Origin of the sequence: Enterobacter cloacae complex sp. 342H5, from assembly GCF_050030905.1 — a bacterium.
GTDB lineage: Bacteria > Pseudomonadota > Gammaproteobacteria > Enterobacterales > Enterobacteriaceae > Enterobacter > Enterobacter intestinihominis.
In genome coordinates this window covers 3,491,678-3,951,918 of sequence record NZ_JBLGVB010000001.1, presented here as the reverse complement: position 1 = coordinate 3,951,918, position 460,241 = coordinate 3,491,678, and the positions used below count along the sequence as shown (strand labels likewise).

415 protein-coding genes, 4 tRNA genes, 2 other RNA genes, 12 pseudogenes and 1 riboswitch (2 of these 434 running past the window's edge) are annotated in these 460,241 nt (G+C 55.2%); of the genes and pseudogenes, 252 read left to right on the top strand and 181 right to left on the bottom strand.

Annotation, left to right across the window (positions count from 1 at the left end):
* The 10 genes from garR to ACQG03_RS18785 form a co-directional block, all read left to right on the top strand.
* On the top strand, positions 1–531 hold the 3' portion of the coding sequence (gene garR / locus ACQG03_RS18830) for a 2-hydroxy-3-oxopropionate reductase (RefSeq protein ID WP_022649490.1). 360 nt of this gene lie to the left of the window's left edge; 531 of the gene's 891 nt are visible here — the last part of the coding sequence; its start codon lies off the left edge, out of view; the stop codon is at positions 529–531.
* Positions 532–587: 56 nt separating this feature from the next.
* Positions 588–1,733: a glycerate 2-kinase gene (gene garK / locus ACQG03_RS18825; RefSeq protein WP_046620847.1), complete on the top strand. Its 1,146-nt coding sequence runs from the start codon at positions 588–590 to the stop codon at positions 1,731–1,733.
* 32 nt (positions 1,734–1,765) lie between these two features.
* Positions 1,766–2,142, top strand: an RNA gene (rnpB, locus tag ACQG03_RS18820) — RNase P RNA component class A.
* Positions 2,143–2,814: 672 nt separating this feature from the next.
* Positions 2,815–3,735, top strand: a complete 921-nt coding sequence (gene tdcA, locus ACQG03_RS18815; protein WP_063163506.1) for a transcriptional regulator TdcA — start codon at positions 2,815–2,817, stop codon at positions 3,733–3,735.
* 96 nt (positions 3,736–3,831) lie between these two features.
* Positions 3,832–4,821, top strand: coding sequence for a bifunctional threonine ammonia-lyase/L-serine ammonia-lyase TdcB (gene tdcB, locus ACQG03_RS18810; RefSeq protein ID WP_023298701.1), 990 nt, complete (start codon positions 3,832–3,834; stop codon positions 4,819–4,821).
* Positions 4,822–4,830: 9 nt separating this feature from the next.
* Positions 4,831–6,162, top strand: coding sequence for a threonine/serine transporter TdcC (gene tdcC / locus ACQG03_RS18805; RefSeq protein ID WP_063163507.1), 1,332 nt, complete (start codon positions 4,831–4,833; stop codon positions 6,160–6,162).
* Positions 6,163–6,192: 30 nt separating this feature from the next.
* On the top strand, positions 6,193–7,401 hold the full coding sequence (gene tdcD / locus ACQG03_RS18800) for a propionate kinase (RefSeq protein WP_045308023.1): 1,209 nt from the start codon (positions 6,193–6,195) through the stop codon (positions 7,399–7,401).
* Between the two features lie 15 nt (positions 7,402–7,416).
* Positions 7,417–9,711, top strand: coding sequence for a formate C-acetyltransferase (gene pflB, locus ACQG03_RS18795; protein WP_032626378.1), 2,295 nt, complete (start codon positions 7,417–7,419; stop codon positions 9,709–9,711).
* Positions 9,712–9,985: 274 nt separating this feature from the next.
* Positions 9,986–11,317 carry an amino acid permease gene (locus ACQG03_RS18790; RefSeq protein WP_022649483.1) on the top strand — a complete coding sequence of 444 codons (1,332 nt, stop codon included), beginning with the start codon at positions 9,986–9,988 and terminating at the stop codon, positions 11,315–11,317.
* A 20-nt stretch (positions 11,318–11,337) separates the two neighbouring features.
* Positions 11,338–12,639, top strand: a complete 1,302-nt coding sequence (locus ACQG03_RS18785) for a serine dehydratase subunit alpha family protein (protein ID WP_063163508.1) — start codon at positions 11,338–11,340, stop codon at positions 12,637–12,639.
* A 101-nt stretch (positions 12,640–12,740) separates the two neighbouring features.
* Here the strand turns inward: ACQG03_RS18785 and ACQG03_RS18780 are convergent, their stop codons facing one another.
* Positions 12,741–13,442, bottom strand: a complete 702-nt coding sequence (locus ACQG03_RS18780) for a pirin family protein (protein ID WP_022649481.1) — start codon at positions 13,440–13,442, stop codon at positions 12,741–12,743.
* A gap of 104 nt (positions 13,443–13,546) precedes the next feature.
* Between ACQG03_RS18780 and yhaJ the strand changes: the two genes are divergently transcribed.
* Positions 13,547–14,449 (top strand): DNA-binding transcriptional regulator YhaJ, encoded by a 903-nt coding sequence (gene yhaJ, locus ACQG03_RS18775; protein ID WP_022649480.1) that lies wholly within the window; start codon positions 13,547–13,549, stop codon positions 14,447–14,449.
* Positions 14,450–14,496: 47 nt separating this feature from the next.
* Here the strand turns inward: yhaJ and ACQG03_RS18770 are convergent, their stop codons facing one another.
* From ACQG03_RS18770 to ACQG03_RS18720, 11 genes are all read right to left on the bottom strand, one after another.
* On the bottom strand, positions 14,497–14,862 hold the full coding sequence (locus tag ACQG03_RS18770) for a DUF805 domain-containing protein (RefSeq protein ID WP_022649479.1): 366 nt from the start codon (positions 14,860–14,862) through the stop codon (positions 14,497–14,499).
* A 106-nt stretch (positions 14,863–14,968) separates the two neighbouring features.
* Positions 14,969–15,955, bottom strand: coding sequence for a glutathione S-transferase family protein (locus ACQG03_RS18765; protein WP_003862653.1), 987 nt, complete (start codon positions 15,953–15,955; stop codon positions 14,969–14,971).
* Between the two features lie 72 nt (positions 15,956–16,027).
* A complete protein-coding gene (locus ACQG03_RS18760) occupies positions 16,028–16,420 on the bottom strand; it encodes a DoxX family protein (protein WP_032626373.1) in 393 nt (130 codons plus the stop codon).
* A gap of 254 nt (positions 16,421–16,674) precedes the next feature.
* Positions 16,675–16,971 carry a YqjK-like family protein gene (locus ACQG03_RS18755; RefSeq protein ID WP_022649477.1) on the bottom strand — a complete coding sequence of 99 codons (297 nt, stop codon included), beginning with the start codon at positions 16,969–16,971 and terminating at the stop codon, positions 16,675–16,677.
* Complete coding sequence (locus ACQG03_RS18750; protein ID WP_063163509.1) at positions 16,968–17,366, bottom strand: phage holin family protein; 399 nt, start codon at positions 17,364–17,366, stop codon at positions 16,968–16,970. Before ACQG03_RS18750 ends, ACQG03_RS18755 begins: the two co-directional genes overlap by 4 nt.
* Before the next feature lie 2 nt (positions 17,367–17,368).
* Positions 17,369–17,674 (bottom strand): DUF883 family protein, encoded by a 306-nt coding sequence (locus ACQG03_RS18745; RefSeq protein WP_008503141.1) that lies wholly within the window; start codon positions 17,672–17,674, stop codon positions 17,369–17,371.
* A gap of 29 nt (positions 17,675–17,703) precedes the next feature.
* On the bottom strand, positions 17,704–18,072 hold the full coding sequence (locus ACQG03_RS18740) for a DUF1090 domain-containing protein (RefSeq protein WP_017382428.1): 369 nt from the start codon (positions 18,070–18,072) through the stop codon (positions 17,704–17,706).
* 143 nt (positions 18,073–18,215) lie between these two features.
* Positions 18,216–18,599, bottom strand: coding sequence for an EnvZ/OmpR regulon moderator MzrA (mzrA, locus tag ACQG03_RS18735; RefSeq protein WP_022649476.1), 384 nt, complete (start codon positions 18,597–18,599; stop codon positions 18,216–18,218).
* Positions 18,600–18,601: 2 nt separating this feature from the next.
* Positions 18,602–19,264 (bottom strand): DedA family general envelope maintenance protein YqjA, encoded by a 663-nt coding sequence (yqjA, locus tag ACQG03_RS18730; RefSeq protein ID WP_022649475.1) that lies wholly within the window; start codon positions 19,262–19,264, stop codon positions 18,602–18,604.
* Between the two features lie 341 nt (positions 19,265–19,605).
* A complete protein-coding gene (exuR, locus tag ACQG03_RS18725) occupies positions 19,606–20,382 on the bottom strand; it encodes a transcriptional regulator ExuR (protein ID WP_023298695.1) in 777 nt (258 codons plus the stop codon).
* A gap of 196 nt (positions 20,383–20,578) precedes the next feature.
* The gene (locus tag ACQG03_RS18720) at positions 20,579–21,877 is read right to left on the bottom strand and encodes an MFS transporter (protein WP_022649474.1); all 1,299 of its coding nucleotides are present in this window, start codon (positions 21,875–21,877) and stop codon (positions 20,579–20,581) included.
* Between the two features lie 475 nt (positions 21,878–22,352).
* Between ACQG03_RS18720 and uxaC the strand changes: the two genes are divergently transcribed.
* Positions 22,353–23,765, top strand: a complete 1,413-nt coding sequence (gene uxaC / locus ACQG03_RS18715; RefSeq protein ID WP_023307034.1) for a glucuronate isomerase — start codon at positions 22,353–22,355, stop codon at positions 23,763–23,765.
* Between the two features lie 17 nt (positions 23,766–23,782).
* On the top strand, positions 23,783–25,270 hold the full coding sequence (locus tag ACQG03_RS18710) for a UxaA family hydrolase (protein WP_063163510.1): 1,488 nt from the start codon (positions 23,783–23,785) through the stop codon (positions 25,268–25,270).
* Between the two features lie 139 nt (positions 25,271–25,409).
* Here ACQG03_RS18710 and sstT read toward each other — a convergent pair whose 3' ends face one another.
* The 4 genes from sstT to ACQG03_RS18690 form a co-directional block, all read right to left on the bottom strand.
* Positions 25,410–26,651, bottom strand: coding sequence for a serine/threonine transporter SstT (gene sstT, locus ACQG03_RS18705; protein WP_023298692.1), 1,242 nt, complete (start codon positions 26,649–26,651; stop codon positions 25,410–25,412).
* A 275-nt stretch (positions 26,652–26,926) separates the two neighbouring features.
* Positions 26,927–27,892, bottom strand: a complete 966-nt coding sequence (locus ACQG03_RS18700) for a TerC family protein (protein WP_022649470.1) — start codon at positions 27,890–27,892, stop codon at positions 26,927–26,929.
* 252 nt (positions 27,893–28,144) lie between these two features.
* On the bottom strand, positions 28,145–29,143 hold the full coding sequence (locus tag ACQG03_RS18695) for a Gfo/Idh/MocA family protein (RefSeq protein WP_022649469.1): 999 nt from the start codon (positions 29,141–29,143) through the stop codon (positions 28,145–28,147).
* 70 nt (positions 29,144–29,213) lie between these two features.
* On the bottom strand, positions 29,214–29,717 hold the full coding sequence (locus tag ACQG03_RS18690) for a M48 family metallopeptidase (RefSeq protein WP_023298690.1): 504 nt from the start codon (positions 29,715–29,717) through the stop codon (positions 29,214–29,216).
* 83 nt (positions 29,718–29,800) lie between these two features.
* Here ACQG03_RS18690 and rlmG point away from each other — a divergent pair, with 83 nt between their 5' ends.
* Positions 29,801–30,937: a 23S rRNA (guanine(1835)-N(2))-methyltransferase RlmG gene (gene rlmG, locus ACQG03_RS18685; protein ID WP_023298689.1), complete on the top strand. Its 1,137-nt coding sequence runs from the start codon at positions 29,801–29,803 to the stop codon at positions 30,935–30,937.
* Between the two features lie 82 nt (positions 30,938–31,019).
* Here rlmG and ACQG03_RS18680 read toward each other — a convergent pair whose 3' ends face one another.
* The 3 genes from ACQG03_RS18680 to lsrR form a co-directional block, all read right to left on the bottom strand.
* Positions 31,020–33,041: an NADPH-dependent 2,4-dienoyl-CoA reductase gene (locus ACQG03_RS18680; RefSeq protein ID WP_063163511.1), complete on the bottom strand. Its 2,022-nt coding sequence runs from the start codon at positions 33,039–33,041 to the stop codon at positions 31,020–31,022.
* A gap of 242 nt (positions 33,042–33,283) precedes the next feature.
* Positions 33,284–34,870, bottom strand: a complete 1,587-nt coding sequence (gene lsrK, locus ACQG03_RS18675; protein ID WP_063163512.1) for an autoinducer-2 kinase — start codon at positions 34,868–34,870, stop codon at positions 33,284–33,286.
* A gap of 33 nt (positions 34,871–34,903) precedes the next feature.
* The gene (gene lsrR / locus ACQG03_RS18670) at positions 34,904–35,875 is read right to left on the bottom strand and encodes a transcriptional regulator LsrR (protein ID WP_022649464.1); all 972 of its coding nucleotides are present in this window, start codon (positions 35,873–35,875) and stop codon (positions 34,904–34,906) included.
* Positions 35,876–36,090: 215 nt separating this feature from the next.
* Here lsrR and lsrA point away from each other — a divergent pair, with 215 nt between their 5' ends.
* From lsrA to lsrG, 6 genes are read left to right on the top strand one after another with little or no spacing between them, the layout of a single operon-like run.
* Positions 36,091–37,578, top strand: coding sequence for an autoinducer 2 ABC transporter ATP-binding protein LsrA (gene lsrA, locus ACQG03_RS18665; RefSeq protein WP_063163513.1), 1,488 nt, complete (start codon positions 36,091–36,093; stop codon positions 37,576–37,578).
* Entirely contained in the window at positions 37,575–38,606 is a 1,032-nt protein-coding gene (lsrC, locus tag ACQG03_RS18660) for an autoinducer 2 ABC transporter permease LsrC (RefSeq protein WP_063163514.1), read from the top strand. Before lsrA ends, lsrC begins: the two co-directional genes overlap by 4 nt.
* Positions 38,607–39,584 carry an autoinducer 2 ABC transporter permease LsrD gene (gene lsrD / locus ACQG03_RS18655; RefSeq protein WP_022649461.1) on the top strand — a complete coding sequence of 326 codons (978 nt, stop codon included), beginning with the start codon at positions 38,607–38,609 and terminating at the stop codon, positions 39,582–39,584.
* Position 39,585: 1 nt separating this feature from the next.
* The gene (gene lsrB / locus ACQG03_RS18650; protein WP_063146539.1) at positions 39,586–40,587 is read left to right on the top strand and encodes an autoinducer 2 ABC transporter substrate-binding protein LsrB; all 1,002 of its coding nucleotides are present in this window, start codon (positions 39,586–39,588) and stop codon (positions 40,585–40,587) included.
* An 11-nt stretch (positions 40,588–40,598) separates the two neighbouring features.
* Positions 40,599–41,486, top strand: coding sequence for a 3-hydroxy-5-phosphonooxypentane-2,4-dione thiolase (gene lsrF, locus ACQG03_RS18645; RefSeq protein ID WP_022649459.1), 888 nt, complete (start codon positions 40,599–40,601; stop codon positions 41,484–41,486).
* Complete coding sequence (gene lsrG, locus ACQG03_RS18640; protein ID WP_022649458.1) at positions 41,483–41,776, top strand: (4S)-4-hydroxy-5-phosphonooxypentane-2,3-dione isomerase; 294 nt, start codon at positions 41,483–41,485, stop codon at positions 41,774–41,776. Before lsrF ends, lsrG begins: the two co-directional genes overlap by 4 nt.
* Positions 41,777–42,075: 299 nt before the next feature.
* Here the strand turns inward: lsrG and ACQG03_RS18635 are convergent, their stop codons facing one another.
* Positions 42,076–42,765: a B3/B4 domain-containing protein gene (locus tag ACQG03_RS18635; protein WP_023298680.1), complete on the bottom strand. Its 690-nt coding sequence runs from the start codon at positions 42,763–42,765 to the stop codon at positions 42,076–42,078.
* A 42-nt stretch (positions 42,766–42,807) separates the two neighbouring features.
* Here ACQG03_RS18635 and ACQG03_RS18630 point away from each other — a divergent pair, with 42 nt between their 5' ends.
* Positions 42,808–43,410: a helix-turn-helix domain-containing protein gene (locus ACQG03_RS18630; protein WP_063163515.1), complete on the top strand. Its 603-nt coding sequence runs from the start codon at positions 42,808–42,810 to the stop codon at positions 43,408–43,410.
* Positions 43,411–43,496: 86 nt separating this feature from the next.
* Here the strand turns inward: ACQG03_RS18630 and ygjG are convergent, their stop codons facing one another.
* The gene (ygjG, locus tag ACQG03_RS18625; protein ID WP_063163516.1) at positions 43,497–44,876 is read right to left on the bottom strand and encodes a putrescine aminotransferase; all 1,380 of its coding nucleotides are present in this window, start codon (positions 44,874–44,876) and stop codon (positions 43,497–43,499) included.
* Between the two features lie 422 nt (positions 44,877–45,298).
* Here ygjG and ACQG03_RS18620 point away from each other — a divergent pair, with 422 nt between their 5' ends.
* Complete coding sequence (locus ACQG03_RS18620; RefSeq protein WP_063163517.1) at positions 45,299–46,819, top strand: methyl-accepting chemotaxis protein; 1,521 nt, start codon at positions 45,299–45,301, stop codon at positions 46,817–46,819.
* A gap of 239 nt (positions 46,820–47,058) precedes the next feature.
* Positions 47,059–48,618, top strand: coding sequence for a methyl-accepting chemotaxis protein (locus ACQG03_RS18615; protein ID WP_032626345.1), 1,560 nt, complete (start codon positions 47,059–47,061; stop codon positions 48,616–48,618).
* On the opposite strand, the gene ACQG03_RS18610 is transcribed toward ACQG03_RS18615, so the two are convergent.
* A complete protein-coding gene (locus ACQG03_RS18610) occupies positions 48,615–49,109 on the bottom strand; it encodes a PadR family transcriptional regulator (protein ID WP_017382401.1) in 495 nt (164 codons plus the stop codon). The two genes, ACQG03_RS18615 and ACQG03_RS18610, sit on opposite strands and share 4 nt — an antisense overlap.
* A gap of 145 nt (positions 49,110–49,254) precedes the next feature.
* On the opposite strand from ACQG03_RS18610, the gene ACQG03_RS18605 reads away from it, so the two are divergent.
* Entirely contained in the window at positions 49,255–50,019 is a 765-nt protein-coding gene (locus tag ACQG03_RS18605; RefSeq protein ID WP_063163518.1) for a siderophore-interacting protein, read from the top strand.
* On the opposite strand, the gene ACQG03_RS18600 is transcribed toward ACQG03_RS18605, so the two are convergent.
* Together ACQG03_RS18600 and ACQG03_RS18595 are read right to left on the bottom strand one after the other, a co-directional pair.
* Positions 50,020–51,189: a DNA repair protein gene (locus ACQG03_RS18600; RefSeq protein ID WP_038416757.1), complete on the bottom strand. Its 1,170-nt coding sequence runs from the start codon at positions 51,187–51,189 to the stop codon at positions 50,020–50,022.
* 144 nt (positions 51,190–51,333) lie between these two features.
* Complete coding sequence (locus ACQG03_RS18595) at positions 51,334–52,251, bottom strand: hypothetical protein (RefSeq protein ID WP_063163519.1); 918 nt, start codon at positions 52,249–52,251, stop codon at positions 51,334–51,336.
* Between the two features lie 573 nt (positions 52,252–52,824).
* Between ACQG03_RS18595 and ACQG03_RS18590 the strand changes: the two genes are divergently transcribed.
* Together ACQG03_RS18590 and ACQG03_RS18585 are read left to right on the top strand one after the other, a co-directional pair.
* Positions 52,825–53,972, top strand: a protein-coding gene (locus tag ACQG03_RS18590; protein ID WP_426726143.1) for an IS3 family transposase whose coding sequence is annotated in 2 segments (ribosomal slippage) — positions 52,825–53,062 and positions 53,062–53,972 — 1,149 coding nt in all. Because the reading frame shifts where the segments join, the coding sequence is not laid out codon by codon here.
* 275 nt (positions 53,973–54,247) lie between these two features.
* Positions 54,248–54,376, top strand: a pseudogene (locus tag ACQG03_RS18585) (IS630 family transposase); the annotation flags it as partial.
* Here the strand turns inward: ACQG03_RS18585 and ACQG03_RS18580 are convergent.
* The 7 genes from ACQG03_RS18580 to ACQG03_RS18550 form a co-directional block, all read right to left on the bottom strand.
* Complete coding sequence (locus ACQG03_RS18580) at positions 54,375–56,288, bottom strand: GmrSD restriction endonuclease domain-containing protein (RefSeq protein WP_063163840.1); 1,914 nt, start codon at positions 56,286–56,288, stop codon at positions 54,375–54,377. The pseudogene ACQG03_RS18585 and the gene ACQG03_RS18580 overlap by 2 nt on opposite strands.
* A complete protein-coding gene (locus ACQG03_RS18575) occupies positions 56,275–57,615 on the bottom strand; it encodes a DUF262 domain-containing protein (protein ID WP_063163841.1) in 1,341 nt (446 codons plus the stop codon). The genes ACQG03_RS18580 and ACQG03_RS18575 overlap by 14 nt, the downstream gene beginning before the upstream one ends.
* Positions 57,616–57,912: 297 nt before the next feature.
* Entirely contained in the window at positions 57,913–59,760 is a 1,848-nt protein-coding gene (locus ACQG03_RS18570; protein ID WP_063163842.1) for a ubiquinol-cytochrome C chaperone family protein, read from the bottom strand.
* A 35-nt stretch (positions 59,761–59,795) separates the two neighbouring features.
* The gene (locus ACQG03_RS18565) at positions 59,796–62,711 is read right to left on the bottom strand and encodes a type I restriction endonuclease subunit R (protein WP_063163843.1); all 2,916 of its coding nucleotides are present in this window, start codon (positions 62,709–62,711) and stop codon (positions 59,796–59,798) included.
* 59 nt (positions 62,712–62,770) lie between these two features.
* Positions 62,771–64,024 carry a restriction endonuclease subunit S gene (locus tag ACQG03_RS18560; RefSeq protein WP_063163844.1) on the bottom strand — a complete coding sequence of 418 codons (1,254 nt, stop codon included), beginning with the start codon at positions 64,022–64,024 and terminating at the stop codon, positions 62,771–62,773.
* Complete coding sequence (locus ACQG03_RS18555) at positions 64,024–65,631, bottom strand: type I restriction-modification system subunit M (protein ID WP_063163845.1); 1,608 nt, start codon at positions 65,629–65,631, stop codon at positions 64,024–64,026. The genes ACQG03_RS18560 and ACQG03_RS18555 overlap by 1 nt, the downstream gene beginning before the upstream one ends.
* Positions 65,632–65,678: 47 nt before the next feature.
* A complete protein-coding gene (locus tag ACQG03_RS18550) occupies positions 65,679–66,251 on the bottom strand; it encodes a restriction endonuclease subunit S (protein ID WP_063163846.1) in 573 nt (190 codons plus the stop codon).
* A gap of 237 nt (positions 66,252–66,488) precedes the next feature.
* On the opposite strand from ACQG03_RS18550, the gene zorA1 reads away from it, so the two are divergent.
* The 14 genes and pseudogenes from zorA1 (at position 66,489) to ACQG03_RS18480 (ending at position 81,255) form a co-directional block, all read left to right on the top strand.
* Positions 66,489–69,044 carry a type I Zorya anti-phage system protein ZorA1 gene (gene zorA1 / locus ACQG03_RS18545; RefSeq protein ID WP_063163847.1) on the top strand — a complete coding sequence of 852 codons (2,556 nt, stop codon included), beginning with the start codon at positions 66,489–66,491 and terminating at the stop codon, positions 69,042–69,044.
* A gap of 11 nt (positions 69,045–69,055) precedes the next feature.
* Positions 69,056–69,793, top strand: coding sequence for a type I Zorya anti-phage system protein ZorB1 (zorB1, locus tag ACQG03_RS18540; RefSeq protein ID WP_063163848.1), 738 nt, complete (start codon positions 69,056–69,058; stop codon positions 69,791–69,793).
* Complete coding sequence (zorC, locus tag ACQG03_RS18535; RefSeq protein WP_063163849.1) at positions 69,790–71,673, top strand: type I Zorya anti-phage system protein ZorC; 1,884 nt, start codon at positions 69,790–69,792, stop codon at positions 71,671–71,673. Before zorB1 ends, zorC begins: the two co-directional genes overlap by 4 nt.
* Complete coding sequence (gene zorD / locus ACQG03_RS18530; RefSeq protein ID WP_063163850.1) at positions 71,673–74,912, top strand: type I Zorya anti-phage system protein ZorD; 3,240 nt, start codon at positions 71,673–71,675, stop codon at positions 74,910–74,912. The genes zorC and zorD overlap by 1 nt, the downstream gene beginning before the upstream one ends.
* Positions 74,913–75,388: 476 nt before the next feature.
* On the top strand, positions 75,389–76,336 hold the full coding sequence (locus tag ACQG03_RS18525) for an ankyrin repeat domain-containing protein (RefSeq protein ID WP_063163851.1): 948 nt from the start codon (positions 75,389–75,391) through the stop codon (positions 76,334–76,336).
* Between the two features lie 166 nt (positions 76,337–76,502).
* Positions 76,503–77,366 (top strand): GTPase family protein, encoded by an 864-nt coding sequence (locus ACQG03_RS18520; RefSeq protein WP_063163852.1) that lies wholly within the window; start codon positions 76,503–76,505, stop codon positions 77,364–77,366.
* Between the two features lie 91 nt (positions 77,367–77,457).
* A pseudogene (locus ACQG03_RS18515) lies at positions 77,458–77,796 on the top strand (DUF932 domain-containing protein); the annotation flags it as partial.
* Positions 77,797–78,089: 293 nt separating this feature from the next.
* Complete coding sequence (locus ACQG03_RS18510; protein WP_063163853.1) at positions 78,090–78,329, top strand: DUF905 domain-containing protein; 240 nt, start codon at positions 78,090–78,092, stop codon at positions 78,327–78,329.
* Between the two features lie 98 nt (positions 78,330–78,427).
* Positions 78,428–78,886 (top strand): antirestriction protein, encoded by a 459-nt coding sequence (locus ACQG03_RS18505; protein WP_063163854.1) that lies wholly within the window; start codon positions 78,428–78,430, stop codon positions 78,884–78,886.
* A 15-nt stretch (positions 78,887–78,901) separates the two neighbouring features.
* The gene (gene radC / locus ACQG03_RS18500) at positions 78,902–79,378 is read left to right on the top strand and encodes a RadC family protein (RefSeq protein WP_063163855.1); all 477 of its coding nucleotides are present in this window, start codon (positions 78,902–78,904) and stop codon (positions 79,376–79,378) included.
* Between the two features lie 8 nt (positions 79,379–79,386).
* Entirely contained in the window at positions 79,387–79,608 is a 222-nt protein-coding gene (locus ACQG03_RS18495) for a DUF987 domain-containing protein (protein ID WP_000691995.1), read from the top strand.
* 18 nt (positions 79,609–79,626) lie between these two features.
* Positions 79,627–79,944: a type IV toxin-antitoxin system YeeU family antitoxin gene (locus tag ACQG03_RS18490; RefSeq protein WP_063163856.1), complete on the top strand. Its 318-nt coding sequence runs from the start codon at positions 79,627–79,629 to the stop codon at positions 79,942–79,944.
* Between the two features lie 20 nt (positions 79,945–79,964).
* Positions 79,965–80,306 carry a TA system toxin CbtA family protein gene (locus ACQG03_RS18485; protein ID WP_050150735.1) on the top strand — a complete coding sequence of 114 codons (342 nt, stop codon included), beginning with the start codon at positions 79,965–79,967 and terminating at the stop codon, positions 80,304–80,306.
* A 115-nt stretch (positions 80,307–80,421) separates the two neighbouring features.
* Positions 80,422–81,255 (top strand): DUF4942 domain-containing protein, encoded by an 834-nt coding sequence (locus ACQG03_RS18480; RefSeq protein WP_063163857.1) that lies wholly within the window; start codon positions 80,422–80,424, stop codon positions 81,253–81,255.
* 102 nt (positions 81,256–81,357) lie between these two features.
* Here the strand turns inward: ACQG03_RS18480 and ACQG03_RS18475 are convergent.
* Positions 81,358–81,433, bottom strand: a tRNA-Ile gene (locus ACQG03_RS18475).
* Between the two features lie 124 nt (positions 81,434–81,557).
* Here ACQG03_RS18475 and mug point away from each other — a divergent pair.
* Complete coding sequence (gene mug, locus ACQG03_RS18470) at positions 81,558–82,064, top strand: G/U mismatch-specific DNA glycosylase (RefSeq protein WP_023298636.1); 507 nt, start codon at positions 81,558–81,560, stop codon at positions 82,062–82,064.
* Positions 82,065–82,164: 100 nt separating this feature from the next.
* Here mug and rpoD read toward each other — a convergent pair whose 3' ends face one another.
* The 3 genes from rpoD to rpsU form a co-directional block, all read right to left on the bottom strand.
* Positions 82,165–84,009, bottom strand: a complete 1,845-nt coding sequence (gene rpoD, locus ACQG03_RS18465) for an RNA polymerase sigma factor RpoD (RefSeq protein WP_006812010.1) — start codon at positions 84,007–84,009, stop codon at positions 82,165–82,167.
* Positions 84,010–84,162: 153 nt separating this feature from the next.
* Complete coding sequence (dnaG, locus tag ACQG03_RS18460; RefSeq protein ID WP_003862574.1) at positions 84,163–85,908, bottom strand: DNA primase; 1,746 nt, start codon at positions 85,906–85,908, stop codon at positions 84,163–84,165.
* A 115-nt stretch (positions 85,909–86,023) separates the two neighbouring features.
* Positions 86,024–86,239, bottom strand: coding sequence for a 30S ribosomal protein S21 (rpsU, locus tag ACQG03_RS18455; RefSeq protein WP_001144069.1), 216 nt, complete (start codon positions 86,237–86,239; stop codon positions 86,024–86,026).
* Between the two features lie 236 nt (positions 86,240–86,475).
* Between rpsU and tsaD the strand changes: the two genes are divergently transcribed.
* Positions 86,476–87,489: a tRNA (adenosine(37)-N6)-threonylcarbamoyltransferase complex transferase subunit TsaD gene (gene tsaD / locus ACQG03_RS18450; protein WP_048966111.1), complete on the top strand. Its 1,014-nt coding sequence runs from the start codon at positions 86,476–86,478 to the stop codon at positions 87,487–87,489.
* A gap of 87 nt (positions 87,490–87,576) precedes the next feature.
* Here the strand turns inward: tsaD and ureG are convergent, their stop codons facing one another.
* The 10 genes from ureG to plsY all read right to left on the bottom strand — a co-directional run bounded on the left by ureG (position 87,577) and on the right by plsY (position 95,390).
* Positions 87,577–88,194 (bottom strand): urease accessory protein UreG, encoded by a 618-nt coding sequence (gene ureG / locus ACQG03_RS18445; RefSeq protein WP_023298635.1) that lies wholly within the window; start codon positions 88,192–88,194, stop codon positions 87,577–87,579.
* Between the two features lie 9 nt (positions 88,195–88,203).
* On the bottom strand, positions 88,204–88,878 hold the full coding sequence (locus ACQG03_RS18440) for an urease accessory protein UreF (protein WP_048966110.1): 675 nt from the start codon (positions 88,876–88,878) through the stop codon (positions 88,204–88,206).
* Positions 88,878–89,417 (bottom strand): HupE/UreJ family protein, encoded by a 540-nt coding sequence (locus ACQG03_RS18435; protein WP_015571909.1) that lies wholly within the window; start codon positions 89,415–89,417, stop codon positions 88,878–88,880. The genes ACQG03_RS18440 and ACQG03_RS18435 overlap by 1 nt, the downstream gene beginning before the upstream one ends.
* A 9-nt stretch (positions 89,418–89,426) precedes the next feature.
* Positions 89,427–89,891 (bottom strand): urease accessory protein UreE, encoded by a 465-nt coding sequence (gene ureE / locus ACQG03_RS18430; RefSeq protein ID WP_017384028.1) that lies wholly within the window; start codon positions 89,889–89,891, stop codon positions 89,427–89,429.
* Between the two features lie 9 nt (positions 89,892–89,900).
* Positions 89,901–91,604, bottom strand: a complete 1,704-nt coding sequence (ureC, locus tag ACQG03_RS18425) for an urease subunit alpha (protein ID WP_063163858.1) — start codon at positions 91,602–91,604, stop codon at positions 89,901–89,903.
* Positions 91,597–91,911 (bottom strand): urease subunit beta, encoded by a 315-nt coding sequence (locus ACQG03_RS18420; RefSeq protein WP_015571906.1) that lies wholly within the window; start codon positions 91,909–91,911, stop codon positions 91,597–91,599. Before ACQG03_RS18420 ends, ureC begins: the two co-directional genes overlap by 8 nt.
* Before the next feature lie 10 nt (positions 91,912–91,921).
* Complete coding sequence (locus tag ACQG03_RS18415; RefSeq protein ID WP_003862556.1) at positions 91,922–92,224, bottom strand: urease subunit gamma; 303 nt, start codon at positions 92,222–92,224, stop codon at positions 91,922–91,924.
* A gap of 10 nt (positions 92,225–92,234) precedes the next feature.
* Positions 92,235–93,062, bottom strand: a complete 828-nt coding sequence (locus ACQG03_RS18410; RefSeq protein WP_058646838.1) for an urease accessory protein UreD — start codon at positions 93,060–93,062, stop codon at positions 92,235–92,237.
* Positions 93,063–93,217: 155 nt separating this feature from the next.
* The gene (locus tag ACQG03_RS18405) at positions 93,218–94,684 is read right to left on the bottom strand and encodes an MFS transporter (RefSeq protein ID WP_023306976.1); all 1,467 of its coding nucleotides are present in this window, start codon (positions 94,682–94,684) and stop codon (positions 93,218–93,220) included.
* 91 nt (positions 94,685–94,775) lie between these two features.
* Complete coding sequence (plsY, locus tag ACQG03_RS18400; RefSeq protein ID WP_022649440.1) at positions 94,776–95,390, bottom strand: glycerol-3-phosphate 1-O-acyltransferase PlsY; 615 nt, start codon at positions 95,388–95,390, stop codon at positions 94,776–94,778.
* A gap of 107 nt (positions 95,391–95,497) precedes the next feature.
* On the opposite strand from plsY, the gene folB reads away from it, so the two are divergent.
* Together folB and bacA are read left to right on the top strand one after the other, a co-directional pair.
* The gene (folB, locus tag ACQG03_RS18395) at positions 95,498–95,875 is read left to right on the top strand and encodes a bifunctional dihydroneopterin aldolase/7,8-dihydroneopterin epimerase (RefSeq protein WP_023306975.1); all 378 of its coding nucleotides are present in this window, start codon (positions 95,498–95,500) and stop codon (positions 95,873–95,875) included.
* Positions 95,876–95,973: 98 nt separating this feature from the next.
* Positions 95,974–96,795, top strand: coding sequence for an undecaprenyl-diphosphate phosphatase (gene bacA, locus ACQG03_RS18390; RefSeq protein WP_003862545.1), 822 nt, complete (start codon positions 95,974–95,976; stop codon positions 96,793–96,795).
* 13 nt (positions 96,796–96,808) lie between these two features.
* Here bacA and ACQG03_RS18385 read toward each other — a convergent pair whose 3' ends face one another.
* Positions 96,809–98,050, bottom strand: a complete 1,242-nt coding sequence (locus ACQG03_RS18385; RefSeq protein ID WP_023306974.1) for a multifunctional CCA addition/repair protein — start codon at positions 98,048–98,050, stop codon at positions 96,809–96,811.
* Between the two features lie 60 nt (positions 98,051–98,110).
* A complete protein-coding gene (locus ACQG03_RS18380) occupies positions 98,111–98,731 on the bottom strand; it encodes a TIGR04211 family SH3 domain-containing protein (RefSeq protein WP_001303390.1) in 621 nt (206 codons plus the stop codon).
* A gap of 237 nt (positions 98,732–98,968) precedes the next feature.
* Between ACQG03_RS18380 and ACQG03_RS18375 the strand changes: the two genes are divergently transcribed.
* The 3 genes from ACQG03_RS18375 to hldE are packed head-to-tail and all read left to right on the top strand — an operon-like array spanning position 98,969 to position 104,618.
* Positions 98,969–100,270: an inorganic triphosphatase gene (locus ACQG03_RS18375; protein WP_063163859.1), complete on the top strand. Its 1,302-nt coding sequence runs from the start codon at positions 98,969–98,971 to the stop codon at positions 100,268–100,270.
* Positions 100,271–100,291: 21 nt separating this feature from the next.
* Complete coding sequence (gene glnE, locus ACQG03_RS18370) at positions 100,292–103,147, top strand: bifunctional [glutamate--ammonia ligase]-adenylyl-L-tyrosine phosphorylase/[glutamate--ammonia-ligase] adenylyltransferase (protein ID WP_063163860.1); 2,856 nt, start codon at positions 100,292–100,294, stop codon at positions 103,145–103,147.
* A gap of 40 nt (positions 103,148–103,187) precedes the next feature.
* The gene (gene hldE, locus ACQG03_RS18365) at positions 103,188–104,618 is read left to right on the top strand and encodes a bifunctional D-glycero-beta-D-manno-heptose-7-phosphate kinase/D-glycero-beta-D-manno-heptose 1-phosphate adenylyltransferase HldE (RefSeq protein ID WP_063149087.1); all 1,431 of its coding nucleotides are present in this window, start codon (positions 103,188–103,190) and stop codon (positions 104,616–104,618) included.
* Positions 104,619–104,732: 114 nt separating this feature from the next.
* Here hldE and ubiK read toward each other — a convergent pair whose 3' ends face one another.
* Positions 104,733–105,029 (bottom strand): ubiquinone biosynthesis accessory factor UbiK, encoded by a 297-nt coding sequence (gene ubiK, locus ACQG03_RS18360; RefSeq protein ID WP_000566823.1) that lies wholly within the window; start codon positions 105,027–105,029, stop codon positions 104,733–104,735.
* A gap of 120 nt (positions 105,030–105,149) precedes the next feature.
* A riboswitch (FMN riboswitch) is annotated at positions 105,150–105,300 on the top strand.
* A gap of 105 nt (positions 105,301–105,405) precedes the next feature.
* On the opposite strand from ubiK, the gene ribB reads away from it, so the two are divergent.
* Positions 105,406–106,059, top strand: a complete 654-nt coding sequence (gene ribB / locus ACQG03_RS18355) for a 3,4-dihydroxy-2-butanone-4-phosphate synthase (protein WP_003862538.1) — start codon at positions 105,406–105,408, stop codon at positions 106,057–106,059.
* A 44-nt stretch (positions 106,060–106,103) separates the two neighbouring features.
* On the opposite strand, the gene ACQG03_RS18350 is transcribed toward ribB, so the two are convergent.
* The 5 genes from ACQG03_RS18350 to zupT form a co-directional block, all read right to left on the bottom strand.
* Entirely contained in the window at positions 106,104–107,165 is a 1,062-nt protein-coding gene (locus ACQG03_RS18350) for a type 1 fimbrial protein (protein WP_063163861.1), read from the bottom strand.
* Positions 107,149–107,910 (bottom strand): fimbrial biogenesis chaperone, encoded by a 762-nt coding sequence (locus ACQG03_RS18345; protein WP_023298622.1) that lies wholly within the window; start codon positions 107,908–107,910, stop codon positions 107,149–107,151. The genes ACQG03_RS18350 and ACQG03_RS18345 overlap by 17 nt, the downstream gene beginning before the upstream one ends.
* A gap of 9 nt (positions 107,911–107,919) precedes the next feature.
* Entirely contained in the window at positions 107,920–110,364 is a 2,445-nt protein-coding gene (locus ACQG03_RS18340) for a fimbria/pilus outer membrane usher protein (RefSeq protein ID WP_063163862.1), read from the bottom strand.
* Between the two features lie 76 nt (positions 110,365–110,440).
* A complete protein-coding gene (locus ACQG03_RS18335; protein WP_022649431.1) occupies positions 110,441–111,001 on the bottom strand; it encodes a fimbrial protein in 561 nt (186 codons plus the stop codon).
* A 266-nt stretch (positions 111,002–111,267) separates the two neighbouring features.
* On the bottom strand, positions 111,268–112,041 hold the full coding sequence (gene zupT, locus ACQG03_RS18330; RefSeq protein ID WP_022649430.1) for a zinc transporter ZupT: 774 nt from the start codon (positions 112,039–112,041) through the stop codon (positions 111,268–111,270).
* Positions 112,042–112,171: 130 nt separating this feature from the next.
* On the opposite strand from zupT, the gene ygiD reads away from it, so the two are divergent.
* A complete protein-coding gene (gene ygiD, locus ACQG03_RS18325; RefSeq protein WP_063146973.1) occupies positions 112,172–112,960 on the top strand; it encodes a 4,5-DOPA dioxygenase extradiol in 789 nt (262 codons plus the stop codon).
* Between the two features lie 81 nt (positions 112,961–113,041).
* Here the strand turns inward: ygiD and ACQG03_RS18320 are convergent, their stop codons facing one another.
* The 3 genes from ACQG03_RS18320 to tolC form a co-directional block, all read right to left on the bottom strand.
* Positions 113,042–114,202: a glutathionylspermidine synthase family protein gene (locus tag ACQG03_RS18320; RefSeq protein ID WP_022649428.1), complete on the bottom strand. Its 1,161-nt coding sequence runs from the start codon at positions 114,200–114,202 to the stop codon at positions 113,042–113,044.
* A 2-nt stretch (positions 114,203–114,204) separates the two neighbouring features.
* Complete coding sequence (locus ACQG03_RS18315; protein WP_063150196.1) at positions 114,205–114,870, bottom strand: DUF1190 family protein; 666 nt, start codon at positions 114,868–114,870, stop codon at positions 114,205–114,207.
* A gap of 190 nt (positions 114,871–115,060) precedes the next feature.
* On the bottom strand, positions 115,061–116,539 hold the full coding sequence (gene tolC / locus ACQG03_RS18310; protein ID WP_022649426.1) for an outer membrane channel protein TolC: 1,479 nt from the start codon (positions 116,537–116,539) through the stop codon (positions 115,061–115,063).
* Positions 116,540–116,742: 203 nt separating this feature from the next.
* Here tolC and nudF point away from each other — a divergent pair, with 203 nt between their 5' ends.
* Genes nudF through parE form a run of 5 tightly spaced genes read left to right on the top strand, consistent with a single transcriptional unit; the run spans position 116,743 to position 121,151 of the window.
* Positions 116,743–117,375 carry an ADP-ribose diphosphatase gene (gene nudF, locus ACQG03_RS18305; RefSeq protein WP_022649425.1) on the top strand — a complete coding sequence of 211 codons (633 nt, stop codon included), beginning with the start codon at positions 116,743–116,745 and terminating at the stop codon, positions 117,373–117,375.
* Positions 117,372–117,794 carry a DUF1249 family protein gene (locus ACQG03_RS18300; RefSeq protein ID WP_003862516.1) on the top strand — a complete coding sequence of 141 codons (423 nt, stop codon included), beginning with the start codon at positions 117,372–117,374 and terminating at the stop codon, positions 117,792–117,794. Before nudF ends, ACQG03_RS18300 begins: the two co-directional genes overlap by 4 nt.
* A gap of 27 nt (positions 117,795–117,821) precedes the next feature.
* Positions 117,822–118,649, top strand: a complete 828-nt coding sequence (gene cpdA, locus ACQG03_RS18295) for a 3',5'-cyclic-AMP phosphodiesterase (RefSeq protein WP_023298619.1) — start codon at positions 117,822–117,824, stop codon at positions 118,647–118,649.
* The gene (yqiA, locus tag ACQG03_RS18290) at positions 118,649–119,230 is read left to right on the top strand and encodes an esterase YqiA (RefSeq protein WP_023306967.1); all 582 of its coding nucleotides are present in this window, start codon (positions 118,649–118,651) and stop codon (positions 119,228–119,230) included. The genes cpdA and yqiA overlap by 1 nt, the downstream gene beginning before the upstream one ends.
* A gap of 28 nt (positions 119,231–119,258) precedes the next feature.
* A complete protein-coding gene (gene parE, locus ACQG03_RS18285) occupies positions 119,259–121,151 on the top strand; it encodes a DNA topoisomerase IV subunit B (RefSeq protein WP_022649422.1) in 1,893 nt (630 codons plus the stop codon).
* 125 nt (positions 121,152–121,276) lie between these two features.
* On the opposite strand, the gene ACQG03_RS18280 is transcribed toward parE, so the two are convergent.
* Positions 121,277–123,406: a TonB-dependent siderophore receptor gene (locus ACQG03_RS18280; RefSeq protein WP_063163863.1), complete on the bottom strand. Its 2,130-nt coding sequence runs from the start codon at positions 123,404–123,406 to the stop codon at positions 121,277–121,279.
* A 384-nt stretch (positions 123,407–123,790) separates the two neighbouring features.
* On the opposite strand from ACQG03_RS18280, the gene ACQG03_RS18275 reads away from it, so the two are divergent.
* From ACQG03_RS18275 to ACQG03_RS18255, 5 genes are read left to right on the top strand one after another with little or no spacing between them, the layout of a single operon-like run.
* Positions 123,791–124,603 carry an ABC transporter ATP-binding protein gene (locus tag ACQG03_RS18275; RefSeq protein ID WP_063163864.1) on the top strand — a complete coding sequence of 271 codons (813 nt, stop codon included), beginning with the start codon at positions 123,791–123,793 and terminating at the stop codon, positions 124,601–124,603.
* Entirely contained in the window at positions 124,600–125,583 is a 984-nt protein-coding gene (locus ACQG03_RS18270) for a FecCD family ABC transporter permease (protein WP_045307988.1), read from the top strand. Before ACQG03_RS18275 ends, ACQG03_RS18270 begins: the two co-directional genes overlap by 4 nt.
* The gene (locus tag ACQG03_RS18265; protein ID WP_023306963.1) at positions 125,580–126,620 is read left to right on the top strand and encodes a FecCD family ABC transporter permease; all 1,041 of its coding nucleotides are present in this window, start codon (positions 125,580–125,582) and stop codon (positions 126,618–126,620) included. Before ACQG03_RS18270 ends, ACQG03_RS18265 begins: the two co-directional genes overlap by 4 nt.
* A gap of 9 nt (positions 126,621–126,629) precedes the next feature.
* A complete protein-coding gene (locus tag ACQG03_RS18260; RefSeq protein WP_063163865.1) occupies positions 126,630–127,580 on the top strand; it encodes an iron-siderophore ABC transporter substrate-binding protein in 951 nt (316 codons plus the stop codon).
* The gene (locus ACQG03_RS18255; protein ID WP_015571883.1) at positions 127,577–128,452 is read left to right on the top strand and encodes a MurR/RpiR family transcriptional regulator; all 876 of its coding nucleotides are present in this window, start codon (positions 127,577–127,579) and stop codon (positions 128,450–128,452) included. The genes ACQG03_RS18260 and ACQG03_RS18255 overlap by 4 nt, the downstream gene beginning before the upstream one ends.
* 466 nt (positions 128,453–128,918) lie before the next feature.
* On the opposite strand, the gene ACQG03_RS18250 is transcribed toward ACQG03_RS18255, so the two are convergent.
* The gene (locus tag ACQG03_RS18250) at positions 128,919–129,758 is read right to left on the bottom strand and encodes an AraC family transcriptional regulator (RefSeq protein WP_022649417.1); all 840 of its coding nucleotides are present in this window, start codon (positions 129,756–129,758) and stop codon (positions 128,919–128,921) included.
* Positions 129,759–129,924: 166 nt separating this feature from the next.
* On the opposite strand from ACQG03_RS18250, the gene ACQG03_RS18245 reads away from it, so the two are divergent.
* The 3 genes from ACQG03_RS18245 to ACQG03_RS18235 are packed head-to-tail and all read left to right on the top strand — an operon-like array spanning position 129,925 to position 134,252.
* On the top strand, positions 129,925–131,739 hold the full coding sequence (locus tag ACQG03_RS18245; RefSeq protein WP_063163596.1) for a DUF2264 domain-containing protein: 1,815 nt from the start codon (positions 129,925–129,927) through the stop codon (positions 131,737–131,739).
* Between the two features lie 31 nt (positions 131,740–131,770).
* Positions 131,771–133,036, top strand: a complete 1,266-nt coding sequence (locus tag ACQG03_RS18240) for an oligosaccharide MFS transporter (RefSeq protein WP_022649415.1) — start codon at positions 131,771–131,773, stop codon at positions 133,034–133,036.
* 28 nt (positions 133,037–133,064) lie between these two features.
* On the top strand, positions 133,065–134,252 hold the full coding sequence (locus ACQG03_RS18235) for a glycoside hydrolase family 88 protein (RefSeq protein ID WP_063163595.1): 1,188 nt from the start codon (positions 133,065–133,067) through the stop codon (positions 134,250–134,252).
* Positions 134,253–134,264: 12 nt separating this feature from the next.
* Here ACQG03_RS18235 and ACQG03_RS18230 read toward each other — a convergent pair whose 3' ends face one another.
* The 6 genes from ACQG03_RS18230 to qseB form a co-directional block, all read right to left on the bottom strand.
* Positions 134,265–134,792 carry a hypothetical protein gene (locus ACQG03_RS18230; RefSeq protein WP_063163594.1) on the bottom strand — a complete coding sequence of 176 codons (528 nt, stop codon included), beginning with the start codon at positions 134,790–134,792 and terminating at the stop codon, positions 134,265–134,267.
* Positions 134,793–134,831: 39 nt separating this feature from the next.
* Positions 134,832–135,272: a peptidoglycan-binding protein LysM gene (gene lysM / locus ACQG03_RS18225; RefSeq protein ID WP_022649412.1), complete on the bottom strand. Its 441-nt coding sequence runs from the start codon at positions 135,270–135,272 to the stop codon at positions 134,832–134,834.
* 151 nt (positions 135,273–135,423) lie between these two features.
* Positions 135,424–135,738 (bottom strand): putative quinol monooxygenase, encoded by a 315-nt coding sequence (locus tag ACQG03_RS18220; protein WP_003862506.1) that lies wholly within the window; start codon positions 135,736–135,738, stop codon positions 135,424–135,426.
* 30 nt (positions 135,739–135,768) lie between these two features.
* Positions 135,769–136,350 (bottom strand): NAD(P)H-dependent oxidoreductase, encoded by a 582-nt coding sequence (locus ACQG03_RS18215; RefSeq protein ID WP_022649411.1) that lies wholly within the window; start codon positions 136,348–136,350, stop codon positions 135,769–135,771.
* A 104-nt stretch (positions 136,351–136,454) separates the two neighbouring features.
* Positions 136,455–137,804 carry a quorum sensing histidine kinase QseC gene (gene qseC, locus ACQG03_RS18210; RefSeq protein ID WP_063163593.1) on the bottom strand — a complete coding sequence of 450 codons (1,350 nt, stop codon included), beginning with the start codon at positions 137,802–137,804 and terminating at the stop codon, positions 136,455–136,457.
* Positions 137,801–138,460: a quorum sensing response regulator transcription factor QseB gene (gene qseB / locus ACQG03_RS18205; RefSeq protein WP_022649409.1), complete on the bottom strand. Its 660-nt coding sequence runs from the start codon at positions 138,458–138,460 to the stop codon at positions 137,801–137,803. The genes qseC and qseB overlap by 4 nt, the downstream gene beginning before the upstream one ends.
* Before the next feature lie 139 nt (positions 138,461–138,599).
* On the opposite strand from qseB, the gene ACQG03_RS18200 reads away from it, so the two are divergent.
* From ACQG03_RS18200 to ACQG03_RS18180, 5 genes and pseudogenes are all read left to right on the top strand, one after another.
* Entirely contained in the window at positions 138,600–139,001 is a 402-nt protein-coding gene (locus ACQG03_RS18200) for a YgiW/YdeI family stress tolerance OB fold protein (RefSeq protein WP_022649408.1), read from the top strand.
* Between the two features lie 118 nt (positions 139,002–139,119).
* On the top strand, positions 139,120–141,378 hold the full coding sequence (parC, locus tag ACQG03_RS18195) for a DNA topoisomerase IV subunit A (protein ID WP_023298608.1): 2,259 nt from the start codon (positions 139,120–139,122) through the stop codon (positions 141,376–141,378).
* Between the two features lie 163 nt (positions 141,379–141,541).
* Positions 141,542–142,279 carry a 1-acylglycerol-3-phosphate O-acyltransferase gene (gene plsC, locus ACQG03_RS18190; RefSeq protein ID WP_022649406.1) on the top strand — a complete coding sequence of 246 codons (738 nt, stop codon included), beginning with the start codon at positions 141,542–141,544 and terminating at the stop codon, positions 142,277–142,279.
* 61 nt (positions 142,280–142,340) lie between these two features.
* A complete protein-coding gene (ftsP, locus tag ACQG03_RS18185; RefSeq protein WP_023298607.1) occupies positions 142,341–143,753 on the top strand; it encodes a cell division protein FtsP in 1,413 nt (470 codons plus the stop codon).
* Between the two features lie 151 nt (positions 143,754–143,904).
* Positions 143,905–145,080, top strand: a pseudogene (locus ACQG03_RS18180) (YgiQ family radical SAM protein); the annotation flags it as partial.
* Between the two features lie 135 nt (positions 145,081–145,215).
* On the opposite strand, the gene ACQG03_RS18175 reads toward ACQG03_RS18180, so the two are convergent.
* Positions 145,216–145,875, bottom strand: a complete 660-nt coding sequence (locus ACQG03_RS18175; protein WP_223861955.1) for a hypothetical protein — start codon at positions 145,873–145,875, stop codon at positions 145,216–145,218.
* A 375-nt stretch (positions 145,876–146,250) separates the two neighbouring features.
* The gene (locus ACQG03_RS18170) at positions 146,251–146,484 is read right to left on the bottom strand and encodes a hypothetical protein (RefSeq protein ID WP_012477417.1); all 234 of its coding nucleotides are present in this window, start codon (positions 146,482–146,484) and stop codon (positions 146,251–146,253) included.
* A 142-nt stretch (positions 146,485–146,626) separates the two neighbouring features.
* Here ACQG03_RS18170 and ACQG03_RS18165 point away from each other — a divergent pair, with 142 nt between their 5' ends.
* From ACQG03_RS18165 to ACQG03_RS18145, 5 genes and pseudogenes are all read left to right on the top strand, one after another.
* Positions 146,627–147,712 carry a tyrosine-type recombinase/integrase gene (locus tag ACQG03_RS18165; RefSeq protein ID WP_227010010.1) on the top strand — a complete coding sequence of 362 codons (1,086 nt, stop codon included), beginning with the start codon at positions 146,627–146,629 and terminating at the stop codon, positions 147,710–147,712.
* Complete coding sequence (locus tag ACQG03_RS18160; RefSeq protein ID WP_032607906.1) at positions 147,699–149,465, top strand: hypothetical protein; 1,767 nt, start codon at positions 147,699–147,701, stop codon at positions 149,463–149,465. Before ACQG03_RS18165 ends, ACQG03_RS18160 begins: the two co-directional genes overlap by 14 nt.
* A complete protein-coding gene (locus tag ACQG03_RS18155; RefSeq protein WP_017384059.1) occupies positions 149,453–151,570 on the top strand; it encodes a hypothetical protein in 2,118 nt (705 codons plus the stop codon). Before ACQG03_RS18160 ends, ACQG03_RS18155 begins: the two co-directional genes overlap by 13 nt.
* A 3-nt stretch (positions 151,571–151,573) precedes the next feature.
* Positions 151,574–152,002: a hypothetical protein gene (locus tag ACQG03_RS18150; protein ID WP_017384060.1), complete on the top strand. Its 429-nt coding sequence runs from the start codon at positions 151,574–151,576 to the stop codon at positions 152,000–152,002.
* 90 nt (positions 152,003–152,092) lie between these two features.
* Positions 152,093–152,781, top strand: a pseudogene (locus ACQG03_RS18145) (IS3 family transposase); the annotation flags it as partial.
* A gap of 546 nt (positions 152,782–153,327) precedes the next feature.
* Here the strand turns inward: ACQG03_RS18145 and ACQG03_RS18140 are convergent.
* Positions 153,328–153,636: an ArsR/SmtB family transcription factor gene (locus tag ACQG03_RS18140; RefSeq protein WP_032415288.1), complete on the bottom strand. Its 309-nt coding sequence runs from the start codon at positions 153,634–153,636 to the stop codon at positions 153,328–153,330.
* A gap of 95 nt (positions 153,637–153,731) precedes the next feature.
* Positions 153,732–154,856 carry an alkene reductase gene (locus tag ACQG03_RS18135; RefSeq protein WP_023279877.1) on the bottom strand — a complete coding sequence of 375 codons (1,125 nt, stop codon included), beginning with the start codon at positions 154,854–154,856 and terminating at the stop codon, positions 153,732–153,734.
* 260 nt (positions 154,857–155,116) lie between these two features.
* Between ACQG03_RS18135 and ACQG03_RS18130 the strand changes: the two genes are divergently transcribed.
* From ACQG03_RS18130 to ACQG03_RS18110, 5 genes are all read left to right on the top strand, one after another.
* Positions 155,117–156,049, top strand: coding sequence for a LysR family transcriptional regulator (locus ACQG03_RS18130; RefSeq protein WP_158002126.1), 933 nt, complete (start codon positions 155,117–155,119; stop codon positions 156,047–156,049).
* An 82-nt stretch (positions 156,050–156,131) separates the two neighbouring features.
* The gene (locus tag ACQG03_RS18125; RefSeq protein ID WP_017384065.1) at positions 156,132–157,007 is read left to right on the top strand and encodes an MBL fold metallo-hydrolase; all 876 of its coding nucleotides are present in this window, start codon (positions 156,132–156,134) and stop codon (positions 157,005–157,007) included.
* Positions 157,008–157,113: 106 nt separating this feature from the next.
* Positions 157,114–157,965, top strand: coding sequence for a DMT family transporter (locus tag ACQG03_RS18120; protein ID WP_023279882.1), 852 nt, complete (start codon positions 157,114–157,116; stop codon positions 157,963–157,965).
* A gap of 75 nt (positions 157,966–158,040) precedes the next feature.
* Positions 158,041–158,877 carry a helix-turn-helix transcriptional regulator gene (locus ACQG03_RS18115; RefSeq protein WP_023279881.1) on the top strand — a complete coding sequence of 279 codons (837 nt, stop codon included), beginning with the start codon at positions 158,041–158,043 and terminating at the stop codon, positions 158,875–158,877.
* A gap of 294 nt (positions 158,878–159,171) precedes the next feature.
* Positions 159,172–159,831, top strand: a complete 660-nt coding sequence (locus ACQG03_RS18110; RefSeq protein WP_007897903.1) for an SDR family oxidoreductase — start codon at positions 159,172–159,174, stop codon at positions 159,829–159,831.
* Positions 159,832–159,872: 41 nt separating this feature from the next.
* Here ACQG03_RS18110 and ACQG03_RS18105 read toward each other — a convergent pair.
* A pseudogene (locus tag ACQG03_RS18105) lies at positions 159,873–160,463 on the bottom strand (LysR substrate-binding domain-containing protein); the annotation flags it as partial.
* A gap of 447 nt (positions 160,464–160,910) precedes the next feature.
* The gene (locus ACQG03_RS18100; RefSeq protein WP_022649401.1) at positions 160,911–161,237 is read right to left on the bottom strand and encodes a four-helix bundle copper-binding protein; all 327 of its coding nucleotides are present in this window, start codon (positions 161,235–161,237) and stop codon (positions 160,911–160,913) included.
* 431 nt (positions 161,238–161,668) lie between these two features.
* Here ACQG03_RS18100 and ACQG03_RS18095 point away from each other — a divergent pair, with 431 nt between their 5' ends.
* Positions 161,669–162,802 (top strand): glutathione-independent formaldehyde dehydrogenase, encoded by a 1,134-nt coding sequence (locus ACQG03_RS18095; protein ID WP_022651297.1) that lies wholly within the window; start codon positions 161,669–161,671, stop codon positions 162,800–162,802.
* Positions 162,803–163,371: 569 nt separating this feature from the next.
* A pseudogene (locus ACQG03_RS18090) lies at positions 163,372–163,671 on the top strand (IS66 family transposase); the annotation flags it as partial.
* 71 nt (positions 163,672–163,742) lie between these two features.
* Here ACQG03_RS18090 and ACQG03_RS18085 read toward each other — a convergent pair.
* Positions 163,743–166,394, bottom strand: a complete 2,652-nt coding sequence (locus ACQG03_RS18085) for an excinuclease ABC subunit UvrA (RefSeq protein WP_012561117.1) — start codon at positions 166,392–166,394, stop codon at positions 163,743–163,745.
* A 616-nt stretch (positions 166,395–167,010) separates the two neighbouring features.
* Between ACQG03_RS18085 and ACQG03_RS18080 the strand changes: the two are divergent.
* The 3 genes and pseudogenes from ACQG03_RS18080 to ACQG03_RS18070 all read left to right on the top strand — a co-directional run.
* Positions 167,011–167,696: pseudogene (locus ACQG03_RS18080) on the top strand (IS3 family transposase); the annotation flags it as partial.
* Between the two features lie 672 nt (positions 167,697–168,368).
* Positions 168,369–169,877, top strand: coding sequence for a group II intron reverse transcriptase/maturase (gene ltrA, locus ACQG03_RS18075; RefSeq protein WP_001189111.1), 1,509 nt, complete (start codon positions 168,369–168,371; stop codon positions 169,875–169,877).
* A gap of 80 nt (positions 169,878–169,957) precedes the next feature.
* A pseudogene (locus tag ACQG03_RS18070) lies at positions 169,958–170,414 on the top strand (IS3 family transposase); the annotation flags it as partial.
* 199 nt (positions 170,415–170,613) lie between these two features.
* Here the strand turns inward: ACQG03_RS18070 and fghA are convergent.
* The 5 genes from fghA to ACQG03_RS18045 form a co-directional block, all read right to left on the bottom strand.
* On the bottom strand, positions 170,614–171,450 hold the full coding sequence (fghA, locus tag ACQG03_RS18065; RefSeq protein ID WP_012561110.1) for an S-formylglutathione hydrolase: 837 nt from the start codon (positions 171,448–171,450) through the stop codon (positions 170,614–170,616).
* A 64-nt stretch (positions 171,451–171,514) separates the two neighbouring features.
* Positions 171,515–171,913 (bottom strand): VOC family protein, encoded by a 399-nt coding sequence (locus ACQG03_RS18060; protein WP_012561111.1) that lies wholly within the window; start codon positions 171,911–171,913, stop codon positions 171,515–171,517.
* A 43-nt stretch (positions 171,914–171,956) separates the two neighbouring features.
* Positions 171,957–173,066, bottom strand: a complete 1,110-nt coding sequence (gene frmA, locus ACQG03_RS18055) for an S-(hydroxymethyl)glutathione dehydrogenase (protein WP_017384070.1) — start codon at positions 173,064–173,066, stop codon at positions 171,957–171,959.
* A 34-nt stretch (positions 173,067–173,100) separates the two neighbouring features.
* Complete coding sequence (frmR, locus tag ACQG03_RS18050) at positions 173,101–173,376, bottom strand: formaldehyde-responsive transcriptional repressor FrmR (RefSeq protein WP_017384071.1); 276 nt, start codon at positions 173,374–173,376, stop codon at positions 173,101–173,103.
* A 113-nt stretch (positions 173,377–173,489) separates the two neighbouring features.
* A protein-coding gene (locus ACQG03_RS18045) for an IS1 family transposase (protein ID WP_223195083.1) occupies positions 173,490–174,187 on the bottom strand; the annotation gives its coding sequence in 2 pieces (ribosomal slippage) (positions 173,490–173,938 and positions 173,938–174,187; 699 coding nt in all).
* A 400-nt stretch (positions 174,188–174,587) separates the two neighbouring features.
* Here ACQG03_RS18045 and ACQG03_RS18040 point away from each other — a divergent pair.
* Complete coding sequence (locus ACQG03_RS18040; RefSeq protein ID WP_023280857.1) at positions 174,588–175,571, top strand: MDR family oxidoreductase; 984 nt, start codon at positions 174,588–174,590, stop codon at positions 175,569–175,571.
* A gap of 62 nt (positions 175,572–175,633) precedes the next feature.
* Here ACQG03_RS18040 and ACQG03_RS18035 read toward each other — a convergent pair whose 3' ends face one another.
* On the bottom strand, positions 175,634–176,290 hold the full coding sequence (locus tag ACQG03_RS18035) for a TetR/AcrR family transcriptional regulator (RefSeq protein WP_023280966.1): 657 nt from the start codon (positions 176,288–176,290) through the stop codon (positions 175,634–175,636).
* 423 nt (positions 176,291–176,713) lie between these two features.
* On the bottom strand, positions 176,714–177,010 hold the full coding sequence (locus ACQG03_RS18030; protein WP_017384073.1) for a helix-turn-helix transcriptional regulator: 297 nt from the start codon (positions 177,008–177,010) through the stop codon (positions 176,714–176,716).
* An 858-nt stretch (positions 177,011–177,868) separates the two neighbouring features.
* Between ACQG03_RS18030 and ACQG03_RS18025 the strand changes: the two genes are divergently transcribed.
* From ACQG03_RS18025 to ACQG03_RS18005, 5 genes and pseudogenes are all read left to right on the top strand, one after another.
* Complete coding sequence (locus tag ACQG03_RS18025) at positions 177,869–178,357, top strand: P-loop NTPase fold protein (RefSeq protein ID WP_023280967.1); 489 nt, start codon at positions 177,869–177,871, stop codon at positions 178,355–178,357.
* Positions 178,358–178,401: 44 nt separating this feature from the next.
* A protein-coding gene (locus tag ACQG03_RS18020) for an IS3 family transposase (protein WP_087855188.1) occupies positions 178,402–179,552 on the top strand; the annotation gives its coding sequence in 2 pieces (ribosomal slippage) (positions 178,402–178,660 and positions 178,660–179,552; 1,152 coding nt in all).
* Positions 179,553–179,676: 124 nt separating this feature from the next.
* The gene (locus ACQG03_RS18015) at positions 179,677–182,391 is read left to right on the top strand and encodes a P-loop NTPase fold protein (protein ID WP_157843391.1); all 2,715 of its coding nucleotides are present in this window, start codon (positions 179,677–179,679) and stop codon (positions 182,389–182,391) included.
* Between the two features lie 204 nt (positions 182,392–182,595).
* Positions 182,596–182,925 carry a hypothetical protein gene (locus tag ACQG03_RS18010; RefSeq protein WP_000140246.1) on the top strand — a complete coding sequence of 110 codons (330 nt, stop codon included), beginning with the start codon at positions 182,596–182,598 and terminating at the stop codon, positions 182,923–182,925.
* A gap of 114 nt (positions 182,926–183,039) precedes the next feature.
* A pseudogene (locus tag ACQG03_RS18005) lies at positions 183,040–184,053 on the top strand (DUF3362 domain-containing protein); the annotation flags it as partial.
* Between the two features lie 89 nt (positions 184,054–184,142).
* On the opposite strand, the gene dkgA reads toward ACQG03_RS18005, so the two are convergent.
* Together dkgA and yqhD are read right to left on the bottom strand one after the other, a co-directional pair.
* Positions 184,143–184,970 carry a 2,5-didehydrogluconate reductase DkgA gene (dkgA, locus tag ACQG03_RS18000; RefSeq protein WP_023306942.1) on the bottom strand — a complete coding sequence of 276 codons (828 nt, stop codon included), beginning with the start codon at positions 184,968–184,970 and terminating at the stop codon, positions 184,143–184,145.
* Between the two features lie 105 nt (positions 184,971–185,075).
* Positions 185,076–186,239: an alcohol dehydrogenase gene (gene yqhD / locus ACQG03_RS17995; RefSeq protein WP_063152153.1), complete on the bottom strand. Its 1,164-nt coding sequence runs from the start codon at positions 186,237–186,239 to the stop codon at positions 185,076–185,078.
* A 195-nt stretch (positions 186,240–186,434) separates the two neighbouring features.
* Between yqhD and ACQG03_RS17990 the strand changes: the two genes are divergently transcribed.
* Positions 186,435–187,334 carry an AraC family transcriptional regulator gene (locus tag ACQG03_RS17990; RefSeq protein ID WP_017382749.1) on the top strand — a complete coding sequence of 300 codons (900 nt, stop codon included), beginning with the start codon at positions 186,435–186,437 and terminating at the stop codon, positions 187,332–187,334.
* A gap of 45 nt (positions 187,335–187,379) precedes the next feature.
* Here ACQG03_RS17990 and yghB read toward each other — a convergent pair whose 3' ends face one another.
* Together yghB and metC are read right to left on the bottom strand one after the other, a co-directional pair.
* Positions 187,380–188,039, bottom strand: coding sequence for a DedA family general envelope maintenance protein YghB (gene yghB / locus ACQG03_RS17985; RefSeq protein WP_015571869.1), 660 nt, complete (start codon positions 188,037–188,039; stop codon positions 187,380–187,382).
* A 142-nt stretch (positions 188,040–188,181) separates the two neighbouring features.
* Positions 188,182–189,369 (bottom strand): cystathionine beta-lyase, encoded by a 1,188-nt coding sequence (gene metC, locus ACQG03_RS17980; protein ID WP_023306940.1) that lies wholly within the window; start codon positions 189,367–189,369, stop codon positions 188,182–188,184.
* A 251-nt stretch (positions 189,370–189,620) separates the two neighbouring features.
* On the opposite strand from metC, the gene exbB reads away from it, so the two are divergent.
* The gene (gene exbB, locus ACQG03_RS17975) at positions 189,621–190,352 is read left to right on the top strand and encodes a tol-pal system-associated acyl-CoA thioesterase (protein WP_023298602.1); all 732 of its coding nucleotides are present in this window, start codon (positions 189,621–189,623) and stop codon (positions 190,350–190,352) included.
* Between the two features lie 4 nt (positions 190,353–190,356).
* On the top strand, positions 190,357–190,782 hold the full coding sequence (exbD, locus tag ACQG03_RS17970; protein ID WP_023298601.1) for a TonB system transport protein ExbD: 426 nt from the start codon (positions 190,357–190,359) through the stop codon (positions 190,780–190,782).
* Between the two features lie 91 nt (positions 190,783–190,873).
* On the opposite strand, the gene ACQG03_RS17965 is transcribed toward exbD, so the two are convergent.
* Positions 190,874–191,311 (bottom strand): hypothetical protein, encoded by a 438-nt coding sequence (locus ACQG03_RS17965; RefSeq protein ID WP_023298600.1) that lies wholly within the window; start codon positions 191,309–191,311, stop codon positions 190,874–190,876.
* Positions 191,304–191,708, bottom strand: coding sequence for a hypothetical protein (locus ACQG03_RS17960; protein WP_023298599.1), 405 nt, complete (start codon positions 191,706–191,708; stop codon positions 191,304–191,306). Before ACQG03_RS17960 ends, ACQG03_RS17965 begins: the two co-directional genes overlap by 8 nt.
* A gap of 102 nt (positions 191,709–191,810) precedes the next feature.
* On the opposite strand from ACQG03_RS17960, the gene ACQG03_RS17955 reads away from it, so the two are divergent.
* Positions 191,811–192,314 carry an ESA_00282 family adhesion-associated protein gene (locus tag ACQG03_RS17955; RefSeq protein ID WP_023298598.1) on the top strand — a complete coding sequence of 168 codons (504 nt, stop codon included), beginning with the start codon at positions 191,811–191,813 and terminating at the stop codon, positions 192,312–192,314.
* Positions 192,315–192,357: 43 nt separating this feature from the next.
* On the top strand, positions 192,358–192,846 hold the full coding sequence (locus ACQG03_RS17950) for a TIGR00645 family protein (RefSeq protein WP_006811956.1): 489 nt from the start codon (positions 192,358–192,360) through the stop codon (positions 192,844–192,846).
* A gap of 80 nt (positions 192,847–192,926) precedes the next feature.
* On the opposite strand, the gene ACQG03_RS17945 is transcribed toward ACQG03_RS17950, so the two are convergent.
* A complete protein-coding gene (locus tag ACQG03_RS17945; protein WP_063163592.1) occupies positions 192,927–193,967 on the bottom strand; it encodes an aldo/keto reductase in 1,041 nt (346 codons plus the stop codon).
* 82 nt (positions 193,968–194,049) lie between these two features.
* Here ACQG03_RS17945 and yghX point away from each other — a divergent pair, with 82 nt between their 5' ends.
* Both yghX and ACQG03_RS17935 read left to right on the top strand, forming a co-directional pair.
* Positions 194,050–194,937, top strand: a complete 888-nt coding sequence (gene yghX, locus ACQG03_RS17940; protein WP_023306936.1) for a YghX family hydrolase — start codon at positions 194,050–194,052, stop codon at positions 194,935–194,937.
* A 113-nt stretch (positions 194,938–195,050) separates the two neighbouring features.
* On the top strand, positions 195,051–196,598 hold the full coding sequence (locus ACQG03_RS17935) for a methyl-accepting chemotaxis protein (RefSeq protein ID WP_022649391.1): 1,548 nt from the start codon (positions 195,051–195,053) through the stop codon (positions 196,596–196,598).
* Positions 196,599–196,600: 2 nt separating this feature from the next.
* Here the strand turns inward: ACQG03_RS17935 and fucR are convergent, their stop codons facing one another.
* A complete protein-coding gene (gene fucR / locus ACQG03_RS17930) occupies positions 196,601–197,350 on the bottom strand; it encodes an L-fucose operon activator (protein WP_038416725.1) in 750 nt (249 codons plus the stop codon).
* A gap of 76 nt (positions 197,351–197,426) precedes the next feature.
* Positions 197,427–198,293: a glutathione-dependent disulfide-bond oxidoreductase gene (yghU, locus tag ACQG03_RS17925; RefSeq protein WP_023298592.1), complete on the bottom strand. Its 867-nt coding sequence runs from the start codon at positions 198,291–198,293 to the stop codon at positions 197,427–197,429.
* A 183-nt stretch (positions 198,294–198,476) separates the two neighbouring features.
* Here yghU and gss point away from each other — a divergent pair, with 183 nt between their 5' ends.
* Complete coding sequence (gene gss, locus ACQG03_RS17920; RefSeq protein WP_038416724.1) at positions 198,477–200,339, top strand: bifunctional glutathionylspermidine amidase/synthase; 1,863 nt, start codon at positions 198,477–198,479, stop codon at positions 200,337–200,339.
* 52 nt (positions 200,340–200,391) lie between these two features.
* Here the strand turns inward: gss and pgaD are convergent, their stop codons facing one another.
* Genes pgaD through pgaA form a run of 4 tightly spaced genes read right to left on the bottom strand, consistent with a single transcriptional unit; the run spans position 200,392 to position 206,531 of the window.
* The gene (gene pgaD, locus ACQG03_RS17915) at positions 200,392–200,826 is read right to left on the bottom strand and encodes a poly-beta-1,6-N-acetyl-D-glucosamine biosynthesis protein PgaD (RefSeq protein ID WP_063163591.1); all 435 of its coding nucleotides are present in this window, start codon (positions 200,824–200,826) and stop codon (positions 200,392–200,394) included.
* Positions 200,823–202,154, bottom strand: coding sequence for a poly-beta-1,6-N-acetyl-D-glucosamine synthase (gene pgaC / locus ACQG03_RS17910; RefSeq protein ID WP_063163590.1), 1,332 nt, complete (start codon positions 202,152–202,154; stop codon positions 200,823–200,825). Before pgaC ends, pgaD begins: the two co-directional genes overlap by 4 nt.
* On the bottom strand, positions 202,147–204,084 hold the full coding sequence (pgaB, locus tag ACQG03_RS17905; protein ID WP_063137643.1) for a poly-beta-1,6-N-acetyl-D-glucosamine N-deacetylase PgaB: 1,938 nt from the start codon (positions 204,082–204,084) through the stop codon (positions 202,147–202,149). Before pgaB ends, pgaC begins: the two co-directional genes overlap by 8 nt.
* 8 nt (positions 204,085–204,092) lie before the next feature.
* Complete coding sequence (gene pgaA / locus ACQG03_RS17900; protein WP_063163589.1) at positions 204,093–206,531, bottom strand: poly-beta-1,6 N-acetyl-D-glucosamine export porin PgaA; 2,439 nt, start codon at positions 206,529–206,531, stop codon at positions 204,093–204,095.
* Between the two features lie 668 nt (positions 206,532–207,199).
* Here pgaA and ACQG03_RS17895 point away from each other — a divergent pair.
* Positions 207,200–207,727, top strand: a complete 528-nt coding sequence (locus ACQG03_RS17895) for a helix-turn-helix transcriptional regulator (protein ID WP_045308383.1) — start codon at positions 207,200–207,202, stop codon at positions 207,725–207,727.
* A 61-nt stretch (positions 207,728–207,788) separates the two neighbouring features.
* On the opposite strand, the gene ACQG03_RS17890 is transcribed toward ACQG03_RS17895, so the two are convergent.
* Entirely contained in the window at positions 207,789–210,836 is a 3,048-nt protein-coding gene (locus tag ACQG03_RS17890) for an autotransporter outer membrane beta-barrel domain-containing protein (protein ID WP_063163588.1), read from the bottom strand.
* 114 nt (positions 210,837–210,950) lie between these two features.
* Entirely contained in the window at positions 210,951–211,265 is a 315-nt protein-coding gene (locus ACQG03_RS17885; RefSeq protein WP_003862457.1) for a lipoprotein, read from the bottom strand.
* A 175-nt stretch (positions 211,266–211,440) separates the two neighbouring features.
* On the opposite strand from ACQG03_RS17885, the gene ACQG03_RS17880 reads away from it, so the two are divergent.
* From ACQG03_RS17880 to ACQG03_RS17870, 3 genes are all read left to right on the top strand, one after another.
* The gene (locus ACQG03_RS17880; RefSeq protein WP_063163587.1) at positions 211,441–212,073 is read left to right on the top strand and encodes a LuxR C-terminal-related transcriptional regulator; all 633 of its coding nucleotides are present in this window, start codon (positions 211,441–211,443) and stop codon (positions 212,071–212,073) included.
* Positions 212,070–213,857: a hybrid sensor histidine kinase/response regulator gene (locus tag ACQG03_RS17875; RefSeq protein WP_023298584.1), complete on the top strand. Its 1,788-nt coding sequence runs from the start codon at positions 212,070–212,072 to the stop codon at positions 213,855–213,857. Before ACQG03_RS17880 ends, ACQG03_RS17875 begins: the two co-directional genes overlap by 4 nt.
* 401 nt (positions 213,858–214,258) lie before the next feature.
* On the top strand, positions 214,259–214,585 hold the full coding sequence (locus ACQG03_RS17870) for a hypothetical protein (RefSeq protein WP_023298582.1): 327 nt from the start codon (positions 214,259–214,261) through the stop codon (positions 214,583–214,585).
* Here ACQG03_RS17870 and ACQG03_RS17865 read toward each other — a convergent pair.
* From ACQG03_RS17865 to ACQG03_RS17855, 3 genes and pseudogenes are all read right to left on the bottom strand, one after another.
* Positions 214,563–215,381 (bottom strand): annotated as a pseudogene (locus ACQG03_RS17865) (DUF4225 domain-containing protein). The gene ACQG03_RS17870 and the pseudogene ACQG03_RS17865 overlap by 23 nt on opposite strands.
* 521 nt (positions 215,382–215,902) lie before the next feature.
* Positions 215,903–215,978 (bottom strand) — tRNA-Phe (locus ACQG03_RS17860).
* 95 nt (positions 215,979–216,073) lie between these two features.
* Entirely contained in the window at positions 216,074–216,787 is a 714-nt protein-coding gene (locus ACQG03_RS17855) for a DUF554 domain-containing protein (RefSeq protein ID WP_063163586.1), read from the bottom strand.
* 181 nt (positions 216,788–216,968) lie between these two features.
* Here ACQG03_RS17855 and ACQG03_RS17850 point away from each other — a divergent pair, with 181 nt between their 5' ends.
* The gene (locus tag ACQG03_RS17850; protein WP_063163597.1) at positions 216,969–219,104 is read left to right on the top strand and encodes an ornithine decarboxylase; all 2,136 of its coding nucleotides are present in this window, start codon (positions 216,969–216,971) and stop codon (positions 219,102–219,104) included.
* A 100-nt stretch (positions 219,105–219,204) separates the two neighbouring features.
* Here the strand turns inward: ACQG03_RS17850 and ACQG03_RS17845 are convergent, their stop codons facing one another.
* Positions 219,205–219,897, bottom strand: coding sequence for a response regulator (locus ACQG03_RS17845; RefSeq protein WP_063163585.1), 693 nt, complete (start codon positions 219,895–219,897; stop codon positions 219,205–219,207).
* Positions 219,887–221,524: an ATP-binding protein gene (locus ACQG03_RS17840; protein WP_063163584.1), complete on the bottom strand. Its 1,638-nt coding sequence runs from the start codon at positions 221,522–221,524 to the stop codon at positions 219,887–219,889. The genes ACQG03_RS17845 and ACQG03_RS17840 overlap by 11 nt, the downstream gene beginning before the upstream one ends.
* Positions 221,525–221,869: 345 nt before the next feature.
* On the opposite strand from ACQG03_RS17840, the gene ACQG03_RS17835 reads away from it, so the two are divergent.
* The 8 genes from ACQG03_RS17835 to citG are packed head-to-tail and all read left to right on the top strand — an operon-like array spanning position 221,870 to position 229,181.
* Entirely contained in the window at positions 221,870–223,231 is a 1,362-nt protein-coding gene (locus tag ACQG03_RS17835; RefSeq protein ID WP_038416715.1) for a 2-hydroxycarboxylate transporter family protein, read from the top strand.
* Between the two features lie 17 nt (positions 223,232–223,248).
* On the top strand, positions 223,249–224,112 hold the full coding sequence (locus ACQG03_RS17830) for a fumarylacetoacetate hydrolase family protein (protein ID WP_015571851.1): 864 nt from the start codon (positions 223,249–223,251) through the stop codon (positions 224,110–224,112).
* A gap of 13 nt (positions 224,113–224,125) precedes the next feature.
* Positions 224,126–225,148, top strand: a complete 1,023-nt coding sequence (gene citC, locus ACQG03_RS17825; RefSeq protein ID WP_063150128.1) for a [citrate (pro-3S)-lyase] ligase — start codon at positions 224,126–224,128, stop codon at positions 225,146–225,148.
* A gap of 16 nt (positions 225,149–225,164) precedes the next feature.
* Complete coding sequence (gene citD, locus ACQG03_RS17820; protein ID WP_017382935.1) at positions 225,165–225,458, top strand: citrate lyase acyl carrier protein; 294 nt, start codon at positions 225,165–225,167, stop codon at positions 225,456–225,458.
* Complete coding sequence (citE, locus tag ACQG03_RS17815) at positions 225,455–226,330, top strand: citrate (pro-3S)-lyase subunit beta (protein WP_032626185.1); 876 nt, start codon at positions 225,455–225,457, stop codon at positions 226,328–226,330. Before citD ends, citE begins: the two co-directional genes overlap by 4 nt.
* Positions 226,331–226,340: 10 nt before the next feature.
* Positions 226,341–227,858: a citrate lyase subunit alpha gene (gene citF, locus ACQG03_RS17810; RefSeq protein WP_063163583.1), complete on the top strand. Its 1,518-nt coding sequence runs from the start codon at positions 226,341–226,343 to the stop codon at positions 227,856–227,858.
* Positions 227,859–227,860: 2 nt separating this feature from the next.
* Complete coding sequence (gene citX / locus ACQG03_RS17805; RefSeq protein WP_022649366.1) at positions 227,861–228,400, top strand: citrate lyase holo-[acyl-carrier protein] synthase; 540 nt, start codon at positions 227,861–227,863, stop codon at positions 228,398–228,400.
* Positions 228,378–229,181, top strand: a complete 804-nt coding sequence (citG, locus tag ACQG03_RS17800) for a triphosphoribosyl-dephospho-CoA synthase CitG (RefSeq protein ID WP_063163582.1) — start codon at positions 228,378–228,380, stop codon at positions 229,179–229,181. Before citX ends, citG begins: the two co-directional genes overlap by 23 nt.
* 81 nt (positions 229,182–229,262) lie before the next feature.
* Here the strand turns inward: citG and ACQG03_RS17795 are convergent, their stop codons facing one another.
* The 4 genes from ACQG03_RS17795 to mutY form a co-directional block, all read right to left on the bottom strand.
* Positions 229,263–230,519 carry a nucleoside permease gene (locus tag ACQG03_RS17795; protein ID WP_063163581.1) on the bottom strand — a complete coding sequence of 419 codons (1,257 nt, stop codon included), beginning with the start codon at positions 230,517–230,519 and terminating at the stop codon, positions 229,263–229,265.
* A gap of 292 nt (positions 230,520–230,811) precedes the next feature.
* Positions 230,812–231,888 (bottom strand): membrane-bound lytic murein transglycosylase MltC, encoded by a 1,077-nt coding sequence (gene mltC / locus ACQG03_RS17790; RefSeq protein WP_032621902.1) that lies wholly within the window; start codon positions 231,886–231,888, stop codon positions 230,812–230,814.
* 124 nt (positions 231,889–232,012) lie between these two features.
* A complete protein-coding gene (locus tag ACQG03_RS17785) occupies positions 232,013–232,285 on the bottom strand; it encodes an oxidative damage protection protein (protein ID WP_003862425.1) in 273 nt (90 codons plus the stop codon).
* 26 nt (positions 232,286–232,311) lie between these two features.
* Entirely contained in the window at positions 232,312–233,364 is a 1,053-nt protein-coding gene (gene mutY / locus ACQG03_RS17780; protein ID WP_169806224.1) for an A/G-specific adenine glycosylase, read from the bottom strand.
* Positions 233,365–233,508: 144 nt separating this feature from the next.
* On the opposite strand from mutY, the gene trmB reads away from it, so the two are divergent.
* Genes trmB through ACQG03_RS17765 form a run of 3 tightly spaced genes read left to right on the top strand, consistent with a single transcriptional unit; the run spans position 233,509 to position 235,328 of the window.
* Positions 233,509–234,228, top strand: coding sequence for a tRNA (guanosine(46)-N7)-methyltransferase TrmB (trmB, locus tag ACQG03_RS17775; protein ID WP_022649361.1), 720 nt, complete (start codon positions 233,509–233,511; stop codon positions 234,226–234,228).
* On the top strand, positions 234,228–234,554 hold the full coding sequence (locus ACQG03_RS17770; RefSeq protein ID WP_003862421.1) for a YggL family protein: 327 nt from the start codon (positions 234,228–234,230) through the stop codon (positions 234,552–234,554). Before trmB ends, ACQG03_RS17770 begins: the two co-directional genes overlap by 1 nt.
* A gap of 57 nt (positions 234,555–234,611) precedes the next feature.
* The gene (locus ACQG03_RS17765) at positions 234,612–235,328 is read left to right on the top strand and encodes a DUF2884 domain-containing protein (protein WP_063163579.1); all 717 of its coding nucleotides are present in this window, start codon (positions 234,612–234,614) and stop codon (positions 235,326–235,328) included.
* Positions 235,329–235,411: 83 nt separating this feature from the next.
* On the opposite strand, the gene ACQG03_RS17760 is transcribed toward ACQG03_RS17765, so the two are convergent.
* Genes ACQG03_RS17760 through ACQG03_RS17735 form a run of 6 tightly spaced genes read right to left on the bottom strand, consistent with a single transcriptional unit; the run spans position 235,412 to position 239,127 of the window.
* Positions 235,412–235,750, bottom strand: coding sequence for an endonuclease domain-containing protein (locus ACQG03_RS17760; RefSeq protein ID WP_023298571.1), 339 nt, complete (start codon positions 235,748–235,750; stop codon positions 235,412–235,414).
* A 56-nt stretch (positions 235,751–235,806) separates the two neighbouring features.
* A complete protein-coding gene (hemW, locus tag ACQG03_RS17755) occupies positions 235,807–236,955 on the bottom strand; it encodes a radical SAM family heme chaperone HemW (protein ID WP_063163578.1) in 1,149 nt (382 codons plus the stop codon).
* Complete coding sequence (locus ACQG03_RS17750; RefSeq protein WP_045308344.1) at positions 236,948–237,541, bottom strand: XTP/dITP diphosphatase; 594 nt, start codon at positions 237,539–237,541, stop codon at positions 236,948–236,950. Before ACQG03_RS17750 ends, hemW begins: the two co-directional genes overlap by 8 nt.
* Positions 237,542–237,544: 3 nt before the next feature.
* Positions 237,545–237,841 carry a DUF167 family protein YggU gene (yggU, locus tag ACQG03_RS17745; RefSeq protein ID WP_022649356.1) on the bottom strand — a complete coding sequence of 99 codons (297 nt, stop codon included), beginning with the start codon at positions 237,839–237,841 and terminating at the stop codon, positions 237,545–237,547.
* Positions 237,838–238,404, bottom strand: coding sequence for a YggT family protein (locus ACQG03_RS17740; RefSeq protein WP_063163577.1), 567 nt, complete (start codon positions 238,402–238,404; stop codon positions 237,838–237,840). Before ACQG03_RS17740 ends, yggU begins: the two co-directional genes overlap by 4 nt.
* A 21-nt stretch (positions 238,405–238,425) precedes the next feature.
* The gene (locus tag ACQG03_RS17735) at positions 238,426–239,127 is read right to left on the bottom strand and encodes a YggS family pyridoxal phosphate-dependent enzyme (protein ID WP_023298569.1); all 702 of its coding nucleotides are present in this window, start codon (positions 239,125–239,127) and stop codon (positions 238,426–238,428) included.
* A gap of 17 nt (positions 239,128–239,144) precedes the next feature.
* On the opposite strand from ACQG03_RS17735, the gene ACQG03_RS17730 reads away from it, so the two are divergent.
* Entirely contained in the window at positions 239,145–240,125 is a 981-nt protein-coding gene (locus ACQG03_RS17730) for a type IV pilus twitching motility protein PilT (RefSeq protein ID WP_063163576.1), read from the top strand.
* 10 nt (positions 240,126–240,135) lie between these two features.
* Here the strand turns inward: ACQG03_RS17730 and ruvX are convergent, their stop codons facing one another.
* The 8 genes from ruvX to metK all read right to left on the bottom strand — a co-directional run bounded on the left by ruvX (position 240,136) and on the right by metK (position 247,274).
* On the bottom strand, positions 240,136–240,552 hold the full coding sequence (gene ruvX / locus ACQG03_RS17725) for a Holliday junction resolvase RuvX (RefSeq protein WP_006811925.1): 417 nt from the start codon (positions 240,550–240,552) through the stop codon (positions 240,136–240,138).
* Positions 240,552–241,112 (bottom strand): YqgE/AlgH family protein, encoded by a 561-nt coding sequence (locus ACQG03_RS17720; protein ID WP_022649353.1) that lies wholly within the window; start codon positions 241,110–241,112, stop codon positions 240,552–240,554. The genes ruvX and ACQG03_RS17720 overlap by 1 nt, the downstream gene beginning before the upstream one ends.
* 74 nt (positions 241,113–241,186) lie before the next feature.
* Positions 241,187–242,134, bottom strand: coding sequence for a glutathione synthase (gene gshB / locus ACQG03_RS17715; RefSeq protein ID WP_003860032.1), 948 nt, complete (start codon positions 242,132–242,134; stop codon positions 241,187–241,189).
* Positions 242,135–242,165: 31 nt separating this feature from the next.
* Positions 242,166–242,897: a 16S rRNA (uracil(1498)-N(3))-methyltransferase gene (gene rsmE / locus ACQG03_RS17710; RefSeq protein ID WP_003860033.1), complete on the bottom strand. Its 732-nt coding sequence runs from the start codon at positions 242,895–242,897 to the stop codon at positions 242,166–242,168.
* A 51-nt stretch (positions 242,898–242,948) separates the two neighbouring features.
* Positions 242,949–243,656 (bottom strand): deoxyribonuclease I, encoded by a 708-nt coding sequence (gene endA, locus ACQG03_RS17705; RefSeq protein ID WP_022649352.1) that lies wholly within the window; start codon positions 243,654–243,656, stop codon positions 242,949–242,951.
* Positions 243,657–243,750: 94 nt separating this feature from the next.
* The gene (locus ACQG03_RS17700) at positions 243,751–244,248 is read right to left on the bottom strand and encodes a SprT family zinc-dependent metalloprotease (protein ID WP_032621896.1); all 498 of its coding nucleotides are present in this window, start codon (positions 244,246–244,248) and stop codon (positions 243,751–243,753) included.
* Between the two features lie 58 nt (positions 244,249–244,306).
* A complete protein-coding gene (gene galP, locus ACQG03_RS17695) occupies positions 244,307–245,704 on the bottom strand; it encodes a galactose/proton symporter (RefSeq protein WP_023298566.1) in 1,398 nt (465 codons plus the stop codon).
* A gap of 415 nt (positions 245,705–246,119) precedes the next feature.
* Positions 246,120–247,274: a methionine adenosyltransferase gene (gene metK, locus ACQG03_RS17690; protein ID WP_022649349.1), complete on the bottom strand. Its 1,155-nt coding sequence runs from the start codon at positions 247,272–247,274 to the stop codon at positions 246,120–246,122.
* Positions 247,275–247,699: 425 nt separating this feature from the next.
* On the opposite strand from metK, the gene ACQG03_RS17685 reads away from it, so the two are divergent.
* The 4 genes from ACQG03_RS17685 (at position 247,700) to speB (ending at position 251,186) form a co-directional block, all read left to right on the top strand.
* On the top strand, positions 247,700–247,840 hold the full coding sequence (locus tag ACQG03_RS17685; protein WP_418251239.1) for a hypothetical protein: 141 nt from the start codon (positions 247,700–247,702) through the stop codon (positions 247,838–247,840).
* 94 nt (positions 247,841–247,934) lie between these two features.
* Positions 247,935–248,066 (top strand): acid stress response protein YqgB, encoded by a 132-nt coding sequence (gene yqgB / locus ACQG03_RS17680; RefSeq protein WP_057979949.1) that lies wholly within the window; start codon positions 247,935–247,937, stop codon positions 248,064–248,066.
* An 8-nt stretch (positions 248,067–248,074) separates the two neighbouring features.
* Complete coding sequence (gene speA / locus ACQG03_RS17675) at positions 248,075–250,051, top strand: biosynthetic arginine decarboxylase (protein WP_022649348.1); 1,977 nt, start codon at positions 248,075–248,077, stop codon at positions 250,049–250,051.
* Between the two features lie 214 nt (positions 250,052–250,265).
* Positions 250,266–251,186 carry an agmatinase gene (gene speB / locus ACQG03_RS17670; protein ID WP_017382921.1) on the top strand — a complete coding sequence of 307 codons (921 nt, stop codon included), beginning with the start codon at positions 250,266–250,268 and terminating at the stop codon, positions 251,184–251,186.
* 76 nt (positions 251,187–251,262) lie between these two features.
* Here speB and ACQG03_RS17665 read toward each other — a convergent pair.
* Positions 251,263–251,594, bottom strand: a pseudogene (locus ACQG03_RS17665) (MFS transporter); the annotation flags it as partial.
* Positions 251,595–252,009: 415 nt separating this feature from the next.
* Between ACQG03_RS17665 and ACQG03_RS17660 the strand changes: the two are divergent.
* The 14 genes from ACQG03_RS17660 to ACQG03_RS17595 all read left to right on the top strand — a co-directional run bounded on the left by ACQG03_RS17660 (position 252,010) and on the right by ACQG03_RS17595 (position 264,611).
* Positions 252,010–252,333: a Rieske (2Fe-2S) protein gene (locus ACQG03_RS17660; protein WP_063163575.1), complete on the top strand. Its 324-nt coding sequence runs from the start codon at positions 252,010–252,012 to the stop codon at positions 252,331–252,333.
* The gene (locus ACQG03_RS17655) at positions 252,330–252,638 is read left to right on the top strand and encodes a recombinase-like helix-turn-helix domain-containing protein (RefSeq protein WP_022649346.1); all 309 of its coding nucleotides are present in this window, start codon (positions 252,330–252,332) and stop codon (positions 252,636–252,638) included. The genes ACQG03_RS17660 and ACQG03_RS17655 overlap by 4 nt, the downstream gene beginning before the upstream one ends.
* Before the next feature lie 10 nt (positions 252,639–252,648).
* Positions 252,649–253,671 carry an aromatic ring-hydroxylating oxygenase subunit alpha gene (locus tag ACQG03_RS17650; RefSeq protein WP_017692695.1) on the top strand — a complete coding sequence of 341 codons (1,023 nt, stop codon included), beginning with the start codon at positions 252,649–252,651 and terminating at the stop codon, positions 253,669–253,671.
* Complete coding sequence (locus ACQG03_RS17645; protein ID WP_063163574.1) at positions 253,671–254,420, top strand: SDR family oxidoreductase; 750 nt, start codon at positions 253,671–253,673, stop codon at positions 254,418–254,420. The genes ACQG03_RS17650 and ACQG03_RS17645 overlap by 1 nt, the downstream gene beginning before the upstream one ends.
* Before the next feature lie 12 nt (positions 254,421–254,432).
* Positions 254,433–255,221 carry an IclR family transcriptional regulator gene (locus ACQG03_RS17640; RefSeq protein ID WP_032671673.1) on the top strand — a complete coding sequence of 263 codons (789 nt, stop codon included), beginning with the start codon at positions 254,433–254,435 and terminating at the stop codon, positions 255,219–255,221.
* A 78-nt stretch (positions 255,222–255,299) separates the two neighbouring features.
* On the top strand, positions 255,300–256,226 hold the full coding sequence (locus ACQG03_RS17635; protein ID WP_038416706.1) for a VOC family protein: 927 nt from the start codon (positions 255,300–255,302) through the stop codon (positions 256,224–256,226).
* On the top strand, positions 256,223–257,410 hold the full coding sequence (locus ACQG03_RS17630) for an NAD(P)/FAD-dependent oxidoreductase (RefSeq protein ID WP_063163573.1): 1,188 nt from the start codon (positions 256,223–256,225) through the stop codon (positions 257,408–257,410). Before ACQG03_RS17635 ends, ACQG03_RS17630 begins: the two co-directional genes overlap by 4 nt.
* 25 nt (positions 257,411–257,435) lie before the next feature.
* Positions 257,436–258,599, top strand: a complete 1,164-nt coding sequence (locus tag ACQG03_RS17625) for an MFS transporter (RefSeq protein WP_108458248.1) — start codon at positions 257,436–257,438, stop codon at positions 258,597–258,599.
* Positions 258,600–258,609: 10 nt separating this feature from the next.
* The gene (locus tag ACQG03_RS17620) at positions 258,610–259,140 is read left to right on the top strand and encodes a cupin domain-containing protein (protein ID WP_022649339.1); all 531 of its coding nucleotides are present in this window, start codon (positions 258,610–258,612) and stop codon (positions 259,138–259,140) included.
* A gap of 9 nt (positions 259,141–259,149) precedes the next feature.
* A complete protein-coding gene (locus tag ACQG03_RS17615; RefSeq protein WP_063147407.1) occupies positions 259,150–259,920 on the top strand; it encodes an alpha/beta fold hydrolase in 771 nt (256 codons plus the stop codon).
* Positions 259,904–260,698: an SDR family oxidoreductase gene (locus tag ACQG03_RS17610; protein ID WP_058646124.1), complete on the top strand. Its 795-nt coding sequence runs from the start codon at positions 259,904–259,906 to the stop codon at positions 260,696–260,698. Before ACQG03_RS17615 ends, ACQG03_RS17610 begins: the two co-directional genes overlap by 17 nt.
* A gap of 9 nt (positions 260,699–260,707) precedes the next feature.
* The gene (locus ACQG03_RS17605; RefSeq protein ID WP_023306904.1) at positions 260,708–261,478 is read left to right on the top strand and encodes an aspartate dehydrogenase; all 771 of its coding nucleotides are present in this window, start codon (positions 260,708–260,710) and stop codon (positions 261,476–261,478) included.
* Between the two features lie 9 nt (positions 261,479–261,487).
* Positions 261,488–262,957, top strand: coding sequence for an aldehyde dehydrogenase (locus tag ACQG03_RS17600; RefSeq protein ID WP_063147408.1), 1,470 nt, complete (start codon positions 261,488–261,490; stop codon positions 262,955–262,957).
* 13 nt (positions 262,958–262,970) lie between these two features.
* Positions 262,971–264,611, top strand: coding sequence for a thiamine pyrophosphate-binding protein (locus ACQG03_RS17595; protein ID WP_063147409.1), 1,641 nt, complete (start codon positions 262,971–262,973; stop codon positions 264,609–264,611).
* Between the two features lie 45 nt (positions 264,612–264,656).
* Here ACQG03_RS17595 and ACQG03_RS17590 read toward each other — a convergent pair whose 3' ends face one another.
* Positions 264,657–265,415, bottom strand: a complete 759-nt coding sequence (locus ACQG03_RS17590; protein WP_003860073.1) for a M48 family metallopeptidase — start codon at positions 265,413–265,415, stop codon at positions 264,657–264,659.
* Between the two features lie 272 nt (positions 265,416–265,687).
* Here ACQG03_RS17590 and tkt point away from each other — a divergent pair, with 272 nt between their 5' ends.
* The 13 genes from tkt to ACQG03_RS17525 all read left to right on the top strand — a co-directional run bounded on the left by tkt (position 265,688) and on the right by ACQG03_RS17525 (position 279,679).
* Positions 265,688–267,679 (top strand): transketolase, encoded by a 1,992-nt coding sequence (tkt, locus tag ACQG03_RS17585; RefSeq protein WP_022649333.1) that lies wholly within the window; start codon positions 265,688–265,690, stop codon positions 267,677–267,679.
* Positions 267,680–267,993: 314 nt separating this feature from the next.
* Complete coding sequence (cmtB, locus tag ACQG03_RS17580) at positions 267,994–268,437, top strand: PTS mannitol transporter subunit IIA (RefSeq protein ID WP_063163572.1); 444 nt, start codon at positions 267,994–267,996, stop codon at positions 268,435–268,437.
* Between the two features lie 27 nt (positions 268,438–268,464).
* Positions 268,465–269,844: a PTS mannitol transporter subunit IICB gene (locus ACQG03_RS17575; RefSeq protein WP_063139245.1), complete on the top strand. Its 1,380-nt coding sequence runs from the start codon at positions 268,465–268,467 to the stop codon at positions 269,842–269,844.
* 23 nt (positions 269,845–269,867) lie between these two features.
* On the top strand, positions 269,868–271,145 hold the full coding sequence (locus tag ACQG03_RS17570; RefSeq protein ID WP_063163571.1) for a zinc-binding dehydrogenase: 1,278 nt from the start codon (positions 269,868–269,870) through the stop codon (positions 271,143–271,145).
* Complete coding sequence (gene glpX, locus ACQG03_RS17565; RefSeq protein WP_038416695.1) at positions 271,142–272,113, top strand: class II fructose-bisphosphatase; 972 nt, start codon at positions 271,142–271,144, stop codon at positions 272,111–272,113. Before ACQG03_RS17570 ends, glpX begins: the two co-directional genes overlap by 4 nt.
* Positions 272,114–272,128: 15 nt before the next feature.
* A complete protein-coding gene (locus tag ACQG03_RS17560) occupies positions 272,129–272,638 on the top strand; it encodes an MltR family transcriptional regulator (protein WP_022649328.1) in 510 nt (169 codons plus the stop codon).
* Positions 272,635–273,345, top strand: coding sequence for a nucleoside/nucleotide kinase family protein (locus tag ACQG03_RS17555; protein WP_022649327.1), 711 nt, complete (start codon positions 272,635–272,637; stop codon positions 273,343–273,345). The genes ACQG03_RS17560 and ACQG03_RS17555 overlap by 4 nt, the downstream gene beginning before the upstream one ends.
* A gap of 292 nt (positions 273,346–273,637) precedes the next feature.
* Positions 273,638–274,657, top strand: a complete 1,020-nt coding sequence (epd, locus tag ACQG03_RS17550) for an erythrose-4-phosphate dehydrogenase (protein ID WP_063163570.1) — start codon at positions 273,638–273,640, stop codon at positions 274,655–274,657.
* Between the two features lie 49 nt (positions 274,658–274,706).
* Positions 274,707–275,870, top strand: coding sequence for a phosphoglycerate kinase (gene pgk, locus ACQG03_RS17545; RefSeq protein WP_023298554.1), 1,164 nt, complete (start codon positions 274,707–274,709; stop codon positions 275,868–275,870).
* A gap of 92 nt (positions 275,871–275,962) precedes the next feature.
* The gene (fbaA, locus tag ACQG03_RS17540) at positions 275,963–277,042 is read left to right on the top strand and encodes a class II fructose-bisphosphate aldolase (RefSeq protein ID WP_017692704.1); all 1,080 of its coding nucleotides are present in this window, start codon (positions 275,963–275,965) and stop codon (positions 277,040–277,042) included.
* A gap of 188 nt (positions 277,043–277,230) precedes the next feature.
* The gene (locus ACQG03_RS17535) at positions 277,231–278,085 is read left to right on the top strand and encodes a small-conductance mechanosensitive channel MscS (protein WP_022649325.1); all 855 of its coding nucleotides are present in this window, start codon (positions 277,231–277,233) and stop codon (positions 278,083–278,085) included.
* 143 nt (positions 278,086–278,228) lie between these two features.
* Positions 278,229–278,864 (top strand): arginine exporter ArgO, encoded by a 636-nt coding sequence (argO, locus tag ACQG03_RS17530; RefSeq protein WP_003860085.1) that lies wholly within the window; start codon positions 278,229–278,231, stop codon positions 278,862–278,864.
* A gap of 92 nt (positions 278,865–278,956) precedes the next feature.
* Positions 278,957–279,679, top strand: coding sequence for an oxidative stress defense protein (locus ACQG03_RS17525; protein ID WP_022649323.1), 723 nt, complete (start codon positions 278,957–278,959; stop codon positions 279,677–279,679).
* 42 nt (positions 279,680–279,721) lie between these two features.
* On the opposite strand, the gene argP is transcribed toward ACQG03_RS17525, so the two are convergent.
* Positions 279,722–280,615, bottom strand: a complete 894-nt coding sequence (gene argP / locus ACQG03_RS17520; RefSeq protein WP_003860089.1) for a DNA-binding transcriptional regulator ArgP — start codon at positions 280,613–280,615, stop codon at positions 279,722–279,724.
* 127 nt (positions 280,616–280,742) lie between these two features.
* On the opposite strand from argP, the gene rpiA reads away from it, so the two are divergent.
* The 3 genes from rpiA (at position 280,743) to ACQG03_RS17505 (ending at position 283,479) form a co-directional block, all read left to right on the top strand.
* Positions 280,743–281,402, top strand: coding sequence for a ribose-5-phosphate isomerase RpiA (rpiA, locus tag ACQG03_RS17515; protein WP_022649322.1), 660 nt, complete (start codon positions 280,743–280,745; stop codon positions 281,400–281,402).
* A gap of 265 nt (positions 281,403–281,667) precedes the next feature.
* Entirely contained in the window at positions 281,668–282,900 is a 1,233-nt protein-coding gene (gene serA, locus ACQG03_RS17510; RefSeq protein ID WP_022649321.1) for a phosphoglycerate dehydrogenase, read from the top strand.
* 99 nt (positions 282,901–282,999) lie between these two features.
* The gene (locus ACQG03_RS17505; protein ID WP_139153955.1) at positions 283,000–283,479 is read left to right on the top strand and encodes a hypothetical protein; all 480 of its coding nucleotides are present in this window, start codon (positions 283,000–283,002) and stop codon (positions 283,477–283,479) included.
* A gap of 34 nt (positions 283,480–283,513) precedes the next feature.
* Here the strand turns inward: ACQG03_RS17505 and ACQG03_RS17500 are convergent, their stop codons facing one another.
* The 3 genes from ACQG03_RS17500 to zapA form a co-directional block, all read right to left on the bottom strand.
* Entirely contained in the window at positions 283,514–284,110 is a 597-nt protein-coding gene (locus tag ACQG03_RS17500; protein WP_022649320.1) for a 5-formyltetrahydrofolate cyclo-ligase, read from the bottom strand.
* 24 nt (positions 284,111–284,134) lie between these two features.
* Positions 284,135–284,318, bottom strand: a non-coding RNA gene (ssrS, locus tag ACQG03_RS17495) — 6S RNA.
* A 41-nt stretch (positions 284,319–284,359) separates the two neighbouring features.
* A complete protein-coding gene (gene zapA / locus ACQG03_RS17490; RefSeq protein ID WP_003860096.1) occupies positions 284,360–284,689 on the bottom strand; it encodes a cell division protein ZapA in 330 nt (109 codons plus the stop codon).
* A gap of 167 nt (positions 284,690–284,856) precedes the next feature.
* Here zapA and ACQG03_RS17485 point away from each other — a divergent pair, with 167 nt between their 5' ends.
* From ACQG03_RS17485 to ACQG03_RS17450, 8 genes are all read left to right on the top strand, one after another.
* A complete protein-coding gene (locus tag ACQG03_RS17485) occupies positions 284,857–285,435 on the top strand; it encodes a YecA family protein (RefSeq protein WP_003860099.1) in 579 nt (192 codons plus the stop codon).
* A 31-nt stretch (positions 285,436–285,466) separates the two neighbouring features.
* Positions 285,467–286,780 carry a Xaa-Pro aminopeptidase gene (gene pepP, locus ACQG03_RS17480; protein ID WP_139153956.1) on the top strand — a complete coding sequence of 438 codons (1,314 nt, stop codon included), beginning with the start codon at positions 285,467–285,469 and terminating at the stop codon, positions 286,778–286,780.
* Positions 286,777–287,955 (top strand): 2-octaprenyl-6-methoxyphenyl hydroxylase, encoded by a 1,179-nt coding sequence (gene ubiH / locus ACQG03_RS17475; protein WP_048966711.1) that lies wholly within the window; start codon positions 286,777–286,779, stop codon positions 287,953–287,955. The genes pepP and ubiH overlap by 4 nt, the downstream gene beginning before the upstream one ends.
* 12 nt (positions 287,956–287,967) lie before the next feature.
* Entirely contained in the window at positions 287,968–289,170 is a 1,203-nt protein-coding gene (gene ubiI / locus ACQG03_RS17470; RefSeq protein WP_022649317.1) for an FAD-dependent 2-octaprenylphenol hydroxylase, read from the top strand.
* A gap of 397 nt (positions 289,171–289,567) precedes the next feature.
* Positions 289,568–290,662, top strand: coding sequence for a glycine cleavage system aminomethyltransferase GcvT (gcvT, locus tag ACQG03_RS17465; protein WP_003860107.1), 1,095 nt, complete (start codon positions 289,568–289,570; stop codon positions 290,660–290,662).
* A 23-nt stretch (positions 290,663–290,685) separates the two neighbouring features.
* Complete coding sequence (gcvH, locus tag ACQG03_RS17460; protein ID WP_006811885.1) at positions 290,686–291,075, top strand: glycine cleavage system protein GcvH; 390 nt, start codon at positions 290,686–290,688, stop codon at positions 291,073–291,075.
* A gap of 127 nt (positions 291,076–291,202) precedes the next feature.
* The gene (gene gcvP, locus ACQG03_RS17455) at positions 291,203–294,076 is read left to right on the top strand and encodes an aminomethyl-transferring glycine dehydrogenase (protein WP_045308801.1); all 2,874 of its coding nucleotides are present in this window, start codon (positions 291,203–291,205) and stop codon (positions 294,074–294,076) included.
* Positions 294,077–294,146: 70 nt separating this feature from the next.
* Positions 294,147–294,890: an SDR family oxidoreductase gene (locus ACQG03_RS17450; RefSeq protein ID WP_063146839.1), complete on the top strand. Its 744-nt coding sequence runs from the start codon at positions 294,147–294,149 to the stop codon at positions 294,888–294,890.
* A gap of 2 nt (positions 294,891–294,892) precedes the next feature.
* On the opposite strand, the gene ACQG03_RS17445 is transcribed toward ACQG03_RS17450, so the two are convergent.
* From ACQG03_RS17445 to ACQG03_RS17420, 6 genes are all read right to left on the bottom strand, one after another.
* Positions 294,893–295,393, bottom strand: a complete 501-nt coding sequence (locus tag ACQG03_RS17445; protein ID WP_032626112.1) for a protein disulfide oxidoreductase — start codon at positions 295,391–295,393, stop codon at positions 294,893–294,895.
* Positions 295,383–295,985, bottom strand: coding sequence for a DsbA family protein (locus ACQG03_RS17440; RefSeq protein WP_022649312.1), 603 nt, complete (start codon positions 295,983–295,985; stop codon positions 295,383–295,385). The genes ACQG03_RS17445 and ACQG03_RS17440 overlap by 11 nt, the downstream gene beginning before the upstream one ends.
* Before the next feature lies 1 nt (position 295,986).
* Entirely contained in the window at positions 295,987–297,996 is a 2,010-nt protein-coding gene (locus tag ACQG03_RS17435; RefSeq protein WP_063163568.1) for a protein-disulfide reductase DsbD family protein, read from the bottom strand.
* A gap of 48 nt (positions 297,997–298,044) precedes the next feature.
* Positions 298,045–298,404 carry a hypothetical protein gene (locus tag ACQG03_RS17430; RefSeq protein ID WP_022649310.1) on the bottom strand — a complete coding sequence of 120 codons (360 nt, stop codon included), beginning with the start codon at positions 298,402–298,404 and terminating at the stop codon, positions 298,045–298,047.
* A 124-nt stretch (positions 298,405–298,528) separates the two neighbouring features.
* Positions 298,529–299,962: a 6-phospho-beta-glucosidase BglA gene (bglA, locus tag ACQG03_RS17425; RefSeq protein WP_023306887.1), complete on the bottom strand. Its 1,434-nt coding sequence runs from the start codon at positions 299,960–299,962 to the stop codon at positions 298,529–298,531.
* Positions 299,963–300,078: 116 nt separating this feature from the next.
* Positions 300,079–300,810, bottom strand: a complete 732-nt coding sequence (locus ACQG03_RS17420) for a MurR/RpiR family transcriptional regulator (protein ID WP_022649308.1) — start codon at positions 300,808–300,810, stop codon at positions 300,079–300,081.
* Positions 300,811–301,076: 266 nt separating this feature from the next.
* Here ACQG03_RS17420 and trhA point away from each other — a divergent pair, with 266 nt between their 5' ends.
* Positions 301,077–301,736, top strand: a complete 660-nt coding sequence (gene trhA, locus ACQG03_RS17415) for a PAQR family membrane homeostasis protein TrhA (RefSeq protein WP_022649307.1) — start codon at positions 301,077–301,079, stop codon at positions 301,734–301,736.
* Between the two features lie 522 nt (positions 301,737–302,258).
* On the opposite strand, the gene ygfZ is transcribed toward trhA, so the two are convergent.
* Complete coding sequence (ygfZ, locus tag ACQG03_RS17410) at positions 302,259–303,239, bottom strand: tRNA-modifying protein YgfZ (RefSeq protein WP_063163566.1); 981 nt, start codon at positions 303,237–303,239, stop codon at positions 302,259–302,261.
* 294 nt (positions 303,240–303,533) lie between these two features.
* On the opposite strand from ygfZ, the gene sdhE reads away from it, so the two are divergent.
* Together sdhE and ACQG03_RS17400 are read left to right on the top strand one after the other, a co-directional pair.
* Positions 303,534–303,800, top strand: coding sequence for an FAD assembly factor SdhE (sdhE, locus tag ACQG03_RS17405; RefSeq protein ID WP_003863437.1), 267 nt, complete (start codon positions 303,534–303,536; stop codon positions 303,798–303,800).
* Positions 303,781–304,191 carry a protein YgfX gene (locus tag ACQG03_RS17400; protein ID WP_063163565.1) on the top strand — a complete coding sequence of 137 codons (411 nt, stop codon included), beginning with the start codon at positions 303,781–303,783 and terminating at the stop codon, positions 304,189–304,191. The genes sdhE and ACQG03_RS17400 overlap by 20 nt, the downstream gene beginning before the upstream one ends.
* Position 304,192: 1 nt before the next feature.
* Here the strand turns inward: ACQG03_RS17400 and fldB are convergent, their stop codons facing one another.
* On the bottom strand, positions 304,193–304,714 hold the full coding sequence (gene fldB / locus ACQG03_RS17395; protein WP_023306886.1) for a flavodoxin FldB: 522 nt from the start codon (positions 304,712–304,714) through the stop codon (positions 304,193–304,195).
* 101 nt (positions 304,715–304,815) lie between these two features.
* Between fldB and xerD the strand changes: the two genes are divergently transcribed.
* The 5 genes from xerD to lysS all read left to right on the top strand — a co-directional run bounded on the left by xerD (position 304,816) and on the right by lysS (position 310,909).
* Entirely contained in the window at positions 304,816–305,712 is an 897-nt protein-coding gene (gene xerD / locus ACQG03_RS17390) for a site-specific tyrosine recombinase XerD (protein ID WP_063163564.1), read from the top strand.
* Between the two features lie 28 nt (positions 305,713–305,740).
* A complete protein-coding gene (gene dsbC / locus ACQG03_RS17385) occupies positions 305,741–306,454 on the top strand; it encodes a bifunctional protein-disulfide isomerase/oxidoreductase DsbC (RefSeq protein WP_022649304.1) in 714 nt (237 codons plus the stop codon).
* A gap of 5 nt (positions 306,455–306,459) precedes the next feature.
* Entirely contained in the window at positions 306,460–308,193 is a 1,734-nt protein-coding gene (recJ, locus tag ACQG03_RS17380) for a single-stranded-DNA-specific exonuclease RecJ (protein ID WP_063163563.1), read from the top strand.
* Between the two features lie 90 nt (positions 308,194–308,283).
* Positions 308,284–309,382 (top strand): peptide chain release factor 2 gene (prfB, locus tag ACQG03_RS17375; RefSeq protein WP_096147815.1). Its coding sequence is split into 2 segments (ribosomal slippage): positions 308,284–308,358 and positions 308,360–309,382, totalling 1,098 coding nucleotides; the frame shifts between segments, so codons are not numbered across the junction.
* A gap of 9 nt (positions 309,383–309,391) precedes the next feature.
* Positions 309,392–310,909 carry a lysine--tRNA ligase gene (gene lysS / locus ACQG03_RS17370; protein WP_063163562.1) on the top strand — a complete coding sequence of 506 codons (1,518 nt, stop codon included), beginning with the start codon at positions 309,392–309,394 and terminating at the stop codon, positions 310,907–310,909.
* Positions 310,910–310,957: 48 nt separating this feature from the next.
* Here the strand turns inward: lysS and idi are convergent, their stop codons facing one another.
* Positions 310,958–311,500 (bottom strand): isopentenyl-diphosphate Delta-isomerase, encoded by a 543-nt coding sequence (gene idi / locus ACQG03_RS17365; protein ID WP_022649301.1) that lies wholly within the window; start codon positions 311,498–311,500, stop codon positions 310,958–310,960.
* A 163-nt stretch (positions 311,501–311,663) separates the two neighbouring features.
* On the opposite strand from idi, the gene actS reads away from it, so the two are divergent.
* The 3 genes from actS (at position 311,664) to ACQG03_RS17350 (ending at position 313,469) form a co-directional block, all read left to right on the top strand.
* On the top strand, positions 311,664–312,404 hold the full coding sequence (gene actS, locus ACQG03_RS17360) for an amidase activator ActS (RefSeq protein ID WP_063150149.1): 741 nt from the start codon (positions 311,664–311,666) through the stop codon (positions 312,402–312,404).
* Positions 312,405–312,484: 80 nt separating this feature from the next.
* Positions 312,485–312,558, top strand: a tRNA-Gly gene (locus ACQG03_RS17355).
* Between the two features lie 596 nt (positions 312,559–313,154).
* On the top strand, positions 313,155–313,469 hold the full coding sequence (locus ACQG03_RS17350; protein ID WP_015673660.1) for a hypothetical protein: 315 nt from the start codon (positions 313,155–313,157) through the stop codon (positions 313,467–313,469).
* Here ACQG03_RS17350 and ACQG03_RS17345 read toward each other — a convergent pair.
* Positions 313,466–314,272, bottom strand: a complete 807-nt coding sequence (locus ACQG03_RS17345) for a DUF4225 domain-containing protein (RefSeq protein ID WP_023306876.1) — start codon at positions 314,270–314,272, stop codon at positions 313,466–313,468. The two genes, ACQG03_RS17350 and ACQG03_RS17345, sit on opposite strands and share 4 nt — an antisense overlap.
* Before the next feature lie 240 nt (positions 314,273–314,512).
* Here ACQG03_RS17345 and ACQG03_RS17340 point away from each other — a divergent pair, with 240 nt between their 5' ends.
* From ACQG03_RS17340 to ACQG03_RS17325, 4 genes and pseudogenes are all read left to right on the top strand, one after another.
* Positions 314,513–314,929: a recombinase family protein gene (locus ACQG03_RS17340; RefSeq protein ID WP_226863006.1), complete on the top strand. Its 417-nt coding sequence runs from the start codon at positions 314,513–314,515 to the stop codon at positions 314,927–314,929.
* A 518-nt stretch (positions 314,930–315,447) separates the two neighbouring features.
* Positions 315,448–315,762 (top strand): hypothetical protein, encoded by a 315-nt coding sequence (locus ACQG03_RS17335; RefSeq protein ID WP_058676774.1) that lies wholly within the window; start codon positions 315,448–315,450, stop codon positions 315,760–315,762.
* Positions 315,763–315,931: 169 nt separating this feature from the next.
* A pseudogene (locus ACQG03_RS17330) lies at positions 315,932–316,162 on the top strand (hypothetical protein); the annotation flags it as partial.
* Positions 316,101–316,457 (top strand): putative T6SS immunity periplasmic lipoprotein, encoded by a 357-nt coding sequence (locus ACQG03_RS17325; protein ID WP_058676773.1) that lies wholly within the window; start codon positions 316,101–316,103, stop codon positions 316,455–316,457. The pseudogene ACQG03_RS17330 and the gene ACQG03_RS17325, both read left to right, overlap by 62 nt.
* 21 nt (positions 316,458–316,478) lie before the next feature.
* Here the strand turns inward: ACQG03_RS17325 and ACQG03_RS17320 are convergent, their stop codons facing one another.
* Positions 316,479–317,123 (bottom strand): LysE family translocator, encoded by a 645-nt coding sequence (locus tag ACQG03_RS17320; RefSeq protein ID WP_023298536.1) that lies wholly within the window; start codon positions 317,121–317,123, stop codon positions 316,479–316,481.
* Positions 317,124–317,665: 542 nt separating this feature from the next.
* On the opposite strand from ACQG03_RS17320, the gene ACQG03_RS17315 reads away from it, so the two are divergent.
* The 3 genes from ACQG03_RS17315 (at position 317,666) to ACQG03_RS17305 (ending at position 320,246) form a co-directional block, all read left to right on the top strand.
* On the top strand, positions 317,666–318,841 hold the full coding sequence (locus ACQG03_RS17315; protein WP_063163561.1) for an OmpP1/FadL family transporter: 1,176 nt from the start codon (positions 317,666–317,668) through the stop codon (positions 318,839–318,841).
* 63 nt (positions 318,842–318,904) lie between these two features.
* Entirely contained in the window at positions 318,905–319,534 is a 630-nt protein-coding gene (locus ACQG03_RS17310) for a winged helix-turn-helix transcriptional regulator (RefSeq protein WP_022649277.1), read from the top strand.
* 100 nt (positions 319,535–319,634) lie between these two features.
* Positions 319,635–320,246: an outer membrane beta-barrel protein gene (locus tag ACQG03_RS17305; RefSeq protein WP_022649276.1), complete on the top strand. Its 612-nt coding sequence runs from the start codon at positions 319,635–319,637 to the stop codon at positions 320,244–320,246.
* Positions 320,247–320,304: 58 nt separating this feature from the next.
* Here the strand turns inward: ACQG03_RS17305 and ACQG03_RS17300 are convergent, their stop codons facing one another.
* Positions 320,305–320,703 (bottom strand): hypothetical protein, encoded by a 399-nt coding sequence (locus ACQG03_RS17300; RefSeq protein WP_022649275.1) that lies wholly within the window; start codon positions 320,701–320,703, stop codon positions 320,305–320,307.
* A gap of 171 nt (positions 320,704–320,874) precedes the next feature.
* On the opposite strand from ACQG03_RS17300, the gene ACQG03_RS17295 reads away from it, so the two are divergent.
* Complete coding sequence (locus ACQG03_RS17295; RefSeq protein ID WP_048965627.1) at positions 320,875–322,857, top strand: alkyl/aryl-sulfatase; 1,983 nt, start codon at positions 320,875–320,877, stop codon at positions 322,855–322,857.
* Between the two features lie 102 nt (positions 322,858–322,959).
* Here the strand turns inward: ACQG03_RS17295 and ACQG03_RS17290 are convergent, their stop codons facing one another.
* Complete coding sequence (locus ACQG03_RS17290; protein ID WP_022649272.1) at positions 322,960–323,844, bottom strand: SDR family oxidoreductase; 885 nt, start codon at positions 323,842–323,844, stop codon at positions 322,960–322,962.
* 61 nt (positions 323,845–323,905) lie between these two features.
* Positions 323,906–324,295, bottom strand: a complete 390-nt coding sequence (locus ACQG03_RS17285) for a YdeI family stress tolerance OB fold protein (protein ID WP_022649271.1) — start codon at positions 324,293–324,295, stop codon at positions 323,906–323,908.
* 139 nt (positions 324,296–324,434) lie between these two features.
* Here ACQG03_RS17285 and ACQG03_RS17280 point away from each other — a divergent pair, with 139 nt between their 5' ends.
* Genes ACQG03_RS17280 through ACQG03_RS17265 form a run of 4 tightly spaced genes read left to right on the top strand, consistent with a single transcriptional unit; the run spans position 324,435 to position 326,931 of the window.
* Positions 324,435–324,938, top strand: coding sequence for a hypothetical protein (locus ACQG03_RS17280; protein ID WP_023298530.1), 504 nt, complete (start codon positions 324,435–324,437; stop codon positions 324,936–324,938).
* 9 nt (positions 324,939–324,947) lie between these two features.
* Positions 324,948–325,394, top strand: coding sequence for a DUF421 domain-containing protein (locus tag ACQG03_RS17275; RefSeq protein ID WP_063163560.1), 447 nt, complete (start codon positions 324,948–324,950; stop codon positions 325,392–325,394).
* A gap of 15 nt (positions 325,395–325,409) precedes the next feature.
* The gene (locus tag ACQG03_RS17270; protein ID WP_022649268.1) at positions 325,410–325,928 is read left to right on the top strand and encodes a 2-oxo-tetronate isomerase; all 519 of its coding nucleotides are present in this window, start codon (positions 325,410–325,412) and stop codon (positions 325,926–325,928) included.
* Between the two features lie 16 nt (positions 325,929–325,944).
* Positions 325,945–326,931, top strand: a complete 987-nt coding sequence (locus tag ACQG03_RS17265) for an SDR family oxidoreductase (RefSeq protein WP_063163559.1) — start codon at positions 325,945–325,947, stop codon at positions 326,929–326,931.
* Here ACQG03_RS17265 and ACQG03_RS17260 read toward each other — a convergent pair whose 3' ends face one another.
* The 7 genes from ACQG03_RS17260 to ACQG03_RS17230 all read right to left on the bottom strand — a co-directional run bounded on the left by ACQG03_RS17260 (position 326,932) and on the right by ACQG03_RS17230 (position 333,285).
* The gene (locus ACQG03_RS17260) at positions 326,932–328,557 is read right to left on the bottom strand and encodes an alpha-amylase family protein (RefSeq protein WP_063163558.1); all 1,626 of its coding nucleotides are present in this window, start codon (positions 328,555–328,557) and stop codon (positions 326,932–326,934) included.
* A gap of 8 nt (positions 328,558–328,565) precedes the next feature.
* Positions 328,566–329,576 carry a cytochrome d ubiquinol oxidase subunit II gene (cydB, locus tag ACQG03_RS17255; RefSeq protein ID WP_022649265.1) on the bottom strand — a complete coding sequence of 337 codons (1,011 nt, stop codon included), beginning with the start codon at positions 329,574–329,576 and terminating at the stop codon, positions 328,566–328,568.
* On the bottom strand, positions 329,576–330,979 hold the full coding sequence (locus tag ACQG03_RS17250) for a cytochrome ubiquinol oxidase subunit I (RefSeq protein ID WP_003862857.1): 1,404 nt from the start codon (positions 330,977–330,979) through the stop codon (positions 329,576–329,578). The genes cydB and ACQG03_RS17250 overlap by 1 nt, the downstream gene beginning before the upstream one ends.
* Before the next feature lie 70 nt (positions 330,980–331,049).
* On the bottom strand, positions 331,050–331,922 hold the full coding sequence (locus ACQG03_RS17245) for a manganese catalase family protein (protein WP_022649263.1): 873 nt from the start codon (positions 331,920–331,922) through the stop codon (positions 331,050–331,052).
* Between the two features lie 17 nt (positions 331,923–331,939).
* Positions 331,940–332,446: a ferritin-like domain-containing protein gene (locus ACQG03_RS17240; RefSeq protein WP_022649262.1), complete on the bottom strand. Its 507-nt coding sequence runs from the start codon at positions 332,444–332,446 to the stop codon at positions 331,940–331,942.
* Between the two features lie 62 nt (positions 332,447–332,508).
* A complete protein-coding gene (locus tag ACQG03_RS17235) occupies positions 332,509–333,006 on the bottom strand; it encodes a ferritin-like domain-containing protein (RefSeq protein ID WP_003862851.1) in 498 nt (165 codons plus the stop codon).
* A gap of 90 nt (positions 333,007–333,096) precedes the next feature.
* Positions 333,097–333,285, bottom strand: a complete 189-nt coding sequence (locus ACQG03_RS17230) for a general stress protein (RefSeq protein ID WP_022649261.1) — start codon at positions 333,283–333,285, stop codon at positions 333,097–333,099.
* Positions 333,286–333,737: 452 nt separating this feature from the next.
* On the opposite strand from ACQG03_RS17230, the gene ACQG03_RS17225 reads away from it, so the two are divergent.
* Positions 333,738–333,968, top strand: a complete 231-nt coding sequence (locus ACQG03_RS17225) for a (4Fe-4S)-binding protein (RefSeq protein WP_063163557.1) — start codon at positions 333,738–333,740, stop codon at positions 333,966–333,968.
* A gap of 10 nt (positions 333,969–333,978) precedes the next feature.
* Entirely contained in the window at positions 333,979–334,251 is a 273-nt protein-coding gene (locus ACQG03_RS17220) for a GNAT family N-acetyltransferase (protein WP_063163556.1), read from the top strand.
* A 33-nt stretch (positions 334,252–334,284) separates the two neighbouring features.
* Here ACQG03_RS17220 and ACQG03_RS17215 read toward each other — a convergent pair whose 3' ends face one another.
* Positions 334,285–335,514 carry an amino acid permease gene (locus ACQG03_RS17215; protein WP_022649259.1) on the bottom strand — a complete coding sequence of 410 codons (1,230 nt, stop codon included), beginning with the start codon at positions 335,512–335,514 and terminating at the stop codon, positions 334,285–334,287.
* Positions 335,515–335,630: 116 nt separating this feature from the next.
* Entirely contained in the window at positions 335,631–336,095 is a 465-nt protein-coding gene (locus tag ACQG03_RS17210) for a multidrug/biocide efflux PACE transporter (protein WP_063163555.1), read from the bottom strand.
* Positions 336,096–336,196: 101 nt separating this feature from the next.
* Between ACQG03_RS17210 and ACQG03_RS17205 the strand changes: the two genes are divergently transcribed.
* From ACQG03_RS17205 to ACQG03_RS17195, 3 genes are all read left to right on the top strand, one after another.
* Positions 336,197–337,063, top strand: a complete 867-nt coding sequence (locus tag ACQG03_RS17205; protein ID WP_038416634.1) for a LysR family transcriptional regulator — start codon at positions 336,197–336,199, stop codon at positions 337,061–337,063.
* Between the two features lie 92 nt (positions 337,064–337,155).
* Entirely contained in the window at positions 337,156–338,334 is a 1,179-nt protein-coding gene (locus ACQG03_RS17200) for an acetyl-CoA C-acetyltransferase (RefSeq protein WP_022649256.1), read from the top strand.
* A 318-nt stretch (positions 338,335–338,652) separates the two neighbouring features.
* Positions 338,653–339,336, top strand: coding sequence for an oligogalacturonate-specific porin KdgM family protein (locus ACQG03_RS17195; RefSeq protein ID WP_063163554.1), 684 nt, complete (start codon positions 338,653–338,655; stop codon positions 339,334–339,336).
* Positions 339,337–339,694: 358 nt separating this feature from the next.
* On the opposite strand, the gene ACQG03_RS17190 is transcribed toward ACQG03_RS17195, so the two are convergent.
* On the bottom strand, positions 339,695–340,870 hold the full coding sequence (locus ACQG03_RS17190; RefSeq protein WP_023298524.1) for an oligogalacturonate lyase family protein: 1,176 nt from the start codon (positions 340,868–340,870) through the stop codon (positions 339,695–339,697).
* 300 nt (positions 340,871–341,170) lie between these two features.
* Between ACQG03_RS17190 and kduI the strand changes: the two genes are divergently transcribed.
* From kduI to araE, 3 genes are all read left to right on the top strand, one after another.
* On the top strand, positions 341,171–342,007 hold the full coding sequence (gene kduI, locus ACQG03_RS17185) for a 5-dehydro-4-deoxy-D-glucuronate isomerase (RefSeq protein ID WP_017382863.1): 837 nt from the start codon (positions 341,171–341,173) through the stop codon (positions 342,005–342,007).
* 63 nt (positions 342,008–342,070) lie between these two features.
* Entirely contained in the window at positions 342,071–342,832 is a 762-nt protein-coding gene (gene kduD, locus ACQG03_RS17180) for a 2-dehydro-3-deoxy-D-gluconate 5-dehydrogenase KduD (protein ID WP_003862835.1), read from the top strand.
* 312 nt (positions 342,833–343,144) lie between these two features.
* Positions 343,145–344,560 carry an arabinose-proton symporter AraE gene (araE, locus tag ACQG03_RS17175; protein ID WP_022649253.1) on the top strand — a complete coding sequence of 472 codons (1,416 nt, stop codon included), beginning with the start codon at positions 343,145–343,147 and terminating at the stop codon, positions 344,558–344,560.
* Between the two features lie 70 nt (positions 344,561–344,630).
* On the opposite strand, the gene ACQG03_RS17170 is transcribed toward araE, so the two are convergent.
* From ACQG03_RS17170 to ACQG03_RS17155, 4 genes are read right to left on the bottom strand one after another with little or no spacing between them, the layout of a single operon-like run.
* On the bottom strand, positions 344,631–345,917 hold the full coding sequence (locus ACQG03_RS17170) for an ABC transporter substrate-binding protein (RefSeq protein WP_063163553.1): 1,287 nt from the start codon (positions 345,915–345,917) through the stop codon (positions 344,631–344,633).
* 13 nt (positions 345,918–345,930) lie between these two features.
* The gene (locus ACQG03_RS17165; RefSeq protein ID WP_063163552.1) at positions 345,931–347,058 is read right to left on the bottom strand and encodes an ABC transporter ATP-binding protein; all 1,128 of its coding nucleotides are present in this window, start codon (positions 347,056–347,058) and stop codon (positions 345,931–345,933) included.
* Positions 347,059–347,070: 12 nt separating this feature from the next.
* On the bottom strand, positions 347,071–347,973 hold the full coding sequence (locus tag ACQG03_RS17160; RefSeq protein WP_022649251.1) for a carbohydrate ABC transporter permease: 903 nt from the start codon (positions 347,971–347,973) through the stop codon (positions 347,071–347,073).
* Complete coding sequence (locus ACQG03_RS17155) at positions 347,966–348,856, bottom strand: carbohydrate ABC transporter permease (protein ID WP_003862825.1); 891 nt, start codon at positions 348,854–348,856, stop codon at positions 347,966–347,968. Before ACQG03_RS17155 ends, ACQG03_RS17160 begins: the two co-directional genes overlap by 8 nt.
* 543 nt (positions 348,857–349,399) lie before the next feature.
* On the opposite strand from ACQG03_RS17155, the gene wzz(fepE) reads away from it, so the two are divergent.
* On the top strand, positions 349,400–350,536 hold the full coding sequence (gene wzz(fepE) / locus ACQG03_RS17150) for an LPS O-antigen length regulator Wzz(fepE) (RefSeq protein WP_022649250.1): 1,137 nt from the start codon (positions 349,400–349,402) through the stop codon (positions 350,534–350,536).
* Positions 350,537–350,569: 33 nt separating this feature from the next.
* Here the strand turns inward: wzz(fepE) and ACQG03_RS17145 are convergent, their stop codons facing one another.
* Positions 350,570–350,893 (bottom strand): cupin domain-containing protein, encoded by a 324-nt coding sequence (locus tag ACQG03_RS17145; RefSeq protein ID WP_022649249.1) that lies wholly within the window; start codon positions 350,891–350,893, stop codon positions 350,570–350,572.
* A gap of 135 nt (positions 350,894–351,028) precedes the next feature.
* Between ACQG03_RS17145 and ACQG03_RS17140 the strand changes: the two genes are divergently transcribed.
* On the top strand, positions 351,029–351,721 hold the full coding sequence (locus ACQG03_RS17140; protein WP_023306862.1) for an aspartate/glutamate racemase: 693 nt from the start codon (positions 351,029–351,031) through the stop codon (positions 351,719–351,721).
* Here ACQG03_RS17140 and ACQG03_RS17135 read toward each other — a convergent pair.
* Positions 351,716–352,642 (bottom strand): LysR family transcriptional regulator, encoded by a 927-nt coding sequence (locus tag ACQG03_RS17135; RefSeq protein WP_022649247.1) that lies wholly within the window; start codon positions 352,640–352,642, stop codon positions 351,716–351,718. The genes ACQG03_RS17140 and ACQG03_RS17135 overlap by 6 nt on opposite strands.
* Positions 352,643–352,762: 120 nt before the next feature.
* On the opposite strand from ACQG03_RS17135, the gene lysA reads away from it, so the two are divergent.
* Entirely contained in the window at positions 352,763–354,025 is a 1,263-nt protein-coding gene (lysA, locus tag ACQG03_RS17130; RefSeq protein ID WP_063163551.1) for a diaminopimelate decarboxylase, read from the top strand.
* On the opposite strand, the gene ACQG03_RS17125 is transcribed toward lysA, so the two are convergent.
* Complete coding sequence (locus ACQG03_RS17125) at positions 353,995–355,032, bottom strand: LacI family DNA-binding transcriptional regulator (protein ID WP_022649245.1); 1,038 nt, start codon at positions 355,030–355,032, stop codon at positions 353,995–353,997. The two genes, lysA and ACQG03_RS17125, sit on opposite strands and share 31 nt — an antisense overlap.
* Positions 355,033–355,331: 299 nt before the next feature.
* Between ACQG03_RS17125 and ACQG03_RS17120 the strand changes: the two genes are divergently transcribed.
* The 4 genes from ACQG03_RS17120 to ACQG03_RS17105 all read left to right on the top strand — a co-directional run bounded on the left by ACQG03_RS17120 (position 355,332) and on the right by ACQG03_RS17105 (position 359,417).
* Positions 355,332–356,657: a PTS sugar transporter subunit IIC gene (locus tag ACQG03_RS17120; RefSeq protein WP_006811828.1), complete on the top strand. Its 1,326-nt coding sequence runs from the start codon at positions 355,332–355,334 to the stop codon at positions 356,655–356,657.
* Positions 356,658–356,664: 7 nt separating this feature from the next.
* Positions 356,665–358,092: a glycoside hydrolase family 1 protein gene (locus ACQG03_RS17115; protein ID WP_063163550.1), complete on the top strand. Its 1,428-nt coding sequence runs from the start codon at positions 356,665–356,667 to the stop codon at positions 358,090–358,092.
* A 78-nt stretch (positions 358,093–358,170) separates the two neighbouring features.
* Positions 358,171–358,944 (top strand): GntR family transcriptional regulator, encoded by a 774-nt coding sequence (locus ACQG03_RS17110; RefSeq protein ID WP_022649243.1) that lies wholly within the window; start codon positions 358,171–358,173, stop codon positions 358,942–358,944.
* Positions 358,941–359,417 (top strand): GNAT family N-acetyltransferase, encoded by a 477-nt coding sequence (locus ACQG03_RS17105; protein ID WP_022649242.1) that lies wholly within the window; start codon positions 358,941–358,943, stop codon positions 359,415–359,417. Before ACQG03_RS17110 ends, ACQG03_RS17105 begins: the two co-directional genes overlap by 4 nt.
* Here ACQG03_RS17105 and galR read toward each other — a convergent pair.
* The gene (gene galR / locus ACQG03_RS17100) at positions 359,372–360,394 is read right to left on the bottom strand and encodes an HTH-type transcriptional regulator GalR (RefSeq protein ID WP_003862806.1); all 1,023 of its coding nucleotides are present in this window, start codon (positions 360,392–360,394) and stop codon (positions 359,372–359,374) included. The genes ACQG03_RS17105 and galR overlap by 46 nt on opposite strands.
* 617 nt (positions 360,395–361,011) lie before the next feature.
* On the opposite strand from galR, the gene aas reads away from it, so the two are divergent.
* Both aas and lplT read left to right on the top strand, forming a co-directional pair.
* Positions 361,012–363,171, top strand: a complete 2,160-nt coding sequence (gene aas, locus ACQG03_RS17095; RefSeq protein ID WP_063163549.1) for a bifunctional acyl-ACP--phospholipid O-acyltransferase/long-chain-fatty-acid--ACP ligase — start codon at positions 361,012–361,014, stop codon at positions 363,169–363,171.
* Positions 363,164–364,357 (top strand): lysophospholipid transporter LplT, encoded by a 1,194-nt coding sequence (gene lplT / locus ACQG03_RS17090; RefSeq protein ID WP_022649240.1) that lies wholly within the window; start codon positions 363,164–363,166, stop codon positions 364,355–364,357. Before aas ends, lplT begins: the two co-directional genes overlap by 8 nt.
* 105 nt (positions 364,358–364,462) lie before the next feature.
* On the opposite strand, the gene ACQG03_RS17085 is transcribed toward lplT, so the two are convergent.
* The 3 genes from ACQG03_RS17085 to mutH form a co-directional block, all read right to left on the bottom strand.
* Positions 364,463–365,503: an NADP(H)-dependent aldo-keto reductase gene (locus ACQG03_RS17085; protein ID WP_063163548.1), complete on the bottom strand. Its 1,041-nt coding sequence runs from the start codon at positions 365,501–365,503 to the stop codon at positions 364,463–364,465.
* A gap of 132 nt (positions 365,504–365,635) precedes the next feature.
* Complete coding sequence (locus ACQG03_RS17080; protein WP_003862794.1) at positions 365,636–365,854, bottom strand: YgdI/YgdR family lipoprotein; 219 nt, start codon at positions 365,852–365,854, stop codon at positions 365,636–365,638.
* Between the two features lie 128 nt (positions 365,855–365,982).
* Positions 365,983–366,675: a DNA mismatch repair endonuclease MutH gene (gene mutH / locus ACQG03_RS17075; protein ID WP_063163547.1), complete on the bottom strand. Its 693-nt coding sequence runs from the start codon at positions 366,673–366,675 to the stop codon at positions 365,983–365,985.
* Between the two features lie 684 nt (positions 366,676–367,359).
* On the opposite strand from mutH, the gene rppH reads away from it, so the two are divergent.
* The 12 genes from rppH (at position 367,360) to recD (ending at position 385,722) form a co-directional block, all read left to right on the top strand.
* Entirely contained in the window at positions 367,360–367,890 is a 531-nt protein-coding gene (rppH, locus tag ACQG03_RS17070) for an RNA pyrophosphohydrolase (protein WP_032622373.1), read from the top strand.
* Between the two features lie 12 nt (positions 367,891–367,902).
* The gene (gene ptsP / locus ACQG03_RS17065; protein WP_023306854.1) at positions 367,903–370,149 is read left to right on the top strand and encodes a phosphoenolpyruvate--protein phosphotransferase; all 2,247 of its coding nucleotides are present in this window, start codon (positions 367,903–367,905) and stop codon (positions 370,147–370,149) included.
* Between the two features lie 228 nt (positions 370,150–370,377).
* Positions 370,378–371,253 carry a prolipoprotein diacylglyceryl transferase gene (gene lgt, locus ACQG03_RS17060; protein WP_022649236.1) on the top strand — a complete coding sequence of 292 codons (876 nt, stop codon included), beginning with the start codon at positions 370,378–370,380 and terminating at the stop codon, positions 371,251–371,253.
* A 6-nt stretch (positions 371,254–371,259) separates the two neighbouring features.
* A complete protein-coding gene (thyA, locus tag ACQG03_RS17055) occupies positions 371,260–372,054 on the top strand; it encodes a thymidylate synthase (RefSeq protein WP_006811817.1) in 795 nt (264 codons plus the stop codon).
* A 184-nt stretch (positions 372,055–372,238) separates the two neighbouring features.
* Positions 372,239–372,703, top strand: coding sequence for a prepilin peptidase-dependent protein (locus tag ACQG03_RS17050; protein ID WP_045308825.1), 465 nt, complete (start codon positions 372,239–372,241; stop codon positions 372,701–372,703).
* Positions 372,694–373,254 carry a prepilin peptidase-dependent protein gene (locus ACQG03_RS17045; RefSeq protein WP_032626039.1) on the top strand — a complete coding sequence of 187 codons (561 nt, stop codon included), beginning with the start codon at positions 372,694–372,696 and terminating at the stop codon, positions 373,252–373,254. The genes ACQG03_RS17050 and ACQG03_RS17045 overlap by 10 nt, the downstream gene beginning before the upstream one ends.
* Positions 373,251–373,649 carry a DUF2509 family protein gene (locus ACQG03_RS17040; RefSeq protein ID WP_058676760.1) on the top strand — a complete coding sequence of 133 codons (399 nt, stop codon included), beginning with the start codon at positions 373,251–373,253 and terminating at the stop codon, positions 373,647–373,649. The genes ACQG03_RS17045 and ACQG03_RS17040 overlap by 4 nt, the downstream gene beginning before the upstream one ends.
* The gene (locus ACQG03_RS17035) at positions 373,634–373,957 is read left to right on the top strand and encodes a prepilin-type N-terminal cleavage/methylation domain-containing protein (RefSeq protein ID WP_023298509.1); all 324 of its coding nucleotides are present in this window, start codon (positions 373,634–373,636) and stop codon (positions 373,955–373,957) included. The genes ACQG03_RS17040 and ACQG03_RS17035 overlap by 16 nt, the downstream gene beginning before the upstream one ends.
* 12 nt (positions 373,958–373,969) lie before the next feature.
* Positions 373,970–377,344, top strand: coding sequence for an exodeoxyribonuclease V subunit gamma (gene recC / locus ACQG03_RS17030; protein ID WP_063163546.1), 3,375 nt, complete (start codon positions 373,970–373,972; stop codon positions 377,342–377,344).
* 139 nt (positions 377,345–377,483) lie between these two features.
* Complete coding sequence (gene ptrA, locus ACQG03_RS17025; RefSeq protein WP_023298507.1) at positions 377,484–380,366, top strand: pitrilysin; 2,883 nt, start codon at positions 377,484–377,486, stop codon at positions 380,364–380,366.
* Positions 380,363–383,905, top strand: coding sequence for an exodeoxyribonuclease V subunit beta (recB, locus tag ACQG03_RS17020; protein ID WP_063163545.1), 3,543 nt, complete (start codon positions 380,363–380,365; stop codon positions 383,903–383,905). Before ptrA ends, recB begins: the two co-directional genes overlap by 4 nt.
* Entirely contained in the window at positions 383,902–385,722 is a 1,821-nt protein-coding gene (recD, locus tag ACQG03_RS17015; RefSeq protein WP_063163544.1) for an exodeoxyribonuclease V subunit alpha, read from the top strand. Before recB ends, recD begins: the two co-directional genes overlap by 4 nt.
* Before the next feature lie 33 nt (positions 385,723–385,755).
* Here recD and argA read toward each other — a convergent pair whose 3' ends face one another.
* Positions 385,756–387,087 (bottom strand): amino-acid N-acetyltransferase, encoded by a 1,332-nt coding sequence (argA, locus tag ACQG03_RS17010; RefSeq protein WP_022649227.1) that lies wholly within the window; start codon positions 387,085–387,087, stop codon positions 385,756–385,758.
* Between the two features lie 227 nt (positions 387,088–387,314).
* Here argA and amiC point away from each other — a divergent pair, with 227 nt between their 5' ends.
* Positions 387,315–388,568 (top strand): N-acetylmuramoyl-L-alanine amidase AmiC, encoded by a 1,254-nt coding sequence (gene amiC / locus ACQG03_RS17005; protein ID WP_022649226.1) that lies wholly within the window; start codon positions 387,315–387,317, stop codon positions 388,566–388,568.
* A gap of 89 nt (positions 388,569–388,657) precedes the next feature.
* Here amiC and ACQG03_RS17000 read toward each other — a convergent pair.
* Positions 388,658–388,734, bottom strand: a tRNA-Met gene (locus ACQG03_RS17000).
* A 208-nt stretch (positions 388,735–388,942) separates the two neighbouring features.
* Between ACQG03_RS17000 and mltA the strand changes: the two genes are divergently transcribed.
* Together mltA and tcdA are read left to right on the top strand one after the other, a co-directional pair.
* The gene (mltA, locus tag ACQG03_RS16995) at positions 388,943–390,040 is read left to right on the top strand and encodes a murein transglycosylase A (protein ID WP_022649225.1); all 1,098 of its coding nucleotides are present in this window, start codon (positions 388,943–388,945) and stop codon (positions 390,038–390,040) included.
* A 75-nt stretch (positions 390,041–390,115) separates the two neighbouring features.
* Positions 390,116–390,922, top strand: coding sequence for a tRNA cyclic N6-threonylcarbamoyladenosine(37) synthase TcdA (gene tcdA / locus ACQG03_RS16990; protein ID WP_006811804.1), 807 nt, complete (start codon positions 390,116–390,118; stop codon positions 390,920–390,922).
* Here tcdA and csdE read toward each other — a convergent pair.
* Together csdE and csdA are read right to left on the bottom strand one after the other, a co-directional pair.
* On the bottom strand, positions 390,913–391,359 hold the full coding sequence (gene csdE / locus ACQG03_RS16985) for a cysteine desulfurase sulfur acceptor subunit CsdE (protein WP_023298505.1): 447 nt from the start codon (positions 391,357–391,359) through the stop codon (positions 390,913–390,915). The two genes, tcdA and csdE, sit on opposite strands and share 10 nt — an antisense overlap.
* A complete protein-coding gene (gene csdA / locus ACQG03_RS16980) occupies positions 391,359–392,564 on the bottom strand; it encodes a cysteine desulfurase CsdA (protein WP_063163543.1) in 1,206 nt (401 codons plus the stop codon). Before csdA ends, csdE begins: the two co-directional genes overlap by 1 nt.
* Before the next feature lie 192 nt (positions 392,565–392,756).
* Between csdA and ACQG03_RS16975 the strand changes: the two genes are divergently transcribed.
* The 4 genes from ACQG03_RS16975 (at position 392,757) to rlmM (ending at position 395,780) form a co-directional block, all read left to right on the top strand.
* Positions 392,757–392,984: a YgdI/YgdR family lipoprotein gene (locus ACQG03_RS16975; RefSeq protein ID WP_015571738.1), complete on the top strand. Its 228-nt coding sequence runs from the start codon at positions 392,757–392,759 to the stop codon at positions 392,982–392,984.
* 350 nt (positions 392,985–393,334) lie between these two features.
* On the top strand, positions 393,335–394,252 hold the full coding sequence (gene gcvA, locus ACQG03_RS16970; protein ID WP_022649222.1) for a glycine cleavage system transcriptional regulator GcvA: 918 nt from the start codon (positions 393,335–393,337) through the stop codon (positions 394,250–394,252).
* A 39-nt stretch (positions 394,253–394,291) separates the two neighbouring features.
* A complete protein-coding gene (locus ACQG03_RS16965) occupies positions 394,292–394,687 on the top strand; it encodes a DUF423 domain-containing protein (RefSeq protein ID WP_003862756.1) in 396 nt (131 codons plus the stop codon).
* Complete coding sequence (gene rlmM / locus ACQG03_RS16960) at positions 394,680–395,780, top strand: 23S rRNA (cytidine(2498)-2'-O)-methyltransferase RlmM (RefSeq protein WP_022649221.1); 1,101 nt, start codon at positions 394,680–394,682, stop codon at positions 395,778–395,780. The genes ACQG03_RS16965 and rlmM overlap by 8 nt, the downstream gene beginning before the upstream one ends.
* 57 nt (positions 395,781–395,837) lie before the next feature.
* Here rlmM and xni read toward each other — a convergent pair whose 3' ends face one another.
* The 5 genes from xni to queF all read right to left on the bottom strand — a co-directional run bounded on the left by xni (position 395,838) and on the right by queF (position 402,253).
* Positions 395,838–396,593 carry a flap endonuclease Xni gene (gene xni / locus ACQG03_RS16955; protein WP_063163542.1) on the bottom strand — a complete coding sequence of 252 codons (756 nt, stop codon included), beginning with the start codon at positions 396,591–396,593 and terminating at the stop codon, positions 395,838–395,840.
* A gap of 112 nt (positions 396,594–396,705) precedes the next feature.
* Entirely contained in the window at positions 396,706–398,073 is a 1,368-nt protein-coding gene (locus ACQG03_RS16950; RefSeq protein ID WP_022649219.1) for an L-serine ammonia-lyase, read from the bottom strand.
* A 62-nt stretch (positions 398,074–398,135) separates the two neighbouring features.
* Entirely contained in the window at positions 398,136–399,425 is a 1,290-nt protein-coding gene (locus ACQG03_RS16945; protein WP_022649218.1) for an HAAAP family serine/threonine permease, read from the bottom strand.
* A 504-nt stretch (positions 399,426–399,929) separates the two neighbouring features.
* The gene (ppnN, locus tag ACQG03_RS16940) at positions 399,930–401,294 is read right to left on the bottom strand and encodes a nucleotide 5'-monophosphate nucleosidase PpnN (RefSeq protein WP_023298502.1); all 1,365 of its coding nucleotides are present in this window, start codon (positions 401,292–401,294) and stop codon (positions 399,930–399,932) included.
* Between the two features lie 116 nt (positions 401,295–401,410).
* Entirely contained in the window at positions 401,411–402,253 is an 843-nt protein-coding gene (gene queF / locus ACQG03_RS16935) for an NADPH-dependent 7-cyano-7-deazaguanine reductase QueF (RefSeq protein WP_023298501.1), read from the bottom strand.
* Between the two features lie 69 nt (positions 402,254–402,322).
* Between queF and syd the strand changes: the two genes are divergently transcribed.
* The 8 genes from syd to ACQG03_RS16895 all read left to right on the top strand — a co-directional run bounded on the left by syd (position 402,323) and on the right by ACQG03_RS16895 (position 410,657).
* Positions 402,323–402,868, top strand: a complete 546-nt coding sequence (gene syd, locus ACQG03_RS16930; RefSeq protein ID WP_022649215.1) for a SecY-interacting protein — start codon at positions 402,323–402,325, stop codon at positions 402,866–402,868.
* Positions 402,869–403,500: 632 nt separating this feature from the next.
* Positions 403,501–403,830 (top strand): YqcC family protein, encoded by a 330-nt coding sequence (locus ACQG03_RS16925; RefSeq protein WP_022649214.1) that lies wholly within the window; start codon positions 403,501–403,503, stop codon positions 403,828–403,830.
* Positions 403,827–404,612, top strand: coding sequence for a tRNA pseudouridine(65) synthase TruC (gene truC / locus ACQG03_RS16920; protein ID WP_023298500.1), 786 nt, complete (start codon positions 403,827–403,829; stop codon positions 404,610–404,612). Before ACQG03_RS16925 ends, truC begins: the two co-directional genes overlap by 4 nt.
* A gap of 15 nt (positions 404,613–404,627) precedes the next feature.
* Positions 404,628–405,077, top strand: coding sequence for a flavodoxin (locus tag ACQG03_RS16915; protein WP_022649212.1), 450 nt, complete (start codon positions 404,628–404,630; stop codon positions 405,075–405,077).
* 308 nt (positions 405,078–405,385) lie between these two features.
* Positions 405,386–406,741: a galactarate/glucarate/glycerate transporter GudP gene (gene gudP / locus ACQG03_RS16910; RefSeq protein WP_003862734.1), complete on the top strand. Its 1,356-nt coding sequence runs from the start codon at positions 405,386–405,388 to the stop codon at positions 406,739–406,741.
* On the top strand, positions 406,741–408,081 hold the full coding sequence (locus tag ACQG03_RS16905; protein ID WP_023298498.1) for an enolase C-terminal domain-like protein: 1,341 nt from the start codon (positions 406,741–406,743) through the stop codon (positions 408,079–408,081). Before gudP ends, ACQG03_RS16905 begins: the two co-directional genes overlap by 1 nt.
* Positions 408,082–408,096: 15 nt before the next feature.
* Positions 408,097–409,434: a glucarate dehydratase gene (gene gudD, locus ACQG03_RS16900; RefSeq protein ID WP_023298497.1), complete on the top strand. Its 1,338-nt coding sequence runs from the start codon at positions 408,097–408,099 to the stop codon at positions 409,432–409,434.
* A 77-nt stretch (positions 409,435–409,511) separates the two neighbouring features.
* Positions 409,512–410,657 (top strand): glycerate kinase, encoded by a 1,146-nt coding sequence (locus tag ACQG03_RS16895; protein ID WP_032626012.1) that lies wholly within the window; start codon positions 409,512–409,514, stop codon positions 410,655–410,657.
* 49 nt (positions 410,658–410,706) lie between these two features.
* On the opposite strand, the gene barA is transcribed toward ACQG03_RS16895, so the two are convergent.
* Complete coding sequence (barA, locus tag ACQG03_RS16890) at positions 410,707–413,466, bottom strand: two-component sensor histidine kinase BarA (RefSeq protein ID WP_032626010.1); 2,760 nt, start codon at positions 413,464–413,466, stop codon at positions 410,707–410,709.
* A gap of 57 nt (positions 413,467–413,523) precedes the next feature.
* Between barA and rlmD the strand changes: the two genes are divergently transcribed.
* The 5 genes from rlmD to eno all read left to right on the top strand — a co-directional run bounded on the left by rlmD (position 413,524) and on the right by eno (position 421,205).
* The gene (gene rlmD, locus ACQG03_RS16885) at positions 413,524–414,822 is read left to right on the top strand and encodes a 23S rRNA (uracil(1939)-C(5))-methyltransferase RlmD (protein ID WP_022649205.1); all 1,299 of its coding nucleotides are present in this window, start codon (positions 413,524–413,526) and stop codon (positions 414,820–414,822) included.
* 51 nt (positions 414,823–414,873) lie between these two features.
* A complete protein-coding gene (gene relA / locus ACQG03_RS16880) occupies positions 414,874–417,105 on the top strand; it encodes a GTP diphosphokinase (protein WP_022649204.1) in 2,232 nt (743 codons plus the stop codon).
* 66 nt (positions 417,106–417,171) lie between these two features.
* The gene (mazG, locus tag ACQG03_RS16875) at positions 417,172–417,963 is read left to right on the top strand and encodes a nucleoside triphosphate pyrophosphohydrolase (protein ID WP_063163540.1); all 792 of its coding nucleotides are present in this window, start codon (positions 417,172–417,174) and stop codon (positions 417,961–417,963) included.
* 223 nt (positions 417,964–418,186) lie between these two features.
* Positions 418,187–419,824 carry a glutamine hydrolyzing CTP synthase gene (gene pyrG / locus ACQG03_RS16870; protein WP_022649202.1) on the top strand — a complete coding sequence of 546 codons (1,638 nt, stop codon included), beginning with the start codon at positions 418,187–418,189 and terminating at the stop codon, positions 419,822–419,824.
* Positions 419,825–419,906: 82 nt separating this feature from the next.
* Positions 419,907–421,205, top strand: a complete 1,299-nt coding sequence (eno, locus tag ACQG03_RS16865) for a phosphopyruvate hydratase (RefSeq protein ID WP_022649201.1) — start codon at positions 419,907–419,909, stop codon at positions 421,203–421,205.
* 52 nt (positions 421,206–421,257) lie between these two features.
* On the opposite strand, the gene ACQG03_RS16860 is transcribed toward eno, so the two are convergent.
* The gene (locus ACQG03_RS16860; protein ID WP_015571725.1) at positions 421,258–422,082 is read right to left on the bottom strand and encodes a MurR/RpiR family transcriptional regulator; all 825 of its coding nucleotides are present in this window, start codon (positions 422,080–422,082) and stop codon (positions 421,258–421,260) included.
* A gap of 166 nt (positions 422,083–422,248) precedes the next feature.
* Here ACQG03_RS16860 and ACQG03_RS16855 point away from each other — a divergent pair, with 166 nt between their 5' ends.
* From ACQG03_RS16855 to queE, 3 genes are read left to right on the top strand one after another with little or no spacing between them, the layout of a single operon-like run.
* The gene (locus ACQG03_RS16855; protein ID WP_063163567.1) at positions 422,249–423,808 is read left to right on the top strand and encodes a maltose/glucose-specific PTS transporter subunit IIC; all 1,560 of its coding nucleotides are present in this window, start codon (positions 422,249–422,251) and stop codon (positions 423,806–423,808) included.
* Entirely contained in the window at positions 423,808–424,515 is a 708-nt protein-coding gene (locus ACQG03_RS16850; protein ID WP_063163539.1) for an N-acetylmannosamine-6-phosphate 2-epimerase, read from the top strand. The genes ACQG03_RS16855 and ACQG03_RS16850 overlap by 1 nt, the downstream gene beginning before the upstream one ends.
* Positions 424,516–424,569: 54 nt before the next feature.
* Positions 424,570–425,241 (top strand): 7-carboxy-7-deazaguanine synthase QueE, encoded by a 672-nt coding sequence (gene queE, locus ACQG03_RS16845; RefSeq protein ID WP_006811780.1) that lies wholly within the window; start codon positions 424,570–424,572, stop codon positions 425,239–425,241.
* 17 nt (positions 425,242–425,258) lie between these two features.
* Here queE and ACQG03_RS16840 read toward each other — a convergent pair whose 3' ends face one another.
* Both ACQG03_RS16840 and ACQG03_RS16835 read right to left on the bottom strand, forming a co-directional pair.
* The gene (locus ACQG03_RS16840) at positions 425,259–426,656 is read right to left on the bottom strand and encodes an MFS transporter (protein WP_032626005.1); all 1,398 of its coding nucleotides are present in this window, start codon (positions 426,654–426,656) and stop codon (positions 425,259–425,261) included.
* Between the two features lie 27 nt (positions 426,657–426,683).
* Positions 426,684–427,853 carry a M20 aminoacylase family protein gene (locus tag ACQG03_RS16835; RefSeq protein ID WP_023306836.1) on the bottom strand — a complete coding sequence of 390 codons (1,170 nt, stop codon included), beginning with the start codon at positions 427,851–427,853 and terminating at the stop codon, positions 426,684–426,686.
* Between the two features lie 171 nt (positions 427,854–428,024).
* On the opposite strand from ACQG03_RS16835, the gene ACQG03_RS16830 reads away from it, so the two are divergent.
* Positions 428,025–430,379 (top strand): helix-turn-helix domain-containing protein, encoded by a 2,355-nt coding sequence (locus ACQG03_RS16830; protein ID WP_063163538.1) that lies wholly within the window; start codon positions 428,025–428,027, stop codon positions 430,377–430,379.
* Here ACQG03_RS16830 and queD read toward each other — a convergent pair.
* Complete coding sequence (gene queD / locus ACQG03_RS16825; RefSeq protein WP_006811776.1) at positions 430,364–430,729, bottom strand: 6-carboxytetrahydropterin synthase QueD; 366 nt, start codon at positions 430,727–430,729, stop codon at positions 430,364–430,366. The genes ACQG03_RS16830 and queD overlap by 16 nt on opposite strands.
* A 303-nt stretch (positions 430,730–431,032) precedes the next feature.
* Between queD and cysJ the strand changes: the two genes are divergently transcribed.
* The 3 genes from cysJ (at position 431,033) to cysH (ending at position 435,384) form a co-directional block, all read left to right on the top strand.
* Complete coding sequence (gene cysJ, locus ACQG03_RS16820; RefSeq protein WP_058676750.1) at positions 431,033–432,838, top strand: NADPH-dependent assimilatory sulfite reductase flavoprotein subunit; 1,806 nt, start codon at positions 431,033–431,035, stop codon at positions 432,836–432,838.
* The gene (cysI, locus tag ACQG03_RS16815; RefSeq protein ID WP_063148656.1) at positions 432,838–434,550 is read left to right on the top strand and encodes an assimilatory sulfite reductase (NADPH) hemoprotein subunit; all 1,713 of its coding nucleotides are present in this window, start codon (positions 432,838–432,840) and stop codon (positions 434,548–434,550) included. Before cysJ ends, cysI begins: the two co-directional genes overlap by 1 nt.
* 99 nt (positions 434,551–434,649) lie before the next feature.
* Positions 434,650–435,384 (top strand): phosphoadenosine phosphosulfate reductase, encoded by a 735-nt coding sequence (gene cysH / locus ACQG03_RS16810; protein WP_063163537.1) that lies wholly within the window; start codon positions 434,650–434,652, stop codon positions 435,382–435,384.
* A 93-nt stretch (positions 435,385–435,477) separates the two neighbouring features.
* Here cysH and ACQG03_RS16805 read toward each other — a convergent pair whose 3' ends face one another.
* Positions 435,478–436,521: an aminopeptidase gene (locus ACQG03_RS16805; RefSeq protein ID WP_063163536.1), complete on the bottom strand. Its 1,044-nt coding sequence runs from the start codon at positions 436,519–436,521 to the stop codon at positions 435,478–435,480.
* A gap of 237 nt (positions 436,522–436,758) precedes the next feature.
* On the opposite strand from ACQG03_RS16805, the gene cysG reads away from it, so the two are divergent.
* The 11 genes from cysG (at position 436,759) to ACQG03_RS16750 (ending at position 445,467) form a co-directional block, all read left to right on the top strand.
* Positions 436,759–438,117, top strand: a complete 1,359-nt coding sequence (cysG, locus tag ACQG03_RS16800; RefSeq protein WP_063163535.1) for a siroheme synthase CysG — start codon at positions 436,759–436,761, stop codon at positions 438,115–438,117.
* Between the two features lie 9 nt (positions 438,118–438,126).
* On the top strand, positions 438,127–439,035 hold the full coding sequence (gene cysD / locus ACQG03_RS16795) for a sulfate adenylyltransferase subunit CysD (RefSeq protein ID WP_006811770.1): 909 nt from the start codon (positions 438,127–438,129) through the stop codon (positions 439,033–439,035).
* A gap of 9 nt (positions 439,036–439,044) precedes the next feature.
* A complete protein-coding gene (gene cysN / locus ACQG03_RS16790) occupies positions 439,045–440,469 on the top strand; it encodes a sulfate adenylyltransferase subunit CysN (RefSeq protein ID WP_022649189.1) in 1,425 nt (474 codons plus the stop codon).
* Entirely contained in the window at positions 440,469–441,074 is a 606-nt protein-coding gene (cysC, locus tag ACQG03_RS16785) for an adenylyl-sulfate kinase (RefSeq protein WP_063163534.1), read from the top strand. Before cysN ends, cysC begins: the two co-directional genes overlap by 1 nt.
* 58 nt (positions 441,075–441,132) lie before the next feature.
* A complete protein-coding gene (locus ACQG03_RS16780) occupies positions 441,133–441,459 on the top strand; it encodes a DUF3561 family protein (protein WP_006811767.1) in 327 nt (108 codons plus the stop codon).
* 79 nt (positions 441,460–441,538) lie between these two features.
* The gene (gene ftsB / locus ACQG03_RS16775; protein ID WP_003862095.1) at positions 441,539–441,850 is read left to right on the top strand and encodes a cell division protein FtsB; all 312 of its coding nucleotides are present in this window, start codon (positions 441,539–441,541) and stop codon (positions 441,848–441,850) included.
* Positions 441,851–441,869: 19 nt separating this feature from the next.
* Positions 441,870–442,580, top strand: a complete 711-nt coding sequence (gene ispD, locus ACQG03_RS16770) for a 2-C-methyl-D-erythritol 4-phosphate cytidylyltransferase (RefSeq protein ID WP_000741569.1) — start codon at positions 441,870–441,872, stop codon at positions 442,578–442,580.
* Positions 442,580–443,059 carry a 2-C-methyl-D-erythritol 2,4-cyclodiphosphate synthase gene (gene ispF, locus ACQG03_RS16765; RefSeq protein ID WP_003862097.1) on the top strand — a complete coding sequence of 160 codons (480 nt, stop codon included), beginning with the start codon at positions 442,580–442,582 and terminating at the stop codon, positions 443,057–443,059. Before ispD ends, ispF begins: the two co-directional genes overlap by 1 nt.
* The gene (gene truD, locus ACQG03_RS16760) at positions 443,056–444,105 is read left to right on the top strand and encodes a tRNA pseudouridine(13) synthase TruD (RefSeq protein WP_063163533.1); all 1,050 of its coding nucleotides are present in this window, start codon (positions 443,056–443,058) and stop codon (positions 444,103–444,105) included. Before ispF ends, truD begins: the two co-directional genes overlap by 4 nt.
* A complete protein-coding gene (gene surE / locus ACQG03_RS16755; protein WP_017382816.1) occupies positions 444,086–444,847 on the top strand; it encodes a 5'/3'-nucleotidase SurE in 762 nt (253 codons plus the stop codon). Before truD ends, surE begins: the two co-directional genes overlap by 20 nt.
* A complete protein-coding gene (locus ACQG03_RS16750; RefSeq protein ID WP_022649184.1) occupies positions 444,841–445,467 on the top strand; it encodes a protein-L-isoaspartate(D-aspartate) O-methyltransferase in 627 nt (208 codons plus the stop codon). The genes surE and ACQG03_RS16750 overlap by 7 nt, the downstream gene beginning before the upstream one ends.
* Positions 445,468–445,561: 94 nt before the next feature.
* Here ACQG03_RS16750 and ACQG03_RS16745 read toward each other — a convergent pair whose 3' ends face one another.
* Positions 445,562–445,693: a peptidase gene (locus tag ACQG03_RS16745; protein WP_306173474.1), complete on the bottom strand. Its 132-nt coding sequence runs from the start codon at positions 445,691–445,693 to the stop codon at positions 445,562–445,564.
* Between ACQG03_RS16745 and nlpD the strand changes: the two genes are divergently transcribed.
* Together nlpD and rpoS are read left to right on the top strand one after the other, a co-directional pair.
* The gene (nlpD, locus tag ACQG03_RS16740) at positions 445,635–446,708 is read left to right on the top strand and encodes a murein hydrolase activator NlpD (protein ID WP_306307778.1); all 1,074 of its coding nucleotides are present in this window, start codon (positions 445,635–445,637) and stop codon (positions 446,706–446,708) included. The genes ACQG03_RS16745 and nlpD overlap by 59 nt on opposite strands.
* A gap of 60 nt (positions 446,709–446,768) precedes the next feature.
* Positions 446,769–447,761: an RNA polymerase sigma factor RpoS gene (gene rpoS, locus ACQG03_RS16735; protein WP_022649182.1), complete on the top strand. Its 993-nt coding sequence runs from the start codon at positions 446,769–446,771 to the stop codon at positions 447,759–447,761.
* A 50-nt stretch (positions 447,762–447,811) separates the two neighbouring features.
* Here rpoS and ACQG03_RS16730 read toward each other — a convergent pair whose 3' ends face one another.
* On the bottom strand, positions 447,812–448,189 hold the full coding sequence (locus ACQG03_RS16730; protein ID WP_046618656.1) for a DUF4440 domain-containing protein: 378 nt from the start codon (positions 448,187–448,189) through the stop codon (positions 447,812–447,814).
* The gene (locus ACQG03_RS16725) at positions 448,186–449,388 is read right to left on the bottom strand and encodes an MFS transporter (RefSeq protein ID WP_426726142.1); all 1,203 of its coding nucleotides are present in this window, start codon (positions 449,386–449,388) and stop codon (positions 448,186–448,188) included. Before ACQG03_RS16725 ends, ACQG03_RS16730 begins: the two co-directional genes overlap by 4 nt.
* Before the next feature lie 109 nt (positions 449,389–449,497).
* Here ACQG03_RS16725 and ACQG03_RS16720 point away from each other — a divergent pair, with 109 nt between their 5' ends.
* The gene (locus ACQG03_RS16720) at positions 449,498–450,385 is read left to right on the top strand and encodes a LysR family transcriptional regulator (RefSeq protein WP_046618652.1); all 888 of its coding nucleotides are present in this window, start codon (positions 449,498–449,500) and stop codon (positions 450,383–450,385) included.
* On the opposite strand, the gene ACQG03_RS16715 is transcribed toward ACQG03_RS16720, so the two are convergent.
* Positions 450,382–450,789, bottom strand: coding sequence for a MarR family winged helix-turn-helix transcriptional regulator (locus ACQG03_RS16715; protein WP_058676744.1), 408 nt, complete (start codon positions 450,787–450,789; stop codon positions 450,382–450,384). The two genes, ACQG03_RS16720 and ACQG03_RS16715, sit on opposite strands and share 4 nt — an antisense overlap.
* A 172-nt stretch (positions 450,790–450,961) precedes the next feature.
* On the opposite strand from ACQG03_RS16715, the gene ACQG03_RS16710 reads away from it, so the two are divergent.
* From ACQG03_RS16710 to ACQG03_RS16700, 3 genes are read left to right on the top strand one after another with little or no spacing between them, the layout of a single operon-like run.
* Positions 450,962–451,564, top strand: coding sequence for a non-oxidative hydroxyarylic acid decarboxylases subunit B (locus ACQG03_RS16710; protein WP_003862111.1), 603 nt, complete (start codon positions 450,962–450,964; stop codon positions 451,562–451,564).
* Positions 451,554–452,981: a non-oxidative hydroxyarylic acid decarboxylases subunit C gene (locus tag ACQG03_RS16705; protein ID WP_023298476.1), complete on the top strand. Its 1,428-nt coding sequence runs from the start codon at positions 451,554–451,556 to the stop codon at positions 452,979–452,981. The genes ACQG03_RS16710 and ACQG03_RS16705 overlap by 11 nt, the downstream gene beginning before the upstream one ends.
* A 10-nt stretch (positions 452,982–452,991) precedes the next feature.
* Positions 452,992–453,213, top strand: a complete 222-nt coding sequence (locus ACQG03_RS16700) for a non-oxidative hydroxyarylic acid decarboxylases subunit D (RefSeq protein WP_063158007.1) — start codon at positions 452,992–452,994, stop codon at positions 453,211–453,213.
* 140 nt (positions 453,214–453,353) lie between these two features.
* On the opposite strand, the gene mutS is transcribed toward ACQG03_RS16700, so the two are convergent.
* Positions 453,354–455,915, bottom strand: coding sequence for a DNA mismatch repair protein MutS (gene mutS / locus ACQG03_RS16695; protein WP_022649176.1), 2,562 nt, complete (start codon positions 455,913–455,915; stop codon positions 453,354–453,356).
* 113 nt (positions 455,916–456,028) lie between these two features.
* Positions 456,029–456,259: a SymE family type I addiction module toxin gene (locus ACQG03_RS16690; protein ID WP_022649175.1), complete on the bottom strand. Its 231-nt coding sequence runs from the start codon at positions 456,257–456,259 to the stop codon at positions 456,029–456,031.
* 165 nt (positions 456,260–456,424) lie between these two features.
* Here ACQG03_RS16690 and ACQG03_RS16685 point away from each other — a divergent pair, with 165 nt between their 5' ends.
* Positions 456,425–456,769 carry a nitrous oxide-stimulated promoter family protein gene (locus tag ACQG03_RS16685; RefSeq protein WP_022649174.1) on the top strand — a complete coding sequence of 115 codons (345 nt, stop codon included), beginning with the start codon at positions 456,425–456,427 and terminating at the stop codon, positions 456,767–456,769.
* A gap of 140 nt (positions 456,770–456,909) precedes the next feature.
* On the opposite strand, the gene flhA is transcribed toward ACQG03_RS16685, so the two are convergent.
* From flhA to hypD, 3 genes are all read right to left on the bottom strand, one after another.
* A complete protein-coding gene (gene flhA, locus ACQG03_RS16680; protein ID WP_023330179.1) occupies positions 456,910–458,982 on the bottom strand; it encodes a formate hydrogenlyase transcriptional activator FlhA in 2,073 nt (690 codons plus the stop codon).
* A 63-nt stretch (positions 458,983–459,045) separates the two neighbouring features.
* On the bottom strand, positions 459,046–460,056 hold the full coding sequence (hypE, locus tag ACQG03_RS16675; protein ID WP_063163532.1) for a hydrogenase expression/formation protein HypE: 1,011 nt from the start codon (positions 460,054–460,056) through the stop codon (positions 459,046–459,048).
* A protein-coding gene (gene hypD / locus ACQG03_RS16670) for a hydrogenase formation protein HypD (protein ID WP_038416594.1) crosses the window boundary here: on the bottom strand, positions 460,053–460,241 show its end. It continues 933 nt past the right edge of the window; the window shows 189 of its 1,122 coding nt (coding positions 934–1,122); the start codon falls outside the window, past its right edge; it ends in the stop codon at positions 460,053–460,055. Before hypD ends, hypE begins: the two co-directional genes overlap by 4 nt.

Genomic DNA, 460,241 nt, shown 5'->3' with positions numbered 1-460,241 from the left:
CCGGTCAGCGGCGGCGAACCGAAAGCCATCGACGGTACTCTGTCGGTGATGGTGGGGGGCGATAAAGCCGTGTTCGACAAATACTACGACCTGATGAAAGCCATGGCTGGCTCCGTGGTGCATACCGGTGAAATAGGCGCAGGCAACGTCACCAAGCTGGCAAACCAGGTGATTGTGGCGTTGAACATCGCGGCCATGTCCGAAGCACTGACGCTGGCCACCAAAGCGGGCGTTAATCCGGATCTGGTCTATCAGGCCATTCGCGGTGGTCTGGCGGGCAGCACCGTGCTGGATGCCAAGGCACCGATGGTGATGGATCGTAACTTCAAGCCGGGCTTCCGCATCGATCTGCACATTAAAGATCTGGCGAATGCGCTGGATACCTCCCACGGCGTGGGCGCACAGTTGCCGCTGACTGCCGCCGTCATGGAGATGATGCAGGCGCTGCGTGCGGACGGTCTGGGCACCGCCGATCACAGCGCGTTAGCGTGCTATTACGAAAAGCTGGCGAAGGTTGAAATTGCTCGCTAATGACGTCCCGCCCGGTGGCGTTACGCTTACCGGGCCTACGGCTCAGGCATACAACTATGAAAATCGTAATCGCGCCAGACTCTTATAAAGAAAGCCTGTCTGCCACTGAGGTGGCGCAGGCGATAGAAAAAGGATTTCGGGAAATTTTCCCCGACGCTCATTACGTGTCTGTTCCCGTTGCTGACGGCGGAGAAGGTACGGTTGAAGCGATGATCGCCGCGACGCAGGGCACCTGGCAGCAGGCTGTCGTCACCGGCCCGTTAGGGGAAAAGGTGAAGGCCAGCTGGGGGATCTCGGGCGACGGTACCACCGCGTTTATCGAGATGGCCGCCGCCAGCGGCCTGGTACTTGTTCCTCCCGCGCAGCGTAACCCGCTGGTCACGACGTCGCGCGGGACGGGGGAGCTGATCCTCCGCGCGCTGGATAAAGGCGCGCGCAACATCATTATCGGTATCGGCGGGAGCGCAACCAACGATGGGGGCGCGGGTATGATGCAGGCGCTGGGCGCGAGGTTTACGGATGCGAACGGGACGGAGATCGGCTACGGCGGCGGCAGCCTGATGGCGCTGAACCGTATTGATATTTCGGATCTTGATCCGCGTCTTCAGGAGTGCGCAATCCGCGTCGCCTGTGACGTGACGAATCCGCTGGTCGGTGAAAGCGGCGCGTCGCGTATCTTTGGCCCGCAAAAAGGTGCCACGGAGGAGATGATCCTCGAACTCGACGCCAGTCTTAGCCACTACGCCAACGTGATCAAAAAATCGCTGCGCATTGACGTCAACCCGGTTCCGGGGGCAGGAGCGGCGGGCGGCATGGGCGCGGCGCTGATGGCCTTCTTGGGCGCTGAGCTGAAAAGCGGCATTGAGATTGTCACTCAGGCGCTCAATCTTGAAGAACATATTCACGACTGCACGTGGGTGCTGACGGGAGAAGGGCGCATCGACAGCCAGAGCATTAATGGCAAAGTGCCCGTCGGCGTGGCGAGCGTCGCCAAAAAATACCATAAGCCGGTGATCGGGATTGCCGGAAGTCTGACGCAGGATGTGGGTGTGGTGCATCAGTACGGCATCGACGCGGTGTTCAGCGTATTGACCCGCATCGGTTCACTGGAAGAGGCGTTCCAGGGAGCGTACGACAACATTTACCGCGCCTCGCGCAATATCGCGGCCACATTGCAGGTAGGCATGCGTAGCCAGGGGTGACAGCGGCGCGCAAACCCTCTATACTGCGCGCCGAAGCTGACCAGACAGTCGCCGCTTCGTCGTCGTCCCTTTCGGGGGAGACGGGCGGAGGGGAGGAAAGTCCGGGCTCCACAGGGCAGGGTGCCAGGTAACGCCTGGGGGGGAAACCCACGACCAGTGCAACAGAGAGCAAACCGCCGATGGCCCGCGTAAGCGGGATCAGGTAAGGGTGAAAGGGTGCGGTAAGAGCGCACCGCGCGGCTGGTAACAGTCCGTGGCACGGTAAACTCCACCCGGAGCAAGGCCAAATAGGGGTTCACATGGTACGGCCCGTACTGAACCCGGGTAGGCTGCTTGAGCCAGTGAGCGATTGCTGGCCTAGATGAATGACTGTCCACGACAGAACCCGGCTTATCGGTCAGCTTCAACTTCTTACGAAACCCCGCTTCGGCGGGGTTTTTGTTTTCTGAAGGTTGCATGCCGGGTCAGCGAAGCGCCAAACGACATCAATTCTCAATTTTGCGACGCCAAGCACATTTCACTGCTTTACCGATTATGCGTTCCTTTCATCTGCTGCGCATGATCGTAATCACAAAATTTAACGCTATAAAATTAGAAAATTTTGGTGTTGAACAGATGTTGTGAATGTTGACTCAGTGATGCTGAATGTTATTCATTTGATAATTTAATATTGAATCTAAAAACATTCTTCTGGTGAATGTGTGATATATCCCACTCTTTGACCGGAAACTGAATAAATATTCCTGGTAAAGTTGATAAACCACAAAAATGTTTTAAAAGAATAATGATGGTTTATTAACCTTTAATTGCCTGAAAGATAGTCTTTATTAATATTTTTAAGGCAAAAAAATTCATGCTGGTTATTGCCATAAAATAAATTTATTACCGCGGATTTTGTTGATCAATATCAGCGTAATTGCGTATTTTTAGCCATCTAACTGTTTGAATAATAAGATTATAAATCGATTTTAAATGTGATTGTAAAAAGGGCGTCCTGGAAAATTGTGAGTAACAGCACATACCCCCTGAAACAATATTGGGTAGAATCCGCTGCGTCATAGGGAAATAAGCGCAGAATATTATGAATACTATTATTCTACCGAAAACACAGCACCTCGTGGTATTTCAGGAAGTCATCAAAAGTGGCTCTATAGGTTCTGCTGCAAGACAACTGGGGCTGACGCAACCTGCCGTCAGCAAAATCATCAGCGACATCGAATCTTACTTTGGGGTGGAAGTGATGGTGCGTAAAAACACCGGCGTAAAACTCACTGCCGCCGGTCAGGTGCTGCTGTCCTACGCTGAGTCGATCACCCGCGAAATGAAAAACATGGTGAGCGAGATCAACAGCCTCAGTTTCAGTACCGTCATGGACGTCTCCTTCGGCTATCCGTCGCTGATTGGCTTCACCTTCCTGTCCGGGATGATCAAAAAATTCAAGGAAGTGTTCCCGAAGGCGCGCGTCTCAATGTATGAAGCGCAGCTCTCTTCATTCCTGCCCGCCATTCGCGATGGCCGGCTGGATTTCGCCATCGGCACGCTAAGCGACGGGATGTTGCTTCAGGATCTTCACGTTGAGCCACTGTTTGAATCTGAGTTTGTGCTGGTGGCGAGTAAATCACGAACGTGTACCGGCCCGACCAGACTGGCATCGCTCACGCACGAGCAGTGGGTGATGCCGCAAACCGATATGGGCTACTACAACGAACTCCTGACCACCCTGCAAGATAACCACATCAGCGTTGAAAACATCGTCCAGACCGATTCTGTCGTCACCATCTATAACCTTGTCCTCAATGCCGATTACCTGACGGTGATCCCCCGTGACATGATTGCGCCATTCGGCTCGGACCAGTTTATTGTCCTGCCGGTGGAAGATGCATTACCTGTGGCGCGTTATGCTGCCGTGTGGTCAAAAAATTACAGTATTAAAAAATCGGCGTCAGTATTAGTTGAACTGGCAAAACAATATTCGTCGATGAATATCGAAAAACGACGATAGAAATAATGATGATTTAAAATACCCGGAGCGACGATTTTTAACGCTCTGATACCCTGACTTTGCCTGAAAACAATGAATTATTATAACGAGGATATTATGCACATTACTTACGATCTCCCGGTGACCATTGACGATATTCAGGACGCCAGAAAAAGACTGGCGGGAAAGATCTATAAAACCGGTATGCCGCGCTCAAATTATCTGAGCGAACGGTGTAAGGGTGAGATATTCCTGAAATTTGAAAATATGCAGCGTACCGGTTCGTTTAAAATACGTGGGGCGTTTAATAAATTAAGCTCGCTGACCGATGCGGAAAAACGCAAGGGCGTGGTTGCCTGTTCCGCAGGGAACCACGCGCAGGGGGTGTCGCTCTCCTGCGCCATGCTCGGCATCGACGGCAAAGTGGTAATGCCTATGGGCGCGCCGAAATCCAAGGTGGCCGCCACGCGCGACTACTCCGCCGAAGTAGTGCTGCACGGCGAGAACTTTAACGACACTATCGCCAAAGTGAGCGAAATCGTCGAGATGGAAGGGCGCATATTTATCCCGCCTTACGACGATCCGAAAGTGATCGCCGGTCAGGGCACCATCGGCCTGGAAATCCTCGAAGATTTATACGACGTGGATAACGTGATTGTTCCCATCGGCGGTGGTGGTTTAATTGCCGGTATTGCGACAGCAATTAAATCCATCAACCCAACTATCAATATTATCGGCGTGCAGTCTGAAAACGTGCACGGAATGGCGGCGTCGTATCAGACCGGTGAAATAACGAACCACCGCATTACCGGCACATTAGCGGACGGCTGCGACGTGTCTCGCCCGGGTAATTTAACCTTCGAAATCGTTCGTGAACTGGTTGACGACATTGTGCTGGTCAGCGAAGACGAGATTCGCAACAGCATGATCGCGCTTATTCAGCGAAATAAAGTGGTTACGGAAGGTGCTGGCGCGCTGGCATGCGCGGCGTTATTAAGCGGCAAGCTGGACCACTATATTCAGGGCCGTAAAACCGTCTGCATTATTTCCGGTGGCAATATTGATCTCTCCCGTGTTTCCCAAATTACCGGCTTCGTTGACGCATAAAGGTGACCTATGAGCAACACAGAAAGCATTATCGTTGGCCAGACAAAAACGTCCTCCTGGCGTAAATCGGATACCACCTGGACGCTCGGCCTGTTTGGTACCGCCATTGGCGCTGGCGTGCTGTTCTTCCCCATCCGCGCAGGCTTTGGTGGCCTGATCCCTATTCTGCTGATGCTGGTTCTGGCGTTCCCGATTGCCTTTTACTGCCACCGCGCGCTGGCGCGGCTGTGTTTGTCCGGCAGTAACGTCTCCGGCAACATCACCGAAACGGTGGAGGAGCATTTTGGTAAGACCGGCGGGGTGGTGATCACCTTCCTCTACTTCTTTGCTATTTGCCCGCTGCTGTGGATTTACGGCGTCACCATTACCAACACCTTTATGACCTTCTGGGAAAACCAGCTCCAGATGCCTGCCCTGAACCGCGGCGTGGTAGCGCTGTTCCTGCTGCTGCTGATGGCCTTTGTGATCTGGTTCGGTAAAGACCTGATGGTGAAGGTGATGAGCTACCTGGTGTTCCCGTTCATCGCCAGCCTGGTGCTGATTTCTCTCTCGCTGATCCCGTACTGGAACTCAGCGGTGATCGACCAGGTTAACCTGAGCGATATCGCCTTCACCGGTCATGACGGCATTCTTGTCACGGTGTGGCTGGGGATTTCCATTATGGTCTTCTCCTTCAACTTCTCGCCTATCGTCTCCTCGTTTGTGGTCTCCAAGCGCGAAGAGTACGAGCCGGAGTTTGGTAAAGAATTCACCGAGCAGAAATGTTCCAAAATCATCGGTCGCGCCAGCCTGCTGATGGTGGCGGTGGTGATGTTCTTCGCCTTTAGCTGCCTGTTTACGCTCTCTCCGCAGAACATGGCGGACGCCAAAGCGCAGAACATTCCGGTGCTCTCTTACCTGGCGAACCACTTTGCGTCGATGTCAGGCAGTAAATCCACGTTCGCCACGGTGCTGGAGTACGGCGCGTCCATCATCGCGCTGGTCGCTATCTTTAAATCCTTCTTCGGTCACTACCTGGGCACGCTGGAGGGGCTGAACGGTCTGATCCTCAAGTTCGGTTACAAGGGCGACAAGAAGAAAGTCTCCGTGGGCAAGCTGAACACCATCAGCATGGTCTTCATCATGGGCTCCACCTGGATTGTGGCCTACGCCAACCCGAACATCCTGGACCTTATTGAAGCCATGGGCGCGCCAATTATCGCCTCTCTGCTGTGCCTGCTGCCGATGTACGCCATCCGCAAAGCACCGGCGCTGGCGAAATACAAAGGCCGGACCGAGAACATCTTCGTAACCGTGGTCGGCCTGCTGACCATTCTGAACATCGTGTACAAACTGTTTTAAACCAAAGCTCAGGAAGAGCGGAGCCATACCATGATTGAGTTTCCGGTAGTACTGGTCATTAACTGCGGATCGTCCTCTGTTAAGTTTTCGGTGCTGGACGCCGCAGGCTGCGATGCCCTGCTGACGGGCATTGCGGACGGCATCAACACAGAAAAAGCCTTTATTTCCGTGAATGGGGGTGAGCCAGTCAGACTGGCTCATCAGGACTACGAAGGGGCGCTGGCCGCCATCGCCCTGGAGCTGGAGAAGCGCGACCTGATGGGCAGCGTGGCTTTGATTGGCCATCGCATTGCCCACGGCGGCGATCTCTTCAGCGAGTCGACCCTGATCACGGAAGAGGTGATGGCGCAGATCCGCCAGGTCTCCCCGCTGGCGCCGCTGCATAACTACGCTAACCTGAGCGGCGTGGAAGCCGCAGAGCGCCTGTTCCCCGGGGTGCAGCAGGTGGCGGTATTTGATACCAGCTTCCACCAGACCATGGCGCCGCAGGCGTATCTGTACGGCTTGCCGTACCGCTATTTTGAAGAGCTGGGCGTGCGCCGCTACGGCTTCCACGGCACCTCTCACCGCTACGTGGCGGCGCAGGCGCACGCGCTTCTCGGGCTCTCCGCCGAAGACAGCGGCCTGGTGATTGCCCATCTCGGCAACGGGGCGTCCATTTGCGCGGTGCGTAACGGCGTAAGCGTGGACACGTCCATGGGGATGACGCCGCTTGAAGGACTGGTGATGGGCACGCGCTGTGGCGACGTAGATTTTGGCGCGATGGCGTGGATTGCCAGGCAGACCGGCCAGACGTTCGAGGATCTGGAGCGCGTGGTCAATAAAGAGTCCGGGTTGCTGGGGCTCTCCGGCATCTCCTCCGATTTGCGCGTGCTGGAGAAAGCCTGGCATGACGGCAACGAGCGGGCGCGGCTGGCGATAAAGACCTTTGTCCACCGCATAGCGCGGCATATCGCCGGTCATGCCGCATCCCTGCACCGTCTGGATGGCGTGGTGTTTACCGGCGGGATCGGTGAGAACTCCGTGCTTATCCGCGCGCTGGTGGTGGAGCACCTGAAGGTGTTTGGCATCATCCTCGACGAGTCCAAAAATGCCCTGCCGGGCAGCGCGGGTGAGCGCGTGATCTCCACCGAGTCGTCACGCGCGGCCTGCGCGGTGATCCCTACCAATGAAGAAAAAATGATCGCGCTGGACGCCCTCCGTCTTGGGAAGGTCACCCCGGCTGCGGCTTACGCCTGATAAAGCGAGAATCTGATGAAAGTAACAATCGATACGGGCGTCGCGCCTTACAGCGACGCATGGGCCGGGTTTCGCGGTGAAGAATGGAAAAACGCCGTTAACGTGCGCGATTTTATTCAGCATAACTACACCCCTTATGAAGGCGATGAAGCTTTCCTCGCGCAGGCGACGCCAGCAACGACGGCGCTGTGGCAGAAGGTGATGGTCGGCATTCGCCAGGAGAATGCCACCCACGCTCCGGTGGATTTTGACACCAACATCGCCACCACCATTACCGCGCACGGGCCGGGCTATATTGACCAGGAGCTGGAGACGATCGTCGGCCTGCAAACCGACAAGCCGCTCAAGCGGGCCCTTCATCCGTACGGCGGAATCAATATGATCCGCAGCTCGTTCGAAGCCTACGGTCGCGAGATGGATCCGCAGTTTGAATATCTCTTCACCGACCTGCGCAAAACCCACAACCAGGGCGTATTTGACGTTTATTCCCCGGAGATGATGCGCTGCCGAAAATCCGGCGTGCTCACCGGTCTGCCGGACGGCTACGGGCGTGGACGCATCATCGGCGACTACCGCCGCGTGGCGCTATACGGCATCAGCTATCTGGTGCGCGAGCGTGAACTTCAGTTCGCCGATCTCCAGGGGAAACTGGAGCGCGGAGACGATCTGGAGGCCACGATCCGCCTGCGCGAGGAGCTGGCGGAGCATAAGCGTGCGTTGCTCCAGATCCAGCAGATGGCGGCGAACTATGGCTTTGATATTTCACGTCCGGCGATGAATGCGCAGGAAGCGGTGCAGTGGGTCTACTTTGCCTACCTTGCCGCAGTGAAATCCCAAAACGGCGGGGCGATGTCGCTGGGGCGCACGGCCTCGTTCCTCGATATCTACATTGAACGCGACATGCAGGCAGGAAGGCTGAACGAGGTGCAGGCCCAGGAGCTGATCGACCACTTCATCATGAAGATCCGCATGGTGCGCTTCCTGCGCACGCCGGAGTTCGACACGCTCTTCTCCGGCGATCCGATCTGGGCCACGGAAGTGATTGGCGGCATGGGGCTGGATGGCCGTACGCTGGTGACCAAAAACAGCTTCCGCTATCTGCATACCCTGCACACCATGGGGCCTGCGCCGGAGCCAAACCTGACGATCCTCTGGTCCGAACAGCTGCCGATCGCATTCAAGAAATACGCCGCGCAGGTCTCGATCGTCACCTCCTCGCTGCAATACGAGAACGACGATCTGATGCGTGCCGACTTTAACAGCGACGACTACGCCATTGCCTGCTGCGTCAGTCCGATGGTGATCGGCAAGCAGATGCAGTTCTTCGGCGCACGCGCCAACCTGGCGAAAACGCTGCTGTACGCGATTAACGGCGGGGTGGATGAGAAGCTGAAGATCCAGGTGGGGCCGAAAACCGAGCCGCTGCTGGATGAGGTACTGGATTACGACACCGTAATGGCGAGCCTCGATCACTTCATGGACTGGCTGGCAGTGCAGTACATCAGTGCGCTGAATCTCATTCACTACATGCATGATAAATACAGCTACGAAGCCTCGCTGATGGCGCTGCACGACCGGGACGTTTACCGCACCATGGCCTGTGGCATTGCCGGACTGTCGGTGGCGGCGGATTCCCTGTCGGCCATCAAGTACGCCACGGTAAAACCGGTGCGCGACCACACCGGTCTGGCGGTCGATTTCGTCATCGAAGGCGACTATCCGCAATACGGCAACAACGACGATCGCGTGGACAGTATCGCCTGCGATCTGGTTGAGCGCTTTATGAAGAAAATCCAGGCGCTGCCGACGTACCGCAACGCCGTGCCGACGCAGTCGATCCTGACCATCACCTCCAATGTGGTTTACGGGCAGAAGACCGGCAACACGCCGGACGGACGTCGCGGCGGTACACCGTTTGCGCCTGGCGCCAACCCGATGCACGGGCGCGACAGAAAAGGGGCGGTGGCGTCGTTGACCTCGGTCGCCAAGCTGCCGTTCACCTATGCCAAAGACGGGATCTCCTACACCTTCTCCATCGTGCCGCAGGCACTGGGCAAGGACGAGCTGGTGCGCAAAACCAACCTTGTCGGGCTGCTGGACGGGTACTTCCACCACGAAGCGACCATTGAGGGCGGGCAGCACCTGAACGTCAACGTGATGAACCGGGAGATGCTGCTGGATGCCATCGCCCATCCGGAGAACTATCCGAACCTGACGATCCGCGTTTCAGGCTATGCGGTGCGGTTTAACGCTCTGACGCGCGAGCAGCAGCAGGACGTGATTTCGAGGACGTTTACGCAGGCGATCTAACACAGGCTCCATCTTCAGCCTCCTCAGGTGAGGAGGCTTTTAATTTTGTGAACACCGTCAATTTTAGAAAACTCGCTCTCTTTTCTGCTATCCCGAAGTAATATTTTCCTCTCGCCTAAGGAAACCCCTATAAAAGTTGTGACTTTTTTCTCCCGCGCTCCGGATATGATCTCCCCATACCAATAACTCACACCTGCACCCTCTGACTCGCAATCGCTGGCGATCGGAACCTTATAAAAACAAATCGTTACCCTACAAAATAAGCGAGTGCCCAATGAATATGGCAACAAACAGCAGTGTGATTGTGAGTGATTCCCCTGCGGCAAGGCGGGCGGGAATGAGCGAAAGCGAATGGCGAGAGGCGATTAAATTCGACAGCACCGATACGGGCTGGGTCATCATGAGTATTGGGATGGCTATCGGCGCGGGCATTGTTTTTCTTCCGGTGCAGGTTGGATTAATGGGGCTATGGGTATTTTTACTCTCGTCGATAATTGGTTATCCGGCCATGTACCTGTTCCAGCGCCTGTTTATTAATACGCTGGCGGAATCACCGGAATGTAAAGACTATCCGAGCGTTATTAGCGGATATTTAGGCAAAAACTGGGGCATCTTGTTGGGTGCACTTTATTTCGTGATGCTGGTGATCTGGATGTTTGTCTATTCGACGGCCATTACCAACGACAGCGCATCCTATTTACACACCTTCGGCGTAACCGACGGTTTGCTCTCGGAAAATCCGTTCTACGGCTTATTCCTGATCTGCATTCTGGTCGCCATTTCGTCGCGCGGTGAAAAGCTGCTGTTTAAAGTCTCCAGCCTGATGGTGCTGACCAAATTATTTGTGGTGGCGGCGCTGGGGCTTTCGATGATTGGCCTCTGGCATTTAGCCAACGTCGGCATGCTGCCGCCAATGGGGCTGCTGATTAAAAACGCCATTATTACGCTGCCTTTCACCTTAACCTCCATTCTGTTTATTCAGACATTAAGCCCGATGGTGATTTCCTATCGTTCACGGGAAAAATCCGTTGAGGTGGCGCGGCATAAAGCGCTGCGGGCAATGAATATCGCCTTTGGCGTGCTGTTTGTGACGGTCTTTTTCTACGCTGTCTCCTTCACCCTGGCGATGGGGCACGACGAGGCGGTAAAAGCCTACGAGCAGAATATTTCCGCCCTGGCAATCGCAGCACAGTTTATCAGCGGTGACGGCGCGGGCTGGGTCAAAATTGTCAGCGTAATCCTCAATATTTTCGCTGTGATGACCGCGTTCTTTGGCGTCTATCTCGGCTTTCGTGAGGCGACGCAGGGCATTGTGATGAACATCCTGCGCCGCAAAATGCCGGCGGAGAAAATCAATGAAAATGCCGTCCAGCGCGGGATTATGCTGTTCGCCATCCTGCTGGCCTGGAGCGCGATTGTGTTAAACGCGCCGGTGCTGAGCTTCACTTCCATCTGTAGCCCTATTTTCGGGATGGTGGGCTGCTTAATTCCGGCGTGGCTGGTCTACAAAGTGCCCGCACTTCATAAATATAAAGGCGTATCGCTGGTGATTATTGTGATTACCGGGCTGCTGCTTTGTGTTTCTCCTTTCCTCGCCTTCTCATGAGGTTAAATAAGGTCGTAACGATGTCTGAGCAAATTAATCCTTTATGGAACCATTATATTCGCGCGGTGCAGGAAGAGGTAAAGCCTGCGCTGGGCTGTACCGAACCCGTCTCGCTGGCGCTGGCGTGCGCGATGGCTGCCGGACAGCTTGACGGTGAGGTGACGCGTATCGAGGCGTGGGTATCGCCGAACCTGATGAAAAACGGGCTTGGCGTAACGGTGCCCGGTACCGGTATGGTCGGTTTACCCATCGCGGCCGCGCTGGGCGCGATTGGCGGTAACGCGCATGCCGGACTGGAGGTGTTGAAAGACGCGTCGTCCGAGGCGCTAACGCGCGCCAAAGCACTGCTGAACGCGGGTCTGGTGCAGGTAAAATTGCAGGAGCCGTGCGATGAGATCCTCTATTCACGTGCCTGTGTTTACGTCGGTGAATCCTCGGCGATGGTGACCATCGCCGGCGGGCACACTCGCGTGGTGGAGGTAGTTTGTCAGGGCGAAACGCGCTTCAGGCTTGACGATAATCAGAGCCAGAACAGCGACGATCCGCTGGAGGTGCTCTCGACCACCACGCTGTCGCAGATCCTTGAGTTTGTGGAACAGGTGCCGTTCGACGCGATCCGCTTTATCCTCGATGCGGGACGGCTGAACGATGCGCTCTCCCGCGAAGGTTTACGTGGCAACTGGGGGTTGCATATTGGTGCGACGCTCAATAAACAGCGCACACGCGGATGGATGGCGCAGGATCTGGGTTCAGACATTGTTATCCGCACCAGCGCAGCCTCGGATGCCCGCATGGGGGGCGCGACGCTGCCGGCGATGAGCAACTCGGGTTCCGGGAATCAGGGCATCACCGCCACCATGCCGGTGGTGGTGGTGGCTGAGCACGTTCAGGCCGATGACGAACGGCTGGCGCGGGCGCTGATGCTCTCGCACCTGTCGGCGATCTATATCCATTACCAGCTTCCGCGCTTGTCCGCGCTGTGTGCGGCGACAACAGCCGGAATGGGGGCTGCGGCGGGGATGGCGTGGCTGATGGGCGGATCTTACCAGACTATTGCCATGGCGATCGGCAGTATGATCGGCGACGTCAGCGGGATGATCTGTGACGGGGCGTCTAACAGTTGCGCAATGAAGGTCTCGACCAGCGTCACCAGCGCCTGGAAAGCCGTGATGATGGCGTTGGATGATACTGCCGTGACGGGTAATGAGGGGATTGTGGCGCACGACGTGGAGCAGTCGATCGCGAACCTGTGCGCGCTGGCGTGCCGCTCGATGCAGGCAACGGACCGGCAGATTATTGAGATTATGGCGAGTAAGGTGTAAAAATTTCCCCTCACCCCAACCCCTCTCCCCATAGGGGCGAGGGCTCGATCGTTCCCTCTCCCCTTTGGGGAGAGGGCTAGGGTGAGGGGCGAGTCTGTTCTTTAAACCGGCAAATCAATCAGCAGCGCGCGCAGCGGCGTATCCGCCACCAGGGTGATATTCGCTTCATCACGAATAAACGCGCCGTCGCCGCAGGTGAGCGCCTCTTTCTCTTCCGCGTGCGTCACCGCATGCACCGTTCCGTGAATGGACTGCAGATAGGCGCGCGGGCCATGAAGCTGGAAGCTTGCCTGTTCACCTTTTTTCAGTTCGATATGGTGCAGCCACACCTGCTGGCGCAACTGCAGGCTGCCTTTGCTGCCATCAGGGGATGCAATCAGCTGCTGTTTATCGCCCTTCAGATCGATTTTTTGCACCAGCGGATTTTCCCGCTCCGGACAGGCATCCAGCCACAGCTGCATGCGGGTCAGCGTTTTGTCTTTGCTGAGGTTATGCTCGCTATAGCTAATACCCGGCTGCGTGGAAATTAACAGCGCCTCGCCAGCCTTCGCCTGGACATGATTGCCCTCGCTATCGCGGTATTCTGCCTCGCCTTCCAGGATCAGGTTCAGGATATCGACTTTCGGGTACGTGCGCGGCTGGAAGGACGCGCCCGGGGCGAGCACTTCCTGGTTCAATACGCGCAGTGAAGCGTAACCGAGAAGTTTAGGGTCAAAGTAGTGTCCAAAGGAAAAGGTGTAGCGGGCCTGCAACCAACCGAAATCGGCTTGTCCGCACTGTTTCGCTGTTCTTGTCGTAATCATAAACTTGACCTCACTTTACACTAAATCAATGGTAAAGGTATGGACGCTGCATTGTTAGCCAGATATTCTGCCCGGTATGTTCAAATTTCCTGAATGAGAACGAGATGGCTAAAGAGAGAGCATTGACGCTTGAGGCGCTTCGCGTCATGGACGCGATTGACAGGCGCGGCAGTTTTGCCGCGGCGGCAGATGAACTGGGGCGCGTTCCGTCTGCGCTGAGCTATACCATGCAAAAGCTGGAGGAGGAGCTGGATGTTGTGCTCTTCGATCGCTCCGGTCATCGAACAAAATTCACCAACGTTGGGCGGATGCTGCTGGAGCGCGGCCGCGTATTGCTGGAAGCGGCGGATAAACTGACGACCGATGCCGAAGCGCTGGCCCGCGGCTGGGAAACCCATCTGACGTTAGTGACCGAAGCGCTGGTGCCCACCGAGGCGCTGTTCCCGCTGGTGGACAGACTGGCCGCGAAAGCCAATACCCAGCTGTCGATCATCACCGAGGTACTGGCCGGGGCGTGGGAGCGTCTTGAGACGGGCAGGGCGGATATCGTCATTGCGCCGGATATGCATTTCCGCTCATCGTCAGAAATTAACTCGCGCAAACTGTACAGCGTGATGAACGTCTACGTCGCTGCGCCGGGTCACCCGATCCATCAGGAGCCGGAACCGCTCTCTGAGGTCACGCGCGTGAAATACCGCGGCGTGGCGGTGGCGGATACCGCGCGCGAGCGCCCGGTGTTAACGGTGCAGTTGCTGGATAAACAGCCGCGTCTGACGGTGACGTCGCTGGAAGATAAGCGTCAGGCGCTGCTGGCGGGGCTGGGCGTGGCGACCATGCCGTATCCGTTCGTCGAAAAGGACATTGCAGAGGGACGGCTGCGCGTTGTCAGCCCGGAATACACCAGCGAAGTGGATATTATTATGGCGTGGCGTCGTGACAGCATGGGCGAAGCCAAATCATGGTGTTTACGCGAAATTCCGAAGCTTTTCACGCAATATAATAAATAAAATCGTAATTTGTAGGCCCGGTAAGCGAAGCGCCACCGGGCTTTTTTTTATGCGCAGATCTTCGGATCCGGACCAAAGCGGTTTTCTCCCGGCGTTCCGCTCTGACAGTTGAAAATCAAAATCACGATCCAGCCGATAAGCGGGATCAACAGCAACAGCAGCCACCACGCCGAACGATCGGTGTCGTGGAGACGACGAAACAGTACGGCCCATGAAGGCAGCAGAACCAACACACCATAAATGGTGGTGAGAATGCCTTCGCCCCCCTCGCGTTCCCAGCCGAGGATTTTGTCCACAATACCCAGCACCATAATCAGGACGAAGTTCACCAGAACGAACATCCAGTACTCTTTACGGCGGGCACGGCCACCAAATCCAACGTAGTTGCGCAGTACTTTTAAATACCAGTCCATTTTTCCTTGCCTCTTAGTCAGTCAATCACTTGTTTTCTAAGCGATCGAGGTAAGGATAGATGTATGCCGTGAATTAAAAAAGGGAATCAATTGATTCCCTAAATAATTATCCGAAACGCACGTCGCGCCCGTGTGGTTCATCCAGATCCTGCCACGGACCAATGGAGATAATGCCCGTTGGGTTGATGGTCTTATGACTGCGGAAATAATGGGTGCGAATATGGTCAAAATTGACCGTCTCCGCAATCCCCGGCATCTGATAGATGTCGCGCAGGAAACCGTGCAGGTTCAGGTAATCACTGATGCGATGCTTGTCGCACTTGAAGTGGGTGACATATACCGGATCAAAGCGGATCAGCGTCGTCCACAGGCGGATGTCTGCTTCGGTGAGGCGATCGCCCGTTAAATAACGATGCTGGCCGAGGATCTGCTCCAGACGTTCCAGGGATCCAAACACGTTGCCGACCGCTTCGTCGTACGCTTCCTGACTGGTGGCAAAACCGGCTTTATAGACGCCGTTGTTGACGTTGTCGTAGATCCAGCCGTTCAGCTCGTCAATTTTCTCGCGCAGCTCAACCGGATAGTAATCCCCGGCGCGGGCGCCGTGCGCGTCAAACGCGGTATTGAACATGCGAATGATTTCAGCGGATTCATTGCTGACGATCGTCTGGTTTTTCTTGTCCCACAGCACAGGCACCGTTACGCGTCCGGTGTAGTGCGGATCGGCGCGCAGATAGAGCTGATACAGGAAATCGTGATGATAAAGCTCATCACCCGTCGCGGCCGGGAAGTCACTGTCGAACGTCCAGCCGTTTTCCAGCATCAGCGGGTTGACCACCGAAACCGGAATTAGCGATTCGAGACCTTTAAGTTTGCGCACAATCAGCGTGCGGTGCGCCCACGGACAGGCGAGAGAAACATACAGATGATAACGATCTTTCTCCGCCGCAAAGCCCCCTTCGCCACTCGGGCCGGGCGCGCCGTCGGCGGTCAGCCAGTTACGGAAGGCCGAAACAGAGCGCTTAAAGCGTCCACCGGTGGATTTGGTGTCATACCAGACATCCTGCCAGACGCCGTCTACGAGTTGTCCCATTTTTTACTCCTCCGTCAGATAGCAAAAGCGAGGAGATGTCTCCTCGCTTTGAATTTAATCAGTATAGCGTGCTTACCACTTCTTATTCAGAAGACGGTCGATGCTGTAGGCGCCCGGACCCGTGATAGCCAGCAGCAGGAAGCCACCTGCGATGGTCAGGTTTTTCATGAACATCAGGGAGTTCACGCCTTCCGCAAAGTTGCTGTGGAAGATGAACGCGGTCAGCAGGGTAAAGCCTGCGGTGAACAGCGCCGTGGTGCGGGTCAGGAAACCGAACAGCACTGCCAGGCCGCCGCCGAACTCAAGCAGGATGGTCAGTGGCAGCAGGAAACCCGGTACGCCCATCGCTTCCATATACTGCTGAGTGCCCGCATAGCCGGTAATTTTGCCCCAGCCTGCGGTGATGAACAGCACAGGCATCAGAATACGCGCTACCAATACACCAACATCATCTAATTTTTTCATTTTACTCTCCAGGAAACCACATCAGCGGCTAAACGTTATTTGCGTGCAAATTCGGGTAGATACCGCGTCTTTGCTGTCGATGGAGAGGAGTGTAAACGGGGCGGATGGCAATTGTTAGCAAGGAAAACTGTCAATCTTTTTCAAAGATATTGAGTAAGGGAGCATAGAGAGATTTTGCCGGGTGACGGCTACGCCTTACCCGGCCTACTTTTTTACCGTAGGCCGGGTAAGCGCAGTGCCACCCGGCGAGAAGGCTAGCGCAGCTGCTGCTGACGAATCGTTGCTTTCACCAGACGCCATGCGCTCCAGACACCAAAGCCACGGCGTGCCCAGCGAATCAGCATATTTGGATGACGAATCGTCCAGATCGCCATCACGCTGCTACCCACCAGCGCCCACGAACGCAGGCTCAGAAGAGTATTCCAGCCGCGATCGTAACGCTGGGTCAGCTCCAGCCAGTCGCGACGGCTGGCGGACAGGTCCAGCCGCTGCTGCTGGATCTGGCTCAGCAGATACGCTTTCCGCTTTTGACGTTCGGCTTTGTCGCTCACGACTTATCATCCTCCAGCAGGGCGCGGTCGTTGGCCAGCTCCTGGCGAGTATGGCGCAGGAAGGTCGACGTGCGCGCTTTATGCAGGGTCCAGATACCGCCTATCAGCGCCGCCACCAGCAGAACCACGGTAGTCGCAATCATCGCGTTCAGCCGATACTGTGGATCGATAGCCCAGATGATTAACACCATCAGGCTCATCAGACCAAACGCGGCAAAGAGCATCGTAAGCCCAAGCATGAGCAGCATCTGGAAGAGATTGGCTTTCTCCTCTTCCAGTTCCACTACCGCAAGCCGGACGCGCGTTTCGGCAATCCCGACCAGCGTCGTAAGAATACGCTGGCCGATGCCGAGGACGTTTTTAGCAGGCCCTTTTGCGTGACGTGGATCTTCCATAATCAACGACGCGTCAGCAGGACACCCAGCACCACACCCACTGCGGCACCAATACCAACGCCTGTCCATGGATTGTCACGTACATATTCGTCTGCGCGCGCAGCCGCTTCGCGGGTCTGTTTCGCCAGTGCATCACCGGTTTCACCCAGACGGTAACGGCTCTCTTTCAGTGCCTGCTCCGCTTTGCTGCGCAGTTTGCTGACTTCTTCTTTCGATTTATCGGCAGAAGAGTTCAGCACCTCTTCCAGGGTGTCCGCCAGGGATTTCAGCTCAGCGCGCAGATGTTCTGAAGTTGTATCTTTTGACATGATTCTCTCCTGTTGAGATTTCCGTTAACTCAATAATCGCGAGCTTCCAGCGCTTTCAGTTCGTCCTGCGCCTCTTGCAACTTCCTCTCGCGCTTGGCAATTTTTTCCGCATCACCTTTCTCTTTCGCTTCTTGCAGGTCTTGACGGCGCTCGGCTATCTCGTCCTTCTGTTCAGCGATTTTTTCCTGATGATCGGCACGCAGCTTGCTGTCCGTACAATTGTCTTTCACTTCGCTCAGCGCTTTTTTCAGTCCGTCGATCCGGTGCTGATTGTTATGCTTTTCGGCATAACTGATTTCGCGTTGAATATCCTGTTCTTTCTCCTGACAAAGAGACATAGCGAAGGAAGCTGTGCTTAAAGAAAAAAGGGCCAGAGCCAGGGTGATGCGGTATTTCATTATAGAAACCTTCCATTGTGTTACGGCGTAAGCCGTGTTCCAGAACTATGCGGAGAACATCTGAGGGGTGCTCCGCGTACTTAAGCATAGTAAGTAAACGGGAGTTTCACCAAAGTGGGTGAAAATATTCGGAATATTAGTCGTTAGCCAAATCGATGCGACGTGTCGCGTAACCGTGACATCCAGGAGGCTACGTGGCTGTCATCATCCTGTTGCGCGATGATGTAACCCTGCGGCAACGTGCGGTCCAGCACCGCTTTCGCCGCGGCGCTTTGCGCACTGGAGTCAAATTTTATCAGCAGCACATCGTCTTGCGGCGTGATGCTCTTAAAGCGGATCCCGTTAGCGTCCAGATGATGCCAGATGGAAAAACCATCCGGCACGCTGGTTCCTTGACTCACAGGACGGATAGTCAGCGTCGACTCCTGATGCTGTAGGGCAGACCATAGCAGGATGAGAGCGCTGAACATCATTAGCGCGACGATGGCGTAAGAGAAGCGGCGCAGCGCGAGCGGGGAGATAACCATCGTTAACCCCTGGCTCCGTATTTCTTTTTCCACAGTACGACCAGTGAACCGACCAGGCCAAACACCAGCAGGACGACGGGCAGCAGCATCAGGCAAGACATCAGCTGGTCTTCATATTTCATAAAGACCGGCGTTTTACCGAGCGCATAGCCGAGCGTGGTCAGGATCAGAACCCACAGCAGGCCGCTCATCCAGTTAAAGAACTGGAAGCGCGCGCTGCTCAGGCCGGACAAGCCCGCAATGGTCGGCAGCAGGGTGCGTACGAATGCGATAAAGCGGCCAATCAGCAAGGCGGAGAGCCCGTGCTTATGGAAAAGGTGGTGCGCTCGCTGGTGATAATGTGCCGGAAGATGCGAAAGCCAGTTCTGAACGATTCGCGTGTTGCCCAGCCATCGCCCCTGAATATAACTCACCCAGCAACCCAGGCTGGCGGCAATGGTCAACAGCAGAACCGTTTGTGGGAAAGCCATCGCCCCTTTTGCACAGAGCACCCCAACCAGCACCAGCAGGCTGTCGCCCGGTAAAAAGGCAGCAGGCAGCAGGCCGTTCTCAAGGAACAGGATCATAAATAACACAAAGTAGAGCATGCCAATCATGGACGGGTTGGCCAGCGTTTCGAAATCCTGAGCCCAGAGGGCGTTCAGTAGTTGGGTCAAAAGTTCCATTCAGTGTTCCTGGAAATCGGTTAACGTCACGCCTGTCATTCGGGAAAACAGCACGGCGACATTGTTATGATTTCATTATGGTCGCTCGCGGACACAATGATGTGTGGCCAACACTGTTCCCTGTTAATTGGCTGGTTAGCAAGCACTAACTTACAAAATAACGAAGTGAATCCAATTGTAACAAAGCCCGACGTTCTGCGTCACAGAATTTGAGGGGAAACACGATTTTGGCGTAAGCCACGGAGGGGAGCGAGAGATTTTACAAAGGCTGACACTATAGAGGTTTTCTTACCCTGTCTGGCCGGAAGGCGCGGCGGTGCGCCTGCCAGCAGTTTAGGAGGTTATTTTGCAACATTGGTCGCGGTATCGAGGTGAACCACCGGATTATCAGCAAAAAGGTAGCGGTCAGCGTTAAATTCAAAGTCATCACTCGTTTCATTAAAAAGCATCTGTTTAGTGTTCTCCAGATGCTGCCACATTGCCAGTTTCGCCGCATGCGGATCTTTACGAATCAGGGCCTTAAGAATCTGGTCGTGGTCGTCACACCAGTTATCTACCGTGCGGGAATCAATGTGATCGTGCAGTTTCTTCCAGTACGGGTTGTGAACGCGCTGAGTCCACATTTTTTCAACGATTGCCGCCAGCGCTGTGTTCTGAGTCGCAAGGGCGACCTGGACGTGGAATTGCAGGTCCCATTCGGAATCGCGGAAACATTTTTCTTTACGCGCATGATCCTGGATTTCCATCAGCTTCATGATGTCCTGCTTGGTGACCTGCGTCGCTGCGAATTCTGCGATATTGCTTTCAATCAGCTGGCGAGCCTGGAGAAGCTCAAACGGACCGTAGCTGGCAAATTCCAGACTTTCGTCCGGCGTGGGGGAGTGTTTCGCCTGGCTGGAAATCACGTGAATACCGGAACCTTTGCGTACCTCAACATACCCTTCAACTTCCAGCATGATGATGGCTTCGCGGACCACCGTACGGCTGACGCTTTTTTCATCCGCAATAAAACGCTCAGCGGGAAGTTTATCACCGACAAGATAGACCCCTTGCTCAATGCGATCTTTCAGCTCGGCGGCAAGTTGTTGATATAAACGACGTGATTCGGTGATTTCCATATGCGCTCCAGGCAGGGTACGGCGAATGATTTGTTATACCACTTTTGCGTGCCACTCTCCAGATTTCGTCATTAAAAAAGCCGCCCGGAGGCGGCTTTTGCGACGTTTTTGCCGGGTGGCGCTACGCTTACCCGGCCTACGGTTTTATCGGGTGTTGTAGGCCGGGTAAGGCGGAGCCGCCACCCGGCACAACAAGCTAACTCTGCGTCGCCGGTCCCCCAAGGGACTCTTTCGCCAGTTCCTCGGCGGATTTACTCTTCAGCACCGTCCAGATAACCACTGCACCCAGCAGGTCGAAGATGGCCAGTACCGCGAACAGCGGGCTGAAACCGATGGTGTCTGCCAGCGCGCCGACCACCAGCGCAAACAGGGTACTTGCGGTCCAGGCGGCCATCCCGGTCAGACCGTTGGCGGTGGCAACTTCGTTACGACCAAACACGTCGGACGAGAGCGTAATCAGTGCGCCAGACAGAGACTGGTGAGCAAAGCCCCCGATACACAGCAGGGCGATAGCCACGTAAGGACTGGTGAACAGGCCAATCATGCCAGGGCCAATCATCAGCAGAGCGCCCATGGTGACCACCATCTTACGGGACACAATCAGGTTCACGCCAAACCAGCGCTGGAACAGCGGTGGCAGGTAGCCGCCGACGATACAGCCCAGGTCTGCAAACAGCATTGGCATCCAGGCGAACATCGCGATCTCTTTCAGGTTAAAGCCGTAGACTTTGAACATGAACAGCGGGATCCAGGCGTTGAACGTACCCCAGGCCGGTTCCGCCAGGAAGCGTGGCAGGGCGATACCCCAGAACTGACGGGTACCCAGGATCTGCCAGACGGACATTTTTTTACCGTTGTCGGTCTGATGATGAGATTCCTGACCATTGATAATGTAGTCACGTTCTTCGGTAGACAGCTTTTTCTGATCGCGCGGGTGTTTATAGAAGATCAGCCACGCCATGGCCCAGGCAAAACTCAGCACACCGGAGATGATGAACGCCATTTGCCAGCTGTGCATCACAATCGCCCACACCACCAGTGGCGGAGCAATCATCGCCCCGATGGAGGAACCCACGTTGAAGTAACCGACAGCGATTGAACGTTCTTTTGCCGGGAACCATTCAGAGCTGGCTTTCAGACCCGCAGGGATCATCGCCGCTTCGGCAGCACCTACCGCACCACGTGCCAGCGCCAGCCCGCCCCAGCTGCCAGCCAGCGCCGTCGCCCCGCAGAAGACGGCCCATGCTACAGCGAAGAAGGCATAACCAATTTTTGTACCCAGAATATCAAGAACATAACCTGCAACAGGCTGCATTACGGTGTAAGCGGCAGAATACGCCGCAATGATGTAAGAGTATTGTTGTGTGGAGATATGTAACTCTTCCATCAACGTTGGCGCCGCTGCTGCCACGGTGTTACGTGTCAGGTAGCCCAGCACGGTGCCGAGCGTCACCAGTGCGATCATGTACCAACGTAACCCTTTAATTTTACGCATGTAAAACCTCATCGTTATGTTATTTCCGTGTCGGGACACGGCAACAACTCAACCGTTGCCGGGAGCTGTTCTGTAACGGGAGGGGCGTAACCGGGAACCTGTCCCGGAACGGCCCGAACCTTGCCATAAGTCATCGTGCTAAGTCGGCTTCCGTACCGTTAAATCCGATGTAACAAACACCGGTAATGCATTCCGTCGGCTTATAGTTTGCGACGGCGAAAAGATAACTTGTCATACAACTTTAAAAGGTGAGTGACATCACAAAAGAGTGAATCTTTGTAGGGATATTATGCGGCGTGCGCAAAGCCAGATCTGGCGCGGTCTGCAAGAAGGTTTACCCCTTTGAGGGTAATTTATTTGTCGACGTTTATTGATCTAACTCACGAAAAAAACGTCGGACTCTGGAAATTGGTGTGATAACTTTGCAGCATCTGAACATAAGCTTTCTGACGCTCCCGTAATGAGGAAGACGATAATGACACCGTTTATGACCGAAGATTTCCTGTTAGATACCGAATTTGCTCGCCGCCTGTACCACGACTACGCAAAAGATCAGCCGATTTTCGACTACCACTGCCATTTACCGCCGCAACAGGTTGCCGAAAATTACCGTTTCAAAAACCTGTATGATATCTGGCTGAAGGGTGACCATTATAAATGGCGCGCGATGCGCACCAACGGCGTGGCCGAGCGCCTGTGTACCGGCGACGCGACCGATCGCGAGAAGTTTGACGCCTGGGCCGCTACCGTTCCCCACACCATCGGTAACCCGTTATACCACTGGACGCACCTCGAACTGCGTCGTCCTTTTGGTATCACCGGCAAGCTGCTCTCTCCCGCCACGGCGGATGAGATCTGGGATCAGTGCAACGAACTGCTGGCGCAGGATAGCTTCTCGGCGCGCGGCATCATGCAGCAGATGAACGTGAAGATGGTGGGCACAACCGACGATCCGATCGACTCCCTGGAGCACCACGCGGTTGTCGCGAAGGACAGCACCTTTGACATCAAAGTGCTGCCAAGCTGGCGTCCGGATAAAGCCTTCAACATTGAGCTGCCGACCTTTAATGACTACATGACGAAGCTGGCGGAAGTATCGGATACCGATATCCGTCGTTTCGCCGATCTGCAATCCGCGCTGACCAAACGTCTGGATCACTTTGCCGCACATGGCTGTAAAGTGTCTGACCACGCGCTGGACGTGGTGCTGTTCGCGGATTCCAGCGAAGCCGAGCTGGACAGCATCCTGGCGCGTCGTCTCTCCGGCGAAGCCCTGAGCGAGCATGAAGTCGCCCAGTTCAAAACCGCGGTGCTGGTGTTCCTCGGTGCGGAATATGCCCGTCGCGGCTGGGTTCAGCAGTACCATATCGGCGCGCTGCGTAATAACAACCAGCGTCAGTTTAAACTGCTGGGCGCGGACGTGGGCTTCGACTCCATCAACGACCGCCCTCTGGCGGAAGAGCTGTCAAAACTGCTGAGCAAACAGAACGAGCAAAACCTGCTGCCAAAAACCATTCTCTACTGCCTGAACCCGCGCGATAACGAAGTACTGGGCACCATGATCGGCAACTTCCAGGGCGAAGGGATGCCGGGCAAGATGCAGTTCGGTTCCGGCTGGTGGTTTAACGATCAAAAAGACGGCATGGAGCGTCAGATGACCCAGCTGGCGCAGCTCGGCCTGTTGAGCCGCTTCGTTGGCATGCTGACCGACAGCCGCAGTTTCCTCTCCTATACCCGCCATGAATATTTCCGCCGCATTCTGTGCCAGATGATTGGCCGCTGGGTGCACGCGGGTGAAGCGCCAGCGGATATCCAGCTGCTGGGCGAAATGGTGAGAAACATCTGCTTTAACAATGCGCGTGACTACTTCGCCATTGAACTGAACTAAGGCCGTTTGAGGTTGATATGCAATACATCAAAATCCATTCGCTGGATAACGTTGCCGTCGCGCTGGCCGATTTAGCCGAAGGGACGGAAGTGACCTTCGACAACCAGTCGGTGACGTTACGCCAGGCCATTGGACGTGGACATAAGTTTGCCCTGATCCCCATCGCGAAAGGGGAGAACGTGGTGAAGTACGGTTTGCCCATCGGTCATGCGCTGGCGGATATTGCGCCGGGTGAATACATCCATTCCCACAATACCCGCACCAATCTCAGCGATCTGGACGAGTACAGCTATCAACCTGACTTCCAGCCAGAAGAAGGACAGGCGGCCGATCGTGAGGTACAGATCTACCGCCGCGCCAGCGGCGAGGTGGGGATCCGCAATGAGCTGTGGATCCTCCCGACTGTCGGCTGCGTGAACGGGATCGCGCGTCAAATTCAGACGCGTTTCCTGAAAGAGACTAATGATGCTGAAGGCACCGACGGCGTGCATCTGTTCAGCCACACCTACGGTTGTTCCCAGCTGGGCGACGACCACATCAATACCCGTACCATGCTGCAAAACATGGTGCGCCACCCGAACGCGGGCGCGGTGCTGGTGATCGGCCTCGGCTGCGAGAACAATCAGGTCGACGCCTTCCGCGACACGCTGGGCGAATTTGACCCTGAGCGCGTGCACTTTATGGTGTGTCAGCACCAGGACGACGAAGTGGAAGCGGGCGTTGAACAGCTGCATCAGCTGTACGAGGTGATGCGTCACGACAAGCGCGAGCCGGGCAAGCTGAGCGAACTGAAGTTTGGCCTGGAGTGCGGCGGATCTGATGGCCTTTCCGGCATTACCGCTAACCCAATGCTGGGTCGCTTCTCGGATTACGTGATTGCCAACGGCGGCACTACGGTGCTGACCGAAGTGCCGGAGATGTTCGGCGCAGAGCGCATTCTGATGAGCCACTGCCGCGACGAAGAGACCTTTGAGAAGACCGTCACCATGGTCAACGACTTCAAACAGTACTTCATCGCCCATAACCAGCCGATATACGAGAACCCCTCGCCGGGTAACAAAGCGGGCGGGATCACCACGCTTGAAGAGAAATCCCTGGGCTGCACTCAAAAAGCGGGCGCCAGCCAGGTGGTGGACGTGCTGCGCTACGGTGAGCGGCTGAAAACGCACGGCCTGAACCTGCTCAGCGCACCGGGCAACGATGCGGTCGCCACCAGCGCGCTGGCGGGAGCGGGCTGTCATATGGTGCTGTTCAGTACCGGTCGCGGTACGCCGTACGGCGGGTTTGTGCCGACGGTGAAAATCGCCACTAACAGCGAACTGGCGGCGAAGAAAAAGCACTGGATCGACTTTGATGCGGGCCAACTGATCCACGGCAAAGCGATGCCGCAGCTGCTGAGCGAATTCGTGGACACGATTGTGGAATTTGCCAGCGGCAGGCAGACCTGCAACGAGAAGAACGACTTCCGCGAGCTGGCGATCTTTAAGAGTGGTGTGACGCTATAAGTCGGGTGCGGGCTGGTGCCCTCACCCCGGCCCTCTCCCACAGGGAGAGGGTGCAAACACTAAAAACGGCAACACATGTTGCCGTTTTGCATTTACCTTGTAGGCCCGGTAAGGCGTAGCCGCCACCGGGCTTTTCTTTTTAACTGCGCAGGGCGTTCTTCGCTAAACGCGCATCTTCCGCCTGACAGGCTGCGGCGGTAAACAGCACGTCGGTAGAGGAGTTCAGCGCGGTTTCGCAGGAATCCTGCAATACGCCGATAATGAAACCGACCGCGACAACCTGCATGGCAATCTCGTTCGGAATACCGAACATGTTACAGGCCAGCGGGATCAGCAGCAGAGAGCCGCCCGCCACGCCGGATGCGCCACAGGCACACAGTGATGCAACGACGCTCAGCAGCAGCGCGGTTGGCAGATCTACCGGAATACCCAGCGTATGCACCGCCGCCAGCGTCAGCACGGTGATGGTAATCGCCGCACCGGCCATGTTCACGGTTGCACCCAGGGGAATCGACACCGAATAGGTATCGCGGTCCAGGTTCAGCTTCTCCGCCAGCGCCATGTTCACCGGTATGTTCGCCGCTGAGCTGCGGGTGAAGAAGGCATACACGCCGCTCTCGCGCAGGCAGGTCAGCACCAGCGGATACGGGTTGCGGCGGATCTGCCAGAACACCAGCAGCGGGTTGATCACCAGCGCCACCAGCAGCATACAGCCGACCAGGACGACCAGCAGCTGCGCGTAGCCCCACAGTGCGTCGAAACCAGTGGTGGCCAGCGTCGAAGAAACCAGACCAAAGATACCGACTGGTGCAAAGCGAATCACCAGCTTCACCATAAAGGTCACTGCATTGGACAAATCGTTAACCAGGTTTTTCGTGGTCTCGTTGCCATGACGCAGCGCGAAGCCCAGACCAATCGCCCAGACCAGGATGCCAATGTAGTTTCCGTTCATCAGTGCGGTGATGGGGTTAGAGACCATGCTCATCAGCAGGCCGCGAAGGACTTCCACAATCCCGGACGGCGGGGTGATATCACCGGCCGCGCTGGTCAGGTGCAGCGTGGACGGGAACAGGAAGCTAAACACAACGGCCGTTAAGGCAGCAGAGAAGGTTCCCAGCAGATACAGGAACAGAATAGGGCGAATGTTGGTTTTTTGTCCGTGCTGGTGGTTGGCAATCGACGCCATCACCAGCATCAGCACCAGTACCGGGGCGACGGCCTTCAGTGCGCCAACGAAAAGGGTGCCGAGCAGTCCCGTCGCTTCCGCCGCAGGTTTTGACACCATCGCCAGCAGAATACCCAGTACCAACCCGACCAGAATTTGTTTTACAAGACTGCCCTGCGCCAGGCGCGCAAGCAGGCCCTTAGATTGTGTGCTCATACGTTATTCCTGAGTGAAATTGCGTTCCATCCTGGATGTGCTCTAAGTCACATTTGTATCCGGATGTAAGTATTTGTTTGCCTGGTTGAGTATCAGGGAAAGCAGCGAAAGGCGGAAGCGTAAAATGCTGGATTTTACGTGTTGCGTCATGTTTTTTAACTATTGGTTAACGAAAGTGCCGGGTGGCGCTACGCTTACCCGGCCTGCATTGCATTTCCCCCTCTCCCTGTGGGAGAGGGGTGGGGTGAGGGCATCAGCCCGCACCGAACGTTGCACTAAGCCTGCTGCTTCTTATCGTGCTGGCGGTTAACCCAGGTATTGATAATCAGCGTCACCAGCAGAATGCCAAACACCACGCCGAGCGAAATGGCGATCGGGATATGGTAGAAATCAACAATCAGCATCTTGATACCGATAAAGACCAGAATCACCGACAGACCGTACTTCAGCATTGAGAAGCGCTCTGCCGCGCCCGCCAGCAGGAAGTACATCGCACGCAGGCCGAGGATGGCGAACAGGTTCGAGGTCAGGACGATGAACGGGTCGGTAGTGACCGCGAAGATAGCCGGGATACTGTCCACCGCGAAAATCACGTCGCTCAGCTCGACCAGAATCAGCACCAGCAGCAGCGGGGTGGCGAACAGCAGGCCGTTCTTACGCACGAAGAAATGCTCGCTCTCGATCTTGTCCGTCATGCGCAGATGACCCCGGATCCACTTCACCAGCGGCTTATCACCGATACCGGTATCGTCTTCTTTCGCCAGCGCCATTTTGACCCCGGTGAACAGCAGGAACGCACCAAACACGTACAGCAGCCATTCGAACTGGGTAATCAGCCAGCTACCGGCGAAGATCATGATGGTACGCAAAATGATGGCGCCCAGCACGCCGTATACCAGCACGCGGCGTTGCAGGGCCGCAGGCACGGCGAAGTAACTGAACAGCATCAGCCAGACGAAGACGTTATCAACCGCCAGCGCTTTTTCAATCAGATAGCCGGTGAGGAAGGCGAGTGCCTGAGGATCGGCCACCGCGCGACCTTCGGTTGAGGCCAGATACCACCAGAAGGCGGCGCAGAAAAGAAGTGAGAGGGTAACCCATACCAGCGACCAGACGGCGGCTTGCTTAACGCTCATGCCGTGTTCGCCGCGACGACCCTGCAAAAAGAGGTCGATCGCCAGCATGATGAGCACGACAACCGCGAATCCGCCCCACAGCATTGGAGTGCCGACAGAATGCATACTATTTTCCTTACACATAAAAAAACAAAAACGGCTATGGTCAGAAGACGATAGCCGTTAGCTTTTTATGCATAGACCTCGCCTTCCGGCAAGGTCTCACTTACAACCACGAAGGTTGCCCGGCGACCGGATGCGGTTTTGCACGCATCGTAATGACGATCCACCGGCGAAGAAGTTACTCCCCTTTGCAGGTAACAAATTATGTCAGACCATCGATTTCGTCAATGGGCTGCACGATTTCATTACACAGCTTTACGCGACGGCTTCCACATTCACGCCGTCTGCGGGGAAGATTACGCCGGTCTGTCGGCGGATCTCCGTTTGCAGCTTCGCCGTGGTGCGGCTGATCGCCAGTCCCGGGTGGTTCACTTCGTTGTCTTCTACCAGACGGGCGAAGACCTCTGCCTCATAAAGCATAGTGTTAATATGCTGAGGCTGTGTCAGCTCCTGCGCTTTTCCGCCGCGCGGGACGATGCTGAGCTTCTGGCATTCGGAGATTTTTTCGATCACCAGCGAGCCGTCTTCGCCCTGAATTTCGCTTGGCAGCACGGAGTCGCTGACCTTCGAGTGCTGCAACGTCACGCTGAAATCACCGTAGTCCAGCACCACAACGCCGTGTGCATCCACGCCGCTCTCCAGCAGGCTGGCGGTGGCTGTCACGCCGTGTGGTTCCCCCCACAGCGCAACCGCAGAGGCCAGGCAGTAAAAACCGATATCCATAATCGAGCCATTCGAGAAGGCCGGGTTAAAGGTGTTCGGGTTTTCGCCGTCCAGATAGCGCTGGTAGCGCGAGGAATACTGGCAGTAGTTGATAAAGGCTTTACGCACTTTGCCAATTTTCGGCAGGGACTGCTGCAACAGCAGGAAGTTGGGCAGGCTGGCGGTTTTGAACGCTTCAAACAGCACCACCTGGTTTTCGCGGGCAAGCGCAATGGCGGCTTCCACTTCGTGGATATTCGACGCCAGCGGCTTCTCGCAGATCACATGCTTTTTATGGCTGAGGAACAGCTTCGTTTGCGGGAAGTGCAGAGCATTCGGGCTGGCGATATAGACCGCATCAATGGCGTCGCTTTGCGCCATCTCATCGAGCGAGGTGAACAGATGTTCAACCAGGTAGTCATTCGCAAAACTTTGCGCCTGCTCAAGGCTGCGGGAATAGACTGCGGTGAGCTTATATTTGCCGGTTTCGTGGGCGGCGTCGACGAACTGGCGCGTGATCCAGTTCGTACCGATGACTGCGAAACGTATCATAAACGTTTACGTACTCCGTAGCAGGGAACCTAAAGCCACTGTAGCACGTCCTCATGACATTTCGCGTGCGCTACTGCGCATTACTCTTTAACGATAAATGCGTCAGCCACAAACGGGTATCAAACTCCAGCTGGTGGTACTGCGGCTCCATATGGCAGCACAGGGAATAGAACGCTTTGTCGTGATCTTTCTCTTTCAGGTGCGCCAGCTCGTGCACCACGATCATCCGCAGAAAGGCTTCCGGCGCATTGCGAAAGACGGTCGCGACGCGGATCTCCGCCTTAGCCTTCAGCTTGCCGCCCTGCACGCGGGAGATGGCGGTATGCAGGCCGAGCGCGTTTTTCAGCACGTGGATCTTGTTGTCGTACATCACCTTGTTGATCGGCGGGGCGCTCTTCAGATACTGGCTTTTCAGATCCTGCGTATACTGCCAGAGGGCTTTGTCAGTCGCGAAATCATGCGTGCCCGGGTAGCGTTTTTCCAGCACCGCGCCGAGCTTTCCCGCGGCGATCAGGTCGCGAACCTGGGATAGTAATTGCTCCGGGTAGCCCTGGAGATAAGTCAGCTGGTTCATCAAAACCCCAAAATAGTGTGAAAACGGGTATACTCACGCACCCTTTTCAGGGATACGCCAAATTTTACCATTCAGGAGGGCCGATGAGCCACTTAGACAACGGTTTCCGTTCACTCAACCTTAAACGTTTCCCGGAAACGGACGACGTGAACCCGCTTCAGGCGTGGGAAGCGGCGGATGAATATCTGCTGCAGCAGTTGGATGAGACTGAAATCCGCGGCCCGGTTCTGATCCTGAATGACGCGTTTGGCGCGCTGGGCTGTGCGCTGGCGGAACATGCGCCTTACAGTATCGGCGATTCTTACTTAAGCGAGCTGGCGACGCGTGAAAACCTGCGCCACAACGATATCGACGAATCCAGCGTGAAGTTCCTCGACAGCACCGCGGACTACCCGCAGGCGCCAGGGGTGGTGCTGATTAAAGTGCCCAAAACCATGGCGCTGCTGGAGCAGCAACTGCGCGCGCTGCGTAAAGTCGTGACGCCAGAAACGCGCATCATCGCGGGCGCCAAGGCGCGTGATATTCACACCTCGACGCTGGAACTGTTCGAGAAAGTGCTCGGCCCGACCACAACGACGCTGGCCTGGAAAAAAGCGCGCCTGATCAACTGTACCTTCAGCGCGCCGGAACTGGCCGACGCGCCAGAGACCCTGAGCTGGAAGCTGGAAGGGACCGACTGGACCATCCACAACCACGCGAACGTCTTCTCCCGTACCGGTCTGGATATCGGCGCACGCTTCTTTATGGAACATCTGCCGGAAAACCTGGAAGGGGAGATTGTCGATCTCGGCTGCGGTAACGGCGTGATTGGCCTGACGCTGCTGGCGAAGAATCCGGAGGCCAGCGTGGTGTTCAGCGACGAATCGCCAATGGCGGTGGCTTCAAGCCGTCTGAACGTGGAAACCAATCTGCCGGAGGCGCTGGATCGCTGCGAGTTTATGATCAATAACGCGCTGTCCGGCGTAGAGCCTTTCCGCTTCAACGCGGTATTCTGTAACCCGCCGTTCCACCAGAAGCACGCCCTGACGGATAACGTCGCGTGGGAGATGTTCCACCACGCGCGCCGCTGCCTGAAAATCAACGGCGAGCTGTACATCGTGGCGAACCGCCATCTGGACTACTTCCACAAGCTGAAGAAGATTTTCGGTAACTGCGTCACCATTGCGACAAACAACAAGTTTGTGGTGCTGAAGTCGGTGAAGCTGGGGCGTCGTCGATAAGATCGTTTTGCCTGGCGGCGTTTCGCTTGCACAGGCCTACGGTTTTGTAGGCCCGGTAAGCGCAGCGCCACCGGGCAAGAAATCAAATCGCTAATGCCAATGTTGTCCCCTGCGCTATTGCCCGCCGCGCATCCAGCTCCATCGCCACGTCGCACCCGCCAATCAAATGTACCGTTTTCCCTGCCTCACGCAGCGGATCGGCCAGATCGCGCTTCGGCTCCTGCCCGGCGCACAAAATCACATGATCCACGTCCAGCAGCTGCGGCTCACCGCCGATCAGAACGTGTAGCCCGTCGTCGTCGATCTTCTGGTAGCTCGCCCCCGGGATCATCTTTACCCCGCGCGAGAGCAGGGTGGCGCGGTGGATCCAGCCTGTGGTTTTCCCCAGCCCTTCACCCGGCTTGCTGGCTTTACGCTGGAGCATCACGATCTGACGCGGGCTTTTCGGCAGCTGCGGACCTTCCGGGCGTAAACCACCGGACTGACTGAGACTGGTATCAATGCCCCATTCCACGCAGAACTCAGCGATGTTCTGGCTGGTGGCTTCGCCCGGCTGGCTTAAATACATCGCGGTATCAAAACCGATCCCGCCGCAGCCGATGATCGCCACCTTCTCGCCAACCGGCGCTTTGTCGCGCAGCACGTCCAGATAGCTCAATACCTTCGGATGATCGATGCCTTCGATCGCAGGGGTGCGCGGGGCGATCCCACTCGCGAGGATCACCTCGTCGAAACCGATCAGATCCGCCGCGCTGACAACCTGATTGAGCCGCAGATCGACGCCCGTCACCTCGATCATCCGGCGGTAATAGCGCAGCGTTTCATAGAACTCCTCTTTGCCGGGGATCTGTCTGGCGATAGTAAACTGCCCGCCGATTTCCGCCAGCGCATCAAACAGCGTCACGCTGTGCCCACGCGAGGCGGCATTGACCGCAAACGCCAGGCCAGCGGGTCCTGCGCCCACCACGGCCAGACGCTTCTTGTTGGTCGCAGGAACGATCGGCATTTTGGTTTCATGGCAGGCGCGGGGATTCACCAGGCAGGAGGTGACCTTGCCGACGAAGATCTGATCCAGACACGCCTGGTTACAGCCGATACAGGTGTTGATCTCATCCGCACGGCCGCTTTGCGCTTTGGAGAGCAGTTCGGCATCCGCGAGGAACGGACGCGCCATCGACACCATATCGGCGTCGCCGCGGGAGATCACATCGTCCGCCACCTGCGGATCGTTAATGCGGTTAGTGGTCACCAGCGGAACGGAGACTTTGCCTTTCAGCTTGCGCGTTACCCAGCTGAACGCCGCACGCGGCACCGGCGTGGCGATGGTGGGGATGCGCGCTTCGTGCCAGCCAATCCCGGTGTTGATAATGGTGGCACCGGCGGCTTCAATCGCCTGCGCCAGCTGCACGGTTTCGTCGAAGGTGCCGCCGCCTTCCACCAGGTCGAGCATCGACAGGCGGAAGATGATAATAAAATCCGCACCGGCACGTTCACGCACCGCGCGCACCACCTCCACGGCAAAACGCATGCGGCGGGCATAGTCACCACCCCATTCGTCGTCGCGCTGGTTGGTGCGTGCGGCGAGGAATTCATTGATCAGGTAGCCTTCTGAGCCCATCACCTCCACGCCGTCGTAGCCCGCTTCCCGCGCCAGCGCGGCGCAGCGAGCAAAATCGTCGATCAGCGCCAGAATCTCGTCGTGGCTGAGGGCATGGGGCGTAAAGCGGTTAATCGGCGCCTGAATAGCCGAGGGGGCAACCAGGTTCGGCTGATAGCTGTAGCGCCCGGTATGCAGAATTTGCAGGGCGATTTTGCCGCCCTCGTTGTGAACCGCGTCGGTCACAATGCGGTGGTGCGGCAGCTGTGTCGCATCGTTCAACACCGCGCCGCCCTCCATCGTCACCCCGGAAGGGGCAGGGGCTACGCCGCCAGTGACAATCAGCGCCACCCCGTGGCGCGCGCGCTCGGCATAGAAGGCTGCCAGACGTTCAGCCCCGTCCGGACGCTCCTCCAGCCCGGTGTGCATTGAGCCCATTAACACGCGGTTTTTGAGGGTAGCGAACCCCAGATTGAGAGGGGCGAATAACGACGGGTAGCGGCTCATAGTCTCTTCCAGTGTAAAATTATTGTTATGTGGTCGGATGAGTTACTAATTTAGCCAGCGGCGGCAGAAAGGTAAAAGCGGGATCGAATGATTGTGATAGATCTCAAAGAACTTCACCCCTCACCCCGGCCCTCTCCCCAGAGGGGAGAGGGTGAAAGGCCGCACGGAGCAGTCCCCTCTCCCCAGAGGGGAGAGGGTGAAAGGCCGCACGGAGCAGTCCCCTCTCCCCTCTGGGGAGAGGGTTAGGGTGAGGGGCGTGTGTCGCGCATCAGGCCCGGCGCCTGCCACATCGAGGTTGTCAGCCCGCTGTCCACCAGCCCGAGCTGGTCCGCGTATACCGCCTGCCATTTCTGCATCATGCCGTCGTACAGCTCGCGGTGCGCCGGGTTTGGCGTGAACTCGCGGCTCCACTTCACTAGCCGCTCGCCCGTCGAGGCCATATCCGCGAACAGCCCCGCGCCAGCTCCTGCGGCAATGGCACAGCCGAGCGCCGTTGCCTCTTTGACTTCTGGCACGCGCACCGGCAGGCCGGTGACGTCGCTTAAAATCTGGCTCCACAGGGCGCCCTTTGCGCCGCCGCCGGCAAACACCAGGCTCTCAAACGTCACGCCGGAGAAGCGCGAAATCTGCGCCAGGTTGCAGGCCGAGACGATCGCCGCGTTCTCTTCCAGCGCGCGGAACAGCGTCGCTTTGTTGCACTTTTCCGGGTCAATGGAGAGGTTAATAAACGACGGCGCGGCGTGGTACCACTGTTTGAAATGCATCGCGTCGGAGAAGATCGGCATCACCCCGTGGGAGCCCGGCGGGACGCGGCTCGCCATCTCTTCGAGCAGGGAGTAGGGGTCCATTCCCATGCGTTCGGCAATCAGCTTCTCTTCGGCGCAGAAGGCGTCGCGGAACCAGCGCATGGTCAGCCCGGTAAAGAAGCTGATCGACTCTGCCTGCGCCATGCCGGGGATAACGTGCGGGTTTACGCGGATGTTCATCTCAGGGTCGGTGCGCACCTGCGGCAGGTTCACCACCTGTTGCCAGAAGGTGCCGCCCAGCACCGCCGTTTGTCCGGCGCGCACCACGCCCAGCCCCAGACAGCCCAGCTGCACGTCGCCGCCGCCCATCACCACCGGGGTGCCCTCGCGCAGACCGCTCTGTTGTGCGGCTGCTTTGGTGATGGTCCCCAGTACGGTGCCGGTCTCTTTTACCGGGGAGAGGATATCGGCGCGCAGCCCGGCCATGTCGAGCAGCGCCGGACGCCAGTCGCGGGAGAAGAGATCCAGCATGCCCGTCGTGCCCGCATTGGACGGGTCCACCGCCAGCTCGCCGGAGAGCTTCGCCGCCAGCCAGTCGCTGATCATAGTAATGGTGGCGGCTTTACGATAAATATCCGGACGATGGTGCGCCAGCCACAGCAGGCGCGGCATGGCGCTGAGGGCAAGCGTCTGGCCGGAAACGTCATACACTTCGGATTCAAACCGGTAGTCGTGGATCTCTTTGAGTTCAGCTACCTCTCGGCTGGCGCGGGCGTCGACGTTGGCGCAGGCCCAGATAGCCTCGCCGTTGCGGTCGTACAGCACAATCCCTTCGCGCATCGAACAGCAGGCGACGGACTGAATATCCGCCGCGCTCAGGCGCGCGCGCTCCAACGCCTGATGAATACACCGGCAGGCCAGCTGCCAGTTGGTGTCGAGGTCGAACTCCATTGAGCCCGGCACGTTCTCGACGCTCAGGTGTTTCCACTCGGCCTGGCCAACGGCAATCTGGTTGCCCTGCAAATCGAAAACAACGGCGCGAACGCTGCCTGTCCCTGCATCTAACGCTAAAAGGTAACTCATGAGCATGCCTCATTGTTAGCGCAGGGAGGGCTCTTAAATGGCCAGAGCCAGCACCGCGCGGGCTGTCGTCTCTTCCGTCACCAGGCCATTAATACGGCGGCCCTTCAGTGCGGCATAAATCGCATCGGCTTTCTCTTCCCCCCCGGCCACGCCTACGATGGTGGGCAGCTGTGCCAGTTCATCGAGCGTGACGCCCAGTAGTTCTTTGTGGATCTCCAGCTCCTCGACGCATTCCCCTTCGGCATTGAGGAAATAGCCAAGGATATCGCCGACCGCGCCCTTGCGGGCGTACATCAACTGTTCACCTTCGCTGATATAGCCGGAGCGCAGTATCGTCGCGTCACGGCGCTGGTTCACCGAGCCAATGCCGACCACCGCCACGTCAGCGGCGGTGGCGGCGAGGATCACGTCCCGCACGCTGGTTTCGCGCTTTAAGATCCCGGCGACTTCAGCGGATGACACGCGAAGCGGGGCAGGGATCATGCTGACGCTACAGGCCGCATCCAGCTGGCCGATACCGGTCATATACGGCCCCACGCCGCCGGAGAGCGTCACCAGGCGGATCTGCTGTGAGCTGATAAAGCCGCTCAGGTGTTGCAGGCTGCTCATGGTGGTTTCACCGAAGCCCACCGCTAACAGCTGGCCGGGCTCCAGCACGCCCATCAGCGACTGGGCCGCGCCAATGCCTAACCGCACGTTCATCGGCGGCGTATTCAGGGCGGGCATCACGCGCACCAGCTTCAGGCCAAATCGTTGTTGCAACTCGGTTTCCAGCGCCAGGCAGCCCTCGTAGCGGGAGTTTATCTGCACGCGGATCACCCCGGACTGACGGCCTTTCTCCAGCAGGCGGGAGATCTTCAGGCGCGGCAGCCCGAGCCGCTCGCCGATGTCGTTCTGGGTCAGCCCGTCGTGGTAGTAGCACCAGGCCACGCGCGCCACCAGCTCCTCTTCCGCCAGTGCCAGCCCGGCAAACCGTCCTTCTTCCGCAGTGCGTTTATCGCTCATAATTGAACTCTTATAAAAATTTAGATCATATGTTCGTGATGGTGCGACGTGAAAATGTGAGCCACGCGACAAAACGGATCTTTTCGATCGTTTCCGCTTTATCTGAATCTCAATCGATAAAACTGTGATCCCTGCACGGTTGTAAATATAGTTCACCGTCTACGCTTTTGAACATTATTAAATCTAAAAATCATTTGTTCAATAGCGGAGCGATGATGACACCACTTCTCGACGCGCGTGATATCAGCAAGCAGTTTTCAGGCGTACCGGTCTTAAAAGGCATTGATTTCACGCTGCTTGCGGGGCAGGTGCATGCGCTGATGGGCGGTAACGGCGCGGGAAAATCGACGCTGATGAAGATCATCGCCGGGGTGGAAACCCCGGATAGCGGTGAACTTTCGGTGGCGGGTGAGTCTTTTGCACGGCTCACGCCCGCGCAGGCGCATAAGCTCGGCATTTATCTGGTGCCTCAGGAGCCGCTGCTGTTCCCCAACCTGACGGTGCGGGAAAACATCCTGTTTCGTCTGCCGCGCGAACGAGATCGGGAAAAGCGGCTGGCGGAGAAACTCCAGCAGCTGCAATGTCAGCTTAATCTCGATGCCGCTGCCAGCACTCTGGAAGTCGCGGATCAGCAGATGGTGGAGATCCTGCGCGGGCTGATGCGCAACGCCAGAATTCTGATCCTCGACGAACCCACGGCATCGCTCACGCCGGGCGAAACCGAACGCCTGTTTCGCCAGATCCGCGCGCTGCAGGATCTCGGCGTTGGCATTGTTTTTATCTCGCACAAGCTGCCGGAAATTCGCATGCTTTCGAGCCACGTCTCGGTGATGCGCGACGGCGCGGTGGTGCTGAGCGGCGAAACCGCGCACTTTGACGATAACGCCCTGATCGCCGCCATGACGCCGGTCAGCCGGGAAAAGTCGCTAAGCGATACGCAAAAGCTGTGGCTGGCGCTGCCGGGCAACCGCCGCACCCAGGCGCAGGATTTTCCCGTGCTGCGGGTGGAGGATCTTACCGGGGAAGGGTTTATCGATCTCAGTCTTGAGATCTACGCCGGGGAGATCGTCGGCCTGGCCGGGTTGGTAGGCTCCGGGCGCACCGAGTTTGCCGAAACGCTCTACGGCCTGCGTCCGGTACGCGGCGGGCGGGTGTGGCTGGAGAACCAGGAGATCACCGCCGATCCGGTCAGTTCCCGTCTGGAAAAAGGGCTGGTTTATCTGCCGGAAGACAGGCAGGTGTCCGGCCTGTTTCTCGACGCCCCTGTCCGCTGGAACACGGTGGCGCTGAACGAGCCATCGCTCTGGCAGCAGCGAAAGCGGGAGTCTGCGGTGGTGGAGCGTTACCACCGGGCGCTGGGGATCAAGCTCAACCATGCGGATCAAACCGTGCGCACGCTCTCCGGCGGCAATCAGCAGAAGGTGCTGCTGGCGCGCTGTCTGGAGGCCAACCCGCTGCTGCTGATCGTCGATGAACCGACGCGCGGCGTGGACGTCTCGGCGCGCGCCGATATTTATCAGCTGCTGAAAAGCGTGGCGGCGCAGAACGTGGCGGTGCTGATGATCTCAAGCGATCTTGATGAGTTTCCCGGCCTCGCGGATCGGGTGCTGGTAATGCATCAGGGCGTGCTCAGCGGCGAACTGCCGCGCCAGGCCGTCAGTCTCGACCGGATGATGGCGCTGGCGTTTGGAGGGCAATCATGAAGATCTTACTGAAAAACCGCGAGCTGAGCGCGTTTCTCGCCATTCTGGCCCTGTTCGCCGTGCTGGTGGCGCTGAACCCGTCCTACCTGAGCTTACAGACCCTGGGGATGATCTTCGCCAGTTCGCAGATCCTGATTTTGCTGGCCATCGGCGCGGCGCTGGTGATGCTGACCCGTAATATCGACGTCTCCGTCGGCTCCACCGTCGGGCTGTCCGCCATTGTCGTCGGCGTGGCGCTCAACAGCGGCTACAGTCTGCCCGTTTCCATTCTCTTCGCGCTGTCGATTGGCGCGCTGGCGGGGGCGTTCAACGGTTTTCTGGTGGTGGGGCTGCGCATTCCAGCGATTGTCGCCACCCTCGGCACGCTGGGGCTGTACCGCGGAGCGATGCTGCTCTGGACCGGCGGGAAGTGGATTGAAGGGCTGCCGCCGGGGCTGAAATCCCTCTCTGAGCCTGCCGCCGTCGGCATTTCTCCGCTCGGCATTGTGGTGTTGATAATCGTGGTTACAGGCGCGTGGACATTGTCGCGCACCGCCTTTGGCCGTGATTTCTACGCCGTGGGGGATAACCTCGCCGCCGCGCGTCAGCTGGGCGTGGCGGTGAACCGCACCCGCATGATCGCCTTTACCCTCAACGGCATACTCGCGGCCTGCGCCGGGATCGTCTTTGCCGCGCAGATTGGCTTTGTGCCCAACCAGACCGGCAGCGGGCTGGAGATGAAGGCCATCGCCGCCTGCGTGCTCGGCGGCATCTCGCTGCTGGGCGGCACCGGCACGCTGATCGGCGCCTTCCTCGGCGCGTTCTTCCTCACCCAAATAGACACCGTGCTGGTGCTGTTCAGGCTCCCGGCCTGGTGGAATGACTTTATCGCCGGGCTGGTGCTGCTGGGCGTGCTGGTGCTCGACGGGCGGCTGCGTCAGGCGCTCTCACGGCATCAGCGGGCGCTGAAATACAGCCGTTTCCAGCCCGGTAACAAAGGGGGAAAGCACGTCACCCCGTTTCCCAAACGCAAAAAAGAGGTGGCGTGAATGAGGCTTAACTGGGAAAGCGCGCTGCTGATTTTACTGGTGCTGGAGATCCTGCTCTTCGGCGCCATCAACCCGCGCATGCTTGATATCAACATGCTGCTGTTCAGCACCAGCGACTTTATCTGCATTGGCATCGTGGCGCTGCCGCTTACGCTGGTTATCATCAGCGGCGGGATCGACATCTCCCTCGGCTCAACCATCGGCCTGTGCGCCATCGCGCTGGGGGTGATGATGCAGGCCGGGTGGCCGATGGCGGTTGCCATCCCGCTGACGCTGCTGCTCGGCCTGCTGTGCGGGCTGGTGAATGCGGCGCTGATCCACTACACCGGCATCAGCCCGTTGGTCATTACCCTCGGCACGCTCTACCTCTACGGCGGCGGGGCGCTGCTGCTCTCCGGCATGGCGGGGGCGACGGGCTACGAGGGGATCGGCGGCTTCCCGGACAGCTTTACCGCCTTCGCTAACCTCACGGTGATGGGCCTGCCGATCCCGCTGGTGCTGTTCGCGGTGATTACCGCTTTCTTCTGGCTGATTACCCATCGCGGGCGCTTTGGTCGGCATCTGTTTTTAATTGGCCAGAATCCGCGCGCGGCGCGCTATGCGGCGCTGTCGGTGAACGGTATGCCGTATGCGCTGTACGGCCTGGTGGGCGTGGCCTCGGCGATTGCCGCGCTGGTGATGGTCTCCTATTTCGGCTCCGCGCGTTCGGATCTGGGGCGCGATTTACTGATGCCTGCGCTCACCGCCGCCGTGCTCGGCGGAGCGAATATCTACGGCGGCTCAGGTTCGGTTGTCGGTACGGCGCTGGCGGCGCTGCTGGTGGGGTACCTGCAACAGGGTTTACAGATGGTTGGCATCCCCAACCAGGTGTCGAGCGCGCTGTCAGGGGCGCTGCTGGTTGTGGTGGTGATGGGGCGTTCGCTGAGTCTGCACCGTGAATGGGTGCGTTCTCTCTTCAGAAAACTATCCGGAGCGTAAGATGAAAACAAAACTGCTCGTCCTGGCAATGGCCCTCAGCTTCGCTTCGGCGCAGGCGGCGGACCGCATTGCCTTTATCCCGAAACTGGTGGGTGTGGGATTCTTCACCAGCGGCGGCAACGGCGCGAAAGAGGCGGGGAAAGATCTTGGCGTGGACGTGACTTACGACGGCCCGACCGAGCCGAGCGTCTCCGGCCAGGTGCAGCTGATCAATAACTTCGTCAACCAGGGCTATAACGCCATCATCGTCTCTGCCGTGTCGCCGGACGGTCTCTGCCCGGCGCTGAAGCGCGCGATGCAGCGCGGCGTGAAGGTCCTGACCTGGGATTCCGACACCAAACCGGAGTGCCGCAGCATTTACATCAACCAGGGCACGCCGGAACAGCTGGGCGGCCTGCTGGTGGAGATGGCAGGCAAACAGGTCACCAAACCGAACGCGAAAGTGGCGTTCTTCTACTCCAGCCCCACCGTCACCGACCAGAACCAGTGGGTGAAAGAGGCGAAGGCCAAAATCGAGAAAGACCATCCCCAGTGGCAGGTCGTCACCACGCAGTTTGGCTATAACGACGCCACTAAATCCCTGCAAACCGCCGAGGGGATCTTAAAAGCCTATCCGGATCTGGATGCGATCATCGCCCCGGACGCCAACGCCCTGCCGGCGGCGGCACAGGCGGCGGAAAACCTGAAGCGGGAAGGGGTGGCGATTGTCGGCTTCAGCACGCCAAACGTGATGCGTCCGTACGTTGAGCGCGGCACGGTGAAAGCCTTCGGCCTGTGGGACGTGGTGCAGCAGGGCAAAATTGCAGTCAATGTCGCCGATCGTTTACTGAAAAAAGGCGATCTTAACCCTGGCGACAGCGTGGAGGTGAAAGATATCGGGACGCTGAAGGTCGAGCCGAACAGTGTGCAGGGCTACCAGTATGAGGCGAAGGGCAACGGCATCGTGCTGCTGCCGGAGCGGGTGGTGTTCACCAAAGAGAACATCAGCAAATACGATTTCTGACGGGGGAGCAAATGGCTGATTTAGACGACATCAAAGACGGCAAGGATTTTGGCATCGGTACGCCGCAGCAGAATGTGCCGTACACCCTGAAGGGCTGCGGTTCGCTCGACTGGGGCATGCAGTCCCGGCTTTCGCGCATCTTCAATCCGCAGAGCAACCGCACGGTGATGCTGGCCTTTGACCACGGTTACTTTCAGGGACCGACCACCGGCCTTGAGCGTATCGATCTCTCCATCGCGCCGCTGTTTGGCGAAACCGACGTGCTGATGTGTACCCGCGGCATCCTCAGGAGCCAGGTACCTGCCGCGACGAACAAACCGGTGGTGCTGCGCGCCTCCGGCGGTAACTCGATTCTGGGCGAGCTGTCTAACGAGTGCGTGGCGGTGGCGATGGAAGACGCGCTGCGCCTGAACGTCTGCGCGGTGGCGGCGCAGGTCTATATCGGAAGCCCGTTTGAACATCAGTCAATCAACAACATCATCAAGCTGGTGGATGCGGGGGCGCGTTACGGCATGCCGACGCTGGCGGTGACGGGCGTGGGTAAAGAGATGGCGCGCGACGCGCGCTATTTCTCGCTCGCCAGCCGCATCGCTGCCGAAATGGGGGCCCAGTTCGTCAAAACCTACTACGTGGACGAGGGCTTTGAAAAAGTGACCGCCAGCTGTCCGGTGCCGATTGTTATCGCGGGCGGCAAAAAGCTGCCGGAGCATGAGGCGCTTGAGATGTGCTGGCGGGCGATTGACCAGGGCGCGTCCGGCGTGGATATGGGGCGCAACATCTTCCAGTCCAGCGCGCCGCTCGCCATGCTGAAGGCGGTGAAGAAAGTGGTTCACGAGAACATGAGCGCCCGTGAGGCGTTCCAGTTCTGGCAGGAAGAGAAACAGGGAGAAGCAAAATGAACGTGACGCTGGTGGAAATCAACATCAAACCCGAGCGGGTGGATGAGTTTCTGGAGGTATTTCGCGCCAACCACGAGGGGGCGATCCAGGAGCCGGGAAACCTGCGCTTTGACGTCTTGCAGGACCCGAGGGTGAAAACCCGGTTCTTTATCTATGAGGCCTATAAAGACGAAGAGGCGGTGTTGGCGCATAAGCAAACGCCACACTATCTGGCGTGCGTGGACAAGCTCGAAGAGTTGATGTCAGAGCCGCGCAAAAAACGCTGCTTTGTGGGGTTGTTGCCGGAGTAGCGTTTTGCCCGGTGGCGCTGCGCTTACCGGGCCTACGGGGGGATGGTGCGGTGTTTGCCCGGTGGCGCTGCGCTTACCGGGCCTACGGGGGCGAGAGGGGGCGGTGTTTGCCCGGTGGCGCTACGCTTACCGGGCCTACGGGAGGATGGTGCGGTGTTTGCCCGGTGGCGCTGCACTTACCGGGCCTACGGGGGCGAGAGGAGGCGGTGTTTGCCCGGTGGCGCTAACGCTTACCGGGCCTACGGGTACGGGGGGGTTGATTTTGTAGGCCGGGTAAGCGAAGCGCCACCCGGCGTTGTTCACGCCAGCTCCAGCAACTGAACACGCGCCGTCGCGCCCGGCATCAGCTTTTGTAGATTGCTCACCAGCTCATCGCCAGCTTCCTGTAATGCCGCCAGCGGCATCGACGGCAGGCTTTCGAGAATAAACCACATGGACTGCGCTTGGCTGTCCAGACGCGTGCGTATCCCCTGTCGCCAGTTCCAGCGGCGGCAGGTGACGCCAAGATCGTCACGCCAGATAACTTCGCCTGGTTCCGGGTTTTCGACTACCGGCTCACCCTCTTTAAAGGTATCAAACGGCTCGCTGCCGTCGGCCAGCGTCAGGCGCGGCGCACCCGCGTAAGCCGCCAGATTTTCTCCCCCCACCGGAATAGCGTAGCGGATGCTGATGGCATTATAGATATCCACCACCGGGTCGAGCGGCGGCAGCGAACCGTCTCTCATCACGCGCTTACGCAGAGCCGAGGCCGAGCAGGGCGTACGTTTGGGTTTTGCACCAAAGGCTTTAAACACCTCATCCCAGGCGGCGAGATGATTTTCTGCCCAGGGCACATCATCATTGAGCATCTGCTGGCAGACCTGCGCCAGCGCGGCGGGAGCAACCTCCGGTTGGGTGATCGGGGCGGCTTCAACCTGAATGCTCAACGCCCGAAAGCCGGGCGCGATCCCGACAAGTCGCGAATCTATTGACGGTGCTACAAGAGACATAAATAATCCTGTATTGACTGTTTTATAACATGGTAGTGACCAATGACTGATAAAGTCAATATAATGACCGACGCGGGCGCCGATGTTGCCCAGGTAAGCCTGGCCGTCGCGAACCGTATCCGCAGCTGGCGGAAAGAGAAAAAACTGTCGCTGGACGAACTTTCTCGCCGCGCCAGCGTCAGCAAAGGCATGCTGGTGGAGATCGAAAAAGGGGCTGCCAACCCCAGCATTGCCATTCTGTGTAAACTGGCCGCCGCGCTTGGCGTTTCGGTGGCAGATATCGTTAATGTCTCCAGCGAGCCGCAGGTACACATTATTCAGGAAGAGGCGATCCCAGTTCTGTGGCAGGGCGCACAGGGCGGTTACGCCAGATTGCTGGCAGGCACCGCAGGCCCGGACATGATTGAGCTGTGGCTGTGGGAGATGCATCCGGGAGAAACGTTCACCTCTCCGGGACATCCGGCGGGAACGTTTGAGCTGCTGCACGTGAACGAAGGCGTATTAACCCTGACGGTGGACGAGACGGTGGCACAGGTTAATGCTGGCGCGTCGGCGGTGGCGAAAACGGAAGCGGCGCACGGCTATGCCAATGAAAGCGATACCGTGCTTCGCTTCACCATGACGGTGGCAGAGTTTCACCGATAAAAAGCAGCCCGGTGGCGCTAACGCTTACCGGGCCGACATCTGCAGTATGTTGTAGGCCGGGTAAGCGTAGCGCCACCCGGCGTTTTTTACGCCTCTTCCACGCTCACCCGCAGCGCCGCCAGCGCCTTACGCGCCGCTTTCAGCACCTGCTCACACTGCTCAATGGTGAGCGTCAACGGTGGCTCAATGCGGATGGTTTTCGAGTTGTTAAGCGTTCCCGCCACCAGTACCCGCTGGCGGAACATCTCGCTTGCGAAGCTATAACCGGTTTCGTTATCAACGAACTCAATCGCCATCAGCATCCCTTTCCCGCGTGCATCCTGTACCAAATCCGGGTATTCCCGGCCCAGCTGACGGAAGCCGTCCAGCAGCATGTCGCCTTTCTGCTCCGCCTGCGCAGGCAGGTTTTGCTCCAGCAGCACGTTGATGGTGGCCAGCGCTGCCGCACAGGCCAGCGGGTTACCGCCAAAGGTGGTGGTATGTAAGAACGGGTTGTCGAATAGCACCGAGAAGACCTCCTCAGTGGCGACCGTTGCGCCAATCGGCATCACGCCGCCGCCGAGCGCTTTCGCCAGGCATAAAATGTCTGGCTGAACGTTCTCATGCTCGCAGGCGAACATCCTGCCGGTACGCCCCATCCCGGTCTGCACTTCGTCGAAGATCAGCAGCGCGCCAAACTCATCGCACAGCTGACGCACGGCGGGCAGATAGCCCTGCGGCGGGAGGATCACGCCTCCTTCGCCCTGAATCGGCTCCAGGATCACCGCCGCCACGTCGTCGCCGGTTTTACGGCATTCACTTAGCATGGTGCGCATGGCGTTGATGTCGCCGAACGGTACGTGGCGGAAGCCCGGCAGCAGCGGCATAAACGGTTTGCGGAAGGTGGATTTGGCGGTCGCCGACAGTGCGCCCAGGGATTTCCCGTGGAACGCGCCGCTGGTGGCGATAAAGGTGAATTTCCCGTGCGGCGACTGGTACGCTTTGGCGAGTTTAATCGCCGCTTCGACCGATTCGGTGCCGCTGTTGCTGAAGAAGCTGTATTTCAGCTTACCGGGCGTTAAGGCTGCCAGCGTTTTCGCGAGCATGGCGCGAAGCGGATCGAGCAGTTCCTGGCTATGGAGAGGTTGTTTCGCAAGTTGATTCTGTACGGCGGAAACCACAACTGGATTACGGTGCCCCACGTTGAAAATACCAAAACCACCCAGGCAATCGATAAACTCCTGTCCCTGGGTGTCGACAAGCGTATTCAGACTCCCCGCTTGCCACTCTACGGCTCCGTAATCCCCGCCGGCGGTAACAGATTTGCGATACTCCAGAAAACCAGGATTCACATGCTCTTTAAAGTAATCAATGACCTCACGGTTAAGTTGTTTCATCTCCTCATGATCAAGCGTTCGCTTTTCAATGAGATTCAGTGCGTGCGCGGTACAGGCAAGAGCCGAGGCGCTGGAAGGTAACCTGTTCAAAATATGCTCCCGGGGATCGCGTATCACATGATACTGAGTTAAGTATTGCAGGGATTACGCCACCTCAGATGCCTTAACAAAAATCGGGATAAACGCCAGGTGAAATCAAAGTTGCACAATATTTAATCATGCCATCGCGCGCCGCACGGGATAAGGGATAACGAGCCGGGGATGGGGTTTCGTCAATTGCACTGCTCCAGGGCAGGAAATGCGCCTTAAGTGTGCGCCGGGGGATCATGCTTTGTAGGTAGTTTCGTGTCGAAAGTATTTTAAATCAATTAATTAGAAAAGCGTACGAAAAGTGCGGTTTAACCGAGATTTGCGATCTCAATCATATTTAACAACTAAAGATAAATTTTTTATCGCCGAAAAAACATAAGCCACAAAATTAACATTCAAATAACCTGCAAGGGATGCTCACTATGTCCTCTCCTGACTATGTCACCCAGAATGAATATCCGCTGGACGATGACACCACGCTTATGTCGACCACCGACCTCCACAGCTACATGACCCACACTAACGACACCTTCGTGCAAGTGAGTGGCTTTACGCTTCAGGAGTTGCTCGGGCAGCCGCACAACATTGTGCGCCACCCGGATATGCCGAAAGCGGCTTTTGCCGACATGTGGTACACGCTGCAAAAGGGCGAGCCCTGGAGCGGGATTGTCAAAAACCGACGTAAAAATGGCGATCACTATTGGGTACGCGCCAATGCGGTACCAATGGTGCGTAACGGTCAGATGACGGGCTATATGTCCATTCGTACCCGCGCCACCGAGGACGAGATCGCCGCGGTGGAGCCGCTTTATAAGGCGCTCAATGAAGGACGTAGCAAAAAACGCATTCATAAAGGGCTGGTGGTGCGCAAAGGCTGGCTCGGCAAATTACCGGCGATGCCGCTGCGCTGGCGCGTGCGTAGCGTAATGGCGGTACTTTTTGCGGTGATGGCTGCAACGCTGGTTGCCAGTGCCGCAGGCTGGGCTTCGCTGGTGGCGGCAGCCGTGGTGATGCTGCTTGGCACCCTGGTGTTTGAGCAACAGATTGTCCGCCCGGTGGAAAACGTCGCAAGGCAGGCGCTCAGGGTCGCTACCGGCGAGCGTAACAGCGTGCAGCATCTTAACCGCAGCGATGAACTGGGGCTGACGCTGCGGGCCGTCGGACAACTGGGGCTGATGTGCCGCTGGCTTATCAACGACGTCTCCAGCCAGGTGGTGAGCGTGCGCGACGGCAGCGACAGGCTGGCGCAGGGTAATGAAGATCTCAACGACCGCACGCGCCAGACCGTGGCTAACGTGCAGCAGACCGTGGCAACAATGAACCAGATGGCGGCGTCGGTGCAGAGTAACTCTGAGACCGCAGCCGAAGTCGACAAGCTGTCGATGGCTGCCAGCAGCGCGGCCACGCAGGGCGGCACCGTGATGCAGACCGTGGTGGAAACCATGGATGACATTGCCGACAGTACCCAGCGCATTGGCTCTATTACCTCGCTTATCAATGACATCGCCTTCCAGACCAATATTCTGGCGCTGAACGCCGCGGTTGAGGCGGCACGCGCGGGCGAACAGGGGAAAGGCTTTGCGGTGGTGGCGGGCGAAGTGCGTCATCTTGCCAGCCGCAGCGCGAACGCGGCTAACGATATTCGCAAGCTGATCGACGCCAGCGCCAGCAAAGTGCAGTCGGGCGCCGATCAGGTCCACGCCGCGGGACGTACCATGGATGATATTGTCGAGCAGGTGAAAAACGTCACGCAGCTTATCGCGCAGATCAGCCACTCCACCTCCGAGCAGGCGACAGGCCTGACAGAGCTGACCCGTGCCGTGGCAGAACTGGACAGCATTACGCAGAAAAATGCTGACCTGGTCGAAGAGAGCGCGCAGATTTCCGCGATGGTTAAGCACCGGGCCGGACGTCTTGAAGATGCGGTTACCGTGCTGCATTAAGAAATGCATGCTTCGATAAAGCCGTTTATTCCTCCGGGGTAAACGGCTTTTTTGTTTTTCAGAATAAGTTATGTTGTTAATGAAATATTAAGTAACTAAAAAAAGTACCCGATTTTTAATTGCTACGCCCCGGATTTATTGAAAGTGGGAAATAAAAAAACGATCAAAGTCATAAAGTTAGCGCGTTTCCTACCGATAACAGCGATCGTCTGAGAAATAATCACATCGATGGGGTAAATATGTTCATACATGACGTAAAGATCGGCACGAAATTATTTCTGGCGTTTGGATTATTTATTGTCCTGATGGTCGTCAGCGCAAGCTTGTCTCTGATGAGCCTGAATCGGGCAAACAATGGAATGCAAACCATTCTTACCAGCGACTATCCAACTACGGTAAAAGCGAACCAGTTAATCGACAACTTCCAGGAATTTATCAGCACGCAGCAGCTCATGCTGCTGGACGAACAGGGAACGTACACGACGCAATCAGAGCAGCGCCTGAAGGCCATCAGCGAGCGCATCACCGCAATCCTGAGCGAGCTGGACAACGCTCTCAAGGATAAAAAATCCCAACAGGTGCTGGCGGACATCCACGGCGTACGCCAGCAATATCTTGACTCGCGATACCGCATTTTGCAGGCCGTGCAGAATAACGACCGTGCGGGCGCGATAAACGAGATGATGACCAACACCCTGGACCTGCAACAGTCTTATAAAGCGAAAGTGCAGGCGCTGATTGCGATCCAGGATCATGAAATGCAGAGTGCGGGCGAGCAGGTGGAAGGCGATTTCCGCACTAATCGTCTGCTGCTGATCCTGATTACGCTTTTCAGCGTCGCGGCAGCCAGCCTGACTGGCTGGTTCATTGTGCGATCCATTACCCGCCCGCTGAACGACGCGGTAAATTTTGCGGAGGCCATCGCCGATGGCGATCTCACCGGCAGCATTACCTCGCACGGTAAAGATGAAACCGGACTGCTCCTCACCGCATTGATGGAGATGAAAACGCGCCTGCTGGAGATTGTGCAGCAGGTGCAAACCGGATCGGAAAACATCTCCAGCGCCGCCGCACAGATTGTCGCGGGCAACCAGGATCTGGCTGCCCGCACGGAGGAGCAGGCCAGTTCCGTTGAACAGACGGCCGCGTCGATGGAGCAGATTACCGCCACGGTGAAGAACACCGCGTCCCACACCGGAGAAGCGACGAACCTGTCTGCCGATGCGGCTGCCGTGGTCAAAAACAACGGCGAGATGATGAAGCAGGTCACCAGCAAAATGCGCCTGATTAACGAAACATCGAACCGGATGTCCGACATTATCGACCTGATCGACGCCATTGCCTTCCAGACCAACATTCTGGCGCTGAACGCGGCGGTCGAAGCGGCGCGCGCAGGTGAGCATGGTCGCGGCTTTGCGGTGGTGGCGGGTGAGGTACGCCAGCTCGCGCAGAAAAGTGCAACATCTGCGAGTGAGATCCGCCAGCTGATTGAAAGCTCCACAAGCCAGACGCAGGACGGCATGAACCTTGTGGAGAAAGCCAGCGGGCTTATCAACGGCATGGTCGGCAACGTGGAAGAGATGGACGTCATCCTGCGTGAAATTCGCCAGGCCAGCCATGAACAGACGGAAGGTATCTCGCAGATCAACAGCGCGATTGGCCTGATAGACGCCACCACCCAGCAGAACTCCGCGCTGGTGGAGGAGTCCGTTGCGGCGGCGGCATCCCTTAACGAACAGGCGATGCATCTGAAAGAGCTGGTCCGCGTGTTCCGCGTGAGCGACGGCGTGCTGGCTTAATCCAGCTGGGAGATCTCCAGTGCCGCGCGGTCAATCACGCCGATAATCTGTTTTAACTGCGCGTCGCTGAGTTCTCCCTGATTAACCTTCAGATCCAGAACCGCTTTGAAGTTATCCAGCGCCCGCTTCATCTGTGGGTTTTTGCGCAGCTGGAACCCGACGGAGCGCGCCTTGATACGCGTCTGGATCTGCTCCAGCTGTTCCCGATTGTCATCCAGCCATTGCTGCCCGGCGGCGTTAATCGCAATCCGCTTACGGCCGTTCTCTTCTTCGGTAATGGTGATCAGCGCCTGATCCTGCAAGTAATCCAGCGTCGGGTAGATCACGCCAGGGCTTGGCGTGTAATGTCCCTGCGTCAGGTTCTCGATCTCTTTAATCAGCTCATAACCATGGCTCGCGTTGCGGGTCAGGATATCCAGGATCACCAGCCGCAAATCACCATGGCCAAAAAATCGTGGCCGGCGTCCGCCGCCGTCGTGTTCGTGTCGCATGTTTCTTCCTCAATTTGATATATCTAAACTATATCTAAGATATATTCAGATGCAATCTAAAAGATCTTGATTTCTGAGTTAATAGCAATCATTATCATTAAAAATTCATTCCGATATATCGTATTCACCTGAGAAGGGCATCAACATGGCATCTACCCGTTACCCTCAACGTGTCCGCAATGACCTGCATTTTCGTGAGCTGAACGTGCTGCGCACTGAGCGAGTCAGCGCAGGATTTCAGCGCATTGTACTATGCGGCGAGGCGCTGGAGGGCTTTAGCTCTCGCGGCTTTGACGACCATACCAAAGTCTTTTTCCCCGCACCGGGTACCCCTTTCGTGCCGCCTGTGGTGACCGATGAAGGCATCGACTGGGGCGATGGGGTGCGTCCGCAGGCGCGTGACTACACCCCGCTGTACGATGACGAAAAACACGAGCTGGCGCTCGATTTTTTCGTGCATGATGGCGGCATTGCCAGCAACTGGGCGGTAGAGGCGAAGGTGGGCGACAAGCTGACCATCGGCGGTCCGCGTGGTTCGCTGGTGGTGCCGGAAGATTACGCCTGGCAGTTGTACGTGTGCGACGAGTCGGGTATGCCCGCGCTGCGTCGCCGTTTAGAAAGCATCGCAAAACTGCCTGTTCCCCCGGCGATCCACGCCATCGTCACCGTGGGCGATGCGGCGTACCAGGACTATCTGGCGCACCTGAGCGGGTTCAACATCACCTGGGTTATCGGCCACAACGAGCAGGCGGTAGCCGACCATCTTGCAGCGCTGGCCGTGCCGGAAGAGGATTACTTTATCTGGCTGACCGGAGAGGGGAAGGTGGTGAAACGCCTGAGCCGTCAGTTTGAAACCGACGCAATTGACCCACAGCTGGTACGTGCCAGTGCGTACTGGCACGCCAAATAATCAGGCTGCGGGATCCAGCTGCGCTTCGCTCACCTGATGTTCGAGCGAGGCGCATACCTCTCTCAGCGCTTTCTCCTGCTGGGCAAAGTAGGCTTCCATATTGCTGAGCGACGAGACGAGCAGCCAGGACTCTTCCTTCTCCAGCTCTGCCAGCTCGTTCACCAGGATGTCGATTTGCTCACGCACCTGCGCCATTTTTTTGCGAATACGTTCCAGGTCGTTCAGCCTGTCGCTCGCCATCATCGGCTCAAACCCTTGTTGCAGACGGGCGACCAGCGAGCGAATGGCCTTCACGTCGCCGCGCTGTTTGGCCTGGTTGAGTTGCACCATCATCCTGTTGGCTTCCTCTTTTAAATCATCGGCAACCAGATCCGGGTGGCATAGCTTGCTCGCCTGACGCCAGAGCCGCTTCAGCTCGTTCCGATCCTCTTCAGAGAGATCCTTGCCTTTACGCAGGCGCACCTCGGCATCATGATGCTGTTCTCGATACTTTTTGTACTCTTCGTTGGCCTCATCGCGCGCCTGACGTGCTGGCTCTTCTTCACGCGTTAAACCGGTCTCCAGCTCCATCGCTTCGGCCAGTAGGTTGGCAATCAGATTACTTTGCTGCTGAAGATGCTTGCGCGCCTCTGCCGCCTGAACGGAATCCGCAGGCAGATCTCGCCAGCGCCGGGTGAGCGTTGTCAGAACCTCTACGGCCTGCGCCATATAGCCCTGGCAGCGGCGGTAATCCTCTTCCCGACGACGCGTCTCCGCCTGCTGACGACGCAGGTTAAGCTCCGCCAGCGTTTTACGCAGGGCGAGGATCTGCTGCATCAACGGCCCGAGGCGGGAGAAATAGAGATCGTTGAACTCATCAAGCTGCTGTACCCGGGCGTTACGGCGATCAATCAGATCGCGCAAGCGCTCTTCCAGAGCTTTCAGCTCCAGCTTGCTGGCCGCCAGTTGCGGGTCACGCCACGGGGTAACGGCGCGCTGGCTTTGCAGCCAGGCGGTGATAGCGCGAAGGGCTGCGGTGTAATTTTTCTGCTCAAGCGCCGCGACGATGGACAGGAGATTATCGTCAAAGGCTTCCTCTTTGAGACGTTTCAACTGGCTCCGGATGATGTCGTCATCTTCCAGCTCAATGGCATTTTTAATGATTTCTAGCCGTTTGATCGGTGTGCTCATGATGCCTTTCGCTCTGGCGCTTAAGTATTTGAGTTAAGGTTAGTTGTTGTAAAAGCTACTGGAAATAATACACACGGATGATGATCGGCGCGATGGGGGATTTCTTTAGTTTTTAGGGTTTGTGAGGGGAAGCGACAGGCCGGGCTACGTGTGGTGGGCTCCGTATGTGCTTGCTGTATGGCCCGGTATCTTCCGCAAAGGCTTCAACGGCATCTGAACGTCATCCAGTAAATCCTCTGGGATAACGACCGGTGCCCCAGGATCTGCTGGGTGCGCCGTGCCCACGGCTATCAAAATGTGGTTCAGAATGGTGAATGCGAATTTCGGATCCGAAGTTGACACGCTATTAACGAGGGAGAGTACAGCTTGCGGCGTGGCGACATCTGCATTGCTTTCGATAAGCTCAATCACTGCCTCAAAAAGGGTTGCGGCATCAGTGAGGTCTTCAGTAATACCTTCGAGCGTCGAAATGACCCCAGCGAGGCTGGGCGGGTAAGTGATCGTTTCGGGTAAAAGTGCGCTGAGTTCAGAAACGAGCTGATTTATACGCTTTACTGCTGAGCGGTACAGCGTAGCAGAATCGGGCGGGGTAAGCCCACCAGCTTTGCGTACGCATTGCGCATTGAAAGCGTCGATCTGGTACTGTTGTTCAAGCATGAAGGCCTCTGAGAATGAAGATAAGCGGATCGCCGGATGCAACCACAGAACCGCAGGAGACCGGATCGCCCATGCACACAACTCCCATGAGGTTGAGGTGTACCAGGGGTGAGTAGATATAGCGACGCCATCAGGGGAGCTGTTTTTGTCGCTGTGCTTGTCAAATGGCATGCCATTCACCTGCGCAGGTATACCGTTAACTGTAAAGAACGTCTCCCCTGCGACGGCAGGGGGGGGCGGGAAGCCTTCATGGCCTGAACAGATCGCGCCTTGAATTATGATGATGGACATAGTGATGAGATTTGGTGGTTGAGTCAGAAAAGAGGCTAACAAGACTCCACTGGTCAAAGAGCTGGGTGCCAGAAACGAAAAAAGCCACCAAAAGGTGGCTTTCAACGCCTGCATATACAGGTAATTCGATACGCAGGAAGGGTTAGCGGCCCTTCGAAGTAAAACGTAGCTAGCGTTTCACTTTGCGTTATCCCTAGCAATCCAAGTTCACAAGGACAGTCTACCTTTTTGTCACTTCCTATCAAGTATTTTATTCACTTTTTGTAAACTTTAAGTCCTTGATGATGATAGTACATGCTTCAAAAAAGCAGTTGATATAGTGGCATTTTTTGGCACAATGTCACCCGTGAACCGAGTGCTGGATGTGTAGTGTTGGCAATGGGCATTCTCGCCCCTTAGATGCTTTCGAAAGAGAGCCACTAAATTGGCGAGATAGCTCTTGCCTTAGGCCTTTCAGCGGGTTAGCCCCCGCCGGGTATGAAAGCCTTACAACCACGCCGACCCTAGCAATCCAAGTTCACAAATTTTGATTGCACCCATTGTGAACGCCCGGATTAGCTAAAGGAAAAAGGGTGCGGCTCCGCAAGGAGGCATAATGAACGTAAATCTTCGTGATCTACTTCTTGAATCGCCACGGGTTTAACAGACACCTCAGAGTCATTTAAGATGACTTAAAGAGAGGTGCCCATGAGCGGTAAGCGTTATCCTGAAGAGTTTAAAATTGAAGCAGTCAAACAGGTTGTTGATCGTGGTCATTCTGTTTCCAGTGTTGCAACACGTCTCGATATCACCACTCACAGTCTTTACGCCTGGATAAAGAAGTACGGCCCGGATTCTTCCACTCATAATGAACAGTCAGATGCTCAGGCCGAGATCCGCCGTCTTCAGAAAGAGTTGAAGCGGGTTACGGACGAACGGGACATATTAAAAAAAGCCGCGGCGTACTTCGCAAAGCTGTCCGACTGAGGTACGCCTTTATCCGCGACAACAGCCGTTGCTGGCCTGTTCGTTTGCTCTGTCGGGTTCTGGATGTCCATCCGAGTGGATTTTATTTCTGGCTTCAGCAGCCACATTCGCAGCGTCACCAGACAGATCAGATGCTGACCGGGCAAATCAAACAGTTCTGGCTTGAGTCTGGCTGCGTCTATGGTTATCGCAAGATCCATCTCGATCTGCGTGATACCGGACAGCACTGCGGAGTGAACCGGGTCTGGCGGCTGATGAAGCGTGCCGGAATAAAAGCTCAGGTTGGGTACCGTAGCCCACGAGCACGTAAAGGCGAAGCCAGTATCGTGACACCCAACAGGCTCCAGCGGCAGTTCAATCCGGACTCACCGGATGAGCGTTGGGTGACGGACATAACCTACATCCGAACCCACGAAGGCTGGCTGTATCTGGCCGTGGTGGTTGACCTGTTCTCCCGAAAAGTTATCGGCTGGTCAATGCAACCCCGCATGACAAAAGAGATTGTCCTGAACGCATTACTTATGGCGGTGTGGAGGCGTAATCCTCAAAAGCAGGTACTGGTTCACTCTGATCAGGGTAGTCAGTACACGAGCCATGAGTGGCAGTCGTTCCTGAAATCACACGGTCTGGAAGGCAGCATGAGTCGTCGCGGTAACTGCCACGACAACGCGGTTGCGGAAAGCTTTTTCCAGCTACTGAAACGCGAACGGATTAAGAAAAGGATCTACGGAACGAGAGACGAAGCCAGAAGCGATATTTTTGATTATATCGAAATGTTTTATAACAGTAAGCGTCGGCATGGTTCGAGCGAGCAGATGCCACCGGCTGAATATGAAAACCTATATTATCAACGGCTCAGAAGTGTCTAGATTATCCGTGGCGATTCAAGTTGTTGGCGGAGCTCAGTTTTATACTGACTTGGATCTTGTCTAAAAAGATCAATGGCAAATTTGCCTCCACTTGGTAAACCATACCCAATTTCTGCTCCTGCACCAAAAAAAAAGCCTAAGTTCATAGTCATCACCCACTCTTTCAGTTAACTAAATAGCTGCGCGGAATAGTAGATCCCCTAAAGGGAACTTAGTCGGGATTTTGCGATCTGACCAATTGCTAAAGCAACCAAAATCACCAACCGGATTAAGCGATGCCGATCATAGCACCAATAACTCATGACGAACGACGCTTGATGCAGAAAGCTATTCATGAATCTCACGATAAAAATCATGCCCGCAGGCTCACGGCTATATTGATGATTCATCGGGGGGAACGTGTCAAAGCAACATACTTAAGTCTTCGCTAAGTAGAGCCAACATCACCTCTTCATGGCTTTCAATGTTTTTGATACCTTGTCGCTCAGGTCCCCATTCCTCATAGCTCATCATGATGGCTTGTTTTAAGCTCTCAGATCGCTCTGTTTCAGCATAGAACTTTTTCTTATCCGCAGGAGAATAGTTACTGAGTCTTGAGTTGCTGCTTGGTGAAATCAGGCAAAGATTCCCGAAACGATGGACATCATTCCCCATTTTATTTGCTCCAGATGGATCGGTTTGGGGAAAGTAGTGCTCAACCGATGTTCGACTCGGTGAAAACTGGAAATCCTCGAAGTGTTTCTTAATATCGGGATGATTAGCCCCTTTACCGTCGAAGCTCTGACCCGCAGTGAGATCACGCCACAAGCGATAATCGAGCAAATTAAACACATAGTTCTGCACACCAGTGCCCCGATGCAGAGCTTCAGCATTAAATTGCCCTTTTTCACCACAGATCTCAGCCAGAAACTCACTGCTGAGCTTCTCAAGCGCCTCCAGATAAGCCGTTCCGTTTATGTCCAGTTGGTTCGAAGCAAGACCATTCAGAATGACCAGAGAGCGATTGAGCCATCGCTTGTAAACATAGGCGGGGTGTGAGACATGGAACATCGACAAGATCATCGTCAGTTTTCTGTTTACTCCAGACAAGCCATCCTGGTCGAAAGAGTTGTTATAGCTAAAACTCGAGTTCCTGTCTCTGGCATAGTATTCAAGCGTCAGCAAGCTCCACTTCTCGTCCTGATCGCGTTTAATAATATAGCGGTCAAACAAGACCCGAAACTTCAACAAATCAAATGCAAACTGAGTGATTTTTTCTCTGTCATTTTTTATGATCTCAAAGGCCTGGAGCAGCTTTTTATCATCCAGAGAAACGGTATCGGCAACAGTCACTTTCAGAACATGTAGCAGAAAGTTGGAGAAATCGATAATAGAATCAAAGCGCTGCTCTTTGACTTTTTCATTGTCGTTATCCGTGTAATGAAAGCGTCGAGTCTCGATAATGTTCCGCAGTGTCGGTTTTTCGTCTGTGCCATGATGGGTTTCTGTCACGCATTTGATTGCCTCAAAATCGGTTGGGAAACCTGACCATTTTTCGCCAAATAAAACCTTGCGAGCCTCCGGGCTAAAGCCTAATTGTACATAGCGCCCCATGTCTGCACAGGCATCCCATATGGTTGAAAAGCTATTTCTTGAAGTCGTGTCGCCGCTGTAAACCGACATCAAATGTGCTTTCAATACCTCATGTTTTTCTAGTTGCTCACCCCGGTTATTCATGATTTCAAAGTAGTGATTGAGGTCGGTATCTTTGGGCACTGGGACACGCAAAATAGTCACGTGTTTGAGCAGATACTGGCAGAAGTCGCTGGTGTCTATGTTATGGGTCTCAAAGTAGTGCTCTATAAGGCTAAACGCAGCCCGGATTGAGGGTTCTTCCGGATCATTCCTCTGCGCCTGTTGAAACAGATTTTGCAGTGTTCGTGCTGATTTGGGGCGGCTGTCAAAGTCAAGATTGAGGTCAAGGTGCGATAAAGCTTGTTTGCTGCTATGAACAACGGTTTTTAAGTATGCGAGCAAAATCGACAGCGTTGTATGTCTTTGCTGTCCATCAATCGTTTCATAAACGATTGCATCTTTATGAGGGCTATCAGCACCATCTCGGATATACACTACCAGGCTGCCCAGATAGTATTTAGCCTCTTTTTGTTCTCCGGTCTTTTTGAGGTTTTGAACTCCATCGGCAATGTCCTGAATGAGCTGCTCGATCTCCGCTGCTCCCCATGCGTAGTTACGCTGGTAAATGGGAATAACATAATGACTGTTTTCGCTGAATAATTTTTCGATAGTCAGCAATGCTAAATCGTTACTTGTTGTCATCGACATCTCCCAGCATTTGAGCGATTGAATCCTGTACGGATCTGGCATTGAGAAAGCGGATATTTTCACATCGCTTTGGCTCGAAGCGCAGAACTTGTTGTGGGTGGATGGCTTTACCCATCACTCTTAACAGTCCTCTGGCCTCACGCGCATAGCTATCAATACTGTCCATGCCGATTTTTTGATATTGCAGTCGTAAGTAGTAACTCCAGCAAAAACAGATCGTTGCCGCCTGAGCTAGTTCGTTATCACCAAACTTGTCGTAATAGGCCATCACCGCGCACATAAAGAGATTTTTGATATATATATCTCCCTTACGTGAACTGCCGGAATAACGAGTATGTTTTTTTAAGAAATCGCCAAGCAACGCTTTCTCACCATCAAACAGAGTGTGATGCAAAGACTTGTAGTGCTGGATGTACTCAAAAAAGCGTTTTCCGTTAATGATGATCTGATTAATTTGAAACGGATAAGACTGATGCTGCTTATCCCACTTCCTTGCGGGGTCGTTATTGTAATGTTCAACGGCAAAATCCAGGGCCAGCAGAGACTGCAGGTAGTGGTAATCACATGTGGAGAGGTTGATGCCTTTGAACACCTCAAGATTGTGGCGGCTGAACTGAATACCATAGTCGCCATCCAGCCAACGGCGCTGGCGGAATAAGAACTCGCCCATAATGAGATGAAGGCTGGCGGACCCATCATCCGGACTGACACCTTGTTCCCAAAGGCTGACGTGATGGAGTCGTTCTGCCTGTCCGGTTGTCTCCATCATTTCGCGTAAATGGTATGCCTTTAGCAAATCATAAGGTGCCAGGGCTCTGCCTCTGGCATTTTGCGAGTCGAAAAACTGAAACGCTTCGCTTAAGTCATCGAGCGTCACTTCAATGAGCTCACATCGGTTACACACAAAATGAAGCAGTGATTGACGTTCATCATCGTTAAGCCCCATGAGGCGGCTTTCAATGACTTTGGCATTGTGCTCAAGGTTATTGATGCTCGCCCTTGAAGCAAATTCCTGCTCCAGCAAGGGGGATGAAAACTTACCTCGTTGATCGAGCAGTGTACAAAGTAGTGTGAGCGTTAGAAGGCGCTGCTGTCCGTCAACAATATTAAGCGCTATCGCATTAGCTAATTTTAATTCATCTTTGTGCAATACCACCGTTCCAAGCCGGTAGCATTCTTTATCCCGGTGGCTTAACACGTCATCAATCAGTTGATTAACATGTCTGGGTTGCCATTTGTAGGGGCGCTGGTAGGAAGGAATAGTAAGATGGTGTTTTAGCAGGTCCCCGACTTTTTTTACCTGAAAGTTTACCTGTCCCATGATTACAGTACCTGCCCAACGGTCGTATTTATCAGTTGAACGAGGTGGCGCAATCTGACTGTATGACAGCGGTTGAATTTATGACAAAGAGTCATTAGCGCATTTCCTTTGGTTTCATTCTTTTAGTAAAAATTGAAATTGCATTCAATACCCTGCTTCAACCTGCTACATGTAGCAGGTTGAAGCAGCCTTCAGAGAGACAGACTTACATTTTGTGTAATATTTATTCATTGGATAAGAGCTGGGCCTCAACCTAATGAAATCTTTTAGACGCGTAATCTTAAGAGGGCACACTACTTAAGTAAGCGGCAATTCAAAACACTTCACCGGTTTCCCATCCTGTATTTCTACCAGTAACCGTGTAGATGGTGGTTGCTCTACCAGCAATCCCTGTTGGAATTGCCCGAACGACAAATGGGCTTCTTCAATAGCCATCTTTTGCTGCAGTAAAGTCGTTGTGGTCCATTTCCGCAGCAATACTTTATTGGCATTTGTCGTATTACTCTGTTCCGCCAGAGCACTGATGCTTTGTATTCTCTGCTGTAGCTGACGCTCAACATTTTCAATCACGCCGTCGAACTGCTGATAGGTATCTGCAATGGTTTTATGGCGCTGCTTGACGAGTTTCGAGTTCCGTTCGGCATGTGTCAGAAGATGCAACGCTTGAGCACGCACTTTCATGGTAAGGTCCCATTCGTGGATGCGCTCCTCAAGGACATTTTGCTGGTTTTGGATTTTTTGCGTAATTTCCGTACTACCAAAGAGCCCACGATCTTTCAGCGATTGAATTTTGTCGCCAGTATTTGAAATATCAGTCAGCAAGTGTGCCTGCAGGGCAGAGAACTGAACTTCAATATCCTCCAGTTTTTGGCGTATTGAAGGCGAGCATTGCTCCTCAATAACCACGGGGGTGATTTGCTGCAAATACTGTATGGCCCCAATGATCTCTGACTTGCGTGCGTTATTCTGGAACGCAGAAACTTCATGCACCGCCTCAACAATTTCCGTCAATTTCTTGCTGATATCAGCCAGGTGCTTTTGCGCTAGCACAGCAGAAGCAACATTCAACAACATCCCGGCGTTAACAAGCTGACTGAGTTTGTCAGGATTCAGCAGAACGGCATGTTCTTTAATCCCTTTTTCTCCCAGGCTGAAGCCTCGGAAACCAGGGCCATCTTTTACGCTCGCCAGAGAACCATCAATGAGGACTTCCATATATTGATGGCTGGCAATATGTGCAGAGGTAGCCAGTGAGGGTAATGTTTGCAACAGCGGGCTCAGGCGTGAAATGCCTGTAATATCCTGTTCCTGAAGCGCTTCGGTGCTAATTAGTGCCGAAGGGAGAATTGTCGAAACCGTAAGCACTGGTTGGTGAATCTCATGCCCAAACCCCCAGCGTTGCTCATAGGTGAGAGCAGGCATCGTGGCGGGTGATGACTGGGCGGCAAGTCGGAACTGGCGGGAATTTTTTAAGCGGATCCAGGCAATTTGTACCACGCAAGGCAGCGTCACTCGAAACGCCGGGTTTGAGATGTCATAGGCGGTATAAAGCCCAGTAATAGCCAGACCAACCGGCCCGGTTAATACGCCCAAAACACGCCCTATGCCTAGCCCCGCAATTAAAGGTAGCACTTTGCCTGCAGTCGTTTGAGCAAGACCATTGGCAACTAGTGCCGCTTTCTGCCAGACGGGGATATCCAGACTGGCAGAGGCGCTTATTTCCATATCACGTAAAATCTGGCGGCGTTCATCATCCGACATTTTTTTCCATGATGAGGTAAATACACAGTCAATAATCAGCGCTTCTTTTTCTTCTACTGATGCAGTGGCCGGGACTTTCATCTTCAGATGGCTGGTAACGTCATCGACAATTTCGTTGTAGCTGACACCATTGCGACGAAAGAGATTCACGAACGTATTACCGCCGAAATGCTGTAACTCCCGCACAAGCAGGCGCAGGGTTTCATCATCGGGTTCATCCTGGCGTTTGGCTTCCTGCAATACGGCCTTCACACTGTCTGACATGGAAAAACCAAACTTACCGGTATTAGTGACGTAATCGATCAGCAGATCTATATCATCTTTATCTGCGTTCAACAGCAGTTGAACCAGCGCCTCATCATCCTGAATGTCTATCTCACTCATGAAAATACCCCTGCCATGTTCATCACCAGAATTGGTTAAAACCCACGCATCCCATTAATAAACGTTTCTATTACATCGCGCACACGGTCGTAGACACGTGCCCGTACGTTTTTGCGTTCCAGAATCTTCGGCGTCCAGGTTAGCGTTTCTGCCACTTCATCCTCTCGCGGCATCACGTCGGTAAAGAGGTAGTTATCCAGTAAGCCGGTCAGTTTGATCGAATCGAGTCGCTCTTCGCTACACAAGGCTGCTAGCGCCTTACCTTTTTCCTGTTCGACATAGGCTTCAAACACCTGAGTGATATCTTCGTCATGCGCGGCATGCAGCAGGCTTTTTTCAATAAAGTTATCGATAAGCTCACGTTTACTGCGCAGCGTCACGTCGCTGTCGACAATATCCATGATCTTTTTCTTCTGCTCCTGCTGTTCTTTTGGTGGCATCGCCTGAATACCCGCTAGCAGACGCAGAATGTAGCCGACGTTAATTTCGTCGCGATGAATCAGCGAGACTTCAAAATCCACGTCTTCAAGAATCGAGACTTTCTCTTTACTGGAGTGCTTTTTCACCTTGTCGTGAATATCGAGGTACTTACTGGTGAAATCCGCCAGCGTCTGGTCCGACAGCGGTTTAGCCGCATCGTCAAAATCGGCAAAGCTTTCGAGGATGTTTTTCAAACGCATCACATCGCGAAATGCTGTTACAAATGCCAGCTGTGCCTCTTCATCCGGTAAACCGTCCACGCTTTCCACGGTTGGTGTCAGCGTTAACAAGCGATCGACAGCGTCCTGGTAATCCCCGAAGTACTCGTCAAAGGGTTTGACCAGCACCGTAGAAGAGGCATCTTTATTCGAGAACAAGGCAATAGCATCGTCGGTGGCTTTCTTCAGATTACGGAAGCAGACGATATTCCCGTGGCTTTTCTTCTCGTTGAGAATGCGGTTGGTACGGGAAAACGCTTGCACCAGACCGTGGAAACGCAGGTTTTTATCGACGTAGAGCGTGTTCAGTGCCGGGCTGTCGAAACCGGTGAGGAACATATTCACCACCAGCAGAATATCGATGCCTTTCTCTTTGGTGCGCTGGGCGATATTTTTGTAGTAATTGTAAAAGCTCTTTGAGTCATTGGCCGAGTAGCTGGTGCCATACAGCTCGTTATAATCCTCGATAAAGCTATCTAGATGATCGCGACTTGAGGTGTCAACTTTCGCTCCCTGCGGCAGGCTGATATCTTCTTCATCCAGCAGGCCATTTACCGCCTCTTTATCACTTTTGTCCGCTTCGTTGGCGGCATAAGTGAAGATAGTGGCAATCTTTAACGGCTTGTAGTTGGCATCCGCCGCCTGTAGTGCGGCCTGCTTCTCTTTAAAGAGTTTGTAGTAGGCGATCAGCATATCGACTGACCCGACGCAGAACATCGCGGTGAACTCGCGATTGCGTGTCTTGGCGTTATGGTGGGCAAGGATGTAGTCGGTCACTTTGCCCAACCGGATGTCGCTTTCCATCACCTCTTTAGTGTCGATATCTTCCACATCAATATCGATCTCATTGCTGCTCTCTTTGCGCTTGTAAGTGCCGACATACTCCACGGCAAAGCGCAGAACGTTTTCATCCCGGATGGCGTCGACAATAACGTATTTATGCAGGCATTTATCAAACAACAGTTCGGTGGTCTGTTTGACACCATTGGTGATATTGACGTTATCGGCAAAGATTGGTGTCCCGGTAAAACCAAACAGCTGTGCGTTCTCGAAGAAATTCACAATCGCTTTATGCGTATCACCGAACTGGCTGCGGTGGCACTCATCGAAGATAAAGACGATGCGCTCTTTGCGCAGGTGAGCGAGCTGCGCTTTGTAACCTTCATGGGTGATGGCGTTGTTCAGCTTCTGAATGGTGGTCAGGGTCAGTTTGGTGCTGCTTTGCTTGAGATGTTTTATCAGCGTACTGGTGTTGTTGGTGGTATCCACGCTGTCTTTCGCAAAGCCGTTGAACTCTTTCGCCGTCTGATAATCCAGATCCCGGCGATCGACTACAAAAATGACCCGATCCACTTCCGGCATTTCCATGATCACCTGGCAGGCTTTAAACGAGGTCAGCGTTTTACCGGAGCCGGTGGTATGCCAGATATAGCCATTCTCCGGCCGCCCCTGCTTGTGGAGATTGTCCTTCACGTGGTGGATCATCGTCTCACAGGCGTAAAACTGATAGGGGCGCATCACCATCAGGCACTTACGGGTTTCGTTCAGCACCGTGTAGTGGGTGATCATTTTGGCGATGTGGCAGACCTTCAGGAATGCGTCGGTGAATTTCTCCAGCGCTTTGAGCGGGTTATTCTGTTCATCGGTCCAGAAGAAGGTCTGCTCGAAGTGGTTGGCTCGGTTGTTGGCGTAGTATTTGGTGTCCACCCCGTTGCTGATAATAAAGATCTGCACATACTGGAACAGGCCGCTGCCTACCCAGAAGGCATCCCGATGGTAACGATCGATCTGGTTGAAGGCCTCTTTTAGCCCAAGACCGCGACGCTTAAGCTCGATCTGTACCAGCGGCAGGCCGTTGATCAGCAGCGTGACGTCGAAACGAGTTTTACGTGTGTTTTGCTCGGCGTTGAACTGCTTCACCTGGCTCGTCACCTGAAATTCGTTCTGGCACCACTCCTCTTTATTGATAAAGCTGAGCCACTTCTCGGTGCCATCATCGCGCAATAACTGGTAGCGATCGCGCAGGATTTTAGCGCGATCGATGACTTCATTGCCTTTGGTCAGGTGTAAGAAAATACGGTTAAATTCGCCGTCCGTGAGTGGCGCAGATTCCAGTCGGTTATGGATTTCAATCTGCTTGCGCAGATTGGCTTTCATACTGGTTTCGTCGGTGACATTCACACGTTCGTAGTGCATGCCCACCAGCTGTTCCACCAGCTGCGTTTCTAACTCGTATTCGCTTTGCGTTGCCATCAGTGTGTAGTGCCTTTCGTTATTGTGTTAGCCCGGAGTCGGTCGGGCCGGATGATTTTTTATACAAACATTTGTTGGAGTAGGCCTTGCTTCCAGGTTTTTAATTTATCTAGTTCCGCTTTTTTTACGGCGATTTTATCGTCGAGAGCAGAGAGGTAATCCGCAATTTTTATTTGTTCTTTTAGACTCGGTATTTGCAGTTCTATATCAAAAAAATCATTTACCCCAATATTTAACAAGCCATGATTTCTAGCCCCTTCTTGGGCAACTTTTTCTATAGATCTATTTTGAAGACCACTCTCGAAGTAATGCTGGTAGAAGCTGTTAGATTGATTAGCATTTAATTTGAAACAAATATATAAAGTTGACACCACACCTCTATCATAGTTAGTCAACATTTTTATCGCACCCATTGGGTAACCTTGTGAATAGCTCTTATTATACGCAAACTCACCATTATTGATTAAATAATAACCAGCTACATTTTTTGAAGCTATTTGTTTATTAAAGTAAGACATTTGATCAACCAATCCATCTCGACCAGATATAGTTAGAATTGTTTGGTTGTTTTCTTTATTTTTTCTTGTTACACGAGTTGCCACGTCTTTTAATTGGCAAGAATTCCACTCAGGAAACTCCTCCCCATTCTCATCCTTAAACCGCACTTCCTGACTAAAAATCTTCTGCATCATGCCTTTTTTATACTGAGACAGCAGGTCGTACTGCTTGTTCAGTGACGTGATTTTTTCATCAGCAGAGGACAAAAAATCGGCTATTTTGGTTTGTTCTTCAATCGAAGAATACCTAAAAGGTAATTTTCTTTGTTCAGAAATACCAATGTAAGGTCTTGTTGCACCTGAGCATAGATTAGTTAGCTCTTTTATAAATGTAGGTGTCTCAAAGAAAAACTTTATATAGCGGTTTAACAGTTTTTTATTGTTTTTTACGCGATAGTACGTTACTTGAGGTGTAAGCATGATGAAAGGAGATGTTAATTCTGGGACTATAGCAACGTTCCCTATAGTTGCTTTGTGTGTTAGAAGTATATCTCCAGTTAGGGAGAACCCTTTTCTCAAGCTATTAGCTTGTTCTAGACTTATTTTTTTACAACCGATGAAATCTATTTTCCCATCAATAATGTCGGACGCCATAATGAAAGGGATGCCATTATCCACATAATCAACCGATACAGGGTGGAGCTCACCATGATTGCCATCCATTGGTTTATCAATTACGGAATCATTTACCAAATCTTGGATGTTGCATTGGGCCCAGCAATCATCAAATTCCTTAAACCGTAATTTTGGCACCATCACTTATCCCCCTCCACCAGAGTAAACGGCGCGTCAACCCCTAACTCCTTACAGAATCCGGCAATGGTCTTATCAATCTCTGCCACTTTCCCTTCCAGATCGCGGATTTCCCGCGCCACGGCGTTGAGGTCAATCTCTTCTTCCGCTTCAAAAGTATCGACATAGCGAGGAATATTGAGGTTGTAATCGTTGTTACGGATTTCTTCCAGCGTCGCGATATGGCTGTATTTCTCGACCGCTTTCCAGTCGTTGTAGGTATTGGCTATATTATCGATATGTTCCGGCAACAGGCGGTTCTGAGTTTTCACCTTTTCAAAGTCATTGCTGGCATCGATAAAGAGAATGCTTTCGTTGTGCTTACGACACTTGCGCAGTACCAATACGCAGGTCGGAATGCTGGTACCGTAGAAGATGTTGGCAGGCAGGCCGATCACCGCATCAATGCAGTTCAGCTTCTCAATCATAAACTGACGGATATGGCCTTCGGCTGCACCACGGAACAGCACGCCATGAGGCAGAACTACGGCTATGGTGCCGTCATCTTCCAGATGATGGAGCATATGCTGTACAAACGCCATATCCGCTTTGCTGGACGGGGCCAGTTTGCCGTACTGGGTAAAACGGTCATCGTTCATAAACAGCGGGCTGGCGCTCCACTTGGCGGAAAACGGTGGGTTAGCAACGATGGCGTCAAATTTCAGATGCGTATGCTGCGGGTGCTCCAGCGTATCTTCCTGGATGATTTCAAAATCTGCATAGTGAACCCCGTGCAGGATCATGTTCATACGCGCCAGGTTGTAGGTGGTACGGTTCATCTCCTGGCCGTAGATTTTACCCACCGACGAGGCTTCACGTTTCACGCGCAGTAACAAAGAGCCAGAGCCACAGGTCGGGTCATAGACGTTTTTCAGCTTCAGCTTGTGGGTAGTGACGATTTTCGACAGCAGGGTGGAAACCGGCTGCGGAGTATAGAACTCACCGGCTTTCTTACCTGCGCCTGAGGCGAACTGGCCGATCAGGTACTCGTAGGCATCCCCCAGAATGTCGGAACTCGCTTCGCTCAGGTTAAAGCTCAGTTTGTCGAGTTCAGTGACGACTTTGCCGATCAATTCGTTTTTCGCTTTCGCCGTGTTGCCGAGCTTGCTGGAGCCTAAATCGAGATCTTCAAACAGGTTGCTAAAGTCATCCGCGGAGTCGGTACCCAGCGTGCTCTGTTCAATGTTGCGTAGGGTTGTGGCGAGGTCCTCCAGAATAAATCCAGCACCTGTGCCTTTGGGGTCTTTAGCCACACGTTCAGCCATGGTGTGGAACAAATCCGTTGGTGGCAGGAAATAACCTAAGGTCTGGATACTGTCCTCTTTTACCGCATCAACGATATCCTGATACGCCGGATGTTCCGCAGTCAGTTCATTGTACTGAATGCCATCTTCCGCCAGGATTTTGTTCGCGTAAGCAACGAATTTTTCAGAAAGATATTTATAGAAGATAAAGCCTAAGCAGTAGTCGCGGAATTCATCGGCATTCATCTTACCGCGCAGGGTATCCGCGATATTCCACAGGCGGCCTTGCAGTTCACTTAAATTTTGCGCTTCAATCTGGGGAGACATAGTTCTTCCTGTTGTTTTTCTTCGTCACAAAGGGGTGACGTAATAAGTCAAATCATACCACTGAGCAGGCCCAGGATCTGCTGTTCACTCAGGGCGGCAATCCGCTGCTGATAAAAGCGTTTTTCTCGCGCCGCCAGATAGAGTCCCCCCATCGCGTTTTGCTGTGCGAGTGGTGGGAGGGTAACGGTGAAATTCTTCAGTTCATTCACCGCGATACGCTGTACGACGGTAGACCCCTGGGTGGCCTGAAGCCGCTGACGTCGTCCCTCTAGGCTTTCATTGAAATGCCAGAGAAACCACGCGGCATCAATTTGGCTGTCATCAACATCCACTTTGACGTAGTTGTTACCTAAAATACGTCCGGCATTTTCGGCACTCACACGAACAGCCTTGCCATGGATCAGGCTGATGACAACATCTCCTTTCTGCGTAATCACAACATCCTGATGCGTTTTAACCCACTGCTCTTTCTCTGCTGACACAATAGCTGACTGCCAGTCATCGACCAGAAACTGTTCGGTCGCATAGAAACGAAATGCGGGCCCATCTGCACTTTGCTGGATACGGCTGATGTGCGAGCCTGCCGTAAATTGGGCGATATCTTTGTAGCTTCGCGTCATCCTGCAATCCGAATAAATTTAAATTACATTGTCATTGTATTGCCAATCATAAACCTGATGAATTATTTATATCAAGGAATTTAAATTTATTACTCATGCGGGCGATCAATGTTTTTGTGACTCAGATAACGTTTTATAGAAGCTAAAGTTAAGGTTTTTCCTATAATGAGCGGGCGGTTTTTCGTTGCTGGTGATTTTCCCCCTGCAAATGTCTTTTTCTTCACTCAAGGTGTGTAGATGTTTTCGCTGACCTCGTTCCTCGACACGTTAACCTCTGTTAATCCAGAAAATGTGCCGAAATATGTCGCTCTTGTTGTCGCGGTTCTGTTGGTGTGCTTCATTGCCCGCTATGCCATTCCTTCTTTTGTGATTTCAGCCCGCTTTAAAAATAAAGCGAAAGAAATTCAACTCATTGCAAAAGATAAACCGGCTCAGCAACTCGAAAAGCTGGATGCTTTATTTTCCGGAAAGTTTTTTGCGCATCCCTGGAGTGAATTTAAAGAGTCGCTGCATCGGCAGTTTGAGTTAGACGAAGACAGCGGTCAGAAACGGATCCACAGTATTCGGTCTACCGCTCCGGCTTCAGCCTGGTTCTCTGAACCCTTGCTGGTAGAGATTCCACTCTACACGGAAGCGTTTAAGCATTTGCCCGGAATCCTGACTGGGATTGGGATAATCGGGACCTTCTCAGGCCTGATGATCGGCTTGCACCACTTTGACCCCAGCACACCAGAACAAGTGAGCGCCAGCGTAGCTAACCTTTTGCGTGATGTTCTTTACGCATTTTTAGGCTCCGCCTTTGCCATCGCTTTTTCCATCCTGGTCACCATGTTTGAAAAATGGCGTCTGGCGAGATGCTATAAAAATCTTGAGTTGCTGACCGCCAGCATCGACCAACTTTTTGAAGGTGGCGTCGGTGAAGATTACCTTTCTCAGCTCCTCTCCAGCACCAAAGAAAACACCACCCATGCCAAACAACTGAAAGATGGTCTGGTCAGCGATTTAAGAGAGATGCTGCAGAACCTGGTGGATAGCCAGGTTCGAGAAAACCAGAAACTGGCAGAGACGCTGTCTTCCACTTATCGGGAATCTGGCCAGCAGATTGCGGAGCAGGTTAGCGGCGCTATTGAAACCAGTCTGAAAAGCCCGTTGGACAAAATTGCGGGCGTGGTGCAAACCGCCTCCGGCGATCAGAGCCATCGTGTGCAGTCGATGCTTGAGAACGTCCTTACTGCTTTTATGAACAAAATGGATAACACGTTTGGTCAGCAGTTCACCACAATGCAGGAGATGATGGGCCGTTCCGTAGAGGCGATCCAGAGCATGCAAAGCGGTTTCTCTACCCTGCTGCAGGATATGCGTCAGGCTGGGGATGATTCACGTCAGGGCAGCGCCCAACTGATCTCTCAGCTACTGACTGAAATGAAAAGCGGTCAGGAAGGAATGCAGGCGGGGATGAACGAGATGCTGCGAAGCCTACAGGAGTCTGTAGCCCGAATTGGCGCGGAAGGTGAAGGTGCTGGCGAACGCATGGCTCAACAGCTGGAAAAAATCTTTGCCGACAGTGAAGCGCGTGAAAAAGCGATGGCGGAACAGATGCGCGCCTTTATTGAAGCCATTCAGTCCAGTGTTCAGCAGGGACAAAATGAAACCATGGAGAAAATGGCTGCCTCTGTGGATACACTTGGCAGCCATATGGCAACCTTGTTCGCACAACTGGAAAATGGCCAGCAGCAGCTCAATCAGCAGCAAAACCAGGCGCAAAATCTGTTGATGAGCAATATGAGCAAAGGTGTTGAAGATCTGACGCAAAACCTGGCCGGTGTATTCAGTCAACTTGAGTCCGGACAAAAACAGATGAGCCAGACTCAGGAAGAGGGACAGCGCGCTCTGCACGAAGAGACTCAACAGCTCTTAGCCCGTAGCGAAGCTCGTGAACAGGCGGCTACCGAGCAACAGCAAGATTTTATGGCTGCTCTGCAACACACTATGCACTCTGGTCAGGATGCCCTGCGTGAGAAAATGACCAGCGGCATCGATCAGTTGGGTAGTCAATTGGGAACGCTGTTTGGGCAACTGGAGGAAGGTCAGAAATCCCTTAGCCAGCAGCAGCAATCGGCTCAGAATGCTCTGCAACAGGAAGCTCAGCGAATCATCGGCCAGCTTGAGAGTCAGGTTCAGGAGCTGATGCAAATGCTGCGTGAACAGCAATCCGCATCAGGTGATTTACTGCAACGGATGGCGCAAAACACGACGCGTCACCTGGAAGAAATTCAGACCGGAGCCGATAAAATGCGGGTAGCAGCCGATCGCTTTGAAACCGCGGGTAATCGTGTCGCCGAAGCTAATCATCTGACGGCAGAAGTTCTGAATGGTACCCAGCAGGCAGGCAGAACCCTTTCCAGTGCCAGCGCTGAGCTGGGCGCATTGATCGCCGATTACCGCAATACTCGCGAGGTGGTGGCGAATGCCATTAGCGCACTGGAAACCCTCATCAATAGCAGCCATGACGAGCAAACATCCCGCAGCCGGTTTGTGGAAGATCTGAAGTCGTATTCCGAACGTCTGCAGCAATACAACCGTGAAGCCCAGGAGTTTCTCCACAACGTCGCTGAGGTGATGGGCACCAGCTTTGAGTCCTTCACCACCGGGGTAGAAAGCGGCCTGAACCGTTCGCTCCAGGAGATGGATACACAACTGACAAAAGCGGCTGGCGCCTTAAGTTCTTCTGTTGAAATCATCGGTGAAAGCGTGGATACGCTGGAAACTGTGCTCCGTAGTCGTCGCGCGTAAGGAACAGGCTGATGTTTAACCGGGCATTCAATAGCAGGCAGCGTCGTAGTGATGAAGCGGAAAAACCATTCTGGATTTCCTATGCCGACCTGATGACCGCCATGATGGTGCTATTTTTGGTCGTTATGGTGGCATCGCTTAGCTCTGTCACTCAGAGGATCCAGCAGGCTGAAGCAGGGGAAAAGTCCCGAGGGCATGATATCGCCCGTCTGTGTGAACGACTTGAGCTGCAGGCAAAGAATCTGAATAAAACGATACATGTCGATTGCCACGATAACCGTATTAGTTTTGGCGAAGCAGGGCGTTTTGAACATAACCGCTTTTCGCTCACCCCAGAAGGGCAGCAGGCTTTGCAGGATGTGGTGCCGTTGGTCCTGGATGCGGCAAATAGCGACGAAGGTAAGAAATGGTTTAAACAGATCGTTATTGAAGGGTTTACTGACACGGATGGTTCGTATCTCTACAACCTGCATCTCTCTCTCCTGCGCTCGGAATGGGTGATGTGCAGTCTGCTGGACAGCAGAAGTGCGCTGCAGCAAAGAATTACTGCAGATCAGCAAATCCAGATTCGGAAATTATTTTTGGCGGGTGGCGTGTCATTCAACAATGCGAAAGAGAGTAAAGAAGCCAGCCGTCGTGTCGAATTACGCATGCAGTTCTTTGGCCTGAAAGATAAGAAACAGGACGAGAGTATGGACGTCGTCCCTGGTATTAGTCAGGAAACCTGCCAACTGGGTGTAGTGCAATGACGTCCGCCATTGAGAAGCTGAAATCACGCCTTCTTCCTTACAGGGAAAAGAGTGTCGGGCCGGTTGTGGGGCACCCTTTTACCTATCTACAGCGTGTCATCAGCCAACTCGAGAGAAAGGTCGACGCCCGCACAGTACAGATGGTACCCCCTAAGGAGAAACGCAGGCAGGCAATTTCCCGATTGCGTTCGGGAGACACGCCACAGCCATCTGAGTGGAAGATGATCTTTTTTGGCCTCAATGACGTGGCAGAGGGAGATCTGTTTGATACAGCACTCATTGATGATGCGGTAAACTTTGCCAAAATTTCGGCTGAAATTCAGAGCAAAATTGCACAACAACGATTAACGCGTAGGGAGTGGCTGGCGTTGTGTACCAGCTACTTTGGACATGTCAGCGATACTCCAGAAGAAAATCCGCAGTGGCTTCAGTTACGCAAGCAGATTGCTGCTGGGTTTAAACAGTTAAAAGAGAGTTCGCCTCGCCCGTTGTCATGGATGACGGTAATCGACACTTATGGCGATATTTTTACCGACAATGCGGGTTTTCTTCTTGGGCAACAACTCGGCCGTGGGGAAATAACAGATATCTCCGTGCTGGAAAAAGTGGCACAGATCCCTCAGACCAGTTGGCTATGGCGCAAAATTGTTAACCATTTGGTGAGCGAGATTTTTCGTCAGACTGACGATGAGTTTGAACAAAAAATTAATGAACTGATCGCGTTGAGCCGTCAGCTTTCTCGTTTTAAAGATAACCTGTTGGCTGCGATGCTAACCCGCTATTGTCATTCGGTTTATAAACATAAAACACATTTTGAGCTTAAGCAGATTGCGCTTGAATATTGGGGAAACCCACAGCTTATTGCGCGTAACAAAGGTTGGCTGTTGCACGTAGAGAAGCCCGTGCTCCTGATGGTCCAAAGCTGGTTTGCGAAGGATGACCTTAAATTATTCTTTGAATTACTTAAAGGTAATCGGGATGTTGATGAGGCTCGTTTATTTTACTGGTTGCGTTATACAAATCAGATGAGCTACACGCGGATTGTATTAGGCACCGACTCTCAGGAGTCGAAAGATCCCGCCTATGTCGAGTTTCGTACGAAAAATGCGCGTCGTTTGAGCCAGCTGACAGGCGCTGGCGCACGCGATAACAATGCCATCATTATGCAAATTGGTGATTATCTCTTTGTTGAATATTCTAAAGTTGGCGCTGTTTATCCTTACCATCATGCAAGGGCTCCATTTAATCCAGAAAAGCATACTCTTAACATAGAGCGTGAACTCAAAAGCATTAGCAAAACCGTAGGGGAGCGCTTAATGCACCGTTCTCCTGTCTACAACTGGGAGCACAATCCTATCCATGGCTGGATGAAGAATTTTGATGATGCTCTGAACAGTTTGGGTATTTATTACCAGCCAGAGGATACTGCACTCGCAACCCCAGGGGCTGTGGATTACTCGCGCTTTGAAGCAAAACCTCAGACGGCAATCGCTGTTGCAGAGCCAGTTCTTGAACCTGAAAATGTTCCTGAACCTCCTCCTGGGATTGAACCTAAAGCCCCTCCCAAACAGGTACGTTCTTCACTTGCTGCATCGGTGCTTGAACGACATCAGCGTAACGATGTTATGGCCAAGGAAGAGCGCCTGAACATTATTGCAAAATCGCAAACAGCCAGACAAGCTCGTGAAGCCGAGCTATCCAGAGAGCAACAAATAAAAGAAATTATTCGCTCAGCGGATTGCAAGGTTGAGGACCGGAGAGGTATGGGGGGAGTACTTCATATTCAATTTTTAACACCCAACTACGACGCTACCAAAGAATTGCTCAAGCTCGGCTTTAAACCAGTTTCAGGTAAATATCTTCGCTACTGGAGCAAATGATGTTCAAAGGTTTGTTAGGCAAATTAATCAGAGACAAAAAAAACGATTCTGCACCTGCCATCCCGTTATATAGCTTAGAGACAGAAGGCGTGCTCTTTCCCTTTAGTCTTGCCGATAACGAGGATAACTGGCTTATCGTCTCCTGCCTGGAACAACTCCATGAAGAGGACTATGTATCACACTGGTCGGATTGCTGGTTTATAAGTTGGGATGACTTCTATCGTATTCTGAATAATGAAGATTATGCCAGCAGTCTGGCAATTTTCAGCTTCCCTCAACAGCGTAATCTGATCGCCCATCTTGCTGCGACAGGGAGCATCAGCGATGACACCTTTCGAGTTTTCATTGATAAATGGACCCAGCCTGACGATTATCGCCCCGTTGAGATCACTATCCAGGGGGCCAGCTTTTCCTCCCCGGAAGGCACTTTTATGCTCTGCGAAGAAAACTGGCAGCTTCTGGACTCACTACACCAGCTCAGATTACAGCAGCGACAGACGCCGGGTGAAACGGTAAACCAAACCGGGTGGGCAAAAATACGTCGACAGGCAAAAAAGGCAGGAGCAAAACTGGATGATTACCTGGCTAAAACGATAGTTATCAGGCCCGAGTCACTGCAGTTAAAGTTGCGGAAATCACTGGTGGCGGATACCCAGGTACTGGAAATTGAGCCGGTTTTTGACGAACAGCCTGCAAAGTGGCTGCAGAGTTTCGATCGCACGCAACAGGTACAAGATCGGTATCGTGTTTTGGGTGATGACGGTGAATTAAGCCACGTCATTCTTTCACCTGAAGTTAAAGATGTGCTGACTTCTGTACATGCCATCACCGGCCGTCGAGTTGCTGGTGATGATGCGCTCTCGTTTGTTCGCAATCCGTATACTTGGATTGGCGAAGAAGCTAGCCAGGTACTTGATCCCGATGTATATGAGCAGAATCTACAGGATGCAGGGATCTATTTTTATGATTTCCGTCTGGAGCCTCGGGTTGATGAAAACATGCAGGTTGAGTCTGTTTCGCTGATCCTGATCCCCAGGACTGAACAGCCTGTGTCAGATGAAACATACGTGTTTCATCGGCCGATTGAATTGGCTGCGTTGATTACTGAGTTAGAACAAAAATTAGCGGCGCATCTTCCTGCTGGTGTCTGGCAGGGCTATGACCTCGAGCTGTCCAGACTCACTCCGAATGAATTGCAAGAGTATCAGGCATTGCTGGAAGTCTGGCAGCAACAGGCTGCGGGATTGAATTTTTCTCACGTACTCGATCTCAATAAGTACAGCGACAGAGTTATAGGGATAGGTGAGTTTGAGAAAATCAGTTCACCGTATCTGGTCAAAAGTGAAAGTGAAAATTGGCTTCCAGACAATCTCGCTAAGGAGATGTGTGAAGCCATGTTCTCGGGCTGGGACCTGGATAATCATCAGCATTTTCATGAGCTAGAAACGCGTCTGGAAGATGCAAAAGCCTCTGATGCTCCTGAAGTCGCTATGCCCTGGAACGATAACCTTCTACCACGAGAAGAAGCAGAGGTTTTCCACGAAAAGTGGAAAAAGAAAATCGATGCTGAAACAAGTAATACCGCGAATACTGAGCCGGTGAGTCGCGCTGTCCTGCTGATCGAACAGAATATTGAGCAGGCACTGTATGTCAAACAGCGGCGAACCTCCTTGCTAGAAGCACACTTGGCTGAAGCCGAGCTTCCAATGATTCTTAAGGACTCTATTCAGCTACGTGAGCATCAGTGTAAAGGCGTTGCCTGGCTCCAGCAGTTGTACCTTAAATCCCCAACAGAGACAGCGGGATGTTTGCTGGCAGACGATATGGGGCTGGGGAAAACGTTACAGATTTTAACCTTCCTCATCTGGCATCGTGAGCGTTTCCCTGATGCTCCGCCCTCTCTGATTGTTGCCCCGGTGTCGCTACTCGACAACTGGGAGCGTGAGGTCGGTAATTTTTTCCTGCGCGAGCAGGTTTCGATTTTAAAGCTTTACGGCAATGAACTCAGAGAGAAAAAGTGCGCTAAGGAGAGCATTCCTTTCGAACTAAAGAGTAAGGGGATTAAAAACCTGCTGCAAAATGACTGGGTTGGAGAGGCTCAGATAGTACTGACCACATACGAAACATTACGCGATCAGGAATTTTCATTGGCTCGCCAACCTTGGTCCATCATGGTTTGCGATGAGGCACAGAAAATTAAAAATCCAGCAGCCCTTATTACCCAGTCAGCTAAGGCAATCCAGGCACAATTCAAAGTTGCGTGTACTGGAACCCCTGTTGAAAATACGCTTGTCGATCTATGGTGCTTGTTTGACTTTGTTCAGCCAGGTCTCCTGGGCGCACTGAATAATTTTGGCAAAGATTACCTGCGGCCAATTGAGCAGCAGAGTGATGATAAGGTGCTTGAATCGCTACGAAAATTGATAGAACCACAGACACTGCGTCGCACGAAGGAAGAGGTGGCAAAAGATCTTCCGGAGAAAATTGAAGATAAATCCTGTAAGCAGCTCAGTATGTTGCCGCTGCAACGGGATCTCTATACACATTCGGTAGCGAGCTGGCAGAACCAACAGGAAATCAGTGAAGGTCTGGATCAACGTGGTTCAGGGATGCTCGGATTACTCCATCGCCTGAAGCTGATTTGCGCCTGGCCCTATTCCGTGAGTGCAGATTTACGCTTACGCAATGATGCTCCGAAAGTGAAATGGCTTTTGGATACGCTGAATAATATTCGCCAGTCATCAGATGATAAGGTCATTATCTTTACTGAACTACGCGATATTCAACGTGAATTGCAGCATCTGGTCTCGCAGCATTTTGGATTCAAGCCTTTTATCATTAATGGTGATACCAGCACGAAATCCGGAAGTGACCAAAACCGTCAGAGTTTGATCGATAACTTTCAGTCATCGCCGGGTTTTAACGTTATCATCCTATCGACGATAGCCGTTGGGTTTGGTGTCAATGTACAAAAAGCAAATCATGTCATCCATTTTACTCGCTGTTGGAACCCTGCCAAAGAAGATCAGGCAACTGACCGGGCTTACCGCATAGGGCAGCAAAAAGATGTCTACGTTTACTATCCAACTGTGCGTGATAGTCAGTTAATGACTTTCGAAGAGACCCTGGATGAATTACTGAACCGGCGCAGAGCTCTGGCAAGAGATATGCTAAAAGCTTCAGCCGAGCTCACTGCTGCTGATTTTGAAGTGGTACTTACCCAAGCTAATACTAATTAATTGCAAATAAGGCTGGTCAACAATGATGAGAAACTACGGGATTGTAATTGCCACTTTGCTGTTCAGCTTAAATGCAACTGCGACCACTTATCGAACTGATAGCTTCGGCACGACTCGCGATGATAAAGGTAATAGCTGGCGGACAGATAGTTTTGGAACTACCCGTGGCAGTAATGGAAGCGTATCACGTACTGATTCCTTTGGAACAACGAGGGTAACTAACGCTAACGGCGAGAATACAACCTACCGTACCGATTCATTTGGTACCACCCGAGGGAGCGATGGGACGGTATCACGCACTGATAGTTTTGGTACTACGCGAATAACGGATGCTCAAGGAAGTACAACTACATGCCGGACGGATTCGTTTGGCACGACCAGGTGTAATTAGGTTGCTGAATCATTCTGGTCATGATGGCAACAAGCGGTAATTCAGATGAGCGGGAGTTTTCCATGTTAACTGTACGAGTGATTGTATGACACCAGCCAATGATGTTCTGTCCAAACAGATCAGTGAATTAGCATACAAGGGCCAATGGGAGCCTCTGTTAAACGTACTAGAAAACTACCCCTCTTTCATCAATGCTGCCTCGGAAAAAGGCTATACACCTTTGCATCAGGCGGCGTGGCATGGTGCTAAACGTCCGGTTATTGGCAAACTTCTCAGGATGGGGGCTGACAAAACTCTCGCAACGTATAACAAGCTGCAGACCCCCTTAGATATTGCTCTCGAAAAAAATCCGTCCCGAAAAGATCTCCTTTATTTGCTGCACCCTCAACCCAGAACACTCTCACAGCTGATGCGAAAAATGATTGAGGATCAGCTTATTCATTTTCAAACTTATGATGAAAATATGGTGCTTTATGAGCGACTACTTTTCTTATTCAATGAATATGATGTATTTGAGCTGGGACATAATGATAAAAATCGATTCTTGTCTGCATTTTCTGCGCTGACAGGTATTCAGTTAGATGAGGTTATTGCTGATAATAATCAAGAAGTACAAAGGTCTGGGCTGGATTTAAGATTTTGGTTCAATCAATTTATGCCTGTCCTTCAAAAACTTTCTGTACAAAAAAACACTATCCCACTGGAGAAAAGTTGGATCACTGTTGCTGACTTAATGATTCCTGATTTGGATGGCTGGGGTTATCGGGGGGATCCTTCACTGTGGCGTGAAATGCGTCAGTCTTTATCGCGAGTTCCCGTTCCAGACAACCGAATTGAGCTCGAAACGATTTTACTCAACTCAGCTCAGTCTATAATGAATGCGACCTTTTCAACCGAGCATGGGGTTTTTGTAAAACGCTTTAGCCACGGTGGAATGAGTAGTGGCTGGGTATCGTTTGAATTCTGGACCACAAATGCAATTCCGGGCATTTTACAACGTGCTAAATGGCTTAAAGAGTCATGGCGATATTAGTTATACACCAAAAGTTTTTAGGTTACTTATTGTTTTAAGTAGATTACTAATCTGTATCGGTAACTTATAAAAACATTCAGATATATATCATTCTCCTGAACATACCTAATTAACGGCGGAATCTCACGGTTCTGCTGTTTTTATATTCATTTTCAGAGGAGTAATGATGAAAAAATCTGAAGGCTTGCAGTCGCTGCAGAGGTCGCTTTCTGGCCTGCCACAGTGGGCATCAGAGCGTATTCTGCAACAGATAAACCAGCTTGCTCACTACGAGCCAGTGATCGGCATTATGGGTAAAACCGGAGCGGGAAAGAGTAGCCTTTGCAATGCCCTATTTGCTGGAGAGGTATCGCCGGTCAGCGATGTGGAGGCCTGTACCCGTGAACCACTGCGCTTTCGCCTGCAGGTTGGCGACCGCTATATGACGCTGGTGGATCTGCCCGGCGCTGGAGAAAGTAGCGTTCGCGATACCGAGTATGCTGCGCTGTACCGCGAACAACTTTCCCGGCTCGATCTGGTACTGTGGTTGATTAAGGCAGATGACCGGGCGCTGGCAGTAGATGAGCATTTTTATCATCAGGTGATTGGGGAGGCATTCCGGCATAAGGTGCTGTTTGTTATCAGCCAGTCGGACAAGACTGAACCCACCAGCGGTAGTGGTCAATTGTCCACGGCGCAGAAGCAGAATATCAGCCGCAAAATCTGCCTGCTGCACGAGCTGTTTCAACCTGTACATCCGGTGTGTGCGGTGTCGGTCCGTCTGCAGTGGGGGTTACGGGTGATGGCCGAGCGGATGATAAAGTGTCTGCCACGTGAGGCCAGTAGCCCGGTGGTGGCGCAACTGCAGTCTCCCTTTCGCACAACGACAGTCCAGGAAAAAGCACGTGACGATTTTGGTGAAACGGTCGGCGCGGTACTGGACACGGTAAGTGCTTTCCCACTGATACCGGCTCCGGTACGGGCCGTAATACAGGCCGTCCGTAACACCGTGGTGTCCGTTGCCCGGGCTGTCTGGAATTTCTTCTTCTGAACGTTTAACGCCTGCCTGTTCTTTCCCGAGCCCTGTCGCTAGTGCGGCAGGGCTTTCTTTATTTGTTTTACCCGTATTGAAGAGTCTGCTTATGACCCGTCTGGCTTCGCGCTTTGGCGCAGCAAACCTTATCCGTCGTGATCGTCCGTTAACCCGTGAAGAGTTGTTCCGCGTGGTACCCAGCGTATTCAGCGATGACAAATATGAATCCCGTAGTGAAAGATACACATATATACCCACCATCTCTTTGCTGGATAGCCTGCAGCAGGAGGGCTTCCAGCCGTTCTTTGCGTGTCAGACCCGTGTGCGATCAGGCCGGAGAGAAACTGACCATCAGTTGCAGCTACAAAAAGATGGTTGTGGTCGGCAGGTTCCGAAAGAGGATTACCGCGCCACCTCTGATGAAGGAATGAGCAGGGTGTATCTTCTGATAAACAATGAAAAATACTCGCTTGAGAATGAAATTTTGCTTCCTGGCGAGGTCGTTCCGGCTCAGGTGGCTTTTGAAGCGCTGAAGCACACAGGAGCAAAAGACAAACTGGCCTTCACCGCCTTACAGTCAGGAGAATCGAAACCGTTCAGTGCCCGTGGTCTTCACGATGCGCTGAAAGATATCACCTGGCAGGATTGTCTCGATCAACCCTGACGCCTTTTCACATAAGTCATTCGACCAGCCCTGTTGCACATGTGCAACAGGGCTTTTTGCTTTTTGAGGTCATCATCATGCCTGAATCCCCGTTACTACCGCCCGGTTCTTTCACCCGGCAGCACGCCGAAGCCATTATCAGTCGTTACCACAACGTCACCATCGAAGATGACCAGACCACGCATTTTCGTCTGGTTGTGCGCGACGATGATGGCGGCATGGTCTGGCGTGCCTGGAATTTTGAGCCCGATGCCGGTGCAGAACTTACCCCATATATCAGGCGCTATGGCATCCGCAGGTCGTTACTCACCGACTGACAAACCCCATTCCCGACAGCCACATCTCCCGGACCATCCTTTATTAACCCACACGCCAGCCATCGCGGCTGGCACTTTTTATTGACGGAGACATTTACATGACAACAGCGACACAATACGACCTTGTACCCGCTAACGAATCCGATTTCAAACTCACAGTAACGCAGGTTCCCGACGAACAGCGTCTCGATTTCTGGCCACAGCACTTTGGCTCTATCCCACAATGGATAACGCTGGAACCCCGCATTTTTGCCTGGATGGACCGCTTCTGTGATGAGTACAACGGTGGTATCTGGTCCTTTTATACGCTCAGCAATGGCGGTGCGTTTATGGCTCCTGATGCTGAAGGTGACGATAAATGGCATCTGTTCAACGGCATGAACGGCAATGGTGCGGAAATGAGCGCAGAAGCCGCAGGTATCGCTGTCTGTCTTATTGAATACAGCCATCACGCCTGTCGTACAGAATGTGACGCCATGACCGCACACTATTATCGCCTGCGGGACTATGCCCTGCAGCATCCTGAAGCTCACGCCATTCTGTGCATCATCGACTGACCGGAGGTACAACGAATGAAACAGCTTTCCTTTTTACCCGGCGAGATAACGCCACAGGACTGGCGTCTCATCCAGCGTGCCCTCAGGATTCTGGACCGGCATCTGCATGAGCCCGGGGTAGCCTTCACCTCCACCCAAGCCGTACGTGAATGGCTGCGACTGCATATGGCCGCGCTTGAGCGGGAAGAGTTCCGGGTGCTGTATCTGGATAATCAGAACCAGCTTATCGCCCATGAGACCCTCTTTAGTGGCACGATTAACCGCACCGAGGTCCATCCCCGGGAAGTGGTCAAACGTGCACTGCACTTCAATGCAGCGGCGGTGATACTGGCGCATAACCATCCTTCCGGCGAGACAACGCCCAGCCAGGCTGATAAAACCCTCACGCAGCGGCTGGTACAGACACTTCAACTGGTGGATATCCGCGTACCTGACCATCTGATTGTTGGTGGCAGGCAAATCTACTCGTTCGCAGAACACGGTCTGCTGTGAGGTATTACATGAAAATTATCAGTAAACGCCGGGCAATGACGATATACCGCCAGCATCCTGAGTCCCGAATCTTTCGTTACTGCACCGGAAAATATCAGTGGCACGGTAGCGTTTGTCATTACACCGGCAGGGACGTTCCGGATATCACTGGAGTCCTGGCTGTATACGCCGAACGCCGCCAGGACCGCAACGGGCCTTATGCCTGCCTGATGAGCATCACCCTGAACTGACAATAGTGGAGAACTGTAATGAGCAACATCACTTGGGGCTTGCAGCGCGATATCATGCCGCGCCTGGGAACACGTCTGGTGCAGGAGGGCAACCGGCTGCACTACCTAGCTGACCGGGCCAGTATCACCGGTAAGTTCAGTGACGCCGAATGCCAGAAGCTGGATGAAACATTCCCGCACTTTATCAGCCAGATGGAATCGATGCTGACCACCGGTGAACTGAATCCCCTACACGTTCATTGCGTCACCCTGTACCACACCGGTTTTACCTGCGAAGCCGACACCCTCGGCAGTTGCGGCTACGTATACATCGCCATTTATCCCACTAAGCGCTAATTACTTTCACGAGAGCAAGCATGAAACCTCAATCTGCAGCAACTTCGCGGGCGGTAAAACCCTGCCTGTCCCCCGTGGCTATCTGGCAAATTCTACTGACACGCCTGCTGGAGCAACACTATGGCTTGACTCTGAACGACACGCCGTTCAGGGATGAATCCGTTATACAGGAACATATCGATGCAGGTATCACGCTGGCCAATGCCGTTAACTTTCTGGTGGAAAAATACGAGCTTGTTCGTATCGATCGCAGAAGGTTTAGTTGGCAGGAACAATCACCTTATCTTCGGGCTGTAGATATTCTGCGAGCACGGCAGGCAACTGGCTTGTTGCGGCAAAGCCGTAACAACGTAGTACGGTGAATATTGCGTACAACCTTCCTGATTTAAATTTCTGAGCTTTCTCCCTTGTTTACATATTGCATAATGCGCCTGCCATTACCCAGCGGGCGCGTTTGCTTTTTAAGGACAAAATGTCATGCAAACTAAAGCTGAAGTATTAACCGATCATAGCGAGCTAATTTGCTCGACCTGTATTGAACGCATAGTGACAGGCCGCGATACAGCACTAAAACAGATCGAGCAACTCATCCAGCAACTTGATGCCATTTCACAGCTAACCTCAGAAATTGGCGGTGGTACAGCGCAAGACTGGGCGATGAAAGCCGGGCATCGTTACGATAGCTGGATGACCGAAAAGGTCGATAAAGCACTGCCTGTCGTTACCCGCAATATTGACCGTAGTATCTGGCGCGATTTGATGTTGAAGTCTGGCATGATGGCCTTGATGGATGCTCAGGCCCGTGACCAGTGGCATAAGAACCTGGAGGAGGGGGATCTGCCTGCCATCAGCGAGGCGAATATCCTGAGTACTTTTGAGCAGCTACATCTGAACAAAATGGATGTATTTGAGCGTGGCATTATCAATGTCTTCAAAGGGCTGTCGTGGGATTACAAAACCAATAGTCCCTGCAGCTTTGGTAAAAAGATCATCGTCAACAATTTGGTGACGCATAACCGCTGGGGATTTAGTTTGAACTGGGGTTGGCGACGGGATCAACTAGCGGACCTGGAACGAATGTTATTTCTGCTGGATGGTAAACCGATACCCGATAACCGTGGTGATGTTACTACTCGATTGATGGAGCATATTCGGGATAACCCTTCGAAGGATGTTTACGAAGATGATTTTTTCAGTATACGTTACTTCCAGAAAGGAACCGCGCACATCACTTTTAAACGTATCGACCTGACAGAAAAGATGAATGATATCGTGGCGAAGCACTATCCGGGGATGCTGGCAGCGAGATGAAGAGGGCAGGGAGGCAATTCCTTACCTGACCCATTACCTGACCCGATTCGTATAAAACGAAAAAGGAGTCAGATGATTTCTCATCTAACTCCTTATTTTATCTGGTGGCCCCTGTTGGGTTTGAACCAACGACCAAGCGATTATGAGTCGCCTGCTCTAACCACTGAGCTAAGGGGCCGTGGCGGTGAATTATAAAGTAACTCCCCTCATCAATCCAGCCATTCACACCTGCCTGCTGTTTTTATAAACAACGCATAATCAATCCTTTATACTTATCTTAAGATGCATAGACAGGAGTAGAGATGATCAACGATATTCTGGCCCCTGGCCTGCGGGTGGTGTTCTGCGGAATCAACCCGGGCAAGTCCTCGGCGCACACCGGTTTTCACTTTGCTCATCCGGGAAATCGCTTCTGGAAGGTGATCCACCAGGCCGGTTTTACCGACAAACAGCTTAAGCCGGAAGAAGAGCAGCAGCTGCTGGATACGCGCTGTGGCATCACCATGCTGGTCGAGCGTCCAACGGTGCAGGCGAGCGAAGTAAATCTGCATGAGCTGCGTACTGGCGGGCGGGAACTGGTGAAGAAGATTGAAGACTACCAGCCCGCGGCGCTGGCGATCCTCGGCAAGCAGGCCTACGAGCAGGCGTTCAGCCAGCGCGGTGCGAAGTGGGGTAAGCAGAACATTACCATTGGCGTAACGCAGGTTTGGGTGTTGCCGAATCCGAGCGGGCTGAACAGGGCGACGCTGGACAAGCTGGTGGAGGCGTATCGGGAACTTGATGAGGCGCTGGTGGTGAGGGGGCTTTAGCTCCTCTGCGGCCTGATGCCCTCACCCTGGTCCTCTCCCACAGGGAGAGGGAATAAACAAAAAAAGCTCCCGATTGGGAGCTTTTCCATTTCAGGACCGATTAATCGTCCAGGAAGCTACGCAGCACTTCAGAGCGGCTCGGATGGCGCAGCTTACGCAGCGCCTTCGCTTCGATCTGACGGATACGTTCGCGGGTCACGTCAAACTGTTTACCCACTTCTTCCAGCGTGTGGTCGGTGTTCATATCGATACCGAAACGCATACGCAGCACTTTCGCTTCACGGGCGGTCAGGCCAGCCAGCACGTCGTGCGTAGCGGCACGCAGGCTCTCGGTGGTGGCAGAGTCCAGCGGCAGCTCGAGGGTAGTATCCTCGATGAAATCACCCAGATGCGAATCTTCATCATCACCAATTGGTGTTTCCATGGAGATTGGCTCTTTAGCGATTTTCAGCACTTTACGGATCTTGTCTTCCGGCATCAGCATGCGTTCAGCCAGCTCTTCCGGCGTCGGCTCGCGACCCATCTCCTGCAACATCTGGCGAGAAATACGGTTGAGCTTGTTGATGGTCTCAATCATATGCACCGGAATACGGATGGTGCGCGCCTGGTCTGCGATAGAGCGGGTGATCGCCTGACGGATCCACCAGGTAGCATAGGTGGAGAACTTGTAACCACGACGGTATTCAAACTTATCTACCGCTTTCATCAGACCGATGTTGCCTTCCTGAATCAGATCCAGGAACTGCAGGCCACGGTTGGTGTATTTCTTGGCGATAGAGATAACCAGACGTAAGTTCGCTTCAACCATCTCTTTCTTAGCACGGCGGGCTTTCGCTTCACCGATAGACATACGACGGTTGATGTCTTTCACCTGCTCGATGGTCAGGCCGGTCTCTTCTTCAATCTGATGCAGCTTTTGCAGGCCGCGCTGTACGTCTTCTTTCACGTCGTGCAGCTTTTCAGACCACGGCTTGTTCATCGCGATAGCGGCGTTGAACCAGGTTTCGCTGGTTTCATTGCCGGTGAAGAGGGTGATGAAATTCTTCTTCGGCATTTTGCACTGTTCAACACACAGCTTCATGATGATACGTTCCTGGGTACGTACGCGATCCATCATCACGCGCATGCTGTTCACCAGGTAGTCGAACTGTTTTGGCACCAGGCGGAACTGTTTGAACACTTCCGACAGCTTCAGGATCTCTTCCTGAGCGGCAGCATGGCTGCGGCCTTTCGCTTTGATGGTGTCACGCGTCACTTCGTACTGAGTACGCAGCTCGGCAAACTTCTCGCGCGCCAGTTCAGGGTCGATGCTGTTGTCGTCGTCGCTGCTGTCGTCGTCTTCTTCTTCATCTTCGTCTTCGTCGTCATCCATCTCTTCCTGAGACAGCTCAGAACCGACGTGAGTGGCGGTTGGCGCCATATCTTCTTCAGCGTTCGGGTCGACAAAGCCAGTGATCAGATCGGACAGACGCGCTTCTTCCGCTTCAACGCGATCGTACTGCTCCAGCAGATAGGTAATCGCTTCCGGGTATTCGGCAACAGAGCACTGAACCTGGTTGATCCCGTCTTCGATGCGTTTTGCGATGTCAATTTCGCCTTCGCGGGTCAACAGTTCAACGGTACCCATTTCACGCATGTACATGCGGACCGGGTCAGTGGTACGCCCGATTTCAGATTCCACGCTGGACAGTACCTGTGCAGCAGCTTCTTCCGCATCTTCGTCAGTGTTGTTGGAGGTTTCAGCCAGCAACAGATCATCGGCATCCGGTGCTTCTTCCATCACCTGAATGCCCATGTCATTGATCATTTGGATGATATCTTCGATCTGATCTGAATCGACGATATCTTCCGGCAGATGGTCATTGACCTCGGCATAGGTCAGATAGCCTTGCTCCTTACCGCGTTGGACAAGAAGTTTCAGCTGTGACTGCGGGTTTTGCTCCATAAGACGGTATCCACACTTAATTCGTTTGATTGGTGTCGGCGATAGGGCTGCCAACCTTTAAAGCGAGGGCGTACTTATATTTTTGCCGCTGCCTCTCAGTGCGGCTGCCGGGGGCTTCCCGATCGATATTCGGCACTTAAGCCGTTAAATTTTTTATTTCTTCGCCAGTTCCTGGTTAATCATCCAGAGCTCCCGGCGTTCTTCGCTGCTTAAGCCATGGGTGCGCTCGCGAGCTATCAACTCTTCCTGGCGCAACTCAAGCATCGAATCAAACATATGGTTGAGTGAGTCGGTGAACGTTTTTTCTGCGATATCCTTATCTGCTATATCGTCCCACATCGACAGTTTTTCAAGGGTAGCGGCCTCTTTTGTGCCGCGATAATGCTCTAAAAGTTGTCCGGTGGTCAGACCTGGCTGCGACAAACAAGTGTTGACCAATTCTGAAAATAAGCCAAGTCCGGGCAATTTTTCGTGGTTCAAACCCGCCAGTGACGGCACTTGCGGAGCAAGTTCGGGGTTTTGCACCAGCAACCCTATCAGTATACGCATGGTTGTGCGTTTTAGCTGAGGCGCGGGGCGTACCGTGCCGTTTTCAGCCTGTTTAGGCATTAAACGTTCAAGCTGGCTGTCATCCAGAATGCCGAGCTTGTTGCCTAACTCCTGACGCAGATAGATGCGCAGCGTTTCGCCGGGCACCTGGCTGATTAACGGCAACGCCAGCGTGCTGAGCTGCGCGCGCCCGTCAGGGGTACTCAAATCCACCTGCGGCATCAGGCTGTTAAACAGAAACGTGGAGAGCGGCTGAGCCTGCTCCATCCGCGCTTCAAATGCCGCTTTGCCCTCTTTACGCACCAGCGTATCCGGGTCTTCACCGTCGGGCAGGAACATAAAGCGTAGCTGACGCCCGTCGGTCATATACGGCAACGCGGTTTCCAGCGCTCGCCAGGCGGCGTCGCGTCCTGCGCGGTCACCGTCGTAACAGCAAATCACGTTGTTGGTGACGCGGAACAGCAACTGGATATGGTCCGCCGTGGTGGACGTTCCCAGCGACGCAACGGCATAGTTAATGTCGTACTGCGCCAGCGCAACAACATCCATATAGCCTTCGACGACCAGAAGACGCGGAGGTTCCGCATTATCCTGCTGTGCCTCATAAAGACCGTAAAGCTGGCGGCCCTTATGGAAAATATCGGTTTCCGGGGAGTTAAGGTATTTCGGCAGGGCATCACCCAGCACGCGACCACCAAAACCTATCACCCGGCCACGCTTGTCGCGGATCGGGAACATCACCCGTTCACGGAAGCGGTCGTAGCTTCGTCCCTGGTCGTTGGTGACCAGCATGCCTGCGTCGATGAGGGATTTACGATCTTCGCTATTGCCGCCAAAACGCTTTAACACGTTGTCCCAGCCGGGCGGGGCGTAACCAATAGCGAAACGCGCAATCACATCGTCGCTCAGTCCGCGCTTGTTCAGATACTGACGCGCAGGCTCAGCCGCAGAGTGCTTAAGAGACTGTTGGTAAAACGAATTCAGGCCATCCATCAACTGATATAGCGTTTGCCGCTGATGGCGCTCGATCTGACTTGGCCCACTGCCTGCTTCATACGGCACTTCAAGGTTATGCATCGCCGCCAGCTCTTCGACGGTTTCAACGAACTCGAGCTTATCGTAGTTCATCAAAAAATCGACGGCATTACCGTGTGCGCCACAGCCGAAGCAATGGTAGAACTGCTTTTCACCGTTTACGGTGAAAGAGGGGGTTTTTTCGTTATGGAACGGACAGCACGCATGGTAGTTCTTGCCCTGCTTTTTTAGCTTCACCCGCGCGTCGATGAGATCGACGATGTCGGTTCTGGCAAGCAGGTCATTGATGAAAACGCGTGGGATTCTTCCGGCCATATGCCCCAAAAATTTAAGCGACTTATAAACGAAAACAAGCCGCGCATTCCTTCCGGAAGCACGGCCTTACGACTACAACTCTGTCTGTCAATTGAGGGCTGTGGCCCTCAACAGATTAGTACAGACGAGTACGGCGTGCGTTTTCGCGAGCCAGTTTCTTCGCGTGACGTTTCACAGCGGAAGCTTTAGCGCGCTTACGTTCGGTCGTTGGTTTTTCATAAAACTCACGACGACGAACTTCAGCCAGAACACCTGCTTTCTCGCATGAACGTTTGAAGCGACGCAGTGCTACGTCGAACGGCTCGTTTTCACGTACTTTAATTACCGGCATGTAACTCTCACCTTTAATAAATTCGGTTTGCCGCTGGCATCAACGCCAGCTTATTTCAAAATGGTGCGGAATTTTACTGCAAATGCTGCTGCTTTGTAAAGCACCGATGCGATTTTGAAAGGGACTTTTATAAGGGGGAAGAGTATACACGAGGCTTCTTCCTGGGGCGAACAAAGTTTTACATCAACCCGCCCAGGCTCTACACTGCGCGGTATTGAAACGAGGTAAAACAAGTCATGCGTGTACTGGGTATTGAAACATCCTGCGATGAAACCGGCATCGCGATTTACGACGACGAAAAAGGGCTTCTGGCCAACCAACTGTATAGTCAGGTGAAATTGCACGCTGACTACGGCGGCGTCGTGCCTGAACTGGCCTCTCGTGACCACGTGCGTAAAACGGTTCCCCTGATTAAGGCGGCGCTGAAAGAGGCCGGGTTGAGTGCAAAAGATATTGATGCCGTGGCCTATACTGCAGGACCGGGCCTGGTTGGCGCGCTGCTGGTCGGCGCAACGGTAGGGCGTTCGCTGGCCTTCGCGTGGGACGTTCCGGCCATTCCGGTTCACCATATGGAAGGACATCTTCTGGCTCCGATGCTGGAAGCCAATCCGCCAGCGTTCCCGTTTGTGGCGCTGCTGGTCTCCGGCGGTCATACGCAGCTGATTAGCGTAACGGGCATTGGCAAGTATGAGCTGCTGGGCGAATCGATCGACGACGCGGCCGGTGAAGCCTTCGACAAAACCGCCAAGCTGCTGGGCCTGGATTATCCTGGCGGCCCGATGCTGTCGAAAATGGCCGCGCAGGGAACGGAAGGGCGCTTTGTCTTCCCGCGTCCGATGACCGATCGTCCGGGGCTGGATTTTAGTTTCTCCGGTCTGAAAACCTTCGCGGCGAACACCATTCGCAATAACGACGACAGCGAGCAGACGCGTGCCGACATCGCCCGCGCGTTCGAAGATGCGGTGGTGGATACGCTGATGATCAAGTGCAAGCGTGCGCTGGATCAGACGGGCTTTAAGCGCCTGGTGATGGCCGGTGGCGTGAGCGCCAACCGTACGCTGCGCGCGAAGCTTGCCGAAATGATGCAAAAGCGTCGTGGGGAAGTGTTCTACGCGCGTCCGGAATTTTGTACCGATAACGGGGCGATGATCGCCTACGCCGGGATGGTGCGCCTCAACGCTGGCGCCACGGCTGACCTGAGCGTGTCCGTGCGTCCGCGCTGGCCGCTGGCGGAGCTGCCTGAGGCGTAAGTCTTTTGCCCGGTGGCGCTGCGCTTACCGGGTCTGCAAAAATCGTAGGCCGGGTCAGGCGAAGCCGCCACCCGGCAATAAACCGCACTACATCCGCAGCATCCCTTTCTCTTCCAGAAACGCAATGATCGTCGCCAGCCCGTCACCCGCTTTCAGGTTGGTAAAGGTCCACGGACGCTCGCCGCGCATGCGATTAGTGTCGCGCTCCATTACCTCCAGCGACGCCCCCACGTACGGCGCGAGGTCGGTTTTATTGATCACCAGAAAATCGGATTTGGTGATCCCCGGCCCGCCCTTGCGCGGAATTTTTTCCCCTTCGGCCACGTCGATCACGTAGATGGTGAGGTCCGCCAGCTCCGGGCTGAAGGTCGCGCTCAGGTTATCCCCGCCGCTTTCGACGAAGATCAGATCCAGATTGCCGAACTTCTCGCTCAACGCTTCCACCGCCGCCAGGTTCATTGAGGCATCTTCGCGGATGGCGGTGTGCGGACAGCCGCCCGTTTCCACCCCTACGATGCGCTCTGGCTCAAGCGCACCCGCCTCGGTCAGGATGCGCTGATCCTCTTTGGTGTAGATATCGTTAGTCACCACCGCAAGATGATAGGTGTCGCGCATCGCCTTGCAGAGCGCTTCCAGCAGGGCGGTTTTCCCCGACCCTACCGGGCCGCCCACGCCAACGCGCAGGGGATGTTTGTAATCAGCCATATTGACTCCTCAGGAACGGAATAGTCGTGAATATTGGGTTTCGTGGCGTGCGGAGGCGATGGCGGACAGCGGCGTAGCTGCCCCCAGCGCGTCGTCGCCACGTAAAAATGCCTGTTCAAACCCGGCGGCAAAATGGTCGCTCAGGTCGATAATCAGCTGTTGTGCTGCCTGCTGCCCAAACGGCACCAGCTTGACGCCCGCCATCACCGCGCTCTCAATCCAGCTGTAGCCGAGGCTCAGCGCCAGCTCGCGCGCGCTAATGCCCCAGCGCACGCCGAGCCACGCCATACCGCCGAGCTGGCTCTGCATCAACAGCGGCAGCCATTCTGGCGGGCAGGCGGGTTCCCAGCTTTTAACCAGGCGCGTAAAGGCTGCGCCGCGGTTGCGTTCTTCCTCGCGCAGTTCGCGCGTTTCCCGACAGGCGAGCAGGTATGCCGTCCAGCGTTTTGCTGTCGCGACCTCCTGCTTCTCGCAGGCATGATACAGGCGGATAAACAGCGGCAGGTCGACGCAGAAAAAGCTCTGCTCCATCTGCTGGATCTGCCAGCGCCTGAAGGCCTCAGCGTCCGTGATCCACCCGGCCTCGACAGCCCACTCCAGCCCCTGTGACCAGGTAAACGAACCGACCGGCAGGCTACTGCTGGAGAGCTGCATCAGGCGCAGCCGCTGGCGGGCGTGCTCCATCAGCTCATCAACGCCAGCAGGGCAGAGACGATCAGCCCGCCGCCGAAGGTTTTACGCAGGCCGTCGTGACGGCGCAGGAGCAGCCCTGCCGCGAAGCTGGCACACAGCACCGTGGCGCTGGCTAACATAAACCCGCTGGTGAAGAGCCAGAAGCTGTGGCCGGACATCTCCACGCCGTGCGCCCAGCCGTGGAACATCGCCAGGGCTGGCACCGCCAGCAGCAGGCGATTTTCAGTCTTAAACATCATCACGCCGCAGACCGCCAGCGAGGCGATAATCAGCATCTCCATGCCGCTAAAGCCGCCGAGCAGGCTGCCCGCAACGGCACCAGCAAGCATCATGCCGAGCGTCGCTAACGGCAACAGCAGCTTGCGGCCGCTCAGGGCGGAGAGCACGCCAGCCCCCGTCAGCATCAGCAGGTGATCCAGCCCGGTCAGCGGATGGAGAAATCCTGCCTGAAAGCTGTCGGTCCCGTGGCCGGGATGGGCAAGCGCGGGAACGGAAAAAGCCAGCAGTAACAGCGGTAAGTACTTGCGCATGATGAGTCCTTAATGTGAATGAGCGTGAGAGTGGCTATGGCTGTGGGCATCGCTGGTGTAAGCGCCCGCTTCCGGTTCAAATGGCAGGCTGGCGAAGGTCACCTCCAGCCCGAACTGACGCAGCATATCGTCGAGGACGTGGTCGTGGTGGTAGCGCAGTTCGCCGGGCATGATTTGCAGCGGTACGTGACGATTGCCCAGGTGATAACAGGCGCGGGCGAGCAGGAACGGGTCGGCGCAGCGCACCACGGAAACCGACTCCGGGGCGGCGATCACTTCGATCACCTCGCTGCCATCGTCGGTAGTCAGCAGGTCGCCCCCGCGCAGCAGCAGGCCGCGCGGCAGCATTAGCCCGGCTTCGCGACCGTCGTTCAGCGCCACGCGGGCGCGGCTTTTTACCCGCACGTCAATCGGCAGCGTGACGCTGGCGGTAATTGGGTGCGCGTGGTCCAGGCGTTGGGTTAAATAAATCATCATCACTCCTCAAAACAGAAAATAGCGTTGCGCCATCGGCAAAACTTCTGCCGGTTCGCTGGTGATCAATTCGCCGTCGACGCGAACCTCATAGGTTTGCGAGTCAACGGTGATATTCGGCTGTAAATCGTTGTGGATCATGTCGGCCTTTTTCACCGTCCGGCAGCCTTTCACCACCGCGGTGGCGCTTTGCAATCCGAGCCGCTGCGGAATGCCGCTGACATCAGCGGCCTGCGAGACAAACGTTAGCCGCGTGGCGTGGCGTGCGGCACCAAGTGCACCAAACATCGGGCGGTAATGCACCGGCTGCGGCGTGGGGATCGAGGCGTTGATGTCGCCCATCGGCGCGCAGGCGATCATCCCGCCTTTGACGATGGTGGCCGGTTTGACGCCAAAGAAAGCGGGGGACCAGACCACCAGATCCGCCAGCTTGCCCGCCTCAATAGAACCGACCTCATGGGCGATGCCGTGGGTAAGAGCCGGATTAATGGTGTATTTGGCGACATAGCGCTTCACGCGGAAGTTGTCGTTCTCGCCTGTCTCTTCCGGCAATGCGCCGCGCTGCACCTTCATGCGGTGCGCCACCTGCCAGGTGCGGATAATCACTTCCCCCACGCGGCCCATGGCCTGTGAATCTGACGAGGTGAGCGAGAACGCGCCGATATCGTGCAGCACGTCTTCGGCGGCGATGGTTTCCCGACGAATACGGGATTCCGCAAATGCCACGTCCTCGGCGATATCCGGGTCGAGATGGTGACAGACCATCAGCATGTCCAGATGCTCGTCGATGGTATTCACCGTGTAGGGCAGCGTCGGGTTGGTGGAGGAGGGCAAAATATTCGGGTGCGCGCAGGCGGTGATGATATCCGGCGCATGGCCGCCGCCCGCCCCTTCGGTGTGGAAGGTGTGGATGGTGCGCCCGGCGATGGCAGCCAGCGTGTCTTCGACAAAACCGGACTCGTTCAGCGTGTCGCTGTGTAGCGCCACCTGAATATCCATCTCTTCAGCGACCTCCAGCGAGCAGTTGATTGCCGCAGGCGTCGCGCCCCAGTCTTCGTGGATCTTAAGCCCGATGGCGCCAGCCGCGATCTGCTCGCGCAGCGCGTCCGGGTTTGAACCGTTCCCTTTGCCCAGCAGGCCAATATTCACCGGCAGCGTATCGGCGGCCTGCAACATGCGGGCGATATACCACGGCCCCGGCGTGCAGGTGGTGGCGTTTGTACCTGCCGCAGGGCCGGTGCCGCCGCCGATCATGGTGGTGACGCCGGAGACCAGCGCCTCTTCCGCCTGCTGCGGACAGATCCAGTGGATGTGGGTGTCGATCCCGCCAGCGGTGACGATCTTCCCTTCTGCGGCGATCACCTCCGTTGCCGCGCCAATCGGGATCGTCACGCCGGGCTGAATGTCCGGGTTTCCGGCTTTGCCGACGGCGAAGATCCGCCCATCTTTTACGCCGATATCCGCTTTCACGATCCCCCAGTGATCGACGATCAGCGCGTTGGTGAGCACCAGATCCACGCAGTCGTCTGCGGTCATCTGCCCCTGTCCCATGCCGTCGCGGATCACTTTTCCGCCGCCGAATTTAACCTCTTCGCCGTAGATCGTGAGATCGTTTTCCACTTCGATCCACAGCTCGCTGTCGGCCAGCCGCACTTTATCCCCGGTAGTGGGGCCGAACATATCGGCATACGCCTGGCGTGAAATCTCAGCCATGTTTCACCTCGCCCATGACCTCGCCGCGAAAACCGAAAATGCGCTGCGCGCCCGTCACCTGCACCAGCGTCACTTCCCGCTTCTGGCCGGGTTCGAAGCGCACGGCAGTGCCGGCCGGGATGTTGAGTCGGTAGCCTCGGGTGGCTTCGCGATCGAATTTCAACGCCGGGTTGACCTCGTAAAAGTGGTAATGCGAGCCGACCTGGATCGGCCTGTCGCCGTGGTTTTCCACGATCACACTTCGGGTTTCGCGCCCGACGTTGAGCGCAATGTTGCCGGACTGGATCCGGTATTCGCCTGGGATCATCACGCGCTCCTTACACGATAGGATTGTGGACGGTGACGAGCTTGGATCCGTCCGGGAAGGTGGCTTCCACCTGTATATCCGGGATCATCTCCGGCACGCCCTCCATCACCTGATCGCGCGTCAGGACGTGGCGGCCGGCTTCCATCAGCGAGGCGACGGTTTCGCCATCGCGCGCGCCTTCCATAATAAAGGCGCTGATCAGCGCGACCGATTCCGGGTAGTTGAGCTTTACCCCGCGCGCGAGGCGGCGTTCGGCAACCAGCGCGGCGGTGAACAGCAACAGCTTGTCTTTTTCTCTGGGAGTCAGTTCCATAGCGTTTCTCTTATGTCTGCCAGATACGCGGCGAACAGGCGGTTTTGGGGGTTAAAAGCGGGCGAAGCGACTGCCAGATATCGCGCATCACCCGCTGGCAAATGAGGTTGTCGTGGGAGAGAAAACGCACCGACAGCAGGTCGTCGGTGAGCGTCGCCCCGCCAAAGTTTTCCAGCGGGGCGAGCCGCTCGCGCACTGTATCAAGATGAGCTTCCCGGGCCGGGTAGAACAGCAGCGTGCCGACCCACGAATGGCCTGCGGCGGGCGACAGATCGCCATCGTTAAGATGCAGTCGCTCAATCAAACGCGGCTCGCCATCCACCCACACCTCAAGGCGGCTCTCCAGCGTGCCGTGGCTGAAGGTTTCGTTTATCACCGGACGGCCCAGACAGTACAGCTCCCACGCCAGCAGCGTGCTGGTGGCCTTAAGATGGAAGACGGAACGCAGCGCGGCGTTAGCGCCGGGGAAAATTATGGTGTCCTGCGGCAGCCACTCCAGCGTGGCCTCTTCGTCGAGGTAAAATTGCTGATTCAGACAGGCCAGCGGGCCGCTGCTGCGATAGAACTTGCTGGCGCCGGGCATGGTGATGAGGGCATGGCTTTTGGCGTCGAGCCGCACGGAAATATCCAGCGTATCCCCGCCCACAATCCCGCCAGGTGGATGCAGCAGGTAAAGATGGCAGGTCTCGCCTTCAGGGTAAAACGGGCGCTGAACGGTGAGCGGCCCGGTGTGACGCGCGGAATGGAGGAGGGTTTTCTCAGGGGTATAACAAAACTGGAGGGCAAGCGTGGCCTGCCAGCCTTTGTATGAATTATCAGTGACCTGAGTTGCTAACATGGTGCTTCCATTTCCACACTATCGGGGTACGTTTCAGTATGCCCTGGCGGAAATGAAGGCTGTCATATGAGTCGCTTATGGATAAAAAACCGGCTCATGTGAGCCGGTTTCAGTAATGTAGGCCGGGTAAGCGCAGCGTCACCCGGCAAGAAAGGCTAGCGATAATCCTCTGCATCCACATCATACCCCGACGGCTCCCAGCGGATCGCCAGCAGCGATACCAGGCCGATAAACGGCGCCAGCGCAATCACCCAGAACACGGCGGTATCCAGCGACGCGACCAGTAGCGGGAACAGAAACAGTGACAGCGTTGAACTGCTGCGCATCAGCGTCTGGTTAAGCCCCACGCCCACGCCGCGCAGCGAGGTCGGGTAGCTCAAGGAGGCAAACGTCATGGTATGCGCACCCGGACCAAAACCCTGGCCAAACAGGAACAGCGCCAGCATCGCGACGGCGACCACGCCTTCCGTGGCCCCGTCAGGGCGGCCAATCAGCGCCAGACCGAGCAGCGCCACCAGCTGGCAGGCGTAACCCGCCAGTGACATTCGCCACGCGCCGAAGCGCGGAACATAGCGCACTGCCAGCAGCCCGCCGACAAACGCAAACAGCAGGTTAAGCGCCAGCGAGATCAGAATGGTGGTCAGCATCGACTGCACAAAGAAGCTGGAAATGATCACCGGCAGGCCAAAGGCTACGGCGTTATAGGCGAACGAGGAGACAACCGACAGCAGCGTGGCGAGCGTGGTACGCCGCAGGTAGATACCGCGGAACAGATTCAGGTAGTTCGACCATTTTGCCTTATTGACCACCGGCGCGGGCTGGTCAAGCGCATCCTGCGGCACGTGGGCATTAATGTTGTACGACTGCCGCAGGATGGACGCCGCCTCCTTCAGATTGCCCTGATTCGCCGCCCAGACCGGGGATTCGCTCATATAGCGGCTGCGGATGGCGATAATCACCAGCGCGGGCACCGCGCCGAAGCCAAGGATCAGACGCCAGAGCCAGTCGCTGTGGCCTTCCGGCAGCACGGCGTAGAAGAAGAGCACCAGAAGATAAGAGATGCTGATGGCCGCATACCAGGTGGGGCACCACATTGCCACGCTGGAGGCTTTATTCCCCGGGCCTTTCAGCCTGGCGAACTCGCTGAGAAACGCCATCGCCACGGGAAGGTCGATCCCGACGCCAAGACCCATCACAAAGCGTGCGCCCGCCAGCACATATTCGTTCGGAGCCAGCGCACAGGCGATGGCGGCGACGACAAAGAACACCATGTCGGCCATAAAGACGCGGTAGCGCCCGATTTTATCCGTAAGATAGCCGCCGAGCAGCGCCCCGACAATGGCACCAAAGGTAATGGCTGAAGCCACCATGCCGGTACCAGCGGGCGTCAGGTTAAATTCGCGGGTGATGTCTTTGATGCCGAATGCCAGCGCGCCGAGATCGTAGGCATCGAGAAAAATTCCCCCGAGCGCGATACCGACCACGATGCGGGCATTGGCCCGGCCCTGAGAGCCGTCATTAACGAGACGTGAAACGTCCGATGCGCTGCGTACCCACTTGATGTCGCCATCCGGGGTGTTTCCTGCCGTTGGGAGGGGAGTTGTGTCTGTGATTTCTGCCATTTTCTTTTATGTGGTTGTGTTGTGTACCTAACAGTTACCACAGGCAGAAGGGGACAAAAATCACATTTGGTTATAAGGCATAACGAACGGTTTACTGAGCGTCTTTCTTTTTACGCTTGAGCTTCGTCCAGATTTTGGTTTCCTGGCGACGCCACAGGCGCTGAATGTTGTCATGATGACGCAGCAGGATCAGGCACGAGAGCATCGATACCGGGAAGGTAAACTGCGGTTTGAACCACCAGACATAAAACGGAGCGATCAGCGCGCTGACGATGGCGCCCAGCGATGAATAGCCGCTCAGCAGGATGGTCAGCAGCCAGGTGCCCGCCATCACGCCAGTGAGATCCCAGCCGATCGGCGCAATCGCGCCAAACGCGGTTGCAACGCCTTTACCGCCTTTAAAACCAAAGAAAACGGGCCAGATATGGCCGACGCAGGCGGCGATAGCAATCAGACCCAGCCAGAAGGGTGTGACGCCCAGCGCATACGCACCCCAGACGGGGAGCATTCCTTTCAGAACATCAAAAATCAAAACCGCTACGGCTGCTCCCTTGCCGCCAATTCGTAGTACATTGGTCGCCCCCGGATTCCCGGAACCACTTTCACGCGGGTCAGGCAACCCGGCGATGCGGCAGACCAGAATGGCGCTGGAGATTGAGCCGCAAAGGTAGGCGAGGATAATCATTCCAGGCGCGATTGCACTCATAACGCTGTTCCGTTTTGAAAATGTATCTGTATTCTCAGCATCTGTGGATAATACGCATAATTCGCCGGAAGTGGTATCCGGTTTAGCCAAAAAGCAGGCAGGTCGTGATGGATATTGTATTTATAGAGCAACTTTCGGTAATCACCACAATTGGTGTTTACGACTGGGAACAGACCATCGAGCAGAAACTGGTGTTCGATATCGAAATGGGCTGGGATAACCGCAAGTCAGCAAAAAGCGATGATGTGAATGACTGTCTGAGCTACGCCGACATCAGTGAAGCGGTCATCGGCCACGTGGAAGGACAACGTTTTGCGCTGGTGGAACGCGTGGCGGAAGAGGTGGCAGACCTGCTGCTGAGCAAATTTAACTCCCCGTGGGTGCGCATCAAACTAAGCAAGCCGGGCGCGGTGGCGCGCGCCGCCAACGTGGGCGTGATTATCGAGCGTGGCACAAATCTGAAAGGGAAAGATTTAACGTCATAATAGCTAAACCATTTTAGGTTATATCGGTCTTAAAGCTGTATCTTTCACGGTTGTCCGCGTGGGACACCGTTTTTTTATATCTTTTTAGGGGTTTATAGATGAGCGATATGCACTCGCTGCTGGTGGCGGCAATTCTGGGTGTGGTCGAAGGATTGACGGAGTTTTTGCCGGTGTCCAGTACGGGCCATATGATTATCGTTGGCCATCTCCTGGGCTTTGAAGGCGATACCGCAAAGACGTTTGAGGTGGTGATTCAGCTGGGCTCTATTCTGGCGGTGGTCGTCATGTTCTGGCGTCGTCTGTTTGGTCTGATCGGCATCCACTTCGGGCGTTTACCGCAGCGTGAAGGAGAGGGCAAGGGGCGCCTGACGCTGATTCATATTCTGCTGGGGATGATCCCGGCGGTGGTGCTGGGGCTGGTGTTCCACGACACCATAAAATCGCTTTTCAACCCGATTAACGTGATGTACGCGCTGGTCGTCGGCGGCTTCCTGCTGATTGCCGCCGAAGTGCTGAAGCCAAAAACACCGCGTGCAGAAGGTCTGGACGATATGACGTATCGCCAGGCGTTTATGATTGGCTGCTTCCAGTGTCTGGCGCTGTGGCCGGGCTTCTCCCGTTCAGGGGCAACCATTTCCGGCGGGATGCTGATGGGCGTGAGCCGTTACGCGGCGTCTGAGTTCTCGTTCCTGCTGGCGGTACCGATGATGATGGGCGCCACCGCACTGGATCTCTACAAAAGCATCGGCTTCCTGACCGTAGGTGACATTCCGATGTTCGCCGTGGGCTTTATCACCGCCTTTATCGTGGCGCTGATTGCCATCAAAACCTTCCTGCAACTGATTAAGCGTATCTCGTTTATTCCGTTCGCGATCTACCGCTTTATCGTCGCGGCTGCCGTGTACGTGGTCTTCTTCTGATGACCGACCGCCCTCAGTCTTTCGGCTGAGGGCAACGTTTTTCCTTCCACGCCGCGACCGCATCAATCCGCCGTTTCGTCAGCTCTTCGCGGATCTCCGGGCCTTTAAACCCTGCCTCCACCACCTCTTTCGTTGGCACCGCTTTTGCGATTTCCCACGCCTCGCGCAGCAAACGACCCTGCGGATAATCGGACGCTTCAAACCCGGTACGGCCGCGCACGTCCGCTTCGCTGGTCAGCGCAATTTGCTCCACGCGCTGCGGCTTGCGCCAGGCGTCGATGTTATCGAACAGCCTGACGATGGTGGCGGGTTTCAGGATCGGGAAGGTGTGGATCAGGTCGTGGAACTCGGCGACCAGTTTTGCCAGATCGCGAATGTCATTCGGCACGCGCAGGCGCTGACAAAGCCCTTCAACCAGCTTCACGCCAGCCGGACCGTGCCCGTGGTGGCGTGGCCACAACTCCTTTGGCGTTAACCCTTTGCCGAGGTCATGGCAGAGGGTAGAAAAGCGCACGTCCACCTCCGGGCTGAGCATGGCGGCCATGCTCAGCGTCATCAGGGTGTGAATGCCGGTATCAATTTCCGGGTGCCATTTCGCCGGGGCGGGCACGCCAAACAGCGCATCTATTTCCGGGAACAGCACTTTCAGCGCCCCGCAGTCGCGCAGAACCAGGAAAAAGACCTGCGGATTACGGGTAGTCAGGGCGTTTTCGGTCTCTTTCCAGACGCGTTCTGGCGTCAGGTGTTCCAGCTCGCCCGCGTCGGTCATGGCCGTCATCAGCGCCATCGTCTCGTCGGCGATGCGGAAGCTGAGATGGGCATAACGGGCGGCAAAACGCGCCACGCGCAGTACGCGAAGCGGATCTTCAGAAAAGGCGGGGGAGATATGGCGTAAAAGACGGTCACGCAGATCGTTCTGGCCGCCGTAGACATCGATAATATGGCCGTTTTCGTCCTGCGCCAGGGCATTAATGGTGAGATCGCGGCGCAGTAAGTCCTGCTCCAGCGTCACATCCGGCGCGGCATAACAGGTGAAGCCGGTATAACCGGAACCGGATTTCCGTTCGGTACGCGCCAGGGCGTACTCTTCCCGGCTTTTCGGATGGAGGAACACAGGAAAATCGCGGCCTACCTGCTGGTAGCCCGCGTCAATCATCGCTTCGGGCGTGGCACCGACCACGACCCAATCTTTATCTTTGACCGGCAGACCTAATAACGCATCACGTACCGCACCACCGACCAGATAACTCTTCACGCCAACACTCCCGTTTTCTCTTTTCGCAAGATGATACGTAAGTGTGGCAGAGAAGACGAGTTAGTTCATCCAGCGGTCTTTACGTTTACGGCTTGGGATAAGGTGAGGAAGCACCAGACCCAGCACCAGACCGACGCCCAGTACGCCGCCGCCATACATAAACCACTGCATGATGATGGTGCGTTGTTTGTCATCCAGCTGTAGATTCGCGGCGTTTACTTTCTTCTGTGCGACGATCAGCTCATTTTTCAGCTTCTGATTTTCGTCTTTCAGGCCGGCGATCACGCTGTCGCTTTGCGCCACTTTCTGCTGCATCTCTGCGGTGCGCTGGTTCCAGGTACCGTCAATGTTGTTCAGCTTATCGGTCAGAGTTTTCACCTGATTTTCCAGATCCGGCACGCGGGTGCGCAGGCTTGGCACTGTGCTTAGCTCTTTCAGCGGGATCCATGAGGTGCGGCCAGAGCTGTCACGAACCTGACCGTAATTGGTGTCTGCGTTAGTTTGCAGCAGAGTCACTTCCTCGCCGGCATTTACCGTACCCACGAGGCGATAATTGTCTCCAGGGCCGCTGCGTACCCAGGTATTCAGTTCATCAGAAACGTAACGTTTCTCTTCAGCGTGGACCGCGGTTGCGGCGCTAAAAGCGAGTAAAGTAAGTCCAATCAGGCGTAATTTAAGCATATCAGTCGTTATTTTCATAAAAAGTGGAACGATAGTAGTGGTATCAGTGTCGCTACGCAAAGGATTCATCATCAATCGGAATCATCTGTGTCATGATTTCCACCGCTTTAAACTTTTACGCCCGTCAAATTGCTCATTGCGTGGCAATTTGGCGCAAAATACTATGTACTGACAAACAAATGGCGAGGAAGTTCGCCTTCATCGACGCGTCTGTGACGCACGCAAAAGTACAAGGCTATGGCACAAGAGATCGAATTAAAGTTTATCGTCGAAAAAGACAGCGCTGACGCGCTCCGCCAGCATCTGAACACGCTGTCCGGCGAGCACCATGAACCCGTACAGCTGCTCAACATCTATTACGAAACGCCGGACAACTGGCTGCGCAGCCACGATATGGGCCTGCGCATCCGTGGTGCGAACGGGCGCTACGAGATGACGATGAAAATCGCCGGTCGCGTGGTGGGCGGTTTGCACCAGCGTCCGGAATACAATATCGACATCAGTAAGCCAGAACTTGAGCTGGATCGTTTTCCGGCGGAAGTGTGGCCGGAAGGGACGCTGCCCGCAACGCTGTCGGCAGAGGCGCAACCGCTGTTCAGCACCGATTTCTGGCGCGAGAAATGGCTGGTGACGGAAGGCAAGAGCCGCATTGAGATTGCGTTTGATCGAGGTGAAATTAAGGCTGGTGAAGAGCAGGAGCCGATCTGCGAATTGGAACTCGAACTGCTGGAAGGCGACGCGAGCGACGTGCTGAAGCTGGCGCGCAAGCTGGTAAACCAGCCTGGCCTGCGTCAGGGCAGCCTGAGTAAAGCGGCGCGCGGCTATCACCTGGCCGCCGGGAATGCGCCGCGCGTGCTGCGAGAAACCCCGATTCTGCGCGTTGTGCCGAAAGCCTCCGTTGAGCAGGGCATGGAAGCGGCGCTGGAGCTGGCGCTCTCTCAGTGGCAGTACCACGAGGAGCTGTGGGCGCGTAACGTGAAAAATGCCAAAAAACAGGTGCTCGCTGCTATGGGGCTGGTGCGTCACACCCTGGCGCTGTTCGGCGGTATTGTACCGCGTAAAGCCAGTGCTCACTTACGTGATCTGCTCACTCAAACCGAAACGCTGATGCTTTCTGACGTGTCGGCACAAACGGCGATCTACAGCCCGCAAAACGCCAGCGCGAAACTGGCGTTGACCGAATTTCTGGTGACGCGCGGCTGGCGCATTTTCCTCGATGCGAAAGGGCAGACTAAAATCGCGGAAAACTTCAAACGTTTTGCGGATATCCACCTCTCCCGTCACGCGGCCGAGCTGCGAACCACCTTCGCGCATCCGCTGGGCGACCAGTATGGCGATCAGCTTCCCCGCCTGGCGCGTAACATCGACAGCATGTTGCTGCTGTCAGGTGCGTATGAGGGCGTGAAGGCGCAGGCCTGGCTGGAGAACTGGCAGGGGCTTAAGCATGCCATCGAGACCCGTCAGCAGATTGAGATCGAGCATTTCCGCAACGAGGCCATTTCGCAGGATCCGTACTGGCTGCACAGCGGAAAACGTTAATTCTGGCAAGGAACCCCTGATATGCCGCTTTCTTCGCAGTTACAGCAGCACTGGCAGACCGTTTGCGAACGCCTGCCTGAGTCGTTACCCGCGTCATCGTTAAGCGAGCAGGCGAAAAGCGTGCTCACGTTCAGTGATTTTGTGCAGGAGAGCGTCAGCGCTAACCCGGACTGGCTGGCAGCGCTGGAAAGCGCGCCGCCGCAGGCTGACGAGTGGCGGCATTATGCTGGCTGGCTGCAAACCGCGCTGGCAGAGGTGGCAGATGAACCCACGCTGATGCGCGTTCTGCGTCAGTTCCGCCGCCGGGTGATGGTACGCATTGCCTGGGCGCAGGCGCTGGAGCTGGTGAGTGAAGAGAGCACCTTGCAGCAGTTGAGCGAGCTGGCGCAGACGCTGATCGTCGCCGCGCGGGACTGGCTCTACGCCGCCTGCTGTAAAGAGTGGGGCACGCCGTGCAGCGAAGACGGGGTTCCGCAACCGCTGTTGATTCTGGGGATGGGCAAGCTGGGCGGCTGCGAGCTCAATTTTTCCTCAGACATCGATCTGATTTTTGCCTGGCCGGAAAACGGCTCCACGCGCGGCGGTCGTCGCGAGCTGGACAACGCCCAGTTCTTTACCCGCCTGGGGCAACGGCTGATTAAGGCGCTGGATCAGCCCACCCAGGATGGTTTTGTCTACCGCGTGGATATGCGTCTGCGTCCGTTTGGCGACAGCGGGCCACTGGTGCTGAGCTTTGCCGCGCTGGAAGATTATTACCAGGAGCAGGGGCGCGACTGGGAGCGTTACGCGATGGTCAAAGCGCGGATCATGGGCGACAGCGACGATGCCTACGCCAACGAGCTGCGCGCCATGCTGCGCCCGTTCGTGTTCCGCCGCTACATCGACTTTAGCGTGATCCAGTCCCTGCGAAATATGAAAGGGATGATTGCCCGCGAGGTGCGTCGCCGTGGCCTGAAGGACAACATCAAGCTCGGCGCGGGCGGTATTCGTGAGATCGAATTTATCGTCCAGGTCTTCCAGCTGATACGCGGCGGGCGCGAACCTTCTCTGCAATCCCGCTCGCTGCTGCCAACGCTCAGCGCTATCAATCAGCTGCATCTGCTGCCGGAAGGCGACGCGCAAACGCTGCGTGACGCTTATCTCTTCCTGCGTCGTCTGGAAAATTTGCTGCAAAGTATCAACGACGAACAGACCCAGACGTTGCCCGGCGACGAGCTGAACCGGGCGCGTCTGGCCTGGGGGATGCGGGTGGATGACTGGGCGGCGCTGACGCAACGGCTGGAAGCGCATATGGCGGGCGTGCGCCGCATCTTTAACGATCTGATCGGCGACGACGAAAGTGAATCGCAGGACGATGCGCTCTCCGAGCACTGGCGCGAACTGTGGCAGGACGCGCTTGAGGAAGATGACACCACGCCGGTGCTGGCGCACTTAAGCGACGATGCCCGCCATCGCGTGGTGGCGTTGATTGCTGATTTCCGTCTCGAACTGAACAAACGCGCCATTGGCCCGCGCGGTCGGCAGGTGCTGGATCATCTGATGCCGCATCTGCTGAGCGATGTCTGCTCCCGCGAGGATGCGCCGGTGCCGCTGTCGCGCATGATGCCGCTCCTGAGCGGGATCGTCACGCGTACCACCTACCTTGAACTGTTAAGTGAGTTTCCCGGCGCGCTGAAGCACCTGATTTCTCTCTGCGCCGCCTCGCCGATGGTGGCGAACAAGCTGGCGCGTTATCCGCTGCTGCTGGACGAACTGCTCGACCCGAATACGCTGTATCAGCCGACGGCGACGGATGCCTACCGCGACGAGCTGCGTCAGTATCTGCTGCGCGTACCGGAAGAGGACGAAGAGCAACAGCTTGAGGCGCTTCGTCAGTTTAAGCAGGCGCAGATGCTGCGCGTGGCGGCGGCAGATATCGCCGGCACCCTGCCGGTAATGAAAGTGAGCGATCACTTAACCTGGCTGGCGGAAGCGATCATCGACGCGGTTGTCCATCAGGCGTGGGTGCAGATGGTGGCCCGCTACGGGCAGCCGAAACACCTTGCAGAGCGCGAAGGCCGCGGTTTTGCGGTGGTGGGTTACGGCAAGCTGGGCGGCTGGGAGCTGGGCTACAGCTCCGATCTGGATCTGATTTTCCTCCACGACTGTCCGGTTGACGTGATGACCGACGGCGAGCGCGAAATCGACGGGCGGCAGTTCTACCTGCGCCTGGCCCAGCGCATCATGCACCTGTTCAGCACTCGCACCTCATCCGGCATTCTGTATGAAGTGGATGCGCGTCTGCGCCCGTCCGGCGCGGCAGGCATGCTGGTTACCTCCACGGAGGCTTTCGCCGACTATCAGAAGAACGAAGCCTGGACGTGGGAGCATCAGGCGCTGGTGCGCGCCCGCGTGGTGTACGGCGATCCGCAGCTCAAAACGCAGTTCGATGCGATCCGCAAGGCGGTCATGACGACCCCGCGCGAAGGCTGTACGCTGCAAACCGAAGTGCGGGAAATGCGTGAGAAAATGCGCGCGCACCTTGGCAACAAACATCGCGATCGCTTTGATATCAAAGCTGATGAGGGCGGGATTACCGATATTGAGTTTATCACTCAGTATCTGGTGCTGTTGCACGCGCACGATAAGCCGAAGCTGACCCGCTGGTCGGATAACGTGCGCATACTGGAACTGCTGGCGCAGAACGACATTATGGATGAGCAGGAGGCGCAGGCATTAACCCGCGCCTACACCACGCTGCGTGACGAGCTGCACCATCTGGCCTTACAGGAACAGCCGGGCCATGTGGCGCTGGACGGTTTCACCGATGAACGCGCGCAGGTGACCGCAAGCTGGCAGAAGTGGCTGGTGGAACCGTGCGTAACAAAACAAGTGTGATATTATCGCGCGCAAATTGTGAATCTTTCTGGAGTCAGGAATGAAAGTAACACTGCCAGAGTTTGAACGTGCTGGAGTTATGGTTGTCGGGGATGTGATGCTGGATCGCTACTGGTATGGGCCGACCAGCCGTATCTCTCCGGAAGCGCCGGTGCCGGTAGTTAAGGTCGACACCATTGAAGAACGTCCAGGCGGCGCGGCAAACGTGGCGATGAACATAGCCTCGCTGGGCGCGCATTCGCGTCTGGTGGGCCTGACCGGCATTGACGATGCGGCGCGTGCGCTGAGCCAGTCGCTGGCGGACGTGAACGTGAAGTGCGACTTCGTTTCTGTTCCGACCCACCCAACCATCACCAAGCTGCGCGTGCTGTCGCGTAACCAGCAGCTGATCCGCCTCGACTTTGAAGAAGGGTTCGAAGGCGTTGATCCTGAGCCGCTGCATGAGCGCATTAGCCAGGCGCTGGGCAATATCGGCGCGCTGGTGCTGTCTGATTATGCCAAAGGTGCGCTGGCGAGCGTGCAGACCATGATCCAGCTGGCGCGCAAAGCCAGCGTTCCGGTGCTGATCGACCCGAAAGGCACCGATTTTGAGCGCTATCGCGGCGCAACCCTCCTGACGCCCAACCTCTCTGAGTTTGAAGCGGTGGCGGGCAAGTGCAAAACTGAAGAAGAGCTGGTTGAGCGCGGCATGAAAATCATCGCTGATTTCGAGCTGTCTGCGCTGCTGGTGACCCGTTCAGAACAGGGCATGACGCTGCTGCAACCGGGCAAGGCGCCGCTGCATATGCCAACCCAGGCGCAGGAAGTGTACGACGTGACCGGTGCCGGTGATACGGTGATCGGCGTGCTGGCGGCGACGCTGGCGGCGGGTAACACTCTGGAAGAAGCGTGCTACTTCGCGAACGCCGCGGCGGGCGTGGTCGTCGGTAAACTCGGGACCTCCACCGTTTCGCCAATCGAGCTGGAAAATGCGGTGCGTGGGCGTGCGGATACCGGCTTTGGCGTCATGACCGAAGACGAGCTGAAAGTGGCCGTTGCCGCCGCGCGCAAACGCGGTGAAAAAGTGGTGATGACGAACGGCGTGTTCGACATCCTGCATGCGGGTCATGTCTCGTATCTGGCGAATGCGCGCAAGCTGGGCGACCGCCTGATTGTGGCGGTCAACAGCGATGCCTCAACCAAACGACTGAAGGGTGAAACGCGTCCGGTGAACCCGCTGGAGCAGCGCATGATAGTGCTCGGCGCGCTGGAAGCGGTGGACTGGGTGGTCTCATTTGAAGAAGACACCCCGCAGCGCCTGATTGCCGGAATTCTGCCTGACCTGCTGGTGAAGGGCGGTGATTACAAACCAGAGCAAATCGCAGGTAGCGAAGAGGTCTGGGCGAATGGCGGTGAAGTGATGGTGCTCAACTTTGAGGACGGGTGTTCAACCACTAACATCATTAAGAAGATCCAGAAAGACAGTCAGTAAAAAACGGGCCAGTTGGCCCGTTTTTTTATGTCGGATGGCGGCTGCGCCTTACCCGACCTACGCGTTCATGTAGGCCCGGTAAGGCGTAGCCGCCACCGGGCACAACAGGCCGCACTATGCCTGGTCATCCACCGGTGGAATAGCTGGCGCTGGCTTCACCTCTTCCGGCGCATTGCGGCTCTCCAGCTCGCTCAGACGCTGTTCCAGCAGCGCCAGCTTCTCGCGGGTGCGCAGCAGCACCTGCGTCTGCACGTCAAACTCTTCGCGGCTGACTAAATCAAGGCGAACCAACTGTGCCTGCAACGTCTGGCGGATTTTCTTCTCAACGTCATCACCAAACTCACGAATACCTTTCGGCATGGACTCATGAACCTGACGCGCGATCTGCTCAATTTTTTTTGGGTCAATCATTGTCGTTTCCCTTGATGAAAAGGTGTTAGTGCCTATTGTAGCGCGTCATGCCGCGGGTTAAACAAAATTGTTTGAAGCTTATGCATTGCCCAGGGTAATCAATAGCGTTATAGTTATCTCGCTTATTCTCAGGGCGGGGCGAAATTCCCCACCGGCGGTAAATCAGCTTAACGCTGAAAGCCCGCGAGCGCTTTGGGTGAATTCTCAAAGGTCAGCAGATCCGGTGTAATTCCGGGGCCGACGGTTAGAGTCCGGATGGGAGAGAGTAACGATCCAGTCGGGCAAGGCCCGCTCACGTTATTTTTTTGCCGCTTGTACGGCGCTCCTAAGACTGCCCTGATTCTGGTAACCATAAAGTTAATGAGGTTTTTTTACCATGAATCAGACGCTACTTTCCTCTTTTGGCACTTCAACTCAACGTGTTGAACATGCACTGGATGCACTGCGCGAAGGCCGCGGTGTGATGGTGCTTGACGATGAAAACCGTGAAAACGAAGGCGACATGATTTTTGCCGCCGAGAACATGACCGTTGAGCAGATGGCGCTGACCATCCGTCACGGTAGCGGCATCGTATGCCTGTGCATCACCGAAGACCGTCGCCAGCAGCTTGATCTGCCGATGATGGTTGAAAACAACACAAGCGCCTTTGGTACCGGCTTCACCGTGACCATTGAAGCGGCACATGGCGTCACCACCGGGGTGTCGGCGGCTGACCGCCTGACTACCGTGCGTGCAGCGATTGCTGATGGTGCAAAACCCTCCGATCTGCACCGCCCTGGTCATGTCTTCCCGCTGCGCGCGCAGCCGGGCGGCGTGCTGACCCGTGGTGGTCATACCGAAGCGACCATCGATCTGGTGACGCTGGCTGGCTTCAAACCCGCAGGCGTGCTGTGCGAACTGACCAACGATGATGGCACCATGGCGCGCGCGCCGGAGTGCATCACCTTTGCGCGTCTGCACAATATGCCAGTGGTGACGATTGAAGATCTGGTTGAATACCGCCGGGCGCATGAGCGTAAAGCCAGCTGAACATGCTGATGTGAAAAAGCCGGGGAAACCCGGCTTTTTTGCTTCTAGTGGTAGTTAATTTTGAACAGTACCACGGTTTCAAACGGCCCGGACTGAATCGCTTTTCCTTCATCCCGCGAAAGTTCAGCCGTGTAGTTTTGCTCAAGATTCATCATATCGCCCGTAAAATCGGCGTATTCCTTGTACTGGTTGAATGTGTAAGGCTCCGTTCCGTTAAGAATACGCAGCTTTAACCCATTCCCTATCAGTACCGCGGTGTCGTCTGCGCTGAGCGTTTCGGTTGTGTAAAATGACGAGTCCATCTTAAATCCGTCCGAGCACTGGGCATCCTGCACTTTGGTGGTTCGTATTGAAAACGTGCGAATACGCTTCTGCTGATTCACAATGTCGCGCGCACTGAAGGTGCCGAAGTCGATCTCCTGATTCTCAGGGTAAATGCTAAACGTCGCCCCGCAATCAAGTACCGTAATGTTTTGCAGCCCGTTGATGTGATACTTCAGGTTCTTCGCGTCGGCCATCTGATTAACGCCACCCTTACCGTCAAATTGCACAACGATGTAATCGCTGAGCGAACTGACATAGCCATGCGGCGGCACAGCCTTTATTCTCACGAAAAGTCGTAATCGGGCGACGAACGTGCGCGAAATATGGATATCATCCGGATTACCAGAGCAAATGCGATTCTCCCAACCCATCTGGCGGATTTGAGCAGGGGTGTAAATAGTGATGTTATTGTTGTCCAGACACTGGCGGGTATCCACGCCGTTGGGCTGACCTGTAGCATCGTAATCTATACCTTCATAGGTGACGCCCAGCTCATAATAGGGATCGGTTGCGACAGGATAAGGATTTACCCAGGCAAAGACATCTTCCGGCTTAAAATTGCTCGAGACGTTGTTGTCACACGTCACCGGAATCCTAATGTCATCAGACTCCCATATTTTTTGGCCAATTTGGGCGTTGCTGGGTATGGCAAAGGGGGAGATCGTTTTTGTCTCCTCGACGGAACCGCCAGAGCCACCCAGATAACAGTTAAGCGCCCTCGCATCTTCCAAAGGTAGCGCTGAAAGCAGCAATGTAAGCAGGACACTAGCGAGCTTTCGCATCTTTATCGATTTTCCGTTCGGTAAGTTTACATTGCGCCGTTCCGGTGCACTGCACGTCGACTTTTTTCAGGGCACCGTAATCGTCGATATAGCCGATGCTGTAATAACTACCGTGGTAATCGCCGGTAGACGCGGTTGCCGTGGCGAAAGGCGCAATCATCAGACTGTCAAAACCCGGCAGCATGGTTTTAGCATTTTTGCTCAGCCACGCCAGCGTGATGTAGTACGGCGTAGGGTTGTGGACCGTGAGCCCATTCGCGTTGGCGGAAATTTCCATTCGCATTTCAGTCAGTTCGCCGGATTTTTTGCTAATCGCTTCTGGACGCCAGAACAGCTTAATTCGGCTCTGCATTGCTACCTGCATCACGCTGCGCTCCTCGCTGGCGCTGGTGTTTTTTGGCGGTACTTCACGCAGGTTGAAATAAAACAGCGATTCCCTGTCTCCTGGCAGCTGGCGAGTAGCGGCTTGTTTAACAATCCTTATCTGCGACGAGGTGCCCGCTTCGATACGTTGAATGGGGGGAAGCGCCATAAAGTGCGTATCTTCTTTTTGTCCCTTTTCATCTTCAATCCAGGAGAGCGCCAGATAAGGCAGCACCTTGCTCTGATTGTCCACTTTCAGGCTGCTGGCCTTGTCGCTTTCTGGAAAAACAATGCGCGTGCGGTCCAGATTAATGGCTGCGTGGGTAGCAAATGCTGTGCTGGTTAGCATCAGGCACAGGCTTTTAAACGGCGTTAATTTCATGATGATTTCTTACTGACACGGCAGTATCAACTGCATACTGTTTTCTAAGTGAGAAGGTAACGAGAAGCGACACTGTTGGTTGTCGCCCCATGTCACGCGAAACTGCTGTTCTGGCTCAACGGCGGCCAGCCAGACGCGGCCTTCATCGGCCACCATCCCAACCTGCAAATTGCTTGCTTCCAGGCGAACAATCGCCCCGAGAGGTGGCGCTCCTGATGACATTCGCAGAACGCCTGTCACGTCCTTACCTGCGCGCGTGGCAATCTGACGATAACCAATGGCTCCCTCAGTCCAGGTTGAGGTCACGACGCGGTTGTCTACGTCCACGCCATCAGGGAGGTTGTTCAGATTGACCTGCACGCTGGAGGGGGAATAGCTGGAGAATGACGGTAAAACGCCGATGCCAAAACGGTTGGTCTCATCTCGCGACATGTTCAGCGGGATATTGCCTACCCCGTCGGTGCTGACCATCACACGAGGTTCATTACCGTAGCTTCGCCGGTGCAGCGCGGCGCCTTTCGCCGTTGAGGTGAAGGAACCACTCCAGCTCGCGCTGAGGGAGTTATATTCGTCAGCTTTATAGCTGCCTGAGAGATTGAGATCGCCGTACGTAGAATAATGCTGATAATTCCCGCTGACCTGCGCGCCGGAATCTGGCTTTCCGCTCTCCGCGCCTGCGGAAACGCCCCAGGTATTATTGCGATCCGACGTGTCATACCACGACACGTTATGACTCAGCGTGTCGCTGTTACGCAGGTCATAGTTAAGACGATGATCGGGATCGAGCGGTACGCTGAGCGAGAGATAGAACTGAGTATCGTCACTTTCGTCTTCCTCATCGTAATGCGTTTTACTCCAGGACAGGGTTACGCCGAGGTTCTTCCAGCGGCCCATATCAAAGTTGTAGCCCGCCGTGATGCTGCCGGTCGTGGAAGGTGAATCATTCCACCATGTCTGACGCAGCATGTTGACGTACAGGTTCAGGGATAACGCTGAAATGTACTGGCTTGCCGTCACGCTCAGGGTTTGTTTCTCCGACTGGCGGTCACCGTCGTCATAATCAAGGTAGCGGGCGTAGCTCAAAAACTGGGGGTCTGAGTAGCGGTAGCTGGCAAGCGTAAGCTGACTGCCGGTGGTATCGAAACGCTTGCTGTAGTTAATGCGATAGCTGTAACCCGTCTGACTGCGCTGGTGTGGCAGCTGGCTGGTGGCCTGCGTGACGTCAAAAGAGAGCGCCCCCAGCCAGGCCATATTCTGGCCGATCCCGGCAGCGACGGAACGATAACCGTCGCCATCAGTCAGCGTGCCGCCATACAGGGAGGTGTGTGACAGCATGCCCCAGGAAAATTCGCCGCTCATGAAGGCGTTATCTTCGACGTCATGGGAGGCACCCTGGCGCGCTTTACCCGCCGCGAACTTGTAGCGAACCTGACCCTTGCGCGTTAAAAACGGCACGGACTCGGCAGAGACCTGGAAGGTGCTGACGCGGCCGTCCTCTTCCGTGACTTTGACGTCCAGCGTGCCCTGAACCGACTGGTTAAGATCCTGAATAACAAACGGGCCTGGTGGCACTTTACTTTGGTAAATCACGCGATCGGCAAGGCTTACGGTTACGGTGGCGTTGGTTTGTGCTATTCCGGTAATCTGTGGGGCATAGCCGCGAAGCGACCATGGCAGCATACGTTCATCGCTGATTAGCGATGCGCCGGTGTAGGTGAAGGCGTCAAAAATTGCGGACTGGAAATCCGTTTCACCCAGCGTCAGTTTCGCTCCGATTGAGGGCAGAGGGCGGAACATATAAACGCGTGAAAAACGGCCATCCTGCTCTGAGCCTGCTTCAGTATCGCTTCGCGTGTACTGGTAATCGCTTCGCAGGCGCCACGCGCCCATGTTCGCACCGACGGTGCCATAGGTATTGGCGTTGTTATTGCTGCTGCCGCTATTGGGCTGATAATGGCTGGCAAAAAGATTGTAATCCAGCAGTACGCCCGGCACGCCGTTGTCCCAGGTGGATGGCGGCATCCAGTCCACCGCACGGTATTGCAGCCATGCCTGGGGGATCGTCACATTCAGGGATTGGCTATCTTGCTCAAACGTAAATCTGATGTCTGGTCTGGCGGCGAAATCAACGCATCCCTCTTTTTCTGGCAAAGCGTGACGAACCTCATCCTGTAACGCAAATGTATCGGCCAGTTCGGGAGGAATACACACCTGAACCGCGTTATTTATTTCTCTCCAGCGAAGGAGCCAGCCATTTGCCAGCGGAATATCATTAACTGAAACCGTAACGAAATAGCTTCCCGGCGTAACCGATATTTGATCTTTAAAACGTGATAAATCGACGCTGCCGCGCTGATCTTTATCGATGGCGTTTATATTAAATTCAGTGGCAGAGGTAAGTCTCGTCATTAACAGGGATGCAATGATGATTATCCATTGTAATTTGTATGTCATCATCCTGTTACTCGAATATATAAAGGATGCCGACCGGCATGAATTACCAGTCGGCTAATACTGTGACGTAACAGAACTATTTGTACAACAGGACGTAGTTAGCCGTGGCTTCAACCTGGCCTGCCGTCGCAGTTTTACCCGTGGGGACTTCCATAACCGCTTTGAAATGCAGCGTCTGGGTGGTTGATCCTGCCAGTAACTCAACCTCGTTGGATTCTCCCAGCGTGATAGCAGCCTCCGCATTATCCAGCAGACGTACACCCACGTTCTGCGCACCACTTGCATAGGTGTTACTCATCAGGCTGGTGTCTGTCGCGTCTGTCGCTGCGCTGGTGAAGGTGACATCCACTTTGGTAATTGGCGTGTCGGTTTCGTCTGCCGGATCGTCAAGCTGGCAGTTTTCCAGATTAATATCGACCGGAACCGGCGTAGATTTTTTGTTGGCGTTGATGACGGCCGTAGTCACTTCACCCAGATCGACTTCTTTATCAACGCTGTCTGGTGCGATGCTGCACGGTGCGTCAATAACAACACCTTTGAATTTGATTTTGCCAGAGCCTTGATCTTCAGCAAAAGCAGAACCCGACACAATGCCAGCCATAGCCGCTGCTAACAGTAATTTCTTACCCATATACATGGAAATATCCTTTTTCAAAGTGATTCATAATGTGAATATTAATTTCAGAATACTTGCAAAGTATACGGATTGGGGTGGGAATACGCGATTAACGTGACTTAAATATATTTGTAGGTGCTTTTAATTAATATTTTCAGGCTATCTTAAGAGGCGTCTTTTTTTGAAATTCTAATGGGTTTATATTTGGTGAGTTATTATAGGATAAATATATAGGATTGTTATTTTGAATAGTATAATGCCTCCGTATGAAACGGAGGCATTAATTCTTAACCAATACCTGCCGTTTGTAGCAGAACCAGACTCATCCCCATCACTGACATTCCACACAGCACGCCGTAGCTTGGGTTATTGTTGGGATCGATCTCTTTTGCCAGCGGCATCAGCTCATCGACAGATAGCGCGACCATAATCCCGGCCACGGCAGCCATAATTGCAGCCATTACAACCGGGGATACGAGGCTACCGAGGATCAGCCACGCCAGCACGCCGCCGAGAATTTCAGCCATCCCGGAGATACCCGCCCAAAAGACAGCTGTACGTTTTGAACCCGTGGCGGCATAAACGGGCCCGGCAACGGCAAGTCCTTCAGGAATATTGTGCAAAGCAACGGCCAGCGCGACACCAAAACCCATTTCCAGGTTGCTGCTGGCCGTGACATAGGTGGCGATACCTTCCGGAAAGTTATGCAGGCTGATACCCAGCGTCAGCAGAATGGCCGTGCGTTTGATATTGCCAGGGATGGGGGCAACGCTTTTTTGCATTAGATCCTGCGGGTGCGCGTGAGGAAGGATACGGTCGAGTGCAAAATAACCCAGCAGGCCAATGATAAACATGCCATAGCCCAGAACAGGCGACATCCCTTCGGCGTGAAGCGCGGCGGGCAGCATCTCCATCAGCGAGATAAGCAGCATAATCCCGGCGGCGAAACCCAGCGAGAAGGCCAGCAGGCGATTAGAGGGTTTTTGACCGAGTACCCCAAGGAACGCACCGATAAAGGTCGCGGCGCCCGCAAGTAAGGTCAAAATCAACGGTACTGACATGCATTCTCCTTAAGCGATATCTGGCATTCAAATTTCCTGATGATGATCTTCACGGTTATCTACGTTCATCTTCACCTGAATGCGCGTAATGTAGGCCCATCACTTTGTCACTTCCTCTAAGGATATCACCATGTCTCCTTCTCGTATGCCAGCACTGTTTTTAGGCCATGGCAGCCCCATGAACGTTCTGGAAGATAACGTCTATACCCGCGCCTGGCGTCAGCTGGGTAAGACGTTACCGCGTCCGAAGGCAATTGTGGTGGTCTCTGCGCACTGGTTTACCCGGGGTACCGGCGTGACGGCCATGGAAGCGCCAAAAACGATCCATGATTTTGGCGGTTTTCCGCAGGCGCTGTACGATACGCATTATCCGGCCCCCGGTTCGCCTGAGCTGGCGCAAACGCTGGTGGATTTGCTGGCACCTTTCCCGGTCACCCTGGACAAAGAAGCCTGGGGCTTTGACCATGGCTCATGGGGCGTGCTGATTAAGATGTATCCTGATGCGGATATCCCGATGGTGCAACTGAGTATCGACAGCACCAAACCGGCTGCCTGGCATATGGAGATGGGGCGTAAGCTGGCTTCGCTTCGTGATGAGGGCATCATGCTGATTGCCAGTGGCAACGTGGTGCATAACCTGCGTACGGTACGCTGGCACGGTGAAAATACGCCGTACCCTTGGGCAACAGCCTTTAATGACTATGTAAAAGACAACCTGACCTGGCAAGGGCCGGTAGAAACACATCCGCTGGTGAACTATCTGGATCACGACGGCGGTTCGCTCTCTAACCCGACGCCGGAACACTTCTTGCCATTGCTGTATGTATTAGGCGCATGGGACGGTCAGGAGGTTATTACAACACCGGTCGACGGTATTGAGATGGGGAGCTTGAGTATGCTGTCGGTGCAGGTGGGGTAAAACATGCCCGGTGGCGCTGCGCTTACCGGGCCTACGCTCAACATGTAGGCCGGGTAAGGCGAAGCCGCCACCCGGCAAGTCTTATTCAATAAAAATATGCGGGTAGAAACGCGACAGATCCTGCGTAATCAGCGCGCGATCTTCGCGAATACCAATCCCGGCAGGCTGATCGTTAATAAGCCAGCTGCCGATCAGCGTATAGCTGTCGCCAAACTTCGGCAGTTGATAAAACGCCTGGACGATCATCCCTTCCTCACCGTACGGCCCTTCAACCGCTTCCAGCGTTTTACCGTTTTCGATAATCGAGACGTTCGCGCCTTCACGGGAGAAGATTGGCTTAACGACGTATTTCTCCATCGGCGGGAAATCATCTTCGGCAAAGTAAGCAGGCAGCAGGTTCGGGTGGTTCGGGAACATCTCCCACAGCATTGGCAGCAGGGCTTTATTGGAGATAATGCTCTTCCAGGCTGGTTCCAGCCAGCGCACACCGGCGTCTTCCAGCTTGGTAGAAAACATTTCGCGCAGCATGTATTCCCACGGGTAGAGCTTGAACAGGTTGCTGATCACCTGATCCTGCGTGTCCGTAAACTGACCTTTTTCACCTAAACCGATCTCTTCGATATAGAGGAATTCCGTCGCCACTTCCGCTTCGGCTGCGCAGTCCTGCAAATACTGAACCGTACCGCGATCTTCTTCGGTATCGCGACAGCAGGCGAGGTGCAACAGGTTGAAACCGTGCTGTTCTCGCAGTTCGGCGAAACGCTCAATCAGTTTTTCCTGAAGGCTGTTGAACTGGTCGCTGCCTTCCGGCAAGTTTCCGGCATTCGCCTGATCTTCCAGCCAGATCCACTGGAAGAACGCGGCTTCGTACAGGGAGGTTGGCGTATCTGCGTTGTTTTCTAAAAGCTTCGGTTCACCCACGCCATCCCATGCCAAATCGAGGCGAGAGTAGAGCGAAGGCTGGTTCGTTTTCCAGGACTGACGAACAAAGCTCCAGGTGTGCTTCGGAATGCGGAATTTGGTCATCAGCTCATCGCTGTCGATGACTTTCTCTACCACCTTCAGGCACATCTGGTGCAGTTCTGCGGTCACCTCTTCAAGCTTTTCGACCTGCGCGAGCGTGAGCTTATAGTAAGCGTCTTCACACCAGTACGGCTCGCCGTACATGGTGTGAAAGTTGAAACCGTATTCGGTGGCTTTTTCGCGCCAGTCCGGGCGCTCGACAATACTGACTCGTTCCATGATCAGCCGCCCATTGAGCGAGTCGAAGAGCCGGTCGCACTACGCTGCATGGTGGTTTGTTTCGCCACAGACTCACCGAAGCCGCCACGGGTAATGGTGCTGGTAGTGGCTGGTTTCGGTGCCATCGCGGTTTTCGGTACGGTCATCGTACGGCCAGGCGTTGCAGCACCGTAACCCTTGCCGGTGGCATCGGTGTATTTACCGTACGCCGGGCTGTTTGGGTTTTTAGAACTAAACAGCGGTTGCTGCTGGTAGCCCGCGCCGCCGCTCATCAGACGGCCCATCATATAACCCGCCATCAGAGGCATCCAGAAGCTACCGCTGGACTGTGCCTGCGCCTGGTTTTCCGGTGCCATACCTGCCTGAGCAGGAGCCTGCTGGCACTGACCTTCGCCGAATTCGGCTACACAGTCTTCGCGTGAGGCATATTTCGGCGCGGTACGTTCTGCCTCTTTCATGGCGTTGTTATAGGCCGTCGTACACTCGGCGGCTTTACCGGTTGCGCTCGCACAATCGTCAGCGTTTTGATAGAGCGACACCGTTTCGTCGCTTTGCTCACAGCCTGCCAGCATAAAGACGGCGGTGACCGCCAGCGCGACAGGTGTCAGGTGGCGTGCGTTCCAGCTTTTGCGGAACGACGCGTGATTCATCGTTTTTGTCCGTTTCATATTTGTCTTCCAGGACCCAGGGGTATTAACGCTCAGGATAGAGGATGAGTGGTTGAAAATGAAGCGAAGAGGGGCGAAATCCGGGGGATCTTTACGTTGGCTTACGTTCGGGGGGGATTAATGTGCTCCCTCTCCCTGTGGGAGAGGGCTGGGGTGAGGGCATCAGGCCGCATTGGGCCTGATGACACACTTAGTTGCGGAACGGATTCGTGCCGCTGCTGGCAGGTGAGGTGCTGCGTGCTGCCGCTGGCTGTGCAACCGGGGCGCTGCCGTTAGCGTTGAAGTTATCAACCGCGGCATCCTGCTCTGGATTTTCCGGCGCCACGCTGTCAGGCGACGTGGATACCGGTTTACCCAGCGTACTGTTCAGCATTTGCAGATCCTGCTCGTTCAGCGTACCCAGCGCCTGCTTGATGTTCAGCTGGTTAATCAGGTACTGGTAACGTGCGCTGGAAAGCTGCTGTTTCGCGTTATACAGCGTGGTCGTTGCGTCTAACACGTCAACGATGGTACGCGTACCGACGGAGTAGCCTGCTTCCATCGCGTCCAGAGAGCTTTGCGCAGAGACAACGGCCTGTTTGTAAGCGTTGATGCTACTGATAGAGGCATTGACGTTGTTAAAGGAAGAACGCACGGTCTGCACCACGTTGCGGTGCGCGCTTTCCAGCTGCTCGCTGGCACCCACAAAGTTGTACTGCGCCTGTTTCACCTGAGAGTTAACCATCCCGCCCTGGTACAGCGGCAGAGAGAAGCTGAGGCCCACTTTGTTCTGGCCAACGTTGCTGTCGTCATAGGCCTGAGACGTCGTTTTAGACCCGCTGTAGCTGGTATCCGATACGCCGGTAGAGGCGCTCAGGCTCAGGGTTGGCAGGTGACCATCCTGTGCAAGGCGGATCTGCTCGCGTGCCAGATCCTGGCTCAGGCGCGCCTGCAATAAGGTCAGGTTACGGTTTTCCGCTTCTTTCAGCAGAGCATTAACCGCCTGCGGTTTGTCCGTTTTGAAACTGTCCACGTTCAGAGAGGCCAGCTCAGGATAGTAGTTACCGGTGACCTGACGCAGTGCTTCCAGTGCGTTGTCGAGGTTGTTACGTGCGGTCACTTCGTTAGCCAGTACGGTATCGTACTGTGAACGGGCGTTCTGCACGTCAGTGATCGCAACCAGACCAACATTAAAACGCTGGGTGGTTTGATCTAACTGACGGTAAATCGCCTGTTTCTGCGCTTCGGTATAGGAGAGCGCGTCAATCGCGCTCAGTACCTGGAAATAGGCGGTCGCGGTATTCAGGATCAGCGTTTGCTGATCGGTCTGATAGGTGACATCCTGAATGCCTGCGCTCTTTTCCTGCAAACTCAGTTCACGCCATTTGGACATGTCGAACAGGGTCTGTGTAAGCTGTAAAGAGGCGCTGGTGGCATTCGAGTCGATGCCATTGTTATCGCGAAAACCGTTAGTGTAGGTATAATCTGCACCTAAGCCTAACTGCGGCAGCAGTGGACTACGTGCTTCGTTAATCTTTTCAAACGCAGCATCACGATCGGCCGCTGATTTACGTAAATCAGGGTTGCCCAGACGTGCCTGCTGGTAGACCTGTAACAGGTTCTCTGCCTGGCTCATTGCACTGAAGCCCGTCAGGCTCAGGCCGATAAGGATGGGGAGCAATTTCTTCATTTGCATTCCTTGTTGTGAAGCAGTATTAGCGCTGATCTAATTAAAAATAATTGCCGATTCTAACAGAATCATCCACACCAAAAGGTTGGCGTAACGTGCCATCTGGCGGTAATTTGCTCCAATCTACCATATAGCCATACAAACGGCAGCCAAACAGCCTTGAAATTCACAATTTCATCACCATTGCTACCAGGACTCGACCGATGCAAAAACCAGAAAACGTGCCTGTCACCTTCGCCAAAAACGATGTAGAAATTATTGCACGAGAAACGCTTTATAGCGGTTTTTTTTCAATGGAACTTTACCGTTTCAGGCATCGCCTGTTTAACGGTGAAATGAGCGGTGAAATCAAACGCGAAATTTTTGAGCGCGGGCATGCGGCAGTCTTGCTACCCTTTGACCCAGTGCGTGATGAAGTCGTGCTGGTCGAGCAGGTCCGTATTGCGGCGTATGATACCAGCGAAACGCCGTGGTTGCTGGAGATGGTGGCCGGGATGATCGAGGAGGGTGAGTCGGTCGAAGACGTCGCTCGCCGTGAGGCGCTGGAAGAGGCAGGCCTGGCGATCGGTCGGACGAAACCGGTGTTGAGCTACCTGGCAAGTCCGGGGGGAACAACGGAACGCTCATCTATTATGGTGGGCGAAGTGGACGCCACGACAGCGAAAGGGATCCACGGTCTGGCAGATGAAAACGAAGATATTCGGGTTCATGTGGTGAGTCGGGAGCAGGCTTACCAATGGGTAGAAGAGGGTTTAATCGACAACGCAGCGTCTGTCATCGCCTTGCAATGGCTGCAACTGCATCATCAGAATTTACGAAACGAGTGGAAAAAATGAAGCGCTATACACCTGACTTCCCAGAAATGATGCGCCTGTGCGAAACCAATTTCGCCCAGCTGCGCCGCCTGCTGCCGCGAAACGACGCGCCCGGCGAAACGGTAAGCTATCAGGTGAGCAACGCGCAGTATCGGTTAACGATAACAGAATCAACGCGCTACACTACGCTGGTGGAGATTGAGCAAACGGCGCCGAGCATCAGCTACTGGAGCCTGCCGTCAATGACGGTACGTCTTTATCATGATGCGATGGTCGCTGAAGTGTGTTCAAGCCAGCAGATCTTTCGCTTCAAAGCGCGGTATGATTATCCGAATAAAAAGTTGCATCAACGCGACGAAAAGCATCAAATTAACCAGTTTTTAGCCGATTGGCTAAGATATTGTTTAGCACATGGAGCAATGGCGATTCCGGTTTGTTAGCGTCATAAACCTACCTAAGGACACCATTTGGAAAGCCTGTTGAACCTGACTGTTGCTGGTGGGGCGCCAGTCAGGATATTACAAATCACCGACACCCACCTTTTTGCCGAAAAGCATGAGACGCTTCTGGGCGTGAACACCTGGGAGAGTTATCAGGCGGTTCTTGACGCGATCCATGCTGAAAAGCGGCCATGCGATCTGATCGTCGCGACAGGCGATCTGGCGCAGGATCAATCCTCCGCAGCCTATCAGCATTTCGCCGAAGGAATTGCGAGCTTTAGTGTGCCTTGCGTCTGGCTACCGGGCAATCACGATTTTCAGCCCGCCATGTACAGTTCGCTTCAGGAGGCGGGGATTTCGCCGGCAAAATGTGTCTTTACGGGGGACCAGTGGCAAATTCTGCTCCTCGACAGTCAGGTGTTTGGCGTTCCGCACGGTGAGTTGAGCGACTATCAGCTTGACTGGCTGGAGACAAAACTGGCCGCCGAACCGAATCGTAATACGCTGCTGTTACTGCATCATCATCCGCTGCCGGCGGGCTGTAGCTGGCTTGATCAGCACAGCTTACGCAACTCTGCGGCGCTGGATAGCGTGCTGGCGAAATTCCCGCGCGTGAAAAATTTGCTGTGCGGGCACATTCACCAGGAACAGGATCTTGACTGGAACGGTCGCCGCCTGCTCGCGACGCCGTCCACCTGCGTGCAGTTCAAGCCCCATTGCGCTAACTTCACGCTGGACACCATCGCACCGGGCTGGCGCTGGCTGGACCTGCATGCCGACGGCTCGCTGACCACCGAAGTGTGCCGTCTGGCTGGCGCGCAGTTCCGCCCGGATACCGCTTCAGAAGGCTATTGATGTCGACGCTCCTCTATCTGCACGGGTTCAACAGTTCTCCGCGTTCCGCAAAGGCGACGCAGTTTCGCCAGTGGCTGAGCGAACATCATCCGCACGTGGAGATGATTATTCCGCAGCTGCCCCCTTATCCGGCGGACGCGGCAGAAATGCTGGAATCGATTGTGCTTGAACACGGCGGCGAATCGTTTGGCGTTGTCGGCTCGTCCCTCGGCGGCTACTACGCCACCTGGCTGTCGCAATGCTTTATGTTGCCCGCTGTCGTCGTTAACCCGGCGGTCCGGCCATTTGAGCTGTTAAGGGACTTTCTTGGCGAAAACGAGAACCCCTACACCGGCCAACAATATGTGCTAGAGTCACGCCATATTTACGATCTCAAAGTTATGCAGGTCGACCCGCTTGAAGCGCCCGATCTTATCTGGCTGCTGCAACAGACGGGAGATGAAGTGCTGGATTACCGCCAGGCAGTGGCGTATTACGCATCCTGCCGCCAGACTGTAGAAGAGGGCGGAAACCATGCTTTCACGGGCTTTGAAGATCATTTCACCCAGATTGTCGATTTTCTTGGACTGCACAGCCACTGACAATCAATGCGAATTGCTAGCTTAAATCATGACGCAAACCTATAACGCTGATGCCATTGAGGTACTCACCGGGCTTGAGCCGGTTCGCCGCCGCCCGGGGATGTACACCGATACGACGCGCCCAAACCACCTGGGCCAGGAAGTAATTGATAACAGTGTGGACGAAGCGCTGGCAGGTCATGCCAAACGCGTGGACGTTATCCTGCACGCCGATCAGTCGCTGGAAGTCATCGACGATGGCCGCGGCATGCCGGTGGATATTCACCCGGAAGAGGGGGTTCCTGCCGTTGAGCTGATCCTCTGCCGTCTGCATGCGGGCGGTAAGTTCTCCAACAAAAACTACCAGTTCTCTGGCGGCTTGCACGGCGTGGGGATCTCCGTGGTTAACGCTCTGTCAAAGCGCGTGGAAGTGAACGTCCGTCGCGACGGACAGGTGTATAACATCGCGTTTGAAAACGGCGAAAAAGTGCAGGATTTGCAGGTCGTCGGGACGTGCGGTAAACGCAACACCGGCACCAGCGTCCATTTCTGGCCTGACGAAAGCTTCTTCGACAGCCCACGCTTTTCTGTTTCCCGCCTGACGCACCTGCTGAAAGCCAAAGCGGTGCTGTGCCCAGGCGTAGAAATCACCTTTAAAGATCACGTTAACAACACCGAACAGAGCTGGCGCTACGAAAAGGGTCTGAACGACTACCTGTGCGAAGCGGTTAACGGCCTGCCGACCCTGCCGGAAAAACCGTTCGTCGGGAATTTCGAAGGTGATACCGAGGCGGTGGACTGGGCGCTGCTGTGGCTACCTGAAGGCGGTGAGCTGCTGACGGAAAGCTACGTCAACCTGATCCCAACGCTGCTCGGTGGGACGCACGTCAACGGCCTGCGTCAGGGTCTGCTGGATGCGATGCGCGAGTTCTGCGAATACCGCAACATTCTGCCGCGCGGCGTGAAGCTTTCCGCAGAAGATATCTGGGACCGCTGCGCCTACGTGCTTTCCGTGAAAATGCAGGATCCGCAGTTTGCCGGTCAGACTAAAGAGCGCCTGTCGTCACGCCAGTGTGCGGCGTTTGTTTCCGGCGTGGTGAAAGATGCGTTTACCCTGTGGCTGAACCAGAACGTTCAGGCCGCAGAAATGCTGGCTGAAATGGCGATCTCCAGCGCCCAGCGTCGTCTGCGCGCGGCGAAGAAAGTGGTGCGTAAAAAGCTGACCAGCGGCCCCGCGCTGCCGGGCAAGCTGGCGGACTGTACCGCGCAGGATCTCAACCGCACCGAGCTGTTCCTGGTGGAAGGGGACTCGGCGGGCGGATCGGCCAAGCAGGCGCGCGATCGTGAGTATCAGGCGATCATGCCGCTCAAGGGTAAGATCCTCAACACCTGGGAAGTCTCGTCTGATGAAGTGCTGGCCTCGCAGGAAGTACACGACATCTCCGTGGCGATCGGCATCGATCCGGACAGCGACGATCTGAGCCAGCTGCGCTACGGCAAGATCTGCATTCTCGCGGATGCGGACTCCGATGGCCTGCACATCGCCACGCTGCTGTGCGCGCTGTTCGTGAAGCACTTCCGCGCGCTGGTGAAAAACGGTCACGTCCACGTGGCGCTGCCGCCGCTGTACCGTATCGACCTTGGCAAAGAAGTCTACTATGCGCTGACGGAAGAAGAGAAAGCGGGCGTGCTGGAACAGCTGAAGCGCAAGAAGGGCAAACCGAACGTGCAGCGCTTTAAAGGGCTGGGCGAGATGAACCCGATGCAGCTTCGCGAAACGACGTTGGATCCGAACACGCGCCGTCTGGTGCAGCTGACGATCAGCGACGAAGACGAACAGCAAACCAACGCCATGATGGATATGCTCCTTGCCAAGAAACGTTCGGAAGACCGACGTAACTGGCTGCAGGAGAAAGGCGATATGGCGGATATTGAGGCCTGATGCTGAAAAGCCCTGCGATGCAGGGCTTTTTTTTGCCCGGTGGCGCTGCGCTTACCGGGCCTACGATCGATCCCCTCGCCCCTCTGGGGAGAGGGTTAGGGTGAGGGGAACGCCTCGCACTGACGTCAAAACTCCATCTTCACCGTAAACTGCACTTCACGCGGGTCGCCAATCTGGTTGCCCAGGTTATTGGTCGCAATCGACGACGTGTAGTAGGTCTTATCAAACAAATTCTTCACGTTCACCTGTAGCGTCACCGGATATTGCAGCTTCATTTTGTACGCCGCAAATGCATCCGCCACGAAATAGCCCGGCAGATAATAATCCGCACCGTTAGTCGCTGAACGACGGCTCACTCCGTGCCCGCCGCCGCCAATTGTCAGCGTATTCCCGGCAAACGCATTGTGAATATCGTACGTCAGGAACAGGGAGCCGGTATGGCGCGGCACGTTTGGCAGCGGTTTGCCCGCGTAGTCCGGGTCTTCCAGCACCTTCGCATCGGTATAGCCGTAGCTGGCGATAATGTTGGTGTTCTCGGTCAGCGATCCGGCGAGATCCACTTCGACACCCTGCGAGCGCACGCGGCCCGCGGTTTTGGCGACGGTTTCATCACCGATGCTCTCGGTGTACAGCACGTTGCGCTTGTGGATATCAAACAGCGCGATGTTGGCAGTAATGCCGTCGAACAGGTCGAATTTAGCGCCTATTTCATACGCGTTCGACGTTTCCGGCGGCAGGTCGCCGATGTAGCTCGCAATGGACGACTGCGGCATAAACGTCTGGGAATAGTTAGCAAACAGGGAGACTGCCGGCGTGAGCTTGTATACCAGGCCCAGCTTCGGCGTCCACTGGTCGTCGCGGCTGTCGGTGTTGACGTTAAACGGACGGCCTTTGCCCGCGTACTGGGTGTAATACTGGTAGCGCAGCCCGGCAACGGCGATCCATTTATCGGTCAGGTACAGCGCGTCCTGCGCGTAAGCGGAGTAGCTCTCCTGCTTGATGGTTTGATCGCTGTCGGATGCCGAGACGGTGGTGCACTTGCCGAGGCTGCCATAGCTCGGGTTGTAAATATTGAAATCCTTAACGTTCTTACAACGGATCATGTCCGTACGCAGCAGATCGTAATTCTCATACGACACGCCGGTCAGGATCTCATTGTAAAAGCCCGCGATGTCCACGTTCCCCTGCAAATCTGCCCGCGTTGTGTGCATACGCTGGGTCGAACCCTGGGTCGCATCCACGCGGCGGGTCAGGTTGCCGGTTTTTGAATCGTAGGCCATCACGCGAGCCTGGTTATCGCTGTACTTATCCTGGCTGTAGCTGTAGTCGAACTTCGCGGTCCACTGGCTGTTAAGGCGATACTCCGCATTAAGCTGAGCGAGGTCGGACTGACCGTCGGTCACGTTAAATGGCTCATCAAAGCGGGTTTTGCGATCGACGTCGACGGCCTTTTTGGTGTTGAGATCGAAGATCGTTCCGCGATCGAACGGCGTTTTATAGTCGCGATGCGAATAGAGCACGGTCACGGTGGCATCATCGCCGAACCAGGTCAAAGACGGGGCGATAAAGGTGCTGCGTTCGGTGCCGAAATTACGCCAGTAATCCTCGTCCTGATACTCCCCCGTCAGGCGATAGGCCAGACGCGTACCTTCAAGCGGACCGGTGACGTCAAACTGTCCGGTACCGCCGCCAAAGCTGGTTGATGTGGCAGAAATCGAGCCGCCGAAGGTTTTCTCCGGGCGTTTGGTCACCACGTTAATCAGGCCGCCGGGGTCGAGAATACCGTAAAGGGTCGAGGCCGGGCCTTTTAGCACCTCCACGCGCTCGGTTGCGGCATTGAAGCTGCGCGGCAGCACGGTGCGCAGGCCGTTGGTCATGATCGAGCCATCGCGGTTTGCGCCGAAGCCACGGCGCACGAAGGCATCCTGCGTGCCGCCCAGGGTGTTGGTCTGCACCACGTTGCTGACGTTATACAGCGCCTCGTCGAGCGTGGTCGCGTTTTGGTCTTCCAGCACTTTATCGCTGACGGTATTGACCACCTGCGGGATGTCCAGCATCGGCATGTTGGTCAGCGTGGCGGTGGAGGTGTTCAGGGGCTGATAGCCGCTGGTGGCGTCGGTGGAAGCGTAAGGGTCGGCAGTGACGGTAAGCGTCTCACCGTCTTTTGCTGCTGCGTGCACCAGAGGCGCCATGAACAGGAGTGAAAAGAGCGCGCGCCCTTTTACCCCGGCGAATGAAGGTGTGAACTTAGCCATTACATCTGTTTTCCCAAAATATCCTGCGATGAAATGCTCGCGGAAGAATGTGTGAGTCATTGCCCTTACGGTCTGTCCGTTAGCCTCTACGGCATCGGACTTGTAATTGAGAATCATTCAAGCATGAGGGAATGTAGTAGTAAATGGAATAAATAAAAATTTCGCTACAGAGGTTTCTCTCTGGCTAATACGCGTTGATTTCCTGTTTAAGGCATTGAAAATAATTGATAAAAAGGAATTTTGATTTGTGAAGCGATGCTCAGTTATCCCTGGGGTTTACAGGGTATATCTTCGCTTGACTACTACATGGCGCGGCGGCAAACTCACAAAAGAGAATGAGTTTTATTTTTATTTGTTGGTTTTTTTTCTTACGTTGGCGTTCACGTGGCTCAATACATCAAAAAGCCGGGACTGGTTCTTGAGAACCTATCCGCGGGTTATCAGAAAAAAATCATCGTTGATGATATCTCCCTTGCGATCCCCCAGCAGAAAATGACTGTTCTGGTGGGCGCAAACGGCTGTGGAAAATCGACGCTGTTAAGTACCCTCGCGCGGCTGCTTCAGCCGCTCGGCGGCAGCGCGGTGCTGGACGGCAAAGCCATCCACTCGCAGCCAACCAAAGCGGTCGCCCGCCAGCTCGGGATCCTGCCGCAGTCTCCGCTGCTTCCAGAAGGGTTAACCGTATTTGAGCTGGTCTCGCGCGGACGTTTCCCCTGGCAGAACGTGATGCGCCAGTGGAGCGAGGAAGACGAGCGGGCCGTGGAGGAGGCGTTACGCCTGACCGGGACGGCAGAGTTTGCCCATCATCTGGTTGAAAGCCTGTCCGGCGGCCAGCGCCAGCGCTGCTGGATCGCCATGGTGCTGGCGCAGCAAACGCCCTACATCCTGCTGGATGAACCCACGACGTACCTCGATCTTCGCTACCAGGTGGAGATCCTCGAACTGCTGCACACGCTGACGCGCCGGCACGGGCGCACCGTGGTGGTGGTTCTGCACGATCTCAACTTCGCCGTGAACTACGGTGATTCGCTGGTCTTTTTACGTCAGGGAAAGGTTGAGGGGGTACTGCATGAGGGCGACGCCTGCACGCCGGAGCTGATCAAAGCGGTGTTTGATGTCGACGTGCATATGTCGGTTAACCCGCTGACCGGCAAGCCGTTCTTTATGCCGTTCCGTCAGGCTGTCGACAAACCATGATGCGCACGTCTGTGGCCTTTATTCTCTTTACGCTGCTGCTTCTGGCAGGCGCGATTGCGCACCTGAGTATCGGGGCGCGCGTTATCGCCCCCCGGACGGTAGTAGACGCATTTTTCCACTTCGACCCGCGCAATTTTGAGCATAGCGTGATCGTCAGGCTGCGCTTGATGCGGCTGTGCGCCGCCCTGGTGACGGGCGCGGCGCTCGGCGTCGCGGGCGTGCTGCTGCAGTCAGTGATCCGCAACCCGCTCGGCGAGCCGCATATCCTGGGGCTAAATGCAGGGGCGGCGCTGGCGGTGGTGCTGACGAGTGCCCTCGGGCTGTCGCTGCCGTTTGGCCGCCCTCTGATAGCCGCAGCCGGCGCCGCCGCGCTCTTTTTGCTGGTGCTAACGTTCTCCTCATCCGGGCGTACCGGTCTCACGCCGATGAAAGTCACGCTGTGCGGCGTGGCGATGTCGGCATTTGCCTCATCGATAACCGCCACGGTGTTGATTCTGGATGAACAGACGCTGCTGGCCATGCGGACCTGGCTTGCGGGGGATGTGGCGGGAGTCATCGGCGAGACGACCGCTAGCGCCGCGGGGGCCGCTGCCGTGGGTTTTGCGCTGGCGCTCTGGCTGTCGCCGTCGCTGAACATGCTGGCGCTGGGGGACAGAATGGCGCAGGGGCTTGGCGTGTCGCTGATGAAAACGCGCCTGCTCGCGCTGCTGGCCATCGCCCTGCTGTGCGGCGCGGCGGTTTCAGTTGCCGGACCGATCGGGTTTATCGGACTCGTGGTGCCGCAGCTGATTCGCCGTCTGGTATCGGTGGACCTGCGCGTGATGGTGCCGCTCTCAGCCCTGTGCGGGGCGCTGGTTCTGCTGATGGCGGATATCGCCGCCCGCACGCTGTTTACGCCGTATGAGCTGGCAACCGGCGTGATGACTGCGCTGGTCGGCGCGCCGGTCTTTATCCTTATGGCGTCAAGGATGTTCAAATGAACCGGGCTGGATTGAGGGCAGTACGATTTTCCTCCTTCTCGGCGCTGGTTCGCCCGAGGGCGCTGCTGTATCTGACCGTTTTAACCCTTGCCGTTTTACTGCTGCTAAGTTTTGGCCTGACGCACGGCTCGCTGCCCATTCCTGCTTCCGCCATCGGACGTGCGCTGTTTTATCCTGAACGTCTGACGGCGGATGCGCATTACATTGTGATGGATATCCGCCTGCCGCGCCTGCTGATGGCGGTGCTGTGCGGCGCGATGCTCGGCATGGCGGGGGCGGCCATGCAGTCCATTACCCGCAACGGCCTTGCTGACCCCGGACTTATCGGCGTGAAAGAGGGCTGTAGCGCGGCGGTGCTGCTGCTGATTTTTCAGTTTCCGGGATTGGGGCCGTACTGGCGTCCACTTATCGGCATGGCCGGTGGGCTGCTGACCGCGCTGCTGGTAGTGGCGCTGGCGCGTGATATCTCGCGCCCGCGATTCATCCTGATCGGCATCGGCGTGTCATGGGCGTTTGCCGCCGCGATGGGGGTCTTTATGACGACCGCCGACGTGCGCGACGTCCAGACGGCGATGCTGTGGCTGGCGGGGAGTCTGCATGCGGCAAGCTGGACGCTGGTCAGCATCGCTGCTGCCTGGACAGTGCCGGCGTTTGCGCTGCTGCTCTTTACCGCGCGCGCCGCAGACGTAGCCTTGCTCGGCAACCACATTGCGACGGGGCTGGGCGTGCGGACTTCACGCCTCGCGCTGCTGCGCGTGTTTGCCCCCGTGGTGCTCACCGCGGCCTGCGTCTCCTGCGTGGGGAGTATCGGCTTTGTCGGGCTGATTGCCCCGCACATGGCGCGCCTGCTGCTGCGCGGAGGGCAAACGGCACTGCTGACGGGAAGTGCCGTACTGGGCGCGCTGCTGGTGCTGCTGGCGGATAACGTCGGGCGGCTGGCATTTCTCCCGTTGCAGCTGCCGGCGGGAATTGTCATTTCACTGATTGGCGGACCGTTTTTCCTGCTGCTGCTCTGGCAGCGTCGGGATCGATTTTAGGGGATAGAAATGCGCGTATTTTTTGCAATGCTGGTGCTGGTGGGTTTTGCTGCAGGAGCCGCAGAGCCAACGCAGACGTTTACTGACGACCTGAACCGCAAAGTGGTGGTGCCGGTTAACCCGAAGCGGATTGTGTCCCTGCACGACCTGGATATCACCATTCCGCTGATCGAGCTTGGCGTACCGCCGGTTGCCAGCCATGGCCGTACCCGACCGGACGGCAGCCATTTTCTGCGCTCCAGCGGCATGCTGACGGGCATCGATTTTGATAATTCCGACATCACATTCATCGGCACCGCCGATATCGATATTGAAGCCATCGCCGCGGCGAAGCCGGATCTTATCATCACCGAGCCGACCCGCAACACGCCGGTCGAACAGCTGGAAAAAATTGCCCCGACGGTGAGTATCGATCACCTCGACGGCGGCGCGCCGGAGATCTACCGCAAGCTGGCGCAGCTTACCGGGACAGAGACGCGGCTGAAGATTCTGGAGCGTCGCTATCAGGAGCAGATCGAGGCGCTAAAGGCGACCATCGATACGAGCAAACTGACCGTCTCGGTGATTCAGGCCAATCAGGGCAAAATCAACGCCATGCACAGCTACCACTCGCTTGGGCGCGTGCTGCGCGACGCAGGGTTCAGGTTCCCGCCGCTGATTGAGAGCATCCCGGAGGGCGGGCGCATCGACGTCAGCGCCGAGCGTCTGCCGGAGCTGGATGCTGATTTTGTCTTTGCAACCTGGCGCGGGGACACCGGCGGAAAACCGCAGGACGAGCTGGCGGCGATGGATGCGGTGATGCCGGGCTGGTGTCAGTTTCTCAACGCCTGCCGAACCGGGCATTACGTGCTCATCTCCCGCGAGGAAGCGATCTCAAATTCATTTGCCTCGCTGGGGCTGATGGCCGCGCAGGTGCAGTCGCAGATAGCGGGCCGTCCGCTGCCGGAGGCCGCAAGATGATCCGAAAAATTGATGTCTACGGCGACCGCCTCCGCTCGCGGGCGCACCAGCTGACGCCGCGCCTGCTGCAGGTGGCGAGCTATATCAATGAAAATCGTGAAGCGGTTATGGAGCAGACGGCAATGGAGATTGCCGCTGTGCTACACACCTCGGACGCCACCGTGGTGCGTGCCATTCAGGCGCTTGGGTTTGGCGGGCTGCGGGATCTCAAGCAGACCCTGGAGCAGTGGTTTGGCCCGGTGGTCACCTCCAGCGAGAAGATGTCCACGACGGTAAACACGCTTACCAGCGACGTCGACGCGAGCATCGATTTTGTGCTGGAAGGCCATCAACACACCTGCGCGGTGTTGTCCGAACCGGGCAACCGCTACGCGATGGCGCAGGCGGTGTCGCTGCTGGCGCAGGCGAGACAGGTCGCTATTTTTGGCATTGGCGCATCCGGCATTCTGGCTGAGTACACCTCGCGACTGTTTAGCCGTATAGGCCTGCCTGCGATCCCGCTCAACCGCACCGGTATTGGCCTCGCCGAACAGCTGATTGCCCTACAGCGCGGTGACGTGCTGGTAATGATGGCGCAAAAATCCGCGCACCGGGAGGGACAGACCACGCTGCGCGAAGCGAAGCGCCTGGGTATTCCCACCATTTTGCTGACCAACGCCACTGACTCGCGCTTTAGCAAAGAGGCAAGCGTAGTGATCCACGTCCCGCGCGGCGGCGAGAAGGGCAAAATCCCGCTGCACGGCACGGTGCTGCTGTGCCTGGAGATGATTATTCTGTCCGTCGCCTCCACCGAGCCGCAGCGCACCATCAAGTCGATGAAGCGCATCAACGAGTTACACCGCGGATTAAAGCCGGGCAAGAAGAGCGGTTGATTTTCCCCCTCTCCCCGTGGGCTGAGGGATCCCCAGTAATTTTTTTATGCAGAAGCAATAAAGTTGCTTTCTAAATGACTGAGGGCTGTCAGCGATGCCCTGGTCCGGCTGTAAATCGCTGAGGCGTTTGCCTTCCGGCCGGGCGAGGCGCAGGGATGCGCCGAGAGGGCGGCTTTACAGGGACGTTGCCTCCGCCCGTACCCGATAAGCCGGAAGGAATAAGCCGAGGGCACCGCGAAGCGGCGATTTACCGCCGGGAGCCCGGGTCGCCAGGGTGGTGGCGACTGAGCCACCCTGGCACGTTCACCGGTCATGTCGTTACAGAGTAGCAAGGAACATAAAGTGAACGGAATGACCACCACCGCCGTATGTTCCCCTCACCCTAACCCTCTCCCCGGAGGGGCGAGGGGATTGTTCAGTGCTCGCATTAATTTGTGGGGAACCCTCAGCCCCGTGGGTGAGGGCGTCAAACCGCACGATGGTTCTTCCGGTACTGCAGCGGCGTCTCGCCAATCCCTTTTTTAAACGCGCTGATAAACCACGTCACGTCGGAAAAACCCGTCTGTGCGGCAATGTCACGCACGCTCGAATCAGTGTGGAGTAAACACTCACACGCCTTACGCAACCTTAGCGTATTCAGGTAGTCGTGAATTTTTTCGCCCGTTTCCGCATGGAATTTTCGCGATACGTAGCTGCGGGATTTACCCAGCTCATTGGCCAGCGCATCCAGACGAAATTTCTCCTGATAATGCTCGTCGAGCCAAAACATCACCTGGCTGGCGATCCCCTGGCTGTTTCCCGGCTCGCCGTCGCGATCGTCGGGCAGCATCGCGAACAGGCCTATCAGCAGGCTGGCGATGCTCTCGCCGTTCATCGGCGGTTTATAGCAGCTAAACAGATGGTCGATATGGTGATGGAAGTGAGCTAAATCGGCGACCCACGCTTCGCCGCCACGGCGTGACAGCCGCTCCAGACGCTGCCGGGTCTGGGGAAAATCCCGCAGGATCTTCAGCACCGCGTGCTGGTCGAGATGAATAATGGTGCGGCGGTAAATTGCCTCCGCCTGTTCGTCCACCATGACCTTGTGCAGCGTAAAAGGCGGGAAGAAAAACAGCCGTCCGGGGCGCATGGTGTAGTGACGATTATCGACAATCGCTACGCCAAAGCCCTCTTCCACATAGAGGATCTCCAGACACTGGTGCCAGTGATGGTAGCGCACGGTATTGGCAAACAGGCGGCTGAACGAGGCCACGGTATCGTTCAGGGCGATCAGTTCCAGAAGATCGGATGTCGGCGTGTCGCGCATAGTGCAATAAAACTCAACTTTTTCCCGTCTGACCGTCTTTATAAACCACCTTTTTAAATTTTCTCAACTGGAGGTTTATTCATCGTTCATGCCTGTGACACGGCTAACATTTCTGCCCCTTGCGGATTCACTATGCTTTGCCGCAGTTGATTACGAGGGCGAACCGATGTGGGCGGCAAACAAAGAAAAATCAAATCCGTTGTCTTCACGCCAGGATGTAGTGGCGTCGTTGAATGCACTTTTACAGGCGCTGGACACGCAATTTCCGGCGAACCGTTCACGATTCTCGCTGGGTGATACCTGCGCCCATTACACAGCGGATATTGCGCAGATGGAGGGACTTTCCCGCGCGCTGTGGGGGCTGTTTCCGCTGATGGCATCCGGCGAAAGCACGCCGTTCAGCGAGAAGTACCTTACTGCCATTAAGCTTGGTACCGACCCGCAAAGCACCGGCTACTGGGGTGAAACCGGCCCGTACGATCAGCGTCTGGTAGAGATGGCGGCCTACGGTCTGGGGCTCGCTCTGCTGGGAGATAAACTCACCGCGCACTTTACCGGGCGCGAGGTGATTAACCTGCACGCGTGGCTCAACCAAATCACCGACGCGCAGATGCCGGACAGCAACTGGAACTATTTTGCCATTATGGTCCAGCTCGGCTTTAAGCGCGCCGGCCTGCCGTACGATCAGGCCGCCATTGACCACCGCTTTGCGCTGATGGACGCATACTATCTCGGCGACGGCTGGTACTCCGACGGTCCCGGCCGCCCGAAAGACTATTACATCTCCATGGCTTTCCATTTTTACGGCCTGATTTACGCCACCCTGAGTGACGACGAGGCGAGGGCGAAGGTGCTGCGCGAGCGCTCGCGTCTGTTCGCGGAAGACTTTATCTACTGGTCCGCCGCCGATGGTGCCTCGGTGCCGTTTGGCCGCAGCCTGACCTACCGCTTTGCCATGGTTGCCTTCTGGAGCGCGGTGGCTTTTTCTCAGCTGGACGTCTTCACCCCGGGTATCGTGAAGGGCATTGTGCTGCGGCATCTGCGCTGGTGGCAGCAGCAGTCGATTGTCGATCGCGACGGTATTCTTACCCTGGGGTTTGCGTATCCGAACCTGGCGATGTGCGAGGATTACAACTCCCCCGGTTCACCGTACTGGGCGCTGAAAACCTACCTGATCCTGGCGCTGCCGGAGGCGCATCCGTTCTGGCAGGCCGACGAGCAGCCGCTGCCCGCGCTTGCTGAAAAACATGTGATCCCGCATGCGCAGCAGATCCTGATGCATTCGAAAGCTTCGCAGCACGTCGTCATGCTCACGGCTGGTCAGCTGGAGCTGAATAACTACGTTAACACCGAAGCGAAATACACCAAATTTGCCTACTCCAGCCGCTTCGGATTCACCATTGAGCGCGGGCGTTTTGGCCTGAAGCATGCCGCCTGCGATTCGATGCTGCTGCTGGCGGACGGAGATGACTATTTCCGTGGTCGTCGCGAGTGCGAAGAGGTTCGGGTAGATGAACATAACATTTTCTCGCGCTGGTCGCCTTGGCGAGACGTGCATATTGCGACCTGGCAGATCCCGTTCGGGGAGTGGCACCTGCGCCTGCACCGCATCAACAGCGCGCGCACTCTGCAAACCGTCGAGGGCGGCTTTGCGGTGATGAAAACCGCCCACCAGGTGCGCGATCGCGGTTGTTATCTGATGGCTGAAAACGGCAGCAGCGTCATTGTCGATCTTTCGCCGGTCATTCACCGCCAGCCAGACAGCATCGTCACGCCGCCGAACAGCAGCATTATGTTTGCGGAGTGCGCTTCCATTCCGTTGTTAAAGGCCGACCTCCCGCAAGGGGAAAGCTGGCTCTGTTGCGCCGTTCTGGCTGGCGGAAAACAGCCCGTTGCGGCGACGCCGCAGCTGAATATAACCCATAGCCGGGTCGTCATTAGCGAACCCGGAAGCGAACGTAAGCTGTCGTTCACATTATAAAAATCTGGCCCTACACGTCGGCGAGGATGATATGAAAAGCACATCGACAACTAACAGAACTGAATATTACAAAATCAGTAGCTTTATCTTTCTCTATTTCTTTACCTGGTCTGCCAGTATTGGACTGCTGGCGATCTGGCTTGGCCAGAAAGCCAATCTCAGCGGCTCGGTGATTGGAACCGTTTTTGCGGTGAACGGGATATTCTCCGTTATTCTTAAACCGATCTACGGCTATATTCTCGATAAGATCGGCATGAGCAAATACCTGCTCTATTTTGTGGTGATCATGTCGGCCCTGATGGCGCCGTTCTTTATTTACGTATACCAGCCGCTGTTAATGTCTAATACCCTGCTGGGGATTATTATCGGCGCGCTCTATTTAAGCTTTGCCTGGTACGCGGGTGTGGCGGCGTGCGAATCGTATTCCGACCGCTTTAGCCGATTAAACGGCATGGAATTCGGGCAAATTCGCATGTGGGGTTCGCTCGGCTGGGCGGTGGCATCGTCCTTCTCCGGCCTGCTGTTTAACCTCTCACCGGCGTATAACTTTATTCTCGGCAGCGTGGCATCGGTGGTGATGCTGATCGTCCTGCTGAGCCTGAAAGTGAACACTAACTCCATTCACGCGGGCGAGGTGCTGACGAAAGAGAAAATCGCCCCGTCAGACGTTTACGCCCTGCTGCGAAACCGCAAATTCTGGGCCTTCTGCCTGTACGTGGCGGGCGTGGCGTGGATGATGTTTATCGCCGAGCAGCAGTTCTCGCGCTATTTCGTCACCTTCTTCGATGATATTCATGAGGGCAACGCGGTATTCGGTTATCTCGGGACCGTGCAGTCGGGCATGGAATTTGTCATGTATATGGTGGTCCCGCTGTTTGTGAACTTTATTGGCGCCAAACGCGGGCTATTAATTGTCGGGCTGGTGGTCGGGGCGCGTTTGATTATTTCCGGCATGTGTGATTCTCACCTGTTAATTTCAGTGCTTAAGCCGCTGTACGGTCTGGAAATTTGTCTCCTGCTGGTGTCGGTATTTAAATATATCGCCGAGCATTTCGACAAGCGCGTCAATGCCACCATGTATTTACTCGGCTATCAGGCGATGCTGTACGTTGGCAACGTGGTGGTCTCTTCCCCTGCCGGCTATATGTATGACCGTATTGGCTTTGAGCACACCTATATCATCATGGGCGCAACGGCGCTGACCTTTACCCTTATTTCTGCTTTTACGTTATCCGCCTGTCAGAGCAAATGGCGCGGGGCTCGTGCGCTGAACGTAGCAGAAACGTCAACACGATAAATTACGCCGTCAAAGAAGGAACCGAAATATGTTAAGTCGTATCAAAGAAGAACGTCTGCCTGTTATCGCTGCGCCCGTTGACTCCCGCGCATTCAGCGATGAACTGAATTCGGCGCGCAGCCACGTTCTGGACCTGATTAGCCGTCATTTAACGGAGTTCGGCGACAAATTCCCGGCGGAAACCTGCCAGAACGGTTTTTATCCGCTGACTGACAACGTGGAGTGGACCACCAGCTTCTGGACCGGGCAGCTATGGCTGGCATGGGAGATGAGCGGCGAGGAAAAATTCCGCGCGATGGCGGAAAAACACGTGCGCTCGTTTGGCCTGCGCATCGCCGGGCGCAACGACACCAACACCCACGATTTAGGCTTCCTCTACACGCTCTCCTGCGTAGCCGCGTGGCGGCTGACCGGAAATCGCGAGGCGCGCGGCTTCTCGCTGCTGGCGGCGGAAGCTCTGCTGGAACGCTTCCACGAGAAAGCGAAGATCATCCAGGCGTGGGGCGATCTCTCCGATCCGGACCAGGCCGGGCGGATGATCATCGACTGTAACATGAACCTGCCGCTGCTCTACTGGGCAACGGAGCAGACGGGCGATCCGCGCTTTGCCGACGCCGCAAAAACGCACGTCATGCAGGCGGCGACGTACCTCATTCGTGACGATGCCTCCACCTTCCACACCTACTATATGGATGTGACAACCGGCGCACCGCGCTACGGCAACACCCAGCAGGGCTACGCCGACGACTCCTGCTGGTCACGCGGGCAGGCGTGGGGAATTTACGGCTTCCTGCTGAGCTATATCTATACCGGCGACGAGACGATGATCGCCCTGTCAAAACGGCTGGCGAACTACTTCCTCAATCGCCTGCCCGACGACTACGTCTGCCACTGGGATCTGGCGCTGGTGGGCACCGACGCGCTGCGTGACTCTTCCTCGGCGGCGATTGCGGTATGTGGGCTGCTGGAGCTGGTGAAACACCTGCCCGTCACGGATCCGGATCGCGAGCACTATATGGAGTGGGCTAAAGGCATTATGTCGTCACTGACGAAACACTATCTGATGGGGAGAGAAGAAAAGGGCAACGGGCTGCTTAAACACTCGGTTTACCACCTCGGGAGCAACAAAGGCGTGGATGAGTGCGCAAGCTGGGGAGATTACTTCTACGTTGAGGCGCTGGTGCGTTTCACCCGGAGCTGGAAACTGTACTGGTAACTGGCCGGGGGATTACCATCCAAGCACGTCTTTAATGACGCGCCGGTAGGGCGTATCAAGCTGGGCAGGCACGCGGCAAATATAGTCCCGCGCATGGCTGCGGGTCTCTCCGCTGAGGCCGTCGAGATAAGCGATGGCTTCGTCCACGGCAGGAACCCTGCCTTCCTGTGACGCGCTTCTCGGCGGGAGCCCGGTCCAGATGATCGCTTCAATACCTTTCTCCCTGGCCCATGTTGTCAGGATACCCGTGTCGCGTCCGGTGATTAGCAGCGAGCCAATACCATCGCAGCGATCCTCGGGAATGGCTTCGCGCTCACGCAAAGCGCGGCAGGCCACGCTCAACGTTGTGGCCTCCAGCCATGCCCAAAGCACCGGCACGACAGGGGCATTCATACAGATGGCGGTCGCCAGTTCACCGCCATCGCTGACCCGACAGAACTCGACGGGCAAAGAAGGCCCGTCGGTCTGCCACTCACCGGCTACCGGTAACGCGCCGCTTTTCCAGATTAACGAACCCCAGCCAAGACAAGCTATTTTCATTCTGTTCCTCTGCGCGACGTGAACCGACTGTTTTAGACGTTATGCTTTAGGAATACGCAGCGTCTGGCCGGGATAGATTTTATCGGGGCTGGAGAGCATAGGGCGGTTAGCCTCAAAAATCTTGTTGTACTGGTTAGCATCGCCGTACACGGTTTTAGAGATCGCGCTCAGGGTATCGCCGGATTTCACCGTATAGTAAGTAGCTTCATCTTTGGCATCTGTCGCGGTGATGTTGTTCTCCACCTCGCTGACGCCTGCGATGTTGCCGACGGCGACCTGGATTTTTTCTTTCTGCTCCTGCGTCAGCCCGTCGCCCGTCACGCTGGCTTTGCCGTCGGTGACGTCAACCTGAACCTTATCGGAACCGGGAATGTTGAGTTTCTTGAGGTGTTCGGTGATTTTGTCGCTCTGACCCTTATGATCGGTCAGATTGTCCCACAGCTTTTCGCCTGCTTCTTTTACGAAATTAAAAAGACCCATTCCATCCTCCTGTTTAACATGAAGTCAGAATAAGCATAGCAGTTGAGTGTTAAGGTGATAAAAAAAGCCCGGTGGCGTTAACGCTTACCGGGCCTGGGAGGGAAGTTGTAGGCCGGGTAAACGCAGTGCCACCCGGTAAATTTCACAGAACTTAAACCCCTTGCTCCAGAATACGAATATGGGTTTCCAGAACGTCCCCTTTCACCGCGTCGCTCCACGCTTTCATATGCGCGGTCTGCAAATGCGCTTCAAGGTGCGCGACGGTTTCCCACTGCTCAACCATGATGATCGAGTCTGGCGCGGTCGCCTGGAAGCTTGCGCTGGTGGCGGCGTCCACCATTGGCGCGTAGCCGTGGCAGCCTTCTTCTTTCAGTACGGTCGGGATGATCTTTGCGAACTCATCCAGCACCGCCTGGCGGTGATGTTGGCCAGGACGCGTACGGATTTCAGCAATAACGGTAAGCATAATTAACTCCTTCTAATTCCAGGCTACCAGTTAAGCAAAAATTTCCGCGAGATGCTTGCGATATTCTGCGATATAGCGTGGGACGTCCGGCATTTTAATTACGTCATTGACGATAAAGGTCGGCAGCGGCTCCATAGCCAGGAACTGATTCGCCTTGTGGAATGGCAGATACGCGCCGTCTACGCCTACGCCTTCAAAGAACTGATCTTGCTCGGTGAACGCTTCAAGCGGGGCATTCCAGGTCAGGGAGAGCATGTATTTCTTGCCCTGCAACAGGCCGCCGGAACCGTATTTTTTAGACGCGTCTGAGCGGGTGCGGCCGTCGCTGGCATACAGCGAACCGTGACCTTCGGTAAACACATCGTCCATGTATTTTTTCACGGTCCACGGTGCGCCCATCCACCAGCCCGGCATCTGCCAGATAACCACGTCGGCCCACAGGAAGTTCTGCACTTCGGCCTTCACGTCGTAATCGCTGTCCGCGCGCACAACCTTAACATCATGTCCGGCGTCGCGCAGGAAACCATCCGCGACCTCGGTCAGGGTGTCATTGAGCTGGCCTTTAGAGTGCGCAAATTCTTTCGCGCCGTTGATAATCAGAATGTTGCTCATTATTTGTCCTCGATGCTGAGAGTATGCCAGGTATTCTACGCGCGAGGACGGAGCGGAAAAATAAGCAAAATGTGCAAAGTCTTTTGCGCTCATCGCAATAATGGCTACCAGCTGACGGTCACCTCAAAGCCCCCTTCAGGCGCATTGCCCAGCGAGACGCGCATCCCGTGTAACGCCGCGATGCGCTTCACGATAGACAACCCCAGACCGCTGCCGGTGGCGTCCTGGCCCGGTGGACGATAAAAGCGCTCGCCGAGACGCGCCAGCGCATCGGTTGAAATGCCCGGGCCGTTGTCGCGCACGGTAAAGCTTTGGGTGTTCAGCGTCACGTCCACCACGCTGCCGCGCGGGCTGTAACGAACGGCGTTGTCCAGCAGGTTACGCGCCAGCAGGCTCAGCAATAGCGGCTGTCCGTGACGCATCACCTCGGGCGTGTTGACGTTGAGCCGAATATCAATGCCCGCCTGCTGCGCCGGATGCCAGATATCCAGCACCGCGGATTGCAGCAAATCGGCCATCATCACGGGTTCGACGTCATCAAGATTATCCAGTGAATCCAGGCGCGACAGGGTGAGAAGCTGATCCACCAGCCGGGAGGCGCGGTCGATGCCCGCATGCAGCTGCCCCAGCGCTTTAGACTGCGCCCCGGGATCGTCAAGGGAAAGCTGCGCCACGTCGGTTTGCACCTTCAGCGCGGCAAGCGGGCTGCGCAACTCATGAGCGGCATCCGAGGTGAAGCGGCGCTCGCGGGCCATCATCTCCTGCGTACGGGCGAAAAGATGGTTAAGCGCATCAAGCAGCGGGCGAACCTCCGTCGGCACGCCGTGGGTGGGCAGCGTATCGGTCGCATCCGGCGAGCGTGAACGCAGGGTCTGCGCCAGGTTTTTCAGCGGTTTCAGTTCCCGGCTCAGCAGGACAATCAGCAACAGCAGCATTACGGGCAGCGCCACCAGCCACGGCGTCAGCTGCGAGCTGACCACGTCCAGCGCCATATCTTGTCGGTACTCCCACTCCTGGCCAACCACCACGCGGTATTTCCCGTCCGGGGAGGTCAGCCACAGGAAACGCCATTCGTCGTTGTCATCCTGCAACCGACCGTCATCAAATCCGTCCCGGCGGTAGTGATAAGATATGTCGCGCCCGTTCTCACCGTCGTTAAGCACCATGCTGCCGTCTGCGGTGAAGATTGCGAAGGCCAGCGCATCGTCGTCAAGATGGCCGTGTTTGGCTTTTTTCGGCACCTCGCGCATGCGTTCCGGGGCGCGGAGTTCGTCCACGTCCATCGTCAGCAGCCGTTTGGCAAACAGCATCTGCTGGGTATCGAACAGCTTATCGAGCTTGTCGGTCGTCTGGTGCCAGGCCACCACGCTTGCGGCAAACCAGGCCGCCAGGGACAGCAGCAAAAAGAGGAGCGTCAGGCGCAGCTTCAGGCTCAGGCGTTGGGTCAGTTTCATGCGTCACCCAGGGTATAACCGATGCCGTGCACGGTGCGGATAAATTCGCTGCCGAGCTTGCGGCGTAAATGATGAACGTGGACTTCGACGGCGTTGCTGGAGACGTCATCATCCCAGTTGTAGAGTTTCTCTTCGATGGCCTTGCGCGGCAGCACGCGGCCCGCGTTGCGCATCAGCAGTTCCAGCAGGGCGAACTCTTTGGGTTTGAGCACCAGCGTTTCGCCCTCCAGCGTGGCGACAAGACTTGCCGGATCGAGCGTGACCTTGCCGTGACGCAGCTCGCTGCGCGCCTGCCCGTGGCTGCGGCGCACCAGCGCTTCGAGGCGGGCTGCCACTTCAATCAGCGCGAACGGCTTACACAGGTAATCATCCGCCCCCAGGCGTAACCCTTCGACGCGCTGATTCAGCGCATCCCGCGCGGTGAGGATCAGCACCGGTTCGCTCTTACCGCTTTCGCGCCAGGCGCGCAGGATCTCAAGCCCGTCGATTTCCGGCAGCGTCAGGTCCAGCACCACGGCATCGTACGGCGCGGTGTACAGGGCCGCCTGCCCGGTTTTACCGTCGGTAAACCAGTCCACGTTAAAGCCCATTTTGCTTAAGCCCGCTTTGATGCCATCGCCGATGAGCTTGTCGTCTTCTACCAGTAAAATGCGCATATTTCCTCCTTGATGCCGTCAGTAAACCTTCTGCAAGCGCCTGCTGTACAGTAAAAATAAATAAATTTTCCCCTTAAGAAGTTGTTAAGGTTTACCCTGTTTAATGGATTGTGAAACGACATTAAAGGGAGAGATTAAGATGAAAAAATACGCTGCAATTGCTGCCATTATGATGATGACCACTGCCCCTGTTTTTGCTGCACAGGGTGGCTTCTCTGGCCCATCTGCGACACAGACCCAGACGCAAACCCAGCAGGGTGGCTTTGTCGATAATAACGCCAACCTCACTACCGCGGCTAAAGTCAAAGATATGAAGGACGACAGCTGGGTGAAGCTGCGCGGTAATATTACCGAGCGCCTGTCCGATGACCGTTACACCTTCCGCGATGAAAGCGGCACGGTGGTGGTGGAGATCGACCACAAGCGCTGGAACGGCGTGACGGTGACGCCACAGGATAAAGTCGAACTCCAGGGTAAAATCGATAAAGACTGGAACGAGTTTGAAATCGACGTGAAGCAGGTTATCAAGCTGAACAAATAACCCGGAAAGGGCCGCATGAGCGGCCCTTTTTCTTTGTGACTCAACTCGCCAGATGAGGTAGTATCTGCGGCAATATTGCCTGAAACCCATCGGTTTCTGAGTTGAGGAATCACACGTAATGAGCGATATGGCAGAGCGCCTCGCGCTACATGAATTCACGGAAAACGCCTACCTGAACTACTCCATGTACGTCATCATGGACAGGGCGTTGCCGTTTATCGGGGATGGCCTGAAGCCCGTTCAGCGCCGCATCGTCTATGCGATGTCCGAACTGGGGCTGAATGCGACCGCCAAGTTCAAGAAATCCGCCCGTACCGTCGGCGACGTGCTGGGGAAATACCATCCGCACGGTGACAGCGCCTGCTATGAAGCGATGGTGCTGATGGCCCAGCCGTTCTCTTACCGCTATCCGCTGGTGGATGGCCAGGGGAACTGGGGGGCGCCGGACGATCCGAAATCCTTCGCGGCAATGCGTTATACCGAATCCCGTCTGTCTAAATATGCCGAAGTGCTGTTGGGCGAGCTGGGGCAGGGTACGGTCGACTGGGTGCCAAACTTCGACGGTACGATGCAGGAGCCGAAAATGCTGCCTGCGCGTCTGCCGAACATCCTGCTGAACGGCACGACCGGTATCGCCGTGGGCATGGCGACGGACATTCCGCCGCACAACCTGCGTGAAGTGGCGAAAGCCGCCATCACCCTGATTGAGCAGCCAAAAACCTCGCTGGACGATCTGCTGGATATCGTGCAGGGGCCGGACTATCCGACCGAAGCCGAGATCATCACCTCGCGTGCGGAAATCCGTAAAATCTACCAGAACGGCCGCGGCTCCGTGCGCATGCGCGCGGTATGGACCAAAGAGGATGGCGCCGTGGTGATCACCGCGCTGCCGCACCAGGTCTCCGGCGCGAAGGTGCTGGAGCAGATTGCCTCCCAGATGCGCAATAAAAAGCTGCCGATGGTGGACGACCTGCGCGACGAATCGGACCACGAAAACCCGACCCGTCTGGTGATCGTGCCGCGCTCTAACCGCGTGGATATGGAGCAGGTGATGAACCACCTGTTCGCCACTACCGATCTGGAAAAAAGCTACCGCATCAACCTGAACATGATTGGTCTGGACGGTCGTCCGGCGGTGAAAAACCTGCTGGAGATCCTCACCGAATGGCTGGCCTTCCGCCGCGATACGGTGCGCCGCCGTCTGAACCATCGCCTGGAGAAAGTGCTTAAGCGCCTGCATATCCTCGAAGGTTTGCTGGTGGCGTTCCTCAACATTGACGAAGTGATTGAGATCATTCGTACCGAGGACGAACCTAAGCCTGCCCTGATGTCGCGCTTTGGCATCAGCGAAACCCAGGCTGAAGCGATCCTCGAACTGAAGCTGCGCCATCTCGCTAAGCTGGAAGAGATGAAGATCCGCGGCGAGCAGAACGAGCTGGAAAAAGAGCGCGATCAGCTTCAGGCGATTCTGGCGTCCGAGCGCAAGATGAACACCCTGCTGAAGAAAGAGCTGCAGGCCGATGCCGACGCCTTTGGCGACGACCGTCGTTCTCCGCTGCATGAGCGCGAAGAAGCGAAGGCGATGAACGAGCACGACATGCTGCCGTCCGAGCCGGTGACCATCGTGCTTTCCCAGAGCGGCTGGGTGCGTAGCGCCAAAGGCCACGATATCGACGCGCCGGGTCTGAGCTACAAGTCCGGTGACAGCTTCAAGGCGGCGGTGAAGGGCAAGAGCAACCAGCCGGTGGCGTTTATCGACTCCACGGGCCGTAGCTACGCCATTGATCCGATCACGCTGCCATCCGCGCGCGGGCAGGGCGAACCGCTGACGGGCAAGCTGACGCTGCCGCCGGGCGCCACGGTTGACCATATGCTGATGGAAGCCGACGATCAAAAACTGCTGATGGCGTCTGATGCTGGCTACGGCTTTATCTGCACCTTTAACGATCTGGTATCGCGTAACCGCGCCGGTAAAGCGCTGATCAGCCTGCCGGATAACGCCCACGTCATGCCACCGCTGATCATCGAGAACGAAAGCGATATGCTGCTGGCGATCACCGCTGCCGGACGCATGCTGATGTTCCCGGTCAGCGATCTGCCGGAGCTGTCGAAAGGTAAGGGCAACAAGATCATCAGTATCCCGTCAGCGGAAGCGGCAAAAGGCGAAGATAGCCTGGCGCATCTCTTCCTGCTGCCGCCGCAGAGCACGCTGACCATTCATGTCGGCAAACGTAAGATCAAACTGCGTCCGGAAGAGTTGCAGAAGGTGGTTGGCGAGCGCGGACGTCGCGGCTCACTGATGCGTGGCCTGCAGCGCATCGACCGCGTGGAGATCGACTCGCCGGCGCGCAGCAAAGCGGACGACAGCGAAGAGTAACCTGTTTCATCCCCCCCTCTTTCCGGAGGGGGATTACCATAAAATTTCCCGTAAAAACGTTGTTAATTCGTGCGTTGCGATTAACAATACGCGCTCGTAATAAAGTCCTTACCTGGCCACAGGTGAAGTATAATTGTCAGCTGTCAGGGCTTCAGAGGTCGCTATGCTATACATTGTTCGTCTTATTCTTACCGTTATTTACTGCATTCTGGTCTGTATTTTCGGATCGATTTATTGCCTGTTCAGCCCGCGTAACCCAAAACATGTCGCGACGTTCGGGCACATGTTTGGTCGCCTTGCGCCATTGTTCGGCCTGAAGGTTGAAAAGCGTCTGCCTGAAGGGGCGGAGAATTTCGGTAACGCCATCTATATCGCTAACCATCAAAACAACTACGATATGGTGACGGCCTCAAATATTGTTATTCCGCCGACCGTAACCGTCGGGAAAAAGAGCCTGCTGTGGATCCCGCTTTTCGGCCAACTGTACTGGCTCACCGGTAACTTGCTGATTGACCGCAACAACCGTGCGAAAGCGCATGGCACCATTGCGGAAGTGGTGGATCAGTTTAAAAAGCGCCGGATCTCAATCTGGATGTTCCCGGAAGGGACGCGCAGCCGCGGTCGCGGCCTGCTGCCGTTCAAGACCGGCGCGTTTCATGCTGCAATTGCGGCAGGCGTTCCAATTATTCCCGTGTGCGTTTCCAATACATCGAATAAGATTAATCTTAACCGTCTGAAAAACGGACTGGTCATTGTCGAAATGCTACCGCCGGTGGATACCTCCAAATACGGTAAAGACCAGGTGCGCGAGCTGGCCACGCACTGCCGCGAGCTGATGGCTCAGCACATTGCACAGCTCGATAAAGAAGTTGCAGAGCGAGAAGCCGCCGGTAAGATTTAACCCGGTTTCGTTCAAGGGAAAACGAATTCCCGCGTTGTTAGTCGTTTCAGATGGAGCTTATATGTCACTCAGTCGGCGTCAGTTTATTCAGGCTTCGGGTATCGCCCTTTGTGCGGGTGCGATGCCGCGGACAGCCAGCGCCGCCGGGCAGCAACAGCCGCTGCCTATTCCGCCGTTGATTGAATCCCGTCGCGGACAGCCGCTATTCCTCACGCTTCAGCGTAGCCACTGGTCCTTTACCCAGGGAACGCGCGCGCAGGTATGGGGCATTAACGGACGCTACCTCGGGCCGACCATTCGCGTGTGGAATGGGGATGACGTCAAGCTCATCTACAGTAACCGGACGACGGAAAATGTCGCAATGACCGTCAGTGGGTTGCAGGTGCCGGGGCCGCTGATGGGCGGCGCGGCGCGCATGATGTCGCCGAATGCCGACTGGGCGCCCGTCCTCCCGATTCGTCAGAGCGCGGCGACATTGTGGTATCACGCCAACACCCCGAACCGCACCGCCCAGCAGGTCTATAACGGCCTGGCCGGGATGTGGCTGATTGAAGATGAGGTCAGTAAAACGCTGCCGATCCCGAATCACTACGGTGTTGATGATTTCCCGATCATTATTCAGGACAAGCGTCTGGATAACTTCGGTACGCCGGAGTACAGCGAGCCGGGCAGCGGTGGCTTTGTGGGCGATACGCTGCTGGTTAACGGCGCGCAAAGCCCGTATGTCGAAGTGTCTCGTGGCTGGGTGCGCCTGCGTCTGTTGAATGCCTCTAACTCGCGCCGCTACCTGCTGCAAATGAGCGACGGCCGCGCCCTGCATGTGATTTCAGGCGATCAGGGGTTATTACCTGCGCCGGTGTCGGTGAAACAGCTGGCGCTTGCGCCGGGCGAACGTCGTGAAATCCTCGTGGATATGACCAACGGGGATGAAGTGTCCGTGACCTGCGGCGAAGCGGCAAGCATTGTTGACCGCATACGCGGCTTCTTTGAACCGTCGAGCGTTCTGGTCTCCACGCTGGTGCTGACGCTGCGCCCGACCGGCCTGTTGCCGCTGGTGACCGACAGTCTGCCGATGCGCCTGCTGCCGCAAGAAATTGTGACCGGCCCGGCAGTACGCAGTCGCGATATCAGCCTTGGCGACGATCCGGGCATCAACGGCGCGCTGTGGGACGTAAACCGTATTGATATCACCGCCCAGCAGGGAACCTGGGAGCGCTGGACCGTCCGCTCGGAGATGCCGCAGTCGTTCCATATTGAAGGGGTGTCATTCCTGATCCGCAACGTCAACGGGGCGATGCCGTTCCCGGAAGACAGGGGCTGGAAAGACACCGTCTGGGTGGATGGGCAGGTAGAACTGCTCGTCTACTATGGACAGCCGTCATGGCCGCACTTCCCGTTCCTGTTCCACAGCCAGACGCTGGAGATGATGGACAGGGGGTCGGTAGGGCAGATGCTGGTGAATCCGGCACCGTAAAACGAGTCGGGTGGCGGCTTCGCCTTACCCGACCTACAGGCCCGTAGGCCCGGTAAGCGTAGCGTCACCGGGCAATAAATACCCCTTCATTTCCCCCGATAAACCAGCGTATAATCCCGCTCCTTTTGTCTATTTTTTCTTCGGAAGCATTATGAGCGCAATTTCCCTGATCCAGCCGGATCGCGACCTCTTCTCCTGGCCCCAGTACTGGGCAGCCTGCTTTGGACCGGCGCCGTTCCTGCCGATGTCCCGGGAAGAGATGGATCAACTGGGCTGGGACAGCTGCGATATCATTCTGGTGACGGGTGATGCGTATGTCGATCACCCGAGCTTTGGCATGGCGATCTGCGGCCGTATGCTGGAAGCTCAGGGTTTCCGCGTGGGGATTATTTCTCAGCCTGACTGGAACAGCAAAGACGACTTTATGCGTCTGGGTAAACCTAACCTGTTCTTTGGCGTGACCGCGGGCAACATGGACTCGATGATCAACCGCTATACCGCTGACCGTAAGCTGCGCCATGACGACGCTTATACGGCAGATAACGTGGCGGGTAAACGTCCCGATCGCGCGACCCTCGTCTACACCCAGCGATGCAAAGAAGCATGGAAAGACGTGCCGGTGATCCTGGGCGGCATCGAGGCGAGCCTGCGCCGCACCGCGCACTACGACTACTGGTCTGACACCGTGCGCCGTTCGGTGCTGGTGGATTCGAAAGCCGACATGCTGATCTTCGGCAACGGCGAGCGTCCGCTGGTGGAAGTGGCGCATCGCCTGGCGCAGGGTGAAGCGGTCAGCGAGATCCGCGACGTGCGCAACACCGCGATCATGGTGAAAGAGGCGCTGCCGGGCTGGAGCGGGGTGGATTCCCGGATTATCGATATGCCGGGCAAAATCGACCCTATCCCGCATCCGTACGGTGACGATCTGCCGTGCGCGGATAACAAACCAGTTGAGCCGAAGAAAGCGGAAGCAAAGGCCGTGGTGGTGCAGCCGCCGCGTCCGAAGCCGTGGGAAAAGACCTATGTGCTACTGCCGTCATATGAGAAGGTCAAAGCTGACAAGGTGCTCTACGCACACGCCTCCCGTATTCTGCACCATGAAACCAACCCGGGCTGTGCCCGCGCGTTGATGCAAAAGCACGGCGAGCGTTATATCTGGGTTAACCCGCCGGCGATCCCGCTCTCTACCGAAGAGATGGACAGCGTTTTTGCCCTGCCGTACAAGCGTGTGCCGCATCCGTCATATGGCAACAGCCGTATTCCGGCGTACGAGATGATCCGCTTCTCGGTCAACATCATGCGCGGCTGCTTCGGCGGGTGCTCCTTTACTCTTGTTTTTATGTATTTAGAGTTAAACTCTACTTTTCTATTTTTAGAATTCAAGCTATTCATCGTAATTGAGAGATATCCTTTTAATGTTCAGCAAGCCTGTTAAAAGCACTTTATCTGAACCGCGTTTTGCCTAAATCCTGCTCAATATATACTCTCCCTGAGTTCTGAAATCCTCAAATTCCCCAATCTTAAAGCATTGATACATAGATGATGTCAGATAATGCGCAATCATCTCACCGCCAATATGGATCCGTTCCGGGTGTGAGTATGTCGCCTGTATAGCCCTTTGTTCATTCATCATTACAGGAATTGTCTGCAACAAATCCCCATCCAGGATTTGGCACTCAGGTTTTACTCCTGTTCCGTATTGTAATTGCTCTGATTCGAAATCATGGACTGAGCGATAGGCGAACGAAACGATATTTCCTGTTTCCTCGCAAATTGCGAACTGATAAACACTGGTTGTCACCGTTGAAGAAGAGGGAATTGCATGGTCATGCTTGTATTGTTTCCACAGCCTCCTTAGACAGGCCGATGTATGATAATTGAGATTTTGTATACCTGATACGACCATTCTGGTTGATGCTTCAAGCAACCAGGTGTTAGAAAATCCACCTGCCCCCGTACCTGCTATGATGGTTCTTAGCTGGGGGATGTAACCTGCTTTGGAAACAAAAGATAACGGCTCCCCATTATCGGTGACGGCAAGGGTATCTGTTACAATCAGTGCTTGTGCTTCGTCTGTATAAAATATCAGTGATGACATATTTTCCTCATCCAGAAAAGACATTACATGAATCACAGAACAGGTCACTACAACCACGTGAAAGGGAGTCAGACCATTTTCCAGAGGTAAATATATTCTTGTGTTTGGACGCGTTGCGGTTCTCTGTAAAAAATATATAGCACAAACAAAAGTCCCCGCAGGGATAAATATAGTTATATGCGCTTTTTCTGCTGGCTTTTACAATTGAAAGTGACAGGTAAACGAAATGTGTTACAGGTTTCTTTTGCTTTTCGTTGGGTTCTGTATATGCGAATTTACCCTGTGTGTTATTTTTGCAATGGACTCAGGCTGTATTCAATCAATTAAGGTTTACTTCTGGCATTAAGATGTATCCGTTGCCTGTTTTTTAAGGGCACGGTTTGTGCCGGGAAATGAAAATCACATCTTAAGTTCTTCACTCAAAGGATTTGTGATGTTTATCACGTATGGTCCGGGTAACGTGTTGAGGTCAATGTATTGCATCGTGATGGTGTCGTTACATCTTTTACTTTCCTCCTGATTTGCATATTCACTCCCGGCAACCTGGTTGTTTGTTTTTTCTTCTTCCGGATTTATAGTGTAGGCATGAGGTGGCGTTTCAGGGCGACAGACTGTGAGGATAATCACTAACATTCATGCGCGTTATGGGCGTGTCAGCAAACTGGATGCAACAGAGCCGAAACTGAAATTTGAACCCGGATTTCTGTATGCTGAAATACCTTATATTAGCGGCATCCAGAATCGAAAACTGAGCCGATATGTACACTTTTATCTTATGGATAAAGCTATCCTGCAGGCCAGGGATTTAAAGCCTTTAGCCCGGGCATTTTTACGCTGGATAAGGTGGCTGGAGGATAACGGACTTGACCCTTTCACCCCGGGAACGTTGAAATACCAAAGCCCTACATATGGCTTCAGGGAGTATCTTCTGGGGGCCGTAAGGCAGGGGCGCATCGCCTCATCCACCGCGGCGGTGTACATCAGCGTTATCCGACGGTTTTACGTATTTCTGGGCAAGTGTGGTGAGCTGGCTGCCAGCTCATTTTTTACGTTGGTCGAAAAAGTCGTTGACGGGCGACGCAAGGTGATAAGTTCGGATCTTGCCATCAGGATAACCAGCACAACAAAAAGGACAATCAACCCACTGAATGATGCAGAGGTTCATATCCTGGATGAGGCACTGAAATCTGAGTCCGGGTTGTTCAGTTTAATGATTGTGCTGATGAAAAATTGTGGGTTACGGCTGGATGAAATGCTGACCCTGCCGTCGTCACTCTTTACTGAAGAGTACCTTGCCAGTGTCCCTGTATCTGAGTTGACCATCAGGGGGCTTCATATTGGTCCGAGATGCGGAGTTCATACGAAGTTTGGGATGACGCGAGAACTCTTCATCACCAGACGATTGTACGAGCAGGTTCTGGATTATCTGGCGGATGAGGAGTATGAAAAGAAGATCCAAAAATGGCGTGCACGACAGGGTGGGGAAGGGCGGCACGAGCCTTTATTTTTAATGGCAAACGGGAAACGGATGTCTGAAAAAGCCTTTTACTCCCGCTGGTACAGTTTTCGCCATCGCCTGGCCCGGTCTGCTCCGGGAAATGTGTTCAGACATAAACCCCATGATTTGCGGGCAACGTTTGCGACCCATTTTTTACGCTCGGCACTGAGTTGCTATCCCGATCAGGCCGCAAATGCGCTGGGTACAGTAAAATACTGGATGGGCCATAAAAGCGAAAATACGACGATGAAATACATCGTCTTTCTTCAGCAAAACCAGATTTCTGATGCAGTCGCCGGGGTCATGGACGCATTGATTGACGGTGCTGCAGGTCGCGATGGAGCCATATATGAGCCGGAGTGAAACGCAGATAACGTGGATGGCCGAAAATGTGCTGTCATGGGAGACGGTCAGCGGACACATCACTCAGCGGGATCTGAACCGATATTATTTACTTGACGTTTATCTTCAGGCTCATTTTTCAGATTATGTGTTGCTCCCCGGATGGTTTAGTGAACATTCGCATCTTGCCCGCCCTGAAAAACGCGATTTTATTGCCTCTCTGAAACGATTTCTTCTGTCTTACCGTCCCGCCGGAAGGTTAACCATTTTCCGTTATCTCAATATGTTTTTTATATGGCAGTCAGTCAATCAGTATGACTATGGCACGGCTGAAGGCGTTGAAATGTATATTAAACATCTCATGAACGATATTCGTCGGCGAAAAATTTCAGTCAGGATGGCAAGACACTACTTGTCCGTGGTCAACCGGTTTTTGCTTACGGGCGGGCAGATTCAGAGGCGGTATGAATATGAATTCTTACCGAAAGGAACGTATCAGCAGCAGGGAAGGGATAGCTATACCAGGAATGAACTTTCCGAGATCCTGAGGCAGTTGTCATCCATGAATGAGTTCCTTGCGGGATGTATCCGGGAGCATATCGCTAAATCGGAAAAAGGGGTGCGGCATTTCTCACCGTCTTTGCTGGCACCTGTTTATGAAGCGTATTTCCGGTATCCGGGAGAGAACGGGGTCAGCAGGGCAGAGATCATCATCAGGGACGTTCTGGAAAATTACTTTCTTACTTCTTTTTTTCTGTTCTGTTACCACACATGGGGAAACACCTCTCAGGTTCTGGGTCTGACGCGGGATGATATACATCTGGATGAAAAGGGTATCAGCACTGATTATGTTTATAAGGGGAGAGCGAATAAGTATATACGTCTGACGATAGGTAAATCGGAGTATGTGACCAAACGTGCGGGCTATTACTGGTTTCTGTCTTTTATCAGGCTCAGGGACGACATCGTTAACTATCTGGTTTCCGCAGATAACTTCCCTCCGGTACAGGCGCTGTTTCTGAGTGAGCCGCAGGTGAAATTCCGTAAGCTTTATTCTCTTAATCCCAGTCATCTGACTAAATTTTCTAACTCTGAGGGGGCGTGGGCCACGATGCGGCAGCTTAATCCCTCGCTTCCATCAATTACCGTTTCTGGCTTGCGCAAAACGTCTGAGCAGTATACGGACAGAACATTAAAGAATGGTCTGATTACGGCGGAAAAAGCACAGCATAACTGGGGCACTTACAGGCGGAATTATGCTGCAGGTAACCCACAGGGGGCGAAGGAAAACTTCAGTGCTGCACTTGATACGCTTATGAATCAGGGGATTGCGACACGTGCGTTATCCGAGCGGGTAAAAGTTGCTGATGAGCTGGGGATCGATCTGCGTGGAAGCGATGAGGGTGTGGATCTTTTATTGAATGGCCTGGGATGTCGATCGCAGGAGCCGCCTACAGATATTGAATTGCGCTTTATAAAAAAGCAAAAACGATTTGGCCGGACACCAAAGGCTTGTGCGGATTTTTCTCATTGTGTCGAATGTTCAAAAAGTTGCGTTGTGGAAACGCTGGAGTCTGTATGGCTCCTGCTGTCATTCAGGCATGCTATCGAGTATGGAAAACCGTTGTACATCGGTTCGGTCAATGCTGTGGAGCGTTATGAAACGTTACTCCTGAAGATTGATTTACGGCTTGGGCTGGTAGATGAGGCGATCCTGAAAAAAGCGCGCGTTAAACTTCAGCGAGAAGGTGTGGCTCCGGTATGGCAGATTTGAAGAAAAAAGAGGTAAGCCGTAGTCGAATGGCGGAGTTTCCTGCCGGAACGCCGCTTCGTTCAGGGGATGAGTTTCCGACTGAGGATATCATCTGTGAGGCACTAGAAAACAAAAGCTTTGAACGTCTGAATAACTGCCTGGTTATCGCCAGCTCAGATGAACATGATATGCGTTTTATCAATGAGGAGACGCTGAATATTTATTTCAGGGATGATGTCTGGACCAATCGCTATGTCAGAACCCATATTGGTGAAACGTTAAGAACCGTTAATTTTTCAGGCATACGGGATCCTGAACTGCGTCTTGAAGCCAAAATCATCTCAGCCAGCCTGCTCTGGATTGTCGGCAGGACCGCGAAGACGCAGTCCCTGATCCGGAAATGTGCAAACATTGTGGCGGGAGCCCGTATTATTGAGTCTATGGGGTATCGCAGTCTGTTTCAGCTTCGTTTTCCGCTTGTCCGGAATGCTTTCATTGTAAAGATGAAGGAGGAGGATGAGCACGGCAGGAAGCGTTCTGAAAGAACATTACGTAATTACTTTATGGACCTGGCGGATATCTCGCTGACAGGTCATACCCGTCTTCGAAAATACGGTTACTTTCCTGATATTAGCTTCGACAGTTACAACAGTGTGGATGATTCAAACCAGACATATTGTATGCCTTTCAGTCTTATGATGTCTGTCTGGGAAGGGCTGATTACTGAACTGGATGCTGAAATCAGTGATTTCGATTTTGACGGGTTTTCCCGGCTGTGCGCTATCATAAACGGTTTTTATGATTCGCCTTACTATACGTCGATGCTGGAAGCCCGTAAAAGAGGGACAGCAAAAAGCATACCGGATTACCGGGCCGCGTATTACTACAATATTGTTGCCGGGGAAATTCGGGCGCTTTTCGCGACACTTGGCCCCGGGATGCAGGGCTGGTTCTCGGTACATAAAAATAAGCGCTGGAGATCTGATTTTATTGGCGTTGATCACATAAAGCTGAACACCTGGCATTTTGAGCTGACGTTAAAAGTCATGAATGTGATACAGGCCATGTCGGGGATGAGACACAGCGAAGTGCTTGGCGTGATGCACGGTTCACTGATTTATGATGGTGATATCCTGGGACTTCGTTCGGTGTTGCATAAGTTCGCCCCGGAAGGTGGAAGTCACGAAGACTGGGTTGTTTGTCGCTATGTGGAAAAGCCTTTTCAGCATTTACGCAGAATTAATCAAATCATGACAGGCCTGGACGGGAAGACGCTGGACAATGTTCCATTGTCTTTAAATATCAGGTCGTGGTTCTCGGAGCAAAAACTCTCTTTTATGGGGACGCAGCGCCAGACTGAGTGGGCAAAGAAATTTGTGAAAAGACACCATCTGTTCATCCGACGTGACCATATTGATGAGTTCAGGCTTTTAAATCCAAACATACGTGATGATGAACGCGTTGCGATGGAGATTCGGGAGGGGGCTTTCTGGCCATTGCGAACCCATCAGTTTCGCCGTTCACTTGCTGTACACCTCAGGCGTCTTGATCTGATTTCTACTAATGATCTTATCCGGCAGTTTAAGCACTTAATCAGAGGCATGACGGAGTGGTATATGTCCGGTGCACTCAACGCTTCGCATTTTAGCCGGGCGATCCCTCAGGCATTCGCTGCCGAGATTGAGAGGGTTGATACCGAACTCTCAGCTTCCAGGGCTGTTTCTTATCAGCATGAAGGCCTGCTTTATGGCGAAGGCGGGAAGTTACTGATGTCCCAGAGAGGTGGGCACTTACATCAGATGACGTTTCCTACACTGAAAAAAGCGATGAGCATGGCTAAACGAGGCGGGCAAAAACTGGTATCTCTTGGAAACGGTTTTTATTGCATGAATGGCCATGACTGCGAGTTTAAGGCGGTTGTTCAGTCAGCGTCCTGCAATCCGGGATGTGAGAACATGCTGGCCGGAGCTGATTCTGTTCCCGTGTGGAAACGCAGGATGGCTCATTATGACAACCTTCTGGAGATTGCCGTGCGAAATAATGCTCCTCAGGCTGACAGGGATTTTCTGATGCTTGAGAGAGATTTTTATGCAGATGCTGTCCGTTTTTTTGAAAAGGATGAATAGAGCATGACGAACGAACAGTCGGGGGTTAAAAAAACACAGGCAAGAGCAGAGCAGGCCCTGAGGGAACTGATGTTATCAGGGGAGCGTATCAGCCAGTATGCTGTGGAAAAACGAGCGGGGCTGGCAAACGGCACCCTGAATTATAACTGTCCTGAGTACAGGCAGGTCAGGGAGGCTATCCGCAGTCTGAAAAAAACGTGCCAGGGCACCGCGCCGGTTGATGAGCAGGGCATTGAGCAGCAGATCAAGCTGAAAGAAAAGTATCGCCGTCAGAGAAATGAGCTGAGGGAAGAAATCAAAAAGATGATGGCTGAAAATGTAGAGCTGTTACATAACCTTATACTTTTACAGCAGTATGTCAGGGAGCTTGAACGCAACACCGGGAGGGAGAAAGGGGACGTCATTCCGTTCTCGGGTGGTGTCAGGGACTGAGGCTATACTGAACGGAAGGACGCGAGGTGAATCGCCACAGGTTTAACAGACACCTCAGAGTCATTTAAGATGACTTAAAGAGAGGTGCCCATGAGCGGTAAGCGTTATCCTGAAGAGTTTAAAATTGAAGCAGTCAAACAGGTTGTTGATCGCGGTTATTCTGTTGCCAGCGTTGCAACGCGTCTCGATATCACCACCCACAGCCTTTACGCCTGGATAAAGAACTACGGTCCGGATTCTTCCACTAATAAAGAACAGTCAGATGCTCAGGCCGAGATCCGCCGTCTTCAGAAAGAGCTGAAGCGGGTTACCGACGAACGGGACATATTAAAAAAAGCCGCGGCGTACTTCGCAAAGCTGTCCGACTGAGGTACGCCTTTATTCGTGACAACACCTATTGCTGGCCTGTTCGCCTGCTCTGTCGGGTGCTGGATGAACATCCCAGTGGTTTTTACGCCTGGCTTCAGCAGCCGCATTCACAACGCCATCAGGCAGACCTGAGACTGACAGGACAGATTAAACAGTTCTGGCTGGAATCGGGATGCGTCTATGGTTATCGCAAAATCCATCTGGATCTGCGGGACAGCGGGCAACAGTGCGGAGTGAACAGAGTCTGGCGACTGATGAAACGTGTCGGGATAAAGGCTCAGGTCGGATACCGGAGCCCGAGGGCATGTAAAGGCGAGGCCAGTATCGTGTCGCCCAACAAGCTCCAGCGACAGTTCAATCCGGATGCTCCGGATGAGCGTTGGGTAATCACAGCGTGGTTTCCTCAAACCCTCGCTGTGAATTAACTGAAATACTTCATTGAAGCTGTAACCAAACAGTTAACTGAAAGAATGAGCCCGCAGAGCATTGCACAGCGATGACACCATTTGTTGAGCTTCACCGTTTTCGCATACAACCGTCCGGAATTTGGAAAAGCACTGTCTTTTTGTACTGACCGATCATGATTAAGTGACACCTCTTCGAAAAAGAGAGCGCGATGAGCGATTAATATATGGCTCGAAAGACAATTATGTTGGGCTTTTATGACCGCTGTCAGAGGTATTATCTTACCCGGACGGCAACAGGGTCGGAATGTCATCAGCGGCACTGTAACAAGCTATCCGCCATCTTAAATATCTGCAGGTCCTTGCACCGAGTATGCACACCAACCGACAGAGTGATTTGACCCAAACTGGTGGATATTTTGCAAAACTATTAGCCTCTTATGACCGGTCTGCAGCCTGATATTGAGGAATTAGTGCGCTTTCATGGAATGCCTGCCGGGATCGCAAGTACGAACCCCCGGTACTGTTACACTGAATGTGCTCAGTCCTGTATCAGATTGTATTTTTCAGCAACTCAAGAACAACCCTTATTTTATCATTGTCACGTTTGTAGTACGTCCAGGGACCGATGCGCTGAGAAGTAACAAGTTGTGCCCGTTGAAGAGCTGAGAGGTAAAGAGAAACGGTAGACTGTGAGAGCCCGACCTTTTCCTGAATGATACTGACACACACACCGAACTCGTCCGCATCAGCATAAGGCTGATGGAAGTGTATTTTCGGTTCCTTGAGCATATGCAGAATTTTTCTTCTAACAGGGTTTCCCAGCGCCTTAATCACGTCATTCAAATCAATATCAGGCATAAACTCTGTCACTTGTCGCATTGAGGAATTGCAATGTTACGATACTTCTCTACGTTAAGCATCAGCTTTTGAAAAGCTGATGCTCATAAGAATGGTTAGCCAAAGGCGGGATAATCTGTGTAGCCTTTTGCCGTTCCACCATACATGGTTGTTGGATCGACCGGATTCAGTGGCCATTCATGATAAAGGCGCTGCGGTAAATCCGGATTAGCTATGAACGGGCGGCCAAATCCGATAATGTCTCCCCAGCCAGCACCGATAATCCGTTCGGCTTTTTCTTGCGTATATCGCCCGGCATACATAATTACACCGCTGAATAACTTACGGACTTCAGCTCTGAATGCTTCAGGCAATTCGGGAGCATCATCCCAGTCGGCTTCAGCAAGAGAAATATAGGCTATTCCGATTTCTTCAAGAATTTTAACGGCTTCGGTATAGGTTTCATGGGGATCATCTTCCACCAGGCCAAGATAGACCCTTACTTCATCCGTGGTCTGAAAGAGCGGAGCAAAACGGACTCCCACACGGTCTTTACCGACCACATCAGCGACAGCCTGCGTCACTTCGCGCAGAAACCGCAGCCGGTTATGTAATGAGCCACCATATTCATCCTCTCTTTTGTTGCTATGGGATGACATGAACTGGTTAACCAGGTATCCATTTGCACAGTGAATTTCCACACCGTCAAAACCGGCATCAAGGGCGTTCTGAGCTGCCCCGGCGTACATCCTGACAATCTCACTAATTTCCTCTTTTTCCAGTGCGCGGGGGCAGGAAGCGGTAGCCAGCGCACCCTCTCCCGGCCCGGTTTCGATGAATACCTTAACGTTTTCCCCTGCCGGTATCGCCGACGGAGCGACAGGCGAGGCGTTACATGGCTGCAGGGAGTTATGGGATACTCTTCCGACATGCCAGAGCTGGGCAAAAATGATGCCTTCTTTTTCATGCACTGCCCGCGTCACTTTCTTCCAGCCTTCCACTTGCCGTGAGCTGTAGATCCCCGGGGTCCACGCATAACCCTGCCCACGAGGTTCGATTTGTGTTCCTTCGGTCACCATAAACCCGGCACTGCTGCGCTGTGCGTAATATTCAGCCATCAGTTCGTTCGGAATATCACCCGGTTGTGAGCTCCGTGAGCGGGTTAAAGGCGGAAGTACAACACGATTCTTCAGGGTGTAGGGACCTAGTCTGGTGGGAGAGAACAGGTTTTTCGTCTTCATTACATATCCTGATATAGCGAATTTTCAATATCACTGAAACGCCATGTCTCAGCATTTACGACCTGGCATGTCGTCGTTCGGCCGATGTAGCCGCAGAACCACGACACTTTATTCCACATATTGAGATTTACCAATATCTAGATTTATAAAAATTATGATCGGATGAGCGGAACGGGGGGGTTGCCTGATGGCTCACAGAATCGGCATCATGAACCTAAATGGTTCTGATAATGTTATCGGAGATCCTGAACGGGAACGGTATGCGTCACGATTTTAATGACTATGTTGCATTCATGGCAGTAGCACAGGAGTGCAGTTTTTCACGGGCTGCTGTCCGCCTCGGGATCTCGGCATCCACGCTTTCACACACGATACGTCGTCTCGAGGAGCGCGTTGGCATGCCGTTACTTATGCGTACAACCAGGCGGGTGGCTGTCACCGAAGCCGGTAAACAATTATTACTGACGCTTGAACCCGGTCTTGCGCGCATTGAAGCGGGCGTGACAGCTCTTCAGAGACTGCGCCATACACCGGCTGGGCTGGTCAGACTTACGGTATCAGATCACATGATTCATGAATGTCTCTGGCCACGATTGTCACCGTTACTAAAAAAATATTCGGATATCAAGGTGGAAATGTCGCAGCAGAACGGTTTTGTCGACATTGTTGAGGGCAATTTTGATGCCGGAGTCCGAATTGGTGATGACATATTAAAGGATATGGTGGCCGTCCGAATCGCACCGGACATACGGTTTGTCGTCATTGGATCGTCCACCTATCTTGCAGAAAGAGGTCTGCCGCTACATCCCTCTCAGCTGGAAAAACATGACTGCATCAATATACGTCTGTCACCCACAGGCCCGCTGTATGGCTGGGAATTTGTCAGGCAGGGGGAGATTGTGAAAAAAGTGGACGGGCAGCTTACTTTTTCAAGCATTTATCCAATGCTTCAGGCAGTAAAAGATGGCTACGGCCTGGCCTACCTGCCGGAGTCTTCTGCCCTGGCGGGGATTGAGGCGGGACACTATTGTCGGGTGCTTGAGGACTGGTCAGAGGCTTTTCCCGCCGACATGATAATTCCAATAATGTCCATTACAGGCTCCGGTAAAGATAATACCGACACCTTACATGAGAAAGGCAAAAGCAATATAACCTGCTGTGCTCCGGATTTTAAGAATGAGCGGTTTACGTAGCAGGATGAGCAGTTCGAACCAGAAATTTCGTTACTATTGCTAAAGTAAAACCTGATGACCTCTAATCGTAACGGAGACCAATATGACTTCACAACTGAACTGGCAGGCCCCGGCTATCAATCGCAAAAAAGTAGGTGACATGACTGTGACCATGCTGAGTGATGGCTATCTGGACGTATCTTTTGAGCTGCTGTCTGGTATTGACGGCTCACGTGCCGAGGATTTACTGCAGAAGCGCGGTGTGCCAGCAGTACCCCGTATTAATATCAACGTCTACGTTATCCAGACGCCTGAGCGAACCATCCTGATTGACAGTGGTGCCGGAGGTATCAATGGCTGGGGCGGTCGGCTTCAGGTAGCCCTGGCCGCGGCAGGCATTGACCCGCTTCAGATTGATACCCTTCTCCTGACTCACGCGCATCCTGACCATATCGGCGGGCTTGCAGGCCCCCTGCAGACTCCCGTTTTCCGCAATGTTCAGCAGTTGTTTGTGCATGAGAAAGAACTCGCTTTCTGGCGTGATGAAACCATTTCCGCTGGCGCGCCTGACGCATTCAAGCCGTTCTTTGAAGTAGCAAGGAACGCCTTCAGCGCTTATGACGACAAACTGGTGCCATTCCGCGAGGAAGCGATTTTACCAGGTATTCAGACTGTACCGCTGTTCGGCCATACACCAGGACATACCGGTTATCTGCTGGGTGATGAAAAAGAGTCGCTGCTCATCTGGGGTGATATTGTTCACTTCCCGCACATTCAGGTTGCTCAGCCTGACGTTACTATCGCGTTCGACAGCGATCCTGCGGCGGCGGCGGCCATCCGTAGCAAAGTGCTTGACCGCGCAGCGAGCGATAACCTGGCTGTCAGTGGTATGCACTTCAACCTGCCTACTACCGGTAAGGTTATCCGTGAAGGTAACAGCTTCGCACTGAATTACGACCTGTGGTCACCCGCAGTCTGATCACCTTCCTTCCCGGTGCACACAATAGTGACCGGGAAGATCCCCTTTCATATCGCCCGACAAGAACCCACCTGCAATACTATGAATATCACTGCCTCACAAAAAAATGGCTCATTACTCTTGCGCCCTGGCTTTTTGTATTCCTCTGGAGTCAGGGTTTGTCGCAGCCAAATTTACCGTGCAGTACAGCGCGCCGTTTCATCTTTTATTCCTGCGTGGCGCATTTTCCTGTCTGGTCCTTCTGCTGCTTACACTGGGGTTCAGGGCCCGTTTTCCGTCCGGCAGAGGAATGGTTCGCAACCTGATTGTCGGACTTTTCCTGCAGAGCTTCTTTCTGGGCGGATGCTTTTATGCCATCCATCGTGGCATGCCGTCAGGCATTGTGGCGCTCATCACCGGCCTGCAGCCGGTACTGACTGCAATACTGGTTTCACTCATGCACCGTCAGTCCCTGCATCCCCGGAAATGGCTGGGTATTGCGATTGGCTTTGCGGGCGTTTTCCTGGTGCTCTCGCCAGGCCAGCATAGTTTTGCACTGGATCCTGTGGCTTTTGGGTCGGTCATGCTGGGGTTATTTGGCGTAACGATCGGAGCGCTTTATCAGCGCCGTGCTCAGGGAGATGGACATATCTTTGCGAACACGTTTTTACAGTACGTCACTTTGACAATATCGATGGGTGCAATTAGCCTGATGTTCGAATCTGCTCCGACGCAGTGGAGCTTATCATTTGCGCTGGGTCTGGGCTGGCTGGTTATTGGCGTATCGGTTCTGGCGATTATGTTGCTGATTTTTATGATACGAAGCGGTGAAGCAACCAAAGTCGCTACTTACTTTTACCTGGTTCCCATTCTCACGGCAGCTGAAGCGTGGTTGCTGTTTGGAGAGGCCATTACATTGCCCATGCTTGTGGGTATGGCAATAACTATAATCGGCCTGATTTTTGTCATCCGGGAATAGACAACCGCACGCGTCGCTGTATGCTTTTGTATATGGCGACGTATAATAGCGGTCAAAGTCAAATTCCGGATGAATATGCAAACAGTCAGCTTTTCCGATTCTCCCGTTGATGATCTCCTCGCTGAGCTTCTTACCCTGGCACGCTCCCGTTTTCCACTTCCCTGCGATTGCCTTCGCGCAGAACAGACGCATCAGGTAAAGAAGTTCGAGGTGGAAGGTGCGACCCTTTCCTTCCCGCTGGAAGGAGAATTCCGGTATCGTGAAAATGAGAAATGGCACCGGGTGATCCCGGGCGAGATTATGGTCGTCCCGAATGCCCGTAGCATCGATATAGAATATGCCCCTTCAGAACAAAGTGGTGAGTTTGTTGCCCTGAGCGTGGTGCTCGCGGAGGAACAGCTTGAAGCAGCCAGGCTGTTACTTGCCGCACCACCACCACAGGACACCGGCAGCATCGCAGCCATTTCCGTATCAGCTCTTCTTTCACCCCTTAACCGCTGGACAGCCGCAATGCGGGAAGGGAAGCGTCCGCTTTCCCTGCACGCCATGGTTGAAGTGGTGCTCTGGCTTTATGGCATGGGATACCATGCTTTGCTGCGAGCCCGGCAGCCAAGTCTGGCCATGAAAATCCGTCAGATGGTAGCGGACAAACCGGCTCATCCCTGGAGTGCTGCTGAAATTGAAGATCTGACGGGACTCAGTGGCCCCACGCTTCGGCGCCACCTGGCCAGTGAGTCAACCAGCTTACGCTCAGTTATCGCCGATGCACGTATCGCGGAGGCTCTCCGCCTGCTGATGACATCGACGCTGCCGGTAAAAACGGTCGCGGGGCGGGTGGGTTACAATTCACTATCGAGCTTCAGCAAGCAGTTTTCTGAACGCTATGGAATCGAACCTTCAGGGTTCCGCTGACTTCAGTTCGTTCAAGGTACACATTGCGTCCCTCGCACTTCAGTAACTTGCGTGGATCTTTCGAATATAACGGAAGATATTGGCCGGCATTGCGTGTAACCGGTTCAGGAGTTCTCATCGTGACGGGAGAGCTAAATCGGTACGGCTGTTGTTCTCAGCTATAAGAACAACTGAGTATCTGACCAGCTGTCTGGTGCTGGCAGCAGCATGCAGTGCAATCGGTCAGGCTCAAAGGAACTGACCTGATGTCAGGTTATAATTTCGGACACATCATAACCCCAGAAGGAGACAACTGTGGTTCATGTTTTCATTATCGGTGGTGCAGGCAAAATCGGCCAGCGTCTGTGCAGGATCCTTTCAGGTAGGGGGCATGCTGTTCGTGCCCTCTACCGTAAGCCAGAGCAGCAGGCATTGCTAGGCGAGCTGGGTGCTGAGCCCGTCAGTGGGAGCCTGACAGAGCTGGATGCAGCTGCGCTGGCGATGCACTTTGCAGGTAGTGATACAGTGGTGTTTACTGCCGGTGCCGGCGGTAAGGGGGGACAGGAGATGACCAATGCGGTCGACGGCGAAGGGCTGAAAAAGTCGGTAGCTGCCGCCCTCAGTGCCGGTGTGTCTCGCTTTCTGCTCGTTTCTGCATTCCCGGAGTCCGCACGGGGAGAAACCACTTCTGAATCATTCGAAAATTATATGCGTGTTAAAAAAATGGCCGATGTGGAACTAGCACAAAGCGAGCTTGACTGGGTGATCCTGCGCCCCGGCGCGCTGCAGGATAAGACTGGTACGGGTTATGTACGTGCCGGCCTGGCCATCCCGTATGGTAACGTGCCCCGTGATGACGTGGCGGCTACGCTGGCTGAACTCATTGAGCAACCTGCCGTCAGCCGCGTCATCATTGAGCTGACGTCTGGCGATGCTCCTGTCCGTGAAGCCATACAGAAGCTGGCGGGCCGATAAAAGGCAGCGCACGTACCAGCAGGCTGCAGGCCCCCAGGCGTTTACAATAAACTTTCCAGCCAGTCGGTAAACGCCCGTACTTTTCGGGAGAGATGGCGGTGCGGATACAGAAGTTACAGTTTGCGATTCGGGGACGTATTATCTGGCAGAACCTCTACCAACAGCCCGCGATCGAGATAAGGCTGCAAAAAAATATTCATGCCCTGTAGTATTCCCAGCCCCGCCAGGCCTGCTGCAATGTAGGCTTCTGAGTTATCCACGACAAGCCTGCCTGGAAGTTCAATTTCGGTGGAGCCCTCTGACGTCCCGAATGTCCAGGGCATAACTTGTCTGTTGCTGCTGTTAATCCAGTTGACGGCCTGATGCTGCTGCAACTCGTCCATTGTTTCCGGGGTGCCGTGTTGATCAAGATACGCAGGACTGGCGCAGGTCGTCATTTTAACGGTTCCCACCTCCTTTGCGATATAGTCGCCATCGTCCAGCTCCCCCACCCTCAGTATGCAGTCCAGGCCATCATGCAGCATATTCCGTCGGCGGTCTGAGCTGCTCATTTCAATTCCGGGATGCTGGCGATAAAAATCAGGCAGGTTGGGTATAACAAGTAAAGCCGCAAACGCGACAGGCATATCTATGAGCGAATAGCGGGCGTCAAAATGATAGCGACAGGAAAGTTCTGCCATATTAAACATAACAACCCTTGGGCGCACCGCCGCAGGCGCCCTCAGCACGTTTCTGCGGCCTCCCGCCTGTTTCCGGCACCTTTCAAACGCCCCTGATGATTTCTGCGCGTCTGCATGGCTATGCAGTGAGATCTGCTCTCCACCGATTAGTGCATGCAGATTTTGGAAACGTCCAATTCTGGCACGAAGCGGTCACCCCGGCGGGGTGCAGTCCGCTGTCAGCGAAAACGGACATTGAGCCAATCAAATAATCTGTGCCAGAATTTGTCATTGAGGCTAGTACTTTCGAGTAGATCTATTTCCCGCCCGTACTCTTAAACTCATCTATCTCATCCTTCTACGACTTATTACCGGGAATATAAAACCCCGCCGAAGCGGGTTTGGTAATTTGAGTTTTTCTCAGGCGGCCATCTTTCTGCATTGTTCGGCGCAGTGATGACAAGCGCTTGAGCAATCCTGACAATGGTCATGTTCATGCTTTCCACACTCGTCACCGCACTTCTGACAAACATCAGCGCAAAGACGGCAAAGATCCTGGGCAGACCCGCTATTTAGTGTCATGAATTGAGCTGCAAGACGGCAGATATTTGCACACTGCATATCCAGTTTTATGCACTCGCGCATCATCTCCAGATTCTCTTCGTCGAGACACGAAGCCGCACAGTTATCACATGCCGTTGCACATAGATAACAGGCTTCGATGCATTTTTTGTATTCGTCTAACATAATTTCTCCTTAGCTAAGGTTACGTATTAAGCATGGAAGAGATAACTGATTATTCAAATTTTGAATTAGTTAATTACCTTTTCAGCATTTCATATCATTGATTCAAAGTGCATCTCTAGGGTTACCTAATTCACCTATGTCTACTTCTGGCACAATGCAGAAATGAGATAGATTTACTTTATCCGCTTCTCGCTCAAAGCTGTCCGTAATCCCTTGCCTGCTTAAAAAAACCGGATTAACGTGTGATGTTTTTACGTTTTCCAGGCAGCCTTCATCGGTAAGTACCTGTCTTACAGACTTCAATGCACTTAGTTAAGAAACATCCTAATCGTCCTTTCGCCGATCGCGAGATCTGTTATGGCAGCTAAACTCGATTGATACCCCAATCCGCGGGGCAGCATTTCCTTTCCGCACGCAAGAAGGAGAAGATCATGAAAGCAGTAATTTACAACGGTCCTTATGATGTAAAAGTAAAAGACGTACCGGATGCGAAAATTGTCCGCCCCACGGATGTACTCGTCCGCATCACCACCACCAACATTTGTGGGTCGGACTTGCACATGTATGAGGGCCGGACCAGCTTTGAACAGGGACGGATTCTGGGTCACGAAAACCTGGGTGAAGTGGTCGAAATTGGCTCAGGCGTTGAACGTATTAAGGTGGGCGACTATGTTTGTCTGCCGTTTAACGTGGGATGTGGTTTTTGCGAAAACTGTGAAAAAGGTCTGACCGGCTTTTGTCTCACTACCAATCCGGGTACGGCAGGCGCAGCTTATGGTTTTGCTGAAATGGGTCCCTGGGAGGGAGGTCAGGCGGAACTTCTTCGGGTGCCATTTGCCGACTTTAACTGCCTTGTTCTTCCCCCTGATGCGGCAGAAAAAGAAGATGATTATGTGATGCTCTCTGACATTTTTCCTACCGGCTGGCATGCAACAGAACTTGCCGGATTGAAGCCTGGTGAAAGCGTGGCCATTTATGGCGCGGGGCCGGTCGGTTTGATGGCAGCTCATTCGGCGATCATTAAAGGTGCTTCACAGGTGTTTGTGGTTGATACGCACACAGACCGGTTGGCTCTGGCTGAAAAAATGGGGGCGACGGGCATCAATGCTACTGGCGATGAAGCTGTACAAAAAATTCTCGACCTGACGGATGGACGCGGTACGGATTGTGGCTGCGAATGTGTTGGCTATCAGTGCTGTAACAAACATGGCCATGAAGATAACTCTGTTACCATGAACAGTCTTGTTGCGTCGACGAAAGCAACCGGGGGAATTGGTGTGGTTGGCGTCTTTATTCCTCAGGATCCGGGGGCTGAATCGGAGCTTGCCAGAGAGGGTAAGATGCCATTTGATTTTGGGAGTTTCTGGTTTAAAGGACAGGCAATCCGTACCGGCCAGGCGAACGTTAAGGCCTATAACCGTCAGCTGTCTCGCCTCATCCATCACGATAAAGCCAGTCCGGGCAAAATAATTTCTCATCGTCTTTCGCTTGAAGAGGCTCCTGCCGGATATAAGCACTTCGATGAGCGGGATGAAGGATGGACGAAGGTTATCCTTAAGCCTTAAATAGAGTTATCCGGTATGAGAAAGCAAAAACCGGGAAAGAATGTATGACTTTTGACAGGGTGCAATAAAATATCCTGTCAGGGCGTTATTATTCATACTTTCAGCTGCCAGGCGCTTCCATATCCAGACTTGTTCCCTGATTTTGCCGACGAGATAGCAAAATTAATACATTCAGGAGGAGGCATCTGCGGTTGATCTGTTCCGTATTTATTAACGCCCTGTGCTGTAAGTATTGTCTGCCTCTACCACATAGCAGACATGTGCGCAGGAACGGTCCGCTATGAGCGAAAAGCGGACTTCCGGTCCTTGCGCAAACTCCCGTTCCGAGAAGTTGCAGTTCACAAATCACCTGTTAAAGAAGGTATGGTAGCCCACAGCATTAATTTTGCTTCCATCTTCAGTCAGACTGGCCGGTACCGGCTTCCGATAAGTTTCGTCGGCTGAGGCCCGCTAAAGTAGAGAGGTCAAAAAATAACCTTGACGTACAATAATTTTCGATATCCAAACTGACCCCTAATTAGGTGGACACCTGATGACTGACTTAAAATTTCTATCACGCCAGCGTTACACATCCGCAGTCGCATCTTGCGGGGTTCAGCGGGGTGTTGCAGGCGGACGTGCACGTGCGGACGCCCTCTGACACCACGACCGAAGCGCTGTGCCGTATCGGCGAGCTGTATGGCATCGAGGCGGGCATCCGGGGCAAAAGCGCGGCGGAACGGCTGGCCATTCGGCAGGAAAAAGCGGTACCGCTGCTGACCGCGCTGGAGGGCTGGCTGCGTGAAAAGCAGAAAACGCTGTCACGGCACTCGGAGCTGTCGAAGGCGTTCGCGTACGCGCTGAACCAGTGGGATGCGCTGAAATTATACCTGCGGGAGATTACTGATACAGAACACGCCGGGAATGTGCCGCCATTGACGCAATGACGACACAGCCCTTTTTAACCGTTCCGTGAGAGTTCCCTGGCAATATACTGTGCGGTACGGCTTTCTTTGACCTGCGATACCTGTTCGGGAGTTCCTGCGGCAACCAGGCGTCCTCCCTCATGTCCCGCTCCAGGACCGATGTCGATAACCTGGTCTGCCTGAGTAACCGCCCGCATATCGTGTTCAATCATTATCACCGTATTTTCTGCATCAACAAGCCGCTGCAGCTGCACAAGGAGGCGGTCGGCGTCTGAAGCATGCAGGCCGGTTGTCGGTTCATCTAGGATATACAACGTGTGGCCACGTTGGCTACGTTGTAGTTCGGTTGCCAGCTTGATCCTTTGCGCCTCCCCTCCGGATAACTCGGTTGCTGGTTGTCCCAGACGCAGGTAGCCCAGACCAATTTCACTCAGCAGACGGAGGGGACGAGCCACTGGTTCTTCAGTCGCAAAGAACTGACTGGCTTCATCCACCGTCATATGCAGGACCTCCGCGATATTTTTGTCCTGCCAGCAGATCCTGAGAGTATCCCGGTTATACCGCGCGCCATGGCAGGTCGGGCACGGTGCATACACGCTCGGCATAAACAACAGCTCCACGCTGACGAATCCTTCACCTTCACAGGTTGCACAGCGGCCTTTTGCCACATTGAAAGAGAATTGACCCGCATCGTAATGATGGAGTTTGGCGTCAGTCGTTCCGGCAAAGAGCTTACGAACAGGATCAAACAACCCGGTATATGTCGCCAGGTTTGAACGGGGGGTCCTGCCTATCGGTTTCTGGTCAACCTGAACCAGACGCTTTACCAGTCCGGTATCACCGGTCAGGGTACCGTACGTTTTCTCCGTTACGGATGGCCCCTCAGCGTCGCTGGCTTCGGAAAGCACGTCTTCTGGCTCACCGCCAAGTGAAGAAAGCACCAGTTCCGGTAAGGCCTGGGCAATCAGACTGGATTTACCGGAGCCAGAGACTCCCGTCACGGCTGTCAGCACACCCAGAGGAATATCAACATCGATCCACTTAAGATTGTGGCGATGGATCCCCTGCAGTTTCAGCCACCCGGATGGGATACGGGCAAAAGATTGTGGTGGCCGGACTTCATCAAATAAATAACGCGCGGTACGAGATTGGGTGACGGCTTTCAGATCTTCAGGAATACCACTGTAGAGAACATGTCCTCCCTGTTCACCAGCCGACGGTCCCACATCAACAAGCCATTGCGCCCGTCGCATCAGGTTAAGATCATGTTCAACGACAAACACCGAGTTGCCGGCATCACGAAGGTTCTCAAGCGCATCGTAAAGCGCTTTACTGTCTGAGGGGTGCAGACCCGCAGACGGTTCATCAAGAACATAGACCACACCAAACAGCATCGAACTGAGTTGCGTGGCAAGACGCAGTCGCTGAAGCTCTCCTGCAGATAGAGTTGGGGTTGCTCTGTCCAGCGTAAGATAACCCAGCCCCAGCTTCTGCAACTGATACAACCGGGCCATGACACCACCGGTCAGCCGTTGTGCCGCCAGTCGTTTCTCTTCCGATAACGCCGATGTCCGGCAGACATCGGCGTTATCGGAATGGACCGCTTTTCCGGATGCAGCACGCTCTGTCAGATCCCGACGGGTGATATCCCTGTCGGCATCTGCGCCGGCGTGGTGGGCACTGAAATCCCCCCGGGAGATTGGAAGGAGCAATTCCGCCAGCTGGTCTAAGGGCATCTGCATAAATTCACCAATGTCCACACCGGCAAAGGTGACGGACAATGATTCTGACTTCAGTCTTTTCCCGTGACAGACCGGACACAGCTTGCCTTCCATAAAACGGGAGACTCGTTTTCTCATCAACGCGCTTTGCGTGCTGGCGAAGGTATGTAGCACATAACGACGTGCCCCGGTGAAGGTCCCCATATAACCCGGCGTCATTTTTTTCCTGACGGCTTCGCGCGTATCTTCCGGACTCAGTCCCGGGAAAACCGGTACAGTGGGGGTGTCTTCGGTAAAAAGGATCCACTGACGGTCTTCCGCTGGCAGATTTTTCCAGGGAGTGTCGATGTCATACCCCAGCGTCACCAGAATATCCCGCAGATTCTGTCCGTGCCAGGCCGGGGGCCAGGAAGCAATAGCCTTTTCACGGATACTAAGTGAGGGATCGGGCACCATCAGTGTTTCAGTTACCTCATAGATATGGCCCAGACCATGGCAAGAAGGGCATGCCCCCTGCGGCGTGTTGGGAGAAAAATCCTCGGCATACAGCATCGGTTGTCCGGCAGGATAAGCGCCCGCCCGTGAGTACATCATTCGCACCAGACTGGATAAGGTGGTCACGCTGCCGACAGAGGAGCGCGCGTTACTGGCACCGCGTTGTTGCTGAAGCGCAACGGCTGGCGGCAGTCCGTCAATGGCATCCACATCCGGAACCCCGACCTGATCAATGAGGCGACGAGCGTAGGGGGCAACCGATTCAAAGTAGCGCCGTTGCGCCTCAGCATAAATGGTGCCAAAGGCCAGTGAAGACTTACCCGAGCCTGACACACCCGAAAAAACAACCAATGCGTTGCGCGGAATGGAAACATCCACCTCTTTAAGGTTGTTCTCGCGAGCACCGCGAATCACAACTGAATTGTTGTCGTCAGTCAGGATGGGATGATAACCGAAAAGTTTCTTTGCCATAGAATTTCCTGTGCTAGGTGTGTCCGCTCTTAATAAGGCCACCTCTTGTGACGGTATCTGGTGTGCCGGACCGCTCGATCAGAAAGCCCGTCGAAAAAAGCGTTTGTGTGACTGGAAACAGATTGCTGAAGCTGGGCCCGGTGGTACCATGTGGGACACCGCTGAAGTTTCAGCGGTACCCTGCGGATCCGCCTTCTGTATGAGAACTGGCTGGCGGCGTACCCGGGACCGGAGATTTGGCTCCCGTGATAATGCGGGCTCCCCGGTACGCGACGCTGTGGTTCCAGACCCAGCTGATGGCGACACTCAGGCGGTTTCGGGTACCAATTAAAAAATACAGATGAATAATGCACGTGATTTCATATGTCATTTCCTTTCATTACAGTTTTAGACCCCATCAGACATCTGCCTGGCAGAGTTAACGGAGATAGGAGCGGACTATCGAAATGGTGTCGTCGATTGACCTCTTCTGCGACTCATTTCGTTTGCCCGTATCGGGGAATTCCTCCCGAAGATAGCTTTCCAGAACAACCGCCATCAGGTCGTTAACGGCTCCCTGGACTGACCCCGCCCCGGTAGACGATCCTGCCCTATAGTTTGAGTATAGGAGGAGCGTATGGGCACACCACGATTTACACCTGAATTTAAGGAAGAAGCCGTCCGTCAGATAACGGAACGCGGTTATTCCGTCGCCTAAGTATCTGAGCGTCTGGGCGTCTCTGCACACCGCCTCTACAAGTGGCTACGGGCTATCAAACCTGATAACAGCGAGCAGCATGCCCGGGATTTACTGGAAGCTAAAAGCGAGATCCTGAAACTCCGGGCGCAGCTAAAACGCACCGAAGAAGAACGGGATATCCTGAAAAAGGCCGCGCGGTACTTTGCAAAGGAGCCCGACTGAAGTACCGCTTTATCAATGAGCACCGAACTGTATGGGGTGTGATGACGATGTGTCGGGTACTGAATGTCGCCCGGGCCGGGTTCTATGCGTGGCTGCATAACCCTGTCTCGGCGCGTGATAAAGATAACCAGCGCCTGCTGATGCTTATCCGCGACTCATATTCCCTGAGCGGAGGCGTATACGGTTACCGGCGGGTTCATGGCGATCTGAACGAAATCGGGGAAACCTGTGGTAGAAACCGGGTGGGTCGGATCATGCAACTGGACCGGATTAAAGCTGTGCGCGGCTATAAAGCGCCACGTCGTATCGCTGGCAGGCCTTCAGTCGTTGCTCCTAATCTCGTGCAGCGGCAGTTCACCGTTGTCCGGGCCACCCAGGTCTGGGTCACCGATATTACTTATAGTGTGCCCGGAGTTCAGGGCGGGCATGGATGCTTAAATGAACCGCGAGTCTGTCTGGAATATTGAACCGGTAACTCACGATGAGAAACCCAACAATCCCACCGGGTGTGACGGTGGAGAACCTGAGCGGCAGTGACCTGCGGCATGCCCGCAGGGTGATGTAACCCGCTGACAACGGGGATTGAGGCGAGATCACTAAGCCGAGATGATCCTCAAGGTTAAGTACTGAAAGGCTGAAGAACATGAACCCGTTAATCCGCCTCTGTGGGTTGAAAACGTCACCACGGCCTACGTGATCTGACAGGCCGTGCAGGAGGAACTGGCAGTGATACGTAAGCACTGCCGGTCGAAGGTGTTTTGACATGTATGCGAAACACCGGGGCAGCAGCGTCTATCACGCTTGCGATGCTGACTTCTGCCAACTTGCGGCAAGCAAGGATAAAGAGTGCGACGGGCAGCCTCCTCAGTATGCCTGAGTCCAGGCAGGTAAACCGGGGAAGGTCAGCGACGGATGTTAAGGGGGCATGGCTCCGATGACGCGCTGGCTGGCGGAGCTTCCGTAGTAGTCCGCGATGGGGAAAGCCCATTACATGGCGAAGGGAAGCAGTTTGAATGTGTTTGCGACGTGAATTAACTGACCTAACGAGGTGAAGACCTTTGATAATCAGCGAAATGCAACGCAAGCTTGCCACATGGGCAGCCACCGATCCGTCCCTACGGATTCAACGGCTGCTGCGTCTGATAACACAACCAGAATGGCTGGCTGAAGCGGCGCGGATCACGCTTTCATCAAAGGGGGCCCATACCCCCGGCGTTGATGGCGTGAACAAAACAATGCTACAGGCCAGACTGGCTGTTGAGCTGCAAATCCTCAGGGATGAATTACTCTCAGGCCACTACCAGCCCTTGCCCGCCAGACGGGTTTACATCCCTAAAAGCAACGGCAAACTGCGACCACTGGGTATCCCCGCGTTGCGGGATCGTATTGTTCAGCGGGCCATGCTGATGGCGATGGAGCCGATATGGGAGAGTGATTTTCATACGCTCTCATATGGCTTCCGGCCTGAGCGCAGTGTCCACCACGCGATCCGCACGGTGAAATTACAGCTCACAGACTGTGGTGAAACCCGGGGACGCTGGGTGATTGAAGGCGACCTGTCCAGTTACTTCGACACCGTACATCATCGACTGCTGATGAAGGCTGTACGCCGCAGGATCAGTGACGCACGTTTCATGACTCTGCTGTGGAAAACCATCAAGGCGGGACATATCGATGTCGGTCTCTTTCGGGCGGCCAGTGAAGGTGTACCACAGGGCGGTGTTATATCGCCGCTATTATCGAACATCATGCTGAATGAGTTCGATCAATACCTGCATGAGCGCTACCTGAGCGGGAAAGCCAGAAAAGATCGGTGGTACTGGAATAACAGTATCCAACGGGGCCGAAGTACGGCGGTCAGAGAAAACTGGCAGTGGAAACCCGCGGTGGCGTACTGCCGCTATGCCGATGATTTTGTCCTCATCGTCAAAGGCACCAAAGCACAGGCGGAAGCCATCAGGGAGGAGTGTCGGGGTGTGCTCGAAGGCAGTCTGAAACTCAGGCTGAACATGGATAAGACTAAAATCACCCATGTTAATGACGGCTTTATCTTTCTGGGGCACAGGATCATTCGCAAACGCAGTCGTTATGGCGAGATGCGAGTGGTCTCAACGATCCCGCAGGAGAAAGCCAGAAACTTCGCCGCATCGCTGACAGCACTGTTATCAGGCAACTACAGTGAAAGCAAAGTCGATATGGCTGAACAACTCAACCGAAAACTGAAAGGCTGGGCCATGTTCTATCAGTTCGTTGATTTTAAGGCCAAAGTCTTCAGTTATATCGACCGTGTCGTGTTCTGGAAGCTGGCTCACTGGCTGGCCCGCAAATACCGTACAGGTATCGCTTCCCTGATGAGGTGGTGGTGTAAATCACCGAAACCGGGTCAGAGCAAAACGTGGGTTTTATTTGGTAAAACCAATCACGGCAAGCTCAGCGGCGAAATACTGTACCGGTTGGTGGGGCAAGGCAAGAAGCTGTTCCGCTGGCGGCTACCCGAAGGTAATCCCTATCTGAGGACGGAGACCAGAAACACGTATACATCGCGCTTTACAGAAGTGGCAATGGCGTTCGCCAGCATTTAAATGGAGAGCCGGATGCGCTGAAAGGTGCACGTCCGGTTCGGGGAGGAGAGGCAGGGAAATAGTCCGACTACGCCCTGCCTCTTACTCTACTCCGCACCTGGCAGGGCTGGCTGTATCTGGCGGTGGTTATCGATCTCTTCGCCCGTAATGTGGTCGGCTGGTCGATGAAACCCACTCTCTCACGCGAACTGGCGCTCGACGCGCTGATGATGGCGGTCTGGCGCCGAAAACCAGACAGCGAGGTTATCGTACATAGCGATCAGGGCAGCCAGTACGGCAGTGACGACTGGCAGCGCTTCTACCGGGCCAATAACCTGGCGCCGAGCATGAGCCGGCGTGGCAACTGCTGGGATAATGCGGTGGCCGAATCGTTCTTCAGTTCGCTGAAAAAAGAACGGATCAGAAAACGCATATATAAAACCAGGGATCTGGCCCGGGCGGATCTTCGATTACATTGAAGTCTTCTATAACCGGTCCCGGCGCCACAGCCACCTCGGCGACGTCAGTCCGGAGGCCTTCGAACAGGCCTCGTCGTGAGGACAGGATTTGTCTACAGGCGTGGGGTCAGTCCAAACTATAGGGCAGGATCGTCTACCGGGGCGGGGTCAGTCCATCAACGGCTCGGAAGTGTCTAGATTATCCGTGGCGATTCAGTTACAGTACATCTCAGGTCTGCAGGGTTCAGGCCCTGTTCAGGCCTGAAAATTAAGCACATTTTCTGAGGCTGGAAATCAACTCATGCTGACAGCCTGAGCCTGTTGGCATGGTAAGCAATGTGCTCACCAATAAAGCTGGAAATGAAATAATAGCTGTGGTCGTATCCAGTATGATATCGGAACGACGCATTGAGGTTCATCTCATTGCATACTCTCTCAAGGATTTTGGTGCGCAGTTGCTCTTCATAAAAGGCGTCACTCAGCCCCTGATCAATGAAGATTTCTGGTAATTTTTCACCCTGTAAAATGAGGCTGACTGGATCGTAGGCTTCCCACGTTTTTCTGTTTTCACCCAGGTAAGCGCTAAATGCCTGTTGCCCCCATGGCACCTGAGAAGGCGATACTATCGGGGAAAATGCTGATACGCTCACATATTCACCAGGATTTCGCAGAGCCAGCACCAGAGCACCCAGCCCTCCCATAGAATGACCGGATATAGATTTTCTTGCCGTTGCAGGAAAATGATTCATGACGACATCCGGAAGCTCTCTGAGAATATAGTCATACATCCTGTAATGAACATTCCACGGCTGTTCCGTCGCGTTCAGATAAAAACCGGCCCCCTGGCCAAGATCGTAACTGTCGGCATCCGGGACATTATTACCCCGGGGACTGGTATCCGGGACAACAACGATGACGTTATGCCGGGCTGCATAATGCTGCATACCTGATTTGGTGATGAAATTCTGCTCAGTACAGGTCAGGCCCGACAACCAGTATAGTACCGGCAGTTTTTCTGTTACTGCTTTGGGAGGAAGATACACACCGAAATTCATTTCACAATTAAGGGATTGTGAATAATGCCGGTACACGTTTTGCCAGCCGCCAGAGCTGGCATGCTGCTCAATGAGTTCCATCAGCCGTTATCTCATGGTTATTTCCCCTGACCGAAGCCAGGGGAAGTATCTTTAAATCCGGACGTCAGATAAACGTATACGCCGTGATTTTGTTACCCGCCGGATCCCGCAGGTAGGCAGCATAGGCCCCGGGAAGGTGACCACGCGGGCCAGGTTGACCTTCATCAGCTCCACCGGCGGCAAGGCCGGCAGCATGGAAAGCATCAACCTCTTCCGGGGTGGCAGCAGCGAAGCCGACAGTCACCCCGTTAGCGGAAGGTGCTTCACCGTTGCCCGGACGGGCAATGATAAATGCCGGCTTTTCGCGGCCATAGAGTACCCAGCCGTTGCCAAACGGGCCGAGGTTATTGATACCAAGCGTGCCCAGGACGACATCGTAAAATGCGGAGGATTTCTCGACATCGGCTGCGCCAATGAACACATGAGAAAAGATGCCGTCACCAGAAATTACCGGAGTTGTCATTTTCCACTTCCTTCAGTTTGAGTTGATTAAAATTCTGATGGGATCAGTAATGAATCACTGTCCGGATAGATTTGCCTTCATGCATAAGCTCGAAGGCGTCATTGATTTCATCCAGTGTCATCGTATGGGTTACAAATGGCTCAAGGTCAATATCCCCCTTCATGGCATCCTCGACCATACCGGGGAGCTGAGTGCGGCCTTTTACTCCGCCAAACGCGGAACCTTTCCATACGCGCCCGGTGACCAGCTGGAAAGGACGGGTGGAAATCTCCTGTCCGGCCCCTGCGACACCAATGACAACGGACTGCCCCCACCCACGGTGAGCACTTTCCAGCGCTGCACGCATGACGTTAACGTTACCGATACATTCAAAGGTATGGTCAATACCCCACTTGTTGATATCCAGCAGAACATCTTTAATCGGTTTGTCATAATCATTCGGGTTAATGCAGTCAGTGGCCCCGAACTGACGGGCCAGGTCAAATTTTGTCGGATTAGTATCGATAGCGATAATACGTCCCGCTTTTGCCTGACGGGCCCCCTGTACCGCAGCCAGACCAATTGCCCCCAGACCAAAAATGGCAACTGAATCGCCCGGCTGCACTTTAGCCGTGTTATGGACGGCGCCAATACCGGTAGTCACGCCACAACCCAACAGGCAGACGTGTTCATGGTTCGCCTCCGGGTTAATTTTTGCCAGAGAAACCTCGGCCACAACGGTGTATTCACTGAATGTGGAACATCCCATGTAGTGGTAAAGAGGCTGACCGTTGTATGAAAAGCGAGTGGTCCCGTCAGGCATCAGTCCTTTGCCCTGAGTCTCGCGAACCGATACACAGAGGTTCGTTTTACCGGACTGGCAGAATTCACACTCCCCGCATTCAGCGGTGTAGAGCGGAATAACATGGTCACCCGGCTTCACACTGGTGACGCCTTCACCAACTTCAACGACGATACCGGCTCCCTCGTGGCCGAGAACCACCGGGAAAACGCCCTCAGGGTCATTCCCTGAGAGGGTAAAGGCATCGGTATGGCAGACACCTGTGTGGGTGTTTTTAATCAGCACCTCGCCTTTTTTAGGCGGAGCAACATCAATTTCAACAATCTCCAGGGGCTTCCCTGGTGCAAATGCAACAGCGGCACGTGATTTCATACGTAATATATCCTCAATGTAATAATGGCCTCACCTATTTAAGATAGGCACGAACCAGCTCAATCGTATCGTCAACTGATTTACTGACTTCATGACTGTAGCTGTCATTCTGGTCAAAGGTTTCCCGTATGTGGCTCTCCAGCACCTCTGCCATCAGTCCGTTAGCGGCGCCCCGGACGGCGGCGATTTGCTGGAGAACGGAACGGCATTCAGCGCCACTTTCAAGTGCTCTTTCCAGAGCATCAATCTGACCCCGGATACGGCGAACCCGGGTTAGGACCTTTTTTTTCTCTTCAGGAGTACTGGGCATTGCTTACCTCACTGCTCTGTATTTCTTATACTATAGGGGAGTATTACATTAAGATCAACACATACCCCACTATAGTATAATAAATATATCAGAGCACCGGTAATGACTCCAACTTACTGATAGTGTTTTATGTTCAGATAATGCCCGATGACTTTGTCATGCAGCTCCACCGATTTTGAGAACGACAGTGACTTCCTGCCCAGCCTTGCCAGATGCTGCCTCAGATTCAGGTTATGCCGCTCAATGCGCTGCGTATATCGCTTGCTGATAACGTGCAGTTCTCCCTTCAGGCGTGATTCATAAAGCGGCCAGCCATCCGTCATCCATACCACGACCTCAAAGGCCGACAGCAGGCCCAGAAGACGCTCCAGCGTGACCAACGTGCGTTCACCGAATACGTGCGCCACAACCGTCCTCCGTATCCTGTCATACGCGTAAAACAACCAGCGCTGGCGTGATTTAGCGCCGACGTAACCCCACTGTTCGTCCATTTCCGCGCAAACAATGACGTCACTGCCCGGTTGTATGCGTGAGTTTACCGACTGCGGCCTGAGTTTTTTAAGTGTCGTAAAATCGTGTTGAGGCCAACGCCCATAATGCGTGCACTGGCGCGACATCCGACGCCATTCATGGCCATATCAATAATTTTCTGGTGTGTACCGGGCTGAGAGACGGTGTAAGTGAACTGTAGCTGCCATGTTTTACGGCAGTGAGAGCAGAGATAGCGCTGATGTCCGGCAGTACTTTTACCGTTACGCACCACGCCTTCAGTAGCTGAACAGGAGGGACAGCTGATAGAAACAGAAGCCACTGGAGCACCTCAAAAACACCATCATACACTAAATCAGTAAGTTGGCACCATTACCCGAATTACCAGCGTCTGCTCTTGGCACGGAGCGGACCTATTTACTGAGCCGAAGGTCCGCTCAGACTAACTCATTAAAGCCTGGTTGTTTTATCGCATCATCAGCCGTGTTCTGAAGCATTAGCTATGTATCTTCAGGGATGCTGATTTTCCCTCTGCACCAGATAAACCAGAATACAGTTTGATGTCGGTCAAAAAAGACAGCTTTAAGTGCATGAAATGAATAATGTTTCTTGAATGCTGGCAAAGCACTGGGATAGTAGTGTTGATTATTAGACGATCGGTCAATATTATTTATTGACGACTTAATGACTGAACGGTAAACGCCCGGACAAACGAGGTGAACGTGTTTAAATCTTTATTAATCAACAAAACAGATGGACGCTATAGTGCGCAACTTGCTGAAATCGCTGAAAGTGAACTACCGCAGGGGGATGTGGAGGTCAATGTTGACTATTCATCCATCAACTACAAAGACGCACTGGCCATTACGGGCCGGGGCCCAATCGTCCGACGCTTTCCCATGGTGCCCGGCATTGATTTTACCGGTACAGTGTCCGCCAGTTCACATCCCGAATATCAGGCCGGAGATAAGGTTCTCCTGACCGGCTGGGGTGTTGGGGAAAAACACTGGGGCGGACTATCCGAAAAAGCACGGGTAAATGGAGACTGGCTGACGCCGCTCCCGGCTGGCGCTAACGGCAAACACGTAATGGCAATCGGAACAGCTGGGTTTACCGCGATGCTGTGCGTAGACGCACTTCTGAATCATGGTATTAAGCCTGAAGATGGTCCGGTACTTGTTACCGGTGCCAGCGGCGGCGTCGGGAGCATTGCGGCCATGATCCTTGCATCAATGGGGTACCGCGTTACGGCGTCTACTGGACGCCCGGAAGAGGCTGCCTGGCTCTATAAAACGGTCGGTGTGGACGAGATTATTAACCGTTCCGAGCTCTCCTGTCCCGGAAAACCGTTACAGAAAGAACGCTGGGCTGCCGCCATTGATACAGTCGGTAGCCATACGCTCTGCAATGTATGCGCCGGGGTGCGTTATGGCAGTATTGTTGCAGCCTGCGGCATGGCACAGGGGATGGAACTAATGGGGAATGTGGCTCCGTTTATCCTGCGTGGCGTCACGCTGAAAGGGATTGACAGTGTCATGTTCGCGAAGGAAAAAAGAGCGGCGATCTGGCAGCAGGCGGTACAGTATTTACCGGAGTCCAGACTGGATAGCCTGACCACCGTTTATCCGCTGAGTGATGCCATCAATGTGGCCGAAAAACTTCTGAGTGGCGGAATTCGTGGCCGGGCAGTAATTCAGTGTAGCTAATGAAGTGGAAGCCAGGCTCAGCCTGGGTTTGATAATTATTATCAGGGGCTGCGGCCCCTTTTTTACTTTTCAACAGCCGTGTCCTTAGAGGGCTGATAGCGTACTGACTTTTTGAAATAGCTCCAGAAGTCGTACACAGGCTGGGTTGAGCAATAAAGTTTGGCACGCATTACGGCACCCTCCCAACTGCTCCAGAAAATGGCCGCCAGTTGCGTATTATTCATATCGGAACGGATTTCGCCCGAAGATAACGCGTCGGACAGACAGCACGCCACAAGCGCCTGCCAGCGCTCAAGTATTTCGTGGAGCTGTTTGATAAAGGACAGTGGAAGACCCGGACTCTCCTGCATCATATTGCCAACCAGACAGCCCCGGGTGAAATTGTACTTTTTAATGCCGTCGCAGGCATCGTCGATGAAATTTTCCAGACGCATCATTGGTGTGAAGGATGATTCATACAGATGTTTTTGGAGTTTATGCACAAAGAAACTGTCATAGGCGCTCAGAACAGTCTGGGCATACTCTTCTTTGCTCTTGAAATAGTAATAAAATGAGCCTTTAGGAACACTGGCATTTTTGACAATGGCATCGACTCCCGTTGAAAGAAAACCATTCTGCGTGAGCAGTTCAAGCCCGCTTCGGATCAGGTCATTACGGGTATCTGTATAGGTACTCTCTGTTTTTCGTGGCCTGCCTCGCCCACGAATTTCGCCAGTCATGACTTTGCTCCTGCATTTTATTAACGGAAAAGAATAAGTGATTTTGCGCGGAGGCTTCAATCAGTTTATCCCCGGCGGTGACGAGGTGGCCACCTATGCCGACTGGACAGGGGACTGACTATTGCCATAACGCCATCGCAGGTTGCTTCAGTAAACCTGCTAATCCCGTACAATGGCGAATTCGCTATATCCGCTTCTCGCACTTAGCTGCCATAAATCGGCCAGGCAATCACAGGTCATTTCTGTCTCGCAAAGAAGGTGCCGTTTCTGCTTTGCGTTGACACCCCTAAATATTAGAATTAAAAGGAGAGAGTTACTGGAAAAAGGCAGCGGAGGCAGTGACAATCGTGGCTTGAAGCCACTACTCGATGGATGCGGACATGTAGTTGGCGTCATTCGACAAAACTAGCAAACTTCTAATAGTCACCATTTCTCCCGTCTGGCGGGAGTGCTGTCAAATGCCCCCCTCATCTCTGTGTGGGAAATGAAGGGTGAAGGGGAAATAGATGACAGCGTTATTTCTACGCCCAGAATACTGAATACCTTGTACAGACGATCAATACTGGCGCTAGCAGGGTTTGCTTCCAGGCGGGCATAGGTTTGCTGCGTTACGCCAAGCCTCTCAGACACATCTTTTTGCGTGAAGCCCTTGATTTTGCGAAACCCGATTAGCACAGGTCTGAGCTGGTTCAGCGTTTTTATCGGGAACTGATTATTCATAAGTGACCTGCCTCGCAGACTGAGTAGGGAGTACCGCCCTGTAATACAGCAGGTAAGGTGTATTTTGTGTTATACAGACTATAGGCTGTAAAACCTTTATTGAAAAGATGCTGATGTTCCAGGGGCATGCCGAGCATGGACGATTTTCTGCGGGGCGGTATTTCGCTACGGGGGAGATTGCGTTCGGGCAATGTACCGGTGTAAAAAACGTCAATTTTTCAAAACCGCTGTTATCGGGATAAGCTGAAAACTCCGAAGGCAGACACAGCCACGAATAATGTCAGACTTAAACTCTGTAGCTGTCTTCTTTTGCCTGTAAATAACGTCTAGTTTGACTCTGATGAAGGCTGTACCAGGCAGAGAACATGTCACTCTCGGGGCCGGATGATAAAATGTGTTCAACTGGCTGGGCAGGGTAATAGCGAAGAACGTTCTCTGAAATTCGATTCAGCTCAGCGTAACGTGCGCTGTAGGTATGTATAATCCATTGCATCAATTTTGCATCCGTATTATTCGCAGATTACACACAAGAAGCTTAACAATGGCTGAAAGAGTGAGCAGGGATATGTAACAAAAACAAGGGCTTCAAGATGAACTGGATAAAACCGGAGCAGAGCAAGCCCTGTTCCGGTTTGTCAGGCTTTGGAATTTCTTCCAGGCCCCTGCAGCTAGTCACAACAAACACATTAATGTTTTCATTGCTTCAATTCAATATTATTGTGTGAAAGGGATTCCATCGAAATCGGCTTATGCATGCTTAAAACTAAACTGCCCCGGCTGCAGTCATTTGGTTGCTGTGGGCTCTGTACTGTGTCTAATAGTGAAAGAATCTTACGTTATAACGAAGGAAATTGCTGAATGACTCTACGATTGCAGACGGAATCACCCGCTGACCAGGATATGTTTAGAGGCAGCAGTCATGAAAAAGTTGCAGAGAATGTGGCTCAGATCATCAGGACACCTGATGTCAATATTATTGGTCTGGAAGGTGAGCTGGGTTCAGGTAAGTCAACAATATTGAAGTTCCTGCAGAAAAAGCTTAAAGATGATTTTACGTTCATTAACTTTGATGCAGAACGTTACCATCATGGCTCAACTAAAAAAGCGCTTATCGATGTCATCCACCACGGGGTCAGCCTACAATGTCCGGGCTCCCGGGATGTGTTGGATAAGTATAAAAATCTGGCTCTGGGTAACATCGTTGAATACGACAAGAGGGTCAGCAGCAGGCTAAGCTGGTTGACCGTCGTTTTTATTTTACTGTCATTGCTTTCCGTGCAGATGCTTCGTTATGTGCTAACAGACCTTAATCAATATTTTACTAACAATGATCTTACCCACGAATAGTGGACACACGACTAAGTGAGTAAACTCTTAACCAGAGGTGACTCATGACAAAACCAGCATCAACCAGTAAGAAGCCCCGCAAACAGTACACGCCTGAATTCCGCAACGAAGCCCTGAAGCTTGCGGAACGTATCGGTGTTGCTGCCGCTGCCCGGGAACTCAGCCTGTACGAATCCCAGCTCTACGCATGGCGCAGTAAGATTAACAATGCCCGCAGCTCTTCCGAACGTGAGCAGGAAATGTCCGTTGAAATTGCCCGTCTTAAGCGCCAACTGGCGGAACAGGCAGAGGAGCTGGCCATTCTCCAAAAGGCCGCGACATACTTCGCGAAGCGCCTGAAATGAAGTATGTCTTTATTGAAAAACATCGGGCTGAGTTCAGCGTCAAAGCCATATGCCGGGTACTGCGGGTCGCCCGTAGCGGCTGGTATGCGTGGCGTCTGCGTCGTCAGCAGATAACACCACGTCAGCAGTTCCGGCTCGTCTGTGATACTGCTGTCCGTCAGGCATTCACTGAGGCAAAACAGCGTTATGGTGCGCCTCGTCTCGCTGACGAACTGCCTGAGTACAACGTCAAAACCATTGCCGCCAGCCTGCGGCGTCAGGGGCTTCGCGCAAAAGCGGCCCGGAAGTTCAGCCCGGTCCGATACCGCGAACATGGCCTGCCGGTGTCTGAAAATCTGCTGAAACAGGATTTTTACGCGAGTGGCCCGAATCAGAAGTGGGCGGGTGACATCACGTACTTGCGCACGGACGAAGGCTGGTTGTACCTGGCGGTGGTCATTGACCTGTGGTCCCGTGCTGTCATCGGCTGGTCGATGTCGTCGCGGATGACAGCGCAGCTGGCCTGCGATGCGCTACAGATGGCACTCTGGCGACGTAAGCGCCCGGAAAATGTCATCGTGCATACGGACAGAGGCGGGCAGTACTGTTCGGCAGACTATCTGGCGTTACTGAAGCGGCATAATCTGCACGGTAGCATGAGTGCCAAAGGATGTTGTTACGACAATGCCTGCGCGGAAAGCTTCTTCCACTCGCTGAAGGTGGAATGTATCCACGGGGAACGCCTTATCAGCCGGGAAATCATGCGGATGACGGTGTTTAATTATATCGAGTGTGATTACAATCGGTGGCGCCGACACAGTGCCTGTGGCGGACTCAGTCCCGAACAATTTGAAAACCAGAACCTCGCTTAGGGCCGTGTCCACATTACGTGGGTAGGATCACAAGGAGTCATTATTAGGGTGGCTTTTTTATGTTGAGGTGGCCGCGTTTCTTTCTCCTGCCATTATGGTCGCAGGACTGGCATGCCTGCAGAACATGGAATGGTACAGAAAGAAAGGGTATTCGAGTATTGGTGATTTGTTCAAACGCAACAGTACTGACAGGATTGAAGAGACTTGGCTAGTTAATAAGGAGGTCGGAGCTATTGAGCTGGCTGAAGCTCTGCAGGGATTTACCTCCAAAGAGGTCATTTCCCATGGAGATCGCTTCATCCTTATCATTGATAATCTGGACCGAATCAGTGCAGACAAAGTGAAAGAGCTCTGGAGTGATATGGAGCTTATTGCCGGAGCCACTCATGAACACTTCAGGATAGTGGTGCCCTATTCGGCAAGACAGGTTTCAGCCTCACTTTCTGTGGCGGGTTTCAGCGGGCGTGAGTTTATTGCAAAGCGGATTCCTGTAAGTTTTCAGGTTCCTCCTCTTATTTCGGCAGGATGGCAGGAAGCGTTAAGGCAGTACTGGAAAGAAACAGTAAATGAGGATGCAGGGATAGCGTGCCGGGAAGCAACGGTGTTGCTTGAGCGCTGGAAACCCTCTGAGTATCCTCGTATCACACCGCGATTAATGAAGAAGTTTGTTAATGATATTCATATTCTGAACCTTACCGTTCCTGCAACAGAAGATCATCGCCATATTCTTATTGCTCTCTACTTACTGGTGGTCAGATACGGGGAGCGAGATATTAAAGTATTACTTCGCGATCCCAAAGCTAGTCAGACCGAACCCGGTATTGCTCCGGATGATTTTGACGAGATGCTCTCGCTAACTTATCAACAAATATCCCGAATTTTTAATAACGATACAGAAAGATGGAGCGAATTTCTGATGAGCATCCACTATCAGTCCACGGTGGAGCTTGCCAGGAGCGAGTTGCTTGATACGCCTCTTAAAGACGCGATTGGTGCTATAAATATCCCACGGCTTGAAGAACTGACGGCCTTGTGGGGTTTCGCTGAAGCATGGCAGCGAGTGGCACCACATATTCAGATGCGAGACTGGCTGGTTTCTTATAGCCGGATGGATGAGAAGTGTCAGGCTCTCGCCGAACCGCAACTCAAAGTCGCAGTGCAAATGCTGAATCAGAGTTATGCTGTTTCACTCAGAGAAAAGAATGATGAAGGTTTCGTATTGAGTCTGCAGAAACTGATGGCTGACGGGCGGATAAGCCTAGAGCCTTTCGTCGAAAGGCAAATATCGTTTATTGTGAGTAAACTTGATGAAATTCAGGATTCAGAAAAATTGGAGGCTGAATCCACGCAGACGTTGCTGCAGGAAGCTGATTCATACTCTGTTCTGGCCGGTGAATCACTACTGAATAAAATGGAGAATTTTGTAGATGGCGTATTTTATGTGGAATACCTTGTCAATAATGAAGAGACCTTGTCAAACCTGAAAATTGGCACACTAGATATCGGAAATCACGGTCGGGAGGAGATGTTACGCTATGGAGCTGAGCAACCTCAGATAGACCTTTTTAATCCGGGAATTATCCGGCATATCAATATTGCATCGAAGGCGGTACAGAACGTAATTGGAAAGAATGATGGTACAGGTGGGGCTCAGGTTAGCTCTGCAATAATGACGCTTAAAAATCGTCAGGTTGTTGAGGACGTTATCCATTTCAGAAAAATTGTTCTGAGCCCGGACTGGAATAATAATGTTTTAAATCAATATTATCTTAATAATACGGCGACGAGGAATCTCTTCCCTGCGGAATTTGCTGCACAGGCTGTTGCTCACATGGTGCTCCATGGTAACTATGCCGGTATCGAGTCGTACAGTGAACATATTGGTGAGGAACGGTTTGACCTGGCTTTGGCTGCATATCTTCGTTATCTACGTACTGCCGAGAGTATCTTTATAGCACTTAAGGATAAAAATGTTCTGCCGTACATCAAAAATGCTGTTGGCAGGATTGTTGATTTAGGTCTTCTGGTGAATATACCTGTCCTGAGCTTTGTTAAAGGTCAGTATGACGTCATCAAAGAAGCTACAAATGCAACCTCTCTTTTAATATTTGTGCGAGAGCGTCAAAAAGCACTGTCAGAGAAAATAATTGAGTCTGATGTGAATGCTATGGGTCCAGTATTTCTCCATGACGTATATCAGTCAGGTGAGCAGTTTGATATTTTGAAGAAAAAGCTGAACGCCCTGGCATGTGGAGTATTTAGTTCTTCTGAAAGGCTTATTGAGTGTTTTACGGTTCTTCCTGTGAACATGCGCTTTATCCTTGAACAAATGCAACTTCAGGGGCAGCATATCCGGATGGAAGGTAGTGTGGGTATCTTTGCATCATGGTTCCGTGATGCAGAGCCAGACGTTGTCACAAATGCCGAGAACATTCATTTCCTGTGGTCTTGCCTCGACGATACCCAGAGAGAGACTGTACTTGATGAGTTGCACGATGTCTTACTTGAAAGACATATTCGTATTGACAGCCGTATTGCGATTATTACCCGTTTTCATAATGAGTTGTCGTTTATTGAACCTGAGAAGGCCGTTGAACGCAGGGCTATTGCGGCGCTGTTTAGCGCTTCTGTTGATAATGTATTATTGTCTCAATGGCTTGACCGTCAGACGTTTTCATTTTCATCATGGTCTCCGGAGGACGCCCGTACGGCAACGAGTTGTATAATGAATAACTCGGAGATTTTTCCTCTCATCTGCAGGAATTCACAGTATATTAAAAACAGAATGTTACCAGAGAAAGCGGACGTTACAGAAGATAGTGATACGTTTCCGGACTGAGTTCGTTCTTTAAATCCTATACCTGAAGACCACAGCGGTGGTCTTTGGGAGTTTTTTTATTGCCTGATATACATTAAGCATGTTATATCTTGCTAAGAAATAATCATTCAGGGATTAATCATAACTACTGAAGTTATGTTGTGTTCTTTTCTTTTAAAAATAAATTATTCAGATTTATTTTCTATTGATTTAATGAGGTAGGGAATGACAGAAAGTGCTTTGCTTTTGCGAGAGGCATTTAATGAATCGGTTAACTATATGACATGGTCTTTTTATTCACTGATAACTGCTTACGTTTCGATGGCTTTTTATGATAGAGTTGAGGTTAAGACCCGAATAAATAATTATCTGAATAAGTTACTTTTCGTGATTGCTATGTCCGTTTTTATCCCAAATATGTACTTTGTTTCAATGGTGTTCAGTCAGAAGTTAGGCACCGCAGCTGGCGTTGCGTCATTCATTATTGGGCTACTTTTCATGATGTTAAACTCGGCGCCTGTAATTACTGGTATCGTACAGCAGCGCAAAGATTGAGTTTTATGAGTATAGTCAGTTGGGTTTTCATCTGTTTTATCAGACTTAGAAAAATGAAATCTTTCAATTCATTGATTTTAAACGCAAAAAAATTTCTAAATGATCAGAATTATAGGGTGTTCACTCTGTTCGATCACCGAACACGAAGGTCGTATTATTCAGAGCCGTTCCGAAGAGTCGATTGTTAACGAGATCGAAGCGATTCGCGACACGGTCCCGGGCTTTACCGGCGTAATCTCCGATTTGGGTGGTCCAACGGCTAACATGTACATGCTGCGCTGCAAATCGCCGCGCGCTGAGCAGACCTGTCGTCGTCTCTCCTGCGTCTATCCGAGCATTTGCGAGCATATGGACACCAACCACGAGCCGACGATCAACCTTTACCGTCGCGCCCGTGACCTGAAAGGCATCAAGAAGATCCTGATCGCCTCCGGCGTGCGTTACGACATTGCGGTGGAAGATCCGCGCTACATCAAAGAGCTGGCGACGCACCACGTTGGCGGTTATCTGAAGATCGCCCCGGAGCACACCGAAGAGGGCCCGCTGTCCAAAATGATGAAGCCGGGCATGGGCAGCTATGACCGCTTTAAACAGCTGTTTGAGACCTTTTCAAAACAGGCGGGGAAAGAGCAGTATCTGATCCCATACTTCATCTCCGCGCACCCCGGCACCCGTGATGAAGACATGGTGAACCTGGCGCTGTGGCTGAAGCAGCGTCGATTCCGTCTGGATCAGGTGCAGAACTTCTACCCGTCGCCGCTCGCTAACTCGACGACCATGTATTACACCGGTAAAAACCCGCTAAGTAAGATTGGCTATAAGAGTGAAGACGTGGTGGTGCCGAAAGGGGATAAACAGCGCCGTCTGCACAAAGCGCTGCTGCGCTATCACGACCCGAAAAACTGGCCGCTGATCCGTCAGGCGCTGGAAGAGATGGGGAAAAAGCACCTGATCGGCTCGCGTCGTGATTGTCTGGTGCCTGCGCCAACGCTGGAAGAGATGCGCGAAGCGCGCCGCCAGAACCGCAATACGCGCCCGGCGCTGACCAAGCACACGCCAATTGTGCATCAGCGTTCGAACGGTGGGGCTTCGGGGACGAAAAAAACGGGAAAACGTAAGATCGGATAACGATGATGCCCTCACCCCGGCCCTCTCCCACAGGGAGAGGGTGGAAAGCATTCCCTCTCCCTGTGGGAGAGGGTTAGGGTGAGGGGAAACTACCCGCCAAACTGATCCGGGTCCGGCCCAAGCCGCTTGCCCTGATCCAGCTTCGCAATCTCACCCAGCTCGTCTTTATCCAGGCGGAAATCCCAGACGTCGAAGTTCTCGGCGATACGCGATGGCGTGACCGATTTCGGGATCACCACCAGACCGCTATCCAAATGCCAGCGAATGACGATCTGCGCCGGCGTTTTGCCGTACTTATCCGCCAGCTCGCGGATAATTTTCTGGTCAAACACCCCTTCGCCGCCCTGAGCCAGCGGGCTCCAGGATTCGGTCTGGATCTTGTGCGTGGCGTTCCACGAATGAAGCTGGCGCTGCTGCATCAGCGGGTGTAGCTCAATCTGGTTAATCACCGGCGCGACGCCCGTTTCATCAATCAGGCGTTGCAGGTGATGAACCTGGAAATTACAGACGCCGATGCTTTTTATCAGCCCCTCTTTTTGCAGCTCAATCATCCCTTTCCAGGCATCAACGTAATGGTCGATAGCCGGTACCGGCCAGTGCATGAGATAAAGATCGACGAAATCGAGCTGGAGTTTCTCCAGACTCTCCTGTAACGCTTCGCGGGGACGCTTTTGATCGTCGTTCCACAGCTTGGTGGTGATGAATAACTCATCGCGGGGAATGCCAGCGCTGGCAAGCGCGGTCCCCACGCCGTCCTCGTTTTTATAGGCGGCGGCGGTATCGATGGACCGATAGCCGACTTCCAGGGCTTTATGAATGGCGGAGACGACCTCGTCGTTACCGGCTTTCCATACACCTAGCCCCAGCTGGGGCATCACGTTGCCGTCCTGTAGCTTGATTACGGTTTGGTTTGCCATTTTTCCTCCTTCAGGTGCTCATCGCCGGAGGGAACCTCCGACAATGTGATGTGCATTAAGTCTGGACGAAATGTCAAAAAACGAAAGTCAGGATCCTAAAAACGCTTAGCGTGCCGCTTCGTAAATACGACGGCTGACGTCCAGGGTGATGTCGCCGTGCTCGCCGATCTGCGTCATACCGTGTGCTTCCAGCTTCGCCAGCAGGGCAGGGATGGAGCTGCCGTCCAGGCCGTAGTCAGAGAGACGCGTTGGCACGCCCAGGCTTTCAAAGAAGTGACGGGTGGCTGCAATTGCGGCATCAATACGCGCATCGTCGGAACCCTCGGTGATGTTCCAGACGCGTTCGGCGTACTGGAGCAGTTTGGCGCGTTTAGCGTCACGTTTTTCATTCCACAGCGCAGGCAGAACCACCGCCAGCGTCTGGGCGTGATCCAGGCCGTGCATCGCCGTCAGCTCGTGACCGAGCATATGGGTCGCCCAGTCCTGTGGCACGCCTGCACCGATAAGGCCATTCAGTGCCTGTGTTGCAGCCCACATCACGTTAGCACGCACGTCATAGTTTTCAGGCTCTTTCAGCGCTTTCGGACCTTCTTCAATCAGCGTCAGCAGAATGCCTTCCGCGAAACGATCCTGAATTTTGGCGTTCACCGGGTAAGTGACGTACTGCTCAACGGTGTGAACAAAGGCGTCGACCACGCCGTTCGCCACCTGACGCGCAGGCAGGGTATAGGTGTAAACCGGATCGAGGATCGCGAACACGGGCTGAACGTGTTCGTTCATAAAGGCCTGCTTGTCACCGGTGGTTTTACGGGAGATGACCGCGCCTTTGTTGGACTCAGAGCCGGTGGCCGGCAGCGTCAGCACGGAGCCCATCGGGATCGCACTGCTGATGTCGCTGCCGCCCGTTTCCAGAATATGCCACGGGTCGATGCCGTCAGCGTAATGCGCTGCCGCCGCGATGAATTTGGTGCCGTCCAGCACGGAACCGCCGCCCACCGCCAGCAGGAAAGTGATCTGCTCGTCACGGGCGATTTTTACCGCGTTCATCAGCGTTTCATAAGACGGGTTAGGCTCGATACCGCCGAACTCGCGTACGTCCAGCCCTTCCAGAGCGCTGTAAACCTGATCCAGTACGCCGGTTTTTTTCACGCTGCCGCCGCCGTAGGTAATCAGGACGCGGGCGTCCGTCGGGATTTGCGCGCGCAGGTCAGCGATAGCGTCTTTACCAAACAGAATGCGGGTTGGGGTGTGAAGATTAAAGTTGTTCATGGCTTGTTCCCTGTAGTGGGTAAAAAATCGTGGTGGCGCAGAAGGCAACCTGATGCTGCACATTGTGGCGGGCAGGCGCTATCCTCTCAATGCACATTCCTGCCGATGTCTTGCCCATTTCTACAGCGCTCTGGAGAAACGGTAAGAAAATGCGCACACTGTTAGCGTCGGAAACCGTACCCGGAGTAACTGAAAATGAACCGTGATGCCATCTGCCGCCAGCTAACGTCGCAGATTAAAAGACTGATAGATAACGGAAATGATTCGGCTGAGCTGTTGCCGGATATCCGATTGCTCTACGGTACCCAGCCCGGAACGCGCACCCCGGTGATGTATCAGCCCGGCATCGTGTTTCTCTTTTCTGGCCATAAGATTGGCTATATCAATGAGCGCGTGTTCCGTTACGACACCAATGAATATCTGCTTCTGACAGTACCTTTACCCTTCGAATGTGAAACTTTCGCGACAGAGGAGGTACCGCTGGCCGGGATCCGCGTCAACGTCGACATTCTCCAGTTGCAGGAGTTGCTGATGGAGATTGGGGAGGACGAACTTTTCCGGCCGTCGATGGCGGCAAGCGGTATCAACTCCGCGACCTTATCGGAGGAAATTCTCTGCGCGATTGAACGCCTGTTAGACGTGATGGAAAGGCCTCTGGATGCGCGTATTCTCGGAAAGCAGATTATCCGCGAAATTCTTTACCATGTGCTGCTGGGACCGGGCGGCGGGGCGCTGCTGGCGCTGGTAAGCCGGCAAACGCACTTCAGCCTCATTAGTCGCGTGCTGAAGCGCATCGAGAGCCAGTACACGGAAAACCTCAGCGTTGATCAGCTGGCGGCGGAAGCCAATATGAGCGTCTCGGCGTTTCACCATAACTTTAAATCCGTCACCAGCACGTCGCCCTTGCAGTACCTCAAAACTTACCGTCTGCATAAGGCGCGGATGCTGATGATCCACGATGGCATGAAGGCCAGCGCCGCGGCGATGCGGGTCGGGTATGAAAGCGCGTCGCAGTTTAGTCGGGAATTTAAGCGTTACTTCGGCGTCACGCCGGGGGAAGATGCGTCACGTATCAGAACCATGCAGGGAGCGTGAGGGGAAACGGAGGCCGGGTAAGCGGTAGTGCCACCCGGCTTTTATTTATGCGCTGCAATACTTTTTCTTGATCACCACCGCAATGGTACCCACCAGCCCTGCAACCAGCAGGAAAATCGGCAGGATCATCAGGAAGGTCATCACCTGGTCTTCATGGCGCTTAACAAAGGGGATCATATTCAGCGCGTAGCCGAGCGTGGTAACCACGCCCACCCAGAGCAGGGCGCTCAGCCAGTTGAAGAACTGGAAGCGGCGGTTAGAGAGGCCTGAAATACCCGCCATGGTAGGCAACAGGGTGCGAACGAACGCCAGAAAACGCCCGGCAAGCAACGCCAGCAGGCCGTGACGGTCAAACATGCAGGTCGCGCGCTGATGATATTTATGCGGCAGCTGCGCCAGCCAGCCTTTCACCACGCGGGTGTTTCCAAGCCAGCGCCCTTGCAGGTAGCTCAGCCAACAGCCGAGACTGGCCGCAGAGGTGAGGATCACCATTGTCGGTGCGAAGTCCATCACGCCCTTGCCGATTAACGCCCCTGCGAGCAGGAGCAGGCTGTCACCGGGTAAAAATGAGGCTGGCAGTAATCCATTTTCCAGAAACAGCGTCGCGAACATCACGAAATAGACAATCCCGACGACATGTGGGTCCGCCAGCGCGGCAAAATCGTGTTGCCAGAGCGCCGTGATGATATTTTGAATAACAGCCATGGACTTTCCTGTGGAACAGCAGATATAACGCTATTGTACTCTCAATTTTGCCTGTCGGGGTTGATCGCAGGCGCATCTCATACAGACTTTTCTGCTTGCGGTGTTCAGAATAGCGTCCAGGGAGTACATGTCAGCCAGCACTTTACACGATGCGCTCAAATCCTGCCGATAAATCCGCAATTAAATCGTCCACATTTTCCAGCCCGATATGTAGGCGGATTAAGGTCCCCTCGAAGTCCACCTCGCCGCCCGGGCGCAGGGCCGCAATCTGCTCCGGCTGATTGGGCAGGATCAACGATTCAAACCCACCCCATGAATAGGCCATGCTGAAGAGGGTAAAGTTATCCAGATAGCTTGCCAGCTCGGCGTCATTCAGGCGCTTCTTAAGAACAAATGAGAACAACCCGCTGCTGCCCGTAAAGTCACGTTGCCAGTATTCGTGGCCCTTGCTGCCCGGCAGCGCCGGATGGTTAACGCGCTCCACCTGCGGATGCAGCGCCAGCCACTGAGCAATTTGCAGGCTGCTTTCGTGATGCTGACGCAGACGCACGCCGAGCGTACGGATGCCCCGGCTGGTCATGTAGGCGGTATCGGCATCCACCATCTGGCCCATCAGGTAGGCGTTTTCACGCAATTGCTCCCAGCAGCGGGCATTAGATACCGCCGTACCGATCATGCCGTCTGAGTGGCCAATCAGGTATTTGGTCGCCGCCTGAATGGAGATATCGATGTCAAATTCCAGGGCTTTAAACAGCACACCTGCCGCCCAGGTGTTGTCGATCATGATGATCGCTTCCGGCGCTATGCTGCGCACCGCCTTCACGATGGCCGGGACGTCATGCACTTCCATGGTGATGGAGCCGGGAGATTCCAGGAACACAACGCGCGTGTTGGGCTGAATAAGCCCGGCAATACCGGCCCCAATCAGCGGATCGAACCAGCTGGTGGTGACGCCGAGCTTGCTGAGTATTTTGGTGCAGAAGTCCTGGCTTGGCTCGTAGGCGGTATTGGTCATCAGGATGTGGTCACCCTGTTCAACAAACGCCAGAATGGTATTGGCGACCGCCGCCGCACCGCACGGGAACAGCGCGCAGCCCGCGCCGCCCTCCAGTTCGCACATGGCTTCCTGCAACGAGAAATGGGTTAACGTGCCACGGCGACCGTAAAACAGCCCGCCCTTCGCGCGATTACGCGTGGCGATTTTTTTATCTTCGACGGTATCAAACACCAGCGAGGAGGCACGCTGGATCACGCTGTTGACCGAGCCCTGGGTGTATTTTTTACTGCGTCCTGCCTGCACCAGCGTGGTCTCAAGCTGCTTTTTAGTCATGTTCGCTAACCCTATTTTTATACGTCTGGACGTCCAGACTACCACGATTGTCAGAATGTGCATCCGGATGCTTATCGAATAAGCAGAAAATATTATCAAATATTCGCATAAGAAATTTTTACTGCGTAAGCGCAAGGAAAGTGAGCGAAAATTACGGCACTATGTAAATACTAATGAGAACTACTATCAATTCGACGACGTTTTGATATTATTACGTTCAGATTGTGTGATTTGCGTCCTGGAGATACAGAGTGGGTAATAATTTGATGCAGACGGATCTCTCCGTTTGGGGCATGTATCAACATGCTGACATCGTCGTTAAGGTTGTGATGATCGGCCTGATTCTGGCGTCCGTGATCACCTGGGCTATCTTCTTCAGCAAGAGCGCCGAACTTCTTTCACAAAAACGCCGCCTCAAGCGTGAGCAGAAGCAGCTGGCGGAAGCCCGCTCTCTGGATCAGGCTTCTGATATCACCTCATCCTTCCATGCGAAAAGCCTGACTACCCTGTTAGTGAACGAAGCGCAGAACGAGCTGGAACTCTCCGCAGGCAGTGAAGATAACGAAGGCATTAAAGAGCGTACCGGTTTCCGTCTGGAGCGTCGCGTTGCGGCCGTGGGTCGTCATATGGGCCGCGGTAACGGCTACCTGGCGACTATCGGCGCTATCTCCCCGTTCGTCGGCCTGTTCGGTACCGTCTGGGGCATCATGAACAGCTTTATCGGTATCGCCCAGACGCAGACCACTAACCTTGCGGTCGTCGCGCCGGGTATCGCAGAAGCGCTGCTGGCAACGGCTATCGGTCTGGTTGCCGCTATCCCTGCGGTAGTTATCTATAACATCTTCGCGCGCATGATTGGCAGTTACAAAGCCACACTGGGTGACGTTGCCGCGCAGGTTCTGCTGCTGCAAAGCCGCGATCTGGACTTGAACGCCAGCGCCGTTAAACCGGTGCATGCGGCGTCCAAACTGCGCGTAGGTTGATTGTATGGCAATGCGTCTTAATGAAAATCTGGACGATAACGGTGAAATGCATGAGATCAACGTGACGCCGTTTATCGACGTCATGCTGGTTCTGCTGATTATCTTTATGGTTGCCGCGCCGCTGGCGACGGTGGACGTGAAGGTGAATCTGCCAGCGTCCTCCAGCCAGCCGCAGCCGCGTCCGGAAAAGCCTGTCTACCTGTCCGTGAAGGCCGATAAGTCCATGTTCCTGGGCAACGATCCGGTAACGGATGCCTCGGTTATTCCGGCGCTGGACCAGCTGACCGGCGGCAAGAAAGACACCACCGTCTTCTTCCGCGCGGATAAAACCGTCGATTATGAAACCATGATGAAGGTAATGGACACGCTGCATCAGGCGGGATACCTGAAGATTGGTCTGGTCGGCGAAGAGAAAGCGGCCGCGAAGTAAAACGAAGGCGAAGCCGCCTTCCGTGCCGGGTGGCGGCTTCGCCTTACCCGGCCTACAATCTCAGGCTAGCGCCGCCGGGCGAACCATGTTGTCAGCAGTTAGAAGATGTTGTTGACGCCTCTTCATCGAGCGCCACGCAGGTGACGTTTGATGTGCGATAGTTGCCTTCCGAGAGTTTACGGGTCAGGCGCAGGGTGGCTGTCTCGCGTGCCAGCAGGTACTGATAGTTCGTCTCCAGTCGCCCAAGGATCTTCTCTTTAAGCTCAGGGCGCAGCTCAATAATGGCGTTCATCACCGCGCCGTAAATCTCCTCTTTGGCCTGCAAGGCATAAATTTCCCGACGGTTCTGCCATTTCAGGCGCACCAGCGTGGCCGGAATCGAAACCAAGTCCTGCGTTATTCGCGTCATCTCGTCATTTTTTATCTTTTTCAGGGCGTCGAGATTCTGCTTTAAGATAAATTCATCGCTTTTCTTATCATCTAAAGTCAAATAAACGTTATTACCGCTATCATCATTCACGTTAATCATCCCCCAGGTTATAAAAAATGGGATTGTTTTTTTCACGCGTAATTAAGTTAAGCCAAATTTCATTGCCAGCTTCATTTATTTGCTGTGTTTTCTCGGCCATTATTTGACTTAGAGCCTGGGCATCTATTTCCCCTTCGGCCTGTAAATCATTTAGCAGATGAACTAAGGCTTCAATCTTGATGGCACGAAATAACCGTTCTTTTAAATGGCGATCGTGCTCTTCCAGCACCATATTACGGGATTTGCCGGTGCGTGAAACACCAATTAATATATCGGCTTCATAGTCGGAGAGTTTTCTTTTTCCTTGAGTGAAATTCGCCTCTTTATCTGCTTCCGTCGAAGGCTGTTCCACAGGCGTAATGTGGTACTTTGCCGGGACAAGATTGTCGGGCAGCATTTTAATTTCCTTTAATTTCAAAAGGGTGGGGTTGGAAAAAGGGTGAGATTCGTTGACAATATCATGAGGCAATTTTAAAATCAAAAAAAATGGAGCCTACCCATGAACAGCATTTTCTTCACGGTCGTAACGTTACTATTACTGACCGCTGGCGTGCTTTTATTGATGCAAGAGTTCAATAAAACGAAAGTGTCAAATGACGCCAGTGAACCACCGCAGCCTGAATTGATGTCCAAAGAGGAGGGGGAAGATCATTTCTCCGTCTTGATGAACGCCGTGACGCCAGTCTGGTACTGGCGGGTGAATCACGAATATATCGATTTTCTCCATGCGACAATTAAGCGAATGAAAATGGCCGAAATTAATGATACGCCCGGCCTGTTCGACGCGCAGCGCCGCTGTAGCGACCTTAATTCGGCGGTCTATAAATATTACGACAATATCAAAAAGCGCTGTCTGAATGGCGAGAAGGTGTCGTATTCCGATTTAGACGTATTAAATCTGCGCCAGTGTTTTCGCGAGTTTAGCCTGGAAGCCTACCCGGAACTGGTCGCACTGGTCTGGCCGGAGTATGCGCGTCCGGATGTGGATCCCAACGAGGTATAGTTGAGATATACTGAGCGCTGGTTTCGTTTGCAGACAGGATTTTATGGAACGCTTCTTTGAAAACGCAATGTATGCCTCTCGCTGGCTGCTCGCACCCGTCTATTTTGGTCTCTCTCTGGCGCTGGTCGCCCTGACGATCAAGTTCTTCCAGGAGATATTCCACGTCCTGCCAAACATTTTCTCCGTGGCAGAAGCCGATTTGATTCTGGTTCTGCTGTCGCTGGTGGATATGACGCTGGTAGGAGGATTACTGGTGATGGTGATGTTCTCCGGTTATGAGAATTTCGTCTCTCAGCTTGATATCGCCGAGCACAAAGAAAAGCTCAACTGGCTGGGGAAAATGGACGCCTCATCGCTGAAAAATAAAGTCGCGGCGTCGATTGTGGCGATTTCGTCTATTCACCTGTTACGTGTCTTTATGGATGCTAAAAACGTCCCGGATAATAAGCTGATGTGGTATGTGATTATCCACCTGACGTTTGTACTGTCGGCGTTTGTGATGGGATATCTGGATAAGATCAGTAAGAAATAAATTTACAGCGCCCCTCACCCTGCCCTCTTCCCAGAGGGGAGAGGGTTAGGGTGAGGGGCGAAAGCATCGGACCGCACTATTTATTTATCCGACGACGCCTGCCACAAATTCAGCTCACCATCCGCCACGTGCTGGTCAATCCGCGTCAGTTCATCTTCGGTAAAGCACAGGTTATTCAGCGCCTGAACGTTCTCTTCCAGTTGCTCCGGGCGGCTCGCGCCAATCAGCACTGACGTTACACGTGTATCTTTCAACAGCCAGCTTAGCGCCATCTGCGCCATCGTCTGCCCGCGCGCGTGCGCCATCTCGTTCAGCAGACGAAGGCTGCTCAGGTTGGCTTCGGTCAGCATTTTCTCCGTCAGGCCGCGCACTTTTTTCCCTTCGCGCTGCATACGTGAACCGTCCGGAATACCGTTCAGGTATTTCCCGGTCAGCAGGCCCTGCGCCAGCGGGGTAAAGGCGATACAGCCCGTTCCGTTTTTCTCCAGCGCGTCCAGCAGACCAGTCTTGTCGACCCAGCGGTTAAGCAGGTTGTAAGAGGGCTGGTGGATCAAAAGCGGGATCTTCCACTCGCGCAGCAATTCGGCCATCGCCGTCGTGCGTTCCGTGGAGTAGGACGAAATGCCGACGTACAGCGCTTTTCCGCTCTGCACCGCGTGTGCCAACGCGGCGGCGGTCTCTACCATCGGCGTGTTTTCGTCTACGCGGTGAGAATAGAAAATATCCACATACTCCACGCCCATGCGTTTCAGGCTCTGGTCGAGGCTGGCGAGTAGATACTTACGTGAACCACCCGAACCATACGGTCCTGGCCACATGTCGTAGCCCGCTTTGGTGGAGATGATCAGCTCGTCGCGATACCCGGCAAAATCTTCTCGCAGCAGGCGGCCAAAATTTTCTTCAGCGCTGCCTGGAGGGGGGCCGTAGTTGTTGGCAAGGTCAAAATGGGTAATGCCGAGATCGAAGGCCTTACGCAGCAGCGCGCGCTGGGAATCGAGCGCCTGAATGTGGCCAAAGCTGTGCCACAGACCCAGCGACAGCGCCGGTAAGCGCAGGCCGCTTTTGCCGCAGTATCGGTACTGCATGTTTTCGTATCGGCCGGTGTAAGGGTGCCAGGACATGATGTCTCCTTTCTTATCGGTGAATTTTCGAAACAGCGTTTTTATTCTAAGCTTATCAAATCATAAATCATGGAGATAAGCGATGACGCGCCTGACTGCCAAAGATTTTCCGCAAGAGCTGCTTGATTACTATGACTATTACGCCCACGGTAAAATCAGCAAACGCGAATTTCTGAATCTCGCGGCGCGCTATGCCGCAGGCGGCGTAACGGCGCTGATGCTGTTTAATATGCTTAAACCCAACTACGCCCTCGCGGAGCAGGTTAAATTCACCGATCCCGATATTCTTCCGGAATACATCACTTATCCCTCGCCCAATGGTCACGGCGAAGTGCGCGGTTACCTGGTGAAGCCGGCCAAAGCCACCGCGAAAACGCCCGCAGTAGTGGTCGTGCATGAGAACCGGGGGCTGAATCCGTATATTGAAGACGTGGCACGACGCGTGGCGAAAGCGGGGTATATCGCGCTGGCTCCCGACGGCCTGAGCTCGGTGGGGGGATACCCCGGCAACGACGACGAAGGAAAGGTTTTGCAGCAGAAGGTCGACCCGACAAGGCTGATGAACGACTTTTTTGCCGCCATAGAGTTTATGAAAAATCATCCGGAAGCCACCGGTAAGGTGGGGATTACCGGTTTTTGCTACGGCGGCGGCGTATCGAATGCCGCCGCCGTAGCATATCCGGAACTCGACTGCGCGGTGCCCTTCTATGGTCGTCAGCCGCGGGTGGAGGATGTGCCAAAAATTAGCGCGCCGCTCCTGCTTCATTATGCCGAGCTGGACAAAAATATTAACGAGGGCTGGCCTGCCTATGAGGCCGCGCTGAAATCAAATAATAAGGTTTATGAAGCGTATATCTACCCCGGCGTAAACCATGGATTTCACAACGATTCTACCCCACGCTATGACCAGCCCGCAGCCGAGCTGGCCTGGTCGAGAACGTTAAGCTGGTTTAAAAAATATCTGGAATGATAAGCCCTGCTTAAATAAATCATCACAAAGGGTTATCTTTTCCCCTGTCCCTGCCGATAACGAGGGTAGTACTCGCCCCTGGGCGAATTCACCCTCACGGCAAGGAATACTCAATGAAGATGCTTCGTAATTTCACCATCCGTTTCGTCATGCTGACGGTACTGGGGATCTTTTGTGTCATGTGGGCAGGCGTGGGGCTTTACAGCACCTGGTCTCTGTCTCGTGTTTCTGATGGTAATGACGTTGACCGCCAGCTGGTCAGGCAAATGACGGTGCTGAGCCAGGGCAACGATCAGTATTTCCGTTTCGTCACCCGCCTGAGCCGGGCGATGGAAGCTAAAGCAGCGGGCGGCACGCCGGACCTGGCTCCTGCTCAGCAGGCGCTGGATAACATGAGTAAAAAGCTGGCAGAGATGAAGGCTATCTCCCCGGGCCCGATGGATGAAAAGGTCTCTGCGCAGGTGATTTCCACCTGGCAGGCGCTGCTCGATCGGGGCGTTACGCCTCAGATGGTGCAGGCAAAGCAGGCGACGCTCGAAGGCTATCGTCAGCATGCCAACAATGTTACGCCGCCGCTAAGCCGCGCGTTTGGCGCCGCGGTTGAGAACTTTAACAATTCTGCGGTGAAGGCGCTCGACAGTACGCGCGTTGTGGTCGACAGCCTGACCAGCATGACCCGGACGGTGATTATCACCGCCACGATCGTGGGTCTGCTGATCCTGCTGTTCACTGACCGCTACCTGGTGGCGCTGCTGGTAAAACCGCTGGAGCGTATCCGTCAGCAGTTCCGCCAGATTGCGCAGGGCGATCTCAGCCAGCCGATTGAGCCCATTGGCCGCAACTGCGTGGGGCAACTGGTTCCGCTGCTGAGCGCCATGCAGGACAGCCTGCGGGAGGCGGTCAGCACGATTCGTTCCGGCAGCGAGAATATCTGGCGCGGGGCAACGGAGATCTCCAGCGGGAATAACGATCTCTCTTCGCGTACCGAAGAGCAGGCCGCTGCGCTGGAAGAGACCGCGGCCAGCATGGAGCAGCTTACCGCAACGGTGAAGCTGAACGCCGAAAGCGCGCGCCAGGCCAGCCAGCTTGCGGATGTCGCCTCCAGTACGGCCAGCCGCGGCGGGTCGCTGGTAGACGATGTGGTCACGACCATGAGCGGCATTTCGGACAGCTCGAAGAAAATTGCTGAAATCACTACCGTTATCAACAGCATCGCCTTCCAGACCAATATTCTGGCGCTGAACGCCGCGGTGGAAGCGGCTCGGGCCGGGGAGCAGGGGCGCGGTTTTGCGGTCGTGGCGGGTGAGGTGCGTAATCTGGCCAGCCGCAGCGCGAATGCGGCAAAAGAGATCGAAGGGCTGATTGCGGATTCCGTTGCCCGCGTGGAGCAGGGGGCGCAGCTGGTGAACGATACCGGCACGACGATGGAAGCTATCCTGCGCGACGTGACGGAGGTGACTGTCATTATGAAGCAGATCGCCACCGCGTCAGAGGAGCAGAGCAAAGGTATTTCTCAGGTCGGCGTAGCCATCACGCAGATGGACGGCGTGACCCAGCAGAATGCCTCGCTGGTGGAGCAGGTTTCCGCCGCTGCGGCCGCACTGGAACGGCAGACCGAAGAACTCCAGCGCTCAGTGCAGAAGTTCCGTCTCTCCGCGTAACATCATCGCGTCAGGCCGTCTCTGGCGGCCTGACATTTATCGCTCTGAATAATCTGTGTCACCTGCGACAGCTGACCGATTTTCACTTCGCTTGCCCGCATAAATTTACTTTTGTCGATCAGCAGCAGCGACTGGCTGGCCCGGTTTAACAGCAGCGCCTTAAAGCCCGCGTTGTGCTCGGACGGATCCCAAAGGATGCCATGCTCATCAACCCCTTCACACGAGAAGATAAACAGATCGATCTCCAGTCCTTTAAGCTGCGTCACCAGCGCCGGATTAACATAGCAGCGATACTTACGCTCAAGCGTTCCACCGGAACAGATAAGCGTGATCCGCTCGCGCTTCGCCATCTCGTGGCAGACAGGCAGGCTATTGGTAAACACGGTGAGTTCGATATCCGGAAGCTGGCGCGCCAGATGAAAGCAGGTCGAGCTGGCGTCGAGGGCGATGGTCATCCCTTCGCTGATCCAGCCCAGCGCGTGTCGGGCAATATCGGCTTTGTCGGCATAATGGCTTTTCAGGCGTGCGCCAAAGGGTTCACCGCTGTCGCGGCTGTCCGGGTGAATCAGACGCGCACGCCCGTGCTGGCGCAGAAGTTTCCCCTGCTGCTGTAACGACTTCAGATCCCGGCGGATCGTCTCTTTGCTGACGGAGAGCTTTTCAGCCAGGGCATCGGTGGTCAGCCAGTCACTTTTACTCAGCAGGGTGATGATGCTCTGCTGTCGGGTCGCTTTTAGCGTCTGGTCTGACATTCGAGGATCCTTGCTCACGCGTGCTGACTCATTTTTCTCATCGCAGAAGAGGGGCGGCGAACCGCCCGGTCATGGGTCAATCCTGACGTTTATCTTCCGTCTGGGTATCGAAGTCGCTCGCTGAATGGCGCTCATGCAGCTGCTCGTTCAGCTCGCCGTTGGTGCGGTTAACAATGCGCCCGCGTTTAACGGCCGGGCGATTCGCCACATCTTTTGCCCAGCGCTGCACGTTGGTGTACTTCCCGGCGTCGAGGAATTCGGCGGCGTTGTAGACGCTGCCCAGCGCCACGCAGCCAAACCACGGCCAGATCGCCATATCGGCGATGGTATATTCCTCACCCGCTACATAACGACCGCGCCCCAGCTGCTTGTCCAGCACGTCGAACAGGCGTTTAGCTTCCATGGTGAAGCGATCGATAGCGTACTCAATCTTCACCGGCGCGTAGTTATAGAAGTGGCCAAAACCGCCGCCGAGGAACGGGGCCGCGCCCTGTAACCAGAACAGCCAGTTCAGGGTTTCCGTTCGTCCTGCCGGATCTTTTGGCAGGAAGTGACCAAATTTCTCGGCCAGATAGAGCAGGATATTGCCGGATTCAAAGACGCGCGTCGGCGGGGTGGTGGAGTGGTCACGCAGTGCCGGGATCTTCGAGTTCGGGTTCACGTCGACAAAACCGCTGGAGAACTGATCGCCCTCACCGATGCGGATTAACCATGCGTCGTATTCCGCGCCCGTCACGCCCAGCGCCAGCAGCTCTTCCAGCATGATGGTAACTTTCTGTCCATTCGGCGTACCCAGAGAGTACAGCTGGAGCGGGTGCTCGCCCACAGGCAGCTCTTTCTCGTGCGTAGCGCCCGAGACGGGACGGTTGATATTGGCGAACGCGCCGCCGTTATTCTGTTTCCATTCCCACACTTTCGGTGGCTGATAGGTGTTATCTGACATGTTGGCCTGCCTTTTTGGTGTTGTGTTGAGGCAGTGTAGCAGGAGATAGGGGAACCGTTTAACGATGCGAGCGTAATGGGCAGGGCGGGTGTATGATAACGCCACCTCTGTCAGTTAATTACAACGTGCAGACGACGACAACCCCACAAAAAAATTGCCGCCTGCCTGTTTTAGGTTGGACACATGCGTAAAGGAACGTTAAGCAGTGACGCACCCTTCGGGACGTTATTAGGTTATGCGCCGGGTGGCGTGGCGATTTACTCTTCAAATTACGGCAGTCTCGATCCGCGGCACTACCCGGAAGACGCGGAATTCCGCAGCTATATCGGCAACGAATACATGGGCCATAAATGGCAGTGCGTTGAGTTTGCGCGCCGTTTCCTGTTTCTCAACCACGGGTTTGTCTTTACCGACGTCGGGATGGCGTGGGAGATCTTCTCCCTGCGTTTTTTACGCCAGGTGGTGAATGACAACATCCTGCCGCTACAGGCCTTTGCTAATGGCTCAAAACGCGCGCCGCAGGCCGGTGCGCTGCTCATCTGGCAAAAGGGCGGTGAGTTTCAAGAGACCGGCCACGTCGCCGTCATCACCCAGTTGCTGGACGACAGAGTGCGCATTGCCGAGCAGAACGTTATTCACTCCCCGCTGCCGATGGGGCAGCAGTGGACGCGCGAGCTGCGTCTGAGCGTTGAGAACGGTTGCTATACGCTTCATGATACGTTCAGCGATACCGAGATCCTCGGCTGGATGATCCAGACGGAGGAGACGGAACACAGTATTCCTCAGCCGGAGATCGACGGTGAGCTGCTGAAAATCAGCGGCGCGCGGTTGAAGAACAACCGTCAGTTCGACGGAAAATGGCTCAATGAAAACGACGCCCTGCAACAGGCGTACGTTCGCGCGAACGGCCACGTTATTAACAACGATCCCTGCCAGTACTTCACCATTACCGAAAGTGCCGAGCAGGAGCTGATCAAAGCCACCAACGAACTGCACCTGATGTACCTTCATGCCACCGACAAGGTGCTGAAAGACGACAGCTTACTCGCGCTTTTCGACATCCCGAAAATTCTCTGGCCGCGTCTGCGCCTCTCGTGGCAGTGGCGTCGTCACCATATGATCACCGGTCGTATGGATTTCTGCATGGATGAGCGCGGCATTAAGGTTTACGAGTACAACGCGGATTCCGCCTCCTGCCATACCGAGGGCGGGCTGATTCTTGAAGAGTGGGTGAAAAACGGCTATCGCGGCACCGGCCACAATCCGGCGGAAGGGCTGCTGGAAGAGCTGACCGGCGCCTGGAAGCACAGCCACGCGCGGCCGTTCGTCCATATCATGCAGGACAACGATATCGAAGAGGATTACCACGCGCTCTTTATTCAGCGCTCGCTGATCCAGGCCGGGTTTGAAACCAAAATCCTGCATGGACTGGGCGCGCTGAGCTGGGATGCTGCCGGGCAACTGATTGATGATGAAGGCCGTCACGTCAACTGCGTATGGAAAACCTGGGCGTGGGAAACGGCGATCGAGCAGATCCGCGAGGTGAGCGAAACCGAGTACGCCGCCGTGCCCATCCGTACCGGTCACCCGCAAGGTGAAGTGCGCCTGATTGACGTCCTGCTGCGCCCGGAAGTGCTGGTCTTTGAACCGCTGTGGACGGTGATCCCAGGTAACAAGGCGATCCTGCCGGTGCTGTGGCAGCTGTTCCCGAACCACCGTTACCTGCTGGATACCGATTTTGAGGTGAATGCGCTGCTGAAACGGACAGGCTATGCCGTTAAACCGATAGCCGGACGCTGCGGGAGCAATATCGATCTGATCGGCGCCCAGGATCAACTGCTGGACCAGTCCAGCGGCAAGTTTGTTGACCGCAAAAATATCTACCAGCAGCTATGGTGCCTGCCAAAGGTTGACGGCAGATACATACAGGTCTGCACCTTTACCGTGGGCGGAAACTATGGCGGAACCTGTCTGCGTGGGGATGACTCGCTGGTGGTGAAGAAAGAGAGCGATATTGAACCGCTGATTGTGGTGAAGGATAAATAACGTCTCCCTGTTATAAAAAAGCCCCCGCAGGGTATGCTGCGGGGGCTTTTTATTACTCTTCTTCCTCGACCTGCTGCTCGCTGATCTTCAGATCAATGATGCGGCCGATCTGGTCATGATAGACCGTCAGCAGGTTGTACTGGCTCATCTCGGACATAATTTGCGGCGTGACGTTAAAACTTTGGGCAAGCTCGTCATGGCGCAACATTTGCGGATGACGCCGCCTCACATGCGCGCGGCGGCGATTGTACTGATACCACAGGATCAGCAGCCAGCCGTTGAACGCGGCAATCAGCAGATAGACCAGTACTGTATTAAAAGAGGCGATAATCACGCTCCAGCGGTGATCGCTCTCCTCGGTTAACTGCATCCACAACCTGGCATACAGGAAAAACAGGAATCCTCCCCAGGCTATCAGCGTTAGTGCGGCATCGAAAAGACGCGGTGCCAGCCGATGTTCAGTCAAAATTAACGTATTCTCGTTCATTGAATGCTCCCTTTTCCCCGGTCCGGACTGATCCAGCGCGCGCGGGCGCGTTTACGTTTAAGCATGACTTTCGGAAATGCCACGAGGGTGGTAAACAGGCCAATCATCCAGTACACCATCGGGAACCAAATCACCCAGAACAGCGAGCCTGCCACTTTCCGCTCGTAGCGCCGCTCGATATACAAACTGACGAGGAATTGCAGCAGGCACATCACCCCCAGCAGCAGCCCGGTAAACGCCGGGGGAAACAGACTCGCAACGGCCAGGTTCGCGGGAAGAGGGATAATATGGCTAAGAATGAACAACACCACGGTCGCTCCATAGGCAAACGCCCACAGCGTTGATAGCGCGTATTCGAGAAACAGGGGCCACATCCGATGATGCTCCCAGCGGGCCATTTTGCGCAGTTTAACCAGAAACACCTCTGCACCGCCCTGAGCCCAGCGCAGACGCTGTTTCCACAGCCCCTTGAGCGTCTCCGGCATCAGGATCCAGCACAGCGCCCGCGGCTCGAAAAAGATATCCCAGTGGCGCAGCTGAAGCTTCCAGCTTATGTCAATGTCCTCTGTGATCATATCCGGGCTCCAGTACCCGACATCCGCCAGCGCCTGTCGGCGAAAGGCGGCGATGACGCCGGAGACCGTAAAGACCCGGCCATAGATCCGCTGCGTTCGCTTGATAAGACCAATAATGGAAGAAAACTCGCCCACCTGAATACGACCAATCAGCGTTGAGCGCGTGCGAATACGCGGATTTCCGGTGACGGCCCCAACGTGGGGATACTGAATCAGCGGTGCCACCAGATACGCGGCCGTATCGCGATCGAGCAGGGCGTCGCCGTCAATGCAGACCAGCAGATCGCCCCGGGCCGCCGCCGCACCAGCCTTGAGCGCCACGGCTTTCCCCTGATTCTCCGCGAGATTAATCACCCGCAGGCGCGGCTGCTCCTGCGCCAGTTGATGCAGCACCTGCGCGGTATTGTCCGAAGAGCCGTCGTTGATGGCGATAACCTCAACATTCCAGTACCGCTGACCCAGCGCGGCGCTAATGGTCTCCCGTGCGTTGCGTTCCTCATTAAAGCAGGGAATAAGAATCGAGATTAACGGTTCACCGGCTAAGGCAGGCGCGGGTGTTGCGTTATCCCACGACCAGTGCCGTTCAAGCTGAAACCAGAAATAGAGGCCGCCGGTTACCCAGAGCACGGACATAAACAGCGGCCAGAAAAAGACAAAGTCCAGAATCAGTTCGCCGGTAAACAGCGCGGCTACGCCTAACGGCAACCCGAATACCAGACACAAAATAGAGAAGGCGATAATGCGATCAGTCATTGTCAGGATACCAGTACGAAGAAAATTCAGGCCTGATACGCGAAATATCAGGTTGGTTGTTGAGGAAGTCGTCGGGGTAATAACCGTAATTTTTGATGCCGTTCAGCTGGAGCACCTGCATCCACTCCACCAGACGTTCATCGGCTACGGCACGCTGCGGTTTCTGCGCCCAGTCCCTGGCCTGTAGCTCAAAAATCGTTTTATTCAGCGCGCCGGGGCGTGCGGCGACGGCGTTGACTAAACGCGTCAGCCAGGCATTGCTCTCTTCTGCCGGGACGGACTCCATCAGTGGCATTGCCATCGGCACCGTCCAGTCGTAGGCCGACAGAAAATCATCCAGATTTTGCGCAAACCACGCTTCGCTTTCGGGCTGCAGAATGGGGAGGGCGAACATATTGCGCGCGGTCTTGATCTGCGGGCCACGGATGTCCTTCACCGTCTGGCTAAGGGCCTGGGTAAACCCGATAAGCTGCTGGCTTTTCTGGCGCGTCGTCTCCTGCCCGGCATCGTCAACGTCCGTCAGCACCGCGTCGTCATGGAACAAGATCCCGTTGAAGCTGGCATAGCGGGCCAGATCTTCATAGATCTCCGTCACCTGTTGGCGAACCTGTGGACTCCAGGGGGAGAGCCGGATATAGGGCTCGGCGGCCACGGTCAACTCTCCCGTTTGACGATCCCGGCGCTGCACGCGCGGCAGGGCTGGACTGAGATCGAAAGAGAGGACCGGCATCCACGCAAAGACTTTCACTCCCGCGCGGGTTTGTAGCTGCCAGGCGACAAAATTAAAGAGATCGGCCCGGACCGGAAGCCGGCGGTTGGGGAAATAGAGCGCGCCGATCCTGCCGTCGCCCCGCGGATCCGAAAACGCCTGGAGAAACACATGGCTGATTTTCATGTCGTAGACCCGCTGGACGAGTTTGTTGATGTTTTTCGTCTGCTGGGCCGGATCGGGATCGTAGACATAATCGAGATCAACATGCATGACGCGCACCGGGTCAAACTCCTGAACGCGGCTAACCGTGTTGGCAAAGGTTTTTATCGACGGATTTCCGGCAATCAGCAGGCGCGGGATGTTGCCGAGGTCGCGCACGTTTGCCAGCCCGTCCTCCAGGGTAAAGGCCAGCTGATAGCCCTGTTTCTGGGCGATAGCGAGCGATGTACCGTTGGCAGCCCCATAGGGCCACACCCAGGCACGCGGCGCTTTTCCCGTCACCTGGGTGATTTTTTCGGTGACTTTCCGTACGTCTGCGGCGATCCGCTGGTTGAAGTGTTCATCGGTTTCGTAATGCCCCGTCGCGTTATCGAAAAAACGGTTGGCGATAGCGGGTTCACGGCTTCCCTGCGGGTTGGCCGGGATGCCGTAATGCGAGGCCCAGGTATGCGAGCCGATTTCAACCAGCGGGGAGCGGCTGAGCTCGCGCACCATGTCCCATGTCGCGAACCGATCGCGGGGCGTCATCAGACCGCCGAAGTTAACTTTTTGATTTGCCGGCGTATCCACCCAGCTGCCCACCGGCGCCCACAGCGCAGGAACGTTCCAGGCCTGAAGCAGGGGCCAGACGCGGGTGTAAAAGCTGCTGTAGCCGTCGTCGAAGCTGAGCAAAACGGCTTTCGGCGGCAGCGCTTTTTTTCCTTCATGCGCATCCACAATGTCCTGCACGCTGATGGCGTGATAGCCGTTGTGCAAAAGCCAGCTTATCTGCTCGTTTAACGCGCTGGTGCGAACGGAGAGGTAGCGCTGATCGGCAGCATCATCTTCGACGTCGTGGTAGGCCAGGACCAGAAACTGATTCTCCGGCCAGGGTTTGCTGGCCTCCAGCTGCGGCCTCTCTTCAGGAGCCATAAAGGAGAGCGGCTGCGCGCAGAGACTCGCGCTGAGGCAGAGCCAGCCGATGACGATCAGGCTTACAGAAAAACGTGTATTCAGCATATTCATCCTTAAAAGCGTAAAGTCGCATCTAACGTGACGGAGAGTTTGCTCTCGCGTTTGCCGTCGTAAGGGCGTTTATCCCAGTTCAGCATCACGCCAGTATCGACAACGTTGTTCCACTGAATGCGTTGCCCATAACCCAGCAGGGTAATGGCGCCAGGCGACTGATTTTTCTGCCAGTAGCTGCCGCCGCCTGCCACGAACTGCTGGTTCCAGAGGGTGTCGTAGTGGCGGTACATCTCATGGTCAACGGACAGGGCTGCCGTCACGGACAGATCCCGTGCCGGGTTGTAATAGAGCGTATTCCGCAGGCTGTTTTTACTGGCGGCGATCCCCGGTTCGAGATCCAGCGTCAGGGTCGGGGTCTGCCAGAGACGCTCTTTCCCAGAGAGGGTGTATTCCTGACGGCGGTTGTGGTCTGAGAAGCGGCTGACGGCGGCGTTGAACTGGTATTCACGTCGCTCGTTTTGATACCAGCGCACCCCACCTTCACCCCGGTTGGCGCTGATCCCATTGCGTAATGCCCGTAAGGGTGTCGCGCGTGATAAGCGCTCGAGGCTACCGCTGACCTGCCAGTTATCACTCAGGCTGTAGGTTGTTGAGATCCGTGCACCCGGCCTGTTTGTGCCGTGATAGTGGTTGCTGGAGAGTTCAGCTTCGAGCGTGAGGTCACGTGGGCGCCACTCAACGCCGCCCAACAGGTGGCGGCTGATGCCTTTACCTTCGTCGAAATTCCCCTGTGCATAGCGGGCGCCAGCAAATATGCGCCAGTTATCCGCCACGGGTGGGCCATAGAGCGTGGCGTCCCAGCTCATGTCGTGGCTACCGCTGACGGGGTTATCTGAGTGCAATCCTTTACCCGCGTTCAGACGCAGCTCTGACATATGGTGGACCGCTCTGAGCCTGTCCAGGCGGCGGGCGCTGCGATCGGCGGGGGCGCGAGCAATTACGTCATCAGCCAGTAAATCCATCTGGCGCCACTCCTGAAGGTCCATTGCGACGTAAGCCTGCTGTTTTTCAAGCTCCAGATTCGTGGGTTCGAGCGCCTCTGCTCGTTTAAGCTTTTGCTCGGCCGCGCGCGGCAGGCCCCTGGCCTGAAGCAGGGCGGCATAATCAATCTGTAATCCCTGATTTCCCGGCGCCGTTGACGCCAGACGATACGACAGCTTTTCGGCTTCCGACAGGGCGTTGGTCGCCAGCAAATAGTTAAGTTTGAGTGACTGTCCGGTGAGCCACCTATCGTTCGGCTGAGCGGTCGGGGATCCGAAATCGTAGCGGGTCCAGGGAACGCTGCGGGTCTGGCGCTCAACGTAGCGGCGGGCGGTTTGATACTGACCCGTATCCAGCCAGGCGTAGAAAAGCGCATGCTCCTCATCCTGCGGATCGGAGGCGTAGTGTGGATAGCGTTGTACAAGCGAGAAGGCGGCGACGGTGTTTTTCTCCTGCAAATATGCAGAGATCACCCAGCCGATGGCCCAGTCCGGCACCGGATGCTGTGCGGTCGTCAGCGCCTCATATTCGCTTATAACCTGCCGGTAATCACCCTGCGCATACAGCGCGCCAAGCCGATCGATACGGGCAAGGATGATGTCTTCAGCCGCCTGCGGTTCGTTTTGCCAGCGGGAAAGCAGGACGTGATAGCGATCTAATGCGTTTTGTGCCAGCCGCAGCCGCTCTTTCTCCGTTCTGCCAGGCACATCCGCCAGGCGTACCTTTTCAGCCGCGGCGTTACGCTCAAGGCGGCGACGCTCCGCGGGGGACATCGCTGCGCTTTGCGACAGCCAGAGTGCGGGTGTGCTTACCCGGTTATCCGTTAACGCATCGATCGTCTCGCGAAGAAGGGCGTTATTCCCTGGTGCGGCGTTTAGCGCGCGCATGTCCGCCAGCAGCCGGTCCCCGTTTTTTCCCTGGCGCATCCAGACATAGGAGAGCGTCTCAAGGTGCGCGGGAGAAGGATCGTCCTTAACCAACTGCCGGGCTTTCGAAAGCGCGAGGCGATCTCTGCGGGCATCGGCCAGGGTCTTAACATAGCCGATGCGGTAATCGTCGTTATCCGGCGCAAGGCTGAGCGCCTCTTTCCACAGCGATAAGGCGGATGGCCAGGCTTTTTGGTTTCTTCTGGACTGGGCGACAGCAGCGATGGCGCGAGCGGGCAGCGGCATATAAATACCATAACGCTGCCAGACTCGAATAACCTCATCATCGCGTCCTGCCCAGGAGGCTACCTGTAACCAGTCCGCAACCTGTCCAGGTGTTAAAGCATGCTGTTGCTCATAGCGCTGTAGGTAATCAAGAAACAGAGCGTAATTACCGTTACGTGCCTGTTGTATCTGATGCTCATAAACGGATTCATCAGCCTGAACCAGAACAGGAAAGAGTAAAAGCAGGAACAATAATATTGTGGTGCGATAAAAGAATAACGTAGTGAAGCTAAGCGATCTTTCCATATCTATTTGCCATTTGTTTATCGTGAATCCATTGCATAACACGGCCGCCTTTTAACTCTGCGTTAAAGGGCATAAAGGAGAACATTAAATCTGAATGATGCTACGTTATGGGGTACTTACTTAAAGGTAATTATGCGCCCTCATCTCAGTGGTCTGATTGGACTTAATGTACACCCGATGTGTTGGGGGATAAATAAGTTGAAAAGCGGCTTGGAGGTTTTGAGATAATTCTGGAAGAAGTAAGTTTTTTAGATAATTCAGTGCAGGATTGTTCTTTTTAACTGATTGATATTAAATGTTTTTTCTTTTGCTGTTTGCAGTTTTTTTATATTTGAAATGAAGTTCTGCTGAGTTAATTAAAGTACTTTCTGGTGCATGTTTGGGAAGTTTCATGACAAAAATTCTTAATGTTCAGAGAAGTGACTTTTCTGAAATTCTTTTTTATTTATAATTAACGCCAGGCATTGAGTGATAGTCTACAAAAAGTCTAGCTCACCAATGTCATATTGAGGGATGATCAAAGCCAGAAAACATTTGCCGTTAATGTAAAGCGCTATAAACGAAAGCGTCCTTGTTTCTTAAGAGGCGGGCTTGCTTTAATCTAAAAGGGATGATTAGTGGCGACTTCAATAGTGTTAGTGACTCAGGATTGTTTCCTTGTCAGGGGGATGCGGCTATTTTTCCCGGATATAATTTGCCTCTGTTCGATAGACAGAAACATATTTGATACCGACGCAAATGAATATACTGTACTGATTGATAGCCGTACGCCGCTCCGTTTATATGATTACCTGATACGCCATCCGGCCAGAACGAGAAAAACCATCTGCTGCGTTATGCTGGATATGCGCCCTCGAGAGGAGGATCTGCACAGTATGAAGCTGTTTATGAACACGTCGCTTACGCCTCCGGATATGGCGTCGTTATTCAATCTGGTGCTTGATATGAAAGGCTGGCGTCTGACAACCAAATGGCTGCTTAACTTACGGCTGAGTAGACATGAAGCGATAATGCTCCGGTTGCTGAAGGCAGGGAGGTCAATGGAAGAGATTGCAGATAAGCTGAATATGTCGGTTAAAAGCCTCTATCGCAAGCGAACGGCGCTATCGGAGCGGTTAGGGGCAGGGAACTTCAACGAGGCGTGTTTGTTTATCTTTAAAAACAAACTGCTGGACGCGGCTGGGAACGATCCCTAGCTTCGTCAGAAGCCAAAAGCACAAACCCGCCACGAGGGCGGGTTCTTTTAATGGAAATAATTCAGAACGACCAGCGCAGATTGGCGTTAACAGAGTTGACGCGGGTATCCGCACCATATTGTCCCTGATAACCCACATCCAGCGTCGCAGCACGCGACAGCTGTACGCTCACGCCGATATCACCCACCATTACGTCCTCATCCACGGCTTGCCCCTGAGTAATGAACGCGTCGCTGCCCGCAAACGCCATGCGCGAAGAGGTATTCTTATCGCCATAAGCGTGCTGCCAGCCCAGCGAACCGTAGAGGTTAACGTTCTTCGGCAGCTCGGTCACACCGCGCACCCCGAGTGTGGAATAGAAGGTGTTCATCGTTTCGTTACGGACGCTCAGCGCAGCGGCACCACCGTCTTCCCTGAAGCTGTCGGTATGCAGCCGGATGTACGATAAATTGACGAACGGCTCAATATTCCTGTCTGGCTGGCCGAAACGGTAGCCCGCTTCGGTAAACGCCAGCAGCGAGTTAGCGTCGTAATCTGACTTCAGCCGATCCGAGAAGCCGCTGAAATCAACATTGCGCTCGCCCTGGATCTTGTGCCAGGTGTAACCCAGCGCGCCGCGAAGGGAGAACGCATCCTGTTGACCCGCCGCATACAGGCCAAGGTGATAGTTGTCGGTATCCGTTGAGGAGCGACGGCTGTCGACGTCGTAATCACCCCGGCTGTAGCCGAAGTAGCCGCCGACACGCACGTTATGATCCGCCAGCTTGCGATCTGCCCCCAGCAGGAAGCCGGTGGTGTTGCCGTCCAGCTTGCCCACGTTTCCGTCGCCGCTGTTTCGGCTCCAGGAGCTGAAGGTCTGGCCCCAGACGCCATTGTTTTGCGGCTCCGGCTGCTGCACCAGCGACATGGCTAACGGTGGGATCGGCAGGCTGTCGTTATCAAACGCGCGCTGCATACGCTGGTTTAAAACGTTAAACACCTGCGTGCTGCCAGCGATCAGGTTGGACTGCATTGATGGATAAACTTCGCCAGAAAGCTGGTTGAACGCCTCGCGCGCTTCCGGCGCGCTCAGCAGCAACAGCGAGTTATACAGCGCCAGCGACGGGCCACTTTGCGTCAGCGTGGAGAGCGCGCCAGCGGTATTCCACTGGTTGCTGCTTTGGGCCACGGTCTGGAAAATGCCCGGCTTGCCGCTGCCCGGGTTTTCGCCGCCAGGATTCTCACCACCCGGGTTTTCGCCTCCGGGATTTTCACCACCCGGGTTTTCGCCTCCGGGATTTTCACCACCCGGGTTTTCGCCTCCGGGATTCTCACCGCCAGGGTTCTCGCCCCCAGGATTTTCGCCACCGGTTTCTTTCTGCGCGATGGTCAGATCGACGGCGTTGGTGCTTTGCTCAAGCGCCACGTCCAGGAAGGCGGATTTGGAAATCGCTCCGGCGAACTCACCGTCAATTCCCCCGTCGGAGGTCAAAATGCGGTAGCTTTGGCCCGTTTTATAGCTGGTTTGCGGATCCAGCGCGGTGACCTGTACCTTAGCCCGATCGCTGATGGTGGTTTTGCCCGATACCAGTAGCTGGTCGCTGCTGCCATCGCCCGCGATATCCACGTCATAGAAGGATTCGCCGATAAAGTTCAGATAGCGTTTCAGCGTCAACGTACCGATATTGCCGTCGCCAGGCGAGATATGCCCGCCAGACAGGATCTCGGTCTGGCCCAGCGTGCCGTTGCCGCCCAGCGTGCCGCCGGACTTGATTGACGCGGCGCTGCTGTAACCGACCCCGTCGCTGACGTCTGAACCCGCCGTCGCGTTGAGGATCAGCGTACCGCCGTTCTCGGCGCTAAGGGTCTGAACATCAAAAATATCGTCTTCTGGCTGGGTATTAATATTGCTGGCAATGATAACTTTACCGCCCCGCGCGGTTACGTTCGCCTTGAGTGCGGAAAGATCGCCGTTCAGCGTCGTTTGCCCGGAGGTGTTGATCACATCACCTTCACCGCTCATCGTGTTGCTGAAGATGTAATTTCCGTCGGTATGGTTGAAGTAGACATAGCTGCCGAACAGTCCGCCACGCAGGCTGATTGCCGTCTTCGCATCGAGGGTACCTGCGCCGCCCGCCGTGCCAGGTGTTGGCTCAGTTAAACCCGTGCCGGTGTCCATATTGCCGCGGCTGCCGATGATGAGCGCACCCCGGTTCGAGCCGGAACCCGATGTCCCCACGATCAGCGCATTGCTGCCAGCGGAAAATGAACCGCCGTCAATCACAGACAGCACGCCATTGCCGTAATCGCCCACGCTCACGCTGCTGCCGCTGGTAAAGCGCGAGTCCTTGCCCGCAATAACCAATTCGGCGGTTTTCCCTGCGCCGGAGACGCCCGCCACCTGCACGCCGCCAACGTTAACCGCTCCGCCGTCCAGTACGTCCAGGTCGCCATTAAGCGTCAACGTACGGCCAACGTTCCACTGTGAGCCGCTCCCGGTGACGGTGGCTTTCGGGCTCAGCGTGTCGGTTTCACCCGGCCCGGTACCATTCCCGATGCGCGCATCGTAGGCGGTATTGAGCGCCGCGCCGTCCTCAATTGCCAGCGTGGAGCGTGCGCCCAGATCGGTGCCTACGCTCAGAAAATTACTGGTCACGCGAGAGCCGGCACCCGTGGCGATAAGGTGGCTGTCGTAGCCCCGGGTGGTGCCGACAACGATCTCCTTTGCGCTCGCCAGCGCGCCCTCTTCGACTCGCAGGGTGCCGAGGCCAAGATTCAGGTCGCCGCGCAGGACGTACCGATCGTTCACCGCGTTAAGCTCAGCGTCTGGCCCACGGACCGTGACCACGCTTTCATAAATTTTGCCGTCGAACAGCCGACCGATATTGATGTTATAGGCGGTGATTTTGCCATTATCGATCAGCAGGTTTCCGCGTTGATTACGTCCAACATAAACATCTCCGGTGTAACCCAGCGTTTCGGTAATACGCGAGTCGCCATCAAAAAAGGCATCGGCTGCACGCGCGATATCGGCAGGTAAAAACAGTAACAGCGGCGCGGAAAATAGAGCGAGGTAAAGTCTGGAAAGCGGCGTCTTAACCGCTAAAGCATGCGATGTAGAGTTATTCACGGGCTATCTCCGTACTCATTAGCGTGATGTCTGGAAAATCGTTTTTATGAAAACTCAGATACGTCAGAAAATGTAAAAGGCGTTATTTATGTACGCCTTTTGATGCGGCGTTAATTATTTATGTGTGACAACAGGTGTACAGGTTGGCGCGCTTAGCGTCGGTGCGGATCCTAAAATCCCCGGCATCATCATTGATGAACAATCGAAAATACGCCCTTTTTCTGTCGTGGCGCGATAAGACAGTTTTTGTCCTCCCAGTGCGTCCGGCTGGGCGCCATTAACGTTGGTCACGGTTATTTCATCCGATGAGCCCAGTCCCAGCATTTTAGCGGTCTCCGCTTGCAGGAGTGGAATAGCCTGATCGGTTTTCAACGTGGAACAACCGGCTAGCATCAACGTAACGGTTAAAACGATTAGTGGTTTTTTCATAAATTATCCTTGATATCCAACCAGTTAATTTCACTGATTGTATTTATGTTTTCTTTTACCCAAATCAGCGAATAATATATTTCTCTTTCCTAATCGAAAAAACCCTCCTAAAGTAGGGTGGGTAGATAATAATTCATCTGTACTCTAAGATATGCGAAGGTAAAAGGAGGCTCCTTTGGGACAGAATTATGCGTTAGTCGTTGATGACCATCCATTGGTAGCAAGCGGCATCGCCAATTTTCTGATTACACATTGCCAGTTTAAACAGGCGTGTGTGGTGACGAATGAGGATGATTGCTACCGCCAAATTAGGGATCATGGCCCGCCACGTTTGCTGGTAATCGATTTTTGGCTCTCTTCCGGAACGGCCCTGAAATTACTCAAAGAAGTAAAACAACTTTACCCACAGGTACGACTCCTGGTGGTCAGCGGGGATGACAATAATGACATCTGGCGCAAAGTTAATGCCGCCGGGGGCCACGGTTTTGTATTGAAAAGCGAGCCACCTGAGATGTTCTCGCGGGCCGTTTTCGCACTCAGTGATAATCAGACCTGGTTTCCTGAGGGAAACGAAATTTCCGTTAAGGCAAATAATGAGAAGTTAAGTAAATTTAACTTAACGCCGCGACAAATAGACGTATTAAATATGATTATGCGCGGCCTGCCAAATAAACGAATCGCCGCGCAGCTTTCAATTTCTGAGCCCACGGTCAAAGAACACATCAGCAATATATTGAAAAAGATAGGTGTTAACAGCCGGGTCGAAGCCATCACGCTTCTGCACGGCAAGCAGGAACCGTCGGAATGAGGTTTTTCCAGAGCTTACAAAACGAAGGTATCTCTGCTCCGGCGCAGATCCGTTTGCTAAACAACACCTTTCTGCGGCTGGTATTTAGCTTTAGTGCTGTGCCCTTTGTGGGTATTCCTTTCGCCATCTGGATTTATATGCTTGGGGACGACCTCGGCCCAACGATTATCTGGATAATTATTTATCTGCTATGTGCCGTGGCGATACGACTATTGCACCGACGCTATCAGCGTGAAGCGAAAGAAAACGGTGATAGGGACGTCCTGCGACGCTGGCTTCCGCGTATTAATAATATCGCCTTTATTCACGGGCTGGGCATTTCTTCGCTCTATTTAATTACTCCACAGACGCAGAATTTTGACTTTTTCCTGTTACTTAATATCAGCATCGCCGCTATCGTCGCCGCCAATGCGACGCATCTGACGCCGGTCATCAGCACCTTTACGCGCTTTTTCTTCGCCTCCTGGGGGGTGCTGAACCTCGGTATTATCTGGCGGCTGGATGAGTTGATGTTCATCGTGCTCATGCTGAATCTGCTTTACGGCTTCGCAATTTACCGCCATGCGTTAACTTCCCATGCGTTCTTTATTCAGCAGGCACTGCTTGAGGAAAAAAGCTCACGCCTGGCGGAACAGTTTCGTCAGGCCAAAGAGGACGCGGAGCAGGCACTGCTGGATAAAAATCAGTTTCTGACCACCGCCAGCCACGATCTGCGCCAGCCCGTACACGCTATGGGCTTTCTGATCGAAGCCATCCTCCACCGAAACCGGGACGACAGCCTGACGCCACAGCTTCTTGACCTGCAGCAGAGCGTTCGCTCGGTACATTTAATGCTCAACTCTCTGCTCGATCTCAGCAAAATAGAATCCGGGAATGTCCTCTCTGCCCCGGCCAAAGTGGATATCGGTGCTCTGCTCGACTCGGTCATCACGCTGTTTCGCGAAGAGGCCAACAGCCGCGCGCTTAGGCTGTGCATCCGGCGGCCTAAACGCCGTATCTACGTGATGGGCGATTCGCTGCTGGTACGACAGTCCCTGATTAACCTGATTCAAAACGCCCTTCGTTACACGCTCCAGGGCGGGGTGCTGGTCGCCATCCGACCGCGCGGTGACGAGTGTATGGTGGAGGTGTGGGACACGGGAGTCGGTATCGCCGATGAAGAGAAGGGCAAAATCTTCTCACCTTACTACCGCCCCGAGCTGGCATGGAAGATCGACAGCGCCGGACACGGGCTGGGACTGGCCGTAGTGGCCCGTTGTGCCAAGCTGATGAAGGTGAAATACGGGATGCAATCCATTGAAGGTAAAGGCTCACGCTTCTGGATGCGCTTCACCCAATATGCTGGCGAAGATAGCGCCCTGGATATCCCGCCCGCCGCTGACAACACCGCCACGCCGGTACGCTATGCCCCGCTGCACGGTTCCTGCCTGGTCGTCGATGACGACCCGCTGGTGACGTCTGCCTGGGAGAGCCTGATGAGCGTCTGGGGAATCGACGTACGCTGTGCGGCCTCGGCTGAAGAAGCGTTTGCCATAATCGACGACGGCTTTACGCCGTTCGCCGTGCTGTGCGACCAGCGTCTGCGATCCGGCGAAAGCGGCTTCGATATCCTGAAAGCGCTTTTTGACCGTCTGCCGGATATGAGCGGCGCCATAGTCAGCGGCGAATTTAATTCACCGGTTCTGCTGGAGGCGGAGCAGGAAGGGTATCTGGTGCTGCGCAAGCCTCTGGAGCCGGCTAAACTGCATGCGCTGCTGACGCAATGGTCAGGGTGTCGTGGATAGGGGAATAGATAATAGCAGCATTGCGCTTCACTGTAGGGCCAGATAGTACGCGGTGTCCTGCTGTGATGCCAATGTGTCGGTATGGTTGAGCCGCTGAGGGAGGATTTCGCGGGCCTGATTAATGATTTCATCGTGCATGATTCAGCCTCCTGTGGTGATCTGCATGTTGCTTCTACCGGGCAGGGCGGGAGATGTTGGAAACGGCCCCGAAGGAGTCATTAGAGTTGCTACCAGCGAAGTTCCGCAGTGGGCAATAATGTCAGTTTTCGAGCGTATACTCTAAGATATCTTCAACTCGTTGATATATATAGATTTGACGAATATCGTCAGGTAGCGATTTATCCGCAAAATTAAGTTAAACTTCGTCACAGGTTTCAGTGAGTTATGGGACGGATAATAGAATGACCAGCGAAGAGGCACTTTTAAAATCAGGTTTTAGCAAACGAGATCTTCAAAAGTTAAAAAACAATATTGAAAATTACGGTGGTTCGTTTGATAGCGTAACTCATGATCTGGCCAATCGTTTTAAGGCTATGAAGTGGATAACTATTATTGCCTTCATCATACTGGCTTTAACTCTTTTACTTGCATCCAAGGATACAAGCCTGACACTTGCGCTCACATTATTGATTGTACTACCTTTCATCTGGTATATAACGCCAGCAAAACTTGGCTACAAATCCTGGCGTTATCGTAAAATGCTGACTAATTCTGGGACGGGTCGCTGACGGACAACAGATCAAAAATAATCTTAGCTTTCACGCCATAACCCGCTATTTTCATTGTAAGCTGCGGGCGGCTCAGTGTGCTCACCTTTCGGTAATAGTCAGCAGGGAGATAACGAAACAGTCGCCAGGTACCAGGTCGCCGTAACAAGCCAAAAATGGTGTACGCATTAGCGGCCAGTGAAATTGATTTGTAGACACCTAACCCATTCTCACGACTAAAGCCCATAAACTCAGCTGTAGACATCGCGGCATTCGCGACCAGCCCTTCACTGGTAGTGTTGTTAGTTGCGTAGCGAGCCACTTCTTTACTGATGCTGTTTGTCCCGTCAGTAACCAGAATCGCACCAGCAAGAACCCCGAGAGGGGTCATAGTGCCTATGAGGGTAAATCCTGCGGCTATTTCAGCACCGGCCAGGACAACACTAACAGCCGAGATCACATACCCAACAATTTTGTTATTCTCTCGGATAAACTCGACTTTAGCGCAAAGCTTCGCTGCCTTCGTTCTTAATTAACGCGCTTGTTCCAGCAGGTTACTGTTTTCTTCTCTGAGAATTTTAACGCATTCCATGCATTCTTCATCTGATTTAGCCCGACGAGCTAACGTAAACTGATGTTCTATGAGGTCCCGAATTTCCTGAACAAACTTCATTCGAGTCAAACTATCGCTGAGATGAAAAGCCGACAGAGTGTTGGCTGTATTTACCAGTTTCCTGGCTTCCATATTCACCATAGTTTCCGCCCAGGCTTTATTTCTTCCATCTGAGCGCATCATGTTAAGTAATGCTGCATCCATTGTAGTTCCTCTCAATTGCTTTACCGGCCTCTGCTTAGACTGATAAACGCCCCCATGACAGCCATGCGTGCCAACGCACACACAATATAGTAGCAATGTGGTTACGGTGTCTGAAGTAGAAGTCGCTTTTTACAGCTTCGTTCCTCGGCCTACTTTACTGCGGTTAGCCAGGGCCTGTTCCAGCAGTGTACGGAACGCCGAAAGGTCACTTTTCAGGATGTCCCGGATGGATTTACCACCGATGAATCTAATAAAATAGTTAGCCGATGGGGGGTAATCACGGATACGTGATGCCGCTCTGTCGGGCTCTGTCCAATTGATATGTGCATTTGTAATGCTCAAATAGATCGGTGAAGGTCAGGTTTTTCTGCTTCTGTGTGGCGGTAAAGGCGGTAAACAACGCCAGTTGTACCACCGGGAAGCGGGGCCGGAGGAGAGATAAGGGCGGTAACTACTGTTCAAACAACGAGTTGCTGACTCAGAAAGCAAAAACCCCCGCCGAAGCGAGGGTTATAAATAAGTGGTGCCCGGACTCGGAATCGAACCAAGGACACGGGGATTTTCAATCCCCTGCTCTACCGACTGAGCTATCCGGGCAACGGGGCGCATTAAACCCGATCCTCCCTCCGACGTCAACGAAATTTGTTGTTTTCGTTGCAGACTGCACACTCTCTCACCATTTCGTCGCAAACTTAAGCGAAAAAGTGCGTCCAGAGCGCGGAAAGCGGCATCGCGAGCAGCAGGGCAGGGAGCATGTTCACCACTGCAAACATCTTGATGCCACAGATGCGCAGCCCTGTCGCCAGCAGCAGCAGGCCGCCGACGGCGGTAAAGTCCGCCATCATCGCAGGCGTCGTCAGCGGCAGGATCAGCGTGGCGCAGGTGGCCAGCGCCAGCTGAATAAGCAGCACTGGTACACAAATCGCCGCCACGGCGATGCCGAGGGTGGTGGCAAAGATGGTGGCAGTAAAGAAATCCAGAAACGCTTTCGCAATCAATATGCTGGGATCGCCGGTCATCCCTTCCTGCATCGAACCGAATATCCCCGTGCCGCTGGCGCAGAACAGAATAATGATCGCAACGTAGTTCTGAATAAACGACTCGTGCGTGCCGTGCTTTGCCTTGCCCGGTCGGGCAATCAGATTTTTGGCTTTGCCTACCGCGTGATTAATGCCTTTTTCCAGATAGCAAAACTCGCCGATCAGCGCGCCGAGCAGTGTCGCCAGTACCATCACCGGCAGGTTGGCGCATTTCACCACTAAAAGGATACCAATCCCTAACGACGCCAGGCCAAAAATGGAGGGCATGGAGACGCGAATACGCTCCGGCAACCGCTGGCTTAATACTGCCCCAAGTACACCGCCCAGCAATACGGCTCCCGCATTGATAAAGGGTCCAATCACCACGTTTAACTCCTGTTATTTAAGCACTGGCATTGCATGATTATGGCACGTCCGTCCCTGATTATGCTTAGCTTTGGGAGGCGTAACGCATACTGATTCCTTCTTGCACCTGAAAATAAAAGGTGACATGATTGCGCGAATTTTCTCCTTCCTGTCTCACCGTTCGGTGAGGGTATTTGCGCCTATGAAAACCATGAAAATTGCCGTCAGCCGTGAGCTGGTATCCAAAGTTTCTACGCATCGCGAAAAAGTTATGCTGGATAACACTGATTTCACCGATGTGGCGGCAGTCGTCATTACGGTTGTTGAAAGCTACAGCGGCATTCTCGCTTTGCTGAAGCGTACGGGCTTTCAGCTACCGGTATTTTTGTTCTCAACAGAGCCAGGAGAGGTGCCAGAGGGTGTCACGGCGATCATCTCGGGTAAAGCACAAGAATTGCTGGAACTGGAATCTGCCGCCTGCCGGTATGAAGAGAACCTGCTGCCACCCTTTTTTGACACCCTGAGCCAGTATGTGGCGATGGGAAACAGCACCTTTGCCTGTCCGGGTCACCAGCACGGCGCCTTTTTTAAAAAACATCCCGCCGGGCGGCAGTTTTACGACTTCTTCGGTGAAAACGTGTTTCGTGCCGATATGTGCAATGCCGACGTGAAGCTCGGTGATTTGCTGATCCACGAAGGTTCTGCCAAGCACGCGCAAAAGTTCGCGGCGAAAGTGTTCAACGCGGATAAAACCTACTTCGTGCTGAACGGCACGTCGGCGGCCAATAAAGTGGTGACCAATGCGCTTCTGACCCGTGGCGATCTGGTGCTGTTCGATCGTAACAACCATAAGTCCAACCATCATGGGGCGCTGATCCAGGCCGGGGCAACGCCTGTCTATCTTGAGGCAGCCCGTAATCCGTTTGGTTTTATCGGCGGGATCGATGAACACTGCTTTGATGAGGCCTGGCTGCGGGAACTGATCCGTGACGTCGCGCCGCAGAAAGCCGCCGAGGCGCGCCCGTTCCGTCTGGCGATCATTCAGCTCGGCACCTACGACGGCACGATCTACAACGCCCGTCAGGTGATCGACAAGATCGGTCACCTTTGCGACTACATCCTCTTTGACTCCGCCTGGGTCGGCTACGAGCAATTTATCCCGATGATGGCGGAAACGTCTCCGCTTCTGCTGGAACTGAACGAGAACGATCCGGGAATTTTCGTGACCCAGTCGGTCCACAAACAGCAGGCCGGGTTCTCGCAAACCTCACAGATCCATAAAAAGGATAACCATATTCGCGGTCAGTCGCGCTTCTGCCCGCACAAGCGGCTGAACAATGCGTTCATGCTGCATGCCTCCACCAGCCCGTTTTACCCGCTGTTTGCGGCGCTGGACGTGAACGCCAAGATCCACGAGGGTGAGAGCGGACGCAGGTTGTGGGCTGAATGCGTCGAGCTGGGCATTGAAGCGCGCAAGGCCATCATCGCCAACTGCCATATGATCAAACCCTTTATCCCACCGGTGGTGGCGGGGCGGCCATGGCAGGATCACCCCACGCAGGCCATCGCCAGCGAGCGTCGCTTCTTTAGTTTTGAACCGGGTGCAAAATGGCACGGTTTTGAAGGCTATGCCCGTGAACAGTATTTCGTCGATCCGTGCAAGCTGCTGCTGACCACGCCGGGCATTGATGCGGAAACAGGGCACTATACCGATTTCGGCATTCCGGCGACCATTCTCGCCCACTACCTGCGCGAAAACGGTATTGTGCCGGAGAAGTGCGATCTCAACTCCATCCTGTTCCTGCTGACGCCAGCCGAGAGCGCGGAGAAGCTAATGCAGCTGGTGGCGATGCTGGGGCAGTTTGAACAGCATATTGAAGACGATACGCCGCTCGTGGATGTGCTGCCGACCATCTATCAGAAATACCCGGTGCGTTACCGCGACTATACGATCCGTCAGCTGTGCCAGGAGATGCACGATCTCTACGTCAGCTTTAACGTGAAGGATTTACAGAAGGCGATGTTCCGCCAGGAGAGCCTGCCTGCCGTGGTGATGAACCCGCAGGATGCCAACCAGGAGTACATTCGCGGGAACGTCGAACTGGTGCGTATTCGTGACGCCGAAGGACGCATTGCCGCCGAAGGTGCGCTGCCATACCCGCCGGGCGTGCTGTGCGTGGTACCGGGGGAAGTCTGGGGTGGAGCAGTACAGCGCTACTTCCTGGCGCTGGAAGAGGGCATTAATATGCTGCCGGGTTTCTCGCCAGAGTTGCAGGGCGTTTACAGCGAGAAGGATGCCGACGGGATCAAGCGACTGTATGGGTACGTGTTAAAGTAGGGCCCCTCACCCCTAACCCTCTCCCCAAAGGGGAGAGGGGATTGCACGGAGCCGTCTTTTCACCCTCGCCCCGTTGGGGAGAGGGCCCGGGTGAGGGGAGTTAAGTCGCACTACGCCTGTACATCCTTCTCGGATGCCCAATCTTCCCGTACAGCATCTCCACCGTCAGAAAACCCACCTCCACGCAGTGTTCCAGATAGCGCCGGGTGGTGGTTTTACTCAGGCCCGTCTCGCTCACCACCTCATCCACCGTAAAGCAGTGCGCCGCCTTGTTGTTAAACAGCGTTCGCACTCGCGCCAGCGTGTTCTCCTCTATCCCTTTGCTGCCGTTGTCCAGTCGATAATTTTTCGCCTGTAGCTGATAGAGTGAATCCACGTTCTGCTGGTCGACAATCTTCCAGACGCGCTGCTGTTCGGCAAACTGCACAAAACGTTCCAGCGACTGGCTCAGGCGTTTCCAGGAAACCGGCTTGAGGATGTAGTCGAACGCGCCGTTACGAATGGCCTGGCTACAGGTGTCCATATCGCTGGCGGCGGTGATGAAAATCACCGAGCAGTTGGCGCGGGTGAGCATCGGGTTGCTGATAAGGGTGATGCCTTTGCCGTCCGGCAGATAGTTATCCAGCAGCATCAGCTTCGGCTGTTTGCTCTCCAGTTGTACCTGCGCGTCGGCCAGTGACGCGGCAATCCCCACCAGCCTCAGGCGCGGATGTTTACCGATAAGCTCCGCGTGCAGTTGCGCCAGTTCGTTCTCGTCTTCAACAATCAGTACGTCGATAAGTTCATGTTGCATAGTCGGTATCTTCCAGTTCCTGTACGGGGTGCCGGACCGTTCCCGTGGCGGGAATAAACAGTGAGAAAATGGCACCGCGTGGGGTGTTATCGGCAACTTCAATTGCACCGCCAGCCTGCGTGACGTAGCTTTCAATCAGATACAGGCCAATACCGTGATCGCCGCGCGTTTTGGTAGTGATGCCGCGCTCAAAGATCCGGTCGCGGATCTCCGGTGTGATGCCGACGCCCTGGTCGGCGACTTCAATAATCAGTTCCTGCTCGTTCAACTTTATTAGCACGTCTACCGGGGCATGCGGGAGCGGGGCGCGCTGGGTCGCTTCGATGGCGTTATCCAGCAAGTTCCCGATGATCGAGACTAGTTCCGATTCGAGCAGCGGCAAGAAGGGTTTGTCCACCCGGCAGGCCGGATCGAAGCTCAGCTCAACGCCTTTTTCACGCGCGCGGGCGGCCTTTCCAAGCAGCAAACCGCACAGCGTCGGGGAGCTAAAGCGGGACGAGATAAAGTCCAGCAGCTCCTGGGCGTGTTCAGACTGCGCCTGTATGTAGCGGATCGCCTCGTCATAACGGCCCATATGCAGCAGGCCGGACAGCGTGGTCATGCGGTTCAGCTGTTCATGGCGCATGATGCGCAGGTTATCAACATAGCGCTTCACCTGGCTGAGCTGGGCGCTGAGCGAGTCGATCTCGTTGCGATCGCGAAAGGTGATCACCCATCCCTGCAACGCATCTTCCAGCATGATCCGCACCCGGCTGGCAATGACCGTGAGATCGTTAAAGCGACAGATCTCATCGTGGGTGTCTTTCGCAAGCATGGTTTGCGCGTTAAAGAACGGGACGGGCGCGATCACCTGGCTGATGAGTTGACCCCGCAGTTCGCGGGCGGGCTGGCGTAAGCCTAATAATTTACGCGCCGCCTGGTTAATCACCTCAATGCGGAGATCGTCGTCGATGGCAATCACCCCTTCATAAATGGATTCCATCATCGCCTTTTGCTGACGCACCAGCAGGCCGATTTCGCGCGGCTCCAGAGAGAACATCTGCTTCTTGATGCTGCGGGTGAAGAACCAGGAGAAAATAAACAGGGCGATAAGCAGCAGCACGGCGGCAATCAGGATATTAACCACCTTGCTGACGGTGATGGTGTCCAGATAGCTTGTGAGATAGCCTACCGAAACAATCCCCACCACCTGCCCGGCATCATTAAAAATGGGCGCTTTGCTGCGCAGCGAAATGCCTAACCCGCCCTTGCGGATGGTGATGGTGCTTTTGCCGTGTAATACCTCGTCGTTGTCTCCGCCAACCAGCGTTTTGCCTACCCGGTCGGCAAACACGGAATGGAAAAGATGCAGCCCTTTATTGTCACCAATCACAATAAAACTGGCGTCGCTGCGGGCGGCTATTTTCTGCATAAAGTCATGGATGCCCTGGATATCCTTTTGTTCGACTTCTTTTCGCAGAGAAGGAATAAGCGCAATTTCTTCGGCCTGTATTTTTGCGCGCGCGCTCATTTCCTGATAAAGCTGCCTGCCGACATCGACATAATAATATCCGCCCAGTAATGCGAACAGCACTGAGAAAAAGGCGACCAGCGAAATAAACAGCTTGATCTGAAACGATACTTTCATAACTATCACGCGAGATATCAACAGGTCGGCTGAATATATCATCTTTTAAGGCCAGGATGCCCGCTTTGCCGAAAACTTGTGATCCCTTGCACAGCGCAGCCTGTAAAAGATTTTTCCGAAAGTCTCATCCTCTTAAGGTTAAATGAATAAATGTTATTTCTTTGTTCAGTTAAGAAAAGAAACCATAAAAACCACGGTAATAAATAAGGCATAAATCACATTAAATAAAAGAAACCATTAAAACCATAGCGGCCATTAAAACTTCGCTTTTAATATGTCATCCCTCACATAAAGTAAGCCTTTGTGACTCTAAGCTGGACGCACAAAATAACCAAGGGGCTTATTATGAGCACAACTGACGATTCTTTCTCTGTTACCCACGACCCGATTGAAATTCAGCGGCCTTCGCTTAAAGAGCGCTGGTGGCATATTATGGATACCTGGAAAATCGGGATTATTCCTCTGCCGCTGTTCGTTCTGGCGGGCGCGCTGATCGCGATAGATTGCCTGGGCGGAAAACTGCCGAGCGATATCGTGGTGATGGTGGCGACGCTGGCCTTCTTCGGCTTTGCCTGCGGCGAGTTTGGTAAACGCCTGCCGATTGTCGGCAAGCTCGGCGCGGCGGCAATTTGCGCCACCTTTATCCCTTCCGCGTTGGTCTATTACGGCCTGCTGCCGGACGTGGTGGTCGAGTCCACGACCAAATTCTATAAATCCACCAACATTCTCTACCTCTATATCTGCTGCATTATTGTCGGCAGCATCATGAGCATGAACCGCACCGTGCTGATCCAGGGCTTCCTGCGCATCTTCTTCCCGATGCTGTGCGGCGAAATCGTCGGCATGATTGTCGGCATGGGCGTTGGGCTGGCGCTGGGACTCGAGCCGTTCCAGATCTTCTTCTTTATTATTCTGCCGATCATGGCGGGCGGCGTTGGGGAAGGGGCGATCCCGCTCTCTATCGGCTATGCCACGCTGCTGCACATGGATCAGGGCGTGGCGCTCGGCCGCGTGCTGCCGATGGTAATGCTCGGCGGCCTGACGGCGATCATCATCTCCGGTTGCCTCAACCAGCTCGGGAAACGCTACCCGCACCTGACCGGTGAAGGCCAGCTGATGCCTAACCGCGCCAACGCCGATGCCACCGTCTCTCAACCCGCGTTCTCCGGCAAAGCGGATGTGACCACCATCGCCTCCGGCGCGCTGCTGGCGGTGCTGCTGTACATGCTGGGCATGCTCGGTCACAAGCTGATTGGTCTGCCAGCGCCGGTCGGTATGCTGTTTATGGCGGTGCTGGTGAAGCTCTGTAATGGCGCCTCTCCGCGTCTGCTGGAGGGTTCCCAGGTGGTGTACAAATTCTTCCAGACCTCCGTGACCTACCCGATTCTCTTCGCCGTTGGCGTGGCGATTACCCCATGGCATGAACTGGTGGCGGCGTTCACCGTCAGCAACCTGCTGGTGATTATCAGCACCGTTTCCGCGCTGGTGGCAACCGGCTTCTTCGTTGGCAAAAAGATTGGTATGCACCCGATTGATGTCGCCATCGTCTCCTGCTGTCAGAGCGGGCAGGGCGGTACTGGTGACGTGGCGATCCTGACCGCAGGCAACCGCATGAGCCTGATGCCATTCGCCCAGATTGCTACCCGTATCGGCGGGGCGATTAACGTCTCTGTCTCACTGCTGATTCTGGGCAACTTCCTCGTTTAAGTTTTCAGGAAAGAACAATGAAACTCGCAAGCTTTTTATACCAGGGTAAACGCAGCTACGGCATCGTTCAGGCCGAGGGCGTGATTGATTTAGGCCGCCGCCTGGGCGACCGCTATGGCGACCTTAAAGCGCTGTTGCAGGGGAACGGGCTGGCGCAGGCCACCCGTTTTCTGAACGACGCGGTGGATGTACCGCTGAACGCCATCACCTTCTTACCGGTGATTGTCCAGCCGGAAAAAATTCTCTGCGTGGGCATGAACTATGCCGACAAGCGCAAGGAGTTTGACCAGCACAACCCGGCCCCGACCCTGTTTGTCCGCTTCCCGGATTCACAGACCGGCCACAACGAACCGGTGCTGAAGCCGCGCCACTCCAGCGAGTTCGACTACGAAGGCGAGCTGGCGGTGATCATCGGCAAAGGCGGGGAGAACATCAGCCGCGACGACGCCCTGCGCCACGTGGCGGGCTACAGCTGCTACATGGACGGCTCCGCCCGCGACTGGCAGCACACCTGGTTCACCGCCGGGAAAAACTGGCGGCAGACCGGGGCGTTCGGCCCGTGGATGGCGACGGCGGATGAGATCCCGGACCCGCACAGCCTGGCGATCCGCACCTGGCTGAACGGCCGCATGGTGCAGGAGGACAACACCAGCAGCATGATCCACAAGGTGGCGGAGCTGATCGAGTACATCAGCACCTTCACCCGTCTCAGCCCGGGCGACGTGATCATCACCGGCTCGCCTGGCGGGGTGGGTAAAAAGCGCAACCCGCCACTGTTTATGAAGGAGGGGGATCGCATTGAGGTGGAGATCGAACATATCGGTCATCTGAGCAACGTGATCGTGGAAGCGCCAGCCGTCGGGCTCGCGGCAGCGCACTGAGTAAGGCGGCAGCATGCAATCGCAACCCATTGATTTTCGCCACACCGTTGTGGCGAAACACCCGGAACGCTTAAGCCAGATCCGCTACCTGCTGGCAGACAGCGGCCTTGGCCTGGACAACGACATCACGCTGTTTGTTGAAGCCTGGTCCGGCGCGCAGCTGGTGGGTTGCGCCGGACTTGCTGCCAACGTCATCAAGTGCGTGGCGGTCAACGAGCAGCTTCGTGGGGAAAACCTCAGCGCGCGTCTGCTGGCAGAGGTGGAAAATGCGGCGCTGGAGCGCGGCCATTTTCACCTCTTCCTCTGCACCCGTCCGTGTAATAAGGAGCGCTTTGGCCGCAGCGGTTTCTGGCCGGTTGCCCAGAGCGGGAACAACGCGGTGCTAATGGAGAACACTCCGCAAGGGATCGTGCGCTACTGCCGATCCCTGCGCGCTAGCCGCAAGTGTGGGGAGAAGATTGGTGCCATCGTGATGAACGCCAACCCATTCACCCTCGGTCACCGTCATCTGGTGGAGCAGGCGGCGGCGCAGTGCGATGCTCTGCATCTGTTCGTGGTGCGTGAAGACGCCTCGTTCTTCCCGTTCAGCGCGCGCATTGAGATGGTGCGCGCGGGCGTGGCGCACCTGTCGAACGTGGTGGTGCATGAAGGCTCGCAGTATATCATCTCCCGCGCCACGTTTCCGGCCTACTTCCTGAAGGAGACCGGCAAAGTGCAGCAGGCGTGGAGCGAGATCGACGTGCTGATCTTCCGGGACTTTATCGCCCCGGCGCTGGGCATCACGCACCGCTTCATCGGCTCGGAGCCGTTCTGCGATATCACCCGCCAGTACAACCAGACGCTGCACGACCTGCTGGCCTCGCACATCGACGTGGTGGAGATGCCGCGCATCAAAGCCACCGGCAACGCCATTTCGGCCTCGGAAGTGCGCCGTTTACTCAAGACACAGCAGTTTTCCCGGATCCGGGAGATTGTCCCGGACTCCACCTTCGCGCACCTCGAAGCACATTATCGTGCGAGTGCGGAAGTCGCATAACTATCAGGAATTTATCATGAATATTGTAAGGGAGGCGCTGGCCGGAACGCAGGAGTCCAGCGACCTGATGGTGAAAATCGCCCCCGCTCACGGTGAGCTGGAGATTGTCATCCACAGTGAAGTGATTAAGCAGTTTGGCGAGCAAATACGCCAGGTGGTCAACGACACATTGCGCGCCATGAACGTGCACCAGGGATTAATCATTATTGAAGACAAAGGGGCGCTGGACTGTGTGATCCGCGCCCGCCTGCAAAGCGCGCTTCTGCGTGCAGCCGATGAACAGGCCATCAACTGGGGGGCGCTGAAATGAGCAAACTCCGTCGCAGTATGCTGTTCCTGCCGGGCGCCAATGCCGCCATGCTCTCCACCGCCTTTATCTACCGCCCCGACTCCATCATGTTTGACCTTGAGGACGCCGTGGCCCTGCGCGAGAAAGACACCGCACGCATGCTGGTGTTCCACGCGTTGCAGCACCCGATGTATCAGGATATCGAAACCGTGGTGCGTATTAACCCGCTGAGCACGCCGTTTGGTCTGCTGGATCTGGAGGCCGCCGTGCGCGCGGGCGTAGACGTGATTCGCCTGCCGAAAACCGACACCCCGGACGATATCTACGAGCTGGAAGGCCACCTGGAGCGCATTGAGCAGGAGTGCGGGCGCGAAGTGGGTTCCACCCGCGTGATGGCGGCGATTGAATCGGCCATTGGCGTCATCAACGCCGTGGCGATTGCCCGCAGCTCCCCGCGCCTGATCGGCATCGCGCTGGCCGCCTTTGACTACGTAATGGACATGCAGACCGAGCGCGGCGACGGCACCGAGTTGTTCTACGCCCGCTGCGCCGTGCTGCACGCCGCCCGCGCTGCGGGCATCGACGCTTTCGACGTGGTGTGGTCAGACGTTAATGACGAAGCCGGGTTCCTGCGCGAGGTCGATCTGATCCGCAAGATGGGCTTTAACGGCAAATCGCTGATTAACCCGCGCCAGATTGACCTGCTGCACAACGCCTACGCCCCGACACGGGAAGAGGTGGAGCACGCCAAACGGGTGATTGAAGCGGCAGAAGAGGGCGAGCGTAACGGCCTGGGCGTGGTCTCGCTCAACGGCAAAATGGTGGATGCACCGATTATTAACCACGCGCAGGTGGTGCTGGAGCGCGCGGCGGCCTCCGGCGTGCGTCGGTAAGGATGACATAATGAATCAGACAGAACTTCTCCATGTGAATTTCCCCCATCTGCGGGATCTGAAGCCCTTTGATACCGCCCACAGCGCGACGCCGTGGCTGGCGGACAGCGAGGCGAAACACAACCGTAAGCTTTGCGCCTCCCTCGAAGAAGCCGTCATGCGCAGCGGCTTGCAGGACGGGATGACCATCTCTTTCCACCATGCCTTTCGCGAAGGCGACCGGGTGATCAACACCGTTGTGGCGCTGCTGGCGCGGATGGGTTTTAAAAATTTGACCCTGGCCTCCAGCTCGCTGATGACCTGCAACGACGCGCTGATCGAGCATATTCAAAACGGCGTGATCGCCCGAATTTACACCTCCGGTATGCGCGGCAGGCTGGCGGAGGCCATCTCCCACGGGCTGATGGACGAGCCGGTACAAATTCACTCCCACGGGGGGCGCGTGAAGCTGCTCCAGGATGGCGAGCTGAATATCGACGTGGCATTTCTCGGCGTGCCGTGCAGCGATGAGTTTGGCAACGCTAACGGCACGCAGGGCAAATCGTGTTGCGGTTCGCTGGGTTACGCCATGGTGGACGCACACTTTGCCCGTAAGGTGGTGCTGCTGACCGAAGAGCTGGTGCCGTTCCCGAATATGCCCGCCAGCCTGGTGCAGGATCAGGTGGACTACATCGTGCAGGTGGAGAGCGTGGGCGACCCGGCGAAAATCAGCGTCGGTGCGGCGCGCGTCACCAGCAACCCGCGCGAGCTAATGATTGCCCGCTATGCGGCGGACGTGATTGAGCACTCAGGCTATTTCAAACCAGGTTTCTCGATGCAGACCGGCTCTGGCGCGGCGGCGACCGCCTGCACCCGCTTTATGGAAGAGAAGATGGAGCGCAGCGGCGTGAAGGCGCGCTTCGCCCTTGGCGGTATCACCGGCAGCCTGGTGGATTTGCACGAGAAGGGGCTCATCGAAAAGCTGCTCGACACCCAGTGCTTTGACGGCCAGGCAGCGGCCTCGCTGGCGCGCAACCCGAACCACGTGGAGATCTCCACCAACGTCTACGCCAACCCCGGCAGCAAGGCGGCAAGCTGCGACCAGCTCGACGTGGTGATCCTCAGCGCGCTGGAAATCGACGTCGATTTTAACGTCAACGTCATCACCGGATCCGACGGCGTGATGCGCGGCGCATCCGGCGGGCACTGCGACGTGGCGTCGGCAGCCAACCTGACCATTGTGGTCGCGCCGCTGCTGCGAAGCCGCATCCCGACCGTCGTGAAGCGCGTTACCACGTGCCTCACGCCGGGGGAGAGCATTGACGTGCTGGTCACCGACCACGGTATTGCGGTCAACCCGGCGCGCCCGGAGATCAGCGAACGACTCATGGAAGCAGGCCTGAAGGTTGTAGATATCAACGCGCTCTATGAGCGGGCGATTTCCCTGACCGGCGTACCGAAACCGATTGAGTTCACCGACAAAATTGTCGGGGTGATCCGCTACCGCGACGGCAGCGTGATCGACACCGTTCGACAGGTAAAGGAGTGAATATGACTATTGCGACACCCGTGCGGACGGGTGTCAGCCTGGACGCGCTGCTGGCGGCGAAAGAGCGCCGCGCAGCCCGTCAGGCTGACTGGCTTACGCACCATCAACAACCGGTGATCTCCCTAACGCTGGTCACGCCCGGGCAAATCAAAGACAGCCTGCGCTATCGCAACACCATGGGCGTGGCGTTACAGATGTGCGACCAGCTGCTGTGGGAAAACCGCTGGCAGGTGCTGGACCGCCAGGTGCTCTGGCTACCCACCGGACCTGAAGCGCTGTGGTGCGTCGCGCATCCGGCGGCGGAAATTAAAGCGCACTGTGCTGAACTGGAGCAGACGCACCCGCTCGGCAGACTGTGGGATCTGGATGTGATCTGCCCTGAAAACGGCCACGTTGGCCGTCAGTCGTTGGGTTCACACCTCAGGCGCTGTCTGATTTGCGACGAGCCTGCCCACGCCTGTTCCCGTTCTCGGCACCATCCCGTTGAGCAGGTGGTTTCCCGCGTGGAGAAGATGATAGATGACTGGTTTGCTCGCGACTAAACCGCGCCCGGTTGATGTCCCTGCGCTTGCCGCAGAGGCGCTGTGGCAGGAGCTGGAGCTGACGCCCAAACCGGGGCTGGTGGACAGGCTCAATAACGGCTCCCATCGCGATATGGACCATACCTTATTCCTCCGCAGCATTGCGGCGATTACGCCGTGGTTTGCCCGTTTTGCGGAACTGGGTGAAGCACATGCGGAAAAACCTGCCGATCAGCAGTTGCGGATTATCCGCCCGATGGGAATGGCCTGTGAGCAGGCAATGTACGCCGCCACGGGCGGGGTGAACACGCACAAGGGCGGGATTTTTGCCCTTGGTTTGCTCTGCTTCGCCGCCGGACGTGTAAAAAATATCTCTGCGGATAGCCTCTGTTGTGAGGTAAGTAACATCTGTCGTGGGCTGGTGGCGCGGGAACTGGGCGGGCGCAGCGGGCAGGCAACGGCGGGAGAGCGACAGTTTCAACAGTACGGTTTAACCGGCGCGCGCGGTGAGGCAGAAAGCGGCTTTGCCACGGTGCGTAAGGCTTTGGATGCGTGGAACGGTCAGTCGCTTCACGCCCTGCTGTTGCGCCTGATGGCGGTAAATCAGGACAGCAATCTCGTTTCGCGCGGCGGCATTGAGGGGCTGCGCTACGTTCAGGGCTACGCGCGGGAATTACTGGCTAACGGCTGGGACTGCGAGGCGTTGCTGAAGATGGATAAGGCATTGATTGAACGCAATCTGAGCCCGGGCGGCAGCGCGGATTTGCTGTCGGTGGGGTGGGTGCTTTCTGGAATAAAATAGCCGGGTGGCGGCTACGCCTTACCCGGCCTACGGTCTGGTTTTGTAGGCCCGGTAAGGCGGAGCCGCCACCGGGCACAACAATCAATGCGCGATCGGCTGCGCACCGTGTGGTTCGCGTACGTGCTTGTACTTGAACAGCACGATGAACGCGAAGAAAAGCACCAGTGAGTACCCGGCGAAGATCAGCCACACTGGCTGCCAGTTGGTGATGCCGTTGGTGGTATACATCTCAACCACTTTACCGCTCACCACGCCGCCCAGAATACAGCCGAAGCCGTTGGTCATCATCAGGAACATGCCCTGCGCGCTGGCGCGAATTTCAGGTTTCACCTCTTTTTCTACAAACACCGAACCGGAGATGTTGAAGAAGTCGAAGGCGCAGCCGTAAACAATCATCGACAGAACCAGCAGCACGGTGCCGAACGCGCTTGGGTCGCCGTAGGCGAACAGACCGAAGCGCAACATCCAGGCAGCGATACTGATCAGCATGACGTTCTTGATGCCGTAGCGGCTCAGGAAGAACGGGATGGTCAGGATGAACAGCGTCTCAGAGATCTGCGAGATGGACATCATCACCGACGCGTGTTCAACGATAAAGCTCCCGGCAAACAGCGGATCGTTATCGAAGCTGTGCAGGAAGGTATTACCGAACATGTTGGTGATTTGCAGTTCCGCCCCCAGCAGCATGGAGAAAATAAAGAAGATCGCCATGCGCTTGTTTTTGAACAGGGCGAAGGCGTCCAGGCCAAGCATGGTGCTCCAGCTCTGGTTTTTCTGCTGGTTAGAAACCGGAATGGTGGGCAGCGTCAGGGCGAACAGCGCCAGCAGCACGGAGAGCGCGGCACCAATATACAGCTGCATGTGGCTCAGCTCGAAGCCCGCGAAGCTCACGCCCCACATTGCCATGATAAAGCCGATGGTGCCCCAGATACGGATTGGCGGGAAGTCGGTGACGATATCCAGACCGGCAGATTTCAGGCGGTAGTAGGAGATGGTGTTGATCAGGCCAAGCGTTGGCATATACGCCAGCGAGTTAAGCAGGATCACCATAAACATCGCCCCCGGCGTGGTCACTTCGGCCGCCATAAACAGCGTCCCCGCACCCACCAGATGGCAAAGCATATACAGCCATTTCGCACTTAACCATTTATCCGCCACGATACCGAGCAGCGTTGGCATGAAAACAGCCGCAATACCCAGCGAGCTGTAGACGGCACCGATTGACGCACCATCGAACTTGAGCGTCACAAACATATAGGAGCCGAGTGTAGTCAGCCAGCTACCCCACAGGCAGAACTGCAGAAACGACAAGATTTTAAGCTGCAGCTTAAGGTTCATGTTACTTTCCTCACAAGTGAGCGGGAGATATGTTGTTATAGGAACATTCAGGGTTGTTATTTGATGCAATTCTATCAGTTGGCAACGATATGTTTTGTTACCTCCCGCAAAAAAATGCAATCCACATTAATTTGCAGTTTGGATTGTGATGCAAATAGCATTTTTGTATGGGTGGGATGAGATGGGTGCGGTCTGATGCCCCCTCACCCTAACCCTCTCCCCAAAGGGGAGAGGGAACTTGAACACCCTCTCCCCTTTGGGGAGAGGGCAGGGTGAGGGGTGATGTTGGTTTCTAGCGGCGACGGTAGTTCTTCTGCGCCGTATTCACCTTATACAGATAGCGGCGGGATTCCGCAGACGGGTGGCGAGTGGTCAGCGTTGAGTACACGTCCCCCGGCGCCATGCTGTTGATGATGTTCGCGGCCTGCACTTTATCGTTCGAGAAGACGCGCAGGACGCTGCCCGCTCCGCCGTTGTAGGCGGTGATCACCGCATAGCGACGTGAAGTCGGGTTATCAATCCCGCCGAGATAAACATTGTTCAGCATCGCCAGATATGCGGTACCGGTATCAATGTTGCTTTGCGGGTCAAACAGGTAGCTGCGGCTCGGCGTACCGGATTTCCCCTGCGCGCGGAACACGTCTTTACCGGCGCTGTGCTGCACAACCTGCATCAGCCCCAGCGCGTCGGAACGGCTCACCGCATACGGGTTGAACGAGGATTCGGTCTGCATAATCGCCAGGATCAGCGACTCATCCACGCCATACTTACGCGACGCCTGACGCACCATGCCCAGATACTTATGCGCACGCTTGTCGAGGTGGTTCGGCACCAGGTTTATCGTAACGCTATAGATCACCTTCAGGCCATTGGTGCGGCTTTTCAGGCGCGTTTGCAGCAAATAGTCTGCGAAGTTCGTCGCGCGCCCTTCCCAGCGAATCGGCTGACCGGTCTGGTCAACGACCTGCCCATACAGGAATGGCTCTTTGGAGATAGTAATGTCATCGGCATCAGAGTAGAGATCGATAGATCCCGGATCGTCGCCCATCAGCAGGGTTTTGATGATGGCCTGACGTAAATGCGCCGCAGGTTCAGTCCCCGCGATGGTTTCAATCGTAATCGTACCGTCATCGAAGTTGATGTGGCTACGGGTCTGATAGGCGTCGGTATACTTAACGTAGTCCTTCGGTCCGGCAATAAGAACTTCGTTAAATCCCCATATGTTCTCGATGTTATGGGCAAACTGCCCCATCAAAATGTCAAAACCGTTGGTGTCCTTAACCCAGGCTTCGTTATAGCTATCGCCCTTTTTGGAAGAACAAGACACAAGCAACGGCGCAACAAGTGCTAGCGCTAATAGTTTTTTCATCATTCCGGGAGTGCGTGTTGTGTTTGCTTTGAGGTTGCTGTTGCCGGGTGGCGCTGCGCTTACCCGGCCTACATAACCGTAGGCCCGTGCAAGCGCAGCGCCGCCGGGCAGCAGCCGCAGAGTATTATTTTTCCGGTGGCGTATAGCCTTCGATGTGGACGTCTTTACCCTCGAACAGGAAGTTCACCATCTCCTGCTCCAGCAGCTTGCGGTGTTCCGGGTTCATCATGCTGAGCTTTTTCTCGTTGATCAGCATGGTCTGTTTTTTCTGCCACTGTCCCCAGGCTTCTTTGGAGATCTCGTTGTAAATGCGTTTACCCAGGTCGCCCGGGTAGAGCTGGAAATCCTGGCCTTCAGCGTCGCGCTGCAGGAAAGTACAAAAAATGGTTCTGGCCATACTCATTCCTCTTTGTCTTGCCGATGCTAAACCATTGCACCGACACGTAATTGCTGTAACAGGCGCTCCACGGGAGCCGCCAGCCCGACTGATGGCGGTTGCGCTAAGTTATACCAGAGAGCGGTGCCTTCATCCATGCAGGAGGTGAATGAGGACACGGGAAGCCACATAGGCACAATATCCAGATGGAAATGGCTGAAGGTATGACGGAACGCGTTGAGTTGCGTCAGGGTATCGGCCGCAATGCCGCGCTGTTCAAGCCATGCCCGAAGCGAAGCTTCATCCTCAAACTGTGGGAAGCAGTATAGACCACCCCACAGGCCACTCGGCGGGCGCTGGGCGAGAAACACCTCGTCGCCATGCTGCATCAGCAGCATGTACCCGGTGCGTTCAGGCAGCGTCTGCTTCGGTTTTTTCCCCGGATACTGCGCCCAGGAGTGGTTCGCATAGGCCACGCAGAGGTTATTTACCGGGCAGAGTTCGCACTTCGGTTTTGAACGGGTGCAGACCATCGCGCCCAGATCCATCATCGCCTGGTTAAAACGCTCCACCCCTTTCACCGGAGTGACCGCTTCACTGATCTCCCACAGGCGCTTCTCAACCTCTTTCTTGCCCGGCCAGCCTTCTACGGCGTAGCAGCGTGCCAGCACGCGCTTGACGTTGCCGTCGAGAATAGGGAAATGCTTGCCTAAAGACAGGGAAAGGATTGCGCCTGCGGTTGAACGCCCGACGCCGGGCAAATCCGCCACCTCGTCAAAGGTCTCCGGGAATTTACCGTTGTGGCGGGTGGCGACCTGCTGTGCGGCTTTGTGCAGGTTGCGCGCGCGGGCGTAATAGCCGAGGCCTGTCCACAGGTGCAGTACCTCGTCTAACGGCGCGTTGGCCAGATCGGTGATTGTCGGGAAGCGCGCCATAAAACGCTCGAAATAAGGAATGACCGTCGCGACCTGCGTTTGTTGCAACATCACCTCGGAGAGCCATACTTTGTAAGGTGTTTTTTCAATTTGCCAGGGCAGGGTTTTACGCCCGTATTTGTCGTACCAGTCCAGCACCTGGGCTGAAAATTGAGAGGCTTGCATGGTCATCGATTCGCTTAATCAGGGAGGCAGATTGCAGCACAGCGTCAATCTGCTGTAAACCGGATCTTTCCCATGCTTGCATAGAAGCCTTAACTTTGGATAATGCCCGTTTCCCGTACACTCTCACAAGCAGACAACTCTTTTATGAAAAACGACGTCATTTCACCGGAATTTGATGAAAACGGTCGCCCGCTGCGCCGTATTCGCAGCTTTGTCCGCCGTCAGGGCCGCCTGACAAAAGGGCAGCAACACGCGCTGGACAACTACTGGCCGGTGATGGGCGTTGAGTTCAGCGAGCAGCCGCTCGACTTTACCGAGCTGTTTGGCCGCGATGCGCCAGTGACGCTGGAGATCGGTTTTGGCATGGGCACCTCGCTGGTCACTATGGCGAAAGCGCGACCAGAGCAGAACTTCCTCGGTATTGAAGTGCACTCGCCAGGCGTCGGTGCGTGTCTGGCAACGGCCCATGAAGAGGGCGTTGAGAACCTGCGCGTTATGTGTCACGACGCGGTGGAAGTGCTGCATAAAATGATTCCTGACAATTCTTTGAACATGGTTCAGCTCTTTTTCCCTGACCCGTGGCACAAAGCGCGTCATAATAAACGCCGTATCGTTCAGGCGCCGTTTGCCGAGCTGGTGAAAAGTAAGCTTAAGCTGGGCGGCGTCTTCCACATGGCGACCGACTGGGAACCTTATGCGGAACACATGCTGGAAGTGATGTCGTCGCTGGACGGGTATAAAAACCAGTCTGAAAGCAACGACTACGTACCGCGTCCGGATTCACGTCCGGTGACAAAATTTGAACAGCGTGGCCATCGTCTTGGTCACGGCGTATGGGACTTAATGTTCGAGAGGGTAAAATAATGGCAAAGAATCGTAGCCGTCGTCTGCGTAAAAAGATGCACATCGAAGAATTCCAGGAAGTGGGTTTCTCCGTTGCCTGGCGTTTCCCGGAAGGCACCAGCGTTGAGCAGATCGATCAGGACGTTGATGCGTTCATCAACGAGGTGATCGAACCCAACAAGCTGGCCTTCGACGGTAGCGGCTATCTGGCGTGGGAAGGTCTGATTTGCACCCAGGAAGTGGGGAAATGCACCGAAGAACATCAGGCGCTGGTACGCAAATGGCTTGAAGACCACAAACTGGAAGATGTCCGCGTCAGCGAACTTTTCGACGTTTGGTGGGACTAATAAAGCAAGAACGGGGCCAGCATTAGCTGGCCCATTTTGTCTGAGGGAGTGTTGAAGATGCGTAAAACGTTGCTGGCGGTTGCTTTACTGGCAATCGGAACCACCGCCCATGCGGAGTATAAATGTAGCGTCACCCCGCGTGACGACGTGGTATTAAGCCCGCAAACCGTGCAGGTTAAAGGCGAGAATGGCAATCTGGTGATCACGCCGGATGGCAACGTGACGTTTAACGGCAAACAGCAAAACCTGACGGCCGCCCAGCGCGAGCAGGCGATGGACTACCAGGCCGAGTTGCGTACCGCGCTGCCATGGATAAACGATGGCGCGCTGACCCGCGTTGAGAAGGGCCGCGTGGCGCTGGATAAAATCATCACCAAAGAGGTGGGGGAGAGCAGCAATATGCGCACCCGCCTGACGAAGCTGGATAAACAGCTGAAAGAACAGATGAACCGCATTATTGAGACGCGCTCTGATGGCCTGGCGTTCCACTATAAGGCGATCGATCAGGTGCGAGCCGACGGTCAGCAGCTGGTGAACCAGGCGATGGGCGGCATTCTCCAGGACAGCATCAACGAGATGGGCGCCAAAGCGGTGCTGAAAGGCGGCGGTAATCCGTTGCAGGGTGTACTGGGTAGCCTGGGCGGACTGCAAACCTCGATTCAGAACGAGTGGAAGAATCAGGAAGCCGATTTCCAGCAGTTCGGCAAAGACGTGTGTAAACGCGTGGTGTCCCTGGAAGACAGCCGGAAGGCGCTGGTGGGGACGCTGAAGTAACGCCTCTGCGCGTAGGGCCCCTCACCCCGGCCCTCTCCCCAGGGGAGAGGGAGTAACCAGTTCCCTCTCCCTGTGGGAGAGGGTTAGGGTGAGGGCATCAGGCATTGCAATCGTTGCAGAATAGCCATCAGCATCTCCTCCTCATTAGCCCTGAATTCATGATTCCAGAACCGTACGACTTCCCAGCCGTTCGCATTCAAAAACTCGGTGCGACGAGAGTCATAGGCCTCTTTATCCTGATGTTGCCCCCCGTCCAGCTCAACAATCAGTTTCGCCTTAAAGCAGGCAAAATCCACGATGTACGGCCCAACCGGCATCTGTCGGCGAAACTTATACCCAAAGAAGCGGCGACCTCTGAGCAGATACCAGAGGCGTAATTCTTCGGGTGTCATTTGTTTGCGGAGTTGTTTTGATTTTTCCATCCCCACACTCTGCCAGCCTTTCCCTCAACCAGCAGAACGGGATGTAAAATCCTGAATCAGCCTTCAGGATTTTCAGCGAGGAACAGCTCAAGAAGGGAGTTTAGGAACAGCTTACCGTGCTCGGTGATCTGCCAGTACTCATCACACTCGGTCAGATACCCCTGCGCCAGCGCCTCGTCAATCTGCGGACGAATCACCGACTCTGACAACCCGGTGTAGAGCGCAAACTCCGCGCGCGGTGCGGCTTCCAGCAGACGGAAGCGGTTCATAAAGAACTCAAACGGCTTATCCACCGCCTCGACGTCATGCTGACGCTCCAGGTAGCGGCCTTCCATAAACCCGCGCGGATGACGCGTTTTTGCAGTGCGCAGAATGCGCCCGTCCGGGAAGGTCACTTTGCCGTGTGCCCCGCAGCCAATCCCCAGATAATCACCAAAGCGCCAGTAGTTCAGGTTGTGCTGACACTGATAGCCCGGCTTCGCATACGCCGAGGTTTCGTATTGCTGATACCCCGCCGCGGTCAAAAGCTGGTGGCCCTGCTCGAAGATATCCCACAGCGCGTCATCGTCCGGCAGCACCGGAGGACGGGAACCAAACAGGGTGTTAGGTTCAATGGTCAACTGATACCACGACAGATGCGGCGGGTTCAGTTCAATTGCCTGACGCAAATCGTCCAGCGCTTCTTCCAGCGACTGATCCGGCAGGCCGTGCATCAAATCGAGGTTAAAACTGCGCAGCCCAAGCCCCGTTGCCAGGTTCGCCGCGCGCTTTGCCTCTTCCGGGCCATGAATGCGCCCCAGACGCTTCAGCTTTGGCTCGCTAAAGCTCTGCACGCCGATAGAGATACGGTTCACGCCCGCGCGCTGATACTCGACAAAACGGTCGGCCTCAACGGTGCCCGGGTTGGCTTCCATCGTAATTTCAGCATCCGCTGCCAGGTTCAGGCGCACGCGCACGCCGTCCAGCAGCGTCTGCATCGCCGGGCCTGAAAGCAGGCTCGGCGTACCGCCACCAATAAAAATGGTCTTCACTTCACGTCCCTGTGCGTACGGTACATCGGCATCCAGATCGGTCAGCAGATGCGCGACGTAATCATCGTGCGGCACTTCGCCCTTCAGCGCGTGCGAGTTGAAATCGCAGTACGGGCATTTCTGCACGCACCATGGGATGTGAATATAAAGACTCAGAGGTGGCAAATTAGCCATTACGCAGTGCTTCCAGTAACAGTTTCAGGGCGCGTCCACGGTGGGAGATCGCGCTTTTCTCTTCGCGGGTGAGTTCCGCAGCGGTTTTGCCCTCGGTCGGGACAAAGAAAATCGGGTCGTAACCAAAGCCGCCGTTGCCCGCCGCTTCACGGGTGATCACGCCCGGCCAGCTGCCGTGACAGACAATCGGCGTGGGATCTTCCGCGTGACGCATGTAGACCAGCACGCAGTGGAACTGCGCGGTACGCTGTTCGTCAGGGACGTCGTTCAGGGCCACAAGCAGCTTTTCCAGGTTCTGCTGGTCGGTGGCGTCCACCCCGGAATAGCGGGCGGAGTAAATCCCCGGCGCACCGCCCAGAAAATCCACGGCCAGACCGGAGTCATCGGCAATCGCGGGCAGTCCGGTTACCTGCGCCGCATGGCGCGCTTTCAGAATGGCGTTTTCGATAAACGTCAGGCCGGTCTCTTCGGCGGAGTCCACGCCCAGCTCGGTCTGAGCCACCACGTCCAGCCCAAAATCATGTAATAGCGAGGCCAGCTCGCGCACTTTACCGGCATTACCGGTGGCGAGAACAACTTTCTGCATGGTTTAGTCCTGTTTTGTCAGAGCCGCGACTTCCGTCGGGATAGATTGCGGGTTAAGGATTTTTACCTGTTTATGCCGGCCAAGTTCACCTTTCTCAATGATGACCTGGCTTTTAGCGACGCGAAACTGTTTTGCCAGATATTTGGTCAGATGCGCATTCGCCTGGCCGTCAACGGGCGGGGCAGTGATGGCGACTTTTAGCTCGTCGCCATGCAGCCCAACAATGCTGTCGCGGCTGGCTTTCGGCTGAATGTACAGCCGTAAAACCAGCCCGTCGGCGCAGGGGCTAACTGCACTCATAACGCCATCCACAGCCCCGGCAGCAGCATATTACCCGTCGCCTGTAACAGTTCCGCGATACCCATATTCAGCACGTACAGCAGCAGAACGAGAAGCATCGGGGAGAAGTCGATTCCGCCCATCGCAGGCAGCAGGCTACGGATCGGACGCAGTAACGGTTCAGTCAGCTGAATCAACGCGTACTCCACCGGGCTACGGCCCCGGCTTATCCAGCTCATAATCGCCATCACCAGCAGGACCCAGAAGATCAGCGAGCCGACGGTTTTAACCAGGATCAGAACGGCTGAAATCCAGATAATCGGCTGGAAAGTGATGACCATAAACAGCACGATCGCTTTGATAACGCTCAGAATAAACGCCATCAACAGAGATGAACTGTCAATCGGCCCCATTGCCGGAATGATGCGGCGAAGCGGCCCCACAATGGGCTGCGTGATTTTCACGATAAATTGTGAGAATGGATTGTAAAAATCACAACGGGCCCACTGCATCCAGACGCGCAGTAGCAGCGCCATCGTATACAGTTCAATGACCGTTGAAAGCAGGAAAGTCAACGTCTTCATGGCGTTCCTCAGGTTTCCTTATTATTGGGTGTAATCGCGCGCACCGAAAATTGCTGTGCCGATGCGCACCATGGTGCTGCCTGCCGCGATGGCGGCTTCCATATCGTCCGACATGCCCAGAGAAAGCGTGTCTACCGTGTCATAGCGCGCTTTAAGCGCCTCAAATGCTACAGCCATTTGCTGTGCTACGGCAAACTGCCTTTCATAACTTGACTCTGGTGCCGGAATGGCCATCAGCCCGCGCAGGGTTAAGCGCGGCAGCGCCGCCACGTCCGCCGCCAGCGCATCCAGTTCGCTCAGCGTAATGCCGGACTTGCTGTTTTCATCACTGATGTTGATTTGAATCAGCACGTTAAGCGCTGGCATCTCCATAGGGCGCTGGTCGCTCAAACGGGTAGCGATACGCAGACGATCGATGGTGTGACACCAGTCGAAGTGCTCTGCTACCAGACGGCTTTTGTTCGACTGTAGCGGACCGATAAAGTGCCACTGCAGGTCTGTATTTCCCCGCTCCCGGAAAGCGCGAATCTTATCTACGCCTTCCTGCACATAGTTTTCACCAAAGGCACGATGACCGGCGGCTATCGCTTCTGCGATGGCGCTCGCAGGCTTGGTTTTGCTGACTGCAAGCAACGTAATTTCTTCTGAAGCACGGCCGCAACGCGTTGCCGCGGCTGAGATTTTGTCCCGGACCTGTGCCAGGTTATGCGCAATGTCGTTCATTTTCCGAGGAGTTGTCTATGGATGTGGAAGAAATTGTGGCCCTTAGTGTAAAGCATAACGTCTCCGATCTACACCTGTGCAGTGATTTACCACCGCGCTGGCGCAGGTCAGGCCGTCTTGAACCTGCGCCGTTTCCGCCCCCCGATGTGGAGGCGTTATTAAAAGCGTGGCTCAACGACGAGCAGCAGGGTGCCTGGTGGGCAAACGGGCAGGTAGATTTTGCCGTTACCCTCACAGGCGGTCAGCGGCTGCGCGGCAGTGCGTTTAAGCATATGCACGGCGTTTCGATCGCGCTACGCCTGTTGCCGCTGACGTGTCCGCAGCTCTCTGCGCTAGGCGTGCCGCGCGCGATCCCGGAGCTTTTGTCCAATGACAATGGCCTGATTCTGGTCACCGGCGCCACCGGCAGCGGGAAATCGACCACCCTGGCCGCGATGGTCGATTTTCTCAATCACCATACGGACGGGCACATTCTGACCCTGGAAGATCCGGTGGAGTTTATGTACCAGAGTGAACGTTGCCTCATCCGGCAGCGGGAGATAGGCCAGCATAGCCCGTCCTTTGCCGAGGCCCTGCGCAGTGCGCTGCGTGAAGATCCGGATGTGATTCTGCTTGGTGAGCTGCGCGACAGCGAGACGATACGCCTGGCGCTGACGGCGGCTGAGACTGGCCATCTGGTGTTGGCCACGCTGCACACGCGCGGTGCGGCGCAGGCGATCGAGCGCCTGGTCGATACCTTCCCGGCGCAGGAGAAAGATCCGGTTCGTAATCAGCTGGCGGGAAGCCTGCGTGCGGTACTGGCGCAGAAGCTGCGTCAGGATGTCCAGGGCGGGCGCGTGGCGCTGTATGAGCTACTGGTGAATACGTCGGCGGCGGCAAACCTGATCCGCGAAGGCAAAACCTGGCAACTGCCGGGCATTATTCAAACGGGGCAGCAGGCGGGGATGCAGAACTTTGAGCAGAGTCTGGCGGAGCGACGGGCGCAGGGGCGGCTGTAGGCCCCGGCGCTCAGTAACCCTGTTCGAAATAGCTTTCGAGGATAATGACGGCTGAAGCTGAATCCACGCTGCCTTTGTTCAACGCCCGGAAGCCACCGTGCTCGAACAGGCCAGCGCGTGCCTCGACGGTGCTCAAACGTTCATCGTGCAGCTTAACGGAGACACCAAAGCGGCCATGAATTTTGTTCGCGAACTTGCGCGCGCGGGCGGTAAGCGGCTGCTCGGTGCCGTCCATGTTCAACGGCAGACCGACAATCACGTCGTCCGGCTGCCACTCTTTGAGCAAGCGCTCAATAAGGTTCCAGTCCGGCGTGCCGTCGTTAGCTTTCAGCGCCGTGAGCGGGCGGGCGGTGCCGGTGATCCGTTGACCCACAGCGACGCCGATGCTTTTGGTGCCGAAGTCAAAGGCGAGAAGGGTGCCGCTCATTACGCGTGCCCCGCAACGCCAGGCATGGTCAGAATATCAATGCCAATCAGTTTTGCCGCGTCACGCCAGCGATCGGCGATAGGGGTTTTAAACAGGATATTCATATCCGCAGGGGCCGTCAGCCAGGCGTTGTCCAGAATTTCTTGTTCCAGCTGCCCTTTTTCCCAGGAAGCGTAGCCGAGCGCAACCAGCACCTCAGAAGGCTGATTTGCCGTGCCCAGTGTTTCGAGCACATCGCGAGAGGTGGTGACGACGGTGTTATCGGAGATACGAATGCTGGACGAGAAAACCGGCGGGGTATGCAGGATAAAGCCACGATCTTCTGCAAGCGGTCCGCCGAGCATCACCGGTTTATCAAGACGGATTTCCGGCAGCCGCGCTTCAGCAGGGATTTTCAGCTTGTCCAGAATGCCTTCGACCTGAAGGTTTTCCAGCGGCTTATTGATGATAATCCCCATTGCGCCGTCTTCGTTGTATTCGCAAATATAGACCACGGCGCGGCGGAAAATCGGATCCTGGAGAGCAGGCATGGCAATAAGAAAGTGATGCTGTAAATTCATTGTCAGAGGTACTGTTTCCTGGTTTAAAAAGCGACAGCGCCCAGTATGGGGATAAACACAGGCGCTGTCACAGGTTATTTCTGTAAACGTTTTTCGATAGCGTCCATCAGCATTCCGGTGATCGAGATCGGGAATTCCGCTTCGATTTCACGAATGCAGGTCGGGCTGGTGACGTTCACTTCGGTCAGACGATCGCCGATGATATCGAGGCCAACGAAGATCAGGCCTTTGGCTTTCAGCGTAGGGCCGACGCGGCGGGCAATTTCCCAGTCGCTTTCGCTTAACGGACGCGGTTCGCCACGACCTCCGGCCGCCAGGTTGCCACGGGTTTCACCACCCTGCGGGATACGCGCCAGGCAGTAAGGCACCGGCTCGCCGTCTACAACCAGCACACGCTTGTCGCCGTCTTTAATGGCCGGCAGATAGTTTTGCGCCATGCAGTAGCGGGTTCCCAGCTCGGTCAGCGTTTCGGCAATCACGCCAATGTTCGGGTCGCCCTCTTTCACGCGGAAGATCGATGCGCCGCCCATGCCGTCCAGCGGCTTCATGATGATGTCGCCGTGCTTCTGCCAGAATTCTTTCAGCTGCGTTTTGCTGCGGGTGACCAGCGTTTCCGGTGTCAGGTCAGAGAACCATGCGGTATAGAGCTTCTCGTTGCAGTCGCGCAGGCTCTGCGGCTTATTGACGATCAGCGTGCCTTTCTCTTCGGCACGCTCAAGGATATAGGTGGAGTAAATGTATTCGGTGTCGAACGGCGGATCTTTACGCATCAGGATGACGTTAAGGTCGGCCAGGGCAATATCCTGCTCGGTGCCGAATTCGTACCATTTTTCGTAGTTCTGCTCGACGTTAACGATGCGGGTACGTGCGCGGGCTTCACCGTTGATCAGGTACAGATCGTTCATCTCCATATAGTGGAGTTCATAGCCGCGACGCTGCGCTTCCAGCAGCATAGCGAAGCTGGAATCTTTCTTAATGTTAATGTTTGCGATGGGGTCCATCACGATGCCGAGCTTAATCATCTTCTTCTCCGGTTATGGGTCAGGCTTTGCTTCAACCCAGATCGCCAAATCGCACCTGTAGGGCGGTAATGGCGGTGAGTGCCGTTGTCTCAGTGCGCAGAACGCGAGGTCCCAACAGAATATCAGTAAACTGGTAACGCGCCGTCATGGCGATTTCGTCAGCCGACAGGCCGCCTTCCGGGCCAATCAGCAGGCGTACGCGCTCAACGGGCAGCGGCAGCGTATTGATGCTGGCGCTGGCGCGCGGATGAAGATTAAGCTTAAGCCCGCTTTCCTCTTCTGCACACCAGTCCTCCAGATCCATCGCCGGGCGGATCTCCGGGATGCGGTTGCGGCCACTCTGTTCACAGGCTGCAATGGCAATTTTCTGCCACTGCTGGATCTTTTTGTTCAGACGTTCCGCATCCAGTTTAACGCCGCAGCGCTCAGAAAAAAGTGGCGTAATGAGGCTTACACCCAGTTCAATGGATTTCTGAATGGTGAACTCCATCTTTTCCCCGCGCGACATCACCTGGCCAAGGTGAATGTGCAGCGGGGATTCCCGGTCGTCCACATCGCCACGCAGCACCTTCACGTGCACGCTTTTTTTATCGGCGCGCGTAATTTCAGCGTCAAAAATCTGATTAGAGCCGTCAAAGAGCTGAATCGCCTGGCCTGCGCCCATGCGCAGCACGCGGCCTACGTGGTTTGCGGCATCATCAGACAGGGCGATTTCGCCGCCTGGGGTAATCAGTTCAGGGTGATAGATGCGAGGGATGCGCATAGTCAGAAATTCCATGTGTCATGCGATATAAGCGAATTGCCGTAGTGTAGGTTAGCTCTTTTGCGCCTGGCAAGCCCGCTGGACGTAAGGGTTGTGATTCCCCTGGACTTTGGCGATACGTTCGTCGCGCTGGCATTCCCAGTCCGTCACCGGGTAGAGCTTGTCCCAGGCATTGAAGAGCTGCGTCTGCTGGCGGGAAAGGTTGAGATCGTAGCGGTCGCGCATATAGAAGTAAGTGCGGGCGATGCTGCCGCGCGCGCGGGCAGGCGGTTCGGCGAGTTTCTCTTTGAAATCGACCTTCATGGCGCACTGACCGTACTGGCCTTCGCCACCGTTCCACTGGCTGTACATGAAGTTTCCGCGGTCGCCATTGACTTCACCCACGGCGGGTTGCAGGTTGTGCATATCGCTTTCCATCTGGCGGTAGACCGGATCTTTTGCGCAATTTTTACGTCCACCGTCCTGCCAGCACTGGCGCTGGTGGCCAAACTGCCAGGCCGGAACAACGTGTTCCCATTCGATTCGGCTGGCGCGGTTCTCGTTCTTGCGCACCTTGTAGCCGCAGGATCCCAGATCCACGACCCCTTTCTTACCCTGCCAGTTAATTTTACAGCCGCAGTAGAAATCACCCGGTACGTCGGCGTTAATCTTTACGCCTGCGGTTTTTGCCTGTGAGAAACTGTGAATACCGTCGGCCAGAGCATGGCCGGAGAGCGCCGTCGCCAGAAAAGCGACTGCGAGAGAAACATTACGGGACATCTTACACTCCGTGTCAAAACGAGCCCGCAACGTAACGAATGTTGTTCCCGTATGCAATCAGTCAGATCAGGAAAGTTCCTGAAAGTTCGCGTGATTATTCCGCAACCAGCGGTTCGCCGCATTTAACGCAGCGGTAGGTCGCCTCGCCCCGCACTACGCGGTTATGGCGGCGGACGGTAAGCTGGTGCTGCTGGCACTGGCAGCGGTAGGGGAAGGTATTGCGGCGTACCGATTCCAGCTCGAACTGGTGGGTGCGGCGAGCCGGAACGCCGAGCACCGCCTCCATCATCCATTTCCACTCTTTGCCGTGCGGCGCGACGCGGCCAAAGTGTTTCCACACCAAAAGGTGGGCCAGCTCGTGCGGCACCACTTCTTCGATAAACGCCTGCTGATTTTCCATCATCAACACCGGGTTGAGGCGGATCTCATACGATTCCAGCCAGGCGGTGCCTGCCGCGGTGCCACGCTGCTGATAGACCAGCTTCGGTTCAGGATAATCGCGGCCGAGCTTCAGGTTGGCCTGGGCGAGTTTTTCCCGCAGGCTGCGCATGACGGCTTGCTGAATGGCGATGGGGAGACGGGGAGATTTCATAGGGGCAGAGCATAAAGCGGGAAGCGGGGAGGCGCAAGAGGCGCCTCCCGCAGGAGGATCAGTCGTGTGCGCCGATTTCGCGCAGAGGACGACCTTTCATCAGGTTACGTTCAATGTGTTCCAGTGAAACATGTTTGGTTTCAGGAACCAGCCAGATCGTGAGAACAATAAAGAACAGGTTAAGACCGGCGTAGACCCAGAAGGTATTGGCATTACCCAGGGTATTGAGCATGGTCAGGAACGTTGCGCCGACGATCATGTTGGCAATCCAGTTGGTTGCGGTAGAGCAGGTGATACCAAAATCACGCCCTTTCAGCGGCTGGATCTCAGAACACAGTACCCAAATCAGCGGACCGGCGCTCATCGCAAACCCAATAATAAACATCAGCAGCATCGCCACGGCGAAGTACTGTGCCGTTGGGGAGTGAATGCCCATGTGCATCATGGTACCCAGCACGCCCATCCCGACGGCCATGACCAGGAAGCCCAGCGTCAGGGTTGGCTTACGCCCCCAGCGGTCCACCAGACCGATAGCAATAAAGGTCGCCAGCACGTTGGTCAGGCCGACGATCACGGTGCCCCACATCTGTTCGGTGGTGTTGGTGTAGCCCGCCAGTTCGAAGATTTTCGGCGCGTAATACATGATGACGTTCATCCCGGTGAACTGTTGCATGATCTGTAACAGCACACCGAGGAACACCGCGCGGCGGAAGTTGCTGTTCTCTTTGAACAGCGCCCAGCCGGACTGTTTGACCTTAAGGCTTTCGCGGATCTCTTCCAGCTCGTTTTTGGCTTCGGCGCTGGTATCACGCAGGCGTAAGAGCACGCGTTCGGCATCGTGGAAGCGGCGTTTGGCGGCGAACCAGCGCGGGCTGTCCGGCAGGAAGAAGACACCAATCAGCAGCAGAATGGCCGGAATGATGATGACGCCCAGCATCCAGCGCCATGCGCCGCTGTAGCTGAAGGCGGTATCGGAAAGATAAGCCCCCAGAATACCGATGGTGATCATCAGCTGGTACATGGAAATCATGCTGCCGCGGATTTTTTCCGGTGCGATTTCAGACAGGTACAGCGGGGCAGTATAAGACGCCACGCCCACTGCCAGACCGAGCAGCACGCGGGAGAGGATCAGCACTTCAACGTTAGGCGCAGCGGCAGAGAACAGTGAGCCGGCAACGAACAGGATCGCGCCGATCATCAGGCTCTTTTTACGCCCGAGCTTAAAGGAGAGCCAGCCGCTGCCGACCGCGCCGACGGCGGCACCGAACATCATGGAGCTGACCACCCATTCCTGAGTGTGTGCGCTAATCTGGAACTCATCGGTGATGAAAGGTAATGCACCGGCAATTACGCCAATATCCAGGCCAAAGAGTAATCCTGCCAGAGCGGCGAGGAAGCAGACGAAGAACGTCATTGCCTTATTGGACGTACGCCCCTGTTTATTATTGTCAGGCATTATGCCCTCCAGTTGGGTTATCAGTTTTTACGATATTAAGAGTAGGTGAGCGGCTCATAAAAATATGTGAGTCAAATCACAACGGTGTAATCGGTTACACTAGTTTGTAACCGTAAAAATAATTAAAGCTTTGAAAATATAAAGGTAAATTAATTGATATGCATCGCGTTTGCACAAATTTCAGACTTAACTGAAAGGGAATGTAACAGCAGAAGAAATGCGATCATGCAAAGAGAATATTCTGAAAGCGGGGTATAGAGAGTGAGGTGTAAACGGTTCCAAACATTGCCGGGTGGCGGCTGCGCCTTACCCGGCCTACAAAATTCACTACCCGTAGGTCGGGTAAGGCATAGCCGCCACCCGACATAAAAAAGGCCAGCACAAAGGCTGGCCTGTTTAAGCTGCTGGCAGTCGATTATTTCAGACCGGCAGCATCACGCAGCAGGGCGGCTTTGTCGGTTTTTTCCCAAGGGAAATGTTCGCGACCAAAGTGACCGTACGCTGCGGTTTCCTGGTAGATTGGGTGCAGCAGATCCAGCATCTGAATCAGACCGTATGGACGCAGGTCGAAGAACTCACGCACCAGCAGGGTCAGCTGTTCAGAAGGCACTTTTTCAGTACCGAAGGTTTCCACCATGATGGAGGTTGGCTCAGCCACGCCGATGGCGTAGGAAACCTGAATTTCACAGCGGTCAGCCAGGCCCGCAGCAACGATGTTTTTCGCCACATAACGTGCAGCGTACGCCGCAGAACGGTCCACTTTAGACGGGTCTTTACCGGAGAACGCGCCGCCACCGTGGCGCGCCATGCCGCCGTAGGTATCTACGATGATTTTACGACCGGTCAGACCGCAGTCACCCATTGGGCCGCCGATAACGAAGCGTCCGGTTGGGTTGATGAAGAATTTGGTCGCAGAGCTCAGCCATTCAGTTGGCAGAACCGGCTTGATGATCTCTTCCATCACCGCTTCCTGCAGGGATTTCTGGTCAATATCTTCAGCATGCTGCGTGGAAAGAACCACGGCATCAATGCCGACGATTTTCCCGTCGTCATACTGGAAGGTCACCTGGCTTTTCGCATCCGGACGCAGCCACGGCAGGGTGCCGTTTTTACGCACTTCAGCCTGACGCTGCACCAGACGGTGTGCGTAAGTCACCGGCGCTGGCATCAGCACGTCGGTTTCGTTGGTCGCGTAGCCGAACATCAGGCCCTGGTCGCCCGCGCCCTGTTCCAGCGGATCGGCACGGTCAACGCCCTGGTTGATGTCCGGGGACTGTTTGCCGATAGCGCTCAGTACGGCGCAGGAGTTGGCATCAAAGCCCATATCAGAATGTACATAACCGATCTCACGCACCGTGTTACGGGTGATCTCTTCGATATCAACCCATGCGCTGGTGGTGATCTCACCGCCAACCAGAACCATGCCGGTTTTGACATAGGTTTCACACGCTACGCGCGCCTTTGGATCCTGCGCGAGGATCGCATCCAGCACCGCATCGGAGATTTGGTCAGCAATTTTATCAGGATGTCCTTCTGATACGGACTCGGACGTAAACAGGTGTTTTGCCATGTTTTATTTCACCTAAAAGGAATTTGGTTAGCTCGAACTGCTGTGTGGAATAGCCAAAGGAGATAATTCTACCAAGGCCTGCAGGATTTTGACACTGGCAGTCTGAGTGTTAATCGGTATGGATGGATTAACATCTGGACGTCTATTTTAGGTCACTTCTTCACCCGATTTCCAGTTTTTTTTGACTCACCTCTCACTGCGTTGAAAACACGGCTGGAAATTTTTCCTGACGGCGCTGGCAACCTGCGCATTTTTGTTTTGCTTTTTAGCGACCTTCTCGGTATAAAACGCGGCGCGCGGCTCATATAAAATAAGCGCTCGATGAACACATCGTGTCGCCACTTCCAGCCGGGTTAAGCAGTGAACTTTTAGCTTTGGCTTGTGGTCCGTTTCAGCAGAGGCGGCCGTGGAGGTGATACGAGATAATGAACCATTGTTTTCCGCTCATTCAGCGCAGCCGTTCTGGCGCGCATTTGATTCCCACCCGCACTTCTGGTCTAAACACCTGCCGATGTTATACCCATCTCGGTGCTTCTCAGGATTCCAGAGCCGGTCACGCTTTGTGAAAACTGAACAAGGGCGCTCTTGTTAATACAGGAGTTTTCTCGTGGTTTCGCCGAACCTTGTCATACAGAGTTCGGATACGTGTTTTACAATGATATGAATAAGAAACCGGTCGCACGGTCTGGATTTCAGCATACTCTGCTGGGAAATGGAGCCGTTAATGGGTTGTTATCGCCGTATAACGCTGCGATAGTAGTCAACTGTTTTACACTTAATACAAAGAGTTGAGGTTCGCTATGTCTGACGACATGTCTTCGCTTTCGCCTTCGTCAGCAGGCGAACAGGGTGTACTACGTTCTATGCAGGAGGTTGCGATGAGCTCCCAGGAAGCCAGCAAGATGCTGCGCACTTACAATATTGCCTGGTGGGGCAATAACTACTACGACGTTAACGAGCTGGGCCACATCAGTGTCTGCCCGGATCCGGACGTCCCGGAAGCGCGCGTGGATCTCGCTAAGCTGGTGAAAGCCCGTGAAGCCCAGGGTCAGCGCTTGCCTGCACTGTTCTGCTTCCCGCAGATCCTGCAACATCGCCTGCGTTCTATTAACGCCGCGTTCAAACGCGCGCGGGAATCGTATGGTTATAACGGCGACTATTTCCTTGTTTACCCGATCAAGGTAAACCAGCACCGTCGCGTGATTGAGTCCCTGATCCACTCCGGCGAACCGCTGGGCCTGGAAGCTGGCTCCAAAGCGGAGCTGATGGCGGTTCTGGCGCACGCGGGCATGACCCGGTCGGTGATCGTCTGTAACGGCTATAAAGACCGCGAATACATTCGTCTGGCGCTGATTGGCGAGAAGATGGGCCATAAGGTCTATCTGGTGATCGAGAAGATGACCGAAATCGCGATCGTGCTGGAAGAGGCCGAGCGTCTGAACGTGATCCCACGCCTTGGCGTGCGTGCGCGACTGGCGTCGCAGGGTTCCGGTAAATGGCAGTCTTCCGGCGGTGAAAAATCCAAGTTCGGCCTCGCGGCGAACCAGGTGCTTCAGCTGGTGGAAATTCTGCGTGAGCGCGGTCGTCTGGACAGCATTCAGCTGCTGCACTTCCACCTTGGCTCGCAGATGGCCAACATTCGCGACATCGCCACCGGCGTGCGTGAATCGGCACGTTTCTACGTTGAGCTGCACAAGCTTGGCGTAAATATTCAGTGCTTTGACGTGGGCGGTGGCCTGGGCGTGGATTACGAAGGGACACGCTCGCAGTCTGACTGCTCGGTCAACTACGGCCTGAACGAATACGCCAACAACATTATCTGGGCGATTGGCGATGCCTGCGAAGAGCACGGCCTGCCGCACCCGACGGTGATCACCGAATCCGGCCGCGCGGTCACTGCGCACCATACGGTGCTGGTCTCTAACATCATCGGCGTTGAGCGCAGCGAAATCACTGAAGCCACGCCTCCGGCAGACGATGCTCCACGTTCCCTGCAAAGCATGTGGGAAACCTGGCAGGAGATGCACGAGCCGGGCACGCGTCGTTCTCTGCGCGAATGGCTGCACGACAGCCAGATGGATCTGCACGACATTCACGTCGGTTATTCTTCAGGGACCTTTAGCCTGCAGGAACGCGCGTGGGCGGAGCAGCTCTATCTGAACATGTGCCATGAAGTGCAGAAGCAGCTCGATCCGAGCAACCGCGCACACCGTCCGATTATCGACGAGTTGCAGGAACGTATGGCGGACAAAATGTACGTCAACTTCTCCCTGTTCCAGTCGATGCCGGATGCCTGGGGTATCGACCAGCTGTTCCCGGTTCTGCCGCTGGAAGGGTTGAATCATGCGCCTGAACGCCGCGCGGTGCTGCTGGACATTACCTGTGACTCCGACGGCGCGATTGACCACTACGTCGACGGTGACGGTATCGCTACGACCATGCCAATGCCGGAGTACGATCCGGAGAACCCGCCAATGCTGGGCTTCTTTATGGTGGGTGCGTATCAGGAGATCCTCGGCAACATGCACAACCTGTTCGGTGATACCGAAGCGGTTGACGTGTTTGTCTTCCCTGACGGCAGCGTGGAGGTTGAGCTGTCCGACGAAGGGGACACCGTGGCGGATATGCTCGAATACGTTCAGCTGGATCCGAAAAAACTGCTCACCCAGTTCCGCGATCAGGTCAAAAACACCGGTCTGGACGATGCCTTGCAGCAGCAGTTCCTGGAAGAGTTTGAAGCGGGTCTGTACGGTTACACCTACCTGGAAGACGAATAAGCTTTTTATTCCCTCTCCCCTCTGGGGAGAGGGTTAGGGTGAGGGGCAAAGGCCGCACAATGCCCTATACTCACTTGAACCCGTATGAATTAACGGCGATAATTCGCCCCACTATGCGATTTACGAATCAATCCCTTCCTCGTCGGGTTTAACGACGCGGAGGGGATTTTTTTTCATCTGTTTTTAATGTATCGACTTTATAAGAGGTCAGGACATGAGCACTTTAGGTCATCAGTACGATAATTCTCTGGTATCTAACGCGTTTGGTTTTTTACGCCTTCCGATGAACTTCCAGCCTTACGACAGCGATGCTGACTGGGTGATCACCGGCGTACCGTTCGACATGGCAACGTCCGGTCGTGCGGGTGGACGTCATGGCCCGGCGGCAATCCGTCAGGTTTCCACCAACCTGGCCTGGGAGCACAACCGCTTCCCGTGGAACTTCGACATGCGTGAGCGCCTGAACGTGGTGGACTGCGGTGATCTGGTGTACGCCTTCGGTGACGCGCGCGAAATGAGCGAAAAATTGCAGGCGCACGCCGAGAAGCTACTGGCGGCCGGTAAACGCATGCTCTCCTTCGGCGGTGACCACTTCGTGACACTGCCGCTGCTGCGCGCCCACGCGAAGCACTTCGGTAAAATGGCGCTGGTGCACTTTGACGCGCATACCGACACCTACGCGAACGGCTGCGAATTCGACCACGGCACCATGTTCTACACCGCGCCGAAAGAAGGCCTGATCGATCCGAACCACTCCGTGCAGATCGGCATCCGCACCGAGTTCGACAAAGACAACGGCTTCACCGTACTCGACGCGGGCCAGGTGAACGATCGCGGCGTGGACGATATTCTGGCTCAGGTTAAGCAGATCGTCGGCGATATGCCTGTCTACCTGACCTTCGACATTGACTGCCTGGATCCGGCATTCGCACCGGGTACCGGTACGCCGGTGATCGGCGGCCTGACGTCAGACCGCGCCATCAAGCTGGTGCGCGGCCTGAAGGATCTTAACATTGTCGGGATGGACGTGGTGGAAGTGGCTCCGGCCTATGACCAGTCCGAGATCACCGCGCTGGCCGCGGCGACCCTGGCGCTGGAAATGCTCTACATCCAGGCAGCGAAAAAAGGCGAATAAGCCTTACGCGCTGATTGCTGCTGCGCGCCGCATGCGCAGCAGCAACATTCCCCAGGCCAGCGTGAAGGTGTGGACAAACCCCGGTTATTTCGCGGGCGATGACCATTCCCGTCAGCGAGCCTAACAAAGGCGAAACCGCGCAGACCGCGGCCCAAATCGCAATGCTGCTTAATAATCCCTGCCGATAATGAAGTTTGCTTTCAATAACCGGCGTTAATAATAGAGCGGAAAAACCATAACCCAGAAGAAAACAGTCATGAGTAGGCCCTGTAACATTCTTTTTTCATTTAACTGAAAATGTTCGGCAAATTCCGGGTTTAAAATCATTACCGAGATAATTATCCGATCGACGTACGAAATAATAATGAGTAATAAAAGCGCAATCGTGCCTTGCCATCTTGCCGTCATCATGTCCGCCTTACGTTTTTTGTAACTTATATTTTTCATCAATGTGATTGTCACGGAGCTAAAATGGTTCACCTGTGAAACTCATTGTTTATTAAAGATAAATTAAAAATCAGTTTCACCGGTGAAACGCGAAAGAGGTGACGTTAATTTATTTTTAAAGAGTAAAAAGAAAGGAAGTCAATATCTTTTATTCAAAATAAGAGACCATTAAAAAAACGTATTTCTCACGCTGTAATAATGAAAATTTCATATCGCTGCATTTTTTCGTGATCCCTTGCACACTTAGTTAATTAATTGCCGATCGATTAACAAATTCGTCACATTGTCACTTGACGAAACATTCATCGCTTTTATATTGACCGTATTAAATAAGAAACAGAGTTTCATATATGAAACAAAAGCCTGGAGGATCGTGATGAGCTGGATAGGCGTATGTGACGCAGAACAAGTACAGGAAGATTTCCCTTTTAGCGGCAACGTCGACGGGAAAGAGATCGGCGTTTACCTGATCGACGGTGAATATTACGCGCTGGAAGACGTATGCCCCCACGCCTATGCCCTGCTGAGTCAGGGCTTCGTAGAAGACGGCAAGGTGGAATGCCCGCTGCACGAGGCGGTGTTCGACGTCAAAACCGGCCAGTGTCTGCACGGCCCCGGAGGACGCAACCTCAACCGTTACCCGGTTCGGGTCTTTGAAAATAAGATTCAGATTACCTTTGTTGAGGAGACCGTGGCATGAGCGACACGCTGAACTACAACCCGGCGCTGCCGGAAAGCCGCCAGTTTACCCCGCCGGCAGAGGGCGGTAATGGCGCCATTCACAAGCCGGGCGAGTACCAGAACCTGATCTGGCAGACCCGCAGCCGTGAGCCGGAAAGCTGGGAGGTGAAGCTGATTGCGACGCTGGAAGAGCTCTTCGAACAGGGCGTTGAAACCCTGCCGGAGCTGGTAAACGGGCTGAACGCGGTGCGCATGCACGACCAGCAGGGCGAGCCGTGGAGCGACGCCAGCTTCCAGGCATTCTTACAGGTTAACGGCTACTGAGGGCAATGCGATGACAACGACCGTACAACACTATCTGGATAAAGGCCTGCGCGGCCTCTGGTATCCGGTGCTGGCGAGCTGGGAAGTGCAGTCTGCTCCTGTGGGCATCACCCGCCTGGGCGAGCAGATTGTGGTCTGGCGCAACAAAGACGGCCAGGTGCAGGCGCTGGAGGACCGTTGTCCGCACCGCGGCGCGCGCCTGTCGATGGGCTGGAACCTCGGCGACCGCATCGCCTGCTGGTATCACGGCGTAGAGGTGGCGGGCAACGGCGAGGTGAAAGACGTGCCCGCTGTGGATAAATGTCCGCTGGTCGGCCAGCAGTGCGTGCGCAGCTATAACGTGCAGGAGGCGCACGGCGCCATCTTCCTCTGGTTTGGCGTCACCGCGGATCAGCAGCCGGACGAACTGACCTTCCCGGATGAACTCGCCGACACGGAAAACTTCAGCAACTTCCTCTGCACCGCCGCGTGGAAATGCAATTACCAGTACGCGTTGGAAAACGTGATGGACCCGATGCACGGCACCTATCTGCACTCCTCCTCGCACTCAATGGCGGAAGGGGATCGCAAGGCCGACATGGTGCTCCAGCCGACCAAAACCGGCTTTATCTTTGAGAAGAAAGGGCAGAGCGGCGTCAACTTCGACTGGGTGGAGCTGGGCAACAGCGGCACCTGCTGGATGCGTCTCTCCATTCCGTACAAGAAGCGTTTCGGGCCGGGCGGCCACTTCTTTATCGTCGGCATGGTGGTGCCGGAAGATAACGACAACTGCCGCGTCTTCTTCTGGCGCATCCGCCGCGTGCAGGGCTGGCAGCGCGATATGTGGCGCTTCATGTACCGCAACCGGCTGGAAAAACTGCACTGGGAAGTGCTGGAGCAGGACCGCGTGGTGCTGGAGAGCCTGGCGCCAAACGCCCGCGATCATGAATACCTGTATCAGCACGACGTTGGCCTCTCGCGCCTGCGTCGCATGATGCAAAAGGCCGCCAAAGAGCAGCTGGCGATGCGTGAAGCACAGCAGGGGGCCGCCTGATGAACGGGCTGCTGAGCGGTAAGCGCATCGTCATAACCGGCGCCGCGCGCGGGCTGGGCTTTCACTTTGCCAAAACCTGCGCGGAGCAGGGCGCGGCGGTGGTGATGTGCGACATCCTCAAAGGCGAGCTGGCCGAGAGCGCCCACCGGCTGAGCGAGCGGGGATATGCGATCGAATCGCACGTTATCGATCTGGCCGATCCGCAGTCCATTGAGCAGGTGTTCAGCGCGATTGGCGAGCAGGGGCAGATTGACGGTCTGGTGAACAACGCGGCGATGGCGACGGGCGTCGGCGGCAAAAATATGCTCGATTACGATCCGGATCTCTGGGATCGGGTGATGAGCGTCAACGTCAAAGGCACCTGGCTGGTAACGCGCGCCGCCGTACCGCTGCTGCGCGAGGGGGCGGGCATCGTGAACGTCGCGTCCGACACCGCGCTGTGGGGCGCGCCGCGCCTGATGGCCTACGTCGCCAGCAAGGGCGCCGTGATTGCCATGACCCGGTCAATGGCGCGCGAACTGGGTGAAAAGCGTATACGCATTAACGCCATCGCGCCGGGGCTAACCCGCGTCGAGGCGACGGAATATGTCCCCGCCGAACGGCATCAGCTATACGAAAACGGCCGTGCGTTAACGGGCGCGCAGCAGCCGGAAGACGTCACCGGCAGCGTGGTCTGGCTGTTAAGCGATCTGTCGCGGTTCATCACCGGACAGCTGATCCCGGTCAACGGCGGTTTTGTATTTAACTAAGGTAGGGCGATGATGGCAAACGATCAGGAAGTGAAGTATCTGGTGCCGGGGCTGGAGCGCGGTTTACAGCTGCTGTTGGCCTTTGGCGAGCAGCATCGCGATCTGACCTTTGCCGAACTGCATCGGCTGGTGGATATGCCGAAGGCCACCGCCTATCGCGTGGTACAGACGCTGGAGTACATGGGATTTCTGGAGCGCAACACGCGCACCAATACCTTTTCGCTGGGCATGAACGTGCTGCGTCTTGGCTTTGAGTACATCGCCTCGCTGGACGTGGCGCAGGTCGGCCAGCCGGTGATCGAGCAATTGCGCGACGTGAGCCAGTGCAGCAGCCATCTGGCGATCCGCGACGGGCGCGACATTATCTATATCGCCCGCGTCAGCGCCGCCGGGTCGCGTATCAACCAGGTCAGCATTGGTACCCGTCTGCCGGTGCACTGCACCTCGCTGGGCCGCATGCTGTTGACCGATATTTCCCGCGCTGATTTCGAACAGCTGTTCCCGCATGAGCGCCTGCCGGGCAACACGCCGGGGCAGCTTCACGACCGTGAAGCCCTGTGGCAGATGGTGCAGCAGGACAAAGCCCGCGGGTATGTCATCGGCGAATCCTTCTTCCGCCACGGCATCTCTTCCATCGTCTACCCGGTGTATGACCGAAGCGGCCGCGTGGCGGCGGTGGTCAGCATTCTGGTGCCGTCGGAGGAGATCCCACTGAGCGACCGCGAGCGCCTGCAAAACGAGGTTCGCCTTGCGGCGGATAAAATTTCTGGCTTCTTAGGGTATCTGTCACAAGCCAGTTAAATCAGTGAGTTAACGTCAGGCGCTTGACTGCGTCGGGCATGTTTTACGCCCAATCTGGGCCAGATGAGGCAACGAACGATGAGTATAACCGGAATTGAAAAGCTGGAATTTGGTGTGGAAGACCTGACGCACTGCGCCAAATTTATGCGTGATTTTGGCCTGACGGGCGATGCCAGCGGCCAGCGTTTCACCACCCTGAGCGGCGCGCGCGTGGAGCTTAACCCGATCGACAGCCCCGACCTGCCGCCCGCGTTTGAAGCGGGCAACACCCTGCGCCGCATGACCTGGGCGGTTGCCAGCCAGTCTGAGCTGGATGCGCTGCGCCCGAAGCTGGCGCAACAGCCAGGTTTTCGTGAAGTGGGCGACGCGCTGGAATGCCTGGATCCGAACGGCATGACGCTGCGCGTGCAGGTGACCCAGCAGACCGACGTGGAGCTTAACGTCGAGCCAATAAACCAGTGGGGCGACGCCCGCCGTATCGACACACCCAGCCCGGTTTACGATCGCGCCCAGCCGATCAACGTGGGGCATGTGGTGTTCTTCGTGGAAGAGCTGGCGGCAGTAGAGAAATTCTACCGCGAGGTGCTCGGCTTCCAGGTCTCGGATCGCTATATCAACCGCGCCGTGTTCCTGCGCTGCGGGGCGCGTGGCGGCCATCACAACCTGTTCCTGCTGCAACTGCCGAACCGCAAGCGCGGCCTTAACCACGTGGCCTTCACCGTGCGCGACATCCACGAGGTGATCGGCGGCGGTATCGCGATGAATAAACATGACTGGAGCACCTTTATCGGGCCGGGCCGCCATCCGGTGTCGTCGGCGTATTTCTGGTACGTCAACAGCCCGACCGGCGGCGCGTTTGAGTATTACACCAACGACGACTACCTGACCGAAAACTGGCAGCCGCGCGAGCTGGAGCACTCCCTGGTCTCCTTTACCGAATGGGCGGTGGAGGGCGGGATTGACCACGACACGCGCCGTCAGCAGAAAAAGCCGGAGGCGGTATGACATCGCGCATTGTCATTATCGGCGGCGGCCAGGCGGGCGGCTGGGCGGCGAAAACCCTGCGTGACGAGGGCTTCGACGGCGAGATTTGCGTGGTGGCGGAAGAGGAATGGGATTTCTACGAGCGGCCGCCGCTGTCAAAAGCGTCTCTGCTGGAGCCGGACTCCGCGCTTCCGCGGCTGTTTAGCGAAGAAGCGCAGCAGGCGCTGAACCTGATCTGGTACCGCCCGCTGCGTGCTGAATCAGTCGATCGTGAAGAGAAAATCGTGCGTTTAAGCAACGGCGAACGTCTTAGTTACAACATCCTTTTAATCGCTACCGGCGGGCGGGTGCGCCTGCCTTCGCAGGCGTGGGCCAGCCATCCGCAGGTTTATACCCTGCGCCACTGGCAGGACGCGCAACGTCTGAAGGCGCGTCTGGCGGAAAGTCACAAACTGGCGATTATCGGCGGCGGCTGGATTGGCCTTGAGATTGCCGCTTCCGCGCGGAAAAGCGGCGTGGCGGTCACCCTGTTCGAGCAGCAGCCTGCGGTGTGCATGCGCTCGGTGAGCAGCGAGGTGTCCCAGCGCCTGGAGGCCATCCACCGCGAGCAGGGGGTGGAGATCCGTACCGGCTGCGGCGCGCTGGAGCTGGAGGACGATAATGGCCTGCCGGTCATCCACTGCGACGGCAACCGTGAAACCTTTGATACGGTCGTGGTCGGGATCGGCGTCGATCTCAATCTGGAGCTGGCGCTTGATGCGGGGCTGAAAACCGGGCGCGGGATCGTGGTGGATGCCCAGGGACGCACCTCGGATCCATTCATCTTTGCCGCAGGAGATGTCGCCCAGCACCATCACTACGGCTTGTGCATCCAGTCCTGGGCCTTCGCCCAGAATCAGGCGGTGGCGACGGCGAAAGCGATGCTCAACCGCGATGCGCCAGGTTATGACGACGCGCCGTGGCTGTGGTCGGATCAATATCAGCACAATATTCAGATCCTCGGTATTCCGCAGCCGGAGAGTAAAACGATAGTGCGTGAAGATGCGCTGTTCTTCTCGCTGGATGAAAACGGGCGGCTGACGCAGCTGGTGGCGTTCAACGATGCGCGCACCGTCAAGCTGGCGAAGCGCTGGATGGCGGCGGGGCGGGATCTGTCGAACGTACCGCTTGCCGACCCGACATTTTCACTGATGTCACTGCGATAGCTAACCCGCACCCGTAGGGGGAGAGATGACCACACTAGAGACGAACACCGCGCCGGTTGAGGCGAGCGGTGAGGGGACCCGCACGCCCGAAAAAGCGGTGCGCTGGGCCATCCCGCTGTCGCTGCTGGCCTGCGTGCTGCTGGCGTTTTTCGACAAAATCAGCATCGCGGCGCTCTTTTCGGATACCCATTTCCAGCAGGCGATGGGCATTGATTTCGACACCACGCGCCTCGGCATATTGATGAGCGCCTTCCTGCTGAGCTACGGCTTTTCGTCGGTATTTTTGAGCGGTTTAGGCGACAAAATTGCGCCGCTGCGCCTGCTCACCGGGATGATGGCTGTGTGGTGCGTGCTGATGGTGGCGATGGGCTTTACCCATAACTACACGCTGATGATCGTCCTGCGCATCCTGCTGGGCGTGGCGGAAGGGCCGCTGTTCCCGCTGGCTTTCGCCATCGTGCGCCACAACTTCCCGCAGCATTTACAGGCGCGCGCCACCATGCTGTGGCTGCTGGGCACGCCGGTAGGGGCGGCAATTGGCTTCCCGCTCTCCCTCTGGCTGCTGAACACCTTCGGCTGGCAGAGCACCTTCTTTGTCATGGCCATGCTTACCGTGCCGGTGCTTATCTTTGTACGCATCGGCCTGCGCGGGATCCGTCTGGAGGCTAAACCCGGCACTTCGCAGGCGTCTCAGGACGAGCGGCGCGCGGCGCGGCGCGAGCTGTTCGTCAGCCCGCATTTCTGGATCATCTGCATCTTTAACATCGCGTTCCTGACCTACCTGTGGGGCATCAACGGCTGGCTGCCGGGCTACCTGATCAAAGGCAAAGGCATTCACCTTGAGCATGCAGGCTGGCTGTCGTCGATGCCGTTCATCGCCATGCTGGCGGCGGTGATGCACCTCGATACCCCGCTCGCCGTCATCGCGGCGATGAGCTTCAGCACCTTTATGTGGGGCACCGGCGCGCCCAACATTTTCGCCCTGCTGGCGAAGGCCACCCATCCCCGGGTGAGCGCCACGGCGGGCGGCATTTTCAACGGGCTGGGAAACTTTGCAGGCGCGCTGTCGCCGGCGGTGATGGGCGCGCTTATCGCCTTCACCCACAGCATGGATTCCGGGCTGATTTTTCTGGCGGTGATGGCGGCGGTGGGCTGCGTCCTGTTACTGCCGCTGCTGAGACGTTACTGAGGAGAGTGTCATGACTGATTCAACCGTAACCCACAAAACGGGCATCAAACCTGACCATCTGACGATGGAAGAGTGGGTCGAGTCGCGCATCGCGCGCTTCGAAGGCCGTAAATACGACTGGAACGCGCTGAAGTTCCAGGCCGATTTTGACCCGAAATACCGCCGGGCGCAGATGCGCTACATCGGCACCGGCGCAACCGGCGTGGCGAACGACACCAATACCGTGCAGGCGGACCATTTCACCTTCTCCACCATGGTACTGCCGTCGAAGTGCGAAGGGCCGCTGCACCTGCACGACGACGTGGAAGAGGTGTTCTTCATGCTCAAGGGGCAAATCACGCTGATGATCCAGGATGGCGACAACTACACCGAAACGGTGCTGCGCGAGCGTGACCTGATCTCCGTCCCGCCGGGCATCTATCGCGGCCTGTTTAACCACGGGGAAGAGGAAGCGCTGATGTGCGTCATGCTGGGGACCAACAAGCCGGAAATCCCGACCTATCCGTCCGACCATCCGCTCTCGAAAGTGAAGCGGAACTAAGGGGGCGCCATGACGGGTTTTCGTGAACAGGGAAGCGGCATTCCGCTGATGCTGCTACACGGGATCAGCTCTGGCGCTGCGTCCTGGCACAAGCAGATGGCGCTGAACGGTTTTCGCGTGCTGGCGTGGGACATGCCCGGTTATGGCGAAAGCCCGATGCTGGCCGTCGCGCGGGCAAACGCGGGGGATTACGCCGACGCGCTGGCGGCGATGCTCGACCGCGCCGGTGTCTGGCAGGCAGTGCTGGTTGGCCATTCCCTGGGGGCACTGGTCGCAAGTGCCTTTGCGGCGAAGTTCCCGGATCGCGTCATTCATCTTGTACTGGCCGACGCTGCGCAGGGCTACGGCAATGCCGCGCCGGAGCAGCGGGAGCAGGTCTGGCGCAACCGCGAGCAGCAGATGGCATTGGGCGGCGAAATCCTCGCCCAGACCCGTGCCGCGAAGCTGCTGCGCCCCGGCGCGCGCGCGGAAGATATCGCCACCGTCGCGGCGGGCATGCGCACGCTGCGCCCGGAAGGCTACCTTGCCGCCGCGTGGATGCTGGCGAATGACGACATTCACGGCTGGCTTAAACGATACTCCGGCACGTTTGAAGTCTGGTGCGGCGAGCAGGACGCGATAACGCAGCCCGAACTGGTGCAGGGGCTGGCGCTGCGCTACGGCATGCCGTTTACCGCCATTCCGCAGGCCGGGCACGCCAGCTATCTCGATAACGACGTGTTTTTCAACCAACAGCTTTTACGCATTAACGAAGAGGTGCGCGATGAATGCACAAATTGACGGGCGCGTAGCGGTAGTCACCGGCGGTTCTTCTGGCATTGGCTTTGAAACGCTGCGCCTGCTGCTGGGTGAAGGGGCGAAAGTCGCCTTCTGCGGCCGTGACCCGGATCGGCTCGCCAGCGCCCATGCGACGCTGCAAAACGAATTCCCCCACGGGGAGATTTTTTCTTACCGCTGCGACGTGCTGAACGCCGACGAGGTTCAGGCCTTTGCGGATGCGGTGCAGGCGCGCTTTGGCGCGGCTGATCTGCTGATCAACAACGCCGGGCAGGGCTACGTGGCGCACTTCCATGACACCCCGCGCGAGGCGTGGCTGCACGAGGCAGAGCTGAAGCTGTTTGGCGTCATCAATCCGGTGCAGGCGTTTCAGCCGCTGCTGGAGCAGTCAGACATTGCCTCTGTTACCTGCGTCAACTCCCTGCTGGCGCTACAGCCGGAGGAGCACATGATCGCTACCTCCGCTGCTCGTGCCGCGCTGCTGAACATGACGCTGACGCTCTCGAAAGAGCTGGTGGGTAAAGGCATTCGCGTCAATTCCATTTTGCTCGGCATGGTGGAGTCCGGCCAGTGGCAGCGCCGCTTTGAAAACCGGGCGGACAAAAGCCAGAGCTGGCAGGAGTGGACGGCGAATATCGCGCGCAAGCGCGGCATTCCAATGGCGCGCCTCGGCAAGCCGCAGGAGCCCGCGCAGGCGCTGCTGTTCCTCGCCTCGCCGCTGGCCTCGTTTACCACCGGCGCCGCGCTGGACGTTTCCGGCGGCTTCTGTCGCCATCTGTAAGGACGCATCATGAAAAAGGTAATGTTGATTGGTTTTGGTGCCATGGCGCAGGCGGTGATTGAGCGCCTGCCTGCCGGTGTGGCTATCGGCTGGATCGTGGCGCGCGCGTCTCACCATGCCGCCATTCACGACCAGTTTGGCGATGCGGTCGAGGCGCTGACGTCGCCAATGGCGTGCGCGCAAACGCCGGATCTGGTGCTGGAATGCGCCAGCCAGCAGGCGGTGGCCCAGTACGGGGAAGAGATCCTGCGTCGCGGCTGGCATCTGGCCGTCATTTCCACCGGCGCGCTGGCGGACAGCGCGCTGGAGCAGCGTCTGCTCGCCGCGGGCGGAAAACTGACTCTGCTTTCCGGTGCAGTGGCCGGTATCGACGGGCTGGCGGCAGCGAAAGAGGGTGGGCTTGAACGCGTCACCTATCAGTCGCGCAAAAGCCCGGCCAGCTGGCGCGGCAGCTATGCCGAGCAGCTTATCGATCTGAATTCAGTGGCTGAGGCAAAGGTCTTTTTTGAAGGCAGCGCTCGCGAGGCGGCGCGGCTGTTCCCGGCGAACGCCAACGTAGCGGCGACCGTGGCGCTCGGCGGCGTCGGGATGGATGACACCCGCGTGCAGCTGATGGTTGACCCGGCAACGAAACGTAACACCCACACGCTGCACGTCGAAGGGCTGTTTGGCGAATTCCATCTGGAGCTGAGCGGGCTGCCGCTGGCGTCTAACCCTAAAACCTCCACCCTGGCGGCACTGAGCGCGGTGCGCGCCTGCCGCGAACTGGCCCTGAGCTGAGGAGTGACGATGGACGATCTGAAGATTTTTATCGGCGGCCAGTGGCGACACGGCGGAGGTAACCCGATGCAGAGCCACTTCCCGGCAGACGGGTCGCTCAATGCGACGCTGAACGCCGCCAGTCTGGATGACCTGGAGGAGGCGGTAGACGCCGGAGAGCGCGCCTGGCGCGATCCCGCCTGGCGTAACAGCCTGCCGCACGTGCGGGCGAAGATCCTGCACAAGGTGGCGGATCTTATTGAATCCCGTGTGGATGAACTGGCGCAGATGCAGAGCCGGGATAACGGCAAGCCGCTGGCGGAAGCGTGCGGGCTGGTGATGAGCGCGGCGGGAACGGCGCGCTACTTTGCCGCCGCCTGCGAGCTGCTGGAGGGTGAACTTCCGACACCGCGCCAGCCGGATCTGCTGACGCTGAGCCGCTACGAGCCCCTTGGCGTGGTGGCGGCCATCACGCCGTGGAACTCGCCGATTGCCAGCGAAATGCAGAAGGTCGCACCGGCGATTGCCGCCGGGAACGCGGTGATCCTCAAGCCCGCCGAAGCCACGCCGCTGATGGCGCTGGAGTTGGCGCGGATTTTTGAACAGGCCGGGCTGCCCGCCGGGCTGCTGAGCGTGCTGCCGGGCAAAGGCTCGGTGATTGGCGATGCGCTGGCGCGTCATCCTCGCGTGCGCAAAATTTCCTTTACCGGCGGAACCACAACGGGCCGTCATCTGGCGCACGTGGCGGCGGAAAAACTGATCCCGGCCTCGCTGGAGCTGGGCGGCAAATCGCCGACTATCGTGCTGGAGGATGCCGATATCGAACAGGCGGCGCGCGGGATCTGCTACGGCATTTTCAGCTCGGCGGGGCAGGCGTGCATCGCCGGATCGCGGCTGTTTATCCACGAGAGTATTTATGCCCCGCTGATGGCGAGGCTGCTGGAATTAACTCGCGGGCTGCGCGTCGGGCATCCGTTTACCGACGGCGTCCATGTAGGACCGCTGATCGGCGAAAAACATCGCCAGAGCGTGATCGAGTACGTCGAACTGGCGAAGCGGGAAGGGGGCCGCGTGCTGTGCGGCGGCGAGATCCCCGCCGATCCCGCTCTGGCAAACGGCAGCTTCTTCCAGCCAACCATTATCGAAGGGCTACACAACAGCGCCCGCGCATGTCAGGAAGAGATCTTCGGCCCGGTGCTGGTGGCGATGCCGTTTCGCGATGAAGCGGCGCTTATTCGCGAGGCGAACGACTCGGTTTACGGCCTGGCGGCGGGGATCTGGACGCGCGATACCGGGCGCGCCCTGCGTCTCAGCGAGCAGCTGGAGGCAGGCACGGTGTGGATCAACACCTACAAAGTTTTTGCGATTTCGACCCCGTTCGGGGGCTTTAAAGAGAGCGGTCTGGGCCGTGAGAAGGGTATCCAGGGGCTGAAAGCCTGGATGCAACAAAAGAGCATTTATCTGGCGACGGGTAACAGCGTCAACCACTGGTGCGACTGAGAAAGGGTGAGCAATGAGCGAAATGATAACCGTCGGCGACGCCATCGCCAGAACGCTGGAGCAGTATCAGGTTGAGGCTATCTACGGCGTCATCTCCATTCACAACCTGCCGATAGCGGATGCGGTTGGGCAGCGGGGCAATATCCGCTTTGTACCCGCGCGCGGTGAAGCCGGTTCCGTCACCATGGCCGATGCTCACGGGCGCTTTTCCGGCCTCGGCGTGGCGCTGACCAGCACCGGCGCGGGGGCCGGGAACGCGGTAGGCGCGCTGGTGGAAGCGATGAATGCCTGCACGCCGCTGCTGCATTTAACCGGGCAGGTAGAGAAAGCCTGGCTGGACGCCGACACCGGGTTTATCCATGAAACCCGCGACCAGCTGACCTTCCTGAAGGCCAGCTCAAAACGGGCGTACCGTATCAGCAATACGAATCAGGCGATAGCCATTCTGCATAAAGCCATCCAGGACGCGCAGACCCCGCCGTGCGGACCGGTCTCGGTGGAAATCCCGATTGATATTCAGGGCGCCAAAATTCCGCTGTCGCTGGTAACCGCCCCGGTAAAACCGGCATCGGTTCCAGCCGTGGATACCGGGATGGTTGACGCGCTGTGGGCGCAGCTCAAACAGGCGAAACAGCCGCTGCTGTGGCTGGGCGGCGGGGCGCTGGGAAGCGCTGAGGCGGTGAAAAAACTGGCGGATGCGGGCATCACCGTGATTTCCAGCACCCACGCGCGCGGCGTGCTGCCGGACGACCACCGCGCCAGCCTGCGGGCGTTCCACAACTCGCCGTCGGTGGAGGCGCTGATTGCGCAGTGTGATTTTACGCTGGTCGCCGGTTCACGTCTGCGCAGCAACGAAACCCGCTCCTGGACGCTTGAGCTGCCGTCCCCGCGCGTGCAGATTGATATCGACCCGGCGGCAGCCAGCCGTAACTACTTGATGGATAGCACGTTGATAGCCGATTGTTCCGCGGTGCTTGGCGCGCTGGCTGAAAAAGTGCAGGGCCGCGAGTGGGGCAACGCGCAGTGGGATATGCAGGTGCAGCAGGCGGTCGGGCAAGCTGAGCAGGGGCTGCGCGAGCAGTGCGGCGCCTATGCGAAGCTTAACGACGCCATAGAAAAAGCCCTGCCGAAAGACGGCCTGCTGGTGCGCGATATCACCGTGTCCGGCAGCCTGTGGGGTAGCCGCCTGTTCAGGGCTAACGGTCCGCTGCTGAACATTCACTCCCTCGCCGGGGCGATTGGTATGGGACTGCCGATGGCCATCGGCACCGCGATTGCTAACCCGCAGCGCAGGGTGGTGGGACTGGTGGGCGACGGCGGCCTGAGCCTGAATTTAGGCGAGCTGGCGACGCTGGCGCAGGAGAAAGCCAACGTGACGCTGCTCATCATGAACGACGGGGGCTACGGCGTAATGCGCGGTATTCAGGATAAATATTTTGGCGGGCGTCAGTATTATAACGAACTGCATACACCGGACTTTACCCTGCTGGCGCAGGCGATTGGGCTACAGGCCTGGAGCGTTGAGCGGGCCGAGGATTTTGATGCGGTGATGACGGAAGCGCTGGCGATGCCGGGGCCGTCGGTGGTTGAGGTGCGGATGGGGCAGATTGGCGCCCTTAAGTTTGCCGGGCCGCCACAGAAAACGCTGTACTGATTGAGCCTTGTTGCCCGGTAGCGCGGCGCGCACCGGGCCGAAGTTTTATTTAATTCCGTCTGCCGCCATGCGGTCACGGATATGCTGCGCGCGTTCAACGGAGGCCGGGTGATCGTCAAACATGGAGCTTTGACGGCCTTCCTCCAGTTTCGCCAGTTTTTCGAAGCTGGTGGCTAAACCCGATGGATTGATGCCGCGTTTGCGCAACAGATCGTAAGAGTAGTCATCCGCTTCCGACTCCTGACGTTGGGAGAACTGGGAGTTAACCAGTTTCTCACCCACGTCGCCCAGCTGCGACTGGGACAGGCTGCCGACAATGCCGCCCGCAGAGGCCGCCGCAGCACGCACGGCATTGGTGCCCAGCGCAACCTGCATCCCTTTCTTCACGTGACCGAGAGCAACGTGACCCATTTCATGGCCGATCACCGCTTCCACTTCGTTGTCGGTCATCATGTCCATCAGGCCGCTGTAAACGCGGATACAGCCGTTAGCCATCGCGAAGGCGTTTACGTCTTTCGCCATATACACCTTGTAGTTCACCGGCTGACCGTTAATGTTGTCGCCCAGCGCGGAAGCAATCTTGTTCAGACGCTGCGTGTAGGTGCTGTTTGCCGGGGCAAGCGTAGCTTTTCCATCCATATCCTTACAGGCCTCGTCGCTCAGCGCTTTCACCTGCGCATCGCTCAATGAGTAGGCCTGAAAAGCTTCTGCGCCTGAGGTCATCAGGCCGTTAGAATCCATATTCTGACAGCCGCTTAGCAGGAGCGTTGTTCCCACAGCCAGCCCAATTGCACGCATTTTCATGATGTTGCTTCCGTACTCGTTAATCTGAATTAATTCCGAAAAATGCACCGTCAACGAAGCCGGTGTCGGGCTAAGTATAAGGAATATCTACAGGGGCGGGCGAGTAGATTGCGCAACATGCGAGCATGATCCAGAGATTTCTTAAGCTGCAAAAGAATGGTCCATGTACATGCCCTGCGGCTTGGGTTACATTGTTGGCACTTTTTTCCGGCGTAGCCCAAAACGCGCTGTCGTCAAGGGCATGGCCTTTAACAGTCCGATCTGGAGTTAAAATGTCCTCACGTAAAGAGCTTGCTAATGCTATTCGTGCGCTGAGCATGGACGCAGTACAGAAAGCCAAATCCGGCCACCCGGGCGCCCCTATGGGCATGGCTGACATCGCCGAAGTCCTGTGGCGTGATTTCCTTAACCACAACCCGCAGAACCCGGCATGGGCAGACCGCGACCGTTTCGTGCTGTCTAACGGCCATGGCTCTATGCTGATCTACAGCCTGCTGCACCTCACTGGCTACGATCTGCCAATCGAAGAGCTGAAAAACTTCCGTCAGCTGCACTCCAAAACTCCAGGTCACCCGGAAGTGGGCTACACCGCTGGCGTTGAAACCACTACCGGTCCGCTGGGTCAGGGCATTGCGAATGCCGTGGGTATGGCGATTGCTGAGAAGACCCTGGCGGCACAGTTCAACCGTCCTGGCCACGACATCGTTGACCACTTCACCTATGCGTTCCTGGGCGACGGCTGCATGATGGAAGGCATTTCTCACGAAGTGTGCTCCCTGGCAGGCACCCTGAAGCTGGGTAAACTGGTTGCGTTCTACGACGACAACGGCATCTCCATCGACGGTCACGTTGAAGGCTGGTTCACTGACGACACCGCCGCACGTTTCGAAGCCTACGGCTGGCACGTTGTGCGCGGCGTTGATGGCCACGATGCTGACTCGATTAAACGTGCCGTAGAAGAAGCGCGCGCCGTGACCGACAAACCGTCCCTGCTGATGTGCAAAACCATCATCGGCTTCGGTTCTCCGAACAAAGCGGGCACTCACGACTCCCACGGCGCACCACTGGGCGACGCGGAAATCGCACTGACCCGTGAAGCGCTTGGCTGGAAACACCCTGCCTTCGAAATCCCATCAGAAATCTACGCGCAGTGGGATGCGAAAGAAGTGGGCCAGGCGAAAGAAGCAGCCTGGAACGAGAAGTTCGCGGCTTACGCGAAAGCCTTCCCACAGGAAGCGGCTGAATTCACCCGTCGTATGAAAGGCGACATGCCGTCTGACTTCGACGCGAAAGCGAACGAGTTCATCGCGAAGTTGCAGGCGAACCCGTCTAAAATCGCCAGCCGTAAAGCGTCTCAGAATGCGATCGAAGCGTTTGGTCCTCTGCTTCCAGAATTCCTCGGCGGCTCCGCTGACCTGGCGCCATCTAACCTGACCCTGTGGTCTGGCTCTAAGCCAATCAACGAAGACACTGCCGGTAACTACATCCATTATGGTGTACGTGAATTCGGTATGACTGCGATTGCCAACGGTATCGCTCTGCACGGTGGTTTCCTGCCGTACACTTCTACCTTCCTGATGTTTGTGGAATATGCACGTAACGCCGTGCGTATGGCTGCGCTGATGAAACAGCGTCAGGTGATGGTCTACACCCACGACTCCATCGGTCTGGGCGAAGATGGTCCAACTCACCAGCCGGTAGAGCAGGTGGCTTCCCTGCGCGTGACCCCGAACATGAGCACATGGCGTCCATGTGACCAGGTTGAATCTGCGGTGGCGTGGAAATACGGCGTTGAGCGTCAGGACGGCCCGACTGCGCTGATCCTCTCCCGTCAGAACCTGGCGCAGCAGGAACGTACCCCAGAGCAGCTGGCAAACATCGCCCGCGGTGGTTACGTGCTGAAAGATTGCGCGGGCCAGCCTGAGCTGATCTTTATCGCGACCGGTTCTGAAGTTGAACTGGCCGTTGCCGCATGGGAAAAACTGACTGCTGAAGGCGTGAAAGCGCGCGTGGTTTCCATGCCGTCTACCGATGCGTTCGACAAGCAGGATGCCGCGTACCGCGAATCTGTACTGCCTAAAGCGGTCTCCGCTCGCGTGGCAGTGGAAGCGGGTATCGCTGATTACTGGTTCAAATATGTGGGCCTGAACGGCGCTATCGTCGGTATGACCACCTTCGGTGAATCTGCTCCGGCAGAGCTGCTGTTCGAAGAGTTCGGCTTCACCGTTGAGAACGTTGTCGCTAAAGCGAAAGAACTGCTGTAAATCTCTCCGTGAGGCAAAACGGGTCGCTCAGGCGGCCCGTTTTTATTTTGGTGGTATTTTCTTTGGTGTTAACAACATATATTTGGTGATTTCCATCACAAATACGAAAAGTTATAATATGTTTAATTTGCAATGGATATCACATATATAGACTTGCTTTTTAATTTCTTATTTTTAACGATCTGTTTTTATTCGTTTTATTAAAATCCACTCTGATATGCTCGCTATTTTCTCTCCGTTTGATTTCATTTTACCGCAGGCGTATTTTGTTTTTAGCGATACGTTGTACCCTAAAAATAAAATAAGGATGATATATGCGGTTAATTGATTATTTCCCTGAATCCTCAATATCAATAAAATCCGCAGCAAAGGACTGGCAGGAAGCCATTGATTTTTCCATGTCGTCTTTGCTGCAAAATCATTGTATTAACGCTGATTATATTGAAGCAATTAAAACCTCGACGCTCACTAATGGTCCTTATTACATTCTCGCTCCGGGTGTAGCAATGCCTCATGCCCGTCCGGAGTGCGGTGCCTTAAAAACAGGTATGTCATTAACGCTTCTTAAACAGGAAGTGCAGTTTGCCGACGACGATGAGCCAGTAAAATTACTCATTGGTTTATCTGCGGCGGATGCGGATTCACATATCGACGCTATCCAGGCATTAAGCGAATTATTATGTGAAGAAGATATGCTGTCGGCGTTGTTAATCGCTAAGTCAGAAAAGCAACTGGCGGATATTATCGCTCGCGCATAATTATTCTCTCCTTTACAGGATATTATTATGGAACACAAGTCTGCTCGTGCAAAGGTCCAGGCTTTTGGGGGCTTTTTGACTGCAATGGTCATCCCGAATATTGGCGCTTTTATTGCCTGGGGATTTATTACCGCATTATTTATACCAACCGGATGGATGCCAAATGAGCATTTCGCCAAAATTGTCGGACCGATGATCACCTATTTACTGCCGGTGATGATTGGCTCTACCGGTGGACACCTGGTTGGCGGCAAACGTGGGGCGGTGATGGGGGGGATCGGCACTATCGGCGTGATCATCGGCGCGGATATACCTATGTTCCTCGGCTCAATGATCATGGGGCCACTCGGCGGCCTGGTGATTAAGCATATCGACCGAATGCTGGATAAACGCATTCCAGCGGGTTTTGAGATGGTCATCAACAACTTCTCGCTGGGTATTGCGGGCATGATCCTCTGCCTGCTGGGGTTTGAAGTCATCGGTCCTGCGGTGTCGATTGCCAATAACTTTATTAAAGAGTGTATTGAATCACTGGTACATGCAGGCTACTTGCCGCTGCTGTCGTTGATTAACGAACCGGCAAAAATCCTGTTTTTAAATAACGCTATCGATCAGGGGGTTTATTATCCGCTGGGGATGCAGCAGGCTTCCGAGACGGGTAAATCCATCTTCTTTATGGTGGCCTCCAACCCCGGGCCGGGTTTAGGCCTGCTGCTGGCTTTTGCTTTTTTCGGCAAAGGAATGGCGAAAAAGTCAGCCCCCGGCGCGATGATCATTCACTTCCTAGGCGGCATTCATGAGCTCTATTTCCCTTACGTACTGATGAAACCACTGACGCTGATTGCGATGATTGCTGGCGGCATGAGCGGGACGTGGGTATTTAACCTGTTAGGCGGTGGACTGGTGGCTGGCCCAAGTCCGGGTTCGATTTTCGCCTACCTCGCGTTAACGCCTAAAGGCGCATTCCTCGCCACGATTGCTGGCGTAACGGCAGGCACGTTGGTCACCTTTGCGGTCGCCTCTTTTATCCTGAAGATGGATAAAAATAGCGAAGCTGAAACGGAAGATACTTTCAATGATTCTGCCAACGCCGTTAAAGCCATGAAGCAGGAAGGCAAGTTTTCTTACCAGGATGTTAAGCATATCGCTTTTGTTTGCGATGCCGGAATGGGCTCCAGCGCTATGGGCGCGACGACATTCCGGAAGCGCCTGGAAAAAGCCGGACAAAATATCGAAGTAAAACATTATGCCATCGAAAATGTGCCTGACGACGCGGACATTATTGTTACCCATGCCAGCCTGGAGGGGCGCGCTAAACGGGTCAGTGACAAACCGTTAGTGTTGATAAAAAACTATCTCGGCGATCCGAATCTTGACGAATTATTTAAGCATCTAACGGCGAATTAATCTATCTGGTTCCTGGAGTCATTATGAAAACGAAAGTGGCTGCCATTTATGGCAAGCAGGATGTTCGTATCCGCGAATTTGAACTGCCCGAAATAAGCGACAATGAACTGCTGGTGAGCGTAATTTCCGACAGCGTTTGTTTATCCACCTGGAAGGCAGCCAAATTAGGCAGTGAACATAAACGTGTGCCGGACGATCTGGAAAATCATCCGGTCATTACCGGACATGAATGTGCCGGGGTGATTGCTGAGGTCGGAAAAAACCTTGTCGGGAAATATAAAAAAGGTCAGCGCTTTGTTTTACAACCGGCAATGGGATTGCCAAGCGGTTATTCCGCTGGATACAGCTATGAATATTTTGGCGGCAATGCGACGTATATGATTATTCCAGAAGTCGCGATTAATCTGGGCTGCGTTTTACCTTATCACGGCTCCTATTTTGCGGCAGCTTCGCTGGCGGAACCCATGTGCTGCATTATCGGCGCGTATAACGCCAATTATCATACGACGCAATATGTCTATGAGCACCGGATGGGTGTGAAACCGGGAGGTAATATTGCGCTTCTGGCCTGCGCCGGGCCGATGGGAATTGGCGCTATTGATTATGCGATTAACGGCGGGATTCAGCCGTCGCGCGTTGTGGTGGTAGATATTGATGAGGCCCGCCTTGCGCAGGCGGAAAAACTCCTGCCGGTTGAGCTGGCGGCACAAAAGGGTATTGAGCTTATCTATGTCAATACCTCTGTACTGGAGAACCCGGCCGCTACGTTACGCGCATTAACTGACAATGTCGGCTTCGACGACGTGTTTGTCTATGCCGCGGTTCCGACGGTCATTGAACTGGCAGACGATCTTCTCGCCGAGGACGGGTGCCTGAATTTCTTCGCCGGACCAACGGACAGCAATTTCAAGGTGCCGTTTAATTTTTACAACGTCCATTACAACAGTACCCACGTGGTGGGCACCTCCGGCGGCTCGACGGAGGACATGAAAGAGGCGATTGCGCTGAGTGCGACGGGCCAGCTTCAGCCGTCGTTTATGGTGACCCACATCGGCGGCCTTGATGCGGTGCCGCATACGGTACTCAACCTGCCGGACATTCCTGGAGGCAAGAAGCTTATCTATAACGGTGTCACCATGCCGTTAACGGCCATTGCCGATTTTGCCGAAAAGGGTAAAACCGATCCGCTTTTCCGGGAGCTGGCAAGGCTTGTGGAAGAGACTCACGGCATCTGGAATGAAAAAGCAGAGCGCTATTTGCTGGCGAAGTTTGGGGTGGATATTGGGGAGGCGGCAGCATGATGTCTCTGGCATGGCCGCTCTTTCGCGTTACGGAACAGGCGGCTCTGGCCGCCTGGCCGCAAACCGGATGCGGCGATAAAAACCGAATCGACGGGCTGGCGGTAACCGCCATGCGCGAGGCGCTAAATGCGATAGCGATTCGCGGGCGTATCGTCATCGGCGAAGGTGAGATTGACCATGCGCCAATGCTGTGGATTGGTGAGGAGGTTGGAAGCGGCGTCGGCCCGGCGGTAGATATTGCCGTCGACCCCATAGAGGGCACCCGCATGGTGGCGATGGGGCAAAGCAATGCTCTGGCAGTGATGGCGTTTGCGCCTGAGGGCAGCCTGTTTCATGCCCCTGATATGTACATGAAAAAACTGGTGGTTAACGCAGCGGCCGCCGGGGCAATCAGCCTCGATCTCCCGCTGGCAGAAAACCTTCGCAACGTTGCCCGGGCGCTGGGCAAGCCGCTGGAGCATCTGCGGATGGTGACGCTGGACAAACCGCGCCTGCAAAATGCAATTGCCGAGGCGACGCAGCTGGGCGTGAAAGTGTTTGCGCTGCCCGATGGCGATGTCGCTGCCAGCGTACTGACCTGCTTACAGGATAATCCTTATGATCTGATGTACACCACAGGCGGCGCGCCGGAAGGGGTGATCTCCGCCTGCGCGGTGAAAGCGCTGGGCGGCGATATGCAGGCGGAACTGATCGATTTCTGTGAAGCGAAAGGGGAGAGTCCTGAGAACCGTCGGGTCGCCATGCAGGAGCACCGCCGCTGTGCGGAGATGAAAGTGGAAGTCAATCGTATCTATACCCTTAGCGAACTGGTAAAGGGCAATGACATCCTGTTCAGCGCGACGGGCGTGACGGGCGGCGAACTGGTTAAAGGTATTCAACAGGTTGCGAAGGGTGTGCGCACGCAAACTTTACTGATCGGCGGCGCAGATCGAACGTGTAATATAATAGACTCTCTGCATTCACGGTGATTTATCGAGATACAAATGACGACGCTGACAGAAGACGATGTGCTTGAGCAACTGGATGCTCAGAATAACCTCCTCGCATTCATGACGACGGCACAGTCTTTTTTGCTCCAGGGCATTAAATGTTTTCTGCCGTCGCTGTTTGTCGATAACGATGAAGAGATCGTGGAATATGCAGTGAAGCCGTTACTCGCCCGGAGTGGGCCGCTTGATGACATTGATGTGGCGTTACGCCTGATCTATGCGCTGGGGAAAATGGAAAAATGGCTCTACGCCGACATTACGCATTTTTCGCAGTTTTATCAGTATCTGAAAGAGCAGGATACGATCCCTGGCTTCGCCGATGACATCACCTGGGATTTTATCAGCAACGTTAATTGCATCACCCGTAACGCGACGTTATTCAGCGCGCTGGAGTCGATGAAATTTGCTGACTTTGCCGCATGGTCTGAGGTGCGCTTTACCGCAATGATCAAGACGGCGCTCACCCTGGCGGTAACGACAATTTTAAAGGAACTGACGCCGTGAAAATTGGGCTAACGGTTAACGGGCTACATGTAGAAGCACATTACCCTGATGACGAAATCGAAAATGTTCATAAGCCTTTGCTGCGGCAACTGGCGAAACTGCATTCTGCCAGCGCCAGCAAACGTACGATTGTTTTTCTCAGCGCGCCGCCCGGGACGGGCAAATCCACGTTGACCGCCTTCTGGGAATTCCTCTCTCGTCAGATGGAGGGGATGCCGCCGATCCAGACGTTGCCGATGGATGGTTTTCATCACTACAACGCGTGGCTTGAGGCCCATAACCTGCGTGCGTACAAAGGCGCGCCCGAGACCTTTGATGTCGACAGGCTTGCGCAACATCTGCGGCAGATAAAAGAAGGCGACAGTACCTGGCCGCAGTATGACCGACAAACGCACGATCCTGTCGAAGAGGCTATTGTGGTAACGGCCCCTGTCGTGATTGTTGAGGGTAACTGGCTGCTGCTTGATGACGAACGATGGCGAACGCTGATGGAATACTGCGATTTTTCATTGTTCATTCGCGCGCCCGCTGAAGCGTTACGTACGCGTCTGGTAGGGCGTAAGCTGGCCGGGGGACTCTCTCAGGCCGACGCCGACGCGTTTTATGCGCGCACCGACGGGCCAAACGTGGAGCGTGTTTTGCGTCACAGCCGTTCTGCCAATGTGGAACTGATGATGTCGGCAAATGGCGAATACCGACTCGTCTGATCTTTCGCGGCTTTCCATGGGGGCACCGTTCAACCCGCCGCGTTTTACGTGGCGGGAAGAAAAGGGATTATTCCGGAAAAATGTGATGGAGATCAGATAAAATCGCTCTTAATCTGGACAGAGATTCCTTTTATTCCCCGATTCGCTTATTCTTGCTGAAGCGTTTCAGTCGATTAAATGTTCGACAATTGACCAATCAATCGCAGTTTGTGACAGCAAGGATTCCCCTTCGGGCGTCGCTGGATTACTCTTTCAGCCACCTCAAACTCAGGGATAGCTTTGCAGGAGATCTATGACCGTACGCGTAGCGATTAATGGCTTCGGTCGCATCGGGCGCAACGTGGTTCGTGCTTTATATGAATCCGGGCGTCGTGCGGAAATCACCGTGGTGGCAATCAATGAACTGGCGGATGCTGCGGGCATGGCGCATTTGTTGAAATATGACACCAGCCACGGTCGCTTTGCCTGGGACGTTCGCCAGGAAAGGGAACAGCTGTTCGTCGGTGACGATGCCATCCGCGTGCTGCATGAGAACAGTATTAAAGAGCTGCCCTGGCGCGAATTGGGTGTGGATGTGGTGCTGGACTGTACCGGCGTGTACGGTAACCGTGAACATGGCGAAGCGCATCTGAATGCTGGCGCGAAAAAAGTGCTGTTCTCCCATCCCGGCAGTCACGACCTCGACGCCACCGTCGTGTTTGGTGTCAACCAGCACGAGCTGCAGGCTGAACACCGCATTGTCTCCAACGCCTCCTGCACCACCAACTGCATTATTCCGGTCATTAAACTGTTAGACGATGCGTATGGCATTGAATCCGGTACCGTGACCACGATTCACTCCGCCATGCACGATCAGCAGGTTATCGACGCCTACCATCCGGATTTACGACGCACTCGCGCGGCGAGCCAGTCCATCATTCCGGTGGATACGAAACTGGCTGCCGGGATCACGCGTATTTTCCCGCAGTTTAACGACCGTTTCGAAGCGATTGCCGTGCGCGTCCCGACGATAAACGTCACCGCAATCGATCTTAGCGTGACGGTGAAAAAACCGGTAAAAGCCTGTGAAGTCAACCTGTTGCTGCAAAAAGCGGCACAGGGAGCATTTCATGGTATAGTTGACTATACGGAATTACCGTTGGTCTCAGTAGATTTTAACCACGACCCGCACAGCGCCATCGTGGATGGCACGCAGACGCGAGTCAGTGGTGCGCACCTCATCAAGACGCTGGTCTGGTGTGATAACGAATGGGGCTTTGCTAACCGAATGCTCGACACCACGTTAGCCATGGCCGCAAAAGGTTTCAGGTAGAGCGCACCTTGCGCTTGCAAAACTTTAAGAATCAACGAGAGGATTCACCATGTCTGTAATTAAGATGACCGATCTGGATCTGGCAGGTAAACGCGTTTTCATCCGTGCCGATCTGAACGTACCGGTTAAAGATGGCAAAGTGACCAGCGACGCGCGTATCCGTGCATCTCTGCCAACCATTGAACTGGCTCTGAAGCAGGGCGCTAAAGTGATGGTCACCTCCCACCTGGGCCGTCCAACTGAAGGCGAGTACAACGAAGAGTTCTCTCTGCTGCCGGTTGTTAATTACCTGAAAGACAAACTGTCCAACCCGGTTCGCCTGGTGAAAGATTACCTGGACGGCGTGGAAGTTGCTGAAGGTGAGCTGGTTGTTCTGGAAAACGTTCGCTTCAACAAAGGCGAAAAGAAAGACGACGAAACCCTGTCCAAAAAATACGCTGCGCTGTGCGACGTATTCGTGATGGATGCATTCGGTACGGCTCACCGTGCGCAGGCTTCTACCCACGGTATCGGTAAATTCGCAGACGTCGCCTGTGCAGGTCCACTGCTGGCTGACGAACTGGAAGCGCTGGGTAAAGCACTGAAAGAACCTGCTCGTCCTATGGTCGCTATCGTTGGTGGTTCTAAAGTTTCTACCAAACTGACCGTTCTGGATTCTCTGTCCAAAATTGCTGACCAGCTGATCGTTGGCGGTGGTATCGCGAACACCTTCGTTGCTGCGCAAGGCCACAACGTGGGTAAATCCCTTTACGAAGCGGATCTGGTTGACGAAGCCAAACGTCTGCTGAGCACCTGTGATATCCCGGTTCCAACTGACGTTCGCGTGGCGACCGAGTTCTCCGAAACTGCTACCGCAACCCTTAAATCTGTTAATGACATCAAAGATGAAGAGCAGATTCTGGACCTGGGCGACGTTTCTGCACAGAAACTGGCTGAAATCCTGAAAAACGCAAAAACTATCCTGTGGAACGGTCCTGTCGGCGTGTTCGAATTCCCGAACTTCCGCAAAGGGACTGAAATCGTGGCTAACGCTATCGCAGACAGCGAAGCGTTCTCTATCGCAGGCGGTGGTGACACCCTGGCAGCTATCGACCTGTTCGGTATCGCTGACAAGATCTCCTACATCTCCACTGGTGGCGGCGCATTCCTCGAATTCGTGGAAGGCAAAGTCCTGCCAGCAGTAGCAATGCTCGAAGAGCGCGCTAAGAAGTAAGCCATTCAGGGGCAGGGAAACCTGCCCAATTTTCAGCGCGCTTATCAGAGCTCGCACCTTTTCTAACGGCCGAAGATACAGGACTAAGCAACATGTCTAAAATTTTTGATTTCGTAAAACCTGGCGTTATCACTGGTGATGACGTACAGAAAGTGTTCCAGGTAGCTAAAGAAAACAACTTCGCTCTGCCAGCAGTTAACTGCGTAGGTACCGACTCCATCAACGCCGTACTGGAAACCGCTGCAAAAGTTAAAGCACCGGTTATCGTTCAGTTCTCTAACGGCGGCGCTGCGTTTATCGCAGGTAAAGGCGTGAAAACTGACGTTCCTCAGGGCGCTGCTATCCTGGGTGCTATCTCTGGCGCACATCATGTTCACCAGATGGCTGAGCACTACGGTGTTCCGGTTATCCTGCACACTGACCACTGCGCGAAAAAACTGCTGCCATGGATCGACGGTCTGCTGGACGCAGGTGAAAAACACTTCGCAGCAACCGGTAAGCCACTGTTCTCTTCTCACATGATCGACCTGTCCGAAGAGTCTCTGGAAGAAAACATCGAGATCTGCTCTAAGTACCTGGCGCGTATGTCCAAAATGGGCATGACCCTGGAAATCGAACTGGGTTGCACCGGCGGTGAAGAAGACGGTGTGGACAACAGCCACATGGACGCTTCTGCTCTGTACACTCAGCCAGAAGACGTTGATTACGCTTACACCGAGCTGAGCAAAATCAGCCCACGCTTCACCATCGCAGCATCCTTCGGAAACGTGCACGGCGTGTACAAGCCAGGTAACGTGGTTCTGACCCCGACCATCCTGCGTGATTCTCAGGAATATGTGTCTAAGAAACACAACCTGCCGCACAACAGCCTGAACTTCGTCTTCCACGGCGGTTCCGGTTCTTCTGCTCAGGAAATCAAAGATTCCGTAAGCTACGGCGTAGTGAAAATGAACATCGATACCGACACCCAGTGGGCAACCTGGGACGGTATCCTGCAATACTACAAAACCAACGAAGCTTACCTGCAAGGTCAGCTGGGCAACCCGAAAGGCGAAGACCAGCCGAACAAGAAATACTACGATCCACGCGTATGGCTGCGCGCTGCCCAGACTTCTATGATTACTCGTCTGGAGCAGGCTTTCAAAGAACTGAACGCGGTTGACGTTCTGTAATTTGTACTGCTGACAGCACATCAGAAGGCCCGCAAATGCGGGCCTTTTTTTATGCTTTTTCAATATCCTGCAATACCTGATTTTGTGATCTGTTTGGCATTACCCGCTCTTTTTGTTTACCCTTTACTGACCTGCCTGTCCCCTTAAGGGATAGATTTTGTGTTTTGGTTTAGCAAAAGGAAGAATAAATGGAACAACTTGATGTTGTAGACAGCATCAATCACGCGGGTAACTGGCTGGTGCGCAACCAGGCGCTACTGCTGAGCTACGCTGTGAATATTGTTGCCGCTATTGCCATCATCATTGTCGGGATGATCGTGGCGCGTATCGTATCGAATGCGGTCAACCGGGTGATGGTTGCACGTCACATTGACGCCACGGTCGCCGATTTCCTCTCCGCGCTGGTGCGTTACGGCATCATCGCCTTTACGCTGATTGCGGCGCTGGGGCGTGTCGGCGTGCAGACGGCATCCGTCATCGCTGTGCTCGGTGCTGCCGGTCTGGCCATTGGTCTGGCATTACAGGGTTCGCTGTCGAACCTGGCGGCGGGCGTACTGCTGGTAACCTTCCGTCCGTTCCGTTCCGGTGAATACGTGGATTTAGGCGGGATCGCGGGTACCGTGTTGCAGGTACAGATTTTCTCTACCACTCTGCGTACTGTCGACGGTCGTATTGTGGTGGTACCGAACGGGAAAATCATTGCCGGCAATATCATTAACTTCTCCCGCGAGCCGGTGCGTCGTAACGAGCTGATCATCAGCGTGGCGTACGATTCCGATATCGATCAGGTGAAGTCTCTGATTACCAACATCATTGCTTCAGATGACCGTATTCTGAAGGACCGCGAGCAGACCGTTCGTCTGAATGAACTGGGCGCATCATCCATTAATTTTGTGGTGCGCATCTGGAGCAAAAGCAGCGATCTGCAAAACGTTTACTGGGATGTGCTGGAGCGCATTAAGCGTGACTTCGATGCTAACGGCATCAGCTTCCCGTACCCGCAGATGGACGTAAACGTCAAAAAAGTCAAAGAAGCAGAGTAACGTCTCCGTAGGCCCGGTAAGCATCAGCGACACCGGGCTTTTCTTTTATTAGCCTCGCTAATCCCCAATTAATATTATCCATTTCCTCTAATGTCGTTCCCGCAGTATAGTCTACCCCAGGACAACTCTGCGAGAATTACGTTATGTTATCTTACTATTTTCAAGGGCTTGCGTTAGGTGCGGCCATGATCCTTCCCCTTGGTCCACAAAATGCGTTCGTGATGAATCAGGGCATCCGCCGTCAGTACCATCTGATGATTGCCTTGCTGTGCGCGGTGAGCGATCTGCTGTTGATTTGCGCCGGGATTTTTGGCGGCAGCGCCCTGTTGATGCAGTCGCCGTGGCTGCTGGCACTGGTTACCTGGGGCGGCGTAGCGTTTCTGCTGTGGTACGGGTTTGGCGCCCTGAAAACGGCCATGAGCAGCAATCTTGAGCTGGCGAGCGCCGAAGTGATGAAGCAAGGGCGCTGGAAGATTATCGTCACCATGCTCGCCGTGACATGGCTTAACCCGCACGTTTATCTTGATACGTTCGTGGTGCTCGGCAGCCTGGGTGGACAGCTGGACGTTGAGCCCAAACGCTGGTTTGCGCTCGGTACGGTCAGCGCCTCCTTCCTCTGGTTCTTTGGTCTTGCGATCCTGGCGGCATGGCTGGCACCACGACTGCGTACCGCCAAAGCGCAGCGCATTATCAATACCCTGGTGGGGCTGGTGATGTGGTTTATTGCCTTCCAGCTGGCGAAAGAGGGCATTCATCACGTACAGGGATTGTTCAACTAAGCGTTGTCTTATGGACATCTGAACAAGACCCGCTAAGCTTGCTGGCATGAGCCCTGTTAACAGGGCACTCTTCGCAACATGGAGGAATGACAGTGAAGTTTAAGGTGATGGCCCTGGCGGCATTAGTAAGTTTAGGTGCGGTGTCGGTGCAGGCGAATGAACTGCCAAATGGCCCGCACATTGTCACTTCAGGTACGGCAAGCGTGGATGCGGTACCGGATGTTGCAACCCTGGCAATTGAAGTGAACGTGGCGGCGAAAGATGCTGCTTCCGCCAAGAAACAGGCAGACGATCGTGTTGCGCAATACCTCTCTTTCCTGGAACAGAACGGTGTCGCGAAAAAAGACATCAGCTCTGCGAACCTGCGTACTCAACCGGATTACGATTACCAGAACGGCAAAAGCATCCTGAAAGGCTATCGCGCCGTGCGTACTGTAGAAGTGACCGTGCGCCAGCTTGATAAGCTCAACGGATTGCTGGATGGTGCGCTGAAGGCAGGGCTGAACGAAATTCGTTCCGTCTCGCTGGGCGTTGCGCAACCGGAGAAGTATAAAGACGAAGCGCGTAAAGCGGCGATTGATGATGCCATTCATCAGGCACAGCAGCTGGCATCCGGCTTCAAGAGCAAGCTCGGTCCGGTTTACAGCGTGCGTTACCACGTTTCAAACTACCAGCCAAGCCCGATGGTGCGGATGATGAAAGCGGACGCCGCGCCGGTTTCTGCTCAGGAAACCTACGAGCAGCCAACCATTCAGTTCGACGATCAGGTTGATGTGGTGTTCCAGCTGGAGCCGACTGAAAAGCCAGCTCAGTAACCCGTAGGCCGGGTAAGGCGAAGCCGCCACCCGGCTTGTTTTTCAATCCTGTCTTAACACCTTATGCCCAAACGCCAGCAGCGCGTCGGTGACGTTGCGCATCATGCGGCTTTCAGGCGCAAAACGGTGCCAGTACAACATCCGGCGCTGATACAGCCCCGGAGTTAAATCAATCAGCTCACCGCTTTTCAACTCTTTCTCAATCTGCAGATGCGGGATCATGCAGCAGGTGGTTCCCTGACGTGCAAGCTGCACGAAGGCTTCGGACGAGTTAACGATATGACACGGCACGCTGCCCGGCGGCAGATCGAAGTTTTGCTGCAGGAAGGCCTGATGCATATCGTCCAGATGGTCGAACGCGACGGCAGGCGCTTTCAGCAGCGCGGCGCGGGTCACACCGTTCGGGAAATAGCGCTCGGCAAAGGCTTTTGAACCGACGAAGAGGTAATCCAGCGCGCCCAACTGATCCACCAGACAGCTTGGCAGCGCCTGAGGCTGAATACTGACGGCACCAACCACTTCGCCGCGACGCAGACGTTCCTGGGTGCGGGTTTCATCTTCAACCTGGAGATTCAGGCGGATAGGGGAGTCGGCCAGCACCGGCGCAAGGGCCGGCAGCAGCCAGGTTGCCAGACTGTCGGCGTTCACCGCCAGCGACAGCAGCAGCGGCGTGGAGCCGGTCTGTTCATCGCCCAGCCACTCATCTTCCAGCAGTTCAACCTGACGTAGCAGGGCGAGGAGCTTTTGTCCTTGCTCCGTTGGACGCGGCGGTACGGTACGCACCAGCAGCGGCTGCCCGAACATGTTTTCAAGCTGTTTGATACGCTGTGATACGGCGGACTGGGTGATACACAGCTTTTGCGCCGCGCGCTCAAAACCGCGTTCACGAATAACTGCATCAAGTGCCTGTAGTGTTCTGTAGTCCGGACGTTTCATTGCTCTGGCTGACTCCTTAATTTTGCTTAATCTGCACTATGACACAATTTTCCCTTCGTGGCAGACGAAATCCATTCGACGTGTTCTATAATGCGCCCTGAGTTTTCACACCACAGGCAAAACGATCATGACGCAGGATGAACTGAAAAAAGCAGTAGGATGGGCCGCTCTCCAGTACGTACAGCCGGGTACCATTGTCGGTGTTGGTACGGGATCGACGGCGGCGCACTTTATCGATGCGCTGGGCACGATGAAGGGGCAAATCGAGGGCGCGGTTTCGAGCTCCGATGCTTCCACGGAAAAGCTGAAAAGCCTCGGCATCACTGTTTTCGACCTCAACGAAGTGGACCGTCTGGGCATTTACGTTGATGGCGCGGATGAAATCAACGGCCACATGCAGATGATCAAAGGCGGTGGCGCGGCGCTGACCCGCGAAAAAATCATTGCCTCCGTGGCGGATAAGTTCATCTGCATCGCGGACGCCTCCAAGCAGGTCGACATTCTGGGGAGTTTCCCGCTGCCGGTCGAAGTGATCCCGATGGCGCGCAGTGCCGTGGCACGTCAACTGGTGAAGCTGGGTGGTCGTCCGGAATACCGTCAGGGTGTGGTGACCGACAACGGCAACGTGATCCTCGACGTTCACGGCCTTGAGATCCTCGATGCCATTGCGCTGGAAAATGCGATCAACGGCATTCCGGGCGTCGTGACCGTAGGGTTATTTGCCAACCGTGGCGCGGATGTGGCGCTGATCGGCACGGCTGACGGTGTAAAAACCATCGTAAAATGATCTGACGGGGGGAGCGCTCCCCCCGCTAAAAAATTTTGAAAAGCTAAATTCGGTGACTTGTGTCACGTTTTTCCGCCTCTTTTGCCGATCCTTCCGCGTTTGTAAATTTCCATAGCATTTTCCTCTGTCATTTTGCTCTGTATGACTTTTCTTCAGAGTGCCGACGCAAACGTTCATATTGCTGCAATAGTTTTTTTTGATATGTTGGCTGCACGGGATTTATATCCAGCACAACATCAGTTCAGATAAAAACAGGGTCGGGTAAATGGCAAAGGTATCACTGGAGAAAGACAAGATTAAATTCCTGCTGGTTGAAGGCGTGCACCAGAAAGCGCTCGATAGCCTTCGCGCTGCAGGTTACACCAACATCGAATTTCACAAAGGCGCGCTGGATACTGAAGAGCTGAAAGCGTCCATCCGTGATGCCCATTTCATTGGCCTGCGATCCCGTACCCAACTGACTGAAGACGTTATTGCTGCGGCGGAAAAGCTGGTGGCGATTGGCTGTTTCTGTATCGGTACCAATCAGGTTGATCTGAATGCCGCCGCAAAACGCGGTATCCCGGTTTTTAACGCCCCGTTCTCCAACACCCGTTCCGTGGCGGAGCTGGTGATTGGCGAGCTGCTGCTACTCCTTCGCGGTATTCCGGAAGCTAACGCCAAAGCGCACCGGGGCGTGTGGAATAAACTGGCCGCGGGCTCCTACGAAGCGCGTGGTAAAAAACTCGGGATTATTGGTTACGGCCACATCGGTACGCAGCTCGGTATTCTGGCGGAATCCCTTGGCATGCACGTGTTTTTCTACGATATCGAAAACAAACTGCCGCTGGGTAACGCGACGCAGGTGCAGCATCTTTCTGACCTGCTGAACATGAGTGACGTGGTCAGCCTGCACGTGCCGGAAAATGCGTCCACAAAAAACATGATGGGAGCGGAAGAGCTGGCGCTGATGAAGCCGGGCTCACTGCTGATCAACGCCGCGCGCGGTACAGTGGTCGATATTCCTGCCCTGTGCGATGCGCTGAAGCGTAAGCATCTGGCGGGTGCGGCGATTGACGTGTTCCCGACGGAACCGGCCACCAACAGCGATCCGTTCACCTCTCCACTGTGCGAGTTCGACAACGTGATCCTGACGCCGCACATCGGCGGTTCTACTCAGGAAGCGCAGGAGAATATCGGCCTGGAAGTGGCGGGCAAGCTGAGCAAATATTCCGACAACGGTTCAACGCTCTCTGCGGTGAACTTCCCGGAAGTGTCTCTGCCGCTACACGGCGGGCGTCGTCTGCTGCACATTCACGAAAACCGTCCGGGCGTGCTGACTGCTATCAACCAGATCTTTGCCGAACAGGGCGTCAACATTGCCGCGCAGTATCTGCAAACGAACGCGCAGATGGGTTATGTGGTGATTGATATTGAAGCGGATGAAGACATTGCTGAGAAAGCATTGCAGAGCATGAAGGCCATTCCGGGGACGATTCGCGCGCGTCTGCTGTACTGATAGTGCGGTCTGTGGTGTCGGGTGGCGCTTACGCTTACCCGACCTACAATGTTCGTGCGGTCTGTGTGTCGGGTGGCGCTCACGCTTACCCGACCTACAATGTTCGTGCGGTCTGTGGTGTCGGGTGGCGCTTACGCTTACCCGACCTACAATGTTCGTGCGGTCTGTGTGTCGGGTGGCGCTTACGCTTACCCGACCTACAATGTTCGTGCGGTCTGTGTGTCGGGTGGCGCTTACGCTTACCCGACCTACAATGTTCGTGCGGTCTGTGTATCGGGTGGCGCTTACGCTTACCCGACCTTCAATGTTCGTGCGGTCTGTGTGTCGGGTGGCGCTTACGCTTACCCGACCTACAATGTTCGTGAGGTCTGTGTGTCGGGTGGCGCTTACGCATACCCGACCTGCAATGTTCGTGCGGTCTGTGTGTCGGGTGGCGCTTACGCTTACCCGACCTACAATGTTCGTGAGGTCTGTGTGTCGGGTGGCGCTTACGCATACCCGACCTACAATGTTCGTGCGGTCTGTGTGTCGGGTGGCGCTTACGCTTACCCGACCTACAAAGTTCGAGGATTTATGTAGGCCGGGTAAGGCGTAGCCGCCACCCGGCTTTGTTCTACCAGGTCCAGGTTTTACTGGGCGTCACCACCGCCGGCAACGGCACATCCCATTTCTCTACGGGTAATGCCTCCACGCCCTGGCAATCATGCGCATAGCCCACCGGCTGCAATCCGTACTGCTGCCAGTTTTGTAGCGTTCTGTCGTAAAAACCACCGCCCATACCCAGGCGCTGTCCCTGCTCGTCAAACGCCACCAGCGGCGTAATCAGCACATCCAGTTCAGATAGCGGCAGCACATCGCGCACGTCGAGTTTGGGTTCGGTGATTTTCAGACGATTCACCACCAGCTCGCTGTGCGGATGGTAGTGCAGAAACAGCAGATTGCCCCGGCTAAAGGGATGCAGCACCGGCAGATAAACTTTTTTCCCGGCGCGCCAGAGCTGGTCGATAAGCGGTTGGGTATCCAGCTCACCATCAAACGAAAGAAACAAGGCGACGGTGTTTGCCATCACCACAGGCGGATAGGCCATCATACGGGCGGCGGCCTGCTGGGCAAACTGTGCCTGTTGTTCGGCGCTTAAGGCACGACGACGCTGGCGAATGAGCTGACGGATATCCTGGCGTGAAGCAGAAACTTCAGGGAATTGAGTCATGGTAGTTGGTAGAAGAAGAGAGAGGGAATCTCCGAGATGCCGCCGCAGGCTGTAACCCTTGAACCCTTGGTTCAAGGTGAATGTGTCGTCATAGTTTTAAGGCTTCTCGGACGGACCGAGCATGCTCACCAACCATGGAGCGCCACATTCTTGTGGTATGAAATATCGGCTCAGGGGACTGGCCCGCTTGCAAACATCTCAGAGAAATTTTGTCTTCACAGTTACTCTACCATAGTCAACTGAGAAGTGTTATTCAAACTTTGGTCCCGGTCTTTCAGGACTGCGACCTTGATCAAGCAATGCCTGTTCAATGGTCTGCTGGAGCATTTTAATGCGCTGCTCCATGCTTGCCGCGTAATCGCGGGTCTTCGCTTTTTCCTGAGTCAGTTCATAGCTGATGTTCAACGCGGCGATGAAAACCAGCTGCTCAGTATTTGTGACTCTAGTGCGTTCTTTTAGATCTTGCAACCGCTGATTCAAATCGTCCGCAGCCTGATTCAAAGCATCCCTTTGTTCAGGCGGACAATTCACTCGCAGTGAACGGCCAAAAATCTGGAGATCGACGGGTTGTGCAGACATGCCACCTTCCTGCTGATTGACTGCGCTGCCTTCGCTTACTGCCCCGGGGGCTGCGAAGGGGCGACACTATAGCTACCCTGATGTGAAGATACAAGCCCTTTTCTGGTATCACCAGGGTCCAAAGTGGTAGCATATCATGAATATCCTCCCTTTGATGACGAATGCGTATGTCTATACAGAACGAAATGCCTGGTTACAAGGATTTAAACCAGTTACTGAACCAGCAGGGAGTCGGTCTAACCCCTGCCGAAATGCACGGTCTGATCAGCGGCATACTGTGCGGCGGAAACAGCGACAGCTCATGGCAGCCGCTGATCCACGACCTCACCAACGAAGGGCTGGCGTTTGGCCACGAACTGGCGGAAGCGCTGCGTAAAATGCACGCCGCAACCAGCGATTCCCTGGAAGACGATGGCTTTCTTTTTCAGCTTTATCTGCCTGAAGGCGACGATGTCAGCGTCTTCGATCGCGCTGATGCGCTCGCGGGTTGGGTAAACCACTATCTGCTTGGCCTGGGCGTAACCCAGCCTAAACTGGATAAAGTGACCGGCGAAGCGGGTGAAGCGATCGACGATCTGCGTAACATCGCCCAGCTCGGCTACGATGAAGACGAAGACCAGGAAGAGCTGGAGATGTCTCTCGAAGAGATCATCGAGTACGTGCGCGTGGCGTCTCTGCTGTGCCACGACAACTTTACGCGCTCGCAGCCGACCGCGCCGGAAGTTCGCAAGCCAACATTACACTAAGAAAAATAACGCACAGGAGGGTGTCATGGTTATCTCCAGTCAAGAGTATTCTCGCCGTCGTCAGGCGCTGCTGGCAAAAATGCAGCCGGGAAGCGCTGCCCTGATTTTCGCCGCGCCGGAAGTGACGCGCAGCGCCGACAGCGAATACCCCTATCGCCAGAGCAGTGATTTCTGGTACTTCACCGGGTTTAACGAGCCGGAAGCGGTACTGGTGCTGATTAAAAGCAATGACACCCACAACCACAGCGTGATTTTCAACCGCGTGCGCGATCTGACCGCGGAAATCTGGTTTGGCCGCCGCTTAGGTCAGGAGGCGGCGCCGGAAAAACTGGGCGTGGACCGCGCGCTGGCCTACAGCGAAATCAACCAGCAGCTCTATCAACTGCTCAACGGCCTGGACGTGCTGTACCACGCGCAGGGTGAATACGCCTATGCGGATGAGATTGTTTTCACTGCGCTGGATAAGCTGCGTAAAGGCTCACGTCAGAATTTGTCTGCACCCGCGACCCTGACAGACTGGAGACCGGTAGTGCACGAGATGCGCCTGTTTAAGTCTGAAGAAGAGCTGAATGTGATGCGCCGCGCGGGCGAAATCAGCGCCCTGGCGCATACCCGCGCCATGGAAAAGTGCCGTCCCGGTATGTTCGAGTACCAGCTTGAAGGGGAAATTCACCATGAATTTAACCGTCACGGCGCGCGCTTCCCGTCCTATAACACCATCGTAGGCGGCGGGGAAAACGGCTGCATTCTGCACTACACCGAAAACGAAAGTGAACTGCGCGACGGCGATCTGGTGCTGATTGACGCCGGCTGTGAATATCAGGGTTACGCGGGCGATATCACCCGTACCTTCCCGGTGAGCGGTAAATTCACCCCAGCGCAGCGTGAAATCTATGACATCGTGCTTGAGTCTCTGGAGACCGCGCTGACGCTGTTCCGCCCGGGCACCTCCATCCAGGAGGTTACGGGCGAGGTGGTGCGCATCATGATTACCGGGCTGGTGAAGCTCGGCATTCTGAAAGACGATGTGGACACCCTTATAACCGAAAACGCCCATCGTCCGTACTTTATGCATGGCCTGAGCCACTGGCTGGGGCTGGATGTGCATGACGTGGGGGCATACGGTCCGGAACGTTCGCGCGTGCTGGAGCCAGGCATGGTGCTGACCGTTGAGCCGGGGCTGTACATCGCGCCGGATGCCGACGTGCCGGAACAGTACCGCGGGATCGGCATTCGTATTGAAGATGACATCGTCATCACCGAAACCGGTAACGAAAACCTGACCGCGACCGTGGTGAAAAAAGCCGACGACATCGAGGCGCTGATGGCGGCGGCACGCGGATGAGCGTAATCATCGTTGGCGGAGGCATGACCGGCGCTACTCTGGCGTTGGCTATTTCGCAGTTAACCCAAGGCCAGCTTCCGGTGCATCTGGTTGAGGCGGTCGCGCCGCAGGCGACCGATCATCCCGGTTTCGACGCCCGCGCTATCGCGCTGGCGCAGGGAACCTGTCAGCAGCTTGCGCGTATTGGGATCTGGCAGGCGATAGCGGATTGCGCAACGGCGATCGGCACCGTTCACGTCAGCGATCGCGGGCACGCCGGGTTTGTGACGCTGGATGCCCACGATTACCGGATCGAGGCGCTGGGGCAGGTTGTCGAGCTGCATGACGTAGGGCTGCGGCTGTTTCGTCTTTTACAGGACGCGCCTGGCGTCACGCTGCACTGTCCGGCGCGCGTCGCCAGCTTTAGCCGCCGTGACGAAGCCGTCAGCGTGACGCTGGACAACGGCACCACGCTGGAGGGGGAACTGCTGGTGGCGGCGGATGGTTCACGCTCCGCGATCGCCACGCAGTGCGGCGTCGAATTGCGCTCTGAACCCTATGGGCAGGTGGCGGTCATCGCTAACGTCTCTACGGCTGGCACGCATAACGGCAGGGCATTTGAGCGCTTCACGGAGCACGGCCCGCTGGCCATGCTGCCGATGTCGAACGGGCGCTGCTCGCTGGTGTGGTGCCATGCGCAGGACCGGGCCGATGAGGTTCTCTCCTGGTCCGACGAACGTTTTAGTTCCGAGCTGCAAAAAGCCTTCGGCTGGCGGCTTGGGCGTATCACCCAGGCCGGAAAACGCGTGGCCTATCCGCTCGCGCTGACGACCGCATCGCAGACTGTCTCCCATCGCGTCGCTCTGGTCGGCAACGCCGCGCAGACGCTGCACCCCATCGCCGGGCAAGGCTTTAACCTTGGCCTGCGCGACGTGATGAGCCTGGCTGAGCTACTGGCGCAGACGTGGAGCGAACAACAGGATTGTGGCGCATACTCAGTGCTGAGCCATTACCAGAAACGACGTCAGGCGGACAAAGCGGCGACCATTGGCGTTACCGACGGTTTAGTCCACCTGTTTGCCAATCGCTGGGCACCGCTGGTTGCGGGTCGCAACCTTGGGCTGATGGCGATGGAACTGTTCATTCCGGCACGTGACGTGCTGGCGCAGCGGACCCTGGGTTGGGTCGCGCGTTAAGGAGTAATCACCGTGCAAAATGTTGATGTCGCCATTGTCGGCGGCGGAATGGTAGGACTGGCGCTGGCCTGTGGTTTACAGGGCAGCGGCCTGCGCGTGGCGGTGCTTGAGCAAAACGCGCCGCAGCCCGTGGCGCAGGATGCACCGCCGGAGCTGCGCGTCTCGGCGATCAATGCCGCCAGCGAAAAGCTACTGACGCACCTTGGCGTCTGGTCTGAAATCGTGGCGCTGCGTGCCAGCTGTTACCATGGCATGGAAGTGTGGGATAAAGACAGCTTCGGCCATATCGCGTTTGACGATGAAAGCATGGGCTACAGCCACCTTGGGCACATCGTTGAAAACGCGGTGATCCACCACGCGCTGTGGCAAAAAGCGCAGCAGTGCAGCGACGTCACGCTGATCGCACCGGCGAAACTTCAGCAGGTGGCGTGGGGCGAAAACGACGCGTTTATCACTCTTGAAAGCGGCGACATGCTGACCGCGCGGCTGGTAGTGGGTGCCGACGGCGCCAATTCCTGGCTGCGTAACAAAGCGGATATTCCGCTGACCTTCTGGGATTACCGTCATCACGCCCTGGTTGCCACAATCCGCACCGAAGAGCCGCATGGCGGCGTGGCGCGCCAGATTTTCCACAATGATGGCATTCTGGCCTTCCTGCCGCTTGCCGATCCGCATCTCTGCTCCATCGTCTGGTCTTTAGAGCCGGAGAAAGCGCAGCAGATGCAGGAGGCGACGCCGGACGCCTTTAATCAGGCGCTATGCGTGGCGTTTGATAACCGTCTGGGCCTGTGCACGCTTGAAAGCGAACGCCAGGCGTTTCCGTTAACCGGTCGCTACGCGCGTCAGTTTGCGGCGCACCGTCTGGCGTTGGTGGGGGATGCGGCGCATACGATTCATCCGCTGGCCGGGCAGGGGGTGAACCTCGGCTTTATGGACGCGGCCGAGCTGGTTGAAGAGCTGCGTCGTCTGCATCGGGAAGGTAAAGATATTGGTCAGCATCTGTATCTGCGTCGCTACGAGCGCAGCCGCAAACACAGTGCGGCGATGATGCTGGCGGGTATGCAGGGCTTCCGCGAGCTATTTGCCGGAGCGAACCCGGCGAAAAAACTGCTGCGCGATATCGGCCTCAAACTGGCCGACACCCTTCCCGGCGTCAAACCGCAGCTTCTTCGTCAGGCAATGGGCCTTAACGATCTTCCCGACTGGTTACGTTAATCTCGATCCCCGTCACACTTTATTTTCCCGGCCTTCGCGCCGGGGAAATCTCCTCGTTTGAAATAATCTAATTTCACGTCATTTTTCGCATTAGAAAATCTAATCTTACTATTTTTATGTTACGGAAATTCGGCCCGTTTTTCCGCACGAAATATCACTATCTGCTAAATCCTGTTAGCTCTATGTTAATTTTATGCGGGTTTAATCGCATTTTACCAGTGAATAACTCTGTAGGCTTTTCAGTGATTTTTGGTCATAAGCTAATGTGATGACCCGTTTTGCCTTATGGTTTACCGCCGGTTTCGGTGGTAAGTTCAGGTAAAAGAGAACGTTTGCGTCGGCCCTCGATCGCGAGGTCGACACCGGGTTTCACGGTGAATTTTTCAACGAGGAAAAGATGGCTCAACAGACTCCTTTGTACGAACAGCACGTGTTATGCGGCGCCCGCATGGTGGACTTCCACGGCTGGATGATGCCGCTGCACTACGGCTCGCAGATTGATGAGCACCACGCGGTGCGCACCGATGCCGGTATGTTCGACGTGTCTCATATGACGATTGTCGACCTGCGCGGTAGCCGCACCCGGGAGTTTTTGCGTTATCTGCTGGCAAACGACGTCGCCAAACTAAAAACGCCGGGCAAAGCGCTCTATACCGGCATGCTCAATGCCTCTGGCGGCGTGATTGACGACCTCATCGTCTACTACTTCACCGAAGATTTCTTCCGCCTCGTTGTAAACTCCGCCACCCGCGAAAAAGACCTCTCCTGGATTTCCCAACACGCTGAACCTTACGCCATCGACATCACCGTTCGTGACGATCTGTCGCTGATTGCGGTGCAGGGGCCAAACGCCCAGGCGAAAGCCGCGTCTCTGTTCAGCGACGAGCAGCGCAAAGCAACCGAAGGCATGAAGCCGTTCTTCGGCGTGCAGGCGGGGGATCTGTTTATCGCCACCACCGGCTACACCGGTGAAGCGGGCTACGAAATTGCAATGCCAAACGAAAAGGCCGCCGATTTCTGGCGTGCGCTGGTGGAGGCGGGTGTGAAGCCTGCGGGCCTGGGCGCGCGCGATACGCTGCGTCTGGAAGCGGGGATGAACCTCTACGGTCAGGAGATGGACGAAGGCGTCTCACCGCTGGCGGCCAACATGGGCTGGACCATCGCGTGGGAACCGGCTGACCGTGATTTTATTGGCCGTGAAGCGCTGGAGATGCAGCGCGAGAAGGGCACTGAACAGCTGGTTGGCCTGGTGATGAAAGAAAAAGGCGTTCTGCGCGGCGAGCTGCCGGTGCGCTTCACCGATGCCGATGGCAATCATCGCGAAGGCGTGATCACCAGCGGAACGTTCTCCCCGACGCTCGGCTACAGTATTGCACTGGCACGCGTGCCAGCGGGGATTGGCGAAACGGCGGTGGTGCAGATCCGCAACCGCGAAATGCCGGTCAACGTGACCAAACCGATTTTTGTTCGCGCCGGTAAGCCGGTCGCCTAACTATTTTTATCAGGAGAACTTCAATGAGCAATGTGCCAGCAGAACTGAAATACAGCAAAGAACACGAGTGGCTGCGCAAAGAGGCGGACGGCACTTACACCGTTGGGATCACCGAGCACGCGCAGGAACTGCTGGGCGACATGGTGTTTGTTGACCTGCCGGAAGTGGGCGCAACCGTGAGCGCAGGCGACGACTGTGCGGTGGCAGAATCCGTTAAAGCGGCCTCTGACATCTACGCTCCGGTGAGCGGTGAAATTGTTGCCGTGAACGACGCGCTGAGCGACTCCCCGGAGCTGGTGAACAGCGAGCCTTATGAAGGCGGCTGGATCTTTAAGATCAAAGCCAGCGACGAAGCGCAGGTTGCCGCGCTGCTGGATGCGACCGCGTACGAAGCACTACTGGAAGACGAATAACGTTGTGCCGGATGGCGCTGCGCTTATCCGGCCTACAGATCTACGTAGGCCCGGTAAGCGTTAGCGCCACCGGGCAACAGCGTTACAGATAATTACGATTCACTGCACGTTTCAGGAACCATCGCTCATGACACAGACTTTAAGCCAGCTTGAAAACCGTGGCGCCTTCATTGAACGTCACATTGGGCCGGATGCTCAGCAACAGCAGGAGATGCTGAAGACAGTTGGCGCGGATTCATTAAACGCACTGATCGGCCAGATCGTGCCAAAAGACATCCAGCTTGCCACACCGCCGCAGGTAGGCGAGTCCACGACGGAGTTCGCCGCGCTGGCGGAGCTGAAGGCCATCGCCGGCCTTAACAAGCGCTATAAGTCTTATATCGGCATGGGCTACACCAACGTGCAATTACCGCCGGTGATCCTGCGTAATATGCTGGAAAATCCGGGCTGGTACACCGCTTACACCCCGTATCAGCCAGAAGTCTCCCAGGGCCGTCTGGAAGCGCTGCTGAACTTCCAGCAGGTGACGCTGGATCTGACCGGTATGGATATCGCCTCTGCCTCGCTGCTGGATGAAGCCACTGCCGCCGCTGAAGCGATGGCGATGGCGAAGCGCGTGAGCAAGCTGAAAAACGCCAACCGCTTCTTCGTCGCGGCGGACGTGCATCCCCAGACGCTGGACGTGGTGCGCACCCGTGCGGAAACCTTCGGCTTTGAGGTGATTGTCGACGACGCTGACAAAGTGCTGGATCACCAGGACGTCTTCGGCGTGCTGTTACAGCAGGTGGGCACCACCGGGGAAGTGCATGATTACAGCGCGCTGATCGCCGAGCTCAAATCCCGTAAGGTTATTGTTAGCGTCGCCGCTGATTTTATGGCGCTGGTGCTGCTGACGGCGCCAGGTAAACAGGGCGCGGATATTGTCTTCGGCTCAGCGCAACGCTTCGGCGTGCCGATGGGCTACGGCGGCCCGCACGCGGCGTTCTTTGGCGCGAAAGATGAATTTAAACGTTCCATGCCAGGCCGTATTATCGGCGTATCGAAAGATGCCGCCGGTAACACCGCGCTGCGCATGGCGATGCAGACCCGCGAGCAGCATATCCGCCGCGAGAAAGCGAACTCCAACATCTGTACCTCGCAGGTGCTGCTGGCTAACATTGCCAGCTTATACGCGGTGTTCCACGGTCCGGCTGGCCTGAAACGCATTGCCAGCCGCATCCACCGTCTGGCCGATATCCTGGCCTGCGGTCTGCAACAGAAAGGTCTCAGACTGCGTCATGAGCACTACTTCGACACCCTGTGCGTCGAGGTGGCAGACAAAGCGGCCGTGCTGGCGCGCGCCGAGGCAGCACAAATCAACCTGCGCAGCGACATTCACAATGCGGTCGGCATTACGCTGGACGAAAGCACCACCCGTGACGATATCCTGACCCTGTTCAACGTATTGCTGGGTGACGCACAGGGTCTGGACGTTGATACGCTCGACAAAGAGGTTGCGCTCGACAGCCGCTCCATTCAGGAAAGCATGCTGCGCGACGACGCGATCCTGACTCACCCGGTGTTCAACCGCTATCACAGCGAAACCGAGATGATGCGTTACATGCACTCTCTGGAACGTAAAGATCTGGCGCTGAACCAGGCGATGATCCCGCTGGGCTCCTGCACCATGAAGCTGAACGCCGCGGCTGAGATGATCCCAATCACCTGGCCTGAATTCTCGGAGCTGCACCCGTTCTGCCCGGCTGAGCAGGCGGAAGGTTATCACATGATGATCAACCAGCTCTCCGACTGGCTGGTGAAGCTGACCGGGTACGACGCGCTCTGCATGCAGCCGAACTCCGGTGCGCAGGGTGAATACGCCGGTCTGCTGGCGATCCGTCACTATCACGAAAGCCGCAACGAAGGCCACCGCGATATCTGTCTGATCCCAAGCTCTGCCCACGGCACCAACCCGGCCTCTGCCCAGATGGCAGGGATGGAAGTGGTGGTCGTGGCGTGCGACAAAAACGGCAACATCGATCTGGCCGACCTGCGCGCCAAAGCAGAGCAGGCAGGCGACAAACTCTCCTGCATCATGGTGACCTACCCGTCCACCCACGGCGTGTACGAAGAAACGATCCGTGAAGTGTGTGAAGTGGTGCATCAGTTCGGCGGCCAGGTTTACCTCGACGGCGCGAACATGAACGCCCAGGTGGGCATTACCTCTCCGGGCTTTATTGGCGCGGACGTGTCGCACCTCAACCTGCATAAAACGTTCTGTATTCCGCACGGCGGCGGCGGCCCGGGCATGGGCCCAATCGGCGTCAAAGCGCACCTGGCACCGTTTGTGCCAGGCCATAGCGTGGTGCAGATTGAAGGCATGCTGACCCGTCAGGGCGCGGTCTCCGCGGCACCGTTCGGCAGCGCCTCTATCCTGCCAATCAGCTGGATGTACATCCGCATGATGGGCGCGGAAGGGCTCAAGCAGGCCAGCCAGGTGGCGATACTCAACGCCAACTACATCGCAACACGTCTGAAAGACGCCTATCCGGTGCTCTACACCGGCCGCGATGGTCGCGTGGCGCACGAATGCATCCTCGATATTCGTCCTCTGAAAGAAGAGACGGGCATCAGCGAGCTGGATATTGCCAAGCGTCTGATCGACTACGGCTTCCACGCGCCAACCATGTCCTTCCCGGTTGCAGGAACGCTGATGGTTGAGCCGACCGAGTCTGAAAGCAAGGTGGAGCTGGATCGCTTTATCGACGCGATGCTGGCGATCCGCAGCGAAATCGACCGCGTAAAAGGCGGGGAATGGACGCTGGAAGATAACCCCCTGGTCAACGCGCCGCATACCCAGAACGAACTGGTGGCAGAGTGGAACCACGGTTATACCCGCGAGCTGGCTGTCTTCCCGGCAGGTGTGGCAAACAAATATTGGCCAACCGTGAAACGTCTTGATGATGTTTACGGCGACCGTAACCTGTTCTGCTCCTGCGTACCGATGAGCGAATACCAGTAACGTTGTTCCTGTAGTAACGTAGGCCGGGTAAGGCGAAGCCGCCACCCGGCTTTTTTATTGGGAGAAAAGAATGGCAATTGCATTGGTCACCGGCGCCAGCCGGGGTATTGGTAAAGCCACCGCGCTACAGCTGGCAAGCGAAGGCTACACCGTTGCGGTGAATTTTCATCACAACATCAAAGCCGCGACAGAGGTCATTAATCAGATCGTGGACGCGGGCGGTAAGGCCTTTGCCGTGCGCGCGGATATCAGCGATGAATCGCAGGTGATGGCGATGTTCGACAGCATCGATCGCGAAGGTGAGCCGCTCGCCGCGCTGGTGAACAACGCCGGGATTTTGTTTGAACAATCCTCCATCGAAAACCTCTCAGCTGAACGTATTAACCGCGTGCTGTCCACCAACGTCACTGGCTATTTTCTCTGCTGCCGTGAGGCGGTGAAGCGCATGTCGCATAAACACGGCGGCAAGGGCGGCGCGATTGTGAATGTCTCCTCGGCGGCCTCACGACTGGGCGCACCGGGGGAGTATGTGGATTATGCTGCCTCCAAAGGGGCGGTGGATTCCCTCACCACCGGCCTCGCGCTGGAGGTGGCGGCGCAGGGCATTCGCGTTAACTGCGTGCGGCCAGGCCTGATTTATACCGATATTCACGCCTCCGGCGGCGAGCCGGGGCGTGTGGATCGGGTGAAGTCGATGTTACCGATGCAGCGTGGCGGTCAGCCGGAGGAGGTCGCCCAGGCCATTTCCTGGCTGCTGAGCGACAAAGCCTCCTATGTCACCGGTAGCTTCCTGGAGCTGGCTGGCGGGAAGTAACGCTACGACGCCAGCCACAGCCGCAGGCGCATTCCCCAGCCGCTGGTCCAGCCGGTGGTGATCGACTTCACTTCACCGTGAGAGATCACCACAAGCGTTGGCGTCACCTGAACGTCCCACTGACGCGCCAGTTCTCCGCTGGCGTCGTTGACCGTGGGCATCATCGCCTTCTTCTTCCTCATCCATGTTTCGAGCGTCGCGTTATCGCCCGAGCGCAGCGCAACCGACATCACGTTACCCCCGTCCGCGGCAATCGCCGCCACCGACGGCGTGGTGTAGCGGCAGACGCCGCACCATGTCGCCCAGACGTAGACCAGCAGCGGTCGCTCCTTACTCATGGCGATAAGATCGACGGGCTGACCGTCGAGGGTGTGCAGTGCCGTCGCGGAGAAATTCTGCGGCAGCGCGGGCTGGCGGAAATAGTCCACCGCCAGGCTCACGGCTACGCCAATCAGCAGCCACACGGCCAGCTCGCGCAGCAGGCGCGGAAGCTTACTTGCCACGGGCGTTTGCCAGCTGTTCTTTGACCAACCCCTCCAGATCGTCATACGGGATTGCGCCCGCCACCATCTGGTCACCGATGATGGTCGCCGGGGTGCCCTGAATATTCAGCACCTGCGCCAGGATCAGGTTCATCTTTACGCTGTCCATAGTTTTATCATCGGTTTTAATGCTGTCCGTCCCGGTCTTCACCTGCGCGGCGGCGATGCTGGCGTCATCGTGATAGCCCTTTTTCATCATCAGCCGCTGGTGTAGTGCCCAGAATTGATCCGGCGCCTGCTGCCACGTTGAGAGCGCCGCTTTCGCGGCATTTACCGAGCTTTGTCCCTTGAACGGCAGCAGTTTGATGATGAGCTGCACGTCGGGATTATCGTGCACGATTTTCTCCAGCATTGGGTCGAACTGCTTGCAATACGGGCAGTTGTAGTCTGTGAAGGAGACGATGGTGAGCTTCGGCGATGTCGCTCCGGTTCGCGGGCTGTTGGGGTCGTTAAACAGCAGTTTTGCCAGCTGGTCGTTGGAAGCGTCATCTGACGGTGCGGCGAAACCGAACGTTGATAACGACAGCAGAAGTAAGGCAACAAAGGCTCTCATGTTATTTTCCTTTTGCATCGGACAGGGTGCTCAGCACCGCTTCGCGGCTTAACAACGCAGGCAGCACGTGGCCCTGCGGTAATCCCGGTCCGTAGATCTGGTTAAACGGCACGGAGGCGCTGCCGCGCGTGGTTAAAAACTGGCTGATGGTATCTGAGGGGCGGCTCCAGTCGCCGCGCAGGGCGACAACGTCCGGGGCGGAGAGCGCATCCTGCACGTCGTCGCGCAGCAGAACGTTGTATTTATTGGCTTTACAGGTCACGCACCAGTCGGCGGTCACGTCGACGAACACCCGTTTGTTCTCCGCCAGCGCGCGGGCAATGGCCTGCTCGCTGAGCGGCTGCCAGTGAATACGATCGCGGCGGGAGCCCTCGCCGCCGGAGCCGGAAACAAACGCGACCGCCCCGGCCACCAGTACAGCTAATACCCCGGCGCGCAGTGCCGTTTGCCAGCGGTAGCGCCAGGCGGTGACCAGCAGCAGCGCAAGGATCAGCAGCACGCCCAGCGTAATGACCGGCAGGCTGCCAATGTGCACCGTCAGCAGGCTCAGCAGCCACAGCGATGAGCCGAGCATCATCATCCCCAGCACTACGCGTACAACGTTCATCCAGCGCCCCGGACGCGGCAACCGCTGGGCCAGCCCCGGCCAGGCCGCCACCAGCAGCCACGGCAGGCTCATGCCGATACCCATCGCCAGGAAGATCCCCCACAGCAGGGGAAGCGGTGCCGCCAGCGCGACCGAGACCGCCGTCCCCAGGAACGGCGCGGTGCAGGGTGTCGCCAGCAGCGTGGCAAACGCGCCTTGCCAGAAATGACCCGCAAGCCCGTTGCCGCCGCGCGTGGCGAGGAAGGTGCTGGCGCCGGAAGGGAGACGGATTTCAAACAACCCCAGCAGGCTGGCGCTGAAGAGCACCATTACCAGCGCCATCGCGGCAATAAACCACGGGTTCTGGAACTGGATCCCCCAGCCGAGCGCCTGATTGCCTAAACGTAATACCGTCATCATCAGCGCCAGTGCGAGGAACGAGATCACGATCCCGGCTACCGATGCAAGAAACTGCCTGCGCACCTGACCGCGCGCCTGCCGTTCGGTTTGCATCAGCGTGCCCAGCTTCATGGCCAGCACCGGCAGCACGCAGGGCATAACGTTGAGGATCAGGCCACCAGCCAGCGCCATCAGCAGCACCCAGCCTAACGGGAGCGTCGGCGCGGCGTTCCCCGGCTGAATGCTCAGGCTGGACTCCTGCGCCTGCCCGCTATCGGCCAGAACCAGCGACAGGATTTTGCCGCTGAGGTTGGGCGCGGCCTCGCCCCAGCTGTCCGTCACGGGCACGGTGGCGACCAGCGAATCACCGCGCATGGTGAGGGCCGGTTTGCCGAAATCAACATCATCCATACCGTCGATAAACAGCGACGGCGCCTGCCAGCCTGCGTCACGCTGCGCCGTTACGGTCAGCTTGCCGGGGGCATAGGTGGCGTTAAGCGTTGAGGTCAACCCGCCGCTGAGGGGAAGGGTGCCCATGGCCCGACTGAAATCGTAATCAAAACTGGCGCCTGCGGATGCGGTCATGTTCAGTGAAAACGGGTAGTCGGTAAGAATACAGACGTTGCTACAGGTGGAGAGCGTCAGCACGCCGCTCAGGATCGTCGGGACGTCGCCCCGCAGAGTGAGGGGAAAGCTGACATCGCCGTGATAGCCCTGCGTGGTGATGCCCGCGACGTCGAAACGCTGCGGCACAGGCCAGCGCCAGATCGCCTCGACGGGCTGATGCCATTTAATCGCGGGTGCGACGCCGCCTTCGCCCGGCGAGCGCCAGTAGGTTTTCCAGCCTTTTTGCAGGGCGACGTCCAGCAGCAGGCGGGTTTCGCCAGTGCTTTCAGGTTGCGCACGCAGCCTGACGCTGGCGTGCTGATTATCGGCGGCGCGCAGCCAGCCGCTGTCGGCAGCCTGGCTGAGGGGCAGCCATAGCCAAAGCAGGCAGACCAGCAGTCGCCTGAATACAGTAAACATAAATTTTCTCCGTAAATGATGAATTAACCTGAAGTAACAGGCGAAGGCTCATTCACGGAAGACGCATAATCGCAGATGCACCCTTAACCGGGGCGGGGAGATAACGCGGGGAGGCCACTGCCGTTCGCGGCGCGGTGGACTGGCTGCCAGCAACGCAAGCAGCAGGGTGACGGCAATCAGGGCGCCTTCAAACAAAACAGGCGGGACCGACATCAGCGACTTGGCGCTTAGCTCACACGGGGTTACCGGTGCGTCGGCACTCTCCTGCCCCTGCTGGACAGACTGGCTCGTGGCGGTGACGTTCATGACAAGCGCGTGCATCCCGGCCATCCGCTGGGCGGTACATATCAGCACCACCAGACAGGCCAGGGCTACAAGCAGGATAGCGTTGCGTTGTCGCTTAATCATGTTCGCCTCAAATATTCAGGATGCCTATATTATCGGGCGAACATATTTTGGCAACGCAAAAGCTGTAAAGAAGTGTCTGGAAGATAAGCAGTTTGCCCTCTCCGCTTGCAGAGAGGGCAAGCCATTACAGCGTTTCGCCGTTGCTGGCAATGACGGTTTTATACCACTCAAAGCTCTTCTTACGGGAGCGGGACATGTCACCGGTGCCGTCGTCGTGCTTGTTGACGTAGATAAAGCCGTAGCGCTTGCTGTACTGGCCGGTGGTGAAGGAGACGCAGTCGATGCAGCCCCACGGGGTGTAGCCCATCAGATCCACGCCGTCGTACGTCACGGCCTTCATCATCTCTTCCACGTGGGCGCGCAGGTAGTCGATGCGGTAGTCATCGTTGATGCTGCCGTCTTCTTCCACTTTGTCGTAGGCGCCGAAACCGTTCTCCACGATAAACAGCGGCTTCTGATAGCGCTCGTACAGTTCGCACAGTGAATAACGCAGGCCCACAGGGTCAATCTGCCAGCCCCAGTCGGACGCCTTGACGTGTGGGTTCGGCACGCTGCCCTCGAAGCCGGAAATGGCATCACCGGTGCCGCCTTCCGCTTTGACCGCGTTGGTCATGTAGTAGCTGAAACCTAAGTAATCGCAGGTGCCTTCACGCAGGATCTGCTCGTCGCCTGCTTCCATTTTGATGGAGAAGCCACGGCGTTCCCACTCGTTCAGCACGTAAGACGGGTAGTAGCCGCGCAGCTGTACGTCGGTAAAGACGTAGCGCTCGCGCATGGATTCCTGAGCGAACATCACATCTTCTGGCTTGCAGGAGTATGGATAGAGCGCCACCATCGCCAGCATGCAGCCGACTTTCATCTCCGGGTTAATGCGGCGGGCGGCTTTCACCGCCAGCGCGCTGGCCACGAACTGGTGGTGCAGCACCTGGTACATGGTCTCTTCCGGGTTGTCGTGCTCGGTATAGACCACGCCAGAGCAGCAGTAGCCGAACAGCGGCGCACGCCAGTTGCGCTGGTTGTTGATTTCGTTGAAGGTCATCCAGTATTTGACCTTATTTTTGTAGCGCTCAAATACCACTTCCGAGAAGCGTACAAAGAAATCGACTACTTTACGGTTGGTCCATCCGCCGTATTCCTGAACGAGGTGCAGCGGCATTTCAAAGTGGGAGAGGGTGATCACCGGCTCGATGTTGTACTTCAACAGTTCATCGAACATGTCGTCGTAAAACTTCAGCCCCTCTTCGTTTGGCTGAGTTTCGTCGCCTTTCGGGAAGATGCGCGTCCAGGCGATAGAGGTACGGAAACATTTGAAGCCCATCTCGGCAAACAGCTTGATGTCTTCTTTGTAATGGCCGTAAAAGTCGACGGCTTCGTGGTTCGGGTAATATTTGCCTTCAATCACTTCCTGCGTGATTTCACGCGGAACGCCGTGTGCGCCGCCGGTGAGCACGTCGCAAATGCTTGGCCCTTTGCCGCCTTTGTTCCAGCCGCCTTCAACCTGGTGCGCCGCCACCGCGCCGCCCCATAAAAAATCTTTCGGTAAAGTGAGTTTTTTCATCTTTGCTATTCTCAATTCAGGACTTATTGATTTCGAGTCTAGCAAAGCGGAAATAAATGTCACGATATAACATTTTGCGGAAATTGTAATTTGTCACATCAAAAAAACAGGATGTTTTATTCTGTTAATTTCTTCGCCAGTTTCCGACCTAATGATTCCAGAATATAGATGACGGGAATTTGGGTGGTTATATCGTAAACGCCGCCTATGCGCGTTTGGGGGACATGCCAGGAGAGATTAAAGTCCGCCAGCTTCGCGAGACGAGAATGTTCGTGGCTGGTGACAGAGAGCACCTTGCAGCGATGCAGGCTGAACTGGCTGGCGAAGCGCAGGATTTCCTCGGTTTCTCCGGAGACGGAAAGTACAATGGCCAGCGCATTTTTAGCCATATCGTTAGTGACCGGGAAATAAGGATCGTCGATATGGTTGCTGAATTTCCCGATATTTGAAAAGAAACGTGCGCCATATTTTGCCAGCGATCCGGACGTGCCTGCGCCAACAAAAATAATTCGTTCAGATGATAAAATAATATCGACGGCTTTATCTAATAACGCATCGAACTCTTCGTTATTTACGCTTTTAAAGAAGCTGATAATTTCACTGGCACCAAAATTCGCCTGCTGCGGCTCGTTCTGCTCCAGATAGAGTTTAAAGCGCACCCGAAATTCCGAGTAGCCTTCGCAGTTGAGCTTTCGGCAGAAGCGCAGGATAGTAGTGGTAGAGACTCCCGCCGCATCCGCCAGCTCGCGGATGGTCATGTACATCACTTTGTCACGGTTCTTAATGACATAGTTGTAGACCATCATTTCCAGATTGTTGAGGCTGGCAATGGCGGAATGGCTGAACATACTCACAATGGCTAAACTCGCTGTCGGACACTATCCCTGAAGCATACCATGATGACGAAGGGTGAGAGACGGATTTATCTCCTTGATTACTCAGGTGTTAATGAAATCATTTACACCTGTGCGGTGGATTTATTTTGCATTATACTGATTTGTAAGGATAAATCTTGATTGTGGATTTATTTTAGCTAACAGGTGTTCACTGGAATCATTCTCAGTTAGCATAGACTGGCGATGAATAATCATCTTTTGTTTTCCCGGAGTTAAGTATGGTGAGCAGACCATTAATCGCACAGGGATATTCGCTGGCTGAGGAAGTAGCCAACAGTATAAGCCATGGCATTGGCCTGGTGTTTGGGATTGTCGGCTTAGTATTGCTGTTGGTGCAGGCGGTAGATACCAACGCCAGCGCGATGGCCATTACCAGCTACAGCCTGTATGGCGGGAGTATGATCCTGCTTTTCCTTGCCTCAACGCTGTATCACGCTATTCCGCATCAACGGGCGAAGATATGGCTCAAGAAATTTGACCACTGCGCAATCTATCTTCTCATTGCAGGCACTTACACGCCATTTTTGCTGGTGGGGCTCAACTCACCGCTGTCGCGTGGCCTGATGATTGTAATCTGGAGCCTGGCGCTGCTGGGGATCCTGTTCAAGCTGACCATCGCGCACCGGTTCAAAGTGTTGTCGCTGGTCACCTATCTGACAATGGGCTGGCTGTCGCTGATTGTGGTGTATCAGTTAGCCATTAAGCTGGCGGTGGGGGGCGTGACGCTTCTGGCGGTGGGCGGAGTGATCTACTCGCTGGGCGTGATTTTCTACGTCTGCAAGCGTATCCCGTACAACCATGCCATCTGGCACGGCTTTGTGCTGGGCGGCAGCGTGTGCCACTTTCTGGCAATTTATCTGTATGTTGGTCAGGTGTAGTTTTTTTGTAAGGTGCGGTCTGATGCCCTCACCCCGACCCTCTCCCACAGGGCTGAGGGTTCCCCACAAATTAATGCGAGCACTGAGCAATCCCCTCGCCCCTCTGGGGAGAGGGTTAGGGTGAGGGGAACATACGGCGGTGGTGGTCATTCCGTTCACTTTATGTTCCTTGCTACTCTGTAACGACATGACCGGTGAACGTGCCAGGGTGGCTCAGTCGCCACCACCCTGGCGACCCGGGCTCCCGGCGGTAAATCGCCGCTTCGCGGTGCCCTCGGCTTATTCCTTCCGGCTTATCGGGTACGGGCGGAGGCAACGTCCCTGTAAAGCCGCCCTCTCGGCGCATCCCTGCGCCTCGCCCCGGCCTGCAGGAAACGCCTCAGCGATTTACAGCCGGACCAGGGCATCGCTGACAGCCCTCAGTCATTTAGAAAGCAACTTTATTGCTTCTGAATAAAAAAATTACTGGGGAACCCTCAGCCCACAGGGAGAGGGTGAATATCAACACCGGGCGATACAGCATCAATCTTCCAGTGAATACGGCAGCGGCTCAATGCTGAGCGTGTTTGCATCGTCCCGCACGCGGAACACGCTGTCGGGCTCCATATCATTATTCATGACAACCTGCACCAGCAGGCGGCCATCATCGAGCTGGACGGCGGCTAACACGGTGCCGGTACGGCGCCAGTTTTCGCCCATCTTCATCTCGAGATCTTCACCCGCTTCCGGCACACGGCTGGCGTGACCAGCCAGCGTCCACAGGGCACGTTTGTTCGCGCCGCGGAATTTCGCACGCGCCACCATTTCCTGTCCGGTGTAGCAGCCCTTCTTAAAGCTGATACCACCCAGCGCCTGGATGTTTGTCGCCTGCGGGATAAACTGCGCGCTGTTTACCGCGTCAATAACCGGCAGGCCCGCTTCGATGTTCAGCGCCAGCCACTGCTGGCTGTTGTTGAGCTGTGCTTCACCGCGCAGGGCGTCAGTGACGCGTTCCGCCGTTGCTTCGTCGGTTACCAGCAGGAAGCGCTCCGCAGGGTGTTCGAACCACAGAATGGAGGTTTCTCCCTCGCTGATCAGCTGTTTTCCGGCATCCGGTAGCTCGGCAAACAGGTTTTTCAGTGCTGCACGCGCCTGGAAACCCGCTACCCCCAGCAGAACGTGTTCATCGTCCGGGGCGATGGTGACTTTAGAAAAGACCGCGTATTTTTTAAGCTCTTTAAGCTGGGCGTCACGCAGGCTGCGACGCTCAATGAAGGCGAATCCGTCCTGACGGCGGAACAGACGCAGGTTGCTCCACATTTTGCCTTTTGGATCGCAATGCGCGGCCAGCAGATGCTGGTGCTCAGTCAACTGCGCCACGTCCGCCGTGACCTGGCCTTGCAGGTATTTTTCGCTGTCCGCACCGGTCAGTGTCGCCAGTGCCCAGTCATCAAGAGTAATCAGCGTCAGCGGCAGACGCGCAGAGGCGGCGGGCTGGCGAGGAGAAAATGGTGTAAATGCCATAGTGATGTCCTGAATTGCTTAACGCTTTGATAATACCTAATGGTAAAAGAGACTGTATTCAATGCAAGCGCTTTCAGCAGGCCATTCGTGCCATTACGCGGTTATGCGTGGCGCTACGCAAAATAGTGTAATCCGCTGTCTTTATAAGGATTATTCAGGAAGCCTGCTCGAGGTTCGCAATATTCCAGTAAAGAAACGGTCAAAAACACGTTACACTAGCAGGTGTTCCCGAAGAGCAATAATGAATACCGAACGGGATACCGACTGTGCCAAACGTAATGCAGGAAACAGAACATGGATATTAACAACAAGGCCCGTATTCACTGGGCGTGCCGTCGCGGCATGCGTGAACTTGATATCTCCATCATGCCTTTCTTCGAGTATGAGTACGACAGCTTAAGCGATGACGATAAGCGCCTGTTTGTCCGTCTGCTTGAGTCCGACGATCCGGATTTATTCAACTGGCTGATGAATCACGGCAAGCCCGCCGACACCGAGTTGCAACGGATGGTGCAATTAATTCAAACACGGAATCAGGAACGTGGTCCTGTGGCAATCTGATCTTCGCGTCTCGTGGCGCTCACAGTGGATGTCCTTACTGCTCCACGGTCTGGTCGCGGCAATGGTGTTATTGGTGCCGTGGCCGCTAAGCTATACCCCTCTGTGGCTGCTTTTGCTGTCGTTTGTAGTGTTTGACAGCGTGCGCAGCCAGCGTCGAATCAACGCCCGTCAGGGTGAAATTAAGCTGCTGATGGATTCTCGCCTGCGCTGGCAGGGAAAAGAGTGGGAAATGATAGGGACGCCGTGGATGCTCAACACCGGGATGATGCTACGGCTGCGTCGGGTCGATGACAATCGTCGCCAGCACCTGTGGCTGGCAGCAGACAGTATGGATCCTGCGGAGTGGCGAGATCTGCGCCGGTTGATCGTGCAACAGCCGACGCAGGAGTAAATCAGCTGAACTGCTCGGCCATCTCACCCAGAATCTGCTCGCACCAGTTCTGGAGGCGCTCGTCGCTAAGATCGTACTGGTTGGTTTCATCCAGCGCGAGCCCGACAAACAGCTGACCGTCGGCAATAATCGGTTTTTGACTGGTGAACTCATAGCCTTCCGTAGGCCAGTAGCCGATAAAGGTCGCGCCCTTTGGGGCCAGTTTGTCGTGCAGCATGCCGAGTGCGTCAAGGAACCACTCCCCGTAGCCCAACTGGTCGCCCATGCCGTACATCGCAATGATTTTGCCTTCAAAATTGACTGAATCGAGCTGATCCCAGATGGCTTCCCAGTCTTCCTGAATCTCACCAAAGTCCCAGGTAGGGATACCCAGAATCAGCACATCGTACTGCTCCATCAAGGCAACCGCGTCATCTTTCAGGTTATGCAACGTCACCAGTTCCGGGCCAATAATGTCGCGAATTTTCTCCGCCGCCATTTCGGTGTAGCAGGTGCTGGAACCATAGAACAGACCAATATTCATCGCGTAACTATCTCAATTCTTGCTATGACTTTGCGCGTAGTGTACCAGAAACCGATGGCAATCAGGCATAATGGCCAGATTGCAGAACCATAGGGGTTGATGTGGAAAAGGATCTCGCACTCATCGAACAGTTTCTCGACGCGCTGTGGCTGGAGAAAAACCTCGCTGAAAATACGCTCAGCGCCTATCGTCGGGATCTCACTCTGCTGGTCGAGTGGCTGGCGCACCGGGGGCTGACGCTTGAAAGCGCACAAAGCGATGACCTGCAAGGGTTACTGGCTGAGCGGATGGAAGGGGGGTACAAAGCCACCAGCTCCGCACGTCTGCTGAGCGCCATGCGCCGCCTGTTCCAGCACCTTTACCGCGAGAAGATCCGCGCGGATGATCCCAGCGCACTGCTGGCATCGCCTAAACTGCCTCAGCGGCTGCCAAAAGATCTCAGCGAAGCGCAAGTTGAGAGATTATTACAGTCGCCCACAGTTGACCTTCCGCTGGAGTTACGCGATAAAGCCATGCTTGAACTATTGTATGCCACGGGCTTGCGCGTTTCTGAGCTGGTGGGCCTGACGATGAGCGATATCAGCCTGCGTCAGGGCGTGGTGCGCGTTATCGGTAAAGGGAACAAAGAACGGCTGGTGCCGCTGGGTGAAGAGGCGGTCTACTGGCTGGAGACGTATCTGGAACACGGGCGTCCGTGGCTGCTGAACGGCGTCTCCATAGATGTATTATTCCCGAGCCAGCGCGCGCAGCAGATGACGCGACAAACGTTCTGGCATCGCATTAAACATTACGCCACACTGGCGGGTATTGACAGTGAGAAGCTGTCGCCGCACGTTTTGCGTCACGCCTTCGCGACGCATCTGTTAAACCACGGCGCGGATTTACGCGTGGTGCAGATGTTGCTTGGACACAGCGATCTTTCAACGACGCAAATATACACCCATGTCGCGACGGAACGCCTGCGGCAGCTACACCAACAGCACCACCCTCGCGCGTGAGTGCCGACGAATTGTTACAGGATCATATATGAAAAAGTCTTTAGCGCTGTTCACCCTGCTGGCAGCTTCGGTTTCCGGTTTTGCCCATGCGGATGATGCCGCCATTAAACAGTCTCTGACGAAACTCGGCGTCGCCAGCAGCGAGATCCAGCCAGCGCCGGTGGCTGGCATGAAAACGGTGCTGACCAACAGCGGCGTGCTGTACGTGACCGAAGACGGAAAGCACATCATTCAGGGGCCAATGTACGACGTGAGCGGTGCGCAGCCGGTGAACGTCACCAACCAGCTACTGATGAAAAACCTGAATGCGCTCGAAAAAGAGATGATTGTCTACAAAGCGGCGCAGGAAAAGCACGTCATTACCGTCTTCACCGACATCACCTGCGGCTACTGCCACAAGCTGCATGAAGAGATGAAAGACTACAACGCGCTGGGCATTACCGTGCGTTACCTGGCCTTCCCACGCGCTGGCGTGCAGAGTCAGCCTGAGCAGGATATGAAAGCGATCTGGTGTGCGAAAGACCGCAACAAGGCCTTTGATGACGCGATGAACGGCAAAGGCGTGAAGCCCGCCTCCTGCGATATCGACATCGCTAACCACTACGCGCTGGGCGTACAGTTTGGCGTGAGCGGTACGCCAGCCATTGTGCTGAGCAACGGCTATGTGGTGCCGGGCTACCAGGGGCCAAAAGAGATGAAAGCGTTCCTCGACGAACACCAGAAACAGACGGGTGGTAAATAATTCGCGTGAAAGCCCCGATAAAACTGCGCCGCCGCGATGCGGTTGAAACCGCGGATTTACCAGATACGCTTCCGCTGCTGTTAAAGCGGTTGTACGCCAGCCGTGGCGTGCGTACGGCAAGCGATCTTGAGCGCAGCGTTAAAGGCATGCTGCCCTGGCAAGCGCTGAGTGGCATCGAAAAAGCGACTGAAATGCTCTACGACGCGTTCCGTGACGGGACGCGGATTGTCGTGGTGGGCGATTTCGATGCCGACGGCGCAACCAGTACCGCGCTGAGCGTACTCAGCCTGCGTGCGCTGGGCTGCGATAACGTGGCTTACCTGGTGCCGAACCGGTTTGAAGACGGCTACGGCCTCAGCCCGGAAGTGGTCGATCAGGCCCATGCCCGTGGTGCACAGATGATCATGACCGTGGATAACGGGATCTCTTCTCATGCGGGGGTCGATCATGCCCATGCGCTGGGGATCCCGGTACTGGTCACCGATCACCACCTGCCAGGAGAAACCCTGCCAGACGCCGAAGCCATCATTAACCCGAACCTGCGCGACTGCGATTTCCCGTCGAAATCGCTGGCCGGAGTAGGGGTGGCGTTTTATCTGATGCTGGCGTTACGCACGTTGCTGCGTGATAAGGGCTGGTTCGAATCGCGCGGGATTGCCGTGCCGAATCTTGCGGAGTATCTCGATCTGGTGGCGCTGGGAACCGTGGCGGACGTGGTGCCGCTCGATACCAATAACCGTATTCTCACCTGGCAGGGCTTGAGCCGCATTCGGGCGGGCAAATGCCGTCCGGGGATCAAGGCGCTGCTGGAAATCGCCAACCGCGATCCGCTGAAGCTTGCGGCAAGCGATTTAGGCTTTGCCCTCGGCCCGCGCCTGAACGCGGCGGGGCGGCTGGACGATATGTCGGTTGGCGTCGCGCTGCTCCTGTGCGACAACATCGGCGAAGCGCGCGTGCTGGCCAGTGAGCTGGACGCACTCAACCAGACCCGTAAAGAGATTGAGCAGGGGATGCAGGCCGAAGCGCTGACCCTGTGCGAAAAGCTGGAGCGCAGCGGCGATAACCTGCCGGGTGGGCTGGCGATGTATCACCCCGAATGGCACCAGGGCGTGGTGGGCATTCTGGCGTCGCGCATTAAAGAGCGTTTCCACCGCCCGGTGATCGCGTTCGCCCCCGCCGGGGACGGCACGCTGAAAGGCTCCGGTCGTTCCATTCAGGGGCTGCATATGCGCGATGCGCTGGAGCGTCTCGACACGCTTCATCCGAACCTGATGATTAAGTTCGGCGGCCACGCGATGGCGGCAGGCCTGTCGCTGGAAGAGGCGAAGTTCGAGGAGTTCCAGCGTCTGTTTGGCGAACTGGTCACCGAGTGGATCGATCCGTCTCTCTTGCAGGGTGAAGTGGTTTCTGACGGTGAGCTTTCTCCGGCTGAAATGACCATGGAGGTGGCGCAGATGCTGCGCGATGCTGGCCCATGGGGGCAGATGTTCCCGGAGCCGCTTTTCGACGGACGTTTTCGTTTGCTGCAACAGCGCATCGTGGGCGAACGCCATCTCAAAGTGATGGTGGAACCGGTCGGCGGCGGGCCGCTGCTCGACGGCATCGCCTTTAACGTTGATACCTCCATCTGGCCGGACAACGGCGTGCGCGAGGTTGAGCTGGCCTATAAGCTGGATATTAACGAGTTCCGCGGTAACCGCACCCTTCAGATCATCATCGACAATATCTGGCCAATTTAGCGTCAGTAATCTCTATAAAAAAGGGCGTGGATTCGGTACAATCCCGCTCTTATCACCGCATTTTGACAAGCTCATAAAAGAAAACAGACCATGTTTGAAATTAATCCGGTAAAAAACCGCATTCAGGACCTCACGGAGCGCTCTGACGTTCTTAGGGGGTATCTTTGACTACGATGCCAAGAAAGAGCGTCTCGAAGAAGTAAACGCCGAGCTGGAACAGCCGGACGTCTGGAACGAACCTGAACGCGCGCAGGCGCTGGGTAAAGAACGTTCCTCCCTCGAAGCCATCGTAGATACGCTGGATCAAATGGCGCAGGGTCTGGAAGATGTTTCTGGGCTGCTGGAGCTGGCTGTCGAAGCCGACGACGAAGAAACCTTTAACGAAGCCGTGGCAGAGCTCGACGTGCTGGAAGAGAAGCTGGCGCAGCTGGAATTCCGTCGCATGTTCTCCGGCGAATACGACAGCGCTGACTGCTATCTCGATATTCAGGCAGGCTCTGGCGGTACCGAAGCGCAGGATTGGGCCAGCATGCTGATGCGTATGTATCTGCGCTGGGCAGAAGCGCGCGGTTTCAAAACCGAGATTATCGAAGAGTCCGAAGGTGAAGTGGCGGGTATCAAGTCCGTCACCATTAAGATTATTGGCGATTACGCCTACGGCTGGCTGCGTACTGAAACCGGCGTTCACCGCCTGGTGCGTAAGAGCCCGTTCGATTCCGGTGGCCGTCGCCACACCTCCTTCAGCTCCGCGTTTGTCTACCCGGAAGTGGATGAAGATATCGATATCGACATCAACCCGGCGGACCTGCGTATCGACGTTTACCGCGCATCCGGCGCGGGCGGTCAGCACGTTAACCGTACGGAATCTGCGGTGCGTATTACCCACATTCCAACCGGGCTGGTAACACAGTGCCAGAACGACCGTTCCCAGCATAAGAACAAAGACCAGGCCATGAAGCAGATGAAAGCGAAGCTTTATGAGCTGGAGATGCAGAAGAAAAATGCTGAGAAGCAGGCGATGGAAGACAACAAGTCCGACATCGGCTGGGGCAGCCAGATCCGTTCTTACGTCCTTGATGACTCCCGCATCAAAGACCTGCGTACCGGGGTTGAAACCCGCAACACGCAGGCGGTGCTGGACGGCAGCCTGGACCAATTTATCGAAGCAAGTTTGAAAGCAGGGTTATGAGGAACCAACATGTCTGAACAACAAGCACAGGGCGCTGACGCGGTAGTCGATCTTAACAACGAACTGAAAACCCGCCGCGAGAAGCTGGCAGCGCTGCGCGAGCAGGGCGTGCCGTTCCCGAACGATTTTCGTCGTGACCACACCTCAGACCAACTGCACGCTGACTTCGACGCGAAAGAGAACGAAGAGCTGGAAGCGCTGAACGTTGAAGTGGCCGTTGCGGGCCGCATGATGACCCGTCGTATCATGGGTAAAGCCTCCTTCGTGACCTTACAGGACGTTGGCGGCCGCATTCAGCTGTATGTCTCTCGTGACGACCTGCCGGAAGGCATCTACAACGAGCAGTTCAAGAAGTGGGACCTGGGCGACATCCTGGGCGCAAAAGGTAAACTGTTCAAAACCAAGACCGGTGAACTGTCTATCCACTGTACCGAACTGCGTCTGCTGACCAAAGCCCTGCGCCCGCTGCCGGACAAGTTCCACGGTTTGCAGGATCAGGAAGCGCGCTATCGTCAGCGCTACCTGGATCTCATCTCTAATGATGAATCCCGTAAGACCTTCAAAATTCGCTCCCAGATCATGGCCGGTATTCGCCAGTTCATGGTTAACCGCGACTTTATGGAAGTAGAAACCCCGATGATGCAGGTGATCCCAGGCGGTGCCTCTGCCCGTCCGTTCATCACCCATCACAACGCCCTGGACCTGGACATGTACCTGCGTATCGCGCCGGAATTGTACCTGAAGCGTCTGGTGGTCGGTGGTTTCGACCGCGTGTTTGAGATCAACCGTAACTTCCGTAACGAAGGCATCTCCGTACGTCATAACCCAGAGTTCACCATGATGGAACTCTATATGGCGTATGCGGATTACAAAGATCTGATTGAGCTGACCGAATCCCTGTTCCGTACCCTGGCGCAGGATATTCTGGGCACCACGCAGGTCCCTTACGGTGAAGAAGTGTTCGACTTCGGCAAGCCGTTCGAAAAACTGACCATGCGCGAAGCGATCAAGAAATACCGTCCGGAAACCAACATGGCGGATCTGGACAATTTCGACTCTGCGAAAGCGATCGCTGAAAGCATCGGTATTAAGGTTGAGAAGAGCTGGGGTCTGGGCCGTATCGTGACCGAGATCTTCGAAGAAGTGGCCGAAGCGCACCTGATTCAGCCGACCTTCATCACCGAATACCCGGCGGAAGTGTCTCCGCTGGCGCGTCGTAATGACGAGAACCCGGAAATCACTGACCGCTTCGAATTCTTCATCGGTGGCCGCGAAATCGGTAACGGCTTTAGCGAGCTGAACGATGCAGAAGATCAGGCGCAGCGTTTCCAGGATCAGGTTAACGCGAAAGCGGCAGGCGACGATGAAGCGATGTTCTTCGACGAAGACTACGTAACCGCGCTGGAACACGGCCTGCCGCCGACGGCTGGCCTGGGTATTGGTATCGACCGTATGGTGATGCTGTTCACCAACAGCCACACCATCCGCGACGTGATCCTGTTCCCGGCGATGCGTCCGGTTAAATAAGCCGTTAAGACGTAAAAAAAGCCCCGTGCGTTTATCGCCGGGGCTTTTTTATTGCGCCGCAAAAGCGCTGAGTTTTTCGCGCGCAGTGTTCGCTTCCTGCACCATCCACGGACTAAATGCCCACGGTGTGGCGTCCAGCGCGCGGAAGAGCGCGTCCAGCTCCACCCATTGATACTCCATCACTTCGTCGCTATTGATTGCGAGGGTATTCGTTACGCGGGCGGCATAGACCGGGCAGATTTCGTTTTCAACGATCCCTGAAGGGTCGGCTTCACGGTAGCGGAACGCCGGGGCAACGGGGGTGATGTCGGTGATTTCGGCCCCGACTTCAAAGCGGCAGCGGCGGATAATCGCCTGCTCTGTCGCTTCGTCGGCCTGTGGATGTCCGCAAACAGAGTTGGTCCACACACCGGGCCAGGCTTTTTTACTTAAGGCGCGCCGGGTAATCAGACATTCTCCGTTAGCGTTAAACAGCCATGAAGAGAAGGCCAGGTGTAGCGGGGTGTGTGACGTGTGCGCGGCGTACTTCTCCTGAGTGCCAATCACCTTTCCCTGGTCATTTACCAAAATAACGTGTTCTTGAATACTCATTGATGCTCCAGTGCCATAATGCTTAATGGTTCAGCACCATCAGCGGAATTATTATACTGCATTCTTAAGCAAACGGTTTGGCCCACAGAGCGGAAAAGGGCATGACCCGCATCAGTTTGGGCTGCTATCATAGTGCGCCATTCACGCTGACCGAGGAGCTGTTTTGTTTGCAGGAAGCCTGACGAGAAACCCGATCATTGCCGTTTTCTGCCTGACGCTGACGCTACTTATAGCAGGATGCTCGGGGAGTAAATCTTCGGATATGGGCAGTTATTCCGGTGCCGTCTATACCGTTAAGCGCGGGGACACGCTCTACCGCATCTCACGTGCCACGGGGACCAGCGTGAAGGAGCTGGCGCGCCTGAATAATATTTCTCCACCCTATACCATTGAGATAGGGCAAAAGCTCAAGGTTAACGGCGGTTCCTCCTCAGGGAATAAGTCCTCAACGCGTAAAACAGCCAAAGTGACGCCATCCTATCAGGTGCCTAAATCATCCTGGCCGCCGGTCGGTCAGCGCTGCTGGATCTGGCCTGCAAGCGGAAAAGTGGTTGCGCCGTACTCGCTCTCGGAAGGGGGCAATAAAGGTATTGATATCGCTGCCGCACGCGGCACGCCGGTTTACGCTTCAGGGGCCGGAAAGGTGGTCTATGTCGGTAACCAGCTTCGTGGATACGGTAACCTGATCATGATTAAGCATGGTGAGGACTACATTACGGCATATGCGCATAACGACACGATGTTGGTGAATAATGGCCAGAACGTGAAGGCGGGGCAGAAGATTGCGACCATGGGCAGTACCGGGACGGATACGGTGAAGCTGCATTTCCAGATTCGCTATAAGGCCACGGCCATCGATCCGCAGCGTTATCTTCCGGCGCAGGGCAGTAAACCGAAGTGCTAAGTGATTATTTAATCGCCACTTAGTGGGGTAAAGGCTTGTATGAAGAGGCGTAAGGTCTATAATGCCTTACGCACCTCAAAGCGGGCGTAGTTCAATGGTAGAACGAGAGCTTCCCAAGCTCTATACGAGGGTTCGATTCCCTTCGCCCGCTCCAGTCTCCTCATAAATCAAGAAGTTATATTTCATCAGTTAGTTACGTTGCTCTGCTTTAGCAGGTACAACTAAAACTACCCACTGTTCTATACCCGTACCTGTCGCGTGATAGGTCTGTGGTACAAGGGAACATATCCTCACGCTGGCGGTGGTTCCAGGTTCTTACCGCGATAGTACAACAACGAACAAAAAGCCGCATACCTGGCATAACTCCCGAACAGATTGAACACACGCATTTAAGCCCGATGTGTGGCCCTATGAGCCACGTAAACAGGTGAATAGTGGTAATGCCCCGGTAGCTACAGATCCGGCTCTGCCAGCGCTTTGCTCACGCTCCGAAAGGTACACGAGCACCCTGATAAGGTGTGATCCCCCTGACAATCTGATTTGGTCACTGGTGACTTTCGCAAAGCGAAACCAACTAGGTTGGCCTGTTGCAGTCGCTATGCTCCGCTTGTTGCTTCTACCACTAACGGGGCTTTATGGCTTCTATTGTCTGAAAGCTGATACATTGCACAAACATCATGTGGATTACTGTAAAGTTCATCACTATGATTATGTGTGCCATTGCCAGTTAAGAAATGCGGAGAGGACAATATGGATGTTACTGATGAGGCTTTGTTGAGTTCTGGCTTTACACCATCGGATTTGAAGAAGATAAAGAACAACGTTGAAAGCTATGGTGGAACGTTGGGGAATGCAATCAGGGACCTGGCTAGGCGATTTATTCTTGCCGTGTGGGTTGTATCCGGTTGCCTTGCTGTATTCATTTTTCTTGTGATGTTCGCATCTGAGCAGAGTGTTTTCTCTGGTGCTATTGGCCTTTCTTGTGGCGCAGCGGTTGCAATTTTTATACAACCGCCTGTACTTGCTTATAAATCTTGGCGATTCTGTAGAGCGAACAAATCTTAATTAGTACTGTTATCAGTAGCCAGAAGATCAAAAATGACTTTCGCTTTGACACCATATCCAGCGATTTTCATCGTTAGCTTAGGCTTGCTCATTGTGTCAACTTTTCGGTAGTAATCACGCGGCAGCCAACGGAATAATCGCCAAGCTCCGGGTTTCCTTGCTAAGCCGAAGATACTATAGACACTCGCCCCTAGAGTCACCGTATTATAAAGAGCTAATCCACTTTTTGGGCTAAACCCCATAAATTGCGCGGTCTCCATTGCGCCATCAGCAAAAATTCCTTCCGATTTGGATTGTTCACCATAGCGAAGATGGCTTGCTTCTTTTGTTATACCGTTAATACCATCAACAAATAAAACTGCTCCTGCAAGAACTCCAACAGGGGTCATAGTGGACATCATAACCATCCCACCAAATAATGCTGCTCCAGATACCACTATATGGATTGCCGAAATCACGTATCCGACGATTTTATTGTTTTCCCTGACAAACTCGACCTTTGCATAAAGTTGGGCGGCTCTGGTTCTTAACAGGCGTTCTTGTTCTTGCAGATTATCTGTTTCGGCACGCAGATTTTTGATGCATGCAATGCATTCTTCATCGGTTTTGGCCCGTCGTGCAGTTTCAAATTCTTTCTCTACGACCTGCCTTATCTCTTCGACAAACTTGATACGTGTTATCCCATCTTGCAAATAGAATGCTGATAGCCGATTTGCAGTTTCGACGAGTTTCCGGGCTTCCAGATTTACCATGGTATCTGACCATGTTCTGTTCCAGCCCCTGTTAAGCAACGCAATATCCATTAAAGACTCCTTTCCAAAATGTGTCTGGTCATTTGACGTGCAATAAGGTCGAAGACAACAGGAAATACTTACACAACCCGCCCCCGTAGGTGTCCCGTCTCTTTATCCTCCCAGTTTACATCCTCCTGCTTAAAATATCCCCGGCTCTATTATAGATCCGCTGAGTGGATCGATTAGCCGCCTAATAATTTCACTGGATCTGCATGAAATATCCTAGTGATATCACTGCGTTACACTACTTTGCTTGCGTTGCAATTTGCCTCGCTTTATTACAACAGGCGAAACGCTGTCTTCCTGTGCCTTTGCCGTAACACTGCTGACTTGCTGGCAACGGTTGAGCGGTTAACAGAACGGGGTGTAGTTGTTCAGTTCCACAAAGAGGATTTTAAGACCGGGAAGAACTCTCCAGCAGGTAATATGATGCTGACCGTACTGGCAGCAGTCGCACAGATGGAACGTGAAACGATGCTGGAGCGCCAGCGTGAAGGTTACGAAGCAGCAAAAGCCGCAGGCAGGATCACCGGACGGGGCAAAGGTCGCTCTATTGATCGTGAAGCCATTAAAGCAGAACTCGCAGCAGGTAAAACCATTCGTGCAATCGCAGAAAGCCACAACGTCAGCACCAGAACAGTCATGAACATTAAGGCCGAAGCCTGAACAATTCTAAAACATCCCCACTTTGACCTCGCTCCGGCGGGGTTTTTTATTGCCTGAAATCCACACCAGCGCGAGCACCACCACCAATAGCTCCGTATGCTCCACCAGAAACTCTACAGCTCGTCATCCCCCTCACAATTGTAAACTGACAGACCCATATCACAGCGTCCCGCTGATAGGTTCTCACAGGCCCAGAAATGGAGGGTTTTTCGTTGTCAAAAATTCCGACATAAACCACTAAAGGAAGGTAAGTGGCTTTCCTCTGTCAGAGGGTAGGGAGGTTTTAGCAAAGTTTGTACATGAATCAATACTAAGTGTTAATCAATACAAAGTACTTCTGACTTTCGCAAAGCGAAACCAACCATTGTCGTAATGTCCTTGAATCACCCAAATAATAAGAAAGTGGAGATGGAATCTGCCGAAAAGTTTCGGCTGGATTGCTGTAAAGTTCATCATTATGATTGCTTGCATAATCAGCGATTGGAAAAACACTTTTGGGAGATAAGGGACGAGACGATATGAAAGTGACTGATGAGGCTTTGTTACGTTCAGGGTTTACGCAGCCCGAATTGCAGAAGATAAAAAGCAATATTGATAAATATGGAGGAACGCCTGGAGAGGCCATAAATGACCTCGCTAGACGATTTGTTACCCTGGCGGGAGTGGTGGCTGTGTGTACCTTTACCCTACTGCTACTTTTCGTCTTCAGCTCACCTGATAGAGCAGCTGCATGGGGGCTGGCGATGTTCTTTGGGGTTGCCATTATGTCCTTCGCACAGCCGCCGGTAATTTCCTATAAATCCTGGCGTTATCGAAAAAATACAAAGGATTAACGGGTTCCATTTTCTGCTGTTAACAGGTCGAAAATCACTTTTGCTTTAACGCCATAACCGACAATCTTCATTGTTAACTTAGGAGTGCTGATTGTGCTGACATTGCGATAGTAATCGTGTGAAAGCCAGCGGAATAATCTCCAGGCTCCAGCTTTCGAGCAAGTCCTACTGGGCTGCTGAATATACCTACAGGCTGGATAAAGAAAAGCTCACTGATTACTCTCTTGAACAGCAAGCCTCTATTTTAGCTGATCACTGGTTACTGCTGGTTTATGGGATTAGTAAGTGGTCTTATTATCAAAGGCCTGGGCGCATGGGGATGTACAGGGGCGTTAAACATGAAGTACAAAATGTTGCTGGGTGTTGTGTTCATCTTAACGGGATGCTCTGGGCCTGGTGATCGAATGGTAGATCGTGAATCTTCAACGGCATTAATCAAAGATAATCAAGTTTGTGTCGTGTCACCACTGGAGCCACAGGAACGGATCACTGCTATCCAAATTAACAGTGATAATAGCGACTCTCTTCACAAGATTTTTGATGACAAGCCCTTGTATGTTCAAAAGGGCGGGTGTCTTCCTGTGTACGGATTTAAGTTTACACCTGGAGAGCGGTATAACTTCGCGTATGACGTCCAATCTGATAAATCAGGGTCACATTTAGTCACTGCTGTATTTTCTTATCCCAAAGAATAAGGGGCTGAACGCCCCATATTCTTAACGGCGTGTAAACGCCAATCTGAGCCCTAATCCAATGAATGTTACACCAACAATTCTATCCAGTATTTTCTGCAACCTTCTGTTTTGCGAAACGGTTCCGGCTGCACTACCTGCAAGTACGGCGAACGTTAAATCAGTCATAAAAGCGATCAATGCGTAGGTCATTCCCAGGAGTAGAAAAGAAGCTGTCTGGTGCTCGCTTCCAGGCGCAACGAATTGAGGGAAAAAGGAGATGAAGAATAACAGTACCTTCGGGTTGGTTAAGGTAGTTATGAAACCTTTAGTAAGTAGACTCGTCAAGGTCGCTTTTGCCTTAACGCGTTCAGCTTCGTTGTGATTCGTGGTTTGCTTTGTCAGCGTTCCCCAAATCATCTTACTACCGAGATACACCAGATAAGCCGCACCGAGAGACTTAATGATGGTGAACATCATCGGAGATGCTGTTATCAACGCGGTTAATCCCACAGCGCTTGCAATTGCATGTGTGCAACTACCTAATGCTACACCAGCGGCAGAGATAATTCCCGCGCGTCTTCCATTAACCACGCTTTGACCTACCACGTAGGCTATATCAGGCCCAGGTGTAACGGAAAGGAGAAATACAGATAGGGCGAAAAGCCCAAAATGAGTTATGTCCAGCATAGCCATCTCCAGAAAAAAATTATGTACCTCCATGCTAACACTGAATTTTTATGCGTAAAGGGTGATTTTATATGCTTTTAGTCTGCTTTTGCTAAACAACGAATCACTCATGGCATAACACGCTAAGTTGCACATTTCCTGTACCCTGGATACCCTGAGATTAATCCTAATAACTCAAGGGTGAGTATGGCTAGCGGGAAGAGAAAGAATCAAAAGGAATCGCCTGAAGAAGAGTTAGATCGCCTGCTGGATGAGCTTGAACTCACACCGGAGCAACGGGAGTTTATCGAATCCATGCGAGAGGATAAGAGCGATCCCAGTAGTGAGTAACGCTTGTCTTAAGCCGAACGAGTACAAACGGCATTGTAAGAAATTCTTCTCCTGGTGCATGCAGAATCACGGTGCCTTTGTTCCGGCTGTCGCTGGAGTGTCATAAATATAATTACGCGCGCGCATAATTTAAAATTAAACCCTCTTTCTTTTTACGTAATCAATCGCCCCTGTTATATCTGTCGGCAAATTTTTTATTTCCCGGATCGCAGATGAAAACACGACTCCTCCTGTGCGCTGGCTTATTAGCTGCCTCCAGTGCCCATGCCAGCGCCCTCTATTTTTATGAAGCTGGCACCGAAGATACCGCGCTTGCCGGAGCAGGGCAGGCGGCTCGTGCGCAGGATGCCTCTACAATTATGACCAACCCGGCTGGCATGACGCGCTTACCGGATCATATGGTCACCGGTGGGTTACAGGTTATGGATGGCTCCATCGACAACCAGCTGGATAACGATGCCCATCAAAGCCCCGGCGATGTGATGAAAACCATCCCGAATGCCAGCGCCTTTTATAGTCAGAAGATAAACGATGATCTTTATGCCGGGGTCGGGCTTTACGGTAATTACGGCCTGGGGATCGATTACGGCAGCTGGATGGGCGACAGGCTGATTAAAAAGAGTACCATGGTAGCCATGACGCTCAGCCCCTCGCTGGCCTATAAGCTTAACGACCGTCTTTCGATTGGCGCGTCCGCCAACGTTAACTACGGTTACTTCTCGCTGACTCGCAGCGTTAACGATGATGACTACCGGCGACGCGATGAAGACCTGGCCATGAGCTATCGGCTTGGGCTGCTGATGCAGCTAACTGACCAGACCCGAGCCGGTATTACCTGGAACAGCGAAACGGACTACAGCTTCAATATTGACGGCAACGCGCGTGTTCAGAACGGCACCTACGACCTGCCGGTGTCAGCACAAATCAGCGCGCCGCAGCAAATTATGCTCAGCCTTGTGCATGACATTAACCCGCAGTGGTCGGTTATGGGCGATCTCGGCTGGCAGGACTGGAGCCAGTTCGGCGCGCCGCAAATCGTCGTCGGGGACCAGCAGCTGAACAACGTCAGCCGCCTGAAGGACACGTGGCACGGTGCGGTGGGCGTGCAGTATCGTCCAACGCCTCAGTGGCGACTGAATGCCGGTGTGGCGTTCGACAGCTCGCCGTATGAAAGCCAGAGCGATGTGGCCTTAACCTTACCTACCGGCGATGAGTGGCGATTTGGTTCGGGAGCCCAGTATCAGATCACCCCGGCCAGCAATATTGGTATTGCCGTGTCGTATCTTCATATGCAGTCGTCGCATGTGAAATCGCCGGTGGCGTTTGCCGGAAGTTACGACCATCCTTATCTTTGGTTTGCCAGCGTCAACTACAGCTATCAGTTTTGATCGGCTAACCGCTTAAAATATATGGTCTATAATGGCAGATACTGAATGTCAGAAGGTTGTACCATGCATATTTTACCGCCTGTTCGACCCGAAAAATCCATAGAACGACTGACCGCTATCCTTGAGCCGATAGCGGAGAAAGTGCACGTTGTTCCACGTAAGCGACTCACCTGGTTACGGAAGGGGAAACAGCAGATGTACCTCTTTCTGGAAGGGGAGCTGTCCCTGCTGCGGACATCGGATGGACTGGTGGTCGTGACCGTTTACGAGCCGCATTTGTTTGGTATTGCTGAGATGATCCAGCCTACGCAAGGCCATTTTCTCCGTGCGGAAAGGGAGTCGACCATTTTACGTCTCGATGCGGACAAGGCGGCCGAGTTATTCCGTGCCGAGGGCGTCTGGGAGGATGTCGCAGCGCTGCTCTCATACCATACGGCCTATTTGATATTCCGTGATGCGCAGGTACTCCAGCAGCGTACCTATTCCGTTATTCGTAACCACCTTCAGGAAATGATTTTGCTCCCGGAGGAGACGCGTTTGCGTACCACGATACTGGAATATATTCAGGATCGTACGCTGCTTTCTCGCAGTAGTATACTCAATGTATTATCCGCCCTTAAACAGGGAGAATATATCTCCTTTAAGCGCGGTGGGTATTTGCTTGAAGTCAGACACTTACCTGAATCATTCTAGGGGAAGTTTAAAATTAAACAGAAATGGAATTAACGAGGCTGTTAATTTTCTATATCGTTTGCTTTCTAAGTTTTATCTTTATTAAGTAAACGGTATATTTATGAAAAAGACAGTTCTCGCTTTGATTATGGTTAATGCGTTTACCGCCACTTCCGCGTTCGCCGCCGCTGATGCGGGCACCTGGTATGGCGGAGCGAAATTCGGCTGGTCACACTATTTTGATACCAATATGGGTTCAAAAGCGTTTGATAACAATAATTCCGACCACTTCGATTTTGACCATGATAATGTCGGTGGGGGTGTTTATACGGGTTACCAGATTACCCCATGGCTTGCGGTAGAAGGCGGTTATGATTATTTAGGCAACATGCAGATCAAGGGTCAGCATGGCGCAGGGGCGCAAATGAAGACGCAGGGTCTGCAAATGTCCCTGAAGGCCAGCTATGCCTTGACCAATGACTGGGATATCTACGGCCGTGCCGGGGCGATGGGCTATCGCGCTGAATCCGATGTAAGTGGTCACAATCGTTTTGAAACCGGTGTGCGCCCGCTTGCAGCTGTGGGTACTGAATACGCCTTCAATAAAAACTGGGCTGGCCGCCTGGAATATCAGTGGGTAAGCAATGTGGGTAATGCAAACCAGATCGGTGTGAGCAGCGACCTGAGTTCCGTCACCGCAGGGCTTAGCTATCGCTTTGGTCAGTACGACTGATGCATGTGATATGGCGATTAAGAAAAACCCGGCTGCTATGTTGCCGGGTTTTTTGTTGTCAGCTGGCGAATAACGGTTCAAGCATAATATGAATATTTTGCAGGCCCGTGACATTATTGTCTTTCAGGTATTGCTGATTAACCATATCTAACTGTTCCAGTTTGGTCAGCGAGGCGTAAACGCGTTGAACAGCGCTGTCCGCAACAAAAATTTCTTTTGCGGTAGTGTCCTGAAGATACTGTGATTTTACGCTGCGCGTTAAGTTATCGATCTGCTGTTTATTTTCCTGATAAAGAGACGCGATATGAGATATCTGTGCCTGCGGCGGTTTTTCCCCCGGTAATACCAGCGGAATTTGCAGATGATTAATCTTTTCAACGTTGTCTGGTGGTGGAGAGCTACATGCTGTTAATGTGCTCAGACTTAATATAGCGAAAAAGAACGGCAGGCTCTTCATCGAATCACTCCGGGGAAATAATTGGACTCAGCATTATCCCTGAAGGCCGCAGCGACGAAAGAATAAACTTATTTATTTATAAACGTTATTTCCATAGGTAAAAGAAAATCCCGGTGATAGCCTCCTTTCCCCCCATGTACCGCCAGCGTGAATATGACGCCTCGAGGATGTATGAAATTTAAAACTCTCGTTAGTGCGATGGCCGTTGCTGGTCTGCTATTGGCCTCGTTGATCTCATTGCCTGTCCTGGCACAAAAGGAGGTGAAGGAAGCCACTGCCCATACGAAACAAATGAATGATGCACTTTATGGTCAACTGCCCTTCTTTGATAAAACCGATTTCCGAAATGCGCATAAAGGCTTTATTGCCCCGCTGCCACCTGCGGTGATTAAAGGTGAAAAAGGCGCCGTTATCTGGAATCCCCAGAAATACGCTTTTATCAAAGAAGGGCAAAAAGCGCCGGATACCGTCAACCCGAGCCTGTGGCGTCAGGCGCAGCTGAATAATATCGGCGGTCTGTTTGAAGTCACGGAAGGCGTCTACCAGATCCGCAACCTCGATCTGTCGAATATGACAATCATAGAGGGCAAAGAGGGGATCACGGTTATCGATCCGCTGGTGTCTGCGGAAACGGCTAAAGCGGGCATGGATCTTTACGTTAAGCATCGCGGCAAACGTCCGGTTGTTGCCGTTATTTATACCCATAGCCACGTCGATCATTATGGCGGCGTGCGTGGCGTAATTGATGAAGCCGGGGTAATGTCCGGCAAAGTGAAAGTCTATGCGCCAGCCGGTTTTATGGAAGAGGCGGTATCGGAAAATATCATGGCCGGAAACGCCATGAGCCGCCGTGCCAGCTATATCCACGGAAACCTGCTGAAACCCGGTGTGAAGGGGCAGGTGGGGGCAGGTCTGGGGACTACCACCTCAGCCGGAACGGTCACGCTCATCGCGCCCACTCACTCTATTACCGAAGAGGAGCAGAAAGAGGTCATTGACGGTCTCACCTATGACTTTATGCTGACGCCGGAATCGGAAGCACCGTCTGAAATGCTCTGGTATGTGGAAGAGAAAAAGCTGATCGAAGCAGCAGAGAACGTCACTCACACCCTGCACAATACCTACTCGCTGCGCGGGGCGAAAATACACGATCCGCTGGCATGGTCAAAGTACATCAATAACGCCATCGATCGTTGGGGTGATAAAGCGGAAATCATTATCGCGCAGCACCACTGGCCCACGTGGGGTAACAAAAAAGTGGTGAAGCTGATGAAAAGCCAGCGTGATATCTACCGCTATATCAACGACCAGACGCTCAGACTGGCGAATAAGGGGCTGACGAGGGATGAAATAGCCGCTAATTTCGCCCTGCCTTACGGGCTGGCTAAATCCTGGGCAGGCCGTGGCTATTACGGCTCGGTAAGCAACAACGTCAAAGCCACCTATGTCTACTATCTTGGCTGGTTCGACGGCAATCCGGCGACGCTCGATGAACTGCCTCCGGTCGAGGCGGCGAAAAAGTATGTCGATTACATGGGCGGAGCCCGCGCAATCCTTGAAAAAGCCCGTGTCGATTATGCCCGGGGGAATTATCGCTGGGTGGCTCAGGTGGTCAGTAAAGTCGTTTTTGCCGATCCGAATAATAAGGCGGCGCGCGAACTGGAAGCCGATGCGTTTGAACAGCTGGGATACCATGCGGAGTCAGGGCCGTGGCGTAACGCCTACCTCACCGGTGCGCAAGAGTTGCGTAACGGCGTGAAGATAAAGCCGACGCCCAAAACCGCCAGCCCGGATGCGGTCCGTGCCATGTCGACTGAGATGATTTTTGACTACTTCGGCGTTCACCTTAACGGCGTCAGAGCGGCGAATGCCAGAGGCGTTTTTAACGTTGATTTAGGCCGCGAGGGCGGCAGGTATAAGCTGGAGCTGGAGAATGGCGTGCTAAACCACAGTGCCAATATCCAGGCAGAAGATCCGGATGCAACCATTACGCTCAGCCGCGAAACGCTGAACAAAATCATCCTTAAGGAGACCACGCTGAAAAAGGCGCAACAGGCAGGAGAGGTGACGATCGTCGGCAACGCCGCGAAGGTAGACGAAATGCTGCGCTGCATGGAGAGCTTCAGTTTCTGGTTTCCTGTCGTCACCCCTTAAATGTAAGAAAGGCTGCTTTCGCAGCCCTTTAGCATTCGCCTGCAACAATTTGCCGGGTGGCGGCTTCGCCTTACCCGGCCTACACTCTGCGCTGCTTGAGCGCTAGATGACGCCATCCCCGCCGTCTGAACACCAGACCTGCCCGGAGGTGTATGAACACTCATCCGAGGCCAGAGTGACATACAGCGGTGCGATCTCCACGGGCTGTCCCGGGCGTCCCAGAGGGGTACTCTCGCCAAAATGTTTCACTTTTTCCTGTGGCTGCCCACCGCTGGGCTGGAGCACGGTCCAGTAAGGTCCGGGCGCTACCGCGTTCACGCGGATCCCTTTCGGACCCAGCTGTTTCGCCAGCGCTTTGGTAAACACCGCGAGACAGGCTTTGGTCTGCGCATAGTCAAGCAGTACGGCGCTCGGTTTTACCGCCTGTACAGATGAGGTGTTAATGATGGAAGCGGGAGCTTTCATGTGGCGCAACGCCGCCTTTGTGATCCAGAAAGGCGCATAGACGTTGGTTTTAAAGGTCGCGTCAAAATCTTCCGTGGTCAGTTCTTCCAGCGTCTCACGGTACTGCTGGCGGCCTGCGTTATTCACCAGGATGTCCAGCCCGCCCAGTTTTCCGACGGCCTGTTCCACCAGGTTCTGACAAAAAGTTTCGTCCCGCACATCACCCGGTAGCGCGACGGCATTCCGTCCTTCCGCTTTAATCAGGGCGATCACTTCCGCAGCGTCTTCTTCCTCTTCCGGCAAATAGTTAATGGCGACATCTGCCCCTTCGCGGGCATAGGCAATGGCTACTGCGCGTCCGATGCCGGAATCGCCCCCGGTAATTAGCGCCTTCTTACCAGTAAGCCGGCCATGCCCTTTGTAGCTTGTCTCGCCGTGATCGGGAACAGGGTCCATTTCAGAGGCCAGGCCCGGTGGCGTCTGGGGCTGCTCCGGGAAAGGTGGCGTTGGGTAAGCGTTCGTACGTTGTTCATTATCACTCATAGCTAACTCCTTGTTAGGGGTGAGATTTGATGGATAGTTACAGCGTTAACGCTTCGCTGAATTATTTTTGCAAGTGGCTGACCCGCACTACGGGTGGGGATGATTTTTTATCGAGCGAGCCGCTAATACTGATCATGTTGTCAGGTTCCACGGTTCTGTCGTCAAATACGGCTTTCGGGATAATAACGTCGATTTTCCCGGTTTTATCCTGGAATACGTATTTATCGCCATTGCCATCAATAAGATTGCCGCGCAATGAAATAGAGGCGCCATCATGCATCTCTTTTGCCTGAGTAATGGTCATAATGCGCGCATCATCGGTACCACGATAACCACTGTCCAGGGCATGCGGCGGTGGCGGCGCTTCACCCTTTTGTAACCCGCCGTTATTATCTGCCCATGCGGAAGGGATAATTAATATTAACAAGGCTGAAATCACTGATAATTTCATCTGATATCCTTCATTTTGGATGTCTTGACTTATTAAGTATTGTTGCTATTCCTTTATGTGGCAAATGTGATAAGTCTTAAAAGCATTTGCGTAGAAAAATCAAAAATTTCGGCAATTAAGCGAAACGGTGACAAAAGCCATGGAACCAAAAAATGAAAAAGTGCCTGGGATAAAAGAGAGTTATCGTTTACTGACGTTTGAGTATGCATTTCGTCAGGTGGGTTTTATTGTACTGTTAGGTATTATCGTGGCCGCATTAGCCGGCCTGTTTTCCAGCGGTGCGGTTAGCGACGTGGAGAAAACAAACGAAGCAAAATCCCTGAACCTGAGCTATGAGCGCTTCGGCCGCCGCCAGACCGAATCGCGGATGACGCTGACGTTTCCGGTGACGTCTGAGGGTAAATATATTCTCAGCCTGACCAGCGAAAGCAGCGACGTATATGAGCCGGGCAGCGTCTGGCCGCAGCCGGACAGCATGTATAGCCGGGGGAACACCTTGTTTCTCGTTTACGACAATCTGAAACAGAGCGATAAGTTCACCGTCCTGCTGTTCATCACGCCGACAAAAGCAGGGAAATGGACAAACAGCATCCGCGTAAACAACGGGCCAGATATCCGCTTCTGGCAGTTTATTTACCCCTAGGAGTCGAATATGGACATGGTTTTTCGTGCCCTGGCAATATACCTGTTTCTGGTGATCGTGTTTAAAGTCGCCGGACGGCGCGCCCTGCTGCAAATGACCAGCTTTGACCTTATTTTGCTCTTAATTATCAGTGAGGCGACACAGCAGGCGCTACTGGGCGAAGATTTTTCCGTCACCGGTGCGATGATTACAATAACAACGCTGGTGGTGGTGGATATTATTTTTGGCCTGATTAAAAAATATTCTTATTCTGTTGAGAATGTTCTTGATGGCACCCCGGTGATATTGGTAGAGAATGGTATTCCCATTGCGGATAAACTGAAAAAAGTCGATGTATCCTGCGATGATATATTGATTTCAGCACGCCAGAACCACGGCATAACGGAATTAAAGGATATTAAGTACGCGATCCTTGAGCGTAACGGCCATATTTCAATTATTCCTGAAGAAAATTAACTAAGGGGCACATCCATGAGCAACCTTATTCACGATAATAATACGACCATCAGCGAGCTGACGAAAAAGCTTGCCACGACGCTCACAGAAAGAGGACTGCGTCTAACCACGGCGGAGTCCTGCACCGGCGGTAATCTCGCGGTTGCGCTTTGCGCTGAAGAGAACACGGCGGAATTTTATGACGTTGGCATGGTGGTGTTCAGCGATGCGGCGAAGGAGAGGATCCTCGGCGTGCGGCACGAAACGATTGAGCGCTTCACCGCTGTCAGTGAACAAACGGTTACTGAGATGGCCGCTAAAATTCGCGATATTGCCGAGGCGGATATTGGTGTTGCCATCAGCGGCTATGCGGGACCGGAAGGCGGAGACGATGGCACGGCAGCCGGTACGGTCTGCTTCGGCTGGAATATTCGCGGACAGACGGAAACCCGCACCGTGCTGTTTTCCGGTGAATGTCAGGATGTGGTGGAAAAAGCGGTGCGTTATTCGCTGTCTGAACTGATCGAAATACTCTCCGGATGGGATAACGTCTGAGACAAGGGGAAAGGCTATGGCTGTTATCGTTATTACCGGCGGTACGGCGGGCGTGGGGAAAGCCACGGCGCTGCACTTTGCTAAAGCGGGCTACGATGTAGGCATTATTGCCCGCGATGAGCAGAGCCTGCGCTCCACAGAAGAGGAGTTGCGCCGTTTCGGGATCAACGCGTGTGCCGTTCAGGCCGACGTGGCGGACAGCAAGGCGGTGACCGATGCTGCTAACGAAATTGAATACCGGCTTGGAGCCATCGATGTGTGGGTGAATAACGCCATGGGCGGGATGCTGGCGCCGTTTCGCACCATGTCCCCGGAGGAGTTTCGCCGCGTCACCGAGGTGACCTATCTGGGCTATGTTAACGGCACCCGCGCCGCGCTGGAGTTAATGACCCCTCGCGATCGCGGAACGATTATTCAGGTTGGCTCCGCGCTGGCCTACCGTTCCATTCCCTTGCAGTCAGCCTACTGTGGCGCGAAGGCCGCGATCCGCGGATTTACCGATGCCGTACGCACCGAGCTGATGCATGAAAACAGCCGGGTGCAGATCGCAATGGTACAGATGCCGGGCCTCAATACGCCGCAGTTCGAGTGGGCGAGGAATAAATTTGCCTGGGCGATGCGCCCGGTCCCCCCCGTTTTTCAGCCGGAAGTGGCCGCCAGCGCTATTTTTAAGGTGGCGCAGAAACCGGTGCGGGAGCTATGGGTGGGCAGCAGCACCGTCCAGTCGATTGTCGGGCAGTTTCTTTTCCCCGGTTTTCTGGACCGGCTGATGGTTAAAAAGGCCTGGAAAGGGCAGATGACCGATACGCTAAATGCGGATGACCGTCAGGACTATCTGGATCAGCCGGTTAACGATCTGCATAAAATCCACGGGCACTTCACCGACGAAGCAAAAGAGCGCGCCACCAGCGTTACCTCCGGCATGCCGGGGAAAGTGCTGCTCGGCTCCCTCGCCGTCACGGGCGCGATCGTGGCGCGTCTGATGCTCTCGCGGAAACGATAATCAGCGCAGTGCGGTACGATCGGTCCAGAACCAGCGGTAGCCATAGCCGCTGAGGTTAAGCGCGACGGTTTTGCCGCATACCAGCGCGTCGTCGTAGCGTTTGTCCGCCAGGCATGCGGTCCAGGTCGCATGCCGGATCCCTCTGGCGGTAAAATTAACGGGCTTATCGCTGAAGTTAACGAAGGTCAGAATGCTGCGCGTGTCGGTTTCGTAATAGATCCCCAGTACCGCATCGTTGTCGATAGTAATAAGACGAAACGGCGCGACGCCGATCTCAGGAAACTCCGAGCGCGTATTGGCGATATCGATAATGCAGTGCAGGAGGGAGTTGCGGTGCAACAGCGAATCCGCCACGTTGATTTTTTGATAGCGGTACGGACCATGGTCAATCATTGGGGCGATAAAGGTTTCCGGGTCGGCATCTGAGAAACCGCCGCCCTGCGATCCGGCCCACTGCATCGGGGTGCGTACGGCGTAACGCTCCTCCAGATCTAAATCATCGCCCATTCCAATTTCATCCCCGTAGCGCATGACCGGTACGCCCGGCAGCGAAAACAAGACCGCATGGCAAAAGGCCAGCCGCTTTCGATCGCCCTTAAGCATCGGCGCCAGACGGCGGCGGATCCCTCGCTGATACACGCTCATCTCTTCATCAGGGGCGAAGGCATCAATGACGGTCTGCTTCGCTTTTTTGCCTATCCCTTCCAGATCCAGCTCATCATGATTGCGCAGCCAGTTGGCGAAGCAGCAGGAGTCCGGTGGCACAATCATCTTTTTCACCGCGTTGCGCAGCGGTCGTGCGTTCTTATCTGCAAGGCTGACGTAAAAGTACTTATTGAGCCAGAAATTCAGCACCAGGTTGAGCCGGTCATTCTGACCAAAATAATCTTTGTAGGCGTCGACCTCCACGTCGACTTCGCCGAGCAGGATCGCGTCCGGATTACGCTGTTCGATAAGACGGCGCAGATGCTCCAGGATCCACAGGCCACGTTTTTCATCTCCACGCCCGGCCTGTTTTGTCAGGTGCGACGCTGCATCCAGGCGAAAGCCCGACACCCCGAGCTTTAGCCAGAAGATGATGATGTTCTCAACCTCCTTCAGCACCGCCGGGGAGGCCAGATTGAGATCCGGCTCGTGGTGATAAAACATATGCCGGTAGTATTGCCCCGCTTCGTCGTCCCATGTCCAGACGCTCTTTTCCACGCCGGGGAACATCGGTGGCGTATCGTCCTCGTCCGTGTCAGACCAGAGATAATAGTCACGGTAGGGTGACTGCGGGTTGCGGCGGGCCTGCTGAAACCAGGGATGCGCATCCGAGGTGTGCTGGATCAGCAGCTCAATAATGACCTTCATCCCCAGCTCCCGCGCCTGTTCAATAAAGGCGATGATATCGTTGAGCTTGCCGAAGCGGGGATCGACCTGCAAATGGTCGCTTACGTCATAGCCTTCATCGAGAAAAGGGGTGAGGTAAAACGGGGTGATCCAGATAACCGTCGCGCCCATCCGGCGGATGTAGCGCAGCTTCGCGGCGATCCCGGCGATGTCGCCACAGCCATCGCCGTTAAGATCGTAAAACAGGGCGGTATCAATCTGGTAAATAATGGCGCGTGTATGCCAGCCTGCCATAGCAATCCTTAGTGATAACCTTCGGTATCAGACACTTTGCCCCGGAAGACGTAGTAGCTCCAGGCGGTGTAAACCAGGATCACCGGGATGATTAACAGCGTGCCGATCAGCATAAACAGCTGGCTGGCAGGCGGCGCGGCGGCTTCCCACAGGGTGATGTGCGGCGGGATAATGTGTGGCCACAGGCTGATGCCCAGTCCGCTAAAGCCGAGGAAAATCAGGCCCAGCGTTAACAGGAACGGACGGGCATGGCTGTCGGGATTGCGCGTCAGCCGCCAGATCCAGAGGCTGAATACCGCCACCAGAACCGGAACCGGCAGGAACCAGAAGAAGTTAGGCAGTGTAAACCAGCGCTCGGCGACAAACTGCCAGCCGAGCGGGGTCCAGATACTCACCACCGCAATGACGGCGATCAGTGCCAGCAGCACGTGCCGGGTCAGCTCACGCATCCGGTTTTGCAGCGCGCCTTCGCTTTTCATGATCAGCCATGTGGTAGCCAGCAGGGTATAGGCGACAATCAAACCCAGCCCGCAGAACAGGTTAAACGGGGTTAACCAGTCCAGCGAGGAGCCCACAAAGCGTCGCCCTTCCACGTCAAAGCCGTTGATCATCGCGCCGACCACGATCCCCTGGCTGAAGGTTGCCAGCAGGGAACCGCCAGCAAAAGAATAGTCCCAGAATTTGCGGTGGGAAGGGGTCGCCTTAAAGCGAAACTCAAATGCCACGCCGCGGAAAATAAGCCCGATCAGCATGGCCGTGAGCGGGATGGTCAGGGCATCGATAATCACCGCGTAGGCCAGCGGAAACGCGCCGAACAACCCTGCGCCGCCGAGAACCAGCCAGGTTTCATTTCCGTCCCAGACCGGTGCGACGCTGTTCACCATTACGTCGCGCTCTTTGGCATCGCCCACAAAGCTGAACAGCATGCCGATACCGAGATCGAAACCGTCCATGATGATGTACATCAGCGTGGCGAAGACAATAATGGCAAACCAGATGACCGGGATATCGACGCCCATCAGATCTTCTCCTCTTCCGGAACAGACTCGGCGGCGGACAGCGGACGGGCAGGGGTGCCCGACGTATTAGACGTTAGCGTGCCGACAGGCTGCGGCCCTTTCTTTATCAACCGGGCGAGATAAACATAACCCACACCAAATACCGAACAGTAGACCACGATAAAAGCCAGCAGGCTGATGCTCATCTGCAACGTGCTGTGCAGAGACACCGCATCTATCGTGCGCAGATAGCCGTAGACGACCCACGGCTGGCGGCCCACTTCGGTAGTGACCCACCCGGCGAGCAGCGCAAGCAGTCCGGCTGGCCCCATGCACAGGGCAAACCAGTGGAATGGTCGCGAGTGATAGAGTCGGCGGCGATAGCGCAGCCAGACGCTCAGCACGCCAAGCGTAATCATCAGCAGCCCCATGCCGACCATAATGCGGAAAGACCAGAAGACGATGAGCGAGTTCGGGCGGTCCTCTTTCGGGAAATCTTTCAGCGCCGGGACCTGTTTATCCAGGCTGTGCGTCAGGATCAGGCTGCCGAGCGCCGGAATTTCAAGCCCGTATTTGGTGCGCTCCTCCTCCATATCCGGTACGCCGAACAGCAGCAGCGGGGTAGCCTCGCCGGGCGGATTTTCCCAGTGGCCTTCAATCGCGGCGATTTTGGCAGGCTGATGCTCAAGCGTATTCAGGCCGTGCATATCCCCAACGACTGCCTGGATGGGCGCGACCAGCAGCGCCATCCACATGGCCATGGAGAACATTTTGCGAATAGCGGGCGTGTCGTTGCCGCGCAGCAGATGCCATGCCCCGGACGCGCCCACAAACAAGGCGCTGCACAGGAAGGCGGCGATGGACATATGGATCAGACGGTAAGGGAATGAGGGGTTAAAAATAATGGCCAGCCAGTCTTCGGGAATGACCTGACCGTTCTGAATACTGAAGCCCTGCGGGGTGTGCATCCAGCTGTTGGAGGCGAGGATCCAGAAGGTGGACATCAGCGTGCCCAGCGCCACCATGCAGGTGGCAAAGAAGTGCAGGCCGGGGCCGACCTTGTTCCAGCCGAACAACATCACGCCCAGGAAACCGGCTTCGAGGAAGAAGGCGGTTAAGACTTCATAAGTGAGCAGAGGGCCGGTTATGCTGCCTGCGAACTGGGAAAATCCGCTCCAGTTAGTCCCAAACTGGTAAGCCATTACCAGCCCGGAAACCACGCCCATACCAAAGTTAACGGCGAAAATTTTCAGCCAGAAATGGTAAAGCGAGCGCCAGACATCATTTTTTGTGCGAAGCCACATGCCCTCGAGAACCACCAGATAGCTCGCAAGCCCGATGGTGATTGCCGGAAAGAGAATATGGAAAGAGACGGTAAAGGCGAACTGTATCCTGGCCAGATGAAACGCATCAAGCTCGAACATGCTCCGTACCTCTGGAACTGATAGCCCACAAGGCATTGCCAGACAGCCTCAGGCTGCCTGGCAAAACCGGTTACGGTTTTTTCTTACCCGCGCCAAGCTCGGCACCGGTAAGCGGATCGGCTTTAGGATCGGATTTCGTACGTGCGCACATTGCTTTGACCAGCGTAGCCTGCTCTGTTGTGAGCGTTACGCTTGCGCCGCCGTCACCGCCATCGACCGCTGGCTGAGGAGATTCAACGTAGTCGAAGTGCTTATCGCTGTTCCAGCTTCCGCGAACTTCTCCCCCCTCAGACATATTGTAGTACTTGTTGGTGTACTCTTCGATTGGAGGCAATTTACCCGGTGGGAAGTTGTTACGGATCGACTGGAGCGCCTTCTCAAACGAAAGCTGGTGTGCTGCCTCACGCGTCATTAAAAACGCCAGCGCATCTTTAACACCTGGATCGTCCGTTACGTTAATAAGCCGTTCGTAGATAATTTTGGCGCGCGCCTCGGCCGCAATGTTAGAGCGCAGATCCGCGGTGGGTTCGCCAATGGTATCCACGTACGCCGCCGTCCACGGTACGCCTGCGGAGTTAGTGAGCGGAGTACCGCCCCCGTAGAGCAGGGAAGTGATATGACTGTCGTTGCCGTTTTCGGTCATGGACCGGTACAGCTCCGCTTCATTTTCAACGCCTTCCGCCAGTTCACCTTTCGCACCCTTATTAAGCATACCCACCAGGGTGCCGATAATTTCCAGGTGACTTAACTCCTCGGTCGCGATATCCATCAGCATATCTTTACGACCGGGATCGTCGTCGCTCAATCCTTGCGTAAAGTAACGACATGCCGCGGCAAGTTCGCCCTGTGGCCCGCCAAACTGCTCAAGCAGAAGATTAGCCAGACCCGGATTCGGTTCGGCTACGCGTACCGTGTATTGCAGCTGTTTTACGTGTCGAAACATAGTTTCTCCCTCTTCCGTTATTTTTTCGCTTCAACGCCGTCCGCGTCGGAGCGCAGCAGGAACTGTTCCGTCGTCTGTGGAATATGTTGAATCAGCCAGTCCGCCATCTGGCGCTCTTCTTCCAGAATGGATTCAATGGCTGGAATGGAGGCGGTATCGCCCGCTTGTTTGGCCGCGGCCAGCAGAGAGGTGTAGCAGGCAATTTCAAACTGCTCAAAAACGTAGCCGCTGATGGAGCCTTTAACAATTTCGTCGGAAGGGAACATGCCGCCAATGGACTGGCCGAGCGCCGCCATTTTGCTCATGGAATCTTTTATGACCGAACGGGAAATATTATTGCGGTCGAGAATTTCTTCCAGCACGGTAATTTGGTGTTTAGTTTCATTAACGTGTTGTTCAATTCGTGCACGTAAGTCGGGATAATTATCAATACGGCTGGCCATTGATTCCAGCATGGATTCGGCTTGTTTTTCCATCGCATGGGCATCGCGTAGCCAATCATGGTAGTGTTCTACATGATTCATAATTAACTCCTGTGATTTATTTTCTGGTTAATTGTTGGTGCTGATGCTCATCAAATTATTATTTATCCTTTCTGGGCTTTTTGATTAATATTGCCGACAGCCAGATCGGTTAATTTGAGATCGGTTTCTTTTTCTTCTTCCAGCGTTTCTGCAAGAAGTTTAACGGCTTTTTTATAGCCTAATTGTTCAGCCAGGGTGGCCAGGGTGCCGTAGCTGGCAATTTCGTAGTGCTCGACTTTCTGTGCGGCGGCAATTAATGCAGCGTCACGCACTTCGTTTTTCTCAGTGCTCTCAATAACTTCGTTGGCTTCTTCAATTAAGCCTTCCATTGCAACGCATTTCATGCGCTTCAGCTTGAGGCCGGATTCCTGCTCAATAATCTGATCGATACGTTCGATCTGTCCCTGCGTCTCCTCAAGGTGAGCCGTGAACGCAGCGCTCAGCTTCTCGCTTGATGCGGCGCGGGCTAACTTGCTTAGCGCGCGGGTCAGCTGCTTCTCAGCGCTATAGGTATCGGATAACAGGTGAATAAATACATCTTCAACAGTTTTCATATTCATATATTCGCTCCAGTGAAATAAAGGGAAGGTACTGCGAGCCGACAGGCCCGCAGCATGCTCTCGGTATATTTATAAGAGCTTTAAATAAGATCAGGAGTTATCAGATTTACGGCCCCCGCCGTGACTGTTCTGTCCCCCTTTCTTACCCGCTTCAGATGCGCGTTGCGGATCGTTTTTGAAATTACCGCCGCTGTGCTGGCCGCCTTTACGTCCAGCTTCTGATGCTTTTTCACGGTCTTGCGCGAAATTACCGGAACCACCACGATGTTGCTCTGCCATATATCAACCCTCATGTTGCGTTTATGTCAGGTGATACGATAAGTAATTCGTATCAGTTGTCGTTCAGAAATTAACATTAGTCGTTATGTGAGAAGAGTCAAATTTCCTGTCTGGGTTGTTTTGCACCATTTCCAGAGATGCGGGGGAAATACCGCTTCGTTACGATTTTTGAAAATCGGAAGTAAATCCATTGCTTAAGGGTAAATAACTTGTGTCGTTAGGATTCCGCTTAGCTAATAATCTTAATATGAACGCGGCGGAAATGATTACAAGAATTGACGTAGCGCAAAAATATATCTTGCCGACCTGAGTCTTTATAATCGGAATAGTCTTAAGCGAGAAGTAAAATAACGAGCCGAAAACAGTGTATCCGATCGTCGTTTTGACGTGGTCAGGCGGATCGGGTGAGGGTATGCTGCATTTGTCACCACAATAATTACAGAGGCAATGTCATGGATCAGGAGCTACTGGATGCAGGGTACCGGGCCTCTACCGGTGAGAAAATCGATGTCTACTTCAACACAGGGATCTGCAAACACTCGGGCAACTGCGTGCGCGGCAGCGCGGCGCTGTTCGACCTGAAGCGTAAACCCTGGATCGCACCGGATGAAGTGGATGCAGAAACTGTTGCGCGCGTAATTGATACCTGCCCGAGCGGTGCGCTGAAGTACCGCCTAAAATAAGTGAGGAACCATGGATATTCTTGAAGGCCATAACAAGTTTTATCTCAACGACGCCGAAGGCAATCAGGTTGCGGAGATCGTCTTTGTCCCGACCGGCGAGCATCTGAGCATCATCGAGCACACCGATGTGGATCCGAGCCTGAAAGGGCAGGGTGTGGGTAAGCAGCTGGTGGCGAAGGTGGTAGAGAAGATGCGCGGGGAGAACCGTAAAATTATCCCGCTGTGTCCGTTTGCGAAGCATGAGTTTGATAATACGCGGGAGTATGACGATATTCGGGCGTAAAACAGATGCCCGGCATTGCGCCGGGCAGCACACTCAACCGACAAACATCACCGACACACACAGCACACCCACAATCAGCGTCAGCAGGTTGCCGATGGAGCGGTACGGTTTTAACGACGGGATCAGGTACGTCGACAGCGTCGGCATGATGAACAGGATCATGGCGATAAGCGGACCGCTGATGGCGTAAATCATGGAGATCGCATTCGGGTTGATGCAGCAGACCGCAAAGGTAATCAGCGACACGCCGAGAATCGAAACCGCGCGGTTAAAGGCACGACTTTTCTTTACACCCACCTGATTCAGCGACGATTTCACAATTTCCGTTGCCCCTTCAATCACGCCAAAATAGGTGCCGAGGAACGATTTCGACATCGCTATAATTGCCACGATAATGCCGGAAATGCCCAGCCATGCCGGGGACGAAGGCATCATCGACAGCGCGGACAGGATCGTCACCCCTTCCTCTTTTGCCGCCACGATATAGGACGGTGGAATCGAAAGCAGGCAGCTGAACACAAAGAACAGCACGCTGAGGCAGATGATCAGGTACGCCACTTTCATGATTTTTTTGCATTTACCCATAGCCTCTTCACCGTATTTCTCGCGACGATCTACGGCGAAGGTCGAGATGATCGGGGTATGGCTAAAAGCGAAAACCATCACCGGGATCGATATCCACACCTGGTGCAGCGTATGCTGGTCGAAGGCCATCTGGCTGGTCAGCAGCGACGGCTGCCAGCTGCCCGTTAGATACAGCGACACAAAAAGGAAATAGGCGATCAGCGGAAAGACAAGGAAACCCATCACCTTAATGGTGATGTGCCGCCCCATCAGGAAGATCAGATTCAAAATCAGCACCACGCCAAAACTCACCAGCATCCGCACGCTGGTATCCACCGTCATCCGTTTCGCCAGCTGTTCAGTAAGTGAGTTGGTTATCGCCACCGCGTAAATCAGAACCACCACAAAGAAGGCCACGAAATAGAGCGTGGTGATGAGGTTGCCGATCTTTTTGCCGTAGTAATGGGAAACGGCACCGGTGATCCCTTCGTTGCCTTTCGTCTTCGACGACAGAATAAATTGCGCCAGCGCTTTATGCGGCCAGTAGGTTAAGGGATACGCCACAAGGGCGGTGATCAGCAGGACAATTGCGCCAGCAGAGCCGAGCTGAATGGGCAAGAACAGGGTTCCTGCGCCCACGGCAGTGCCGTAGAGGGCGAAACTCCAGAGAGTCTCTTCTTTTGACCAAATTTTCGACATTAGAGCAACGTATCAACTATAAAACGAACAAAAAGGAGTGCAATTTACCATAATTATGCGTTGAGGTCGCCGTTGCTTCGCTGGGGTTGGGCCGGAGAAGGTCTCCGGCCGGAAGGTCATTCGCTTGCCAGGGCGCGACGTTGCTGGCGGCGCTTGATAATTTTCTCCCGCAGGGTGTCATACACCCAGTTGTAGAGCATGGTGTACGGCAGGAAGAACATGAAGAAACCAATCTCCAGCGTGAAAGCCTGGAGCAGCGTCACGCCCAGCACGGCGGCAACGATCGTTACGCCAATCACAATAAAGCCGCATTCAAAACCCAGCGCATGCAGGGCGCGCACTTTTGCCGTGCGCTTCACCCGCTGAACGGGCCAGAAACGGTCGAAGCCAAAGTTATAGATAATGTTCCAGAGCATTGCCGTGGTCGCCAGAATAATAGTGAGACCCCCCATTTCAACCACCGAGCGCTGCATTAGCCACGCGGCCGTAGGGGCGAGGATCGCCGTAGCAATACCTTCAAAACAGACGGCATGGAAGATCCGCTCCGGCAATTTACGTTGGAGTGCATCCTGATGTTGCATATTTACCTCATATAGACGCCAGTATGGGCGTTGATGCGGCCTATTCTTATCGCTTAAGGTGATATATAAAAGATGGTATCCATCGATAAAGTAGATACATCATGCGTTATTCTCCCGAAGCACTGACCGCGTTTGTTGAAACTGTCGCCGCAGGTTCGTTTTCAGCTGCGGCACGACGGCTGCGTAAAAGCCAGTCCACCATCAGCACCTCCATCGCCAACCTTGAAGCTGACCTTGGCTTTGAGCTGTTTGATCGCTCGGCGCGTCACCCGGTGTTAACCGCCCAGGGTGAACAGGTGCTGGGCTATGTCCAGTCAATCCTCGCCGCCAGCGCGCGCCTTGATGAGCTGGCCGTATCCTTAACGGCGCAAACGGAGGCGCGTTTTACCTTTGTTCTCTCCGATACGCTTAACCCGGCCGTACTGGAAGAGATGATGAGCCAGTTCGACCAGCGTTTTCCGCACACCGAATTCGAGTGTCTGATTGGGGAAGAGGAGGACGTGATCGATCTGCTGCAAAAGGAGCGGGCGCAAATTGGCCTGACGGAAGCACGCGACAGCTACCCGACCGATATTGGCGCGACCCGCCTGCCTATGCAGACGCGGATGGCTATTTACGTTTCTGCCGGACATCCTCTGGCAGGGCAACATGAGACGCAGGCGGACGAGCTGCATGGCTGGCGCGAGCTGCGGCTGAGTACCTATCTTGAACGGGAAGCGCCCCTTGCGCGCGGGCCGGTCTGGTCTGCGCCGAACTACCTGCTGCTGCTAAGCATGGCGGTACAGGGCTTTGGCTGGTGCGCGTTACCCTGCGCGCTGGTCGACGAATTTGCCGCATCGAAATCGCTGGTGCAGCTGAACGTGCCGGGTTGGCCGAGGTCGATTGCCATCGATCTGGTATGGAACAAAAGAACCCCGCCCGGCGTCGCCGGAAGCTGGCTGCGCCAGTACTTGCAGGACGCACGATAATCCTGTGACTAAACTCACTAATTTTAAACATTTGCGTCAATTGTTGATAACAATCCTCTACTATCGTCATGTCATTTTGCACAGAGGTCGTGATGAAAGATGTCGTTATAGTGGGTGCGTTACGTACGGCTATCGGCTGTTTTCAGGGAGCGCTTGCGCGTCACTCTGCGGTTGATCTCGGCAGCGTGGTGGTAAGAGCGCTGGTGGAACGCAGCGGGGTTGCCGCACATGAAATTGATGAGGTGATCCTCGGCCAGGTGCTGACCGCTGGCGCGGGACAAAACCCTGCGCGCCAGGCGGCGCTGAAGGGCGGCCTGCCTAATACCGTTTCGGCGATTACCATCAACGACGTCTGTGGTTCAGGTTTGAAAGCGCTCCATCTTGCGACGCAGGCCATCCAGTGCGGTGAAGCGGACGTGGTCATTGCCGGAGGGCAGGAAAACATGAGCCGCGCCCCGCATGTCCTGACCGACAGCCGGACCGGCGCGCAGCTCGGGAACAGTCAGCTGCTTGACAGCCTGGTTCATGACGGGTTGTGGGACGCCTTCAACGACTACCATATGGGCGTAACGGCGGAAAACCTGGCGCGGGAATACGGCATCAGCCGCGAGCTTCAGGATGCGTATGCGCTTAGCTCGCAGCAAAAAGCGCGTGCAGCGATCGACTCCGGCCGTTTTCGCGATGAAATTGTCCCGGTCAGTACCCAACGCCAGAACGGCGAAGCGCTCATCGTTGATACCGACGAGCAGCCGCGCACCGATGCCAGCGCAGAAGGGCTGGCAAAACTCGATCCGGCCTTCGAAACGCTCGGTTCTGTAACGGCAGGTAACGCATCCTCCATTAACGACGGTGCGGCGGCGGTGATGATGATGAGTGAAAGCAAAGCCCAGGAGCTGGCGCTGCCGGTACTGGCGCGCATCAAAGCGTTTGCCAGCGTGGGTGTTGATCCTGCGTTAATGGGGATCGCCCCGGTCTATGCCACGCGCCGCTGTCTTGAGCGGGCGGGCTGGCAGCTGAACGATGTAGATCTGATTGAAGTCAATGAAGCCTTTGCTGCACAGGCGATCTCGGTCGGGAAAATGCTGGAATGGGATCCGCTGCGGGTCAACGTCAACGGCGGTGCGATCGCGCTCGGTCATCCTATTGGCGCTTCCGGCTGCCGCATTCTGGTGTCGCTAGTCCACGAAATGAAAAAGCGTAACGCCCGAAAAGGGATCGCAACGCTCTGCATTGGCGGAGGGCAGGGGGTAGCCCTGGCTATCGAACGGTAATTTCCCCCTCTGCGCACAGAAAGCCTCCCTCGGGAGGTTTTTTTATGTCTGCAGAATCCTTTTTTAACACTTCTGCGTTCTTTCTTAAGCCCACAATAATTATTGCGCGGTGAATTATTCGCTTTGTGAAGTTCTTAGTGTGATCTCACGCCTGGAATTTATGCGTTATACGCCTTTTTTGTTGATGAGGTTCACGTCGATCTTTGCCAAAAAAAATGAAACAAATAATTTCGATCCTTGTCACTAAAATAACGGTACATAAAAAATAAACTCAAGTTTCATAAAAACGAAACGTTATTTTAATTGAGGGTTTTTTTCATGTTTAAGAAATCTCTGCTCCTTGCTTCCCTTATTAGTGCCTCTTTTGCGGCTAGCGCCGTTACCGTCGATCTGCGTCACGAATATATTGACAGCGGCTCGAATGCCGACCGTGTTGCCGTCTCGCACCGCTTTGACAATGGCTTCGGTTTTTCAGTCGAGGCGAAGTGGAAATCAGGCGGGGACAAGGCAGATCAGCCATTCGCGGATGTGGTGGGGAACGGTCACGAAGATCAGATTAGCTGGCGCTGGAAAGCGACAGACAATATCGCCCTGACGCCTGCGTTTACGATTGAAAGCACAGACAGTCGTACCATTTATAAACCGAATCTGCATGTGCAATATAGTTTCGATAATGGCTTCTACGTGGCCGCGCGTTACCGTTATGAATATACCCGCTATCCGTCAAGCTCAAATAAGGACGATGATAAAGTTAACCGTGGTGATGCGTGGGTCGGTTGGGTATTAGGTGACTGGCGTACCGAGCTGAACTATGTTTACGCGAAAAGCTCTGAAGGCGTGGCCCGAAATAACAATAAAGATTATTCCAATGAATATAACGCCAAGCTCGCCTACAAATGGGATAAAAACTGGGCACCGTATGCTGAGGTGGGCAACGTGGGGGTTAAAGACACTGACGAACGCCAGACCCGTTTCCGTTTAGGCGTGGCGTACTCCTTCTGATAATCCAGCTTCTTCGCTAAAAACCGCCGGGTGGCCCTGCGCTTACCCGGCCTACACTTTCCTTCCACTCCGTCGTTTCGTATGCCGGGTGGCCCTGCGCTTACCCGGCCTACACTTTCCTTCCACTCCGTCGTTTCGTATGCCGGGTGGCCCTGCGCTTACCCGGCCTACACTTTCCTTCCACTCCGTCGTTTCGTATGCCGACTGGCCCTGCGCTTACCCGGCTACACTTTCTCTCCAGTCAGTCGTTTCGTAGGCCGGGTAAGCGTTAGCGCCACCCGGCAAAAAGCGTCGCAATCACCCAAAAAAAAGCCCTCCGAATCGGAGGGCAAGGCCAGTTACAGAAACACTAACTCATTCAGGCATGCAACATTTCAGGTTGCTCGGGGAGTTTCGCGATATAGAGGGCCGGTTTGCCGTCTTTATCGGAACTGTACAGCACCGCTTTTTCGTCCGGCGTGAAGGACGGATGCGGGTGGGTTACCTGGCGGCTGTTCGCCACCGTAGCCCAGGAAGTGTCATGACGGGCAATGCGGTAATAGGCTTTCTTCGCCACGTCAAAGGCATAAAGATAAGGATCGTTATCAATGGTGTAGCCGCCGGTGTCTTTCACATCGACAGGCGTGCCGGAACCGTCGCCAACCAGCATGGTGCCGTCGACGTTGCTCATCAGGTGCGAACAGGCGGGCATGTTCATTACCGCTTCATTCACGCCGGTGTCCGGATTGAAGCGGGAGATGGTACGACCTTGCTGACCTTTCAGGTAAGAGACGTAGATCAGCGCGGACCCGTCCGGCACCCAAAATTCATGCGTGCAGCTTTCCCCTTCCGCGTGCGTTTTCACTTTCCGCACGTTGCTGCCATCTTCGTTGACCAGCCACATGCGGGCGTCAACCAGGTCGTGTGGCCCTTCATGACAGAAGGCCACGGTATTGTCATCGAACGGGCGATAAATCGGATGTCCCAGCCAGATCTTCTCGTCATGGATGGTGGTGCTTTCACCCGTTTTTAGATCAACGCGCAGCAGGCGGCAGTGCGGCCCTTTGTGGAAGAAGTCGTGGAAAATTTTCCAGTCGTTGAGTGGCGTCCAGTCACGTCTGGCAATCTCAATACCCACCAGTTTGGTGCAGTCGCTGTTCGCGACCCAGGTGCCGTAGCCAACCCACTCTTCCGGGACGCGGTACACTTCGCGCTCTGCCAGCGTCTGTAAATCCACCTCAAGCAGGGTGCGATCGTTTTTCACATAGTAGAGGGATTGATCGTCCGGAGAGAGGAACCCGCCAAAGGTGTTATCGCCCGCGCCTTCGGTCAGCTGCACCGCTTCGGCGTTTTTCAGATCCAGCAGGTAATAGTTCCAGTGACCGTCGAACTCCCCGGCGAACAGCAGGTGGCTGCCATCGTTAAAGAAGCACTTCTGGTAAAAGTAGTTGCGATGACAGGTTACTTCCGGTGGGGTCAGGCGGGTAACTTCCACGCCTGTATCCGGATCGCGGCTGACCTCGTAGTTCAGCTTGACCCGCATACCTTTAGCCATAATGCACTCCTTTGAACGCGTAATATAGGTTGAAAACTAGGTGTTAAATTATCAAAACATCGTTTCATTATGTGTGACTGACAGCGCAAATTCTCAGTTTCTTTAACCAGATTGAGGGGCTTAAAGATTTATCGTGATCGAAACACCATTTCTGGCATAAACATACAGAAAAAATGAAACGTTGTTTTAAATGTAATTGAAAACCCCATGTACAGGGGATAATATGTGTTCATCACGAAAACGGAACATTGTTTCGTTATTCATCTTTGCCTTCGGGCACGATCAATTCTGGAGGTTTACGTGGACGTCAGACAAAGCATCCACAGTGCGCACGCAAAAACGCTGGATACTCAGGGGCTGCGCAGTGAGTTTTTAGTTGAGCAAGTGTTCGAAGCCGACAAGTACACCATGGTCTACAGCCATATTGACCGCATTATTGTGGGCGGGATTATGCCGGTGGCGAAAACCGTCTCCGTGGGCGGTGAAGTGGGCAAACAGCTGGGCGTGAGCTACTTCCTCGAACGCCGTGAACTGGGCGTGATTAACATTGGCGGGCCGGGCACCATAACCGTCGATGGCCAGTGCTACGAAATTGGTCACCGTGACGCGCTGTACGTCGGAAAAGGCGCGAAAGAAGTGGTGTTCGCCAGCATCGATGGCAGCAAACCGGCGAAGTTCTACTACAACTGCGCCCCGGCTCATACGACTTACCCAACCAAAAAAGTCACGCCAGCGGACGTTGCCCCGGTGACCCTTGGTGACAACCTCACCAGCAACCGCCGCACCATCAATAAATACTTCGTACCGGATGTGCTGGAAACTTGCCAGCTCAGCATGGGGCTGACCGAGCTTGCGCCGGGCAACCTGTGGAACACCATGCCGTGCCATACCCACGAGCGCCGCATGGAAGTCTATTTCTACTTCAACATGGATGAAGATGCCTGCGTGTTCCACATGATGGGACAGCCGCAGGAAACTCGCCATATCGTGATGCACAACGAGCAGGCGGTCATTTCGCCAAGCTGGTCCATCCACTCTGGCGTGGGAACGAAAGCTTATACCTTTATCTGGGGTATGGTCGGTGAAAACCAGGTCTTCGATGACATGGACCACGTCGCTGTTAAGGATCTGCGCTAGTCGCAGGCAGTTAAGCATACATCTGCCTGTTGGTGACAGGCGCTGAACGATTAAGGAACAAACATGATTCTGGATGCATTTTCTCTGCAGGGTAAAGTGGCTGTGGTTTCCGGGTGTGACACCGGGCTGGGGCAGGGTATGGCGTTAGGTCTGGCGGAAGCGGGCTGTGATATCGTCGGGATTAACATCGTAGAGCCAACGGAAACCATCGAGCGCGTCACCGCGCTGGGCCGTCGTTTCCTGAGCCTGACCGCGGACCTGCGCAAAATCGATGCGATCCCTGAACTGCTGGATCGCGCGGTCGCGGAGTTCGGGCATATCGATATTCTGGTCAACAATGCGGGCCTGATTCGCCGTGAAGATGCGATTAACTTCAGCGAAACGGACTGGGACGACGTGATGAACCTGAACATCAAGAGCGTGTTCTTTATGTCCCAGGCGGCTGCGAAGCACTTCATCGCGCAGGGGAAAGGCGGGAAGATCATCAATATTGCCTCCATGCTCTCTTTCCAGGGCGGCATCCGCGTACCGTCTTACACCGCATCGAAGAGCGCCGTGATGGGCGTGACCCGTCTGCTGGCGAACGAGTGGGCGCAGCACAATATCAACGTCAACGCGATTGCGCCGGGCTACATGGCCACCAACAATACCCAGCAGCTGCGTGCTGATGAAGAGCGCAGCGCGGCAATTCTGGAACGTATTCCAGCGGGTCGCTGGGGTCTGCCGAGCGATCTGATGGGCCCGGTTGTGTTCCTGGCTTCTCCGGCTTCGGATTACATTAACGGCTATACCGTCGCCGTTGACGGCGGCTGGCTGGCACGTTAATTCAGCCTTAATAAAGAACCTCTGCCCTCGGGTGGAGGTTTTTTTTGCGCCAAAATTGGCTTTATCCATATCCTTAAAGATGAAAAATCCATACTAAAAAGGAATAAATGACGGGTATCACACATTTATTGCTTAAATATTAACTAATTAATAAAAAATAAGGTTAAACCACCCTGATTTGAAATTGTAATGTCCATCACAGAACGGTATGTCGTAGCGAAATAATCCATATCTTCACCAGTTCCGACCTGACACTTTCTTCCGGTATCTCGTAATTTCACTTAACGAATTTCGCTGTTGAGGCAGGAAACTATGACATCTATAAATGACTCTACCCTTATGCCCGCTGCGCTGCGCGATACCCGACGCATGAACCAGTTTGTTTCTGTTGCGGCTGCCGTAGCCGGTCTACTGTTTGGTCTGGATATCGGCGTTATCGCTGGCGCACTGCCCTTTATTACCGACCACTTTACGTTAAGCAACCGCCTGCAAGAGTGGGTGGTGAGCAGCATGATGCTGGGCGCGGCCATCGGCGCGTTGTTTAACGGCTGGCTGTCGTTCCGTCTCGGGCGCAAATACAGCCTGATGGTTGGGGCGATCCTGTTCGTCGCAGGCTCCATCGGCTCCGCGTTTGCGACAAACATAGAAGTGCTGCTGCTTTCACGCGTGCTGCTTGGCGTAGCGGTGGGTATCGCGTCCTACACCGCGCCGCTTTATCTCTCTGAAATGGCAAGTGAGAACGTGCGCGGGAAGATGATCAGTATGTATCAGCTGATGGTGACGCTCGGTATCGTGCTGGCGTTTCTGTCGGATACGTACTTCAGCTACAGCGGCAACTGGCGGGCAATGCTTGGCGTGCTGGCGCTGCCTGCGCTGGTGCTGATTGTGTTAGTCATTTTCCTGCCGAACAGCCCGCGCTGGCTGGCGCAAAAAGGGCGTCACGTGGAGGCGGAAGAGGTGCTGCGCATGTTGCGCGACACGTCTGAAAAAGCGCGTGAAGAGCTGAACGAAATCCGCGAAAGCCTGAAGCTGAAGCAGGGCGGCTGGTCCCTGTTTAAGGCGAACCGCAACGTGCGCCGCGCGGTGTTCCTCGGCATGCTGTTACAGGCGATGCAGCAGTTTACGGGGATGAACATCATTATGTATTACGCCCCGCGCATTTTTAAAATGGCCGGTTTTACCACCACCGAACAGCAGATGATCGCCACGCTGGTGGTGGGGCTGACCTTTATGTTCGCCACCTTTATCGCGGTGTTCACCGTTGATAAGGCCGGACGTAAACCCGCCCTGAAAATTGGCTTTAGCGTGATGGCGCTCGGCACCTTAATCCTTGGCTACTGCCTGATGCAGTTCGATAACGGCACGGCGTCAAGCGGCCTCTCCTGGCTCTCCGTGGGCATGACCATGATGTGTATCGCCGGTTACGCGATGAGCGCCGCGCCGGTGGTGTGGATCCTGTGCTCTGAAATACAGCCGCTGAAATGCCGCGACTTTGGTATCACCTGTTCCACCACCACCAACTGGGTGTCGAACATGATCATTGGCGCGACCTTCCTGACGCTGCTGGATGCGATTGGCGCGGCAGGCACCTTCTGGCTCTATACGGTGCTGAACGTGGCGTTTATCGGTGTGACCTTCTGGCTGATCCCCGAAACCAAGGGCGTGACCCTGGAGCATATTGAACGCAAGCTGATGAGAGGGGAGAAACTACGTAATATCGGCGTGTAATGTAATTGTCCGGTGGCGCTTCGCTTACCGGGCCTACGATACCGTGTAGGCCCGGTAAGCGGCTTAGTGTTTACCGCATCGCACGTCTCAAAATACGCTCCGCCTGACGCTGGAAGTCAGCGGCCGTCTCTTCCACGGTTTTCTGCCCGTAGTCGATATACTGCAAAGAAGTACCGAACTGCGCCACAATCTGTGGGTCGTCAAAGTATGGCGAGACGGTGAGTTTCGCCGGCAGCGACTGCGCCAGACGCAGGCCTGCCACGGAAGGATCGTCCTCTTTAATGGTGCCGTCTTCAGTCAGATACTGCACCGCTACTTTGCTCAGCGGTACGCCACGCTCAAGGCCCAGCGTATCGACCCCTTCTTTGCTGTTGAGCAGGAAATTAATCAGCTTCGCCGCCGCTTCCGGGTTTTTGGTCGACTTACCAATCGACAGCATTTGCGCCGGTTTGAAGAACAGGCCCGCGTCGGTGGCGCCCGGCAGCATTGGGTAGCTGCCCAGCTCCAGTTTCGCCGGTGGCTTCAGGTTGTCGGAATATTTGTTGATGGTGGAGTTCCACATATAGGTGCCGCCCCATTCTCCCTGGATCCACGGCTTCATCTCATACATGTTGCTCTTACCAAACGAGGCATAGTATTTGGTGTCCGGCATGACGTGGCTGTCGATCAGCTTTTTGTAGGTCTGGAAGAACTCCACCCACTGTTCCTTTGTGTAGCTGAACTTTTTGGTTTTCTCATCCACCGCAGGAATGTTGTACTTCTGGATCATGTACGAATTCAGCAGCGCCAGCGTATCCTGGTGCTCGAGGATCACCGGGTAGTATTGCTTACCGAGCTTGCTCTCGAAGGTTTTACCGGCCGCCATCAGCTCGTCCCAGGTTTTCGGGTACGCAATACCCGCTTTTTTCCAGGTTTCGTCATTGAAGTAGAACACCCGCGCCGTCACCGAGATCGGAATGCCGTTCAGCTTGCCATCCACGGTGGTGGTTTGCAGCTCTTTGGGATCGAACTGCGACAGGTCGATCACGTCCTTCATCTTGTTCAGATCGTAGAAGCCGTCACCGGTTTTGGAGAAGATCGGCAGCCAGTTCCAGTTCGTCTGCATTACGTCTGGCTCGGTTCCACCCGCAATCTGGGTGGTCAGACGGGAGAGGTGACCGTCCCAGCCGGTGTATTCCGCTTTCACGTTGATGTCCGGGTTCTGCTTATGGAACTCCTCCAGCGCTTTCAGGGTGACCTGGTGACGGCCGTTGCCGCCCCACCAGGACATCCGTAAATCCACATTCTGCGCCATCGATGGCAAAGCGGTAAGGCCCAGGGTCGCGGAGATAGCTGCGCTTAAAAGCACTTTTTTCATTTTTATCACTCCATCAGAGAGAGAGGTTCTGTTCAGTTTTTGCGTCAAAAATATGACACTTATTCATATCAAACGTGAAATACACCTTACGATGAAGTCCCTTATCAATCATTGGTTTAGCTTCATCGGACGGGATTCTGGCGGTCAGTTCGTAGTCCGCGACCTTCAGGTACACAAAGAATTCGTGGCCCATGTTCTCAACGCGCACCATCTCCCCGCTACAGCCGCCGTTCGGGAAGGGCTCATCAGAGAGCGACACAAATTCCGGACGCACGCCGAAGAAGATCTCCTGACCCACGTAAGCGGCGACTTTCTCCTGCTTCTCCGCGTTCAGCGGCATGCTTTCATCACCAATGGCGATGTGCAGCTGTCCCGCTTTTTCGACCAGCACGCTTTTGCGTATATTCATCTCCGGCGCGCCGATAAAGCCCGCCACGAACATGTTCTTCGGCTTGTGGTAGAGATTGTCCGGCGTATCCACCTGCATGATATGGCCGAGCTTCATCACGCAGATGCGGTCGCCCATGGTCATCGCTTCGGTCTGGTCGTGGGTCACGTAAACGGTGGTGGCCGGTTTTCCGGATTTCTTCAGCTGCTTATGCAGGTCGGAAATACGGATACGCATCGAGGCGCGCAGTTTGGCGTCGAGGTTTGAAAGCGGCTCATCGAACAGGAACACATCCGGTTTTTTCACAATCGCACGGCCTACCGCCACGCGCTGCGCCTGGCCGCCGGAAAGCTGGCGCGGCAGGCGGTCGAGCAGCTCTTCAAGCTCAAGAATTTTGGCGGCTTCATTCACCTGGGACTCAATCTGATCTTTCGGCAGCTTGCTCAACTTGAGGCCAAAGGCCAGATTCTCGCGCACCGTCATGTGTGGATAGAGGGCGTAGTTCTGGAACACCATCGCAATCCCGCGCTCTTTCGGCGCGAGGTTGTTCACGATCTTGTCGCCGATACGCACCTCGCCGCCGCTGATGGTTTCCAGTCCCGCCAGCATGCGCAGAGTAGTGGATTTGGCGCAGCCGGATGGGCCGACGATCACCATGAATTCCCCTTCGGCGATTTTAAGATCGATAGCGTGTACCGCTTTAAAACCGTTGGAGTAGACCTTTTCCAGCTTGTTGAAAATAACTTCAGCCATGGTATTTCCCTCTTAACCTTTAATTCCGCTGCTGGTGACGCCCTGTACGAAGTAGCGCTGTGCCAGGAAGAAGACAATGATGGATGGCAGAATGGAGATGCTCGCCATTGCCAGAATTTCGTTCCACGGCGCCCCTTCGGTGACGTCGATGGACATTTTCAGCGCCAGTGCAATCGGGTATTTATCCACGCTGTAGACATAAATCAGCGGCCCGATAAAGTCGTTCATGGACCACATGAACTGGAACAGGGCGACGGAGATAATGGCCGGTTTAAGGATCGGCACAACCACGTACCACAGCACCTGAAGGGAGTTACAGCCGTCAATCTGCGCCGCCTCTTCCATGTCACGCGGGACGCCGCGCAGGAACTGGATCAGCATGAAGACGAAGAACCCTTGGGTGGCGAAGGCCAGCGGCAGGTACAGCGGCATATAGCTGTTCAGCATGCCCATTTCACGGAACATCAGGTACTGCGGGATCAGCAGCACGGTGCTGGGTAGCAGCATGGTGGTAATGAGCGTGGCGAACCAGAACTTCTTCCACGGGATCTCGAAGCGGGCAAAGCCATACGCCACGATGGTGGAGGAGATAATGGTCAGGATCACTTTCGGGATCACATACTTAAAGGTGTTCAGCATGTAGTGGCCGAAGTTGTACTCGGTGCCGGTTTTCCAGCCGTTGATGAAGCCGTCCCAGGTGGCATGGGCAGGCCACAGGCTCAGGGTGGTGAAGATCTCGTGGTTCGGTTTGAACGACGCGGAGAACATCCACACCAGCGGGTAAAGCATCAGCAGGCCGACAAACAGCAGGATCGCATAGCGAACGGTGGCATTGATTTTCTCTCTGCGCAGCGTGCGGGCTACTTCGCGTTCGGCGATGCTTCTTGCCGTGGAGAGTTGTTGAATATCAGCCATTTTTGCCTCCTTTATCGGCGGAGTAGAACACCCAGTATTTCGACGACTTAAAGGCGATACCGGCGAAGACGGCCACCACCAGGAACAGGATCCACGCCAGCGCCGCGCCATAACCCATATCGAAATACTTAAACGCGGTGTCGTAGATGTAGAGCGAGAACAGGTAGGTCGAATAGGTCGGCCCGCCGCCGGTGATCACGTACGGCCCGGTAAATTCCTGGAACGCCTGCGTGGTCTGCATGATGAAGTTGAAGAAGATCACCGGCGTAATCAGCGGCACGGTCACCTTCATGAACATCTGCCATTTCGATGCGCCATCGATCATCGCCGCTTCATACTGGGACTGCGGTACGTTTTGCAGCGCGGCCAGGAAGATGACCATCGCGGAACCGAACTGCCAGACGCGCAGCAGGGTAACGGACATTAGCGCCAGTGACGGTTCACCCAGCCAGTTCACCGGGTCAAAACCAAATACGCCGATAAAGCTGTTCAGCAGGCCATCGATGGCAAATAAGGCGCGCCACAATACGGCAATGGCGACGGAACTGCCGAGGATCGACGGAATATAGTAGGCAGTACGGAAAAATCCGATGCCGCGTAATTTAAAGTTCAGGACAAAGGCAATCCCTAATGCGAAGGCGAGCTTTAACGGAATGGTTAAAAATACGTATGCAAAGGTCACGCCCATAGATTTCCAGAAGAGCGTGTCTTCGGTAAACATGTAGCGATAGTTTTCGATGCCGTTAAACACCGGCGGACTCATCAAATCGTAATCCGTAAAGCTGAGGAAAAATGATGAGACGAAGGGGAATGCCGTAAAGAGTATCAACCCGATGATGTAGGGTGATATCCATGCGAGCCCCAGCAGCTTGTTTTCATTCATACATACCTACCTGGCGATCAATGGTTTAAAACGGAATCTGCTTTGTTACATCTTCTCAGGCCAGCATCGCGCGGCATGAGAGCTGAGTTTTAGGGTGCAATATCTGGCGTCGGCTAAATATAAAATTGTTTTTTAACGCTTTTTTGCCTTCCTCTTTGCGCTAAACGCGTTGGGTTTCAAAAGAGCTGAACCGCCGTTCTTGGATACTAAAACATCGTTTTATTTTATATTATTGCGATTTATTTCTGCGTCATTCGCTTAATGATGGAAATGTGATCAGCGTCGAAACGCTGTTTCAATATAGTGAGGGAGGTGGCATTTTTGCCTTTTCACGGACGTTCGTCGGGGCTGCGAGGAGGCGATACGAAGCACAAGTGGAAACGGGAAAAACAATAGTCACGCTGCGTGGCTAACTACCAGATCTGATAGCAGGTCTACAGATGTACCAATTCGGCATTCAGATAATTCTTACATTCTTGTATGATTTCTTAAACCGGAACCAGTCAGGCAGAATTTCACTGCATCCTTAAAAGAAGAACAGTTATGTCAGCAATGGATTTCAAACAACATACGGATCTCAACTTTCCTCACTATGCTCCCCCGGCGGTGAGCGCTAAAGAAATAGATCTCCTGGGTCTGCTGGACGTCCTGCTGGCAGCAAAAAAACGCATCATTACCATTGTGTTTGCATTTGCACTGGTCGGCCTGGCAATCGCCTTCCTGATACCGCAAAAATGGACCAGTAAAGCGGTCATTACGCCAGCGGAACAGACGCAGTGGAGTTCGCTGCGCCAGATGATGGTGACGCTGCAGGTGCTTGATGTGGACGTTAAAGTTACCCGTGCGGATGTATTTAATCTGTTTATCAAAAAATTTCAGTCTCAGTCCCTGCTTGAAGAGTACATGAAGAGCTCTCCTTACGTGATGGCTCAGCTCGATGGCGCCGAGGTTGACCCGCTGGAGCTGCACCGCGCGGTGGTCAATATCGCCGAAAAGATGAAGGCTATTGATAACACCCAGGAAAAAAATGCTGATAAAGCACCGTATCTCTCCTGGACGTTAAGCTTCACTGCCCCAACGGCAGAGGACGCGCAGAAAGTGTTGAATGGTTACATTCAGTACATTTCCCGCATCGTCGAGCAGGAGACCATGCAAAACATCCGCGATCAGCTGATCCTGAGAACCAAAACGGTTCAGCAGCAGCTGGAGATGGATCGGGTTCGACTGACCAATATCCACAATACCAACCTGCAACGCCTTAACTACTCGCTGGAAGTGGCGAACGCGGCAGGGATCAAAAAGCCGGTTTACAGTAACGGACAAGCGGTGAAAGACGATCCGGATTACTCCGTCGCGCTCGGCGCGGACGGGATTGCGCAGAAATTGCAGATTGAAAAAAATCTGAAGGATGTTTCTGAGCTGAACGCCGATTTCCAGAACCGCGAATACTATCTGGCGCAGCTGCAAAAACTCTCCTTCGAAGACGTGAGCCTGGAGCCGTTCAAATACCAGCTCTCTCCTTCTATGCCGGTGAAAAAAGATGGCCCGGGCAAAGCACTGATCGTGCTGCTGGCGGGTATTCTGGGTGGGCTGTTCGCCTGTGGCAGCGTGCTGCTGCGCGAAGCAATGCGCTCCCGCAACCCGCTGCCGGAACAACTTCCTGAGCCGGTTACGGAATAACATGAAAAAAGGCGCTCTGATGAGCGCCTTTTTTTATTTCAGGAAATCCTCGCGTACCGGCGTAAAGGTATCCAGCAAGGTGCCGGGTTTGAGGCAAACGCAGCCGTGCATCACGTGCGGCTTTTTATAGAGAGTGTCGCCCGCCGTCACCACATGCTTTTCCTCGCCAATGGTGAACTCAAATTCCCCCGAGAGAACGTAGGTGAGCTGCTCATGCGGGTGGTTATGCAGCGGGCCAATCGCACCTTGCTCGAAATTCACTTCCACCGCCATCATCCTGCCGTCGTGCGCCAGAATACGACGCGTCACGCCGTTGCCCAAATCCTCAAGCGTGGTCTCTTTATGGAAAATAAACATATTTTCGCCCTGTTATGTAATGAAACATTGTTTCATTTAACTTATCTCAGCCGCAGCGAAAAGAAAACGTTTAGCCAAATAACTGGAAAGGCGATCACAAGTTTGCTTCACTGGGTGAAACGTACAGGAGGAAAGATGAAAACGATCGGTCTGTTAGGGGGCATGAGCTGGGAATCAACGATCCCGTACTACCGCCTGATTAATGAAGGCGTCAAACAGCGTCTGGGCGGTCTGCATTCGGCCAGCCTGCTGCTGCACAGCGTGGATTTCCATGAAATAGAAGCCTGCCAGTCGAGCGGGGAGTGGGACAAAGCCGGGCAAATGCTGGCAGACGCCGCACTTGGCCTGGAGCGTGCGGGCGCGCAGGGTATTCTGCTGTGTACCAACACCATGCATAAGGTGGCGTCGCATATTGAAGACCGCTGTTCGCTGCCGTTCTTACATATCGCGGATGCCACCGGGCGTGCCATACGTGCCGCCGGCATGACGCGCGTGGCGCTGCTGGGGACGCGCTACACCATGGAGCAGGATTTTTACCGCGGGCGGCTGAGTAGCCAGTTCGGGATTGAAAGCCTGATCCCGGAGGAGGCAGACCGGGCGCGCATTAACCAGATTATTTTTGATGAACTGTGCCTCGGCACCTTCAGCGAAGCTTCGCGCGCCTGGTACGTCAGCGTGATTGAGAAACTGGCGCAGCAGGGGGCGGAAGGAGTCATCTTCGGCTGTACCGAAATTGGCCTGCTGGTGCCGGCAGACCAAAGCCCGATACCGGTCTTTGATACCGCCGCCATCCATGCCGCGGATGCGGTGGAGTTTATGCTGTCATAAAGGTTTTTGCAGGTCAGGTAAGCGAAGCGCCACCTGACGCGCGTGCGCAATAAGGTGTTCACTAAAGGCATCAACCAGCGCTGAGGCGGGCCGGTGCAGCGGGCGGATCAGGCTTACGGTAAAGGGAACGGAAACGCTAAAACGGCGCAGAACCACGCCGCTGCTGGCGTAGTCCATAGCCGTGAGCGGGTTCACCACCGAAATACCCACGCCCGCGCGCACCATCGCGCAAATTGATGCCGCACTGTGCGTTTCCATCACCATCCGCCGCTTCACCTGATGTTCGGCAAACAGGCCATCCAGAAGCTGCCGGTAGCTGTCGGTCTGCGACAGGCTGATATAGTTCTCACCGTGAAAATCTGCCGGGGTCAGAACTGCTTTGAAAGCAAGCGGGTGGCTGGCAGGCAGCACGCAGACCTCATCCAGCGAGAGCAGCTCCGTGCGTTCCGTTCCCGCTGGCGTGACGAGGGTTTCGGTTAGACCCAGATCGTGGCGCTGGGCCGAAAGCCACTCCTCCAGCAGCGGCGACTCCTGCGGCACGATGGTCAGGCTGACCTCCGGATAGCGGGCCAGAAACGGCTGTAGCAGTACCGGCAGGAATGACTGAGAAAAGACCGGCAGGCAGACGATGGACAGCTCGCCCTGGCGAAACTCCCTCAGGCTCTCCGCCGCGCTCACGATCCTGTCCAGCCCGTACCAGGAGCGCTGAACCTCCTCAAAAAGACGTAAACCCTGCACCGTTGGATGCAGCCTGCCGCGGGTGCGTTCAAACAGCTTCAGCCCCAGCACTTTCTCAAAACGCGCCAGCTCGCGGCTGACCGTCGGCTGCGAGGTGTGCAGCATCTGCGCGGCTTCAGTGAGATTGCCGGTGGTCATCACCGCATGAAAAATCTCGATATGGCGTAGGTTAACGGCGGGCATAGGGCACCTGATGGCTGAGCGTGGTCCATATCATTTTTGCATAGACTCACGATAAAACGATATTTTTTATTCTCTTCAGGCTATGGCGTAATGATAAAAAACAGAATACCGGAGACGACCATGCCACGCCCGCTCAACCAGACCGAAACCGATTTAAACGCCGATAACCTGCTGCGCCTGCCTGCCGAATTCGGCTGTCCGGTGTGGGTCTACGATGCGCAGATTGTTCGCGAGAAAATCGCCGCGCTGCATCAGTTTGACGTGGTGCGTTTTGCGCAGAAGGCCTGCTCCAATATTCATATTCTGCGCCTGATGCTCGAGCAGGGCGTGAAGGTTGACTCCGTATCGCTGGGTGAAATCGAACGTGCGCTGGCGGCCGGGTTTGATCCAAAGGCCGATAGCGACGCGATCGTCTTCACCGCTGACCTGATAGACGACGCCACGCTGGCGCGCGTGCACGAGCTGCAAATCCCGGTGAATGCCGGTTCGGTGGATATGCTGGAACAGCTTGGGCAGGTTTCCCCGGGCCATCGCGTCTGGCTGCGCATAAACCCGGGCTTTGGTCACGGTCACAGTCAGAAAACCAACACCGGGGGCGAAAACAGCAAGCACGGGATCTGGTATGCCGATATGCCTGCGGCGCTGGAGGTTTTACAACGTTACAACCTTAAGCTGGTGGGTATTCACATGCATATCGGATCCGGCGTGGATTATGGCCATCTTGAGCAGGTCTGTGGCGCGATGGTGCGTCAGGTTATCGATTTTGGCCAAGATCTGGAGGCGATCTCCGCCGGGGGAGGGCTTTCGATCCCTTACCGCGAAGGGGAGGAGGCGATCGACACGGATCACTATTACGGCCTGTGGAGCGCCGCGCGTGACAGCATCGCCGCTCATCTGGGCCATGCGGTGAAGCTGGAGATTGAGCCGGGTCGTTTCCTGGTCGCCGAAGCTGGCGTGCTGGTGGCGCAGGTGCGGAGCGTGAAGGAGATGGGAAGCCGTCACTTTGTGCTGATTGATGCTGGCTTCAACGACCTGATGCGCCCGTCCATGTACGGCAGCTATCATCACATCACCGCGCTTGCCGCCGATGGCCGCGATCTGGTCAACGCCCCGCGCATCGAGACCGTTGTTGCCGGCCCGCTGTGTGAATCCGGTGACGTCTTTACTCAGCAGGAAGGCGGGAAAGTCGAAACCCGTTCGCTGCCAGAGGTAAAACCGGGAGATTATCTGGTGCTGCATGATACCGGTGCATACGGGGCGTCTATGTCTTCGAACTACAATAGCCGTCCGCTGCTGCCGGAAGTGCTGTTTGATAATGGCGTGGCGCGGCTGATTCGCCGTCGCCAGACCATTCAGGAATTGCTGGCGTTAGAGCTGGTCTGATTAAACCAGGGCCCTGTTGTCACCGAATCGCGTAACACCAGCGTGCCGGTGAACGGTGGGATCGCTTCAACCGGCTGGTTTTTTGCCAGCCGGATCGCCTGGTCGATCGCCGTGACGATCATGTTGTCGATCGGCAAATACACCGACGACAGGGCAGGCTCCAGCCACTTTGCGCTGGGGGCATCGTCAAAACCAAACAGCGAAATATCCTGCGGGATCTTCAGCCCGGCCTGGTGTAATGCTTTGGAGGCGCCCAGGGCCATATCATCATTACAGGCAAACAGGGCGCTGAACGATGTCTTTTCCGCAATCAGCTCCTTGCACAGTTCGTAACCCCGCGTCATGCCTGCATCGCCGTATTTAATCCGCCGCTCATCGAGACGAATACCGTGCTTCTCCAGCGCCTTACGGTAGCCCATCAGCCGCGCTTTACCCGTTGGGGTGTGGATCGGGACGGTGATACAGGCGATCTCCCGATGGCCCTGGCTTATCAGGTAATCCACCGCTTTGAAGGCTGCGTCCTGCTGTTCAAAGAAGACGCAGCGATCCGCCGCCTGGCTCACTTCGCGGTTAATGATCACCAGCGGCGTCTGCACGCTGTTGATCAGCTTCAGGATCGTCTTTTCGCTCATGTATCGCGTGTAAAGCACGATGGCGTCGCACTTGCGGTCGGCGAGCATCTGCACCGCCAGTTCTTCCTGTTCAGGGGCATCGTGACCGTCGGTAACAATCAGCTGTTTACCGTGCGTTTCGGTCTGCCGTGACGCCTGCTGTAGCAAACGACCAAAGTAAAAACCGTCGAACGTCGAGACGACCAGACCGATGCTGTTGCTGGTCTGGTTAGCCAGCGAGCGCGCGAGAAAGTTCGGACGATACCCCAGCTCCTCCATCGCGCGAAATACCTGCTGGCGCGTGCTCTCTTTAACCTGACCTGTGCCGTTCAGCACGCGCGAAACGGTGGCCTTCGACACGCCCGCACGCAGTGAGACATCCAGCATTGTTGCCATTCGAAATTCCTGTTTCCACGTAATGGTTTGCAGTTTAACACAGACCATCCGGCGCATAAGCGACGTGGGAAGGACAAAACCCCATAACGATCACGCTTTTCAGTAACGATCCTCGCCCGCGGAATAAATGCCTGCCATTGGTATACCAAAATGGTGATAAATCATAATCTGGAATACCTCTAACGGCGTTGGGAGCTTAATCACAGAACAAATCGCCTGTGGACGCTATTTTTGGCATACCAATAGTATCCGGCTGTACACCTTATTCAATAAAAGCCCTTTTACTGAGGTATTACCCTATGGCATTTCAGGAAAAACTGATCGACGCTCTGGGCAGTTTTGCCACTACCTTCAACAGCTATCGCTATATCCAGGCGATCAAGTCTGCGTTTATTACCTTAATGCCAGTCATCATAGTGGGGGCGTTCTCGGTATTGATCTCCAATATGGTGCTGGATCCGAAAAACGGTCTGGCGAGCTTTCAGTCGCTGTCGTTTCTCGCGGCCTTAAAGCCGATCACCAGCGCGCTCAACTACGCCACGCTGAACTTTCTCAACATCGGCGCGGTGTTTTTAATCGGCATTGAGCTGGGGCGTATTAACGGCATTAAGTCCCTGTTCCCCGGCCTGCTGGCGGTGATCTGCTTTATCTGCGTGACGCCGACCACGGTGGAAATGCTGGTGGACGGTGAGATGCACGTGGTGAAAGATGTGCTGCTGCGCCAGTTCTCAGATACCCGCAGCCTGTTCCTAGGTATGTTTATCGCCATCCTGTCGGTGGAGATCTACTGCTGGCTGGAAAACCGCAAGGGGCTGAAAATCAGGATGCCGGACACGGTGCCGCCGAACGTTGCCGCGTCGTTCTCTGCGCTGATCCCGGCCATTATCACCACCACCGCCATCGCCACCTTTGGCTTCGTGTTTCATCAGGTTACCGGCATGTATCTCTACGACGCGGTTTACCAGGTGGTGCAACAGCCGCTGGAGCGCGTGGTGCAAAGCCTGCCGGGGATCCTGCTGCTGATGTTTGTCGCCCAGCTGTTCTGGGTGATTGGTATTCACGGCAACCAGATGATCAAGCCGATCCGCGAGCCGCTGCTGCTGGGGGCAATCACCGTTAACATGAGCGCGTTCGAGCAGGGCAAAGAGGTGCCAAACATCATCACCATGCCGTTCTGGGACGTCTATATGAGCATCGGCGGCTCCGGCCTGACCATCGGCCTGCTGATAGCCGTCATGATTGCCACCAAACGTAAAGAGATGAAGGAGATAGCCAAGCTCTCCATCGGGCCGGGTATTTTTAATATCAATGAGCCGGTGATCTTCGGTATGCCAATCATGCTCAACCCGATCCTGGCTATCCCCTTCATCATCACGCCGCTGGTGACGGGCTCGATTGGCTACTTTGCCACCGTTACCGGATTTGCCGGGAAAGCCGTGGTGATGGTGCCCTGGACCACGCCGCCGCTGATCAACGCCTGGCTGTCAACGGCGGGCTCCATGGGGGCGGTAATCACCCAGTTTATCTGCATCGTGACCGCGGTGATTATCTATCTGCCGTTTGTGAAAATTGCTTCACGCCGCGCAGAGCAGGCCGCACTGCAACAAGCCACCGATAACGCATGAGGATACGATGAGCACAAAACAGATAGCCATACCGCAAGATTTTATTCTGGGCGCGGCGGCATCGGCCTGGCAGACCGAGGGCTGGAGCGGCAAAAAGCCGGGGCAGGATTCGTGGATCGATCTCTGGTACATGAACGATCGTCACGTTTGGCACAACGGCTATGGTCCGGCGGTGGCAACCGACTTTATCAATCGCTTCCCCGAAGATGTAGCGCTGATGAAGCAGGCGGGACTGACGCACTATCGCACCTCGATCAACTGGTCGCGCTTTTTAACCGACTATGAAAATGCGACGGTAGATGAAGAGTACGCCGCGTATTACGACGCGCTGTTCGATGAAATGCACCGTCAGGGCATTGAGCCGATGATCTGCCTGGAACACTACGAATTGCCGGGCGTGCTGCTGGAGACCTACGGCGGCTGGGCGTCAAAGCACGTCGTCGAGCTGTTCGTTCGCTATGCAGAAAAGGTATTTGAGCGCTTTCACGGCAAAGTCACCCGCTGGTTTACCTTCAACGAACCGATTGTGGTCCAGACGCGCGTCTACCTTGACGCGCTGCGCTGGCCCTATGAGCAGAGCACCAGCACCTGGATGCGGTGGAACCACCATAAGGTGCTGGCGACGGCGAAAGTGGTGAAGCTGTTTCGCGAGAAAGGGTATGACGGCACGGTGGGCTGTATTCTTAACCCGGAAGTGACCTATCCGCGCTCCCGCGCGCCGCATGACGTGCGAGCGGCAGAGATGTACGATCTGTTCTGCAACCGCGTCTTTCTCGACCCGCTGGTGCACGGGCGCTATCCGCAGGCGCTCTTTACCCTGCTGGCGCAGCATCAGGTGCAGTGGGACTACACGGCTGACGAGCTGGCGCTGATTGCCGACAACACCGTCGATGAGCTGGGCATTAACCTCTATTACCCGCATCGCGTCAAAGCCCCGTCCCGCGCCTGGCACCCGGAGACGCCGTTCCATCCGGCGTACTACTACGAGCCGTTTGAGCTGCCCGGACGGCGTATGAACACCTCCCGCGGCTGGGAGATCTTTCCGCGCATTATTTACGACATGGCGATGCGGATTAAAAACGACTATCGCAACATTGACTGGTTTGTGGCGGAAAGCGGGATGGGCGTGGAGAACGAAGTGCAGTATCGCAATCGTGACGGTGTCATTGACGACACGTACCGCATCGCGTTTATCAGCGAACATCTCTACTACACGCTGCTGGCGCGGGAGGCGGGGGCAAACTGTCACGGTTATATGCTGTGGGCCTTCACCGACAATGTCTCCCCGATGAACGCGTTTAAAAACCGCTACGGGCTGATTGAGATCGACCTTGAAAATCAACGCGCACGGCGGGCAAAGAAATCAGCGTCCTGGTTCCGCCAGCTGCGCGATGAGCGTGTGCTGACGCTCAGGGTAGACGATGAATGGAAGTAAGCCTTCTGGTAAAATAGCGCACAAACTGGCCGGGGGGACGTCCGGCCCGCGCATTAACTGAAAAACACAGGTGAAAACGTGGATAAGGCTGTCATCCTGCCGGAAAAAAAACAGTACCAGGAAATTGGCGAGGATTTACGGGCGCAGATTATCCAGGGGCATTATCCCGTGGGATCGCGTCTGCCGCCGGAGCGCAACATCGCCGAGACGTATGGCGTCAGCCGCACTATCGTGCGCGAGGCGCTGCTGATGCTTGAGCTTCAGGGAACGGTGGATATTCGCCAGGGGTCAGGCGTGTACGTGATGCGCATTCCGGAAGAGCATGAAAACGAGGAAGAGCGTTTTCTGAACAGTGACGTTGGGCCGTTTGAAATTCTCCAGGCGCGTCAACTGCTTGAAAGCAACATCGCTGCCTTTGCCGCAAAAATGGCGACACGGGCGGACATCGACAACCTGCGCCGCATTATCGAGCAAGAGCAACGGGCGATTGCCGTCGACGATCGCAGTCAGGACAACAACAAAATGTTCCACCTGGTGCTGGCTGGGGCCACACAAAACCAGATGCTGCTGGCGACGGTTGAGAGCGTCTGGCATCACATGGACAGCAGTCCGCTGTGGCAGCAGTTCAATGGCCATATCGCCAGCCGCGCCTGGCGCCTGAAGTGGCTCGGAGACAGGCAAACCATTCTCGCTGCGCTCCGCCGCCGCGACGTGATGGGGGCGTGGCAGGCGATGTTCCAGCATCTTGAAAACGTCAAAAAGAGCCTGCTTGAGCTGTCAGACGAAGACGCGCCCGATTTTGACGGCTATCTCTTCGAATCGGTCCCTCTTTTCCAGGGGAAGCTGGTGTGAATATACTGCCGCTTCACGCTGCGCCGCAGTTTACACAGCAGGTGATCGACTGGATCTGGAACGCGTTTGGTGAAGGTATGCCGCGTGCCTTTTTCCAGAGCATTGTCGAGCACAGCCTGACGCCAGGCGAGTTACCGCTCACCTTTATTGCCGTTGATGATGACCAGCTGCTGGGCACCGTTGGGTTGTGGCGTTGCGATTTAATTTCCCGACAGGATCTTCATCCCTGGCTGGCTGCGCTGTATGTCGATGAAGCCGCGCGGGGAAACGGGCTGGCGGGAAAACTTCAGCAGCATGTTATCGGCTACGCGCGACGCGCCGGGTATCACGAGCTTCATCTCTGGTCTGCCTGCCGCGACTTCTACGAACGTTACGGCTGGCACTACATCGGTGATGCGCTGGAATACCCGGATAAAACCGTCCATCTCTATCGCTGTTCGCTCACGGCTTCCGCGGGCGATACCACCGAGTGACGGCGCACTAAGGTTGGGCTGAACAGGTGGGTAATTTCCGGTGGCGGGCGATGCTCGGCCAGCGCTAACGCCAGTTCTGCCGCCTGCGTTGCCATGGTCACAATCGGGTAGCGCACGGTGGTCAGGCGAGGGCGCACGTAGCGCGACACCAGCACATCATCAAAGCCAATCAGCGAAATTTCTGCCGGGACGTCGATTCCGTTATCATTCAGCACGCCCATCGCGCCGGCGGCCATGGAGTCGTTATAGCTGGCCACGGCGGTGAAATTCCGCCCGCGGCCCAGCAGCTCGGTCATCGCCTGCTCGCCGCCACTCTCATCCGGTTCTCCGTACGCCACAAGACGATCGTTGCACGGCAGACCGGCTTCGCGCAGCGCGTCGTAATAGCCCTGAAGGCGATCTTCCGCATCGGAAATTGGGTGGTTGGAGCACAGATAACCAATTCGGGTATGGCCCTGCTGGATCAGGTGACGGGTTGCGAGCCATGCGCCGTAACGGTCGTCGAGCGCCACGCAGCGGGTTTCAAATCCGGGAATAATACGGTTGATAATCACCATCCCCGGCATCTGTTTCATCAGATGGATCAGTTCGGCGTCGGGGATCATTTTGGCATGGACCACCAGCGCCGCACAGCGATGACGGATCAACTGCTCAATGGCCTGGCGTTCTTTCTGTTCATTGTGGTAGCCATTACCAATCAGCAGGAAATTACCGGTGTGATAAGAAACTTGTTCTACGGCTTTGACCATCGCACCGAAAAACGGATCGGATACATCCCCGACCACCAGCCCGATGGTTTCTGTCGACTGTTGGGCAAGGGCGCGTGCGTTGGCGTTAGGGTGATAATTCAGGTTTTCCATGGCGTCCTGCACGGCCTGGCGTGATGCATCACTCGCTTTAGGGGAGTTGTTGATCACGCGGGAGACGGTCGCGACGGAAACACCGGCCAGACGAGCCACATCCTTAATTGTCGCCATTCAATACCTTCTTATAGGGGTAAGCGTTTACACACTAACTAGTGTTGCGGAAAAGCGGCGCGCATTCAAGGGGAGCGGGTGAGCGTCCTCTGCAAACGTGAAGCAGAACATCCCTCGCGGTGTAATCGTTACACGGCCAGTCATGTCTGAATAATGTCAATCTGAACCTTTAGTTACACTTTGCCTCAGGCTGTTGCGATTGTCCGTTGGCAACGATGCGTTGTGAATTGCTAGAGTCGAGATCCCAGAGGTATTGATAGGTGGAATCAACTTCGGTTGATTAACACGATTTACACCAACCTGCGTTTTACGCAGGTTTTTTTTTGCCTGTAAGTTCAACCTGTAACAGCAAAAGAGATTATTCACACCTGGTTGCACTTCGGCTCATTCCCTTGCGTTTTCCTGCTGGCGAAGCCTGTCGCCGGAGGCCACAATCAAGATCCCAGAGGTATTGATTGGTGAGAATTCCTGGTACGTTTTCGTACTCTTCACTTGCACCAACCTGCGCGGATGCGCAGGTTTTTTTTCGCCTCTGTTTTTGCTATCGCTCCCTCACTACTTCTCGTGTAATCTGCCACCATTTATACCTTTCACACTGGCTGGCAAAGGGAGTTGAAATGCTTTTTGGGTTCTTCCGCACACTGTTTCGTGTCCTGTTTCGCATTCGCGTGACTGGCGATACGCAGGCACTCTATAGCGAGCGTGTTCTTATCACACCGAATCACGTCTCTTTTCTTGATGGCGTATTGCTGGCGCTGTTTTTGCCCGTGCGGCCCGTCTTTGCGGTGTACAGCTCCATCAGTGAAAAATGGTACATGCGCTGGCTCAGGCCGCTGATTGATTTTGTCCCGCTCGACCCTACCAAACCGATGATGATTAAACATCTGGTGCGTCTGATTGGGCAGGGGCGTCCGGTGGTTATCTTCCCGGAAGGGCGGATTTCAGTGACGGGCTCCCTGATGAAAATTTACGACGGCGCCGGTTTTGTCGCGGCGAAGTCTCAGGCCACCGTCGTGCCGCTACGCATCGACGGGGCTGAGCTGACCTTTTTCAGCCGTCTGAAAGGGCTGGTGAAGCAGCGTCTGTTCCCGAAAATTACGCTGCATATATTACCGCCGACGTCACTGCCGATGCCCGAGGCGCCGCGCGCGCGCGACCGCCGTAAAATCGCCGGGGAAATGCTGCACCAGATTATGATGGAAGCGCGCATGGCCGTTCGCCCGCGCGAAACGCTGTATGAATCGTTGCTGTCGGCGCAGTATCGCTACGGTGCAAAGAAAAACTGCATCGAAGACATCAACTTTACGCCGGATACCTACCGTAAGCTGTTGACCAAAACGCTGTTTGTCGGGCGTATCCTGGAAAAGTACAGCAAACAGGGCGAAAAGATCGGCCTGATGCTGCCAAACGCGGGTATCAGCGCGGCGGTGATCTTTGGTGCCGTCTCCCGGGGCCGCATTCCGGCGATGATGAACTACACGGCGGGCGTGAAAGGGCTCTCCAGCGCGATTACCGCAGCACAAATCAACACCATCTTTACCTCCCGCCAGTTCCTGGATAAAGGCAAGCTGTGGCACCTGCCGGAACAGCTGACGCAGGTGCGCTGGGTGTTCCTGGAAGATCTGAAAGCAGACGTCACGACCGCCGACAAGCTGTGGATTTTCGCGCACCTGCTGATGCCGCGTCTGGCGCAGGTTAAGCAGCAGCCGGAGGATGATGCCATTATCCTCTTTACCTCCGGCTCTGAAGGCAACCCGAAAGGTGTGGTTCATAGCCACAAAAGCATTCTGGCAAACGTCGAACAGATTAAAACCATCGCTGACTTTACCGCCAACGATCGCTTTATGTCGGCGCTGCCGCTGTTCCACTCATTTGGTTTGACCGTGGGTCTCTTTACGCCGCTGCTGACCGGTGCCGAGGTGTTCCTCTACCCAAGCCCGCTGCACTACCGCATTGTGCCGGAGCTGGTTTATGACCGTAACTGCACGGTGCTGTTCGGGACGTCCACCTTCCTCGGAAACTACGCGCGCTTCGCCAACCCGTATGATTTCTTCCGCGTGCGCTACGTGGTGGCGGGGGCGGAAAAACTCCAGGACAGTACGCGCCAGATCTGGCAGGACAAGTTTGGCCTGCGGATTCTGGAAGGCTATGGCGTGACGGAGTGCGCGCCGGTGGTCTCCATCAACGTTCCGATGGCGGCAAAACCGGGAACGGTTGGCCGTATTCTGCCGGGACTGGACGCGCGTCTGCTGGCGGTGCCGGGTATTGAAGACGGCGGACGTCTTCAGCTGAAAGGGCCGAACGTCATGAACGGCTATCTGCGTGTGGAAAACCCGGGCGTGCTTGAGGCGCCGACGGCCGAGAACATCAATGGCGAGGTTGAAACGGGCTGGTACGACACGGGCGATATCGTGCGCTTCGACAATCAGGGCTTCGTGCAGATCCAGGGACGTGCAAAACGCTTCGCCAAGATCGCCGGGGAAATGGTCTCTCTTGAAATGGTCGAGACGCTGGCGACCGCAGTCTCGGCGGAGAAAATGCATGCGACCGTGGTGAAAAGTGATGCCAGTAAAGGCGAGGCGCTGGTGCTCTTTACTACTGACGGTGAACTGAAGCGTGATGCGCTTCTCAGGTATGCGCGCGAACATGGTATCCCCGAGCTGGCGGTCCCCCGCGATATTCGTTACCTCAAACAGTTACCGGTGCTGGGCAGCGGTAAACCCGATTTTGTGACCCTGAAGGGCATGGTTGAAGAGGCGGAACAGCATAATGCGTGAGTCAGTACACACTAACACTTCAATCTGGTCGAAAGGCATGATGGCGGTTATCGCCGCCCAGTTTCTTTCCGCGTTCGGCGATAACGCGTTGCTGTTTGCTACGCTGGCGTTGCTGAAAGCTGAGTTTTATCCCGACTGGAGCCAGCCGATCCTACAGATGGTGTTTGTGGGTGCTTACATTGTATTTGCGCCGTTTGTTGGCCAGGTGGCGGACAGCTTCCCCAAAGGTCGGGTCATGATGTTTGCAAACAGTCTTAAGCTTCTGGGCGCGGCAAGCATCTGCTTTGGTATCAACCCGTTTGTTGGCTACACGCTGGTAGGCATTGGCGCGGCAGCTTACTCCCCGGCGAAGTACGGCATTCTGGGTGAGCTCACCACCGGCGATAAGCTGGTGAAGGCCAACGGCCTGATGGAGTCCTCCACCATTGCGGCTATTCTCCTGGGTTCGGTGGCGGGAGGTGTACTGGCAGACTGGCATGTACTCGCCGCGCTTGGCATCTGCGCACTGATGTACGGTGGCGCGGTGATCGCCAACCTGTTTATCCCCAAACTGGCCGTGGCGCGTCCGGGACAATCCTGGCGCTTCGGGCCAATGACCGGCAGCTTCTTTAACGCCTGCCGCGTACTGTGGCGTAACGGTGAAACACGCTTCTCGCTGATGGGCACCAGCATGTTCTGGGGGGCCGGCGTTACGCTGCGTTTCCTGCTGGTGCTGTGGGTGCCGGTGGCGCTGGGTATAACAGACAACGCCACGCCGACCTACCTGAATGCCATGGTTGCCGTCGGGATTGTGGTCGGGGCCGGGGCTGCGGCAAAACTGGTGACGCTCGAAACCGTTGCGCGCTGCATGCCCGCGGGGATCCTGATCGGCGTCGGCGTTCTGTTCTTCTCCCTGCAACATGCCATATTGCCAGCCTATGCCCTGTTGTTACTGATCGGCGTATTAGGCGGTTTCTTTGTGGTACCGCTCAACGCGCTTTTGCAGGAGCGCGGCAAGCAGACCGTCGGGGCTGGCAACGCCATTGCGGTGCAAAACCTTGGCGAAAACATGGCGATGCTGCTGATGCTGGGGATTTACTCGCTGGCGGTAAAAGCAGGTGCGCCGGTTGTGGCAATCGGGGTGGGGTTTGGCGCACTGTTTGCGCTGGCGATTACCGGGCTGTGGGTCTGGCAGCGTCGGCGGTGATATCTTTGCCGGGTGGCGGCTCCGCCTGACCCGGCCTACGTTTCGTGATGTTGGCGGATTTTGTAGGCCCGGTAAGGCAACGCCGCCACCGGGCAAATCGTCAACTTAAGGTGCCGGGTAAGTATAAACCTGATGCACCGCTTCAATCTCCGCTAAGACCTCTTCACTCAGGTCCAGGTGGAAACTCTCAATATTGGTTTTCAACTGATCCATTGTCGTTGCGCCGAGCAGGGTACTTGCCACAAACGGCTGACGACGCACGAAGGCCAGCGCCATCTGCGCCGGATCGAGTCCGTGACGCTTCGCGATATCCACATAGGCCGCCACGGCTTTTTGTGTCTGCTCGCCGCTATAGCGGGTGAAGCGGCTGAAAAGCGTATTACGCGCGCCAGCCGGTTTCGCGCCGTTCAGGTATTTGCCCGTCAGGGTTCCGAAGCCCAGGCAAGAGTAGGCTAGCAGCTCCACCTCTTCGTACTGCGTCACTTCCGCGAGACCCACTTCATAACTGCGGTTCAGCAGGCTGTACGGATTCTGGATGGTCACGATCCGCGGCAGGTCGTGTTTATCGGCCAGATGCAGATAGCGCATTACGCCAAACGCCGTCTCGTTGGAAACGCCGATGTAGCGGATCTTACCCGCGCGCTGGCATTCCGTAAGCGCCTCCAGTGTTTCCAGCAGGGTGACGGCCGGAGCACTCTCGTTCCAGGTGTAGCCAAGCTTACCGAAGCAGTTCGTCGGACGCTGCGGCCAGTGCACCTGATAAAGATCGAGATAGTCGGTTTGCAGGCGCTTGAGGCTGGCATCCAGCGCAGCACGGATATTCTTGCGATCGAGGATCTGGTTAGGGCGGATCCCGGCATCGTTATTACGGGAAGGGCCGCTAACCTTAGAAGCGATGACCAGCTTTTCGCGATTGCCGCGTTTCGCCAGCCAGTTGCCGACATACGTTTCGGTAAGACCTTGAGTTTCCGGGCGGGGAGGAACTGGGTACATCTCCGCCACGTCAATCAGGTTAATGCCCTGGCTGACGGCGTAATCGAGTTGTGCATGGGCATCGGCTTCGCTGTTTTGTTCACCAAATGTCATGGTGCCTAACCCCAGCTGGCTGATCTCCAGAGCGCTATGGGGGATACGGTGATAATGCATAGCCGGTTTCCTTTTTTAGACATACAGACCGCGTCAGGAACCTCCCGACAAAGGAATATAAACATGGCAGAGGGAAGGCAAAAGGGGAAGGAAAAAATCAAAAAGGCCAGCAAGCTACTGACCTTTATCTGTTTAACGCTCGATGATCTGGGAGACTTCGTCGCGATTAATTTGCATTTGATTGCCTTCGCGATCGCGGTAACTCACCAGACCGGTATCGTCGTCGACTTCGGGTTTGCCATCGGTCAGGATCATACGACCATCTTTCGTTGACATGACATAGTCGCTGCTACAACCCGATACCGCAAACGCTAAACCGACTGCTGAGATAATTACTGCCCATTTTTTCATCGTTCTCATCCTCACCTGGCTCGTATCAAATCATAGTGTAGTAATAACCTGATATTACGACAGGTGAAAGGGGGGAAATCTTAAAAAGGAGGAGATTATGTTAGCCGGAGCGCAAAATTGGTAAAAAACTATGTTTTCAACAGGAAGTGTCGTGCCAGCAGTGCACCGGTGAAATTCTTTTTAAGATAGAAGCCGCGCGGCAGCGTCAGGATCGGTTCGCCCTGTGCACCTACCGCTTCAGTGAGCGCTTTGCTGTTGGCGGCTTTGGGACGGAGTTGCAGCACTTCGCCATGCCGGGCGGTGATCTGCTCAACCTGTCCCAGCACAATCATGTCCATCAGCTCTTCCCAGTCCTGGGAAAGCTGTCTCTCTTCTTCTTCATCCGGGCTCCAGAGCAGTGGGGCGCCAACGCGACGCTCTGCCAGCGGGATCTGCCTGTCACCCTCAACGGGTACCCACAACACCCGCTTCAGCTTATGCCTGACGTGGCTGGTTTCCCATGTCACTCCGCTATTACCCGTTAGCGGCGCAACGCAGACAAAGGTAGTTTCCAGTGGCCGCCCCAGGCTATCAATGGGGATCGTCTTCAGTTCCACCCCCAGCGCCGCAAAATCTTGCTCGGGTTTACTGCCCGCGCTTGCGCCCAGCCAACGTTCAAGCAACACGCCGATCCAGCCTTTATCGCGCTTCAGATCGTTGGGTATCGTCAACTCCGCCATCACGGCCAGCTCGCCCAGTGCATAGCCTGCCAGACGTTGTGCCTGCTGGAGCAACTGGGCTTCACTGACGGGAGGAGAGAGCAGTGGGGCGAGAGAATGCATGCTGACAACCTTTTGGTTAAAAAATGAACTGATATTTTATCCCTTGTGGATAGAGTTTACTTTTTTCTGAGTATATATTCCATGTGGATGATTTATATTATGTTTTTTAAGAATGTATCCCGTCGCGCCATGGCTAAAAAACAGGTTGTGCAATTCTGGTCACTGACAATAAACAGGATCTTACACCATGTTATCCACAGAAAAATGGGATAACTGCGAATAACCGCCACTACTGTCTCAATTTACAGCCTTGACGTGCGATGAAAATCGAATTTTCACACAAATAGTGCCTAACTTATTGGCACAATCTGTGGATAAAACCGACGCTGTTCGATCTTTCATCACCAGGAAGATCTTTGATGTGACGATCGTCACGTTAATCGCCTTTGATACCCTAAATTTACGTTTAACTAGATGAATTTAAATAATTTATATTAAGTGATGAAAATTTTCGATTCGCCGGGCCACAAGGTTGTTCATCGGTAATTCCATACTTCTTCACAACTATATCCACAGAAAAGGTGAATAAAAATGGTCTCAGTCGCCCTCATCTGTTTATAACTCCTCACAAAATTGTGAGTTATTCAAATGTTATTAGGTTGCAGGCCTGTAAGAGAGTGGTTTACCGCCTCCCTGTAGTGTGAAACAATCATTCATATATCAGATTTAGTTTGGGGTAGTCCGGTGATTGATGACGATGGCTACCGCCCAAACGTAGGAATAGTAATTTGTAATCGTCAGGGCCAGGTGATGTGGGCCCGGCGATATGGTCAGCACTCCTGGCAGTTCCCGCAAGGCGGGATCAATCCTGGAGAGTCCCCAGAACAAGCGATGTACCGGGAGCTGTTTGAAGAGGTTGGTTTAAGCCGAAAAGATGTTCGCATCCTGGCTTCGACCCGCAACTGGTTGCGTTACAAGTTACCGAAACGTTTGGTGCGTTGGGACACAAAGCCGGTTTGTATCGGCCAGAAACAGAAGTGGTTTCTTTTGCAGTTGGTGGGCAACGATTCAGATATCAATATGCAAACCAGCAGCACGCCAGAGTTTGATGGCTGGCGCTGGGTAAGCTACTGGTATCCGGTTCGTCAGGTCGTGTCATTCAAGCGCGATGTATACCGTAGGGTGATGAAAGAGTTCGCAAGTGTCGTGATGCAGCTTCAGGAGACGACTCCGAAGCCACAGAGCGCACCTGCCTGGCGACGTAAAAGAGGTTAAGCTACGCAAATCATGCTCACCCGCTTGCGAGAAATAGTTGAAAAGGTCGCCAGTGCGCCTCGCCTCAACGAGGCGCTGAATATTCTGGTGACGGACATCTGTCTTGCGATGGAAACCGAGGTCTGTTCGGTCTACCTGGCCGACCATGACCGACGTTGCTACTACCTTATGGCAACCCGCGGATTAAAAAAACCACGGGGACGCACCGTCACGCTCGCGTTTGATGAAGGTATTGTTGGCCTGGTCGGGCGACTGGCGGAGCCAATCAACCTTGCCGATGCGCAAAAACACCCCAGCTTCAAATATATCCCTTCCGTCAAAGAAGAGCGTTTCCGCGCGTTTCTTGGCGTACCGATTATTCAGCGCCGCCAGCTGCTTGGCGTGCTTGTTGTTCAGCAGCGCGAGCTGCGCCAGTACGATGAAAGCGAGGAGTCCTTCCTCGTCACGCTGGCAACGCAGATGGCGGCGATCCTCTCTCAGTCCCAACTGACAGCTCTTTTTGGTCAGTATCGTCATACGCGTATTCGCGCGCTTCCGGCCTCGCCGGGGGTCGCTATAGCCGAAGGCTGGATGGATGCCACGCTCCCGCTGATGGAGCAGGTCTACGAAGCCTCTACGCTGGATGAGGCGCTTGAGCGCGAACGGCTCACCGCTGCGCTGGAAGAGGCGGCGAATGAGTTTCGTCGCTACAGCAAACGCTTTGCCGCTGGCGCGCAAAAAGAGACGGCGGCCATTTTCGATCTCTACTCACACCTGCTTTCCGATGCGCGTTTGCGTCGTGAGTTATTTGCCGAGGTCGATAAGGGGTCGGTGGCAGAGTGGGCGGTTAAAAAGGTCATTGAAAAATTTGCCGAGCAGTTTGCGGTACTGACTGACGGCTATCTGAAAGAGCGCGCCGGCGATTTACGCGCGCTTGGGCAACGTCTGCTGTTCCACCTCGATGATACTATTCAGGGGGCGAATGCCTGGCCGAACCGGTTTGTGCTGGTGGCCGATGAACTCTCGGCGACGACGCTGGCGGAATTACCGCAGGACAGGCTGGCGGGCGTGGTGGTGCGCGATGGCGCAGCTAACTCTCATGCCGCCATTATGGTGCGTGCGCTCGGTATTCCGACCGTGATGGGGGCGGATATTCAGCCCTCCGTACTGCATCGCCGTACGCTGGTGGTGGACGGATATCGCGGTGAGTTGCTGGTGGATCCTGAGCCGGTTCTCCTTCAGGAGTACCAGCGTCTTATCAGCGAAGAGAATGAATTAAGCAAGCTGGCGGAAGATGACGTCAACCTGCCCGCGCAGCTCAAGAGCGGTGAGCGGGTGAAGGTGATGCTCAACGCGGGGTTAAGCCCCGAGCATGAAGAGAAGCTCGGCAGCCGCATCGATGGCATTGGTCTCTACCGCACCGAAATACCGTTCATGCTGCAAAGCGGCTTCCCGTCAGAAGAGGAGCAGGTTGCGCAGTATCAGGGCATGTTGCAGATGTTTAACGACAAACCCGTCACGTTGCGCACCCTCGACGTCGGCGCGGATAAGCAACTGCCCTATATGCCCATCAGTGAAGAGAATCCCTGCCTCGGCTGGCGTGGGATCCGCATTACCCTCGATCAGCCGGAAATTTTCCTTATCCAGGTTCGTGCGATGCTGCGTGCCAACGCGGCCACGGGGAATCTCAGCATTTTGCTGCCGATGGTCACCAGTATTGACGAGATCGACGAAGCGCGGCGGTTGATTGAACGTGCAGGGCGCGAAGTGGAAGAGATGATCGGCTACGCGATCCCTAAACCCCGTATTGGCGTGATGCTGGAAGTGCCTTCGATGGTCTTTATGTTGCCGCAGCTGGCGACCCGCGTTGATTTTATCTCCGTTGGCACCAACGACTTAACGCAATACATTCTGGCGGTCGATCGCAACAATACCCGCGTGGCCAGTATCTACGACAGCCTGCATCCGGCGATGCTTCGTGCCCTGGCGATGATCGCCCGCGAAGCCGAGCAGCATAATATCGACCTGCGCCTGTGCGGTGAAATGGCCGGCGATCCGATGTGCGTGGCGATCCTGATTGGCCTCGGTTTCCGTCACCTGTCAATGAACGGACGTTCCGTTGCGCGTGTGAAATACCTGTTACGTCACATCGAACAAGATGAGGCGCATGAGCTGGCCGCGCGTAGCCTGGAAGCACAGCTGGCAGCCGAAGTGCGCCATCAGGTGGCGGCGTTTATGGAGCGACGCGGCATGGGCGGTTTGATCCGCGGCGGCCGCTGATCCCCACAAAATAATGACTGCTCGGACGACCCCCTCTCCCTTGAGGAAGAGGAATGGGGTGAGGGGGAACAGCGCGCATAAAACCCTATACACATCTTTTACATCTCAGGCGCATCCTCCGCGCCTGCCTTATGCTATGATTCGCAACTTTGGAGCACCTGCCAACGGCGGGAATGCAATTCAGCCGCTGTCCACTTTCAGCGGAATAACAACATCTTGTGGTGACAGATGAACAGTGGTTATCTGCATTTTCCGGAATTCGATCCGGTTATTTTCTCAATAGGACCTGTAGCGCTTCACTGGTACGGACTGATGTACCTGGTGGGCTTCGTCTTTGCCATGTGGCTTGCTGGTCGTCGCGCCAGTCGTCCAGGCAGCGGCTGGACGAAGAACGAAGTGGAAAACCTGCTTTATGCTGGCTTTCTTGGCGTATTCCTGGGCGGGCGCATCGGCTATGTTCTGTTCTACAACTTCCCGGTATTCCTGAACGACCCGCTCTATCTGTTCCGCGTCTGGGACGGCGGCATGTCCTTCCACGGCGGACTGATTGGTGTGATCCTCGTGATGGTGATCTTCGCCAAACGCACCAAACGTAACTTCTTCCAGGTGGCTGATTTTATTGCGCCATTAATCCCGTTTGGGCTGGGTGCAGGGCGTCTGGGCAACTTCATCAACGGTGAACTCTGGGGGCGTGTCGATCCGAGCGTGCCGTTTACCATGCTGTTCCCGGGCTCCCGCGCAGAGGATATCGCGCTGCTGCCTTCGCATCCTGAGTGGCAGTCCATTTTCGATACCTACGGCGTTCTGCCGCGTCATATGTCTCAGCTTTATGAGCTGGCGCTGGAAGGTGTGGTGCTGTTTATCATCCTGAATCTGTATATCCGCAAACCGCGCCCAATGGGGGCAGTATCTGGTCTGTTCCTGATTGGCTACGGCGCGTTTCGTATCATCGTCGAGTTCTTCCGCCAGCCGGATGCACAGTTTACCGGCGAGTGGGTACAGTACATCAGCATGGGGCAGATCCTCTCCATTCCGATGATTGTCGCGGGTGCCATTATGATGATTTGGGCGTATCGTCGTCGTCCACAGCAACAACTTTCCTGAGGAATCATGAAACAGTATCTTGAATTGATGAAAAAAGTGCTCGACGAGGGCACGCCGAAAAACGACCGCACCGGCACCGGTACGCTCTCCATTTTTGGCCACCAGATGCGCTTCAATCTGCAAGAAGGCTTCCCTCTGGTGACGACGAAGCGCTGTCATCTGCGCTCGATCATTCATGAACTGCTCTGGTTCCTGCAAGGCGATACCAACGTTGCTTATCTGCATGAAAACAATGTCTCCATCTGGGACGAGTGGGCAGATGAGAACGGCGACCTGGGGCCGGTTTACGGCAAGCAATGGCGCGCGTGGCCTACCCCGGACGGCCGCCATATCGACCAGATCACGACCGTCATGAACCAGCTGAAAAATGACCCGGACTCGCGCCGTATCATTGTTTCTGCCTGGAACGTGGGTGAACTGGATAAAATGGCGCTGGCGCCTTGCCACGCGTTTTTCCAGTTCTACGTGGCGGACGGCAAACTCTCCTGCCAGCTGTATCAACGCTCCTGCGACGTGTTCCTCGGCCTGCCGTTTAACATCGCCAGCTACGCGCTGTTAGTGCACATGATGGCGCAGCAGTGCGATCTTGAAGTGGGCGATTTTGTCTGGACGGGTGGTGATACCCACCTCTACAGCAATCATATGGAACAGACGCATCTCCAGCTGACGCGCGAACCGCGTGCATTGCCGAAGCTTGTGATCAAACGCAAACCGGACTCGATCTTCGATTACCGTTTTGATGACTTCGAGATTGAAGGCTACGACCCGCATCCTGGCATCAAAGCCCCTGTCGCCATCTGATACGGCGAATCCTGACACAACCGGTGCTCTTTAGCGCCGGTTTTTTTTCGCGCTCGTTTTGTTCTTCGAGCCTGTTTCCAGAGACGATGTAACGCGTTGCAACGGGTGAAAATCTCCGGAAAGCGGCTCGTAATGTTCTGGTTTAACGCTCGCGCCTTTTCTACCATTCCGCCACACTCCCGCCATGAAAAACGAACATGGCTTTACGCTTATCGAAACCCTTTTCGCCATCTCGCTGGTTGTGATCCTCAGCGCGACGGGTCTTTATGGCTGGGACAGCTGGCAACAGCGGCAGCGGCTCTGGCAGACAGCCTGTCAGGTGCGGGATTACCTGGCGTTCTTGCGAAACGACGCAAATCGTCACAACAGCGAGCACAGGATCGCGCTTCACGCTGACGGGAATCAGGCCTGCCTTGTCAGCGCTGTGGTCCCGGGCTGCGACAGCGGCGGCCCGTTCGTGATGAAACCGTTATGGCCGGAGGTCACGCTGAGCGACGTAACGCCTGCGCTGGGATTTTACGGCTTAAGGGATACCGCATGGGCCGGACATATTCGCGTGCAGAGCCGCGCCGGTGCGTGGTGGGTTATTGTCTCAAATGGCGGACGTATCAGGCTGTGTGATGCCGCAGGAGAAGGTGCATGCCAGTAAAACAAAAAGGGTTCTCCCTGCTGGAGGTCCTGATTGCGATGACGATAAGCAGTATTCTGTTACTCAGCACGTCACGTTTTTTACCGGGGCTACAGCGGGGTGTTTTACTGCAATCCGGGCAACGGGAGCTGGAAGATGAGGTGTGGCAACGCCTGCTTGCGATGGGTAAACAGCTCCAGCGAGCAGGATACTGTGCAGGGCATTGTCAGGGGCAAGGGTTAATTATCGGCAGGCAAGGGCGATGTGCAATTGTGCAATGGGATGCAAACAGCAACGGCCAGTGGGATAGCACCGCGTCAGAAAATGACAGCACGGGATTTCGGCTTGAGTCCGGAACGCTCGAAACGCTGCGGGGCGCGACATCCTGTGAAGGTAAGGGATGGGATAAGCTCACTGACCCGGATCGGGTCCTGATAGAGCAGTTTATGGTCACTAAAACCGATCGTGCTGGCTTTGCGCCGGTCATCAGTATCGAGCTGCGTGCCCGCCGCAAAGGTGAACTGACCGCACCCTTTTCGGCTCGCCACACCGTAACGGGGTTTAATCTGTGAATCGTCAGCGGGGCATGTCATCGCTGGCGCTGGTCTTGCTATTGCTGGTGCTCGGCACGCTGATCCTCACCGGATTAAACCAGCAGTTGCAAACCTTTAGTACGTTGGTGAATGGCGAGAGTTTGTCTGTTCGCCAGCAGGCTGCCTTGCAATCTGCACTGGAGTGGGGACGCGTTCAAGACTGGGCTTTACAGCCAGAGGTTCAGTGCAAGCAGACACAAGGTCTGCGGGTCTGTGTAAGGCTGTTTGAGGAGCGTGTTTTGCTTGTTGCCGGAAATGACGATCTGTTGCTATGGCGAGGCGGGGATATCGCGGAAGGACAAATACGCTTTTCTGCCCACGGCTGGAGCGACTTCTGCCCCCTTAAGGAAAGTGCGCTATGTCAGTTACCCTGAGCAGACAAAAAGGATTTAGCATGGTTGAGGTTTTGCTGGCAATGATGTTGCTGGTTGTAGTTGTGACGGCGTTATCCGGATATCATCGCGCGCTTGCAGCCCGGTATGCGGCGCTTAGCCAGTATCGCCAGCTATGGCATCATGCGTGGAATCAGTCGCAGATCTCAACATTAACGCTCCCGCCGGGCTGGCAGGTCAGTCGGGGGCAGACAACACAGTCCGGATGTGTCAGCATCACGGTCACACTTATTTCTCCTCTGGGGCGGCAGGGCGCGTTGACGCGTCTGCATTGCCCGGTTAGCCGCTAGTCGGGAGCGTTTATGCTAAGGGTTTACCACTCAAATCGTCTGGATGTGCTGGAAGCACTGATGGAGTATATCGTTGAGCAAGAGCGTCTTGACGATCCGTTTGAGCCAGAAATGGTGCTGGTGCAGAGCACCGGTATGGCGCAGTGGCTACAAATGTCCCTTTCACAGAAGTTTGGCATTGCGGCGAATATCGATTTTCCGCTGCCCGCGAGCTTTATCTGGGAGATGTTTGTACGCGTCCTGCCGGATATTCCTGAGCAGAGTGCCTTCAACAAACAAAGCATGGCCTGGAAACTGATGACGCTGCTGCCGGACATGCTGGCGCATGATGAGTTCGCCATGCTGCGCCACTATCTGAATGACGACACCGACAAGCGCAAACTTTTTCAGCTGGCCTCACGCACTGCTGACCTCTATGACCAGTATCTGGTTTACCGCGCAGAATGGCTGATTCGCTGGGAAGCGGGAGAATTAGTCGATGGGTTACCGGAAGCGCAAATCTGGCAGGCGCCGCTCTGGAAAGCGCTGGTCGAGCATACCGGGCAGCTCGGTCAGCCTAAATGGCACCGTGCTAACTTGTACGATCGCTTTATCTCAACACTTGAGAACACCGCAGAACGGCCAGCCCGTTTGCCGTCACGCGTGTTCATTTGCGGTATCTCCGCGCTGCCGCCTGTCTACCTGAACGCGCTAAAAGCGCTCGGTAAGCACATTGATATCCATATCCTCTTTACCAACCCATGTCGGCACTATTGGGGAGATATTCAGGATCCGCGCTGGCTTTCACGGCTGGTCACCCGCCAGCGTAAACGCCTCTTTGAGGAACGCGCCGTGCCGCTGTTTAAAGACAGTGAAAACGCGGCGCAGCTTTTCGATGAAGAGGGGATTCAGAACCTGCCGAACCCGCTACTTGCCTCGTGGGGCAAGCTGGGGCGCGACTATATTTATCTGCTTTCAGATATCACCTCCTCGGGAGAGGGGGACGTGGACGCGTTTGCGGATATTACGCCGGACAGCCTGCTGCACAATATTCAGCTTGATATTCTGGATTTAGAAAACCGTGCCGTGGCCGGGATCACTGCCGAGGAGTTTGCGCGAAGCGATAAGAAGCGAAAACTGGATCCTGACGATCGCAGTATCGCGATCCACGTTTGCCACAGCCCACAGCGTGAAGTTGAAATTCTTCATGACCGCCTGTTGGCTATGTTGCAGGGCGACCCAACCCTGACACCCCGCGATATCGTGGTGATGGTGGCGGATATCGACAGCTACAGCCCGTTTATTCAGGCTGTATTTGGCAGCGCAACGGGCGACCGCTATCTTCCCTACGCGATCTCTGACCGCCGTGCTCGTCAGTCACACCCGGCGCTACAGGCCTTTATCAGCCTGCTTTCGCTGCCTGATAGCCGGTTTATCTCTGAGGATGTGCTGGCATTACTGGATGTGCCTGTTCTGGCCGCACGCTTCAGCATTAACGAAGAGGGCTTGCGCTACCTGCGCCAGTGGGTCAACGAATCCGGCGTCCGCTGGGGAATCGACGATGATAACGTCCAGGAGTTTGAGCTGCCCGCGACTGGCCAGCATACCTGGCAGTTTGGCCTGACGCGTATGCTGCTGGGGTATGCGATGGAGAGCATCCACGGCGAATGGAATGACGTGCTGCCGTACGATGAGTCCAGTGGGTTAATTGCGGAACTGGTTGGTCACTTAGCCTCGCTGCTGATGCAGCTCAACCGCTGGCGCCGTGCATTGATGCAGCCCCGTCCACTCGAAGAGTGGCTGCCGATTTGCCGCGAAATGCTAAATGACTTCTTCCTGCCGGACAGCGAAACGGAAGCCGCCATGGCGCTTATCGAGAAGCAGTGGCAGGCCATCGTTGATGAGGGGGTTAATTCGCACTATCACGAGGCGGTTCCCCTTTCGCTTCTGCGTGATGAGCTGACGCAACGTCTCGATCAGGAGCGCATCAGCCAGCGCTTCCTTGCTGGGCCGGTGAATATCTGCACCCTGATGCCGATGCGTTCAATCCCGTTCAAAGTAGTCTGTCTGCTTGGCATGAACGACGGTATTTATCCACGTGCGCTGCCACCCCTGGGCTTTGATCTCATGAGCGCACAGCCGAAGCGGGGCGACCGCAGCCGCCGCGATGATGACCGTTATCTCTTCCTTGAGGCGCTGATGTCTGCGCAAAGCAGGCTTTATATCAGCTATATCGGCCGCTCAATTCAGGACAACAGCGAGCGTTTCCCGTCCGTGCTGGTGCAGGAGCTGGTGGACTACATCGGGCAGAGTCACTATCTGCCGGGCGATGAGGCCTGTAACTGCGACGAAAGCGAACGTCGGGTGAAAGCGCATATTACCTGTCACCATAGCCGTATGCCGTTTGATCCTGTCAATTACGTTCCTGATGAACTGCAAAGCTACGCCCGCGAGTGGCTTCCCGCTGCGAAGAACGCGGGCACACCGCAAACCGATTTCATTCAGGCGCTCGAACCGCGCGCCATAGACACCCTTACGTTTGAGCAGCTGCAGCGCTTTTGGGCCCATCCGGTTCGGGCTTTTTTCCAGCAACGCTTGCAGGTGAACTTCCGCTCGGAAGAGAGCGAAATCCCTGATGCGGAACCGTTTATTCTTGATGGACTGGAGCGTTTTAAGCTTAATTCCCAGCTTTTGAATGCGCTGGTTGACGAAGAAGACGCCAGTAAACTGTTCCGACGTTACAGGGCGTCGGGATTACTGCCGTATGGTGCGTTCGGCGAAATCGTCTGGGATGCCCAGTGTGAGGAGATGCAAGCGCTTGCTGACCGGGTTATCGCGTGTCGGCAACCGGCGAGCAGCATTGAAATTGATCTCGATTGTAACGGTATGCACCTCAGCGGCTGGCTCACGCACGTGCAGTCTGACGGGCTGCTACGCTGGCGCCCATCTATGCTCAGCGTTTCACATGGCCTGCAACTCTGGCTCGAACATCTTGTCTACAGTGCGAGTGGTCACGAAGGCGAAAGCCGGTTGTTTGTACGTAAGGACGGCGAGTGGCGCTTCCCGCCGATGGAGCCTGAGCAGGCGTTGACGTATCTGTCGCTTTATATTGAAGGTTATCGTCAGGGCATGAACAAGCCTCTGCTTTTGCTGCCTGAAAGTGGGGGGGCATGGATAAAAGCCTGTTACGACGCGCAGAATGATGCCATGTTAACGGATGAGGCTTCGCTCCAGAAAGCGCGCAGCAAGTTTTTGCAGGCCTACGAAGGGAACATGATGGTACGTGGCGAGGGCGACGATGTCTGGTATCAACGTTTATGGCGAACGCTGGAGCCAGAATATTTCGACATTATCACGGAAGAGGCGCAACGCTACCTGTTACCGTTGTTCAAATTTAAGCAGTCCTGAGTGCTGTATAAAAATTGCACAGTACGGGGTGTTCATTTATGATGCACCTCTTATCACGGACTGATGTACCCAAAGAAAGAGATGCTGGCGTGTCCAGCACGCACGTTGTTAATGATGTAGCCGTGATAAAGAGGTCGTAATGCCAGGCAGCACCTTGTTCAAAGCGTTTGTTTTGTTTATCGCCCTTTGGGCTCCCGTCACTCAGGCCGATTCCGGTTGGCAACCTGTCCAGGAAACAATCCGTAAGAGCGATAAGGACACCCGTCAGTATCAGGCGATTCGTCTTGATAACGGGATGACCGTGCTGCTGGTTTCCGATCCTCAGGCGGTTAAATCGCTCTCCGCACTGGTTGTGCCGGTGGGGTCGCTGGAAGATCCTGACGCCCATCCGGGACTGGCGCACTACCTTGAGCACATGACGCTGATGGGGTCTAAAAAATACCCACAGCCTGACAGCCTGTCCGAATTTCTGAAAATGCATGGCGGCAGCCACAACGCCAGCACTGCGCCGTATCGTACCGCGTTTTACCTGGAAGTGGAAAATGATGCGCTTGACGGGGCGGTGGACCGTCTGGCGGATGCCATCGCCGCACCGCTGCTGGATAAAAAATATGCTGACCGGGAACGCAACGCCGTAAACGCCGAACTGACGATGGCGCGCACGCGAGACGGTATGCGCATGGCGCAGGTTAGCGCTGAAACCATCAATCCGGCGCATCCGGGTTCGCGCTTCTCAGGCGGCAACCTTGAAACGCTGAGCGACAAGCCGGGTAGCCCGGTGCTCGATGCGCTGCATGCGTTTCGTGAAAAATACTATTCCGCCAATCTGATGAAAGCGGTTATTTACAGCAATAAACCGTTGCCGACGCTGGCAAACATGGCTGCGCAGACCTATGGCAGGGTGCCAAATAAAAATATCGATCTGCCGCAGATTAACGTGCCGGTTGTCACGGACGCGCAAAAAGGCATTGTTATTCACTATGTGCCGGCCTTGCCGCGCAAGGTGTTACGCGTTGAATTCCGTATTGATAACAACACGGCGCAGTTCCGCAGCAAAACCGACGAGCTGGTGACTTATCTTATCGGTAACCGCAGCCCGGGTACGCTCTCCGACTGGCTGCAAAAGCAGGGGCTGGTGGAAGGTATTCGCGCTGACTCCGATCCCGTCGTAAACGGGAATAGCGGCGTGCTGGCCATCTCCGCGACGCTGACCGATAAAGGGCTGGCTCACCGTGACGACGTCGTTGCGGCCATTTTCAGTTATCTCTCTCTGCTGCGCGACAAAGGCGTCGATAAACGCTACTTCGACGAGCTGGCGCACGTGCTGGATCTCGATTTCCGCTATCCCTCTATTACGCGTGATATGGACTACGTCGAGTGGCTGGCAGATACCATGATCCGCGTGCCGGTGGAACATACGCTGGATGCGGTAAATATTGCCGATCAGTATGACGCCGGGGCGCTCAAAGCGCGTCTGGCGATGATGACTCCGCAGAATGCCCGCGTCTGGTATATCAGCCCGAACGAACCGCATAACAAAATGGCCTACTTCGTTGATGCCCCGTATCAGGTTGAAAAAATCAGCGAACAGACCTTCGCGGGCTGGCAGAAAAAGGCGGGGGAAATTGCGCTGAAGTTACCGGAGCTTAACCCCTACATCCCGGACGATTTCTCGCTGATCAAACCTGCAAAGGCCTATCCGCATCCGGAGCTGATTGTTGATGAGCCGACGCTGCGCGTGGTCTACACCCCAAGCCGCTATTTCGGCGACGAGCCAAAAGCGGATGTCAGCGTAGTGCTGCGTAATCCTAAAGCAATGGACAGCGCCAGAAACCAGGTGCTGTTTGCGCTTAACGATTATCTGGCCGGTATTGCCCTCGATCAGCTCAGCAACCAGGCTGCCGTTGGCGGTATCAGTTTCTCCACCAATGCCAATAACGGCCTGATGGTGAATGCCAACGGCTATACCCAGCGTTTGCCGCAGCTGTTCCAGGCGCTGCTGGACGGTTATTTCAGCTATACGCCTACGGAAGAACAGCTCGAGCAGGCTAAGTCCTGGTATGCCCAGATGATGGATTCTGCCGAGAAGGGTAAAGCCTACGATCAGGCGATTATGCCAGCACAGATGTTGTCCCAAATTCCTTATTTCCAGCGCGAAGATCGCCGCGCGTTATTGCCCTCAGTCACCTTAAAAGAGGTGCTGGCTTACCGTGATTCGCTGAAAACCAATACTCGTCCGGAGTTCCTGGTTGTAGGGAACATGAGCGAAGATCAGGCTAAAACGCTGGCACAAAACGTGCGTGCGCAACTGGGTTCAAAAGGCGATGAGTGGTGCCGTAACCAGGATGTGCTGGTAGAGAAAAAGCAGAATGCGATCTTCGAAAAAGCGGGAAGCAGCACGGATTCCGCGCTGGCCGCGGTCTTTGTCCCTGTCGGATATGACGAATTTACCAGCTCTGCCCAGAGTGCGGTGCTCGGTCAAATTATTCAGCCGTGGTTTTACAACCAGCTGCGCACCGAAGAGCAGCTGGGTTATGCGGTATTCGCTTTCTCGATGAATGTGGGCCGTCAGTGGGGGTTGGGCTTCCTTCTGCAAAGCAGCGACAAGCAACCCGCTTACCTGTGGCAACGTTATCAGGCATTCTTCCCGCAGGCGGAAGCAAAACTGCGCGCCATGAAGCCGGAAGAGTTTGCCCAGATCCAGCAGGCGGTTATCGCCCAGGTGATGCAACCGCCGCAGACGCTGGGTGAAGAGGCCTCGCAGCTGAGCAAAGATTTTGATCGCGGTAATATGAAATTTGATTCGCGTGATAAAATAGTGGCCGAAATAAAACAGCTGACGCCACAAAAAGTTGCCGATTTCTTCCATCAGGCGGTAGTAAAACCGCAGGGTATGGCCATCCTGTCTCAGGTTTCTGGCAGCCAGAACGGGAAAACGGACTACGTAAAATCAAAAGAGTGGACCGTCTGGAAGAGCGTCAGCGCGCTGCAACAAACTATGCCCTGGAGTAAGAAAGAATGACCCATACCGCTGAGCCGCTTGATCCCCTAAGTTTACCTCTACAGGGTGAGCGACTGATTGAAGCCTCAGCGGGAACGGGAAAAACCTATACCATCGCCGCGCTCTATCTGCGTCTGCTGTTGGGGCTCGGCGGCAACGCCGCTTTTTCGCGCCCGTTAAGCGTGGAAGAGCTGCTGGTGGTAACTTTCACCGAAGCGGCCACTGCCGAGCTGCGTGGCCGTATTCGCAGCAACATTCATGAGCTGCGCATCGCCTGTCTGCGTCAGACGACGGATAACCCCCTCTACGCGAGCCTGCTGGACGAGATTGCGGATAAGCAACAGGCTGCGCAATGGCTGCTGCTGGCCGAACGGCAAATGGATGAAGCGTCCGTCTTCACCATTCACGGTTTTTGTCAGCGCATGCTGAGCCTGAATGCGTTTGAATCCGGCATGCTCTTTGAGCAGCAGCTTATTGAAGATGAATCCGAGCTTCGCTATCAGGCCTGTGCGGATTTCTGGCGTCGTCACTGTTATCCGTTGCAGCGCGACATTGCTGAAGCGGTTCACGCCCTGTGGAAAGGTCCGGAAGAGCTTCTTCGCGCCATCGACCGTTACCTGCAAGGCGAAGCGCCGGTCATTAAATCTCCTCCGCCTGCCGATGAAACGCTGGCCTCGCGCCATGAAAAGATCGTCGCCAAAATTACCGCGCTTAAGCAGAAGTGGAATGAGTCGGTTGGTGAAATTGATGCAATCATCGAAAACTCAGGCATCGACAGACGCAAGTTCAACCGTGGGAACCAGGGGAAGTGGATCGAAAAGATCAGCGCCTGGGCCCAGGAGGAGACGCGGGGTTACCAGCTTCCGGACGCACTGGAAAAATTTTCGCAGCGCTTTTTGACCGAGCGAACCAAAGCCGACGGTATTGTGCCTGAGCATCCCCTGTTTGTGGCGATTGAAGCGTTGCTTGCGGAGCCATTAACGCTCAATGACCTGATGATCACCCGCGCCATGACGGAGATCCGCCAGGCCGTCGCGCGCGAAAAACGTCGCCGGGGCGAGCTGGGGTTTGATGACATGCTGAGCCGCCTGGACGAAGCCCTGTCCAGCGAGAATGGTGAAGCGCTCGCCAGCGCGATCCGTACCCGTTTTCCGGTGGCGATGATTGACGAATTTCAGGACACCGACCCCCAGCAGTACCGCATTTTTCGCCGCATCTGGCGACAGCAGCCCGACACTGCCCTGCTGCTGATAGGCGACCCTAAACAGGCCATTTACGCCTTCCGTGGGGCAGATATCTTCACCTATATGAAAGCCCGTAGTGAGGTTGTCGCGCATTACACGTTAGATACCAACTGGCGCTCCGCTCCGGGGATGGTTGAGAGCGTCAATGCGCTGTTCAGCCGTATGGAGACGGCATTCATGTTCAATGAAATCCCATTCCTGCCGGTGAAATCCGCCCCAAAAAACGCATCCCTGCGCTTCGAAGTCAGCGGTGCGGTGCAACCCGCCATGACCTTCTGGCTGCTTGAGGGGGAAGGCTATGGCGTTGCCGATTATCAGGCGGCGATGGCCCAGCACTGCGCCGCGCAAATCCGTGACTGGCTAAGCGCAGGCGCGCGCGGCGAGGCACTGCTGTGGAAGGGGGAACAGGCATATCCTGTAAAGGCCTCTGATATTACCGTGCTGGTGCGCAGTCGTCAGGAAGCGGCGTTAATCCGCGATGCGCTAACGTTGCTGGATATTCCGTCAGTGTATCTCTCTAACCGCGACAGCGTGTTCGACACGCTGGAAGCCCAGGAAATGCTCTGGTTGCTTCAGGCGGTGCTGGCGCCGGAGCGCGAAAATACGCTTCGAAGCGCGCTGGCCAGTTCTATGCTGGGGTTGAACGCACGGGATATTGATGAACTCAACCATGACGAAAACGCATGGGATGCGGTGGTAGAAGAGTTTGTCCATTACCGTGAACGCTGGCAAAAGCGCGGCGTCATGGCGATGCTGCGCGAGCTGATGACATGGCGTCAGATTGCCGAAAATATGCTGGCGACATCCGGCGGTGAAAGGCGTCTGACCGATATTTTACACATCAGCGAACTGTTACAGGAAGCGGGTACCCAGCTTGAAAGTGAACATGCCCTTGTGCGTTGGCTGGCGCAGCAAATCGCGGATCCAAACAGTAACTCTTCAAGCCAGCAGATGCGTCTTGAGAGCGATAAGCATCTGGTGCAAATCGTCACCATTCACAAATCCAAAGGTCTCGAATATCCGCTGGTCTGGCTGCCTTTCATCGCGAACTACCGGGTTCAGGATCAGGCCTTTTACCATGACCGCGAGACTTTCGATGCGGTGCTCGATCTCAGCAAGGCGGAGACCAGCGTTGAACTGGCAGAAGCGGAGCGTCTGGCGGAGGATTTGCGCCTGCTTTACGTGGCGCTGACCCGTTCTGTCTGGCATTGCAGCCTGGGCGTCGCCCCGGTTTTCCGCCGTCGCGGGGAGAAAACAGGGGAAAGCGATTTCCATTTAAGCGCGTTAGGGCGGCTTATTCAGCGTGGCGAGCCGAAAGATGCGGCGGGGTTGCGCCTCTGCATTGAGTCGCTCTGCGGTGACGATATCGCACTGCATATCCCGTCTCTGCCAGACAATAGCCGCTGGCAAATGGCGCAAGAGCCCGCGACCGACCTTAATGCGCGCCAGATCACGCGGGTGCTTGCCGACGACTGGCGCGTCACCAGCTATTCTGGCCTGCAACAGCACGGGCAAAGTATTGCGCTGGATCTCATGCCGAAGCTGGACGTGGATGCCGCAGGGGTGGGTGATATTCCGGTTGAACCGACGTTAACTCCGCATCAGTTCCCACGCGGCGCGTTGCCGGGCACCTTTTTGCACAGCCTCTTTGAAGAGCTTGATTTTACTCAGCCTGTCAGTGAGGAGTGGGTGCTGAAGATGCTACAGAGCGGGGGCTATGACGCGCACTGGCAGCCCGTTCTCACTGACTGGATCAACGCCATTTTGCAGGCACCGCTGACTGAGCAGGGCTTCGCTCTTCGTCAGCTAACGGCCAGAAATAAACAGGTTGAGATGGAGTTTTATCTGCCTGTCGCAGGCCCGCTTAAGGCCGACGCGCTCGATGCGCTTATCCGTCAGTACGATCCGCTCTCAGCCGGTTGCCCGCCGCTGAACTTCCGTCAAGTGCAGGGCATGCTGAAAGGCTTTATCGACCTGGTCTTCCGTCACGAAGGACGGTACTACCTGCTGGATTACAAATCGAACTGGCTGGGCGAGAACAGCGAAGCCTATACCCAGCAGGCGATGGCGGCAGCCATGCAAATGCATCGCTACGATCTGCAATATCAGCTCTACACGCTAGCGCTGCACCGCTATTTGCGCCACCGTATTGCGGATTACCGCTACGACGATCATTTTGGTGGCGTCATCTACCTCTTCTTGCGCGGGGTCGACGCTGCCGATCCGCGCTCCGGGATCTTCAGCACCCGTCCGGATGCGGAATTGATTAATAAAATGGATAACCTGTTTGCAGCAAACACGGAGGAGATGGCATGACGATGCAGGACTTATTGCTGGAAGCGGTAGAGCAACGCGTGCTGCGTCAGCTGGATGTGCAGTTTGCCATGATGATTGCCGCTGACCAGCCCGCCGTGATGCTTGCCGCTGCCCTATTGAGTAAAGACGCCGGAGAGGGGCATGTGTGTCTGCCGCTCTCGCGTCTGGTTGTTGACGAGAAAATGCCGCCTGTCCTCCAGTCCTGCTTTGCGCTGCTGGGGGAGAGGGTGGACTGGCAGAAAATTTTGCGCGAATCGTCGGCCGTCGGGCCGGGAGAAAACCAGGCGCCGCTGATCCTGACGGGGGAGCGCTTATATCTGAACCGTCTGTGGCGAAACGAACTGACGGTAGCGCGTTTCTTTAGTGAGACCAACGCGCCGCTTCCCTGCGACGAAGCGCAGCTTCGCCAGACACTGGACAGGCTGTTTGACTCCGGTGAGCCTACAGACTGGCAGAAAGTGGCGGCGGCCGTCGCCCTGACGCGGCGGATTTCGGTGATTTCAGGTGGCCCGGGGACCGGGAAAACCACGACCGTCGCAAAGCTGCTGGCAGCCCTGATCCAGCTATCAGGCGAGCAGCGATGTCGTATTCGTCTGGCGGCGCCCACCGGGAAAGCAGCGGCGCGACTGACCGAATCACTGGGCGGTGCGATGCAACAGCTGCCGCTCACTCAGGAGCAGCTTGCGCTTTTCCCGGGTGAAGCGAGTACCCTGCACCGTCTGCTCGGCGCGCAGCCGGGTAGCCAGCGGCTGCGCTACCATGCGGGTAATCCGCTGCATCTGGACGTGCTGGTGGTGGATGAAGCCTCCATGATTGACCTGACCATGATGTCGCGCCTGATCGATGCTCTGCCGCCGCATGCGCGCGTGGTTTTCCTGGGCGATCGCGACCAGCTCGCCTCCGTGGAAGCCGGGGCGGTACTGGGGGATATCTGTACCTACGCCAGCTACGGTTATACCGCCGCGCGGGCGCAGGAGCTTGCCCGCCTGACCGGCTGCTCGCTTGAACCCGATCACTCGCCAGTCGCAGGCGCACTGCGTGACAGCCTGTGCCTGCTGCAAAAAAGCTACCGTTTCGGTAGCGACTCCGGCATCGGTCAGCTGGCTGCGGCGGTCAACCGTGGCGATCGGCATGCCACGCGCACGGTGTTTGACGGCTCTTTCACTGACATTGAAAAGAAATCGCTGCAAAGCGGGGAAGAGTATCAGGCTATGCTTGAGGAGGCTCTCCAGGGATACCAGCGTTTTCTGAGCTGCGTGCAGCAGCGCAGTCAGCCCGGGCAGGTCATTGCCGCATTTGGCGAATACCAGCTTCTGTGCGCATTGCGGGAAGGGCCGTTCGGCGTTGCGGGCCTGAATGACAGGCTGGAGCAGCTGCTGGTGCAGAAACGCAAAATTAACCGTCAGCAGCATTCGCGATGGTATGAAGGCCGGCCAGTGATGATCTCCCGCAACGACAGTACGCTGGGGCTGTTCAACGGGGATATCGGTATTGCGCTCGATCGCGGTAACGGTTTGCGCGTCTGGTTCCAGCTACCGGACGGCAGCGTGAAGTCCGTCCAGCCCAGCCGTCTGCCAGAGCATGAAACGGCATGGGCGATGACGGTACACAAGTCTCAGGGCTCAGAGTTCAACCATGCGGCGCTGATCCTGCCGACACAGCTTTCGCCGGTCGTAACCCGTGAGTTGGTCTACACCGCCGTTACCCGTGCGCGCCAGCGTCTGTCGCTGTATGCGAATGAGCGCGTGCTGGGTCAGGCGATTGCCACTCGCACCGAGCGCAGAAGCGGATTAAGCGCGATTTTTGAATCTGTCTGAGTAATCACCCTCTCCGACAGGAGAGGGTGATTGTTATCCCAGGTCCGCCATTAACACCTTCGAGCGGCGCTGGTAGTTGTACATCTCTTTCTTACTTTCCGGCAGAGAATCAATATCCACCGGCGTGAAGCCGCGCTCCTGGAACCAGTGAATGCTGCGCGTGGTGAGCACGAACAGCTTGCTCAGACCCATCTGGCGCGCCTGTGCCGCCACGCGTTCAAGCAGCAGTTCCCCCCGCGAGGAGCTACGGTAATCCGGGTGCACGGCAACGCACGCCATTTCGCCAATCTGCTCTTCCGGGAACGGATAAAGCGCCGCACAGGCAATGGTCAGGTTATCTCGCTGGATGATGGTGAACTTGTCGATCTCCATCTCCAGCTGCTCGCGGGAGCGGCGAACCAGAATGCCCTGTTGTTCCAGCGGACGGATCAGCTCCAGAATGCCGCCGATGTCATTGATGGTGGCACGGCGGATCTGCTCGGCGCTCTCCATTACGATCTGCGTACCGATCCCGTCCCGGGAGAACAGTTCCTGCAACAGCGCGCCGTCTTCCTGATAGCTGATCAGGTGGCTGCGGCGTACCCCGCTGCGGCACGCTTTGACGGCGCCGCGCAGAAAACGCACGGTACCGGAATAGTAATCGCCTTGTGCTTCCAGCGCTTCGACGCGCGCCTGGGCTTCATTCGGAAAAAGTTCTGGCACAATCACGCCCTCATCGTTCACGACACCCTGTGAGGAGCAAAAGCCGATCATTTTTTCCGCTTTCAGCTTGATGGCCAGCTGGGTGGCAATCTCTTCTGAGGTCAGATTAAAACTTTCACCCGTTACGGAAACGGCAACGGGTCCCATCAGGACGATCGCGCCATTGTCTAACTGGCGGTGAATGGCTTCTTCATCAATGCGCCGGATGCGGCCGCTGTGGCAGTAATCCACGCCATCGTCCACGCCGAGCGGCTGAGCGATGATAAAGTTGCCGCTCACCACGTTGATGTGCGCGCCCTGCAGCGGCGTATTACTCAGGCTCATCGACAGGCGGGCGGTGATATCGAGCTGCAACAGACCCGCCGCCTGTTTGACCAGTTCGAGGGTTTTCGCATCCGTCACGCGGGTATGTTTGTGGTAGATCGGCTCATGGTGATGGGCGGCCAGGTTGGCTTCGATTTGCGGACGTGCGCCATACACCACCACCAGACGGATGCCGAGGCTGTGCAGCAGGCCGATATCATTGACGATACTGGAAAAGTTCTCATGCTCAATGGCTTCGCCGCCAAGCATGATGACAAAGGTTTTCCCCCGATGGGTGTTGATATAGGGAACAGAATGGCGGAATCCCTGGACCAGTTCGGTTCTGCGTTCCTTAACCATGACACAACCCTTAATGAATGTTTATTCGTTATTTATGTATTTTTATTCGATTGTGGCCGCGTGTGCAAGCCAAAATTTTCTGCGACACACAGAAAATAATAAGTAATCCGTGCGTTAACGTATGATTGTTTACCCTTTTATAGATGACAGTTTATGCGTCATTCGTTAAAGTTTTCGGTCAATTTGGGCGTTTTGTTCATCAATCAGATTTCTTGCTCGGGAGAAGCATGTCGGGATCCAATTCAGCAATAAGCCGCCGCCGCCTGTTAAAAGGGGCCGGGGCGATGTGGTTGCTTAGCGTCAGCCAGGTGGGTCTTGCCGCCACAAGCCAGGTAGTCGCGGTGCGCGTCTGGCCGTCGTCGACCTATACGCGCGTGACGGTCGAGTCCAACCGCGTGCTGAAATACAAACAATTTGCCCTCAGCAATCCTGAACGTGTGGTGGTTGATCTCGAAGGTGTGAATCTCAACTCCGTGCTTAAAGGCATGGCGGCGCAGATCCGTGGCGACGATCCTTTTATCAAATCGGCGCGTGTCGGGCAGTTCGATCCGCAAACCGTGCGCATGGTGTTTGAGCTCAAGCAGAACGTGAAACCGCAGCTCTTTGCCCTTGCGCCTGTTGCCGCCTTTAAGGAGCGCCTGGTAATGGATCTCTATCCGGCGAATGCAACGGATATTCAGGATCCGCTCCTGGCGTTACTTGAAGATTACAACAAAGGCGATCTCCAGCGGCAGGTCCCACCTGCGCAAAGTGGTCCTAAGCCGGGCAGGGCGGGGCGCGATCGTCCGATTGTGATCATGCTCGATCCTGGCCACGGCGGAGAAGATTCCGGCGCCGTTGGGAAATATCACACCCGTGAAAAAGATGTGGTGCTGCAAATTGCCCGTCGTCTGAAGGCGTTAATCGACAAAGAGGGCAATATGCGCGCCTACATGACGCGCAACGAAGATGTCTTTATCCCGCTGAAGGTCCGCGTGGCGAAAGCGCAGAAGCAGCGCGCGGATCTGTTTGTCTCTATTCATGCGGACGCCTTCACCAGCCGCCAGCCGAGCGGATCGTCGGTGTTTGCCCTGTCAACGAAAGGGGCGACCAGTACCGCCGCGAGATACCTGGCGGACACGCAGAACGCCTCGGATTTAATCGGTGGCGTGAGTAAAAGCGGGGATCGTTACGTCGACCATACGCTGTTTGATATGGTGCAGTCGCTGACCATTACCGACAGTCTGAAGTTTGGTAAAGCGGTGCTGGGCAAACTGGGCCGGGTCAACAAGCTGCACAAAAACAGCGTCGAGCAGGCCGGATTTGCAGTACTGAAAGCGCCAGATATTCCGTCCATTCTGGTCGAAACCGCGTTTATCAGTAACGTGCAAGAGGAACGCAAGCTCAAGACGGCTAAATTCCAGCAGGAAGTGGCGGAGTCGATTCTGGCGGGTATTCGGGCCTATTTCTCAGACGGGGAAACGCTGGCGCGGCGGGGATAGGGTATTACGCCGGGTATCTCGCCCGGCACTTTCACAAACGGCAGATACAAAAAAACACCCTTAAGGGTGTTTATTGTTTTAAGAAGTGTTGGTTGCGGGGGCCGGATTTGAACCGACGACCTTCGGGTTATGAGCCCGACGAGCTACCAGGCTGCTCCACCCCGCGTCCGTGGAAGCGCACTATACTCGGATAGGTTTGTGATGCAACCCCTTTTTCGCATAATTCATTATTTTGTATGCAAAATGAACGGGAATAGCCACTTTGGACTATTTTTTGTCCAGAATTTGCCAAAGGGAAGGCGATCGCATTTCATTACCACGGTGGGTTTGTTATCTTCATCACGCGGAATTGGGCAACTAAAAGACGAGATATAATGAAAGGACGTTGGGTGAAGTATCTGATGACAGGCGCAATGGTAGCGATTCTTGCGGCCTGCTCTTCCAAACCGACCGATCGCGGTCAACAGTATAAAGACGGGAAGTTATCCCAGCCTTTCTCTTTAGTTAACCAGCCAGATGCCGTGGGTGCTCCAATCAATGCCGGGGATTTCTCCGAGCAGGTGTACCAGATCCGCAAAGCGTCGCCGCGCCTGTATGGCTCACAGAACAACGTTTATAGTGCAGTGCAGGACTGGCTGCGCGCTGGCGGTGATACGCGCAATATGCGCCAGTTTGGTATTGACGCGTGGCAGATGGAAGGGGCGGATAACTACGGTAACGTTCAGTTTACCGGCTACTACACCCCGGTTGTCCAGGCACGACACACGCGTCAGGGCGAATTCCAGTATCCGATTTACCGCATGCCGCCAAAACGCGGTCGTCTCCCGTCCCGCGCTGAAATCTATGCCGGTGCGCTTAGCGAAAATTACGTGCTGGCCTACAGCAACTCGCTGATGGATAACTTCATCATGGACGTGCAGGGCAGCGGCTATATTGATTTTGGCGACGGCTCGCCGCTGAACTTCTTTAGCTATGCCGGGAAAAACGGCCATGCCTATCGCAGCATCGGTAAGGTGCTCATCGACCGTGGTGAAGTGAAACGAGAAGATATGTCGATGCAGGCGATCCGCGAGTGGGGCGAAAAACACAGCGAAGCGGAAGTGCGTGAGCTGCTTGAGCAGAATCCATCGTTTGTCTTCTTCAAACCGCAGAACTTTGCGCCGGTGAAAGGGGCGAGCGCCGTCCCGCTGATTGGCCGCGCTTCTGTGGCATCGGATCGTTCGATTATCCCGGCGGGTACTACGCTGCTGGCGGAAGTCCCTCTCCTCGACAACAACGGCAAATTCAACGGCAAGTATGAATTACGCCTGATGGTGGCGCTGGACGTGGGCGGGGCGATTAAAGGTCAGCACTTCGATATTTACCAGGGCATCGGCCCGGATGCCGGCCACCGTGCAGGCTGGTATAACCACTACGGGCGCGTGTGGGTGCTGAAGACAGCGCCGGGTACCGGGAACGTATTTAGCGGCTGAGTGTGGTATTCTGAGCGCAAGACGGATTACGGTTCAGGGTGAGGAATATCTCACCCTTTTTATATCTGAGGTTTTATGTCTGTGGTAATCAGCGATGCCTGGCGCCAGCGTTTCGGCGGCACGGCACGGTTATACGGTGAAAAAGCCCTGCAACTGTTCGCGGATGCGCATGTCTGCGTGGTGGGCATTGGTGGCGTGGGTTCGTGGGCGGCAGAAGCGCTGGCGAGAACCGGCATTGGCGCAATTACGTTGATTGATATGGATGACGTCTGCGTCACTAACACTAACCGTCAGATCCACGCCCTGCGTGATAACGTCGGTCTGGCGAAGTCCGAGGTGATGGCGGAGCGTATTCGTCTCATCAACCCGGAGTGCCGCGTAACGGTGATTGACGACTTTGTGACGGCAGATAACGTCGCGGAGTACATGAGCAAAGGCTACAGCTATGTGATTGACGCCATCGACAGCGTGCGGCCAAAAGCGGCGCTGATCGCTTACTGTCGTCGTTACAAGGTGCCGCTGGTGACAACGGGCGGCGCGGGTGGACAAATTGATCCGACGCAGATCCAGGTGGCAGATCTGGCGAAAACCATTCAGGATCCACTGGCCGCTAAGCTGCGCGAGCGCTTAAAAAGCGACTTCAACGTGGTGAAGAACAGTAAAGGCAAGCTGGGCGTGGACTGTGTGTTCTCGACAGAAGCGCTGGTTTATCCGCAGGCGGATGGTTCGGTCTGTGCAATGAAAAGCACGGCGGAAGGGCCAAAGCGGATGGATTGTGCCTCAGGGTTTGGAGCGGCCACCATGGTGACCGCCTCCTTCGGCTTTGTGGCGGTCTCTCACGCCCTGAAGAAGATGATGGCGAAGGCGGAACGTCAGGCCTGAGCCTGACGGGCGGCATCCAGCACCGCGTCGTTTAGCGCAATCAGTCCCTGACCGCGCGAGGCGCTAAGCTGCGTGCGAAGTCCCAGCTCATCAAACAGCGCCAGCGGAGAATGCACCAGCAGCTCTGCGGCGCTTTTCCCTTCGATTGCGGTCAACAGCACCGCCAGCAGACCGCGAACAATACGTCCCTCGCTGTCGCCGAAGAAATGCAGTTTCTCACCGGATATGCTAAACCCAAGCCAGACGCGGTTCTCGCAGCCAGCTATCTCCTTCGCCTGCGATTTCAGTTCGTCTGACAGCGTGGGCAACTGTTTGCCCAGCAGGATCAACTGACGATATTTATCTTCCCACTGCGTGAGCGGGACGAAGGTCTGTTTTAACGTCTCTTCAGTGATAACGGTGCCGAACGGATGCCCGGCTAAGGCTGAACTTGTCATTAATCCACCAGTAATTCCAGGGCGCGGTCGACGGCGGAAACCAGCGCGTCGACGTCACTTTTTGTGTTGTACGGTGCAAACGAGGCGCGCAGGGTACCGCTCACCCCCATGGCCGCCAGCAGCGGCTGGGCGCAGTGCTGTCCTGCGCGCAGGGCAATGCCGTATCCGGCAAGCAGCGTCACCATGTCGCTATGGTGTACGCCCGCAAAATCAAAGGCGAGCAGGCTGGAGTCCTGGACGCGGAACGAGCGAAACCCGGGGCGTTTCTTAAGCTCTTCTTCTGCCAGCGTCGCCAGGCCCCGGCTCCAGCTTTCAGCCTGAGCCATGTCCGTATCTGCGAGAAATTCGAGCGCTGCGCTCAGACCGATAACCCCTGCCACGTTCGGCGTACCGGCTTCCAGGCGGTAAGGCACATCCTGCGTTTTGAAACCGTCGAAGGTGACTTCGGTAATCATCTTGCCGCCGCCGAGCCACGGCGTCATCCGGGCCAGCAGTTCAGGTTTGCCGTACAGCGCGCCGATACCGGTTGGCCCGTACAATTTATGCCCTGAGAAGGCATAGAAGTCGATATCCAGCGCCTGAACGTTAGCCGGAAAATGCACCACACCCTGCGCACCGTCGACCATTACCACCACGCCGCTGGCATGGGCAATCTCAATGGCGCGCGCCAGATCCGGACAGCCGCCGGTGACGTTGGACATCTGCCCCAGCGCCAGAATACGGCTGCGCGGCGTAATCAGCTCAGGCAGACGCGCCACGTCAGGCAGGAAGTCTGTACCCAACGGGAGTTTTACAACCCGTGCCCCGGTTTGTTCGGCCACCATCAGCCAGGGCACCAGGTTGGCGTGGTGTTCCGCCTCGCTGACGATGATCTCATCCCCGGGCTGCAACAGCGGACGCGCGTAACATTGCGCCACCATGTTAATGGCCTCGGTAGTGCCCCGCGTCCAGACGATGTTCTTACCGCTGTCAGCATTGATCAGGCGCGCGACCTGATCCCGTGCGGCTTCGTATTGCGCCGTTAAGCGCTGCGCGTCGGCATACTGGCTGCGGTGCACGTTCCCGGCGCTCAGGCTGTAAAACTGGCGGGTTGCCTCAATCACCGCTTGCGGCTTAAGGGCCGTGGCGGCGCTATCAAGATAAATGCCGGCATCGGCCAGCGCAGGAAACTGTGCGCGAAACTGCGCAGGACTGAAAGCGTTCATGGAATTCCTCATATCGATTCTACGATCGTCGCGCAAATTCATCGGCAGGGCAAGGAAGTTGATATCTATCAGATTTGTCTGCTTATCCTGGCGAGTCTGAAAAAGCAGGTTATGCTAAATAGTGTTAGGCGGATGTTTTAGCCTGTTATAAATCGAGGTTTGAATAGCATTAATTGCTAAAGGAGAATAATCATGAAAAAGACAGCTGCAATCATTTCTGCCTGTGCGTTGACCTTTGCCCTGAGCGCATGTTCTGGTAATAACTACGTAATGCATACCAACGATGGTCGATCTATCGTCTCTGAAGGGAAACCGACAACCGATAATGATACCGGGATGATTTCATACAAAGATGCTAACGGGAACAAACAGCAGATCAATCGCAGTGACGTGAAAGAGATGAAGGAAATCGAGCATTAACAGTTAGATAAGCGAAAAAAAAGCACCGCAAGTTGGCGGTGCTACATTAATCACTATGGACAGACAGGGTAAATGTACAGGAAGTGAAAAATTGGTAGCGTTGCTACCGTGGTCTGAATCGCAGACCAATTGCAAACACAACAACACAACATCACAACCGTAAGCCAAAAGCCCTTCAGAACACGCATTCCAAAAAAAGCTTTTCGTTCCGGCTCAGGAAGTGCCGCCACTATAGGTATTTGCTGGTAGTTCCTCAACGGACAAATTATAATGGCTCAGATAAAAAAAACTAATAGGTTAAACGTTGTTTCCTATATGTTAAATCTCGTTAACATCTAAGCCAGATAACCATGTCCAAGCGATTGCCACCCCTAAATGCATTACGTGTTTTTGATGCAGCAGCACGCCACCTCAGCTTCACCCGCGCAGCCGATGAGCTTTTTGTGACACAGGCCGCAGTAAGTCATCAAATCAAGTCTCTGGAGGATTTTCTGGGGCTTAAGCTGTTCCGTCGCCGCAACCGTTCGTTGCTGTTGACCGAAGAAGGGCAGAGCTATTTTCAGGATATTAAAGAGATTTTCTCCCAGCTGACGGAAGCCACCCGTAAGCTTCAGGCACGGAGCGCAAAAGGCGCCCTGACTGTGAGTTTATTGCCCAGTTTTGCCATTCAGTGGCTGGTGCCGCGACTCTCAAGCTTTAACTCAACTTATCCGGGAATCGATGTCCGAATCCAGGCGGTGGACCGTCAGGAAGACAAGCTTGCAGACGATGTGGATGTCGCGATTTTTTACGGTCGTGGTAACTGGCCGGGCTTGCGTGTTGAAAAATTATACGCAGAATATCTGCTGCCGGTCTGTTCACCGCTGCTGCTGACGGGGGAGAAAGCGCTCAAAACGCCCGCCGATCTGGCGCAACACACGCTTTTGCACGATGCGTCGCGTCGCGACTGGCAAACTTATACCCGCCAGTTAGGTCTTAATCATATAAACGTGCAGCAGGGGCCCATTTTTAGCCACAGCGCGATGGTGTTACAGGCTGCCATTCACGGGCAGGGCGTGGCATTAGCGAATAACGTCATGGCGCAGTCCGAAATTGAGGCAGGCCGTCTGGTTTGCCCATTTAACGATGTACTGGTTAGCAAGAATGCATTTTATCTGGTTTGTCATGACAGTCAGGCAGAACTGGGTAAAATAGCCGCTTTCCGGCAGTGGATACTGGCGAAAGCGGCAAGCGAGCAAGAAAAATTCCGCTTCAGGTATGAACAATAACGTTTGTGTGCCGGGCACGCATTAATTCAGGACTTAAACATGACCAGCCGATTCATGCTGATTTTCGCCGCGGTGAGTGGCTTTATTTTTGTAGCTCTGGGCGCGTTTGGCGCGCATGTCTTAAGCAAGTCTTTGGGCGTTGTGGAGATGGGCTGGATCCAGACCGGCCTTGAATATCAGGCGTTCCACACGCTGGCAATTTTTGGGCTGGCGGTGGCGATGCAGCGCCGTATCAGCATTTGGTTTTACTGGAGCAGCGTCTTTCTGGCGCTGGGTACCGTACTGTTCAGCGGCAGTCTCTACTGTCTGGCGCTGTCGCATTTACGCCTGTGGGCGTTTGTTACACCTGTCGGCGGCGTCAGCTTCCTGGCGGGTTGGGTGTTAATGTTTATCGGAGCTATCCGTCTGAAACGCAAGGGCGTTGTTCATGAATAAGGTTGTTTTATATTGTCGCCCGGGGTTTGAGAAAGAGTGCGCCGCGGAAATCACCGATAAAGCGGCGAAGCGTGAAGTCTTCGGATTCGCTCGCGTCAAAGAGAACGCGGGTTATGTGGTATTTGAATGCTATCAGCCTGATGATGCCGACAAGCTGGCGCGCGAACTGCCGTTCAGCTCGCTGATTTTCGCCCGTCAGATGTTTGTCGCGGGCGAACTGCTGAAAGATCTTCCGCCGGAGGATCGCATCACGCCGATTGTTGGCCTGTTGCAGGGCGTGGTGGAGAAGGGCGGCGATTTGCGCGTGGAAGTGGCTGACACCAATGAAAGCAAAGAGCTGATGAAGTTCTGCCGTAAGTTTACCGTGCCGCTCCGCGCGGCACTGCGTGATGCGGGAGTGCTGACAAACTACGAAACGCCAAAGCGTCCAGTCGTGCATATCTTCTTTATTGCGCCAGGATGTTGCTACACCGGCTACTCGTATACCACCAATAACTCGCCGTTCTTTATGGGGATCCCGCGTCTGCGCTTCCCGTCAGACGCGCCGAGCCGTTCAACCCTGAAGCTGGAAGAGGCGTTCCACGTCTTTATCCCGGCGGACGAGTGGGACGAACGTCTGGCAAACGGCATGTATGCCGTCGATCTTGGCGCGTGCCCGGGCGGCTGGACCTATCAGCTGGTGAAACGCAACATGTGGGTTTCGTCTGTGGATAACGGCCCGATGGCGCAAAGCCTGATGGACACCGGGCAGGTCACCTGGCTGCGTGAAGATGGTTTCCGCTACCGTCCTACCCGTAACAACATCTCCTGGATGGTGTGCGACATGGTAGAAAAACCGGCGAAAGTCGCGGCGCTGATGGCCTCCTGGCTGGTGAACGGCTGGTGTCGTGAGACGATTTTCAACCTCAAGCTGCCGATGAAAAAGCGTTACGAAGAGGTGTCGCAGAACCTGGCTTATATTCAGCAGCAACTGGACGAACACGGGATTAACGCGGAAATCCAGGCGCGTCAGCTGTATCACGACCGTGAAGAAGTGACGGTGCATATCCGTCGCTGGTGGGCGGCCGTGGGTGGGCGTCGCGACGAGCGATAACGTTTGTAACGCCCGGTGGCGCTGCGCTTACCGGGCCTACAAAATCGTGTAGTTGTTTTAACGTTCTAACCTTAACTGCTGTAAATTCCCGTCCAGCTGTAAATCCGTCTGTAGCGTTGCGATTTCCCGGCAGATAAACGCCATCTCTTTATTCGCCTCCAGCTTCTTGCGCCATTTTTCCGGCACTTCCTCAAGCCTTGCGTAAATCCCTTCCAGATTCTGAAACTCCGTCAGCAGCTGTGCGGCACTTTTGGGTCCAATACCGGCGACACCCGGCACTCTGGAGCTGCTGATCCCCGCCAGCCCCCAGTAATCTGGCAATTGCTCAGGCGATACGCCAAACTCGCTGGCAATAAATGGTGCGTCCAGCCAGCGTTTTTGAAAGTAGTCCCGGATGCGGATCGTAGGAGAGAGCAGCTGGCAGTAGCCTTTGTCGGTTGAAACGATAGTCGCCTGATGCCCGGCGCTCGCGACTTTAACCGCCAGCGTTGCGGCTAAATCGTCAGCCTCATTACCGTGTGCGCCCCAGCACGGAACGCCGCGCTGTTCAAAGGCCGCGCGTATAACGGGCATTTCGGCGTGCAGATCGTCCGGCATCGGCGCACGTCCGGCTTTGTAGTCCGGCAGGCGCTGGTGCCGCCAGCCGGTATTGCGTGCTTCATCGTCGAATACGGCAACAGCGTGGGTGGGTTCGCTATGGCGAATGAGCTGCTCCAGCGCGTGTAAACAGGTGTCCTCGCAGGGGGTGCCCTGTACCGCGTGAATACGGCGAATCAGGTTAAGTGCATCGACGATAAGCAAATGAACGGCCACAGATAATCTCCCTTCTGTCTAATGGGGGAAGGGTAACACTGAGCGCAGCATGAAACTATGAATGGTGGGGAAAACAGGAAGAAGCCTCGCAAAACGAGGCTTCCTGAGAGGCTTAATCGCAGGTAACGATCTTCATCGCCAGGCCACCGCGGGAGGTTTCGCGGTATTTGGCGTTCATATCTTTACCGGTTTCGTACATGGTTTCGATAACCTTGTCGAGACACACGCGCGGTTCACTGGTGCGGCGCAGCGCCATACGGGCCGCGTTCACCGCTTTCACAGAGGCGATGGCGTTACGCTCGATGCATGGCACCTGGACCTGACCGCCGACCGGATCGCAGGTCAGCCCCAGGTTATGTTCCATGCCGATTTCCGCCGCAATACAAACCTGCGCAGGACTTGCGCCCAGCAATTCGGCCAGACCCGCCGCCGCCATAGAGCAGGCTACGCCCACTTCACCCTGACAGCCCACTTCCGCGCCGGAAATCGAGGCGTTCATCTTGTACAGTGAGCCAATCGCACTGGCGACCAGCATATACCGCGCGAGTGAGTTTGCATTCACTTCACGGATAAACTTGTCGTAATACGCCAGGACCGCCGGAACAATGCCGCACGCCCCGTTGGTTGGCGCGGTGACGACGCGGCCACCCGCGGCGTTCTCTTCGTTCACCGCCAGCGCGAACATGTTGATCCAGTCGACAACGGCCATCGGGTCGGTGGTGGTTTTGTCGGTGCTGACCAGCATGCGACGCAGCGCAGCCGCACGACGTGGAACACGCAGTTTCCCCGGCAGCACGCCTTCGGTGGTGATCCCGCGCTCAATGCCGCTGCGCATCACTTCCCAGACGTTTGCGAAGTGCTGTTCCAGCTCCTCTTTGCTGTGCAGGGCCAGCTCGTTTTTCATCATCAGGCCGGAGAGAGAAAGGCCTGTCTCCTGGCAGTGACGCTGTAAATCGGCCGCGTTTTTGTACGGGTACGGCACCTCAACGGCGGAGCCGTTGGTTTGACCAAAATGGTCTTCGTCGACGATAAACCCGCCGCCGATGGAGTAATACGTCTGGCTGTAAACCGCTTTATCGCCGACCAGCGCGGTAATGCGCATGCCGTTTTCGTGCAGCGACAGGTTATCCGCATGGAAATTCATGCAGTGGTCAACCGGGAATTCAACCTCATGCTCGCCGTTGGCCAGCAGCAAACGACCGTGGGTGTTCACGTCCTGGATAAAGCCAGGAATGGAGTCAATATCAACGGTATCCGGCAGGTTACCCGCCAGCCCCATGATAATGGCAATATCGGTATGGTGGCCTTTACCGGTCAGGGAAAGGGAACCGTATACATCGACAACCACGCGGGTGATGTCGTGCAAAATGCCGCGTGCAATCAAGTCATCCGTGAATTGTTTACCGGCTTTCATTGGTCCGACGGTGTGAGAGCTGGAAGGACCAATACCGATTTTGAAGATATCGAATACGCTAATCATGATGCGTCCATTGCTTCAGTCAGAGGGGAGGAGTGCGCCATCCGAAGACGGCGCAGGAGGTATTAGCTGAACAGCGAGTAGAAAATAGCGGAGATGGCAATCAGACCCATCACAACAACGAACACGTTGCTGATATGGCCGCTGTATTTACGCATCGCTGGCACTTTCTGAATCGCGTACATCGGCATCAGGAACAGAATCATCGCGATAATCGGGCCGCCCAGGGTTTCAATCATGCCCAGAATGCTTGGGTTCAGGGTGGCTACCGCCCAGGTGGTCACCAGCATGAACAGCGCGGTGATTTTGTTCAGACGGTTGATTTCAATGCTCTTGCCTTTACCGCGCAGAGATTTAATCACCATACCGTTGAAGCCTTCACGTGCGCCCAGGTAGTGGCCCAGGAAGGATTTGGTGATGGCGATAATCGCGATGATCGGTGCCATCCACGCAATCAGCGGTGCGTTAAAGTGGTTTGCCAGGTAGGACAGAATAGAGATGTTCTGCTCTTTCGCTGCCGCCAGATCCGCCGGGGAAAGGCTCAGCACGCAGCTGAACACGAAGAACATAACTGTCAGTACCATCATGATGTGTGCGCGAGCCAGGATGCTGGAGCACTTCTTCTCTGCACCATTGCCGTACTCTTCACGCTTCGCCACCGCGAAGGAGGAGATGATTGGCGAGTGGTTGAAGGAGAACACCATTACCGGGATCGCCAGCCACAGGGTCAGTAGCAGGCCGTTACCGGTTGCGGATGCGCTGCTCAGAGACAGAGTTTCCAGCGCAGCGCCGTTCCACTGTGGGATCAGGTACAGCGCCAGCACCATCAGGGCTGCAACAAACGGGAATACCAGCACGCTCATCGCTTTGACAATCATCTGCTCGCCAAAGCGCACGATGGTCATCATACCGACGATCAGGATCAGGGACAGGATCGCACGCGGCGGCGGGGTCATCTGCAGCTGGTGCATCATGAAGCTTTCAACGGTGTTGGTGATAGCAACGCTATACACCAGCAGAATCGGGTAAATCGCGAAGAAGTAGAGCAGGGTAATCAGCTTACCTGCGCCGACGCCGAAGTGTTCTTCAACGACTTCAGTAATGTCTTCGCCCGGGTTTTTACCGGACAGCACGAAGCGGGTCAGGCCGCGGTGTGCAAAGAAGGTCATCGGAAAGGCGATGATGGCCATGATGATCAGCGGGATCAGACCGCCGACACCTGCGTTGATAGGAAGGAACAGTACACCAGCGCCGATTGCCGTGCCGTACAGGCCAAGCATCCACATGGTATCCGTTTTGCGCCAACCGCTTCGGGATTCAATCGAAGCAACGGTGCTGGTTTGAGTGGTTTCCATCTGTATCTCCTGGAGGAAGCAAATTGTCAGGTTTTTAGTCAAATCCGATGAAAAAGTGCCTGACGGTAATATGAAATTCGTTCAGTGACGGTTTTTTAATAATTTTTGCCCGTAACTATTGGCGGGCGGAAAGATACATTCTCGTTATGAATCTATCAGTGATCGCGATCCCAAATGCAATAATCCACTTATGATGTGGGCATATTTAGACCATTTATCTGTTAAAAAAACATCAAAGAGGATTTACGGGCGCGAAGGCTACCATTAACGACATGTTTTCGAAAAGGCTGACCCGCGAGATAGGTGTCTTTCGCTGTAAAGAAATAGGATTTTAGGATTTTCTGGCAGGTAATTTCGATTAAGGCTGATTATTTACGGTTTCAAAAACGAGGTAATCGTTTGCGCAGGCGCCAGATTTGTTAATAACATTGAAGATCGCTATGAATTACATCACTAATAAAAAAGCCGGATGACAATCCGGCTTGAGAGGAGGGAAAGGACGCTTTATTTGATGATTTCGTAACAGGGAATATAGGCAGAACCCGGAAGTTTCATGCGGTGCTGAGCCACAAAGCCCTGCAGCATGTCATCCATGCGGCGCATCATCTCCGGGTCACCGTGGATTTTATACGGCCCGAACTCCTCAATCGCGCGGATCCCCACCTCCTTCACGTTCCCCGCCACGATGCCAGAGAAGGCGCGACGCAGGTCAGCTGCCAGTACTTCCACCGGCTGATCCGGATAGAGTTTGAGGTTCGCCATGTTCTCATGCGACGGCTCGAAGGGGATCTGGAGATCCGGTGCGATACGGATGGACCAGTTAAAGCTGTAGGCATCCCCGGTATCACGACGGTTCTCTTTCACCAGCGGCATCGCTTTTTTCATCTGACGGGCCACTTCTGCGGCATCGTCAATAATAATGCGGTAGTGACGGCGCGCGTCTTCCCCCAGCGTATGCACGATAAACTCGTCCAGCACGCGGAAATAGTCGGCGCTCTCTTTCGGGCCGGTCAGGATCAGCGGCAGAACCTGATTTTTGTTGGCCGGGTTCATCAGGATCCCGAGCAGATAAAGCAGTTCTTCCGCCGTACCTACGCCGCCCGGGAAGATGATAATGCCGTGCGCGATACGGACAAACGCCTCAAGACGTTTTTCGATATCCGGCATAATAATCAGTTCGTTAACCAGCGGGTTAGGCGGCTCAGCGGCGATGATTGACGGCTCGGTCATGCCGATAAAACGGCCTTCTTTATAGCGTTGCTGCGCGTGTCCTACTGCCGCGCCTTTCATCGGCGCTTCCATCGCGCCAGGACCGCAGCCGGTACAGATGTTCAGCTCGCGCAGGCCGAGCTGATTACCCACGCGGCGGGCGTACAGGTATTCGGTTTCGTTAATGGAGTGACCACCCCAGCAGACGACCATGTTCGGCGCTTCGCCAACGTGCAGGGCGCGGGCGTTACGCAGAATGGAGAAAACCAGGTTGGTGATATGAACGGAGCTTTCCAGATCGAGATGCTGGAAACGACCGGCGTTGCTGATCTGTCCGTTAACAAACAGGATGTCGCGCAGCACGGCAAAAAGGTTGGCCTGAAGTGAGCGAATAATACGCCCATCGACAAACGCCTCTTCCGGCGGGTTGATCACTTCCAGCTTCACCCCGCGCTCGCGGCGCAGCACATTGATATCAAAACTTTCGAAGCGGGACAGCAGCTCTTTACTGTTGTCGGTCAGGCTTCCGGAGTTCAGTACAGCAAGTGAACAGTTACGAAACAGTTGATACAGGTCGCTACTGGCGGTGCGTTTAAGCATGTCCACTTCCAGTTGCGACAACATATCCATAGAGCCAAGCGGGCTAATATGTGTAATCAAGTGAGCTCCTTATGGGACGATTATCGTCTTTCCCTGTTGATTACAATAGCCTTGGCTTATGACGTTTCACAACACTTCGGGCGGAATACCGCCCGCATATTATGAAAATATTTATCTTACTGGCGCACCAGCCGTCCGGTGGCAGGCACAAAATCGGTATTGGTGCGCCATGGGTTAATGTCCAGGCCGCCGCGACGGGTATAGCGGGCATAAACGCTCAGCTTTTCGGGCTGGCAGAAACGCTGTATGTCATTGAAGATGCGTTCCACGCACTGCTCGTGGAATTCGTTGTGATGACGGAATGACACCAGGTAACGAAGCAGCTTTTCCCGGTCAATCTGCGGGCCGCGATACTGGATCTGTACCGAGCCCCAGTCCGGCTGATGGGTGATAAGGCAGTTGGATTTCAGCAGATGGCTGACCAGCGTTTCGTCGACCACTTTTCCGCCCGCCGCGTTTTCCAGATAGTCGGTGCTAAATTCGTAGCTCTCCACATCAATGTCCTGATCGTCGATGCAGGTGCCGTGGAAATGGGCGATGGGCTGACCTTCCAGCTCATGCAGACGGTATAACGAGACGGTTACGTTCCCCTGCGCGCACGCGCTTAAATCACGTTCAAGCGTCTGTTGTACCTCGTCCCAGCTGTTAAATTTGGTCTGGTTAAAGCTGTTGAGATAGAGCTTAAAGCTCTTGGATTCAACCAGGTTTACGCTGGCGTAATCCAGCTCGACATGGCCCACGGCCACCTGCGGCAGACCGCGCGCATTCAGCCAGGAGAGTTCGTACAGCGTCCAGATGTCGCCGCCGACGAACGGCAGCGCGTCGGCATGAAGGCCAAGCGGATCGCGGTTCAGGCTGCGCGGCACACCCTGAAGCAGGCTTGCGTCGTAGGTGTCGCGGTAATCGGTCGATTTACCCAGCGTTAAGCCCGTTAACGCCTGATGATTTTCGTAAGACATGTTTCATAGCCACTTTACAGGTACACTTAGGGGCTGAGTTTATCCTGTCTTACAAGAAGAGAGAAATCGGTGGATATCGAAACTGCAAATGCCCTGACGTCCTTCACGACCCGCTATTGCGATGCCTGGCATGAAAAGCGGGGGACGTGGCCGCAAAGTACTGACTTATATGGCGTGCCGTCACCGTGCATTATCGCTTCGCAGGATGATTACGTTATCTGGCAACCGAAACCGTTCACGGGCGAGCAGAATGTAAATGCGGTTGAACGCGCAATGGACATTGTGATACAACCTGCGCTTCATGCAATTTATACCACGCAGTTTGCCGGGGATATGACTGCATGTTTTGCAGGACAGCCGCTGACGCTGCTGCAAACCTGGAGCGAAGACGATCTTCAACGCGTTCAGGAAAACCTCATTGGTCACCTGGTCACGCAAAAACGCCTTAAGCTCTCCCCGACTCTCTTTATTGCGACGCTCGACAGTGAACTGGACGTCATTTCAGTCTGCAACCTGTCTGGCGAGGTCATTAAAGAGACGCTCGGCACCCGCAATCGCGACGTTCTCGCGCCTTCTCTTGCGGATTTTCTTACCCGACTTGAGCCGCTTCTGTAATCCATGATGCTACTGGACGTGTGAGAGATCTCTTACACGCACTGTGAGACATCGCCGAAACAATTAGCTTTGTCTTAGGGATTTCAGATTAATATTAACTTCCCTTTCAACAGGTTAGCGATTTCCTGAAACGATTATCCCCGTTTCGCCAAGCTTACCTTGCTCACAGGGTGGGTTGTAAGACGAGGCAGAATAGCGGATTCTATCTGTGTCGACAGGATGCCGACGCGAGAAACGAACATCAGGATGATGGCGTTTCTCACCAGGAACACGTCAGGACGACGCCGCAGGAAGGCTTCAGGATGAAGCAAAGTGGATCACGCAGGATGCGTAAGGGACACCTCCAGGAAGGAGAACGTGAGCCGGTCAGGATGGTCGGTGGGTCAGGATGGCCAGGACGTTTCAGGACGAAACCTACACGTCAGGATGATGTGAGCAGGAAGCAAAAGGTAAAAGGATGAACAGGCCTTCGGGCATCAGGAAAAGTTGTCACGGATGAGCAGGGAGCACGTATTGTAGCTGGAATGCTGCGAAACGAACCGGGAGCACTGTTTTTACAGTGCTCCCTTTTTTTATTTCTGTCTTCCGCAATGCTATGCTTCGCGCCATTCCGTTTTTCAGTTGAGGTTACTATGACGCATCACGATAGCGTTCGTGCGCAGTTGCACGCCATCGAAGCCCTTATGCGCCAGCATCAGCTGTGGCAGGAAAGTGCGCCGCAGCCAGACGCGTTCGCCAGCACCCAGCCGTTTTGTCTGGATACGCTGTCTCCATTCGAATGGCTCCAGTGGGTATTAATTCCGCGCATGCACGCGCTGCTGGAAGGGGGACACGCGTTGCCCCAGGCGTTTGCCGTCTCTCCCTATTACGAAATGGCGCTGGAGGCGACTCACCCGGCGCGCGACGTTATGTTGGTTGAGCTGGAAAAGCTGGATACGCTTTTCGCCGGTGACGATGCATGACGCTTGAGATCCTGTATCAGGATGAGTGGCTGGTGGCGGTGAATAAACCGTCCGGCTGGCTGGTACACCGAAGCTGGCTCGATCGCGATGAGAAAGTGGTTGTTATGCAAACCGTGCGCGACCAAATCGGTCAGCACGTCTTTACTGCCCACCGTCTGGATCGGCCAACTTCTGGCGTTCTGCTGATGGGGCTTTCCAGTGAGGCCGGGCGCCTGCTGTCGCAGCAGTTTGAACAGCACCAGATCCAGAAGCGCTACCACGCCATTGTGCGCGGCTGGCTGACGGATTCCGCCACGCTGGATTATCCGCTGGTGGAGGAACTGGATAAAATCGCCGATAAATTTGCCCGCGAAGATAAAGGTCCGCAGCCTGCGGTGACCGACTATCGCGGTATGGCGACCACAGAACTGCCGGTGGCGACCAGCAAATTTCCCACTACGCGATACAGTCTGGTTGAGCTTTTGCCCAAAACCGGGCGCAAGCACCAGCTTCGCCGCCACCTTGCACATCTGCGCCACCCAATTATCGGCGACAGCAAGCACGGCGATCTGCGGCAGAACCGCAGCGCGGCAGAGCACTTTGGCTGTAACCGACTGATGCTGCACGCCAGCGAGCTAAGCCTGACGCACCCGTTTACCGGCGAACCGCTGACTATTCGCGCGGGGCTGGACGAGGTCTGGATGCAGGCGCTGTCACAGTTTGGCTGGCTGGGACAACTCCCCGAAAATGAAAGGGTTGAGTTTGCCGCAGGCAACGTTCAGGATGAACAGCAAGCGCAATAATTACGGGAGCAAAGCATGGCTGAAGTAGGTATTTTTGTCGGCACGATGTACGGCAACTCGCTGCTGGTTGCGGAGGAAGCAGAAGCAATCCTCGTCAATCAGGGCCATAAAGCAACGGTCTATGAAGACCCGGAGCTGGCGGACTGGGAAAAGTATAAAGATAAATACATTCTGGTGGTGACCTCCACCACCGGGCAGGGCGATCTCCCGGACAGCATCGTCCCGCTTTTCCAGGGCATTAAAGACCAGCTTGGCTATCAGCCAGATGTTCACTATGGCATCATCGCCCTCGGCGATAGCTCTTACGCCAATTTCTGCGGCGGCGGTAAGCAGTTCGACGCGCTGTTGCAGGAACAGCACGCTCAGCGGGTCGGCGAGATGTTACTGATTGATGCTGGCGAGCACCCCGAACCGGAAAGCGAGTCAAATCCCTGGGTTGAACATTGGGCCACGCTCCTGAACTAACCCTGTACTATACGAGCTGTAGGCCGGGTAGGGCGTAGCCGCCACCCGGCAACGAAGCTGCACCATATCCTCAATTCCGTGAAGTATCTTCCACCACTTTGGGCTTATGCCCCAAACCACGTTCCCCACGCCCGTCAATGTTGTGTTCCTGCACGGTGAGAGAACCGGTCACTCCTTCATATACTTTTCCCGTCACTATAAAACGGCTTCGGGCCGTACCAAAACCAAACACAAATCTCTCATTCTGATTACCCTACAGGTGCTGTACAGAATGAACCAGGCGAAAGCTATGTTTCAGGAGTGCAACAATGAGTACATTAAGCCACGCGGCGAGCAGCGCTGAGAAGCGCACCAACGCCCGATACTGGATAGTGGTGATGCTGTTTATCGTCACCTCTTTCAACTACGGCGACCGTGCCACGTTATCCATTGCCGGCTCTGAGATGGCAAAGGACATCGGACTTGATCCGGTGGGTATGGGTTATGTTTTCTCCGCATTTTCATGGGCCTACGTAATCGGCCAAATCCCTGGCGGCTGGCTGCTGGACCGCTTTGGCTCAAAACGGGTCTATTTCTGGTCCATTTTCATCTGGTCGATGTTTACCCTTTTACAGGGCTTCGTGGATATCTTCAGCGGCTTCGGCATTATCATTGCGCTCTTTACCCTCCGCTTCCTGGTGGGTTTAGCGGAAGCGCCATCTTTCCCGGGCAACAGCCGCATTGTGGCCGCCTGGTTCCCGGCGCAGGAGAGGGGAACGGCGGTAGCAATCTTTAACTCGGCGCAATACTTTGCGACGGTTATTTTCGCGCCAATTATGGGCTGGCTGACGCACGAAGTGGGCTGGTCGCACGTCTTCTTCTTCATGGGCGGGCTGGGGATCGTCATCAGCTTTATCTGGCTGAAAGTGATCCACGAACCAAACCAGCACCCGGGCGTGAACAAGAAAGAGCTGGACTACATTGCTGAAGGCGGGGCGCTGATCAACATGGATCAGAAAACCCAGAAAGCAAAAGTCCCGTTCAGCCAGAAATGGGGGCAGATCAAACAGCTCGTCGGCTCACGGATGATGATCGGTATCTATCTCGGCCAGTACTGCATTAACGCCTTAACCTACTTCTTCATCACCTGGTTCCCGGTTTACCTGGTGCAGGCGCGCGGGATGTCGATTCTGAAGGCGGGTTTTGTCGCCTCTGTGCCAGCCATCTGCGGCTTCGTGGGCGGGGTGCTCGGCGGGGTCATCTCCGACTGGCTGATGCGTCGCACCGGTTCGCTGAATATTGCGCGTAAAACGCCAATCGTGCTCGGCATGCTGCTCTCCATGACCATGGTGTTCTGTAACTACGTCAGCGCGGAGTGGATGATTATCGGCTTTATGGCGATGGCCTTCTTCGGTAAAGGCATCGGCGCGCTGGGCTGGGCGGTGATGGCAGATACCGCGCCGAAAGAGATCAGCGGCCTGAGCGGCGGTCTGTTCAACATGTTTGGCAACATTTCCGGCATTGTCACCCCAATCGCTATCGGTTACATCGTCGGCACCACCGGCTCCTTCAATGGTGCGCTGATTTATGTAGGCGTCCATGCGCTGGTGGCGGTACTCAGTTACCTGGTGCTGGTGGGGGACATCAAACGAATCGAACTGAAACCTGTTGGGGAGCGCGGATGATGACAACGCAATCAAGCCCGATTGTGACGGAGATGAAAGTCATCCCGGTGGCGGGTCAGGACAGCATGCTGCTCAACATTGGCGGCGCGCATAACGCCTGGTTCACCCGCAACATCGTGGTGCTGACCGACAGCGCAGGGAATACCGGCGTCGGGGAAGCGCCGGGCGGAGAGGTGATTTACCAGACGCTGGTCGACGCCATCCCGCAGGTGGTTGGGCAGGAGGTCGCCCGCCTGAACAAGGTGGTTCAGCGGGTGCATAAGGGTAACCAGTCGGCTGATTTTGATACCTTCGGCAAAGGCGCCTGGACGTTTGAACTGCGCGTTAACGCGGTGGCGGCGCTGGAGGCGGCTCTCCTTGATTTACTGGGCAAGGCGCTGAACGTGCCGGTCTGCGAACTGCTGGGGCCAGGCAAACAGCGTGATGCGGTAACGGTGCTGGGCTATCTGTTCTACGTTGGCGACCGGACGAAAACCGATCTGCCGTATCTGGAACGCTCGCCGGGCAGCCACGCGTGGTATCACCTGCGTCATCAGGAAGCGCTCTCTGGCGAGGCGGTGGTACGCCTGGCAGAGGCGGCGCAGGATCGCTACGGCTTTAAAGACTTCAAGCTGAAAGGCGGCGTTCTGCCGGGCGAACAGGAGATTGACAGCGTGCGCGCGTTGAAAAAACGCTTCCCGGAGGCACGCATCACCGTCGATCCGAACGGCGCCTGGCGGCTGGATGAAGCTATCGCGCTGTGCAAAGGACTGGGCGACGTGCTGACCTACGCGGAAGATCCGTGCGGCGCCGAGCAGGGCTTTTCTGGCCGCGAGGTGATGGCCGAATTCCGCCGCGCTACCGGGCTGCCGGTTGCGACCAACATGATCGCCACTAACTGGCGCGAAATGGGCCACGCGGTGATGCTGAATGCGGTGGACATACCGCTGGCTGATCCGCACTTCTGGACCCTTTCCGGCGCGGTGCGCGTGGCGCAGCTGTGCGATGACTGGGGGCTCACCTGGGGCTGCCACTCCAATAACCATTTCGACATTTCGCTGGCGATGTTTACCCACGTTGGCGCGGCGGCGCCGGGTAACCCGACCGCCATCGATACGCACTGGATCTGGCAGGAAGGCGAAGCGCGCCTGACCAAAAATCCACTTGAAATCAAAAACGGCACCATTGCCGTACCGGATGCGCCGGGGCTGGGCGTGGAGCTTGACTGGGATCAGATCCACAAGGCGCATGAAGCGTATAAAAAACTGCCGGGCGGCGCGCGCAACGACGCAGGCCCGATGCAGTACCTTATCCCCGGCTGGACATTTGACCGTAAGCGCCCTGTATTTGGACGTCACTGATAAAAGGATCGAACGATGAGCACATTTTCTACCCCTGTAGTCACCTCCATGCAGATCATTCCTGTCGCGGGACATGACAGCATGCTGATGAACCTGAGCGGCGCCCATGCGCCGTTCTTCACCCGTAATATTGTGGTGATCAAGGACAACTCAGGGCATACCGGTGTCGGTGAAATCCCGGGCGGGGAGAAGATCCGTAAAACGCTGGAGGACGCCATTCCGCTGGTGGTGGGTAAAACGCTGGGCGAGTACAAAAATGTGCTGACCAGCGTGCGTACGACCTTTGCCGATCGTGATGCGGGTGGCCGTGGTCTGCAAACGTTTGATCTGCGTACCACTATCCATGTGGTCACGGGCATTGAAGCCGCGATGCTGGATCTGTTAGGCCAGCATCTGGGCGTCAATGTCGCCTCCCTGCTGGGCGACGGCCAGCAGCGCAGCGAAGTGGAAATGCTCGGCTACCTGTTCTTTATCGGCAACCGCAAACTCACCCCGCTGCCGTACCAGAGCCAGCCGGACGAAAAATGCGACTGGTATCGTGTGCGTCACGATGAAGCGATGACCCCGGATGCGGTGGTGCGCCTGGCTGAAGCCGCGTATGAAAAATATGGCTTTAATGACTTCAAGCTGAAAGGCGGCGTACTGGCGGGTGAAGAAGAAGCTGAGGCGATTGCCGCGCTGGCGAAGCGCTTCCCGCAGGCGCGCGTCACGCTGGATCCGAACGGTGCCTGGTCCCTTGATGAGGCGATCAAAATCGGTAAGCAGCTCAAAGGCGTGCTGGCCTACGCGGAAGATCCGTGCGGCGCAGAGCAGGGGTTCTCTGGACGTGAAGTGATGGCGGAGTTCCGTCGCGCCACCGGGCTGCCAACCGCCACCAACATGATCGCGACCGACTGGCGCCAGATGGGGCACACGCTCTCGCTACAATCGGTGGACATTCCGCTGGCAGACCCGCACTTCTGGACGATGCAGGGCTCGGTTCGCGTGGCGCAGATGTGCCATGAGTTCGGCCTGACCTGGGGCTCGCACTCCAACAACCACTTCGACATCTCGCTGGCGATGTTCACCCACGTAGCGGCTGCTGCGCCGGGCAACATTACCGCTATCGACACCCACTGGATCTGGCAGGAGGGCAATCAGCGCCTGACCAAACAGCCGTTTGAGATCAAGGGGGGGATGGTGCAGGTTCCAGCTACGCCGGGGCTGGGCGTTGAACTGGATATGGATCAGGTCATGAAAGCGCACGAGCTTTACCAGAAACACGGGCTGGGCGCACGTGATGATGCGCTGGCGATGCAGTACCTGATCCCAGAGTGGTCATTCGACAATAAACGTCCGTGCATGGTACGATAAGTCAACTGGGACCGCTCCCATGAGCGGTCCCTTACGTGGTGGATGCTTAACGTAACTAACATGCGTAAGGATGGCTTATGAAAATTGTTATCGCTCCGGACTCGTATAAGGAAAGCTTGAGCGCGCTGGAGGTAGCGACAGCGATAGAGGTCGGTTTTCGCGAAATTTTCCCCTCAGCGGAATACGTCAAATTACCGGTTGCCGATGGCGGCGAAGGGACGGTGGAAGCGATGGTTGCAGCCACCCATGGGCGTCTTGTCCATGTTCCCGTTACCGGGCCTTTGGGAGAACGCGTGGAAGGGTTTTTCGGGTTATCCGGAGACGGGAAAAGCGCGTTTATCGAGATGGCGGCCGCGAGCGGTCTGGAGCTTGTTGCTCCTGCAAAGCGTAACCCGTTAATCACCACCTCGTGGGGGACCGGGGAACTGATCCGTCATGCGCTGGATGCGGGCGTTAAGCATATCATTATTGGCATTGGAGGCAGCGCGACCAATGACGGTGGCGCAGGCATGGTGCAGGCGCTGGGCGTAAAACTGCTGGATGCGAAAGCACAGCCCGTTGGGCCGGGCGGCGGCGAACTGGCAAGCCTTGCGCATATCGATCTTAGTGGGCTGGATGAGCGGCTGGCAGACTGTCGAATTGAAGTGGCCTGCGATGTGACCAACCCCCTGATTGGCGAGACTGGCGCTTCTGCGGTATTCGGTCCGCAGAAAGGGGCGACGCCGGAGATGGTCAGGACGCTGGACAACGCGCTTGCGCATTACGCAAACATTATCGCCAGGGACCTGGACATTGACGTCTTAAACCTGGCGGGGGGCGGAGCAGCTGGCGGAATGGGGGCGGCGCTGTATGCATTTTGCGGGGCGCAGCTTCGTCGGGGAATTGAGATTGTCACCGATGCCCTGCATCTCGATGAACAGGTCGCGGACGCCGATCTGGTGATCACGGGCGAAGGGCGTATCGACAGCCAGACGATCCACGGCAAAGTGCCCGTTGGCGTGGCGAGAGTCGCGAAACGCTATAACAAACCGGTTATCGGCATTGCCGGCAGCCTGACGGCGGATGTTGGCGTGGTGCACGAGCACGGACTGGATGCGGTATTCAGCGTGATTTACACCATCTGCTCGCTGGAGGATGCGCTGGAAAATGCGCAACAGAATGTACAGATGGCCGCAAGGAATATTGCGGCGGCCATAAAGGTGGGGCAGGGGATGTCGCGTTAACGTTCGTGCTCCTGTAGGCCCGGTAAGCGAAGCGCCACCGGGCTTTTTCTTAGCTTCCCAACACCTTCATCGCTTCCCGCGTCACGTTGTCCATCTCGTCCAGCAGCTCCAGAAACTCCGGCTCAAGATCGGATTCTGGCGTACCCGCGCGGAGCTGCTGTTCAAGCAGCTGGCAGAGATTTTTCAACCGCGGCACGCCGCTGTAGCCGCAGCTACCGTGCAGTTTATGGATGGCCTCCAGCAGCCCATCAGGGTTTTCGCCCACCAGCTGTTCTTCAACCTTGTTACGGATCTCAGGCAGGAAGTCCACCAGCATTTGCAGCATATCGCGGGCCAGATCGGCTTTGCCTGCTGCCTGGCGCAGCGCCAGTTGCCAGTCAAACGTGGCATTCTGGTTAACGCTGATTTCCGGCGATTCAGCTGAAATGGTGTACGTCCCGCCAATGTGCCCCGGTTTGTAGCGCAGCAGCAGGCTGTGCAGCTTCTCTTCATCGATCGGTTTCGCCAGATAATCGTTCATGCCCGCACCCAGCAGTTTCTCTTTTTGTCCCGCCATCGCGTGCGCCGTCACGGCAATCACCGGCGTCTGCTGCTGGTGCGGAAGCTGACGAATTAATTCGCAGGCGCGGATGCCATCCATGCCCGGCATCTGAATATCCATCAGGATCAGGTCAAACTGCATCTGTTTGGCTTGTTCTACGGCTTCGGCGCCGCTGGTACACAGTTCAACGTGCTGAACCTGATCCTCAAGCAGCACGCCAATCAGCTTAAGGTTTGCCGGGTTATCATCCACGGCCATCACCGTCATCGGCAGCTTATGTTCGTCGTTTTCCAGCGGCAGGGACTGATGCGTCAGACGGCAATATTCGGTCAACGCAGGTAACAGCCGTGTGGCGGTGAGGGGTTTCAGCAGACATGCCGCCGCCCCGTCGTTTTTAAGCTCTTCGGCGTTGATTTGGGCGTGGCACGGCAGAGCCAGCAGCAGGTAGTCCGTCATTGAGGCCGCCTTCGCCAGCCGTTCCTGCTGCATGGTCAGTTCTCCGGTAAACGTCACCGGAATCCCCAGCAAAAGAATATCGTAATGATCGTTCGCCAGCGCGGAGAAGGTCGGGCTGTAGACCACCTCCAGCGGCGTGCTGCTTAATACATCCAGCGTACACTGCGCCGCGGCGGCGTTCGGTTCCACATAGGCCAGACGCATCCCTTTCAGGCAGTCGGTGACCGGACCGTCGGTTTGCACGTTCGGATTAAGATCAAGATTGATATGGAACCAGAAGGTCGAGCCCCGGTTAGGCTGGCTGTGGAAGGAGATATCGCCTCCCATCTCTTTCACCAGCTTTTGGGTGATCACCAGACCCAGGCCCGTTCCGCCGTGACGACGGGAAATGCTCGCATCGGCCTGGCGGAACGCCTGGAACAGACGCGACTGATCGCGCTCCGGAATGCCGATGCCGGTATCCCGGATCTGAACTTCAATCTGGACCTTATTATTACTGAGCGCCCTTTTTTCGACCAGAATGTCGATGTTGCCGCTCTCGGTGAACTTAATCGCGTTGCCCACCAGATTGGTGATGACCTGTTGCAGGCGCAGCGGGTCGCCAATGACGTTATCCGGTACGTCATTTTTGATATTGAGCGTCAGTTCCAGCCCCTTATCATGCGAGGAGTGGGCGAGAAGCGTGACCACGTCATCCAGTGTGCTGCGCAGCGGGAAGGGGATACTCTCCAGAATCAGCTTGCCCGCTTCCAGCTTCGAGAAGTCCAGTACGTCGTTAATAATGGTCAGCAGGTTGTTGGCTGAGCGTTCAATGGTATGCAGGTGGTCACGCTGGGTCGGGTTGAGCTCGCTTTTGAGCGTCAGACGGGTGAAGCCAATCACCCCGTTCAGCGGCGTGCGCAGCTCATGTGACATGTTTGCCAGGAACTCAGACTTAATACGGGCCGCCTCCTGAGCGCGTTTTTTCGCCAGATCCAGCTCCACGTTCTGGATCTCCATCTGCTCCAGCGTTTCGCGCAGGTCAGAGGTGGCCTGGTCAACGTTGTGCTGCATCTCTTCGTGATAAGCCGCCAGCGACATCGCCATTGAGTTGATGCCGTTTTTCAGCATATCCAGCTCGCCGAGCATGAAGCCTTCCACGCGGCTGTCCAGCTGACCCCGGCGGATCCGGTCAACGGTATTCACCATGTTACGGATAGGCCCCGTGACGTCGCGCATCAGCCGCCAGCCGAAGATCAACGCGATGCCGATACAGAACAGCATCATCACGCCGGAGATGAATATTTCTTTGTACTGCTGGAGCCGCACCGACTTGAGATCCAGCTCCAGCGCCACATATCCCAGCATATTATTGCTGGACTTCGCATCGGACTGGGCGGATTCGTCGGGTGAATAGCTTTCTGAGATAATCGGCGTGCGCAGGATCATGATATCGCCGCGCCGCAGGACCGTGAGATGACGCGGGAAAGGGGTACCTTCCGGGATTTTCAGCGACGTGGGATCCAGATGGAAATTCGAGGTGACGAAAAGACGGTTATGCTCATCGTAAACGGAAATGGCGCGCACAATCTCTGAATGACGGCGGTGCAGCACGCTGATTAACTGACCAATGGATTCACGGTTTTGCAGGTTCATACCGTACTCGCTGGAGACGGCCAGCGGTTCGATAATGCTGGCCCCGGCATCTTCAAGCTGTCTCTGCAAATCGTTATAGCGATGCACCACAAAGAAAATGCTCAGCAGCAAACCGATGAGAACGGTAGGAGCGAGGATCAAAATCATCATGCGCGCGCGCAGGCTGTAGTTGGTCATGGAGTTCCGTTATGGGACAATCAGGCTAATTATGTTTATTTGAGAACAATCTCGGCGATGGCGCAATTCTACTCTGCAAAACGACGCGTGACGACGCGTCAGATCATAACTGTTGAAGCCTCTGACCTCGATCCTTTTGGACAGGGGGTAGCGCGTCACAAGGGTAAGACACTGTTTATCACAGGTTTGCTGCCAGGAGAACGCGCAGATATTACGCTGACGGAAGACAAACGCCAGTATGCGCGCGGCCAGGTCAAGCGCCGTCTTAATGATAGCCCGGAGCGCGTGACGCCTCGCTGCCCCCATTTTGGCGTTTGCGGAGGCTGTCAGCAACAGCATGCCAGCACAGAATTACAGCAAAAAAGTAAAAGCAACGCGCTGGCCCGCCTGCTAAAACATGACGTCAGTGACATTGTTGCTGACCAGCCGTGGGGCTACCGTCGCCGCGCTCGCCTGAGTCTAAGCTACCAGCCAAAAACTGAACGGCTGGAGATGGGTTTTCGCAAAGCCAGCTCCAGCGATATCGTCTCCATCACGCAATGCCCTGTTTTGGTGCCCCAACTTGAGGCACTGCTCCCGGCCGTGCACCACTGTCTTGCATCGCTGGATGGTGTGCGTTCGCTGGGCCATGTCGAACTGGTGCTGGCCAACGGCGGCCCGCTGATGGTGCTGCGCCACACCGCACCGCTGTCCAGGGCAGATCGCGAAAAACTGGAACGCTTTTCGCATTCTCATGAGCTTGCGCTTTTCCTCGCGCCGCAAAGCGAGATACTTGAGCAGGTTAGCGGAGACGCGCCCTGGTATGCGTCAGACGGGCTACGCTTAACGTTCAGCCCGCGGGATTTTATCCAGGTCAATGACGGCGTGAACCAGCAGATGGTGGCGAACGCGCTGGCGTGGCTTGACGTCCAGCCCACCGATCGGGTGCTCGATCTGTTCTGCGGTATGGGTAACTTTACCCTGCCGCTGGCCCGCAAAGCAGCAAGCGTGGTCGGGGTGGAAGGCGTTGAGGCGCTGGTGGCGAAAGGCCAGGAGAACGCCCAACAGAACGGCTTGCAAAATGTGACATTCTTTCATCAAAATCTTGAGGATGATGTTACTCAGCAACCGTGGGCTAAGCAGGGCTTTGATAAGATCCTGCTCGATCCGGCGCGCGCAGGTGCGCCGGGCGTGATGCAGCATATAATTAAACTCGCGCCTGAACGCGTGGTCTATGTTTCCTGTAACCCGGCGACGCTGGCCCGTGACAGCGAAGCATTATTGAGCGGGGGTTACCAGATTCGGCGTCTGGCAATGCTGGACATGTTCCCGCACACTGGACATCTGGAATCAATGGTGTTGTTCGAGCACATCTAATGAGTTTGGCTTGTCGACTTCGACAGGCCCTTGTCCCTAAAGGAGAGGACGATGGTTGCGGTAAGAAGTGCACATTTAAATAAAGCTGGTGAGTTTGACCCTCAAAAATGGATCGCAAGTCTGGGGATTTCCAGCCAGCAGTCGTGTGAACGCTTAACCGAAACCTGGGCCTATTGTTTACGCACAACGCAGGGGCATCCGGACGCTGAACTGCTGTTGTGGCGCGGCGTGGAGATGGTTGAAATTCTCTCCATGCTTAACATGGATATCGAAACGCTACAGGCCGCACTGCTGTTCCCACTGGCAGATGCTAACGTGGTGACGGAAGACGTGCTGCGTGAAAGCGTCGGCCAGTCCGTCGTGGCGCTCATCCACGGCGTGCGTGATATGGCCGCCATCCGTCAACTGAAAGCCGCGCAAACGGATTCTGTCTCTTCCGAGCAGGTGGATAACGTCCGCCGCATGCTGCTGGCGATGGTGGATGATTTTCGCTGCGTGGTGATCAAGCTGGCCGAACGGGTTGCCCATCTGCGCGAAGTGAAGGATGCGCCGGAAGACGAGCGCGTCCTGGCCGCCAAAGAGTGTACGAATATCTATGCGCCGCTGGCGAACCGTCTGGGTATCGGGCAACTGAAGTGGGAGCTGGAAGATTACTGCTTCCGCTATCTGCATCCGGCGGAATACAAACGCATTGCAAAATTGCTGCACGAACGCCGCATCGACCGCGAGCACTATATCGAGGAATTTGTCAGCGGGCTGCGCCAGTCGATGAAAGAGGAGAATGTGCGCGCCGAGGTCTACGGGCGTCCGAAGCACATCTACAGCATCTGGCGCAAAATGCAGAAGAAACACCTCGCCTTTGACGAGCTGTTTGACGTGCGCGCCGTGCGTATCGTGGCGGAGCGTCTCCAGGACTGCTACGCCGCGCTGGGGATAGTACATACTCACTTCCGCCATCTGCCGGATGAGTTCGATGACTACGTCGCGAACCCCAAACCGAATGGCTATCAGTCCATCCACACTGTGGTGCTCGGCCCCGGCGGCAAAACTGTGGAAATTCAGATCCGTACTAAACAGATGCACGAAGACGCCGAGCTGGGCGTCGCCGCGCACTGGAAGTACAAAGAAGGCACTTCCGGCGGCGCGCGCTCCGGTCACGAGGACCGTATCGCCTGGCTGCGTAAGCTGATTGCGTGGCAGGAGGAGATGGCCGACTCCGGCGAAATGCTCGACGAAGTGCGCAGTCAGGTCTTCGACGATCGCGTCTACGTCTTTACCCCGAAAGGGGATGTGGTTGATCTGCCGGCAGGCTCTACGCCGCTCGATTTCGCCTACCACATTCACAGCGACGTGGGGCACCGTTGCATCGGGGCGAAGATCGGCGGACGTATCGTACCGTTTACCTACCAGCTACAGATGGGTGACCAGATTGAAATCATCACCCAGAAGCAGCCAAACCCAAGCCGCGACTGGCTGAATCCAAACCTCGGTTACGTGACCACCAGCCGCGGGCGCTCTAAAATTCACGCCTGGTTCCGCAAGCAGGATCGTGACAAGAATATCCTTGCCGGTCGTCAGATCCTTGACGACGAGCTGGAGCATATCGGGATAAACCTGAAAGAGGCGGAGAAGTTCCTGCTGCCGCGCTACAACTTCAACGAGCTCGACGAACTGTTAGCGGCGATTGGCGGCGGCGATATCCGCCTGAACCAGATGGTGAACTTCCTGCAAGCGCAGTTCAACAAGCCAAGCGCGGCAGAGCAGGATGCGGCAGCGCTGAAACAGCTCCAGCAGAAAACCTACGCTCCGCAGCAGCGCAGCAAGGACAATGGCCGCGTGGTGGTTGAAGGGGTGGGTAACCTCATGCACCATATTGCCCGCTGCTGCCAGCCGATACCGGGTGACGATATTGTCGGCTTTATCACCCAGGGGCGCGGGATCTCAATTCACCGCTCCGACTGTGATCAGCTTGCTGAGCTGCAATCGCATGCGCCGGAACGTATCGTGGAAGCCGTCTGGGGTGAAAGCTACTCCGCTGGCTACTCGCTGGTGGTGCGCGTCACTGCCAACGACCGCAGTGGCCTGCTGCGCGACATCACCACGATTCTCGCCAACGAGAAGGTCAACGTGCTGGGCGTTGCCAGCCGCAGCGATACCCGCGAGCAGCTTGCCACCATCGATATGACCATCGAAATCTATAACCTGCAGGTGCTGGGCCGGGTGCTCGGTAAACTGAACCAGGTGCCGGATGTGATTGACGCGCGTCGTCTGCACGGCGGCTAAACATCCTCTTCTGTAGGCCGGGTAAGGCAACGCTGCCACCCGGCATTTTGACATCAGGACAGAACTATGACTCAAATCGACCGCCTGCTTGGCATCATGAAACGCCTGCGCGACCCGGAAAACGGCTGCCCGTGGGATAAAGAGCAGACTTTCGCCACCATTGCGCCTTACACGCTGGAAGAAACCTACGAAGTGCTGGACGCGATTTCGCGCGAAGATTTCGACGACCTGCGCGGTGAGCTGGGCGACCTGCTGTTCCAGGTGGTGTTCTACGCACAGATGGCGCAGGAAGAGGGGCGCTTTAACTTTGACGACATCTGCGCCGCTATCAGCGACAAGCTGGAGCGCCGTCATCCGCATATCTTTGGCGATGCCTCCGCAGGCAACAGTGCGGAAGTGCTGGCGCGCTGGGAGCAGATCAAAAGCGCCGAACGCGCTGAAAAATCCCAGCACTCGGCGCTGGACGACATTCCCCTGAACCTTCCTGCGCTGATGCGCGCGCACAAAATTCAAAAGCGCTGCTCGGCGGTAGGGTTTGACTGGACCTCTCTCGGCCCGGTGCTGGAAAAAGTGCACGAAGAGATCGACGAAGTGATGCATGAAGCGCAGCAGGCCGTTGTGGATGAAGCAAAGCTGGAAGAGGAGATGGGCGATCTGCTGTTCGCGACCGTCAACCTTTCTCGCCACCTCGGTGTAAAAGCGGAAACCGCCCTGCAAAAAGAGAACATTAAATTCGAACGTCGCTTCCGCGAAGTTGAGCGGATTGTGGCCTCGCGCGGCCTGGAAATGAGCGGCATTGACCTCGAGGCGATGGAAGAAGTCTGGCAGGAAGTAAAACGCCAGGAACATGATCTCTAACGAAATTTTGCGATCAAGCGCAATTTGTGTGATTTTTTAAATGACAAGCGCTTGATTTGCGTCAAAAACATTTACCCAAAAGGGGCTATTTTCTCACTCCTTATGTTTGTCATGGCCTGGGAAGGAGACGGAGAATGAAAGTTTGTGGCGCTCGTCGTGTTCGGGTATACTACTTTCCCGTCCTGGTTATTCCATCGTTTCACCCTAACTTCTCAGGTTCAGCATGACAACGAACTATATTTTTGTGACCGGCGGGGTCGTATCCTCTCTGGGTAAAGGCATTGCCGCAGCCTCCCTCGCAGCCATTCTTGAAGCCCGTGGCCTCAATGTGACCATGATGAAACTGGATCCGTACATCAACGTCGATCCAGGCACCATGAGCCCAACCCAACACGGGGAAGTGTTCGTTACTGAAGACGGCGCTGAAACCGATCTGGATCTTGGCCACTACGAGCGTTTCATCCGTACCAAAATGACCCGTCGTAACAACTTTACGACTGGCCGTATCTACTCTGACGTTCTGCGTAAAGAGCGCCGTGGTGACTACCTGGGCGCGACCGTGCAGGTCATCCCACACATCACTAACGCCATCAAAGAGCGTGTCCTTGCCGGTGGCGAAGGGCATGACGTTGTGCTGGTTGAAATCGGCGGTACCGTAGGGGATATCGAATCCCTGCCGTTCCTCGAAGCGATTCGTCAGCTGGCGGTAGATATTGGTCGTGAGAACGCGCTGTTCATGCACCTGACGCTGGTGCCTTACATGGCGGCAGCAGGTGAAGTGAAAACCAAACCGACTCAGCACTCTGTTAAAGAGCTGCTCTCCATCGGTATTCAGCCTGATATCCTGGTTTGCCGTTCCGATCGCGCGATTCCGGCGAACGAACGCGCGAAAATTGCATTGTTCTGTAACGTGCCTGAAAAAGCCGTTATTTCAATGAAAGACGTCGATTCCATTTATAAAATCCCGGGCCTGTTGAAATCACAGGGTCTGGACGATTATATTTGTAAACGATTCAGCTTGAACTGTCCGGAAGCTAACCTGTCTGAATGGGAGCAGGTGATTTACGAAGAAGCCAATCCGGGCGGCGAAGTGACTATCGGTATGGTCGGCAAGTATATTGAACTGCCGGATGCCTATAAGTCAGTTATCGAGGCGCTGAAGCACGGTGGTCTGAAGAATCGCGTCTCCGTCAACATCAAGCTGATTGATTCGCAGGATGTTGAAACGCGCGGCGTTGAAATTCTCAAAGATCTGGATGCGATTCTCATCCCTGGCGGCTTCGGCTACCGTGGTGTTGAAGGCAAGATCGCCACTGCACGCTATGCGCGTGAAAACAATATTCCATACCTCGGCATCTGCCTGGGTATGCAGGTTGCGCTGATTGAATTTGCGCGCAACGTAGCGGGAATGGAAAACGCGAACTCTACGGAATTTGTGCCAGACTGTAAGTACCCTGTCGTGGCGCTGATTACGGAATGGCGCGACGAAGACGGTAACGTCGAAGTCCGTACCGAGAAGAGCGATCTGGGTGGCACCATGCGTCTTGGCGCACAGGCCTGCCAGCTGTCAGACGATAGCGTGGTTCGCAAGCTGTACGGCGAGCCGGTGATTACCGAGCGCCATCGTCACCGCTATGAAGTCAACAACATGTTGTTGAAACAAATTGAAGCTGCAGGTCTGCGTGTTGCAGGCCGTTCTGGGGATGATCAGTTAGTCGAGATCATCGAAGTGCCAAACCATCCGTGGTTCGTGGCCTGCCAATTCCACCCGGAATTTACTTCAACGCCGCGTGACGGGCATCCGCTGTTTGCAGGCTTCGTGAAAGCCGCCAGCGAGTACCAGAAGCGTCAGGCGAAGTAAAAAAAGTTAGAACGGCAACGCGTACCCCTGGTACGCGTTGTTTGTCTGGAGTTTTAGTTTAACTTGTACTGAGGAAAATCTAATGTCCAAAATCGTTAAAGTCATCGGTCGTGAAATCATCGACTCCCGTGGTAACCCGACCGTTGAAGCCGAAGTTCATCTGGAAGGTGGTTTCGTCGGTATGGCTGCTGCTCCATCAGGCGCATCTACAGGTTCCCGCGAAGCGCTGGAACTGCGTGATGGCGACAAATCCCGTTTCATGGGCAAAGGCGTACTGAAAGCGGTTGGCGCTGTTAACGGTCCTATTGCTCAGGCTATCGTTGGCAAAGATGCCAAAGATCAGGCTGGCATCGACAAGATCATGATCGATCTGGACGGTACTGAAAACAAATCTAACTTCGGTGCGAACGCAATCCTGGCAGTTTCCCTGGCGAACGCCAAAGCAGCAGCTGCTGCTAAAGGTATGCCACTGTTCGAGCACATCGCTGAACTGAACGGCACCCCAGGCAAATACTCCATGCCTGTACCAATGATGAACATCATCAACGGTGGTGAGCACGCAGACAACAACGTTGATATTCAGGAATTCATGATTCAGCCTGTTGGCGCGAAATCCCTGAAAGAAGCGGTGCGTATGGGTTCTGAAGTGTTCCACAACCTGGCTAAAGTTCTGAAAGCTAAAGGTATGAACACTGCTGTTGGTGACGAAGGTGGCTACGCGCCAAACCTGGGTTCTAACGCAGAAGCGCTGGCTGTTATCGCTGAAGCGGTTAAAGCAGCAGGCTACGAGCTGGGCAAAGACATCACCCTGGCGATGGACTGTGCAGCATCTGAATTCTACAAAGACGGTAAATACGTTCTGGCTGGCGAAGGCAACAAAGCATTCACCTCCGAAGAGTTCACCCACTTCCTGGAAGACCTGACCAAACAGTACCCAATCGTTTCTATCGAAGACGGTCTGGACGAGTCTGACTGGGATGGTTTCGCATACCAGACCAAAGTACTGGGCGACAAAATCCAGCTGGTTGGTGACGATCTGTTCGTAACCAACACCAAGATCCTGAAAGAAGGCATCGAGAAAGGCATCGTTAACTCCATCCTGATCAAATTCAACCAGATCGGTTCTCTGACCGAAACGCTGGCTGCGATCAAAATGGCGAAAGACGCTGGCTACACCGCTGTTATCTCTCACCGTTCTGGCGAAACTGAAGACGCTACCATCGCTGACCTGGCTGTGGGTACCGCTGCTGGCCAGATCAAAACCGGTTCTATGAGCCGTTCTGACCGTGTTGCTAAATACAACCAGCTGATTCGTATCGAAGAAGCGCTGGGCGAAAAAGCACCTTACAACGGTCGTAAAGAGATCAAAGGCCAGGCATAAGCCTGAACTTTCGTTCTTATGAAAAAACCCGCTTCGGCGGGTTTTTTGTTTTCTATAGCAGAAGCGGCAGCGTGGCGCTGGCCGTTTGCTGGCTTACGTCACCGTAATGGCTGTCTACTGCAATAAGGGAAGTGGTAAGCAGTTCAACCAGCAGCATCACGCCAACCTTGGCATTGAGCGCACCCGCGCTCAGCGGTCCCTCGGGCTTGGCTGCAACCAGCTGTAAATCGCTCAGGGAGGCCAGCGGGCTGCGGGGTGTATTGCTGAGCGCCAGTACCTTAACGCCACGCTTGCGGGCGAGTTTCACCACGTGAAGCAGATCCCGTGTAGAGCCAGAACTTGAGATGGCCACCACCAGCGTCTCTTTTGAGAGCGTCGTCGCATTCATGGCGGCGCGATGCATATCGCTAAACAGCTGTGCAGGTTTGCCGAGTCGCAGCAGCTTGTAATGCAAATACTCCCCCAGAATCGCGCTGGCCGCCACCCCGTAAATTTGCACTGATTGCGCCTGATGCAGGGCCAGTGTCGCCTGTTCAAGCTGGGCCCGGTCGAGGAGTTTTGCGGTATCTTGCAGCGCCTGGACAGACTCATCCACCACGTTATCTATCGCATCTCCTGCCTGACGCTCTGGCAAACCCTGCTGAATATCCAGCGCAAGCGCCATTTTAAATTCGTTATATCCCTTACAGCCCAGCGTGCGGCAAAGGCGTGTGACGCTGGCCTCGCTGGTGCCGCTTTCACGCGCCAGCTCGGTGATCGTTAGGTAGAGCACCCTGGCAGGATCGTTGAGAACAAACTCCCCCAGTTTTTGTTGCGTTGGGCTGTACCCGGAAGCCTCCTGGCGTAGCTTCAGCAGCAGGTTTTCATGGTCCGACATGCTAGATCCTTAATGCGTTTCTCTGCCAACTAGTGTGGCGGAAAGCGGGGGAGAGATGCCAGTCATTTCGAAAAAGTATGATCGGCGTCCTGGTTTTTGGTGGTAATTTTCACAATTAAAATTGTATATGGTAAAAATTTTCATCGACAACCAGGGGGATAATAAAATGATGCAAATGTTCAGCGGAGCGTCTTCCGGCGGATGGTTTGAAAAAGCGCAGCGCTTTGGCAAATCCTTTATGTTACCTATCGCCATACTGCCCGCAGCAGGTCTGTTGTTGGGGATCGGCGGGGCGCTATCGAATCCGAATACGCTTACCGCGTATCCATTTTTAGACGTTGGCTGGCTACAGGCCATCTTTACCATCATGAGCAGTGCAGGCTCGATTGTGTTCGCAAACCTGTCGGTACTGTTTGCTGTTGGGGTCGCCGTTGGGCTGGCAAAAAATGATAAAGGTACGGCAGGGCTGGCGGCATTACTCGCTTATCTGGTGATGAATGCCACTATCAATGCGCTGCTGATCCTGACCGGAAAACTGGCGCATGAGAACCCGGGCGCCGTAGGGCAGGGCATGACGCTGGGTATTCAGACGCTTGAAACGGGCGTGTTTGGTGGGGTCGTTATTGGGCTTGTGACCTGCGCACTGCATCATCGGTTTAATAAAATCGCGCTTCCGCAATTCCTGGGCTTTTTTGGCGGCTCGCGCTTCGTTCCCATTATCAGCTCGCTGGCGGCGATACTTGTCGGCGCGCTGATGACCGTGGTCTGGCCGCATTTTCAGAAGCTGATCTTTGGCCTTGGCGGTCTGGTGGATGCCACCGGCTATCTGGGGACATTGCTGTACGGCTTCATCCTGCGCATGCTTGGCCCGTTTGGCCTGCACCACATCTTTTATCTGCCGTTCTGGACCACCGCGCTTGGCGGCAGTGAAATTGTTAACGGTCACCTGGTTGAGGGCACGCAGCGGATCTTCTTTGCTCAGCTCGCGGACCCGAACACCCAGCACTTCTATGAGGGCACGTCGCGCTTCATGTCCGGGCGCTTTATTACGATGATGTTTGGCCTGCTGGGCGCCTGCCTGGCGATGTACCACACGGCTAAACCCGAGAACAAGAAGCGCGTAGCCGGGCTGCTGCTGTCAGCGGCGTTAACCTCTTTCCTGACGGGCATTACCGAGCCCATCGAGTTCTCATTCCTGTTTATTGCGCCGGTGCTGTACGTCATTCATGCGCTGTTTGACGGGCTGGCGTTTATGCTCGCGCACATGCTGCATATCACCATCGGGCAAACTTTCTCCGGCGGGTTTATTGATTTCGTGCTGTTCGGCATTTTGCAGGGTGAAGCGAAAACTAACTGGATGTTCGTCCCGCTGGTAGGCGTACCGTGGTTCTTCCTTTACTACTGTACTTTCCGCTATCTGATTAAACGTTTTGATTTTGCCACGCCGGGCCGTGAAAAGGAGGCGTTGGCTGACGAGGCTACCATGCCGCAAAGCGAGCGTGCCGCGGCGGTGATCGCCGGATTGGGTGGAAGAGACAATCTGGATGACGTTGACTGCTGCGCCACGCGTCTTCGCGTCACGGTGAAAGACGGTAGCAAAGTTAATGAAGCAGCACTGAAAGCGACCGGCGCGCGCGGCGTTATCGTCCGCGGCAACGGTGTCCAGGTCATCTATGGCCCGCACGTCACCCTTATCAAAAACGAAGTGGAAGAGATCTTATCGTAATGAAAACTGTACTGGATAACCTGAAAGGAAAACTGGTCGTCTCCTGCCAGGCGCTGGAAAATGAACCGCTGCACAGCCCGTTTATTATGTCGCGAATGGCGCTGGCGGCAGCCCAGGGCGGTGCCGCTGCGATCCGCGCCAATAGCGTGGTGGATATCAAGGCTATCAAAGGGCTGGTCTCACTGCCGGTCATCGGCATCATCAAACGGGACTATCCGGATAGCGAGGTGTTTATCACCGCGACGCTCAAAGAAGTGGATGAGCTGATGGCGGTCGCCCCGGACATCGTTGCGCTGGATGCGACCGCCCGGAAACGGCCCGGTGGCGTATCGCTGGGCATGCTGATCGCGCAGATCCGCACCCGTTACCCTTCGCTGCTGCTGATGGCGGATATTGCCACCGTGCAGGAGGCCGTGACCGCGCAGGCGCTGGGGTTTGATTGTGTCGGAACCACCCTTTACGGTTATACGGCAGAGACCGCGGGCCATTCGCTACCGGAAAATGACTGCGCGTTTTTGAAAGAGGTGCTGTCTGCCGTCACGATCCCCGTGATTGCCGAAGGTAACGTGGATACCCCCGATCGCGCGGCCAGGTGTCTGGAGTTGGGTGCGCATACGGTTGTCGTCGGCGGGGCGATCACCCGACCGCAGCAAATTACGGAACGGTTTATGGCGGCAATTGGCGCGCAAAGCACCGATGGAGCATGATCATCTGACGGGGATCTGCGATACTTATCGTTTATTCCCTTAACAGAGTTGACTATGCAGTACCCGATTAACGAGATGTTCCAGACCCTGCAAGGCGAGGGTTACTTTACCGGCGTTCCCGCTATCTTTATTCGTTTACAGGGATGCCCGGTTGGCTGCGCCTGGTGTGATACCAAACATACGTGGGATAAGCTCGCAGATCGGGAAGTGTCGCTGTTCAGCATTCTGGCGAAAACCAAAGAGAGCGATAAATGGGGCGCGGGCAGCGCGGAAGATCTGCTTGCCATTATTGGTCGTCAGGGCTGGACGGCGCGGCATGTGGTGATCACCGGCGGGGAACCCTGCATTCACGATTTGATGCCCCTCACCGAACTGCTCGAGAAGAACGGCTATAGCTGTCAGATCGAAACCAGCGGTACCCATGAAGTGCGCTGCTCCCATTCAACGTGGGTAACGGTTTCACCGAAAGTGAATATGCGCGGCGGTTATGACGTACTGTCGCAGGCGCTTGAGCGTGCGGATGAGATCAAACATCCGGTGGGGCGCGTGCGTGACATCGAAGCGCTGGACGAACTGCTGGCGACGCTGACGGACGAAAAGCAGCGCGTGATCGCGCTACAGCCTATCAGCCAGAAAGACGATGCAACCCGTCTGTGCATTGAAACCTGTATCGCCCGCAACTGGCGCCTGTCGATGCAGACGCACAAATATCTGAACATTGCCTGATACTTGTGTGGCCCCGCTTAACGCGGGGCTTTTGTTGTTGGCAGTAAAGCCCAGGTCACGACTGCCGACCCAAGGCAAATCGCACTGTTGAACAGCAAGGCATACTGCGCGGCACTGGCCGTTCCCATCGGCAGCCATAGGGCGTATAGCGATGCGGTGACCGCGATCCCCATTGCGCCGCCCAGGGAACTGCCCATCTTATAGATCCCTGAAGCCACCCCCACTTTGTTTTCAGGGGCATTCATTACCGCCGTGTCCGTTGAGGGCGTGGCGTAACATCCGAGCCCCAGCCCGAATAAAATATTGCTCAGAAAGACGGTGACAATGTAGACCTCTTTGCTTAAGAAGGTGCATGAAATCAGCGTAATACCTGTTGCGGTCAGCAGCGGGCCGGTCATCATCGGCAGCCTGGCGCCATAGCGCTGAAGCAGTTTTTCACCCACCCGGATCATCGCCAGTACGGTAACCAGATACCCCAGCGTCATCATACCGGTCTGTAGCGGTGACAGATGATGGCCTTGCTGCAACCAGATGCTGGCGATCATCATGGTGCCAATGCAGCCGTTGAGCAGGAAATTTGAGAATACCGAGGCGCTATAGGCACGGTTTTTAAACAGGGCGAAATCGATCAATGCCGCATCGCCCTTCCGCCGCCCGGTAACGACAAAGCACATCAGTGCAATCACGGCTCCACACAGTACAAGAAGCGATAAACTGCTGCTCCAGCCCCAGCTGTGTCCTTTGCTGATAAACAGATTGAACAGCACCAGCATAAGGACAAAACTCACCAGGCCGCTGATATCCAGCTTGTGTCGACACGCATCAGGGCTGCGGCTTTCCGGCGTGGCGCGGATAAGCAATAGCGCGACCAGAGCCACCACTATCGACAAAATAAAAATCCAGCGCCAGCCCAGCGTGGTGGCGATGGCGCCTCCCACAAACGAGCTCAGGCCACTCCCGCCCCATGAACCAATAACCCAGAAGCTGATTGCGCGCTGGCGTGCTTTCCCTTCATACCAGGTCTTAATCAGCGCCAGCGTGGCGGGCATGATGCAGGCCGCGGATAGCCCCTGTATCGCTCTTCCCAACAGAAACAGGACGGGCTCCCATGAAATGAACAGCAGACCGCTTCCGATCATGCTCAAAATCAGGCCTGTCATGGTCAGGCGCATGCGCCCAAACTTATCGGCAAACCCACCGCAGGCTACGACAAAACAGCCGCTAAACAACGCGCTCAGGCTGACGGCCAGCGTAAGGGTTTCGAGGGCAATGTCGAGGCTATTCTGCATGGCCGGAACCACGTTGATAACCGACTGGGCAAACAGCCAGAAGGTCAGAACGCTCATGACGATACCCGCCAGCAGCCGATCGTTACCGGCGTAGGCGGATGCGTCTGTCAGGGAAACGGTACTCATAATGCAGCCCTCCCGGGAAGGTGCGAATCAGCGCAGATAGTGTTCGGTCAGTGCGGCCCACAGCGCCGCGCCGGTGAGGAGAATAGTGTCGTTAAAGTCGTAGCCCGGGTTATGCACCATGCAGCGGTCAGGCTCATCGCCAGCGCCAAGGGTGAAATAACAGCCATTGGGATTTTTCTCGAGCATGAACGCAAAGTCCTCGCTGCCCATAAACGCATTCACCTCCGCGACGGAATCCTGACCGAACAGATCGGTGGCGACGTTGCGCACCATCTCATTGGCTTGCGGATTGTTTTTCAGTACCGGGCTGCCATTAATGTGTCGAATGGTAGCCGTGGCATTGAAACTTTCCGCCTGCGCAACGGCGATATCATGGATGCGCTGTAGCACGGTTTGCCGCACGCTTTCATCCAGCGTGCGCACGGTAAGTTTCATCAATACTTTGTCGTTGATGATGTTGGGGGCATGTCCGGCCTGAATGCTGCCTACGGTAACGACGGCAGGCTGAAAAGGGGTGATATTGCGCGAAACAATGGACTGCAAAGCGATAGTGATATGACAGGCAACCAGGGTGGCATCTACGGTATGTTCTGGCACCGCACCGTGACCCCCCACGCCGTTAACCTCAATATGAAGCGTGTCAGAAGAGGCCATCATGGCGCCATCGCGCAGACCAATTTTTCCGACGGGCTGTGACGGCATATTGTGCAGACCAAAAATGTGGTCGCAGGGGAACAGGTCAAACAAACCGTCCTCTACCATAACGCGTCCGCCATACAGAAGTTCTTCCGCAGGCTGAAAAATAAGGTGCAGCGTGCCGTTAAAATTGCGGGTGCGTGCCAGGTACTCCGCTGCATACAGGAGCGTTGTGGTGTGGCCGTCATGACCGCAGCCGTGGAATTTACCCTCAACGGTACTGCTCCAGGCCTTGCCGCTGTTTTCCTGCATAGGCAGCGCATCCATGTCGGCGCGCAGACCCAGGCGTTTAGGCCCGTTACCCACCTTCAGCGTGCCGACCACACCGGTTTTCGCCAGGCCGCGATGAACCTCATATCCCCATTCCTCAAGCAACGCCGCAACGCGATCGCTCGTATTGTGCTCCTCAAAACCAATTTCAGGATGCTGATGAAAATAGCGACGTAATTCAGTGAACTGGGCCTCTTTGCCGCGCAGAGCTTCGATAATTGGATGTGTCATTTTTGTTATCCTTTTTATGCCAAACGGTGATAATTTCGAGTCTATGACGATCGCACTGCCAGAAAATGCATTTTTTTGTTGTAAAGCGACGGTTTTGTTTTGATTGTTTTTCATACAATTCCGTTATGACAAAAAAGAGCCGGTCATTATTTGTCTTTGATGAGGGGAAAGATGAATCAGCGGGGAGATGAATTTTGGGTGGAGATCCAGGACATTCGCCACTGCGTGGAGGATGAAGGCGATACGCTAACGTTGCTCTGGGTGCTGGAAGGGCGGGCTGAGCTGAATACCGATGTGGGACGTGACATCCTGGAGGCCAATACCCTTGCCATCATCAACCGTCATCGGTGCTGGCAGTTCACGAGCGAAACGGCAAATATCACCCTGCGCGTGTCCCTTTCCGGGCGCTGGGTGGTCCAGCTCTGCAATGATTTTTTTGTCCATGATTACGCTATACCGGCAGAAGCCGGAGGCGTCTGGCCCCAATGCGATGCGCTTCGCGATCTGCTGCGCCAGCTTCTTGTGGTCACCCTCATCAACGACCCACACCGCTACCGGCTGGAGGCGTACCGCTGGCTGAGCGAGATATTGCTGTTGCTGACCAGCCGCTTTCAGCAGCCCGCCCGGTTTTTGTCCCGTGAACTTTCCCCAGCGCACAGCAAACGCATTGCCCGGGTGATAGAGCGGATCAATGCCAGTTATTCTCGCCGTATTACGCTTGCGGAAATCGCCGCGAGTGAATATGTCTCTGAAGCCTGGCTCTCTCGTCTCTTTAGAAAGGAGGTGGGGATCAGTTTCATGCAGTACATCACCACCCTGCGGCTGGAAAAGGCGGCTGACGCGCTCCGTCTGACGAACCGACCGCTGCATCAGATTGCGCTTGAGCAGGGTTTCGCCAGCACGCGTATGATGACCGATCGGTTTCGGCGTGTTCACAATATGTCCCCGGGTGAGTTTCGTAAGTCCCGACGCCAGCACCCGGAGGCCACACGTGTTCGTACGGACAGGTGTGAGCAGCGCTATCCGGTGGCCATGGATAAGCTGTTTAGCCTGCTCAATGAACCGGTGGCGCGCGGCTGGGGAGCCTCCCCGCTTATCGATCGACCGCAGCAGGAGCAGACACTGGATCTTGAGCAGCTTAATCCTCTCTCCACCTCGCTGCGTCGTATGCGGGTGGTCATTACCCTGCGTGAGCTCGACGATTTACTGCGTGAGGACGTTCGTCAGAATCTTGAAGCGATAAATGAGGCCATTCCCATAGAGGGAATTGATATCGCCGAACCTTTTCTCAGCAGCCGTCTGTTTGCCACCGGGTGGGATGACCCCCAGATGGCGGGCTACGCCTGCTGGTACAATCTGCATCAGCTCTTCACCTGGCTGGCAAAAAAGCAATGGACGGTGCTGCTGCACACCGGCGTAACGACCCGTCGCGATCTACTTGCCCGTTTTTTACAACGGTCGGTCAATCATTTTTCGCCCGAGATCACCGCGGGCTGGCACTTTGTCATGCACTGGTCAACACAGGCGAGTGAGGAGACCCGGGAGCAGGTCTGGCTGGCGCAGCAAAACGTCATACGCAACTATCTGCCACAGGCAAAGTTTGGTTTATGGCATCGATTTTCACCCGACAGCGCGGGCGTGAGCGACAATACCCTGTTCAGCTCAGCCATCCTGATGCAGGCCGATTTTCTTGCCTGTTCAGCCGATGCCAATGAACTTCTCGATCCTGCGCAGCGGGAGCCAGCCCAACTCTCTTCTACAGAAAATTATCCGGTACAGAAGATCCGCCAGATTATCGCCGCCCTTCGTCTGCGCAAATGTTCGCTTCCCGTCTGGCTTCTCTCCTGGAATACCCTCACCGGGAACACGCGGGCGACAAACGGCTGGTTTTTTCGTGGGGCGCTGCTGATGCAGAGCCTGCTCGGGCTATCGGAACAGGTCTGGCTAGGGGGATTCTGGCTCAATTCGGGCCTTCAGGGTGAAGCCCGTGCGAACAACACCATCGATACGTCAAGCCTTGCGCTACAGTACAACCATGGTCTTCCACGGCCGGTTTATTGGGTACTCTGGCTCTGGCAACGCCTGCGGGGCGAGGTGCTGGTAAACGACGGGCGTGTTCTGCTCACGCGCCATCACAATGGTTACCAGTTGCTGCTGCGTAATGTGGTGGTTTTTAATCCGCTCCTTTCCAGTGAAGAAGCATTCATCCAGCGTTTTCGCCAGCAGTATCATTTACACCTGAAGGGAATGCGCGGTATTTGGCGAATTAAACGCCATCTTTTCGATCAGCATAACGGCGCGCTCTATCCGTTGCTTGAAGGGGTAGGCAGCGAAAGCGGCCCTGACGAAGAGATGTGGCGCTGGATAGCGCACAAAGCGCGTCCAACGCTTTCCCTATACGATGAACGCATTGATGACGGCTGGCAACTGACAGAATCACTGGAGAGTAATGCGCTGGTGCTCTATGAGTTTACGCCGCTCGTGCCTCTTGAGGCCGAAACGGAGGAGATTCACTCCCCGCGGTAGACGCAGCCTGCCGTGCAGGTCTCTTTGATCATCACCGCGCTCAGCAGCGGCACAAGCGGTTTCATCTGATCCCAAATCCATTTCGCCAGCACTTCGCTGGTCGGGTTTTCAAGGCCCGGAATATCATTCAGATAGTAGTGATCGAGACGATCGTAGGTCGGCTTAAACGCGGCCTTCAGTTCGGCAAAGTCCATGATCCAGCCCGTATGGGGATCGACTTCACCGGTGATTTCAAGACGCACCATAAACGAGTGTCCATGCAGGCGGCCACATTTGTGCCCGGCAGGAACGTGTGGAAGGTGGTGTGCGGCTTCGAAGGTGAAATCTTTAAACAGTGTGGTGGACATCATAGCTCTCAGGAATGCGGAAAAAACCGCCGCATAGTACCGGAAAGCACAATTTTTATCATTAACTAAAACGGCTCTGAACGGTCACCGCCTCGTATTCATGGTGTATATCGACTTTTGTTGTTTTATTTCATATGGTTATTTAATCGCTTTTATCGTTAAGAACGATAACTAAAACAGGTTAGTCCATTTGGTTATTAATTATTTCCATCCCTTCTTTAATTGTTATTATCCCCGCCGTTAACCTTATCTTCAGTTTGGATTTATTCGCTTAAAGTCCGCTTTGCTACTGGAACATAACGACGCATGACAACACAGGCCCCACCTTCAAATTTGCTTCCCCTTAACCCGGAGCAACTGGCGCGCCTCCAGGCCGCGACTTCCGATTTTTCACCCACCCAGCTTGCCTGGGTCTCCGGCTATTTCTGGGGAATGCTGAACCAGCAGCCGGGTGCTGTGGCAGGCGTACCGCCAACGGCCGTTGAAATTCCTGCCATCACGCTTATCTCCGCTTCGCAAACGGGTAATGCCCGTCGTGTGGCCGAAGCGCTGCGTGATGACCTGCTCGCCGCGAAGCTGAACGTTAACCTGGTCAACGCCGGGGATTATAAATTCAAACAGATCGCGTCAGAAAAACTGCTGGTGGTGGTGGCGTCAACGCAGGGGGAAGGTGAGCCTGCTGAAGAAGCCGTCGCGCTGCATAAGTTCCTGTTCTCGAAAAAAGCGCCAAAGCTCGAGGGCACCGCCTTTGCCGTCTTCGGCCTCGGTGATACGTCCTATGAATTTTTCTGCCAGTCCGGTAAAGATTTCGACAGCAAGCTGGCGGAGCTGGGCGCAGAGCGCCTGCTGGATCGCGTAGACGCTGACGTGGAATACCAGGCTGCCGCGGCCGAATGGCGGGCGCGCATCGTTGAGGTGCTGAAGGCCCGCGTCCCGAAAGAGACGCCAGCGCAGGCCGCCGTTACCGTAGCCGGCACCGTTAACGAAATCCACACCAGCCCTTACACGAAAGAGGCGCCGCTGACGGCGAGCCTGTCGGTAAACCAGAAAATCACGGGCCGTGATTCAGAAAAAGACGTGCGCCATATCGAAATCGATCTCGGTGACTCTGGCCTGCGTTACCAGCCTGGCGATGCGCTGGGCGTCTGGTATCAGAACGATCCGGCGCTGGTGAAAGAGCTGGTCGAGCTGCTGTGGCTGAAAGGCGATGAACCGGTTACCGTGGATGGCAAAACGCTCTCGATCTCCGAGGCGCTCCAGTGGCATTTCGAACTGACGGTGAACACCGCCAACATCGTTGAAAACTACGCCACCTTAACCCGCAGCGAATCGCTCCTTCCGCTGGTCGGGGATAAGGCGAAGTTACAGCAATACGCGGCGACAACGCCGATTGTCGATATGGTGCGTTTCTCTCCGGCACAGCTGGATGCTGACGCGCTGGTCGGCCTGCTGCGTCCGCTGACCCCGCGCCTGTACTCCATCGCCTCCTCGCAGGCGGAAGTGGAAAACGAAGTCCACATCACCGTTGGCGTGGTGCGTTACGACATCGAAGGCCGCGCGCGCGCGGGTGGGGCGTCAGGCTTCCTGGCAGACCGCGTGGAAGAAGAGGGTGAAGTTCGCGTCTTTATCGAGCACAACGACAACTTCCGCCTGCCGGCGAACCCCGAAACGCCGGTGATTATGATTGGCCCGGGCACCGGTATTGCGCCATTCCGCGCCTTTATGCAGCAGCGTGCGGCAGACGACGCGCCGGGTAAAAACTGGCTGTTCTTCGGCAACCCGCACTTTACTGAAGATTTCCTCTACCAGGTTGAGTGGCAGCGCTACGTCAAAGAGGGCGTGCTGACCCGCATCGATCTGGCCTGGTCCCGCGATCAGAAAGAAAAAGTATACGTACAAGACAAACTGCGCGAACAGGGCGCAGAGCTGTGGCGCTGGATCAATGACGGCGCCCACATTTATGTCTGCGGCGACGCCAATCGCATGGCGAAAGACGTTGAGCAGGCACTGCTGGAAGTGATTGCCGAATTCGGCGGTATGGATGCCGAAACGGCGGATGAATTTTTAAGTGAGCTGCGCGTAGAGCGCCGTTATCAGCGAGATGTCTACTAATGAGCGAAAAACATCCTGGCCCACTGGTGGTCGAAGGCAAACTGACTGATGCCGAGCGCATGAAGGTAGAGAGCAACTACCTGCGCGGTACCATTGCCGAAGATTTAAATGACGGCCTGACCGGCGGTTTCAAAGGCGACAACTTCCTGCTGATCCGTTTCCACGGTATGTACCAACAGGACGACCGCGATATCCGCGCCGAGCGTGCCGAACAGAAGCTGGAGCCGCGTCACGCGATGCTGCTGCGCTGTCGTCTGCCGGGCGGGGTAATCACTACGAAACAGTGGCAGGCGATCGACAAGTTTGCCGGTGAAAACACAATCTACGGCAGCATTCGTCTGACCAACCGTCAGACCTTCCAGTTCCACGGCATTCTGAAGAAGAACGTCAAGCCGGTGCACCAGATGCTGCACTCCGTGGGTCTGGACGCGCTGGCGACTGCCAACGACATGAACCGTAACGTGCTCTGCACCTCGAACCCGTACGAATCTGAGCTGCACGCCGAAGCGTACGAGTGGGCGAAAAAAATCTCCGAACATCTGCTGCCACGTACCCGCGCCTATGCGGAGATCTGGCTCGATCAGGAGAAAGTCGCCACCACCGATGAAGAGCCGATCCTCGGTCAGACCTACCTGCCGCGTAAGTTTAAAACCACGGTGGTGATCCCGCCGCAGAACGATATCGACCTGCACGCCAACGACATGAACTTCGTGGCGATTGCCGAAAACGGCAAGCTGGTCGGCTTTAACCTGCTGGTGGGCGGCGGTTTGTCCATTGAGCACGGTAACAAGAAAACTTACGCCCGCACCGCGAGCGAGTTCGGCTTCCTGCCGCTGGAGCACACGCTGGCCGTGGCAGAGGCGGTGGTTACGACCCAGCGCGACTGGGGTAACCGTACCGATCGTAAAAACGCGAAAACCAAATATACCCTTGAGCGCGTAGGCGTCGAGACGTTCAAAGAAGAAGTGGAGCGTCGCGCGGGCATCAAGTTTGAGCCGATCCGCCCTTACGAATTCACCGGTCGCGGCGATCGCATCGGCTGGGTGAAAGGCATCGACAATAACTGGCACCTGACGCTGTTTATCGAAAACGGCCGTATTCTTGATTATCCGGGCCGTCCGCTGAAAACCGGCTTGCTGGAAATCGCAAAGATCCACAAAGGCGAGTTCCGTATTACCGCCAACCAGAACCTGATCGTCGCCAGCGTGCCGGAAAGCGATAAGGCGAGAATTGAAGAGCTGGCCCGCGAGCACGGGTTGATGAACGCGGTGAAGCCGCAGCGTGAAAACTCAATGGCCTGCGTGTCGTTCCCGACCTGTCCGCTGGCGATGGCCGAAGCCGAGCGTTTCCTGCCGTCCTTCACTGATAAAGTGGAGGCGATTCTGGAAAAACACGGTATTCCGGACGAGCATATTGTTATGCGCGTGACGGGCTGTCCGAACGGCTGCGGCCGCGCGATGCTGGCCGAACTCGGTCTGGTAGGGAAAGCGCCGGGTCGCTATAACCTGCACCTGGGCGGTAACCGTATCGGGACACGAATTCCGCGTATGTTCCGTGAGAACATCACCGAGCCGGAAATTCTCGATTCCCTCGACGTGCTTATCGGACGCTGGGCGAAAGAGCGCGAAGCGGGTGAAGGCTTCGGCGACTTTACGGTACGTGCGGGTATCATTCGCCCGGTGCTCGATCCCGCAAGGGATTTCTGGGAGTAATCCATCCTTTGCCCGGTGGCGCTTCGCTTACCGGGCCTACGGGTTTTGTAGGCCGGGCAAACGCAGTGCCGCCCGGCGAAACAGGCAAACGAGGTTCTTATGTCCGTACTCGATCTAAACGCCCTTAATGACCTGCCAAAAGTTGAACGCATTCTGGCCCTGGCAGAAACTAACGCCCAACTGGAAAAGCTCGACGCCGAAGGGCGCGTGGCGTGGGCGCTGGAAAACCTGCCGGGAGACTATGTGCTTTCGTCGAGCTTTGGCATTCAGGCGGCGGTCAGTCTGCATCTGGTGAATCAGATCCGTCCGGACATTCCGGTGATCCTCACCGATACCGGCTATCTGTTCCCGGAGACCTATCAGTTTATCGACGAGCTGACGGACAAGCTCAAGCTGAACCTGAAGGTTTATCGCGCAACCGAAAGCGCGGCCTGGCAGGAGGCGCGTTACGGCAAGCTGTGGGAGCAGGGCGTTGAGGGCATCGAGAAATACAATGAGATCAACAAGGTCGAGCCGATGAACCGCGCGCTGAAAGATCTTCAGGCGCAGACGTGGTTTGCTGGGCTCCGCCGCGAGCAGTCCGGGAGCCGGGCAACGCTGCCGGTGCTGGCGGTGCAGCGTGGCGTGTTCAAAGTGCTGCCGATCATCGACTGGGATAACCGCACGGTGTACCAGTATCTGCAAAAGCACGGGCTGAAGTACCATCCGCTGTGGGATCAGGGCTACCTGTCGGTAGGCGACACCCATACCACGCGTAAATGGGAACCGGGAATGGCGGAAGAAGAGACGCGATTCTTTGGGCTGAAGCGCGAGTGCGGGCTGCACGAAGGGTAATGTTTTTTCGCCCGGTGGCGGCTACGCCTTACCGGGCCTACGTTTCGTGCCGTTGTAGGCCCGGTAAGCGCAGCGCCACCGGGCTTAATTGCATCAGGCTTTCCCCGCTTTCGCCAGCTCCTTCACCAGCGGCAGCATCACTTTCACGACATCCCGGCTGCGGTGCTCAATCCGTTGCGGCAGCGTTTTATCAATGTGCTGCTGATTATCCAGCCGCACGTCATGCCAGCTGGTTCCGTTTGGGAACGCCTTCGATTTAGCGCGCTGCTGATAGCCATCTTTTTTGCCCAGCGCCCAGTTAGTTGCCTCGACGTACAGCACCGGAATGCCCGCCTTATCAAACACTTCACCGTCATTACAGCAGCCCGTGCCTTTGGGATAATCGGGGTTACCGCCCGGATTTGTCGCGGCATAGACGCCATGCGTGCGGGCAAGCGCCAGCGCGCGGTCGCGGGTGAGTTTACGTACGCTGCTCGGCGTGCTCTGTCCGCTATTAAAATAGAGCTTATCTCCCACGATCAGATTATCGAGGTTAATCACCAGCAATGTATTTTTCTTCTCCTCAGCGGTCATGCGCTTAAGGAGATTCTCAGCGCCGAGTTTTCCTTCTTCTTCACCGCTGGTCGCAACAAAGCGAATGCTGTATTTCGTCGGAATATTCTTCAGGCGTTCGGCCAGCTCAAGCATGACGCCCAGCCCCGCCGCATTGTCATCCAGTCCCTGAAGCGTCAGCCCGCCGAGGTTATTATCGACATCAGCGTCGCTCATCGGCGTGTAGGTATCAAGGTGCGCCATAATAATAATCTGCTCAGCCGCCTTTCCTTCGTGCGCCGCAATGACCGTGCTGCCGGTTACGTTATGCCAGTTTTGCGTTTTATTGCGAGTGGTATAGATGTAGCGGCTGTGGAAAGCGCGAATGTCGCTTTCATAGCCCATATCCGCAAACTGCTGACGAATATAGTCTGCCGAGAGCATCTCGGCTGGGGTTCCGGTCATACGGCCCGGAAAGACCGTCGCAATATGCCGCGCCTGCATACTGGCTATTTCACCGTAAGATGGATTTTTTGCCTGAGCCGGAAGGATAAAGCAAACGCCGAGCGCCAGGGCAACGAATCGGTGGCGCATTGCGGAAAACATAGTGAGTCCTTAAAAACAGAGCAAAATTTTAACCCGCATAGTATGAAACTGTGATCGGGTAGACACAATTTGAATTGCTCTTAAATGCCCGAAATTTCGCGTGTTAAGCACTTTTTGATATTTGCTTTTCCACTGCGTTATTCCATTGAGTAACTACTCATTCCAATTCGTAATTTCATTCGATCTAAGCCGCCCCCTATAGTCCCTTTATTCGTGGTTGTTAGTGAGTTGTTGCCTGTGGACTATCTCCCCCTTTTTGCTGCCTTAAAAGACCGACCGGTATTGGTTGTCGGGACGGGTGAAATTGCCGATCGCAAAATCGCCTTCCTGCAACGCGCCGGGGCGCAGGTGCAGATCGTTGCAGAGGCGGATTTTGCAGAGTCTCAGATCGACAGCGTGGTACTGGTGATTGCGGCAACCGAAGATCGGGCGCTCAACAGCCGAATCTCCGCCGCAGCCCAGGCCCGTCACCGTCTGGTGAACGTGGTAGACGACCAGCCGCTGTGCTCGTTTATCTTCCCGTCGATTGTTGACCGCTCGCCGCTGCTGGTGGCGATCTCCTCCGGCGGCACCGCACCGGTGCTGGCGCGCGTGCTGCGGGAAAAAATCGAAGCGCTGCTGCCGACCAGCCTCGGGCGCATGGCGGAGAAGGCCAGCTACTGGCGCAACCACCTTAAAACGCGTCTGACCAGCGTGACGGAACGCCGTCGCTTCTGGGAGCGTGTGTTTCGCGGCCGCTTTGCCAGCCTGATGCATGCCGGTAACGAGACGGCGGCGCAACAAATTCTCGAAGACGAACTGGATAACCCCGGCAGTACGGGCGGGGAGATCATTCTGGTGGGTGCCGGGCCGGGCGATGCCGGGCTGCTCACGCTGCGTGGCCTCCAGGTTCTTCAGGATGCGGATGTCGTGTTCTACGACCATCTGGTCACCGACGGTATTCGCGAACTGATCCGACGTGACGCGGAGCAAATCTGCGTTGGTAAACGTGCCGGCGAGCACTCCGTGCCGCAGCACGACACCAATCAAATGCTGATTGCCGCCGCGAAAGCGGGCAAGACCGTGGTGCGCCTGAAAGGGGGCGACCCGTTTATCTTCGGCCGTGGTGGCGAGGAGTTGCAGGCGGCAGCCGAAGCGGGCGTCCCGTTCCAGGTGGTCCCCGGCATTACGGCTGCGTCTGCCGTCACGGCCTACGCCGGTATTCCGCTGACCCATCGCGATTACGCCCAGAGCGTGACCTTTGTGACCGGGCATTATAAAGCCGACTGCACGCCGTTTGACTGGTCGCATCTCGCCCAGAGCCGACAAACGCTGGCGATTTATATGGGCACGATGAAAGCGGCAGACATCAGCGAACAGCTTATTCAGCACGGTCGCGATGCGACGACGCCGGTAGCAGTGATCTCCCGCGGGACACGCGTCGATCAGCATGTCGCCATCGGCACTTTACAAGACCTTGCAACCCTGGCGAAAGACGCCCCGATGCCCGCCCTGATCGTGGTGGGAGAAGTGGTGCAGTTGCACAGCTCGCTCGCCTGGTTCCAACACACAACCGACACAGAAGGCTTCGGCGCTTCTGTTGTAAATTTGGCTTAAGGAACGGTTATGGACCAAAAACGACTTACTCACCTGCGGCAGCTCGAAGCGGAAAGTATCCACATTATCCGCGAAGTGGCCGCCGAGTTCTCTAACCCGGTGATGATGTACTCCATCGGTAAAGATTCCAGCGTCATGCTGCACCTGGCGCGTAAAGCGTTTTATCCGGGAACGCTGCCGTTCCCGCTGCTGCATGTGGATACCGGCTGGAAATTCCGCGAGATGTACGAGTTTCGTGACCGTACCGCCAAAGCCTACGGCTGCGAGCTGCTGGTGCACAAAAACCCGGAAGGGGTGGCGATGGGCATCAACCCGTTCGTGCACGGCAGCGCCAAGCATACCGATATCATGAAAACCGAAGGGCTGAAGCAGGCGCTGAATAAATACGGTTTTGATGCGGCCTTCGGCGGCGCGCGGCGTGACGAAGAGAAATCCCGCGCCAAAGAGCGTATCTACTCTTTCCGCGACCGCTTCCACCGCTGGGACCCGAAAAACCAGCGTCCGGAGCTGTGGCACAACTACAACGGCCAGATCAACAAGGGCGAAAGCATTCGCGTCTTCCCGCTCTCCAACTGGACCGAGCTGGATATCTGGCAGTACATCTATCTGGAAAATATTGAGATCGTTCCGCTGTATCTGGCAGCAGAGCGCCCGGTCCTGGAGCGCGACGGCATGCTGATGATGATCGACGACGATCGCATTGATTTACAGCCGGGTGAAGTGATCAAAAAACAGATGGTCCGTTTCCGTACTCTCGGCTGCTGGCCGTTGACCGGCGCGGTGGAATCCAGTGCGCAGACGCTGCCGGAGATCATCGAGGAGATGCTGGTGTCGACCACCAGTGAGCGACAGGGCCGCGTGATTGACCGCGACCAGGCAGGCTCCATGGAGCTGAAGAAACGTCAGGGTTATTTCTAAGGAGCCGCCATGAATACGACTATTGCCCAACAAATTGCCGATGAAGGCGGCGTAGAAGCTTATCTGCACGCCCAACAGTACAAAAGTCTGCTGCGTTTCCTGACCTGCGGCAGCGTTGATGACGGGAAAAGTACCCTGATTGGTCGTCTGCTGCACGACACGCGACAAATTTACGAAGATCAGCTCTCTTCCCTGCACAACGACAGTAAACGCCACGGCACCCAGGGCGAAAAACTCGACCTGGCGCTGCTGGTGGACGGCTTGCAGGCGGAGCGCGAGCAGGGCATTACCATTGATGTCGCCTATCGCTACTTCTCTACTGAAAAGCGCAAATTTATTATCGCCGACACCCCGGGGCATGAGCAGTACACCCGTAACATGGCGACCGGCGCGTCCACCTGTGACCTGGCGATCCTGCTGATGGACGCCCGTAAAGGCGTGCTGGATCAGACGCGTCGTCACAGCTTTATCTCTACGCTGCTGGGGATCAAACACCTGGTGGTGGCGGTGAACAAAATGGATCTGGTGGACTACAGCGAAGCGCGATTCGACGAGATCCGCCAGAGCTACCTGACCTTTGCTGAACAGCTGCCGGGCAACCTCGATATTCGCTTTGTGCCGCTGTCGGCGCTGGAAGGGGATAACGTCGCCTCTCAGAGCGCGAACATGCCGTGGTACAGCGGCCCGACGCTGCTGGAGGTGCTGGAAACCGTTGAAATTCAGCGCGTGGTTGAGACCCAGCCGATGCGCTTCCCGGTGCAGTACGTAAACCGTCCGAACCTCGATTTCCGCGGCTTCTCCGGCACCCTTGCGTCCGGCTCGGTCAACGTGGGCCAGCGCGTGAAGGTGCTGCCGTCCGGCGTGGAATCGACCATTGCCCGTATCGTCACCTTTGATGGCGATCTGGACGAAGCAGGGGCAGGTGAAGCAGTAACCCTGGTGCTAAAAGACGAGATTGACATCAGCCGCGGCGATCTGCTGGTCGACGCGCAGGAAACGCTGGCGGCGGTGCAGGGCGCATCCGTGGACGTGGTGTGGATGGCGGAACAGCCCCTGACCGCAGGCCAGAGCTATGACATTAAAATTGCCGGCAAGAAAACCCGCGCCCGCGTGGACGGCATTCAGTTCCAGGTGGACATCAACAACCTGACCCACCGTGACGTGAGCGAGCTACCGCTGAACGGCATCGGTCTGGTGGATCTGACCTTCGACGAGCCGCTGGTGCTGGATCCGTATCAGCAGAATCCGGTGACGGGCGGGCTGATCTTTATCGACCGCCTGACCAACGTCACCGTCGGCGCCGGGATGGTCCGTGAGCCAAACGCGCAGGCTACCGTGGCCTCTGAGTTCAGCGCGTTTGAACTTGAGCTGAATGCGCTGGTGCGTAAACACTTCCCGCACTGGGGCGCACGCGATTTGCTGGGAGGCAAGTAATGGCTGCCCATGATGAGAACGTCGTCTGGCATCCTCATCCGGTCACCGTCGCCCAGCGCGAACAGCTCCACGGTCACCGTGGGGTTGTGCTGTGGTTTACCGGGCTGTCTGGCTCCGGTAAATCCACGGTGGCAGGCGCGCTGGAAGAGGCGCTGCATCAGCAGGGAGTGAGCACCTACCTGCTGGACGGCGACAACGTGCGTCACGGCCTGTGTAGCGATTTAGGGTTCAGCGATGAAGACCGTAAAGAGAACATTCGCCGGGTGGGAGAAGTCGCCAGCCTGATGGCGGATGCCGGGCTGGTGGTGCTGACGGCGTTTATCTCACCGCACCGCGCCGAACGTCAGATGGTGCGTGAGCGCGTGGGCCGGAATCGCTTCATTGAAGTGTTTGTGGATACGCCGCTGGCAATCTGCGAAGCGCGCGATCCGAAAGGGCTGTATAAAAAAGCCCGCGCGGGAGAGCTGCGATACTTCACCGGTATTGACTCGGTTTACGAAGCGCCTGAATCCCCTGAGATTCATCTGGAAGGTCAACAATTGGTAACAAATTTAGTAAGCCAATTATTAGACCTGCTCAGACGGGACGATATTATCAGATCCTGAGACGGTATCGTTCGGGAGCTGTCTTCCCGAGCGATGAGTCACGGTCACAGGATTAGCTATGCGCAACAGTGAAAACTACATGATTACCACCGGGTCGGAACCGTTAACGACCGACGACGAGACGACCTGGTCCTTCCCTGGGGCGATTGTCGGCTTTGTGTCGTGGCTACTGGCGCTGGGTATCCCGTTTTTGATCTACGGTGGAAACACCCTCTTTTTCTTCCTCTATACCTGGCCTTTCTTCCTGGCGCTGATGCCCGTTGCGGTTGTGGTGGGCGTGGCGCTGCACTCCCTTTTCAACGGCAAGCTCCTGTATAGTACGCTCATCACTATCGCCACCGTTGTGGTCATCTTTGGCCTGCTGTTTTTATGGCTGATGGGCTAACTTACGGCATAATTAAAACCCCGCAGTAGAGTCCAGCGGAAAGTTATGGGATGATGATGCCGTTTTTTCAGGGGGCAGGATGGGTAAACTAACGCTGCTGTTGCTGGCTTTGCTGGTCTGGCTGCAATATTCGCTGTGGTTCGGCAAAAACGGACTGCACGACTACAGCCGGGTGAGCGATGACGTCGCGGCACAGCAGGCGACAAACGCCAAACTTAAAGCGCGTAACGATCAACTTTTTGCTGAAATTGATGACCTCAATGGCGGCCAGGAGGCGATTGAGGAGCGCGCACGCAATGAACTTAGTATGACTAAGCCGGGCGAAACGTTTTATCGCCTGGTTCCGGATGCGTCTAAACGCAATCAGGGCTCCGCACAAAACAATCGATAATCAGGCCCAGGATTACGACATGGCAGCAACTTTTTCGGACGTCTGTGCCGTGGTGCCGGCCGCAGGTTTTGGCCGGCGTATGCAGACAGAATGTCCTAAGCAGTATCTCTCAATTGGCGATAAAACGATCCTCGAGCACGCCGTGGCGGCGCTGCTGGCGCATGCCCGGGTGAAACGCGTTGTTATTGCCATCAGCCCCGGCGATGCACGTTTTGCGCAGCTCCCGCTGGCGAATCATCCTCAGATTACCGTCGTTGACGGCGGCGCAGAGCGGGCTGACTCCGTTCTGGCGGGCATTCAGGCTGCCGGGAACGCGCAGTGGGTGCTGGTGCACGATGCCGCGCGTCCCTGTCTGCATCACGACGATCTGTCGCGTCTGCTGGCCCTGAGTGAAACCAGTAAAGTGGGCGGCATTCTGGCCGCCCCGGTGCGTGACACCATGAAGCGTGCCGAACCGGGTAAACCGGCGATTGCCCACACCGTCGAGCGCGTCGATCTATGGCACGCGCTGACGCCACAATTTTTTCCCCGCGAATTACTCCACGACTGCTTAACGCGTGCGCTTAAAGAAGGTGCGACCATTACGGACGAAGCCTCGGCGCTGGAGTATTGCGGTTTCCACCCCACGCTTGTTGAAGGGCGCGCTGATAATATAAAAGTGACGCGCCCGGAAGACTTACAGCTCGCGGAATTTTATCTTACCCGTACGACCCCTCAGGAGAAGGCATAATGCGTATTGGACACGGTTTTGATGTACACGCCTTTGGCGGCGTTGGCCCAATTATCATTGGCGGCGTGCGCATTCCATACGAAAAAGGTCTGCTGGCGCATTCTGATGGCGACGTGGCGCTGCATGCGCTGACCGACGCGCTGCTGGGTGCCGCCGCGCTGGGCGACATTGGCAAACTGTTCCCGGACACCGATCCTGCTTTTAAAGGCGCAGACAGCCGCGAACTGCTGCGCGAAGCCTGGCGTCGTATTCAGGCCAAAGGCTACACCCTCGGCAACGTTGATGTGACGATCATTGCTCAGGCACCGAAGATGCTGCCGCACATCCCTCAGATGCGCGTGTTTATCGCTGAAGATCTGGGTTGCCATATGGACGACGTCAACGTCAAAGCGACCACCACGGAGAAGCTGGGCTTTACTGGTCGTGGCGAAGGCATTGCCTGTGAAGCCGTGGCGCTGCTGGTGAAGGCGGCCAAATGACCGATTTCGACAACCTGACGTATCTGCACGGTGAACCGCAGGGCAAGGGGCTGCTGAAAGCCAACCCTGAAGATTTCGTGGTAGTGGAAGATCTCGGTTTTGAGCCGGACGGCGAAGGCGAGCACATCCTGGTGCGCATTCTGAAAAACGGCTGCAACACCCGCTTCGTGGCGGACGCGCTGGCAAAATTCCTCAATATTCACGCCCGCGAAGTGAGCTTTGCCGGTCAAAAAGATAAACATGCCGTGACCGAACAGTGGCTTTGCGCCCGCGTGCCCGGCAATGCCATGCCCGATTTAAGCAAATTTGAGCTTGAGGGCTGTAAGGTACTGGAGTACGCCCGCCATAAACGCAAATTGCGTCTGGGCGCACTGAAAGGCAATGCCTTTACCCTGGTGTTGCGCGAAGTGACCGAACGCGAGGACGTTGAAAAACGCCTGAAGGCCATTAACGAACGCGGCGTACCAAACTATTTCGGCGCTCAGCGCTTTGGTATCGGTGGTAGCAACCTGCTGGGCGCGCTGCGCTGGGCGCAAAGCGGTGCACCGGTGCGCGATCGTAATAAACGCAGTTTTTGGTTGTCGGCGGCCCGCAGTGCGTTGTTTAATCAGATTGTGAGCGAACGGCTGAAAAAACCGGACGCGAATCAAGTTGTTGTCGGCGATGCGCTACAATTAGCGGGACGCGGAAGCTGGTTTGTGGCAACGGCCGAAGAGATGGCCGATGTCCAGTCGCGCGTGGACGCTAAAACGCTGATGATTACCGCCGCCTTGCCGGGTTCAGGCGACTGGGGAACCCAGGGCGAGGCGCTGGCCGCTGAGCAGTCAGCGGTGGCGGATGCGCCAGAATTACAATCGTTGCTGGTGCGGGAAAAGGTCGAGGCGGCACGTCGTGCGATGCTCCTCTACCCGCAACAGCTGAGCTGGAACTGGTGGGATGACGTAACCGTCGAGTTACGCTTCTGGCTGCCGGCAGGTAGCTTTGCCACCAGTGTTGTCAGGGAACTTATCAACACGTCGGGTGATTATGCGAATATTGCTGAGTAACGATGACGGGATCCATGCGCCAGGTATTCAGACGCTGGCGAAACACCTCCGCGAATTTGCGGATGTGCAGGTCGTGGCTCCCGATCGTAACCGCAGTGGCGCGTCTAACTCATTGACGCTGGAGTCTTCACTTCGCACCTTTACCTTTGAGAATGGCGATATTGCCGTCCAGATGGGGACGCCGACCGACTGCGTGTTTCTGGGCGTGAACGCGCTGATGCGCCCGCGGCCGGATGTTGTGGTCTCCGGCATCAATGCCGGGCCAAATCTTGGCGATGATGTGATTTACTCCGGCACCGTGGCCGCGGCGATGGAAGGGCGTCACCTGGGGTTTCCGGCGCTGGCGGTCTCGTTAAACGGTCACACCCACTATGACACAGCCGCCGCGGTGACCTGCTCCATTCTCCGTGCGCTTGGCCGCGAGCCGCTGCGTACCGGACGTATCCTCAATATTAACGTACCGGACCTCCCGCTGGACGAGATCAAAGGGATACGCGTGACGCGCTGTGGCAGTCGCCATCCTGCCGATCAGGTTATTCCCCAGCAGGATCCGCGCGGCAATACCCTGTACTGGATCGGCCCGCCGGGAGATAAATGCGATGCCGGGCCAGACACCGACTTCGCTGCGGTGGATGAAGGGTACGTTTCCGTTACGCCGTTGCACGTAGATTTAACCGCTTATAGCGCGCATGATGTGGTGTCGGACTGGTTAGATCGGGTCGGAGTGAACGCGCAATGGTAAGTAAACGTGTACAAACTCTTCTGGAACAATTACGCGCACAGGGGATCGCCAACGAGCAGGTGCTGAACGCGCTTGCCCAGGTTCCCCGTGAGAAGTTTGTAGATGAGGCGTTTGAACACAAAGCGTGGGAAAACGTGGCGTTGCCCATTGGGCAAGGCCAGACGATTTCGCAGCCCTACATGGTGGCGCGTATGACGGAGCTTCTGGAGTTAACGCCAGAGTCCCGGGTGCTGGAAATTGGTACCGGTTCAGGGTATCAAACCGCGATCCTGGCTCACCTTGTGCACCATGTCTGTTCGGTGGAACGGATTAAAGGGTTGCAGTGGCAGGCGCGCCGTCGCCTGAAACAGCTTGATTTACATAATGTATCGACACGCCACGGCGATGGATGGCAGGGTTGGCAGGCTCGCGCCCCGTTTGACGCCATCATTGTCACGGCAGCGCCACCTGAAATCCCCACTGCGCTTCTTTCGCAGCTGGACGAGGGTGGCATTCTTGTATTGCCCGTCGGCGATGAGCAGCAGCTTTTGAAGCGCGTTCGTCGACGCGGCGGCGAGTTTATTATCGATACCGTGGAAGCCGTGCGCTTTGTGCCCCTGGTTAAGGGCGAACTGGCCTGAGACTCGGATTTTTCCAGGGTTATTAAGGCAAATTCAGCGTATGGTGTGGCGCGATAGATTCGTGCCATTACGGTTATTTTTAAGTCACTGGTAGTTAACACATTCCTGGGGGATAAATGAGCGCGGGAAGCCCAAAATTCACCATCAGCCGTGTTGCGGCATTATCACTGGTTTCGCTCTGGCTGGCAGGCTGTACAAGTTCAAATAACGCGCCTGCGCCCGTCAGTTCCGTTAATGGAACCAGCGGCTCGGGTAACACGTCCAGCGGAATGTTGATCACCCCTCCGCCTAAAATGGGCACCTCAACGGCGCAGCAAACTCCGCAGATCCAGCCGGTTCAGCGTCCAGTTACGCAGCCTACGCAGATTCAGGCAGTGGAACAGCCTGTTCAGACTGAAAATGGCCGCATAGTGTATAACCGTAAGTATGGGAACATTCCGAAAGGTAGCTATACCGGCGGCAGCACCTATACCGTGAAGCGCGGCGATACGCTGTTCTATATTGCCTGGATCACCGGGAACGATTTCCGCGATCTGGCACAGCGAAACAACGTCCAGGCCCCGTATGCTCTGGAAGTCGGGCAAACGCTTCAGGTTGGCAACGCGACGGGGACACCGCTTACGCCAGGCAACACCGTTTCAGCGGCCGACGTAACTGCGCAAAATAACAGCGTTACTCCTGCACAAAAAACCACCACGGTGGTTGCTTCACAACCTGTAATTACGTATTCTGAGGATTCAGGTGATCAGAGTGCTAACAAAATGTTGCCGAATAATAAAGGTACTGCGACTGTTGTCACAGCACCGACTACGGCACCTGTGGTTAGCTCTACTGTACCGACTGCAAGCAGTCAGAATGCCAGCTCGTCAATCACCACCTGGCGCTGGCCAACTGACGGCAAGATTATCGAGAACTTCGCTACCTCTGAGGGGGGCAACAAAGGGATCGATATCGCAGGCAGTAAAGGACAGGCAATCATCGCGACCGCAGACGGACGCGTTGTCTATGCCGGTAACGCACTGCGCGGTTACGGTAATCTTATTATCATCAAACATAACGATGATTACCTGAGTGCCTACGCCCATAACGACACTATGCTGGTCCGGGAACAACAAGAAGTTAAGGCGGGGCAAAAAATCGCTACCATGGGTAGCACCGGAACCAGTTCTACACGCTTGCATTTTGAAATTCGTTACAAGGGGAAATCCGTAAACCCGCTGCAATATTTACCGCAGCGATAAATTGACGGGGCATGCCAGCCAGGGTGTCTCGTCCAGGGATCACGGGTAGGAGCCACCTTTATGAGTCAGAATACGCTGAAAGTTCATGATTTAAATGAAGACGCGGAATTTGATGAGAACGGATCAGAGGCTTTTGACGAAAAAGCCTTAGTAGAAGAGGAACCCAGTGATAACGATTTGGCTGAAGAAGAGCTGTTATCGCAGGGTGCCACACAGCGTGTGCTGGACGCGACTCAGCTTTACCTTGGGGAGATTGGTTACTCCCCACTGCTAACGGCCGAAGAAGAAGTCTATTTCGCACGTCGTGCTTTGCGTGGTGATGTTGCCTCGCGTCGTCGCATGATCGAAAGTAACCTGCGACTGGTCGTGAAAATTGCCCGCCGTTACGGCAATCGTGGTCTGGCTCTGCTGGATCTGATTGAAGAGGGCAACTTAGGTCTCATCCGCGCAGTTGAGAAGTTTGACCCGGAACGCGGGTTCCGTTTCTCAACCTACGCGACCTGGTGGATTCGTCAGACCATCGAACGGGCTATTATGAACCAGACCCGTACGATTCGACTGCCGATCCACATCGTCAAAGAGTTGAATGTTTATCTGCGTACCGCGCGCGAGTTGTCCCATAAACTGGACCACGAGCCAAGTGCGGAAGAGATTGCAGAGCAACTCGACAAACCGGTTGATGACGTAAGCCGTATGCTGCGTCTCAACGAGCGCATTACCTCGGTTGACACCCCGCTGGGTGGTGACTCCGAAAAAGCGCTGCTGGACATCCTGGCCGATGAAAAAGACAACGGCCCGGAAGACACCACGCAGGACGATGACATGAAACAGAGCATCGTCAAATGGCTGTTCGAACTGAACGCCAAACAGCGTGAAGTGCTGGCACGTCGTTTCGGTTTACTGGGGTATGAAGCTGCGACACTGGAAGATGTCGGCCGTGAGATTGGCCTGACCCGTGAACGTGTTCGTCAGATTCAGGTTGAAGGGCTACGCCGCCTGCGTGAAATCCTGCAAGGGCAAGGTCTGAATATCGAAGCGCTGTTCCGCGAGTAAGCAACCATTCGTCAGAAAAGGCCCGTCGTGAGACGGGCCTTTTTTATGCCTTACGATTGCGCCGTTTCGTGCAGCAAACGCCAGGTGATGTTATCCCCTTCCTGATTAAGCACCGCGGTTGACCAGCGCACGTTGACGGGCTGGCCTGGCCGGGTTTGCGTCTCCCGGTAATGGAGCACCGCGCCGTTGTCCCATGTCTGAAGCGTTGTTAACGCATCAATACCGATCCTGAGCCCGGGTCGGGTTCCCCGCTGCGCATATAAAAATTGGGCCAGAGCGTGATGATCTAAATGGGTGCCACTCGGTGGAACCATCAGAAAATCCGGACGGAAACGGGCGAGCAGGGTGTCCCGATCGCCTTCGCCTGCACCTAACCAGTTTTCAAGGGCGACGTGGATGTCGAGGATCTCTTGTTCGAAATGGGTCATGGTTGCTCCTGTTGCAGTTGCGCAAGTAACTGCGTGTTATTAAGACGGTAGACGTACAGTACGGGCAGCAGAGTGATAACTGCGGCAAAAATAAACATCCCGTGCCAGGCGGCCAGCGGCGTAAAATAAGCTTGCATGAAGCTCAGCGCCTGCGCCAGCAGCAGGGTACCCGCAAAAAAGCTCAACTGACGATTCAGATTCCATAGCGCACTGGCATCAGGCATATCTTCCCGCCGCGTTGTCAAAAACGCGCTGCTCTGAGCCGTACTGCTGCAAAGGCTTCCCCCCGCACCCATTAACGCAAACGCAACGGCAGGTAACAGCATAGCCGGGCCGACGTTAATTAAAAGCAGAATGCCCGTCGCCTGCAAAAGGCAACCGATGACCACCAGCGGCCGCGGGCCGATACGGTTGAAATAGCGTCCTGTCGCGGTGATAGCCAAAAACGATGCCACAGACCACGGCAGCATAAGCATGCCCGTTGCGGTGGGCGTCATATTGGCCTCGCTCTGAAGGTAATACATGCCCGTTACGTTCACGCCAATAAAGATGCCGGGTACGCATACATAGATAAGCATGGATAAGCGCAACAGCGGATCCGTCAGCAAAGACAGGTTTACTATTCTGGTGGTGTTTATCGGTGACGGTTCTGTTTTAAGCCACGCGCAGGCCAAAACAAAGGTGACAATGGCGACGGGCAGGGTGGCAAAAAATATCCAGCGCCAGCTGAATGTCTGAACCAGCATGCCGCCCACAGCCGGTGAGCAGGCGGGGGCAAGCAGCGCGACCAGCATCACCGCCGAGGTGAGTCTGGCCCGCTCATGAGGCTTAAACTGTTGCCAGGTCAGCGCCTGACCAACCGGGATCAGTAAACCCCCTCCGGCGCCCTGCACGACGCGCCAGGCAATCAAACTTTCCAGCGAAGATGAGAGACCCGCCGCAACGGAGGCCGCGCTAAAGAGAAGCAGTGAGAGCAGAATAACGCGCTTCGGCCCGACGCGGCACGTCAGAATACTGCTGAATGGGATGACTAACGTCAGCCCGGCAATGTATCCGTTACTTACCCAGGCAAGCGCGGAAGGTGTGGTATTGAATGCGTGAGCCATCGCCGGAAAGGCGACGCTGGCAATAAACATGTTTATCAAATCAAGGAAAAAGCCGAGCAGAAAGACGACGGCGATTTTGCTGCGATACGTCATGGAAGTTCCTCCGGTGAGGTGGCGTATCGTATCGGCCCGCGCGTTACGGATAAACGCGACAAAGGACGATATACTGTCAACATTATTTTGACAGTTAACCAGGCAAGCGATGCTTAATTTACAGCGTACGGCGATGTTTATCGCCGTAGCGGACACCGGCAGTTTCACCGCCGCGGCGGAGGCGATGGGGCTGACAAAAGCGGTGGTCAGCTTTCATATTCGTCAGCTTGAAGAGGAGCTGGGCGTCACCCTGTTGCTGCGAACCACCCGACGCCTGACGCTGACCGAGGCGGGGAAGCTCTTTCATCAACGAAGCGTGATGCTGTTACGGGATGCAGAGCGATTGCAGGATGATGTTCGCGCCAACCACGCCGGGCTGACGGGAGAACTGCGGATCACCACCACGCCCGAGTATGGCTCGCAGGTGGTGGTGCCTTTGCTGGCTGAGTTTAGCCAGCTGCACCCTGATCTCCGCGTGCGGCATGTCTCGTCCTCTTTGCATGCCGATCTTATCGCCGAGCGCTTCGATGTCGCTATCCGGCTCGGCACGCTTGCAGATTCGCGCTACCACGCCGCGTTGATGACCTCCTTCACCATCCTGCCCGTGGCGACGCCATGCTGGCTGGCAAACCATCCGGTTGACTCGCTGGAGCAGCTGGCGGAAGCGGACTGGATCATTCACGAGCGTTTAACGTCGCCGCTGCGCTGGCAGGTGAGAGGCGTTGATCGGCATCCTGTTTCCTTTGAGATCAGAAAAGCGCCGCGCCTGTATGCAGACAGTGCCCAGGCGTTGATGGCTTTTGCCCTCGCGGGATGTGGCGTGGCGCTGTTGCCGGAGTGGCTGGTGCGTAACGCACTGGATACAGGGACGCTGGTCTCGCTGTTACCGGAGTACACGTTTGCTCAGCAGGGCATCTATGCTGTTTATCCCGATGCCCGGCATGTGCCCGCGAAAGTGCGAACATTTATTGATTTTATGCGCGTCAGGGTTACTTAACTCTGCATCATCTTTTTAATGAGCGCTGAAAATTGCTCTCGTTCCGCGCCGTTAAGGCGCCCTAAAAACGCCTCATCCACCTCATTTCCAATCGGTTTACTGCTCTCAAGCAGGGCCTCACCTTCGGCCGTCAGAAAGACAAACCGACGGCGTTTGTCCGCCGGATCGTGCTCGCGCCTGACAAGGCCGCGTGCTTCCATGCGGCTCAGCATTTCTGCCAGCGTCGCTTTGGTGCTCACCGCGACTTCAGTCAGGGCAACCTGCTCAATGCCAGGATTTTCAGCAATTGACCGCATCACCGCATATTGTGGTTTGGTCAGTTCGGGCAATGCGTGTTGCCACTGGGCGGTATGCTGTTGAAAAAGCTGACGTAGCAGGTGAAAAGCTTCTTGTCTTAACTCCATGGACACTCCGACGGAAAAATACTCCCTCTATGATAGCCGCTCTCGGGCTGAATTTTAACGCGAGAGTTTTTAGCGAATAGTGTGATCGTATGCGAACGATCTTGTCAGCAGCAGGATCGAGGCGTAGTTTAGTTAATATGTTCGTATACGAACAAACTAATTGAGGTGCTGAATGAGATTGATTGTGGGAATGACGGGCGCGACGGGTGCACCATTAGGCGTGGCGTTGTTGCAAGCGCTGCGGGAAATGCCGGAGGTGGAAACGCATCTGGTGATGTCGAAGTGGGCAAAAACCACGATTGAGCTGGAAACGCCCTTCACTGCGCATGACGTTGCTGCACTGGCGGATGTCGTCCATAGCCCGGCCGATCAGGCTGCCACCATCTCCTCCGGCTCGTTTCGCACCGACGGCATGATCGTCATTCCGTGCAGCATGAAAACGCTGGCGGGTATCCGCGCGGGCTACGCCGAAGGGCTGGTAGGGCGTGCGGCAGACGTGGTGCTGAAAGAGGGACGCAAGCTGGTGCTGGTTCCGCGTGAGACGCCGCTCAGCACCATCCATCTTGAGAACATGCTTGCCCTTTCCCGCATGGGCGTGGCGATGGTGCCGCCTATGCCTGCGTACTACAACCACCCACAAACCGCCGATGACATAACCCAGCATATCGTGACCCGCGTTCTCGACCAGTTTGGTCTGGAGCATAAAAAAGCCCGACGCTGGGAAGGTTTGCAGGCAGCGAAACATTTTTCACAGGAGAATAAAGATGGCATTTGATGATTTGAGAAGCTTCTTGCAGGCGCTCGATGAGCAAGGGCAGCTGCTGAAAATTGAGGAAGAGGTAAACGCTGAGCCGGATTTAGCCGCCGCCGCCAACGCTACCGGACGCATTGGCGATGGTGCGCCTGCGCTGTGGTTCGATAATATTCGCGGCTTCACCGATGCCCGTGTGGTGATGAACACTATCGGCTCGTGGCAAAACCACGCTATTTCGATGGGGCTGCCAGCAAATACCCCGGTGAAAAAACAGATCGACGAGTTTATTCGTCGCTGGGACAAATTCCCCGTCTCGCCAGAGCGTCGTGCAAATCCGGCCTGGGCGCAGAACACGGTGGACGGGGAAGACATCAACCTGTTCGACATTCTGCCGCTGTTCCGCCTGAACGACGGTGACGGGGGCTTTTATCTCGATAAAGCGTGCGTTGTCTCCCGCGATCCGCTCGACCCCGATCACTTCGGCAAGCAGAACGTCGGGATTTACCGTATGGAAGTGAAGGGCAAGCGTAAGCTCGGCCTGCAACCGGTGCCGATGCATGATATCGCGCTGCATCTGCATAAGGCAGAAGAGCGCGGCGAAGACCTGCCTATTGCCATTACGCTGGGTAACGATCCGATCATCACCCTGATGGGCGCCACGCCGCTGAAATACGATCAATCCGAGTATGAGATGGCCGGTGCGCTACGCGAAAGTCCGTATCCGATTGCGACGGCTCCGCTGACCGGTTTCGATGTGCCGTGGGGGTCGGAAGTGATCCTCGAAGGGGTGATTGAAGGCCGAAAACGTGAAATTGAAGGGCCATTCGGTGAGTTTACCGGACACTACTCCGGCGGGCGCAACATGACGGTCGTGCGCATTGATAAAGTCTCTTACCGCACAAAACCCATTTTCGAATCTCTCTACCTGGGGATGCCGTGGACCGAGATTGATTATCTGATGGGGCCCGCTACCTGCGTGCCGCTCTATCAGCAGCTGAAGGCGGAATTCCCGGAAGTGCAGGCGGTAAACGCCATGTACACCCACGGCCTGCTGGCGATTATCTCCACCAAAAAACGATACGGCGGTTTTGCCCGTGCAGTCGGGCTCCGCGCCATGACCACGCCACACGGTCTGGGTTACGTGAAAATGGTGATTATGGTGGATGAGGACGTCGATCCGTTTAACCTGCCGCAGGTGATGTGGGCGCTGTCATCGAAGGTCAATCCGGCTGGCGATCTGGTGCAGCTACCGAATATGTCTGTGCTGGAGCTTGACCCCGGCTCCAGCCCGGCGGGGATCACTGACAAGCTGATCATTGATGCCACCACCCCTGTCGCTCCGGACAACCGTGGTCACTACAGCCAGCCGGTACAGGATCTCCCTGAAACCAAAGCCTGGGCCGAAAAACTGACCGCGATGCTGGCGGCACGTCAATAAGGAGGAAAAAATGATTTGTCCACGTTGTGCCGATGAACATATTGAAGTGATGGCAACATCACCGATGAAAGGTGTCTGGACGGTATACCAGTGTCAGCACTGTCTGTATACCTGGCGCGATACCGAACCGCTGCGCCGTACCAGCCGCGAGCATTACCCGGAAGCGTTCCGCATGACGCAGAAGGATATTGATGAGGCACCGCAGGTGCCGACGATCCCGCCGCTGCTGTAATAAAAAGCCCGGAGGTGCTGCGCTTACCGGGCGATAATATTGTGCGGTCTTTTGCCCGGTGGCGCTACGCTTACCGAGCCTACGGGTTTTGTAGGCCGGGTAAGGCGAAGCCGCCACCCGGCAAAAAAGACCGCAGAGAACTAAACCAGACTCTTCAACCGATAAATCCACTCCAGCGCCTGACGCGGCGTCAGCGAATCCGGATCGAGATTTTCCAGCGCTTCCACAGCCGGAGAGGTCTCTTCCGGGACCGCCAGCAGTGACATCTGCGTACCATCTATCTGCGTAGCTGCCGCATTCGGTGACAAACTTTCCAGCTCACGCAATTTCTGACGCGCGCGCTTAATCACCTCTTTCGGCACGCCCGCCAGCGCGGCGACGGCCAGGCCATAGCTCTTGCTTGCCGCGCCGTCCTGCACCGTGTGCATAAAGGCGATGGTGTCGCCGTGCTCAAGCGCATCAAGGTGAACGTTAGCCACGCCTTCCATTTTCTCTGGCAGCTGTGTCAGTTCGAAATAGTGCGTCGCGAACAGCGTCAGCGCCTTGATTTTATTCGCCAGACTTTCCGCGCACGCCCAGGCCAGGGACAGGCCGTCATAGGTGGAGGTACCGCGTCCTACTTCGTCCATCAACACCAGACTGTTCTCTGTCGCGTTATGCAGAATGTTGGCGGTTTCGGTCATCTCGACCATAAAGGTAGAGCGACCGCTCGCCAGATCGTCCGCCGCACCCACACGGGTGAAGATACGGTCGACAGGGCCAATCTCAACCTTCTGCGCCGGAACGTAGCTGCCGATGTAGGCGAGCAGCGCGATAAGGGCTGTCTGGCGCATATAGGTACTTTTACCGCCCATATTGGGGCCGGTAATGATCAGCATTCTTCGCTGCGGTGACAGATTCAACGGGTTGGCAATAAACGGCTCGTTCAGCACCTGCTCAACCACCGGATGGCGACCTTCGGTAATGCGAATACCGGGTTTGTCAGTAAAGGTTGGACAGGTGTAGTTCAGCGTTTCGGCGCGCTCGGCCAGGTTTACCAGCACATCCAGCTCGGCCAGCGCAGCGGCGCTCATTTGAAGGTCAGCCAGATGCGGCATCAGGATGTCGAACAGCTCGTCATACAGCTGTTTCTCCAGCGCCAGCGCTTTACCTTTCGACGTGAGCACTTTGTCTTCGTACTCTTTCAGCTCGGGAATAATGTAGCGCTCGGCATTTTTCAGCGTCTGGCGGCGAACGTAGTGAATCGGTGCCAGGTGGCTCTGCCCACGACTGATCTGGATATAGTAACCGTGTACGGCGTTGTAGCCGACTTTCAGGGTGTCGAGCCCCAGACGTTCACGCTCGCGGATTTCCAGCTTATCCAGATAATCCGTCGCGCCATCGGCCAGCGCACGCCATTCGTCCAGCTCTTCGTTATAACCCGGAGCAATAACCCCGCCATCCCGCACCAGAACAGGCGGCGCATCAATGATGGCGCGTTCCAGCAGTTCGCGAAGCTCGGTAAATTCGCCCATGGTTTCGCGCAGCTTTTGCACTGGCGCGCTGTCGATCTCTCCCAGCTGAGCGCGCAGTTCCGGCAACTGCTGGAAAGCGTGACGCATACGGGCGAGATCGCGTGGACGCGCGGTACGCAATGCCAGGCGCGCCAGGATACGCTCAAGGTCACCCACCTGACGCAGCACCGGCTGCAATTCGGTGTAACGATCCTGCAATGCGGCAATGGTTTGCTGACGGCCAATCAGCGTTTCGGTGTTGCGGATCGGCATATGCAGCCAGCGTTTGAGCATACGGCTGCCCATGGGGGTAACCGTGCTGTCAAGAACCGACGCCAGCGTATTTTCCATGCCGCCAGCGAGGTTCTGCGTGATCTCCAGGTTGCGGCGCGTGGCGGCATCCATGATGATGCTGTCCTGCTGACGCTCCATGGTAATTGAACGGATATGGGGCAGGGCGGTACGCTGCGTATCCTTCACGTACTGCAACAGGCAGCCTGCGGCACATAGCCCGCGCGGGGCATTTTCCACACCAAAGCCAATCAAATCGCGCGTGCCAAATTGCAGGTTCAGCTGCTGGCGCGCGGTATCAATTTCGAACTCCCACAGTGGACGACGACGCAGGCCGCGGCGACCTTCAATCAGCGCCATCTCGGCGAAATCCTCTGCATAAAGCAGTTCTGCCGGATTGGTGCGCTGTAGTTCAGCCGCCATGGTTTCACGGTCAGCCGGTTCACTCAGGCGAAAACGACCGGAGCTGATATCCAGCGTGGCGTAGCCAAACCCTTTACCGTCCTGCCAGATCGCCGCCAGCAGGTTATCCTGGCGCTCCTGAAGCAGGGCTTCATCGCTGATGGTTCCCGGCGTCACGATGCGTACGACCTTGCGCTCAACGGGGCCTTTCGACGTGGCCGGGTCGCCAATTTGTTCGCAGATAGCGACAGACTCGCCCTGGTTCACCAGCTTCGCCAGATAGTTTTCAACCGCGTGATGCGGGATACCCGCCATCGGGATGGGCTCGCCTGCCGACGCGCCACGTTTCGTCAGAGAAATGTCGAGCAGCTGAGACGCACGTTTCGCATCGTCATAAAAAAGCTCGTAAAAATCGCCCATACGGTAAAACAGCAGAATTTCCGGATGCTGTGCCTTCAGCTTCAGGTACTGCTGCATCATTGGCGTATGCGCGTCGAAATTGTCGATTGTGCTCATGGAGTTATGATATCCATTTCTTTGAAAATATTACGCTTTGAGCGGCTCAATGGCCGATTGTTCCTTCTATTGTCGCATGAAAAAAAGGTGCGGCGCAGAAAAAAGTCACGACTTTACGAGGCATCTTCCGCTATTAATTCAATGATGATTTTTCCGTGCTCGACGCCCACCCGAACCTGCGAGTTGGTGGTAAATCCCGCTTGTTCAAGCCAGTCGCCTTTCAGGCTCAGCGCTGCGTGTACGCTGTAGCGTTTTGGAATTTTCGTTTTACGGTCTTCATGACGTTTTCTGAAGTAACCCACTTTTAAGTGCCGATAGGGTTTGGCGATCGCGATCTGTTGCATAGGCTCTCCGGTGAATGCGGTTATTTACACCTGTATAAAATACCAGTAAAACGCAGCGAGGGGAGGGGTAATTCTGGAAGGACGCTTCAGAAAACGGAATGCAATAACTGAAAATGTGCGGATAAAAAGGTATTATAAATGCACTTTATTGTTGAGGACGACGTTATGTCCGGTAAACGTATTTCACGAGAAAAAAAGACGATCGCCAGAATGATCGCCCTGTACGAAAACAGGTGTCCACACGCCATAAAGGAAGAGGGGCACTATTCGGCGCTTAAGGCTTATGCCGATAAGCGGCTGGATAAATGCGTATTTGGTGAGGAAAAACCTGCCTGCAAACAGTGCCCGGTGCACTGTTATCAGCCCGCCCGACGGGAAGAGATGAAGCAGGTGATGCGCTGGGCAGGGCCACGTATGTTATGGCGTCATCCGATTCTGACCATCCGACATCTGATCGACGATCGTCGTCCGGTTCCGGAATTACCGGAAAAGTATCGGCCCAAAAAATAACCGGCTCAGCGCCGCAGTGGACGACAAATCACGCTCAGGGCGACGGCGCGGCGCAGGCAGGCAGAAAAAGAGCACCAAATATCCCTGCGCCAGCGCGGGAGCGATATGTACCCGCTGACGCTCGCCGCCGGAATGACGGGTTATTTCAGGCTCTCTTTATCGATTCCCAGACGCTTCATACGCGAGAGCAGGGTGGTACGCTTCAGCCCCAGCCGTTGCGCCGCACCTTTCGGTCCGGCTACCACGCCGTTGGTCTCCTTCAGCACTCGCATAATGAGCTGATATTCATCTTCTCCCTCTTTCGCAAGCTCGCTTGCGGCCACGGTCGTTTCAGAGAGAGTAACCTCTGGCAGGGAGAGCTGGAGCACGTTCCCGCGCGTCAGCAGGACCGCGCGCTCAATGACGTTTTCCAGCTCGCGCACGTTCCCCGGCCACTCCATCGCCGAAAGGGTGCGTAGCGTTTCGGCAGGAATACTGTCGATATTTCGCCCCATCCGGCGGGCAATCTTCGCGGTAAAGGCTTTCACCAGCAGCGGAATATCTTCCGGGCGTTCGCGCAGCGGCGGCAGGCAGATCGGGAAGACGTTCAGACGATAGTAAAGATCGCTGCGAAACTCGCGGTCGGCGACCATTTTTTTCAGATCGCGGTTGGTGGCGGCAATCAGACGCACGTCGGTCTGGATCAGCTTGTTGCTGCCGAGACGCTCGAACTCCTGCTCCTGCAAAACGCGCAGCAGCTTAGGCTGAAGCTCCAGCGGCATATCGCCCACTTCGTCGAGGAACAATGAGCTTTTATCCGCCAGTTCAAAACGGCCCAGCCGCTGGCTGCTGGCGCCGGTAAACGCGCCGCGCTCGTGGCCGAACAGGTCGCTTTCCAGTAAGCCCGCAGGCATCGCCGCGCAGTTCATCTTCACCATCCGGCGGCTGTTGCGGTTGCTCAGGTTGTGGATCGCCCGGGCAATCAGCTCTTTCCCTGTGCCGGTTTCACCGAGGATCAGCACCGTGCTGTCGCTCTGCGCCACCATCTCCACCTGCTTGAGGATGTTGTACATGGCATCGCTGCGTCCGATGATTTCGCCAAACTCGCTGTCCACATTGTTGAGCTGCTCGGTCAGCGCCAGGTTTTCGTCCACCAGCCGTTCTTTCAGACGGTGGATCTCCTGATAGGCGAGGGCGTTATCCAGCGCAATGGAGATACGTTCGGCGATCTGGCGCAGCAGCTTCAGGTTGGCGGTGGTAAATACGGCTTCATCGCACTGCGCCAGTTTAAGCACGCCGAGCATGGTGTTGCCGGACATCAGCGGCAGCAGGCACAGGGTCTGGATCTTGTTGCCCCAGGTGTTAAACAGCATCCGCTCGTAGGGCGCTACCGGATCCTGCTCGCTGAGGTTTAACAGCAGGATCTCTTTGCTTTTAAATACCCGTTCAGACAGGGTTCCCGCTTCGTCCACTTCGCTTTGCTCGTGCGCCGGGTTAGCTTCGTCGAGGTAGTGGGTGGAGTAGATGTTCAGCTTGCCCTTACGGTTGCCGCGCAGCGCAATGCTGATAGCATCGATCCTGAAATAGTGATGGATCTCTTTGGCGACTTCGCTCACCAGTTCGTCCATATCGAGACGCGACAGCACGGCATTGGTGATGGCGACCAGAATGCGGAAATTATCGCGCTCGCGGCTCAACAGGTCGTAATCCACGTTATTGGTGACGCGGCTTTGGATCTGCTCTGCCACGACGGCCACAATCTGCGTGAAGGTATGCAACCGCTCGTACTCCGCCTCGGTCCAGGGCTGGTCGTTATTACGGATAAACTCGCAGCCGCCAAAAATTTGCCCTTCCACCGCCAGCGGCAGCATGCTGTAGTGGCCGAACGGGTGGTAAAGGTTGCTCTCTGCCAGCTTCGGCCAGGCCTGGCGAAACTGGTCAAAATTGCAGTGCAGCGCTTCCGGGCGGGAGAGAATACGTCGCACCGGACCGTGGGCCAGAAACGTTTCATCTTCATATTCGAAGATTTTGCCGTTATCACGCGTTGAGAAATAGCTCGCGCGGTGGGTTGCGCTATGCCAGAGCACAATGGCGGCGCTGTCCGCCAGCGCTGATTGCCTGACCAGCCGCGTCAGGGCATCGCTCAGCGCGCCGAGGTCGGGCTGTTGTAAAAGTGTGCGCGTGATGTCAAACAGGCCCTGCTGTCCAAGATCGCTCATCGGTGTATACGGCATTATTGCTTTCCAATAGAAACTGGCAAAAAAGAGACATTCAGCGCTGACCGCTTTTGGCGCGGTCTAGCAAATTCGGGGTAACGGTTCAGCGTGCGGCAGATCCAGCGTGCGCTTCACGCCGTAAAGCCCGGTCAGGCGCACCCCTTTGCGCTCAACCACGTCGCCGATGATGGCCGCGTCTTTCCCTAAGGGATGTGCGCGCAGTTGTGCAAGTACGGCTTCCGCCGCCGTGCGTTCCACGCCGATCACCAGCTTACCTTCGTTGGCAAAGTTAAGCGGGTCTAGCCCTAATAGCTCGCACAGCCCGCGTACAGCAGGCTTAACGGGCAGGCCGCGCTCGGTCAGTTCAATTCCGCAGCCGCTGCTTGCGGCAAATTCGTGTACGACGGCATTCACGCCGCCTCGCGTGGCGTCGCGCAGGGCTTTTACACCCGGCATGTCGCGCAGCGTCTGGATCAGCGGCGTGAGTACCGCGCAGTCACTGTGCAGCTCGCCATCCAGCCCTAAGCCTTCGCGCAGGTTGAGGATGGTTGCCCCGTGGCAGCCCAGCGTGCCGCTGACAATCAGCACGTCGCCTGCGCAAAGCTGTTGCGCGCCCCAGTGAATGTCGGCGGGGATCGCCCCCATTCCGGCGGTGTTAATGAAGAGCTTATCCGCCGCGCCGCGCTGCACCACCTTGGTATCCCCGGTCACGATGGCGATCCCCGCCTCGCGGGCGGTGTGCGCCATGCTGTTGACCACCGCCGTGAGCGTCTCCATGGGTAACCCTTCTTCGAGGATAAACCCGCAGGAGAGGTAGCGGGGGATCGCGCCGCTGACGGCCACGTCGTTTGCCGTGCCGCAGACGGCGAGCTTGCCGATATCGCCGCCCGGGAAGAACAGCGGGTCAATCACGTAGCTGTCGGTAGAGAACGCCAGCCTGTCGCCGTGGGCGGTCAGGGCCGCGAGGTCAATACGCGCCTGATCTTCCTGCTCGGCGAGCCAGGGGTTGTTAAAGGCTTCCATGAACAGCCTGTTAATCAACTGCTGCATCGCCTGTCCACCGCTTCCGTGCGCCATTTCCACCGTGTTCATGCTTCACACTCCTGGTTGCGATAGTGATACCACGCGGCGCATGCCCCTTCGGAAGAGACCATCAGCGCGCCAAACGCGGTTTGCGGGTTACAGGCGTTGCCAAATAACGGGCAGTGATGAGGTTTGCATTTGCCGGTGAGTACGTCGCCACAGCGGGCGCGGGGATCGTCGCACACCTTCTGCGG

Bases quoted from the DNA above. Each gene is read 5' to 3' on its own strand.
- garK (WP_046620847.1), top strand. From the start codon at position 588: ATGAAAATCGTAATCGCGCCAGACTCTTATAAAGAAAGCCTGTCTGCC.
- tdcA (WP_063163506.1), top strand. From the start codon at position 2,815: ATGAATACTATTATTCTACCGAAAACACAGCACCTCGTGGTATTTCAG.
- tdcB (WP_023298701.1), top strand. From the start codon at position 3,832: ATGCACATTACTTACGATCTCCCGGTGACCATTGACGATATTCAGGAC.
- tdcC (WP_063163507.1), top strand. From the start codon at position 4,831: ATGAGCAACACAGAAAGCATTATCGTTGGCCAGACAAAAACGTCCTCC.
- tdcD (WP_045308023.1), top strand. From the start codon at position 6,193: ATGATTGAGTTTCCGGTAGTACTGGTCATTAACTGCGGATCGTCCTCT.
- pflB (WP_032626378.1), top strand. From the start codon at position 7,417: ATGAAAGTAACAATCGATACGGGCGTCGCGCCTTACAGCGACGCATGG.
- ACQG03_RS18790 (WP_022649483.1), top strand. From the start codon at position 9,986: ATGAATATGGCAACAAACAGCAGTGTGATTGTGAGTGATTCCCCTGCG.
- ACQG03_RS18785 (WP_063163508.1), top strand. From the start codon at position 11,338: ATGTCTGAGCAAATTAATCCTTTATGGAACCATTATATTCGCGCGGTG.
- ACQG03_RS18780 (WP_022649481.1), bottom strand. From the start codon at position 13,442: ATGATTACGACAAGAACAGCGAAACAGTGCGGACAAGCCGATTTCGGT.
- yhaJ (WP_022649480.1), top strand. From the start codon at position 13,547: ATGGCTAAAGAGAGAGCATTGACGCTTGAGGCGCTTCGCGTCATGGAC.
- ACQG03_RS18770 (WP_022649479.1), bottom strand. From the start codon at position 14,862: ATGGACTGGTATTTAAAAGTACTGCGCAACTACGTTGGATTTGGTGGC.
- ACQG03_RS18765 (WP_003862653.1), bottom strand. From the start codon at position 15,955: ATGGGACAACTCGTAGACGGCGTCTGGCAGGATGTCTGGTATGACACC.
- ACQG03_RS18760 (WP_032626373.1), bottom strand. From the start codon at position 16,420: ATGAAAAAATTAGATGATGTTGGTGTATTGGTAGCGCGTATTCTGATG.
- ACQG03_RS18750 (WP_063163509.1), bottom strand. From the start codon at position 17,366: ATGGAAGATCCACGTCACGCAAAAGGGCCTGCTAAAAACGTCCTCGGC.
- ACQG03_RS18745 (WP_008503141.1), bottom strand. From the start codon at position 17,674: ATGTCAAAAGATACAACTTCAGAACATCTGCGCGCTGAGCTGAAATCC.
- ACQG03_RS18740 (WP_017382428.1), bottom strand. From the start codon at position 18,072: ATGAAATACCGCATCACCCTGGCTCTGGCCCTTTTTTCTTTAAGCACA.
- mzrA (WP_022649476.1), bottom strand. From the start codon at position 18,599: ATGGTTATCTCCCCGCTCGCGCTGCGCCGCTTCTCTTACGCCATCGTC.
- yqjA (WP_022649475.1), bottom strand. From the start codon at position 19,264: ATGGAACTTTTGACCCAACTACTGAACGCCCTCTGGGCTCAGGATTTC.
- exuR (WP_023298695.1), bottom strand. From the start codon at position 20,382: ATGGAAATCACCGAATCACGTCGTTTATATCAACAACTTGCCGCCGAG.
- ACQG03_RS18720 (WP_022649474.1), bottom strand. From the start codon at position 21,877: ATGCGTAAAATTAAAGGGTTACGTTGGTACATGATCGCACTGGTGACG.
- uxaC (WP_023307034.1), top strand. From the start codon at position 22,353: ATGACACCGTTTATGACCGAAGATTTCCTGTTAGATACCGAATTTGCT.
- ACQG03_RS18710 (WP_063163510.1), top strand. From the start codon at position 23,783: ATGCAATACATCAAAATCCATTCGCTGGATAACGTTGCCGTCGCGCTG.
- sstT (WP_023298692.1), bottom strand. From the start codon at position 26,651: ATGAGCACACAATCTAAGGGCCTGCTTGCGCGCCTGGCGCAGGGCAGT.
- ACQG03_RS18700 (WP_022649470.1), bottom strand. From the start codon at position 27,892: ATGCATTCTGTCGGCACTCCAATGCTGTGGGGCGGATTCGCGGTTGTC.
- ACQG03_RS18695 (WP_022649469.1), bottom strand. From the start codon at position 29,143: ATGATACGTTTCGCAGTCATCGGTACGAACTGGATCACGCGCCAGTTC.
- ACQG03_RS18690 (WP_023298690.1), bottom strand. From the start codon at position 29,717: ATGAACCAGCTGACTTATCTCCAGGGCTACCCGGAGCAATTACTATCC.
- rlmG (WP_023298689.1), top strand. From the start codon at position 29,801: ATGAGCCACTTAGACAACGGTTTCCGTTCACTCAACCTTAAACGTTTC.
- ACQG03_RS18680 (WP_063163511.1), bottom strand. From the start codon at position 33,041: ATGAGCCGCTACCCGTCGTTATTCGCCCCTCTCAATCTGGGGTTCGCT.
- lsrK (WP_063163512.1), bottom strand. From the start codon at position 34,870: ATGAGTTACCTTTTAGCGTTAGATGCAGGGACAGGCAGCGTTCGCGCC.
- lsrR (WP_022649464.1), bottom strand. From the start codon at position 35,875: ATGAGCGATAAACGCACTGCGGAAGAAGGACGGTTTGCCGGGCTGGCA.
- lsrA (WP_063163513.1), top strand. From the start codon at position 36,091: ATGACACCACTTCTCGACGCGCGTGATATCAGCAAGCAGTTTTCAGGC.
- lsrC (WP_063163514.1), top strand. From the start codon at position 37,575: ATGAAGATCTTACTGAAAAACCGCGAGCTGAGCGCGTTTCTCGCCATT.
- lsrD (WP_022649461.1), top strand. From the start codon at position 38,607: ATGAGGCTTAACTGGGAAAGCGCGCTGCTGATTTTACTGGTGCTGGAG.
- lsrB (WP_063146539.1), top strand. From the start codon at position 39,586: ATGAAAACAAAACTGCTCGTCCTGGCAATGGCCCTCAGCTTCGCTTCG.
- lsrF (WP_022649459.1), top strand. From the start codon at position 40,599: ATGGCTGATTTAGACGACATCAAAGACGGCAAGGATTTTGGCATCGGT.
- lsrG (WP_022649458.1), top strand. From the start codon at position 41,483: ATGAACGTGACGCTGGTGGAAATCAACATCAAACCCGAGCGGGTGGAT.
- ACQG03_RS18635 (WP_023298680.1), bottom strand. From the start codon at position 42,765: ATGTCTCTTGTAGCACCGTCAATAGATTCGCGACTTGTCGGGATCGCG.
- ACQG03_RS18630 (WP_063163515.1), top strand. From the start codon at position 42,808: ATGACTGATAAAGTCAATATAATGACCGACGCGGGCGCCGATGTTGCC.
- ACQG03_RS18620 (WP_063163517.1), top strand. From the start codon at position 45,299: ATGTCCTCTCCTGACTATGTCACCCAGAATGAATATCCGCTGGACGAT.
- ACQG03_RS18615 (WP_032626345.1), top strand. From the start codon at position 47,059: ATGTTCATACATGACGTAAAGATCGGCACGAAATTATTTCTGGCGTTT.
- ACQG03_RS18610 (WP_017382401.1), bottom strand. From the start codon at position 49,109: ATGCGACACGAACACGACGGCGGCGGACGCCGGCCACGATTTTTTGGC.
- ACQG03_RS18605 (WP_063163518.1), top strand. From the start codon at position 49,255: ATGGCATCTACCCGTTACCCTCAACGTGTCCGCAATGACCTGCATTTT.
- ACQG03_RS18600 (WP_038416757.1), bottom strand. From the start codon at position 51,189: ATGAGCACACCGATCAAACGGCTAGAAATCATTAAAAATGCCATTGAG.
- ACQG03_RS18595 (WP_063163519.1), bottom strand. From the start codon at position 52,251: ATGCAGGCGTTGAAAGCCACCTTTTGGTGGCTTTTTTCGTTTCTGGCA.
- ACQG03_RS18580 (WP_063163840.1), bottom strand. From the start codon at position 56,288: ATGACAACAAGTAACGATTTAGCATTGCTGACTATCGAAAAATTATTC.
- ACQG03_RS18575 (WP_063163841.1), bottom strand. From the start codon at position 57,615: ATGGGACAGGTAAACTTTCAGGTAAAAAAAGTCGGGGACCTGCTAAAA.
- ACQG03_RS18570 (WP_063163842.1), bottom strand. From the start codon at position 59,760: ATGAGTGAGATAGACATTCAGGATGATGAGGCGCTGGTTCAACTGCTG.
- ACQG03_RS18565 (WP_063163843.1), bottom strand. From the start codon at position 62,711: ATGGCAACGCAAAGCGAATACGAGTTAGAAACGCAGCTGGTGGAACAG.
- ACQG03_RS18560 (WP_063163844.1), bottom strand. From the start codon at position 64,024: ATGGTGCCAAAATTACGGTTTAAGGAATTTGATGATTGCTGGGCCCAA.
- ACQG03_RS18555 (WP_063163845.1), bottom strand. From the start codon at position 65,631: ATGTCTCCCCAGATTGAAGCGCAAAATTTAAGTGAACTGCAAGGCCGC.
- ACQG03_RS18550 (WP_063163846.1), bottom strand. From the start codon at position 66,251: ATGACGCGAAGCTACAAAGATATCGCCCAATTTACGGCAGGCTCGCAC.
- zorA1 (WP_063163847.1), top strand. From the start codon at position 66,489: ATGTTTTCGCTGACCTCGTTCCTCGACACGTTAACCTCTGTTAATCCA.
- zorB1 (WP_063163848.1), top strand. From the start codon at position 69,056: ATGTTTAACCGGGCATTCAATAGCAGGCAGCGTCGTAGTGATGAAGCG.
- zorC (WP_063163849.1), top strand. From the start codon at position 69,790: ATGACGTCCGCCATTGAGAAGCTGAAATCACGCCTTCTTCCTTACAGG.
- zorD (WP_063163850.1), top strand. From the start codon at position 71,673: ATGTTCAAAGGTTTGTTAGGCAAATTAATCAGAGACAAAAAAAACGAT.
- ACQG03_RS18525 (WP_063163851.1), top strand. From the start codon at position 75,389: ATGACACCAGCCAATGATGTTCTGTCCAAACAGATCAGTGAATTAGCA.
- ACQG03_RS18520 (WP_063163852.1), top strand. From the start codon at position 76,503: ATGAAAAAATCTGAAGGCTTGCAGTCGCTGCAGAGGTCGCTTTCTGGC.
- ACQG03_RS18510 (WP_063163853.1), top strand. From the start codon at position 78,090: ATGCCTGAATCCCCGTTACTACCGCCCGGTTCTTTCACCCGGCAGCAC.
- ACQG03_RS18505 (WP_063163854.1), top strand. From the start codon at position 78,428: ATGACAACAGCGACACAATACGACCTTGTACCCGCTAACGAATCCGAT.
- radC (WP_063163855.1), top strand. From the start codon at position 78,902: ATGAAACAGCTTTCCTTTTTACCCGGCGAGATAACGCCACAGGACTGG.
- ACQG03_RS18495 (WP_000691995.1), top strand. From the start codon at position 79,387: ATGAAAATTATCAGTAAACGCCGGGCAATGACGATATACCGCCAGCAT.
- ACQG03_RS18490 (WP_063163856.1), top strand. From the start codon at position 79,627: ATGAGCAACATCACTTGGGGCTTGCAGCGCGATATCATGCCGCGCCTG.
- ACQG03_RS18485 (WP_050150735.1), top strand. From the start codon at position 79,965: ATGAAACCTCAATCTGCAGCAACTTCGCGGGCGGTAAAACCCTGCCTG.
- ACQG03_RS18480 (WP_063163857.1), top strand. From the start codon at position 80,422: ATGCAAACTAAAGCTGAAGTATTAACCGATCATAGCGAGCTAATTTGC.
- mug (WP_023298636.1), top strand. From the start codon at position 81,558: ATGATCAACGATATTCTGGCCCCTGGCCTGCGGGTGGTGTTCTGCGGA.
- rpoD (WP_006812010.1), bottom strand. From the start codon at position 84,009: ATGGAGCAAAACCCGCAGTCACAGCTGAAACTTCTTGTCCAACGCGGT.
- dnaG (WP_003862574.1), bottom strand. From the start codon at position 85,908: ATGGCCGGAAGAATCCCACGCGTTTTCATCAATGACCTGCTTGCCAGA.
- rpsU (WP_001144069.1), bottom strand. From the start codon at position 86,239: ATGCCGGTAATTAAAGTACGTGAAAACGAGCCGTTCGACGTAGCACTG.
- tsaD (WP_048966111.1), top strand. From the start codon at position 86,476: ATGCGTGTACTGGGTATTGAAACATCCTGCGATGAAACCGGCATCGCG.
- ureG (WP_023298635.1), bottom strand. From the start codon at position 88,194: ATGGCTGATTACAAACATCCCCTGCGCGTTGGCGTGGGCGGCCCGGTA.
- ACQG03_RS18440 (WP_048966110.1), bottom strand. From the start codon at position 88,878: ATGGAGCACGCCCGCCAGCGGCTGCGCCTGATGCAGCTCTCCAGCAGT.
- ACQG03_RS18435 (WP_015571909.1), bottom strand. From the start codon at position 89,417: ATGCGCAAGTACTTACCGCTGTTACTGCTGGCTTTTTCCGTTCCCGCG.
- ureE (WP_017384028.1), bottom strand. From the start codon at position 89,891: ATGATTTATTTAACCCAACGCCTGGACCACGCGCACCCAATTACCGCC.
- ureC (WP_063163858.1), bottom strand. From the start codon at position 91,604: ATGGCTGAGATTTCACGCCAGGCGTATGCCGATATGTTCGGCCCCACT.
- ACQG03_RS18420 (WP_015571906.1), bottom strand. From the start codon at position 91,911: ATGATCCCAGGCGAATACCGGATCCAGTCCGGCAACATTGCGCTCAAC.
- ACQG03_RS18415 (WP_003862556.1), bottom strand. From the start codon at position 92,224: ATGGAACTGACTCCCAGAGAAAAAGACAAGCTGTTGCTGTTCACCGCC.
- ACQG03_RS18410 (WP_058646838.1), bottom strand. From the start codon at position 93,062: ATGTTAGCAACTCAGGTCACTGATAATTCATACAAAGGCTGGCAGGCC.
- ACQG03_RS18405 (WP_023306976.1), bottom strand. From the start codon at position 94,684: ATGGCAGAAATCACAGACACAACTCCCCTCCCAACGGCAGGAAACACC.
- plsY (WP_022649440.1), bottom strand. From the start codon at position 95,390: ATGAGTGCAATCGCGCCTGGAATGATTATCCTCGCCTACCTTTGCGGC.
- folB (WP_023306975.1), top strand. From the start codon at position 95,498: ATGGATATTGTATTTATAGAGCAACTTTCGGTAATCACCACAATTGGT.
- bacA (WP_003862545.1), top strand. From the start codon at position 95,974: ATGAGCGATATGCACTCGCTGCTGGTGGCGGCAATTCTGGGTGTGGTC.
- ACQG03_RS18380 (WP_001303390.1), bottom strand. From the start codon at position 98,731: ATGCTTAAATTACGCCTGATTGGACTTACTTTACTCGCTTTTAGCGCC.
- ACQG03_RS18375 (WP_063163859.1), top strand. From the start codon at position 98,969: ATGGCACAAGAGATCGAATTAAAGTTTATCGTCGAAAAAGACAGCGCT.
- glnE (WP_063163860.1), top strand. From the start codon at position 100,292: ATGCCGCTTTCTTCGCAGTTACAGCAGCACTGGCAGACCGTTTGCGAA.
- hldE (WP_063149087.1), top strand. From the start codon at position 103,188: ATGAAAGTAACACTGCCAGAGTTTGAACGTGCTGGAGTTATGGTTGTC.
- ubiK (WP_000566823.1), bottom strand. From the start codon at position 105,029: ATGATTGACCCAAAAAAAATTGAGCAGATCGCGCGTCAGGTTCATGAG.
- ribB (WP_003862538.1), top strand. From the start codon at position 105,406: ATGAATCAGACGCTACTTTCCTCTTTTGGCACTTCAACTCAACGTGTT.
- ACQG03_RS18350 (WP_063163861.1), bottom strand. From the start codon at position 107,165: ATGCGAAAGCTCGCTAGTGTCCTGCTTACATTGCTGCTTTCAGCGCTA.
- ACQG03_RS18345 (WP_023298622.1), bottom strand. From the start codon at position 107,910: ATGAAATTAACGCCGTTTAAAAGCCTGTGCCTGATGCTAACCAGCACA.
- ACQG03_RS18340 (WP_063163862.1), bottom strand. From the start codon at position 110,364: ATGACATACAAATTACAATGGATAATCATCATTGCATCCCTGTTAATG.
- ACQG03_RS18335 (WP_022649431.1), bottom strand. From the start codon at position 111,001: ATGTATATGGGTAAGAAATTACTGTTAGCAGCGGCTATGGCTGGCATT.
- zupT (WP_022649430.1), bottom strand. From the start codon at position 112,041: ATGTCAGTACCGTTGATTTTGACCTTACTTGCGGGCGCCGCGACCTTT.
- ygiD (WP_063146973.1), top strand. From the start codon at position 112,172: ATGTCTCCTTCTCGTATGCCAGCACTGTTTTTAGGCCATGGCAGCCCC.
- ACQG03_RS18320 (WP_022649428.1), bottom strand. From the start codon at position 114,202: ATGGAACGAGTCAGTATTGTCGAGCGCCCGGACTGGCGCGAAAAAGCC.
- ACQG03_RS18315 (WP_063150196.1), bottom strand. From the start codon at position 114,870: ATGAAACGGACAAAAACGATGAATCACGCGTCGTTCCGCAAAAGCTGG.
- tolC (WP_022649426.1), bottom strand. From the start codon at position 116,539: ATGAAGAAATTGCTCCCCATCCTTATCGGCCTGAGCCTGACGGGCTTC.
- nudF (WP_022649425.1), top strand. From the start codon at position 116,743: ATGCAAAAACCAGAAAACGTGCCTGTCACCTTCGCCAAAAACGATGTA.
- ACQG03_RS18300 (WP_003862516.1), top strand. From the start codon at position 117,372: ATGAAGCGCTATACACCTGACTTCCCAGAAATGATGCGCCTGTGCGAA.
- yqiA (WP_023306967.1), top strand. From the start codon at position 118,649: ATGTCGACGCTCCTCTATCTGCACGGGTTCAACAGTTCTCCGCGTTCC.
- parE (WP_022649422.1), top strand. From the start codon at position 119,259: ATGACGCAAACCTATAACGCTGATGCCATTGAGGTACTCACCGGGCTT.
- ACQG03_RS18280 (WP_063163863.1), bottom strand. From the start codon at position 123,406: ATGGCTAAGTTCACACCTTCATTCGCCGGGGTAAAAGGGCGCGCGCTC.
- ACQG03_RS18270 (WP_045307988.1), top strand. From the start codon at position 124,600: ATGATGCGCACGTCTGTGGCCTTTATTCTCTTTACGCTGCTGCTTCTG.
- ACQG03_RS18265 (WP_023306963.1), top strand. From the start codon at position 125,580: ATGAACCGGGCTGGATTGAGGGCAGTACGATTTTCCTCCTTCTCGGCG.
- ACQG03_RS18260 (WP_063163865.1), top strand. From the start codon at position 126,630: ATGCGCGTATTTTTTGCAATGCTGGTGCTGGTGGGTTTTGCTGCAGGA.
- ACQG03_RS18255 (WP_015571883.1), top strand. From the start codon at position 127,577: ATGATCCGAAAAATTGATGTCTACGGCGACCGCCTCCGCTCGCGGGCG.
- ACQG03_RS18250 (WP_022649417.1), bottom strand. From the start codon at position 129,758: ATGCGCGACACGCCGACATCCGATCTTCTGGAACTGATCGCCCTGAAC.
- ACQG03_RS18245 (WP_063163596.1), top strand. From the start codon at position 129,925: ATGTGGGCGGCAAACAAAGAAAAATCAAATCCGTTGTCTTCACGCCAG.
- ACQG03_RS18240 (WP_022649415.1), top strand. From the start codon at position 131,771: ATGAAAAGCACATCGACAACTAACAGAACTGAATATTACAAAATCAGT.
- ACQG03_RS18235 (WP_063163595.1), top strand. From the start codon at position 133,065: ATGTTAAGTCGTATCAAAGAAGAACGTCTGCCTGTTATCGCTGCGCCC.
- ACQG03_RS18230 (WP_063163594.1), bottom strand. From the start codon at position 134,792: ATGAAAATAGCTTGTCTTGGCTGGGGTTCGTTAATCTGGAAAAGCGGC.
- lysM (WP_022649412.1), bottom strand. From the start codon at position 135,272: ATGGGTCTTTTTAATTTCGTAAAAGAAGCAGGCGAAAAGCTGTGGGAC.
- ACQG03_RS18220 (WP_003862506.1), bottom strand. From the start codon at position 135,738: ATGCTTACCGTTATTGCTGAAATCCGTACGCGTCCTGGCCAACATCAC.
- ACQG03_RS18215 (WP_022649411.1), bottom strand. From the start codon at position 136,350: ATGAGCAACATTCTGATTATCAACGGCGCGAAAGAATTTGCGCACTCT.
- qseC (WP_063163593.1), bottom strand. From the start codon at position 137,804: ATGAAACTGACCCAACGCCTGAGCCTGAAGCTGCGCCTGACGCTCCTC.
- qseB (WP_022649409.1), bottom strand. From the start codon at position 138,460: ATGCGCATTTTACTGGTAGAAGACGACAAGCTCATCGGCGATGGCATC.
- ACQG03_RS18200 (WP_022649408.1), top strand. From the start codon at position 138,600: ATGAAAAAATACGCTGCAATTGCTGCCATTATGATGATGACCACTGCC.
- parC (WP_023298608.1), top strand. From the start codon at position 139,120: ATGAGCGATATGGCAGAGCGCCTCGCGCTACATGAATTCACGGAAAAC.
- plsC (WP_022649406.1), top strand. From the start codon at position 141,542: ATGCTATACATTGTTCGTCTTATTCTTACCGTTATTTACTGCATTCTG.
- ftsP (WP_023298607.1), top strand. From the start codon at position 142,341: ATGTCACTCAGTCGGCGTCAGTTTATTCAGGCTTCGGGTATCGCCCTT.
- ACQG03_RS18175 (WP_223861955.1), bottom strand. From the start codon at position 145,875: ATGTCTTTTCTGGATGAGGAAAATATGTCATCACTGATATTTTATACA.
- ACQG03_RS18170 (WP_012477417.1), bottom strand. From the start codon at position 146,484: ATGTTAGTGATTATCCTCACAGTCTGTCGCCCTGAAACGCCACCTCAT.
- ACQG03_RS18165 (WP_227010010.1), top strand. From the start codon at position 146,627: ATGGATAAAGCTATCCTGCAGGCCAGGGATTTAAAGCCTTTAGCCCGG.
- ACQG03_RS18160 (WP_032607906.1), top strand. From the start codon at position 147,699: ATGAGCCGGAGTGAAACGCAGATAACGTGGATGGCCGAAAATGTGCTG.
- ACQG03_RS18155 (WP_017384059.1), top strand. From the start codon at position 149,453: ATGGCAGATTTGAAGAAAAAAGAGGTAAGCCGTAGTCGAATGGCGGAG.
- ACQG03_RS18150 (WP_017384060.1), top strand. From the start codon at position 151,574: ATGACGAACGAACAGTCGGGGGTTAAAAAAACACAGGCAAGAGCAGAG.
- ACQG03_RS18140 (WP_032415288.1), bottom strand. From the start codon at position 153,636: ATGCCTGATATTGATTTGAATGACGTGATTAAGGCGCTGGGAAACCCT.
- ACQG03_RS18135 (WP_023279877.1), bottom strand. From the start codon at position 154,856: ATGAAGACGAAAAACCTGTTCTCTCCCACCAGACTAGGTCCCTACACC.
- ACQG03_RS18130 (WP_158002126.1), top strand. From the start codon at position 155,117: ATGCGTCACGATTTTAATGACTATGTTGCATTCATGGCAGTAGCACAG.
- ACQG03_RS18125 (WP_017384065.1), top strand. From the start codon at position 156,132: ATGACTTCACAACTGAACTGGCAGGCCCCGGCTATCAATCGCAAAAAA.
- ACQG03_RS18120 (WP_023279882.1), top strand. From the start codon at position 157,114: ATGGCTCATTACTCTTGCGCCCTGGCTTTTTGTATTCCTCTGGAGTCA.
- ACQG03_RS18115 (WP_023279881.1), top strand. From the start codon at position 158,041: ATGCAAACAGTCAGCTTTTCCGATTCTCCCGTTGATGATCTCCTCGCT.
- ACQG03_RS18100 (WP_022649401.1), bottom strand. From the start codon at position 161,237: ATGTTAGACGAATACAAAAAATGCATCGAAGCCTGTTATCTATGTGCA.
- ACQG03_RS18095 (WP_022651297.1), top strand. From the start codon at position 161,669: ATGAAAGCAGTAATTTACAACGGTCCTTATGATGTAAAAGTAAAAGAC.
- ACQG03_RS18085 (WP_012561117.1), bottom strand. From the start codon at position 166,394: ATGGCAAAGAAACTTTTCGGTTATCATCCCATCCTGACTGACGACAAC.
- ltrA (WP_001189111.1), top strand. From the start codon at position 168,369: ATGCAACGCAAGCTTGCCACATGGGCAGCCACCGATCCGTCCCTACGG.
- fghA (WP_012561110.1), bottom strand. From the start codon at position 171,450: ATGGAACTCATTGAGCAGCATGCCAGCTCTGGCGGCTGGCAAAACGTG.
- ACQG03_RS18060 (WP_012561111.1), bottom strand. From the start codon at position 171,913: ATGACAACTCCGGTAATTTCTGGTGACGGCATCTTTTCTCATGTGTTC.
- frmA (WP_017384070.1), bottom strand. From the start codon at position 173,066: ATGAAATCACGTGCCGCTGTTGCATTTGCACCAGGGAAGCCCCTGGAG.
- frmR (WP_017384071.1), bottom strand. From the start codon at position 173,376: ATGCCCAGTACTCCTGAAGAGAAAAAAAAGGTCCTAACCCGGGTTCGC.
- ACQG03_RS18035 (WP_023280966.1), bottom strand. From the start codon at position 176,290: ATGACTGGCGAAATTCGTGGGCGAGGCAGGCCACGAAAAACAGAGAGT.
- ACQG03_RS18030 (WP_017384073.1), bottom strand. From the start codon at position 177,010: ATGAATAATCAGTTCCCGATAAAAACGCTGAACCAGCTCAGACCTGTG.
- ACQG03_RS18025 (WP_023280967.1), top strand. From the start codon at position 177,869: ATGACTCTACGATTGCAGACGGAATCACCCGCTGACCAGGATATGTTT.
- ACQG03_RS18015 (WP_157843391.1), top strand. From the start codon at position 179,677: ATGGAATGGTACAGAAAGAAAGGGTATTCGAGTATTGGTGATTTGTTC.
- ACQG03_RS18010 (WP_000140246.1), top strand. From the start codon at position 182,596: ATGACAGAAAGTGCTTTGCTTTTGCGAGAGGCATTTAATGAATCGGTT.
- dkgA (WP_023306942.1), bottom strand. From the start codon at position 184,970: ATGGCAAACCAAACCGTAATCAAGCTACAGGACGGCAACGTGATGCCC.
- yqhD (WP_063152153.1), bottom strand. From the start codon at position 186,239: ATGAACAACTTTAATCTTCACACCCCAACCCGCATTCTGTTTGGTAAA.
- ACQG03_RS17990 (WP_017382749.1), top strand. From the start codon at position 186,435: ATGAACCGTGATGCCATCTGCCGCCAGCTAACGTCGCAGATTAAAAGA.
- yghB (WP_015571869.1), bottom strand. From the start codon at position 188,039: ATGGCTGTTATTCAAAATATCATCACGGCGCTCTGGCAACACGATTTT.
- metC (WP_023306940.1), bottom strand. From the start codon at position 189,369: ATGACTAAAAAGCAGCTTGAGACCACGCTGGTGCAGGCAGGACGCAGT.
- exbD (WP_023298601.1), top strand. From the start codon at position 190,357: ATGGCAATGCGTCTTAATGAAAATCTGGACGATAACGGTGAAATGCAT.
- ACQG03_RS17965 (WP_023298600.1), bottom strand. From the start codon at position 191,311: ATGATTAACGTGAATGATGATAGCGGTAATAACGTTTATTTGACTTTA.
- ACQG03_RS17960 (WP_023298599.1), bottom strand. From the start codon at position 191,708: ATGCTGCCCGACAATCTTGTCCCGGCAAAGTACCACATTACGCCTGTG.
- ACQG03_RS17955 (WP_023298598.1), top strand. From the start codon at position 191,811: ATGAACAGCATTTTCTTCACGGTCGTAACGTTACTATTACTGACCGCT.
- ACQG03_RS17950 (WP_006811956.1), top strand. From the start codon at position 192,358: ATGGAACGCTTCTTTGAAAACGCAATGTATGCCTCTCGCTGGCTGCTC.
- ACQG03_RS17945 (WP_063163592.1), bottom strand. From the start codon at position 193,967: ATGTCCTGGCACCCTTACACCGGCCGATACGAAAACATGCAGTACCGA.
- yghX (WP_023306936.1), top strand. From the start codon at position 194,050: ATGACGCGCCTGACTGCCAAAGATTTTCCGCAAGAGCTGCTTGATTAC.
- ACQG03_RS17935 (WP_022649391.1), top strand. From the start codon at position 195,051: ATGAAGATGCTTCGTAATTTCACCATCCGTTTCGTCATGCTGACGGTA.
- fucR (WP_038416725.1), bottom strand. From the start codon at position 197,350: ATGTCAGACCAGACGCTAAAAGCGACCCGACAGCAGAGCATCATCACC.
- yghU (WP_023298592.1), bottom strand. From the start codon at position 198,293: ATGTCAGATAACACCTATCAGCCACCGAAAGTGTGGGAATGGAAACAG.
- gss (WP_038416724.1), top strand. From the start codon at position 198,477: ATGCGTAAAGGAACGTTAAGCAGTGACGCACCCTTCGGGACGTTATTA.
- pgaD (WP_063163591.1), bottom strand. From the start codon at position 200,826: ATGAACGAGAATACGTTAATTTTGACTGAACATCGGCTGGCACCGCGT.
- pgaC (WP_063163590.1), bottom strand. From the start codon at position 202,154: ATGACTGATCGCATTATCGCCTTCTCTATTTTGTGTCTGGTATTCGGG.
- pgaB (WP_063137643.1), bottom strand. From the start codon at position 204,084: ATGCTGAATACACGTTTTTCTGTAAGCCTGATCGTCATCGGCTGGCTC.
- pgaA (WP_063163589.1), bottom strand. From the start codon at position 206,531: ATGGAAAGATCGCTTAGCTTCACTACGTTATTCTTTTATCGCACCACA.
- ACQG03_RS17895 (WP_045308383.1), top strand. From the start codon at position 207,200: ATGCGGCTATTTTTCCCGGATATAATTTGCCTCTGTTCGATAGACAGA.
- ACQG03_RS17885 (WP_003862457.1), bottom strand. From the start codon at position 211,265: ATGAAAAAACCACTAATCGTTTTAACCGTTACGTTGATGCTAGCCGGT.
- ACQG03_RS17875 (WP_023298584.1), top strand. From the start codon at position 212,070: ATGAGGTTTTTCCAGAGCTTACAAAACGAAGGTATCTCTGCTCCGGCG.
- ACQG03_RS17870 (WP_023298582.1), top strand. From the start codon at position 214,259: ATGACCAGCGAAGAGGCACTTTTAAAATCAGGTTTTAGCAAACGAGAT.
- ACQG03_RS17850 (WP_063163597.1), top strand. From the start codon at position 216,969: ATGAAAACCATGAAAATTGCCGTCAGCCGTGAGCTGGTATCCAAAGTT.
- ACQG03_RS17845 (WP_063163585.1), bottom strand. From the start codon at position 219,897: ATGCAACATGAACTTATCGACGTACTGATTGTTGAAGACGAGAACGAA.
- ACQG03_RS17840 (WP_063163584.1), bottom strand. From the start codon at position 221,524: ATGAAAGTATCGTTTCAGATCAAGCTGTTTATTTCGCTGGTCGCCTTT.
- ACQG03_RS17835 (WP_038416715.1), top strand. From the start codon at position 221,870: ATGAGCACAACTGACGATTCTTTCTCTGTTACCCACGACCCGATTGAA.
- ACQG03_RS17830 (WP_015571851.1), top strand. From the start codon at position 223,249: ATGAAACTCGCAAGCTTTTTATACCAGGGTAAACGCAGCTACGGCATC.
- citC (WP_063150128.1), top strand. From the start codon at position 224,126: ATGCAATCGCAACCCATTGATTTTCGCCACACCGTTGTGGCGAAACAC.
- citD (WP_017382935.1), top strand. From the start codon at position 225,165: ATGAATATTGTAAGGGAGGCGCTGGCCGGAACGCAGGAGTCCAGCGAC.
- citE (WP_032626185.1), top strand. From the start codon at position 225,455: ATGAGCAAACTCCGTCGCAGTATGCTGTTCCTGCCGGGCGCCAATGCC.
- citF (WP_063163583.1), top strand. From the start codon at position 226,341: ATGAATCAGACAGAACTTCTCCATGTGAATTTCCCCCATCTGCGGGAT.
- citX (WP_022649366.1), top strand. From the start codon at position 227,861: ATGACTATTGCGACACCCGTGCGGACGGGTGTCAGCCTGGACGCGCTG.
- citG (WP_063163582.1), top strand. From the start codon at position 228,378: ATGACTGGTTTGCTCGCGACTAAACCGCGCCCGGTTGATGTCCCTGCG.
- ACQG03_RS17795 (WP_063163581.1), bottom strand. From the start codon at position 230,519: ATGAACCTTAAGCTGCAGCTTAAAATCTTGTCGTTTCTGCAGTTCTGC.
- mltC (WP_032621902.1), bottom strand. From the start codon at position 231,888: ATGAAAAAACTATTAGCGCTAGCACTTGTTGCGCCGTTGCTTGTGTCT.
- ACQG03_RS17785 (WP_003862425.1), bottom strand. From the start codon at position 232,285: ATGGCCAGAACCATTTTTTGTACTTTCCTGCAGCGCGACGCTGAAGGC.
- mutY (WP_169806224.1), bottom strand. From the start codon at position 233,364: ATGCAAGCCTCTCAATTTTCAGCCCAGGTGCTGGACTGGTACGACAAA.
- trmB (WP_022649361.1), top strand. From the start codon at position 233,509: ATGAAAAACGACGTCATTTCACCGGAATTTGATGAAAACGGTCGCCCG.
- ACQG03_RS17770 (WP_003862421.1), top strand. From the start codon at position 234,228: ATGGCAAAGAATCGTAGCCGTCGTCTGCGTAAAAAGATGCACATCGAA.
- ACQG03_RS17765 (WP_063163579.1), top strand. From the start codon at position 234,612: ATGCGTAAAACGTTGCTGGCGGTTGCTTTACTGGCAATCGGAACCACC.
- ACQG03_RS17760 (WP_023298571.1), bottom strand. From the start codon at position 235,750: ATGGAAAAATCAAAACAACTCCGCAAACAAATGACACCCGAAGAATTA.
- hemW (WP_063163578.1), bottom strand. From the start codon at position 236,955: ATGGCTAATTTGCCACCTCTGAGTCTTTATATTCACATCCCATGGTGC.
- ACQG03_RS17750 (WP_045308344.1), bottom strand. From the start codon at position 237,541: ATGCAGAAAGTTGTTCTCGCCACCGGTAATGCCGGTAAAGTGCGCGAG.
- yggU (WP_022649356.1), bottom strand. From the start codon at position 237,841: ATGAGTGCAGTTAGCCCCTGCGCCGACGGGCTGGTTTTACGGCTGTAC.
- ACQG03_RS17740 (WP_063163577.1), bottom strand. From the start codon at position 238,404: ATGAAGACGTTGACTTTCCTGCTTTCAACGGTCATTGAACTGTATACG.
- ACQG03_RS17735 (WP_023298569.1), bottom strand. From the start codon at position 239,127: ATGAACGACATTGCGCATAACCTGGCACAGGTCCGGGACAAAATCTCA.
- ACQG03_RS17730 (WP_063163576.1), top strand. From the start codon at position 239,145: ATGGATGTGGAAGAAATTGTGGCCCTTAGTGTAAAGCATAACGTCTCC.
- ruvX (WP_006811925.1), bottom strand. From the start codon at position 240,552: ATGAGCGGCACCCTTCTCGCCTTTGACTTCGGCACCAAAAGCATCGGC.
- ACQG03_RS17720 (WP_022649353.1), bottom strand. From the start codon at position 241,112: ATGAATTTACAGCATCACTTTCTTATTGCCATGCCTGCTCTCCAGGAT.
- gshB (WP_003860032.1), bottom strand. From the start codon at position 242,134: ATGATTAAGCTCGGCATCGTGATGGACCCCATCGCAAACATTAACATT.
- rsmE (WP_003860033.1), bottom strand. From the start codon at position 242,897: ATGCGCATCCCTCGCATCTATCACCCTGAACTGATTACCCCAGGCGGC.
- endA (WP_022649352.1), bottom strand. From the start codon at position 243,656: ATGTCCCGTAATGTTTCTCTCGCAGTCGCTTTTCTGGCGACGGCGCTC.
- ACQG03_RS17700 (WP_032621896.1), bottom strand. From the start codon at position 244,248: ATGAAATCTCCCCGTCTCCCCATCGCCATTCAGCAAGCCGTCATGCGC.
- galP (WP_023298566.1), bottom strand. From the start codon at position 245,704: ATGCCTGACAATAATAAACAGGGGCGTACGTCCAATAAGGCAATGACG.
- metK (WP_022649349.1), bottom strand. From the start codon at position 247,274: ATGGCAAAACACCTGTTTACGTCCGAGTCCGTATCAGAAGGACATCCT.
- ACQG03_RS17685 (WP_418251239.1), top strand. From the start codon at position 247,700: ATGAACCATTGTTTTCCGCTCATTCAGCGCAGCCGTTCTGGCGCGCAT.
- yqgB (WP_057979949.1), top strand. From the start codon at position 247,935: ATGAATAAGAAACCGGTCGCACGGTCTGGATTTCAGCATACTCTGCTG.
- speA (WP_022649348.1), top strand. From the start codon at position 248,075: ATGTCTGACGACATGTCTTCGCTTTCGCCTTCGTCAGCAGGCGAACAG.
- speB (WP_017382921.1), top strand. From the start codon at position 250,266: ATGAGCACTTTAGGTCATCAGTACGATAATTCTCTGGTATCTAACGCG.
- ACQG03_RS17660 (WP_063163575.1), top strand. From the start codon at position 252,010: ATGAGCTGGATAGGCGTATGTGACGCAGAACAAGTACAGGAAGATTTC.
- ACQG03_RS17655 (WP_022649346.1), top strand. From the start codon at position 252,330: ATGAGCGACACGCTGAACTACAACCCGGCGCTGCCGGAAAGCCGCCAG.
- ACQG03_RS17650 (WP_017692695.1), top strand. From the start codon at position 252,649: ATGACAACGACCGTACAACACTATCTGGATAAAGGCCTGCGCGGCCTC.
- ACQG03_RS17645 (WP_063163574.1), top strand. From the start codon at position 253,671: ATGAACGGGCTGCTGAGCGGTAAGCGCATCGTCATAACCGGCGCCGCG.
- ACQG03_RS17640 (WP_032671673.1), top strand. From the start codon at position 254,433: ATGGCAAACGATCAGGAAGTGAAGTATCTGGTGCCGGGGCTGGAGCGC.
- ACQG03_RS17635 (WP_038416706.1), top strand. From the start codon at position 255,300: ATGAGTATAACCGGAATTGAAAAGCTGGAATTTGGTGTGGAAGACCTG.
- ACQG03_RS17630 (WP_063163573.1), top strand. From the start codon at position 256,223: ATGACATCGCGCATTGTCATTATCGGCGGCGGCCAGGCGGGCGGCTGG.
- ACQG03_RS17625 (WP_108458248.1), top strand. From the start codon at position 257,436: ATGACCACACTAGAGACGAACACCGCGCCGGTTGAGGCGAGCGGTGAG.
- ACQG03_RS17620 (WP_022649339.1), top strand. From the start codon at position 258,610: ATGACTGATTCAACCGTAACCCACAAAACGGGCATCAAACCTGACCAT.
- ACQG03_RS17615 (WP_063147407.1), top strand. From the start codon at position 259,150: ATGACGGGTTTTCGTGAACAGGGAAGCGGCATTCCGCTGATGCTGCTA.
- ACQG03_RS17610 (WP_058646124.1), top strand. From the start codon at position 259,904: ATGAATGCACAAATTGACGGGCGCGTAGCGGTAGTCACCGGCGGTTCT.
- ACQG03_RS17605 (WP_023306904.1), top strand. From the start codon at position 260,708: ATGAAAAAGGTAATGTTGATTGGTTTTGGTGCCATGGCGCAGGCGGTG.
- ACQG03_RS17600 (WP_063147408.1), top strand. From the start codon at position 261,488: ATGGACGATCTGAAGATTTTTATCGGCGGCCAGTGGCGACACGGCGGA.
- ACQG03_RS17595 (WP_063147409.1), top strand. From the start codon at position 262,971: ATGAGCGAAATGATAACCGTCGGCGACGCCATCGCCAGAACGCTGGAG.
- ACQG03_RS17590 (WP_003860073.1), bottom strand. From the start codon at position 265,415: ATGAAAATGCGTGCAATTGGGCTGGCTGTGGGAACAACGCTCCTGCTA.
- tkt (WP_022649333.1), top strand. From the start codon at position 265,688: ATGTCCTCACGTAAAGAGCTTGCTAATGCTATTCGTGCGCTGAGCATG.
- cmtB (WP_063163572.1), top strand. From the start codon at position 267,994: ATGCGGTTAATTGATTATTTCCCTGAATCCTCAATATCAATAAAATCC.
- ACQG03_RS17575 (WP_063139245.1), top strand. From the start codon at position 268,465: ATGGAACACAAGTCTGCTCGTGCAAAGGTCCAGGCTTTTGGGGGCTTT.
- ACQG03_RS17570 (WP_063163571.1), top strand. From the start codon at position 269,868: ATGAAAACGAAAGTGGCTGCCATTTATGGCAAGCAGGATGTTCGTATC.
- glpX (WP_038416695.1), top strand. From the start codon at position 271,142: ATGATGTCTCTGGCATGGCCGCTCTTTCGCGTTACGGAACAGGCGGCT.
- ACQG03_RS17560 (WP_022649328.1), top strand. From the start codon at position 272,129: ATGACGACGCTGACAGAAGACGATGTGCTTGAGCAACTGGATGCTCAG.
- epd (WP_063163570.1), top strand. From the start codon at position 273,638: ATGACCGTACGCGTAGCGATTAATGGCTTCGGTCGCATCGGGCGCAAC.
- pgk (WP_023298554.1), top strand. From the start codon at position 274,707: ATGTCTGTAATTAAGATGACCGATCTGGATCTGGCAGGTAAACGCGTT.
- fbaA (WP_017692704.1), top strand. From the start codon at position 275,963: ATGTCTAAAATTTTTGATTTCGTAAAACCTGGCGTTATCACTGGTGAT.
- ACQG03_RS17535 (WP_022649325.1), top strand. From the start codon at position 277,231: ATGGAACAACTTGATGTTGTAGACAGCATCAATCACGCGGGTAACTGG.
- argO (WP_003860085.1), top strand. From the start codon at position 278,229: ATGTTATCTTACTATTTTCAAGGGCTTGCGTTAGGTGCGGCCATGATC.
- argP (WP_003860089.1), bottom strand. From the start codon at position 280,615: ATGAAACGTCCGGACTACAGAACACTACAGGCACTTGATGCAGTTATT.
- rpiA (WP_022649322.1), top strand. From the start codon at position 280,743: ATGACGCAGGATGAACTGAAAAAAGCAGTAGGATGGGCCGCTCTCCAG.
- serA (WP_022649321.1), top strand. From the start codon at position 281,668: ATGGCAAAGGTATCACTGGAGAAAGACAAGATTAAATTCCTGCTGGTT.
- ACQG03_RS17505 (WP_139153955.1), top strand. From the start codon at position 283,000: ATGTTCGTGCGGTCTGTGGTGTCGGGTGGCGCTTACGCTTACCCGACC.
- ACQG03_RS17500 (WP_022649320.1), bottom strand. From the start codon at position 284,110: ATGACTCAATTCCCTGAAGTTTCTGCTTCACGCCAGGATATCCGTCAG.
- zapA (WP_003860096.1), bottom strand. From the start codon at position 284,689: ATGTCTGCACAACCCGTCGATCTCCAGATTTTTGGCCGTTCACTGCGA.
- ACQG03_RS17485 (WP_003860099.1), top strand. From the start codon at position 284,857: ATGTCTATACAGAACGAAATGCCTGGTTACAAGGATTTAAACCAGTTA.
- ubiH (WP_048966711.1), top strand. From the start codon at position 286,777: ATGAGCGTAATCATCGTTGGCGGAGGCATGACCGGCGCTACTCTGGCG.
- gcvT (WP_003860107.1), top strand. From the start codon at position 289,568: ATGGCTCAACAGACTCCTTTGTACGAACAGCACGTGTTATGCGGCGCC.
- gcvH (WP_006811885.1), top strand. From the start codon at position 290,686: ATGAGCAATGTGCCAGCAGAACTGAAATACAGCAAAGAACACGAGTGG.
- gcvP (WP_045308801.1), top strand. From the start codon at position 291,203: ATGACACAGACTTTAAGCCAGCTTGAAAACCGTGGCGCCTTCATTGAA.
- ACQG03_RS17450 (WP_063146839.1), top strand. From the start codon at position 294,147: ATGGCAATTGCATTGGTCACCGGCGCCAGCCGGGGTATTGGTAAAGCC.
- ACQG03_RS17440 (WP_022649312.1), bottom strand. From the start codon at position 295,985: ATGAGAGCCTTTGTTGCCTTACTTCTGCTGTCGTTATCAACGTTCGGT.
- ACQG03_RS17435 (WP_063163568.1), bottom strand. From the start codon at position 297,996: ATGTTTACTGTATTCAGGCGACTGCTGGTCTGCCTGCTTTGGCTATGG.
- ACQG03_RS17430 (WP_022649310.1), bottom strand. From the start codon at position 298,404: ATGATTAAGCGACAACGCAACGCTATCCTGCTTGTAGCCCTGGCCTGT.
- bglA (WP_023306887.1), bottom strand. From the start codon at position 299,962: ATGAAAAAACTCACTTTACCGAAAGATTTTTTATGGGGCGGCGCGGTG.
- ACQG03_RS17420 (WP_022649308.1), bottom strand. From the start codon at position 300,810: ATGTTCAGCCATTCCGCCATTGCCAGCCTCAACAATCTGGAAATGATG.
- trhA (WP_022649307.1), top strand. From the start codon at position 301,077: ATGGTGAGCAGACCATTAATCGCACAGGGATATTCGCTGGCTGAGGAA.
- ygfZ (WP_063163566.1), bottom strand. From the start codon at position 303,239: ATGGCATTTACACCATTTTCTCCTCGCCAGCCCGCCGCCTCTGCGCGT.
- sdhE (WP_003863437.1), top strand. From the start codon at position 303,534: ATGGATATTAACAACAAGGCCCGTATTCACTGGGCGTGCCGTCGCGGC.
- fldB (WP_023306886.1), bottom strand. From the start codon at position 304,714: ATGAATATTGGTCTGTTCTATGGTTCCAGCACCTGCTACACCGAAATG.
- dsbC (WP_022649304.1), top strand. From the start codon at position 305,741: ATGAAAAAGTCTTTAGCGCTGTTCACCCTGCTGGCAGCTTCGGTTTCC.
- lysS (WP_063163562.1), top strand. From the start codon at position 309,392: ATGTCTGAACAACAAGCACAGGGCGCTGACGCGGTAGTCGATCTTAAC.
- idi (WP_022649301.1), bottom strand. From the start codon at position 311,500: ATGAGTATTCAAGAACACGTTATTTTGGTAAATGACCAGGGAAAGGTG.
- ACQG03_RS17350 (WP_015673660.1), top strand. From the start codon at position 313,155: ATGGATGTTACTGATGAGGCTTTGTTGAGTTCTGGCTTTACACCATCG.
- ACQG03_RS17345 (WP_023306876.1), bottom strand. From the start codon at position 314,272: ATGGATATTGCGTTGCTTAACAGGGGCTGGAACAGAACATGGTCAGAT.
- ACQG03_RS17335 (WP_058676774.1), top strand. From the start codon at position 315,448: ATGAAAGTGACTGATGAGGCTTTGTTACGTTCAGGGTTTACGCAGCCC.
- ACQG03_RS17325 (WP_058676773.1), top strand. From the start codon at position 316,101: ATGAAGTACAAAATGTTGCTGGGTGTTGTGTTCATCTTAACGGGATGC.
- ACQG03_RS17320 (WP_023298536.1), bottom strand. From the start codon at position 317,123: ATGCTGGACATAACTCATTTTGGGCTTTTCGCCCTATCTGTATTTCTC.
- ACQG03_RS17315 (WP_063163561.1), top strand. From the start codon at position 317,666: ATGAAAACACGACTCCTCCTGTGCGCTGGCTTATTAGCTGCCTCCAGT.
- ACQG03_RS17310 (WP_022649277.1), top strand. From the start codon at position 318,905: ATGCATATTTTACCGCCTGTTCGACCCGAAAAATCCATAGAACGACTG.
- ACQG03_RS17305 (WP_022649276.1), top strand. From the start codon at position 319,635: ATGAAAAAGACAGTTCTCGCTTTGATTATGGTTAATGCGTTTACCGCC.
- ACQG03_RS17300 (WP_022649275.1), bottom strand. From the start codon at position 320,703: ATGAAGAGCCTGCCGTTCTTTTTCGCTATATTAAGTCTGAGCACATTA.
- ACQG03_RS17295 (WP_048965627.1), top strand. From the start codon at position 320,875: ATGAAATTTAAAACTCTCGTTAGTGCGATGGCCGTTGCTGGTCTGCTA.
- ACQG03_RS17290 (WP_022649272.1), bottom strand. From the start codon at position 323,844: ATGAGTGATAATGAACAACGTACGAACGCTTACCCAACGCCACCTTTC.
- ACQG03_RS17285 (WP_022649271.1), bottom strand. From the start codon at position 324,295: ATGAAATTATCAGTGATTTCAGCCTTGTTAATATTAATTATCCCTTCC.
- ACQG03_RS17280 (WP_023298530.1), top strand. From the start codon at position 324,435: ATGGAACCAAAAAATGAAAAAGTGCCTGGGATAAAAGAGAGTTATCGT.
- ACQG03_RS17275 (WP_063163560.1), top strand. From the start codon at position 324,948: ATGGACATGGTTTTTCGTGCCCTGGCAATATACCTGTTTCTGGTGATC.
- ACQG03_RS17270 (WP_022649268.1), top strand. From the start codon at position 325,410: ATGAGCAACCTTATTCACGATAATAATACGACCATCAGCGAGCTGACG.
- ACQG03_RS17265 (WP_063163559.1), top strand. From the start codon at position 325,945: ATGGCTGTTATCGTTATTACCGGCGGTACGGCGGGCGTGGGGAAAGCC.
- ACQG03_RS17260 (WP_063163558.1), bottom strand. From the start codon at position 328,557: ATGGCAGGCTGGCATACACGCGCCATTATTTACCAGATTGATACCGCC.
- cydB (WP_022649265.1), bottom strand. From the start codon at position 329,576: ATGGGCGTCGATATCCCGGTCATCTGGTTTGCCATTATTGTCTTCGCC.
- ACQG03_RS17250 (WP_003862857.1), bottom strand. From the start codon at position 330,979: ATGTTCGAGCTTGATGCGTTTCATCTGGCCAGGATACAGTTCGCCTTT.
- ACQG03_RS17245 (WP_022649263.1), bottom strand. From the start codon at position 331,922: ATGTTTCGACACGTAAAACAGCTGCAATACACGGTACGCGTAGCCGAA.
- ACQG03_RS17240 (WP_022649262.1), bottom strand. From the start codon at position 332,446: ATGAATCATGTAGAACACTACCATGATTGGCTACGCGATGCCCATGCG.
- ACQG03_RS17235 (WP_003862851.1), bottom strand. From the start codon at position 333,006: ATGAATATGAAAACTGTTGAAGATGTATTTATTCACCTGTTATCCGAT.
- ACQG03_RS17230 (WP_022649261.1), bottom strand. From the start codon at position 333,285: ATGGCAGAGCAACATCGTGGTGGTTCCGGTAATTTCGCGCAAGACCGT.
- ACQG03_RS17225 (WP_063163557.1), top strand. From the start codon at position 333,738: ATGGATCAGGAGCTACTGGATGCAGGGTACCGGGCCTCTACCGGTGAG.
- ACQG03_RS17220 (WP_063163556.1), top strand. From the start codon at position 333,979: ATGGATATTCTTGAAGGCCATAACAAGTTTTATCTCAACGACGCCGAA.
- ACQG03_RS17215 (WP_022649259.1), bottom strand. From the start codon at position 335,514: ATGTCGAAAATTTGGTCAAAAGAAGAGACTCTCTGGAGTTTCGCCCTC.
- ACQG03_RS17210 (WP_063163555.1), bottom strand. From the start codon at position 336,095: ATGCAACATCAGGATGCACTCCAACGTAAATTGCCGGAGCGGATCTTC.
- ACQG03_RS17205 (WP_038416634.1), top strand. From the start codon at position 336,197: ATGCGTTATTCTCCCGAAGCACTGACCGCGTTTGTTGAAACTGTCGCC.
- ACQG03_RS17200 (WP_022649256.1), top strand. From the start codon at position 337,156: ATGAAAGATGTCGTTATAGTGGGTGCGTTACGTACGGCTATCGGCTGT.
- ACQG03_RS17195 (WP_063163554.1), top strand. From the start codon at position 338,653: ATGTTTAAGAAATCTCTGCTCCTTGCTTCCCTTATTAGTGCCTCTTTT.
- ACQG03_RS17190 (WP_023298524.1), bottom strand. From the start codon at position 340,870: ATGGCTAAAGGTATGCGGGTCAAGCTGAACTACGAGGTCAGCCGCGAT.
- kduD (WP_003862835.1), top strand. From the start codon at position 342,071: ATGATTCTGGATGCATTTTCTCTGCAGGGTAAAGTGGCTGTGGTTTCC.
- araE (WP_022649253.1), top strand. From the start codon at position 343,145: ATGACATCTATAAATGACTCTACCCTTATGCCCGCTGCGCTGCGCGAT.
- ACQG03_RS17170 (WP_063163553.1), bottom strand. From the start codon at position 345,917: ATGAAAAAAGTGCTTTTAAGCGCAGCTATCTCCGCGACCCTGGGCCTT.
- ACQG03_RS17165 (WP_063163552.1), bottom strand. From the start codon at position 347,058: ATGGCTGAAGTTATTTTCAACAAGCTGGAAAAGGTCTACTCCAACGGT.
- ACQG03_RS17160 (WP_022649251.1), bottom strand. From the start codon at position 347,973: ATGGCTGATATTCAACAACTCTCCACGGCAAGAAGCATCGCCGAACGC.
- ACQG03_RS17155 (WP_003862825.1), bottom strand. From the start codon at position 348,856: ATGAATGAAAACAAGCTGCTGGGGCTCGCATGGATATCACCCTACATC.
- ACQG03_RS17145 (WP_022649249.1), bottom strand. From the start codon at position 350,893: ATGTTTATTTTCCATAAAGAGACCACGCTTGAGGATTTGGGCAACGGC.
- ACQG03_RS17140 (WP_023306862.1), top strand. From the start codon at position 351,029: ATGAAAACGATCGGTCTGTTAGGGGGCATGAGCTGGGAATCAACGATC.
- ACQG03_RS17135 (WP_022649247.1), bottom strand. From the start codon at position 352,642: ATGCCCGCCGTTAACCTACGCCATATCGAGATTTTTCATGCGGTGATG.
- lysA (WP_063163551.1), top strand. From the start codon at position 352,763: ATGCCACGCCCGCTCAACCAGACCGAAACCGATTTAAACGCCGATAAC.
- ACQG03_RS17125 (WP_022649245.1), bottom strand. From the start codon at position 355,032: ATGGCAACAATGCTGGATGTCTCACTGCGTGCGGGCGTGTCGAAGGCC.
- ACQG03_RS17120 (WP_006811828.1), top strand. From the start codon at position 355,332: ATGGCATTTCAGGAAAAACTGATCGACGCTCTGGGCAGTTTTGCCACT.
- ACQG03_RS17115 (WP_063163550.1), top strand. From the start codon at position 356,665: ATGAGCACAAAACAGATAGCCATACCGCAAGATTTTATTCTGGGCGCG.
- galR (WP_003862806.1), bottom strand. From the start codon at position 360,394: ATGGCGACAATTAAGGATGTGGCTCGTCTGGCCGGTGTTTCCGTCGCG.
- aas (WP_063163549.1), top strand. From the start codon at position 361,012: ATGCTTTTTGGGTTCTTCCGCACACTGTTTCGTGTCCTGTTTCGCATT.
- lplT (WP_022649240.1), top strand. From the start codon at position 363,164: ATGCGTGAGTCAGTACACACTAACACTTCAATCTGGTCGAAAGGCATG.
- ACQG03_RS17085 (WP_063163548.1), bottom strand. From the start codon at position 365,503: ATGCATTATCACCGTATCCCCCATAGCGCTCTGGAGATCAGCCAGCTG.
- ACQG03_RS17080 (WP_003862794.1), bottom strand. From the start codon at position 365,854: ATGAAAAAATGGGCAGTAATTATCTCAGCAGTCGGTTTAGCGTTTGCG.
- mutH (WP_063163547.1), bottom strand. From the start codon at position 366,675: ATGCATTCTCTCGCCCCACTGCTCTCTCCTCCCGTCAGTGAAGCCCAG.
- ptsP (WP_023306854.1), top strand. From the start codon at position 367,903: ATGCTCACCCGCTTGCGAGAAATAGTTGAAAAGGTCGCCAGTGCGCCT.
- lgt (WP_022649236.1), top strand. From the start codon at position 370,378: ATGAACAGTGGTTATCTGCATTTTCCGGAATTCGATCCGGTTATTTTC.
- thyA (WP_006811817.1), top strand. From the start codon at position 371,260: ATGAAACAGTATCTTGAATTGATGAAAAAAGTGCTCGACGAGGGCACG.
- ACQG03_RS17050 (WP_045308825.1), top strand. From the start codon at position 372,239: ATGAAAAACGAACATGGCTTTACGCTTATCGAAACCCTTTTCGCCATC.
- ACQG03_RS17045 (WP_032626039.1), top strand. From the start codon at position 372,694: ATGCCAGTAAAACAAAAAGGGTTCTCCCTGCTGGAGGTCCTGATTGCG.
- ACQG03_RS17035 (WP_023298509.1), top strand. From the start codon at position 373,634: ATGTCAGTTACCCTGAGCAGACAAAAAGGATTTAGCATGGTTGAGGTT.
- recC (WP_063163546.1), top strand. From the start codon at position 373,970: ATGCTAAGGGTTTACCACTCAAATCGTCTGGATGTGCTGGAAGCACTG.
- ptrA (WP_023298507.1), top strand. From the start codon at position 377,484: ATGCCAGGCAGCACCTTGTTCAAAGCGTTTGTTTTGTTTATCGCCCTT.
- recB (WP_063163545.1), top strand. From the start codon at position 380,363: ATGACCCATACCGCTGAGCCGCTTGATCCCCTAAGTTTACCTCTACAG.
- recD (WP_063163544.1), top strand. From the start codon at position 383,902: ATGACGATGCAGGACTTATTGCTGGAAGCGGTAGAGCAACGCGTGCTG.
- argA (WP_022649227.1), bottom strand. From the start codon at position 387,087: ATGGTTAAGGAACGCAGAACCGAACTGGTCCAGGGATTCCGCCATTCT.
- amiC (WP_022649226.1), top strand. From the start codon at position 387,315: ATGTCGGGATCCAATTCAGCAATAAGCCGCCGCCGCCTGTTAAAAGGG.
- mltA (WP_022649225.1), top strand. From the start codon at position 388,943: ATGAAAGGACGTTGGGTGAAGTATCTGATGACAGGCGCAATGGTAGCG.
- tcdA (WP_006811804.1), top strand. From the start codon at position 390,116: ATGTCTGTGGTAATCAGCGATGCCTGGCGCCAGCGTTTCGGCGGCACG.
- csdE (WP_023298505.1), bottom strand. From the start codon at position 391,359: ATGACAAGTTCAGCCTTAGCCGGGCATCCGTTCGGCACCGTTATCACT.
- csdA (WP_063163543.1), bottom strand. From the start codon at position 392,564: ATGAACGCTTTCAGTCCTGCGCAGTTTCGCGCACAGTTTCCTGCGCTG.
- ACQG03_RS16975 (WP_015571738.1), top strand. From the start codon at position 392,757: ATGAAAAAGACAGCTGCAATCATTTCTGCCTGTGCGTTGACCTTTGCC.
- gcvA (WP_022649222.1), top strand. From the start codon at position 393,335: ATGTCCAAGCGATTGCCACCCCTAAATGCATTACGTGTTTTTGATGCA.
- ACQG03_RS16965 (WP_003862756.1), top strand. From the start codon at position 394,292: ATGACCAGCCGATTCATGCTGATTTTCGCCGCGGTGAGTGGCTTTATT.
- rlmM (WP_022649221.1), top strand. From the start codon at position 394,680: ATGAATAAGGTTGTTTTATATTGTCGCCCGGGGTTTGAGAAAGAGTGC.
- ACQG03_RS16950 (WP_022649219.1), bottom strand. From the start codon at position 398,073: ATGATTAGCGTATTCGATATCTTCAAAATCGGTATTGGTCCTTCCAGC.
- ACQG03_RS16945 (WP_022649218.1), bottom strand. From the start codon at position 399,425: ATGGAAACCACTCAAACCAGCACCGTTGCTTCGATTGAATCCCGAAGC.
- queF (WP_023298501.1), bottom strand. From the start codon at position 402,253: ATGTCTTACGAAAATCATCAGGCGTTAACGGGCTTAACGCTGGGTAAA.
- ACQG03_RS16925 (WP_022649214.1), top strand. From the start codon at position 403,501: ATGACGCATCACGATAGCGTTCGTGCGCAGTTGCACGCCATCGAAGCC.
- truC (WP_023298500.1), top strand. From the start codon at position 403,827: ATGACGCTTGAGATCCTGTATCAGGATGAGTGGCTGGTGGCGGTGAAT.
- ACQG03_RS16915 (WP_022649212.1), top strand. From the start codon at position 404,628: ATGGCTGAAGTAGGTATTTTTGTCGGCACGATGTACGGCAACTCGCTG.
- gudP (WP_003862734.1), top strand. From the start codon at position 405,386: ATGAGTACATTAAGCCACGCGGCGAGCAGCGCTGAGAAGCGCACCAAC.
- ACQG03_RS16905 (WP_023298498.1), top strand. From the start codon at position 406,741: ATGACAACGCAATCAAGCCCGATTGTGACGGAGATGAAAGTCATCCCG.
- gudD (WP_023298497.1), top strand. From the start codon at position 408,097: ATGAGCACATTTTCTACCCCTGTAGTCACCTCCATGCAGATCATTCCT.
- ACQG03_RS16895 (WP_032626012.1), top strand. From the start codon at position 409,512: ATGAAAATTGTTATCGCTCCGGACTCGTATAAGGAAAGCTTGAGCGCG.
- barA (WP_032626010.1), bottom strand. From the start codon at position 413,466: ATGACCAACTACAGCCTGCGCGCGCGCATGATGATTTTGATCCTCGCT.
- rlmD (WP_022649205.1), top strand. From the start codon at position 413,524: ATGGCGCAATTCTACTCTGCAAAACGACGCGTGACGACGCGTCAGATC.
- relA (WP_022649204.1), top strand. From the start codon at position 414,874: ATGGTTGCGGTAAGAAGTGCACATTTAAATAAAGCTGGTGAGTTTGAC.
- mazG (WP_063163540.1), top strand. From the start codon at position 417,172: ATGACTCAAATCGACCGCCTGCTTGGCATCATGAAACGCCTGCGCGAC.
- pyrG (WP_022649202.1), top strand. From the start codon at position 418,187: ATGACAACGAACTATATTTTTGTGACCGGCGGGGTCGTATCCTCTCTG.
- eno (WP_022649201.1), top strand. From the start codon at position 419,907: ATGTCCAAAATCGTTAAAGTCATCGGTCGTGAAATCATCGACTCCCGT.
- ACQG03_RS16860 (WP_015571725.1), bottom strand. From the start codon at position 422,082: ATGTCGGACCATGAAAACCTGCTGCTGAAGCTACGCCAGGAGGCTTCC.
- ACQG03_RS16855 (WP_063163567.1), top strand. From the start codon at position 422,249: ATGATGCAAATGTTCAGCGGAGCGTCTTCCGGCGGATGGTTTGAAAAA.
- ACQG03_RS16850 (WP_063163539.1), top strand. From the start codon at position 423,808: ATGAAAACTGTACTGGATAACCTGAAAGGAAAACTGGTCGTCTCCTGC.
- queE (WP_006811780.1), top strand. From the start codon at position 424,570: ATGCAGTACCCGATTAACGAGATGTTCCAGACCCTGCAAGGCGAGGGT.
- ACQG03_RS16840 (WP_032626005.1), bottom strand. From the start codon at position 426,656: ATGAGTACCGTTTCCCTGACAGACGCATCCGCCTACGCCGGTAACGAT.
- ACQG03_RS16835 (WP_023306836.1), bottom strand. From the start codon at position 427,853: ATGACACATCCAATTATCGAAGCTCTGCGCGGCAAAGAGGCCCAGTTC.
- ACQG03_RS16830 (WP_063163538.1), top strand. From the start codon at position 428,025: ATGAATCAGCGGGGAGATGAATTTTGGGTGGAGATCCAGGACATTCGC.
- queD (WP_006811776.1), bottom strand. From the start codon at position 430,729: ATGATGTCCACCACACTGTTTAAAGATTTCACCTTCGAAGCCGCACAC.
- cysJ (WP_058676750.1), top strand. From the start codon at position 431,033: ATGACAACACAGGCCCCACCTTCAAATTTGCTTCCCCTTAACCCGGAG.
- cysI (WP_063148656.1), top strand. From the start codon at position 432,838: ATGAGCGAAAAACATCCTGGCCCACTGGTGGTCGAAGGCAAACTGACT.
- cysH (WP_063163537.1), top strand. From the start codon at position 434,650: ATGTCCGTACTCGATCTAAACGCCCTTAATGACCTGCCAAAAGTTGAA.
- ACQG03_RS16805 (WP_063163536.1), bottom strand. From the start codon at position 436,521: ATGTTTTCCGCAATGCGCCACCGATTCGTTGCCCTGGCGCTCGGCGTT.
- cysD (WP_006811770.1), top strand. From the start codon at position 438,127: ATGGACCAAAAACGACTTACTCACCTGCGGCAGCTCGAAGCGGAAAGT.
- cysN (WP_022649189.1), top strand. From the start codon at position 439,045: ATGAATACGACTATTGCCCAACAAATTGCCGATGAAGGCGGCGTAGAA.
- cysC (WP_063163534.1), top strand. From the start codon at position 440,469: ATGGCTGCCCATGATGAGAACGTCGTCTGGCATCCTCATCCGGTCACC.
- ACQG03_RS16780 (WP_006811767.1), top strand. From the start codon at position 441,133: ATGCGCAACAGTGAAAACTACATGATTACCACCGGGTCGGAACCGTTA.
- ftsB (WP_003862095.1), top strand. From the start codon at position 441,539: ATGGGTAAACTAACGCTGCTGTTGCTGGCTTTGCTGGTCTGGCTGCAA.
- ispD (WP_000741569.1), top strand. From the start codon at position 441,870: ATGGCAGCAACTTTTTCGGACGTCTGTGCCGTGGTGCCGGCCGCAGGT.
- ispF (WP_003862097.1), top strand. From the start codon at position 442,580: ATGCGTATTGGACACGGTTTTGATGTACACGCCTTTGGCGGCGTTGGC.
- truD (WP_063163533.1), top strand. From the start codon at position 443,056: ATGACCGATTTCGACAACCTGACGTATCTGCACGGTGAACCGCAGGGC.
- surE (WP_017382816.1), top strand. From the start codon at position 444,086: ATGCGAATATTGCTGAGTAACGATGACGGGATCCATGCGCCAGGTATT.
- ACQG03_RS16750 (WP_022649184.1), top strand. From the start codon at position 444,841: ATGGTAAGTAAACGTGTACAAACTCTTCTGGAACAATTACGCGCACAG.
- rpoS (WP_022649182.1), top strand. From the start codon at position 446,769: ATGAGTCAGAATACGCTGAAAGTTCATGATTTAAATGAAGACGCGGAA.
- ACQG03_RS16730 (WP_046618656.1), bottom strand. From the start codon at position 448,189: ATGACCCATTTCGAACAAGAGATCCTCGACATCCACGTCGCCCTTGAA.
- ACQG03_RS16725 (WP_426726142.1), bottom strand. From the start codon at position 449,388: ATGACGTATCGCAGCAAAATCGCCGTCGTCTTTCTGCTCGGCTTTTTC.
- ACQG03_RS16720 (WP_046618652.1), top strand. From the start codon at position 449,498: ATGCTTAATTTACAGCGTACGGCGATGTTTATCGCCGTAGCGGACACC.
- ACQG03_RS16715 (WP_058676744.1), bottom strand. From the start codon at position 450,789: ATGGAGTTAAGACAAGAAGCTTTTCACCTGCTACGTCAGCTTTTTCAA.
- ACQG03_RS16710 (WP_003862111.1), top strand. From the start codon at position 450,962: ATGAGATTGATTGTGGGAATGACGGGCGCGACGGGTGCACCATTAGGC.
- ACQG03_RS16705 (WP_023298476.1), top strand. From the start codon at position 451,554: ATGGCATTTGATGATTTGAGAAGCTTCTTGCAGGCGCTCGATGAGCAA.
- ACQG03_RS16700 (WP_063158007.1), top strand. From the start codon at position 452,992: ATGATTTGTCCACGTTGTGCCGATGAACATATTGAAGTGATGGCAACA.
- mutS (WP_022649176.1), bottom strand. From the start codon at position 455,915: ATGAGCACAATCGACAATTTCGACGCGCATACGCCAATGATGCAGCAG.
- ACQG03_RS16690 (WP_022649175.1), bottom strand. From the start codon at position 456,259: ATGCAACAGATCGCGATCGCCAAACCCTATCGGCACTTAAAAGTGGGT.
- ACQG03_RS16685 (WP_022649174.1), top strand. From the start codon at position 456,425: ATGTCCGGTAAACGTATTTCACGAGAAAAAAAGACGATCGCCAGAATG.
- flhA (WP_023330179.1), bottom strand. From the start codon at position 458,982: ATGCCGTATACACCGATGAGCGATCTTGGACAGCAGGGCCTGTTTGAC.
- hypE (WP_063163532.1), bottom strand. From the start codon at position 460,056: ATGAACACGGTGGAAATGGCGCACGGAAGCGGTGGACAGGCGATGCAG.